Source organism: Pseudomonas sp. AK181, from assembly GCF_051122975.1.
Classification (GTDB): domain Bacteria; phylum Pseudomonadota; class Gammaproteobacteria; order Pseudomonadales; family Pseudomonadaceae; genus Aquipseudomonas; species Aquipseudomonas lactis.
Map to the genome: position 1 here is coordinate 1,076,855 of NZ_CP146348.1, position 461,373 is coordinate 1,538,227.

At 60.2% G+C, this 461,373-nt stretch carries 393 protein-coding genes and 3 pseudogenes (2 of these 396 only partly in view); 233 read left to right on the forward strand and 163 right to left on the reverse strand.

Annotation, left to right across the window (positions count from 1 at the left end; genetic code table 11):
* From V8689_RS05185 to V8689_RS05195, 3 genes are all read right to left on the reverse strand, one after another.
* A protein-coding gene (locus V8689_RS05185) for a chemotaxis protein CheV (RefSeq protein ID WP_044271959.1) crosses the window boundary here: on the reverse strand, positions 1-641 show its 5' portion. It extends 262 nt beyond the left edge of the window; only the first 641 of its 903 coding nucleotides appear in the window; the start codon lies at positions 639-641; its stop codon lies off the left edge, out of view.
* A 176-nt stretch (positions 642-817) separates the two neighbouring features.
* Positions 818-1,792, reverse strand: a complete 975-nt coding sequence (locus tag V8689_RS05190; protein ID WP_056789732.1) for a 2-hydroxyacid dehydrogenase — start codon at positions 1,790-1,792, stop codon at positions 818-820.
* Positions 1,793-1,935: 143 nt separating this feature from the next.
* Entirely contained in the window at positions 1,936-2,904 is a 969-nt protein-coding gene (locus V8689_RS05195) for a LysR family transcriptional regulator (protein WP_032893503.1), read from the reverse strand.
* 181 nt (positions 2,905-3,085) lie between these two features.
* Between V8689_RS05195 and V8689_RS05200 the strand changes: the two genes are divergently transcribed.
* The 4 genes from V8689_RS05200 to V8689_RS05215 are packed head-to-tail and all read left to right on the forward strand — an operon-like array spanning position 3,086 to position 7,846.
* Entirely contained in the window at positions 3,086-4,597 is a 1,512-nt protein-coding gene (locus V8689_RS05200) for an efflux transporter outer membrane subunit (protein WP_056789734.1), read from the forward strand.
* Between the two features lie 10 nt (positions 4,598-4,607).
* On the forward strand, positions 4,608-6,785 hold the full coding sequence (locus V8689_RS05205; protein ID WP_056789735.1) for an FUSC family protein: 2,178 nt from the start codon (positions 4,608-4,610) through the stop codon (positions 6,783-6,785).
* Positions 6,775-6,975, forward strand: a complete 201-nt coding sequence (locus V8689_RS05210; protein ID WP_003188711.1) for a DUF1656 domain-containing protein — start codon at positions 6,775-6,777, stop codon at positions 6,973-6,975. Before V8689_RS05205 ends, V8689_RS05210 begins: the two co-directional genes overlap by 11 nt.
* A 10-nt stretch (positions 6,976-6,985) precedes the next feature.
* Positions 6,986-7,846 carry an efflux RND transporter periplasmic adaptor subunit gene (locus tag V8689_RS05215; protein WP_056789737.1) on the forward strand — a complete coding sequence of 287 codons (861 nt, stop codon included), beginning with the start codon at positions 6,986-6,988 and terminating at the stop codon, positions 7,844-7,846.
* 423 nt (positions 7,847-8,269) lie between these two features.
* Here the strand turns inward: V8689_RS05215 and V8689_RS05220 are convergent, their stop codons facing one another.
* Together V8689_RS05220 and V8689_RS05225 are read right to left on the reverse strand one after the other, a co-directional pair.
* A complete protein-coding gene (locus tag V8689_RS05220) occupies positions 8,270-8,671 on the reverse strand; it encodes a nuclear transport factor 2 family protein (RefSeq protein ID WP_044270495.1) in 402 nt (133 codons plus the stop codon).
* Complete coding sequence (locus tag V8689_RS05225) at positions 8,664-9,851, reverse strand: MFS transporter (protein WP_056789739.1); 1,188 nt, start codon at positions 9,849-9,851, stop codon at positions 8,664-8,666. The genes V8689_RS05220 and V8689_RS05225 overlap by 8 nt, the downstream gene beginning before the upstream one ends.
* Positions 9,852-9,962: 111 nt before the next feature.
* Between V8689_RS05225 and V8689_RS05230 the strand changes: the two genes are divergently transcribed.
* On the forward strand, positions 9,963-10,820 hold the full coding sequence (locus V8689_RS05230; RefSeq protein ID WP_056789743.1) for a LysR family transcriptional regulator: 858 nt from the start codon (positions 9,963-9,965) through the stop codon (positions 10,818-10,820).
* On the opposite strand, the gene V8689_RS05235 is transcribed toward V8689_RS05230, so the two are convergent.
* From V8689_RS05235 to yaaA, 16 genes are all read right to left on the reverse strand, one after another.
* Positions 10,817-11,629 carry an SDR family oxidoreductase gene (locus tag V8689_RS05235; RefSeq protein WP_056789746.1) on the reverse strand — a complete coding sequence of 271 codons (813 nt, stop codon included), beginning with the start codon at positions 11,627-11,629 and terminating at the stop codon, positions 10,817-10,819. The genes V8689_RS05230 and V8689_RS05235 overlap by 4 nt on opposite strands.
* A 14-nt stretch (positions 11,630-11,643) precedes the next feature.
* The gene (locus V8689_RS05240) at positions 11,644-12,108 is read right to left on the reverse strand and encodes a hypothetical protein (RefSeq protein WP_032893495.1); all 465 of its coding nucleotides are present in this window, start codon (positions 12,106-12,108) and stop codon (positions 11,644-11,646) included.
* 178 nt (positions 12,109-12,286) lie between these two features.
* Positions 12,287-12,562: a DUF3077 domain-containing protein gene (locus V8689_RS05245; protein ID WP_056789748.1), complete on the reverse strand. Its 276-nt coding sequence runs from the start codon at positions 12,560-12,562 to the stop codon at positions 12,287-12,289.
* Between the two features lie 491 nt (positions 12,563-13,053).
* On the reverse strand, positions 13,054-14,505 hold the full coding sequence (locus V8689_RS05250) for a mannose-1-phosphate guanylyltransferase/mannose-6-phosphate isomerase (RefSeq protein ID WP_032893494.1): 1,452 nt from the start codon (positions 14,503-14,505) through the stop codon (positions 13,054-13,056).
* A 187-nt stretch (positions 14,506-14,692) separates the two neighbouring features.
* Positions 14,693-15,349 (reverse strand): alginate O-acetyltransferase AlgF, encoded by a 657-nt coding sequence (locus tag V8689_RS05255; RefSeq protein ID WP_032893493.1) that lies wholly within the window; start codon positions 15,347-15,349, stop codon positions 14,693-14,695.
* A gap of 17 nt (positions 15,350-15,366) precedes the next feature.
* Positions 15,367-16,539, reverse strand: a complete 1,173-nt coding sequence (locus tag V8689_RS05260; protein ID WP_056789751.1) for an alginate O-acetyltransferase — start codon at positions 16,537-16,539, stop codon at positions 15,367-15,369.
* Positions 16,540-16,550: 11 nt separating this feature from the next.
* Positions 16,551-18,083 carry an MBOAT family O-acyltransferase gene (locus V8689_RS05265; RefSeq protein WP_032893491.1) on the reverse strand — a complete coding sequence of 511 codons (1,533 nt, stop codon included), beginning with the start codon at positions 18,081-18,083 and terminating at the stop codon, positions 16,551-16,553.
* A gap of 191 nt (positions 18,084-18,274) precedes the next feature.
* Positions 18,275-19,384, reverse strand: a complete 1,110-nt coding sequence (locus V8689_RS05270; protein ID WP_081089447.1) for a mannuronate-specific alginate lyase — start codon at positions 19,382-19,384, stop codon at positions 18,275-18,277.
* Between the two features lie 8 nt (positions 19,385-19,392).
* Complete coding sequence (locus tag V8689_RS05275; protein ID WP_056790538.1) at positions 19,393-20,841, reverse strand: alginate O-acetyltransferase; 1,449 nt, start codon at positions 20,839-20,841, stop codon at positions 19,393-19,395.
* An 11-nt stretch (positions 20,842-20,852) separates the two neighbouring features.
* Positions 20,853-22,421, reverse strand: a complete 1,569-nt coding sequence (gene algG / locus V8689_RS05280; RefSeq protein ID WP_032893489.1) for a mannuronan 5-epimerase AlgG — start codon at positions 22,419-22,421, stop codon at positions 20,853-20,855.
* Positions 22,421-23,911 (reverse strand): alginate export family protein, encoded by a 1,491-nt coding sequence (locus V8689_RS05285; protein ID WP_056789759.1) that lies wholly within the window; start codon positions 23,909-23,911, stop codon positions 22,421-22,423. Before V8689_RS05285 ends, algG begins: the two co-directional genes overlap by 1 nt.
* The gene (gene algK / locus V8689_RS05290) at positions 23,908-25,428 is read right to left on the reverse strand and encodes an alginate biosynthesis TPR repeat lipoprotein AlgK (RefSeq protein WP_419555217.1); all 1,521 of its coding nucleotides are present in this window, start codon (positions 25,426-25,428) and stop codon (positions 23,908-23,910) included. Before algK ends, V8689_RS05285 begins: the two co-directional genes overlap by 4 nt.
* An 8-nt stretch (positions 25,429-25,436) precedes the next feature.
* Positions 25,437-26,603 carry a PilZ domain-containing protein gene (locus V8689_RS05295; protein ID WP_434520688.1) on the reverse strand — a complete coding sequence of 389 codons (1,167 nt, stop codon included), beginning with the start codon at positions 26,601-26,603 and terminating at the stop codon, positions 25,437-25,439.
* A gap of 37 nt (positions 26,604-26,640) precedes the next feature.
* Positions 26,641-28,122 carry a mannuronan synthase gene (gene alg8, locus V8689_RS05300; protein ID WP_003188740.1) on the reverse strand — a complete coding sequence of 494 codons (1,482 nt, stop codon included), beginning with the start codon at positions 28,120-28,122 and terminating at the stop codon, positions 26,641-26,643.
* An 83-nt stretch (positions 28,123-28,205) separates the two neighbouring features.
* A complete protein-coding gene (locus tag V8689_RS05305; protein ID WP_032893483.1) occupies positions 28,206-29,522 on the reverse strand; it encodes a nucleotide sugar dehydrogenase in 1,317 nt (438 codons plus the stop codon).
* 878 nt (positions 29,523-30,400) lie between these two features.
* Positions 30,401-31,180, reverse strand: a complete 780-nt coding sequence (yaaA, locus tag V8689_RS05310; protein WP_056789761.1) for a peroxide stress protein YaaA — start codon at positions 31,178-31,180, stop codon at positions 30,401-30,403.
* 242 nt (positions 31,181-31,422) lie between these two features.
* Here yaaA and V8689_RS05315 point away from each other — a divergent pair, with 242 nt between their 5' ends.
* The 8 genes from V8689_RS05315 to V8689_RS05350 all read left to right on the forward strand — a co-directional run bounded on the left by V8689_RS05315 (position 31,423) and on the right by V8689_RS05350 (position 46,591).
* On the forward strand, positions 31,423-32,547 hold the full coding sequence (locus V8689_RS05315) for a polysaccharide deacetylase family protein (protein ID WP_056789766.1): 1,125 nt from the start codon (positions 31,423-31,425) through the stop codon (positions 32,545-32,547).
* A gap of 340 nt (positions 32,548-32,887) precedes the next feature.
* Positions 32,888-34,282: a PhoH family protein gene (locus tag V8689_RS05320; protein WP_003188745.1), complete on the forward strand. Its 1,395-nt coding sequence runs from the start codon at positions 32,888-32,890 to the stop codon at positions 34,280-34,282.
* 295 nt (positions 34,283-34,577) lie between these two features.
* Entirely contained in the window at positions 34,578-38,306 is a 3,729-nt protein-coding gene (locus V8689_RS05325; protein WP_056789770.1) for an autotransporter domain-containing protein, read from the forward strand.
* Positions 38,307-38,487: 181 nt separating this feature from the next.
* Positions 38,488-38,961 carry a cyclic pyranopterin monophosphate synthase MoaC gene (gene moaC / locus V8689_RS05330; protein WP_032893473.1) on the forward strand — a complete coding sequence of 158 codons (474 nt, stop codon included), beginning with the start codon at positions 38,488-38,490 and terminating at the stop codon, positions 38,959-38,961.
* The gene (gene moaD / locus V8689_RS05335; RefSeq protein ID WP_056789774.1) at positions 38,958-39,200 is read left to right on the forward strand and encodes a molybdopterin converting factor subunit 1; all 243 of its coding nucleotides are present in this window, start codon (positions 38,958-38,960) and stop codon (positions 39,198-39,200) included. The genes moaC and moaD overlap by 4 nt, the downstream gene beginning before the upstream one ends.
* A 2-nt stretch (positions 39,201-39,202) precedes the next feature.
* Positions 39,203-39,655, forward strand: a complete 453-nt coding sequence (gene moaE / locus V8689_RS05340; RefSeq protein WP_056789777.1) for a molybdopterin synthase catalytic subunit MoaE — start codon at positions 39,203-39,205, stop codon at positions 39,653-39,655.
* Positions 39,656-39,787: 132 nt separating this feature from the next.
* Positions 39,788-41,548 (forward strand): hypothetical protein, encoded by a 1,761-nt coding sequence (locus tag V8689_RS05345; protein WP_434520689.1) that lies wholly within the window; start codon positions 39,788-39,790, stop codon positions 41,546-41,548.
* 294 nt (positions 41,549-41,842) lie between these two features.
* Positions 41,843-46,591, forward strand: coding sequence for an RHS repeat domain-containing protein (locus tag V8689_RS05350; RefSeq protein ID WP_056789783.1), 4,749 nt, complete (start codon positions 41,843-41,845; stop codon positions 46,589-46,591).
* A 64-nt stretch (positions 46,592-46,655) separates the two neighbouring features.
* Here V8689_RS05350 and rhlB read toward each other — a convergent pair whose 3' ends face one another.
* Positions 46,656-48,122: an ATP-dependent RNA helicase RhlB gene (gene rhlB, locus V8689_RS05355; protein ID WP_056789786.1), complete on the reverse strand. Its 1,467-nt coding sequence runs from the start codon at positions 48,120-48,122 to the stop codon at positions 46,656-46,658.
* A 95-nt stretch (positions 48,123-48,217) separates the two neighbouring features.
* Entirely contained in the window at positions 48,218-48,874 is a 657-nt protein-coding gene (locus V8689_RS05360) for an alpha/beta hydrolase (protein WP_060766182.1), read from the reverse strand.
* A 346-nt stretch (positions 48,875-49,220) separates the two neighbouring features.
* Between V8689_RS05360 and V8689_RS05365 the strand changes: the two genes are divergently transcribed.
* From V8689_RS05365 to V8689_RS05380, 4 genes are all read left to right on the forward strand, one after another.
* Complete coding sequence (locus V8689_RS05365; RefSeq protein WP_044271982.1) at positions 49,221-50,252, forward strand: amino acid ABC transporter substrate-binding protein; 1,032 nt, start codon at positions 49,221-49,223, stop codon at positions 50,250-50,252.
* A gap of 72 nt (positions 50,253-50,324) precedes the next feature.
* Entirely contained in the window at positions 50,325-51,506 is a 1,182-nt protein-coding gene (locus tag V8689_RS05370; protein ID WP_056789790.1) for an amino acid ABC transporter permease, read from the forward strand.
* Between the two features lie 10 nt (positions 51,507-51,516).
* Positions 51,517-52,614, forward strand: coding sequence for an amino acid ABC transporter permease (locus tag V8689_RS05375; protein ID WP_003188758.1), 1,098 nt, complete (start codon positions 51,517-51,519; stop codon positions 52,612-52,614).
* A gap of 10 nt (positions 52,615-52,624) precedes the next feature.
* On the forward strand, positions 52,625-53,389 hold the full coding sequence (locus V8689_RS05380; RefSeq protein WP_003188759.1) for an amino acid ABC transporter ATP-binding protein: 765 nt from the start codon (positions 52,625-52,627) through the stop codon (positions 53,387-53,389).
* Positions 53,390-53,444: 55 nt separating this feature from the next.
* Here V8689_RS05380 and V8689_RS05385 read toward each other — a convergent pair whose 3' ends face one another.
* On the reverse strand, positions 53,445-53,927 hold the full coding sequence (locus tag V8689_RS05385) for a type II toxin-antitoxin system MqsA family antitoxin (protein ID WP_056789793.1): 483 nt from the start codon (positions 53,925-53,927) through the stop codon (positions 53,445-53,447).
* A pseudogene (locus V8689_RS05390) lies at positions 53,924-54,235 on the reverse strand (type II toxin-antitoxin system MqsR family toxin). The gene V8689_RS05385 and the pseudogene V8689_RS05390 overlap by 4 nt, the downstream one beginning before the upstream one ends.
* 159 nt (positions 54,236-54,394) lie before the next feature.
* On the opposite strand from V8689_RS05390, the gene V8689_RS05395 reads away from it, so the two are divergent.
* Both V8689_RS05395 and V8689_RS05400 read left to right on the forward strand, forming a co-directional pair.
* Positions 54,395-55,054 (forward strand): FadR/GntR family transcriptional regulator, encoded by a 660-nt coding sequence (locus V8689_RS05395; RefSeq protein WP_056789796.1) that lies wholly within the window; start codon positions 54,395-54,397, stop codon positions 55,052-55,054.
* Entirely contained in the window at positions 55,044-56,309 is a 1,266-nt protein-coding gene (locus tag V8689_RS05400; protein WP_056789799.1) for a CynX/NimT family MFS transporter, read from the forward strand. The genes V8689_RS05395 and V8689_RS05400 overlap by 11 nt, the downstream gene beginning before the upstream one ends.
* Here V8689_RS05400 and V8689_RS05405 read toward each other — a convergent pair.
* The 9 genes from V8689_RS05405 to V8689_RS05445 all read right to left on the reverse strand — a co-directional run bounded on the left by V8689_RS05405 (position 56,306) and on the right by V8689_RS05445 (position 64,655).
* Positions 56,306-56,950 (reverse strand): DUF1120 domain-containing protein, encoded by a 645-nt coding sequence (locus tag V8689_RS05405; RefSeq protein ID WP_056789801.1) that lies wholly within the window; start codon positions 56,948-56,950, stop codon positions 56,306-56,308. The two genes, V8689_RS05400 and V8689_RS05405, sit on opposite strands and share 4 nt — an antisense overlap.
* Positions 56,951-56,973: 23 nt before the next feature.
* Positions 56,974-58,113, reverse strand: a complete 1,140-nt coding sequence (locus tag V8689_RS05410) for a DUF1120 domain-containing protein (RefSeq protein ID WP_056789804.1) — start codon at positions 58,111-58,113, stop codon at positions 56,974-56,976.
* A gap of 11 nt (positions 58,114-58,124) precedes the next feature.
* Entirely contained in the window at positions 58,125-60,560 is a 2,436-nt protein-coding gene (locus V8689_RS05415; RefSeq protein ID WP_434520690.1) for a fimbria/pilus outer membrane usher protein, read from the reverse strand.
* A 119-nt stretch (positions 60,561-60,679) separates the two neighbouring features.
* Complete coding sequence (locus V8689_RS05420; protein ID WP_056789808.1) at positions 60,680-61,384, reverse strand: fimbria/pilus chaperone family protein; 705 nt, start codon at positions 61,382-61,384, stop codon at positions 60,680-60,682.
* Positions 61,385-61,418: 34 nt separating this feature from the next.
* Positions 61,419-62,102 carry a DUF1120 domain-containing protein gene (locus V8689_RS05425; protein WP_056789811.1) on the reverse strand — a complete coding sequence of 228 codons (684 nt, stop codon included), beginning with the start codon at positions 62,100-62,102 and terminating at the stop codon, positions 61,419-61,421.
* Between the two features lie 3 nt (positions 62,103-62,105).
* Positions 62,106-62,726, reverse strand: a complete 621-nt coding sequence (locus V8689_RS05430) for a DUF1120 domain-containing protein (protein WP_056789814.1) — start codon at positions 62,724-62,726, stop codon at positions 62,106-62,108.
* A gap of 11 nt (positions 62,727-62,737) precedes the next feature.
* Entirely contained in the window at positions 62,738-63,358 is a 621-nt protein-coding gene (locus tag V8689_RS05435) for a DUF1120 domain-containing protein (protein ID WP_056789819.1), read from the reverse strand.
* A 28-nt stretch (positions 63,359-63,386) separates the two neighbouring features.
* Entirely contained in the window at positions 63,387-64,016 is a 630-nt protein-coding gene (locus V8689_RS05440) for a DUF1120 domain-containing protein (RefSeq protein ID WP_056789822.1), read from the reverse strand.
* Positions 64,017-64,031: 15 nt separating this feature from the next.
* Positions 64,032-64,655: a DUF1120 domain-containing protein gene (locus V8689_RS05445; protein WP_056789825.1), complete on the reverse strand. Its 624-nt coding sequence runs from the start codon at positions 64,653-64,655 to the stop codon at positions 64,032-64,034.
* A 385-nt stretch (positions 64,656-65,040) separates the two neighbouring features.
* Between V8689_RS05445 and V8689_RS05450 the strand changes: the two genes are divergently transcribed.
* From V8689_RS05450 to dacB, 7 genes are all read left to right on the forward strand, one after another.
* The gene (locus V8689_RS05450) at positions 65,041-65,859 is read left to right on the forward strand and encodes a response regulator (protein WP_056789829.1); all 819 of its coding nucleotides are present in this window, start codon (positions 65,041-65,043) and stop codon (positions 65,857-65,859) included.
* A gap of 198 nt (positions 65,860-66,057) precedes the next feature.
* Positions 66,058-66,693 (forward strand): response regulator transcription factor, encoded by a 636-nt coding sequence (locus tag V8689_RS05455; RefSeq protein WP_056789832.1) that lies wholly within the window; start codon positions 66,058-66,060, stop codon positions 66,691-66,693.
* 90 nt (positions 66,694-66,783) lie between these two features.
* On the forward strand, positions 66,784-67,254 hold the full coding sequence (locus V8689_RS05460; protein ID WP_056789834.1) for a nuclear transport factor 2 family protein: 471 nt from the start codon (positions 66,784-66,786) through the stop codon (positions 67,252-67,254).
* 36 nt (positions 67,255-67,290) lie between these two features.
* The gene (locus tag V8689_RS05465) at positions 67,291-67,563 is read left to right on the forward strand and encodes a GIY-YIG nuclease family protein (protein ID WP_056790543.1); all 273 of its coding nucleotides are present in this window, start codon (positions 67,291-67,293) and stop codon (positions 67,561-67,563) included.
* Positions 67,564-67,638: 75 nt separating this feature from the next.
* Positions 67,639-68,580: a glutathione S-transferase family protein gene (locus V8689_RS05470; RefSeq protein ID WP_056789838.1), complete on the forward strand. Its 942-nt coding sequence runs from the start codon at positions 67,639-67,641 to the stop codon at positions 68,578-68,580.
* A 740-nt stretch (positions 68,581-69,320) separates the two neighbouring features.
* A complete protein-coding gene (locus V8689_RS05475) occupies positions 69,321-71,735 on the forward strand; it encodes a TonB-dependent siderophore receptor (RefSeq protein WP_056789841.1) in 2,415 nt (804 codons plus the stop codon).
* Between the two features lie 551 nt (positions 71,736-72,286).
* Positions 72,287-73,744, forward strand: coding sequence for a D-alanyl-D-alanine carboxypeptidase/D-alanyl-D-alanine endopeptidase (gene dacB / locus V8689_RS05480; protein ID WP_056789844.1), 1,458 nt, complete (start codon positions 72,287-72,289; stop codon positions 73,742-73,744).
* Between the two features lies 1 nt (position 73,745).
* Here the strand turns inward: dacB and V8689_RS05485 are convergent, their stop codons facing one another.
* Entirely contained in the window at positions 73,746-74,525 is a 780-nt protein-coding gene (locus tag V8689_RS05485) for an IclR family transcriptional regulator (RefSeq protein ID WP_056789846.1), read from the reverse strand.
* Between the two features lie 120 nt (positions 74,526-74,645).
* Here V8689_RS05485 and hmgA point away from each other — a divergent pair, with 120 nt between their 5' ends.
* The 4 genes from hmgA (at position 74,646) to V8689_RS05505 (ending at position 79,368) form a co-directional block, all read left to right on the forward strand.
* A complete protein-coding gene (hmgA, locus tag V8689_RS05490; RefSeq protein ID WP_056789848.1) occupies positions 74,646-75,929 on the forward strand; it encodes a homogentisate 1,2-dioxygenase in 1,284 nt (427 codons plus the stop codon).
* Positions 75,930-75,932: 3 nt separating this feature from the next.
* Positions 75,933-77,219, forward strand: coding sequence for a fumarylacetoacetase (gene fahA, locus V8689_RS05495; protein ID WP_056789850.1), 1,287 nt, complete (start codon positions 75,933-75,935; stop codon positions 77,217-77,219).
* A gap of 12 nt (positions 77,220-77,231) precedes the next feature.
* The gene (maiA, locus tag V8689_RS05500; RefSeq protein WP_056789851.1) at positions 77,232-77,867 is read left to right on the forward strand and encodes a maleylacetoacetate isomerase; all 636 of its coding nucleotides are present in this window, start codon (positions 77,232-77,234) and stop codon (positions 77,865-77,867) included.
* 148 nt (positions 77,868-78,015) lie between these two features.
* Positions 78,016-79,368, forward strand: a complete 1,353-nt coding sequence (locus tag V8689_RS05505; RefSeq protein WP_056789856.1) for an MFS transporter — start codon at positions 78,016-78,018, stop codon at positions 79,366-79,368.
* A gap of 108 nt (positions 79,369-79,476) precedes the next feature.
* Here the strand turns inward: V8689_RS05505 and V8689_RS05510 are convergent, their stop codons facing one another.
* Positions 79,477-80,280 (reverse strand): SirB1 family protein, encoded by an 804-nt coding sequence (locus V8689_RS05510; protein WP_434520691.1) that lies wholly within the window; start codon positions 80,278-80,280, stop codon positions 79,477-79,479.
* A gap of 187 nt (positions 80,281-80,467) precedes the next feature.
* On the opposite strand from V8689_RS05510, the gene V8689_RS05515 reads away from it, so the two are divergent.
* On the forward strand, positions 80,468-81,487 hold the full coding sequence (locus tag V8689_RS05515; protein ID WP_044272022.1) for a Glu/Leu/Phe/Val dehydrogenase family protein: 1,020 nt from the start codon (positions 80,468-80,470) through the stop codon (positions 81,485-81,487).
* Between the two features lie 55 nt (positions 81,488-81,542).
* Here V8689_RS05515 and V8689_RS05520 read toward each other — a convergent pair whose 3' ends face one another.
* A complete protein-coding gene (locus tag V8689_RS05520; protein ID WP_003188807.1) occupies positions 81,543-81,803 on the reverse strand; it encodes a YebG family protein in 261 nt (86 codons plus the stop codon).
* Positions 81,804-82,230: 427 nt separating this feature from the next.
* Between V8689_RS05520 and V8689_RS05525 the strand changes: the two genes are divergently transcribed.
* Positions 82,231-82,719 (forward strand): phosphate-starvation-inducible protein PsiE, encoded by a 489-nt coding sequence (locus tag V8689_RS05525; RefSeq protein WP_014717052.1) that lies wholly within the window; start codon positions 82,231-82,233, stop codon positions 82,717-82,719.
* Here V8689_RS05525 and V8689_RS05530 read toward each other — a convergent pair.
* The 3 genes from V8689_RS05530 to V8689_RS05540 all read right to left on the reverse strand — a co-directional run bounded on the left by V8689_RS05530 (position 82,716) and on the right by V8689_RS05540 (position 86,038).
* Entirely contained in the window at positions 82,716-83,033 is a 318-nt protein-coding gene (locus tag V8689_RS05530) for a DUF3509 domain-containing protein (protein ID WP_056789861.1), read from the reverse strand. The two genes, V8689_RS05525 and V8689_RS05530, sit on opposite strands and share 4 nt — an antisense overlap.
* A 277-nt stretch (positions 83,034-83,310) precedes the next feature.
* Complete coding sequence (locus V8689_RS05535; RefSeq protein ID WP_056789864.1) at positions 83,311-84,600, reverse strand: serine/threonine transporter; 1,290 nt, start codon at positions 84,598-84,600, stop codon at positions 83,311-83,313.
* A 61-nt stretch (positions 84,601-84,661) separates the two neighbouring features.
* Positions 84,662-86,038 (reverse strand): L-serine ammonia-lyase, encoded by a 1,377-nt coding sequence (locus V8689_RS05540; protein WP_056789866.1) that lies wholly within the window; start codon positions 86,036-86,038, stop codon positions 84,662-84,664.
* A gap of 137 nt (positions 86,039-86,175) precedes the next feature.
* On the opposite strand from V8689_RS05540, the gene V8689_RS05545 reads away from it, so the two are divergent.
* Complete coding sequence (locus V8689_RS05545) at positions 86,176-87,123, forward strand: LysR substrate-binding domain-containing protein (RefSeq protein ID WP_032893426.1); 948 nt, start codon at positions 86,176-86,178, stop codon at positions 87,121-87,123.
* A gap of 212 nt (positions 87,124-87,335) precedes the next feature.
* On the forward strand, positions 87,336-87,746 hold the full coding sequence (locus tag V8689_RS05550) for an HPF/RaiA family ribosome-associated protein (RefSeq protein WP_003188815.1): 411 nt from the start codon (positions 87,336-87,338) through the stop codon (positions 87,744-87,746).
* A gap of 56 nt (positions 87,747-87,802) precedes the next feature.
* Here the strand turns inward: V8689_RS05550 and V8689_RS05555 are convergent, their stop codons facing one another.
* Complete coding sequence (locus tag V8689_RS05555; protein WP_056789869.1) at positions 87,803-89,314, reverse strand: MFS transporter; 1,512 nt, start codon at positions 89,312-89,314, stop codon at positions 87,803-87,805.
* 104 nt (positions 89,315-89,418) lie between these two features.
* Between V8689_RS05555 and V8689_RS05560 the strand changes: the two genes are divergently transcribed.
* The gene (locus tag V8689_RS05560) at positions 89,419-90,291 is read left to right on the forward strand and encodes a LysR family transcriptional regulator (RefSeq protein WP_056789872.1); all 873 of its coding nucleotides are present in this window, start codon (positions 89,419-89,421) and stop codon (positions 90,289-90,291) included.
* A gap of 132 nt (positions 90,292-90,423) precedes the next feature.
* On the opposite strand, the gene fecA is transcribed toward V8689_RS05560, so the two are convergent.
* The 3 genes from fecA to V8689_RS05575 form a co-directional block, all read right to left on the reverse strand.
* Positions 90,424-92,760 (reverse strand): TonB-dependent Fe(3+) dicitrate receptor FecA, encoded by a 2,337-nt coding sequence (gene fecA / locus V8689_RS05565; RefSeq protein WP_056789875.1) that lies wholly within the window; start codon positions 92,758-92,760, stop codon positions 90,424-90,426.
* Between the two features lie 204 nt (positions 92,761-92,964).
* Positions 92,965-93,906: a FecR domain-containing protein gene (locus V8689_RS05570; protein WP_056789878.1), complete on the reverse strand. Its 942-nt coding sequence runs from the start codon at positions 93,904-93,906 to the stop codon at positions 92,965-92,967.
* Positions 93,903-94,391, reverse strand: a complete 489-nt coding sequence (locus V8689_RS05575) for a sigma-70 family RNA polymerase sigma factor (RefSeq protein ID WP_003188822.1) — start codon at positions 94,389-94,391, stop codon at positions 93,903-93,905. The genes V8689_RS05570 and V8689_RS05575 overlap by 4 nt, the downstream gene beginning before the upstream one ends.
* Positions 94,392-94,562: 171 nt before the next feature.
* Here V8689_RS05575 and V8689_RS05580 point away from each other — a divergent pair, with 171 nt between their 5' ends.
* The 5 genes from V8689_RS05580 to V8689_RS05600 are packed head-to-tail and all read left to right on the forward strand — an operon-like array spanning position 94,563 to position 98,322.
* Entirely contained in the window at positions 94,563-94,865 is a 303-nt protein-coding gene (locus V8689_RS05580) for a DUF3649 domain-containing protein (RefSeq protein WP_056789881.1), read from the forward strand.
* Positions 94,862-96,436: a PepSY-associated TM helix domain-containing protein gene (locus V8689_RS05585; protein WP_056789887.1), complete on the forward strand. Its 1,575-nt coding sequence runs from the start codon at positions 94,862-94,864 to the stop codon at positions 96,434-96,436. The genes V8689_RS05580 and V8689_RS05585 overlap by 4 nt, the downstream gene beginning before the upstream one ends.
* Positions 96,436-96,762 carry a DUF3325 domain-containing protein gene (locus V8689_RS05590; RefSeq protein WP_056789889.1) on the forward strand — a complete coding sequence of 109 codons (327 nt, stop codon included), beginning with the start codon at positions 96,436-96,438 and terminating at the stop codon, positions 96,760-96,762. The genes V8689_RS05585 and V8689_RS05590 overlap by 1 nt, the downstream gene beginning before the upstream one ends.
* 7 nt (positions 96,763-96,769) lie before the next feature.
* Positions 96,770-97,348, forward strand: a complete 579-nt coding sequence (locus V8689_RS05595) for an RNA polymerase sigma factor (protein WP_056789892.1) — start codon at positions 96,770-96,772, stop codon at positions 97,346-97,348.
* The gene (locus V8689_RS05600; RefSeq protein ID WP_056789895.1) at positions 97,345-98,322 is read left to right on the forward strand and encodes a FecR family protein; all 978 of its coding nucleotides are present in this window, start codon (positions 97,345-97,347) and stop codon (positions 98,320-98,322) included. The genes V8689_RS05595 and V8689_RS05600 overlap by 4 nt, the downstream gene beginning before the upstream one ends.
* An 805-nt stretch (positions 98,323-99,127) precedes the next feature.
* Here the strand turns inward: V8689_RS05600 and V8689_RS05605 are convergent.
* Together V8689_RS05605 and yejK are read right to left on the reverse strand one after the other, a co-directional pair.
* Positions 99,128-99,478, reverse strand: coding sequence for a glutaredoxin family protein (locus V8689_RS05605; RefSeq protein WP_056789898.1), 351 nt, complete (start codon positions 99,476-99,478; stop codon positions 99,128-99,130).
* Complete coding sequence (gene yejK / locus V8689_RS05610; RefSeq protein ID WP_032893412.1) at positions 99,478-100,482, reverse strand: nucleoid-associated protein YejK; 1,005 nt, start codon at positions 100,480-100,482, stop codon at positions 99,478-99,480. The genes V8689_RS05605 and yejK overlap by 1 nt, the downstream gene beginning before the upstream one ends.
* Positions 100,483-100,879: 397 nt before the next feature.
* Between yejK and V8689_RS05615 the strand changes: the two genes are divergently transcribed.
* Positions 100,880-101,161: an HU family DNA-binding protein gene (locus tag V8689_RS05615; protein ID WP_003188840.1), complete on the forward strand. Its 282-nt coding sequence runs from the start codon at positions 100,880-100,882 to the stop codon at positions 101,159-101,161.
* Between the two features lie 105 nt (positions 101,162-101,266).
* On the opposite strand, the gene rlmF is transcribed toward V8689_RS05615, so the two are convergent.
* From rlmF to V8689_RS05640, 5 genes are all read right to left on the reverse strand, one after another.
* Positions 101,267-102,283 carry a 23S rRNA (adenine(1618)-N(6))-methyltransferase RlmF gene (gene rlmF / locus V8689_RS05620; protein WP_003188841.1) on the reverse strand — a complete coding sequence of 339 codons (1,017 nt, stop codon included), beginning with the start codon at positions 102,281-102,283 and terminating at the stop codon, positions 101,267-101,269.
* 239 nt (positions 102,284-102,522) lie between these two features.
* Positions 102,523-105,369, reverse strand: coding sequence for a valine--tRNA ligase (locus V8689_RS05625; RefSeq protein ID WP_056789901.1), 2,847 nt, complete (start codon positions 105,367-105,369; stop codon positions 102,523-102,525).
* A 210-nt stretch (positions 105,370-105,579) separates the two neighbouring features.
* On the reverse strand, positions 105,580-105,951 hold the full coding sequence (locus V8689_RS05630; protein ID WP_056789904.1) for a hypothetical protein: 372 nt from the start codon (positions 105,949-105,951) through the stop codon (positions 105,580-105,582).
* 7 nt (positions 105,952-105,958) lie between these two features.
* Complete coding sequence (locus V8689_RS05635; RefSeq protein WP_044272057.1) at positions 105,959-106,387, reverse strand: DNA polymerase III subunit chi; 429 nt, start codon at positions 106,385-106,387, stop codon at positions 105,959-105,961.
* Positions 106,388-106,528: 141 nt separating this feature from the next.
* A complete protein-coding gene (locus V8689_RS05640) occupies positions 106,529-108,019 on the reverse strand; it encodes a leucyl aminopeptidase (RefSeq protein WP_034128658.1) in 1,491 nt (496 codons plus the stop codon).
* 284 nt (positions 108,020-108,303) lie between these two features.
* On the opposite strand from V8689_RS05640, the gene lptF reads away from it, so the two are divergent.
* The 10 genes from lptF (at position 108,304) to tadA (ending at position 118,883) form a co-directional block, all read left to right on the forward strand.
* The gene (gene lptF, locus V8689_RS05645; RefSeq protein WP_003188848.1) at positions 108,304-109,422 is read left to right on the forward strand and encodes an LPS export ABC transporter permease LptF; all 1,119 of its coding nucleotides are present in this window, start codon (positions 108,304-108,306) and stop codon (positions 109,420-109,422) included.
* On the forward strand, positions 109,415-110,494 hold the full coding sequence (gene lptG / locus V8689_RS05650) for an LPS export ABC transporter permease LptG (protein WP_003188851.1): 1,080 nt from the start codon (positions 109,415-109,417) through the stop codon (positions 110,492-110,494). The genes lptF and lptG overlap by 8 nt, the downstream gene beginning before the upstream one ends.
* Before the next feature lie 257 nt (positions 110,495-110,751).
* Positions 110,752-112,551 carry a translation elongation factor 4 gene (gene lepA, locus V8689_RS05655; RefSeq protein WP_029297480.1) on the forward strand — a complete coding sequence of 600 codons (1,800 nt, stop codon included), beginning with the start codon at positions 110,752-110,754 and terminating at the stop codon, positions 112,549-112,551.
* 5 nt (positions 112,552-112,556) lie between these two features.
* Positions 112,557-113,411 (forward strand): signal peptidase I, encoded by an 855-nt coding sequence (gene lepB / locus V8689_RS05660; RefSeq protein ID WP_003188855.1) that lies wholly within the window; start codon positions 112,557-112,559, stop codon positions 113,409-113,411.
* 144 nt (positions 113,412-113,555) lie between these two features.
* Positions 113,556-114,245 carry a ribonuclease III gene (gene rnc, locus V8689_RS05665; RefSeq protein WP_003188856.1) on the forward strand — a complete coding sequence of 230 codons (690 nt, stop codon included), beginning with the start codon at positions 113,556-113,558 and terminating at the stop codon, positions 114,243-114,245.
* Positions 114,238-115,140 (forward strand): GTPase Era, encoded by a 903-nt coding sequence (gene era / locus V8689_RS05670; RefSeq protein WP_028618988.1) that lies wholly within the window; start codon positions 114,238-114,240, stop codon positions 115,138-115,140. Before rnc ends, era begins: the two co-directional genes overlap by 8 nt.
* A gap of 154 nt (positions 115,141-115,294) precedes the next feature.
* Entirely contained in the window at positions 115,295-115,981 is a 687-nt protein-coding gene (gene recO / locus V8689_RS05675) for a DNA repair protein RecO (RefSeq protein ID WP_019817662.1), read from the forward strand.
* A 51-nt stretch (positions 115,982-116,032) separates the two neighbouring features.
* The gene (gene pdxJ / locus V8689_RS05680; RefSeq protein ID WP_056789907.1) at positions 116,033-116,776 is read left to right on the forward strand and encodes a pyridoxine 5'-phosphate synthase; all 744 of its coding nucleotides are present in this window, start codon (positions 116,033-116,035) and stop codon (positions 116,774-116,776) included.
* Between the two features lie 224 nt (positions 116,777-117,000).
* A complete protein-coding gene (locus V8689_RS05685; protein WP_056790546.1) occupies positions 117,001-118,383 on the forward strand; it encodes a multicopper oxidase family protein in 1,383 nt (460 codons plus the stop codon).
* Positions 118,383-118,883, forward strand: coding sequence for a tRNA adenosine(34) deaminase TadA (gene tadA, locus V8689_RS05690; protein WP_056789910.1), 501 nt, complete (start codon positions 118,383-118,385; stop codon positions 118,881-118,883). Before V8689_RS05685 ends, tadA begins: the two co-directional genes overlap by 1 nt.
* 135 nt (positions 118,884-119,018) lie before the next feature.
* On the opposite strand, the gene cmoB is transcribed toward tadA, so the two are convergent.
* From cmoB to V8689_RS05725, 7 genes are all read right to left on the reverse strand, one after another.
* Entirely contained in the window at positions 119,019-119,975 is a 957-nt protein-coding gene (gene cmoB / locus V8689_RS05695; protein ID WP_056789913.1) for a tRNA 5-methoxyuridine(34)/uridine 5-oxyacetic acid(34) synthase CmoB, read from the reverse strand.
* Positions 119,972-120,715 carry a carboxy-S-adenosyl-L-methionine synthase CmoA gene (gene cmoA, locus V8689_RS05700; protein WP_056789915.1) on the reverse strand — a complete coding sequence of 248 codons (744 nt, stop codon included), beginning with the start codon at positions 120,713-120,715 and terminating at the stop codon, positions 119,972-119,974. Before cmoA ends, cmoB begins: the two co-directional genes overlap by 4 nt.
* A gap of 36 nt (positions 120,716-120,751) precedes the next feature.
* Positions 120,752-121,408: a lysoplasmalogenase gene (locus V8689_RS05705; RefSeq protein ID WP_056789918.1), complete on the reverse strand. Its 657-nt coding sequence runs from the start codon at positions 121,406-121,408 to the stop codon at positions 120,752-120,754.
* A 1-nt stretch (position 121,409) separates the two neighbouring features.
* The gene (locus V8689_RS05710; RefSeq protein WP_032893399.1) at positions 121,410-121,799 is read right to left on the reverse strand and encodes a protease inhibitor I42 family protein; all 390 of its coding nucleotides are present in this window, start codon (positions 121,797-121,799) and stop codon (positions 121,410-121,412) included.
* A gap of 300 nt (positions 121,800-122,099) precedes the next feature.
* Positions 122,100-122,510: a hypothetical protein gene (locus V8689_RS05715; protein WP_056789921.1), complete on the reverse strand. Its 411-nt coding sequence runs from the start codon at positions 122,508-122,510 to the stop codon at positions 122,100-122,102.
* A 145-nt stretch (positions 122,511-122,655) separates the two neighbouring features.
* Positions 122,656-125,076 carry an endopeptidase La gene (gene lon / locus V8689_RS05720; RefSeq protein WP_047712670.1) on the reverse strand — a complete coding sequence of 807 codons (2,421 nt, stop codon included), beginning with the start codon at positions 125,074-125,076 and terminating at the stop codon, positions 122,656-122,658.
* Between the two features lie 145 nt (positions 125,077-125,221).
* On the reverse strand, positions 125,222-126,211 hold the full coding sequence (locus tag V8689_RS05725) for a GntR family transcriptional regulator (RefSeq protein WP_056789925.1): 990 nt from the start codon (positions 126,209-126,211) through the stop codon (positions 125,222-125,224).
* 347 nt (positions 126,212-126,558) lie between these two features.
* Here V8689_RS05725 and V8689_RS05730 point away from each other — a divergent pair, with 347 nt between their 5' ends.
* From V8689_RS05730 to V8689_RS05770, 9 genes are all read left to right on the forward strand, one after another.
* Positions 126,559-127,890: an amidase gene (locus tag V8689_RS05730; RefSeq protein ID WP_056789928.1), complete on the forward strand. Its 1,332-nt coding sequence runs from the start codon at positions 126,559-126,561 to the stop codon at positions 127,888-127,890.
* A gap of 11 nt (positions 127,891-127,901) precedes the next feature.
* The gene (locus tag V8689_RS05735; protein WP_056789931.1) at positions 127,902-128,780 is read left to right on the forward strand and encodes a polysaccharide deacetylase family protein; all 879 of its coding nucleotides are present in this window, start codon (positions 127,902-127,904) and stop codon (positions 128,778-128,780) included.
* Positions 128,781-128,923: 143 nt separating this feature from the next.
* Positions 128,924-130,264 (forward strand): MFS transporter, encoded by a 1,341-nt coding sequence (locus V8689_RS05740; RefSeq protein WP_056789933.1) that lies wholly within the window; start codon positions 128,924-128,926, stop codon positions 130,262-130,264.
* A 10-nt stretch (positions 130,265-130,274) separates the two neighbouring features.
* The gene (locus V8689_RS05745; protein ID WP_056789935.1) at positions 130,275-131,036 is read left to right on the forward strand and encodes an SDR family NAD(P)-dependent oxidoreductase; all 762 of its coding nucleotides are present in this window, start codon (positions 130,275-130,277) and stop codon (positions 131,034-131,036) included.
* A gap of 69 nt (positions 131,037-131,105) precedes the next feature.
* Positions 131,106-131,855 (forward strand): SDR family NAD(P)-dependent oxidoreductase, encoded by a 750-nt coding sequence (locus V8689_RS05750; protein WP_056789938.1) that lies wholly within the window; start codon positions 131,106-131,108, stop codon positions 131,853-131,855.
* Between the two features lie 13 nt (positions 131,856-131,868).
* Positions 131,869-132,171 (forward strand): hypothetical protein, encoded by a 303-nt coding sequence (locus tag V8689_RS05755; RefSeq protein ID WP_056789941.1) that lies wholly within the window; start codon positions 131,869-131,871, stop codon positions 132,169-132,171.
* A 110-nt stretch (positions 132,172-132,281) separates the two neighbouring features.
* On the forward strand, positions 132,282-133,256 hold the full coding sequence (locus V8689_RS05760; protein ID WP_056789944.1) for a CobW family GTP-binding protein: 975 nt from the start codon (positions 132,282-132,284) through the stop codon (positions 133,254-133,256).
* Positions 133,253-134,428 (forward strand): ABC transporter substrate-binding protein, encoded by a 1,176-nt coding sequence (locus V8689_RS05765; RefSeq protein ID WP_056789948.1) that lies wholly within the window; start codon positions 133,253-133,255, stop codon positions 134,426-134,428. The genes V8689_RS05760 and V8689_RS05765 overlap by 4 nt, the downstream gene beginning before the upstream one ends.
* 206 nt (positions 134,429-134,634) lie before the next feature.
* Entirely contained in the window at positions 134,635-136,971 is a 2,337-nt protein-coding gene (locus tag V8689_RS05770) for a putative bifunctional diguanylate cyclase/phosphodiesterase (RefSeq protein ID WP_056789951.1), read from the forward strand.
* Between the two features lie 110 nt (positions 136,972-137,081).
* On the opposite strand, the gene V8689_RS05775 is transcribed toward V8689_RS05770, so the two are convergent.
* The 4 genes from V8689_RS05775 to V8689_RS05790 form a co-directional block, all read right to left on the reverse strand.
* Entirely contained in the window at positions 137,082-138,506 is a 1,425-nt protein-coding gene (locus V8689_RS05775) for a pyridoxal phosphate-dependent decarboxylase family protein (protein WP_056789955.1), read from the reverse strand.
* 34 nt (positions 138,507-138,540) lie between these two features.
* Positions 138,541-139,386: a 2OG-Fe(II) oxygenase gene (locus tag V8689_RS05780; protein WP_056789960.1), complete on the reverse strand. Its 846-nt coding sequence runs from the start codon at positions 139,384-139,386 to the stop codon at positions 138,541-138,543.
* A 169-nt stretch (positions 139,387-139,555) separates the two neighbouring features.
* Positions 139,556-141,973, reverse strand: coding sequence for a glucose/quinate/shikimate family membrane-bound PQQ-dependent dehydrogenase (locus tag V8689_RS05785; protein ID WP_056789963.1), 2,418 nt, complete (start codon positions 141,971-141,973; stop codon positions 139,556-139,558).
* Between the two features lie 506 nt (positions 141,974-142,479).
* Positions 142,480-144,498, reverse strand: a complete 2,019-nt coding sequence (locus V8689_RS05790) for a TonB-dependent receptor (protein WP_056789965.1) — start codon at positions 144,496-144,498, stop codon at positions 142,480-142,482.
* A 170-nt stretch (positions 144,499-144,668) separates the two neighbouring features.
* On the opposite strand from V8689_RS05790, the gene V8689_RS05795 reads away from it, so the two are divergent.
* Together V8689_RS05795 and V8689_RS05800 are read left to right on the forward strand one after the other, a co-directional pair.
* The gene (locus tag V8689_RS05795; RefSeq protein WP_003188882.1) at positions 144,669-144,902 is read left to right on the forward strand and encodes a VF530 family DNA-binding protein; all 234 of its coding nucleotides are present in this window, start codon (positions 144,669-144,671) and stop codon (positions 144,900-144,902) included.
* Between the two features lie 4 nt (positions 144,903-144,906).
* On the forward strand, positions 144,907-145,533 hold the full coding sequence (locus V8689_RS05800) for a Pr6Pr family membrane protein (protein ID WP_056789969.1): 627 nt from the start codon (positions 144,907-144,909) through the stop codon (positions 145,531-145,533).
* A 500-nt stretch (positions 145,534-146,033) separates the two neighbouring features.
* On the opposite strand, the gene V8689_RS05805 is transcribed toward V8689_RS05800, so the two are convergent.
* Both V8689_RS05805 and V8689_RS05810 read right to left on the reverse strand, forming a co-directional pair.
* Positions 146,034-146,801 (reverse strand): siderophore-interacting protein, encoded by a 768-nt coding sequence (locus tag V8689_RS05805; RefSeq protein WP_056789972.1) that lies wholly within the window; start codon positions 146,799-146,801, stop codon positions 146,034-146,036.
* On the reverse strand, positions 146,798-147,307 hold the full coding sequence (locus V8689_RS05810; protein WP_056789976.1) for a PadR family transcriptional regulator: 510 nt from the start codon (positions 147,305-147,307) through the stop codon (positions 146,798-146,800). Before V8689_RS05810 ends, V8689_RS05805 begins: the two co-directional genes overlap by 4 nt.
* A 493-nt stretch (positions 147,308-147,800) precedes the next feature.
* Between V8689_RS05810 and V8689_RS05815 the strand changes: the two genes are divergently transcribed.
* The 6 genes from V8689_RS05815 (at position 147,801) to V8689_RS05840 (ending at position 154,802) form a co-directional block, all read left to right on the forward strand.
* Positions 147,801-148,298 carry a CS1 type fimbrial major subunit gene (locus V8689_RS05815; RefSeq protein WP_056789979.1) on the forward strand — a complete coding sequence of 166 codons (498 nt, stop codon included), beginning with the start codon at positions 147,801-147,803 and terminating at the stop codon, positions 148,296-148,298.
* A 115-nt stretch (positions 148,299-148,413) separates the two neighbouring features.
* Positions 148,414-150,936, forward strand: a complete 2,523-nt coding sequence (locus V8689_RS05820; RefSeq protein ID WP_056789982.1) for a CS1-pili formation C-terminal domain-containing protein — start codon at positions 148,414-148,416, stop codon at positions 150,934-150,936.
* A gap of 176 nt (positions 150,937-151,112) precedes the next feature.
* Positions 151,113-152,207, forward strand: a complete 1,095-nt coding sequence (locus tag V8689_RS05825) for a hypothetical protein (RefSeq protein ID WP_060766246.1) — start codon at positions 151,113-151,115, stop codon at positions 152,205-152,207.
* A gap of 60 nt (positions 152,208-152,267) precedes the next feature.
* On the forward strand, positions 152,268-153,026 hold the full coding sequence (locus tag V8689_RS05830) for a hypothetical protein (RefSeq protein WP_056789984.1): 759 nt from the start codon (positions 152,268-152,270) through the stop codon (positions 153,024-153,026).
* A 5-nt stretch (positions 153,027-153,031) separates the two neighbouring features.
* Positions 153,032-153,514 carry a CS1 type fimbrial major subunit gene (locus V8689_RS05835; RefSeq protein ID WP_056789987.1) on the forward strand — a complete coding sequence of 161 codons (483 nt, stop codon included), beginning with the start codon at positions 153,032-153,034 and terminating at the stop codon, positions 153,512-153,514.
* A gap of 43 nt (positions 153,515-153,557) precedes the next feature.
* Positions 153,558-154,802: a hypothetical protein gene (locus V8689_RS05840; protein ID WP_056789990.1), complete on the forward strand. Its 1,245-nt coding sequence runs from the start codon at positions 153,558-153,560 to the stop codon at positions 154,800-154,802.
* Between the two features lie 129 nt (positions 154,803-154,931).
* Here the strand turns inward: V8689_RS05840 and V8689_RS05845 are convergent, their stop codons facing one another.
* The gene (locus tag V8689_RS05845; protein WP_056789993.1) at positions 154,932-158,018 is read right to left on the reverse strand and encodes a transglycosylase domain-containing protein; all 3,087 of its coding nucleotides are present in this window, start codon (positions 158,016-158,018) and stop codon (positions 154,932-154,934) included.
* A 711-nt stretch (positions 158,019-158,729) separates the two neighbouring features.
* Here V8689_RS05845 and V8689_RS05850 point away from each other — a divergent pair.
* Positions 158,730-163,328 (forward strand): hypothetical protein, encoded by a 4,599-nt coding sequence (locus V8689_RS05850; RefSeq protein WP_434520692.1) that lies wholly within the window; start codon positions 158,730-158,732, stop codon positions 163,326-163,328.
* A gap of 318 nt (positions 163,329-163,646) precedes the next feature.
* Entirely contained in the window at positions 163,647-165,065 is a 1,419-nt protein-coding gene (locus tag V8689_RS05855) for an amino acid permease (RefSeq protein WP_056790000.1), read from the forward strand.
* Between the two features lie 288 nt (positions 165,066-165,353).
* Here V8689_RS05855 and V8689_RS05860 read toward each other — a convergent pair whose 3' ends face one another.
* Together V8689_RS05860 and V8689_RS05865 are read right to left on the reverse strand one after the other, a co-directional pair.
* On the reverse strand, positions 165,354-171,857 hold the full coding sequence (locus tag V8689_RS05860; protein WP_056790004.1) for an NEL-type E3 ubiquitin ligase domain-containing protein: 6,504 nt from the start codon (positions 171,855-171,857) through the stop codon (positions 165,354-165,356).
* Positions 171,858-171,927: 70 nt separating this feature from the next.
* Complete coding sequence (locus V8689_RS05865) at positions 171,928-173,058, reverse strand: OpgC family protein (RefSeq protein WP_056790007.1); 1,131 nt, start codon at positions 173,056-173,058, stop codon at positions 171,928-171,930.
* A gap of 215 nt (positions 173,059-173,273) precedes the next feature.
* Here V8689_RS05865 and V8689_RS05870 point away from each other — a divergent pair, with 215 nt between their 5' ends.
* Positions 173,274-173,648 carry a GtrA family protein gene (locus V8689_RS05870; RefSeq protein WP_056790009.1) on the forward strand — a complete coding sequence of 125 codons (375 nt, stop codon included), beginning with the start codon at positions 173,274-173,276 and terminating at the stop codon, positions 173,646-173,648.
* 24 nt (positions 173,649-173,672) lie between these two features.
* Here the strand turns inward: V8689_RS05870 and V8689_RS05875 are convergent, their stop codons facing one another.
* The 3 genes from V8689_RS05875 to V8689_RS05885 all read right to left on the reverse strand — a co-directional run bounded on the left by V8689_RS05875 (position 173,673) and on the right by V8689_RS05885 (position 177,953).
* A complete protein-coding gene (locus V8689_RS05875; RefSeq protein WP_434520693.1) occupies positions 173,673-175,925 on the reverse strand; it encodes a glycoside hydrolase family 3 N-terminal domain-containing protein in 2,253 nt (750 codons plus the stop codon).
* 111 nt (positions 175,926-176,036) lie between these two features.
* Positions 176,037-176,321, reverse strand: a complete 285-nt coding sequence (locus V8689_RS05880) for a putative quinol monooxygenase (RefSeq protein WP_056790015.1) — start codon at positions 176,319-176,321, stop codon at positions 176,037-176,039.
* A gap of 12 nt (positions 176,322-176,333) precedes the next feature.
* A complete protein-coding gene (locus V8689_RS05885; RefSeq protein ID WP_032893353.1) occupies positions 176,334-177,953 on the reverse strand; it encodes an FMN-binding glutamate synthase family protein in 1,620 nt (539 codons plus the stop codon).
* Between the two features lie 185 nt (positions 177,954-178,138).
* Here V8689_RS05885 and V8689_RS05890 point away from each other — a divergent pair, with 185 nt between their 5' ends.
* Together V8689_RS05890 and V8689_RS05895 are read left to right on the forward strand one after the other, a co-directional pair.
* Entirely contained in the window at positions 178,139-179,092 is a 954-nt protein-coding gene (locus tag V8689_RS05890) for a hypothetical protein (RefSeq protein ID WP_223816944.1), read from the forward strand.
* A 285-nt stretch (positions 179,093-179,377) separates the two neighbouring features.
* On the forward strand, positions 179,378-179,650 hold the full coding sequence (locus tag V8689_RS05895; RefSeq protein WP_003188912.1) for a type B 50S ribosomal protein L31: 273 nt from the start codon (positions 179,378-179,380) through the stop codon (positions 179,648-179,650).
* Positions 179,651-179,670: 20 nt separating this feature from the next.
* Here the strand turns inward: V8689_RS05895 and V8689_RS05900 are convergent, their stop codons facing one another.
* Genes V8689_RS05900 through V8689_RS05915 form a run of 4 tightly spaced genes read right to left on the reverse strand, consistent with a single transcriptional unit; the run spans position 179,671 to position 185,735 of the window.
* Complete coding sequence (locus V8689_RS05900; RefSeq protein ID WP_056790017.1) at positions 179,671-181,050, reverse strand: ATP-binding protein; 1,380 nt, start codon at positions 181,048-181,050, stop codon at positions 179,671-179,673.
* Positions 181,047-182,864, reverse strand: coding sequence for a DAHL domain-containing protein (locus tag V8689_RS05905; protein ID WP_056790020.1), 1,818 nt, complete (start codon positions 182,862-182,864; stop codon positions 181,047-181,049). Before V8689_RS05905 ends, V8689_RS05900 begins: the two co-directional genes overlap by 4 nt.
* Entirely contained in the window at positions 182,861-183,826 is a 966-nt protein-coding gene (locus V8689_RS05910; protein WP_056790024.1) for a cytochrome-c peroxidase, read from the reverse strand. Before V8689_RS05910 ends, V8689_RS05905 begins: the two co-directional genes overlap by 4 nt.
* Before the next feature lie 34 nt (positions 183,827-183,860).
* Positions 183,861-185,735 (reverse strand): putative bifunctional diguanylate cyclase/phosphodiesterase, encoded by a 1,875-nt coding sequence (locus tag V8689_RS05915; protein WP_056790027.1) that lies wholly within the window; start codon positions 185,733-185,735, stop codon positions 183,861-183,863.
* Between the two features lie 199 nt (positions 185,736-185,934).
* Between V8689_RS05915 and V8689_RS05920 the strand changes: the two genes are divergently transcribed.
* Genes V8689_RS05920 through V8689_RS05930 form a run of 3 tightly spaced genes read left to right on the forward strand, consistent with a single transcriptional unit; the run spans position 185,935 to position 188,155 of the window.
* Complete coding sequence (locus V8689_RS05920) at positions 185,935-187,248, forward strand: HD domain-containing phosphohydrolase (RefSeq protein WP_056790029.1); 1,314 nt, start codon at positions 185,935-185,937, stop codon at positions 187,246-187,248.
* On the forward strand, positions 187,245-187,658 hold the full coding sequence (locus V8689_RS05925) for an NUDIX hydrolase (protein WP_056790031.1): 414 nt from the start codon (positions 187,245-187,247) through the stop codon (positions 187,656-187,658). The genes V8689_RS05920 and V8689_RS05925 overlap by 4 nt, the downstream gene beginning before the upstream one ends.
* On the forward strand, positions 187,655-188,155 hold the full coding sequence (locus V8689_RS05930) for a GNAT family N-acetyltransferase (RefSeq protein ID WP_056790035.1): 501 nt from the start codon (positions 187,655-187,657) through the stop codon (positions 188,153-188,155). Before V8689_RS05925 ends, V8689_RS05930 begins: the two co-directional genes overlap by 4 nt.
* Positions 188,156-188,267: 112 nt before the next feature.
* Here the strand turns inward: V8689_RS05930 and metR are convergent, their stop codons facing one another.
* Positions 188,268-189,185 (reverse strand): transcriptional regulator MetR, encoded by a 918-nt coding sequence (metR, locus tag V8689_RS05935; protein WP_003188924.1) that lies wholly within the window; start codon positions 189,183-189,185, stop codon positions 188,268-188,270.
* A gap of 78 nt (positions 189,186-189,263) precedes the next feature.
* The gene (locus V8689_RS05940) at positions 189,264-194,873 is read right to left on the reverse strand and encodes a dermonecrotic toxin domain-containing protein (RefSeq protein ID WP_056790038.1); all 5,610 of its coding nucleotides are present in this window, start codon (positions 194,871-194,873) and stop codon (positions 189,264-189,266) included.
* A gap of 181 nt (positions 194,874-195,054) precedes the next feature.
* On the opposite strand from V8689_RS05940, the gene V8689_RS05945 reads away from it, so the two are divergent.
* From V8689_RS05945 to V8689_RS05965, 5 genes are all read left to right on the forward strand, one after another.
* Positions 195,055-196,074 carry an alpha/beta fold hydrolase gene (locus V8689_RS05945; RefSeq protein ID WP_034126527.1) on the forward strand — a complete coding sequence of 340 codons (1,020 nt, stop codon included), beginning with the start codon at positions 195,055-195,057 and terminating at the stop codon, positions 196,072-196,074.
* Between the two features lie 54 nt (positions 196,075-196,128).
* The gene (locus V8689_RS05950) at positions 196,129-196,782 is read left to right on the forward strand and encodes a DsbA family oxidoreductase (RefSeq protein ID WP_056790041.1); all 654 of its coding nucleotides are present in this window, start codon (positions 196,129-196,131) and stop codon (positions 196,780-196,782) included.
* A gap of 726 nt (positions 196,783-197,508) precedes the next feature.
* Complete coding sequence (locus V8689_RS05955) at positions 197,509-198,429, forward strand: hypothetical protein (protein ID WP_056790044.1); 921 nt, start codon at positions 197,509-197,511, stop codon at positions 198,427-198,429.
* Entirely contained in the window at positions 198,426-198,806 is a 381-nt protein-coding gene (locus V8689_RS05960) for an EamA family transporter (RefSeq protein ID WP_003188930.1), read from the forward strand. Before V8689_RS05955 ends, V8689_RS05960 begins: the two co-directional genes overlap by 4 nt.
* A complete protein-coding gene (locus V8689_RS05965; RefSeq protein WP_054917752.1) occupies positions 198,803-199,207 on the forward strand; it encodes a transporter in 405 nt (134 codons plus the stop codon). The genes V8689_RS05960 and V8689_RS05965 overlap by 4 nt, the downstream gene beginning before the upstream one ends.
* Positions 199,208-199,340: 133 nt before the next feature.
* Here V8689_RS05965 and V8689_RS05970 read toward each other — a convergent pair whose 3' ends face one another.
* Positions 199,341-200,111 carry a MipA/OmpV family protein gene (locus tag V8689_RS05970; protein ID WP_056790047.1) on the reverse strand — a complete coding sequence of 257 codons (771 nt, stop codon included), beginning with the start codon at positions 200,109-200,111 and terminating at the stop codon, positions 199,341-199,343.
* 241 nt (positions 200,112-200,352) lie between these two features.
* Between V8689_RS05970 and V8689_RS05975 the strand changes: the two genes are divergently transcribed.
* From V8689_RS05975 to V8689_RS06000, 6 genes are all read left to right on the forward strand, one after another.
* Positions 200,353-201,057: an MtnX-like HAD-IB family phosphatase gene (locus tag V8689_RS05975; protein WP_032893338.1), complete on the forward strand. Its 705-nt coding sequence runs from the start codon at positions 200,353-200,355 to the stop codon at positions 201,055-201,057.
* Complete coding sequence (locus V8689_RS05980) at positions 201,050-202,444, forward strand: aspartate aminotransferase family protein (RefSeq protein ID WP_003188936.1); 1,395 nt, start codon at positions 201,050-201,052, stop codon at positions 202,442-202,444. Before V8689_RS05975 ends, V8689_RS05980 begins: the two co-directional genes overlap by 8 nt.
* Entirely contained in the window at positions 202,441-203,289 is an 849-nt protein-coding gene (locus tag V8689_RS05985; RefSeq protein WP_060766183.1) for an alpha/beta hydrolase, read from the forward strand. Before V8689_RS05980 ends, V8689_RS05985 begins: the two co-directional genes overlap by 4 nt.
* 165 nt (positions 203,290-203,454) lie before the next feature.
* The gene (locus V8689_RS05990) at positions 203,455-204,579 is read left to right on the forward strand and encodes a GNAT family N-acetyltransferase (RefSeq protein ID WP_056790049.1); all 1,125 of its coding nucleotides are present in this window, start codon (positions 203,455-203,457) and stop codon (positions 204,577-204,579) included.
* Positions 204,579-206,357 (forward strand): sensor histidine kinase, encoded by a 1,779-nt coding sequence (locus V8689_RS05995; RefSeq protein ID WP_056790053.1) that lies wholly within the window; start codon positions 204,579-204,581, stop codon positions 206,355-206,357. The genes V8689_RS05990 and V8689_RS05995 overlap by 1 nt, the downstream gene beginning before the upstream one ends.
* The gene (locus V8689_RS06000) at positions 206,347-207,744 is read left to right on the forward strand and encodes a sigma-54-dependent transcriptional regulator (RefSeq protein ID WP_056790056.1); all 1,398 of its coding nucleotides are present in this window, start codon (positions 206,347-206,349) and stop codon (positions 207,742-207,744) included. Before V8689_RS05995 ends, V8689_RS06000 begins: the two co-directional genes overlap by 11 nt.
* Before the next feature lie 120 nt (positions 207,745-207,864).
* Here V8689_RS06000 and V8689_RS06005 read toward each other — a convergent pair whose 3' ends face one another.
* The 11 genes from V8689_RS06005 to V8689_RS06055 form a co-directional block, all read right to left on the reverse strand.
* Positions 207,865-208,203, reverse strand: coding sequence for a GlpM family protein (locus V8689_RS06005; RefSeq protein WP_056790059.1), 339 nt, complete (start codon positions 208,201-208,203; stop codon positions 207,865-207,867).
* Positions 208,203-209,483 carry a sigma-54-dependent transcriptional regulator gene (locus V8689_RS06010; protein ID WP_230962057.1) on the reverse strand — a complete coding sequence of 427 codons (1,281 nt, stop codon included), beginning with the start codon at positions 209,481-209,483 and terminating at the stop codon, positions 208,203-208,205. Before V8689_RS06010 ends, V8689_RS06005 begins: the two co-directional genes overlap by 1 nt.
* 53 nt (positions 209,484-209,536) lie before the next feature.
* Positions 209,537-211,438, reverse strand: coding sequence for a sensor histidine kinase (locus V8689_RS06015; RefSeq protein ID WP_056790062.1), 1,902 nt, complete (start codon positions 211,436-211,438; stop codon positions 209,537-209,539).
* 172 nt (positions 211,439-211,610) lie between these two features.
* The gene (locus V8689_RS06020) at positions 211,611-212,345 is read right to left on the reverse strand and encodes an amino acid ABC transporter ATP-binding protein (RefSeq protein WP_003188952.1); all 735 of its coding nucleotides are present in this window, start codon (positions 212,343-212,345) and stop codon (positions 211,611-211,613) included.
* The gene (locus V8689_RS06025) at positions 212,342-213,013 is read right to left on the reverse strand and encodes an amino acid ABC transporter permease (protein ID WP_056790065.1); all 672 of its coding nucleotides are present in this window, start codon (positions 213,011-213,013) and stop codon (positions 212,342-212,344) included. The genes V8689_RS06020 and V8689_RS06025 overlap by 4 nt, the downstream gene beginning before the upstream one ends.
* Positions 213,013-213,759 carry an amino acid ABC transporter permease gene (locus tag V8689_RS06030; protein ID WP_056790068.1) on the reverse strand — a complete coding sequence of 249 codons (747 nt, stop codon included), beginning with the start codon at positions 213,757-213,759 and terminating at the stop codon, positions 213,013-213,015. Before V8689_RS06030 ends, V8689_RS06025 begins: the two co-directional genes overlap by 1 nt.
* Positions 213,760-213,953: 194 nt before the next feature.
* Positions 213,954-214,880 carry a glutamate/aspartate ABC transporter substrate-binding protein gene (locus V8689_RS06035; protein ID WP_003188957.1) on the reverse strand — a complete coding sequence of 309 codons (927 nt, stop codon included), beginning with the start codon at positions 214,878-214,880 and terminating at the stop codon, positions 213,954-213,956.
* Between the two features lie 368 nt (positions 214,881-215,248).
* The gene (gene glpD, locus V8689_RS06040; RefSeq protein ID WP_056790071.1) at positions 215,249-216,787 is read right to left on the reverse strand and encodes a glycerol-3-phosphate dehydrogenase; all 1,539 of its coding nucleotides are present in this window, start codon (positions 216,785-216,787) and stop codon (positions 215,249-215,251) included.
* A 258-nt stretch (positions 216,788-217,045) separates the two neighbouring features.
* Positions 217,046-217,801: a DeoR/GlpR family transcriptional regulator gene (locus V8689_RS06045; RefSeq protein WP_003188962.1), complete on the reverse strand. Its 756-nt coding sequence runs from the start codon at positions 217,799-217,801 to the stop codon at positions 217,046-217,048.
* A 73-nt stretch (positions 217,802-217,874) separates the two neighbouring features.
* The gene (gene glpK, locus V8689_RS06050; protein ID WP_032893327.1) at positions 217,875-219,380 is read right to left on the reverse strand and encodes a glycerol kinase GlpK; all 1,506 of its coding nucleotides are present in this window, start codon (positions 219,378-219,380) and stop codon (positions 217,875-217,877) included.
* Between the two features lie 76 nt (positions 219,381-219,456).
* Positions 219,457-220,314 carry an MIP/aquaporin family protein gene (locus V8689_RS06055; protein WP_012722481.1) on the reverse strand — a complete coding sequence of 286 codons (858 nt, stop codon included), beginning with the start codon at positions 220,312-220,314 and terminating at the stop codon, positions 219,457-219,459.
* Positions 220,315-220,639: 325 nt separating this feature from the next.
* On the opposite strand from V8689_RS06055, the gene ybaK reads away from it, so the two are divergent.
* Positions 220,640-221,110 (forward strand): Cys-tRNA(Pro) deacylase, encoded by a 471-nt coding sequence (gene ybaK / locus V8689_RS06060; protein WP_032893325.1) that lies wholly within the window; start codon positions 220,640-220,642, stop codon positions 221,108-221,110.
* Positions 221,111-221,696: 586 nt separating this feature from the next.
* On the opposite strand, the gene V8689_RS06065 is transcribed toward ybaK, so the two are convergent.
* Together V8689_RS06065 and argF are read right to left on the reverse strand one after the other, a co-directional pair.
* A complete protein-coding gene (locus V8689_RS06065) occupies positions 221,697-222,806 on the reverse strand; it encodes an ABC transporter ATP-binding protein (RefSeq protein ID WP_032893324.1) in 1,110 nt (369 codons plus the stop codon).
* A complete protein-coding gene (argF, locus tag V8689_RS06070) occupies positions 222,803-223,723 on the reverse strand; it encodes an ornithine carbamoyltransferase (RefSeq protein WP_056790074.1) in 921 nt (306 codons plus the stop codon). Before argF ends, V8689_RS06065 begins: the two co-directional genes overlap by 4 nt.
* A gap of 433 nt (positions 223,724-224,156) precedes the next feature.
* On the opposite strand from argF, the gene V8689_RS06075 reads away from it, so the two are divergent.
* Both V8689_RS06075 and grxD read left to right on the forward strand, forming a co-directional pair.
* Positions 224,157-226,265, forward strand: coding sequence for a molybdopterin oxidoreductase family protein (locus tag V8689_RS06075; RefSeq protein ID WP_056790078.1), 2,109 nt, complete (start codon positions 224,157-224,159; stop codon positions 226,263-226,265).
* 77 nt (positions 226,266-226,342) lie between these two features.
* On the forward strand, positions 226,343-226,681 hold the full coding sequence (gene grxD, locus V8689_RS06080) for a Grx4 family monothiol glutaredoxin (protein ID WP_034126465.1): 339 nt from the start codon (positions 226,343-226,345) through the stop codon (positions 226,679-226,681).
* A 176-nt stretch (positions 226,682-226,857) separates the two neighbouring features.
* On the opposite strand, the gene bfr is transcribed toward grxD, so the two are convergent.
* Both bfr and V8689_RS06090 read right to left on the reverse strand, forming a co-directional pair.
* The gene (gene bfr, locus V8689_RS06085) at positions 226,858-227,328 is read right to left on the reverse strand and encodes a bacterioferritin (RefSeq protein ID WP_012722487.1); all 471 of its coding nucleotides are present in this window, start codon (positions 227,326-227,328) and stop codon (positions 226,858-226,860) included.
* 201 nt (positions 227,329-227,529) lie between these two features.
* Entirely contained in the window at positions 227,530-227,748 is a 219-nt protein-coding gene (locus tag V8689_RS06090) for a bacterioferritin-associated ferredoxin (protein ID WP_003188977.1), read from the reverse strand.
* A gap of 244 nt (positions 227,749-227,992) precedes the next feature.
* Here V8689_RS06090 and V8689_RS06095 point away from each other — a divergent pair, with 244 nt between their 5' ends.
* Positions 227,993-228,595, forward strand: a complete 603-nt coding sequence (locus tag V8689_RS06095) for a peroxiredoxin (RefSeq protein ID WP_003172097.1) — start codon at positions 227,993-227,995, stop codon at positions 228,593-228,595.
* 555 nt (positions 228,596-229,150) lie between these two features.
* Here V8689_RS06095 and rnt read toward each other — a convergent pair.
* Both rnt and pyrC read right to left on the reverse strand, forming a co-directional pair.
* Positions 229,151-229,822: a ribonuclease T gene (gene rnt, locus V8689_RS06100; protein WP_003188980.1), complete on the reverse strand. Its 672-nt coding sequence runs from the start codon at positions 229,820-229,822 to the stop codon at positions 229,151-229,153.
* Positions 229,819-230,865 carry a dihydroorotase gene (pyrC, locus tag V8689_RS06105; protein WP_056790080.1) on the reverse strand — a complete coding sequence of 349 codons (1,047 nt, stop codon included), beginning with the start codon at positions 230,863-230,865 and terminating at the stop codon, positions 229,819-229,821. The genes rnt and pyrC overlap by 4 nt, the downstream gene beginning before the upstream one ends.
* A 156-nt stretch (positions 230,866-231,021) precedes the next feature.
* Between pyrC and V8689_RS06110 the strand changes: the two genes are divergently transcribed.
* From V8689_RS06110 to V8689_RS06120, 3 genes are all read left to right on the forward strand, one after another.
* The gene (locus V8689_RS06110) at positions 231,022-231,927 is read left to right on the forward strand and encodes a flagellar protein MotY (protein ID WP_056790082.1); all 906 of its coding nucleotides are present in this window, start codon (positions 231,022-231,024) and stop codon (positions 231,925-231,927) included.
* A 649-nt stretch (positions 231,928-232,576) separates the two neighbouring features.
* Positions 232,577-233,794, forward strand: a complete 1,218-nt coding sequence (locus tag V8689_RS06115) for an argininosuccinate synthase (protein ID WP_003188984.1) — start codon at positions 232,577-232,579, stop codon at positions 233,792-233,794.
* Between the two features lie 625 nt (positions 233,795-234,419).
* Positions 234,420-235,052, forward strand: coding sequence for a response regulator transcription factor (locus tag V8689_RS06120; RefSeq protein ID WP_003188986.1), 633 nt, complete (start codon positions 234,420-234,422; stop codon positions 235,050-235,052).
* Positions 235,053-235,135: 83 nt separating this feature from the next.
* Here V8689_RS06120 and V8689_RS06125 read toward each other — a convergent pair whose 3' ends face one another.
* From V8689_RS06125 to metG, 4 genes are all read right to left on the reverse strand, one after another.
* The gene (locus V8689_RS06125; protein ID WP_056790084.1) at positions 235,136-235,318 is read right to left on the reverse strand and encodes a PA3496 family putative envelope integrity protein; all 183 of its coding nucleotides are present in this window, start codon (positions 235,316-235,318) and stop codon (positions 235,136-235,138) included.
* A 107-nt stretch (positions 235,319-235,425) separates the two neighbouring features.
* Positions 235,426-236,064, reverse strand: coding sequence for an endonuclease III (nth, locus tag V8689_RS06130; RefSeq protein ID WP_003188989.1), 639 nt, complete (start codon positions 236,062-236,064; stop codon positions 235,426-235,428).
* 60 nt (positions 236,065-236,124) lie between these two features.
* Positions 236,125-237,093, reverse strand: a complete 969-nt coding sequence (gene rsxB, locus V8689_RS06135; protein ID WP_056790087.1) for an electron transport complex subunit RsxB — start codon at positions 237,091-237,093, stop codon at positions 236,125-236,127.
* A gap of 87 nt (positions 237,094-237,180) precedes the next feature.
* Entirely contained in the window at positions 237,181-239,232 is a 2,052-nt protein-coding gene (metG, locus tag V8689_RS06140) for a methionine--tRNA ligase (protein ID WP_032893312.1), read from the reverse strand.
* A 172-nt stretch (positions 239,233-239,404) separates the two neighbouring features.
* Between metG and apbC the strand changes: the two genes are divergently transcribed.
* Complete coding sequence (apbC, locus tag V8689_RS06145; RefSeq protein ID WP_056790089.1) at positions 239,405-240,499, forward strand: iron-sulfur cluster carrier protein ApbC; 1,095 nt, start codon at positions 239,405-239,407, stop codon at positions 240,497-240,499.
* 525 nt (positions 240,500-241,024) lie between these two features.
* On the opposite strand, the gene fdxA is transcribed toward apbC, so the two are convergent.
* From fdxA to V8689_RS06170, 5 genes are all read right to left on the reverse strand, one after another.
* On the reverse strand, positions 241,025-241,348 hold the full coding sequence (gene fdxA / locus V8689_RS06150; RefSeq protein WP_003172109.1) for a ferredoxin FdxA: 324 nt from the start codon (positions 241,346-241,348) through the stop codon (positions 241,025-241,027).
* Positions 241,349-241,490: 142 nt separating this feature from the next.
* Positions 241,491-244,082 carry a DNA mismatch repair protein MutS gene (gene mutS, locus V8689_RS06155; protein WP_056790092.1) on the reverse strand — a complete coding sequence of 864 codons (2,592 nt, stop codon included), beginning with the start codon at positions 244,080-244,082 and terminating at the stop codon, positions 241,491-241,493.
* 368 nt (positions 244,083-244,450) lie between these two features.
* Entirely contained in the window at positions 244,451-245,098 is a 648-nt protein-coding gene (locus V8689_RS06160) for a hypothetical protein (protein ID WP_060766184.1), read from the reverse strand.
* 41 nt (positions 245,099-245,139) lie between these two features.
* Positions 245,140-245,511, reverse strand: coding sequence for a hypothetical protein (locus tag V8689_RS06165; protein ID WP_056790094.1), 372 nt, complete (start codon positions 245,509-245,511; stop codon positions 245,140-245,142).
* Positions 245,504-245,992, reverse strand: a complete 489-nt coding sequence (locus V8689_RS06170; protein ID WP_003189004.1) for a Panacea domain-containing protein — start codon at positions 245,990-245,992, stop codon at positions 245,504-245,506. Before V8689_RS06170 ends, V8689_RS06165 begins: the two co-directional genes overlap by 8 nt.
* A 225-nt stretch (positions 245,993-246,217) precedes the next feature.
* On the opposite strand from V8689_RS06170, the gene V8689_RS06175 reads away from it, so the two are divergent.
* The 23 genes from V8689_RS06175 (at position 246,218) to recX (ending at position 262,088) form a co-directional block, all read left to right on the forward strand.
* On the forward strand, positions 246,218-246,961 hold the full coding sequence (locus V8689_RS06175; RefSeq protein WP_177343027.1) for a LexA family transcriptional regulator: 744 nt from the start codon (positions 246,218-246,220) through the stop codon (positions 246,959-246,961).
* A 590-nt stretch (positions 246,962-247,551) separates the two neighbouring features.
* Complete coding sequence (locus V8689_RS06180) at positions 247,552-247,890, forward strand: phage holin family protein (RefSeq protein WP_003189007.1); 339 nt, start codon at positions 247,552-247,554, stop codon at positions 247,888-247,890.
* A 23-nt stretch (positions 247,891-247,913) separates the two neighbouring features.
* Complete coding sequence (locus tag V8689_RS06185) at positions 247,914-248,429, forward strand: hypothetical protein (protein WP_056790098.1); 516 nt, start codon at positions 247,914-247,916, stop codon at positions 248,427-248,429.
* Between the two features lie 3 nt (positions 248,430-248,432).
* The gene (locus V8689_RS06190) at positions 248,433-249,044 is read left to right on the forward strand and encodes a phage baseplate assembly protein V (protein ID WP_056790101.1); all 612 of its coding nucleotides are present in this window, start codon (positions 248,433-248,435) and stop codon (positions 249,042-249,044) included.
* 9 nt (positions 249,045-249,053) lie between these two features.
* Positions 249,054-249,386, forward strand: a complete 333-nt coding sequence (locus V8689_RS06195) for a phage baseplate protein (protein ID WP_044272184.1) — start codon at positions 249,054-249,056, stop codon at positions 249,384-249,386.
* Positions 249,383-250,378, forward strand: a complete 996-nt coding sequence (locus V8689_RS06200) for a baseplate J/gp47 family protein (RefSeq protein WP_056790106.1) — start codon at positions 249,383-249,385, stop codon at positions 250,376-250,378. Before V8689_RS06195 ends, V8689_RS06200 begins: the two co-directional genes overlap by 4 nt.
* Positions 250,375-251,013 (forward strand): phage tail protein I, encoded by a 639-nt coding sequence (locus V8689_RS06205; RefSeq protein WP_056790108.1) that lies wholly within the window; start codon positions 250,375-250,377, stop codon positions 251,011-251,013. The genes V8689_RS06200 and V8689_RS06205 overlap by 4 nt, the downstream gene beginning before the upstream one ends.
* Positions 251,010-251,540 carry a tail fiber protein gene (locus V8689_RS06210; RefSeq protein WP_014717163.1) on the forward strand — a complete coding sequence of 177 codons (531 nt, stop codon included), beginning with the start codon at positions 251,010-251,012 and terminating at the stop codon, positions 251,538-251,540. Before V8689_RS06205 ends, V8689_RS06210 begins: the two co-directional genes overlap by 4 nt.
* A 53-nt stretch (positions 251,541-251,593) precedes the next feature.
* Positions 251,594-252,346: a hypothetical protein gene (locus tag V8689_RS06215; RefSeq protein WP_056790111.1), complete on the forward strand. Its 753-nt coding sequence runs from the start codon at positions 251,594-251,596 to the stop codon at positions 252,344-252,346.
* A gap of 9 nt (positions 252,347-252,355) precedes the next feature.
* On the forward strand, positions 252,356-252,592 hold the full coding sequence (locus V8689_RS06220; RefSeq protein WP_034135801.1) for a tail fiber assembly protein: 237 nt from the start codon (positions 252,356-252,358) through the stop codon (positions 252,590-252,592).
* An 88-nt stretch (positions 252,593-252,680) separates the two neighbouring features.
* On the forward strand, positions 252,681-252,854 hold the full coding sequence (locus V8689_RS06225; RefSeq protein WP_003189022.1) for a hypothetical protein: 174 nt from the start codon (positions 252,681-252,683) through the stop codon (positions 252,852-252,854).
* Positions 252,855-252,856: 2 nt separating this feature from the next.
* Positions 252,857-254,023: a hypothetical protein gene (locus V8689_RS06230; protein WP_056790116.1), complete on the forward strand. Its 1,167-nt coding sequence runs from the start codon at positions 252,857-252,859 to the stop codon at positions 254,021-254,023.
* Positions 254,023-254,529 (forward strand): phage major tail tube protein, encoded by a 507-nt coding sequence (locus V8689_RS06235; protein ID WP_056790119.1) that lies wholly within the window; start codon positions 254,023-254,025, stop codon positions 254,527-254,529. Before V8689_RS06230 ends, V8689_RS06235 begins: the two co-directional genes overlap by 1 nt.
* Positions 254,530-254,710: 181 nt before the next feature.
* Positions 254,711-255,292, forward strand: coding sequence for a phage tail assembly protein (locus V8689_RS06240; RefSeq protein WP_056790122.1), 582 nt, complete (start codon positions 254,711-254,713; stop codon positions 255,290-255,292).
* Complete coding sequence (locus tag V8689_RS06245; protein ID WP_020301160.1) at positions 255,289-255,414, forward strand: hypothetical protein; 126 nt, start codon at positions 255,289-255,291, stop codon at positions 255,412-255,414. The genes V8689_RS06240 and V8689_RS06245 overlap by 4 nt, the downstream gene beginning before the upstream one ends.
* Before the next feature lie 6 nt (positions 255,415-255,420).
* The gene (locus tag V8689_RS06250; protein WP_056790125.1) at positions 255,421-257,640 is read left to right on the forward strand and encodes a phage tail tape measure protein; all 2,220 of its coding nucleotides are present in this window, start codon (positions 255,421-255,423) and stop codon (positions 257,638-257,640) included.
* Positions 257,640-258,023: a phage tail protein gene (locus tag V8689_RS06255; RefSeq protein WP_056790127.1), complete on the forward strand. Its 384-nt coding sequence runs from the start codon at positions 257,640-257,642 to the stop codon at positions 258,021-258,023. The genes V8689_RS06250 and V8689_RS06255 overlap by 1 nt, the downstream gene beginning before the upstream one ends.
* Complete coding sequence (locus V8689_RS06260; RefSeq protein ID WP_044272200.1) at positions 258,016-258,228, forward strand: tail protein X; 213 nt, start codon at positions 258,016-258,018, stop codon at positions 258,226-258,228. Before V8689_RS06255 ends, V8689_RS06260 begins: the two co-directional genes overlap by 8 nt.
* A gap of 9 nt (positions 258,229-258,237) precedes the next feature.
* Entirely contained in the window at positions 258,238-259,239 is a 1,002-nt protein-coding gene (locus V8689_RS06265; protein ID WP_056790129.1) for a contractile injection system protein, VgrG/Pvc8 family, read from the forward strand.
* A 22-nt stretch (positions 259,240-259,261) separates the two neighbouring features.
* Entirely contained in the window at positions 259,262-259,819 is a 558-nt protein-coding gene (locus V8689_RS06270) for a glycoside hydrolase family 19 protein (protein WP_056790132.1), read from the forward strand.
* A 150-nt stretch (positions 259,820-259,969) separates the two neighbouring features.
* Complete coding sequence (locus V8689_RS06275; RefSeq protein WP_020301157.1) at positions 259,970-260,470, forward strand: CinA family protein; 501 nt, start codon at positions 259,970-259,972, stop codon at positions 260,468-260,470.
* 83 nt (positions 260,471-260,553) lie between these two features.
* Positions 260,554-261,612 (forward strand): recombinase RecA, encoded by a 1,059-nt coding sequence (gene recA / locus V8689_RS06280; RefSeq protein ID WP_003189042.1) that lies wholly within the window; start codon positions 260,554-260,556, stop codon positions 261,610-261,612.
* 8 nt (positions 261,613-261,620) lie between these two features.
* Positions 261,621-262,088, forward strand: a complete 468-nt coding sequence (recX, locus tag V8689_RS06285; protein ID WP_003189043.1) for a recombination regulator RecX — start codon at positions 261,621-261,623, stop codon at positions 262,086-262,088.
* A 61-nt stretch (positions 262,089-262,149) separates the two neighbouring features.
* On the opposite strand, the gene V8689_RS06290 is transcribed toward recX, so the two are convergent.
* Both V8689_RS06290 and V8689_RS06295 read right to left on the reverse strand, forming a co-directional pair.
* Entirely contained in the window at positions 262,150-263,262 is a 1,113-nt protein-coding gene (locus V8689_RS06290; RefSeq protein WP_056790135.1) for a TIGR00730 family Rossman fold protein, read from the reverse strand.
* A gap of 300 nt (positions 263,263-263,562) precedes the next feature.
* Entirely contained in the window at positions 263,563-263,997 is a 435-nt protein-coding gene (locus tag V8689_RS06295; protein ID WP_003189047.1) for a PA3611 family quorum-sensing-regulated virulence factor, read from the reverse strand.
* A 178-nt stretch (positions 263,998-264,175) separates the two neighbouring features.
* Here V8689_RS06295 and V8689_RS06300 point away from each other — a divergent pair, with 178 nt between their 5' ends.
* The 3 genes from V8689_RS06300 to V8689_RS06310 all read left to right on the forward strand — a co-directional run bounded on the left by V8689_RS06300 (position 264,176) and on the right by V8689_RS06310 (position 266,235).
* The gene (locus V8689_RS06300) at positions 264,176-264,895 is read left to right on the forward strand and encodes a tRNA-uridine aminocarboxypropyltransferase (RefSeq protein ID WP_056790139.1); all 720 of its coding nucleotides are present in this window, start codon (positions 264,176-264,178) and stop codon (positions 264,893-264,895) included.
* A gap of 251 nt (positions 264,896-265,146) precedes the next feature.
* Entirely contained in the window at positions 265,147-265,797 is a 651-nt protein-coding gene (erdR, locus tag V8689_RS06305) for a response regulator transcription factor ErdR (protein ID WP_003189050.1), read from the forward strand.
* Positions 265,798-265,872: 75 nt separating this feature from the next.
* Positions 265,873-266,235 (forward strand): diacylglycerol kinase, encoded by a 363-nt coding sequence (locus V8689_RS06310; protein ID WP_003189051.1) that lies wholly within the window; start codon positions 265,873-265,875, stop codon positions 266,233-266,235.
* Between the two features lie 3 nt (positions 266,236-266,238).
* Here V8689_RS06310 and V8689_RS06315 read toward each other — a convergent pair whose 3' ends face one another.
* Positions 266,239-267,165 (reverse strand): LysR family transcriptional regulator, encoded by a 927-nt coding sequence (locus V8689_RS06315; protein WP_003189054.1) that lies wholly within the window; start codon positions 267,163-267,165, stop codon positions 266,239-266,241.
* A 125-nt stretch (positions 267,166-267,290) separates the two neighbouring features.
* Here V8689_RS06315 and fpr point away from each other — a divergent pair, with 125 nt between their 5' ends.
* Positions 267,291-268,070: a ferredoxin-NADP reductase gene (gene fpr / locus V8689_RS06320; protein WP_003189055.1), complete on the forward strand. Its 780-nt coding sequence runs from the start codon at positions 267,291-267,293 to the stop codon at positions 268,068-268,070.
* A gap of 138 nt (positions 268,071-268,208) precedes the next feature.
* Here the strand turns inward: fpr and tsaA are convergent, their stop codons facing one another.
* The 5 genes from tsaA to rimO form a co-directional block, all read right to left on the reverse strand.
* Positions 268,209-268,904, reverse strand: coding sequence for a tRNA (N6-threonylcarbamoyladenosine(37)-N6)-methyltransferase TrmO (gene tsaA / locus V8689_RS06325; RefSeq protein ID WP_056790142.1), 696 nt, complete (start codon positions 268,902-268,904; stop codon positions 268,209-268,211).
* 3 nt (positions 268,905-268,907) lie between these two features.
* The gene (locus tag V8689_RS06330; protein ID WP_032893248.1) at positions 268,908-269,369 is read right to left on the reverse strand and encodes a DUF1456 family protein; all 462 of its coding nucleotides are present in this window, start codon (positions 269,367-269,369) and stop codon (positions 268,908-268,910) included.
* A 69-nt stretch (positions 269,370-269,438) separates the two neighbouring features.
* Entirely contained in the window at positions 269,439-270,149 is a 711-nt protein-coding gene (locus tag V8689_RS06335) for an rRNA pseudouridine synthase (protein ID WP_003189059.1), read from the reverse strand.
* A 698-nt stretch (positions 270,150-270,847) separates the two neighbouring features.
* A complete protein-coding gene (locus tag V8689_RS06340; protein WP_056790146.1) occupies positions 270,848-271,318 on the reverse strand; it encodes a GNAT family N-acetyltransferase in 471 nt (156 codons plus the stop codon).
* Positions 271,319-271,418: 100 nt separating this feature from the next.
* Positions 271,419-272,759, reverse strand: a complete 1,341-nt coding sequence (gene rimO / locus V8689_RS06345) for a 30S ribosomal protein S12 methylthiotransferase RimO (RefSeq protein ID WP_003231334.1) — start codon at positions 272,757-272,759, stop codon at positions 271,419-271,421.
* Between the two features lie 289 nt (positions 272,760-273,048).
* On the opposite strand from rimO, the gene V8689_RS06350 reads away from it, so the two are divergent.
* The 3 genes from V8689_RS06350 (at position 273,049) to V8689_RS06360 (ending at position 276,758) form a co-directional block, all read left to right on the forward strand.
* Positions 273,049-274,950: a potassium transporter Kup gene (locus tag V8689_RS06350; protein WP_032893242.1), complete on the forward strand. Its 1,902-nt coding sequence runs from the start codon at positions 273,049-273,051 to the stop codon at positions 274,948-274,950.
* Between the two features lie 212 nt (positions 274,951-275,162).
* A complete protein-coding gene (locus V8689_RS06355) occupies positions 275,163-276,269 on the forward strand; it encodes an NADH:flavin oxidoreductase/NADH oxidase (protein ID WP_047712716.1) in 1,107 nt (368 codons plus the stop codon).
* A 303-nt stretch (positions 276,270-276,572) separates the two neighbouring features.
* Positions 276,573-276,758: a hypothetical protein gene (locus V8689_RS06360; protein ID WP_003189066.1), complete on the forward strand. Its 186-nt coding sequence runs from the start codon at positions 276,573-276,575 to the stop codon at positions 276,756-276,758.
* A 53-nt stretch (positions 276,759-276,811) separates the two neighbouring features.
* Here V8689_RS06360 and V8689_RS06365 read toward each other — a convergent pair whose 3' ends face one another.
* On the reverse strand, positions 276,812-278,437 hold the full coding sequence (locus tag V8689_RS06365; RefSeq protein ID WP_056790149.1) for a glucan biosynthesis protein D: 1,626 nt from the start codon (positions 278,435-278,437) through the stop codon (positions 276,812-276,814).
* A 304-nt stretch (positions 278,438-278,741) separates the two neighbouring features.
* Between V8689_RS06365 and V8689_RS06370 the strand changes: the two genes are divergently transcribed.
* From V8689_RS06370 to V8689_RS06405, 8 genes are all read left to right on the forward strand, one after another.
* Positions 278,742-279,449 (forward strand): tellurite resistance TerB family protein, encoded by a 708-nt coding sequence (locus V8689_RS06370; protein ID WP_056790152.1) that lies wholly within the window; start codon positions 278,742-278,744, stop codon positions 279,447-279,449.
* 841 nt (positions 279,450-280,290) lie between these two features.
* Positions 280,291-281,913 (forward strand): methyl-accepting chemotaxis protein, encoded by a 1,623-nt coding sequence (locus V8689_RS06375; RefSeq protein ID WP_032893237.1) that lies wholly within the window; start codon positions 280,291-280,293, stop codon positions 281,911-281,913.
* The gene (locus V8689_RS06380) at positions 281,913-282,425 is read left to right on the forward strand and encodes a chemotaxis protein CheW (protein ID WP_056790155.1); all 513 of its coding nucleotides are present in this window, start codon (positions 281,913-281,915) and stop codon (positions 282,423-282,425) included. Before V8689_RS06375 ends, V8689_RS06380 begins: the two co-directional genes overlap by 1 nt.
* The gene (locus V8689_RS06385) at positions 282,422-283,684 is read left to right on the forward strand and encodes a CheR family methyltransferase (protein ID WP_060766185.1); all 1,263 of its coding nucleotides are present in this window, start codon (positions 282,422-282,424) and stop codon (positions 283,682-283,684) included. The genes V8689_RS06380 and V8689_RS06385 overlap by 4 nt, the downstream gene beginning before the upstream one ends.
* Complete coding sequence (locus tag V8689_RS06390) at positions 283,681-284,382, forward strand: chemotaxis protein CheW (protein WP_044272240.1); 702 nt, start codon at positions 283,681-283,683, stop codon at positions 284,380-284,382. The genes V8689_RS06385 and V8689_RS06390 overlap by 4 nt, the downstream gene beginning before the upstream one ends.
* A complete protein-coding gene (locus V8689_RS06395; protein WP_056790160.1) occupies positions 284,379-286,658 on the forward strand; it encodes a hybrid sensor histidine kinase/response regulator in 2,280 nt (759 codons plus the stop codon). Before V8689_RS06390 ends, V8689_RS06395 begins: the two co-directional genes overlap by 4 nt.
* Complete coding sequence (locus tag V8689_RS06400; protein WP_056790163.1) at positions 286,655-287,665, forward strand: chemotaxis response regulator protein-glutamate methylesterase; 1,011 nt, start codon at positions 286,655-286,657, stop codon at positions 287,663-287,665. The genes V8689_RS06395 and V8689_RS06400 overlap by 4 nt, the downstream gene beginning before the upstream one ends.
* Before the next feature lie 52 nt (positions 287,666-287,717).
* The gene (locus V8689_RS06405; RefSeq protein ID WP_014717198.1) at positions 287,718-288,719 is read left to right on the forward strand and encodes a response regulator; all 1,002 of its coding nucleotides are present in this window, start codon (positions 287,718-287,720) and stop codon (positions 288,717-288,719) included.
* Between the two features lie 166 nt (positions 288,720-288,885).
* Here the strand turns inward: V8689_RS06405 and V8689_RS06410 are convergent, their stop codons facing one another.
* The 3 genes from V8689_RS06410 to V8689_RS06420 form a co-directional block, all read right to left on the reverse strand.
* Positions 288,886-289,083 carry a bacteriocin immunity protein gene (locus tag V8689_RS06410; RefSeq protein WP_150073178.1) on the reverse strand — a complete coding sequence of 66 codons (198 nt, stop codon included), beginning with the start codon at positions 289,081-289,083 and terminating at the stop codon, positions 288,886-288,888.
* 218 nt (positions 289,084-289,301) lie between these two features.
* Complete coding sequence (locus tag V8689_RS06415; RefSeq protein ID WP_434520694.1) at positions 289,302-289,553, reverse strand: bacteriocin immunity protein; 252 nt, start codon at positions 289,551-289,553, stop codon at positions 289,302-289,304.
* Between the two features lie 2 nt (positions 289,554-289,555).
* Complete coding sequence (locus tag V8689_RS06420) at positions 289,556-291,820, reverse strand: S-type pyocin domain-containing protein (protein ID WP_056790169.1); 2,265 nt, start codon at positions 291,818-291,820, stop codon at positions 289,556-289,558.
* A 531-nt stretch (positions 291,821-292,351) separates the two neighbouring features.
* On the opposite strand from V8689_RS06420, the gene prfB reads away from it, so the two are divergent.
* The 7 genes from prfB to V8689_RS06455 all read left to right on the forward strand — a co-directional run bounded on the left by prfB (position 292,352) and on the right by V8689_RS06455 (position 299,278).
* Positions 292,352-293,447 (forward strand): peptide chain release factor 2 gene (gene prfB / locus V8689_RS06425; protein ID WP_096001736.1). Its coding sequence is split into 2 segments (ribosomal slippage): positions 292,352-292,423 and positions 292,425-293,447, totalling 1,095 coding nucleotides; the frame shifts between segments, so codons are not numbered across the junction.
* Positions 293,448-293,528: 81 nt separating this feature from the next.
* Positions 293,529-295,031 (forward strand): lysine--tRNA ligase, encoded by a 1,503-nt coding sequence (gene lysS, locus V8689_RS06430; protein WP_003189082.1) that lies wholly within the window; start codon positions 293,529-293,531, stop codon positions 295,029-295,031.
* Between the two features lie 143 nt (positions 295,032-295,174).
* Positions 295,175-295,891, forward strand: a complete 717-nt coding sequence (locus tag V8689_RS06435) for a TetR/AcrR family transcriptional regulator (RefSeq protein ID WP_003189083.1) — start codon at positions 295,175-295,177, stop codon at positions 295,889-295,891.
* Positions 295,892-296,078: 187 nt separating this feature from the next.
* On the forward strand, positions 296,079-297,356 hold the full coding sequence (locus V8689_RS06440) for a flavohemoglobin expression-modulating QEGLA motif protein (protein ID WP_014717201.1): 1,278 nt from the start codon (positions 296,079-296,081) through the stop codon (positions 297,354-297,356).
* 153 nt (positions 297,357-297,509) lie between these two features.
* The gene (locus V8689_RS06445) at positions 297,510-298,415 is read left to right on the forward strand and encodes an alpha/beta hydrolase (protein WP_056790174.1); all 906 of its coding nucleotides are present in this window, start codon (positions 297,510-297,512) and stop codon (positions 298,413-298,415) included.
* Positions 298,412-298,738 (forward strand): hypothetical protein, encoded by a 327-nt coding sequence (locus tag V8689_RS06450; protein ID WP_003189087.1) that lies wholly within the window; start codon positions 298,412-298,414, stop codon positions 298,736-298,738. Before V8689_RS06445 ends, V8689_RS06450 begins: the two co-directional genes overlap by 4 nt.
* 120 nt (positions 298,739-298,858) lie before the next feature.
* The gene (locus tag V8689_RS06455) at positions 298,859-299,278 is read left to right on the forward strand and encodes a type III secretion protein (RefSeq protein ID WP_155717293.1); all 420 of its coding nucleotides are present in this window, start codon (positions 298,859-298,861) and stop codon (positions 299,276-299,278) included.
* A 550-nt stretch (positions 299,279-299,828) separates the two neighbouring features.
* On the opposite strand, the gene V8689_RS06460 is transcribed toward V8689_RS06455, so the two are convergent.
* From V8689_RS06460 to V8689_RS06470, 3 genes are all read right to left on the reverse strand, one after another.
* On the reverse strand, positions 299,829-300,614 hold the full coding sequence (locus V8689_RS06460) for an OmpA family protein (protein WP_003189093.1): 786 nt from the start codon (positions 300,612-300,614) through the stop codon (positions 299,829-299,831).
* 56 nt (positions 300,615-300,670) lie between these two features.
* Positions 300,671-301,096, reverse strand: coding sequence for a DUF4398 domain-containing protein (locus V8689_RS06465; protein ID WP_003189094.1), 426 nt, complete (start codon positions 301,094-301,096; stop codon positions 300,671-300,673).
* A 283-nt stretch (positions 301,097-301,379) separates the two neighbouring features.
* Entirely contained in the window at positions 301,380-301,724 is a 345-nt protein-coding gene (locus V8689_RS06470) for a hypothetical protein (protein ID WP_056790180.1), read from the reverse strand.
* A gap of 196 nt (positions 301,725-301,920) precedes the next feature.
* On the opposite strand from V8689_RS06470, the gene ppc reads away from it, so the two are divergent.
* The 6 genes from ppc (at position 301,921) to V8689_RS06500 (ending at position 308,303) form a co-directional block, all read left to right on the forward strand.
* A complete protein-coding gene (ppc, locus tag V8689_RS06475; protein ID WP_056790183.1) occupies positions 301,921-304,566 on the forward strand; it encodes a phosphoenolpyruvate carboxylase in 2,646 nt (881 codons plus the stop codon).
* 280 nt (positions 304,567-304,846) lie between these two features.
* Positions 304,847-305,494, forward strand: a complete 648-nt coding sequence (adk, locus tag V8689_RS06480; RefSeq protein WP_003189104.1) for an adenylate kinase — start codon at positions 304,847-304,849, stop codon at positions 305,492-305,494.
* Between the two features lie 90 nt (positions 305,495-305,584).
* Positions 305,585-306,271 (forward strand): tRNA (adenosine(37)-N6)-threonylcarbamoyltransferase complex dimerization subunit type 1 TsaB, encoded by a 687-nt coding sequence (gene tsaB / locus V8689_RS06485; RefSeq protein WP_056790185.1) that lies wholly within the window; start codon positions 305,585-305,587, stop codon positions 306,269-306,271.
* Positions 306,272-306,431: 160 nt separating this feature from the next.
* Entirely contained in the window at positions 306,432-306,734 is a 303-nt protein-coding gene (locus tag V8689_RS06490) for a hypothetical protein (protein ID WP_032893222.1), read from the forward strand.
* Positions 306,734-307,594: a DUF72 domain-containing protein gene (locus tag V8689_RS06495; RefSeq protein ID WP_056790188.1), complete on the forward strand. Its 861-nt coding sequence runs from the start codon at positions 306,734-306,736 to the stop codon at positions 307,592-307,594. Before V8689_RS06490 ends, V8689_RS06495 begins: the two co-directional genes overlap by 1 nt.
* A 10-nt stretch (positions 307,595-307,604) precedes the next feature.
* A complete protein-coding gene (locus V8689_RS06500) occupies positions 307,605-308,303 on the forward strand; it encodes an extensin-like domain-containing protein (protein ID WP_056790192.1) in 699 nt (232 codons plus the stop codon).
* Positions 308,304-308,306: 3 nt separating this feature from the next.
* Here the strand turns inward: V8689_RS06500 and V8689_RS06505 are convergent, their stop codons facing one another.
* The gene (locus tag V8689_RS06505) at positions 308,307-308,927 is read right to left on the reverse strand and encodes a hypothetical protein (RefSeq protein ID WP_056790194.1); all 621 of its coding nucleotides are present in this window, start codon (positions 308,925-308,927) and stop codon (positions 308,307-308,309) included.
* 96 nt (positions 308,928-309,023) lie between these two features.
* Between V8689_RS06505 and V8689_RS06510 the strand changes: the two genes are divergently transcribed.
* Positions 309,024-309,806 (forward strand): class I SAM-dependent methyltransferase, encoded by a 783-nt coding sequence (locus V8689_RS06510; protein WP_434520695.1) that lies wholly within the window; start codon positions 309,024-309,026, stop codon positions 309,804-309,806.
* A gap of 571 nt (positions 309,807-310,377) precedes the next feature.
* On the opposite strand, the gene V8689_RS06515 is transcribed toward V8689_RS06510, so the two are convergent.
* Positions 310,378-311,040: a TetR/AcrR family transcriptional regulator gene (locus V8689_RS06515; protein WP_056790199.1), complete on the reverse strand. Its 663-nt coding sequence runs from the start codon at positions 311,038-311,040 to the stop codon at positions 310,378-310,380.
* Positions 311,041-311,133: 93 nt separating this feature from the next.
* Here V8689_RS06515 and V8689_RS06520 point away from each other — a divergent pair, with 93 nt between their 5' ends.
* The 3 genes from V8689_RS06520 (at position 311,134) to V8689_RS06530 (ending at position 315,707) form a co-directional block, all read left to right on the forward strand.
* Positions 311,134-312,234 carry an efflux RND transporter periplasmic adaptor subunit gene (locus V8689_RS06520; protein WP_056790201.1) on the forward strand — a complete coding sequence of 367 codons (1,101 nt, stop codon included), beginning with the start codon at positions 311,134-311,136 and terminating at the stop codon, positions 312,232-312,234.
* A gap of 5 nt (positions 312,235-312,239) precedes the next feature.
* Positions 312,240-315,302, forward strand: a complete 3,063-nt coding sequence (locus V8689_RS06525; protein ID WP_056790203.1) for an efflux RND transporter permease subunit — start codon at positions 312,240-312,242, stop codon at positions 315,300-315,302.
* Between the two features lie 141 nt (positions 315,303-315,443).
* Positions 315,444-315,707, forward strand: a complete 264-nt coding sequence (locus tag V8689_RS06530) for a hypothetical protein (protein WP_056790207.1) — start codon at positions 315,444-315,446, stop codon at positions 315,705-315,707.
* Between the two features lie 86 nt (positions 315,708-315,793).
* Here V8689_RS06530 and V8689_RS06535 read toward each other — a convergent pair whose 3' ends face one another.
* The 3 genes from V8689_RS06535 to plsB are packed head-to-tail and all read right to left on the reverse strand — an operon-like array spanning position 315,794 to position 319,483.
* Positions 315,794-316,483, reverse strand: a complete 690-nt coding sequence (locus V8689_RS06535) for a DUF4197 domain-containing protein (protein ID WP_003189124.1) — start codon at positions 316,481-316,483, stop codon at positions 315,794-315,796.
* 27 nt (positions 316,484-316,510) lie between these two features.
* Entirely contained in the window at positions 316,511-316,912 is a 402-nt protein-coding gene (locus V8689_RS06540) for a YbaY family lipoprotein (protein ID WP_014717218.1), read from the reverse strand.
* A 51-nt stretch (positions 316,913-316,963) separates the two neighbouring features.
* Positions 316,964-319,483: a glycerol-3-phosphate 1-O-acyltransferase PlsB gene (plsB, locus tag V8689_RS06545; RefSeq protein ID WP_056790210.1), complete on the reverse strand. Its 2,520-nt coding sequence runs from the start codon at positions 319,481-319,483 to the stop codon at positions 316,964-316,966.
* Positions 319,484-319,664: 181 nt separating this feature from the next.
* Here plsB and V8689_RS06550 point away from each other — a divergent pair, with 181 nt between their 5' ends.
* Positions 319,665-319,874 carry a cold-shock protein gene (locus tag V8689_RS06550; RefSeq protein ID WP_003189131.1) on the forward strand — a complete coding sequence of 70 codons (210 nt, stop codon included), beginning with the start codon at positions 319,665-319,667 and terminating at the stop codon, positions 319,872-319,874.
* A gap of 137 nt (positions 319,875-320,011) precedes the next feature.
* On the opposite strand, the gene V8689_RS06555 is transcribed toward V8689_RS06550, so the two are convergent.
* The 4 genes from V8689_RS06555 to V8689_RS06570 form a co-directional block, all read right to left on the reverse strand.
* A complete protein-coding gene (locus tag V8689_RS06555; RefSeq protein ID WP_044272277.1) occupies positions 320,012-320,389 on the reverse strand; it encodes a hypothetical protein in 378 nt (125 codons plus the stop codon).
* Between the two features lie 54 nt (positions 320,390-320,443).
* Entirely contained in the window at positions 320,444-321,253 is an 810-nt protein-coding gene (locus V8689_RS06560; RefSeq protein WP_056790212.1) for a putative RNA methyltransferase, read from the reverse strand.
* Positions 321,253-322,404 (reverse strand): succinyl-diaminopimelate desuccinylase, encoded by a 1,152-nt coding sequence (gene dapE, locus V8689_RS06565; RefSeq protein ID WP_032893206.1) that lies wholly within the window; start codon positions 322,402-322,404, stop codon positions 321,253-321,255. The genes V8689_RS06560 and dapE overlap by 1 nt, the downstream gene beginning before the upstream one ends.
* 223 nt (positions 322,405-322,627) lie before the next feature.
* On the reverse strand, positions 322,628-325,219 hold the full coding sequence (locus tag V8689_RS06570) for a glycosyltransferase (RefSeq protein WP_056790215.1): 2,592 nt from the start codon (positions 325,217-325,219) through the stop codon (positions 322,628-322,630).
* 217 nt (positions 325,220-325,436) lie between these two features.
* Here V8689_RS06570 and tcdA point away from each other — a divergent pair, with 217 nt between their 5' ends.
* A complete protein-coding gene (tcdA, locus tag V8689_RS06575) occupies positions 325,437-326,246 on the forward strand; it encodes a tRNA cyclic N6-threonylcarbamoyladenosine(37) synthase TcdA (RefSeq protein WP_003189142.1) in 810 nt (269 codons plus the stop codon).
* A 604-nt stretch (positions 326,247-326,850) separates the two neighbouring features.
* Here the strand turns inward: tcdA and V8689_RS06580 are convergent.
* From V8689_RS06580 to V8689_RS06595, 4 genes are all read right to left on the reverse strand, one after another.
* Positions 326,851-327,264, reverse strand: coding sequence for a SufE family protein (locus V8689_RS06580; protein WP_056790218.1), 414 nt, complete (start codon positions 327,262-327,264; stop codon positions 326,851-326,853).
* Positions 327,261-328,466 carry an aminotransferase class V-fold PLP-dependent enzyme gene (locus V8689_RS06585; protein WP_056790221.1) on the reverse strand — a complete coding sequence of 402 codons (1,206 nt, stop codon included), beginning with the start codon at positions 328,464-328,466 and terminating at the stop codon, positions 327,261-327,263. The genes V8689_RS06580 and V8689_RS06585 overlap by 4 nt, the downstream gene beginning before the upstream one ends.
* A 67-nt stretch (positions 328,467-328,533) precedes the next feature.
* On the reverse strand, positions 328,534-329,568 hold the full coding sequence (gene dapD, locus V8689_RS06590; RefSeq protein ID WP_044272510.1) for a 2,3,4,5-tetrahydropyridine-2,6-dicarboxylate N-succinyltransferase: 1,035 nt from the start codon (positions 329,566-329,568) through the stop codon (positions 328,534-328,536).
* 31 nt (positions 329,569-329,599) lie between these two features.
* Entirely contained in the window at positions 329,600-329,908 is a 309-nt protein-coding gene (locus V8689_RS06595) for an arsenate reductase (RefSeq protein WP_229999207.1), read from the reverse strand.
* Between the two features lie 278 nt (positions 329,909-330,186).
* Here V8689_RS06595 and V8689_RS06600 point away from each other — a divergent pair, with 278 nt between their 5' ends.
* Positions 330,187-331,827 carry a Na+/H+ antiporter gene (locus tag V8689_RS06600; protein WP_056790223.1) on the forward strand — a complete coding sequence of 547 codons (1,641 nt, stop codon included), beginning with the start codon at positions 330,187-330,189 and terminating at the stop codon, positions 331,825-331,827.
* Between the two features lie 7 nt (positions 331,828-331,834).
* On the opposite strand, the gene V8689_RS06605 is transcribed toward V8689_RS06600, so the two are convergent.
* Complete coding sequence (locus V8689_RS06605; protein ID WP_056790226.1) at positions 331,835-333,157, reverse strand: lytic murein transglycosylase; 1,323 nt, start codon at positions 333,155-333,157, stop codon at positions 331,835-331,837.
* Positions 333,158-333,380: 223 nt separating this feature from the next.
* Between V8689_RS06605 and V8689_RS06610 the strand changes: the two genes are divergently transcribed.
* Both V8689_RS06610 and V8689_RS06615 read left to right on the forward strand, forming a co-directional pair.
* Positions 333,381-333,743: a hypothetical protein gene (locus V8689_RS06610; protein ID WP_150073390.1), complete on the forward strand. Its 363-nt coding sequence runs from the start codon at positions 333,381-333,383 to the stop codon at positions 333,741-333,743.
* Between the two features lie 72 nt (positions 333,744-333,815).
* The gene (locus V8689_RS06615) at positions 333,816-334,439 is read left to right on the forward strand and encodes a response regulator transcription factor (RefSeq protein ID WP_056790231.1); all 624 of its coding nucleotides are present in this window, start codon (positions 333,816-333,818) and stop codon (positions 334,437-334,439) included.
* Between the two features lie 13 nt (positions 334,440-334,452).
* On the opposite strand, the gene V8689_RS06620 is transcribed toward V8689_RS06615, so the two are convergent.
* The gene (locus V8689_RS06620; RefSeq protein WP_056790234.1) at positions 334,453-335,139 is read right to left on the reverse strand and encodes a response regulator transcription factor; all 687 of its coding nucleotides are present in this window, start codon (positions 335,137-335,139) and stop codon (positions 334,453-334,455) included.
* A 369-nt stretch (positions 335,140-335,508) separates the two neighbouring features.
* Here V8689_RS06620 and V8689_RS06625 point away from each other — a divergent pair, with 369 nt between their 5' ends.
* Entirely contained in the window at positions 335,509-339,126 is a 3,618-nt protein-coding gene (locus tag V8689_RS06625; protein WP_223816959.1) for a transporter substrate-binding domain-containing protein, read from the forward strand.
* A 153-nt stretch (positions 339,127-339,279) separates the two neighbouring features.
* Here V8689_RS06625 and V8689_RS06630 read toward each other — a convergent pair whose 3' ends face one another.
* Complete coding sequence (locus V8689_RS06630; protein ID WP_056790551.1) at positions 339,280-340,533, reverse strand: PrpF domain-containing protein; 1,254 nt, start codon at positions 340,531-340,533, stop codon at positions 339,280-339,282.
* Positions 340,534-340,994: 461 nt separating this feature from the next.
* On the opposite strand from V8689_RS06630, the gene V8689_RS06635 reads away from it, so the two are divergent.
* From V8689_RS06635 to V8689_RS06650, 4 genes are all read left to right on the forward strand, one after another.
* The gene (locus V8689_RS06635; protein ID WP_056790243.1) at positions 340,995-341,513 is read left to right on the forward strand and encodes a fimbrial protein; all 519 of its coding nucleotides are present in this window, start codon (positions 340,995-340,997) and stop codon (positions 341,511-341,513) included.
* A 103-nt stretch (positions 341,514-341,616) separates the two neighbouring features.
* A complete protein-coding gene (locus V8689_RS06640; RefSeq protein WP_056790245.1) occupies positions 341,617-342,297 on the forward strand; it encodes a fimbrial biogenesis chaperone in 681 nt (226 codons plus the stop codon).
* Between the two features lie 109 nt (positions 342,298-342,406).
* The gene (locus tag V8689_RS06645) at positions 342,407-344,983 is read left to right on the forward strand and encodes a fimbria/pilus outer membrane usher protein (protein ID WP_081089461.1); all 2,577 of its coding nucleotides are present in this window, start codon (positions 342,407-342,409) and stop codon (positions 344,981-344,983) included.
* A 132-nt stretch (positions 344,984-345,115) separates the two neighbouring features.
* Entirely contained in the window at positions 345,116-346,138 is a 1,023-nt protein-coding gene (locus V8689_RS06650; protein ID WP_081089462.1) for a fimbrial protein, read from the forward strand.
* 161 nt (positions 346,139-346,299) lie between these two features.
* Here the strand turns inward: V8689_RS06650 and dapC are convergent, their stop codons facing one another.
* The 3 genes from dapC to map form a co-directional block, all read right to left on the reverse strand.
* Positions 346,300-347,499, reverse strand: a complete 1,200-nt coding sequence (gene dapC / locus V8689_RS06655) for a succinyldiaminopimelate transaminase (protein WP_056790256.1) — start codon at positions 347,497-347,499, stop codon at positions 346,300-346,302.
* 143 nt (positions 347,500-347,642) lie between these two features.
* Positions 347,643-350,345, reverse strand: a complete 2,703-nt coding sequence (locus tag V8689_RS06660; RefSeq protein WP_056790259.1) for a [protein-PII] uridylyltransferase — start codon at positions 350,343-350,345, stop codon at positions 347,643-347,645.
* Between the two features lie 64 nt (positions 350,346-350,409).
* Positions 350,410-351,192, reverse strand: coding sequence for a type I methionyl aminopeptidase (gene map, locus V8689_RS06665; RefSeq protein WP_003189156.1), 783 nt, complete (start codon positions 351,190-351,192; stop codon positions 350,410-350,412).
* Positions 351,193-351,579: 387 nt separating this feature from the next.
* Here map and rpsB point away from each other — a divergent pair, with 387 nt between their 5' ends.
* From rpsB to ispD, 23 genes and pseudogenes are all read left to right on the forward strand, one after another.
* A complete protein-coding gene (gene rpsB / locus V8689_RS06670; RefSeq protein ID WP_003189158.1) occupies positions 351,580-352,317 on the forward strand; it encodes a 30S ribosomal protein S2 in 738 nt (245 codons plus the stop codon).
* Between the two features lie 191 nt (positions 352,318-352,508).
* Positions 352,509-353,372 carry a translation elongation factor Ts gene (gene tsf, locus V8689_RS06675; protein ID WP_003189160.1) on the forward strand — a complete coding sequence of 288 codons (864 nt, stop codon included), beginning with the start codon at positions 352,509-352,511 and terminating at the stop codon, positions 353,370-353,372.
* A gap of 211 nt (positions 353,373-353,583) precedes the next feature.
* Positions 353,584-354,327, forward strand: a complete 744-nt coding sequence (gene pyrH, locus V8689_RS06680; RefSeq protein WP_003172271.1) for a UMP kinase — start codon at positions 353,584-353,586, stop codon at positions 354,325-354,327.
* Complete coding sequence (frr, locus tag V8689_RS06685; RefSeq protein WP_003189163.1) at positions 354,324-354,881, forward strand: ribosome recycling factor; 558 nt, start codon at positions 354,324-354,326, stop codon at positions 354,879-354,881. The genes pyrH and frr overlap by 4 nt, the downstream gene beginning before the upstream one ends.
* A gap of 17 nt (positions 354,882-354,898) precedes the next feature.
* Positions 354,899-355,655 (forward strand): annotated as a pseudogene (gene uppS / locus V8689_RS06690) (polyprenyl diphosphate synthase).
* Positions 355,656-356,462 carry a phosphatidate cytidylyltransferase gene (locus V8689_RS06695; protein ID WP_032903249.1) on the forward strand — a complete coding sequence of 269 codons (807 nt, stop codon included), beginning with the start codon at positions 355,656-355,658 and terminating at the stop codon, positions 356,460-356,462.
* Positions 356,459-357,649: a 1-deoxy-D-xylulose-5-phosphate reductoisomerase gene (ispC, locus tag V8689_RS06700; protein ID WP_032893185.1), complete on the forward strand. Its 1,191-nt coding sequence runs from the start codon at positions 356,459-356,461 to the stop codon at positions 357,647-357,649. Before V8689_RS06695 ends, ispC begins: the two co-directional genes overlap by 4 nt.
* 53 nt (positions 357,650-357,702) lie before the next feature.
* Positions 357,703-359,055: a sigma E protease regulator RseP gene (gene rseP / locus V8689_RS06705; RefSeq protein WP_032893184.1), complete on the forward strand. Its 1,353-nt coding sequence runs from the start codon at positions 357,703-357,705 to the stop codon at positions 359,053-359,055.
* Positions 359,056-359,129: 74 nt separating this feature from the next.
* A complete protein-coding gene (bamA, locus tag V8689_RS06710) occupies positions 359,130-361,517 on the forward strand; it encodes an outer membrane protein assembly factor BamA (protein ID WP_044272528.1) in 2,388 nt (795 codons plus the stop codon).
* 45 nt (positions 361,518-361,562) lie between these two features.
* A complete protein-coding gene (locus tag V8689_RS06715) occupies positions 361,563-362,066 on the forward strand; it encodes an OmpH family outer membrane protein (protein ID WP_003189173.1) in 504 nt (167 codons plus the stop codon).
* Between the two features lie 3 nt (positions 362,067-362,069).
* The gene (gene lpxD, locus V8689_RS06720) at positions 362,070-363,125 is read left to right on the forward strand and encodes a UDP-3-O-(3-hydroxymyristoyl)glucosamine N-acyltransferase (RefSeq protein WP_056790262.1); all 1,056 of its coding nucleotides are present in this window, start codon (positions 362,070-362,072) and stop codon (positions 363,123-363,125) included.
* A 111-nt stretch (positions 363,126-363,236) separates the two neighbouring features.
* Positions 363,237-363,677, forward strand: a complete 441-nt coding sequence (gene fabZ / locus V8689_RS06725) for a 3-hydroxyacyl-ACP dehydratase FabZ (protein ID WP_003172281.1) — start codon at positions 363,237-363,239, stop codon at positions 363,675-363,677.
* Entirely contained in the window at positions 363,674-364,450 is a 777-nt protein-coding gene (lpxA, locus tag V8689_RS06730) for an acyl-ACP--UDP-N-acetylglucosamine O-acyltransferase (protein WP_032893181.1), read from the forward strand. The genes fabZ and lpxA overlap by 4 nt, the downstream gene beginning before the upstream one ends.
* Before the next feature lie 2 nt (positions 364,451-364,452).
* Entirely contained in the window at positions 364,453-365,592 is a 1,140-nt protein-coding gene (gene lpxB, locus V8689_RS06735; protein ID WP_056790265.1) for a lipid-A-disaccharide synthase, read from the forward strand.
* A 2-nt stretch (positions 365,593-365,594) separates the two neighbouring features.
* On the forward strand, positions 365,595-366,221 hold the full coding sequence (gene rnhB, locus V8689_RS06740) for a ribonuclease HII (protein ID WP_162259488.1): 627 nt from the start codon (positions 365,595-365,597) through the stop codon (positions 366,219-366,221).
* 76 nt (positions 366,222-366,297) lie between these two features.
* A complete protein-coding gene (gene dnaE / locus V8689_RS06745; protein ID WP_056790270.1) occupies positions 366,298-369,819 on the forward strand; it encodes a DNA polymerase III subunit alpha in 3,522 nt (1,173 codons plus the stop codon).
* Between the two features lie 129 nt (positions 369,820-369,948).
* Positions 369,949-370,896, forward strand: coding sequence for an acetyl-CoA carboxylase carboxyltransferase subunit alpha (locus tag V8689_RS06750; RefSeq protein WP_056790273.1), 948 nt, complete (start codon positions 369,949-369,951; stop codon positions 370,894-370,896).
* 212 nt (positions 370,897-371,108) lie between these two features.
* Positions 371,109-372,428 (forward strand): tRNA lysidine(34) synthetase TilS, encoded by a 1,320-nt coding sequence (gene tilS, locus V8689_RS06755; protein ID WP_056790276.1) that lies wholly within the window; start codon positions 371,109-371,111, stop codon positions 372,426-372,428.
* Between the two features lie 273 nt (positions 372,429-372,701).
* Positions 372,702-374,333 (forward strand): CTP synthase, encoded by a 1,632-nt coding sequence (locus tag V8689_RS06760; protein WP_032893177.1) that lies wholly within the window; start codon positions 372,702-372,704, stop codon positions 374,331-374,333.
* Between the two features lie 5 nt (positions 374,334-374,338).
* Entirely contained in the window at positions 374,339-375,184 is an 846-nt protein-coding gene (gene kdsA / locus V8689_RS06765) for a 3-deoxy-8-phosphooctulonate synthase (RefSeq protein ID WP_003189190.1), read from the forward strand.
* Between the two features lie 157 nt (positions 375,185-375,341).
* On the forward strand, positions 375,342-376,631 hold the full coding sequence (gene eno / locus V8689_RS06770) for a phosphopyruvate hydratase (protein WP_056790279.1): 1,290 nt from the start codon (positions 375,342-375,344) through the stop codon (positions 376,629-376,631).
* A gap of 171 nt (positions 376,632-376,802) precedes the next feature.
* Positions 376,803-377,081 carry a cell division protein FtsB gene (ftsB, locus tag V8689_RS06775; RefSeq protein ID WP_003189195.1) on the forward strand — a complete coding sequence of 93 codons (279 nt, stop codon included), beginning with the start codon at positions 376,803-376,805 and terminating at the stop codon, positions 377,079-377,081.
* Positions 377,078-377,785, forward strand: coding sequence for a 2-C-methyl-D-erythritol 4-phosphate cytidylyltransferase (gene ispD, locus V8689_RS06780; protein WP_056790284.1), 708 nt, complete (start codon positions 377,078-377,080; stop codon positions 377,783-377,785). The genes ftsB and ispD overlap by 4 nt, the downstream gene beginning before the upstream one ends.
* A gap of 129 nt (positions 377,786-377,914) precedes the next feature.
* Here ispD and V8689_RS06785 read toward each other — a convergent pair whose 3' ends face one another.
* Positions 377,915-378,811 carry a LysR substrate-binding domain-containing protein gene (locus V8689_RS06785; RefSeq protein WP_056790287.1) on the reverse strand — a complete coding sequence of 299 codons (897 nt, stop codon included), beginning with the start codon at positions 378,809-378,811 and terminating at the stop codon, positions 377,915-377,917.
* A 109-nt stretch (positions 378,812-378,920) separates the two neighbouring features.
* On the opposite strand from V8689_RS06785, the gene V8689_RS06790 reads away from it, so the two are divergent.
* From V8689_RS06790 to rpoS, 8 genes are all read left to right on the forward strand, one after another.
* Positions 378,921-380,033, forward strand: coding sequence for an S-(hydroxymethyl)glutathione dehydrogenase/class III alcohol dehydrogenase (locus V8689_RS06790; RefSeq protein WP_003189203.1), 1,113 nt, complete (start codon positions 378,921-378,923; stop codon positions 380,031-380,033).
* An 8-nt stretch (positions 380,034-380,041) separates the two neighbouring features.
* The gene (fghA, locus tag V8689_RS06795; RefSeq protein ID WP_056790290.1) at positions 380,042-380,887 is read left to right on the forward strand and encodes an S-formylglutathione hydrolase; all 846 of its coding nucleotides are present in this window, start codon (positions 380,042-380,044) and stop codon (positions 380,885-380,887) included.
* Between the two features lie 54 nt (positions 380,888-380,941).
* On the forward strand, positions 380,942-381,415 hold the full coding sequence (gene ispF, locus V8689_RS06800) for a 2-C-methyl-D-erythritol 2,4-cyclodiphosphate synthase (RefSeq protein WP_032893173.1): 474 nt from the start codon (positions 380,942-380,944) through the stop codon (positions 381,413-381,415).
* The gene (gene truD, locus V8689_RS06805) at positions 381,412-382,470 is read left to right on the forward strand and encodes a tRNA pseudouridine(13) synthase TruD (protein WP_034126844.1); all 1,059 of its coding nucleotides are present in this window, start codon (positions 381,412-381,414) and stop codon (positions 382,468-382,470) included. Before ispF ends, truD begins: the two co-directional genes overlap by 4 nt.
* The gene (gene surE / locus V8689_RS06810) at positions 382,458-383,207 is read left to right on the forward strand and encodes a 5'/3'-nucleotidase SurE (RefSeq protein ID WP_003189210.1); all 750 of its coding nucleotides are present in this window, start codon (positions 382,458-382,460) and stop codon (positions 383,205-383,207) included. The genes truD and surE overlap by 13 nt, the downstream gene beginning before the upstream one ends.
* A gap of 41 nt (positions 383,208-383,248) precedes the next feature.
* Positions 383,249-383,884, forward strand: coding sequence for a protein-L-isoaspartate(D-aspartate) O-methyltransferase (locus V8689_RS06815; protein WP_169850588.1), 636 nt, complete (start codon positions 383,249-383,251; stop codon positions 383,882-383,884).
* Positions 383,885-384,092: 208 nt separating this feature from the next.
* Positions 384,093-384,929, forward strand: coding sequence for a peptidoglycan DD-metalloendopeptidase family protein (locus tag V8689_RS06820; protein ID WP_032893170.1), 837 nt, complete (start codon positions 384,093-384,095; stop codon positions 384,927-384,929).
* A 187-nt stretch (positions 384,930-385,116) separates the two neighbouring features.
* Positions 385,117-386,043, forward strand: a complete 927-nt coding sequence (gene rpoS, locus V8689_RS06825) for an RNA polymerase sigma factor RpoS (RefSeq protein ID WP_375139747.1) — start codon at positions 385,117-385,119, stop codon at positions 386,041-386,043.
* A gap of 308 nt (positions 386,044-386,351) precedes the next feature.
* On the opposite strand, the gene V8689_RS06830 is transcribed toward rpoS, so the two are convergent.
* The gene (locus V8689_RS06830) at positions 386,352-386,561 is read right to left on the reverse strand and encodes a cold-shock protein (protein ID WP_002554837.1); all 210 of its coding nucleotides are present in this window, start codon (positions 386,559-386,561) and stop codon (positions 386,352-386,354) included.
* Positions 386,562-386,949: 388 nt separating this feature from the next.
* On the opposite strand from V8689_RS06830, the gene dcd reads away from it, so the two are divergent.
* Both dcd and V8689_RS06840 read left to right on the forward strand, forming a co-directional pair.
* On the forward strand, positions 386,950-387,516 hold the full coding sequence (dcd, locus tag V8689_RS06835; RefSeq protein WP_003189215.1) for a dCTP deaminase: 567 nt from the start codon (positions 386,950-386,952) through the stop codon (positions 387,514-387,516).
* A gap of 108 nt (positions 387,517-387,624) precedes the next feature.
* Complete coding sequence (locus V8689_RS06840) at positions 387,625-387,822, forward strand: hypothetical protein (RefSeq protein WP_005785769.1); 198 nt, start codon at positions 387,625-387,627, stop codon at positions 387,820-387,822.
* A 23-nt stretch (positions 387,823-387,845) separates the two neighbouring features.
* Here V8689_RS06840 and pdeM read toward each other — a convergent pair whose 3' ends face one another.
* The 14 genes from pdeM to V8689_RS06910 all read right to left on the reverse strand — a co-directional run bounded on the left by pdeM (position 387,846) and on the right by V8689_RS06910 (position 403,295).
* On the reverse strand, positions 387,846-388,496 hold the full coding sequence (gene pdeM, locus V8689_RS06845; RefSeq protein WP_056790297.1) for a ligase-associated DNA damage response endonuclease PdeM: 651 nt from the start codon (positions 388,494-388,496) through the stop codon (positions 387,846-387,848).
* Positions 388,496-390,976 (reverse strand): ligase-associated DNA damage response DEXH box helicase, encoded by a 2,481-nt coding sequence (locus V8689_RS06850; protein ID WP_056790300.1) that lies wholly within the window; start codon positions 390,974-390,976, stop codon positions 388,496-388,498. Before V8689_RS06850 ends, pdeM begins: the two co-directional genes overlap by 1 nt.
* A gap of 157 nt (positions 390,977-391,133) precedes the next feature.
* Complete coding sequence (locus V8689_RS06855) at positions 391,134-391,898, reverse strand: ABC transporter ATP-binding protein (protein WP_034126849.1); 765 nt, start codon at positions 391,896-391,898, stop codon at positions 391,134-391,136.
* Positions 391,899-391,911: 13 nt separating this feature from the next.
* Entirely contained in the window at positions 391,912-393,030 is a 1,119-nt protein-coding gene (locus tag V8689_RS06860; protein ID WP_056790303.1) for a succinylglutamate desuccinylase/aspartoacylase family protein, read from the reverse strand.
* Positions 393,031-393,039: 9 nt separating this feature from the next.
* Positions 393,040-393,750 (reverse strand): ABC transporter permease, encoded by a 711-nt coding sequence (locus V8689_RS06865; protein ID WP_056790306.1) that lies wholly within the window; start codon positions 393,748-393,750, stop codon positions 393,040-393,042.
* Positions 393,747-394,475: an ABC transporter permease gene (locus V8689_RS06870; protein ID WP_003189227.1), complete on the reverse strand. Its 729-nt coding sequence runs from the start codon at positions 394,473-394,475 to the stop codon at positions 393,747-393,749. Before V8689_RS06870 ends, V8689_RS06865 begins: the two co-directional genes overlap by 4 nt.
* Positions 394,476-394,532: 57 nt before the next feature.
* Complete coding sequence (locus V8689_RS06875; RefSeq protein WP_014717255.1) at positions 394,533-395,312, reverse strand: transporter substrate-binding domain-containing protein; 780 nt, start codon at positions 395,310-395,312, stop codon at positions 394,533-394,535.
* A 227-nt stretch (positions 395,313-395,539) separates the two neighbouring features.
* Complete coding sequence (locus V8689_RS06880) at positions 395,540-397,174, reverse strand: ATP-dependent DNA ligase (RefSeq protein WP_056790309.1); 1,635 nt, start codon at positions 397,172-397,174, stop codon at positions 395,540-395,542.
* Positions 397,171-398,175, reverse strand: coding sequence for a ligase-associated DNA damage response exonuclease (locus V8689_RS06885; RefSeq protein WP_056790312.1), 1,005 nt, complete (start codon positions 398,173-398,175; stop codon positions 397,171-397,173). The genes V8689_RS06880 and V8689_RS06885 overlap by 4 nt, the downstream gene beginning before the upstream one ends.
* Positions 398,176-398,933: 758 nt before the next feature.
* Positions 398,934-401,375, reverse strand: a complete 2,442-nt coding sequence (locus tag V8689_RS06890; RefSeq protein WP_056790314.1) for a penicillin acylase family protein — start codon at positions 401,373-401,375, stop codon at positions 398,934-398,936.
* 246 nt (positions 401,376-401,621) lie between these two features.
* Entirely contained in the window at positions 401,622-401,822 is a 201-nt protein-coding gene (locus V8689_RS06895; RefSeq protein ID WP_003189235.1) for an SEC-C metal-binding domain-containing protein, read from the reverse strand.
* On the reverse strand, positions 401,819-402,301 hold the full coding sequence (locus V8689_RS06900; RefSeq protein WP_032893153.1) for an LEA type 2 family protein: 483 nt from the start codon (positions 402,299-402,301) through the stop codon (positions 401,819-401,821). The genes V8689_RS06895 and V8689_RS06900 overlap by 4 nt, the downstream gene beginning before the upstream one ends.
* Positions 402,302-402,322: 21 nt before the next feature.
* Positions 402,323-402,793, reverse strand: coding sequence for a YchJ family protein (locus V8689_RS06905; RefSeq protein ID WP_003189238.1), 471 nt, complete (start codon positions 402,791-402,793; stop codon positions 402,323-402,325).
* Positions 402,794-402,797: 4 nt separating this feature from the next.
* Positions 402,798-403,295 carry a DUF6231 family protein gene (locus V8689_RS06910; protein WP_056790317.1) on the reverse strand — a complete coding sequence of 166 codons (498 nt, stop codon included), beginning with the start codon at positions 403,293-403,295 and terminating at the stop codon, positions 402,798-402,800.
* 179 nt (positions 403,296-403,474) lie between these two features.
* Between V8689_RS06910 and V8689_RS06915 the strand changes: the two genes are divergently transcribed.
* Positions 403,475-404,233 carry a hypothetical protein gene (locus V8689_RS06915; protein ID WP_044272632.1) on the forward strand — a complete coding sequence of 253 codons (759 nt, stop codon included), beginning with the start codon at positions 403,475-403,477 and terminating at the stop codon, positions 404,231-404,233.
* Positions 404,234-404,822: 589 nt separating this feature from the next.
* Here V8689_RS06915 and V8689_RS06920 read toward each other — a convergent pair.
* Positions 404,823-405,287: a CopD family protein gene (locus V8689_RS06920; protein ID WP_003189242.1), complete on the reverse strand. Its 465-nt coding sequence runs from the start codon at positions 405,285-405,287 to the stop codon at positions 404,823-404,825.
* A gap of 99 nt (positions 405,288-405,386) precedes the next feature.
* Here V8689_RS06920 and dinG point away from each other — a divergent pair, with 99 nt between their 5' ends.
* The 6 genes from dinG to V8689_RS06950 all read left to right on the forward strand — a co-directional run bounded on the left by dinG (position 405,387) and on the right by V8689_RS06950 (position 413,847).
* Entirely contained in the window at positions 405,387-407,531 is a 2,145-nt protein-coding gene (gene dinG / locus V8689_RS06925; protein ID WP_032893148.1) for an ATP-dependent DNA helicase DinG, read from the forward strand.
* Positions 407,532-407,619: 88 nt separating this feature from the next.
* Entirely contained in the window at positions 407,620-409,917 is a 2,298-nt protein-coding gene (locus tag V8689_RS06930) for a beta-galactosidase (protein WP_056790320.1), read from the forward strand.
* An 82-nt stretch (positions 409,918-409,999) separates the two neighbouring features.
* On the forward strand, positions 410,000-411,145 hold the full coding sequence (locus V8689_RS06935) for an EstA family serine hydrolase (protein ID WP_003189247.1): 1,146 nt from the start codon (positions 410,000-410,002) through the stop codon (positions 411,143-411,145).
* Between the two features lie 142 nt (positions 411,146-411,287).
* A complete protein-coding gene (locus V8689_RS06940) occupies positions 411,288-412,442 on the forward strand; it encodes an OmpA family protein (protein WP_081089368.1) in 1,155 nt (384 codons plus the stop codon).
* Between the two features lie 27 nt (positions 412,443-412,469).
* Positions 412,470-413,117 carry a pyridoxamine 5'-phosphate oxidase gene (gene pdxH / locus V8689_RS06945; protein WP_056790325.1) on the forward strand — a complete coding sequence of 216 codons (648 nt, stop codon included), beginning with the start codon at positions 412,470-412,472 and terminating at the stop codon, positions 413,115-413,117.
* Positions 413,118-413,382: 265 nt separating this feature from the next.
* A complete protein-coding gene (locus V8689_RS06950; protein ID WP_003189251.1) occupies positions 413,383-413,847 on the forward strand; it encodes a glycine zipper 2TM domain-containing protein in 465 nt (154 codons plus the stop codon).
* Positions 413,848-414,016: 169 nt separating this feature from the next.
* Here V8689_RS06950 and nhaA read toward each other — a convergent pair whose 3' ends face one another.
* A complete protein-coding gene (gene nhaA, locus V8689_RS06955; protein ID WP_032893143.1) occupies positions 414,017-415,201 on the reverse strand; it encodes a Na+/H+ antiporter NhaA in 1,185 nt (394 codons plus the stop codon).
* Positions 415,202-415,417: 216 nt separating this feature from the next.
* Between nhaA and V8689_RS06960 the strand changes: the two genes are divergently transcribed.
* The gene (locus V8689_RS06960) at positions 415,418-416,512 is read left to right on the forward strand and encodes a PLP-dependent cysteine synthase family protein (RefSeq protein WP_056790329.1); all 1,095 of its coding nucleotides are present in this window, start codon (positions 415,418-415,420) and stop codon (positions 416,510-416,512) included.
* 125 nt (positions 416,513-416,637) lie between these two features.
* Here the strand turns inward: V8689_RS06960 and V8689_RS06965 are convergent, their stop codons facing one another.
* Positions 416,638-417,636: an AraC family transcriptional regulator gene (locus tag V8689_RS06965; RefSeq protein WP_056790332.1), complete on the reverse strand. Its 999-nt coding sequence runs from the start codon at positions 417,634-417,636 to the stop codon at positions 416,638-416,640.
* A 338-nt stretch (positions 417,637-417,974) separates the two neighbouring features.
* Between V8689_RS06965 and V8689_RS06970 the strand changes: the two genes are divergently transcribed.
* The 3 genes from V8689_RS06970 (at position 417,975) to V8689_RS06980 (ending at position 421,007) form a co-directional block, all read left to right on the forward strand.
* A complete protein-coding gene (locus V8689_RS06970) occupies positions 417,975-419,306 on the forward strand; it encodes a dicarboxylate/amino acid:cation symporter (RefSeq protein ID WP_003189258.1) in 1,332 nt (443 codons plus the stop codon).
* A 133-nt stretch (positions 419,307-419,439) separates the two neighbouring features.
* Positions 419,440-420,426, forward strand: coding sequence for an XdhC family protein (locus V8689_RS06975; RefSeq protein ID WP_056790335.1), 987 nt, complete (start codon positions 419,440-419,442; stop codon positions 420,424-420,426).
* Positions 420,423-421,007 (forward strand): nucleotidyltransferase family protein, encoded by a 585-nt coding sequence (locus V8689_RS06980; protein ID WP_056790339.1) that lies wholly within the window; start codon positions 420,423-420,425, stop codon positions 421,005-421,007. Before V8689_RS06975 ends, V8689_RS06980 begins: the two co-directional genes overlap by 4 nt.
* A gap of 340 nt (positions 421,008-421,347) precedes the next feature.
* On the opposite strand, the gene rne is transcribed toward V8689_RS06980, so the two are convergent.
* Complete coding sequence (gene rne / locus V8689_RS06985; RefSeq protein WP_434520696.1) at positions 421,348-424,488, reverse strand: ribonuclease E; 3,141 nt, start codon at positions 424,486-424,488, stop codon at positions 421,348-421,350.
* A gap of 757 nt (positions 424,489-425,245) precedes the next feature.
* Between rne and rluC the strand changes: the two are divergent.
* The 4 genes and pseudogenes from rluC to V8689_RS07005 all read left to right on the forward strand — a co-directional run bounded on the left by rluC (position 425,246) and on the right by V8689_RS07005 (position 431,270).
* Positions 425,246-426,207: pseudogene (rluC, locus tag V8689_RS06990) on the forward strand (23S rRNA pseudouridine(955/2504/2580) synthase RluC).
* Positions 426,194-426,856 carry an HAD-IA family hydrolase gene (locus V8689_RS06995; protein ID WP_056790345.1) on the forward strand — a complete coding sequence of 221 codons (663 nt, stop codon included), beginning with the start codon at positions 426,194-426,196 and terminating at the stop codon, positions 426,854-426,856. The pseudogene rluC and the gene V8689_RS06995 overlap by 14 nt, the downstream one beginning before the upstream one ends.
* A 21-nt stretch (positions 426,857-426,877) precedes the next feature.
* Positions 426,878-427,861 (forward strand): S49 family peptidase, encoded by a 984-nt coding sequence (locus V8689_RS07000; protein ID WP_056790349.1) that lies wholly within the window; start codon positions 426,878-426,880, stop codon positions 427,859-427,861.
* Between the two features lie 241 nt (positions 427,862-428,102).
* A complete protein-coding gene (locus V8689_RS07005) occupies positions 428,103-431,270 on the forward strand; it encodes a hypothetical protein (RefSeq protein ID WP_150073256.1) in 3,168 nt (1,055 codons plus the stop codon).
* Between the two features lie 69 nt (positions 431,271-431,339).
* Here the strand turns inward: V8689_RS07005 and V8689_RS07010 are convergent, their stop codons facing one another.
* Positions 431,340-431,918: a Maf family protein gene (locus tag V8689_RS07010; RefSeq protein ID WP_056790355.1), complete on the reverse strand. Its 579-nt coding sequence runs from the start codon at positions 431,916-431,918 to the stop codon at positions 431,340-431,342.
* Between the two features lie 105 nt (positions 431,919-432,023).
* On the opposite strand from V8689_RS07010, the gene V8689_RS07015 reads away from it, so the two are divergent.
* From V8689_RS07015 to V8689_RS07080, 14 genes are all read left to right on the forward strand, one after another.
* Positions 432,024-432,554 carry a YceD family protein gene (locus V8689_RS07015; protein ID WP_032893131.1) on the forward strand — a complete coding sequence of 177 codons (531 nt, stop codon included), beginning with the start codon at positions 432,024-432,026 and terminating at the stop codon, positions 432,552-432,554.
* A gap of 13 nt (positions 432,555-432,567) precedes the next feature.
* On the forward strand, positions 432,568-432,750 hold the full coding sequence (gene rpmF / locus V8689_RS07020) for a 50S ribosomal protein L32 (RefSeq protein ID WP_003179396.1): 183 nt from the start codon (positions 432,568-432,570) through the stop codon (positions 432,748-432,750).
* Between the two features lie 4 nt (positions 432,751-432,754).
* Entirely contained in the window at positions 432,755-433,765 is a 1,011-nt protein-coding gene (gene plsX / locus V8689_RS07025) for a phosphate acyltransferase PlsX (protein WP_081089370.1), read from the forward strand.
* A 126-nt stretch (positions 433,766-433,891) separates the two neighbouring features.
* Positions 433,892-434,830, forward strand: coding sequence for an ACP S-malonyltransferase (fabD, locus tag V8689_RS07030; RefSeq protein WP_056790361.1), 939 nt, complete (start codon positions 433,892-433,894; stop codon positions 434,828-434,830).
* A gap of 24 nt (positions 434,831-434,854) precedes the next feature.
* A complete protein-coding gene (gene fabG / locus V8689_RS07035; RefSeq protein ID WP_003189275.1) occupies positions 434,855-435,598 on the forward strand; it encodes a 3-oxoacyl-ACP reductase FabG in 744 nt (247 codons plus the stop codon).
* A gap of 191 nt (positions 435,599-435,789) precedes the next feature.
* Positions 435,790-436,026 (forward strand): acyl carrier protein, encoded by a 237-nt coding sequence (acpP, locus tag V8689_RS07040; RefSeq protein WP_003175607.1) that lies wholly within the window; start codon positions 435,790-435,792, stop codon positions 436,024-436,026.
* A gap of 111 nt (positions 436,027-436,137) precedes the next feature.
* Positions 436,138-437,382 carry a beta-ketoacyl-ACP synthase II gene (fabF, locus tag V8689_RS07045; protein ID WP_044272670.1) on the forward strand — a complete coding sequence of 415 codons (1,245 nt, stop codon included), beginning with the start codon at positions 436,138-436,140 and terminating at the stop codon, positions 437,380-437,382.
* Complete coding sequence (pabC, locus tag V8689_RS07050; protein WP_056790364.1) at positions 437,382-438,197, forward strand: aminodeoxychorismate lyase; 816 nt, start codon at positions 437,382-437,384, stop codon at positions 438,195-438,197. Before fabF ends, pabC begins: the two co-directional genes overlap by 1 nt.
* 1 nt (position 438,198) lies before the next feature.
* The gene (mltG, locus tag V8689_RS07055; RefSeq protein WP_056790367.1) at positions 438,199-439,335 is read left to right on the forward strand and encodes an endolytic transglycosylase MltG; all 1,137 of its coding nucleotides are present in this window, start codon (positions 438,199-438,201) and stop codon (positions 439,333-439,335) included.
* A gap of 19 nt (positions 439,336-439,354) precedes the next feature.
* Entirely contained in the window at positions 439,355-439,987 is a 633-nt protein-coding gene (tmk, locus tag V8689_RS07060) for a dTMP kinase (RefSeq protein ID WP_056790370.1), read from the forward strand.
* Positions 439,980-440,969, forward strand: coding sequence for a DNA polymerase III subunit delta' (locus V8689_RS07065; protein ID WP_056790373.1), 990 nt, complete (start codon positions 439,980-439,982; stop codon positions 440,967-440,969). Before tmk ends, V8689_RS07065 begins: the two co-directional genes overlap by 8 nt.
* Before the next feature lie 62 nt (positions 440,970-441,031).
* Entirely contained in the window at positions 441,032-441,817 is a 786-nt protein-coding gene (locus tag V8689_RS07070; RefSeq protein ID WP_003189285.1) for a TatD family hydrolase, read from the forward strand.
* A gap of 445 nt (positions 441,818-442,262) precedes the next feature.
* Positions 442,263-442,928 carry a TetR/AcrR family transcriptional regulator gene (locus V8689_RS07075; protein ID WP_003189287.1) on the forward strand — a complete coding sequence of 222 codons (666 nt, stop codon included), beginning with the start codon at positions 442,263-442,265 and terminating at the stop codon, positions 442,926-442,928.
* Between the two features lie 139 nt (positions 442,929-443,067).
* Entirely contained in the window at positions 443,068-444,036 is a 969-nt protein-coding gene (locus V8689_RS07080; RefSeq protein ID WP_056790376.1) for a GTP 3',8-cyclase MoaA, read from the forward strand.
* Between the two features lie 601 nt (positions 444,037-444,637).
* Here the strand turns inward: V8689_RS07080 and V8689_RS07085 are convergent.
* A complete protein-coding gene (locus tag V8689_RS07085) occupies positions 444,638-446,113 on the reverse strand; it encodes an inorganic phosphate transporter (RefSeq protein ID WP_003189291.1) in 1,476 nt (491 codons plus the stop codon).
* A 333-nt stretch (positions 446,114-446,446) separates the two neighbouring features.
* Positions 446,447-446,647, reverse strand: coding sequence for a hypothetical protein (locus tag V8689_RS07090; protein WP_003189295.1), 201 nt, complete (start codon positions 446,645-446,647; stop codon positions 446,447-446,449).
* 551 nt (positions 446,648-447,198) lie between these two features.
* Between V8689_RS07090 and pcaR the strand changes: the two genes are divergently transcribed.
* From pcaR to pcaC, 11 genes are all read left to right on the forward strand, one after another.
* Positions 447,199-448,041 carry a pca regulon transcriptional regulator PcaR gene (gene pcaR, locus V8689_RS07095; RefSeq protein ID WP_003189296.1) on the forward strand — a complete coding sequence of 281 codons (843 nt, stop codon included), beginning with the start codon at positions 447,199-447,201 and terminating at the stop codon, positions 448,039-448,041.
* Positions 448,042-448,186: 145 nt separating this feature from the next.
* The gene (locus V8689_RS07100; protein ID WP_056790379.1) at positions 448,187-449,527 is read left to right on the forward strand and encodes an MFS transporter; all 1,341 of its coding nucleotides are present in this window, start codon (positions 448,187-448,189) and stop codon (positions 449,525-449,527) included.
* 248 nt (positions 449,528-449,775) lie between these two features.
* Positions 449,776-450,633 carry a CoA transferase subunit A gene (locus tag V8689_RS07105; RefSeq protein WP_003189300.1) on the forward strand — a complete coding sequence of 286 codons (858 nt, stop codon included), beginning with the start codon at positions 449,776-449,778 and terminating at the stop codon, positions 450,631-450,633.
* The gene (locus V8689_RS07110; RefSeq protein WP_003189301.1) at positions 450,633-451,412 is read left to right on the forward strand and encodes a CoA-transferase subunit beta; all 780 of its coding nucleotides are present in this window, start codon (positions 450,633-450,635) and stop codon (positions 451,410-451,412) included. The genes V8689_RS07105 and V8689_RS07110 overlap by 1 nt, the downstream gene beginning before the upstream one ends.
* A complete protein-coding gene (gene pcaF / locus V8689_RS07115; protein WP_177343028.1) occupies positions 451,409-452,611 on the forward strand; it encodes a 3-oxoadipyl-CoA thiolase in 1,203 nt (400 codons plus the stop codon). Before V8689_RS07110 ends, pcaF begins: the two co-directional genes overlap by 4 nt.
* A gap of 21 nt (positions 452,612-452,632) precedes the next feature.
* Positions 452,633-453,337, forward strand: coding sequence for a protocatechuate 3,4-dioxygenase subunit beta (gene pcaH, locus V8689_RS07120; protein WP_056790382.1), 705 nt, complete (start codon positions 452,633-452,635; stop codon positions 453,335-453,337).
* A 1-nt stretch (position 453,338) separates the two neighbouring features.
* On the forward strand, positions 453,339-453,905 hold the full coding sequence (pcaG, locus tag V8689_RS07125; protein ID WP_056790384.1) for a protocatechuate 3,4-dioxygenase subunit alpha: 567 nt from the start codon (positions 453,339-453,341) through the stop codon (positions 453,903-453,905).
* A 211-nt stretch (positions 453,906-454,116) separates the two neighbouring features.
* Entirely contained in the window at positions 454,117-455,412 is a 1,296-nt protein-coding gene (locus tag V8689_RS07130; protein WP_032893116.1) for an MFS family transporter, read from the forward strand.
* A 10-nt stretch (positions 455,413-455,422) separates the two neighbouring features.
* Positions 455,423-456,787: a 3-carboxy-cis,cis-muconate cycloisomerase gene (locus tag V8689_RS07135; RefSeq protein WP_056790387.1), complete on the forward strand. Its 1,365-nt coding sequence runs from the start codon at positions 455,423-455,425 to the stop codon at positions 456,785-456,787.
* 10 nt (positions 456,788-456,797) lie between these two features.
* Positions 456,798-457,589: a 3-oxoadipate enol-lactonase gene (gene pcaD / locus V8689_RS07140; protein ID WP_056790391.1), complete on the forward strand. Its 792-nt coding sequence runs from the start codon at positions 456,798-456,800 to the stop codon at positions 457,587-457,589.
* A gap of 10 nt (positions 457,590-457,599) precedes the next feature.
* A complete protein-coding gene (gene pcaC, locus V8689_RS07145) occupies positions 457,600-457,998 on the forward strand; it encodes a 4-carboxymuconolactone decarboxylase (RefSeq protein ID WP_003189316.1) in 399 nt (132 codons plus the stop codon).
* 131 nt (positions 457,999-458,129) lie between these two features.
* Here pcaC and V8689_RS07150 read toward each other — a convergent pair whose 3' ends face one another.
* The 3 genes from V8689_RS07150 to V8689_RS07160 all read right to left on the reverse strand — a co-directional run.
* Positions 458,130-459,020 (reverse strand): polysaccharide deacetylase family protein, encoded by an 891-nt coding sequence (locus V8689_RS07150; protein ID WP_056790393.1) that lies wholly within the window; start codon positions 459,018-459,020, stop codon positions 458,130-458,132.
* Between the two features lie 144 nt (positions 459,021-459,164).
* Positions 459,165-460,523 carry a M91 family zinc metallopeptidase gene (locus V8689_RS07155; protein WP_056790396.1) on the reverse strand — a complete coding sequence of 453 codons (1,359 nt, stop codon included), beginning with the start codon at positions 460,521-460,523 and terminating at the stop codon, positions 459,165-459,167.
* Between the two features lie 424 nt (positions 460,524-460,947).
* A protein-coding gene (locus V8689_RS07160; RefSeq protein ID WP_056790399.1) for an OprD family porin crosses the window boundary here: on the reverse strand, positions 460,948-461,373 show its 3' end. 825 nt of this gene lie beyond the right edge of the window; the window shows 426 of its 1,251 coding nt (coding positions 826-1,251); the start codon falls outside the window, past its right edge — the gene reads right to left on this strand; it ends in the stop codon at positions 460,948-460,950.

A 461,373-nucleotide genomic window follows, 5' to 3' on the forward strand; every position in this document is an offset into this window, starting at 1 on the left:
TGCAGCTCCAGCAACACGTCGATGGCTTCCTTGGCACTGCGGGCGGTGTGGCAGGTCAGGCCGAGGTTGCGCAGCGTGTGTACCGATTGCTGCAAAGCCACTTGGCTGTCGTCCACCACCAGGATGCGGGCATTGCCCAGCACTTCGGCTTCTTCCATGGTCAGGTCGGTCGGCGCCGCTTCAACCGGTGCCGGGGCGATGCCATGGATGACTTTCTCGATATCCAGCACCTGCACCAGGCCACCTTCCACCTGGGTAACCCCGGTGATAAACGCCCGATTGCCGCCGGAGCCGTAGGGCGGCGGGCGGATATCGGTGGTCAGACAATGCACGATCTTGCTCACCGCCTGCACATGCAGGCCCTGCTTGGAACGGCTGACATCGGTGACGATCAGGCAGCCGCCATCCGGGTCTTGCAAGGGCATTTCACCCAGGGCGCGGCTCAGGTCGATCACCGACAAAGACGCGCCGCGCAAGGTGGCGATGCCTTTGACGTGCGGGTGTGACTCCGGCAGCTTGGTCAGCGGCGGGCAAGGGATGATCTCGCTGACTTTCAACAGGTTGATGGCCATCAGCTTGCCGCTGCGCAAGGTAAAGAGCAGAAGCGAGAGTGAGTCTGCGCGGGCTTTGGTGGTGGACATAAAAACCTTCTGTGAATCAGGGATGACGATCTATACACCGTTATCGACCCTGGCCCCGAAAACTGTAGGAGCGAGCTTGCTCGCGAAAAACTTGAAAGCGCCGCGTTGAAACAGATTCTCGGCGTTATCGTTGACGTTTTTCGCGAGCAAGCTCGCTCCTACAGTGGGGCGGGGTATCAGCCCTTCCAGACTTGTGGGTTCACCAGGTCCTGGGGGCGTTGGCCCAGCAGGGCGCTGCGCAGGTTGTCCAGCGCGCGATTGGCCATGGCTTCGCGAGTTTCACCGGTGGCTGAACCGATGTGCGGCAGGGTCACCGCATTGCTCAGCTGGAACAACGGCGATTCAGCCAGCGGTTCCTTTTCATACACATCCAGCCCGGCACCACGAATCCGTTGGGTTTGCAGGGCTTCGACCAGCGCCGGTTCATCCACCACCGGCCCACGGGAGATATTGATCAGTATCGCGCTGGGCTTCATCAACGCCAGCTCTCGGGTGCTGATCAGGTGACGGGTCTTGTCGCTCAACGGCACCACCAGGCAGACGAAATCCGCCTCGGCCAGCAGCTGATCCAGGCTGCGAAACTGCGCGCCCAGTTCTTGCTCCAGCGCGGTCTTGCGGCTGTTGCCGCTGTAAAGGATCGGCATATTGAAGCCCAGTCGCCCACGCCGGGCCACGGCTGCGCCGATATTGCCCATGCCGACAATGCCCAGGGTCTTGCCGTGCACATCGCAACCAAACAACGGCGCGCCCACGCTGGCTTTCCATTGGCCGGCCTTGGTCCAGGCGTCCAATTCGGCCACGCGGCGTGCGCTGCTCATCAGCAACGCAAAGGCCAGGTCGGCAGTGCTTTCGGTGAGCACATCGGGGGTGTTGGTGAGCATGATCCCGCGCTCGTTGAAGTACGGCACGTCGTAGTTGTCGTAGCCCACCGACACGCTGGACACCACCTCCAGCTTGCTCGCGCTTTCAAGTTGCTCGCGGCCCAGCTTGCGGCCCACGCCGATCAAGCCATGGGCATGGGGCAGGGCTTCGTTGAACTGAGCATTGATGTCACCCAGCTTGGGGTTGGGCGCGATCACCTCGAAATCCTGTTGCAGGCGTTCGATCATCGGCGGGGTGATACGGCTGAAGGCCAGGACAGTCTTTTTCATTGCAGAACTCCACTCAACATGTGGGAGCTGGCTTGCCTGCGATGGCGGTGTGTCAGCCACTATTGTGTTGGCTGATTCACCGTCATCGCAGGCAAGCCAGCTCCCACAATGAATTTATAGGGGTTGGGAAGCAGCATTCCAAATCAGGTCGCCATCCGCACGCCACCCACACCACCGCTCAACTCATACGCCACCAACTCTGCCTGGTGCGCCGCCAGAATCTCCGGCAACGAACCGCGCAGGTATTCCACCCAGGTCTTGATCTTTGCATCCAGGTATTGGCGCGAAGGGTAGATGGCGTACAGGTTCAGCTCCTGGGAGCGGTAGGTCGGCATCACCCGTACCAGCGTGCCGTTGCGCAGCCCTTCGATGGCGGCGTACACCGGCAGCAGGCCGACGCCCATGCCGCTGGTGATCGCGGTTTTCATCGCGTCGGCCGAATTCACCAGGAACGGCGAGCTGTTGATCGCCACGCTTTCCTGGCCTTCAGGGCCGTTGAAGGTCCATTTGTCCAGCTGGACCACCGGGCTGACCAGGCGCAGGCATGCATGGTTGAGCAAATCCTGGGGCCGCTGTGCGCAGCCCTTGGCCTTGACGTAGTCCGGCGAAGCGCAGGCGATGCTGTAGGTGATGCCCAGGCGCTGGGACACAAAACCTGAGTCCGGCAGTTCGCTGGCTAGCACGATGGACACGTCGTAGCCCTCGTCGAGCAGGTCCGGCACGCGATTGGCCAGGGTCAGGTCGAAGGTCACGTCGGGATGGGTGCGGCGGTAGCGGGCAATCGCGTCAATGACGAAATGCTGGCCGATGCCGGTCATGGTGTGCACTTTCAACTGCCCGGCGGGGCGTGCGTGGGCGTCGCTGGCTTCGGCCTCGGCTTCCTCGACATAGGCGAGGATCTGCTCGCAGCGCAGTAAGTAGCGTTTGCCGGCTTCGGTCAGCGCGATGCGCCGGGTGGTGCGGTTGAGCAAGCGGGTTTGCAGGTGGGCCTCAAGGTTGGAGACCGCGCGCGAGACGTTGGCCGTGGTGGTGTCCAGTTGCACGGCGGCGGCGGTGAAGCTGCCGGCTTCGGCCACACAACTGAAGGCGCGCATGTTTTGCAAAGTGTCCATGGAGTGTTCTCAAGGGAGATAGCAAATTGTGACAGAAAGTTACGCTTTGAGTGATCCCTACCAACGGATTATCGCCTGAACGGTAACAAAGATTCACAGGAATGCCAGCTTATCGTCCTCCCTGCCGCCGCCTAGAATTGCGCCACCTCTCCCGCAACACCCTCTCAGGAATTCGCTTGCCGTGCCGCGTCGCATCAGCAGAGAGCTGAAGACTCTCAGTGTTTGGGCTTTAACGTCAGTCATCAGCGGTTGCATCGGAACCGGAGGAATCACCCCCCAAGGCCAGGCGATCAACGCCAACACCCTGGCCGCCGACGCCGCGATCCAGAGCGCTGCCCGCGACGCCCATTGGCCCACCGCCCAATGGTGGCAGGCCTACGGCGACCCGCAGCTTAACCGTTGGGTCGAACTCGCCACCCGCAACAGCCCCAGCCTGGCCGTGGCCGCCGCCCGCGTGCGCCAAGCCCGGGCGCTGGCCGGGGTGGCCGAGTCGGCCGAGTCGCTGCAGATCAACAGCGACACCACCCTCAAGCGCCACAACTGGCCCAAGGATCAGTTCTACGGCCCCGGCGAACTGAGCGGCGCCAACACCTGGGACAACAATTCGTCCCTGGGCCTGAGTTACGCCCTCGATCTGTGGGGCCGGGAAAGCAACAGCACCGAACGCGCCGTCGACCTGGCGCACATGAGCGCCGCCGAAGCGCGCCTGGCCCAGCTCGAGCTGCAAAACAATGTGGTGCGCGCTTACATTCAGCTGTCGTTGCACTACGCCAACCGCGACATCGCGGCCGCCACCTTGGCCCAGCAACAGCAGATACTGGACCTGGCCAACAAACGCCTGAGCGCCGGGATCGGCACTCACTTTGACGTCAGCCAGGCCGAAACCCCGCTGCCGGAAACCCATCGCCAACTGGATGCCCTGGACGAGGAAATCGCCCTGAGCCGTAACCAACTGGCGGCGTTGGCCGGCAAAGGCCCAGGGGAGGGCGCGCAATTGCAGCGCCCGACCCTGGCCCTCGCCGCGCCGTTGAAACTGCCCTCCAGCCTGCCCGCGCAATTGCTCGGCCAACGCCCCGACGTGGTCGCCAGCCGCTGGCAGGTAGCGGCCCAGGCGCGGGGCATCGATGTGGCTCATGCAGGCTTCTACCCCAACGTCGACCTGGTCGGCAGCCTCGGCTACATGGCCACCGGCGGCGGTATGCTGGAGTTTCTGGCCGGCAAGAAATTCAACTACAACGTCGGGCCGGCGATCACCTTGCCGATCTTCGACGGCGGCCGCCTGCGTGCGCAATTGGGCGAAGCCAGTGCCGGCTATGACATCGCGGTGGCCCAGTACAACCAGACCCTGGTCAATGCGCTCAAGGGCATCAGCGACCAGTTGATCCGCCGCGAGTCCATGGACAAGCAATCGGCCTTCGCCGCGCAGTCAGTGGCCTCGGCGCAGAAAACCTATGACATCGCCATGATCGCCTATCAACGTGGCCTCACTGACTACCTCAACGTGCTCAACGCGCAAACCTTGTTGTTTCGCCAGCAGCAGATCGAACAACAGGTGCAGGCGGCGCGCCTGAGCGCCCATGCCGAATTGGTGACCGCCCTGGGCGGCGGCCTCGGTGCGGGCGACGATGTGCCTGCGGATGCCAAGACACTCCCCAGCAAGACCCCGGCGGCGCTCGCCGTGTTTGATCACTGAGTAGGATTCGATGACTCCCTTGCCTGCACCGCTGCGCTGGCTGCATTCCCTTGAGTGGCGCCGTGGTTTCTTCGACTGGGCACGCAGCGATGGCGTGACCTGGGTGTATATCTTCAAGGTGCTGGTCGCCGCATTCCTGACGCTGTGGCTGGCCATGCGCCTGGAGCTGCCGCAACCGCGCACGGCGATGATTACCGTATTTATCGTGATGCAGCCACAGAGCGGCCAGGTGTTCGCCAAGAGCTTCTACCGTTTCCTCGGGACCTTGGCAGGCTCGGCGGTGATGGTGCTGTTGATCGCCTTGTTTGCGCAAAACACCGAACTGTTCCTGGGGGCGCTGGCGATCTGGGTGGGCATTTGCACCGCTGGCGCCACGCGCAACCGCAACTTTCGCGCCTATGGGTTCGTGCTCGCCGGCTACACCGCGGCGATGGTCGGCCTGCCGGCTCTGGCCCACCCGGACGGCGCCTTCATGGCGGCGGTGTGGCGGGTGTTGGAAATTTCCCTGGGGATACTGTGCTCGACGCTGGTCAGCGCCGCCATCCTGCCGCAGACCTCCAGTGCCGCCATGCGCAACGCGCTGTACCAGCGCTTCGGTGTGTTCGCGCTGTTCGTGACTGACGGCCTGCGCGGGCGCAGCCAGCGCGAAGGCTTCGAGGCCAGCAACGTGCGCTTTATTGCCGAAGCTGTGGGCCTGGAAGGCTTGCGCAGTGTCACCGTGTTCGAAGACCCGCACATGCGTCGGCGCAATGGGCGGCTCAGTCGCCTCAACAGCGAATTCATGAGCATCACCACACGCTTCAACGCCTTGCACCAATTGCTGGAACGCTTGCGCGCCGATGAGGCCGACCATGTGGTGGCAGCGATCAAACCCGGCCTGCAAGACCTGGCCGAAGTGCTCGACAGCTTCTCTGGCCGCGCCCTCACCAGCCCCGATGCCGCGCGCCTGGTCAACCAACTGAGCGCCTACAAGGACGGCCTGCCCGCCAAGGTGCGCAGCCTGCGGGCGAGCTTCCAGGAGGGCAACCCGACGGACGCCGAGCAGTTGGATTTCCACACTGCCTACGAGCTGCTGTACCGCTTCGTCGACGACCTGCACAACTACGCGCAAACCCACGCGTCCCTGGCTGACCATCGTCATGCACGGGAGGATTGGCACGAAGCCTACACGCCAAAGACCAACTGGCTGGCCTGCGCCGCTGCCGGTGTGCGCGCCTCGTTTATCCTGGTTGTGCTGGGCAGTTACTGGGTGGCCACGGCCTGGCCCAGCGGCGCCACCATGACCCTGATCGCGGCGGCCACGGTGGGCCTGTCTGCTGCCACGCCCAACCCAAAGCGCATGGCGTTCCAGATGGCCTGCGGCACCTTGATCGGCGCCTTGGTCGGCTTCGTCGAAATGTTTTTCGTGTTCCCCTGGATCGACGGTTTCCCGCTGCTGTGCGTGATGCTCGCACCGGTGATCATCTTCGGTGCCTTTCTGTCTTCACGCCCCCGCTACGCCGGCGTGGGCGTGGGCCTGCTGATTTTCTTCAGCACCGGCTCGGTGCCGGACAACCTCACGGTCTACAACCCCTACACCTTTATCAACGACTACATCGCCATGGTCATCGGCATGCTGGTGTGCGCGGCGGCGGGGGCGATCATCCTACCGCCCAACAGCCGCTGGTTGTGGCGCCGCCTGGAGCAAGACCTGCGTGAGCAAGTGGTGTATGCCATCAGCGGCAAGCTCAAGGGCCTGGCGTCGAGCTTTGAAAGCCGCACCCGCGACCTGCTGCACCAGGCGTATGGCCTCGCGGCCGGCCAGCCGCAGGTGCAACGCGATTTGCTGCGCTGGATGTTCGTGGTGCTGGAGGTCGGCCACGCGATCATCGAGCTGCGCAAGGAGCAGGCGATTTTGCCGGTGCACCCGGCGTATGCCGAATCCCAGCCGTGGCGCCAGGCGATCCGTGTGATGGGGCGCTCGCTGGTGCGGCTGTTCCTGCAACCCAGCGCCAGCAACCTGGAGCGCGGCCTGATTGCCGTGGACCATGCGATCAGCCGCGTGCAGGCCACCGACGAACCTTTCGCCCCGCACTTCGACACCTCGGCCCTGCGCCGGGTGAAGAGCTACCTGCACTTTATTCGTACCTCGTTGCTCGACCCGCAATCGCCTTTAGCCGCCCTAAAAGGAGCCCCGAATGCCTCGTGAAATCGCATTCCACGGCATCTATATGCCGACCATGACCCTGATGTTTTTGATCGCAGCGGGGCTGGCCTGGGCGGTTGACCGCTTCCTGGCCGGGTTCGACCTGTACCGGTTTTTCTGGCACCCGGCGCTGCTGCGCCTGAGCCTGTTCGCTTGCCTGTTCGGCGCCCTGGCGCTGAGCGTCTACCGTTGAGAATGCCCCGATGAAAAAGTTTTTCAGCCTGCTCGCCACCTTGCTGGTTCTGGCGTTGGCGATCTGGATTGGCCGCACGTTGTGGGTGCACTACATGCAAACGCCGTGGACCCGCGATGGCCGGGTGCGCGCCGACATTATCAATGTGGCGGCTGACGTCACCGGTGAAGTGGTGGACGTGCCGGTACGCGATAACCAGTTGGTGAAAAAAGGCGACCTGCTGATGCAGATCGACCCCGAGCACTACCGCATTGCCGTCAAGCAAGCGCAATCGCTGGTGGCTTCACGCAAGGCCACCTGGGAAATGCGCAAGGTCAACGCGCACCGCCGCGCCGACCTCGACGCCCTGGTGATCTCCAGGGAAAACCGCGACGACGCCAGCAACATCGCCGACTCGGCCCTGGCCGATTATCAGCACGCCCTGGCGCAACTGGAGGCCGCCGAACTCAACTTGAAACGCACGCAAGTGCTGGCGGCGGTGGACGGTTATGTCACCAACCTCAACGTGCATCGCGGCGACTATGCGCGTATTGGCGAGGCGAAGATGGCTGTGGTGGATATGAATTCGTTCTGGGTCTATGGCTTCTTTGAAGAAACCAAGCTGCCCCATGTGAAGGTGGGTGACACAGCCGATATGCAATTGATGAGCGGCGAGACCTTGAAGGGGCATGTGGAAAGCATCTCGCGTGGCATCTACGACCGTGATAACCCCGAGAGCCGTGAACTGATCGCCGATGTGAACCCGACCTTCAACTGGGTGCGGTTGGCCCAGCGTGTGCCGGTGCGGATTCACATTGATGAAGTGCCGGAAGGCGTGTTGTTGGCGGCCGGTATCACTTGCACCGTCATCGTCAACCCAACACAAAAATAAACTGTGGGAGCTGGCTTGCCTGCGATGGCGGCCTAACAGTCAACACAGTTGGACCGTGTACATACTCATTGCTGCGGTAACGGCCACTTAGGGTTCCGCCCTGACGGCGGCTCACTTTTGAAAAGAGCCCAAAAGTAAGCAAAAGGCTCTTGCCCCACCACTCGGCACCTCGCTTAGGCTCGGTGTGCCCGTAATTCGTCAGTGATTTGGGGGGCCGCCGCCACGCGCCATCCATGGCGCGGGGCGGCTAAACCGGCATCCCTGCCGGTTTACCCCCCAAATCCCTGTCGAATTCCGGCCAGCGTGGTTTAACGGGGCGCCTGAGATCAAGATCACAAGCAGATCAAGATCAAGAGCGGCTCGCTTCGCATCGTGGTTACCGTTTGCCCATCGCAGGCAAGCCAGCTCCCACATTCGACCTTGTCAGGCTTTGATAAAGGTCTCGTGCAAGTGCCGCCAAAGCAGCGCGCCACTGGCCTGTTTCTCAAACACCACCGTGGCGCGACGGTCGGTCTGGGTGCCACTGTCATCCACCTGATGCTCGCGATACGTCACCGTGGCGCCGCGTGCATGGCGGTCGATGCCGGTCATTTCACTCAGGGTGATTTTCAATCCTGGGCGCATCCCGCCCAGGCGGGTGAACAACGCATTGACCCCGGCCCTGTTGACCCGCGTACCGGTGGCGGGCGCGATCATGCTGAACTCCGGTGAGAAGCGCGCGAGCAGATTTTCCAGCGTGCCCTGAGGCGCAACCCCGGCAAACCATTGTTCGATCTCGACGTGGGTCTGGATCACTTCTTCAAAAAAATCGCTGTAGTCAATCATGCGTGGGCTCGCTGCAAGGGTGAAGCAGCATGCGTACTCTGGAAGCATCCAGGCGCAACACTGCGAAAAGCGGCAACAGGGTCAGAGCTGCCGCCATCGTGAAGGTTATGGCGAAGGAATCCAAGGCCGACAGTATTGCACTGAGCACGGCGGCGCCGACGCAGAAGCTTACTTGACGGTTCATGTTCCACAACGCACTGGCGTGGCCCATGCGCTCGGCGGGAATATCCAGAAAGGCCAGGGTTTGCGCAGTGCTGCTGCACAGGCTGCCGCCCAGGCCCATCAAGACGTAGGCCGCAATAATCAGCGCGGGCTCGTTGAGCAACAGGATGCCAGCGCATTGCAGCGCCATGCCCGCCAGCAACAAGGGTTTGGGGCCGCAGCGGTTGAAGAGTTGCTTGCTCAGGTAGATTGCCACTGCCGAGGCCAGCGCCCAGGGCAACATCAGTGCGCCGGTTTGAGTGGCGTCATAGCCCAGGCTGCGCACATAAAGGATGGCGATCAGGCTGGTGCCGATAAATACGCCGGGGATACATAGGTAGACCAGCATCGCCACGCGCAGCATCGGGCTGGCAATCTGTTTGAAGATACTGCTCAGGTCCAGAGGTGGGCGCACGCGGGTGGGCGTGTCGGGTTTTATCCACAGCAAGGCCAGCAGCAGGGTGATCAGGGCCAGGGGCAGGTTGGCGTAGAAAATCCAGCGCCAGGACACACTGTCGACAATCACCCCACCCAACGCTGGCGATAACGCCGGCACCAGCAACGCCACCGACATCACCCGCGCCGTCAGTTGGCTGCGCTCGGCGGCGGGGAAGTGCCGGTAAGCCATGGACTGGCCCACGGGAATCAGCAAGCCGCCGCCGAGCCCTTGCACCGCGCGCCAGCCTATCAACGCCTCGATGGAACCGGCCTGGCCCACCATCACCGAGGCGCCGGCGAACAGCAGCAGGCTGGTGGCGATCAGCGTGCGTTCGCCCATGATCGCTGCCAGCCAGACACTCAGGGGAATGATCAGGGTCAGCCCGAGCATGTAGGCGTTGCTGATCCACGCCAGTTGTGTGACCGAGGCGTGCAGCTCGCGGGCAATATCCGGGTAGGCGACGGTGGCGACAAACATGTTCACCAGGTCCAGGGCAAAACCCAATAAAAAGATCCAGGCGACTTTCGAGCGGTAGGTCATGAACGCGTTCCTGCGAGTGAAGCCGGCAGGGTAGGCCGCACGCAGGGTTTGGGATACGTCGGTTTGCCTGCTAGTTTGTCAAAAATATTTTGACAAAGGAGGGCGTCCACCATGGTCAGCCTGGACCGTTTTGACACCTTCAAGGCCGTGGTCGAGGCCGGTTCGCTCACCGCGGCCGCGGATCTGCTCGGCCAGACCCGCGCCGTGGTCAGCTTCAACCTCAAGCGCCTGGAGGCGGAACTCGGCGTCACCCTGTTGACCCGCAACACCCGCCAACTGGCGCTCACCGACGCCGGCGAACGCTTCTACCTGCGCTGCACGCGCATGCTTGAAGAGGCCCGCCTGGCGGTAGAAGAAGCCCGCAGTGAGCATGCTCAACTCAAGGGCACCCTGCGCATCACCACCACTGTCGAATATGCCCTGGCCGTGGTCGCCCCGGCGGTAGAAGCCTTTCGTTGCCTGCACCCGGACCTGAACATCCACTTATCCACATCTTCCACCCACGCCGACCTGATCTCCGAGCGTTTTGACGTGGCGATACGGCTGGGGCGCTTGCTGGAATCCAATCATCGGGCGGTGCAGTTATCGACGTTCGAGGTGTTTGCCGTCGCGGCGCCGCAGTTGGCCGGGGTGCAGACCTTGTGCGACTTGGAGCAGGTGCCCAGGCTGGGCCATGGCCGCTTGAGCGAATTGAGCGTGACCGACCCGGCGGGTCTTGAACACTCTTATCGAGCCGGCCCGTCAGCCTTGGTGGCCGACAGCGCGGCGGTCCTCCAGGCGTTTGCCGCGCGCGGCCACGGTGTGGCGGTGTTGCCGCAGTGGCTGGTGCAGGGAGATCTGGATGCGGGACGCTTGGTGCGCCTGTTGGCGGACCATCGCTTTGCCCCGCAAGGGGTTTACGCGATGTATCCGGACACGCGGCATTTACCGCTGAAGGTGCGGGCGTTTATTGATTTCATGAAGCCTTAGAGTGTACCGCCCAGGCCAAAGCGCTTCCTCAACACCTTCTCCAACAGCCCCTTGGGCAACAGCGCCGCCATCAACGGCAGCGCCCGGCTGCCGTTGCCCGAGCGCAGCAGGCGCGGTGGCTGCGCTTTTTGCGCGGCCGTGAGTACATTCGCGGCAAATTCACTGGCGGGGGTTGGCTTGTCCTGGGACGCTTGGCTGCGTGCACGAATGCCCTCGCGCAACGGCCACCATGGCGACTGTTCCTGGATCAATAATTCGGCCTGGGCGCCGGCATTTTTTGCAAAGCTGGTATCGATCGCACCAGGCTGCACTTCCATCACGCGCACGCCAAACGGTGCCAGCTCCATGCGCAGGGCGTCGCTCAACGCATGCACAGCGGCTTTGGACGCGCAATAGGCGCCGGCGAACGGCGTCACCAACACGCCGGAAACGCTGCCGATATTCACCACCATGCCCTTGCTGCGACGCAGGGCGGGGAACAGCGCCCGGGTCACGCCGACGATGGAAAACACATTGGTTTCGAACTGGCGCTGCATCGCCTCGGTGCCGCCGTCGAGCAATGGGCCCATGGCGCCGTAGCCGGCGTTGTTGATCAGTACGTCCAGCTCGCTCCATTGCTCCGACAAGCGTTGCAGAGCGGCGCTGTCGTTGACGTCCAGTTGTAGGGCATTAAAGCCTGCGGCGGTAAGCGCGGCGACGTCATCGGGTTGGCGGGCGCTGGCCCATACCTCAAAGCCTGCGGCTTTGAAGGCGTCGGCGAGGGCACGGCCGATGCCGCTGGAGCAACCGGTGATCAGTACGTTGGGCATGGGTCCATCCTTTGTCAGTCGGAGAAACTGCCTTGCAGGTGCTCGGCGCGAAATTCCAGGGTTTGTGGGCGATAGCCAGGGCGCAGCGGCGGGGTGGGCAGGCAATCGTCCCAGGTAGCACCCGCCTGCAGCTCGCCGGGGCCGCGGTAGCGTGGGGCGGCGTAGACATTGTCGGCCAGGTTGACCGTATCGCCCGGTGCATAGGCGGCCACGCGCCAGCGCAGTTCGGTGAGCGGTACGTCGTTGCCGTTGTTGAGGGTCAGTTTGAGCGGTCGGTCGGCGGGGCAGTCTTGCGGGGCGTAGGTGATACGCAGCTCAAGGCGCGCCAGTTGCGACGCTTCGCGGTTGTCCAGCCATACCACCCAAACGGCTACGAAACCCAGGCCGACGGCAGCGGCCAATGATACCGGCAGCGCCTTGGCGGGGTAGCGCAGCAGCAGGACCAGCCAGGTGATGATCAGGAGAACGCCGAAGAACATGGAGACCACCTCGAATAGGGAACCAGCATCCTAACTTAAGCTTAGGTGGGATTGGTTACCTTGAGCATTGTGTTGGCCGGGCGGACGCTATCGCAGGCAAGCCAGCTCCCACAGGTTGAATGTATTCCAGGGATGAACCCGGTCAACTGTGGGAGTGGGCTTGCCCGCGATGACTTACTTACTGAGTAGAAGCATCGGCCTGCAGGCCATCAATGCAAGCCTCCACTAAAGCCAAGCCAGTTTCTGCCAACTGCAGGCTCGCCCAATTCAGGTAGCTCTGGTGTTCGGTGCATAAATCTTGAGCGGCCAGAGTGAGCACGCGCGCAGTACCAAGAACACAGCTGGCATGTTCCAGCGCATGTTCAATAAGGATGCCGGGCTGTACGGAAAACAGGGGGGCCTCATTCCGGTCGCAGACGCCGAAAGGGGTGGGGCGGGTGGTTTGTTTGGACATCGTGGATCTCCTGAGTAAAAAAGGGACCCTATGAGTATTCGAGGCCGTCAAACCTCATCACGAATGAGTCGTGACAGGCGCGAGGATAGGCAGGATGGGCGCACTGGTCAATGATGGCGGTTGTGCTTTCGGACGCCATCGCAGGCAAGCTAGCTCCCACAATTAGATCGCGGGGCGTCAGGTAGATAGGCGTCGGCTGTCAGGCCGTCACGGGAGCAATCTCCCTCGCCACAGGTCCAGCGTCACACCAAAGTTGTGTAGATACCTATGCTGCGATGAGGCCTGTACAGGCACCACAAATAGATCGCTCCCACGCTCCGCGTGGACATGCTTTGCGTGACGCTGCGCGTGACGTGCGCGCGAACCTTGAGCGGGACGCAGAGCGTCCCAGGTGGCATTCCCACGCGGAGCGTGGGAACGATCAGCCCCCACCCAACCCACTGCGGATAGGGGACGCAATGGGCTGGGCGAGGGCTTCTTGTACGACTGTTTTACTGCGCGATAGTTTTCACCGACACGCCACGTTCAACCGGTGTCGAGCGACCGTAGATATCTTCGAAGCGCTCGATATCGTCCTCGCCCAAGTAGCTGCCCGATTGCACCTCGATGATCTCCAGCGGGATCTTGCCCGGGTTGCGCAGGCGGTGCACCGAGGCGATCGGGATGTAGGTGGACTGGTTTTCGCAGAGCAGGAACACGTTCTCGTCACAGGTGACTTCGGCAGTGCCGCTGACCACGATCCAGTGTTCGGCGCGGTGGTGGTGCATCTGCAGCGACAGGCACGCGCCCGGCTTGACCGAGATGTGCTTGACCTGGAAGCGCCCGCCCATGTCCACCGAGTCGTAGGAGCCCCACGGGCGATAGACTTCGCAGTGGTTCTGGGTTTCGCTGCGGCCTTGCTCGTTGAGGGTGTTGACCATCTGCTTGACGCCCTGGACCTTGTCCTTGTGGGCAATCATCATCGCGTCCTTGGTTTCCACCACCACGATGTTATCCAGGCCGATCACCGACACCAGTTTGCCGTTGCCATGCACCATGCAGTTGCGGCTGTCCTGGATCACCACATCGCCTTTGCTCACGTTGCCGTTGGCGTCTTTATCGTTGACCGCCCACAGCGAGGCCCAGCAACCTACGTCGCTCCAACCAGCAGCCAATGGCACGACGCAGGCGCGTTGGGTTTTTTCCATCACGGCGTAGTCGATGGAATTGTCCGGGCAGCAGGCGAAGGTGGCGTCATCGAAGGTCACGGTGTCGGCGGTCTGCTCGCTGCGTTCCAGGGTCAGCACGCAGGTGTCGTAGATGTCCGGATCATGCTTTTTCAGCTCTTCGAGGAAGCGGCTGGCGCGGAACAGGAACATGCCGCTGTTCCAGAAGTAGCCGCCGCTTTTGACGAACTCGACCGCGCGTTTTTCATCGGGTTTTTCCACGAACTGCTGCACGCGGCTCACGCCTTCAGGCAGCAGCGAGTCGTTGGTGGACTTGATGTAGCCGTAGCCGGTTTCCGGGCGGGTGGCCGGCACGCCGAACAGCACCATCTCGCCACGCTCGGCGGCCACGGTGGCCAGGGCCAATGCGCGTTGCAGGGCTTTCTGGTCGTCGATCACGTGGTCGGCGGGCAGCACCAGCATCAAGTCGTCACGGCCTTCGTTGACCAGCATCATCGCGGTCAGGGCTACGGCTGGCGCAGTGTTGCGGCCGAAGGGTTCCATCAGGATGCGCTGGCAGTCGAGCTTGCGTGCGCTCAGTTGCTCGTTGACGATGAAACGGTGGTCTTTGTTGCAGACCACGATGGGGGCGTCCATGCCTTCGAACACCAGGCGCTCCAGGGTTTGCTGGAACAAGGTGTGCTCGCCGGTCAGAGCCAGGAACTGTTTAGGGAACTGTTTGCGGGAAAGCGGCCAAAGACGTGAGCCGCTACCACCGGAAAGGATTACTGGGATCATGGGTGTTTCTCCTTGAATCAGTTTGGGTCAGAGCTACGAAGGTTTGTCGTTTCACTCTTGTTTTTGTCTCGGTCCTGAGTTGAACCCCGGTCAGTGTGGGAGCTGGCTTGCCTGCGATGGCGCCTATAAGACCGCCATCGCAGGCAAGCCAGCTCCCACAAGGGGGCGTGCCAACTCAGGGAAATAGTTAGCGGGTCGACACTGGGCGTTTCACCCACACTGGCGACAGGCTTGAACCTGAGCCGGTGACATACAGCACCGCCGCTTCACCGCGTTCCAACGCAACCGGCTTCACATCGCCGACTTTTTTGTCACCGTCATACAACGCCAGGCTTACCTTCACCGGGTTGATCTCACGCTCGCCACGGCCCTTGGCAGCCACCGACTTGACCACATCGGTCTTGCCGTCGGCGGTTTTCAGGGTCAGGGCCTTGTCGCTGAGGTTTTGCACGCGCACCAGGGATTTCTGCTTGTTCTTGAACGGCGGTTCTTCGATCAACTGCGGCTGGCCGCTGCCACTGTTGACCAGGGTGTAGTAGTGGTCGGCGGCCAGCTTGACCGGCAGGGTCTGGCTGCCGACCTTGGCGCTGTAGTCACCGCCGGGCATGAAGCTGAAGTCGCTGCTGGCCAGTGGCGCAACGTCGCTGAGGTTGGTGCTGCCGACGGTGGCGCTGACTTCCTGGTTGCTGGCGTTGTAGATACGCACAAAGCTGGAGCCTTTTGGCGCAGTCGGGCCGTACAGGGCGGCGTCACCGGCAGCGAAGGCCGACAGGGATACGAAGCTCAGGCCCGCTGCGATAGCCAGGGTTTTAGCGAGACGACGAGGAGTAGTAGTGAAAGTCATTGTGAGTTACCTCTCTTTCAGTTTTGCGCCCGGTCGGGCGTCTCGGATTTAGATGTGTTGATTGCCATGTTCTGTTGGCGCGAACCGGCTTGTTTAAGCTGCGCAACCCAGGCCGGGTCGGCATCACCGATTTCGTTGTTAACGGGCAGATAACGTTCAGGAAACTCCCAGATCAGCACCTGCGGCGGGCTGTTCTTGAAGTCATCACTTTTGAGGTAGCTGAGCATCGGCAGGATCGGGCCGTGGCCGTCTTCGGCGTAGCTGACCACGTCGCTGTGCAAGGCTTGCTTGAGCGCACCGACGAAGTTCCAGTTGGGGTTGGCGCTGTAGCTGGTGCCTACCAGTGCCACCGGGGTTTCGCTGTCGCTGAACAGCGCGTCATCACCTTTCTCTTCGGCCAGGTGGGTGACGCGTTTTTCCAGCGGTTCTTTAGGTGGCATCAGGTTTTCGAACAGCGGGTCCAGGGGCAGGAACAAACGCAAGTCGCCTTTATGCGGCTCGGTTTTCTCGGCCTCGGTGACAAAGCGCTGCGGCTCGCCGCTCAGTGGGGGCTTGTCGGCAATCGCCTTGGCCAATTGCTTGGCGGCGACTTCGGCACCGTCTGGGGTCCAGTGGGTGTCGGTGCGCAGGAACACTTGCTTGCCACTCAGCTTGGCCTGTTGCAGCGGGCCGAGCAGGTCCGGGGCCGGAATGTTGTCCGCCGCCACTCGAGCATGGAAATCCTGGTACAGATTGGCGTGCACGCTGGCCGGTTTCACTTCACCCAGATGCTCCGGATACAGGCGCACCTTGGCCGGCACAATCGCCATCACCAGTTGGATGCCCTGGGCCTTGAGCTTCTGGCGTACGCCTTCGACCAGCGCGTAGTTGCCTTGCAGGTTCTGGTCTTCGTTGACGGCGGGGTTGAATTCCTCGTCGCTGTACAACCAGTGATCGCGGCCCAGCACCACGCCAGGGCGGCCTTCATTGAACAGCTTGTAGTCCAGCGCCGCCCACAGGTTGGTGCCCAGACGCTTGATCGGGAACTCGTCGTCGTAGTGAGTCTCGACGGCTTTGGTCCAGCGACCATTAAGCACCGTGGCGTCGGCGTTGGTACTGAAGCCAAAGAAACTGCGCAGCGACCAGGCGCCAAGTGCCAGCAACAGCACCAGGAACAGGCTGATGTAGAGGACGCGTAATGAACGGGTCATGGTCGGCTCCCTCAGAATTGGAAGTAAAGGAACGGCGAGAAACTCTGCGCCGACAGTTTGAGAATCGACGCCACGAACAGCAGCAGCACCGCGCCGCGCATGGCGTAGCGTGGCCAGTCAGCGGTCCAGTAGGCCGGTTGCACGGCAGCGTCACGGCCCACGCTGAAACCGGGCTCGTGGATGCTGCCAGGGTTGTCGCCGGGTACGGCCTTGATCAGGCTTGGGTCGGCTGGCTTGGTCTTGTCGGCAGGGCGGTTGGTGTAGAAGTCGCGCAGGCCGAAGAACGCCAGCGTTGCGTAGGCCACCACCAGGGTTGCCACTTGCAGGCCGGTGAGGTTGGCGCGGTTGAGTTCCGACAGCGACCATTCGCCAAAGCTGAACATCGCACCGTACATACGCCCGGCAACGTGCAGGTTTTCGGCGCGGAAGATCACCCAACCCATCACCACCAGCAGGAAGGTGAAGGCCCAGCGCAATACATTGAAACTGCGCGGCGCGGTGTTCAGGCCGATGGCTTTTTCAATCGCCAGCCACATGCCGTGCCAGGCGCCCCACACGATGTAGGTGATGTTCGCACCGTGCCACAGGCCACCGAGCAGCATGGTCAGGAACAGGTTGCGGTAAGTGGTCAGCGTGCCTTTGCGGTTGCCGCCCAGGGTGATGTACAGGTAGTCACGCAGCCAGGTGGACAGGCTGATGTGCCAGCGCCGCCAGAACTCGGTGATCGACTGGCTGATGTAGGGCTGCTTGAAGTTTTCCATGAAGCGGAAACCCATCATCAAGCCCAAGCCAATGGCCATGTCGCTGTAGCCGGAGAAGTCGAAGTACAGCTGCGCGGTGTAGGCCAGCGCGCCAAGCCAGGCATCGCCCGTGGTGGGGTTTTGCAGGGCGAAGCAATGGTCGGCCACCACCGCGAGGGTGTCGGCAATAAAGACCTTCTTGATGAAACCCTGCATGAACCGTGTGCAGCCCTCGGAGAATTTATCCAGGGTGTGGGTGCGGTTGTTGAACTGGTCGGCCAGGTCGCGAAAGCGCAGCACGGGACCGGCGATCAGGTGCGGGAAGATCGCCACGAACGCCGCAAAGTCGATGAGGTTGCGGGTTGCCGGCGTGTCACCACGGTATACGTCGATGATGTAGCTGATGGACTCGAAAATGTAGAACGAGATCCCGATCGGCAACAGCACGTGGGTGAGGATGAACGGTTCCAGGCCGGCCGACTTCATCATCACGTTGATGCTGTCGACGCCGAAGTTGGCGTACTTGAAGTAGCCGAGGATGCACAGGTCGACCGCCACGCCGAGCAACAGCCAGCGCTGCGCCGGCTTGGTGCGAACGCCCGCGGCACCGACCTTGAGGCCGATCCAGTAGTTCCACAGCGTGACGGCCGCGAACAGCGCCAGGAAGTCCACTCGCCACCAGGCGTAGAACACGTAGCTGGCAATCAGCAGCAGCAGATTGCGATAGCGTTGCCCGCTCAAATAGTACAAGCCGAGGAAGATCGGCAAGAACAGAAACAGGAACACATTGGACGAGAAAACCATCCCGATCTCTCCATGTTTAACCAACAGTCAAGGGCCAGAGCCCCCCCAAACCCCCCCCACGATTTCGGGGGGAGGCTGTGATCGTTCCCACGCTCTGCGTGGGAATGCCTCTTGTGGCGCTCTGCGCCACTCTTTGGAACGCAGAGCGTCCCGTGCTGCATTCCCACGCAGAGCGTGGGAACGATCAGCGACTAGCTGCCTTTGTTGCCTTTTTCATGCGCCGGGTCGTAGACCTTGGTCAGGTCACCCCCCAGGCGGAAGGTCTTGAACGGTTGCATGCCATGCTTGCGTTCGATCACATCCGGCGCGCAGGTGTAGAGGGTGCAGAAGGGCTCAAGCCAAGCAAATTTCATGTCCTCCTTGAGGTCCTTCATGTCCTGCTCTTTGCCGTTCTTCTGCTCGAAGATGTCCGGGTCTTTCACCCCCGCCAGCACCTTGTCACCCAGGCGCTTGAGCGCGCTGTTGTTTTCCTGGCGCAGGTCCACGCCGTTGTCCAGGGCAAAACTGGCGATCATCGACAGCGGCGGCAGCGCGTAGTTGTGGTACGACAGGGCGCGTTGCTGGCGCTTCAATTCGTTCGGCAGGAAGCCCTGGTCATCGACCTGGTTCACGCCGACCTTGTATTCCTTCACTGCCCAGTCAAACAGGTCGCGACGGTTGGTGGCGATGGACGTTGCCATCACCGACCAGGCGGCCCAGTAGGAGTGGTTGTTGGTTTTTTCCAGGGGCAGGTTGTCCCAGTCGCTCACCACCTGGTCGGCCAGCTTGTTGAACCAGGCTTCGATCTGCTGGGCTTCCTGTGGGTGCTTGGCCAGCGGCTGCGACTCGGAGAACTTCAAGCGTACGTAGGCCGAGGCCATGCTGCCCAATGCCCATTTGCGCATGGACTTGCCGGTGTGGTTGAAGTCCTTGGACATCAACGCATCGGCTTTGGCCCACGACACCAGCCAGTTCAGGGTGCATTCGAGCTGCTGCGGGCGGCCGTCACGCATGAACTGCATCACGCGTTTACTGGTGTCTTTTTCCAGCTTGGTGATGTCGGCGGTGCTGTCGCGAAAGGCTTTTTCCGACTGCACGTTCAGGGTTGAACGGGCCTTGTCGGAGCCTTCGTACTTGCTGCGAAACTGCAACGGCCCGGTGTAGGGCGTTGGCATGCTGTCGCAATCATTCTTGAAGTCGCCGGTCTTGAACGCTTCGATCGGTGCGAAGTAACCCTGGGGCGGACGCAGCGGCGCGGCGGCGTTGGCTGCCCCGGCGAAGATCGCCAGGCCCAGCAACGATGGAATCAGTAACTTCTGCATAAGTAACCTCATTGCCCCGTTGAAGCGGTCTGTTGACCACCGGCGGGGAACACGTTGCGTGTGCAAATTTTCGCTTCAACCTTCTGCGCCGCAGCGCCCGCTTCGGGGCCCTGCACTTCCACGGCCAGCAAGTTCTGCGAGGCCCAGTCTTCATCGGTGCGCAGTTCAAAGGCGAAACGCCCGTCTGTATCGGATGTTTCGGGTTTCTCGATCTTGATGTCCTCGTGGCGCCCGTTCATGTACCAGAGGGTGGCTTGCAAGGTTTTCACCGACGGATCGGCGAAGCGGATATCCACCTGGTGGTTTGCGTTGCGCAGGTCTTTGTTGGCGCTGTTGACCATCAGTTCGTTTTTGCCGGGTTTGAGCGTGGTGCTGGCCGACATCTGCGCGGTCTTGCCTTCGCAGCCGTTGTCCAGCAGCGCCATCATCTGGCGGTAGATGGTTTCCTGGTCGAGGCGGTACAGCGGCGAGAACTCCCAGATCAGGATCTTCGGTGGGCTCTTCTGGAATTCATCGCTGCCCAGGTACTGCAGCATCGAACCTTCCAGGCCACCGCCGGGGAAGGCGACGTTGAGGATGTCGGCGCCGATTTCTTCTTCTAGGAAGCCGGCGAAGTTGTAGTTCTTGCCGCTGTGGCTGGTGCCCACCAGGGTGATCTGCGGGTTGCCCGAATCGCCGAACAGGTCGCCGTCACCGGCTTCGCCCTTGGGCTCGGTGGTGAACTGGTCCATGTACTGGATCGCGTAGCTGGTGCCACACAGTTGCCCGGCCATGTTGTGCAGGGTGCCGGTCTTGCCCATGCGGCCCGAGCGCTTGGTCTCGAACTCACGCTTGGGAATCTCGGCATATTCCGGCATTTGCTTGACCTTGGCCGCGACAATTTTTGCGGTGCGCTGGGCGCCGTACGGGGTCCAGTGCTGGTCGCCACGGAAGTAGAAATCGTGGGCTGGCAATTCATCCGGCAGTTGTTCGTTGGTCAGCGGCGACAGGTCTGGCACCACGTAACCCATCTTGGCGAAGCGGCCGAGCATGGTCTTGTAGTTGCCCAGGGCTTTGTCGAAGTCGAACGCGGCTTTCTCCGCCGGGTTGAGCTTGTTGCGGTTCACCAGGCCACGGGTTGGCTGGTAGACCACCACCAGTTCCACGCCCTTGCTCTTGAACGCATCGTGCAACTGCTGCATGCGCTTATAGCCGGCCGGGGTGGTGTCGAATTCGGTGCGCAGGTCTTCCTGGGTACGGAACAGCCAGTCGCCCTGAGCTTGCACCAAGGTGGTGAAGTTCTGTTGGTAGCGCGTGGTGTAGTTCTTCGCGTCATGGGCGGCCGGGCACAGGCTGCAGCAGGGTTCGGCGGTGAAGGTCGGGGCTTTGACTTCATCGGCGCGTACGCCCTGGCTGGCCGCCAGCAGGCCGAGGGTCAGACCCGAGAGGCTCAGCAGTTTGATCATGTGTGGGTGCATAAGGGTCATCCTCAGTCCTGCAATTCGGTCTGGCGTTCGACGGGGTCGATCAGCACGGCTTTCTGCTGGCGCACCAGCAGGTCGAGAATTTCTTCCTGGCGGTCACCCAGGATGCCGGAGAAGCTGATGCCGCTGGATTTGGTCGGCGCCAGCATCGACACGCGATACAGCTCGATACTCAACGGCGAATCGATGGACAGCGGCCCGCTGCCGTTACCCGCCAGTTCACCGCCGACCACGATCAGCGACACCTTGGCGTCAAACGGGTCGAGGGCGATGTCGCGGTCGGTGTCGGTCAAATCCTTGATGTGGCCGTACACGCCGGTCAGCCCGTTGGCCATCGAGGTGTTTTCGTAGAGCTTGATGTTCACGCTGTTACGCACGCGGATCCCGTGGCGACGGTTGCTGATCACCTTGTTGCCCCACAGCAGGTTGTCACCGCTCTCATAGAGGGTGATGCCGTCGGTGTGGTTGCGGTAGATCTCGTTGTCGGCGATCAGGTTATTCACGCTGTTACGGTCGATCACCAGGCCCGACAGCTTGTTGTCGTAGCTGCGGTTGTTGAAGATGAAGCTGTCGTTCACTTCCCGGGAAATGATGATGCCGTGCTTCTTCTTGGTGCCGTACACGGTGTTGTCCGCGATGATCAGGCCGTGAGAACGGTCATGGGGGTCAATGCCGTAGACGATGTTGTCTTTGTAGGTATTGCCCTTGATCACAAAGCCTGTGGTCTCGTAGCAGTAGAAGCCGTACCACATGTCCGAGAACTCGGAGTCGATGATCCAACCGGTCGGCTCGGGGCGCTTGAGCACCTTGGCCATGTTCGGCGTGTACTGGGAAATACTCACCCCGTACGACTTACTGTTGGCGTAGCCGAAGCTGGCCATCTTGGTCTTGGAGATATAGGTCTCGGTGCCGCCCCAGGCCAGCAGGAACGGGCGGAACTCCTTGGCCGACTTGAACAGCGCCGGGCCGTTGGCTTTTTCGTCCCAACCGGTGACCTTGGTATCGCGCACGAACAGCTGGCCGTCGTTGATCAAAAACGAACCGGCTTGCTGGGACAGGCGCAGCTCCTGGGTGTTTTTGTCGATATCGAGGATACCTTTACGGCCCACCACGATCGGCAACTTGGCCAGGAATACCCCCGGCGACGTTTCGCTGAAGTACTGCTTGGGCACCTTGCCCAGCAGGTCCTTGAGGTTCATGTAGCCGTCGTCGACGAAGATCGCCTGGGGAATGCCGTGCTGGCGCACCACCCATTCGGCCATCTTGTTGTCGCCGCCGATAAAGTCCTTGAGCGCGTCTTCCTGCATCATGCGGCGGATGCTGATTTTGCCCGCCTTGGTCTTGACGATCTTCTTTTCCATCGCCTGCGCGGTGTAGCCCGACAGATCGGGCAGCGCCGGCTTGGCCATTTCCAGCGGCGCGGTGGGCGGGCTGGAGATGGTGTAGGTCTTGGCTTGTTGCAGTTCCTTGGCGATGGTCGGCGCCTTGGCCGCCGTATCGGCAAACGCTGTGGCGCTGGCCATCAGCATTGCCGCGACGAGTAGGCTTTGAGCATTCATGGCGCAGGCTCCCATCAGAATTTCCAGACCACGTCGACGAACGCGCGGTGCATGTAGGAGTCGACCTGGCTGCCATAGGCATCGCCGGGCTTGAACACGCCGGCACGCAAACGCACCAGGGCTGAAGGCTCGTCGATCGACTGGCTCAGCGCCGCAGGCAGCAAGCCTTTCTTGAAGTACTTGGTGACCACCAGGTCCATCTCTTGGCCGAGGTCTTTCTTGCCGTCTTCAAGGGGCAGGGAGGTGCTGGAGAGGATCGCGCCGGTGACGTCATCGGTGTTGTTCTGCACCGCGTCGATACCGTTGCTGCCCACCGGCTTGTTGCCGTCCACGCGCCAGAACTTGTGGTACACCAGGCTGGCGTCGTAGTCCTCGCGCAGCTGCCAGGAACCGAACAGGCTCATGGACTGCATGTTGTTCATCTCGCCGCGAAAGGCTTCACCGAAGCGATGCACACGGGACTGGGTGCCGGTCCAGTTCGAACGGTTGCTTTGCAGGCCGTTCTGCTCGTACTCGGCACTGGCGCGCGAATAGGCCGCGCCGACTTGCCACTGCGGGTCGAGGCGCAGGCGCACGCCGATGTCGGTGGCCCAGCCGCTCAGGTCATCGCTGCGCTTGGCGCTGGTAGGGCGCGTGCCGTCGGCGTTCAAGGCGTTGACCTTGTCGCGGTCGCCGCGCATGCCGGTGATGCTCGCCCAGTAGTTGACGGTGTTGGTGTTGCGCCAGTTGTAGGCATCGCTGTTGGCTTCGATGCCCAGCCAGGTCAGGTCGCCGTTTTCGCGCTTGTCCAACGGGTCGTTGGCGACACCCGGTTCGGCGTAGTCGAGCTTGCCGTCGTCATGGGTGTGGTGGCCGCGCACGCCGATCCACTGGCCCGGCGTCCACTGGTAGGCGGCGTCGGCGTAGAAGTGCTGGCGGTCTTTGTCGACCGGTGACAGTTCCTTGAGGTCGGTGCGGTATTCGCTGAAGCGTTCGGCGGCGCCGACATTGGCCTTGAGCAAGGTGGTGTCGAAGGTCCAGTTCAGCGCTTCGATGTTGGTGTCGCGCCATTGGCCGTCGTCATTGCGCAGGCGCTGGCGGCCGAACTTGAGGATCTCGCCGGGGTAGGGCGTAAAACCGCTGTAGCCGACCCAGAACTCACGCAGGGCCAGGTAGTTTTTCTTGGCCTTGCGGTCGTCGTTGCTCGACTGCTGCTCGGTGGTGTCATCGGTCGACTGTTGCAGGGTGTCGGTCTCGATGATGTCGCTGGACACCACGGCCTGGCCCATGGCGTAGGCGCTCCACGCGCCGCTTTCGCCGTAGATCCAGGGGCGCAGGTCGAGGCCGATGCCGTTGACGTCGCCGCCTTTCTGGGTGCCGAGGTCGCGGTCATCTTCAGACTGCGCGGTGGCTTTGACTTCCAGGCCGAAGTTCTTGGCTTCGGTGAGCGCGGCCAGGGTCGGGCACGACCACAGCAGGGCGAAGGACAGGCCGATGCCGGCCTTGACGAATGGGTTGAGCTTCATAGGGATTCCTCGCCGTCTTCTTCTTGCAGGGCGTGCAGTTGCAGCGTGCTTTGGGCCAGGGTGCCGCGGGCGGCCAGTTCCTGTTGCACCAGGCGTTGGCCTTCGGCGCGTTGCGCAGGGGTCAGCGGCGCTTCGAGCTGGGTGGCCAGGTCATTGGCTTCTGGCGTGTCCTGGGCCTTGGCCAACTGGCTGAAGACATAGGCGTTCAATGGGTCGGGCTTGGTGCCCTTGCCTTGGGAAAACAGCTGGGCAATGGCGAAATCGGCGCTGTTCTGGCCGTTGCGCGCGGCGGTCAGCAGGTGGTCCAGGGCTTTTTGCGGGTAAACCTTGCCCAGGTAGCCACGGCGGTAGATCTGGCCGAGGTAGTAATCGGCGGCCACTTCACGCCCCACGGCTTTCTCGAAATGCGCCTCGGCGGCCTTGGCATCGGCGGGCACCCACTTGCCTTCGTAGTAGAGTTTGCCCAGCAACAGTTCGGCGCGTGGCTGGTCGGCGGCGCGGCCGTTGTCGAGGTACTTCATCATCTGGTCGACATCGCCCAGTTCGGGGAAGTCGTAGAGCAGTTGCGCCAGGCTGACCCAGGACGCCGGGTAGCCAGGGGCGATTTTTTCAAGCAAAGCCTGGGCGGTTTTTTCGTCCGGGGTGCCAAGGGTGGCATCGCCGAGTACGCGGGCGACGCTGTCGACGCGCTGGGCGGTGACGGTGCCACGGCTGTAACCGGCTTCCATCTGCTTGAGCAGTTCGGCCTGTTGTTCCGGCTGCTGTTTTTTCTGATAGACCGTGGCCAGCTCGACGTAGCAGATATCCGTGGTGTTCAGCGCGGCTTTGCAGATGCGCTCCACATCATCCAGATGCTGGTCGTAGGTACCCTGGGTGCGATACAGCAGCACCTGAGCTAGGCCGGCCTCCGGGTAACCGGCTGCCTGCCATTGGCTGATCTGCTGTTGGGCATTAACGTTGGGGAAACTGTGCGGGTATTGCAAGTACAGCATTGCCAGCGGGATCAAGGTATTGCCTTCGCCATTGGCAAAGGCTTTTTTCAGCAGGCTTTCGGCTTCATGGTGTTCGGCCTCGGTGGCGCCGGGCTTGGCCACCAGCAGGCGACCGAGACGCGCCTGGGCACGGGGCGAGGTGTCTGCCGCTGCACGGTAGGTGGCTTCGGCCTGCTTGATTTGCGCCGGGTCGCGGGTGCTGACCTGGATATCGGCCAGGCCCACCTGGGCCTCGCTGTAGCCCAGTTCTGCCAGTTGCTGGTAATTCTGCTGCGCGGTGACGGTGTCGCCGCGTTTCAGCGCCTCATTGGCCAGGCGTTGGTCGGGCAGGCCGGCGCAACCGGCCAGGCTCACGGCCAGTGCCAGCGCGCAGTACGCAGAGGCCAAGTGAAATCTGCTCTGTGTGGGAGCTGGCTTGCCTGCGATGGCATCGCTGCGGTGCAACTGATGCACCGAGTCGCCTGCATCGCGGGCAAGCCCGGCTCCCACATGGGTCAACGGTGTATTTGGAAGAGTCACAGGCATGTCCTCGCTTACAGACCGTGAGCCATGGCTTTGTCGATCAGCCAGTTCAGCGATGGGCCACGGTCGCTGGTGACTTCCACCGGGCGGCCGGCGTAGGTGCTGTCCAGCGGTGCGTCAGGCTTGATCTGCACACGGATGTCAGAAGACAGATCGGCGCTGTTCAGGCTGGTGCTGCTGACGATGGTGCCGGTGCGCACTTGTTCTTCGTCGGCGACCTGGAAGTTCACCTGCGTACCTGGGCGCACATCACCGAACTGGCGATAGCTGAAGCGCGCTTCCACATTGGCCTGGCTGCCGCGTGGCACCAGTTGGAAGATCACATCACCCTTGCTGGCGTACTGGCCGTCGGCGACCAGTTGCTGGGCCACCACGCAATCGCAAGGCGAGGTCAGGGTGCCGGTCATTTGCTTGCCGAACAGCTCTTCGACCTTGGCCGGTTGCAACTGGTCTTCGTCCAGGTGGCCCTTGAGCACATCGAGCATGCTGGTGCTGAAGGTCGCCAGTGGCGCGCCTTTGGCCGCTACCGAATCACCTTTGAGCAGGCTTTGCACGGTGCCGTCACGGGGCATGGTCACGTTCATGCCCGGTACGCTGACGAGGCCGGCCTGGGCGTGGCTGACGAAGTACATGCCGTAGAGCGACTTGACCACAAAACCGAAGGCCGCCAGGCCCACCAAAAAGATCGCCAGGCTGAAGGTCACGGCGCGCAGGCGACCGAACGCGGTCATGCCGTTGCCGCCGTCCTTGACCTTGCGTGCCTTGGTGAAGTTGTCGCGTTGCAGGGTCGCGAGCACGTCGCCCATGGTCACGATGTCGCCGGACAGGTGCGAGGTGATCAGGTGGCGCAGGGTGGAAATATCCTGGGCATCGAGGTTCTGGAACTGGCAACCGGTGCGGCCGGTCTGGCGGTCGTAGGAGCGAATCTGCAGCTCCACGTCCATGGCCAGGCCGAGGTTGTCGATCACGAACTGCAGGCGGCCTTTGTGCACTTGGCCGATGGTGAGCGGCTGGGTGGCGGTGAAGGCCAGGCCGCCGGCGGACAGGTCGATTACCTTTGCCTCGGTCGGCGTGCGGTCGCTGTTGAAGAAGCGCAGCTTGGCCGGGATTTTCACCCGGGCGTGTTGGCGTTGGGCTTCGGATTCGTGGACAACGTTGGCGTTTACTTGGCTGTTCATAGTATTCGATTTCCTAGTTAATTCAGGCTTGGCAGGGTCAGACCATCATCAGCAACACGGCAACGAAGATGCTGCCGGCGGAGAAGGTCATGGTCCGAGACGACCAGGTGTTGAACCAACGTTGAAAGCTGGCCAAATCGCGGGTCAGTTTGGTGTCCTGGCGGGTCCAGGACTGTTGATCAAGGCGGAAGAACACGTAGATCTTCACCAACGCGCCCATGATCTGGTTGTAATAGAGAATCAGCGGGTAGGCCGGGCCGATCTTGTGGCCAGAGCACGACAACAGCAGGGTGAGGATCAGGCGGGTAATGCCGATCCACAGCAGGTAGGCGAGGATGAACGCGCCGCCGTACTTGAAGGTGGCGATCATGGCCACGGTCAGGCCGAGCAGGGAGGTCCACATCGACACGCGCTGGTCGAACAACACCACGCTGGTGAACAGGCCGAGGCGCCGCACGCCCAGGCCGAGTGCGCGGGAGTTCTGACGCAGGTTGTTGCCGTACCAGCGGAACATCAGCTTGCGGCTGGCCTTGATGAAGCTCTTTTCCGGCGGGTGTTCCACGGTGTTGATCGCCGCATCCGGCACGTAGAAGGTGTCGTAGCCCAGGCGCATCAGGCTGAACCAGCTGGACTTGTCATCCCCGGTGAGGAACTTGAAGCGGCCCAGGCGCCAGTGTTGCAGCGAGTCACTTTCCACGTCGGCGATAAAGCCCGGGTCGGTCACTACGCTGGCACGGAACACCGACATGCGACCGGTCATGGTCAGCACGCGCTTGGACAGGGCCATGGAGCACATGTTGATGTGGCGTTGGGCGAAGCGCAGTTTGTGCCATTCGCTCATGATGTAGCCGCCGCGCACTTCGCAGAATTCGTTGGTGGTCAGGCCACCGACATTGCCGAACAGCTGGAACCACGGCACGGTCTTGCGCACCACACCTTCGGCCAGCACGGTGTCGCCATCGATCACGGCGACCACGGCGCGGTCGTCCGGCAAGTGGCGGGAAATGGCGCGGAAACCGAAGGCCAGGCCGTCACGCTTGCCGGTACCGGCGATGCGCACGAAGTCGAGCTTGACGTGAGCCGGCGGGTTGAGCTTTTCCCAGAGGCTTTTCACCAGCAGCTCATCGGACATTTCCACCAGCGAGCACACCACGGTGGTGGGGAAACCGCAGTCGATGGCTTCGCGAATCACCGAGCTGTAGACCTGGGCGGTGGTCAGCGCGTCGATACGAAAACTGGTGACCATCAGGAACACATGGGACGGGTCGGCGGCTTTGCCCAGCTTGCGCACTTTGCGGCGCAGGTGCGGGTACACCACGTACAGGAACAGCATGCCGCGAAAGAAATGCGTCGCGCCCATCGAGTAGCGCCAGATACCCACGGCACCAATCAGGAAAATAAAATTCTTCGATTGCGAATCGAAGGTGCTCGCCGGCAACAGCAGGGCGAGACCCATCAGCAGGCTGAGAAAGAACAGCCAGCCGGCCGATTGCAGAAATACATGTTTTAACTTGGACATAAGCGTCATCCGCAAGGTGAGGAGGCTTCAGGCTGCAAGCGCTGGGGATAAAGCCACTTGCAGCCTGAAACTTGCCGTTGCTGTTACCAGCAAATACCTTCGGTACGGCCGCTCACGCTGGTGGCCTTGGACATGAAGCCCACCAGGTCGACCACTTGTTTGCCTTCCGGAGCGTTATGCGCCAGGGCACGGAACTTCTCGTCACGGTTACCGAGGATGATCACGTCGGAGTTGTTGATCACATCATCGAAATCCGAGTTGAGCAGGGACGACACGTGGGGGATCTTGCCCTCGATGTAGTCCTTGTTCGCGCCGTGTACACGGGCGTATTCGACGTTGCTGTCGTAGATGCTCAGGTCGTAGCCCTTGCCGATCAGCATTTCTGCCAGTTCTACCAGCGGGCTTTCGCGCAGGTCGTCGGTGCCGGCCTTGAAGCTCAGGCCCAGCAGCGCAACTTTGCGTTTTTCGTGGCTGGAGACGATGTCGAACGCGTTCTGTACCTGGGACTCGTTGCTGCGCATCAGCGAGTTGAGCAGCGGCGCTTCCACGTCCAGGGAGCCGGCGCGGTAGGTGAGGGCGCGCACGTCTTTTGGCAGGCACGAGCCACCGAAGGCGAAGCCTGGGCGCATGTAGTACTGGGACAGGTTGAGGGTTTTGTCCTGGCAGACCACTTCCATCACTTCGCGACCGTCGACGCCGACAGCTTTGGCAATGTTGCCGATCTCGTTGGCGAAGGTGACTTTGGTGGCGTGCCACACGTTGCAGGTGTACTTGATCATTTCGGCGACGGCGATGTCCTTGCGGATGATCGGCGCATCGAGTTCTTCGTACAGCGACTGCAGGACATCGCCGGAGGCGGTGTCGAACTCACCGATGACGGTCATCGGCGGCAGGTCGTAGTCGGCGATGGCGGTGGATTCACGCAGGAACTCCGGGTTGACCGCAACGCCGAAATCAACGCCGGCTTTCTTGCCGGAGCAGTCTTCGAGGATCGGGATCACCACGTTGGCCACGGTGCCTGGCAGTACGGTGCTGCGCACCACGATGGTGTGGCGGGTGGTCTTGTCACGCAGCACAAAACCGATCTCACGGCATACCGATTCGATGTAGTTGAGTTCCAGGTCGCCGTTTTTCTTGCTCGGCGTACCCACGCAGATCATCGACAGGTCAGTGTCGCGGATGGCTTCGGCGAAGTTGGTGGTACCGCGCAGTCGACCGGTTGCGATGCCTTGGCTCAACAGTTCGCCCAGACCTGGTTCAACGATGGGGGATTTACCCGCATTGATCAGGTCGATCTTTTCCTTGGAGATGTCTACGCCGACCACTTCATGGCCACGGGCAGACAGGCAACCGGCACACACGGCGCCAACGTAACCCAAACCAAATATGCTGATGCGCATCGCAATTACCTCTATGTTTAAATCATGCCATTAGATGGCCGGAGTTCATGTTTGCAAGCGTCACTGATGCCGCGAAAGTTAGGCGAATAGACGCCGACTTACCGCGTGCAGGCATGTTAAGTAGCGAGTGACTAACTATTGCACTCAAGTTGTGCGCAACGTGGCCTTGTTATTGGGGCTTGCCCTGAAATGCAGCCGGTTTTCCGTGGCGGAAGGGTCCGGCGCCAGTGCCGCTTGGCTTTGATACAGGCAATAAGCCTTTTGATATCAATGCCTTGGGTGTTAACACTGGCTCATTTAGGTCAGCGCTGCCTTGGCCTTTAGGGGGTTGGCAATGAGTCCTTATCGCCGCCCTCAACTCAATCAGTTGATGATATGACCCTCGAGCCAAAGTGCTTTATGACAACTTGGCTACTTCCATTGGTCGGTATGTAAGTCATCTCTTACGTAAACAGAGAATTTCGTTACCGGTGGTATGAGCGGTGCTTCAGGACGAAGTTCCGGGCCGCTCATCCCCTTTCCGGAAATTTTTTGAAATATTAGAAAAGATGGCACTAGTACTATATTGATAGCACTTGCTATTTAGGCCAGTAGTTATGGGGAGTTGGTGCGAGAGGATAGTTTTGTGCCACTACCGTTAAAAAAAAGTGGTGCCACTACGAAAAAAACCGACGAGTGTCGAGTGAAGAAATTGTTAGGGATGTGTCGGAATATTTTTTGACGCCAAATAAATGACGACCCCAGAGCTGAAATGCAGACAAAAATGTGGGAGCTGGCTTGCCTGCGATAGCGGTGTATCAGCAACATGTGAGTCGGCTGACCCACCGCTATCGCAGGCAAGCCAGCTCCCACAGTTGATGTTGGTGGCTGTACCGGCCTTATTCCGGTGCGTGATCGCGCAAAAACACCAGGTTGTCCGGCTTGGACTGCCCCGCATTGAAGCGGTAACCCTGCACATCGAACTGCTTGAGCTTCGCCGGGTCGTTGATGCGTTCTTCAATCACAAACCGGCTCATCATGCCCCGGGCCTTTTTGGCGTAGAAGCTGATGATCTTGTACTGGCCGTTCTTCAGGTCCTTGAACTCGGTATTGATGATCCGCGCCTTCAAGGCCGTGCGCTTGACCGCCGAAAAATACTCATTGGACGCCAGGTTAAGCAGCACATCGTCGCCTTGCTCGGCCAGTGCCTCATTCAACCACTCGCTGATGCGCGTGCCCCAGAAAGCATAGAGGTCCTTGCCACGGGCATTGGCCAGCTTGGTGCCCATCTCCAGGCGGTACGGCATCATCAAGTCCAACGGGCGCAGCAGGCCATAGAGACCCGAGAGCATGCGCAGGTGGTCCTGGGCGTAGCTGAAATCGGCATCGCTGAACGTCTCGGCATTCAGGCCGGTATACACGTCGCCCTTGAACGCCAGCAGCGCCTGCTTGGCGTTGGCCGCAGTGAAGGCCGGCGTCCAACTGCCGAAACGCGCGGCGTTGAGGCCACCGATCTTGTCGGAAACGTGCATCAGCTCACTGATTTGCGCCGGGCTCAGTTCGCGCAGTTGCTCGATCAGTTCCTGAGAGTGGTCCAGGTACTGCGGCTGGGTGAAGCGCGCAGTGACCGGCTTGGACTCGAAGTCGAGGGTTTTGGCGGGGGAAATCACCATCAGCATGAAGTTGGCTCCTGGAATCGTGGGGGGATTCTAGGGGGTTGGAGCGTTCGACTCCACCTATCAAACCGATAGGCCCCGGTTTTGTGTAGGAGCGAGCTTGCTCGCGAAAGTCGTCAACGATAACGCTGGTAGGCTGAATAACCGCGGTGCCCAGAAGTTTTTCGCGAGCAAGCTCGCTCCTACACAATAAAGGCGGGGCAGTCCGCTATGATGGGCGGTAACTCTGGAAAGGAAGACCCCGCGTGCGATTAGCGCTTTTAGTGTCCGCTTGCCTGCTGTGCCTGAATGCCCAGGCCGCGCCGGTGGATGTCGCCAGCCTGGACCGTGGTACCTGGCCGGAAAAACTCGTCAGCCCGGCGCTGTTCGATGTGGCTTCGCGTGCGGAGATCCTGATGTTTGCCCACGGCCTGCTCGCCAGCGAAGCCCTGGACGACGCCGCGCTCAAGCAGCGCTTGGGGTTGAAGATCATCAACCTGGCTGCCATCGACGACCTGCGTCGCCAGCTCTGGCAACGGCTGTTGGAGAACTACACGTTCGCCCAGCAGAGCTGCGAAGAAGACGCCTCGTTCTGCTACCTGGTGGAAAACATGGACGACCTGCGTGAGCAGGCCGGCAAGTTCGAGATCAGTGACAACTCGTTCTATATAGGCTGGGCCGAGCCCAGTCGGCACTTTCACGAGCGCTATCTGGACGAGTTGTTGCGCAAGGCTGCGCTGTTTCCGCAGATCAGCAGTGAAGTCGCGCGCTTTGGCGATCATGAGCGCAACGGTGATGAACTCAATGACCGGATGTTTTTACTGACCTTCGACGGTGGCCCTGCACCGGTCAGCGGCAATACCGACTGGCTCACCGATTACCTGCGCAAGCAAAAGATGAACGCGACGTTCTTTGTTCTTGGCAGCAGCTTGCAAACCCGCGTGGAGCGCAGTTCCGCCGCCGATGTGCAGGCGCTGTACCAAGGGCAGTGCGTGGGTCTTCAGGGCTGGCAGTACCGCTCCCACAGCCATTGGGTCGACTGGCAAAGCTCCATCACCCGCAGTGCCGGGCTGGTACAGAACCTGATGCCGGAAAATTATGTGCCCTTGTTCCGCCCACCGTATGGGCAGCGCCGCGCGGACAGCCAGGGCTTCTTTCAGCAACAGGGCTTGCAAGTGGCGTTATGGGACATCGATTCCCAGGACGAGCCGGGCAAGCTCAAGGCCGATGAGTCGGCGCAACGGGTGCTGACGTTGATGCTGCTGTGGCGCAAAGGCGTGATCGTGTTTCACGACACTCAGGACAAGGCGCGGGTGGCATTACCGATGGTGTTGCAGGCGACGGCGCAGAGTGGCTTGGGTTGGCAGGAGTGTCGCGAGGCATTTCGATGAAGTGCCCGTTTTTGTTGGGGGAGGGGTGTTTTCGGGGCGATTTGCTGCGACATTTCGATGCAGGCGGACTTCCGACTTTAACGGGGTACATGGCACTCGGCTAGTGCTATTCGTCATCCTGAAAAATAAACTTCAAAAAAGCGTCAAAGTGCTTTTTCCTGTCATGGGTTTTGCGGTATTACGAAGTCAGATCGCCGAAACCTGCAGCACAGGTGGCGTCTTCCAAGACTCCTCCTGTGGGCACTGCACTTGACCTTACTCAAGGTGCAATCGGTGGTCGAATCGAGGCGCAGCACCGCCCAGGTATTGCGTCGAATGGCTCCCACAAAGGTGACCGAGTATGGATGATCATGGACGTAACCCTTCTTCCGACCAGCCAATCCTTTATGTGCTTGATACCAACGTACTGATCCACGATCCAAACGCACTGCTGAACTTCGAAGAACACCACGTCGCCATCCCGATGATCGTGCTTGAGGAGCTCGACAAACTCAAAAGCGGCCACCACAGCGTTGCCGCCGAATGCCGCCAGGCCATCCGCCTGATCGACAAGACCCTGGGTGAAGCCTCGCCCGAGGACGTCGAGGTCGGCGTACCGATCCAGCGTGGCAAGGGCGGCCCGAAGGGCTTGCTGTCGATCCTGATGAGCAAGCGCAGCGAGCCCAACAGCCTGCTGCCGGAAAACCTGAACGACAACAAAATCATCAACCAATTGATCGACCTGCATGCGCGCGACAAGGACCTGCGCGTGGTGCTGGTGACCAAAGACATCAATATGCGCCTCAAGGCACGAGCGTGTGGGATCGCTGCCGAGGACTACAGCACCGACCAACTGGTCGACGACGTGTCGATGCTGTCCCGTGGTTATCACATGATGACCGGCTCGTTCTGGGACCGTGTCAGCAAGGTCGAAACCCGTCAGGACCACGGCCGCACCTGGCACCAGGTACAGCTGATCGACAACCTGCCGGCCGTGCATATCAATGAGTTCATTGTCGATGAACAGGGCTTCGTGGGCTGGATCAAAGAGATCCAGGTCGACAAGCTGCTGATTCTCGACCTGCATCAGGAACCCCTGTTGCACCAGGAAGCCTGGGGCCTGAAACCGCGTGATATCTACCAGAGCCTGGCGCTCTATGCGCTGCTCGACCCGGACATCCATCTGGTCAACCTGACCGGCGCCGCAGGTTCAGGCAAAACCATCCTGGCCCTGGCCGCCGCCATCGAACAGACCATGGTCACCAAACGCTATCGCCGCATCATCGCCACCCGCAGCGTGCAGGGCCTGGACCAGGAAATCGGCTTTCTGCCCGGTACCGAGGCGGAAAAAATGGAGCCGTGGCTGGGGGCGATTACCGACAACCTCGAAGCCTTGCACATGGATGACGAAAACACCCATGGCAGCGTCGACTACATCCTCAGCAAAGTGCCGTTGCAGTTCAAATCCCTCAACTACATCCGAGGTCGCAGCTTCCAGCAAAGCCTGATTCTGATCGATGAATGCCAGAACCTTACGCCGCACCAGATGAAAACCATCATCACCCGTGCGGGCGCAGGTTCCAAAGTGGTGTGCCTGGGCAACCTGGCGCAGATCGACACCCCTTACCTGTCCGCGACCAGCTCCGGGCTGACTTACCTGACGGAACGCTTCAAAGACTTCCCGAACGGCGTGCACATTGCGCTGCAAGGGGTACCCCGTTCGATTCTGGCTGAATACGCCGAGTCCCATCTGTAACTACAGCGAACCTGCGACGAAAAGCCCCGGATTTTTCACGAAGTCCGGGGTTTTTGTTCTGTGCGACATTTGCCTGCGTTAACGCGTCCTGGGTGCTTGTGGTCTATGTAATTATTTTGTTACATTTTTTCTCGCGGTAAAACAATAAGAACACTGCAAGACCCCGTCGGAACACCACCTCCTTGATTCGACGAACGTTTAGAAAACCTGTCCAGGGTTTTCACCGTGACCCTGCCTATTACAAAAGCCCGAAACACCGCTCATTGATGACGCATATATCCAAAGGGAAAGGAAAATGGACGTAGCAGGTAATGGCTTCACTGTGTCGCAACGCAATCGCACCCCTCGTTTCAAGACAACACCTCTCACACCCATAGCACTCGGCTTGGCCTTATGGCTGGGCCACGGTTCCATGGCCAGGGCGGACGACAATCCTTACACCCCGCAGGTATTGGAATCGGCGTTCAGGGCAGCCGTCGCCTCATTCGGCCCTGAGACTGCCGTGTACAAAAATCTCAGGTTTGCCTACGCGGATATTGTCGATCTTGCGGCCAAGGACTTCGCGGCCCAGTCCGGGAAGTTCGATTCGGCCCTCAAGCAAAACTATGAGCTGCAACCCGAGAACCTGACCATCGGCGCCATGCTCGGCGACACCCGTCGGCCACTGGACTACGCTTCGCGCCTGGATTACTACCGCAGCCGGCTGTTCAGCAACAGCGGCCGTTACACCACCAATATTCTCGATTTCTCCAAGGCCATTATCGCCAACTTGCCGGCGGCCAAGCCTTACACCTACGTCGAGCCGGGCGTGAGCAGCAACCTGAGCGGGCAGTTGAACGCAGGCCAGTCCTGGGCTGGCGCAACCCGTGACTGGAGCGCCAACGCGCAAACCTGGAAGACCCCGGAAGCCCAGGTCAACTCCGGCCTGGACCGCACCAACGCGTATTACGCCTATGCCTTGGGCATCACTGGCAAGGGGGTGAATGTCGGTGTGCTGGACTCGGGCATCCTCACCGAACACTCCGAGTTCCAAGGCAAAAATGCTCAGGGCCAGGACCGGGTGCAGGCGGTGACCTCCACGGGCGAGTACTACGCCACCCATCCGCGTTACCGCCTTGAAGTGCCCAGTGGTGAGTTCAAGCAGGGTGAGCCTTTCAGTATCCCTGGGGAATACGACCCCGCGTTCAACGACGGGCATGGCACGGAAATGTCCGGGGTGCTGGCCGCCAACCGCAACGGCACCGGTATGCACGGCATTGCTTTTGACGCCAACCTGTTTGTCGCCAACACCGGCGGCAGCGACAACGACCGCTACCAAGGCTCCAACGACCTCGACTACAACGCATTCATGGCCAGCTACAACGCCCTGGCGGCGAAGAACGTGGCGATCGTCAACCAGAGTTGGGGGCAGAGCTCGCGCGATGACGTGGAGAACCACTTCGGCAACGTCGGCGACAGCGCCGCGCAAAACCTGCGGGACATGACCGCCGCCTATCGCCCGTTCTGGGACAAGGCCCATGCCGGGCACAAAACCTGGATGGACGCCATGGCCGATGCGGCCCGGCAAAACACGTTCATCCAGATCATCTCGGCGGGCAACGACAGCCACGGTGCCAACCCGGACACCAATGCGAACCTGCCGTTTTTCAAACCGGATATCGAAGCTAAGTTCCTCTCCGTCACGGGCTACGACGAGACTAGCGCCCAGGTCTACAACCGCTGCGGTACATCCAAGTGGTGGTGCGTGATGGGCGTGTCGGGCATTCCGTCTGCCGGCCCCGAGGGCGAAATCATCCCCAATGCCAACGGCACCTCGGCCGCCGCGCCGAGCGTTTCCGGGGCCCTAGCGTTGGTGATGCAGCGCTTCCCCTACATGACGCCCAGCCAGGCGCGGGACGTGTTGCTGACCACCTCCAGCCTGCAGGCACCGGATGGCCAGGACACGCCGGTTGGCGAGCTGACCGGTGGCCGCACCTACGACAACCTGCAACCGGTGCACGATGCGCCGCCGGGTACGCCGCAAGTGCCCGGTGTGGTCAGTGGCTGGGGCTTGCCCAACCTGCAAAAAGCCATGCAAGGGCCGGGGCAGTTCCTCGGTGCGGTGGCAGTGGCGTTGCCCAGCGGTACCCGCGATATCTGGGCTAACCCGATTTCCGATGAGGCCATTCGCGCCCGTCGCGTAGAGGACGCTGCCGAACAGGCGAGCTGGTCCGCTACTAAAGCGCAGAAAGGCTGGCTCAATGGTCTGCCCGCCAATGCCTCGGCCGATGATCAGTTCGAATACGACATCGGTCATGCCCGGGAGCAGGCCACACTCACTCGCGGCCAGGACGCGCTCACTGGCAGCACCTACGTGGGTAGCCTGGTCAAGTCGGGGGATGGCGAGTTGGTGCTGGAAGGCCTGAACAGCTATTCGGGCAGCACCTGGGTGCGCGGTGGCAAATTGTCGGTGGACGGCGCGTTGACCTATGCCGTGACGGTAGACGGCAGCGCCGTTGGCACGCGCAATGCCGATAACGGCGTGATGACCACATTGGGCGGCACCCTGGCCGGCAACGGCACGGTGGGCGCCTTGACCGTCAACAACGGCGGGCGAGTGGCCCCGGGGCATTCGATTGGCACGCTGCGCACCGGCGATGTCACGTTCAATCCGGGTTCGGTGTATGCCGTCGAGGTCGGCGCCAATGGTCAGAGCGACCAGCTCCAGAGCAATGGCGTGGCGACTCTCAACGGTGGTGTGGTGAATGTGTCACTGGAGAACAGCCCCAACCTGTTGACCGCCACCGAGGCGCGCAGCTTGCTGGGGCAGCAGTTCACTATCCTCAGCGCCAGCCAAGGTATCCAGGGGCAGTTTGCGGCGTTCGCCCCCAACTACCTGTTCATCGGCACTGCGCTCAACTATCAACCGAATCAGTTGACCCTGGCGATAGCCCGCAACCAGACCACCTTCGCCAGTGTCGCGCAAACCCGCAATGAGCGGTCGGTGGCGACGGTAGCCGAGACATTGGGCGCTGGCAGCCCGGTCTACGAAAGCCTGCTGGCGTCGGATTCCGCCGCTCAGGCGCGGGAAGGGTTCAGGCAACTGTCGGGGCAACTGCACTCGGATGTGGCGGCGGCGCAAATGGCCGACAGTCGCTACCTGCGTGAAGCGGTCAACGCTCGTCTGCAACAGGCGCAGGCACTGGACTCCAGCGCGCAGATCGACAGCCGTGACAACGGCGGCTGGGTACAGCTGCTCGGTGGGCGCAACAACGTCAGTGGTGACAACAACGCCAGCGGCTACTCCTCGTCCACCAGCGGCGTACTGCTGGGCCTGGACACCGAGGTGAACGACGGCTGGCGCGTGGGCGCGGCGACCGGTTATACCCAAAGCCACCTCAACGGCCAGTCGGCGTCGGCAGACAGCGACAACTATCACCTGTCGGTCTATGGCGGCAAACGCTTCGAGGCCATTGCCCTGCGCCTGGGCGGTGCCAGCACCTGGCACCGTCTGGACACTTCGCGACGGGTGGCCTATGCCAATCAGTCGGACCATGCCAAGGCCGACTACAACGCGCGTACCGACCAAGTGTTTGCCGAGATCGGTTACACCCAGTGGACAGTGTTTGAACCCTTCGCCAACCTCACGTACCTGAACTATCAAAGCGACTCGTTCAAGGAAAAAGGCGGTGCCGCAGCCTTGCATGCCAGCCAGCAAAGCCAGGACGCGACGCTTTCCACCCTGGGCGTGCGTGGCCACACTCAGTTGCCGCTCACGTCCACCTCGGCGGTGACCCTGCGCGGTGAGCTGGGTTGGGAGCACCAGTTTGGTGATACCGATCGTGAAGCTTCTCTGAAGTTTGCCGGCAGTGACGCGGCCTTCGTCGTCAACAGCGTGCCTGTGGCCAGGGATGGCGCGGTGATCAAGGCCAGTGCGCAAATGGCGCTGACCAAGGACACCCTGGTGTCGTTGAACTACAGTGGCTTGCTGTCCAACCGCGGTAACAACAACGGCATCAATGCCGGGTTTACCTTCCTGTTCTAACCTTGAATGTAGGAGCGAGCTTGCTCGCGAAAAACGTCAACGATAACGCGTGCACCCTGGGTAAACGCGGCGCCTGTGAGTTTTTCGCGAGCAAGCTCGCTCCTACAGAGTGGGATAAACAGCCCTGCGCAAATTTTGACCCACAGGTTTACAATCGCTGCTCCTGATCAGGAGTATCCCTGTGCTGACTCATCTCGATTCCCAAGGTCGCGCCCATATGGTCGACGTCACCGACAAAGCCGTGACGTTCCGTGAGGCGGTGGCCGAAGCGCGGGTGCGCATGTTGCCCGACACCCTGCAAATGATTGTCGACGGCGCCCACCCCAAGGGCGACGTGTTTGCCGTGGCCCGCATTGCCGGGATCCAGGCAGCGAAAAAAACCAGTGACTTGATCCCCCTGTGCCACCCGTTGATGCTCACCGGCGTCAAGGTGGAACTGCGTGCCGACGGCGCGGACGCTGTGCATATCCTCGCGCGCTGCAAGCTCTCCGGCCAGACCGGCGTTGAGATGGAGGCCCTGACCGCCGCCAGTGTCGCGGCGCTGACGATCTACGACATGTGCAAGGCGGTGGATCGCGGCATGACCATTGAGAGTATTCGCCTGCTGGAAAAGTTGGGCGGTAAGAGCGGGCATTTCAAGGCGGATGAACAATGAGTATCAACGTACTGTTTTTTGCGCGCTACGCTGAAGCGGTGGGCTTCGATTCGCTGGAAATGGAAGGTGAATTCGCCACCGTTGATGCCGTGCGCCTCGCGCTGGCTGCTGACCCGGAATTCGCCGTACTCAACGAAACCAGCCTGATGTGCGCGCGCAACGAGGAGTTGTGCAGCCTGAATGAGCCGGTACAAGCCGGTGATGAAGTCGCCTTCTTCCCACCCGTGACCGGAGGCTGAGCATGGCCATTCGTGTGCAAGTCGAAGCCTTTGATCCCGGTGCCGAAGTCAACGCCATGCAGGCGGCCAATGTGGGCGTGGGCGCGGTGGTGAGCTTTGTCGGCTATGTGCGCGACTTCAATGACGGGCGTGACGTGTCGGGGATGTTCCTGGAACACTACCCCGGCATGACCGAAAAGGCCCTGGGCAAGATCGCCGTGGAAGCCGAGCAGCGTTGGCCATTGCTCAAGCTGGAGGTGCTGCATCGTGTTGGCGCGCTGGAGCCCGGTGAGCCGATTGTATTTGTCGGTGCGGCCAGTGCGCATCGGCAGGCGGCGTTTGAGGCGTGTGCGTTTGTGATGGATTACCTGAAGACGCGGGCGCCGTTTTGGAAGAAGGAAAATACACCGGATGGGCCGCGGTGGGTGGAGGGGCGCGACAGTGATCACGCGGCGGCTGACCGCTGGAAGCCCTGAGTCTTTCGATGCTTTAAACGGTTGGCGATAGTTGAAATGAATATAAACAACTGTCAGATCTGACAGTTGTTTCACCTCCCCGTGGCAGGTTCTGATGGTCTCGTCTACAGAGCTTATCGAAGGGGACGGGACATGGTCGCGCAAGCTAGCAACTGTCGTTTGGCGGGGTTTGGTATCCGGCGCGCCGCCAGGGCAGGGGTGGCGGATGGGCTCTATGCCAATGGGCGTCATCAATACGAAGTCATTATTGACGTGGTTAAAGAAGTCATCGACGCCAAGGGTGAGTGGGCTCAGGCGCCGTTGACGGATGAGGAGCGCGCCAGTGTTACGGTTGTTGAGTGGTCAGAAAGTCTCGACCAACCACTGACTCAGGGGTGGCATTGTGATGAGACAAAAAATGAATTCACGCTTGGGCTTTGGCGCGGTAAGTCGCCAGAGGCGGAGCAGAGCATAGAGCTGGCTGAGGCCGACAATTCACTAGTCGAAAGTATCAAACGCTATCTGCGTTGCGATACAGACGCCCCAATTGGGCCGGTAGTATTAATGGCTCGGATAATGGTTGGTGGAGGGTGGCATGCAACTAATGGTTTTAGAAAAACCGCTGGTTTTGAACCGTCTATCACGTTGAGTTCTGTGCGTCCCATCGAATTAAGTGAGACCGATCTAGAGATGCATATGGATCTGTGGGCCTACTATTCCGAAGATCGGAAGACTCATGTGCATGTGTTCTATTGGACACCTCCGGCCGGAATGTGGATCGTTGAAAATCAGGGGTTCGATAATCCGCTGGTTTCTCCAGGTCAAGGCAAGGATTTTCGTAGCGTAATATCGTATACAATCCCTATGACCGGTGAAGGGTCAAGAAAGATAGGTACATTTGTAAATAAAAATTCTCCTGATATACCTTTGGACTTGGATGAAATTCATGTGGGTCTGTCCGGAGGGGCACCAAGCCCATCTGTCCGGTTTGATCAAAGGCCGACTATTATGCGCTTGGTCAGGTTGACATCCTCTTTAAAATCAGAAAATCAAAATACAAAAAGTCTTTGGCAACTGCTGGATAACTATGGGAATGAACATAGATACTCAGTGTGGGCGTCAGACGGTATGGGACTGCCTGGTGTTCCTACAGTTGGAATAAGCGGAGGAATTTTTCGGCCGCTCAAGATAGTTCGTTTCCTGATTATGTTAACCGGTGGCGGGATAGTCACGGACGATTTGTATGCGAACGGCCGTCATCAATGCAAGGTCATCGTTGAGATCGAGGTTGAACAGGTAATGCCTGACGGGAGTTCGGTGCCTGCCAGGTTATCCGATGCGGAGCGTAACAGCGTAACGGTAACGCGCTACTCCTCAAATGTTCATGAGCCGCTCCCCCCGGGTTGGAGCTGTGACCAGCAGAAAAATATCTACGATACCGGACGTTGGACTACGGGCATCGATGAGCTCGTTCCGGATCAATATATAAATGCTATGGCCGGGCGCTCTCAACGGCAAAGAGAGGTCGTCGAGCGATATATGCGTGTGGAGCCCAATGTCGCTATCGAAGAACAAAGGTTCATGGCGTCTGTCACGATTAATGGAGTGACCTATACGACCAATTCCAGAGCCGGGGATGTTTCGTTCGATACGTATGTGACGATTCATCCAGTAAGACCTTATCAGTTGCGTGCGCAGGATCTTACTGAGTACGTTGATGTACATGCCTATAATGATGAATATTATGATATGGACGTTTATTATTGGACGCCGCCAGGAGGTTTGCATTTTATTGTCAATAAAGGTTTTGATACGCCATTGTCGATACGGAGGGAGGGTAATAATTTTCAGACAACTTTTTTTAATCGGCGTGGTGCTGGGTTTTATCGAAAAGGGTGGGGTCGTCGTAAATAAAGATGTTGCTAGTCCTGTGGTTTCGCTTGATGATATCTTTCTGGCTGGGAGTTCAAATCGTGAAAAAATTGTCAGATTCAATCAGCGCCCTACAATAATGCGTGCTGTCCGCGCCCATGTGACGATGTTTTCAGATGGCTCTGCTGATTCAAATAGTAAGTGGCGCCTTTGGGATAACTATGGTTGTGAGCATGTATTTGGCTTGGAGCAACAAGATGACGCAGATCGTATTAAATTAGTGGATGGTTAGGCGCGTGAGTACGCTATGTGACTTTTCGGCTCTCGGAGCTTAATATGGATATTTACTCTCAAGCCTTCAATTTCGCCTCTCACTTTGGCGGTACGGTAGACCCGCGTACCGGCCAATATAGTTGCCGAATTCAATTAGCTAACTTATACCCCCAAGGCCCGCTGGACGTGAGCAGAACGATCGCCCTGTCATTCTCCATGATGAGTAACGAGTCAGGGGTTTACGGCTCCGGTTGGCGAATGAGCAACACTGAATTCGATATCGCTCGTTCGCGCCTCACCCTGCTTACCGGCGAGCAATTCAAAACCCAGAGCCTGCCTGCGGTAGGCGGTACGCTGCTGTTCAAGGACCGTAAACTGGCCGACCTGGTGGTAAAGCGTCCGGATACCAACACGCTGCACGTGATCTACAAAGACGGCACCGTAGAAGTGTTGCAGCGCACCAGCAGCACGTCCCCTTATCGCATCGTCGCCCTGCAGTTCGAAAACGGCGAGCGGATGAAGTGGGAGTACGCGGCAGGCGGTTCTCTTGAGCGCATTCTCGACCATGATCAGCAAGTGTTGCTGTTGCTGACTTACTCCAGTGGTCGCTTGGTCAGGGCCGACACCCGAGTGGATGGGGGGCGTCATGCGCGTGTCCTCTTCAGCCAGACCAACGGAAGGCTCACCGGTTTCAGCGCACCTTATGACAGTCGTGAACTGCCGCCGAGCATGGGCTATGTATTGGAGTATGGACGCGCCTTTCGCAACGGCATGATCGCTATCCATCGAGTGCGTTCGCCGATGAGCGGCGATGAACTGATCAACTACGCCGAAAACGGTCATCAGTATGCCAATGGTCAATACATTCCGCGTGTAACCAGCTGGGACCAGACCCCAGGCGCCTATCAGCCTGGGATGTCCCGAACCTACAGCTACAGCCCTAGGCGCAATTTTACCGGCTTCCCCTTTTCAGGCGGTTTTCGTGAGGGCGAGGACAACCTGTACCTGGTGGGCAGTGACTATGACTACTGGACGGAAGAGACCCGTATCGATAGCGCGGCCAACAATGCGGTGTTGAGCGTCACCCGCACCACCTACAACAAATACCATTTATTGACCCAGGAGCTTGTACGGCGCGAAGGCACCCTGGCCAGCACGCAGATCGAATACAACCTGCGGCCTGGGCTGTTCGCTGACCAACCCCCCAACTTCCAACTACCCAGACGTATCACTAAATCCTATGCGCTGGTTGCTGGCGGCACAGCGCGACAAGAGGTGGTAACGATCGAGACCGACTCCTTTGGCAATGAGCTTAGCCGTAGCGAGGCAACGGGAGTTAGCACCGAATATGACTACTACCCAGTAGGTGGAGAGCAAGGCCGCTGCCCCGCCGACCCTCGTGGGCTGTTTCAGCGTTATTTGAAGCAGGAGCGGGTGATCCCGGCGGATGGCACGCCGGGCGTTCGCGTGACCGACTTTACCTTCACCTCGCTGCCTGCACCTGCGGGTGGCTACTTCGTGCTGGAACTGTCGAGCATTCAGGCAGGCCGTGCGAGCGTGCACAAAACCTATTACGACGCGCCCGCTAACCTGGCCCTGCATGGCCGATTGCGTACCGACACCAGCACCCTTGAGGGGCTGGCCCTGATTACCGAGCTTTCCTACATCCAAAGTGGTGACACCCTCTCGGAAACTCGACGCCTGCGCGGGCGTGAGGGGCATTGGCTCGATTCGTTGAACGTTGTGTCTTTGACCAATCGGCGGCTGCTATCGATGAACGGGGATGGGGAGACAACGCTGGCAACGACATACGATGTCGCAGGGAGATTGACGTCCGAAACGGCCTCACCGGGTAAGCCGGAGGAAGCCGAAAGTCGTTTTGTTTATCACTATGCAACGCCTACAAAACGCGCTCACTTGGTAACCACGGATGCACGAGGCCGCAGCACCGTGACGTACTACGATGGGATGGGACGGCAGGTTGCACAAGCGTTGCTGCTGGAGGGCGGAACAAACGAGCAGCCCCTCGGCACCTGGCGTTATGACGCGCTTGGGCAAACGGTGGAAAAGACGCGTATTGATTATCTGCCGGATGGCGAGCGCGTCTTGACCACGCGCTACGCCTATAACCCATGGGGCAACGCCAGCCGCGTGACCCGGCCCGATGGCAGCGTGGAAATTGATGACTACGACCCACGGCTGCATATACGTGTGACGGGCATCGAGGGTGGCGAGCGTCTGGAAACTCATCTGAATGCTCATCATCAGCCGTTCCGGGTGAACCGGGTAGACGCTCTCGGGCAGCTCACTGAGGTGGAGTCGCGCACCTATGACGGTCTGGGGCGTTGCCTGTCACGTCTGGACGTGGATAAGCATCGCACCGATTACTCTTATGACCTGTTCGACCGCGTGGTGACGACCGTCCAAACGCCTTCGGATGGCAGCCCTTCGCGGCAGCGCACCGTGGCCTACGCGCCAGGAAGCAGCGACCAGCGGGTGAGTACAATCAGCATCGACGGCCGGAACGTGGGAGCGCGCACTTATGACAGCCTGGGGCGCTTGACTGCCCAATCCAGGGGAACGGTACCCGCCACCACCTGGCAGTATGAGACCGGCTGGACAGAACCAGTCGCCGCTGTGTCGGGAGCCGGGCATCGCCAGCAATGGTCCTACGACAAGGAGTTGGGCGCGCCGAGCAGCGTCGCGATGGCGGGGCATCCGGACAAGCTGTATCGGTACGACCCGATCAGTGGCCAGCCGACCTTTTCAGAGAGTGGCACGCTCAAACATGAGGTTTTCCATGATGTGAACGGGTACCCGCAAAAGGAGGTGCAAACGGTCCTTGGCACGCCACTGACCGCCTATTACGCCCATTCGCCGGGCGGGCGCTTGCTGCACCACACGTCCTACGAAGGGCAGCGCAGCGACTTTGAATATGACGCCAACGGCAGGTTTTTCAAGATGGTGGCCGGGGCTGTGGTGGTTGAACAGCGCTATGACGGGTTTGCGCGGCCCGAAGTGCTGACCACCCGCTATGCCAATACCGAGGTGGTCACCCGCGTGGGCTATGACGCCCTGGGGCGCGAGGCTGAGCGGCGCTTTGAGCAGAACGGCGCGCTGCTGCAAGTGATGAGCAGCACTTATCATCCCAATAGCTTGCTGGCCAGCCGTTTTGTACGTGATGCAGCCGCGCAGTTGGTGATTGGCGAGACGTTCACTTATGACGCCTTTTTGCGACTGACCACTTATCGTTGTGAGGGGCGTGAGTACCCCCAGGATTCCCTGGGACGAAACATCGCAGGGCAACAGTTCAGTTTCGACAGCCTGAACAACATCACCCGCGTCGTGACCTCTTTCGCCGATGGCACGCAGGACATCAGCACACGGTTTTTCACCGACGCAGACCCCACCCGCCTGACCCGTGTAACCCACTCCAACCCGGCGCAGGATGATGCCTTGACCTATGATGCGGCGGGTAATTTGACCGGTGGGCCGGCCGGGCGCATCTATACCTACAATGGCTTTGACCAGTTGACCAGCGTGCAGGAGGGCTCGCTGCAATGCAGTTACCAGTACGATGCTCAATTTCGCCAAGTCGTGGCGGCCCGGGGTAACGAAACACCGGTAGTCATGGCTTACGCGGGGGATCGCCTGGATACGTTGTTGGAGGGCAGCAGGAAACTGCGTTACTTCAATGCGGCTGGCCACGTGCAGGCGCGCACTGGCGGGGTAGAGGGGCCGCAACTGCATCTGAATGACGGGGCGGGCAGCGTGCGCGGCGTCGTGGCGCCGGGGCAGGCTACGGTGCAGCGCCATTACGCTCCGTATGGCGAGGGCAATGTGGTTGCGCGGGACGGTAATGTGCGCTCGATGGCGGACCTGCAATTGCCGGCATTTACCGGCGAACGGCTGGATGCAGCGGTCGGTCTGTACCATTTGGAAAAGCGTACCTACGATCCGCGCTTGATGGTGTTCCTCTCGGCTGATCCGCTGGCGCCTTTTGACGAGGGTGGGATCAACAGCTACTCCTACTGTGCCGGTAACCCCATCAATCTCATCGACCCCACTGGCCTTTTTCCAAAGTGGCTGTCTTGGGTGCTCACGGGAGTGGCGCTCGCCCTGTCATTGGTGGCGTTCAATTTTGCCGCAACCGGGCTGGCGTTGGCGCTCGCCTCAAAAACAATCACAGGGTTGGCGATGGCGGGCAAGGTGCTGGCAGTGGTCGCTACTTCAGGTAGCAGCATAGGCGGCACGCTGGGTATTACAGGGCTGAGTATCGAAGCGGTTGACAAGCAGATGGGCTGGGATCGTTCGAGGCACATCAAGAATCTGGGGTGGGCATCTTTCGCGTTTTCCACGGTGGGGGTGGCTGCCAGCTTAGGCCTTTCTGCCACAACAGGGGTTAATGCCTTTAGAGTCGCGGCTCTCAAGGCCTCTGAAAAGACCACTGGTTTCTTCTCCAGCCCTGCTGGGGTCGGGCTCGTTGCGGCAGGTAAGAATGCGACAGGGCTGTCCTACGCGTTCACAGCCAAGCAAGGGATCACTACTGTCAGTCAAGTATTCGGCGGTGCCCGCTCGGTGCTCAGATGGACCAACTTCGGCCGTGGCCTGGATGCTCGACTCAAAAGCACACAAGCGCAGCCAGTGGCCGAGGACGAGCAGCCCCAGTCGCAGCAGCAACCACAGCCACGACCCATGAGCCTGGGACTGGTGGACATGTCAGAGAGTAGTTTTCAGTTTTACGGGGAGTTTCGACGGGAGGTAACGCGTATTCGTCAGTCTGTTCTGATTGACTCGGATCGTGATGACTGATCAGCAATATTGGCCGAGGTGGTAAAAATGCCAGTCAGGTTCGCTGACTGGCATTGAATCGCGCTTAAGGCCGCTTGCGCTCCACCGCCCGCAACAAATGCGTTGGCGGCGTCTCACAACTGATCTTGCGCCCCAGCAATGCCTCGATGGACGGCAACTGGTACGAGTCATCTTCGCCCGCAAAGCTGATCGACACACCTGCCGCCCCAGCACGCCCGGTACGGCCGATGCGGTGTACGTAGTCGTCCGGTACTTCCGGCAGGGTGAAGTTGATCACGTGGCTGATGCCGTCGATGTGAATACCACGACCGGCCACGTCGGTAGCCACCAGCACGCGGATCTTGCCTTCACGGAAGCCTTCCAGGGTCTTGATGCGCTTGTGCTGCGGCACGTCGCCCGACAGTTGCGCGGCGTTGACGCCGTCGCGCACCAGGCGTTCTTCGATGCGGCGCACTTCGTCCTTGCGGTTGGCGAACACCATCACGCGCTCCCAGCCGTTATCGTTGACCAGGTTGTAGAGCAGCTTGTACTTGTCGGCACCGGCGACGGCGTAGATATGCTGCTCGACGTTTTCGCTGGCGACGTTGAGTGCTTCGATCTCGACGATGGACGGATCTGTAGTCCACTGCTTGGCGAGGTTCATCACGTCTTCGGTGAAGGTCGCGGAGAACAGCAGGGTCTGGCGCTCGGTTTTCGGCGGGGTCTGGCGAATGATCTGGCGTACTTGTGGGATAAAGCCCATGTCGAGCATGCGGTCGGCTTCGTCCAGCACCATCACTTCGACCATGTCCAGGTGCACGTCGCCGCGCTGGTTGAAGTCGAGCAGGCGGCCCGGGGTGGCGACGAGGATGTCGCAATGGCGGGCTTCAAGGTGCTTGAGCTGCTTGTCGAAATCCATGCCGCCCACGAACGTCATGACGTTGAGGCCGGTGTACTTGGTCAGGTCAGCGGCGTCCTTGGCGATCTGCACCACCAGTTCACGGGTCGGCGCGATGATCAGCGCACGCGGTTCACCCATGTAGCGTTCTTTGGGCGGCGGCGTTTGCAGCAGTTGGGTGATGATCGAGATCAGGAACGCGGCGGTCTTGCCGGTGCCGGTCTGGGCGCGGCCGATGGCGTCTTTGCCCGCGAGGGTGAAGCCCAGCACTTGCGCCTGGATCGGCGTGCAGTACGGGAAACCCAGGTCCTGGATGGCGTGCATCAGTTCCGGGGCCAGTTTGAAATCGTGGAAGCGGGTCTTGCCTTCCTGGGGTTCGACGACGAAGTCTTCGAGCTTCCATGGGGCCACGGGCGGCTTGGGCGCACGTTCGCGACGGGGCTTGGCCACAGGCGTCGGGGCGGGCTCGGCAGGCTTTACCTGTTCAGGCGGCGTCACCGTGGTTGTGTTCGGTGAGGCGGCGGGCGCGTTCCGGCCGGGCTGTTGACCGTCATTGCGGTTGCCGGGCTTGGGGGCAGGTGCACTGGGAACAGGCGCGAGCGGCTCAGCCTCGCTTTTGCCGAACATCTTCTTGAGTGCTTTGAGCACGGTCATCTCATTAATTGATTAAGGAATGTACGCCGGCCAGTGTAATGCAAGAATCGGGCGCGGCGTAGTGCGTCTGTCATACGGCTACATAAACACGGGGTTCAGCGCAGGCGTTCAGTCAGCCAGGCGCCTATGTCGTGTATCTCTTGGGGTAACACTTCGTGGCCCATTGGGTATTCCTGCCATGTCACGGTGACACCATGGCCCTTCAAATGCTCGTAGGCGCTGCGGCCCATGGCGTTCTGCACCACTTCGTCGTACTGGCCATGCAGGCACAGCGTGGGGATGCGTTGCTGGCTGGCGGATAATTGCAGGTCATTATCGAAGGTGGGCGCATAGGTGGAGAGGGCGATCACACCGCCCAAGGGCCCCTCCCATTTCTTGAACGCGGTGTGGAAAACCACGGCGCCGCCTTGAGAAAAACCGGCGAGGAAAATTCGCGAAGTGTCTATTCCGGTTCTCTGTTGTGTCTCGATCAGGTCTGTGACCATTTTTGCCGACGTTTCCAGTTCTTCCAGGCTGATCGAACGGGCCGGGCTCATGGCCTTGATGTCGTACCAGCTCGGCATCTCGTAGCCGCCATTAATCGTCACCGGGCGCGTGGGGGCCTGGGGCAAAACAAAGCGGGTGCTCAGCAAGGTTTCCTGCAGGGCTTCGGCCACCGGCATGAAGTCGTAGCGATCGGCGCCCAGGCCATGCAGCCAGATAACGCAGGCATCTGCGGGCTTGGCAGGCTGAAGAATCAAGGGTTCGGTCATGTTTGCTCCATAGATGTGCGGGTGCTCCGATTAGGTGCGTCGGAACGGTGCGCGACAGGTTGATCTGTTAAGAGAATGTCGCAAGGCTGAATCTTTTGCCATTGAAGCGCAGTTGCAGCCGCTCGGCCAAGACTCTGGTACGCGCCTTGCTATGTGTAGCTCGATGTCAGAACTCTCCTAGGACGGTAACACTATCAGTGAGTGCCGCTCGTGGGAAAGCACCTGGAATTACCGCAAAAACCTCATGCTGCTTGGCCCCAAAAAAAACCAACACGGGTCGATATCGCCTCATAAGGGTGCGCTGAGGTTGGAGCTCCGACACAACAAGAGCAATTGGAGGTTTGTAATGAAGGTATTGAAATCCACCCTGGCTATCGTCACTGCGGCGGCTGTACTGGGTGTCAGTGGTTTTGCCCAGGCGGGCGCCACCCTGGACGCCGTGCAGAAGAAAGGCTTTGTGCAGTGCGGTGTGAGTGACGGCCTGCCGGGTTTCTCGGTGCCGGATGCCAGCGGCAAGATCCTCGGGATCGACGCTGACTATTGCCGCGCAGTGGCGGCTGCCGTGTTTGGCGATGCCACCAAGGTCAAGTTCAGCCAGTTGAACGCCAAGGAGCGTTTCACCGCGCTTCAGTCGGGCGAAGTCGACATCCTGTCGCGCAACACCACCATGACCAGTTCCCGCGACGCGGGCATGGGCCTGAAATTCCCGGGCTTCATTACCTACTACGACGGCATCGGCTTTCTGGTGAACAACAAGCTGGGCGTCAAGAGCGCCAAGGAACTGGACGGTGCAACCATCTGCATCCAGGCCGGTACCACCACCGAGCTGAACGTTTCCGACTACTTCCGCGCCAACAACCTCAAATACACCCCGATCACCTTCGACACCTCCGATGAAAGCGCCAAGTCGCTGGAGTCCGGGCGTTGCGACGTACTGACGTCCGACAAGTCCCAGCTGTTCGCCCAGCGCAGCAAGCTGGCCTCGCCGAAAGACTACGTGGTGCTGCCGGAAACCATTTCCAAGGAGCCCCTGGGCCCGGTCGTGCGTAATGGCGACGACGAGTGGCTGGCCATCGTGCGCTGGGTGGGCTACGCCATGCTCAACGCGGAAGAGGCCGGTGTGACCTCCAAAAACGTCGAAGCTGAAGCCAAGTCCACCAAGAACCCGGACGTTGCGCGTCTGCTCGGTGCCGACGGCGAATACGGCAAAGACCTGAAAGTGAAGAAGGACTGGGTAGTACAGATCGTCAAGCAAGTGGGTAACTACGGCGAGATGTTCGAACGCAACCTGGGCAAGAGCACGCCGCTGGAAATCGACCGTGGCCTGAACGCCCTGTGGAACAACGGCGGCATTCAATACGCACCCCCTGTGCGCTGATCGCTGATGGTTCTGTCACCCGGTAGGCCAACTGCCGGGTGATGTTCTGTTCCATTATTTTCGGGGCACTTCATGCAAAATCAAATCGGCGCACCCAAGCAGAAGCTCAGCTTCAGCGACCCCAAAGTGCGTGCGTGGCTGTTCCAGATCATCACGATCGTGGCGGTGGTCTCGCTGGGCTGGTACCTGTTCCATAACACCCAGACCAACCTGCAACACCGGGGCATCACCTCGGGTTTCGACTTTCTTGAGCGCAGTGCCGGCTTCGGCATCGCGCAGCACTTGATCGACTACACCGAATCGGACAGCTATGCCCGGGTGTTTGTGATCGGGCTGCTCAATACCTTGCTGGTGACCGTGATCGGTGTAGTCCTGGCAACACTGCTCGGCTTCATCATCGGCGTGGCGCGCTTGTCGCCCAACTGGATGATCAACAAGCTGGCGACGGTGTACGTGGAGGTATTCCGCAACATTCCGCCGCTGCTGCAAATCCTGTTCTGGTACTTCGCGGTGTTCCTGACCATGCCTGGGCCGCGCAACAGCCATAACTTCGGTGACACCTTCTTTGTCAGCAGCCGTGGCCTGAACATGCCGGCTGCGCTGGCGTCCGATGGGTTCTGGCCGTTTGTCGCCAGCCTGGTGGTCGCCATCGTTGCCATCGTGCTGATGACCCGCTGGGCCAACAAGCGCTTTGAAGCGACGGGGGTTCCTTTCCATAAATTCTGGGCAGGCCTGGCGCTGCTGGTGGTAATCCCGACGCTGTGCGTGTTGCTCTTCGGCACGCCGCTGCATTGGGAAATGCCCAAGCTTGCTGGCTTCAACTTCGTCGGCGGCTGGGTGCTGATCCCGGAACTGCTGGCGTTGACCTTGGCGCTGACGGTGTACACGGCAGCGTTTATTGCCGAGATCGTGCGCTCGGGCATCAAGTCCGTCAGCCATGGCCAGACCGAAGCGGCACGCTCACTGGGCCTGCGCCCGGGGCCGACGCTGCGCAAGGTCATCATCCCGCAAGCGTTGCGCGTGATCATTCCACCGCTGACCAGCCAATACCTGAACCTGGCGAAAAACTCGTCGTTGGCCGCCGGTATCGGTTATCCGGAAATGGTTTCGCTGTTTGCCGGCACGGTGCTCAACCAGACCGGCCAGGCCATTGAAGTCATTGCCATCACCATGAGCGTGTACCTGGCGATCAGCATCAGCATTTCCCTGCTGATGAACTGGTACAACAAGCGCATTGCGCTGATCGAGCGGTGAGGACACACCCATGACTACGCATACGTTCAAACCTGACATGCCACCGCCGAGCAAAGTCTTCGGGCCGGTGGCCTGGATGCGCGCCAACTTGTTCTCGAGCTGGCTCAATACACTGCTGACCTTGCTGGCGATCTACCTGGTGTACCTGGTGGTGCCGCCGATCCTGCACTGGGCCATCCTCGATGCCAACTGGGTGGGCACCACCCGCGCCGACTGCACCAAGGAGGGCGCTTGCTGGGTGTTTATCCAACAGCGCTTCGGCCAGTTCATGTATGGCTATTACCCCGTCGACCTGCGCTGGCGCGTGGACATGACGGTATGGCTGGCCATCGTGGGCGTGGCGCCGTTGTTCATCTCGCGTTTCCCACGCAAGGCGATCTACGGCCTGGGCTTTCTGGTGTTGTACCCGATCATCGCCTACTGCTTGCTGCACGGCGGCGTGTTCGGCCTGAGCAACGTGGCGACCAGCCAATGGGGCGGCCTGATGCTCACCCTGGTGATCGCCACTGTCGGCATTGCCGGCGCCTTGCCGCTGGGCATTGTGCTGGCGCTGGGACGGCGTTCGAATATGCCGGCCATTCGGGTGGTCTGCGTGACCTTCATCGAGTTCTGGCGCGGCGTGCCGTTGATCACCGTGCTGTTCATGTCGTCGGTGATGCTGCCGCTGTTCCTGCCCGAGGGCATGAACTTCGACAAGCTGCTGCGGGCGCTGATCGGTGTGATCCTGTTCCAGTCGGCCTATGTGGCCGAAGTGGTGCGCGGTGGTCTGCAGGCGATTCCCAAGGGGCAATACGAAGCCGCTGCGGCGATGGGCCTGGGCTACTGGCGCAGCATGGGCCTGGTGATTTTGCCGCAGGCCTTGAAGTTGGTGATCCCTGGGATCGTCAACACCTTCATTGCCCTGTTCAAGGACACCAGCCTTGTGATCATTATCGGCCTGTTCGACTTGCTCAACAGCGTCAAGCAAGCCGCCGCCGACCCCAAATGGCTGGGCATGGCCACTGAAGGCTACGTGTTCGCCGCTTTGGTGTTCTGGATTTTCTGTTTTGGTATGTCGCGCTATTCCATGCATCTGGAACGCAAGCTCGACACTGGCCACAAGCGTTAGGAGTTTTTTGATGAGCGAAGCAATCAAACAGCCTGTGAGCCCTGAAGGCATTATCCAGATGCAGGGCGTCAACAAGTGGTACGGCCAGTTCCATGTGTTGAAAGACATCAACCTCAACGTCAAGCAGGGCGAGCGCATCGTGCTGTGCGGCCCGTCGGGCTCGGGCAAGTCCACCACCATCCGCTGCCTCAACCGCCTGGAAGAACACCAGCAAGGCCGCATCGTGGTCGATGGGGTGGAACTGACCAACGACCTCAAGCAGATCGAAGCGATCCGCCGTGAAGTCGGCATGGTGTTCCAGCACTTCAACCTGTTCCCGCATTTGACCATCCTGCAAAACTGCACGCTGGCGCCGATGTGGGTGCGCAAGATGCCCAAGCGCAAGGCCGAGGAAATCGCCATGCATTACCTGGAGCGTGTGCGCATTCCGGAGCAGGCCCACAAGTTTCCGGGGCAGCTTTCAGGTGGACAGCAACAGCGCGTGGCGATCGCCCGCGCGCTGTGCATGAAGCCAAAAATCATGCTGTTCGATGAGCCGACATCGGCGCTGGACCCGGAAATGGTGAAAGAGGTACTGGACACCATGATCGGCCTGGCCGAAGACGGCATGACCATGTTGTGCGTGACCCACGAAATGGGCTTCGCCCGCACCGTGGCCAACCGCGTGATCTTCATGGACAAGGGCGAGATCGTCGAGCAGGCGGCGCCGAATGACTTCTTTGATAACCCGCAGAATGAGCGGACCCGGTTGTTCTTGAGCCAGATATTGCATTGATCGACGTTTGAAAAAATAAACCCGGCCTGGTGCCGGGTTTGTTTTTTGCCCTCAGTCAGGGCGTTGTCACGATCTCGTGTTCTTTGTGGGTTGTATGCGTGGTGTTACGCATATCTGCACCCTCACTCAAGGTTTTTGCATCAACGAGCAGATGCGGGTGACGATCAAGCAAGCGCATAAGCACGACGAGGGATTTTGGCGCCAGCAGCTCACCGCGTTCGTAACGTGAAAGTGCGTTATGTCCGCCGCCGGACAGCAGTTGCACAGTGTCCTTTTGGGAAAGATGCAATTTGCGACGAATGCGCTTTATCTCATTACCGATCATCCGTCTGAAGCTGTAGACCATCTCATCACAATGATCTGAATAGCGGTCCGCGTCTTCAGGGTCAAAGATCACCTCACCACACCCTTGGCACTCCCAGCCTGAAAGGTTGTCGATTCGGCGGTGCAATCCTTTGACTTCCGATGTTTCGCTGCGACCCGAAAAATGCCGCATTCCGTCATGCTGGCCGCAGCTGAAGCACTGTTCTGTTTTCATAGGTTACTCTCCTTGAAGGAGATCACCGGAGGTTTACCGTCCGTGCGGTACGTCACCTTGATGTAGATCTCCAGGCCATGTGAGTGAATGTGATAAACGTCTTGCCAGACGCGGTGGTCGCCATAACTTGTCATGGATTTAAACAGCATCTTGCTCGTTAGCTTGTAAACAACCTCCTGCATTTGCGTAATGCTCAGATCGAGCTATTCCCCGCAGTTGCGTGCTGTTTTGGTAAAAGCCTGCTTTCCAAGCCGTCTGACATCCGCCTTGATCAAGGCCAAATCGTAATGAGGTATGTACTTTTCCATAAGACACCTGGGTCCAATAATTACCCTCTGAGGGTAATTTTACCAATCGAAAATACTGCTCCTTTTCCTGCCTAAGAACCCTAGTGCGTTGCCTTTGTAGGCAACTCCGAATAGCCTGTAGGAAAATTCATCCTATGATTGGACGAAAGCGCAAATCCCATGACAGACATCGCCCCGCTGATCAAACGCTCTCTGGTTGACCAGGCCCTGGAGCAACTGCGCCTGCGCATCTCCCAGGGTGTGTGGGCCATCGGCGAGCGCCTGCCCACCGAGCCCGAGTTGTCCGCCGAGCTGGGGATCAGCCGGAACACCGTGCGTGAAGCCATGCGTGTATTGGCCTTCTCGGGCTTGATCGAAATTCGCCAGGGCGATGGCAGTTACCTGCGCTCGATGACCGACCCGCTGGGCACGATGCGGGCGCTGTCCCATTGCACGTTGGAGCAGGCGCAGGAGACGCGCCAGATTCTGGAAGTGGAGGCCATCGGCCTGGCGGCATTGCGTCGTACCGAAGCGGACCTTGCGGCATTGCGCAAGGCGCTCGCTCTGAGCGCCGAGCGTTATCACGGTGATCTGGAGGCCTATATCAGCGCCGACCTGGTGTTCCACCAGCACGTGGTGGATGCGGCGCACAACCCGGCTTTGAGCGAGCTGTACCACTACTTCTCCGCTATTGTCGGCGCGCAGCTGCGCCAGACTCTGAACCGCTCACCGCGACGCCAGGCGGTGTTCGACCTGCATGGAGCGCTGCTCGATGCGGTGGAACAACAAGACCCGGACCGCGCCAAATCCCTCTGCCGGCAGTTGATCAATGAACCCTGAAGCCCCACGCAAGACCGAACTCGAAGAACTGTTGATCGACGCCGAAGCTGACGACGACAGCGTGCAGCAGGCGCCACCGAGCGTGGTTCGGCCATGGCTGTTGTTGCTGGGCCTGGTGTTGGTGGCCTTGAACCTTCGCCCAGCCTTGTCGAGCCTGTCGCCGTTACTGGCAGAGGTTTCGGGCAGTTTGGGCTTGTCCGCCGCCAAGGCCGGTTTGCTGACCACCTTGCCGGTGCTGTGCCTGGGCCTGTTTGCACCCACCGCGCCGATACTGGCACGACGTTTCGGCGCCGAGCGCGTGGTGCTCGGTATCCTGCTGACCCTGGCCGCCGGGATCATCCTGCGCAGTTCGTTCGGTGAGGTGGGGCTGTTCCTCGGTAGCCTGGTTGCCGGGGCGAGCATTGGCATCATCGGCGTGTTGCTGCCGGGTATCGTCAAGCGCGATTTTGCCAGGCAAGCCGGCGCCATGACCGGTGTCTACACCATGGCGTTGTGCTTGGGCGCCGCCATGGCGGCCGGTGCCTCCGTGCCACTGAGCCACGCCTTTGGCGACAGTTGGAAGATCGGCCTGGGCTTCTGGATCCTGCCGGCCCTGCTGGCGGCCCTGGTCTGGTTACCCCAGGTTGGGCAGAAGCACGGCGCCCATCGTGTGGCCTATCGTGTGAAGGGTTTGCTGCGCGATCCCCTGGCCTGGCAGGTCACCCTGTACATGGGCCTGCAATCGTCCCTGGCCTACATCGTGTTCGGCTGGTTGCCGTCGATCCTGATCGGCCGTGGCCTGAGCGCGACCGAAGCCGGGTTGGCGCTGTCGGGCTCGATCATCGTGCAACTGCTCAGCTCCCTGGCCGCACCGTGGCTGGCGACGCGCGGCAAGGACCAGCGCCTGGCGATTGTGGTGGTGATGCTGCTGACCCTCGGCGGGCTGTTCGGTTGCCTGTATGCACCGCTGGAGGGCCTATGGGGTTGGGCGATTTTGCTCGGCCTGGGGCAGGGCGGCACCTTCAGCCTGGCACTGACCTTGATCGTGTTGCGCTCGCGCGATTCCCATGTGGCGGCCAACCTGTCGAGCATGGCCCAGGGCATCGGTTACACCCTGGCGTCGATGGGCCCGTTCGCGGTCGGCCTGGTGCATGACTGGACCGGCGGCTGGACGGCTATTGGCTGGATCTTCGCCGTGATCGGCCTGGGTGCCATCGTGGCCGGCCTGGGCGCCGGGCGTGCGCGCTATGTGCAGGTCACCAGCGAGAAGGTCTAGAGATACACCACTTCCAGCGTGGCCGAGCCATCGAGCGCAGTTTCCACGCTCAGGTCCAGGTTCTGGCGGGCATTGATCACGGTCTGCACCGTGACATTGCCCCCCAGGGTACCGATGGCCGTGGGCCCACTGACGCTGCCCTCCACGTCGGTAAAGCCCAGGTAGCTTCGCGAGCCAATATCGATGGGGTTGAGATTGGAGGTGCGCCATGCCAGGCCACCGGTGGTGGACTCGGTGCCATAGACCTGCGCGGTGTTGTTGGCCTGGGTTTGCCGCGGGTCGAAGGTCATGGAGTAAACCCCCAGGCGGTTGCCGCTGCTATCAAACCCCAGCCCGTAGTAAATCTCGCTGTTGACCATGGCCGAGCCGTCGCGGTTGTCGCGCATGCGAAGGGCGTAGCGGACGGGGCCATTGCAGGCGATGCCGACATGCAGCGTCTTCAAGGGCAGGCGCGTGGCGGTCTCCAGGTTCAGGTCTTGCTGGGCAATCTTGCCGTAGTCGATCAGGCCACCGCTGGAAAGCTGCGGCAAGCAGGCGGCGGGGACGATCAGGCCGTGGACGCTCAGGTCTACCGTCGAGGCGGCCAGCACCGAGGGCGCGCAGGCCAGCGACAACAGGCTAAAAAGGATGCGGGTTTTCATGGGAGGGACTCCTTTCAGGGGGCTCAGGGGTAGACGATTTCGAGCGTGCCGGAACCGTTGATGTGCACCACGTCACGCAAGTCCAGGGTTTGCATCGGCGCCAGGTAAGTCTTGATGCGCATCGTGCCGGTCAGGGTCTGCAGGGCGACCGGCCCTGTGGTGACGCCGGTTTTGTCGGTAAAGCCCATGATGCTGTTGGCCGCCATGGGGATCTGCCGCGCGGTGGAACTGCTCCATGCCACGCCATTGCTGGTGGAGTCGGTGCGGTACAAGGTGGGAAAGGCATCGGCGCTGAATTCGGCCGGGTCGATGGTGAGGTAAAAGCGCCCGATCTTGTTGCGGCTGGCGTCCAGGTCCAGTCCGTAGGCCGTTTCATCGGTGCCGCCCGTGGCCGAACCGTCGCGGTTGTCCTTCATGCGCAGGGCGAAGCGGATGGGCGCGTCGCAGGTCACGTTCAGGCGCAAGGTGCGGGTGGGCAGCGGTGTTTCAGTGCTGGCGTTGAGGTCTTTGGCGTACAGGGTGCCGTAGTCCACCACGCCTTGGTCGGACAAGCTCGGCAGGCAGGCGATAGGCGCGAAGTGCGCACGCAGTGTCAGTTCCCGATAGCGCCCGTGGCGCGGGCCGTACAACATGCCCGCGACTTCCCAGGTGGTCGCATCGCGTACTTGGGTGGCGGCAGGGTCGGCCCAGGCGCGCAGGGTCAATTGCAGCGCCAGGGTTTTTCCGCTGAGCACCACGCCCCGTTCCACCGGTGCAATGCCGTGGTCGGGTCGCCATTGCATGACGCTGCCGCTGGATACGGGCGCCTGCCCCACGGCGGGCAGCACACCCAGCTCCACCGCGCGGCCGTCGAGCAGCGCATTCCCGACTTCAATGGCGTAGCTGCCGTGCTCGGTAAACTGCCAGCGCTGTGGGTTGGCAGCTTGCGCCTGGTAGAACAGGCTGAGGTCTTCGGCCTGGGGGCAACTGACGGTCACACTCAGCCGCCGCTCGCCGAGCAGGCGTTGCGGTGCGCTGTCGTTCTGGGCCAGGCGGCTCATCAGGCCCAAATCCAGCAAGGGTTCACTGACGTTCAGTTGGCATTCTTCAAAGGCCTGGGCTGTGCCGGCGGCGCCGATCAACAGCCCCAGGCACAGTTGACGCAAACAGCTTGCAAGGGGCATGGCGGGAATCCTCAAGGTGCATGACAGCGTGCGGGGGCGGTTTCGAAGTACACCGAGGGGTCGGCTTTTTCCGGCAGCGAATAACGCAATTGGCAACGACTGCCCTGGGGCGTAGTTATCCACAGCGTCGATTGGCCCAGCACATTGGGTAGAAACACCTGGCTGCCTTCCTGCACCAGGGTGATGAACTCGCCCTCGGCACTGCTGACCGAGGCGCCCGCCGGCAGCGGCGCGCCCTGGTCGGTGCTGACGGTGAGCAGCAGGCGGCGGGTCAGGCCGACACCGAACTCGACGCGGTCCACGGCGCCACGGCCGGCCGAAATCATGGCCAGGCCATTGTTGATATCGGCATTGCGCGGCAATGAACGCGTTTGCACTTCCACCGGGCTGCGCCCGTAGGCGGCGACCTGCGGCACCACGGCCTGGCCTTGCCAGTCGGTCCACACCGGGCCGCTGGGCGTGCTGAGCTTGATGCCGCTCATGTCGCCGACCGACACCAGCGCGAAGGTGTCGCGCACCGGGTAGGGGGAAAAGGTCACGCCGTCGCCATGCAGCACCACACCGCCGCGCGCACCGCCTTGATAGCTGGAACGCTCGGCGTCGGAGCGGCTGTAACTGACATCCAGCTGGCTGTAGCGTGGCAGCGCGGAGATGCCCAGGGTGGTTTCCACTTGATGGTCGCTGCTGTCGTGTTCGGCGCTGACGCGGTAGCTGAGTTGGTCGTCGATTTGTTCAGTGAGGCCCAGGCCGGTGCGGTTCTCACCGCCGGAATTGCGTACCCAACTGCGCAGCCGGCGACTCTCGCCCAGCGGTACGCTGATATTCAGGTACACCGCGTTGTCCTGCTGCTGGCGGCCGCCCATTTGCCACTCGGCACTGGCCGACAACGACACCGCACCGATGCTCGTGCCCCAGGAGGCCAGCGCCCGGCTGCTGCTGTCGCCGGCAAAGTTGGCCGAGCGCGAAACCCCGGCGCTGAACGCACCCAGACGTGGATGGGACCAGCCCAGGTTGAGGCTTTGCTGGTCGCGGTAGCGCGAATCCCGGTTGTTGTCGTCGCGCGCGTAAGTGCTTTCTTCAAGTTCGCGATAGCCGATGCTGCGCCAGGAATTGGCGGCGCTGATCGACCACTGCTCACCCAGGCGCTGGGACCACGACAGATCGGTCTGCACGCCGGAGACTTTTTCTTGCGCCTGGCTGTTGGACACTTGCGTGGACAGTTGGATCTGGCTGTCCAGCCACGGCAACCAGCCCAGGCTGGCGCCCACCGAACGGTATTGACTGGCCGCCAGCACGCCCGTGCTTAAGGTCAATTGCGGGTGCAGGGCGCCGGTCCAGCCGCCACTGACTACCCACGGATCCTCGCCTTTGGCATCGCCCACATTACGCACTCGGCCCGCTGCCACGGAGTAACCCGGGGCTGGCAACCCGAGCCCGAGCATGGCCGCTGGCACGGTGAAGCGCCGTTCACTGCCGACGCTCTCCTTGACCGTGACTTCAACGTCCGAGCGCGTGTTCAAGCGACGCACATCGGTGAGGGTAAAGGGCCCGGCGGGCACCACGGTGGAATGAATCAACGCGCCGTTCTGGCGAACCTCTACCTGGGCCGGGCTGTTGGCGATGCCCTGGATCAGCGCGCCCTGGCCCTGTTCTTGAAGGGCGTGCTCGGTGAGCACTTGCACGCCGGTAATCTGCGCGCCGGACAGCACCGGGTTGTACAGGTTGATTTGCCCGGCTTGCAGCACCGCCTGGTGGCTGGCGAAGGTACGTTGGGCATACGCTTCCAAATGGGTGCTGCGTGACAGGCCATCCTGCCAGGTCTGCACCTGGCGGCTGCGCACGATCCAGTCGCCGGCATTGAACCCCACCTCGGTATTGGCCGAGCCAAACCGGCTGGCGTCATCGCCGAAGCGGTTGTAGAAGCCGCTGAGGTCGTAGTTGAGCAGGCCGGCAAACCCGCCGGTTTCGTAGCCGGAGATATCCTGCTGCACGGGGCGCAGGGCATCGGTGGGCACCACCAGCGACACCGTCAGTGTCGCCGGGTCTGGTTCCACCAGGGTTTGCGGGTAGCGCGCAAGAAAATCATCGCAGCCCTGGACTTCACCGGGCGGCAGCAGATTGGCGGCGTCCAGCAAAGCGTGGTCAAAGCACAGATTGCCTTGCTGATCGAAGTTCACCGCCAGCCGGCCACGGCGCTGGCCGTTGACGCGCAGGTTGACGGTGTGTTGCCCGGCCGCGTAACGCGGTGCGGAGAGCAACAGGCTGGCCAGCTGTGGGTCGATACCACGTTGTTGCAAGGTCTGGGCATCGAAGCCGGACGGGCTGGAATCTTCAGCGCACACCTTGGCCGGTATGAGCGCACACAGCAGCAACACCAGCGCCAAGGCAGGGCTGGCAGAGGGATCGGGCACGGCTTCGCCGTCACGGTAACTCAATACTGTTTTCACGCAAGGTACTCGAGTAGTGAACGCACAGGCCTTGTGGGCCGGGCGTTCTGGTGACGATCAATAAGCCGTCACTTCATTACTCAGGCGGCGCAGGGTGGTACGCCGCCTGGGGTGTTCCGTCAGAAGCTGATCGGTGCGTCGTAAGCCTTGACCGCAAACCCGTACACCGTGGCCGGCTGCAGCCTGACTGTCTTGGCCTGGCTGCTGCTGGCTGGCACGCTCAAGGCTTCGCCGGGCAGCACATAGGTGCGTGGCAGCAGGGCCTTGCCGTCACCGGGCAGCAGTAACAACTCCTGCGCCAGGCGCACCACGTACGGCGTGTCGTTGCGCACCTGTAACTGGCCGTCGCGCAGTGTCCAGGTCAGGTCGGTCCAGGGCGTACGGTTGGGCGCCAGGCCCTTGGGGTGCACGATCACCGGCAGGTTCTGGCGCACGGTCACGCCCACGCGGGCATGCCCGGCGGCTGTGGCGGCGCGGCCCTGGGGCATGCCTTCGAACACCGCGCGTTTAAGCCGCTGGGTCAGTAACGGTTGCTGGTTTTGCAGAATGAAACGCACCAGCTGGGATTTGGAGGCTTCCACCCGTGAAAGAGGCGGTGTCACCACCAATAGCGGTTCGGTGTCTTCCGGGATGTCCTGCAAGGTCACGTGCAACAGGGCGAGTTGGCTGTCGGTGTTGGTCACCGACACGGACGCTTCGCCTTCGGCCTCGTGCACGATCACCACGGAGGTGTCCGGGACCATGCCGTCGGCTTTAACCTGGCCGCCGAGCATCAAGAGCAAGGCAATCAGGCCGATAGCGGTGTTTGAGAATGTCGTCGTCATGACGGGTTTCCATTTAGCCAATAAAGAGGGGCGGTCAGAGGTAGCGCAGGTCCAGGACGATGGCGCCGTCGAGCGGGACTTCCTGGTCCAGGGTCAGGTACTGGGAAAAGTTGATGGCGGTGCTCACCTGAACCTGGACGGTCAGTTGGCCGATGAAGTCCGGTTGGCGCTCCCCGACTGGCGCAAAGGCCATATAGGCCCGTGGGTAGGCATTGGGCTCCTGTGACCAGGTTTCACCGTTGTCGCTGGACGCCATTACCTGCATGGCCTGCGCATCGCCCACCGCGTTGCGATAGGCCAACGCCACAGAACCCAGGCGTTCTTCGGGGACATGGATGTTCCTGCCCAGCCCGTAGAAATAATCGGGGGCCGACGAGGAGTCGGCGCGATTATCCAGGCCCACCAACGCAAACAGCATGGGCCTGGCGCACTGCACACGTAGGTCGAGCGTCTGGATGGGCAGCACGGTGAACTCGTCGGCGTTGAGGCTGTGGGCAGGAATCTTGCCGTGATCGACGGTGCCGTCATTGGTCAGCTCGATATGGCAGGCGTCCGGGGTTACCCGGCCCGTCACCGTGAGGTCGACGGCCGAAGCCCCGTGGGCATCGGTCATCGCGGCCAGGCCAAGCACGATGGCCAGGTTTCGCCCCCATGCCATCAGCACGGGCAACGCCAGACGCCGCCCATGCCTGCCACTATTCAAGGACTGGGCGGCCATGGGTCAGAGGTACTTCACTTCGAGGGTGGCGGAGCCGTCGATGGTGACTTCGTTGCTCAAGTCCAGGCCATCGGCACGGTTGATGATGGTGAGTACTTCCAGATCGACGCTCAAATCCTTGATCGGCAGCGGCTGGGTGTCGTCATCCATCGAAGCTGCCGCCATGTACATGCTCGGCTCCCAGAATTTATCGGGGTACCAGGAGTTGCCCTGATCCATCGATGCGATGGGTTGGACTTCAAGGCCACCGTCTGCAAGCGCTTTGCGCCAAGTGAGGGAAAAGTGACCCAGCTTCTGGGTCTCGTTTATGAAGCCCAGACCGAAGTCCGTTGAAAGACCTGAGCCCGCCCGGTTATCGATGGGGTGCAGGGCAAACTGGATAGGCGCATCGCAGTTGACGGTCATCGACAGGGTATGTACGCCAATCGCCGTTGCCCTGTCCGGGTTCAGATCCTTGGCGGAGATCTTGCCATGGTCGATCACGCCCCCACCGGACAGGCTCGGCGTACAGGCGCTGGGTACGATCAGGCCCTTGACGGTCAGGTCCACACTCGACGCGGCGAAGGTAGTGGCCGAGTGGAGCAGCAGGGCGCTGGCGGCCAGGGTGGTCAATCGGGTTTTCATCGGGAGGCTCCTCAGAGGTAATTGACTTGCACAGTGGCGTGGCCGTCGATGGGCACTTCGTCGGTCAGCGTCAGGTTGCTGGCGGGGGCGATGTGGGTAATCAGGCGTATCTCGGCGTCCAGCTCCTGGACCGCAATCGGCGCCAGGCCGTCGCTGTCGGCGACTGCGGTCAACAAGGTATGGCTGAGCATCACCGAGGGAATCCAGGTCACGCCGCCATCCCGGGAGGTGATGGTGCGTACCGGGATGCCATCGGCCACCGGGCTATACAGGCCAAGCCCGGCATCGCCGACTTTTTCATCACTGGGCGTCATGCCCAGGCCGTGCCAGCTGAAGTGGCTGGCGGCAGTGCCCGCACGGTTGTCGATGGTGTTCAGGGTAAAAATGGTCGGCCCTTCGCAACGCACACTCAGCAGCATGGTTTCCCTGGGCAGGTCGGTGTAGGTGTCGGCATTGAGGTCTTTGACCGACACCTTGCCGAAGTCAACGGTGCCGCCGCCGGAGACCACGGGGGCGCAGGCGCTGGGGGTGATGACCCCTTTGACGGTCAGGTCCTGGCTACTGACGGCCCATACCGGGCCGGCGCCGATCAGCAACAATGTCGCGGTGAGGGTAGTGAGGGGGCTAACCATGGGTCACGTCCTGTGGGTGAGTGGGCGGTTACAGGTATTTCACTTCAAGGGTGGCGGAGCCGTTGATCGGGACTTCTGTGCTCAGGTCCATGCCGGCCGTGGGGGCGATAAGGGTTTGCACCATCAGGTCTGCCGTGACCTGCTGGACCGGGGAGGGTGCCCAACTGCCGGAGGAGCGATCGCCAAACGAGGCGAGGTAGGTGATGGGCCAGGCGTCGCCCGCAAAGCTCTCCCGCCAGGTGAGGCCGTTATCGGACGACTCGATCACGTTGATTGCCGCGCCGTCCGCCACCGGATTGCCGAGCGCCAGGCTGTAGCCCCCCAATTTTTTACCGCTGACCAGGCCCAGGCCGTAGGTGTTCATGGGGTCATGGGCGTCACCCTTGTTGTCGGTGCCCTTGAGGGCCAGCAGGGTTGGTGCATCGCAGTCGATCGACAGTTGCAGGGTGTGGTTGCCGAGCAACGTCCAGCTGTCCTGTTTCAAATCCTTGGCCGCGACTTTGCCGTGGTCAATAATGCCGCCGCTGGAAAGGCCGGGTGCACAGGCGCTGGGCGTGATCAGGCCCTTGACGGTCAGGTCGACGCTGCTGGCGGCGAACACGGCGTTGGACAGGGCGAGCAGCAGGGCACCGCCCAGCAGGGGCATGCAGGTTTTCATGTGGGAGGCGTCCATTTACAGGTACTTGACTTCAAAGGTCGCGGAACCGTCGATCGTCACTTCGTCGGTCAATGTGAGGTCTTTTGCGGGATTAATCGTCGTTTCGAGCGTGACATCCATGACCGCGTCCTTGATAGGGTGAGGCGCCCAACCGCTGTCACCCCGACTGCCCAGCGCCACCAGTACGTGGGGGCCAATGACTTCGTCAGACAGCAGCGTCACCCAGAACCCGTCAGCGTCGTACATGGCCAACATGGTGGAGGGGGTTTCGGCCACCGGGTTGGTGACCGCCAGCAGATACCGCCCCAGCTTCTGGTTTTCATTGGTCATGCCCAGGCCAAAGTAAGACCTGTTAACCGCAGAGCCGGCTCGATTGTCGATGGGTTGGATGGCAAACAGCGTTGCCGCATCGCAGTTCACGCTCAGTGGCAGGGTCTTGCGCTCAAGCGCGGTGCTGGTGTCGATATTCAGGTCTTTTGCCGCGATTTTTCCGAAGTCGACATCACCTGGCAGGCTCGGCGTACAAGCGCTGGGCGTGATCAACCCTTTGACGCTCAGGTCGACACTGCTGGCGGCAAACACCGAGGATGTCATGGCGAGCAGCAGGGCACTGCTCAACAGGGATACAGGGGTTTTCATTTTCAATTGTTCCATTGCAGTCTGGCAGATAGAGACGCGTACAGGTCAGCGCTCGGCCCTGTGTGGGCGAGGGGGTGGCGTGGTGGCGTTCTCACTGTTTTTTTGCGTTGCCGGGAAGTGGCAAGCCGTCCCTCTTTTGGGGTGGGCACAATTTAGCGAGGGGGCTGTGAGGGGGAAATACAACTAATACGACATTGGCGGGTTGTGGTGTAAGCGAAGTGCGGGACGGTAGCTTTTAGCGGCGTTTTTCGTAGTTGTTGTATCGGCGTAAAGCCATTCAAAAGGTTATAGGTTGAAGGTCGATAACAATCAAAAGGGTGTGCCTGGCAGTGCTGTATCAGTGCCCCCGGATGGCTGCCGAACTAATAACCACAAAGAGGTACTGATGGGTTCGCCAGGAGGTTCAACCGCAGGAGCGAGCCGGACAGTCAAACCGCCTTTTTCTCCCCCGCCTCATTGGCAGTACTTGAATGTTCTGGTCGTGGAGGATCATTCAGCCTATCGCCTGTCGCTGGGTTGGCTCCTGCAAAAACTGGGGCTCGGACACGCGTTGGCCACCGATGGCTTCATGGGGTTGGACGCCTTTACCAGTAGGCCCTTCGACCTGGTGATCAGTGATTGCCGCATGCCCTTCATGGACGGTTACAGCATGACTCGTGCGATTCGCCAGCATGAGCGCGAGCAGGGGTTGAAGCGGGTGCCCATCATTGCTCTGACCGCCAACTTGCAAAACGACAGCCCCCAACGTTGCCGCAAGGCCGGCATGGATGCCTGGCTGCTCAAACCCCTGACCCTTGAACAACTGCACGCCGTACTGGTGCGCTGGTTGCCCGGCGGGGAGGGCCGTTATGTCGAGCCATACGCTGCTGCTGGGGTGGCGAACTGGCCCACCCGTGCCACGCTTGTGACCACGTTTGGCAGCGACCTGGTCGTCGACCAGTTGCTGGAAACCCTGTTGATGGAGGCCTGGGAAGACCAGCGGGTGTTGCGTCATGCCCGTGTGACGTTGAACGCGCCATTGACCGCCGAGCGTCTGCATCGGCTGGTGGGCAGCCTGGTATTTCTGGGCGGCACGGGGTTGGAATCCAGTGCCGTGAGCTTGATCGAGCAGGTTCAGGCCGAGGGTGTCGCTACGCACAAGGCGCAACTGGAAGTATTTGAAGCACGGCTGTGCGCTTATCTGGAGTATCTGTCTGAGTTGTGAAGAATGCTGTTGCAGAGCGTTTTGCCTGGTCGTTGGTCCAAGTTTGGCTGTAGGTATTTTCCTATTGTGTTGTAGTCCAAAAATCAGCCACTACTGAACATTGGGTTCGGCCGCAAGCGCCTCTTTGTTAGCAGTTGTTGATGATCGCAGGCAGAGGTATTTTGCGCGGATTCAAGTTGCCATCATTCGTGGGTGCCTATGCTTCGAGTAATTATTGCTGACGATCACCCTATTGTCCGGGTCGGGCAAAAAGTCGTGATCGAGGCGAATGGCAGATGCAAAGTGGTCGGCGAAGCCGACGGTCCCGATCAGTTACTCGGCGTGCTCAGTCGCACGCCGTGCGACGTGCTGGTCACGGACTTCGCCATGCCAGGCGGCCAGCAGGCCGATGGCTACTGCCTGTTGGGCCTGTTGCAGCGCCAGTATCCGCAGTTGCCGGTGATACTGGTCACCATGTTCGCCAACGTCGCCACGTTACGCGCAGCCTTTGCCCACGGTGCCAGGGCAGTGGTCGCCAAAAGTGCTTCGGCCAAGGAGCTGCCCTTGGCGATCAAGGCGGTATGTGCTGGTCAGACCTTCGCCAGCGAATGCCTGCGGGTACAACTGGTGGAAGCCGGCACTGGCGATCAATCCCAGGAGCCGCAGTTGTCCGGCAAGGAACGCGAGGTGGTGCGCATGCTGGCCAGCGGCATGACCGTCAGCCAGATTGCAGCCCAGGTCAACCGCAGCATCTCCACCATCAGCAAGCAGAAAAGCACGGCGATGCAGCGCTTGAGTATTTCCACTGACGTTGATTTGTTCGCCTATGCCCGCAGTACCGGGATAGCGCCGTAGCGCGCTTATTTGCGTGGCGAATGACAGTAGCCATGACGGCCTGGGCGGCTTATCGTGCGCCTACTCTTTTGACGTCCGCGGAGCCTGCCCATGAGTGATGCCCATAACGCCCTGATCAACCACTTCTATAGCGCCTTCCAGCGCCTGGATGCCGAGGCCATGGTCGCCTGCTACAGCGATGACGTGGTGTTCAGCGACCCGGCCTTTGGTGAACTGCGAGGCCGTGACGCAGGGGACATGTGGCGCATGCTTACCACCCGTGCCAAGGACTTTTCGTTGACCTTCGACCAGGTGCGCAGCGACGAGCGCACCGGCAGTGCGCATTGGGTGGCCACCTACCTGTTCAGTGCGACCGGCAATACGGTGGTCAACGATATCCAGGCGCGTTTTGTGTTGCGCGACGGCAAGATCTGCGAGCACCACGACCACTTCGACCTGTGGCGCTGGTCGCGCCAGGCGTTGGGCACCAAGGGCCTGCTGTTGGGCTGGACGCCGCTGGTACGCAACGCCGTGCGTGCCCAGGCGAACAAAGGCCTGAAGGCATTCCAGGCCAGTCGTTGATAAACTGCGCGCCCCTTTGCCTTGCCGAACCTGTCCGTGACTACGCCTGAACCCAAGCCCTGGTATGTCTACCTGGTGCGCGCCGCCAATGGCGCGCTGTATTGCGGCATCAGCAACGACCCGGTGCGCCGGTTTGCCTCGCACCAAAGCGGCAAGGGCGCGCGGTTTTTTCTGTCCAGCCCGGCAGTGGCGCTGGTGTACACCGAGCAGTGCGCGAGCAAGGGTGAGGCGCTGCGTCAGGAACGCCTGATCAAAAAGTTGAAGAAGAGCGCCAAGGAGTGTCTGGCCGCAAATGGCTCATCACTCTGACTGATAGGTTCCCATCACGCAGCCAGGACCGTTTGCGCGGTAATCTGCTCGCTCATTCGCCAAGCGGAAACCCGTATGTCTGAGCTCATCCTGCACCATTACCCGACCTCACCCTTTGCGGAAAAAGCGCGGCTGTTGCTGGGCTTCAAAGGCCTGTCCTGGCATTCCGTACACATCTCGCCGGTGATGCCCAAGCCCGACCTGACGGCCTTGACCGGCGGCTACCGCAAAACTCCGGTGCTGCAGGTGGGGGCGGATATCTATTGCGACACCGCCCTGATCGCTCGCCGCCTGGAGCAGGAAAAGTCCTCGCCGGCCCTGTTTCCGCTGGGCCAGGAAATGATCACCCAAACCTTCGCCACCTGGGCCGACAGCGTGGTATTCGCCCATGCCGTCAGCCTGGTGTTCCAGCCCGAATCGGTGGCGGTGCGCTTTGGCAAGTTACCGCCCGAGGCCATCAAGGCCTTTATCGCTGACCGCGCCGCGCTGTTCAGTGGCGGCACGGCGAGCAAGCTGCCGGCTGAACTGGCCAAGCATCAATGGCCGACGATCATGGCGCGGTTGGAGCAACAGTTGCAGCGGGAGTCCGGCGACTTCCTGTTCGGCGCGCCGTCGATTGCCGACTTTGCCCTGGCCCACTCGCTGTGGTTTCTCAAGGCCACGCCGGTCACCGCGCCGCTGGTGGATGCCTACCCGGCCGTGCTGGCCTGGCTGGGGCGCGTGCTGGGTTTTGGTCATGGAACCGCCAGCCAGATGACCGCAGAGCAGGCCTTGGACATCGCCCGCAACGCTACGCCGGCACCCTTGCCGGATGAGGTGTTCGAGGATTTGAACGGCTTTAAGGTGGGTCAGGAGGTGACCATTGCGGCTATTGACTATGGTGTTGATCCGGTGGCTGGCGAGTTGCTGTTCGCTGGGCGTGAAGAGCTGATCCTGCGTCGCACGGATGAGCGTGGTGGTACGGTGCATGTGCATTTTCCGCGCTGGGGGTTTCGCATCCAGGGCATCGCTGCCTGAAGGGTGAACGAATCACCCCTGTAGGCACTACGTGGCCAGTGTGGGAGCTGGCTTGCCTGCGATGGCGGCCTGAAAGCCGACACTGATCTACCTGACACACCACCATCCAAATGTGGGAGCTGGCTTGCCTGCGATGGCGGCCTGACAGTCGACATTGATCTACCTGACACACCAGCATCCAAATGTGGGAGCTGGCTTGCCTGCGAAGACGGCCTGACAGTCAACACAGTTGGACCGGGTACATATCCGTTATTTAGGTAACGGCCACTTAGGGTTCCGCTTTTACAGCGGGTCACTTTTGGAAAAGAGCCCCAAAAGTAACCAAAAGGGCTCTTGCCCCACCACTCGGCACCTCGCTTAGGCTCGGTGTGCCCGTAATCCGCCAGTGATTTGGGGGGCCGCCGCCACGCGCCATCCATGGCGCGGGGCGGCTAAACCGGCATCCCTGCCGGTTTACCCCCCAAATCCCTGTCGAATTCCGGCCAGCGTGGTTTGACGGGGCGCCTAAGATCAAAAGCAGATCAAGATCAAGAGCGGCTCGCTTCGCATCGTGGTTACCGTCTGCTGCTGTAGCCTAGAAAGTTGTGTAGACACCTATGCTGCGATAGAGGTGGCACCCAGATGCAGTAAATAAAAAATAATTGCCAGCAGAGGTGAGGTAAATCGTCGGCCCATCCGTGTAGTGCATGAAACTGCGATCAATTCGCATTAACAGCGTTTTCTACACGGGTGCTCACAGCATGAAATCGACGGCGGGCGGTTGGGTCAAACAGTGGCTGGGAGCCTCGGTATTCACGGTGTCTGGGCTGGCCTTGCTGCCTCTGGCCATGGCGCAGGCGCAGGAGCAGCACAGCGCCCAGTTCAATTTTGCCCTGGCGGCCAAGCCGTTGCCCCAGGCGTTGAGCGATTTCAGCCGGGTTACCGGGATCAGTGTGATCTACACCGACGAAGCGCCCTACGGCCTCAACGCCCCGGCGGTCAGCGGGCAGATGAGTGCGACCCAGGCCCTGCAACGTCTGCTGGGCCGTTCCGGCTTTACCTTTCGCCAGATCGACGCCCGTACTCTGGCACTGGAACCCGTGCTCACCGATGGCGCGGTCAACCTGGGCGCTACCACCATCAGCGGCATCGACTTGACCCAAGCCAGCACCAGCTACCAGCCACCGCCCACCAGTTCGGTGATGCGCTCCCGTGGCTTGCTGCTGGAAACCCCGCAAACCGTGAATGTGGTGCCCGCCCAAGTATTGCGCGATCAACAGCCGCGTAACCTGGATGACGCCCTGGGCAATATCAGTGGCATCACCCAGTCCAACACCCTCGGCAGCACCCAGGACGCGGTGATGCTGCGTGGCTTTGGCGATAACCGTAATGGCTCGATCATGAAGGACGGCATGCCCGTGGTGCAGGGCCGGGCGTTGAACGCCACCGCTGATCGCGTCGAAGTGCTCAAGGGGCCGTCGTCGCTGCTGTACGGCATCCAGGACCCGGGTGGCGTGGTCAATATCGTCAGCAAAAAGCCCGAACTGGTGCAGTCCACGGCCCTGACCGCGCGCGGTTCAACCTTCGGCAGCGGTAAGAACGGCAGCGGCGGCAACCTCGATACCACCGGGCCCCTCGGTGACAGCGGCTTGGCCTATCGTCTGATCGTGGATCATGAAGACGAAGACTACTGGCGCAACTACGGTACCCATCGCGAGACGCTGGTGGCGCCTTCCCTGGCCTGGTACGGCGATACCACCCAGGTGGTTGTCGCCTATGAACACCGCGAGTTTCTCTCGCCCTTTGACCGTGGCACTGCCATCGACCCCAAGACCCGCCACCCGCTGAACATCCCCGCGACCCGCCGCCTGGATGAGCCGTTCAACAATATGGAAGGGCGCTCCGACCTGTATCGCCTGACCGTCGACCACGATCTGAACGACGACTGGAAGGCCCACTTCGGCTACAGCTGGAACCGCGAAACCTACGACGCCAGCCAGGTGCGCGTGGTCAAGGTCAACCCCAACGGCACCTTGACCCGCAGCATGGATGGTACCCAGGGCGCGCTGACTACCGACCGTTTCGCAACCGCAAGCCTGGAAGGCAAAGTCGCGGTGGCCGGTATGCAACACGACCTGGTGTTCGGCCTGGACGACGAGTACCGCAAGATCTACCGTGCCGACCTGATCCGCCAGGCACCGCGCGGTGTCTTCAATTACAACAATCCGGTGTACGGCAACGAAGTGGCAGGCTCCAACGTCAGCGCGCCAGACAGCAACCAGACGGACCTGCTGCGCAGCGACTCGCTGTTCTTCCAGGATGCGATTCATCTCAACGACCAGTGGATACTGGTCGGTGGGGCGCGCTATCAGATGTACGATCAATACGCCGGCAAAGGCGTGCCGTTCACCGCCAACACCGATGGCAACGGCCAGAAATGGGTGCCACGGGCCGGCCTGGTGTACCGCTACACCGATGAACTGTCGTTCTACGGCAGCTACACCGAATCGTTCAAACCCAACTCCACCATTGCGCCACTGGCCAACAAAACCGTGCTGGATGGCAGCCTCGATCCTGAAGAGTCCAAGGCCTGGGAGCTGGGCACCAAGTTCGACCTGCCGGGGCGTATCACCGCCAGTGCGGCGTTGTTCAACATCGACAAACGCAACGTGCTGGTCCAGGTGGGCGAGGGGCTAACCTCGGTCTACAGCGTGGCGGGCAAGGTGCGCTCCCGTGGCCTGGAGCTGGATGCCAGCGGGCAATTGACCGACAAGTGGAGCCTGATCGGCAGCTATGCCTACACCGATGCCGAGGTCACCGACGACCCGACGCTCAAAGGCAAGCGCCTGCAGAATGTGGCGAAAAACACCGGCTCGCTGTCGGCGGTGTATGACTTCGGCACTATTTTGGGTGGCGATCAACTGCGGGTCGGCGCTGGTGCGCGCTATGTGGGCGAGCGGGCCGGAGATGCGGCCAACAGTTTTGAACTGCCGAGCTATACCGTGGCGGACGTATTTGCCAGCTACGACACGCAACTTGATGGGCAGAAAGTCAAGTTCCAGCTCAACGTGAAGAACCTGTTTGACCGCACCTATTACACCTCTTCGGTGAATACCCAGTTCGTGTCTATTGGCGATGCGCGGCAGGTGTCGGTTTCAAGCACGTTGACCTTCTGATTCCTTGTTGCTGGCATTCTTATGTGGGAGCTGGCTTGCCTGCGATGGTCCTAGGGATCTAACAACTCTGAAGCTATCGACTGTAACCACGATGCGAAGCGAGTAGCTCTTGATCTGCTCTTGATCTTGATCTCAAGCGCCCCGTTAAACCACGCTGGCCGGAATTCGACAGGGATTTGGGGGGTAAACCGGCAGGGATGCCGGTTTAGCCGCCCCGCGCCATGGATGGCGCGTGGCGGCGGCCCCCCAAATCACTGGCGGATTACGGGCACACCGAGCCTAGGCGAGGTGCCGAGTGGTGGGGCAAGAGCGTTTTGCTTACTTTTGCCTGGGCCGGCATTCCGGCTTTTCAAAAGTGAGCCGCTGTCAGAGCGGAACCCTAGGTGGCCGTTACCGCAGGAATGGATATGTACACGGTCCAACTGTGTTGACTGTTAGGCCGTCTTCGCAGGCAAGCCACACAGGAAAGCGGATAGCATTCAGTGCCCTCGCCACATTGATAGCGAGCTGTTAGCGTTGCCGCCATTGCAGGCTTATGGAAAACGCTACTGATGCACTTTGGAAAATGGTTTCACACCAGCACCCTGCTGGTCGGCTTGAGTTTTTTGCTGGTCGGCTGCGCCAGCGTCTCCCAAACCTCCACCCCGGCAACCCTGGATAAGCTGTTGAGCGACCCGGCGCTGCAAGGCGCCACTGTCTCGCTGATGGTGCGTGACGCCCGCACAGGCACCACGCTGTATCAGCACAACCCACGCACTCGGCTGGTGCCCGCGTCCAATCTCAAGCTGTTGACCACGGCGGCGGCCATGGATGTGTTGGGGCCGCACTACCGCTTCGCCACCCAACTGCTGAGCAATGGCATACGCCAGGGCGACCGGCTGACTGGCAACCTGTACCTGCGTGGCTTGGGCGACCCGAGTATTCAGTTTGCCGACTACCAGGCGCTGGCCGCGCAGTTGGCCAGCCAGGGCGTGCGCCAGGTGCAGGGTGACCTGGTGTTCGACGACACTTGGTTCGATGCCGAGCGGCTGGGCGTGGACTGGTCCCATGATGATGAAACCACCTACTACGGCGCGCAGATTTCAGCGTTGACCGTGGCACCCAATACCGACTTTGATGCCGGCAGCGTGCTGGTCACCGCCAAGGCGCCGTTGCGCGCCGGCTCGCCGGTCGGCGTGGACATCTACCCGCCCACCGATTACCTGCAACTGAATAACCGCGCCGTCAGCGGGCCGGGTAACAGCTATGGGATCAACCGCCGCCACGGCACCAACCTGCTGCAGCTCAGCGGCGCGGTGGCGCCTGGCCGGCAGAGCCAGCAATTGATCAGCGTGTGGGAGCCGACGCAACTGGTGGCCAACCTGTTTGAGCAAGCGCTAGCACGGCAGGGCATCAAGGTGCTGGGGCGTCGGGTGATGGGCGGGGCGAGTCCTGCTGGGGTAGCGGTGCTGGCTGAACACCAATCGGCGCCGTTGCAGGAGCTGATCGTGCCGCTGCTCAAGCTCTCGAACAACGCCATGTCCGAAGCCTTGCTCAAGGCCATGGGCCGCCAGACGGCCAACAATGGCACGGCGGCGGCGGGCGCCGTGGCGGTGGCCGGCTTTCTCAAGCGCGAGGGGTTGGACACCAGCACTTTGAGCCAAGTGGACGGCTCCGGCCTGTCGCGGCGTAACCTGGTGTCGTCGCAAACCCTCACCGATCTGCTGCTGGCGGCGAGCAAACAGCCGTGGTTCGACGCCTGGTACAACGCGCTGCCGGTTGCCGGCAATGCCGACCGCATGACCGGCGGCAGCCTGGGTTACCGCCTGCGCGGCACGGCTGCGGAAAATAACCTGCATGCCAAGACCGGCTCCATGGCCGGCGTGTCGTCATTGAGCGGTTACATCACCGATGCTCACGGGCGCAAGCTGGTGTTCGCGATGTTAACCAACAACTATGTGGTCGCTGGCGCGCAGGTAAAAGCCGTGGAAAACCGCGTCGCCGTTGCCCTGTCTCGTAGCGAAGACTGATTCAGGGCTGATAGCCCATGCGCCAACTCACGGCCCGGGTCGCCGCCAGCAAGCGCTGCGCCGCCGGGCCATCTTCATCAGCATGGAACAGCGAGGTTGGGCCGACCACGGTCATCACCGCCGCGACTTGCCCGACCGCATTGAACACCGGCGCTGATAATGCATCCACGCCCGGCATCAGCAACCCATGCACAAAGTGCAGGCCGCGGCTGCGGATTTGCTCGCACACGCTGGCATAGGCCTGATCGTCCGCCAAGGTGTGGGCGGTGCCGGCTTGAACCTCGCGCTCCCGCAGCTCCACGGTTTCCCGCGACGGCAGGTAGGCGCTGAACACCAGCCCGGTGGACGAGCTGAGCAGCGGTAATACCGAGCCCAATTGCGTCACCACTGTGACGGCACGCACCGCCGGCTCGATGTGCACCACCGTCGCGCCCTGGTTGCCCCATACCGCCAGAAAGCAGGTTTCATTCAATTCATCGCGCAGCTCGGCCAGGGGCAGGGCGCCGACCTTCAACACATCCAGGCTGCCCAGCGCCGCCAACCCCACGCGTAACGCTTCGCGGCCCAGGCCGTAATGGTTGGTGGCGCTGTTCTGTTCGGCAAAACCCGAGGCGATCAGGGCCTGCAAATAGCGGTGCACCTTGCTCGCCGGCATCTGCACATGTTCGGCCAGGCGTGACAACGACGTGGCCGGGGACAGTTCGGCCAGGGCCTTGAGGATATCGGTGCCGACTTCCGCCGAGCGGACTTTCTGTTTACCGGTGTCGCGGGACTTTTCCATGGAAGGGCGAGAATCCGAGAGATGAATGGGCGTCTTTATAGCTTGACGGTCGAGAGTGATCAAATTACGTTATGCGTAACTGGATTACGATAAATACAACTGACCCTCAGAGGACGATCCATGAACCTCGAATACCTGTCGGGTTTCGGCAATGAATTCGCCAGCGAAGCCTTGCCCGGCGCGCTGCCGGTCGGCCAGAACTCGCCGCAGAAAGCTCCTTACGGCCTCTACACCGAACTGTTTTCCGGCACCGCCTTCACCATGGCGCGCAGCGAAGCCCGTCGCACCTGGCTGTACCGCATCCAGCCGTCGGCCAACCACCCGGCATTCGCCAAGCTTGCGCGGCAATTGGCCGGTGGCCCGTTGGGCGCGGTGACGCCGAACCGCTTGCGCTGGAACCCGTTGGACATCCCGAGTGAACCGACGGACTTTATCGACGGCCTGGTGGGCATGGTCGCCAATGCGGGGGCGGAAAAACCTGCGGGCATCAGCATCTATAACTACCGCGCCAACCGCTCCATGGAGCGCGTGTTCTTCAATGCCGACGGCGAACTGCTGGTCGTCCCCGAGCAGGGCCGCCTGCGCATCGCCACCGAGTTGGGTGTGCTGGACGTCGAGCCGCTGGAGATCTTGGTGCTGCCCCGTGGCCTCAAGTTCCGTGTCGAACTGCTGGACGCGCAAGCCCGCGGCTACGTCGCTGAAAACCACGGCGCCCCGCTGCGCCTGCCCGACCTGGGCCCTATTGGCAGCAACGGCCTGGCCAACCCGCGCGACTTTCTTACGCCGGTTGCCCACTACGAAGACCTCAAGCAACCGACCACGCTGGTACAGAAGTTCCTCGGTGAACTGTGGGGCTGCGAGCTGGACCACTCACCGCTTAACGTGGTCGCCTGGCACGGTAATAACGTGCCGTACAAATATGACCTGCGCCGTTTCAACACCATTGGCACGGTGAGTTTCGATCACCCGGACCCGTCGATCTTCACGGTCTTGACCTCACCTACCAGCGTGCACGGCCTGGCCAACCTCGACTTCGTGATCTTCCCGCCACGCTGGATGGTGGCCGAGAACACCTTCCGTCCGCCATGGTTTCACCGCAACCTGATGAACGAATACATGGGCCTGATCCAGGGCGCCTATGACGCCAAGGCCGAAGGCTTCCTGCCGGGCGGCGCATCGCTGCACAGTTGCATGAGCGCCCACGGCCCGGATGGCGAGACCTGCACCAAAGCCATCAACGCCGACCTGGCGCCGCACAAGATCGATAACACCATGGCGTTCATGTTCGAGACCAGCCAAGTACTGCGCCCGACCCAGTTCGCCCTGGAGTGCCCGCAACTGCAACCTGCTTACGACGCGTGCTGGGCCGCGCTGCCCGCCACCTTCAACCCGAACCGGAGATAACCCATGACTCAACCAACGCAGACCCGCAGCTGGGTATCCTCGGCCAACGGCCACGCGGATTTCCCCCTGCAGAACTTGCCCTTAGGCGTATTCAGCATCAACGGCTCGGCACCGCGCAGTGGCGTGGCGATTGGCGATGCGATTCTCGACTTGCACGCCGCGCTGGACGCGTTTGAAGGCGAAGCCCGGCGCGCCGTCGAAGCCACTGCGGGTGGGCAGTTGAACGCGTTTTTTGAGCTGGGCCGTGGCCCCCGCGTCGCCCTGCGCGAGCGCTTGCTGGAACTGCTGGCCGAAGGCAGCGAGCTGCAAAACCGCGAAGCGCACGTGCTGCACCGTGCCGCCGATTGCCAGATGCACCTGCCGGCCAAGATCAATGACTACACCGACTTCTACGTCGGCATCGAGCACGCGCAAAACGTCGGCAAATTGTTCCGCCCCGATAACCCCTTGTTGCCCAACTACAAGTACGTGCCCATTGGTTACCACGGCCGTGCCTCGACCATTCGTCCCTCGGGTACGGAGGTGCGACGCCCTAAAGGCCAGACCCTCCCGGCCGGCCAGACCGAGCCGACCTTTGGCCCCTGCGCGCGCCTGGACTATGAATTGGAACTGGGCATCTGGATCGGCCAGGGCAATGCCATGGGCGATGCGATTGCCATTGGCGATGCCGCCGAGCATATCGCCGGTTTCTGCCTGCTCAACGACTGGTCGGCGCGGGATATCCAGGCCTGGGAATACCAGCCGCTGGGGCCGTTTTTGTCGAAAAGCTTTATCACCAGCATCTCGCCGTGGGTGGTGACTGCCGAAGCTTTGGAACCTTTCCGCAAGGCCCAGCCGCCGCGCCCCGAGGGTGATCCGCAACCGCTGCCTTACCTGCTGGATAAGCGTGATCAGAACGCGGGCGCTTTCGATATCGAATTGGAGGTGCTGCTCACCACGGCCTCGATGCGCGAGCAAAACCTGCCCGCCCATCGCCTGACCTTGAGCAACACCGAACATATGTACTGGACCGTGGCACAAATGGTGGCGCACCACAGTGTCAACGGCTGCCAGTTGCAGGCCGGTGACCTGTTTGGCTCGGGCACGTTGTCTGGCCCGCAGCCTGGGCAGTTCGGCAGCCTGCTGGAGATTACCGAAGGCGGTAAAAAGCCGATTGAATTGGCTTCCGGTGAGGTGCGTAAATTCCTGGAAGATGGCGACGAAATCATCCTGCGTGCCCGTTGCAGCCGCGAGGGCTTTGCCTCTATCGGCTTCGGCGAATGCCGCGGCACCGTGGTCGCGGCGCGCTGAGAGGGCAGGGTCATGGAACTCTATACCTACTACCGTTCTACCGCGTCGTATCGAGTACGTATTGCCCTGGCCCTCAAAGGCCTGGATTTCACCGCGCTGCCGGTCAACCTGCTGGTGCCGGCTGGCGGCGCCAACCGCCAGCCTGACTACCTGGCGATCAACCCCCAAGGGCGCGTGCCGGCGTTGCGTAGCGATGAAGGCGCGTTGTTGATCCAGTCACAGGCGATCATCGAGTACCTGGAAGAGTGTTATCCACAGGTGCCACTGCTCGCCAAGGATTTGGTCGCCAGGGCCCATGAGCGGGCCGTGGCGTCGATCATCGCCTGTGATATCCACCCGTTGCATAACTCCAGCACCCAGAACTTGCTGCGCAAGTGGGGGCACGACGAGGCGCAATTGCTGGAGTGGATCGGGCATTGGATCAGCCAGGGCCTGAACGCGGTGGAGCACTTGATTGGCGACACCGGGTTTTGCTTTGGCGAGCAGCCAGGCTTGGCCGATGCGTTTCTGATCCCGCAGTTGTACGCGGCCGAGCGTTTCAAGGTGCCCTTGGCGGCATACCCACGCATTGGGCGAGTGGCGGCGTTGGCGGCCCAACATCCGGCCTTCATGCAGGCCCACCCCGCCAATCAACCTGACACCCCCTGAACCCCCTGTAATGATCGTTCCCACGCTCTGCGTGGGAACGCCTCATGTGACGCTCCGCGTCACGGCTCTAAAAACGGACGCGGAGCGTCCAGGGCTGTATTCCCACGCAGAGCGTGGGAACCATCATAAAAAAAACAGGTACCTTGCGATGCACAATCAGATTGCCAGCTTTCGCGCGGCACTCGACGCCCGTCCGGTGTCGCGCTATCAATGGTTGATTCTCCTGCTGCTGGCACTGCTACTGGTCACCGATGGCTATGACGCCCAGGTGCTGGGCTACGTAGTGCCGGCGCTGGCCCAGGATTGGGGCCTGGAAAAATCCGCGTTCGGGCCCGTGTTCAGTGCCAACCTGCTGGGCCTCACCCTGGGTTCGCTGCTGGTGACGCCGCTGGCGGATCGGTTTGGTGTGCGACGCATTCTGCTGGCGTGTGTGCTGATCTACGCCAGCCTCACGGTGTTGATGGTGTTTGCCAACTCCCTGACCACGTTGATGGCGGCGCGGTTTATCTGCGGCATCGGCATGGGCGGTGCGATGCCCAGTGCCATGGCGTTGATGTCCGAATATTCGCCCCCACGCCTGCGTACCTTGATGGTGACCCTGGCTGCGTGCGGCTTTTCGTTCGGCGGCGCGGCGGGTGGCTTCGTGGCGGCCGGGTTTATCGACAGCTTTGGGTGGCAGGCGGTGTTCCTGGCGGGTGGTGTGACGCCGTTGCTGCTGTTCCCGTTTCTGGTGTGGCTGTTGCCCGAATCCTTGCCGCGCCTGTTGCGCGATGCGCCGCCCTATCTGCGTTTGCGCAGAGTCACGGCGCGGATGCTGCCCGACTGGCAACCACCGCCCGCGACCGAAGCGGAAAACTTGCAGGAGCAAGGCAGCAAACTGACGGTAGTGGAGCTGTTTCGTAACGGCTACGCGCGCCCGACGCTGCTGATCTGGGCGACTTTCTTTGTCAGCCTGATCCTGCTGTATTTCATGATCAGTTGGTTGCCGTCGCTATTGCTCGAAAGCGGCCTGGCGTTGAACGAAGCCAACCTGGTCACCTCCATGTTCCTGTTCGCCGGCACCTTGGGCGCCATTCTCATGGCCTGGTTTGCCGACCGCCTGAAAAGCAAAGTGCGGTTGCTGTCCGGCGTGCTGGCGGCGGCAGCGTTGTGCACCATCCTGCTGGGCTTGAACCACGACAACCCACGCTACCTGGTGGCGTGCGTGTTTGCTGCTGGGTTCTGCATCATCGGCGGGCAACTGACCCTCAATGCCTTTGCGAGCAACTTCTACCCGGCGCACGTGCGCGCCACCGGTACGGGCTGGGCGTTGGGTGTGGGGCGGTTCGGGTCGATTCTGGGGCCGCTGTTTGGCAGCCTGCTGCTGGCGATGCATATACCGGTCGAGCAGATTTTCTTCTTCTGCGCGATTCCGGCGGTGATTGCGGCGTTGTTGATTATTCAAGTGCGGGCGCCGGGAGCTAACACGCTGCACAGCGACGTTCTCAAACCCTCACTGTAGGAGCGAGCTTGCTCGCGAAGCACGTCAACGATAACGCGGGCATCCTGGTTTAACGCGGTGCCCTTGCGTTCTTCGCGAGCAAGCTCGCTCCTACAGTTGGGGCTTGGGTCAGTGCATTACTGAATTGGGCGGCAGGTGCCCCAGCCGCTCGGTCAGGCGCAGACGCTGGATCGGGTCGTCACTGAGCAGCAGGGCGTGCTCCAGGTCGAAGCGTTCGGCGCTGGGGCAATCTAGGCGTTGATACAGGCTGGCGCGCGCCAGGTAGTCGGAGGCGCTGGCGTTGCCCAGTTCCAGTACGCGCTCGGCGTCCACCAGGGCGGCCAGCGGTTCGTCGTTGGCAAGGTAGAGTTGGCGCAGGTTGCGCGACAGCCGTTGCAGGATCGCCCGTGGCTCGGCGGTCAGCAGGTGGTCGGCCTGTAATTTCAGCTTCTCCCCGTATTGGCGCGCCAGCAACTCGCGACAGTCGTTAGGGTACAGGCGCCGGCCGCCGCAAGGGTCCAGCAGGTGATCGGCACCGGGTACCCGTAGCAGGAAATGCCCGGGGAAGTTCACGCCGACCATGGGGATATCCAGGCGTCGTGCCATCTCCAGGGCGATCGGGCCCATGGCCAAGGGTTGCCCGCGTTTGCGTTGCAGCACTTTGTCCAACAGCGCGGCGGCGGGGCGCAACGGCGTATGGTCATCCTGGGCAAACCCCAGATCATTCATGCGCCGCAGCAGCGGCTGGCCGAGCTCATCCGCCGGTAGCAGGGGCATGCCCAGGCTGACCTGCTGTTGCAGCGCGCCAAGCTCGTGCAGGATCAGCGCCGGCTGCACGCTGGCGTCATGCTCGGCAGCAATCCACAACGCGGCTTCAAACAGCGCGGGTGGGGAACGGTCCAGGCAGGCGAAAAAAGCTGTGCGGGGGTTCATCGAGTTCTCCGGCGTATGCCCCCGTTTTAGCCTTGCTGCGAATTTTCGTCCAGCATCTTGAGAGATATCCCACGCGCTTATGTCGTAGATCCCACGAAAATGCGCGGCTTATTCCAGCGCAATCCAGCAGTTTTCTGCCGCAAGCCTATACTTGGCCCACTACCAGAAGTGATTCGGGAGCTCATTGATGTTTGCGCTCATGCACAGCACCCGCCTTGAATCGCTGCACCTGAGCGTTGATCCGGTGACCGGCTTGAAGGCGATCATCGCCATCCACAACAGTCGCCTGGGCCCAGCGTTGGGTGGCTGTCGTTACCTGGCTTACCCTAACGACGAAACGGCCGTAGCCGATGCTGCGCGCCTGGCGCAAGGCATGAGCTACAAAGCCGCACTGGCCGGGCTACCGGTGGGCGGCGGCACGGCGGTGATCATCCGCCCCGTGCACGTGGAAAGCCGTGCGGCGCTGTTCGAGGCGTTTGGCCGTTGTGTGGAAAAACTCGACGGCCGCTTCATCACCTCGATCGACAGCGGCACCTCGGTCGCCGACATGGACTGCATCGCCCAGAACACCCGCTTTGTCACCAGCACCACGGCCGCCGGCGACCCCGCGCCCCATGCTGCCATGGGGGTATTCGCCGGTATCCGCACCACCGCCATGGCGCGCCTGGGCAGCGACAACCTCGAGGGCTTGCGCGTCGCGGTCCAGGGCCTTGGCAATGTCGGTTACGCCCTGGCCGAGCAACTGCATGCCGCCGGTGCCGAGCTGCTGGTCAGCGACATCGACCACGGCAAGGTTCAACTGGCCATGCAGCAACTGGGCGCCCACCCGATTGCCAACGACGCCTTGCTCAGCACCCCGTGCGACATTCTTGCGCCCTGCGGCGTCGGCGCCGTGTTCAACCGCAACAGCGTCGGCCAGCTACGTTGCGCCGCCGTGGCGGGCTCGGCCAGCGCACAACTGACCAACCTGGACATCGCCGACCAATTGGAAGGCCGCGGCATCCTCTACGCACCGGACTATGTGATCAACTCTGGCGGGCTGATCTACGTCGCCCTCAAACACGCTGGCACCGACCTGCCAGGCATCACCGCGCACCTGTCAAACATCGGCAGCCGCCTGACTGAAATCTTCGCCCACGCCCAAGCCGAAAAACGCTCCCCCGCACGGGTGGCCGATGAGCTGGCCGAACGCCTGCTGTACAAATAGGCCAGGCATTAAAAAGGCCCTGAATCCATGACTCAGGGCCTATTCAATTCGGGCTTTACTCCGCCGCCGGGTTCAGCAACTCGGACAATGCGTCCGGTTGGCTCTTGAACGCCTTGGCAAACACATCGCGGTTCTTCGCCATGTAGATCCCGGCTTCTTCCACCTGCTGCTCGCTCAACGACGGCACGGCTTTTTGCAACACCTCTGCCAGCAACTCAGCGAGTTCAAGCATCTTGTCATGACGGTCAGCTTCGGCTTTATCCATGAACAAACGCTCCAGATCTCGGCTGCTGCGGTATACCACTTCGACGGCCATTCACCACCTCACATGCCTTCACGATAGTTGTCTTTTGCGACTACTGTATTTATATACAGCTAAAAGGATAAGCCAAACGTGGGGGTTTGGATAGTAGGTTTTTAATGTAGTTGGGAAATGGCGGGCTGAACCGGAAATTTCGCACAGCACGCTGAGGTCGATGGTTCCCACGCTCGATCGTTCCCACGCTCCGCGTGGGAATGCATCCCGTGACGCTCCGCGTCACCCACGAGCAGGTCTGAGGGACGCGGAGCGTCCCAGGCGGCGTTCCCACGCGGAGCGTGGGAACGATCAGGGGGGTAATTTAAGTGCCTCGTGTCACACGGCCACCATCTTATGCTCCAGCCCTGGCCTTTTTTCTGCATGCAGAACAACCGTCACGTCCACCCCGCATTATCCGGTCGAGCCGACCTAAGGAAGCATCATCGTGAAAATCAACTGGGCCGAAAGGCTGCGTCAGCAAGTACATGGGCTGGCCGAGTCGCTGGGTAATCTGTTTGTCGAGTCGTTCCATTATTTGGCGCTGTTCGCCATTGGTGCGGTGACCGCCTGGGCGGCGGTGATGGAATTCCTGGGGATGCTGGAGAACGGGCACATCAAGATCGATGACATCTTGCTGCTGTTCATCTACCTGGAATTGGGTGCCATGGTCGGGATTTACTTCAAGACCAACCACATGCCGGTGCGCTTTTTGATCTACGTGGCGATCACCGCGCTCACGCGTTTGCTGATCTCCAATGTATCGCACCACAACCCGCCGGACCTGGGCATCATCTACCTGTGCGGCGGCATTTTGCTATTGGCGTTTGCGATCCTGGTGGTGCGCTACGCCTCATCGGCCTTCCCTTCGGTAAAGGTCGAAAGCCCGCGTCGCAAGGGCGAGGCGAGCCTGGAGACCGAGAAGGGCGAGCTTTAAAGCCCGACGCTGAAGGGTAGAGTACGGGCGGGCGGGCGCTGCAGGAGTTTGTGGCTGTCGCCGTCCGTCATCAGCTCCAGGATTTGCACGGCGCTGTGGCCCTGTTCGATGGCAATGCCGAACTGGATGCTTTGCACCAGACGCTTGAGGCGTTGCGGGTCGTTGCGTTGTTCGGCGCTGATCATGCGCTTGGCCACTACGCCGGTCTCGTTCGAGAGGGTGAGCATGATGCTGCCATCCAGCCGTTGGATACTCAGGTTGACGCGGTATTGTGGGCTGAAGGTGTCGGTGATGACCTGAAAAGGATTGTCCATGGTGCGTTACCGCCTGATAAGAACATGCAGTCATTGACGACCGGTGTCGGGATTAGTTCGCATTGCCTGACCACTGGCCAAATTCCGTTTTCCTCAAAAGCTCTACAGCAAGGGCCGTGCCGTACAGCGATTTACCCCGCACAGAAATCCAAATGTGGGAGCGGGCTTGCTCGCGAAAGCGGTGCTTCAGCCAAGTATTTGTTGGCTGATACACCGCATTCGCGAGCAAGCCCGCTCCCACATTTTTTTGTGCTGTTTTTGAGATCAGTGAGCTAATTCAGGGCATCACGGAAAAAACGATCGCAGACAGCGCAATCAGCCCGATGATCACCACAAATACATTCGATGCCTGGCCTGAATACTGGCGCAAAGATGGCACTCGGCGGATGGCGTACATCGGCATCAGGAACAGCAGGCACGCGATGATCGGCCCGCCCATGGTTTCGATCATACCCAGGATGCTCGGGTTGAAGGTGGCCACGGCCCAGCAGGTCAGCACCATGAACAACGCGGTGCAACGCTCCAGCCATTTCACCGACATCGAACGGTTGCGCCCACGCAGGGATTTGACGATCAGGCCCTGGAAGCCTTCGCTGGCGCCGATGTAGTGGCCCAGGAAGGATTTGGTGATCGCCACCAGCGCGATCAACGGTGCGGCGTAGGCGATCACCGGCGTCTGGAAGTGGTTGGCCAGGTACGACAGGATCGAGATGTTCTGCGCCTTGGCCGCGGCCAGGTCAGCCGGTGACAGCGCCAGCACGCAACTGAAGCAGAAGAACATCACGGTCAGCACCATCATGCCGTGGGCGGTGGCGAGGATGCCGCTGCTTTTGCGCTCGGCCTGTGCGCCGTAGACGCGCTTTTGGTCCACGGCAAAGGCGGAGATGATCGGCGAATGGTTGAACGAGAACACCATTACCGGGATCGCCAGCCACAACGTCTTGAAGAACAGCGGCAACGGCATGCCCTCGCTGGCCGAGGCGAAGAACGCGCCGTTCCAGTTGGGGATCAGGCTGAACGCCAGCAGCAGCAAGGCGGCAACGAAGGGGTACACCAGCACGCTCATGGCCTTGACGATCACGCCCTGGCCGCAACGCACAATAGCCATCAGGCCGAGGATCAGCACCAGCGACAGAATCGCCCGGGGCGGCGGCGCCATGTGCAATTGGTGCTCCATGAAACTGCCCAGGGTGTTGGTCAATGCCACGCTGTACACCAGCAGGATCGGGAAGATCGCAAAGAAGTACAGCAGGGTGATCAGCTTGCCGGCGCCGACACCAAAGTGTTCCTCGACCACTTCGGTGATGTCGCCGGATTTGCCCGACAGCACAAAACGCGTCAGCCCACGGTGGGCGAAGAAGGTCATTGGGAAGGCCAGCAGTGCCAGCACGATCAGCGGCCAGAAACCGCCGACGCCGGCGTTGATCGGCAGGAACAGGGTGCCCGCGCCGATGGCGGTGCCATAGAGGCCGAGCATCCAAGTGGTGTCGTGTTTGGTCCAGCCGGTGGTTACGGTGTTTTCTCTGACATCGGGATTTTCGGCAGCAGGTGTACGTACATCAGTCATCGGTATTGCCTCGTTATTATTTTTGCGCGGGCTCACGTTGGGGCGGGTAGCAGTGCTCCGATCAGCACTCCACCCAGCTGACCGCCAGGCCGCCCCGTGAAGTTTCTTTGTATTTGTCATGCATATCGGCGCCGGTATCGCGCATGGTGCGGATCACCCGGTCGAGGGAGATGAAGTGTTTGCCATCACCGCGCAGGGCCATTTGCGTGGCGTTGATCGCCTTGACTGCCGCGATGGCGTTGCGCTCGATGCACGGCACCTGCACCAGGCCACCGACCGGGTCGCAGGTCAGGCCGAGGTTGTGTTCCAGGCCGATTTCGGCGGCGTTTTCCAGTTGCTCCGGGGTGGCGCCGAGGATATCGGCCAGGCCGGCAGCGGCCATGGCGCAGGCCGAGCCCACTTCGCCCTGGCAGCCGACTTCGGCCCCGGAGATGGAGGCGTTTTTCTTGCATAGGATGCCGACGGCGGCGGCGGCCAGGAAGAAATTGACCACATCGTCGTCAGACGCGTCGGCGTTGAACTTCATGTAGTAGTGCAGCACGGCGGGAATGATCCCGGCCGCGCCATTGGTCGGCGCGGTGACCATGCGCCCGCCGGCAGCGTTTTCTTCGTTGACGGCGAGGGCGAACAGGTTGACCCACTCCATGGCCGACAAGGTCGAGGTGATCACGTTGGGCTTGCCGATTTCCAGCAGGCTGCGGTGCAGTTTCGCGGCGCGACGCGGCACATCAAGGCCGCCGGGCAGGATGCCTTCATCGCGCAGGCCCTGTTCCACGCATTCGCGCATCACCGACCAGATATGCAGCAGGCCGCTGCGGATTTCTTCGTCGCTGCGCCACGCCCGTTCATTGGCCATCATCAGCTCGGATACCCGCAGGCCGTGCTTGTTGCACAAGGCCAGCAGTTCCACCGCGCTGGAAAAATCATAGGGCAATTGCACATCGCTGGTGGGCGCAACGCCTGATGCGGCTTCGGCGGCTTCGATGATGAAACCACCGCCCACCGAGTAATAGGTTTGTTCGCTCAGCAGGCCGCTGTCGCCATAGGCGTGCAGGGACATGGCATTGGGGTGGTAGGGCAGGCTTTCGTCCAACAGCAACAGATCGGTGTGCCAGTTGAAGGCAATTTCCTGTTGGCCGGCCAGCAACAGCCGGCCGGACTCGCGCAATTGCTGGATACGCCCGTTGATCGAGGTGGGGTCGACGCGGTCTGGCCATTCGCCCATCAAGCCCATGACACAGGCACGGTCGGTGGCATGGCCGACGCCGGTAGCGGACAGCGAGCCATACAGGCGCACTTCGACGCGACGGGTTTGGCTGAGCACATGCTGGTCGGCCAGGGCTTGGGCGAACGTCGCGGCAGCGCGCATTGGGCCGACGGTGTGGGAGCTGGAGGGGCCGATGCCCACCTTGAATAGATCGAAAACACTGATAGCCATGCTAAAGCCTTACAAGCAATGGAGTAGAAATCGCTGCCATGTTTTGTAGAGCAGGCGGAATTGGCGCGATACTGAGCCTCTGGCTCGGCACTGACCAACGAATTATCCTAAGACACCCTTTAGCAGGACTAAACGCTATGACCCGCCCCCTCCACGGCCAGACCTATGTCTGGTTGCACGTGTTTTCCTGCGCTGCACGGCATCTGTCGTTCACCCGCTGCGCCGAAGAACTGCACATCACGCCGGGAGCGGTGAGCCAGCAAATTCGCCAGTTGGAGGAGCGCCTGGGTTTTCGGCTGTTTCATCGGCGCGCGCGAGGGGTGGAACTCAGCGCCGAGGGGCAACGCCTGGCGGCCGTGGTGGGGGAGGCCTACGGCAGCATTGATGCAGAGTTGCAGCGCCTGGACGCCGGCATGATCAGCGGCACCTTACGCCTGCGCTCGATCCCCTCGTTTCTGGGCAAGTGGCTGACCCCGCGTCTGCCGCGCTTTCAGCAGCGTTTTCCGGACATTCAACTGCGCATGGTCGCCGAAGACAGCAGCATCGCCCTGCATGAAGGCGACTTCGACCTGGCCATCGACCTCAACGACGGCAGCTACCCGGGGTTGTTATCCACAGCCCTGTTGGATGAACAGATATTCCCGGTGTGCGCCCCCAGCCTGTTGCGTGGCCGCCCGCCCTTGCATGGCCCGGCGGACCTGGCGCATTTCCCGCTGCTGCACGACATCACCGCCTGGCGTGGGAGTTATGAATATGCCGAGTGGGAGTTTTACCTCAATGCTATCGGCTACCACGGCGCCGACGTGCGGCGCGGGCACACCTTCAACCGCAACCACCTGACCATCGAAGCCGCCATCGCCGGCATGGGCGTGGCGATTGCCCGGCGCACCTTGCTCAACGATGAACTGGAGCGCGGCACCTTGATCGTGCCGTTCGGCCTGGCGGTGCCCAACCATAAACGCTACGTGCTGCTGTATGCGCCGGGGGCGTTGAACCATCCGGGCGTGCGCGCAGTGCATGACTGGCTGGTGGAGGAAGCAGGGATTTTTCGCGGATTGCACCCGTTGGGAGAGGGGCAATTGTGAGTTTCGCAGAGGTAAGAAGATGTAACTAACTCCCCACCCTAACAGCGTTTTTGCTCGTCGTCAGGGTTAATTTGTAATGTAGGATTTATCTTTGCAAAGGACTTGAATTGTTTCAGCAGGTGCTCAATTGTGTAATCAAGAGGTCATGGTTTCACCACCCCGGTGTTGCAGTTTGTGACCTCTGGCGAGCTAGCTGAAATAAGGGAAGAACTATGCAAATCCAAGTCAATAGCGATAACCATATTGAAAGCAGCATCCGACTGGAGGAGTGGGTACGTACTACCATTGAGAGCACGCTCGAACGCTACGAAGAAGACCTGACCCGTGTGGAGGTCTACCTGCGGGACGAGAACGGCGATAAGCCCGGCCCCCACGATTTGAGTTGCCGTCTGGAAGCACGGCCAAAGGGCCATCAACCAGTTTCCGTGTGCCATAAAGCCGATACGCTGGAGCAAGCGATCGATGGCGCCGCAGTCAAGCTCGACCACGCACTGGAACATCTGTTTGGCAAACTGCAAGGCAAGCCGCGCGCTGCCGGTAAAAACCAGCCAATCAACAAAGTGAATGAAGACGCGCTGGAAGAGGAATTCCTGGAAAACGAGAACGCTGCCATTAACGGCTGATTGTTTTTTCATTCCCCCACTGAAAACGGGCCTGCACGTGCAGGCCCGTTTTTCGTTCAGCGCCCGCGCCGGAAGAAATGCCGGCTCAACAGCGCCAACCCGCTAGCGCCCAAGCCCGCAAACAGCATGGCCCAGCCGGCGCCGCTGCGCAGTGCTGTTTGCGCATCCACAACGGTCAGCCCCGGCGCATCCAACTTGCCGGCGGCAATATGCTGGTTGAGGCTTGCCCACTCCAGCGTCGTGCTGGCAGGCAGTACATGGGCCAGGTGATGGCTGATCCCCAACAACAGCACCAGACCCATCAGCGCGATATTGAGCGCGAGGGTGATCAGCCGTGCGCTGAAGTCGATGCCCGAGGCCATGCCTGCGCGGTCAGCCGAGACTGAGCCAGTGGTGGTGTTAGTGGTGGGGGAATTGGTCAACGCAAGGCCTGTGCCTGCGATCACGCAACTGAGCAGCACCAGCGCCGTGCTGGGTTGTTGGGCGTAATTAACGGCGGCCATCCCCATGAACCCTGCGCCCATTGTCCCCAGGCCCAGGGGAATAATGCGTTCGGCGCCAAAACGCAGGGCCAGGCGTTCGGCCAGCGGCGGCACCAGCAAAGTGGGCAAGGTGTACGCGAGCAAGGCGGCGCCAGTGGTCAAGGTGTCGTAACCCAGCCCCGCCTGGAAATACAACGGCAAGTAGATCATGAACGGCCAGAAGCTGAAGTTCATGCCGATCGAGCCCATCAACGCGCCGTTGAAACGCTGAATGCGCAACACCGAGAAGTCGAACATCGGGTGGGCACTGCGCCGCTCAATCCAGATAAACAGCAGCAGCCCGAAGACCGACAGGCCGGCCCAGCCGAGCATCGCTGGGGTGCCAAAACCGATTTCGCTGCCCTGGGTGATGAAATAGACCAGCGCAAACACCGTGAGTGTCATGGTCAGCATGCCGGCGATGTCGAGGCGATGGCTGGCCGGGTCGCGGGATTCCTGCACGCTGACGTGCAACAACGCCAGGGTGAACAGGGTCAGCGGTACGTGCACCAGGAACACCCAGCGCCAGTCCGCCACGGCCAGGATCAAGGCCCCCACCATCGGGCCGAAACCCAGGCCCACGCCAGCGATCACGCCCCATATCGCAAAGGCCCGCGCACGCGCCGCGGGTTCGCGGAACTGGTGGGACAAGATCGCGAACTGGCAAATCATCATTGCCCCGGCGCCGATACCTTGAACAAACCGCGCCACGATCAGCGTGGCGGCGCTGTCGGCCAGCCCACAGGCCAATGAAGCTAGCCCGAACAGCCATAGGCACACCACCAATACACGCCGACGACCAAAGCGATCCGCCAAGGTGCCCGCCGCCATCAGTACGCTGGTACAGGCCAGGGTGTAGGCATTCATGATCCATTGGGCGTCTTGAAAACCCGTGCCCAGTTCCTGTTCCAGCGTCGGCAGGATCACCGGCACGCTGGAGATTTCCAGGCCGAACATCAGGGCCACCAGGCAGACGGCGGTGAGGGCCAGGCCGTTCCTGGCGGTGCGCGGGGGAGTGAGGGCCGAGAGTGCGGCGGCGCGGGGCATACGACATTCCTTTCGAGAGCGAGAGGGGCTATTCTCTCGGGAATAAGGTTCTTTATTGGCGATAAGTTTTCCATTGATAAGGGAATAAAGAGCGACAATTAAGCATGGCTACCCCTCGTTTTGATGGTGTTGAACTCTTTCTACAGGTTGTCGAAAGCGGCAACCTCACCGAAGCCGCCGAACGCCTGAACCTCACCCGCTCGGCGGTGGGCAAGGGCCTGGCGCGCCTGGAGGCGCGCTTGGGCACTTGCCTGTTACAGCGTTCCACCCGGCGCCAGCGGTTGACCGAGGACGGGCAGGCGTACTACGAGCATTGCCTGCGCGCATTGGCAGAGTTGGAGGCGGCCGAGTCGGTGTTGGAAAGCGGCCGCCAGCAACCCCGCGGGCGTTTGCGAGTGAGCGTGCCCTTGGCCTTTGGTCATCACTATGCCGCGCCAGCGTTGTGGGCCCTGATAGACAGCTATCCGGAACTGGAAATCGACCTTTGTTTTTCCGATCGCATGATCGACTTGGTGCAGGAGGGCTTCGATATTGCCGTGCGCATCGGGCCGTTGCCGGACACCGACCGCCTGAGTGCAAGGCGCCTGGGTCAGCAGGTCATGGGGCTGGCGGCGTCACCGGCGTATTTGCAGCGCAAGGGCGCCATTGAAAGTATCGAAGACCTGGCCGTTCATCGTGGCATTGCTTACCGCAGCAACACCGCGCAGCGTTCGCGCCTGGCTTCGCCCTTGATCGTGGACGACCTCCAGGCCGTAGCCGATGCCGCCATCGCGGGCGTGGGCCTGGCCTGGTTGCCGAGTTGGTTGATTGCCCACTATGCGCTACGTGGGCAGTTGCAGGCTGTGCTGCCCAGCTACCGTGAGCAACCTGCGCCGATCCATGTGATCTGGCCGACGGCGGCGCATATGCCGGCCAAGACGCGGTGTGCCATTGACGCGTTGGTGGCCGCCACCCCGAGTTGCCTGGCGGGCAGTTAGATCCTGAACACACTGAAAACCATCTGTAGGAGCGAGCTTGCTCGCGAAAAACGTCAACGATAACGCGTGCTTGCTGAATGAACGCGGCGCCTCTGAGTTTTTCGCGAGCGAGCTCGCTCCTACAAAATGCGGTCAGAACGCGATAGAGGTTTGCACATACACCGTGCGCGGCTCACCCACGTACTTGCCCTTGTTGTTGTCATCAAACGAGCGGGTGTAGTACTGCTTGTTGAAGATGTTCTTCACTCCAACCGCCACGTTCAAATCCGACAGCTGCGGGCCGAAGTCATAGGCTGCGCGGCTGCTGAACAGCATGTAGCCGGGAATGCGGCCATTGGCGCCGTCAGCGCTTTCGGCCTGGGTGTTGGCATTGTCGGCGAATTGGCTGCTCTGGTAGCTGCTGTCCACATTCAGCTTCCATGGGCCTTCGGTGTAACCCACGCCGAGGGTGCCTTTGTGCTTGGAAGAGAAGGGCACGCGGTTGCCTTTGTTCGGGCCGTCTTCGCGGATGGTCGCGTCCACATAGGCGTAGGTCGCGTACACATCAAACCCTGCCAGCGCCGGGCTCAGGCCATCGAGGGCGTAGTTGATGCTCGACTCGATGCCCTGGTGACGCGTTTCACCGCGGGCGATCACGGTGTCGTTGGTCTGGTTGCTGTCGTACTGGTTGTCGAAGTTGATCAGGAACGCACCGATTTCCGCGCGCAGGTTGCCGTTGTCATAGCGCGTGCCGAGTTCCCAGGTGCGGGCTTTTTCTGGTTTTACTTCGCCGCTGTTCACACGGTTGGGCATCTGGCTGTATTGCACGCTGCCGAACGAGCCTTCGGTGTTGGCGTACAGGTTCCAGTCGTCGGTGAGGTGGTAGAGCACGTTCAGCGCCGGCAGTGCGGTGTTGTAGTCGCCCTTGTATTTGACGTTGCTCAGGTTGTTGGTCTGTTGGGATTCGATCATCTCGTAGCGAATGCCTGGGGTGATGGTCCACTTGCCGATGTCGATGCGGTCATCGATGAAGAACGCATTGGCTTCGGTGCCGCCCCGCGTGTCGCGGTCGTTGCGGCTGTTGGTGGTGGGGATTTGCTGGTTGGCGGCAATCGGTGTGCGGTAGCGCAGTTCGTGGCCAGCCTCATTGATGTAGCGGTAACCCACGCCGACTTCATGGCTGGTAGGGCCGAGGTCAAAGCCTTGGGCGAAGCGGGTTTCCAGGCCGCGTACCCAATATTCCCGTGGCGACAGTGACAGGAAACTGCCCTGGTCCAGATAACCGCTGCGCAGGGTCTTGGTGAAGAAGCTGTTGACCGTGAACTCACGGCGGTCCTGCTCGTAGCGATAGCCGACGTTGAACAGGGTGCGGCGGCCCCAGAACTTGTCGTAGGGGCGGGTGGACTGGTACGGATCAGCCTTGTAGTCCTTGACGTTCAAACCGCCTGGCATGTCGGCCTGGCCTTCGTAGTACTGCGCCATGGCGTTGAAGCTGTTGGCGTCGTCCAGTTGGTATTTGCCCTTGAGGATCAGGTCGTCGATGCGCGTGTTGCTGTTTTCACGCCAGTCGCCGCCGCGGGTGCCGGAGTACAGCAGCGCGCCGCCCAAGCCGTTGTCGGCGGTGCCGCCGGCCAGCAGGTTGCCGGTGGTCTTGAAGCCGTCGTGGCTGGAGGAGGGGCTGGTCTCGGTCTGCAAGCCACCTTTGACCGTCGGCGCATCTGGGATAGCCCGGGTGACGAAGTTGACGATGCCACCCACGTTTTGCGGGCCGTAGCGCACCGCACCGCCGCCGCGCACCACATCCACCGCGTCCATGTTGCCCATGCTGATCGGCGCGAAGGAGAGTTGCGGCTGGCCGTACGGCGCGAAGGGCACTGGGATGCCATCCATCAGCACTGTGGAGCGCGACGCCAGGCGTGGGTTGAGCCCGCGAATGCCGAAGTTCAGCGCCATGTCGTGGCTACCGGTGCCGTTGTTGTCCGGGGCGTTGACGCCGGGGATGCGGTTGAGCACATCGCGGGCCTGGGTGGCGCCCTGGCGTTCGAATGCTTCGCGGCGGATCACATCTCGGGCGCCGGGGTGCTCGAACACGTTGGTTTGCGCCGCATCACCGAGCCAGTCGCCGACCACGTTGGAGGTCTGCAACTCCAGCGTAGCGGGGGCGCCGGCCGGTTGCAGGCTGTAGGCGTTATCACCCTCGGCGCGGGCTTGCAGGCCGGTGCCTTCCAGCAGTTTTTGCAGGCCCTCGGCGGCGCTGTAGTTGCCCGACAAACCAGGGCTTTGCATACCGGCTGTCACTGCCGAACCGAAGGACACCAGCACGCCGGCTTCACGCCCGAATTGATTCAGGGCCGCTTCCAGGGTGGTCGGCGCGATGTGGTACGCCTTGGCGTCGGCTGCCATCACCGCCGGCAGTGCGGTCAGGCTGAGGCTGGCACCGAGCAGGAGTTGGCGCAGTGTACGGGCGAGAAGCGTCGGTTGCTGGGGCATAAGGGCGGTCCTGAGAAGGAAGGATCAAGGGGGCTTTCCTTCTCTGTCACGCCAGGTGCGGAAAACGGCTCACATTTAAAAAATACTCACTGTAGGAGCGAGCTTGCTCGCGAAAATCGTCAACGATAACGCCGGTTGCCTGGTTTAACGCGGTGTGCTGGCGTTTTTCGCGAGCAAGCTCGCTCCTACAAAAAGCGCTATGCATCACGCACGTGCCTGCACGGTCACCCAATAACGCGTAAAACGCCGCACTTTCACCGGCAGGCTGATCTCCAGCAGGTCGAGGATGCGTTCGCTGTCATCCAGCGGGTAGCTGCCGGACAGCAGCAGGTTGGCCACTTGCGGGTCGCAATGGAGCTGGCCACGACGATAGCGCCCCAGTTCACCCAAGAAGTCCTCCAGGCGCATATGTGCGGCCACCAACATGCCGTCGGCCCAGGCGCCGCTGTTGGCGTCGGTGGCGCGCGGGGTGTCCCAGCCTTTGCGGGTGAAATTGACTTGGTGCGCGGCGTCGACGCTCAGCGCCAAGCCGTTGTAGCGGTTGGGCATTACCTCAACCTGGCCGGCCAGCACCGCCAGTTGGGTGTGGTCGTTGAACTGGCGCACATTCAAGCGCGCCGCCTGGCTGCTGAGCAGGCCCTGGCCGGTCAGCACGTGCAACGGCGCCAGGCCTGCGCGGGCGGTGAGCAGGATTTCACCTTCAAGCAGGCGCACCAGGCGCTGTTGGCCGTCGAAATGCACATCCACTGCGCTGCCGGTGTTGAGCTGCAACTGGCTGCCGTCTGCCAATTGCACCGTGCGGCGCTGGCCCACCGGGCTGCGATAGTCAGCCGTGAGCGGCGGCAGGATATGTTGCTGGCGCAGGCTCCAGGCGGCGGCTGAACCGGCGCCCAGAATCAACAACAACTTCAGCGCCTGACGCCGGCTGCTGGAGGTGGGCGCATTCAACGCCGCGTGGGCCAGGGGCGAGGGCACGCCGCGCAGGCGTTGGTTGACGCGCTGGATCTGCTCCCACGCGCGTTGGTGTTCGCTGTGGGCATTCAACCATTGCTGCCAGGCCGCCTGCTGGCGTGGGTTGAGCGCGCCTTGCTGCATTTCCAGCAGCCAGTGCACGGCTTGTTCGGCGACTTGGCTGGAGACGTTCATAGGGCGAAGTAGCAGCGCATGGCCGCTTTGGTCAGGTGGCGTTTGACGGTGGCGATGGAGATGCCCAGTTGCGCGCCGATTTGCGCGTAGGTCAGGCCGTCGAGTTGGGCCAGCAGGAAGGCGCGTTTGACTTGCTTGGGCAAGCCGTCGAGCAGTTGGTCGAGTTCCAGCAAGGTCTGCAGGATGATTGCACGGTCTTCTTCCGACGGCGCCACGTGTTCGGGCATCTGCGCCAAGGCCTCGAGGTAGGCGCGCTCCAGGTCCTGGCGGCGGTAGAAGTTGAACAGCACACGCTTGGCCACGGTGGTGAGGAAGGCGCGCGGCTCGATCAGCGTTGGCGCCTCCCGGGCACTGAGCACGCGGATAAAGGTGTCTTGCGCCAGGTCGGCCGCGTTGTCCGGGCAGCCGAGCTTGCGTCGCAACCAGCCGGTAAGCCAGTGGTGATGGTCGTTGTACAACACTTCGACGGGATTGGACGGCTGCAACGCGATCACTCCGCAAGCATTCGATATGCTTTAGAGAACAAGAATTGTTCGCATTGTAGGGCTCGTGACCAGGTTCGGCAATCGGCCAAGGCAGGTGATTCATCCGTTCTCTTTTGCTTATGAGAATATTTATCATTAATATTGCGCGCTGATGAACCAGGCGCCTGCCGCATGAAAAGCAAAACCTCATTGCCCGCTTCCTACCGCCTCGCCGTCACCTCGCGCGTGCTGGCGGCGGTGATTGGCGGTTACCTGATGGCCTCCCTGGCCGCTATTTGCCTGGCGCTGTGGCTGCCCACTACCCGTGCCGATGCGGTGGTCACCGGCATGATGAGTTCCTTTGTGTTCTACCTGCTGGCGGTGCTCTGGTGTTTTGCCTGCCGCACGGCCTGGCGCGCCTGGGCAGGGGTGATGGTGCCGAGTGCGCTGTTTGCCACCTTGGCCGGCATTGGTTTCTGGATGGCTCGCACATGAAAGAGGGCTTTCGCCAGGCCATGGCCTGGCTGCACACCTGGGCAGGCTTGATCTTCGGCTGGCTGCTGTTCGCGATTTTCCTCACCGGCACCCTGGCCTATTTCAAAGATGAAATAACCCACTGGATGCAGCCCGAAGTGCAGGCCCATCCCCTGGACGATGGGCGCAGCCTCGCCGTGGCGCAAAGCTACCTGCAACAGCAGGCACCCACCGCCGCGCGCTGGTTTATTACCTTGCCGACCCGCCGCGACCCCGGCCTATCGGTGATGTGGCAGGACAAGCTCGAGCCCGGCAAGCGCGGTACTTTCATCCAGAAAGTCCTCGACCCCATTACCGGCCAACCGGTGCAGGCCCGCGACAGCAAGGGCGGCGAGTTCTTCTATCGTTTCCACTTCCAGCTGCAAATGCCTTACCCGTGGGGCCGCTGGCTGTCGACCATCGCCGCCATGGTGATGTTCGTCGCGCTGATCACCGGCATCATCACCCACAAGAAAATCTTCAAAGACTTCTTCACCTTCCGCCCGCGCAAAGGCCAGCGCTCCTGGCTGGACGGGCACAACGCCGTGGGTGTGCTGGTGCTGCCGTTTCACCTGATGATCACCTACAGCAGCCTGGTGATATTCATGAGCATGGTCATGCCCGCGCCCATCGTGGCGTCCTATGGCGACGACAGCCGGGCGTTCTTCAGCGAGTTGTTCCCCGCTACCGACAATCCGCCGGCCCTCGGCCAGCCGGGCAAACTGCTGCCGTTGATGCCGATGTACCAGCAGGCGCGGGAACAGTGGGCGGGCGGGCATGTTGGGCGCCTGGCGGTCAACAACCCCGGCGACGTCAACGCCTCGGTCAACGTGTCGCGCGCCGGCGCCGACAGCGTGGTGCATGCCTCCGGCAGTACGCTGTCGTTCAACGGCACCACCGGCGAGCTGTTGCGAGGCAGTGCAGAGCCGTCGTTGGCGACGGCCATCGGTGGCAGTTTCTACGGTTTGCACATGGGCCATTTCGCCGGCCCGGTGCTGCGCTGGCTGTACTTTATCTGCGGCCTGGCGGGCACGGCGATGATCGGCACGGGCCTGGTGATCTGGCTGGGCAAACGCCAGCTCAAACACGCCAAGGCCTCGGTCATGCCCTTTGAACTGCGCCTGGTGGAGGTGTTGAATATCGCCAGCATGTCCGGATTGATGATCGCCATCGCGGCGTTTTTCTGGGCCAACCGCCTGTTGCCGGTGAGCTTCGCCGAGCGTTCCGACTGGGAGGTGCAGGCGTTCTTTATCGCCTGGGGCCTGAGCTTGTTGCACGCTTTGCTGCGTCGCGGCCTCCAGGGCTGGGTCGAGCAATTGAGCTTCGGCGCGCTGTTGTTTGCCGCCATTCCACTGCTTAACGCCATCACCACCTCGCACCACTTGGGCGTCTCCGTGCCAAGTGGCGATTGGGCCATGGCCGGCTTCGACCTCACCTGCCTGGCCAGCGGCATGTTCCTGGCGTGGGCGGCGTGGAAGATGCACCACCGCACCGCGCCGCAACCCAAGGCTGAACGTGCCCGCGGGTTGGCACTCAAGCAGCAGGCCCACTGATGCTCCTCGCGCTAATGATGTGCTACGCCGGGTTTACCGCGCTGTGTTTGTCCACCGACCGTCACCACGGCGAGTTGCTGCACAGCAAACCCACGCCCACTCGGCGCCTGGCGCTGCGGGTGGGCGGCTGGTTGCTGCTGGCCGTGTCGATCTGGCCGGCCGTGCTTGGTGCCGGTTGGGGCCAGGGCCTGGTGGAGTGGTGCGCGGTGTTGATGCTCAGCGCCTTGCTGCTGGTGTTGCTGCTGCCGTATCGGCCAAGGCTGGCCTTGATCCTCGCGGGCCTCGGCCTGTTGGCCAGCCCTGTTGCGGCGTTCGCCCTGTCTTGAGCCGACCATGAGGATCAACCCACCGCCACAACCCCAGGACAATCCGCACGCGGAGGCGGCCAGTGGGCGTGCGCACTTTTTGCAGGTGTTTTTATCCCAGCGCTCGCAAATGGAGGCGTTGGTCAGCCGCCGTGTCGGGTGCCGCGCCACGGCAGCCGACCTGGTGCAGGATTTGTTCCTGCGCTTCTGGCGTCGCCCGCTGGTGCAGGTCGAAGAGCTGAGCACCTACCTGCTGCGCTGCGCTGGCAACATCGCCATCGACCACCTGCGCAGCGAAGGCGCACGGGCGCGCAGCAGTGAAGGCTGGCTACCCGAGCAGTCAGACAATCAAGGCTGCGAACCCCAGGCGGCACTGGAGGCGGGCAATGATCTGCGTCATGTGGAAGCCGCCTTGCGCAGCTTGCCCGAACGCACCCGCCAGATTTTCCTGCTTAACCGCATCCACGGCCGCAAGTACGCCGAAATCGCCAAGGCCATGGGCCTGTCCCAAAGTGCCGTGGAAAAACATATGATGCGCGCCCTCGAAGCCTGCAAGGCCAGCCTTCGCGAACCATCGCCGCCAAGCACGCCAGGGAAAGCCCCGTGAACGTCACGCCCACGCCCGCCCAGGAACAGTCCGCGCTCGATTGGCTGAGCCTGCTGCATGACCAGCCCAGCAGCGGCGACCAGGCCACGTTCAGCCGCTGGTTGCGCGCAGATCCCGCACACGTCGAGGCGTACTCCCAAGCCCAAGTGCTCTGGGAATTGAGCGAAGTGCCGGCGCGCCAACTGGCCGATGAGGACGCGCTCGCCTTGCAGGGCTACCTCAATACGATCAACGCCTCCAAACGCTCCCGGGTAGCGCGTTGGTCCGGTGCCTTGGCCGTCGCCGCCTGCCTGCTGCTGATGGTGTCGATGGGCGCCGGTTGGCAGCCGTCGCGCTGGGTCGATGTATGGGGCGCCGACTATGTGACGGCGCCGGGGCAGGTGCAGACCTTCACCCTGGCCGATCAATCCAAGGTCACCCTCGACGCCGACAGCGCCATTGCGGTGGATTTCAGCCAGGGCGAACGGCACATCCGACTGCGCCGTGGTGCAGGTTTTTTCAGCGTGACTCACACCGGGCAATCCTTCGTGGTGGAGGCGAGCGGCGGTGAAACGCGGGTACTGGGAACGCAGTTTGAAGTGCGCCTGCAACCTGACGGCGCCGAGGTCACTGTGCTGTCCGGCCGAGTGGGCGTGACGCCCTCCAAACACGGCCAGCAACAGGTGCTGACCGCTGGCCAGCAAGTGGCCTACGCCGATGGTATTGCCGCTCCCTTGCATGGCGTCGACAGCGCCTCACGCCTGGCCTGGCGCGAGGGTTGGCTCAACTACTACAAGGCACCGCTGGCCGAGGTGGTCGAGGACCTGCGGCGTTATTACCCCGGTCGAATTCTTTTGCTTAACGACGACATGGCCGCCAAACGCGTCAGCGGCAGCTTTCCGAGCCAGGACCCTGCAGCGGTCTTGAACGCCTTGCAAGCGGTGCTGGGTTTTGAACAGCACACCTTGTTGGGCCGCATGATTGTGTTGCGCTAGGCCTGCGTTGCGGTTTTGCTGCTGAACCCGTTAGGCAAGGAATACCTCAGCTCGACACGCACCGCGATGGTGTCTCTGGAAGCCAACTTCTAAGGCCACCACAAAACCCAATGTGCAGAGCTGACTTGTGTGGGAGCTGGCTTGCCTGCGATAGCGGTGTGTCAGTCACAGGTATTGAACCTGTTGCACCGCCATCGCAGTATAGGTATCTACACAACTTTTTAGGTTGTAGCCGTCAACGGTAACCACGATGCGAAGCGAGCCGCTCTTGATCTTGATCTGCTTTTGATCTCAAGCGCCCCGTCAAACCACGCTGGCCGGAATTCGACAGGGATTTGGGGGGTAAACCGGCAGGGATGCCGGTTTAGCCGCCCCGCGCCATGGATGGCGCGTGGCGGCGGCCCCCCAAATCACTGACGGATTACGGGCACACCGAGCCTAAGCGAGGTGCCGAGTGGTGGGGCAAGAGCCTTTTGCTTACTTTTGGGCTCCTTTCAAAAGTGAGCCGCCGTAAGGCGGAACCCTAAGTGGCCGTTACCGCAGCAATGAATATGTACACGGTCCAACTGTGTTGACTGTCAGGCCGTCTTCGCAGGCAAGCCAGCTCCGACATTTGGAGGGTGGTGTGTCAGGTAGATAAGCGTCGGCAGTCAGGCCGTCACGGGAGCAAGCTCCCTCGCCACAGGGTCAGCGTCGCACCAAAATTGTGTAGATACCTATGCTGCGATAGCGGTGTGTCAGTCACAGGTATTGAACCTGTTACACCGCCATCACAGGCAAGCCAGCTCCCACATTTGATTGCGGATTACTTCAATGCGGCCATGATCGCTTCAGGGTTGTAGTCGCGAATCAAGGTGCCGTTCACATCCACAAACGGAATCCCACCACCGCCCAGCGCCTCATACGCCTTACGCGCCGGGGCGTCCTTCTCGATATCGACGGCCTGGTACGGGATGCCCTTTTGGTCCAGAAACCGCCGAATCTGCTTGCAGTACCCACACCACTCGGTGGCATAGAGCACCACCCGCGCAGAGGCGCGTACGTGCTCAGGCGCCACTTGGGACGGGTTGAACAGCCGCTCCACCTTGCCCCAGTTCTGGATCGCAACCACCACCAGCAACACCAGCAGGACTTTCTTGAGCACCCCGCCCAGCATCAGTTGCGGCGCTTGAGCTGGTCGGTCAGTTGGGTCGGCAGGCCCTTGATGATCAAGGTGCCGGCAGCTTCGTCGTACTCGATCTTGTCGCCCAGCAGGTGCGCTTCAAAGCTGATGGACAAGCCCTCAGCACGCCCGGTGAAGCGGCGGAACTGGTTGAGGGTGCGTTTGTCGGCCGGAATTTCCGGCGACAGGCCGTAATCCTTGTTGCGGATGTGGTCGTAGAAGGCTTTTGGCCGGTCTTCATCGATCAGCCCGGAGAGCTCTTCCAGGCCCATGGGTTCGCCGAGCTTGGCCTGGCTGCTGGCGTAGTCCACCAGGGTCTTGGTTTTCTCGCGGGCGGACTCATCGGGCAGGTCTTCGCTTTCGACGAAGTCACTGAACGCCTTGAGCAGGGTGCGGGTTTCGCCCGGGCCGTCGACGCCTTCCTGGCAGCCGATAAAGTCGCGGAAGTACTCCGAGACTTTCTTGCCGTTCTTGCCTTTGATGAAGGAGATGTATTGTTTGGACTGCTTGTTGTTCTGCCACTCGGAGACGTTGATACGCGCCGCCAGGTGCAACTGGCCCAGGTCCAGGTGACGCGAGGGCGTCACGTCCAGCTCGTCGGTCACCGCCACGCCTTCGCTGTGGTGCAGCAGGGCGATGGCCAGGTAGTCGGTCATGCCTTGCTGGTAATGGGCAAACAGCACGTGGCCGCCGGTGGAGAGGTTGGATTCTTCCATCAGCTTTTGCAGGTGCTCAACCGCCGTGCGGCTGAAGGTGGTGAAGTCCTGGCCACCGTCAAAGTAGTCCTTCAACCAGCCACTGAACGGGTGCGCGCCGGACTCGGCATGGAAGAAACCCCAGGCCTTGCCTTGTTTGGCGTTGTAGCTCTCGTTGAGGTCGGCAAGCATGTTCTCGATGGCGGCGGACTCGGCCAGTTCCGTGTCGCGGGCGTGAAGAACTGCGGGTGTGCCGTCGGGTTTTTTGTCGATCAGGTGGACGATGCAATGACGGATCGGCATAGGCTTCTCGGCTGGTTGAAGGGGGAGCGGTTGGCCTCCCCGAAAAGTCGCCCAGTGTACCGCACCCATTGGTCAAGACGTGCCCCGAACGGCATTTTGCACGCCCTCCGACTGGCCATATGCCTTTTTTTCACGGTTTAGAGCGATAAAGCTGACCAAATGGGTATGTTGAGGCGGATATTTCCCCGTCTCTGTGCTAGTTTTGCCCCGTCTTACGCCAAGTCTCGGCGTTAAGCGTGCATTCAGCATTTGTCAGGTCGAACCAATCCCCGTTTCAAGCATCTATAACCCCGATCTCCGTGGTTATGGCCGGGGATGCCAGGCCATGACGGTCGGGCTCGACGGCTGACACTGCACTCTGCAATCCATATGAATTTGATAGGGAAGGAACACCACAATGGCTATTACTAAAGACCAACTGATCGCTGACCTGGCTGAAGCAGTAGACGCACCGAAAACTACCGTGCGTGCTCTGCTGGACCAACTGAGCCAAGTTGTTGCTGATCAGCTGGAAAATGGCGGCGAAATCACTCTGCCAGGCGTTGGCAAACTGAAAGTGACCGAGCGTCCTGCCCGTACTGGCCGTAACCCTTCGACTGGCGCTGCCATCGAAATCGCTGCCAAGAAAGTTATCAAGCTGGTTGTGGCTAAAGGCCTGACCGACGCTGTTAACAAGTAAGACGCAGCAAAAAAAAACCGTGCTTCGGAGTGATCCGGGCACGGTTTTTTATTGCCTGCGTTTTTTAACTGTAGGAGCGAGCAAGCTCGCTCCTACAGGTGGGCGTCAGCGAACCCAGCGCTGGCGCCAGATCTGCTGCTCGTTCTTGGTCTGGAACGTCCAGGCCACAAAGCGGCTCTGCTTCTGCCCCTGGGACATCTCCACCACCTGGCTTTCCAGCACGCCGGCTTTTTTCAGCGCCGTCTCGATCGCTGGCAAGTTGGAGGCTTTGGACACCAGGGTGCTGAACCACAGCACTTTGTGAGCAAAATGCGCGCTTTCGGCGATCAATTGAGTCACAAACCGCGCCTCGCCGCCCTCACACCACAGTTCGGCCGATTGACCACCGAAGTTGAGCACCGGCAACTTGCGTTTCGGGTCGGCCTTGCCCAAGGCGCGCCATTTACGCTCGCTGCCTTTGGTGGCTTCGTCCATGGACGCATGGAAGGGCGGGTTGCACATCGTAAGGTCAAAGCGCTCACCCGGCTCCAGCAGGCCCAACAGGATCTGCTTGGGGTTAGGTTGCTGGCGCAGTTGGATAACCTTGCTCAGGTCGTTGGACTGCACGATGGCCTTGGCGGCGCTCACGGCTATCGGGTCGACCTCCGAGCCGAGGAAGTTCCAGCGGTACTCCATATAGCCAATCAGCGGGTAGACGCAGTTGGCGCCCATACCGACGTCCAGCACCTTGACGATCGAACCGCGCGGGATCTTGCCCTCGTTGACGCTGGCCAGCAGGTCGGCGAGGAAATGCACGTAGTCAGCACGCCCCGGCACCGGTGGGCACAGGTAGTCCGCCGGGATATCCCAATGCTGGATGCCATAGAACGACTTGAGCAACGCCCGGTTGAACACCCGCACCGCATCCGGGCTGGCGAAGTCGATGCTCTCTTTGCCGTAGGGATTGATGATCACGAATTTGGCCAGTTCAGGCGTGGTCTTGATCAGCGCCGGGAAGTCGTAACGGCCCGTGTGGCGGTTGCGCGGGTGCAGGGTGGCCTCTTTGCGCGGCGCGACGGGTTTGGCCGTGGCGGCGGTTTTAGGCTTCTTGCGCGGTGGTTTGGGCGTAGTGGGGGCGGTCATGATGATTCTGGTGTTGGCTCAAAGTGGTGGGCATTGTCACACATTCTTGAACACAACTCGGTCAAATGTGGGAGCTGGCTTGCCTGCGATGCAGGCGACTGGGTGTATCAGGCAGACCGAGGTGATGCTATCGCAGGCAAGCCAGCTCCCACAGGGATAGGGTTCAGAGTCGGAAATGGTGTCGTTTTGCTGGACAAAAAAAAGAGGCCCGAAGGCCTCTTTCTCTACACGGCTTCGCCTTACAGGCTGGAAATTCGCGCATGTTGCTCCGCCAGCTTGCCCAAGGCCTGTTCAGCCTCGGCCAACTTGGCGCGTTCTTTCTCGATCACTTCAGCCGGCGCCTTGTCGACGAACGCCGCGTTGGACAGCTTGCCGCCCACTCGCTGCACTTCGCCTTGCAGGCGCGCAATTTCCTTATCGAGACGGGCCAGTTCGGCGCCCTTGTCGATCAGCCCGGCCATTGGCACCAGCACTTCCATGTCGCCCACCAACGCAGTGGCGGACAGCGGTGCTTCGGCACCGGCAGCCAATACGGTGATCGACTCCAGCTTGGCCAGCTTCTTGAGCAGCGCATCGTTCTCGCTGAGGCGACGCTGGTCTTCGGCACTGGCGTTCTTGACGAACACGGCCAACGGCTTGCCCGGCCCGATGTTCATCTCGGCGCGGATGTTGCGTGTGCCGAGCATCAGGGTTTTGAGCCATTCGATATCGCTTTCGGCGGCCTCATCGATGCGCGCTTCGTTGGGCACCGGCCAAGGTTGCAGCATGATGGTCTTGCCTTCGATACCGGCCAGCGGCGCCAGGCGCTGCCAGATTTCTTCGGTGATGAACGGCATGAACGGGTGCGCCAGGCGCAACGCCACTTCCAGCACGCGCACCAGGGTGCGACGGGTGCCGCGCTGGCGTTCGACCGGCGCGTTTTCGTCCCACAGCACCGGCTTGGACAGTTCCAGGTACCAGTCGCAATACTGGTTCCAGATGAACTCGTACAGGGCCTGTGCGGCCAGGTCGAAACGGAACTGGTCGAGCTGGCGGGTCACTTCGGCTTCGGTGCGCTGCAGCTGCGAGATGATCCAGCGATCCGCCAGGCTCAGTTCAACGGCCTCGCCGTTCTGGCCGCAGTCTTCGCCTTTGTCCAGCACGTAGCGCGCGGCGTTCCAGATCTTGTTGCAGAAGTTGCGATAGCCTTCGACGCGGCCCATGTCGAACTTGATGTCGCGACCGGTGGAGGCCAGCGAGCAGAAGGTGAAGCGCAGGGCGTCGGTGCCGTAACTGGCGATGCCGTCCGCGAACTCGTCGCGGGTCTGCTTCTCGATCTTTTTCGCCAGCTTCGGCTGCATCAGGCCCGAGGTGCGTTTCTGCACCAGGGTTTCCAGGTCGATGCCGTCGATGATGTCCAGCGGGTCTAGAACGTTGCCCTTGGACTTGGACATCTTCTGGCCCTGGCCGTCGCGTACCAGGCCGTGTACATACACGGTCTTGAACGGTACCTGCGGGGTGCCGTCTTCGTTCTTCACCAGGTGCATGGTGAGCATGATCATCCGGGCAACCCAGAAGAAAATGATGTCGAAGCCGGTGACCAGCACGTCGGTGGAGTGGAATTTCTTCAGGAACTCGGTCTGCTGCGGCCAGCCCAGGGTCGAGAAGGTCCACAGGCCTGAACTGAACCAAGTGTCCAGTACGTCATTGTCCTGTTGCAGCGCGATGTCCGCGCCGAGGTTGTGCTTGGCGCGTACTTCGGCTTCGTCGCGGCCTACATAGACCTTGCCCGATTCGTCGTACCAGGCCGGAATACGGTGGCCCCACCACAGCTGACGGCTGATGCACCAGTCCTGGATGTCGCGCATCCACGAGAAGTACATGTTTTCGTACTGTTTAGGCACGAACTGGATGCGGCCATCTTCCACGGCGGCAATCGCAGGCTCGGCCAGCGGCTTGGTGGACACGTACCACTGGTCGGTCAGCCACGGCTCGATCACGGTGCCGGAGCGGTCGCCCTTCGGCACTTTCAGGCCGTGGTCGTCGACGCTGACCAGCAAACCGGCCGCGTCGAAGGCGGCAACGATCTGCTTGCGCGCTTCAAAACGGTCGAGGCCGGCATATTCAGCCGGGATCTTGCCGTCGATGCTGTCGTTGAGCGAGCCGTCCAGGTTGAACACCTGGCAGGCCGGCAATACAGCGGCATTTTTGTCGAAGATGTTCAGCAGCGGCAGGTTGTGGCGCTTGCCGACTTCATAGTCGTTGAAATCGTGGGCCGGGGTGATTTTCACGCAGCCGGTGCCGAATTCAGGGTCGCAATAGTCGTCCGCGATGATCGGGATACGGCGGCCAACCAATGGCAGCTCGACGAACTTGCCGATCAGCGCCTGGTAGCGCTCGTCGTTCGGGTTAACGGCGACGGCGGCGTCGCCGAGCATGGTTTCCGGACGGGTGGTGGCGACGATCAGGTAATCGTTGCCTTCAGCGGTCTTGGCGCCGTCGGCCAGCGGGTACTTGAGGTTCCACAGGAAGCCTTTCTCGTCGTGGTTTTCCACTTCGAGGTCGGAAATCGCCGTGTGCAACTTGGTGTCCCAGTTGACCAGGCGCTTGCCGCGGTAGATCAGGCCGTCTTCGTGCAGGCGCACGAAGGCTTCTTTTACGGCTTCGGACAGGCCGTCGTCCATGGTGAAGCGCTCGCGGCTCCAGTCTACGGACGAACCCAGGCGACGGATCTGACGGCTGATATTGCCGCCGGACTGGTCTTTCCATTCCCAGACTTTCTCCAGGAATTTCTCGCGACCCAGGTCGTGACGGTTCTGGCCGGTGGCTTCCAGTTGGCGTTCCACCAGCATCTGGGTGGCGATACCGGCGTGGTCGGTGCCCGGTTGCCACAGGGTGTCGCGACCCTGCATGCGGCGGAAGCGGATCAACGCATCCATGATCGCATTGTTGAAGCCATGGCCCATGTGCAGGCTGCCAGTGACGTTCGGTGGCGGAATCATGATGGTGTACGAGTCGCCCGCACCTTGTGGGGCGAAATAGTTCTCGGACTCCCAGGTGTTGTACCAGGAAGTTTCGATAGCGTGGGGCTGGTAGGTCTTATCCATGCGCGGCGGGACCCTAGTTGGCATTTATTCAGGAAAGCCGGCAAGTATAACGGGGGATAGGGGCGAGGGCGAGGTGAAGACGGTTTAAGACCGATGCAGAATTAATGTGGGAGCTGGCTTGCCTGCGATGGCGGTGTTTCAGTCAGCATCTTCGCCGGCTGATGCGCCGCCATCGCAGGCAAGCCAGCTCCCACAGGGATGGGGGCATCTTCAGTTCTGGTATTGGCTGAGCAACCGCTCCATCCGCGCATCCATCCGACGCTTGATCTCAGCCTCGATATGCGGCGCAAAGTCATCGATCACATCCTGCATGATCAATTGCGCAGCGGCGCGCAGTTCGTTGTCCAGGTGCAACAGTAGGGCGTCGGGCGCTTTTTCAGCGGCGGGCGGCGGCTCTGCAACAGGCGCCGGCGCGGCAGGCTTGCCGCCGACCATGTCGAACAACAGCGGAATCTGTACCTCGCCCTCGACCGTGTCGGTCAGCAGCGGCGGTTGCAGGTTGTCATCACCCAGCAACTGACGGATCGACTCCAGGTCATCCAGCAGGTGGTCGTCTTTTTTCAGCGGGTTTGGCGTGTCCATCATGTACTCAAAGTCGTTGTAGCCGGTGATCTTGCAGAGGATAGCCCTGTTCGCGGTAGAAACGGAAACTCTCCCGCGCGGCCTGACGAATAGCCGGGTCTTCGACCACCACTTCCGCCACACGGGCGAACGCTTTGGCAAAGGCCGGTACTTTCAGGTCGAGGTTGACCAGCAAATCATGGTGATCGCCGCAATTATCCCCCAAACCCAGCACAACCAGGCTTTCGGGTTCGGATTCGGCGGGGCCGTGGGGCACGAAGCTCTCGCCCTTGAAGCGCCACAGGCGGGCATCCAGCTCGTCACGTTGGGCGGCATCGCTGCAATGCAGGTAGATGCGATGGCCCATGCGCCAGGCTTTTTCGGTGAGTTTGCAGGCAAAGTCCAGGCGCGCGAGAGGATCGGCGCTGGGCAATATATAGAAGTCGACTTGGGGCATTGGAAATCCTGAGGGGCGCCAGTCCTGTAGGAGTGAGCTTGCTCGCGAAAAACCTGAGGGCAGCGCGTTCATCCAGGATGAACGCGTTATCAAAGGCGATCTTCGCGAGCAAGCTCGCTCCTACAGAAGGGCCGGGGCCGCTTAAGCTTTGGCGCGATCCAGCAGGTATTGGGTCAGCAGGGGTACCGGACGGCCAGTGGCGCCTTTGTCCTTGCCGCCGCTGGTCCAGGCCGTGCCGGCGATGTCCAGGTGCGCCCAGTTGAAGTTCTTGGCAAAGCGCGACAGGAAGCAGGCCGCGGTGATGGTGCCGGCTTTCGGCCCACCGATGTTGGCGATGTCAGCGAACGGGCTGTCGAGCTGTTCCTGGTACTCATCGAACAGCGGCAGTTGCCAGGCGCGGTCGTCGGCAGCCTTGCCAGCGCTGAGCAATTGCTCGATCAGTTCGTCGTTGTTGCCCAGCAGGCCCGAGGTGTGGGAGCCCAGGGCCACGATGCAGGCACCGGTCAGGGTGGCGATGTCGATCACGGCCTGGGGTTTGAAGCGCTCGGCGTAGGTCAGGGCGTCGCACAGCACCAGGCGGCCTTCGGCGTCGGTGTTGAGGATCTCCACAGTCTGGCCGCTCATGGTGGTGACGATATCGCCCGGGCGAGCCGCGCCGCCGCTCGGCATGTTCTCGGCGCAGGCCAGGATGCACACCAGGTTGATCGGCAGCTTGAGTTCCAGCACGGCACGCAGGGTGCCGAACACGCTGGCGGCGCCGCCCATGTCGTACTTCATCTCGTCCATGCCGGCGCCCGGCTTGAGGCTGATGCCGCCGGTGTCGAAGGTGATGCCTTTACCTACCAAGGCGTAAGGCTTCTCGGACTTCTTGCCGCCGTTGTATTGCATCACGATCAGGCGTGGCGGCTGGTCGCTGCCCTGGCCCACGGCATAGAACGAGCCCATGCCCAGGTCCTTGATCTTCTTCTCGTCCAGCACTTCAACCTTCAAGCCCTTGAACTCTTTGCCCAATGCCTTGGCCTGTTCGCCCAGGAATGTCGGGTGGCAGATGTTCGGCGGCAGGTTGCCCAGGTCGCGAGTGAACGACATGCCGTTGGCGATGGCCTGGGCGTGGGTGACGGCGCGCTGGACTTCAGCCTGGGCGGCCTTGATGGTCAGCAGGGTGATTTTCTTCAGGGCGCGGGGTTCGGCTTTCTGGCTCTTGAACTGGTCGAAAATATAGCCGCCGTCTACCAGCGACTCGGCCAGCAGGCGGGTCTTGCCGTAGCTGTCGCGGCCCTTGACCACGATTTCATCGAGTGCCAGCACCGCATCGCTGCCGCCCAGGCCCTTGAGGGTGGTGAGGATGCCGCTGACGATTTTGCGAAACGGACGGTCGCCCAGTTCGGCATCCTTGCCCACGCCCACCAGCAAAACGCGCTCGGCCTTAAGGTTGGGCAGGCTCTGCAGCAGCAGGCTCTGGCCGACCTTGCCGGCCAGGTCGCCGCGCTTGAGCACGGCGCTGATAGCGCCGCCGCTCAGTTCATCCAGTTGCTTGGCGGCGACGCCGAGTGTGCGGCCTTCGCCGACAGCGACCACGAGGGTGGCGGTTTTCAACGTTTCGGGGCTAACGCTTTTTACAACCAATTCCATTTTCGGGTCCCTTATCAAGGTCTGTGAGCCGGGAGCTTGTACTCCGGCTTTAAAGCTCGGCAGCGTTGTAAACCGCCAGCGACAAAGGCCGCAGTTTGAACCTCGCCAGCGGAGCCTGACAACCCTTGGCGCACGCTTTGTGCGTGCGCATGAGTAAGCTCCGTGACAGGCGCGGTCAATCACAGGATAATGCGCCATCTTTTTAGCCGGCCCGTGGTAAACGGGTCGACTCGGTATGCTTGCTTGTTTGGCCGCCTTAGCCTGACAACCCTGGAGTGTCTGGTTTGATTGTCTTCCGTTATCTGTCCCGCGAAGTCCTGTTGACCCTGAGTGCCGTGAGTGCGGTGTTGCTGGTCATCATCATGAGTGGTCGTTTCGTCAAGTTCCTGGCCCAAGCCGCCGCTGGCGCCCTGGATCCGGGCTCACTGTTCCTGATCATGGGCTACCGGATGCCCGGCATGCTCCAGTTGATCCTGCCGCTGGGCCTGTTTCTCGGCATATTGCTGGCCTATGGCCGGCTGTACCTGGAAAGCGAGATGACCGTGCTGTCGGCCACCGGCATGAGCCAGCAGCGCCTGCTGGCCATGACCATGGTGCCTGCCGCCGGTGTTGCCCTGGTGGTGGCCTGGTTGAGCATGAGCCTGGCGCCCCAGGGGGCCATGCAATTTCAACTGCTGCTGAACAAACAGGATGCGATGACGGAGTTCGACACCCTCGAACCCGGTCGCTTCCAGGCGCTCAGCGACGGTTCGCGGGTGACCTACACCGAAACCATGACCGACGACCGTTCCAACCTCGGCGGCGTGTTCATTTCCCAGAAGAACCTCGGCCAGAACCAGAAAGACCGTGGCATTACCATCCTGGTGGCCGACAGCGGGCGCCAGGAAATCCGCCCCGATGGCAACCGCTACCTGATCCTGGAAAACGGCTATCGCTACGACGGCAGCCCTGGCCTGGCGGATTATCGCGCCATCAAGTACGACACCTATGGCGTCATGCTGCCCAAGGCCGAGATCAGTGACGAGGTGACCGATCGCGACGCGCTGCCCACCTCATCGCTGTTCGGCAGCCCGGAATTGCGCTCCATCGCCGAGCTGCAATGGCGCCTGTCCCTGCCGCTGCTGGTGTTTATCGTGACCCTGATGGCTGTGCCGCTGTCGCGCGTCAACCCGCGCCAGGGGCGTTTCCTCAAGTTGCTGCCGGCGATCCTGCTGTACATGGCCTACCTGACCATCCTGATTTCTGCCCGTGGTTCCCTGGAGAAGGGCAAGTTGCCGCCGGCCCTGGGCCTGTGGTGGGTGCACGGGGTTTTCCTGATGATCGGCCTGGGGCTGCTCTATTGGGAACCTATCCGTTTGAAAATGAAGAGCCGTCGTGGCCTGAAGGAGTTGGCCCGTGGCTAAGCTTGATCGCTACATCGGCATTAGCGTACTGATCGCTATCCTGGCGGTACTGGGCATCATCCTCGGCCTGGCCTTGCTGTTCGCCTTCATTGATGAAGTGGGCAACGTCACCGACACTTACACAGTCACGGACGTGCTGAGCTACGTGGCACTGACCGCGCCGCGTCGTCTTTACGACATGATGCCAATGGCCGCGCTGATTGGCTGCCTGATCGGCCTGGGTACCCTGGCCAGCAACAGCGAACTGACCATCATGCGCGCCGCCGGGGTTTCCATTGGCCGTATCGTCTGGGCGGTCATGAAGCCGATGCTGCTGCTGATGGCGTGCAGCGTGCTGATCGGTGAATACGTCGCCCCGCCGGCTGAAGCCACCGCCCAGGCCAATCGCGCCCTGGCCCAGGGTTCGGGCGATGCGCAAAGCGCCAAGCACGGCCTGTGGCACCGCCAGGGCGACGAGTTCATCCACATCAACGCCGTGCAGCCGGGTGGCCTGTTGATCGGGGTAACCCGCTACACCTTCGACAAAGAGCGGCACATGTTGTCGTCCAGCTTCGCCAAGCGCGCGCAGTACAGTGGCGAACAATGGCAACTGAGCGACGTCACCACCACGCACTTTCGTAACGTGGGCCAGGGCACCCAGTCCAGCACCGAAGTGGTGAATGTGCCGACCGAGCAGTGGGATATCGCCCTCAAGCCGGAATTGCTCAATACCGTGGTGATGGTGCCGGAAGCCCTGCCGATCTCCGGGTTGTGGAGCTATATCCACTATCTCAAGGAGCAGGGTCTGAACAATGGCCGTTACTGGCTGGCGTTCTGGGTGAAAGTCTTGCAACCAGTGGTTACCGCCGCCTTGGTGTTGATGGCGATCTCCTTCATTTTCGGGCCATTGCGTTCCGTGACCCTGGGCCAGCGGGTATTTACCGGTGTGCTGGTGGGCTTCACCTTCCGCATCGCCCAGGACTTGCTCGGGCCTTCAAGCCTGGTATTTGGCTTCTCGCCGCTGTTTGCGGTGCTGGTGCCCACGGCCATTTGTGCCGTGGCCGGGTTCTGGCTGCTGCGCCGGGCCGGTTGAGCCCGCGCTCGCATAATGCCCCTCCCTGTAGGAGCGAGCTTGCTCGCGAAAATCTACGAAACGCCGCGTTTATCCAGGATAAGCGCGTTATCGTTGTTGATCTTCGCGAGCAAGCTCGCTCCTACAGTAATAAGCCCCGTGGAAACGGGGCTTTTTTGTATTGGTCAGCAAAGATGACGTCTGGCCTGAGCATCAGGTACAATTCCCGGCTATTTTTCAGCGGGCAATCTGCCTGCAGCCTTTTTGAGTGTTGATCCGTGAGTGATTTGAGTCATATCCGCAATTTCTCCATCATCGCCCACATTGACCATGGCAAGTCGACGCTGGCCGATCGATTTATCCAGATGTGCGGTGGCCTTGCCGAGCGTGAAATGGAAGCCCAGGTACTGGATTCCATGGACCTCGAACGCGAGCGCGGGATCACCATCAAGGCCCACAGCGTTACTCTGTATTACACCGCCAAAGACGGTATCAAGTACCAGCTGAACTTCATTGACACCCCGGGCCACGTTGACTTCACCTACGAAGTCAGCCGTTCGTTGGCGGCCTGCGAAGGCGCGTTGTTGGTAGTGGACGCTGGCCAGGGCGTTGAAGCCCAGTCCGTGGCCAACTGCTACACCGCCATTGAGCAAGGCCTGGAAGTGATGCCGGTGCTGAACAAGATCGACTTGCCACAAGCCGATCCGGACCGGGTGAAGGAAGAAATCGAAAAAATCATCGGCATTGACGCCACCGACGCCGTCGAGTGCAGCGCCAAGACCGGCCTGGGCGTCGACGAAGTGCTCGAGCGCCTGGTCAAGACCATTCCGGCCCCCACCGGCAACATCGAAGATCCGCTGCAAGCGTTGATCATCGACTCCTGGTTCGACAACTACCTGGGCGTTGTCTCCCTGGTACGTGTGCGCCATGGCCGGGTGAAGAAGGGCGACAAGATTTTGGTCAAGTCCACCGGCAAGATCCACCTGGTGGACAGCGTCGGTGTATTCAACCCGAAACACACCGCCACCGTTGACCTGAAAGCCGGTGAAGTAGGCTTCATCATCGCCGGTATCAAGGACATCCATGGTGCGCCGGTCGGTGACACCCTGACCTTGAGCTCCACCCCTGACGTCGATGTGCTGCCGGGTTTCAAGCGCATCCAGCCTCAGGTCTATGCCGGTCTGTTCCCGGTCAGTTCCGATGACTTCGAAGACTTCCGCGAAGCCCTGCAAAAACTGACCCTCAACGACTCGTCGTTGCAGTACACCCCGGAAAGCTCCGACGCCCTGGGCTTCGGCTTCCGTTGCGGGTTCCTGGGCATGCTGCACATGGAAATCATCCAGGAGCGCCTTGAGCGCGAGTACGACCTGGACCTGATCACCACTGCACCGACCGTTATTTTTGAGCTGGCGCTGAAAACCGGTGAAACGATTTACGTCGACAACCCGTCCAAGCTCCCAGATCTGTCTTCCATTGAAGACATGCGCGAGCCCATCGTGCGCGCCAATATCCTTGTGCCGCAGGAACACCTGGGCAATGTGATTACCTTGTGTATCGAAAAGCGTGGCGTGCAGCACGACATGCTGTTCCTCGGTACCCAGGTGCAAGTGACCTACGATTTGCCGATGAACGAAGTGGTCCTGGACTTCTTCGACCGTCTCAAGTCCACCAGTCGCGGCTATGCTTCGCTGGACTACCATTTCGATCGTTACCAATCGGCTAATCTGGTGAAACTGGATGTGCTGATCAACGGCGACAAGGTAGATGCCTTGGCACTGATCGTGCACAAGGACAACGCGCACTACAAAGGTCGCCAACTGACCGAGAAGATGAAGGAACTGATTCCGCGCCAGATGTTCGACGTCGCGATCCAGGCCGCCATTGGCGGGCAGATCATTGCGCGGACTTCCGTCAAGGCTCTCAGAAAGAACGTACTGGCCAAATGCTACGGCGGTGACGTAAGCCGTAAGCGCAAGCTGCTTGAGAAGCAAAAGGCCGGTAAAAAACGCATGAAGCAAGTAGGCAACGTGGAAATTCCACAAGAAGCCTTCCTTGCGGTGCTCAGGTTGGATAGTTAGGTCCTATGTCACTAAATTTCCCGCTGTTGCTGGTCATTGCCGTTGCCGTCTGTGGTCTCCTGGCGTTGCTCGATCTGGTGTTCTTCGCCCCGCGTCGTCGGGCGGCCATCGCTTCCTATCAGGGCAGCGTCAGCCAGCCCGATGCGGTGGTGGTCGAGAAACTGAACAAAGAGCCCTTGCTGGTTGAGTACGGCAAGTCGTTCTTCCCGGTGTTGTTCATCGTGCTGGTGCTGCGCTCGTTTCTGGTAGAGCCGTTCCAGATCCCTTCGGGGTCGATGAAACCAACCCTGGACGTGGGCGACTTCATCCTGGTGAACAAGTTTTCCTACGGCATTCGCCTGCCGGTGATCGACAAGAAAGTCATCCCCGTGGGTGACCCGCAGCGCGGCGATGTGATGGTGTTCCGCTACCCAAGCGACCCGAACGTCAACTACATCAAGCGTGTGGTCGGCCTGCCGGGCGACGTGGTGCGCTACACCAGCGACAAGCGCCTGTTCATCAACGGTGAGTCGGTGGCCGAGAAGCTGTTGGGCGCCGAGCCGAACACCCTGGGCAGCGCCGAGCTGTACCAGGAGAAACTCGGTGCGGTAGAGCACCAGATCCGCAAGGAAATGAGCCGCTACCGTGCGATGCCGGATGGCCAGTGGAAAGTGCCTGCCGGGCACTATTTCATGATGGGCGACAACCGCGACAACTCCAACGACAGCCGCTATTGGGATGACCCCAACATTCCCAAGGACCTGCTGGGCATGGTGCCCGACGAGAACATTGTCGGCAAAGCCTTCGCAGTCTGGATGAGTTGGCCGGAACCCAAGCTCAGCCACCTGCCGAACTTCTCGCGGGTCGGGCTGATCAAGTAATACAAGCGGCGCTGTGAACACAGCGCCGAATGCTTTTCTGGGGCTTGGACATTTTCCGATGCCCGGTACCCGTCAGGATTTTAATTTGAACACTGCGTCAATCGTCGATGGCCGCCGGTGCCATCAACTAGATATGGATAAACCGTGACCGTTTCTCTAAGTCGTCTCGAGCGCCAGCTCGGCTACACCTTCAAGGACCAGGAATTGATGGTCCTTGCCCTCACACACCGCAGCTTTGCAGGGCGCAATAACGAGCGCCTGGAATTCCTCGGTGACGCGATCCTCAATTTCGCCGCTGGCGAGGCGCTGTTCGAGCGCTTCCCCCAAGCGCGAGAAGGCCAGCTTTCGCGCCTGCGCGCACGCCTTGTAAAAGGCGAGACCCTGGCCGTGCTGGCCCGAGGCTTTGGCCTGGGCGAGTACCTGCGGCTGGGTTCTGGTGAGTTGAAGAGCGGCGGTTTCCGTCGCGAGTCAATCCTGGCTGATGCCCTGGAAGCCTTGATCGGTGCGATCTACCTCGATGCAGGCATGGAGACGGCCAAGGAGCGCGTTGTCGCCTGGCTGGCCTCGGAAATCGAAAGCCTGACGCTGGTAGATACCAACAAGGATCCCAAGACCCGCCTGCAAGAGTACCTGCAGTCCCGCGGTTGCGAACTGCCACGCTACGAAGTGGTGGATATTCAGGGAGAGCCCCATTGCCGGGTGTTCTTCGTGGAATGTGAAATCACCTTATTGAACGAAAAAAGCCGAGGTCAGGGTGTGAGCCGTCGTATTGCCGAACAGGTAGCGGCCGCTGCAGCACTGATTGCCCTGGGCGTGGAGAATGGCCATGACTGATTCAACCGCAACACGCTGTGGCTATGTTGCCATCGTCGGCCGCCCGAACGTGGGCAAGTCCACGCTGCTCAACCACATCCTCGGCCAGAAGCTCGCGATCACCTCGCGCAAGCCCCAGACCACTCGCCACAACATGCTGGGCATCAAGACCGAAGGCAACGTGCAAGCGGTGTATGTCGATACCCCAGGCATGCACAAAGGCGGCGAGAAAGCCCTGAACCGCTACATGAACAAGACCGCCTCGGCGGCGTTGAAAGACGTCGACGTGGTGATCTTTGTGGTCGACCGCACCAAGTGGACCGATGAAGACCAGATGGTCCTTGAGCGTGTGCAATACGTGACCGGCCCCTTGATCGTCGCGCTGAACAAGACCGACCGTATCGAAGACAAAGCCGAGCTGATGCCGCACCTGAGCTGGCTGCAGGAACAACTGCCGAACGCCCAGATCATCCCGATCTCGGCCCAGCACGGCCACAACCTCGAAGCCCTGGAGCGCGTGATCGCCGAGCACCTGCCGGAGAACGAGCACTTCTTCCCGGAAGACCAGATCACCGACCGCAGCAGCCGCTTCCTTGCCGCCGAACTGGTGCGCGAGAAAATCATGCGCCAGATGGGCGCCGAACTGCCTTACCAGATCACCGTCGAGATCGAAGAGTTCAAGCAGCAGGGCAAAACCTTGCATATCCATGCGCTGATCCTCGTTGAACGTGACGGCCAGAAGAAAATCATCATTGGCGACAAGGGCGAGCGCATCAAGCGCATCGGCACCGAAGCGCGCAAGGACATGGAGTTGCTGTTCGACTCCAAGATCATGCTCAACCTGTGGGTGAAGGTGAAGGGTGGCTGGTCCGATGATGAGCGTGCGTTGCGCTCCCTGGGCTATGGCGACCTGTAACAGGTCTCGAGCACACTGCAAAACCCTGTGGGAGCGGGCTTGCCCGCGATGAGGATGTAATATTCAGCAGAGATGTTGACTGTGACGCCGCCATCGCGAGCAAGCCCGCTCCCACATTGGATCGGCGCTGTTTCACGTTCTGCGAGAGAGCTTCATGTCCGCCTCCCCCCCCAGCCAACTCGCCTACGTCCTGCACAGCCGCGCCTACCGCGAAACCAGCGCGCTGGTGGACTTCCTCACGCCTCAAGGCCGCCTGCGCGCAGTCTTGCGCAGCGCGCGGGGCAAGGCGGGCACGTTGGCGCGGCCGTTCGTGGCGCTGGACGTGGAGTTTCGCGGCAAGGGCGAGCTGAAAAACGTCGGGCGCCTGGAAAGCGTTGGCACCTCGGCCTGGCTTAACGGCGATGCGCTGTTCAGCGGCCTTTACCTCAATGAACTGCTGATCCGCCTGTTGCCCGCCGAAGACCCGCACCCGGCGGTTTTCGATCACTACGCTGCCACCTTGCTGGCCCTCGCTGAAGGCCGGCCGTTGGAACCGTTGTTGCGCGCCTTTGAATGGCGCCTGCTCGACGACCTGGGCTACGGCTTCGAACTGGCCAACGACTTGCACGGCGAGCCTATCGCCGCCGATGGCATGTATCGCCTGCAAGTCGATGCGGGGCTTGAGCGTGTGTACCTGCTGCAGCCCGGCCTGTTCCAGGGCACCGAGCTGCTGGCCATGAGCGAAGCCGACTGGCACGCGCCCGGTGCGCTGTCTGCTGCCAAGCGCCTGATGCGCCAGGCCCTGGCCGTGCATCTGGGCGGGCGGCCACTGGTGAGTCGCGAGTTGTTTCGAAAGCCCTGACATCCCCGTGTATGCTGTGCACCGATTCTTTCCCTTTTCAGGAGCGCTTCCGTGACCACCAGCAATCGCATTCTTCTTGGCGTCAACATCGACCACGTCGCCACCCTGCGCCAGGCCCGGGGCACCCGTTACCCTGACCCGGTCAAGGCCGCGCTGGACGCCGAAGAAGCGGGCGCCGACGGCATCACCGTGCACCTGCGCGAAGACCGCCGCCACATCCAGGAGCGCGACGTGCTGCTGCTCAAGGACGTGCTGCAAACCCGCATGAACTTCGAAATGGGCGTCACCGAAGAAATGATGGTGTTCGCCGAGCGCATCCGCCCGGCGCATATCTGCCTGGTACCGGAAACCCGCCAGGAACTGACCACCGAAGGCGGCCTCGACGTCGCCGGCCAGGAAGCGCGGATCAAGGCTGCGGTGGAGCGCCTGTCGCGGATCGGCAGTGAAGTCTCGCTGTTTATCGACGCCGACGAACGCCAGATCGAAGCCTCCCGCCGTGTCGGCGCGCCGGCCATCGAACTGCACACTGGCCGTTATGCCGATGCGACCACGCCGACCGAAGTGGCCGACGAACTGCAACGCATCGTCGACGGCGTGAACTGCGGGCTCAACGAAGGCTTGATCGTCAATGCCGGCCATGGCCTGCACTATCACAACGTCGAAGCCGTGGCGGCGATCAAAGGTATCAACGAGCTGAACATCGGCCATGCGCTGGTGGCCCACGCGCTGTTCGTTGGTTTCAAAGGCGCGGTGGCCGAGATGAAAGCCCTGATTTTGGCTGCTGCCAAGCACTGATAAACAATGAAGATCAATGTGGGAGCTGGCTTGCCTGCAATAGCGGAGTGTCAGTTGGCGCATTCGTAGCAGGCCCACCGCAATCGCAGGCAAGCCAGCTCCCACAGGATGAGTCGTCGTGTTTTTGGCATGCGGCAATGCGAAGTCTTACTGTTTAGCCCCTGCAGGTGTATCGTATCTGCCCTTTGCGGGCCCTTGGCCTGCGGCAGATACGCGAGGTTGTTGTGTCCCGATCCTTTTCCCGTCGACAAATCCTGGGTGGTCTTGCTGGCCTGGCCGTAGTAGGCGTCGGTGCTGGCGGTGGCTACCGCTACTGGCTGGGGAAAGTCGCTGAGTCCGAGGCCGGGCACGATTACGAGTTGATTGCCGCACCCCTGGATGTAGAGCTGGTACCAGGGCACAAGACCCAGGCCTGGGCGTTCGGCCCATCGGCGCCGGGCACCGAGTTGCGGGTGCGCCAGGGCGAGTGGCTGCGGGTGCGCTTTATCAACCATCTGCCGGTCGCCACCACCATCCACTGGCACGGTATCCGCCTGCCGTTGGAAATGGACGGCGTACCCTACGTCTCGCAATTACCGGTGCTGCCTGGCGAATACTTCGACTACAAATTCCGCGTGCCCGATGCCGGCAGTTACTGGTACCACCCCCATGTCAGCAGCAGCGAAGAGCTCGGCCGTGGCCTGGTCGGCCCGTTGATCGTGGAAGAGCGCGAACCCACCGGTTTCAAGTACGAACGCACCTTGAGCCTGAAGAACTGGCATATCGACGAAGAGGGCGCGTTTGTCGAGTTCAGCATCCCCCGTGAAGCGGCGCGTGGCGGCACGGCCGGGCGCCTCTCGACCATCAACGGCGTGCCCCAGGCGGTGATCGACCTGCCGGCTGGGCAAATCACCCGCGTGCGCCTGCTCAATCTGGATAACACCCTGACCTATCGCCTCAATATTCCCGGGGTCGAAGCGCAGATCTATGCTCTGGACGGCAACCCCATCGAGCCGCGCCCGCTGGGCAAGGAATATTGGTTGGGCCCGGGCATGCGCATCTGCCTGGCGATCAAGGCACCGCCGGCGGGCGAAGAACTGTCGCTGCGCAACGGCCCGGTGCGTCTTGGTACCTTCCGTTCGGTGGCCAATACCGACGCGCCTACCGCATGGCCACCGGCATTGCCGGCCAATCCGGTCGCCGAGCCAGACCTGGCCAATGCGGAGAAACTCAACTTCAATTTCGAATGGGTCGGCTCGGTGTCGGTCAACGTCGAGAACGGCAAGCCGCCGAGCCTGTGGCAGATCAACGGCCAGGCCTGGGACATCACCGACAAGACCTGCGCCGACCGCCCGATTGCCAAGCTGGAAAAGGGCAAGAGCTACATTTTCGAATTGAAGAACATGACCCAGTACCAGCACCCGATCCACCTGCACGGCATGAGCTTCAAGGTGCTCGCGTCCAACCGCCACAAGGTGATCCCGTATTTCACCGACACCTACCTGCTGGGCAAGAACGAACGCGCCCGCGTGGCCTTGGTGGCGGATAACCCCGGGGTGTGGATGTTCCATTGCCATGTGATCGACCACATGGAAACCGGCCTGATGGCCGCCATCGAGGTGGCGTGATGCGCCAGATTCGCCCCGCCGCGATTATCGACCGCAGCCGCGACCAGGACTTTATGCGCGAAGCCCTGGCGCTCGCCGCCCAGGGCGCCGCATTGGGCGAGGTGCCGGTGGGCGCGGTGCTGGTGCAGGACGGTGAAATCATCGGCCGCGGCTTCAACTGCCCCATCAGCGGCAACGACCCCAGTGCCCATGCCGAAATGGTCGCGATCCGCGCCGCTGCGCAAGCGATCAGCAACTATCGGCTGGTGGGTAGCACGCTGTACGTGACGCTGGAACCGTGCAGCATGTGTGCGGGGTTGATCGTGCATTCGCGGGTGGCGCGGGTGGTGTATGGCGCTTTGGAGCCGAAGGCGGGCATCGTGCAAAGCCAGGGGCAGTTTTTTACCCAGGGCTTTTTGAATCATCGGGTGTTGTTTGAAGGCGGGGTGTTGGCCGAGGAGTGTGGGGCTGTCCTCAGCGAGTTCTTCAAGGCTCGCCGAGCCAAGCCACCGTCTAACTGACACTGAGAAACACTGTGGGAGCTGGCTTGCCTGCGATAGCTATCTGTCAGCCAGCCCAATATTGACTGACCCACCGCTATCGCAGGCAAGCCAGCTCCCACAGTTGATCTCCATTTTTTCAGGAAAAGGGTGGTGTCATTTGCGCGCGATGATCACCGCTCGCATCGGTGCCGGCAGCCCTTCAATGGTCTTGCTGTGATCCTCAGGGTCCAGGAAGTCACTGAGCGACTGATACTTCATCCACTCTGTTCCACGCTGTTCCTCAACCGTGGTCACGCTCACATCCACGCACCGCACATCACTGAAACCGGCGCGGCGCAGCCACAGCATTAACGCCGGTACCGACGGCAGGAACCACACGTTGCGCATCTGTGCGTAACGGTCTTCCGGCACCAGCACTTGCTGTTGATCGCCTTCCACCACCAATGTTTCCAGCACCAGCTCGCCGCCCTTGACCAGGGTGTCCTTCAACGCCAGCAAATGTTCGATGGGCGAGCGGCGGTGGTAGAACACGCCCATGGAAAATACCGTGTCAAAGCCTTCCAGGTTCGCCGGCAGGTCTTCGAACGGGAACGGCAGGTGCCAGGCCTTGGGCTCGGACAGGTAACGCTGCACCGCCTGGAACTGGCAGAAGAACAGCCAGTTGGGGTCCACGCCAATCACGCTGTCGGCCCCGGCGCCGAGCATGCGCCACATGTAGTAGCCGTTGCCGCAGCCCACATCGAGGATGCGCTTGCCTTGGAGGTTCAGGTGCGGCGCCACCCTCGACCACTTCCAGTCCGAACGCCACTCGGTGTCCACATGCACGCCGAACAGATGGAACGGGCCTTTACGCCACGGGCTCAGGCCCATCAAGGCGGTGTGCATTTGCTCACGGGTGGCGGCGTCGCAATCGCTGTCCAGCACCAGGCCGTTCAACAGGTCGACTTCGCTGGGCTGGATCTTCGGCAGTGCATCCAACGCACTCTGCCAGCGCTCCAGGTCGCCATGACCCTTTTCCATCTTGCTATCGAGCTGCGCTTGCAGGCCCTGGGCCCACACGGCCAGGGGAGTGCCGACCAGATGGCGGGCGAGGGGAGACAAATCAATCATGGCAAGGCAATCAACGAGGCAAAGTTAAGACACTGGAACCACGGCACGACTTTCGAGAACCCGACCGCCAGCAGGCGTTCGCGGTGTTCTTCGAGGCTGTCGGGCTTCATGACGTTTTCGATGGCGCTGCGTTTCTGGGCGATTTCCAGTTCGCTGTAGCCGTTGGCGCGCTTGAAGGCGATATGCAGGTCGGTCAGCAGTGCGTGCTCTTCAACATCGTTAAAGCGCAGCTTTTCCGACAGGATCAACGCCCCGCCCGGCAGCAGCGCCTGGCGAATGCGCCCCAGCAACGCCAGGCGCTCCTGGGGGGCGATAAATTGCAGGGTGAAGTTCAGCGCCACCACCGAGGCAGGCTTGAATTGCAGGGCGAGGATATCGCCCTCGATCAGCTCCACGGGCAGCAACTCCTGGAACATCGAGTCCTGGCCATTGAGGTATTCGCGGCAGCGCTCGACCATCGCGGCGGAGTTGTCCACGGCGATCACCCGGCAACCTTCGGTGCGTACATGGCGACGCAGGGCTTGGGTCACGGCGCCCAGGGACGAGCCCAGGTCATACAGCACGCTGTCGGGCTGGGCAAATTGCGCGGCCAGCACCCCGAGGTTTTCGACGATGGTGGGGTAACCCGGCACCGAGCGCTTGATCATGTCCGGGAACACCCGCACCACATCCTCGTTAAAGGCGAAGTCCGGCACCTGGGGCAGGGGCTGGGCGAATAGGCGATCGGGTTCTTTGCTCACGGCTGTTCCGGCGACGATGGGGGAAAGGCCGGCATTTTAGCCAAGTTGCTCCTCGGATGCGCGGGTTGTCTGATGGAAAGCCGAGGCGGTGATGCCCCACTGCCCGAGCCAGTAGGTGGCGATCAGTAAATACGGCGCCGCCTCGAATGCCAGCACAAACCGGTTGATGCCGATCAGCGCGTCGGAAACCACAAACGACACCGCACCCGCCGCCGCCAGCCACGCCGAACGTTTGGGCACCTGGCTGCCCAGTCGCGCCAACGCCCGCCAAAGCATGGCGCTGATCACCAGTGCGTAAATCACCACCGGTATCAGCAATTCACCGAGGCCGTGGGAGATCAGGATGCTCAGCAAGTTTGCGCCAATGCCGAGGGCCAGCACCAGCGGCAGCAAGGCTAAGCGCCGACAGTCACTGAAATAGGCTTTGAGATAGGCCAGATGCGCGAACAGAAACGCGCCCAGGCCAAAGATAAACAAGTCGCCCGGCCAGGCGAGCAACACGTCGCCCACCAGGGAGAAAATCAACCCCAGGCTGATCCAGCGTCGATAGTCGGTGGGCGGCGCGTCATGCAGCCAACCCAGCAGCGCCAGCACCGGCAGCGGCTTGACCAGCAGGCACAGCAGCGTCGCATGGGTCGCCAGGCCGTAGACAAAGGTGCCGGCGCCCATCAAGGCAAGGATCAGCCAGGGCATATCAGTTCACCGTAATGGCGCAGTCAAAGGTTTCGACAGGTTCGGCCTCCGGCTCCCAAGGTTGCTGGGATGTCAGGCGCAAACGCCCTTGCCCTGGGGCAAACGCCTGGAAGCGCCAGGTGGACTGGCCGCCACCGCCGATCACGCCGGATTCGGTGCTGCTGTAGACCTCGGGGCTCAAGGCGCGCAACACGCCGCCAGCGGAGTCCTGGATGGCCCAGCGGTAACCGGTGGTGGGGTTGCTGGGCAGGGTGAGGATCAGGTTTTGCCCGTTTTTAAGCTGGAGCGGGCAGGCGCTCTGGTTGTCCACGCTGACGTTTTGCTTGGGGGCACTGGCGCATCCGGCAAGCAGGGCAAGGCTCAAGGGGAGAAACAGGCGGGCAGCGGTCATGAAGGCTCCGTTAATACACGACGAAGGGGGAGCATAACCGAAGATGAGACAAGGTGTGACAAGAGGGCGTGCGGTGTGGCGGCTGGCGCCATCGCGGGCAAGCCCGCTCCCACATTTGACCGCGTTGTCATTAACAGCACCGATCCCTGTGGGAGCCGGGCTTGCCCGCGATAGGGCCAGTCCAGGTGCTAGAGATCTATCAGAATTGCACCGTCATGCCTTCCTTCAAATACTCCGGCAACGCCCCAAAGCTCCCACGGTTGGGGCTCTGCCAGAGCAGTTGGTGATTTTTCGTATAAGTTATCGCGCAGAGAATTCGAACTTGCCTGTTGCCCGCAACTTGTTCAGCGCCCCCAGCACCACGTCAAAGGAGAGGGTGTAATCACCACTTTTATTAGTGATGATTTCGTAGGTGCCTTCAGTGATTTCTGCTGAGAGAACGGGGAGGGGGTTAAGCTCGGCGTAGTGTAAACGACTCAACCCTTTGTCTTTAGGATACGAGTGCTTTCCCGTCGGGGTTTGACTATTGATCACCACATGGAAGGAGCTGTATTTGGGATCGTTTGGCGAGCCGTACTCTTGAAGAGCGTTAAATTGAACGGTGTGAGCGTGGTGTGCCATCGACGCGTTGGCGACTTTCATCTGCACATTACCGACAGTGGCTGTGAAATTACCGATTACAACCTGATCAACACGTGAATTGTTAGTCATCATTTTCCCCTTTTGCCGGACAGTGATCTTTCAGACCTTGTCCAGTATTGGGAAATGTCGGGTATTAACAACTGTCAGAGTTAACAGTTGTTAATACCCGATTTATTGGTGTCAGCTTATTTAGAAGGTTTTATTCAGGGAGAGATTAGAACAACACCTTCGCCACATCCGCAAACCGCTTGGCAAAGTGCACCGTCATCCCTTCCTTCAGGTAATCCGGCAGTTCCTCAAAGCTGCCACGGTTGGGCTCCGGCAGGATCAATTCGTGAATCTTCTGGCGCCGCGCCGCGATCACCTTCTCGCGCACCCCGCCAATCGGCAGTACATGCCCGGTCAAGGTCAGTTCGCCAGTCATCGCCACGCCTTTTTTCGGCGGTTGGTTGCGGGCCAGGGACAGCAACGCACTGGCCATGGTCACGCCGGCACTCGGGCCGTCTTTGGGGGTGGCGCCTTCCGGCACGTGCAAGTGCACGAAGGCTTCATCGAAGAACTTCGCATCGCCGCCAAACGACTTCAGGTTGGAACTGATGTAGCTGTAGGCGATTTCGGCGGACTCTTTCATCACTTCACCCAACTGCCCGGTGAGCTTGAAGCCGCGGTTGAGCGTGTGGATGCGCGTCGCTTCGATCGGCAAGGTGGCGCCGCCCATGCTGGTCCACGCCAGGCCGGTAATCACGCCGGTGCCAGACAGTACTTGCTCGTTACGGAACACGGGCGTGCCCAGGGAGCTTTCCAAGTCCTTGTTGCCAATCTTGATCACCGAGTCCGGCTCATCCAGCAGTTTTACCACCGCCTTGCGCACCAGCTTGCCCAGTTGCTTCTCCAACTGCCGCACGCCGGCCTCTCGCGCATAACCGTCGATCAACGCGCGCAAGGCGCCGTCGCTGATGGTCAGGCTATTTTTCGCCACGCCGGCTTTTTCCAATTGCTTGGGCCACAGGTGACGCTTGGCGATGGCGACTTTTTCTTCGGTGATATAGCCCGACAGGCGAATCACTTCCATGCGGTCCAGCAACGGCCCCGGGATCGAGTCCAGGGTGTTGGCGGTGCACACGAACAGCACTTTGGACAGGTCCAGGCGCAGGTCCAGGTAATGGTCGAGGAATTCGACGTTCTGCTCCGGGTCCAGGGTTTCCAGCAGCGCCGACGCCGGGTCGCCCTGGAAGCTCTGGCCCATCTTGTCGATCTCGTCGAGCATGATCACCGGGTTCATCACTTCCACGTCTTTCAACGCCTGCACCAGCTTGCCGGGCAGGGCGCCGATGTAGGTGCGGCGGTGGCCCTTGATCTCGGCCTCGTCGCGCATGCCGCCGACACTGAAGCGATAGAACGGCCGCCCCAGGGATTCGGCGATGGACTTGCCCACACTGGTCTTGCCCACGCCCGGCGGGCCTACCAGCAATACGATAGAACCGGCGACTTCGCCCTTGTAGGCGCCCACGGCGAGGAATTCGAGGATGCGGCTCTTGATGTCATCCAGGCCCGCATGGTGCTTGTCGAGCACTTTGCGCGCGTGCTTGAGGTCGAGTTTGTCGGCCCCGTACACGCCCCACGGCACCGAGGTGGCCCAGTCCAGATAGTTGCGCGTGACGGCATACTCCGGCGAACCGGTTTCCAGGATCGACAGTTTGTTCAGCTCTTCATCGATGCGCTTCTGTGCCTGGGCCGGCAACACCTTGCCTTGCAGGCGCTGTTCGAACTGTTCGACGTCGGCGCTGCGGTCGTCCTTGGTCAGGCCCAGCTCCTGCTGGATGACCTTGAGTTGTTCCTTGAGGAAGAACTCACGCTGGTGCTCGCCGATCTTGCGGTTCACTTCGGCGGAGAGTTCTTTTTGCAGGCGCGCGACTTCTACCTCTTTGCGCAGCATCGGCAGCACTTTTTCCATGCGCTTGAGCATGGGCACGCAGTCCAGCACTTCCTGCAGCTCATTACCGGTGGCCGAGGTGAGGGCGGCGGCGAAATCGGTGAGCGGCGACGGGTCGTTGGGGCTGAAGCGGTTGAGGTAGTTCTTCAACTCTTCGCTGTACAGCGGGTTGAGGGGCAATAGTTCCTTGATCGCATTGATCAGCGCCATGCCGTAGGCCTTGACCTCGTCGGTCGGCTCGCTGGGCTGGTGCGGGTATTCGACTTCCACCAGGTACGGTGGGCGGTGGTGCTTGAGCCAGGTCTTGATGCGCACGCGGGTCAGGCCCTGGGCCACGAACTGCAGCTTGCCGTTCTCGCGGCTGGCGTGGTGCACCTTCACCAGGGTGCCGTATAGCGGCAGGGCGGAGGTGTCGAAGTGCCGTGGGTCTTCGGGCGGCGTGTCCATGAAAAACAGCGCAAGGGAATGGTGGTCGGATTTGCTCACCAACTCCAGGGTCTCGGCCCAGGGCTCTTCATTGACGATCACCGGCAACACTTGGGCCGGGAAAAACGGCCGATTGTGGATCGGGATGATGTAGACCTTGTCCGGCAGGTTTTGCCCAGGCAGGGCCAGGCCAGTATTGGACGAGGGGGTTTCAGCGTTTTCGGGGTCGGCGTAATCGTTGAGGTCGTAATCTGGAAATTCTTGCTGGTCGCTCATGGGGCACCTGCATCAGTAAGTATGCAGGTTAGATGGGGCGGGGTTGCGGTGGTTTCAATGGGGCGGCGTCGTTAGCAACAATTTGCATGAAATAACGGGAGAGGTGCGGCCAAGGTGGGGGAGGGAGCAAGCCCCACTCACCTTCTCAGCTGATTTTGTGCAGGTAGGCAGGCAGCGGTTGTTCGGGGAGTACCGAGAGCACTTTCAGGCGCTGCAACATGCGCTGGCTGGCCCGCTGCAAATGCTCGCGCAGGTTCAGCGCCGCAGCATCAAATGCCCCATGCAGCAACAGCTCAAGTATCAGCCGATGTTCGGCTAACATGGCAGGATCGGCGCCGATCCCCAGCAAACGGTAGAAAATTCGACTGATGATCATCGGGCTCTGGCCCTGGCGGATCAGTGCGGCGATCTTGCGGTTTTGCAGGCCGGCCAGGCAGCGCTGGTGCAAGTCTTCTTCAATTTGTTCGATGGCTTCCAGGCTGCAATGGGGGCTGGCCTGGGCGTCGAGCACGCGCTGCAACATTGTCTGGAGCAGGTCGCGGTCAAGGTCAGGCGCGCTCTGGCGCAGGGCTTCGGGCTCCAGGCAGGCACGCAGCTCGTAGTCTTCGGTGACTTCGCGGGCGGTCAACGGCCCGGCCAGCCATTGGGAGTAGGGCTCCTTTTCCACCAGGCCGCGATCGCGCAGGCGCATCAGCGCTTCGCGCACCACGGCGCGGCTGACGCCGTAATGGTCAGCGGCGGCTTGCTCATCCAAGCGGTAATGGCCGAACGCGATGCAAGTGGACAGCGCCGCGCCGATCTCCTCGACAATCCGCTCGCCTAATGGCCGGGTGTCTACCAGCTCGTCGTCGTGGTTGAGGCCCAGATGCCCATGGCTTAACGGCAGGCGCAGAGGCTCCATGTTCAGGCCGTCAGGATTGATCAGGTAACCGCGGCCATTGAAGCGGCAAATCAGCCCTTCGGCATGCAACAGGTCCAGCGCCTTGCGCACCGGCACACGGCTGGTGCCGAACAGTTCAGCCAGCGGCGCTTCAAGCAAGACCAACCCGTGACGGGCGGTGCCGTTGACGATCGCGTCGCGCAAAATCTGGTGAATCATCGCGTAACGGGAGGCCGAGGCGGACACTGTTTTCATCTGTTTCTCTAGGTAAAGAGCTCTGGGGCTTGTAGGGCACTGGCCGGGGATTCTCTCATAGATGGGCTGTCACTCTGCGCCACGTCGGCGGCACATTTTTGGGGCCGTGGAAGACGTGATGTTACTTTTTTGCACCAAAATGTATTTTCTAATAAAAGATACATTATCCCATTCGGGACGCAGGTCCATCTCTTCGCCAATTTTTTCACCTCATCAAAAGGCATCTAGCCCGTACCTCAGCAGATAAAACCTGAAGCGTGGGGAACACGCGCTGATGAGACTGGCACGAAAGCTGCCTTTACAAAATGTACATTTTATTAATTTGTACATTTTAGAGGGTCATCTTGATGTCCGATGCCACTTCCATGGCCGAAGCCTTCGCCAGTGGTCGCAGTGATCCGGTGCAGGTGCTTGAACAAGCCCTTCTTCATGCAAGCATGGCCCCCAGCGTGTTCATCTCTCTGACGGCTGAGCGTGCTCGGCGTGAGGCTCAAGCATCCGCCGCACGCTGGCGCGCCGGGCAGCCTGTGAGCCAGTTCGACGGCGTGCCTCTGGCTTGGAAAGATTTGTTCGACATGGCCGGCAGTGTCACCACTGCCGGTGCTGCCTACCGTCGCCATGCGCCGGCTGCCGTGCAAGACGCGCCCTGTGTTGAACGGTTGTGTCGCGCCGGTATGGTCAGCCTGGGCAAGACCAACCTCAGCGAACTGGCCTACTCCGGTCTGGGCCTGAACCCGCATTTCGGAACACCCCATAACCCGAGCAGCAGCGATCAGCCACGCATTCCCGGCGGTTCGTCCTCGGGGTCGGCGGTCGCCGTGGCGGCGGGCATTGTGCCGATTGCCATGGGCACCGACACCGCTGGCTCGATCCGCATCCCTGCGGCACTCAATGGCGTGGTGGGGTATCGCAGCAGTTGCCAGCGCTACAGCCGTGAGGGCGTTTTTCCTCTGGCGCACAGCCTCGACAGCCTCGGGCCGCTGACGCGCAGTGTGCGTGATGCCTTGGCCCTCGACGACGTGCTCCATGGCCGAAGTCAGCGCCATGTCGCCACTAGCCTCAAGGGCCTGCGCCTGGTCTTGGAGCAAGGCGCGCTGGAAGGTATCGAGCCGGCCGTGCGCGATAACCTGCTGCGCGCCGCCGACCAGCTGAGGGCGTCCGGTGCGTTGATCGAGGTGCGCCCATCCGTCCCGTTCCAGGCCACGCTGGCGCTGATCAAAGAGCACGGCTGGCTCGGTTCATTCGAAGCGTTTGCCCTGCATGAAGCCTTACTGAAAAGCACCGACGCCGAGCAACTCGATCCCCGTGTACGCCGCCGTCTCGAAGCCGCAAGCGCGCTGCCGGCCCGTCAACGCCTGTACGTGATCGAAGCGCGTCGGCGGCTGCAACAGCAATTGCCCGATGACCTCGACGGTGCCCTGTTGATAACACCGACCGTCGCCCACGTCGCCCCGCCTTTGGCAGCGCTGGAGGCTGACGACGAGCTGTTCGTCACCACCAACCTCGCCACCCTGCGCCTGACCATGCCTGGCAGTTTGCTCGACATGCCAGGCGTCAGCTTGCCCAGCGGCCGCGACGCCCTGGGCTTGCCCACCGGGTTGCTGCTCAGCGCCCCGACCGGCGAAGACGCACGCTTGTTAGGCGCGGCGTTGGCCGTTGAATCCGTACTGACTCGTTAAGGAGACACACCATGGCTAAAGATATTCTCTGTGCATTTGGCGTTGACGTGGACGCCGTCGCCGGTTGGCTCGGTTCCTATGGCGGCGAAGATTCGCCCGACGACATCTCCCGTGGCCTGTTCGCCGGTGAAGTCGGCGCGCCGCGCCTGCTCAAATTGTTCGAACGCTACGGCTTGCGCACCACCTGGTTTATCCCGGGCCACTCGATGGAAACCTTTCCCGAGCAGATGAAGGCTGTGGCCGACGCCGGCCACGAAATCGGTGTGCATGGCTACAGTCACGAAAACCCCATCGCCATGACCGCCGAGCAAGAAGAGATCGTGCTCGACAAATCCATCGACCTGATCACCCAGGTCACCGGCAAACGCCCCACCGGCTACGTTGCGCCATGGTGGGAATTCAGCAAGGTCACCAACGAGCTGCTGCTGAAAAAAGGCATCAAGTACGACCACAGCTTGATGCACAACGACTTCCACCCCTACTACGTGCGCAAGGGGGATAGCTGGACCAAGATCGACTACAGCCAGCACCCCGACACCTGGATGAAGCCTTTGGTGCGCGGCGAAGAAACCGACCTGGTGGAGATCCCGGCGAACTGGTACCTGGACGACCTGCCGCCAATGATGTTCATCAAGAAAGCCCCCAACAGCCACGGCTTCGTCAACCCGCGCCATCTGGAAGAAATGTGGCGTGACCAGTTCGACTGGGTCTACCGCGAACACGAACATGCCGTGTTCACCATGACCATCCACCCCGACGTGTCTGGCCGCCCGCAAGTGCTGTTGATGCTGGAGCGCTTGATCGAACACATCCAGAGCCATGCCGGCGTGCGCTTCGTCACCTTCGACGAAATCGCCGACGATTTTATCCGCCGCCAACCGCGTACCTGACGTCCACCCGGTAGGCGCGAGCTTGCTCGCGAAGGTCGTCAACGATAACGCAGGCCACCTGGTTTTACGCAGTGCCTGTGCGTTCTTCGCGAGCAAGCACGCTCCTACAGAAGGGCAACCCCCTATCCCTTGAGGCGCGATTCATGTCTATCTACAACAAGCTTGACCTGACTGGCTGGAAACCCCGGCAACTGACATCCAAGGAAGTGCGCTTTGCCACCTGGATCGCGTTTTTTGCCTGGGTGTTTGCGGTGTACGATTTCATTCTGTTCGGCACCTTGCTGCCGGAAATTGGCCGGCACTTCGGCTGGGGTGAAGTCGAGCAAGCTGAGATTGCGACCTGGGTGGCAGTGGGCACGGCGGTGGTGGCCTTTGCCATTGGCCCCGTGGTCGATAAGTTGGGGCGGCGCACCGGCATTATCTTCACCGTGGCCGGCTCCGCGTTGTGCTCGGCACTCACCGCCATTGGCGGCGCGTGGGGCAAGTCGCCGCTGATTCTGATCCGTTCGTTGGGCGGCCTGGGTTATGCCGAGGAGACCGTCAACGCCACCTACTTGAGCGAACTGTATGGCGCCTCCGAGGATCCGCGGCTGACCAAGCGGCGCGGGTTTATCTACAGCCTGGTGCAGGGCGGCTGGCCGGTCGGTGCATTGATCGCCGCAGGTTTGACCGCGCTGTTGCTGCCGATTGTCGGCTGGCAGGGCTGCTTTATCTTCGCCGCCGTCCCGGCCATTGCGATCGCGATCATGGCGCGCAAGCTCAAGGAGAGCCCGCAGTTCCAGATCCACCAGCGCATCAGTCAACTGCGCAAAAGCGGTGCGGTAAAAGACGCACAGAACGTCGCTGAAACTTACGGCGTGGACTACGACGAGCACAGCAAGGCCGGCCTCAAAGCCGCGTTCCGTGGCCCGGCGCGCCGTGCCACCCTAGTGATCGGTGCCGCGCTGCTGCTCAACTGGGCGGCGATCCAGGTGTTCAGTGTGTTGGGAACTTCAGTCATTGTCAGCGTGCACCACATCTCGTTCGAGAACTCGCTGATCATCCTGGTGCTGTCGAACCTGGTGGGTTACTGCGGCTACCTCAGCCACGGCTGGATGGGCGACAAGATCGGCCGGCGCAACGTGATCGGCCTTGGCTGGATGCTCGGCGGCCTGGCGTTCGCCGGCATGCTGTTTGGGCCCAGCAATATGCCGATGGTGGTCGGGCTGTATAGCCTGGGCCTGTTCTTTTTGATCGGACCGTACTCGGCGGCCCTGTTTTTTATCAGCGAAAGTTTCCCCACCAGCATCCGCGCCACTGGCGGCGCGATCATCCATGCCATGGGCCCGATTGGTGCAGTGGTCGCAGGCTTTGGTGCCACCCAAGTATTGGCCGGCGGCAGTGACTGGCAGACCGCCGCGCTGTGGTTTGGTGCGTTGCCGTGTTTCCTGTCCGGAGCCCTGATGTTCGCCGCGCGCCATGTACGCCCGGAAACTGTCCAGTAAGGAGTGTTCGATGAAACGCAAAGTTGCCTTGATTACCGGTGCCGCCAGCGGCATCGGCCAAGCCCTCGCCGTGGCGTACGCGCGCAGTGGTGTGGCGGTGGTGGGCGGGTATTACCCGGCTGATCCCCATGACCCGCAGGCCACCGTGTCGCAGGTGCAAGAGGCGGGCGGCGAGTGCGTGATGCTGCCCTTGGACGTGGGCAATAGCGCCTCGGTTGACGCCCTTGCCGAGCAGGCCGTGCAGCATTTCGGACGCCTGGATTACGCGGTGGCCAACGCCGGGTTGTTGCGCCGCGCGCCGTTGCTGGAGATGACCGACGCGCTGTGGGACGAGATGCTCAATGTCGACTTGACCGGGGTAATGCGCACCTTCCGCGCCGCGACTCGGCACATGAACGAAGGCGGTGCGCTGGTGGCGATATCGTCGATTGCCGGTGGGGTGTATGGCTGGCAGGAACACAGCCATTACGCGGCGGCCAAGGCCGGCGTGCCGGGGCTGTGTCGTTCATTGGCGGTGGAGTTGGCGCCCTTGGGGATTCGCTGCAATGCGGTGATTCCCGGCTTGATCGAGACGCCGCAGTCGTTGGATGCGCAGAACTCGTTGGGGCCTGAGGGCCTGGCGAAAGCGGCGCGTGCGATCCCGCTGGGGCGAGTCGGGCGGGCGGATGAGGTGGCGTCGCTGGTGCAGTTCTTGACCAGTGATGCGTCGAGCTACCTGACGGGCCAAAGCATTGTGATCGACGGTGGCCTGACCGTGCGCTGGCCGGACTGACGTGCTCAACCTAAATGTGGGAGGGGGCAAGCCCCTCGCACAGGGAACCGTGTTTTTTCAGGAGTTTTTATGAGTCAACTCACTCACCGCCGCGCCGTCATCACCGGCGCCGGCAGCGGCATCGGTGCCGCCATCGCCCGCGCCTACGCCACTGAAGGCGCACGCCTGCTGCTGGCCGACCGTAATGCCGCGAGCCTGGCTGAAACCGCGATCACCTGCCGCAACCTGGGTGCCGAGGTGGTCGAATGCCTGGCCGACGTCGGCAGCGTCGAAGGCGCCCAGGCCAGTGTCGACCGCTGCGTCGAACACTTTGGCGGCATCGACATCCTGGTCAACAACGCCGGCATGCTCACCCAGGCGCGTTGTGTCGATCTGAGCATTGAGATGTGGAACGACATGCTGCGCGTCGATCTCACCAGCGTCTTTATCGCCAGCCAGCGCGCCTTGCCGCATATGCTTGCGCAGCGCTGGGGGCGGATCATTAACGTTGCCTCGCAACTGGGTATCAAGGGCGGCGCCGAGCTGACCCATTATGCTGCAGCCAAGGCCGGGGTGATCGGCTTTACCAAATCCCTGGCGTTGGAAGTGGCCAAGGACAATGTGCTGGTCAACGCCATCGCCCCAGGGCCCATCGAAACGCCGTTGGTGGGCGGCATCAGCGACACCTGGAAACGCGCCAAGGCCACCGAGCTGCCGCTGGGCCGCTTCGGCCTGGCGGATGAAGTCGCGCCGGTGGCGGTACTGCTGGCCAGCGAGCCCGGCGGCAACCTGTTCGTGGGCCAGACCCTGGGGCCGAATTCCGGCGACGTCATGCCATGAGCGGGGTGTAGCCATGTGTGGACTTTGCGGGCTGTTGGGTGAAGACCTGCACTGGAGCGACCCTTTGGGCGACGCCTTGCCGCGACGGCGTGAGCGCTTGCGCCGGATTGCGGCGATCAACCAGGTGCTGGCGGTGTTCCGGCTCAAGGTCGAAGACTTTCAAGGTGCCTCTTACCTGCTAATCGGTGCCACCGGTAAACAGGCACTGGCGAGCGGTTTGGACCCACTCTGGCAAGCAGCTGAAAGCATGCTGGGGCGGCCCTTGGATCCCCTCGATCCCACCCTGCTCGACCATTTGGAACACAACCCATTGTAGGCGCGAGCGTACTCGCGAAAAAAGTTAACGATAACGCGCTGCCTGGATGAACGCGGCGCTCTCTGGTTTTTCGCGAGCAAGCTCGCTCCTACAGTGAGTGGAGGTAGAAAATGAGCATCGCCCTGAATGTAATCACCGGCTTCCTCGGCAGTGGCAAAACCACCTTGCTTACCCGCCTGCTGCAAGGCGAGAGCCTCGGTGACACCGCTTTGCTGATCAATGAATTCGGCGACGTCGGTATCGATCATCTGCTGGTGGAAGAGGTCGCGCCAGACACCGTGCTGTTGCCCAGCGGTTGCGTGTGCTGCTCGATTCGCGGTGAGTTGAAAGATGCGCTGCTTGGCCTGCTACAGCGTCGCGAGCGTGGGGAGATTCCGGCGTTCAAACGGGTGATCCTGGAAACCACCGGCCTGGCCGACCCGGCGCCGATCCTGGCAACTTTGAACAACGACATGCAGTTGCGAGGGCGCTTTCATATCGGCCTGGTCATCACGCTGGTCGATGCCAGCCATGCCGCTCTGCAAGAGCGCCTGCACCCGGAGTGGTTGGCGCAAGTGGCGGCAGCGGATCGCTTGCTGCTGAGCAAGACCGACCTGGTCGACGACTGCGAGCCCCTGCGCACGCACCTGCGGGCCCTCAACGCCGGTACGCCGATCCTCGATACCCAGGCTGTCCGAAGCGGTGAGCAACTGCTGCTGGGGGAAGGCTTGCGCAGCGCCGAGCCGGCCCTGGAAGTCAGCCGCTGGCAACTGCATCAAACCACCACGGCCTGCCACGGCGCCGCGCAGGTGTGCTGTTTGACCTTCGATCAGCCGCTGGACTGGGTCGGTTTCGGGGTGTGGCTGTCGATGCTGCTAAGATGCCACGGCGAACGAATCCTTCGTGTCAAAGGGCTGCTCAACGTGAACGCCAGTAACGCTCCCATCGTCATTCATGGCGTGCAGCACTGCCTGCATACCCCGACCCATTTGCCCGCGTGGCCGGGCAGCGACCGGCAATCGCGGTTGGTGTTTATTTTGCGCGGCCTTGACCCGGCATTGTTGCGCCGCTCCTTTGAGGTGTTCTCCCGGCGGTTCGCGGCATGATCACCTTACGCGTCCTCGGCACTTCCGTGACCCTGCTCGAAACGTTGCGTAGACGCGCCGAGCAGGAGTTGGGCATTCGCCTGGTGTACCAAGTGCATGACGTCGAGCAGGCCCAGCGCATTGCAGTGATGCAGCCCGATAGCTACGACCTGTATGACCAATGGTTCCACAACGTGGACTTTGTGTGGCCGGCGCGGGCGATTCAGCCCATCGACACGCGGCGTATCGCCCTGTGGCACGAGATCAATGACCTGCCCAAGCGCGGCCGCCTCTCGGCCAATGACCGCCTGGGCAGCGGCAGTGTGCCCAGTGAGCGGCTGTTCGTGCAGCACGACGGCAGCCTGGGCAGCACCGTCACTGAGCGCATCAGTATGTTGCCGTTGACCCACAACGCAGATAGCTTCGCCTACCGCCCTGAACGTTTGCCCGACGGTTTCTGTCATGGCAATGAAAGCTGGGGCTGGTTGCTCGACCCGGCCTGGGGCGCCCGCACCGCGCTGCAAAGCGACGCGGCCATCGGCGCCCTGGATGCAGCGTTGGCAGTGCAGGGTGCCGGCCTTGCCACGTTCAAGGATATCGGCAACATGAGCATCGAAGAGATCGACGTGCTGGCCGATATCCTGGTGCGCAAGCAGAAACAAGGGCACTTCGCCGCGTTCTGGTCGGATGATGAAGAGGCCGCGCAATTGATGCTCAGCCCGAGCATCGATATCCAGAGCCTTTGGTCGCCGACCTTGATGCGTCTGCACCGCGCGGGGGTGAAATACCGCTTGGCCGTGCCTCGCGAGGGCTATCGTGCCTGGTTCGGCGGCCTGTCCCTGTCACGGCATGCCAAGGGGCCGGTGCTGGACGCGGCCTACGCGTATTTGAATTGGTGGCTGTCCGGCTGGCCTGGCGCCGTGATGGCCCGCCAGGGTTACTACATCGGTAACCCGGCGCGCACGCGAGACCACTTGAGCAGTGCCGAATGGGATTACTGGTACGCGGGCAAACCCGCGCGCGAAGAGTTGCTGGGCAGCGATGGCTTGCCGTTGATTGATATTGGAGAGGTGCGTGATGGAGGCTCTTATGAGCAACGCATGGGGCATATTGCGGTGTGGAACTCGGTGATGGATGAGCACAATTATCTGGTGAGGCGTTGGGGGGATTTCATGCGGGCACGAGGTAACTAGGCGGCCTAGTGAAAATAGAGTCAATAATGTGACGCTAAACCCCCTATTTTAATGGGTTTACTTATCCCCAGTCCCAGCTAACCTGCTTTAATAAAATTCCCCATAAAAAAGGATGTTTTTTTGACGCCGGTTAGCAGTCGGCAGGGACGCGTATGACACCAGGAAAGCACGGCCAAGAGCGACGAGCGCGGCCCGAGGGCGCGGCCATGCACTGGCGCCACACGTTTCAGACCCGCATCGCCGGGGTGCTGGCGCTGTTGTTGTTGGTGGTCGTAGCCGCCACTTATTTTGCGGTGAAGGCCGCCACTACTCGCGCGGTGGAGAACCAGGCCGACGTACAGCTGAACACCGGGCGGCAGGTGTTCGAGCGCCTGCTGGACCTGCGCGGGCGCCGCTTGCAGTCCGGGTTGGACTGGCTCACCGCCGATGGGCCGTTCAAGCAGGCGGTGGCCGGGGGCCGCACGGTGCCGATCCTGGAGGCGCTGGGTACCCATGGTACCGGGGTCAGTTCCAGCGAAGTTTTTGTCCTGGGCCTGGATGACCGGGTCATGGTCAGTACCCTGCTGGTGCAGACGCGCGGCCAGCTGTTCCCGTATGCCGATGCCTTGCGCAAGGCGCGGCGCAGCGGCCAGCAAATGTTGATCGTCGCCATGGCCGGGCGCCCCTATTTGCTGGTGCAAAAGGATGTGCTCGGGCCTGTGCCCATCGCCCGCGTGGTCATGGGTTTTCCCATGGACACGCAATTTGCCCACGAGCTGCGCTCCATGAGTAACCTGGAGGTGTCGTTCCTCAGCGTGCAGGACGGCCATCTCGGTCAGCTGTTCACCACCCACCCTGGCAATTGGCGCCCAAGCATCATCAGGCTCTTGCATGGCACGCAGGTCGATCCCGAGGCGAAGATCCAGCTGTTCCATGGCCAGCGTGTGCTCAGCCAGGTGCTGCCCTTGGCCAACAGCGGCGAAGGCGATGAAGTGCGCGTGTTGCTGCAAAGCCCGCTGGACCATGCACTGGAATCCTTCGCGCCGCTGGACCGGCAGTTCATGGGGATTGCCCTGGCGGTGCTGCTGGTGTCCCTGGCGGTGGCGTTATTCCTGGCGCGGCGCGTGTCACGCCCGCTCAATGCGCTGGTGCAAGCCGCTGAACGGATCGGGGCCGGTGACTACCGCACCCCGGTGCGGGTGCGTAGCCACGACGAGTTCGGCCTGCTGGCGCGTGCATTCAATGCCATGCAAAGCGGCATTGCCCTGCGTGAGCGGCAACTGGCCCACAATGCCTTGCATGACCCGCTCACCGGCCTGCCCAACCGCGCCCTGGCCATGGAGCGCCTGGGCAGTGCGATCAGCGCACGGCGGCCGGTGGTATTGCTGTACGTAGGCATTGAAAACTACCGGGTCATCAACGAAGGGTTTGGCCCCGAAGGTGTCGAGCACATGTTGTGCGAGGCCAGCCGCTGCTTGTCCATGAGCCTGTTGGCCAGCGACACCGCGGCGCGCATCGCCGGCAGTGAGTTTCTGTTATTGCTGGAAAACACCGAGATCGACTGCGCCGTGGCCCGCGCCGACCAGTTGCATGGGGCGTTGACCGAACCCCTGCGCATCGGCAATGACGAAGTGCGCCATGAGGTGAGCATCGGCATCGCCGCGTACCCTGCTGATGGGCAGCAGGTGGAAGAATTGATCAATCGCGCGGCCATCGCCCGGCACGACGCGGCCAACCTGCCGGGGCACTTGCAGATCTACCAACCGGACCGCGACCTCGCCCACCAACGCCAGATCACCCTGATTCGCGACTTGCGCCGCGCTGTGATCGAAGGCGAGTTGTTCCTGTGCTATCAGCCCAAGCTCGACCTGCGGCACGGGCACGTGAGCCAGGCCGAAGCCTTGCTGCGCTGGCAACACCCGACGCTGGGGCAAGTGTCCCCCGCAGAGTTCATTCCCCTGGCCGAACGCACCGGCAGCATGGGCGCGCTAACGCTGTGGGTGATCGAGGAAGCCATCCGCCAGATTGCCGAATGGGCGCAGCGTGGGCTGGTTATCCAACTGTCGGTGAATATCTCCGTGAACGACTTGGCGGATGACGACTTGGCCATTCGCGTTACTGCGCTATTGGCTCAGTACCACGTGAGCGCCGAGCATTTGATTTTTGAAATCACCGAGAGCGCCATCATGCACAACCCGCAGCAGGCCCTCAGCGTGCTGGAGCAACTGCGCAACTGCGGGATTAGCCTGTCGGTGGATGATTTCGGCACCGGTTACTCCTCCCTCGCACAGCTGCAGCGCCTGCCGGTGCAAGAACTGAAGATCGACCAGTCCTTTATACGCAACCTCGACAGCACCAGCGGCGACGGCGTGATCGTGCGTTCCACCATCGAGATGAGCCATAGCCTGGGGCTCAAGGTGGTGGCCGAGGGCGTGGAGTTCGAACACAGCCTCACCTTGCTCAAACGCTGGAACTGCGACACCGCCCAGGGTTACCTGATCAGCCGGCCGCTCAATGCCATGGCGTTCGAGCGGTGGATGCGGCGTGAACGGGTGCCTACCTAGAGAGTTTAACTGTGGCGAGGGAGCTTGCTCCCGCTGGGCTGCGCAGCGGCCCCAAAATCCTGGGAGCGCTTCGCACTCCAGCGGGAGCAAGCTCCCTCGCCACTGGGGGGCTACTTGGAAGGTGTTTCAGCGACCAGTGTTTGCAGTCGCGCCCACAACCTTTGGACATGCTGGCGTTCGGTGCCCAGTGCGCCGATGGACACCCGCACCATCCAGCGCTCATCGAGGAGGGCGGGGGTGACGTAGGCATCGCCTGACTGGTTGAGTTTTTCTGCCCAGGCTCGGGTGTGAGTATCCAGGGCCTGGCCTGCCAACCCCGGCGGTTCATGGCGAATGCACAGGGTTTGCAGGGCGGGCGTGGCCACCAGTGTCCAGTGCTCAGTGGCTTCGATCTGCTCTGCCAGCCAGCGCGCATTGGCCAGGTCTCGCCGCAGCCGCGCTTGCAGGCCGCTGACGCCTTGCTCGCGTATCAGAAACCACAACTTCAAGGCGCGAAAGCGGCTGCCCAGGGAGATCCGCCAGTCACGGTAGTTTCGCACTTGGCCGTCTGCGCTGGACTGCAGGTAGCTCGGGTTAGTGGTCATGATGCGAATCAAATGCTCGGGGTCACGCACAAAGTACACCGAGCAATCGAAGGCCGCGCCCAGCCATTTGTGCGGGTTGAGCACCAGCGAGTCAGCCTTTTCGATGCCATCCCACAGGGCTCGGCATTCCGGCAGGATCATTGCCGCGCCAGCCATGGCCGAGTCCACATGCAGCCACAGGCCGTGGCGTTGGGTGAGGTCGCCAATCGCATCCAGAGGGTCGATCGCCATGGCGGCTGTGGTGCCGGTGGTGGCAATCACCACGCAGGGCGTGTTGCCGGCGGCCAGGTCCTGTTCGATGGCCTGCACCAATGCCTGGGGCGACATTGCATTGTGTGCATCGGTGGCGATGGTGCGGATGTGGTTCTGGCCGAACCCGGCCAGGATCGCCGCCTTGTTGACCGAGCTGTGGGCATGGGCAGAGGTGTAGACGATCAGGGGCGCGCCGCTGTTTTGCAGGCCGTCGTGCATCAGCGCGTAATCGGAGCTGCGTTCCCGGGCGCTGATAAGCGCCACCAGGGTGGAGGTGGACGCAGAGTCCTGGATCACACCGCTCCATGTGTTGCCCAGGCCGAGCATGTCGCGCAGCCAATCGGTGGTGACTTCCTCGATTTCGGTGAGGGCCGGGCTGGATTGCCAGGACAACCCAATCACGCCCAGGCCGGTGCTCAGGCAATCGCCGAGCACTGAGGACAGTTCCACATTGGAAGGGAAGAACCCGAAGAAACTGGGATGCTGCCAATGCAGCAAGCCGGGCATGATCAGTTTTTCGACGTCGCCCATGATCTGTTCGAAGGGGTCGGCGGTGTCAGGCGGGCTGGCCGGCAGGGCGGCTTTGATCTCGCCAGGTTGGGTAGTGGGCTGCACGCCGCGTTGTTCGATGTTTTGTCGGTAGTCTGCAATCAGGTCGATCATGGCATAGCCATGTTGGCGGAATTCTTCGGGGGTCATAGATAAACGTCCATGTGCACGAGCAACAAAAGTATTAGCACCAGAAGTAAAACGGTTCACCGGCTGTATAGCCGATAAACGACTGCATGCTCACGCGTTTTCCCGAATCGAACCCGCAGATGGCGTGGGGGCGGCGGGTATTGATGAGCACCAGTTCGTTCTGGCGTGGGCGGATGCGCAGCGGTTTCTGTAAACACTGTTCGGGCAGTTGGGCACCCTCGAAGCGCTGCACCTGGTCATAGCTAAAGGCTTGGGTATCCCAGATGATCAACTCGCCTCCCGAAGGCGGCGTTTCAAGATAGATATTGGCGCTGAATTGCTGCTGCAACTCAGCGATTGAACGGGGCAGACAATCCACATGGGGCACCGTTTCCGAGAGGTGCGCCGTCTCCGGGAACATGACGCGGATGATCCCGCAAAACATCGGCTGGCCCTGGAACGCAGCGGCGGTTGCACCTTGCGGCCAGAGCGCCTGGAACTGTTCCATCAGCTGTTGAAGGGGCGGCGTTTGCGGCGCACAGAGGCTGTCGATAAGGCCGCGCATACGGGCCGCGTCAGCATAATATTTCTCTTGGGCATCACTGCCGGCGGCCTTGCCGTACGTGGAGTTGAACGGGGTGCCCCAGCGATGCACACCATAGAAGTGCTGAACCACGCGCCCCTCTTCGTAGGTTTCATGGCCGTAGTGTTCCAGGCTGGCGGTGTCGTCGATGGCCTGAATCAACCGTGCGCTGGTGGTTGCGTTGGCAAATTCAGGTACCCGAATGGCGAGCACTTCACCACTGATGAGTTTTTTCAAACTGGCAGTGTTGAGGTGTTCAAGTTCCAGGATTTTTGTGGACGTGGAAAGAGTCGGTTTTGTCGCGACATGGTCCGTCATGCAGTGAAGCTCCCTTTAAAGTTTTATCCGTACGCCTTTTGTATTACGCAGGGCGTGCGCACTAAATTAGCTTTAAAGGGCAGAGGGGCAACCGCCGGGGTATTTTCGGCAGGCAAAAAAAAGCGGCTGCCCATCTGGGCAGCCGCCTTTGTTTTACCGCCAGTGCTACTTAATCCGGCAGTTTGAACGCCATTACATAATCACCCTGCTTGGTGCCCAGGGAACCGTGACCGCCCGCCATGACCAGCACGTATTGCTTGCCGTCCTTGCCGGTGTAGGTCATCGGGGTGGTTTGCGCGCCTGCAGGCAGGCGGCCTTCCCACAGTTGCTTGCCGTTTTTCACGTCATAGGCACGCAGGTACTGGTCCAGGGTGCCGCTGAGGAACGCGACGCCACCGGCGGTGGTGAACGTACCGCCCAGGCTAGGCACGCCCATGGTCAGCGGGACTGGAACCGGCGAGCTGTCACGCACGGTGCCGTTCTTGTGCATCCAGATGGTCTGGTGGGTGGTCAGGTCGACCGCCGCCACGTAGCCCCAGGCCGGTGCCTGGCACGGCAGGCCCATCGGCGACAGCAGTGCTTCAAGGATCACACCATACGGCGCGCCTTTGTTCGGCTGCACGCCTTCGGTTTCGCTGACGCGTGGGCCTTGCTTGGCGATGTCGGCGGCCGGGATCAGCTTAGATTTGAACGCCATGTAGCTTGGGTTCACGAAAGCGATCTGGCGCACCGGATCAACCGAGATGCCGCCCCAGTCGAACACGCCGAAGTTGCCGGGGTACACGATCGAACCTTGCAGGGACGGCGGCGTGAACGGGCCGTCGTAGCGCATGGATTTGAAGTCGATCCGGCACAGCATCTGGTCGAACGGTGTCACGCCCCACATGTCGCGTTCTTTCAACGGCGGCGGCATGAAGTTCAAGTCGGACTTGGGTTGGGTAGGGGAGGTGCGGTCGCCCGCCACTGCGCCCTGTGGCACTGGGATCTCATTGACCGGCACCACGGGTTGGCCAGTGGCGCGGTCCAGCACGTAGATGCTGCCTTGCTTGGTCGACGCCATGACGGCCTGCTTCACGCCCGCAGCGGTCTTGATGTCGATCAGCGAAGGCTGGCCGCCCACGTCCATATCCCACAGGTCGTGGTGGGTGAACTGGAAGGTCCACTTCACGTGGCCGGTGTCGATGTCCAGGGCGGTCAGGCCAGCGGCATACTTCTCGGACTCATCGGTACGGTCGCCGCCGTACTGGTCGGGCATCTGGTTGCCCATCGGCAGGTAGAGCATGCCGAGTTTTTCATCCACGGCGAACATGGACCACATGTTCGGCGAGTTGCGGGTGTAGGTCTTGCCCTCGGCCAACGGGGTGGTGTCGTCCGGGTTGCCGCTGTCCCAGTTCCACACCAGCTTGCCGGTGTGCACGTCGAACGCGCGGATCACGCCGCTTGGCTCGTCGATGGAAACGTTGTCGGTCACGTGACCACCGATCACGACCAGGTTCTTGGTCACGGCCGGTGGCGAGGTGGAGTAGTAACCGCCTGGGGCGAAGCTGCCGATGTTGGCACGCAGGTCGACCTGGCCTTTGTCACCGAAGTCTTCGCACATCTTGCCGGTGTCGGCGTTCAGGGCGATCAGACGGGTGTCGGCGGTCGGCACGAAGATGCGTTTCGGGCAGGCGTTTGGTGCGGCGGCCGGGCTGGCAGTGCCAGTCGGGCTTTGCTCGGAAGCGTAGGCAGCGTCATCGTGGTACGACACGCCACGGCAGGTCATGTGCGCCCAACCCTTGAAGCTTTCAGCACCCTGGGTGGTGATCTTCGGGTCGAAACGCCAGATTTCCTTGCCGGTGTCCGGGTCCAGGGCAATCACTTGGCTGTGCGGTGTACACACGTAGAGCATGCCGTTGACTTTCAGCGGGGTGTTTTCCGCGGTGGTTTCACCGGGGTCGCCTGGGCCAGGGATGTCGCCAGTGCGATAGGTCCACGCCGGCACCAGCTTGTGGGCGTTTTCCGGGGTGATCTGTGCCAGTGGCGAGTAACGGTCACCGAAGGCCGAACGGCCATAGGAGTTCCAGTCGCCATCGGCTTGAGTTGGCGCAGCACTGGCCATGCCCGGTACCGCGTCGCGGTCCAGTTGGCCGGTCTTGACCATTTCACCTGGGTTGGTGAATTGGCTGGCCAGGGCGGTAGCGCCCGCCAGCACCACGGCCACGCTCAGGGCGCCAGTGCCCAGCGGTGCGGCCTGGCCACGCAGCAACGGACGGCGAAACCACGGCAGCAGCATGACGATGCCCAGGGCGAACAGCAGGGCCAGGCGCGGCACCAACTGCCACCAGTCCAGGCCGACTTCCCACAGTGCCCACACGGTGCTGGCGAACAACACCAGTGCGTACAAGCCCAGCGCAGCGCGGCGGGTGGCCAGCAGCAACACGCCGGTCAGGGTGATGCCGATACCGGCGAGCAGGTAGTACAGCGACCCGCCGAGCATGCTCAGCTTGACGCCGCCAGCCAGCAAGGCCAGCCCCATGATCAGCAGCAAGACGCCTAGCAGCCTGGGCAGCAGGCGGCTTGGGCTTGAAGCACCATCAGTGCTCATAGTGTGTTTCTCCGTGATGTTGGAATAATTATGTAACCCCGTGCTTCACTGTAGATGACGATTCGGCACGGGCTTGGTTCATCGTTATTTTCGGGTTTTTCTGTGGATAACCGGGTTATCCACAGGCGGGCAACAGATTCCTCAGCGCAGGTCGGTTTAAGACAGCGCTGTCTTTGCATGAAGGGAAATTCGGCAAATGGGATCGACCCGGAGGTGAAGCGTTTCAGATTGTTGCGAAGGATAATGCGGCGGGGCGTTTTGAGAAAGGGTGAATCGCAAGATGCATCATTTCAGTTTTGGTAACAGTGACAGATAGTCGCTGCACAATCATGTCGCAGGCATGCCCCCCAATACCGATCGATCAAGCGAACGCAATGCTCAAAGCAATGAAGATCAAATGTGGGAGCTGGCTTGCCTGCGAAGACGTCGGCCCAGCAAACAGTGATGTTGACTGACCCAACGCTTTCGCGGGCAAGCCCGCTCCCACAGGGGATTTGCAGTGATGATTAGAAGGTAGTGCGGATGCCGAACTGCACACTGCGCCCCGGCGCCGGCGCGATATCGCGCAGGATCGAGCTGGCATAGCGCACGGTCTGGTTGGTCAGGTTTTCACCGTTGACGAAGGCCAGCCACTGGCTGCCGCCCACATTGAAGCGATACCCCGCGCTGGCGCCGAGGGTGGTGTAGCCGTCGGTGCCGCTTTCGTTATCCGGCACACGCCCCTGGCCTGCGGCATGTTCCACATCGATACGCGCCTGCCAGCGGTCCAGTTCCCACAGCAGGCCGCTGCTCATGCGCAGGGGGGCAATGCGTGGCAAGGCTTCGCCGGTGTCCAGGTTGGTGGCGCGGGTGTAGTCGCCCGACAGTTCCAGCGCAAACTTGCCGTAGGCGCCTTCGCCGAGCTTCCAGTGATCCTGGGCTTCGAAGCCGGCGAAACGGGCGCGCACGCCAGAATATTCGTACTCGGGAATACCGCCCGCGTCCTCTTCGCCTTCCTCGTTCAGGGTACGACCCGTGCCCAACAAGCCGATGTAATTGGAGAAGTGGCTGTAGAACACGCCGAAGCTGCCCTTGTGGGTGCCGTTGTCAAAGCGCAGGGCCAGGTCGCTGGACACGGCCTTTTCTTTCTTCAGGTTGGCATCGCCCAACTCGTAGGTGCCGGTGGCGACGTGGGCGCCGTTGGCATACAGCTCGTAGAAGGTCGGCGCGCGTTCGGTGTAGCCGAGGGTGGCGGCCAGGGACCAGATCGGCGTGAGGGTGTACACCGCGCCCGATGACAGGCTGCCGGCGGTGAAGTTGCTGCTTTTATCGGCATTGGCAAAACGCTCGTTGCCTTTGGCGTTCGGGTCGACGCTGGTGTGTTCCAGGCGTGCGCCGAGGCTGAGTTTGAGGCGCTCGGTGGCTTGCATTTCTTCAAGGATAAACAGCGCGCCGGCGTTGGTGTCGGTCTGCGGTACGAAGGCTTCTTCGCCCAAGGCCGAGAACTCGTTGCGGGTCACTTGGGCGCCGACCACGCCGTCGAACGGGCCAATCGGCTGATGACGCGCTTCCACCCGCGCTTCATAGCCTTTGTTCTTGAAGGTGGTACCGGTTTCGCCGCCTTCGATTTCGCGGTGTTCGTAGTCGGTGTAGCCGGCGTCGAGTTTCACCGAGGTAAACGGGCCTTGCAGGTTGCGGATCTCTGACGCAAAGGCGTAGTGGTCCTGTTTCATGCGGATGCGCACATCCTGCTCGGCGGGTGAGCCGTAGTTACTGTCGTAATTGCTGTAGGACAGCCCGGCATAACCATCGTCCCAGGTGTAGGCGCCGCCCACCGCACCGCCGTCCTGGCGACCATTGCTGTTACCCAGGCGCCCGTTTTTGCCAGGGCCGTTTTCGCTCTCCGGTGCATGCCGGCTGCGGGCATAGCCTGGGATTTTCAGGTCGTTGAACTCGCGCGCATTGGCGTCCAGGTGCAAGGCGAAGGTGCCGTTACCGGCTTCCAGCTTGCCCGCGCTGCTGCGGGTGGTGTCGGCGCCGCCGTAGCGCAACTCGCCCGCGCCGTGGATGCCTTCGATGGCCTCGGTGGGGATGCGATTGTCGAAGGTATTGACCACGCCACCGATGGCGCTGCCGCCGTACAGCAGGGCGGCCGGGCCGCGCACGATTTCAATGCGGTCAACGTTGATCGGGTCCAGCGGCACCGCGTGGTCGTAGGACAGCGACGAGGCGTCCAGCGCCCCTACACCGTTGCGCAGGATGCGAATACGGTCGCCGTCCTGGCCACGAATGATCGGGCGGCTGGCCCCCGGGCCAAAGTACGAAGACGACACACCCGGCTGCTTGTTCAGGGTTTCACCGAGGCTGCCTTTTTGTTGCAGGGTCAGGTCATCGCCTTCCAGCACCGTGGTGGGCGAGGCCAGCTGTTCGCTGCCCAGCGGGTTGCCGGTGACCACTTGGGGTGGCAGTTCCAGGGCATGGGCCTGGGAGCCGATCAACAGGGCGGCGGCGAGGGGCGACAAGCGCCAGAGAGAAGGCAGCGACATCGGATATTCCTAGGCAAAAAGATTGTTAAGTAAAGTTACAATATAACATCTCTTTTTTGCGAAAAAGCGGAACTTTTCCTCGCGGGCTATATTCAATCCCATGCTTCCACCTGCAGGCCTCGTCGGCTAAGGTGCGCGGCTGTGTTTCCTCTTTTTGCAAAAGGCCCGGCATGACCGCGACAAGCAACGACCCGCTCCACGGTGTGACCCTGCAACACGTGCTCACCACCCTGGTGGAACATTACGAGTGGAGCGGCTTGGCCGAGCGCATTGATATCCGCTGCTTCAAGAGCGACCCGAGCATCAAGTCGAGCCTGACGTTCCTGCGCAAAACCCCTTGGGCGCGGGAAAAAGTCGAAGGCTTGTACGTCAAACTGATGCGTACCAAGCGCCCCCTGGATTGAGTGCATGAAGCGGTTTGTCGCGGCGGCAGCCTTGGCCGGTTGGGTGGGGTTGGCGATCCAGCAATACCTGATTCTCTATTCGCGCTGGACCAGCGGCGCGAGCTTGCTGGGCGGCTTGATCAGTTTCTTCAGCTTCTTCACTGTGCTGACCAATACCCTGGTAGTCGTGGTGCTCAGCTACGCGCTGGTCAACCGCGACTCTGCCGCCAAGCGGTTTTTCCTCGCGCCCCGTATCAGTAGTGCGATAGCGGCGAGCATCGTGGTGGTGAGCCTGGCCTACAACCTGCTGCTTCGGCATCTGTGGAGCCCGCAAGGCTTTCAATTTATCGCCGATGAGTTGCTGCACGACGTCATGCCGTTGCTGTTTGTGGTGTATTGGTGGCGGTGTGTGCCCAAGGGCACCTTGCGCTTCAACCACATTGCCGGCTGGGTGATTTATCCATTGGTGTACTTCGGTTATGTGCTGCTGCGCGGGCATATGCTCGGGCAGTATCAGTACCCGTTCATGGATGTGGACAGCCTTGGTTATCCACAAGTGTTTGTGAATGCCGCAGGGATTTTGGCAGGGTTCATCGTCATCGCGCTGGCGATCATTGGCCTGGACAAGCACCTCAAATCCCCCTCGATTTAAAGTGAGCACCATTAATGTGGGAGCTGGCTTGCCTGCGATGACGGCCTGGTAGGCAACACAGTTGGATTGTGGACATATCCATTGCTGCGGTAACGGCCACTTAGGGTTCCGCCCTGACGGCGGCTCACTTTTGAAAAGCGCAAAAGTAAGCAAAACGCTCTTGCCCCACCACTCGGCACCTCGCTTAGGCTCGGTGTGCCCGTAATCCGCCAGTGATTTGGGGGGCCGCCGCCACGCGCCATCCATGGCGCGGGGCGGCTAAACCGGCATCCCTGCCGGTTTACCCCCCAAATCCCTGTCGAATTCCGGCCAGCGTGGTTTAACGGGGCGCCTAAGATCAAAAGCAGATCAAGATCAAGAGCGGCTCGCTTCGCATCGTGGTTACCGTCTGCTGCTAAAGCCCACAAAGTTATGTAGATACCTATGCTGCGATGGCATCACCTCGGTGTGACTGATAAACCGAGGTGTTTGCATCGCAGGCAAGCCAGCTCCCACCTTATTTATTCTTCCTCGCTGCCCTCGGCACGCCAGTAGCCCACGGCCTTGAGGTATTGCTCGTTGACCTTGTGCGTGTCCAGCAGCACCCGCCGTACCTGGCGCGACAGCTTGGTTTCGGTGGCGACGAAGCTGTACAGCGTGCCGCTGGGCAGGGTCAGGTTGCGCACCACGTCGAGCAGGTCATCCTGGCCGCGCAGCACCCAGATCACTTCCACCTCGGCTGCGCTGCTGAGCACCTGTTGTTCCGCCGCATCGGCGATTTCAATCACCACCAATACCTTGCGCCCCGCGGGCAGCTCTTCCAGGCGCCGAGCGATGGCCGGGATCGCCGTTTCATCGCCAATCAGCAGGTAGCTGTCGAAGATATCCGGCACAATCATCGAGCCACGTGGCCCGCCTATGTACAGATGCTGACCGACCTGAACCTGCTCGGCCCAGGTGGAGGCAGGGCCATCGCCGTGCAGCACAAAGTCGATGTCCAACTCGCCAATGCTCAGGTCGTAACGCCGTGGCGTGTAGTCGCGCATCGCCGGTTGCGGGCCGTCGCCCTTGATGCTGAAGCTCGGGCTTTCCAGCGCCGCTTGCTCTTCGGCGTTCTGAGGGAACAACAGCTTGATGTGGTCGTCGCTGCCCAGGCTGACAAACCCCGCGAGCTCAGGGCCGCCCAGGGTGACGCGGCGCATGCGTGGGGTGATATCGACCACCCGCAGTACTTGCAGGCGGCGGCGTTTGATTTCGTGGGTCACGCGATGAATGGTTTGAGTGTTCATTGGTTTGTCCCGTCGGCAATGGCTTGGGCGGTGCAATTGAGCAGCGCCGCGACACGAGTGATTTCTTCCGGGCTCCAATGCCCGTTATGCGAATGCAAGGCGTGGCGCAGGTTGTGCACCGCCTCATGGATCTCTGGTGGGCGGTCGTGGCCACGCAGCGAGCGCTTGCTGACATCCAGGCGCATGCGCACACCGTCCAGGGCAACGGCTTGCTCGCTCAAGAAGAGACGACCGGGGTCGGTGATTGTGTAGCGCTTTTTTCCGCCATCGGCGTCGCCGCTGATCAGCTCGCTCTCTTCAAGAAAGGTCAGGGTGGGGTAGATCACGCCGGGGCTGGGGCTGTAGGCGCCTTCGAACAGGCCCTCGATGCGGCGGATCAGGTCGTAGCCATGGCAAGGTTGCTCGGCGATCAATGACAACAGCAGCAGCTTCAGGTCGCCAGGGGCGAACACCCGTGGGCCGCGACCGCCGCGTTTTTCAAACTCGCCGCGATGTTCGTGTTTCATGGGCAGGTCCTCTGTGCAGGTTTAGATATAACGTAAGATATATCTTAATGCTAAGGATAGTACCTGGCGACCAACGGTCGTTGGCGGCTGCACAAGCTTGGTCCGCGAAGCAACTAACAACTATTGGACCTGATTGGATTTTAGAGCTATAACTTTAATTAGAGTTGTGGCTCGAATTTATATCTGAACTTGTTGTTTGCCAGGCGCTGCTTAGTCTTGTGGTACGCTTCTTACAGCAACTTCTTTAGCGCATTTTTAGCGTGTAGCTTATTTCCTACGGATACTTTTAAAGTTTTGGCGAAATGCCATCTTTTTCGCTCAAGCCCTGTTTACAAGGGCTACGTGCGTTTTCGAATGTGCCTGCATACCTGCTTTTAGTTTCGGTTGATCATTGTCTGGCAGTGCGTAGTTCAACTAACCACGCCTGCTAATTCGTTGTTAGGGAGTTCCTTGGCAATGAACCACTCACTGTTGTCAACTACAGGTATTGACCATGTTCAAGAAGTTTGCTGTCGCTGTTCCCCTGGCTGTACTAGCACTGTCTTCCTCGGTAACGGCTATCGCTGCCGGTGAAGCCAGCCACACCGTCAACCTCAAGGCAAACATCCCCACCACCGTGTTCCACGCCCAGCCACGTGACCCGAACTGGGGCCGTGACGAAACCATGACCTACAACCTGGTCAGCGGTGAGTTGGCGCCCCTGAGCGCCATCTACGACATCAAGAACACCAACGGTTCGGTTCACGCCTACATCGAAGGCGGCCCGGCTGTGCTGTTCAACGGTGATGCCGCGCAGAACATCGCGCTGACCACCACCCTCAATGGCGTGACCCTGACCGGCTCTCCGCAGGAAGTGGTCAACGAAGCCGACTCCACCCCAGGTATTGGCGCTGAAATGCGCATCGTCGCGGCCAAGCCTTCGGCGACTCAACGCGGCTCCTACACCGCGGTGATGCCGGTGGTATTCGACGCGGTGTTGCCAACGCCTTGATGCCAATGAATGCCCTTTGAACACGGGCATTTGCTTGCAGGTCGGCTGACTTTCCCTCCTCGGTCCGCCGGCCTGATTTTCTCTCCAGTCCTTTGGCATACAGAGTGTTCCGTTCATGTTTCCGATGACGCCTATCGCGGCTGCGCTTGCGCTGTTGATGTGTACGAGTGCCCTGGCCGCACCTGCTGCCTCGGGCGCTTTGACGACGGGCAGCCTGCTGAGCCAGGCCCAAGGCCTGCCGGCTGGTTTTACCGATCACTTTTTCGACGTGCCGCTGGCCGTGCGCATAGACCTTGACCAGCAGTTACTGGGCGAGGCGCTGATTGTGTTGACCCGGGATGATCGCGTCACCTTGCTCGAATTCACCGACACCGCTGACAGCAAAGTGCCCGCCGCTACCCGCGACACCTGGCAAGCGCTGTTGGAAAAAGGCGTGGCGCTGGGCACCTGTACCCAGTCCTGCCCGGAAAAAATGCTCTCTGCGTTCTACAACCTGGAAAACTCGCAGTTGGCGATCATCACCCAGGATGTCGAGCTCAACGACGATGCACCCCGCTTCTACGCGCAACCGGAAGGCGGCAGCCTCGGGCTGATCGTCAACAACCAGCTCAACCTCAACGGTGGCCAGGACAACAAACTGGGCGGCCGCTACGGGTTGCAAGCCAGTTCCAGCGTCGGCAACTGGAGCCAGGTGTTCAACCTGCAACTGGCACGACAGAGTGGCGATAACGAACAGATGCGCCACGCGATCCATGAGCTGTACACCCAACGAGAAATGGAAGGGCAATTTTTCCGCCTGGGCCATTTCACCCCAAATTCCGACGGCCTGACCCGTCAACTGCGCAGCTTCGGCGCCAGCCCCGATACGGCACTGGGCCTGATGTATGGCAGTTCCGACAGCCTCGCCATTAACAATGCCAAGCCCAGCGTGTACCCGATCTACGTCACCGCCAACCGTCAGGCGGCGGTGGAGATCTACCGCAACGGCCTGTTGATCAACACTCAAGCCGTAGCAGCCGGCCTGCAAACCCTGGACACCCGGCCATTGCCCGGCGGCATCTATGAAGTGGAAGTGCGCCTGGTAGAAGACGGCCTGACCACCAGCACCACCCAGGAGCTGGTGTACAAGCCCAGCAACTGGCGCAACGCCGAAGACCCATGGCGCTACAACCTGTTCGCCGGGCGCGAGACCAAGCTGTTCAGTAACTGGGACGAACAAGCCTCTGGCGCGATGACCGCCGGTGCCTCCATCAACTACCTGCTGCACCCACGGGTGATCCTCGGCCTGTCGGCCCGCCAAGTGCGAGAACAACTGCAATACGGCGGTTCGGTGGACTGGACGGTGGCCAACAACACCAGCCTCTACACCAACCTGTATCAAACCCAGGACCACGGCACCGGCATGGACCTGCAAGCGCTCTACACCTTGGGCGCCACCAACCTGGTGTTCAGCCACAACCGCAGTTGGCTCGACACCCGCGACACCTACGAAACCCTGCCGGACGGCACCCGCCTGCGCCGCAATACCTTCGTGGGTGAGGCCAGCAACACGGCGCTGTCGGTCAACCACCGGCTGGATGCGAAAAACACCCTGAACATGCGCCTGTCCCACAGCGAAGGCAATGTCGAGGGCGCAGGTATCGACCTGGGCTGGAGCCGCCACGACAACCTGTTCGGCAGCGATGCCAACTGGCGTTTCTCGGTGTTCGACCGGCCCGGCAGCGCGGGCACCAACGACCGGCGCAACCGGGGCGTGGATGTGAGTGTCAGCGTCAATCTGGGCCGTGATGGCCGGCAGATCTCCGGCAGCATCGGCACCCGCACCGCTCGCGATGGCGGGCGTGACAACAACGCTTCGGTGACTCTGCGCCAAGACCTCACCGACCACTTCCTGCAAAGCGTCTCGGCCACGGCGATCACCGACACCTACGGCGTCGGCCTGTCAGGCATGGCCAGTTTCAGTACGGACGCGGTCAGCGGTGACGGTTTTGTGCAGCGCAGCTCCTTCAACGGCGACCTCAGCGGCGGCTTGAACCTCAACAGCACCCTGGTTGCCGGGGCCGGCAAGGTATTGCTCAGCAGCCAGTACCAGGGCAACGGCGCCGGCATGATCATCGACGTAGAAACCGACCTCGACGAGATCGCCCTGCGCGCCGACGACATGGGCGGCGGCAGCACCCTGCTGAGGCCTGGGCGCAACTACGTGCCGGTCTCGGCCTACAAGAGCAGCAGTGTGGCGTTCGACTTTGAAGGCAACCACCCACCGGCGGCCAATATCCAGCCGGCACGTTCCAGCTACCACCTGAACAAGGGCGGTGTGGACTATCGCAAGGTCAGCGTGATGAAAACCGTCACCGTGCTGGGCCGATTGCTGGATGAACGCGGCGCACCCTTGCGCGGCCATCACGTGATCAACCATGCCAGCCGCGGGGTCAGCGAAGTGGACGGGTTCTTCTCCATGGAAATGAGCTCCAGCTCGCCCACCCTGCAAGTGCGCTACCAGAACCAGTTGCTGTGCCAGTTCCGTCTGGACCCGAGCAACGCGCCGAGTGAAAGCGACGTGCTGATGATCGGTGATCTGCGCTGTACGCCGGATACCTTGGCCGAAGTCGCCCATGCGTCAGAGGCGGCCGGATGAACTTTTCACCCAGAACAACCTGTGTTCGCAGCAACGAGTTGATCAGCATGAACAAGCCTTGCAACACACCGTGGCGCGCTGCCGTATTGGCCGCTTCGTTGTGTCTGTTCACCCCTTTGGGCCTTGCGGCCACGCAAGACATCACGGCCGAATTCCGACCGGATCCCAGCAATCCGATGATGAACAAGTTCACCAACACCACGCCGCAAAGCGGGGTCTGCCCAGGCCATATGCCTGCAAGGTGCGAGGCGCTGGGCATTTTCAGTATCCGAACCTGGGATATCAACTTTGTAGCGAGCGGTCCGATAGAAGCCAATCATGCAAATCCGCGTCAAGGTTTGACGTTCAAAGTCCCCTCCGATTGGCGAAGTTTTGAAGTGGTCTCATCCCAGGGCGACCGAAAAACTGTCGAGATGCGTATTTCGGGACTTGGCAGCCGATTCAATACGACTAACCCGCCGAGTGTTTATGCCTGGAGTCCATTACCCGCCAACTGGACACATCCGCCACCACCGTGCCAATACACGGGTATGTGGGCGGCAGGCGACACGCTAAGGCTGTGGTTCTGGCTAGTGCCGGAAGGCGCGGGCGCGTGCAATTTAGCGACGCCGTTCAATGTGCCTGCTTCCAGTTTCAGCATGCTTGAGTACACGTATGAGCTGAGGACGCCTAATCCCTTGGAAATGGAAGCGGGGCAATACAGAGGGTCTATTAGTTATGGCGTTGGGCCCCATAAGGATTTTGACTTTGGTGATCTCTACCTTCCAAACGATGACGTGCTGACCTTCAATTTCGATCTTCGAGTGGAGCACATTCTCAAGGTTGATCTGCCACCAGGTGGCAACCGCGTCGAACTCCTGCCCGAGGGGGGCTGGCAGGCGTGGCTCAATCGTGGTCGCCAACCGTCCCGCCTGTTTCGCGATCAGACCTTGGTCATCTATGCCAGCGGGCGCTTCAACATGCAGCTCGAATGCAGCCTGGTCATCGGCAATACCTGCGGCCTGCGTAATAGCGCCGGGGACGAGGTGCCACTGCAGGTCGGCGTAACTCTGCCTTACGGCTTGCAAGATCAATACGGCCAGGCGGTGAACAAGCGGCCCTTGCGCCTGGACGGTACCGGCACCGAGTTGTTCCAGCCGGCCCACTATGTCAACAAGCGCCCGGCCAGCCTGCACTTTGCCGTAGAGCGCGACGACGTCAAGGAGATGCTCAAACACCCGGGCAGCACCTACAACGGCGTGGTCACCGTGATCTGGGATTCGGAAGTCTAGGCGGGCATTTACCGCATATCAGCCCCTGGGCTGGGTTCAATCATTGAGGCGTAATCAAACATGAAACATGCAGTGTTATCGGTCGGGCTGTTGCTGCTGTCATTGACCGCTCAGGCGGGGCCGGCAATCAATGTCGGCGTGGTGTATGACTATCTGGAAGGTGATCGCAGTTCCTACCTCAAACGTGTCTACAACGGCGGCACCAGCACCGCGTTTATCAAGGTCAATGTGCTGGAGATCGTCTACAACGCTGATGGCACGTCCAGGGAAGTGCCCGTTGCCTCGATGACCGACGCCAAGGGTGCCGCCACCAACCGCGACGGCCTGATGGCCAGCCCGGCGCGGCTGATCGTGCCGGCCGGCGGGCGCCAGGGCACGCGGTTGCTGTACATGGGCCAGCGTGACAAGGAACGTTACTTCCGCGTGCGCTTCATCCCGGTGGTGCCGGAAAAAGAAGACGACTTTGCCGTGACCGACGAAGAGCGGGCCGATTACAAAGACGCGCTGGCGGCGGGGGTCAACGTCATGGCCGGTTACGGCACGGTGTTCTTCGTACGCCCACAGAACACCCGTTTCGAGACGCAGATCAGCCAGACCGCCAACCAGTACACCTTGCGCAACGCCGGCAACAGTGTGGTGGTGCTCGATGAGTTCCGGGACTGTTCGGTGGCGAAAAAAACCGACTGTGAAGCCACCACCAAGCACCACATCCTGCCCGGCCGCCAGCTGGTGTTCGAGAAAAAGCCCGGGCGCCAGTTCAGCTTCCAACTGATCGAAGGCCGTGACAAAAAACCGATGACGGTCAACAGCAACGGGTGATGACAATGTTCAAGCAACTGACGGCACTGGCGGTACTGATGACCCCTGTGTTCCTGGGCGAGCCGGCGCAGGCGTTCCAGGAGCGGCACAGCTTCGATGTGTCGGTGACCATCCCGATCGAAGAGGCCTATGTGCTGCCCTCCGAACCCGACTGGATGGGCCATGACCAGGTTTTGGCGTGGGACTTGGCGACGGCGCGTCTGGGCCGCCTGCGCAAAAACTTCGACGTCAAGAACATCAATGGCGGCGTGACCGCGCGCCTGGGCGACATGCCGTATTTGCTGAGCGGGCGCAACCGTATCGACTTGCAGGTGCTGTTCAATCGGGTGCCGTTGACGTTGGACTCCACCCAGGTACTCAACGCCGACGAGGCGCGCACGGGCCGGCGCGCCGAACTGGAGATCTCAGCCATCGAGCCGCAGGACGGTTACAAGGGCGGGGAATATTACGGCACGGTGCACTTGATGTTCGATTTTCCCGCGCCGTGAGCCTGGTGTGTGAAACCCACAGCGCCGCAGATTTGGAGTGTTTATGCAGTTGATCACCGCAACCAAAAAATGGCTGGGGCCTTGGGCGCTGGCGCTAGGCGTCGGGTGGGTGAGCCTGCCCGTGCAGGCGCTGGAACAAAATATCTCGGCGGTGTTTCGCCCAGACCCGACCAACCCCATGGTCAATAAATTCCAGAACACCACGCCCCACAGTGGCATCTGCGCCTGGCACGTGCCGGCGCTTTGCGAGTCACTCAACACCTTCAGTATTCGTACCGACGAATTGATGTTCAACTCGATCGCGCAAATCGAGGCGGGCCATGAAGACCCGCGCAAGGGCGCGTATTACAAGGTACCGTCCTCCTGGCGCGATGTGCAGGTGACCCATGTCGCCACGGGGCAGGTTGAAACGGTACAGATGCGCATCGCCGGTATCGGCGGCAGATGGGGCCTGGGCGGGGGCGCCAGGGTGACTGTGTGGAGCGCCCCAGGAAGGCACTGGGCGGATCCTTGGCGTTACGGCGTGGATTCTTGTCGAGGCGTCAACTACTACACGTCGTCCGGCACTTACTTGCTGTACTTCTGGATCGTCCCGGAAAACGGCGGAGCCTGCAGTGTGGTCCCCAGCGCGCCTATTCCGCAAATGTGGTATCAGCCGGTGGAGTATGGCTATGAACTCAGAACCCCTAATCCGTTGGGTATGGCCAGTGGTGAGTACCGCGGCTCGTTGTCCTACAGCATCGGGCCTGGTAGGGATTTTGATTTTGGCGATGTGATGATGCCCAACGACAACACGTTGACATTCAATTTCGATCTTCGCGTGGATCACATCCTCAAGGTTGAACTGCCTCCAGGGGGCAACCGCGTCGAGCTGTTGCCTGAAGGTGGCTGGCAAGCCTGGCTCAATCGTGGCCGCCAACCGTCGCGCCTGTTCCGTGACCAGACCTTCACCATCTATTCCAGTGGGCACTTCAAGATGCAGCTTGAGTGTGGCCTAGTCATCGGTAACACCTGCGGGCTGCGTAATGGGGGCGGGGACGAGGTGCCACTGCAGGTCAGCGTGACTCTGCCCTTCGGTTTACAAGACCAATATGGCCAGGCTGTGAACAAATTGCCCTTGCGCCTGGATGGCAGCGGCACCGAGCTGTTCCAGTCCACCCACTACGTAAGCAACCGCCCCGGGAGCCTGCACTTTGCCGTGGAGAGAGATGACGTGAAGGAAATGCTCAAACAACCCGGCAGCACCTACACGGGTGTGGTGACGGTGATCTGGGATTCTGAGGTCTAGGTTTCAAATAGTGCGGTGGCTGATCCATCGTCTTCGCGAGCAAGCCCACATTGGCCCTCCTGTGGGAGCGGGCTTGCCCGCGAAAGCGGTTGGGCGGCCAACGACTTCAGTGGCTGGCACGCCACCCAATCAGGAACCACCACACATCACCTCACTCGACCCTTGCAGATAAGGCATCAACAACGGCGCCATGCCCTTGAGCACTTGCACCGGCAACGCCGAGGTGAACTTGAAACCTTGCGCCGAACTGCCAGGCACAAAAGCGGTGAGCGTGCCGAAGTGATGGTCACCAATAAAAAACACAAACGTGGCAGTGCGGTTGATCGACTTGGAACTGATCAAGCGCCCACCCGCGCCCATTGCCTGGATGCGATTATCGCCCGTGCCGGTCTTGCCGCCCATGGCCATTGGCGTACCGTCGGCCTGGGTGAAACTGCCCGACACGCGCTTGGCCGTGCCAGCGTCCACCACCCGTGACAACGCCCCGCGCAAGGCACTGGCGACTTCGGACGGCATCACCCGTTTGCCGGGGTCGGGCGTGTTGACCACGCGGGTCTCGTAAGGGGTGCCGGCGGCAAAGTGCAGGCTGTCGATGCGCAGCACTTTGCCGCGCACCCCGTCGTTGAGGATGATCCCCATCAGTTCGGCAAGCGCGGCGGGGCGGTCTCCCGAGCTGCCAATGGCGGTGGCCAGTGACGGCACCAGATGATCGAAAGGGTAGCCCACCGCTTGCCAGCGTTGATGAATGTCCAGGAATGCTTCGACTTCCAGCATGGTGCGGATCCGGCTGTCACGCGCGCCTTGATGACGGCTCTTGAACAGCCAGCTGTACACCTCCTGGCGCTCGAACTGGCTGGCCTTGACCACCTCGGTGAAGGTGGCCTGCGGGTGGTTGAGCAGGTAACCGAGCAACCACAGGTCCAGGGGGTGGACCTTGGCGATATAGCCCTGGTCGGGCAGGTCGTAGGTACCGGGGCCATAGTCCTTGTACAGGCGTTGCAGGCGCTCGTCGCTGAGGGCAGCGGTGGTTTTGACGCCGGTCAGGTGGGAGCGCACGAAGCGGTTGAAGGTGTCCGGGTTTGCTTCGGGAAACAGGTAGCGATGCACGGCTGCCAAGCGGATCGCGGTGGGGTGCAGGCTGTCGAGGAAGGTTTCCAGGCGCGCCTGGGTGTCTTTTTTCTGGTACTTCTTCCAGAACTTGAGCAGGAAGGTGGTGCCTTCGCGGTCGGCGAATCGAGCCAGGTATTCCTGGCGGCGTGGGTCGCCGTCATCCTTGAGCAATTGCGCACTGTTATTGGCGCCCGCGTAGGTGACGTACCGCGTCAGGTCGCGCATGAGGCGAATGAACGGCAGGTTGATGGACTCGCGCAGCGCGTCTCGCAATGTGGGGCTGCGGCCGTTGTCTTCGTTGCGAAAGTTGTGAAAGTAATGCATCCCGCCACCTGTGAAAAACCCTTCGTTGGGGCTGGCTGAATAGGTGCGGTCCAGGGCCGCCTCTAGCATGGCTGCCAGGGATTTATCCGGGGCCTGCAGCAAGTAATCGATGGCCCAGCGACTGAGCCGGTCCTGCTCGGCGATGTCGGCTTTTTTCAACGCCGCCGGGGTTTGGGGGGCGTAGCGATCATGCAGTTCGCTGATGATTTGCAGGTAGGTGGTGAGCACCCGCAACTTGGCGGTGGAGCCCAGTTCCAGCTTGCTGCCTTCGTTGATATCGAAGGGCTGGTCGGTGTTGTCGGTTTGCACCCGCACCCGTGAGCCGTCGGCGGTGCGTTCGAACAGCGTAAAGCTGTAGCGCACTTGCGGCGTGCTGGCAGGCGTCAGCAGGCGTTCGCCGAGCAGGCCGATGTTGCCTGCGAATACCGGGTCGGCCAGTTGCTTGAGGTAGGCGGTGACCTGGGTTTGCAGCTCGGCCTGCAAGGTGCTGGTGGCCGCGAGGTCAAGGCGGTCGAGGTCGTACAGTGGCCGGTTGAGCAGGGCCGCCAGGCGGCTGCGGGCCACGCTCACGCCCTTGTTGCTGTCGATCGGTTGCAGTGTGGGCTGTTGCAGCCAGTCGCGATAAGTGACGCGCGCGGCCAGGGCGGCCTTGAGCAGCGGCGGATCGATCACCGCGTTCTGCGCCAGCAACCGCAGATGGCTGTCGGTAAGTTGCTTGAGTTCGTCGCGACCGTTGGCCAGGTAATGGGAAGGGCGGCGCTGGGCGATCATCAACGACAACACTTCACGCAGTGCCAAGCCCCGCGCCGCCAGGCTGGCCGGTGTGGTGGCGGTGTCCTGAAGAGCGCCGTTGACCTGGGCGAAATCGGCGCCGTACCACACCCGCAACCCTTCGGCCATGCCATGCACTTCGCCATGGCCCGGCACGGCCGACAGAGGCACGCTGTTGAGGTAATCACGCACTATGTTGCGCCGCGCCGCAAGCGTATCGGGGCCATGCTGGTAAGCGCGCACGCTGGCGGAGAGCATCTGGCGGATTTTTTCGCTGCCCGACAGGGTCAGGCCGTCGGGCGAGTGGCGGTACTTTTCCAGCTGGGTGGCCAGCGTGCTACCGCCCGCCGCCTGCCCCGGCAGGTGCAACTGGCGCGCCACCTGCGACCACGCTGCTTTGGCGAAGCGTGGCCAGTCCACGGCCGGGTTGGCTTGCGCGGGCTCGGGATCGAGCAGCGTACGGTTTTCGATAAACAGCAGGCTGTGGATCATCAGCGGCGGAATGTCATCGAAGCGGGCGTACAGCTGGGTCGGGTAATTGAATTGATACAGCGGTGCTGAGCGGCAATCGGTGAGGGTCAAGCCGGCCTGGATTTTCTCGGCGTAGGGGATAAACAGCCCATGACGGCTGTAGTCCATCAACGCCTCGGAAAAGCGCGCCTGGGATTCGATCATGTAATTGCGCCTGAGCAAGCGCGGCAGGAACTCGCCCAAGGCGCTGTAGCCCAACCGCTGATCGAAGGGGCCTGCGCCTGGGTACACCATTGCATCGCTGGCGCCGGCGGCCACCTGGTAGGTCAGCTTCGCCGCCCATTCGCTGAATACGCGGGCCTGCCAGCGTGAGGTCTGCACCTCCCGATGCACGGCGAAAGCCATGGCGATCAAGGCCATCAACACAATCAGCCAGCCCACGCGACGCCAGGGTCTGGTTTTTTTCGGCAAAGGCGCTGGTGACGGGCTGTCGGGGTCGAGGTCAGCCTGGGTGGCATCGGTGTGCTGCAGAGCGCCCATAGTCGATTGATCCATTCCTACAGATTGATCGGACTTGTCTGAAGCGTAGACGCAGTTTGCCTGCGTCACGAGGTTTATCGGGCAGAGGATTTTTCTGTGTGCGGGCTTGCACGCGAAGGCGGTCTGGCAGCCGACACCCATCTACCTGCCGCCCCCGCGATCAAACTGTGGGAGCTGGCTTGCCTGCGATAGCGGCCTGACAGCCAATACAGGTGGACAGTGTACATATCCATTCCTGCGGTAACGGCTACTTAGGGTTCCGCCCTGACGGCGGCTCACTTTTGAAAAGCGCAAAAGTAAGCAAAACGCTCTTGCCCCACCACTCGGCACCTCGCTTAGGCTCGGTGTGCCCGTAATCCGCCAGTGATTTGGGGGGCCGCCGCCACGCGCCATCCATGGCGCGGGGCGGCTAAACCGGCATCCCTGCCGGTTTACCCCCCAGATCCCTGTCGAATTCCGGCCAGCGTGGTTTAACGGGGCGCTTAAGATCAAGATCAAAAGCAGATCAAGAGCGACTCGCTTCGCATCGTGGTTACCGTTGAGCGCTGCACAGTTATGTAGATACCTATGCAAGCAAGCCAGCTCCCGCAGTGGTCGTGTACTGCCCACAAAATTAGCGCCTGGCACATCTCCCGTAGAGCTAACTGTTTACAGCCACCGGTCCTGCGCCAGCCAGTAGCGTCTGCGATTTAATCGCATATCGAGCCCCTCATGACCCGCTCCGAGACCTACCTGGACTCACCCCGCCAAACCACCCTCGAGCAAATCGAAACCCTGTTTCGCGAGCCGCCCTCATTGCTAGTGGTTGCGCAAGACAGCGCCCAGGCTTATTTGGACCAGCACCTGGGTACCGACATATGGCGAGCCGGCCTGATCTACATCGGCACTCCCAACGACAGCGACGGCACGCTGGCTTACCAATCCCTGGCCGAGCGTGTGGTGCAGCGGCTGGCCAGCGCGAAAACCATGTTGCTGGCGCCGGAGTTTCATAAGGTCGTGCAGCGGCGTCGCGAGGTCTTCGAGCCGGGCGGGCCGGCTCTTGCGCAGCTTGAGCCGCTGATCAACCGCTGCGGCGCGCTCTTGCTCGGCGCCTATGCGCAACGCCTGCAAGCTTGGTGGCGTGAAGCATTGCCGGTGGACATGACGCGCTGGGGTTACCTCTCGGACGACTTGCTGGCCTTGCTTTACGACTCACCCAAACCGCCTGGCTTGAGCCAAGCGCAATTTGCCACGCTGTTCCCCAGGCATCTGCTGCACCCCGTGCGGCCAGACCGGCAATGGAATGCTCAGGGTGGCGCCCTGCGCGTACAGGCGTTGTACCAGCCAGGCCCGGACGGGCCGCAGATGCTGCCGGTGCTGGTGCTCAGCCATGGGCAACAAACCCTGGTGTTCAGCCCTGCCAGTGGTATCCACCCGCTAGCCCGCCTGGACGACGTCGCCGCGCTATTACCGGCCTATGGTGCGGTAGGCCAATGGTTTGCCCAGGACGTTGAGGGCGATCCCTTCGATGCCCTGGCGGCCAGTTACCTGGCGCAGCAATTGCGCGACATCGACAGCATCGACCGCCACCAACCCCTGTTGTCGGGGCAGCACCAGAGGCTTTTGGACCACATCACCGACCCACGTCGCTGGTTCGTTGCCAGCCTGACTCCCTTGCAACAGACCCTGCGCAGCGCCCTGCCAAACTGGCTTGCCCAGGCCGACGATGCCGACAGCATCGCCTATGCGCGCCTGCTCCAGAACCTGGTGCTGGCCCGCCAGCGCAGCAACGGTCAGCACTTTCTGGACGGCATTGACTCGATCCGGCAGTTTGCCGACAACGCCTTGCAAACCTGTCTGCGCACTGAGCCCGCTGCCCAGAAGCTGCGCGCGCAAGATATCCAACTGACATTCAATCGCGTGGTTGCCGCCGCCGTCCCGGTGGAGGGAGGCTTTATCGCCGGCGAAGTGGACCCGGTCACCCTGACCTTGACCGAACTGGCCCTGGAAAACCTGGCCGGCTTTCCCCACACCGCCAGCGACATCACCCTCAAGGGCGCCAAAGCTCCCAAGTGGCTGACCTACAGCCTGCTCCAACGCTGTGTGACCAAGGCCGACGTGGGCCAGGCCTACCCGGACCTGCTGAAGAAAAAACTGCTGGATGACCCGCAAGAGTCGGCGCGCCGTTTGCAGTTGTTCCAGGCCCAGTTGCGGGTGCAACTGCCGATGCTGGCGCTGGCGTTGAAGATCAAGGCCGAACAAGGCCTGACCGAAGCCGGCTTTCAATGTGTGCACGCCGCGTTGCAAGCCTCGGCTGCTGAACGCAAGGTGCAAGGCCAGGCCATGGCCGTGTGGCCGCTGGCGTTCAAGGCCGCGCCTGGTGCGGTGACGGACGAGGTGACCAACCAGTTCATCATCGGGCCTCGGGATAAGAGCGTTGGCGTACACCTGTTGTACCGGCCTTTGCTGACGCCGACGCTGCAGGAGTTCGTGTCCATCCAGGCACTGCTCGACGCGATCAAGGCCCCGGGTACCTTGCAGGAGCAGGTACTGGCGTGGCTGGCCCCGGCGCGGCAAGCGGTGTATGCCCACGGTGGTTTCAACGGGCCGCATATCCGCCACTTTTTGCCTGGCGATGAGTTCACCGCTTATGAAAAACCGGCGCCGGTGCAACTCAGCAAGCAACTGAGTACCGAGGACCCCGCCCGCCTGATTTTCCACGGCACCGCCAAGGCGCTGGTGGCGTTGGCCGACCGGCAATCGGTGTCGAATGCCGAGCAACGCTGGGCGCAGTTGAAACAGGCCGGCTGGTTGCTGTTGGGTGCCGTGCTGCCGTTTGCCGGCAAGCCGTTGATGCTGGGCGGGTGGTTGCTGCAGCTGGTGGACAGCCTGCAAAGCGATATCCAGCGCCTGGCCAGCGACGATCCGCAGGCCAAGAGCGCGGCGGTGATGGATGTGTTGACCAACCTCATGGTGATCCTCGCTCATCAGGCGGCGCCCCACGACCCCCTGCGGCCTTTGCAACTGGAGGCGCCGGTGTTTGCCTCGCTGGCGCGGCCAGAATCGAGCCCGCCAGTGCCGACGCAGGTGCCGGTGCCCGTGCGCTTCACTGCGCCGGCCGGCTGGGCCAATGCCCGCGGCAATCTGAATGCCGCGCAGATCGCACGGGCACGCGGCCTCAGCCTCCGGGCTTTCTCCGGTTCATGGGCCGGGGCCGAGCAAAGCGGCCCGCAGCGTGGCTTGCTGCGCGATACCTCGCACACCCCGGCGCAGTGGCAGGCGCTGATACGCGGGCACCTGTACCGCGTCACGGTCAAAGCCGGTGCGGTGCGGGTAGTCAGCGCCGATGGCAGCACCCTGGGGCCCTGGTTGAAACCTTTGGGCGAGGGGCAATGGGATTTCGATGGGCAGTTGCGTCTGGCGGGCGGCAATGCCGACGCCGCCGTCGACGCCAAGTTGAAGGCCGGCGAGGCGGCGCTGTCGAGCCTTGCGCAGCAATACCGCGAGGCAGGTCGCAGGCGGGCAAGGGCCAACGCGACGATGGAAGTGGCACGCCATCTGGCGCGGGAGACAACCAGCAAGATCAGCGAGGAACAACGGGCCACGTTGCGCGAGCGTTACCGCAAGGAACTGCAAAACAAGGTGCAATGTTCTCAAGAGGAACTGCAATTGCTGATGCGCATGCGTGAAATCAAGCCACGCCCCCATTATGAGCAGGAGCTGTGTGAAGTCCTTGAATCGCTGATTTTGAGCCTGCGTTTGCTGGATGTGCACATGCGTGAACAGATGGCGCAGATCAATGATCGCATCAAGCCGCTGCTGGAGGTGCTGGAGAACGAGAGCGAAGACGAAGCCGGCTCCGACCTCAACCGCCAGGCCCACGCCGACCTTGACCTGCGCATGCGTGAACAGGTCGACGCCGAAGAGTCTGCCATCCATTGGCGCACCCTGGAGCGCGCCTACCTGGACCAACTGCAAGCGGTGCCACGCCTGGGGCGTAACAAGGCGCGTGCGCTGGCGGCGGATGTACCGGCGCGCCCATCGATCCTCGACCTGCAAGCCTTGCAACTGGTCACCTTATGGGGCATCACCATCAATCTCGAGGGTCCGCCCTTGGAGGAAGAGTTTTTCGACAGCTTTAACCAAGTGATCAATCGTGCCCGCTGGGCCAGTCGCTCCCTGGCCGAGCTGGAAAACATGCCCGCCACCCATGAAGAGCGGGTCGAACTGCTCAAGAGCTTCAGCCATGTCTATGCCACGACCGATGACCATATTCATTTCTGGCGCGCCATGGCCCCGGACACCTTCGACTTGGCCAATCTGGAAAAACTTCAAGGCTTGCTGGCCAGCCTGCATCAGCATGTGGAGCAAGCGCTGGCCGATTTGCTCGCGCCGCCACCAGGCACCAGGCTGGCTAAGCCAGCCCAGGCGACGGGTGCGCGGCAGAAAAAGATCATTCGCACCCGCAACCGTGATGTGTACGTCGCCCGTATCAAGGCGCCGACCCAGGTCGGCGACACCGGCACGGCGGAACTGGTGGATAACAAAGGCACTGTGATTGCCACCTTCACCGAGGCGCAGGACGGTGTATGGGAACCGCTGGAGCCGCCGGCCAGGCCGCGTGTGGCCAACCCGCAATTGGGTGCGTTGATGAACAAGGGGCAACGCTTGCTGGCAGATGTCGACAAGGCTATCGACAACGTGCAGGCCATGACTGGCAAGTGTGAGCCGCAGTCGCTGCAGGCCTTGCTCGTGGCGCAGGCCAACAGCCGGCGGATGCTCGCCGCCGATATCGACAGCAAACTGCGCCAGCTGGACGTGTCGAGGTTGGCGGCGACGCAACAGGCCAACGCCCGCGTCCGAGCCAGCGACCTTCGGGCCGCGGCGGTGCGCCTGGATGCAGCGGGTGTACAGGCGCGGGTGCATGCCAGCAAGCTCAAGTTGAGCAGCGCGGAAGATGTGGATTTTCTGCACTCACTCAACGAAGTGCGCATTGTGAGACAGGGCGCACGCGTGCCGATCAAAGGCAAGCCCCGGGATTTCTTGCAGGTGTACGCCGTCGTGGACAGCCACACCGGCCAGCCACTGTGCTACGCGCATTTTCACTACGACAGCCGCGTAGGGCCGGACGACCATTACAAAGACGATGCCGCCCACCTCAAGAGCCCCGAGCAGGAATGGTTGGGGCGCCAGGCCCAGGCCGAGGTGGAAGCGCAGGCGTTCGCGCGCATCCGCACCGGCCAGACCGGGCGCGTGCGACAAACCCTGGAAATCGAGCGTGCAAGCATTTCCCGACGCCTGGCCCGGCGCCTGTTTTTCAGCGTGGACTGAGGCGCGCTGGATGAGCCTGGGTTTTGAAAGTTATGTAATACTCTGCGCCGTTTTGCCCTGGCAGGGCCGGTCTAGACAGCGGGGAGCCGATCCGTCGAAGCCGATTTTTCCGGGGCTTATCGCCAAATTTTGCCGTTTATTGAGTGAAAAGCCCTATCGGTAGCTTTTTATACTGCACGCCCCGCTGTCCTGGCCGAGCATTTGCGCCAGGCGGGTTTGCCCACGAGGCAGGCCCGGTCCGGCCGGTGTATGAGCCCACCCGCTGATACGCCTGAGACTCGGTGGCTAAATCCAATAACAAAATGAGGTTGTATCCCTATGCCTGTTGGCAAACCACTGCCCCCTGGCGAGACCGCTCAAGGCGGCCCGCTCAAACGTGAACTGGGCGAGCGCCACATTCGCTTGATGGCCCTGGGCGCCTGTATCGGTGTCGGCCTGTTTCTCGGCTCGGCCAAGGCGATCGAAATGGCCGGCCCGGCCATCATGCTCTCGTACATCATTGGCGGCCTGGCGATCCTGGTGATCATGCGCGCCCTCGGTGAAATGGCGGTGCACAACCCCGTAGCCGGTTCGTTCAGTCGTTATGCACAGGACTACCTGGGCCCCCTGGCAGGCTTTCTCACCGGTTGGAACTACTGGTTCCTGTGGCTGGTAACCTGCGTCGCGGAAATCACTGCCGTGGCGGTGTACATGGGCGTGTGGTTCCCCGACACGCCACGCTGGATCTGGGCCCTGGCGGCGCTGATCAGCATGGGCACCATCAACCTCATCGCAGTCAAGGCGTTCGGTGAGTTCGAGTTCTGGTTCGCGTTGATCAAGATCGTCACCATCATTGCGATGGTGATCGGCGGCGTGGGCATCATTGCCTTCGGCTTCGGCAATGACGGCGTGGCACTGGGCATTTCCAACCTGTGGACCCACGGCGGCTTCATGCCCAACGGTGTGCAGGGCGTGTTGATGTCGTTGCAGATGGTGATGTTCGCCTACCTGGGCGTGGAGATGATCGGCCTCACCGCCGGTGAAGCGCGTAACCCGCAGAAGACCATTCCCAGCGCCATCGGCTCGGTGTTCTGGCGCATCCTGCTGTTCTATGTGGGGGCGTTGTTCGTTATCCTGTCGATCTACCCGTGGAATGAAATCGGCACCCAGGGCAGCCCGTTCGTGATGACCTTCGAGCGCCTGGGCATCAAGACCGCTGCGGGCATTATCAACTTCGTGGTGATCACCGCCGCGTTGTCCTCCTGCAATGGCGGCATCTTCAGCACCGGGCGCATGCTCTACAGCCTGGCGCAGAACGGCCAGGCGCCGGCGACGTTCGGCACCACCTCCAGTAACGGCGTGCCACGCAAGGCGTTGCTGTTGTCGATCTTTGCTTTGTTGCTGGGCGTACTGCTCAACTACCTGGTGCCGGACCAGGTGTTCGTGTGGGTGACCTCCATCGCCACCTTCGGCGCGATCTGGACCTGGCTGATGATCCTGCTGGCCCAGCTCAAATTCCGCAAAGGCCTGAGCCCGGCCGAGCAAGCGGGTCTCCAGTACCGCATGTGGTTGTACCCGGTCAGCTCCTACCTGGCGCTGGCATTCCTGGTGCTGGTGGTGGGCCTGATGGCGTACTTCCCCGAGACCCGTGTGGCACTGTATGTAGGGCCTGCGTTTCTGGTGGTGTTGACCGTGTTGTATTACGTATTCAAATTGCAGCCCGCCGTTACCAACAGCAGCGCGACCCGCTCCGTCTAAACGTAGGAGCGAGCTTGCCTGTGATAGCGGCAGTTCAGTCACAGATTCAGTGGCTGACACACCGCCTTCGCGGGCAAGCCCGCTCCCACAGGGGATCTGTGCCAGGCGTTGATCCTGTGGGCAATGCATGGCCACTGTGGGATCTGTGCCAGGCGCTGATTTTGTGGGCAATACATAACCAGTGTGGGAGCTGGCTTGCCTGCGATAGCGGTGGTTCAGTTGAAGACGCAGTGACTGACAGACCGCCTTCGCGAGCAAGCCCCACCGGTAGCACCGGGTGTCAGGCCCTCAAGAGGTTGTTTTTTTCGCCTGCACAGCCAGGGTCAATTGGCGTATCAGCAGCGCCAACTCGTCTTTTTCTTCATCGATGATGGCCTGGCGACGCTCCAGATAAAGGTCTGAGCGCCGGTCCGATTCTTCACGGTTCAGCCTCTCGATCTTGTGCCGTGTGGTGGCGCTGATCGTCGCAAAGGGCTCGGGTAAATGGCGGGCCATGAACTCGATCCAGAACGGTTCGGTCATCAGCGCGTTGATTGCCGCATCGCTGGCCTTGAACCTTTGCAGGCGTTGACGGGCGCTGCGCACGTCCTGGGGTTTGACCCAGCGTTCTGCCGAATACAACATTTCTTCACGCCCGATCGGCAGGTTGAACTCTTCAGCCAGGGCGGTGCGCAGGTGCAGTTTGACTTCGACATCGTCCGGCTCTTTTCTGGCGGCCAGCAGCGCGCGAATGTGTTCATCAGCGAATTGATCCAGCTCGCGCAGTAAAAACACGCGCAGGGACAAATCCATCAAATCCCGGCTGGCCTGTAGGGTGGCAGGCTGCACCTTGGCGATATGGCGCCGGTGGGTGATTTCCATGTCGATGAAGATCAGCAACGCACCGTCGCCGCAGGTGCCGGCCAGGTAAGTGTTGAGAAAGATCTCGTTGCGTAACTCGGTGGAGTTGCCCATCGCTTCCAGCAGCCGCCACACTCGTGCCGTCAAGGCAGGGCGAGCGCTTGCGTGGGTGTAGGCATACGCCTGGGTCAAATCCCGCAGCACGCGGAACGTATCGTCCGGGCTGGGTTCTTCGATGGATAACAGTTGGTCCCACAGGGTGCGGCGTTGCGCGTGTTGTTCAGCAGGTACACCGCTCAGCCAATTGGCAAAGTCCGCCTCGCGGGGCGGTTGGTGGGCGATGCCCGGCAACGGGCCACCCAGGGCGGTTGCTGTGCGGTTTGTATGCGCGCTGATCCGAGCCAGGGTGTCGGCGTCCAGCGGGTTGTCATGTAACTGCAGATCAAGGTGCACCCGAGCCATGCGTCCGGGTTGGAACAGTGTGTGCGGCAAGGTGGTCAGGCGGTTTTCCTGAAGTAGCAGGCGGCTCAGGACGGGCCTGTCGTCGGCCCCCAAGGGCCACTGGTCGATCTGGGTATTGCGCAGGTTCAGTACCCGCAAGTTGTCCATCGCGCTGACATCCGGTGCCAGGCCCAGGGGGTTGTCGTTCAGGTTCAATTCACGTAGCGAGGTCATTTGTGCCAGGCGTTGGCGGGCCTCTTCGTCCAGGGTGATGTGGTTGCCGCCCAGGTTGAGCGTTTCCAGATGCCGCATCTGGGTAATTTCGTTTAGTAATTGGTTGAGCAGGCAGTCGATGTTCAGTTGACGCAGGTTGGCAAAGCGGCTGAGGAAGGCATTGCCGGTCGCCGGAAATGCGTTCCCAGAGATGCTCAAGGATTCGATGTGTTCAAAACCCCTGGTGCCGAGGATGAAATCGGCATCGGGCAGATTGTTATCATCCAGTTGAAGGTGCACAAAATGATGCTGGCCCGTGAAGTCAGCGCTGATCATTCTAGGGGTTTCATGGCGCCAGGCTCGACGCAAGTGCTGGGCCATATGGCGTCGCCTCCCAAGGTTCAGCCCCATGGGGTCGGTAGCTGGGTCGTCGATGGGTTGCGGGGTTTCGGCCCAGCGGGTCAGGCCATGATCCAGGGTGGCGTATTCCGCTTCGCGGCGCTCCAGCTCCAGTAGGGTGGCGGGCGCCGACAGGTCCAACGAGTCGATCAATAGCTCGGCCTGTTCCACGCTGAAGCTGGGGTAGAGTTTTTGCACCTTGCGCACCAGGTCCGCAGTCCTCGGGCCACGGAACGGCCAGAGGTTTTGCAACGAAAGTGGGTAGGCCACGAATGAGCTGTCCACCTTCATCGGCGGCTGCAACCATAGCGGGAGAGCGGGCAGGTCGAGCAACTGTTTGACCGCCACGCGTTGGTTCAGCGCCAGGTCTGCAACACGTGATTGCAGGGTAGCCAGGTCGAACCGGTCGGCCATGCCCAACGCGGTGCATTCGCTGGGCGACAGCAGCAGGGCAATGGCGCTCAGCAGATCACAGCTGCTGTGGGCCGGATCGTTGAGTGAGCGGCCATGCCTATCCAGTGCGCGGTAACGACCTCCGACCCGGATGAGCGTGCGGCGGTCGCTGCCATTGAGGTGTCCGCCGCTTTCCAGCAGGCGCCCAATGTCGGTGTCCTCGTGGATGTCCAAGCGCAACTCGCCAGGCCAGCCGCTGAGTGACTTGAGCATATGCAGGGTAATGGTGTCGCTGTCGGGGTTCATCAGCGTGGTCAGGTACAAGCCTTCATAAGCGCGGTTCAAGCGCAGGTCGTGGGCGGTCAGGCGCGCCTGTTCGGCCAGGCGCAGGCCGACCTGGTTTTTGTCCAGCAGTTGGCGTTGCTCCTTGACCGTGGCCTGGCCAAGAATAGCGCGCACGGCACTGACCGGCAGTTGTGGATGATGCTGTTTCAGGCGGGTTTCCAGCAGCGTGCCGGGTTGCTCGCTTTGCGCGTAGAACTGCTCGAACAGTTGGGTTCTTTCGCGGTGGGCGTATTCGGCGATGCGTTTGGCCAGCTTGAACTGGCGCTCTTCGATGGTTGCAGGCAGCTCGCCCAACAATGCTTGAACCAAGGTGTCGTTGAGCGCCGCGTCGTAAAGCGGCGTGGTGCCACGCGCATTGCCTTGGGATACACGAATGATTTGCACGGGGGCCTTGACCTTGGCGGGGTACTGGACCAGCACCTGATTGCGTTTATCCACCACTTGCAACGCATGGCTGTCGGGCCAGCCGGGCAGTAAACTCAACAGCATCAACTGCAGGGTAGGCCGGGCATTATGGCGGGCCGATGCGGTGGTCATCGCCTGGATAAAATGCAAGATCTGCCGCTCGATGCCTACGCGCTTGGTGGTGTCCTCCAGCAGCGGTGGCGGGGGCAGGCCGGCACTGTGTACCTCGCGCAGGGCACGGGCCGGTGTGTCGGTAATGGCGAGGATGCGCGCCGAGGTGGGCTGGTCGACATGGGCGTTTTCCGGCCCCAGGCGGTACAGCAAGCGGTGGTCATCCCAGCTCATCGGGTCTTCACTCGCCAAGCGCCAGGCGCCGTGCCGGTTGTGTTCGAGCAATGGCGTATCAACCCCCACTTTCTGTGGGTGCTTGAGTCGCCATTTGAGCAACTGCTCGTCAAACGTAATCGGATACAGTGAGCCGTACAGGCTGATCAGCTGTTGATCCTGCCACGTGTAAATGCCTTCGGCATTGGCCGGGTGTTCGGCGGGCAACACCAGAGCTTGTTCGTATTGGCCCAGGGAGCCATTGAGCAGGCTGACATAACCCTCGGGGCTGCGTTGCGCGCTCATCAAATCCCCCAGGGTTTTGCGCAGGCCCTTGGCGTCGGTGTCGGCGCTCATGCCCAGGCGGGTGCGTTCGTGGGGTTGCAGCACCGAACCGATCGCCAGGTAGAAACTGTCGATGGCCGGTGCTACCGGAATGGGGCCGGCATTGCGCATGTCGTATGCCTCGTAGCGGCCTTCGCCGTAGTGCAGCAGTTCCACGGTGGTGTCGTCCGGCCCGGTGGACACATAACGATTGGACGGCGCGCCGTTGGCCATCTCGGTGACCACGAAGTGGCGGTTGAACAACGTGCGCAGCAGGCTGGAGGCGAACTCCCGGGCCCATTGATCGTTGTCGGGGTTGAACGGGCGTGGGTGGTACAGGCCGTCGATGGCGGCGTCGATGCGCAAGGCGGTGCGGTGTTGTTCCAGCAGTTGCCGGGTCGCGGTGGGCAGGCTGGCGTCGTGCAGGAAACGTGTTTGTTGCGATGCGCTGAGCGGTTGTTGCTCGAGCAGTTGCGCAAGGTTGGCCGGGGTGAGTGGTGGGTACAGCTCATGGAGTTTGCGCAGCAGTGGCGTGACGGCCACCAAAGGCTGCGCCACCTTGATGGGCACCAAGTCGCGGGCCCCATGGGCCTGCGGCACTTCATGCCTGGCGTAGCCGGCGTAACGGGTGAGGGCCTGGAACAGGTCCAGACGCCGCGTCTGGGCCAAGGCGCTGATTTGCACGCGCAGGCGCGCAACACGCTGGGCCTGCGTCAAATGCGGGCTGCCGGCTTTGCCCAGTACAGAGCCTGGCGGTTGCTGGCGCAGGATCAGTGCGAACAGTTGTTCATCGGCATCAGAGCGCTCATCGAGCCCGGTGTAAGTGCCATCGTCACGACGCTTGAGGCGGATGAGCGTGGTCGCTGGCACGTGCTGTTCAAGGGCGCCGTAGGTTTCGCTCAATGTGCCGTCGGCGGTGTGCACGTTGATCAAGGCGCCCGCCGGCCATTCCGGCAATTGGGTCAGCAGGCACAACACCGCGCCGTCGGCGTGGGGCGGCATGTGTCCGCGGCGATGGAACTGCGTGATGAGCTGCTCGATCACCCGGTCGGCTTGCAACCGGCGCACCCCTTCGGCGAGGTTGACCGGCGTGGCCTGGCCCTGCCAGATGGCATCCAGGGTGCTGCGCGTGGTGGCTGTGCTGCGCAGCAAAGTCTCCATGGCTTGAGCGGGCACGGCGGTCGAGCCGTTGGGCAACATGCGTTCGGCCAACTGCACGTTGCTCAGGGTGTGCGCGTTTTTAAGGTCCAGCGTCCAGGCGCTCACGTGCGGGTCGTACACAATGGGTGGCGCGAAGCTGCCGCGATGATCGTTCTTGAGTACGAAGCGCATCAGGCTGGTGTCATAGCCGACCTCTACCACATGTTTTTGCTCAGCATGCTGCAGCCATGCGTAGTGTTTCTCGCGCAGCGAATAGAGGCCCTGGGCGTTGGCGACCTGGCCGTCGAGCAGGTGCTGATCGAGGATTGCATAGGGGCTGATATCCGGTTTCCACAAGGTGTGAGTGCCATCGCTACGCGTCACTTTGCGCGGGTCGCCCAGTTGCTCGAGCAGCCTGTGCATGCGCCGGCGATGCACGCTGCCGGCGGTGGAGATCAGCAGGCCGCTGACCGCCAGGTCGGCCACATCCCCCATGGCCGCGGCAAAATTGGCGGCCTCGCCCTTGAGGGCTTCGTTCACGCCCTGGATGACGCTGTGGCCCAGGCTGCCGAACACTGCGACCTGCATGATCCGGTTCAGGCCGGTCACCCCTCCTGGCACGGGGGTGAGCAGCAGCTCCAGCACCTCGGCGGCAATGGCGGCGGCGCCGTCGACGACAGCCTGCACGTCACGGTCGGCGCGACGGTTGGCCAGCGTCGCCAGGTTGGCCTGGAATTGCTGAACCAGCGACCCGGTCAAGGTCTCGACCAGGGACACGGGGCGTGAGGGCCTGGGCAAAGCGCTAAAGCGCAGGTCGGCCACGCTGCTTTCGGGGAACAGGTAGTGAAGGCTGTCGTACAGGAAACTGGCGGCGGCGGACAAGCCTGGCGGGCGCTGTTCCTCGTGGAGCAGGCGCTTGAACTCGTTGAGTTCAACCAGCGGCAGTTGGCGGGCGAACCATCCCAGGTCGTGCTTGCGATGGCTGTCTTTGAGTTGCGCCACAAACTGCGCGTTGGCACTGCTCGCATCCGGGTGATAACGCAGGGCGCCGCCGGGGCGGAAGGGGAAATAGGAAATCACCCCGAGGCTGGCCACCGGGATCAGCAACAGGGGCAGCGGTACGGCGGTGGCGGGCGGTGCCAGGGTCACATCGGGAAATACGCCTGAGGGTTTGCTCATCGCCAATCGGTCGATGGCAGGAAACGGTTCATCGCTGTCGATAGCCTGGGTCAGCGTCTGGTAAAGGGCCAGGGTCAGGCCGCTGGCACTGCGGTTTCGATACGCTTCAAGGGCTTCGAAACGCAGGCAAGCGCGTGCGCTGGCGCGCAGCAAGGTGTACAAGCTGCCACCGCTGCCCAGTTGCGCGGTGAGCACGCTTTGCAGTTCACCCCCAAGGTCCAGTTCACGAGCGATCTGGATGAAGGTTTCGACGGTCAGGCCTGGGTCATTGTTGCCAGAGAGATAGGTGGCATCGACGAAGGTCTGGCCGGATGCCTGGGGCGTCTGGGTGGTGTGGCTGAAGTTCAGGCAGGCCGCCTCCCACAGAGACATCGTCGAAAGATAGGGGCGGTATTTCCATTCGTCATAGGCGCGGCGAAAGCGCCCCTGGCGTTGGGCGTTGACGTCACTGCTGCGGGGCTCCCATGGCAGCGGCGGAGTAACCGGCTCCAGGTAGCGGGTGTGCAGCAAGACTGTTTCCGGGTCTTGGCCGCCGAGCTTTTCGCGCAGGCGCGCCAGGCCCTGGGTTTTGAAGGTGCTGATCAACGCGGCGTTTGCCTCCTCCACCGCCGTCAAGGCGGCGTGCGCCTCGCGTTGCAGTTTTACGTAGGTGCGCTGTTGGTCGGGTGTGAGGCTGGCCAGGCTTTGAGTGACGGTCTGGCGGATCATCTCCAGGGCTTGTTGCCGGTTCCAGGACTCGCTGTCTTGCAGGTTACCGGATAAGCCGTTGAGGCGTAATTGAGTGGGCATGGCGCCATTTCCTTTGACTGTAGGGTGCAAAGGCAAATGGAACCATCCCGGTGTCCGGCGGCGTCGCTAACTATGTAGTCGCGACGACGGCGCGGTTGGCGTAGCGTTGGTCCAGGCGCTTGTTCAGGTCCAGCCAGGCGGCCAATACGCCCATCAACACAGCACCGGCCAAGGCGGTGGATAACTTGATCGCCACGCTGTCGCCCGCCATGGCATTGAGCATGTCGGCCAGTGGCGCCAGCACCACGCCCAGGCAAAACACTTCCAGGGAGTAACGCCCCATCCGCGCCAGTTGCAGGGCCAGCCACTGCTTTGTCCAGCCAACGTCGGGGAGCAATTTGGCGGTCACGTAGGCCAGGGCCAGGAAGTGCAGCAGGCGCACCGGCGACAGGTCGGTCTTGCTGATGGGGTACAACCATTCGCCAATCACCCGTGGCATCCAGGCGTCATGCACCTCGGGCCAGCGCCACGACAGGGTGATCACGCAGGTCACCAATACGTAGAGCGCAGCGGCCACAAACAAGGGTTGGCGCAGCAATGGGCGCGCGTCGGCCGGGCTGGGTGAGCGCAATGCGGCTGCGCCGCCGAGGATGAACAGGCATTGCCAGGTGATGGGGTTGAAGTACCACACACCGCCATTGCTCGCTGGCAAATTCCAGCCCTGCCAGGGCGCCAGCAGGTACACCGCCACCGAGATCGCCACCATCACGTTGGGCACATACACCAGCAGTGGCAGGGTGAGCGGCAGGCTCAGGATCAGCACGATGTACAAGGGCAACGGGTCGGTGAGGTTGGGCTTGAAGCGCAGCAGCAATTCATCCTGCAAGGCCTGCTGGGTATTGGTGAGGAAATATTCCAGGCCCATCTCCTGCACCAGGTCGCGGGTCTCGATATGGCTATTGGCGAAAATCACGATGCCCATCAACAGCGCCAACAGGAAAATATGCGCCACGTAGAGCGTCCACACCCGACGCAGGATTTTCAGGCAGGCGAAGAGATAACCATCGCGCTGCAGAATCTTGCCGTAGGCCAACACGGCTGCGTAGCCCGCCAGAAACACGAAGATTTCCGCGGCGTCACTGAACCCGAAGTTCTGCACGGTGACATTGGCCAGGGGGTTGTGGGGCACGTGATCCCAGAAAATGAAGATCAACGCCAAGCCTCGAAAAAAGTCGATGCGCGGGTCGCGTCCGTTCAGCATGGCAGCGGGCTCTTGAACAAGTAGTTGAATGACGATAGGTGCGCGCGGGCGTCGCCGCACGTCGGGCGGGCGCAGGTTGGCGGTATTTGTAAGCAATTGCAAAGGCTGGGTATTGCTGAATGTCTCAATTGCGCTTGGGGCGTACCTGTCAAGGTTGACAGTAGACGGCGTTGGGCGGTCGTGGCTTGCTTGGCGTAGCCGCACAGGACTGAAACATGACTCGACTCTGGAAAGGATTCTCCAGCTACACGCTGATCGGTATCGCCAATACGGTGATCCATTGGCAGCTGTTTTTCATGTTCCGGGCAGGGTTTGAGTTGAATCAGGCGCTGAGTAATTTGCTGGCGTTCTGTGTGGCAGCCTCCTTCTCGTTTTACATCAATGCCCTCTTCACGTTTGATAGCCCCGTTTCCTGGGGCCGCTACTTGATGTTCATGGCCTGCATGGGCGGGTTGAGCCTGGCCGTGGGATGGCTGGGCGACCATCTGCGTATGCCAGGGATTGTCACCGTGCTGGTGTTTTCGCTGGTCGGCCTGGTGTGCGGTTTTTTGCTGTCGCGCTGTGTGGTGTTTCGCGAGCGTGGACAATGAAAATCTCGCTGGTGGTGCTGCTGTTCAGCGAGGAACAAACGGTGCGCGTTTTACTGCGCGCGCAATAGGCAACCCGCGCGTATCGCTCACCTCGAAATGCGCCTGGTTGGTAGTCGTCGAATCCGGCCCAACGAAGACGGTAAAACTGCCGGCCTCGACCTTCGGCGAAAAATGCTCGTCGAGCAAGGCAAAGTCCTGTTGGCCCAGGGTAAAGCTGACGCTGCGGCTTTCGCCCGGCGCTAAATGAATTTTGCGAAAACCCCGTAACCGGCGCACTGGTCGAGTGACGCTGGCAATATCATCGCGCAGGTACAACTGGACGATTTCATCACCGGCGCGTTTGCCGGTATTGGTGACGGTGACTTCAACCTCCAGCGTCTGGGTGGAGGTCAGTCGAGGGCTACTCAGGCGAGGAGAGGAGTAGACGAACGAGGTGTAGCTCAGGCCGAAGCCAAACGGATACAGGGGTGTCCAGGGCACATCAATGTAGGCGGATGCGTAGCTGCCATCACCGCTGGGTGGGCGGCCGGTATTTTTATGCGCGTAGTAAATCGGTATCTGGCCCACATGACGTGGGAACGTCATTGGCAGCTTGCCGCTGGGGTTAACGTCACCAAAGAGCACATCGGCCACGGCATTCCCGGTCTCGCTGCCCAGGAACCAGGTTTCGAGCAAGGCAGGCGCTTGTTGGACTGACTCATCGAGCACCAGCGGGCGGCCGTTCATCAGGATGATGACCAGCGGCTTTCCTGTGTTCAGCAATGTGCTTAGCAGCGCATTCTGCCCACCCGGCAGGCCGAGTTCGGCGCGACTATGGGCTTCGCCACTCTGTTCTGCGGTTTCTCCGAGCACGGCGATGATCACGTCGCTTTCACGCGCCGTGTGTTCGACCTGCTTGATGTCCTGGACATGCGGGCTGCTGGGCGAGGCGCCGGGCAGGTAAACAATCTCGCTGCCAGGTGCGACTGCATTGCGCAGACCTTGCAGCACAGTGACGGAATCTTCGGCGCGTCCGGCCCCGGCCCATGGGCCGATCGTGGCGCTGGCGTCCGAAGCGAGGCTGCCGGTCACCAACACCTTGCCCTGCTGTTTGGAAAGCGGCAGCAATGGGCCGCTGTTTTTCAGTAAGACGATGGATTTGTGCGCCGCTTCCCGAGCCAGGGCGCGGTGTTGGGGCGTGAATTGGCTGGCCCGCTCGCGGGCTTCGTCGCTGTACCGATAGGGGTCATCGAACAGCCCCAGGCGTTGCTTAGTCTTGAGCACGCGACGCACGGCGTCGTCCACGCTTTTGCGCGACACCTGACCGTTGCGCACCAACGTCGGCAGGTGTGGGCGATAGGATTGACTGGCCATCTCGATATCCACCCCAGCAGTGAACGCCAGCCGTGCGGTGTCGGCCGCCGTGGCGGCAATGCCTTGTGGGCCCAGTTCCCAGACAGCATTGAAATCACTGACCAGCAAGCCGGTAAACCCCCATTGTTTGCGCAACAGACCGGTCAGCAGGGCGGTATGGCTGTGCATGGGAATGCCGGCCAACTCGTTGAAGGACGGCATGATTGCATCGACGCCGGCCGCGACAGCGGCCTGGAAGGGAGGTAAGTACACTTCTCTCAAGGTACGTTCCGACAGGTCGGCAACGTTATAGTCTCGACCGCCTTCGGCAGCGCCGTAGGCCACGAAATGTTTTGCCGTCGCGAGCATCGACGAGACGTCAGGGGCACCTGCGCCCTGAAAGCCATGCACGAGGGCAGTAGCCAGTGCAGAACCCAGAAACGGATCTTCACCTGCGCCTTCCACCACGCGCCCCCAGCGCGGGTCACGGGTAACATCGACCATGGGCGCAAAGGTCCAATGCACGCCACTGGCGGTGGCTTCTACGGCTGCCGCGCGTGCGGTTCGTTGTGCCAGGTCCGGGTCCCACGCGGAGGCTTGCGCCAATGGCACTGGAAACACCGTCCGAAAACCGTGCAGTACGTCATAGGCGAATAACAAGGGGATATGCAGGCGAGAGCCGTTGACCACCTGTTCTTGCAACTGGCGGGTCTGTTGCGCGGTACTCGCCCCCAGTACCGAGCCCACCAGGGTGACGGGCATCTGTGTTTGCGTGCCTTGATCAATGACGGGGCCGGTGGGCGTAACCTGGATGCTAAGTTGGCTGAGCTGGCCAATTTTTTCTTCAAGGGTCATTTGCGCCAGCAAGCGTTCAACCGGATCGTCTTGGGCTAGCGCCAGTAGCGGGAGGCAGGCGAGCAGCAATGAAGCAACATATATAGGCATGGTTCACCCGTCCATGGGTAAGGTTGATGCCCTCAAGTGTTTTGCATCAGAGCCAAATCATCTACTGTCAGAATTGACAGTGCGCGCCCTTTTCAGACAGGCGGGGTATTCTCAGACAGCGTCCATCAGCAAGACCCTGCACGGTTTGGCCTGATACGCATTGATCTGCGGTACCAAACGGGTGAAGTGCTCGGTCTGGCAATGCGCATCCAGGGCTGCCTGATCGGGCCACTGTTCGATGAAGACGAAGTGACCAGGGTCTTTTTGATCGACAAACAGCTCGTAGGCGATGCACAGCGGCTCCTGGCGGGTTTTTTCCACCAGTTCGGCGTACCACGGGCGCACGATTTCCAGATGTTCGGGCTTGATAAAGTCTTCAGCGATGACTTTCAACATGCTAGGTGTCCTTTAGGCCGCAGCGATTTCATGGGGCTCAAAACTATCCGCCCGCGCCATCTGCCACATCCGCGAATAAAACTCGCCGTTCACTTCCCCAGTGAGCAACTCGCCGGGCTTTAAGAACACATGCAGCTGTGAAAACAGCTTGATCTCCGTCGCCGACATGCGCCGTACCAAGTGCTTGGCCGACAGTTGCGACGGATGCTCCAGCCCTGCGGCGGCGAGCATTTCTGCCAGGGCGTGCAGGGTGTTGCGGTGGAAGTTGAATACGCGCTGGGCCTTGTCCGGCACCACCAGGGCGCGTTGACGCAGCGGGTCTTGAGTCGCCACGCCGGTCGGGCATTTGTTGGTGTGGCATGACTGAGACTGAATGCAGCCGATGGCGAACATAAAACCACGTGCCGAGTTGGCCCAGTCGGCGCCGATGGCCAGGACGCTGGCGATGTCGAAGGCGCTGACGATCTTGCCGCTGGCGCCGAGCTTGATCTTGTCGCGCAGGTTCAGGCCCACCAGGGTGTTGTGCACGAACAGCAGGCCCTCACGCAGTGGCACGCCGATATGGTCGGTGAACTCCACCGGCGCGGCGCCGGTGCCGCCTTCCTTGCCGTCGACCACGATAAAGTCCGGAAGGATGCCGGTTTCGAGCATGGCCTTGGCAATGCCCATGAATTCCCACGGGTGGCCTAGGCAGAACTTGAAGCCCACCGGTTTGCCGCCCGACAGTTCACGCAACTGGGCGATGAACTGCATCAGCTCGATGGGTGTGGAAAACGCGCTGTGGCGCGACGGCGAGATGCAGTCTTCACCCATCATGATGCCGCGGGTGTCGGCGATTTCCTGGGTGACCTTGTGCTTGGGCAGAATTCCGCCATGGCCGGGCTTGGCGCCTTGGCTCATCTTGATTTCGATCATGCGCACTTGCGGGTCCTGGGCCTGCACGGCGAAGCGTTCGGGGTCGAAACGGCCGTCGCTGGTGCGGCAGCCAAAGTAACCGCTGCCCAGTTCCCAGGTGAGGTCGCCGCCGTTTTCTCGGTGGTAGGGGCTGATGCTGCCTTCGCCGGTGTCGTGGGCAAAGTTGCCGAGCTTGGCGCCGTGGTTGAGTGCGCGGATCGCGTTGGCGCTCAACGAGCCGAAGCTCATCGCCGAGATATTGAACACCGACGCCGAGTACGGCTGCGTGCACTGCGGGCCGCCGACCATCACGCGAAAGCTGCTGGGGTCGCTCAGTGGCGCAGGGCGCATGGAGTGGCCGATAAATTCGAAGCCGGACTGGTACACGTCAATCAGGGTGCCGAAGGGTTTGTCTGCTGTTTCGTTTTTAGCCCGCGAATACACCAGCGAGCGCTGGGCGCGGGAGAAGGGCAGGGCGTCGCTGTCGGACTCCAGCAGGTACTGGCGGATTTCCGGGCGAATGGTTTCCACCAGGTAGCGGATATTGCCCAGGATCGGGTAGTTACGGCGCACCGCGTGAGGCGTTTGCAGCAGGTCGAAAATGCCGATCAGGCTGAGTACACCGGTGACTATCGTGATCGGCCACAGCCATTCGTGTTCGATAAAGGGGAGGCTGGCGAGGGTGAAAATGACACACACAGCGAAGAAGGCGTAGCGGCTTAACAAGGACAGGCTCATACGGTTTCCTTGGGTTCGGACTCTTCAGGTCGATTGCCCATTCTGCACCTGTCGTTAAAGCACGGACAAGGATTGATCGCCCAGTCGTTTTTTTGTACTTCGGCGTCTTTGTACAGACAAAAATATCTATCAGCTTGATAGAGGAACGTATTACGCCCTCGTCACCATTCATTAGGCGTCCGGTTATGACCGGGCAATGGGAAAGTAAGGACACTTTTATCAAGACGGAATTTATAACGACAAGAGTGAGTGACTTGCATATGACCATAACGGTAACGGCATCGAATAATTTATATACCGCCTCGGCTTCTATACCTTCCAACCTCCACTGGAGTAAAAGCCAGTTAACCGGCTCGCAACGCGAGCAAGTCGCTCAAGAGCATAAACGCATGCAAGGTATTGAGAAGCCTGAGCAGGATGTGAGCCGAAAACCGGAACTCGCCACAGGCCGTCCACCGGGTGATACCCGCACCGCTGAGCAAATTATCGAAGACAACCCGATCCTCAAAAACCTCGGCCATCAGAAAGACATCAATCGTTCATTGGCTTATCAACAGCTTGGTGATTGGACGAGCAATAACAAAGACCCGCAAGCACGAGCGGATGCCGCCTTCAACGCTGCGCGGGTGCTCAACTATATCGATACGTCCTTATCGGCTGACGGCAAACACCGAGGCAAGGCCCATGGCAATGGCGATCTTGAAGGCATTACCCGTAGCGGCGATGCCCGGCACGGTACGCCGGCTGGTATGTGGAAAGACTTTACGGAGCAGGGTTATTCCGCCTTGCGCGACCATCACCGCCTGGATAGCACCAGCGATACCCATGTGAAGGCCGACGGCACCAACAAAGACAACCTGCAGTGGCTTGCCGGTGAGGCTGGCAAGAGAACCTGGTTTATCCCGGGGCTTAGCAATATTCTTCTGGGGATCGGCGATTCAGACTCGGGCGTGGAGGGGGCCATCAAGGGGGCCAAGGCGGGTTTCGACAAAACCCGGGCCGATGGGTTTGATCAGGCGCTCGGCAGCGCTGCGAAGGGGAATATTTGGGGCGTCTTAAAAGGGTATGCCAGTGCTGTGAACAAAAATGAGGCCACGCCTGAGCTGGTCAAGACCGTGTTGAATAAGGCGGGCAGCTAAGATCGGAGGGGAGACAGGTTTGGTTCTTGGAAAGGGATTTCCAGCAAGCCCCATAAGCCCATAAATATCTATAGATGATCTCGGCCCGGCAGGTAGGTATGCGTAGTCTGTCAGGCCGCCTTCGCGAGCAAGCCCGCTCCCACAATTTGATCGCGGGGGCGTCACCGGATACCTATGGGCATAGATCGGCGCAATCTATGCTTATTGCAATAGGTTCTCGTTTGGCTGCTTGATCTTGTGTTACTGTATAACAAATCAACCACGCCCAAACGCCCCGGAGGCCTCATGAAAGCTGGTATCCACCCCGACTACCGCACCGTGCTGTTCCACGATACTGCCGCCGACGTGTTCTTCCTCATCGGTTCCACCGCCGACAGTGATCGCACCCATAAACACAGCGACGGCAACACCTATCCCTACATCCCGCTGGACGTCTCCAGCGCCTCGCACCCGGTCTACACCGGCCAGCAGCGCAAGACCCAGGCCGAAGGCCGGATTGCCGGGTTCAACAAGCGCTTTGCCTCGTTTGGGTCGAGCCCGAAAAAAGCGGATGAATGAGCATGATTCGGCGGCGTGTCCTACGCCGCCGTCTGCCGAATCGGCAGTACCACCCGAAACTTCGTACCCTTGCCCAGCTCACTGCTGACGCTGATATCGCCACGGTGTTTCTTGACGATCCCGTAGGACAACGACAACCCCAACCCCGTACCTTCGCCCACTGGCTTGGTGGTAAAGAATGGGTCGAATATCTTCTGCACGGTTTCAGGCGCAATCCCACAGCCGTTGTCCGCCACTTCCAGCCATACGTGTTCGCCTTCCACCCCGTTGCTGATGGTAATGGTGCCGCGCTCAGGGCCCATGGCTTGTGCCGCGTTGATCACCAAGTTCATCACCACCTGATTGAGTTGGGAGGCCAGGCATTCGATTTCCGGCAGCGGCGCGTAGTGCTTGACCACATCGGCCTTGTACTTGAGTTCGCTGGCAACGATGTTCAGCGTCGAGTCGATGCCTTGCTGCAGGTTGGCAAATTGCCAGGTCTGGTCGTTATCCACCCGTGAGAAGTTCTTCAGATCCTTGACGATCTGCACCACACGCCCGATGCCATCCTTGGACTCGCGGATCAGGATCGGAATGTCCTCCTTGAGAAAATCCAGCTCCAGCTCGCTGCGCAAGGCCGTGAGTGGGTCGCGATATTCTGGCTCAGCAATATGCGCTTCGCTGCGCTGGTAAGCATCGAGCATCTGTTGCAACTGTTTGAAGTAGCCGTCGAGGGTGCTGAGGTTGGAGGAAATAAAGCCCACCGGGTTGTTGATCTCATGGGCGACGCCGGCCGCGAGTTGCCCCAGTGAGGCGAGTTTTTCCGACTGCACCAGTTGGCTTTCCAGGTGCTTGCGCTCTTCGATTTCCAGTTGCAGCGCTTGGGTGCGTTCTTCCACCAACCGCTCCAGTTGCGAGGTTTGCAGGGAGGCGCGGCGGGCCATGTCCCATTTGTTGGCCAGGGTGTTGGCCATTTGCTGGACTTCGATGTTGTCGAACGGTTTTTTCAGGATCAGCAGGCGGTCGTGGGCATGCAGGCGAAACAACAGGTCATCCCAGGAATAGTCCGAGTAGGCGGTGCACACCACCACTTGCAGGTCGGGGGCGACTTTCCACAGTTCTTCAATGGTTTTGGCGCCGTCCCAGCCCTGGGGCATGCGCATGTCGACGAAGGCCAAGGCATAGGGGCGCTGTTGCGCCATGGCGCTGGTCAGCAAGCCCAGGCCTTCCTCGCCGCCGTAAGCGCCGTGCAGCTCGAATGCTTGGGCTTGAGGTTTGGCCGCGTCGCCGAACAGTGCCGACTCCATCTCATCCAGCGCCTGGGTGGAGGCTTCGTCGGGCATCAGGATCTTGCGAAAGTCCTCATGAATGGACGGTGTGTCATCGATCAGCAGGATGCGCCGGTTGGGAGGTTGGTTCATGAGCTGCTTCCGGCAAGGGTCAGGGGGATGGTCAAGGTGAAGACGGCGCCGAGGCCCGGCCCGTCGCTGTGGGCGCTGAGTTGGCCGTTCATTTCCACGGCGGCCAGCGCGCAGCTGTGCAGGCCGAAGCCGTGGCCTTCCTTGCGTGTGGTAAAACCGTGGGTGAAGATGCGTGCCATGTTCTCAGGTGGTATGCCTTCGCCATCGTCCTTCACACTGATCTTCAGGGTCTCGTCGCCGACCGATTCCACCGCCAGGGTGATTTGCCGTGGCCGTTCAGACAGTTTGTCCATGGCGTATTTGGCGTTGCTGATCAGGTTGACCATGATCAGCAGCAATCGGTGCTTGTCCCCCAGGATCTCCGGCACCGGCGCGTACGCCTTCACGACAGTGACATGGTGACGGCTCAGCGCACCGGCGTTCATGCGCAGGGCGTCGTCCATCAAGGCGCTGATGTTGACCGGCTCCAGCAAGGTAGACGCGCCCGCATAGGATTGCTGGGTCGAGACGATGTCCTTGATGTGGTCCACGCTTTTGCTCAACTGCGCCAGCTCATCGCTCATGCCTTGCTGTTCGACGGCAATCGCTTCGACCAACTGGTTGAGATAGCCCGGCAGCAATTTGCCCTTTTCATCTTCAGTGAGGAAAGTGCCCAGGTCGCCCGGGTGGGCGTTAATCAGCTGCATGGCCTTGCCGAGGCCGAGCGCCTTGCTGGCGCGCAGTTTGCGGCTCACCAGGTCGGCAGAGATATTCACACTGTTGAGCACGTTACCGACGTTGTGCAACACATTGGTGGCGATCTCCGCCATGCCGGCCTGGCGGGCGCTGTCCATCAGCTCGCTCTGGGCATCCTTGAGCTGTTGCGTGCGCCGCTCCACCCGTTGCTCCAGGGTTTCGTTGGCGGCCTGCAACGCGCGGTTGACGCGGTTGATCTCGGCAAAACTGCGCAGCAGGCGCACCGCCAAGTAAAGCAATAACACCACCAGCAACGTCGAGAAGATCAGCAGGTAGCGATGGTATTGGTGGTCGATGAGGTCAGCGGCTTGCTGGTCTTGATCAAGGTGGGTGGTCAGGTCATCCAGGTGTTCGGCCACCGGCACGGCGGCAATTCGCTCGAGCAGGCTGTTGACCAGTGGCTGTTCGCGCAGGATCAGCGAAATATGATTGCTGAGAATCTCTACCGGTGCCTGGAACTCATTGGGCAGGCTCTGTTGGTTGATGGCCAGTTTGCCCAGGCCCACCAGGATATCGGCGGCACGTTCGTCGCTGGTGACCTGGGCGAACTCCAGGCTGCTGAGCAGCAGGTCGTAAGTGTCGGTGGCCACGCTTTGCAGTTGCAGCCGGCTTTCATCGGTCATGCTGTTGAATTGGGCCTGGATGTCATCTTCGGCCGTCGGCAAAAATGCCAATGAGTTACGCAGCACTGCGTTGTGGGATTTGAACTGGTCGACCAGCCGGGCTTTTTCCTCGATGGCCTTTAGATACGCCGCATGGCTGGCTTGCCAACCGGGCAGGTCGGCAGCGCTGTGGTAGGTGTTGCGGCTCTGCAGTTCAGCCCCGATTCGGGTCATTTCGGTCAGCGGTGTGACCAGAGGGTCGTAGTTGTGGGTAATCGCGATGCGGGCCTTCAGCACTTCGCTGTCCCACTGGGCGTTGAGCTGCTGGAGCTGGCGGATCAAGTCGCGCGACTGGGTATACGTGGCCGTCTGGTCGCGTGAAGACTTGAGGTACAAAAACACCAGGGTGGAGGCCAGAAACAGGGTGATAAGGCCTAGCAGGATTTGGCTGGTGTGTCGGCGTGACAAGGGTCTCATAGTGGCTTGCCCGCCCATTCGCCAGTCAGGGTCTTGAGAAACTGGATAATCAGGTCCTTGTCTTCCTGGGACGGGTTGCGCCCCAACTGGTACTTGAACATCACGTCAACCGCCTCTTCAAGTGTCTTGGCCGAGGCGTCGTGAAAGTACGGCGCAGTGACGGCCACATTGCGCAGGCTGGGCACCTTGAATACATGGCGGTCCTCTTCATCCTGGGTCAGCAGGTAGCGCCCCAGGTCCGATTCCAGTGGGTTGCCGCGGGCCTTGAAGTAGTCGCCCATCACGCCGAACTTCTGGAACATATTGCCGCCAATGTTCACGCCCTGGTGGCAGGCGATGCAGCCGTAGTCCTTGAAGCGTTGATAACCGTATTTTTCCTGGGTGGTCAGGATATCGGTGTCGCCGAGCAAGTATTGGTCAAACCGCGAGTTGGGTGTCAGCAGCGTGCGCTCGTAGGTGGCCAGGGCGTTTTGCACATTGGAGGCGGTGACGCCATCGGGGTAGGCCTGTTTGAACGCGTTCTGGTAAGCGGGCAGGGCGGAGAGGTTGCGCACCACGGTATTCCAGTCGCTGCCCATTTCCACCGGGCTGATCACCACCTGCTCGACCTGGGCCTCCAGCGTGTCCACCCGACCGTTCCAGAACTGTTTGAAGTTCAGGCTGGCGTTGAACACGGAAGGGGTATTGATCTGCACCGGCTTGCCGTCAAAACCAATGGAGAACGGCTTGTTGTCGGCGCCGCCGCTGGCCAGTTGGTGACAGCTGGCGCAGGACAAGGTGTTGTTGACCGACAAGCGCGGCTCATTGAACAGTTGGCGACCCAACTCAACCTTGGCCGGGTCCTGTACGGGAACCGCCGGCAAGGGCTTGAGCGCTTCGTTCAGCGGCGCGGCTGCGAGCGGTGCGGTGCCCAGGCATAACGCGAACATCAGGCCAGAACGGTGGTTTACGACATTGCTCAAGCGAGCACTCCTTGCAGGCCTAGGGCTATTTATTTTATTGATCGGGCATCAGTGTCGCGCTATCCGTTTGCAGCAACTGCACAAAATCTTTCGAAGGCAGCGCCTTGCTGAATAGAAAGCCCTGGCCCTCTTCACACCGCTGGGCTTTGAGGAAATTCAGTTGGTCGATGGTTTCCACGCCTTCGGCAATGATGTTCAGCTCCAGGCTCTTGCCCATGCCGATGATAGCGCTGATCAGCTGTTCGTCCTGGCTATTGATGCGCAGGCCGCGCACAAAGGATTGGTCGATCTTCAGTACATCGATGGGAAAGCGCCGCAGGTAGCTGAGGCTGGAGTAACCGGTGCCGAAATCGTCCAGGGCCAGGCGGATGCCCATGGCCTTGATCTTTTGCAGGGTCTCCACGGTTTCATCGACGTTCTGCATCAGCACGCTTTCGGTGATTTCCAGTTCCAGTTGGGTGGGCGGCAGGCCGGTGTCCGTGAGGATGGCGGCCAGGTTGTCGACGAAGTCCCGTTGGCGAAAGTCGATCGCCGAAATGTTCACCGACATGCGCAAGGGCGCCAGGCCCATCTCGCGCCAGGCTTGGGCTTGTGCGCAGGCTTGGCGCAGTACCCATTGGGTCAGGCGTACGATCAGGCCGCTGTCTTCGGCCACAGGAATAAAATCCGCTGGGCTGACCCAGCCCGACTGCGGTCGAAACCAGCGTGTCAGCGCTTCCGCGCCGACGATGCGCCCGGACTCCAGCGCCAGCTTGGGCTGGTAATGCAGCACAAACTCATCGCGGTCCAGCGCCTGGCGGATCGCGCTTTCCAGGTTTTGCTGGTGCTGGGCGCGCAGGTTCATGTCTTCGGTGTAAAAGCTGAAATCCCCCGGGCCGCGTTCTTTGCTGGTGCGCATCGCAGTTTCAGCGTGCTTGAGCAAGCCCACGGCGTTGTCGCTGTCATTGGGGTAAATACTGATGCCCAGGCTGGCGCTCACACTCAGGTCATGCCCGGCGACATGGCGAGTCGCGCAGACAGCATTGAGCACCTTTTGCGCAATGTGCTGGGTTTGCTGGGGATGCTGGATATCGTTGAGCAGCACCACGAACTCGTCGGAGCCATAACGAAACACCGAGTCCGAGGCCCGTATCGCCGCCACCAGGCTCAGGCTCACCTGCGCGAGCACCTCGTCGCCTGCCGGATAGCCCAGGGCGTTGTTGATGCGCTTGAAGCGGTCAAGCCCCAGAAACATCACCGCCAGTTGCGTGTCGTGCCGTCGGCTCAAGGCGATCGCCTGGGTCAGGCGGTCGCCCAGCAAGGTGCTGTTGGGCAACTCCGTCAGGGCGTCGTATTGCAATAAATGCGAGACCTTGAGCAGCTCCTGCACGCGTTCCTCGATGGTGCGCTCCAGGCTGATCACCTTGAGGGCCGCATCCTGGGCCAGTTGCCATTTCCAGGTCAGGGCGCTGGCCATCTGGCGGATTTCCAGGTGGTCGAAGGGCTTTTTCAGGATCAGTAGTTGGTCGTTGTATTTCAGACGCGCTTCGATGGCCTCGAAGGAGTAATCGGAATAGGCCGTACAGAGGGCGATTTGCAGGTTGGGGTCCACTTCCCACAACTGTTCGATGGTGTGCAGGCCGTCCCAGCCAGGGGGCATGCGCATGTCGATAAACACCATGGCGTAGGGCGAGTGGGCGTCCAGGGCTTTCTTGACCAGTGCCAAGGCTTCCTGGCCCTGGTAGGCGGAATCCAGGTCAAACGCCTGGCGCACCGGCGCCGTGGTACCGAACAGGGCGGACTCCAGAGTATCGAGGGAGGGCTCGCCGTGCTCGTCGGCACAGAGGATCTTGCGAAAATCCTGGTGGATCGAAGCGGTGTCGTCGACGATCAGGATGCGCCGGTTGGCCCGGCCCGATTCCGTCTTCATGGCGCACTCGGCACATGCAAAAGGCTTGATGGCATGACAATTCCTTCCCTGGTTCTACAACTGAACGGGGCGCGAGTATGCAATGCAGCATAGTTGAGTTCCCTTGATATCGACGGCCAGTTGGCGTCAAATCAATCGCGCTTTGTATTGCGCGGATTCAATTTAGCTTAACTTCGTTTAATTTGAAGGCAGAGTCGCCATGGATGAACAACTCGCTACGAAGTCCGCTGTTTTGCTGGTCGACGATGAAGAGTCGATCCTTAACAGCCTGCGCCGCCTGTTGCGCAGCCAGCCCTATGACGTGGTATTGGCCACCAGCGGCGCCCAGGCGCTGGAGATCATGGCGACCCGGCCCATCGATCTGGTGATGAGCGATGCGCGCATGCCCGGCATGGACGGCGCCACGCTGCTGGCCGAGGTCCACCGCCTGTATCCCGCCACCAGCCGCATCCTGCTCACCGGCTACGCCGACCTCACCACCATCATCAAGGCGATCAACGACGGGCAGATCCACCGCTACATCAGCAAACCCTGGAACGACGAGGAGTTGCAGCTGGTGTTGCAGCAAACCCTCGAGCATCAACGCCTTGAACGCCTGGCCCGAGACCAGACCGAGCAGCTCAAATTGCTCAACGCCACCCTGGAAAAACGCGTGGCGGCGCGTACCGCCGAATTGCAACAAACCGCCGACATGCTCGACCTGGCCTACGACGAGCTCAAGCGCAGCTACGTGACCGGCACCGAAGTGTTTTCGCTGCTGGCCAACCTGCGCTTGCCCAAGGACAAACAGACCAACCGCGCGCTGATCGAGTTGATCCGCGTGTACTGCGCCGCCCAGTCCATGGACGAAGCCAGCACCCGCGACCTGACCATGGCCGCCGCGCTGTACAACATCGGCAAGTTGAGCTGGACCGACAGCATGATGGTTGCACCCTCGGACAAGCTGCACAGCACCGACCGCGGCTTGTACCGTGAATATCCAGGGCAGAGCGAGTCGCTGCTGATGACCCTTGAACCGATGAAGGACGCGGCGCGGATCATTCGTCATCACCAGGAGCGCTGGGACGGCACGGGATTTCCCGACCACCTCAAGGGCGATACCATCCCGCCCGGTTCACGGCTGCTGAAGCTGGCGGTGGACTTTATCGAATTGCAAAAAGGCCTGATCCTGGAGCGCCACCTCAACAGCGACGAAGCGCTGTTGTATATCCGCAAGTACGCCGGGCGCCTGTATGACCCAGCGTTGGTGGAAGATTTTGTGCAAGCCTGCGCAACCTTCCTCAGCGACGTGACCCTGGGCGACCCTACAGTCAAAGTCCTCACCACCCGTGAGCTTGAGGCCGGTATGGTGCTGGCCCGCAACCTCAATGCCGATAACGGCATGCTGCTGCTCAATGCCGGCAAGGTGCTGAACTTGCCCCTGGTGGACAAATTGATCGCGTTCGAAGCGATGGAAGGCGCCAAGTACAGCGTATTTATCAAACAACCCGAAGAGACCTCGATTCTTTCATGAATGATTCAACCATCCGCATCGCCGCCGCCATCCTCATTGATCAAGCCGGCCAGACCCTGCTGGTGCGCAAGCGCGGCACCCAGGCGTTCATGCAACCTGGCGGCAAGATCGACGCGGGCGAACAACCCGTGCAAGCGTTGGCCCGTGAGCTGTATGAAGAGCTGAACTTGCACATCAAGGTCGAGGACGCCAGATACCTCGGCCAGTTCTCGGCGCCTGCCGCCAACGAACCGGGCTTTACCGTGCAGGCTGAGCTGTTCCAGGTGCAGATCGACGTTGCGGTCACACCAGCGGCGGAAATCGAAGAAATCCGCTGGATCGACCCCATGGGCGATGGCGGCCTGCCATTGGCGCCGCTGACCCGCGATACGATCCTGCCGCTTTACCGCGCTTCGCTGATCGACGCATGATCATTCGCCCGCTGGAGGCTCACGACGCGCCTGCTTACCGGGCGTTGATGCTGCAGGCCTATGGCGCTTATCCCCAGGCGTTCACCTCCAGCGTGGCCGAGCGTGCCTTGATGCCCCTGAGCTGGTGGGAAAAACGCCTCGACAGCCCGCTGGACCGGCTGTTTGGCGCCTTCGACGGCGATCAGTTGGCGGGTATTGTCGGCCTTGCATTCGAGCCACGGGAAAAGGCCCGGCACAAGGTCACCTTGTTCGGCATGTACGTGACCGAGGCTTATCAACAGCAGGGGCTTGGGCGGCAACTGGTGCACGCCGCACTGGAAGAAGCCCGCCGCCACCCACGCCTCAAACTGATCCAACTGACCGTCACCGCCGGCAATGACGCCGCCTTTGCGCTCTACCAGCGCTGCGGCTTCATTCAATACGGCCTCGAGCCACTGGCCGTGCGGGTAGGCCTGGAGTACTTCGACAAGATCCACATGTGGCGCGAGCTACGTTGATCGTTCCCACGCTCTGCGTGGGCACGCATCCTGTGACGCAGAGCGTCACCACTTGGACGCAGAGCGTCCTTGGCGGCATTCCCACGCAGAGCGTGGGAACGAGCGGGCCCGCTCAACGCACCGCGCTGACGCCATCCAACGTGGAGAACGAGGTGTCCTTGGCCGTCAGCAAGAAGTCGCGCATGTAGGGCGCATCCAGCATGTCGGCCCGAATGCCCGCATACAAGGTGGCGAACAAACCCTTCTCGCCCAACCGCTTGGCCTTCACATACCCGCGTGAGCTGTATTCATGCAGCGCCCAGTGGGGCATGCCGCATACCCCACGGCCGCTGGCCACCAGTTGCATCATCATCACCGTCAGCTCCGAGGTCCGCACCTGGGCCGGTTCAACGTCGGCCGGTTCAAGGAAGCGGGTGAAGATGTCCAGGCGGTCACGTTCCACCGGGTAAGTGATCAGGGTTTCGGTCAGCAGGTCTTCGGGCACGATGTAGGACTTGTTCGCCAGCGCGTGTTGGTTGGCCACCGCCAGCATGGCTTCGTAGGTGAACAGCGGCACGTAGGTGATGCCTGGCAGTTCAAGCGGGTCGGAAGTCACCACCAGGTCCAGGTCACCACGGGCCAGGGCCGGCAGCGGCGCGAAGGCAAAGCCCGAGGCCAGGTCCAACTCGACTTCCGGCCAGGCATCGCGGAACTGGTCGATGGTCGGCATCAGCCACTGGAAACAGCTGTGGCATTCGATCGCCATGTGCAAGCGCCCGGCGGTGCCGCCGGCCAGGCGCGCAATATCGCGCTCGGCACCGCGCAGCAATGGCAGAGTGGCGTCGGCCAATTGCAGCAGTCGCAGGCCGGCGCTGGTGAAGCGCACCGGTTTTGTCTTGCGCACGAACAGCGGCATGCCCAGGCGCTCTTCCAGCTCTTTGAACTGGTGGGAGAGGGCCGACTGGGTCAAGTGCAGGCGCTCGGCGGCCTCTACCAGGCTATCGGCTTCGCGCAGGGCGTGCAGGGTCTTGAGATGGCGAATTTCCAGCACGGCGGCCTCCATGAATGAGTTTTGTGCTTTATGATAAATCATTGAAAAACATTCATGTTGGCCGTTGCGCTATTTAAGCTAGCCCAGGGCCTCGAAGTGTTTTTTTGCAAAGACCTTATCGATATTGCCGCGCCAGATTTTCAAGTCGGCGAATGTTACACCTCGTCCATCCATTTTCATTTGCCAGTGCAGGCCCTGATACTGCTGCTCAGGAATTTTCAGATGCGCCTTGGCAAAAGTGTCGAACGCTGAGTCGGCCTTTATGTAGTGAAAGTGGGCGAACCAGATCGGTTCGTTTTTCGGCTTGGTTGTGTCGTGAATAGCATATTCCTGCAAGTAGTCGGTTTCTCCGTCGGGGCGTTTTTGTTTCAGCTTGCGGCGGATACCGACTTTGCGGATCTCCACGCGGTTCATTTCCTTCAGGTAGTCCAGATAGCCCTCAGTCGGTGTCTTGCTGGCCAACGTGCGCTCAATACGCAGGGCTTGTCCGGCAGGTCTGAGGGGCGTTGCCCGGGCGCGCAGTTGTTCGATCAGCGGGTGATTGGGAGATAGGCCTTGCAGCTGGTTGGCTCGAGATTCCAATGCCTGGGCTTCACTCTGTAGCATGTGCTCAAGGCTGATTGGCTCCATTGTTTTGTAAGAGCGGACCGTTTTTTCGACGGCATCCACTGCGGCTAAGCGGGCTTGGGCCTCGGTCACCAGGGTGGGAAGGTTACCAGGCAGCGTCGGAGGCTGGGCTCTGGGCAGGCTCTGTTCGGTGCGCAGGCGGTACCGTTGGTTGTTGGGGTTTTGCTCCCACACTTCGACAGGTTTTCCCTCGCTGTCCGTGACGATGAATTGCCTCGGTGATTGCTGCTGTGCAGGTTTTTCAGTGCCCACGAGAATCTGGCCATCCTCGGTTTCAAAGATGGCTTTGGTGTGCTGTGGCTGGGGTTGTGCGTGGGCCTTTTTTATACCCGTGCGGGCCCGTTCTATAAGTTGGGGCATGGCGTCCAGCATTTGTGAAACATAGGTCGCGTCGAAGTGGCTCGGTGACATGGCGTTCCAGGTCGTCAGATCGAGGTGGAACTGCTCATACACCTCGAGGGTATTGTTTAATACCTGGTTGCGCTGGGCTCTACTGATGTTGGCTTCGGGAAGATCCCGATGAGAGGTGATGGTGCGATACAGTTTCTTGATGGCAGGGTTCAGCAACCGTTCTTGATAGATCCAGCTAATGTTCAAGGGCTGGCGCTCACCCTGTAGCAGATCCAACAAAAGTTCGGCCTGCGTTGTCTGCACGCGGTGCAAGGTAAAGTTTTTCTGAAGCGGCGATGCGGCTTCGTTAAAGACCTGCTTGTGGGGCGAAAGGGTTATGCGTTTGCCCCAGGTTTCCATATTGTTGAGCGCGATTTCCAGCTGTTTTAACTCACTGAGCATGTCGACCCGACACGCTTTGAGCGCTTTCTGAGCGCTCAGGTATTCAGCCCCGAGAGGGGGCTTTGCCTTCATGAGTTCTGTCAAGGCAATAAAGTCCTCTCGCAAGCCAGCCAACCTTCGTTGAACGTTCATTCCCAACTGTGCGTATCGAGTGCCCACGACCATTGCGGTCCAGTCTTTGGTTTTGGCGAGAATTTGGTTCAAGGTACCGCCTTGAAGCTGTGCGGTTGTTTCAAATGACGCGAATAACTGCTTGCCGCTTTCGACGTCTTCGATCAGGAGTCGATCCAAGTCCTTGGTCGCTCGGTGCTTGGATGTCGTGCCTGTCGTGGTTGAGGTCCGAAATTGGTTGTCCAGGTCCGACGCTTTAAGGTTGTTGCGTTGTGCTTGTTCAGTGAGTGTTTTAGCGTGCAGGCCAATATTGTTGATTATTGTCTGGCGTTCCGTCTGTACGGTGGCTATCGCTGACGGGGTCTGCTGCTCTACGGCGGCTGGCCTGCTCGAACCTGCGCGCGGTGTTCCCCGTCCTCGCCGACTGCCGCCACCATATCCGGTGAGATGGCCGCCATGCAGCGCCGAATAAATGTTCCACTGCTGCGTTTCATCAAAGGCGATGACCGGTGAGTAGAGTTTTCCCTTGGCGACCAGACGCATTTCATGGGCCGTCGGTTCATACCTCACTTTGAAGTGACGTCCACCGTCTGCAATGAAATGCTCACCGGAGATATGCCGCAGGGTGTGGCGATAAGGCCCGCTCTGCACCGCTTGCAGGCTGCCGACCTCAACGGGTTGATCGAATTCGTAGCCGGCAAAACGATGAGCGGTGGTTGTCATCTGCCGTGATTTCAGGTTTCGCCAGAAGGCAGGGCGCCAGGTGTGTTTGAGCTGATGCTGGCGGGTGAGCGTGCGTGCGGTGGAGGGGCGGGTCGCAGGCAGCGCGCCAAATGTCGCGGCGTCCATGCCCGCATACACCAGGCTGTCGAACACTGAGGCCAGTTGCTCAATGCCGTGGTGCACGTCTCCTTTTCTGAAGGCATCGACGCTCGCATACAAGCTAGTGACGGCATCGGCCAGGGAAACTGCGGTGCCGATCAGCGGAATAAAACCCAGCGCGATTTTGATGCCGTTGAGCAAAACGCCTGTTTTGAGCGCGTATTTTTCATCCGCCAAGTCTTCGTTGGAGCGGGCGTCATTTCGATTACTCTCAATCAGGCGGCCCATGTGGGCATCCAACTGATGCGCTGCCAGGGAGGTGGTAGCAGGCCAGGGGAAGCCGACACCGATGATGGCGTTATAGTTTTTGGTTGTGGCTTGGTCGATACGGTTGATGTGAGACTGGACTTCTCCTGTCAACGCACGGCTTGCCACGTATTTGACCAGAGTGTCGGTCTGGCATAGATCAAACAGTTTTTTACGCGCGAGCTCCAGGCTGTCGAAGCGCCGCAAGCATTGATCGTCCGGCGCATCGGGCAAGTAAAGTAAGGTCATCCCGGAGGTTTTTTCCTGAATGAAGCTGATGCCTGAGAGGGTCACTGCGCCATAGCGGTTATTGTCGCTGTCGTCTACCAGTGTTGCCGGCAGCAGAGCAATACGTTTGGTGCCGATTGCCCAGGCTTCAGGCGTATTGGCGTCGATTGCAGCCTCCCACACCTGCAGTTCGTCGGCGTTGATATGCTTTTGCATGAACGCCATCTGGCCTTGAATCTGGAGCATCAAGCGCAGCGGTTCGGTCAGGCATTCGCGGCGGTGGCTCAGTTGGAACGTCGTCCCCTGGGTGGTGCCCCTGAATGCCTGGTAGATCCGCGTTTCATAGGCTTTTGCCAAGTTAAGGTCGCGGACCATCTTGATCAGGTAGGCAGCGTTGATGCCTGCCTTGAGCCGGTTGAGCTCAGCGGTGTCGTCAGCCGTCACGTCCAGGGTCAGGTAGTGCAGCCGCTTACCCATGCTGTTGTCGATGTTCCTCAAAGCCAGTTCATCAACAGATATCTTGCTGCGTTTCCGGCTGGGTGCGGTGGTTACCTTGACTGCGGTTCCACCCACTCCGCTGCCGCCGGTTACGGGATCTTGGATATCTCTTGTCGAATCAGGTAGATCCAGTTGTACGGTAAAACCTTTAGTGATGGAGAAGTCTGTGCGCAAGCGTGAATCTATCTTGAGTCTGACGAACGTATCGCGTGAGGGCAGGGATTGAGTGATCAGCGTGTGGGCACGCTCGAGCGCGGGGATGTAAGCCTTGAGCCGAGTGTTGAGTCTTTCCCGCTGCTCCTCTGTTTGCGTGACCAGCCAGGTCGGCAGCTTGTCCGCCAGGTGGCTGCTGTTGTTCTGTTCAACTATCTCCAAAAAAGCCGCTTCACGGGCGCCGTGTTCGGGCACCAGGAGCTTTTCGAGGGTTTCTTCGCGTAACTTCTCAAGGCTTGCAGCCAGTTTTTCGGCATCGTCCAGTGTGGCATAGGTCGAGCGCAACTGCGCCGCGCGCTCCTCGAAATCGACTTGCTGAACGCTGAGGCTGTGTTCGAAGGGGTTGCCGGTCAGTTCCTTGAGCACCAAAGCCAGTTGCTTGTCCTGCGGGGAAATGTTGAACAGAGCTTCTTGCAAGGCTTGCAGGGACGCAAAGCGTTGCAGGGCTCCGCCTGTGCCCGGCCAGTAAACCAAGTAACTGGCGGCGGATGAGGCAGGCGATTTCAAGGCAGGTGCGGCAGTGAACACCAGCGGCCCTTTGAGCTCGCTCTCAGTGATCTTTTTCGTGGCGTTGGTATGTTCGGTGACCGAGAGGTGCATCGAATAAGCCGCTACTTCGATAAGGCGGTCTTCGGTCACGGGCGAATCAAGAATGACCTCCAGCAGTTTCAGTTCATCGGAGCTGATCTGGTTAAGCACCTGCTGAATCTGCGCTTCGATTCTCAACCCCGCCACCCGTGCATTGTAAAGGGCGGTGAATTGAGGGTTCAGGGTCGCTAAGTCCCAGGTGCGCCTTTGCAGCATGAGGCGTGCCGCGACGGCCGACGCTTGCTGTTGTGCTCGCAACTCGTCGAGTTTCTGTTTGAACTGCAGCAGGCGCGTGGTCCGGTTGGCTGCCGGGGAGCCTTCGCCTAGCAGTGCATCCAGAGCATTGTGTTGTTGCCGTACTCGCGCTTGGCGTTGGCTCAATGGCAGGCTGGAGTAGAGCAGGCCGAATTGCGCGAGTGTGTCTTCCTCAGGTGCGGGTGGCCTCGGCGGTTCAGGCGCCAGGACAAATAACGATTGGCTCTGGCGCTGTTTATCAAACGCTTCGATTGGATATCGCGCCATGTTGGCATTTTCGATTTCGATACCCGGGACGGGGTTGATTGCCTCGCGATATTGGGCATCGGCCAATAGATTGAGCCAGTCGTTGATACCGGTTTCCAGGAGGTTGGTCTTGAGGCGGTAGTCAATGGTGGCCAGGGGATCGGAGCTTGAGGTCGAAAACAAAACCTGCTGCTGATCGATCAACCAGCTTTCCAGGTCGGTACGTTTGGCGAACGTGCGCCACGTCGGGTATTGGGTGGGTAAGTACAACAATTGGCTGACCGGCTGGTCGGTATCGAGGGTTAACACCCATGATCCAGGCAAGAGAAGCGCATCAGCAGCGGGGCGCTTGAGCACGATTTGTTCGGTGAAAACCCTGTCGGCCCCAGGCTCTGCCAGGAGGGGATCGGTAATGGCGAACATGGGGTTGAGCGCTGTAGCGCTTACCGAACCTTGGGCCAGCAGTGCCTCGCCTGAGGCCTCGAAGTGGATTTTGTAAAGTTCGGTGGCCCTTGTACGGCATGACACCGGTTGATTGGGCGCCCGGTTGTTCAAAAAGTGCCGGGTCCAGGCGTCCTTGATTGCCTGCTCCAGATCCAGCCCTTTGAGTTCATCCAGCAACATGGGCACCGTATACCCAGAAAGCCGATGGTTGTCCGGTAGATAGAGGAGTTCGCCTCGAGGCACTTGGGTCGTATCCAGGGAGGGATGCTGTTGCATGAAAAGGCAAGCGTCGTTTATGGAGAGGATGCTTGAGCCGCGCGTTTCGGTGGCAGGGAACTTGAGTCCGGTACGCTCGCCGTCCAGTTCTAACTGCTCCTGGAGCATTTGGTTGACCACCGTGCGCACCGATGGTGTGCCTGCCATCAGCTCGCGCATATCCTTGCAGCAGTCTTGCCAGCGCTGTGTGGCGTCCAGCAGCAGATTTTCGTCGATGCTCGCGGGCAAAAGCAGGGGAGATAATCCGTAATCGTACAGATTGAGGTCTGAACTGTTGGTCATGGTGCTGGCTCATTGTTTTAAAAAGAAGATTAGAGAGCAGTCGCCATGACCCATGGCGGGATATAAATAGTGGACGACCGTTGAGCGGCGTTCATTAAACTGTCACGCAACTGTGGCAGCGCGCTTGAACAAACTTCATCAGACTCGCGCTCTACTGGGGTTCTGCGTTTTGGTGTTTTTCATGCGTGCGTTGTTTTTAGTGGCCGCTCTCCTGTTCGGCCTGCCGTCTTTTGCGGCTTCTCGATGTGATGTCAATGTCCCGACCCAAACGGTCGACCTGGCTCAGGTGAGCATCGCCTATCAAAGTATCGGCCGTGCGTCCGACCCTGCGTTGCTGCTGGTGATGGGCCTGGGGGGCCAGTTGATTCACTGGCCGGATGAAGTGGTGGTTGCCCTGTGCGAGCAAGGCTTTCGGGTGATCCGCTACGACAACCGTGATGTCGGCCTGTCCACCTGGCGGCAGGCGCCGGCGAGCGCCAACCTGACCTTTGAAGTGCTGCGCTACAAGCTCGGCCTGCCGGTGGCGGCCCCTTATACCTTGACCGATATGGCCGACGACGCCCTGGGGTTGATGGATGCGTTGCAGGTGCAGCAGTTTCACGTACTTGGCGCGAGTATGGGCGGCATGATCGCTCAACACCTGGCGGCCATGGCGCCGCAGCGCGTGGAAAGCCTGACCCTGATCATGACCAGCTCCGGCGCCGAGGGCCTGCCCGCGCCGAACGCGGCGCTGGTGCAATTGCTGTCGCGGCGCAGCGCGCCCAACCGTGAGGTGGCGCTGGAGCAACAGGCGGATTTGCTCGCGGCGTTGGGCAGCCCGGATATCAAGGATGATCGCCAGGCGTTGCTGCACCAGGCGGCGCTGTCCTATGACCGCGCCTTCAACCCCGAAGGCGTGAAGCGCCAGATCATGGCGATCCTGGCCGAGCCAAGCCGTGTGCCCTTGCTCAACCAACTGCGCGTGCCTGCGCTGGTGGTGCATGGCACCGCCGACCCTTTGCTGCCGGTGATGCACGGCGTGCACCTGGCCGCGCATATCCAGGGCAGCCAGTTGAAGTTGATTCCCGGCCTGGCCCATCGTTTTCAGGAAGCGTTCAAGGCGCCCTTGCTGGCGGCGGTATTGCCCTACCTGCAAGCCCATCGCCAGGATGCCGCGCACTGGGCGCAGATCGATTTGAGCGAGCCTTCGAAGGTGCTGTGAAGGTGGTGTATCGTGCAACCTTTATGCGCATGATTGCCCGCGAGGTTGCCCACCATGAGTACTCCCCTGAAAATCGATTTCGTCAGCGACGTGTCCTGCCCCTGGTGCATCATCGGCCTGCGCGGCTTGACCGAAGCCCTCGACCAGCTTGGCAGCGACGTGCAGGCCGAGATTCATTTTCAACCGTTCGAACTGAACCCGAACATGCCGGCCGAAGGTCAGAACATCGTCGAGCACATTACCGAAAAGTACGGCTCCACGGCTGAAGAGTCCCAGGCTAATCGTGCGCGTATCCGTGACATGGGCGCCGCGTTGGGCTTTGCGTTCCGTACCGATGGTCAGAGCCGTATCTACAACACCTTTGACGCGCACCGCCTGTTGCACTGGGCCGGGTTGGAAGGTTTGCAGTACAACCTTAAGGAAGCGCTGTTCAAGGCGTATTTCAGTGATGGCCAGGACCCTTCCGACCACGCGACCCTGGCGATCATCGCCGAAAGTGTTGGCCTGGACCTTGCGCGCGCCGCCGAGATTCTTGCCAGCGATGAATACGCCGCCGAGGTCCGTGAGCAGGAACAGCTGTGGGTTTCTCGTGGGGTGAGTTCGGTGCCGACAATTGTCTTCAATGACCAATATGCGGTGAGCGGTGGGCAGCCGGCTGAAGCCTTCGTCGGTGCGATTCGCCAGATCATCAACGAATCGAAATCCTGAGGCCGAGCACGGAGCAAAATGTGTGTGGCTGTCAGTTGCAAATGAGGTGGCTGACATACCGCCATCGCAGCATAGGTATCTACACAACTTTGGTGTGACGCTGGACCTGTGGCGAGGGAGCTTGCTCCCGTGACGGACTGACAGCCGACACTTCTCTACCTGACACCCCACAATCCAACTGTGGGAGCTGGCTTGCCTGCGAAGACGGCCTAACAGTCAGCACAGTTGGACCGGGTACATATCCGTTATTTCGGTAACGGCCACTTAGGGTTCCGCCCTGACGGCGGGTCACTTTGGAAAAGCCCCAAAGTAACCAAAGGGCTCTTGCCCCACCACTCGGCACCTCGCTTAGGCTCGGTGTGCCCGAACACAGGCTTGAATCCGTGGGCCGCCGCCACGCGCCATCCATGGCGCGGGGCGGCTAACCCGGCGTCCTGCCGGGTTACCCACGAATTCAAGCCTGCGTTCGGCCAGCGTGGTTTAACGGGGCGCCTGAGATCAAGATCACAAGCAGATCAAGAGCAAGATCAAGAGCGGCTCGCTTCGCATCGTGGTTAGCGTCTGGTGTTACAACCCACAGAGTTGTGTAGAGGCCATCGCAGGCAAGCCAGCTCTCACATTTGATCTGTGTGGGCATTAAGAGAAACGCTGGCCCATCCCTTGCATTACCCCCCTAAAGCCCAACCGGCCTGCGGTTGGGCGCTGCCATTAGGGGTGTAACTTACCTTGAATATTCTTGACCTTGACCACAGCCTCACCGGCCAGGCACCGATTGCCCGGCGGTTGGCCAGCGGTCGGGCCACGCGCCTGGACCTGCTGGACCTGGGCCCGAAATTGCGTTTGTGGTCCACCGAAAAAACCTGGAAGCGTTTCGTCGAGCGCCTGGCCCTACGGCCACGGCCCCGTGACGCGCGCCCGGAAATCCTGTTTGTTGGCTCCGGCGATTATCATCACCTCACGCCGGCCTTTTTGGCCGACCTCAAAGAGCCTGTCAGCCTGATCCACTTTGATAACCACCCCGACTGGGTGCGCTTTGCGCCCAAGCGGCACTGCGGTTCGTGGGTCAACCGGGCGCTGAAGATGCCGGCGATCCAACGCATCGTCACCCTCGGCCCGTGCAGCGATGACCTGCATAACCCGCAACTGCGCGGCGGTAACCTTGGCGCCCTCAAGCGCGGGCGATTGCAGCTGTTTCCCTGGCAGCATCCGCCGTCCAAGGTTTGGGGCCGGGTGGGTGACGGCGCCGGCCACCAGCAACAGGAAAACCACCTGCACTGGCGCAACCTGGCGGACCTGGATTGGGCAGCCTTCCTCGATCAGATGATTGCCAGCCTGCCCACCGAAGCGATCTGGATCACCATCGACAAAGATGTGCTGGCCAGTGAAGACGCCGCCACCAACTGGGACCAGGGCGGCATGCGCCTGACCCATTTGCTCCAGGCCCTGCGGGCGTTGGCGGCGCATAAACGCATCATCGGCATCGATGTCTGCGGGGAATTCGCCACGCCGGCATTCAGCAACGCGTTCAAGCGCTGGGAAGCCAAGTCCGACCAGCCGCCTCCGGAGCGCTGGAGCCCGCAAGACTTGCAGCGTAACGCCGCAACCAATGAAGCCTTGATCGACCTGTTTGAGGAGCTGTTCCCGTGACCCTGACCGTGGTGTTGTTACTGGCGTTTTCCATCGTCCTCGATGTGATTGGCCAGCTGTGTTTCAAACTGGGCGTGGACCGTTTGCCGCAACTCGATGGCGGTTTTCGCCTGCGTGCCTTTTGGGGCCAGGTGTTCAATGCGCCGCTGCTGTGGGCCGGCGTCGGCGCCTATGTCATTGAGTTTTTCGTCTGGCTCGAAGCGCTGTCCCGCGCGCCCTTGAGCCTGCTGTTTCCGCTGGCGGCGTTGGCCTATTGCCTGGTGGTGCTGGCGGGCAGGGTGGTGCTCAAGGAAACCGTCAGCCGACGTCGCTGGCTGGGCACGTTGGTGATCACCTTGGGTGTGATGTTGGTAGCAATCGCGGGGAACCAGGCATGACAACGCAAACAATCAATACCGGCTGGCTGCATGGGCGTGTTGGCACCCTGGTGCTGTGGGCGCTGCTGATCGCCACCGAAAGCGCCGGGCAGTTGTTCACCAAGGTGGCCGGCGATCAATTGGGGCCGATGGATTTCAGTTGGCAATGGCTGGCCGACGTGGCACGCAACCCCGGCATTCTGGCGGCGATTGCCAGTTATCTGGGTGCGTTTTTTGTGTGGATGCTGATCCTGCGACGTAGCAGTTTGTCCCTGGCGTTTCCGCTGAGTTCGCTGGTGTTTGTGGCCGTATTGCTGGGTTCTTGGCTGGGGCTGGGCGAGCACATCAGCGCGTTGCATTGGGTAGGCGTGGTGGTGATTATCGGTGGTATCGCGCTTCTGGCTGAAGGCGAAGAACACTGAAAATAGTGCTATGAAACACAGGCCCAATGTGGAAGCGGGCTTGCTCGCGAATGCGGTGGATCAGTTAAGTATTAGCTGACTGACACACTGCTTTCGCGAGCAAGCCCGCTCCCACATTTTGCTCCCGTGTAATTCAGTCGAAGGTGTAGCTGATCGCCGTCTGCACCTGGCCCTGATTCACCTGGCCAGCCTCCTTGACGATGCTGCTCTTGGCCGCCGACCCCACCAGGTGTACCCAGCTGGCGCTGGTCAGCAGTGACCAATGGGGCGCCAGGGGGAAGGAAAAACTTTGACTCAGCGTCACGTTCTGAAAGCCGCCACTCGCGTTATACGGCCGCAGGCCTGAAGCGACGGCTTCGTTATTATCCACGCCGAAGAAGGTATTGGTCTGGCGCGCGTCGGCAAAATGCGCAACCAGGCCACTGCTGCCGATAATCCCGCCACCCAAGGGGTAACCCAGTTCGCCGCCGATTTTACCCAGCGCGCCGCTCTGGGAATGCCCGCCGCCCACGGCCTGGCCCAATTGCGCGTAGACCCGCCAGAAATTGGCCGGGGCGTATTGGACGAAACCGCCCACCTCGGCCATGTCCGACACGTTGCGCAGGCCTTGCAACTCGCCGTTGGAGGTACGCCCCGCGAGGTAGTTGATATAGGGGCCAGCGGTAAGGCCGTGGGTATCCAGGGCGCTCCAGGTCAGGCCGTCATCGGTGCTCAGGCTGACGTTGCCCCAATCCAGGTCCAGGTAGGGCACAGGTCGGGTTTCGTAGCGGCTGCCAGTGGGGTCGTGGGGCTGGTAGCTGAGGCCCGCGCCCACATCGCCCGTAATGCCCTCTGCCCACGCGGCCCCGCAAAGGCCCCACCCTCCAAGTAAACCGGTGAATACAGCAGCAGCGAGCTTGGACATGGGGACGTTTCCTGAAGGTGGGCAGGCGCGCATGAACGCGCAAACCGACGCGCCTGCGCAAGCACTCATGTTGTTTGTAGCAAGCTACAAAAATTGTAGCTCCTGCGACATATATCGCCGCGTAATTCGCGCCAACCCCCAGCCCTGCGGGGTTTTGGCCAGTTGGCATAGTCCCTGCTCTATCCCTTGGCAAGCGCAGACAGCGCGCTCCTCCAAGGCCCTTTACCTAAAGGAAAGGCAGATGATCAACTGGCATATCGTGTGTGACTTCGACGGGACCATTACCCCCACCGATGTCATCGACAACGTCCTCCAACGCTTCGCCGGCCCCGAGTGGGAAACCATTGAGCAGGAATGGCTGGATGGGCATATCGGTTCACGCGAATGCCTGAGCCGCCAACTGGCGCTGATCAAGGCCACCCCGGCTGAACTGCTGGCGTACTTCGACAGCGTCGAGATCGACCCGGACTTCCCGGACTTCGTCGATCACGTCATGGGCCTGGGTGCCTCCATCGAAGTGGTCAGCGACGGCATCGAGCAGGGCATTGCCCGCATCCTTTCGCGCAACTACGTGACCCTGCTGCCGATCCTCGCCAATCGCCTGCGCCAGGTCGACCAGGACAGCTGGCGCATCGACTTCCCGTATGCCAGCGATGCCTGCCGCGCCGCGTCCGGTAATTGCAAGTGCAAATCCACGCCGCGCAACAAGCGCGTGCTGGTGATCGGCGACGGCAAGTCCGACATGTGCGTGGCTTCCACCGCCGACTTCGTGTTCGCCAAAGGCAGCCTCGCCGACTACTGCGTCGCCCATCAGATTCCTCATGCGCGCTTCGACACCTTTGCGCAAGTGCCGGCGTTGCTGGCCAAGTTGCCACAAGGCCTTGCCGCCAACGCCACCACCTTCAACACCTCTTCTGACAAACAGGAACTCTTCCATCATGTCTGATATCCGTATTGCTACCGCCGAAGACCAGGTGCTTCTGGATAAAGAAGCCAAGTACTGCTCCTACGGCGACACTGTTCACTACATCGAGCCACCGCGTATTTTCAGCCGCTGCGAAGGCTCCTATGTGTGGGACACCGAAGACCAGGCCTACCTCGACCTGCAAATGTGGTACTCGGCCGTCAACTTCGGCTATGCCAACCCACGCCTGAACAACGCGCTGAAAAAGCAGATCGACACGCTGCCGCAAATCGCCAGCCAGTACCTGCACAAAGGCAAGATCGAGCTGTCGGAAATGATCGCGGTGGATGCCAAGAACAAGTTCGGCCTCGACGGTCGCGTGCACTTCAACGTCGGCGGTTCCCAGTCCATCGAAGACTCCCTGAAGGTGGTGCGCAACGCCAGCAACGGCAAAAGCCTGATGTTCGCCTTCGAAGGCGGCTACCACGGCCGCACCCTCGGCGCCTCGTCGATCACCTCCAGCTTCCGCTATCGTCGTCGCTACGGCCACTTTGGCGAACGCGCCAACTTCATCCCATTCCCGTACCACTTCCGTGGCCCGAAGGGCATGACCAAGGAAGAGTACGGCAGCCATTGCGTGCAGCAGTTCGCCCGCTTGTTCGAGACCGAATACAACGGTGTCTGGGACCCTAAAACCAACCAGTGCGAATACGCAGCTTTTTATGTCGAGCCGATCCAGGGCACTGGTGGCTACGTGATCCCGCCGATGAATTTCTACCGCGAACTCAAGCACGTCCTGGACCAGCACGGCATCCTGATGGTGTCCGACGAAATCCAGATGGGCTTCTATCGCACCGGCAAACTCTGGTCGATCGAGCACTTCGACGTACAGCCAGACGTGATCGTGTTCGGCAAGGCGTTGACCAATGGTCTCAACCCATTGGGCGGTATCTGGGCCCGTGAAGAGTTGATCAACCCGAAGGTGTTCCCGCCAGGTTCTACCCACTCCACCTTCGCCTCCAACCCATTGGGCACGGCGGTGGGCCTGGAAATGTTCAAGATGACCAGCGAAGTCGACTACGGCGCCATGGTCATGGCCAAGGGCAAATACTTCCTGGAAGGCCTGCAAGACTTGCAAAAACGCTTCCCGATCATCGGCGATGTGGACGGCCTGGGCCTGGCGCTGCGCTGCGAGATCTGCGGCCCGGATGGCTTCACGCCGGACAAGGCGACCCTGGACTACATGGTCGAGGAAGGCATGAAAGGCGACATGCTGGTAGACGGCCAGAAACTCGGGCTGATCCTCGACGTGGGCGGTTACTACAAGAACGTGATCACCCTGGCGCCGTCCCTGGAAATCAGCTACCCGGAAATCGACTTGGGCCTGAAGTTGCTGGAGCAACTGCTGGTGCGAGCGACCACGCGGTGAATGCTCAAGGGATCGACCTCGGTGAAGGCACTGCCGGTTTCGTTCTTGGTGATGGTCCGGTCGGGATCCTGTTGATCCACGGCCTGACCGGCACACCGACCGAATTGCGCCAGGTCGCCAAGGGCCTGGCCAAGGCAGGCAACTGCACGGTGTATGTGCCCACGCTGGCCGGGCACTGCGGCGACAACAGCGACTTGCAGGCCACCGGCTGGCAGGACTGGTACGAAGGCGTGCGCAACACCTTCGTACAGGTCAAGCAACGCCATGCCCAGGTGTTTGTCGGTGGCTTGTCCATGGGGGCGGTGATGTCGATGTATGTGGCGTCCGAACACCCAGGCCAAGTCGCCGGGTTGCTGATGTATTCCACCACCTTGAAGTACGACGGTTGGAGCATCAACAAACTGGCGTTTCTCACGCCCTTGCTGATGAAGATTCCGTTCGGCGTGCACATTTGCAGCTTCGAAGAGAAGCCGCCCTACGGCATCAAGAACGAGCGCCTGCGGGCCATCGTCGAGCGGCAGATGAAGGAAGGCGAAAGCAGCGAGGCGGGGTTGCTGACCATGGAAGGCATCACCGTGCGCGAGCTGCACCGCATGAACGCCGTGGTCAAGAAACGCATGCCGCAGATCAAGGTGCCAGCGCTGGTGCTGCATTCCATCGAGGACGACATCACCAGCCGCTGGAACGCCGACTACGTGGAGCGCCACCTCGGTGGGCCGGTGACCAAGATCCTGTTGGACAACTGCTACCACATGATCACCGTGGATTTGCAGTACCGGCGGGTGATTGAGTTGAGCGCCAGGTTTGTCGAGCAGCACGCAGTGCAACTCAATCGTGTGGCGTGATTCGTTTACTTGTAGGAGCGAGCTTGCTGTGGCGAGCAAGCTTGCTTGCGCTGGGGTGCGAAGCGCCCCCAAAAGCCTGCGACTGCTGCGCAGTCGAGCGGGAGCAAGCTCCCTCGCCACAGCAAGCTCGCTCCTACAGTAGAGCGGTGTTGATAAGGAAAAACTGTGATAACCACCCAAGCCTACCCGACCATCCGCGCTATCCAGCGCGATGCCTGGAACGACTGTTTTCCCGGTGCCCTGGAGGATTGGGACTATTACCTGGCCGTGGAAAACGCTGCAATCGATGACTTTCAGTGGCGTTACCTGGCGGTCTTTGAAAACCAAACGCTGGTGGCCGTGGCTGCCGCGTTTATCACCCATTATCGCCTCGACACCACGGTGTCGGGGGCCGGCAAGCGCTTGACCGCGCGCCTGGAGCGGCTGTGGCCGGGGGCTCTGCAACTGGCGTTGTACGCCATCGGTTCGCCGGTGGCTGAACGCTGTGATGCCGGGGTCGCCAGCCATGTGCCCGAATCCCGGCGCGCGTTGCTGTTGCAGCAGTTACTGGCGGCTGCGCGCAGCGATGCCGATGCGCTCGGTATCGGCTTGCTGGCGGTCAAGGATGCGCCCACCAACGACCCCCATTGGGCCCAGAGCTGCCTTGCCGCAGGTTTTCAAAGCATGCCCAGCTTGCCCACGGGGGTGTTGCCGCTGCCTTATGGCTCGGTGGATGCCTACCTGGGTTCGCTGGGCAAATCCACGCGCAAGGACCTGCGCCGCAAACTGCGCGCACCGGGGCCGCGGGTCGAGTGGCGGCGTAATATCGACGACGTGCTGCCCGAGGTCATGCGCCTGTATGAAGCCACGCTCGCGCGTGCAGACTTGCAGTTCGAACGCCTGCCCGCCGGTTACTTCACGGGTGTGCTCGAACACCTGCACGAGCGGGCGGTCTGTGTTCTGTACTGGGTGGACGAGCGCCTGGTGGCGTTCAACCTGATCCTGCTGGATGAGCATCGGCTGGTGGACAAGTTCTTTGGCCATGACCTGGCGTTCAGCCGCGAGTACAACCTGTACTTCCGCAGCTGGTTGACCAATGTCGACTACTGTATTGAACACCGTATCCCGCTGTACGAGTGCGGCCAGGCCGGGTATGCCAGTAAACTGCGCCTGGGGTGCGAGTTTAAGGGCAACAGCCTGTTCTTCCGCCACCGCAACCGGCTGGTCAACGGCCTGCTCAAGCTTGTAAAACTGTTTATTCGACCGGATCGTTCCGACCCTGCCATGGCTGCTGCGATAAGCGAAACCTGATGATTACCAAGACCCGCCAGAAAGCCCGCCCCTTTGCCATCTCGCGTTGGAGCGTCCAGCGCAAGCTGGTGCTGGCGTTCTGGCTGGTCAGCGTGATTCCCACCATGATCGCGGCTGAACTGGCCGCCACCACGCTGTCGCAGATTTTCGACAGTAACGTGCGGATCTGGCTGCAAGAGTCGACCAAGATCGTCAAGGACGAAATCGGCGACATCCTCCACGACAACGCGCGCATGGCCAAGCTGTTCCTGCGCTATACCAGCCCGCCGTCGTCCAAAAATGCCGAGCGGCATGACCGGCTCACCGCCGACATTGCCGATGCCACCGATATCGACGTGGTCGCGCTGATTCGCACCAGCGACCGCAAAGTGATGTTCAGCACGGCCGCCGATGACATCGTCAGGCAGATCAACCTCACCAGCAACGCGGTGCTGCAGACCGTGCAAGTCGCCGGGGTGAGCACGGGCCTGGTGGTGTCCACCTTCGAAACCAGCCGTGACGGCGTGGATTACCTGTTGCTGGTCGCCACCTACCTGGACAGCAGTTTCCTCACCAGCGTGGCCGATGTGCATTCCCTCGACCTGCGTTTGTACCTGGCCAACCCTGCCGGTTTCTCCGAGATATTTTCCACCCAGCGCTTCGCCAATCACCCCTCGCGCATCCCCAAGAATGTCGAGGCCTACCTGCGCAGTACCAAGCAGCCCAGCGAGCAGTTCACTAACCAGTACAGCGGGTTGTATTGGCCTATTTTCAATGACGCTGGCGAATTGCAAGGCGTGATCTTCAGCGGCCTGCTACGCCATACCAGCCTGGTGGGGCTGGTGAACCAGAGCAATCTGTTTGTGCTGATCTTTTTGGTCAGCTCGGCGCTGTCACTGGCGGCCGGGTTGTTGGTGTCGCGGCGCCTGACCAAGCCCCTGCGCGATTTGTCCCAGGGCGTGGATGCGGTGATTTCGGGCAGTTACGCGCACCGTGTGGTGGTCAGTGGCGGTGACGAACTGGCGCAATTGAGCAGCACCTTCAACCACATGACCGAACGCCTGGGCGAGTTGCATCACCTGGAAGCCCAACTGCGTCGGCGTGACCGCTTGCATGCCCTGGGTGAAGTCGCCATGGGCCTGGCCCACGAAATTCGCAACCCGCTGGGCATCATCAAGACCGCCACCCAACTGTTGCATCGGCGCGCTGACCTGGCGGAAACCGACAAGCGTCACCTGGAATATGTCATCAGCGAGGTCAGCCGCATCAACGACCTGATTACCGAGTTCCTCGATTTCGCCAAGCCCAACCCGCCGATACGTGTGCAGCAACCGGCACGTGCGCTGGTGGAAGAAATCCTCGGTTTCTGCGGCCCGGAGCTGAGTAGCCATCGCATTGATGCGCAGATCGACGACCAGGCGCCTGGCGCGACGATCTACGCCGATGCCAAGCAGCTCAAGCAGGCCTGTCTCAATCTGATCCTCAACGCCATCGACGCGATGCCCGACGGCGGGCGCCTGACCCTGGGCATTCGCAGCGTGGGCGACAACACCGTGATCAGCATCGCCGATACCGGCGAGGGCATCCCGGCGGACATGGTCGAGCGCATCTTCACGCCATTCGTCACCACCAAGGCCTCGGGCACAGGCCTGGGCCTGGCCAAAGTCTATTCGATCATGGAAAGTCATGACGGCAGCATCGAATGCGCCAGCGAGAAAGATGCCGGCGCGACCTTCAGCCTGTACATTCCAGCTGACGGTGAAGACGACGGTGAAGATGAGGACGGGCATGACGCATAACGTATTGGTGGTCGACGACGAGCCCAAGCTCTGTGATCTGCTGACCCAGGCCTTGAGCCAGAACGGCATCCAGGTGTTCAGCGCGGGCAATGGCCTGCATGCGCTCAAGGTGCTGGGGGATGAAGACATCGACCTGGTCATCAGCGACTGGCGCATGCCAGGCATGGACGGGCCGGCGTTGCTGGCCGAGATCAAGGTGCGTTATCCGACTTTGCCGGTAATCGTGATGACGGCCTACAGCACGGTAAAAAATGCCGTGCAGTCGATGCGTAACGGTGCCTATGACTACATTGCCAAGCCGTTCGACATCGACGAGCTGGACATCACCGTGGCCAAGGCCCTGCAATTTCGCGACATCATGCGCGACAACGCGCGCATGCGCGCCGAGCTGGACGAACATGCACAGTTCGACAGCCTGGTGGGCGACAGCCCGGCGTTTCGCCAGGTGCTCCAGGCGGTGGACTCAGTGCGCGACAGCAACGCCACCATCCTGCTGACCGGCGAAAGCGGCACCGGCAAGGAAATGGTCGCCCGCGCCATCCACAAGCATGGCAGCCGTGCCGACCAACCCTTCGTGGCGGTCAATTGCGCGGCTATTCCTGAAGGCTTGCTGGAAAGCGAAATGTTCGGCCATCGCAAAGGCGCGTTCACCGGCGCTGTGGCTGACCGGGTAGGGCGCTTCATGCAGGCCGACAAGGGCACGCTGTTTCTGGATGAGGTGGGTGATATGCCCTTGGCGTTGCAGGCCAAGATTCTGCGCGCCTTGCAGGAACGGGTTATCGAGCCGGTAGGCGACCCCCGCGAGCGCAAGGTGGATGTGCGGGTAATTGCCGCCACCAACAAGAACCTGCTGGATGCGGTGGCGGCCAAGGAGTTTCGCGAAGACCTGTATTACCGCCTCAATGTCTTCCCGATTCCGTTGCCGTCCTTGCGCGAACGCGTGGAAGACATCGCGCCCCTGGCGCGCCACTTCGCCCACACCCTGAGCGCGACCACCGGCAAACGCATCACCGGTTTCAGCCCTGAGGCGTTGCAGGCCATGGCGGCGTATCACTGGCCGGGCAACATCCGCGAGCTGCAAAACTGCGTGGAGCGCGCAACCATTGTGGCGGCTTCATCGGTGATCGAGGACATTGATTTGCCGGGGTATCTGTTTGCTTCCAAACCGAGCGAGGGCGATGTGACCGCGATCCTCAGCGACGGGCCGGGCGTGCCGCGGGATCTGGATGCGGCGCTGGCCGAGGTGGAGAAAGCCTACATTCTTGCGGCGCTGCAGGAGAGCAATGGGGTGCAGGCCGCGGCGGCGCAGCGGATCGGGATTTCGGAGCGCAGCTTTTGGTATCGCCTGAAGAAATTGGGCATTCAGGTAGACAAGATCGTGCGCTGATGATCGCTCCCACGCTCCGCGTGGGACTGTCTCTGGTGACGCTCTGCGTCACGCGTGTGGACGCGGAGCGTCCTTGGCTGCATTCCCACGCAGAGCGTGGGAACGATCTGCCGTGTTGCGTCAGGTGTGGAGGCGTACCCACACGCTGACCAACACCGTCGCGGCCACCAACCAGGCCACGGCGGCGACTGCCAGCGATGCCTCGAGCCGCAGCCGATCGACCATCACATACAACGTCGCCAAATACACAAAATACGGAATGATCGACCACATCCCGAACAGGATCGTGGTCTTCAAGTCCTCAACCGTTCGGCCTTTGCCGACGATGTAATGGGCGATCAGCGCAAAAGTGGGAAACAGCGGCACCAAGCCTGCGATGTAATAGTTTTTGGTCTTGGCCAGCGCCGCCAGGATCAGCACCACGGCGGCGCCAAGTGCAGCCTTCAAAAACAGATCCATCAGTGACTCAACCCGTATTTCTTGACCTTGTCGAACAGGGTGGTCTTGGCCATCCCCAGTTCCTGGCTGGCCTGTGTCAGGTTGCCGCCGCTGCGTTGCAGGGCATCGTTGAGCAGGTTGCGTTCAAAGGCTTCCACCGCTTCGGTAAAGGCAACCCCTTGGCTGCCACTGCCGGCGCCGCTTTTTTTGAAGGCGGGCAGGCCGAGGGCGAAGCGTTCGGCGACGTTGCGCAGCTCACGCACGTTGCCTGGCCAGTCGTGGCTCATCAGGCTGGACAGGGTCTGGTTGTCCAACTCCGGCACGGCGCGGTCGAAGCGTAGCGACGATTGCTGCAGGAAGTGTTCGAACAGTTGCAGGATGTCTTCACGCCGCTCGCGCAGGGGCGGCAGTTCCAGGGTGACCACGTTGAGGCGGTAGTACAGGTCGCTGCGGAACTGGCTGGCGCGGCTTAACTCGTCGAGGTCGGACTTGGTGGCAGCGATTACTCGGCAATCCACCGCCACGCTCTGGTTCGAACCCAAGCGTTCCAACGTGCGTTCTTGTAGCACTCGCAGCAATTTGATCTGCAGGTTGATCGGCATGCTCTCTACTTCATCGAGGAACAGCGTGCCTTGATGGGCGTGCTCGATCTTGCCGATGCGACGTTTGCCGGCGCCGGTGAAGGCGTTGGCCTCGTGGCCGAAAATCTCGCTTTCAAACAGGTTTTCCGGCAGGCCACCGCAGTTGAGCGCGACGAACTGGTGGGTGTGGCGCCGGCTGAAATCATGCAGGCAGCGCGCGACCAGTTCCTTGCCGGTGCCGGTCTCGCCTTCGATCAGCACGTTGGCCGAGGTGTCGGCGACATTGGCAATCAGTTCGCGCAGGTTTTGCATCGCTGGCGAGCGGCCGATGATGCGACCTTCCAGCGAGTCGCGCTCGGCCAGTTGCCGACGTAGCGACCAGACCTCCCGCGCCAGCCCGCGTTGTTCCAGGGCACGGCGTGCCACGTCCACCAGGCGTTCGGGCGAGAAGGGTTTTTCCATGAAGTCGTAGGCGCCGTTACGCATGGCGCCCACCGCCATGGAGATATCGCCATGCCCGGTGATCAACACCACCGGCAGGCTTTTATCCAAGGCCTTGAGGCGGGTCAGCAGTTCCAGGCCATCGATGCCCGGCAAGCGGATGTCGCTGATGACGATGCCGGCGAAGTTTTCGCCGATGCGCTTGAGCGCTTCTTCGGCGCTGCCCACGCCGACGCTGGTAATGTCTTCCAGCGCCAGTGCTTGCTGGCAACCGAGCAGTACATGGGGGTCGTCTTCGACGATCAGGACGGTAAGGTCTTGGGCTTGTGTATTCATGTCGACTCAGCTCGTTGAGCGCCCACCAATGGCAGGTTCAGGACAAAGGCGGTACCACCATTGGCCGGATGTTCCACGGCCAGGCTGCCGCCGGTGGCGGCCGCGAGGCTCGCGGAAAGGGTCAGGCCCAGGCCCAGGCCTTGTTCGCCGGGCTTGGTGGTAAAAAAGGGTTCGAACAAATGCTTGCGCGCCTCGGGGTCGATGCCGTGGCCATTATCACGCACCAACAGGCGGTATTTGCCGTCGCCGCTCTGGCCTTCCAGCCATAGCTGCGGCGCCGCTTGGGCCTGCATCGCATCGAGGGCGTTGCCGATCAGGTTGACCAGGATTTGCTCCAGGCGGGTCTGGTCGATCTGCAATTGGGCGTTGGCAAAGTCACGGTGCACGGTCAACGGCAGGCTGTCCAGGCGCGCGCCGAGCACCTGGAACGCGGCGTCCACGGCTTTGCCGAGGCTGGCTTCGCCCTGGTCGTCACCGCGCCGGGCAAACGAGCGCAGGCTGGCGGTGATGCGGCCCATGCGGTCGATCAGTTCGTTGATGGTCTTGAGGTTGGTACTGGCGGTGTCCAGGGCGCCGCGCTCAAGGAAGCGTACGGTGTTGCCCGACAACGTGCGCAACGCCGCCAGCGGCTGGTTCAGTTCGTGGGCGATGCTGGTGGACATTTGGCCAATGGCTGCGAGCTTGCCGGCCTGCACCAGTTCGTCCTGGGCGTGGCGCAGGGTTTCTTCGGCCTGGCGTCGTTCGCGAATCTGGCCCTTGAGCCGTTCGTTGCTGGCGCGCAGGTCGGCGGTGCGTTCGGCAATCCGACGCTCAAGCTGGCTGTTGGCTTCCTGCAAGGCTTCCCGTGCGGCGAGGCGGGTGGCGATGACCTTGCGCCGTTCGTTCCAGGCGATCAGCAGGAAGGCGACCAGGCCAAAGGCGACGGCCACCAGGATGCCCTGGTTGATCGCGGCGCGGCGCAGGTCGTTGAGCGGGGTGAGCAGGGTGAAGTTCCACGGCGTGTCGTTGAGCGGGCGGGTCTGCGCCAGATAGCTGACGGCGTGCTGGTCGTTGACCACTTCGGTGTTGGCCGGGAAGGTCAGTTTCTCGGTGCCTTCGTTCAGGCGCTCACGGGCCAGGGGGTGTAGTTCATTGAGCGTCGCCCAGTAATATTGCAGGCTGTGGGCCAGGCGGTCCTTGGTGTCATCGCTCAACGGGCGTACGGCCTTGAGGCGACGCGCCGGGTCGCTGGAAAGAATGATGATGCCGTTCTCGTCGCTCACGAAGGCTTCGAGGCGCGCACGTTGCCAGCGCTCTTCAAGGGCTTCGAGGCGCACTTTGACCACGGCAACGCCGATGATCTTGCCGTGTTCTTCCAGGCCATGGGCCAGGTAATAGCCGGGCTCGCCGTTGGTGCTGCCGATGCCGTAGAAACGGCCGGGCTGGCCGCGTACGGCATTCTGGAAATAGGCGCGAAAGGACAGGTCTTCACCTTGGTAACTGTCGGCATCGCGCCAGTTACTGGTGGCCAGCACGCGGCCGGTGGTGTCCATCACATAGATGGCGCGGCTGCGACTGCGGCGGTTCAGGCCTTCGAGGTAGTCGTTGACCGTCTTGCGGGTTTCCTGGTTCGGGTCGGCGAGCAGTTGGGAAACACTGGACTCCAGCTCCAGCAGGCTGGGCAGGTAGGTGTACTTGCTCAGTTCGCTTTCGACGGTGCGGGCGTGCAGCTCCAACTGGCGTTCGCCATTGTCGCTGAGGGTGCGGATGCCGTAGTAGTCACTGACCCAGAAGCCGATATAACCCAGGCCGACCATCAGGGCGATGATCAACGGCGGCAGGAACAGTTGGCGTATCAGACGAGGCTTCACGGCAAGTGATGGCGGCGCGGCGCGATATTGATTGGGGTCGCATTTCATCACAGATGCCTTGGGTCAGCTACTTCTCGCCAGTGTAAGCGCGGGCTTGTGTGGGAGCCGGGCTTGCCCGCGATGCAGGCGCCACGGTGTAACAGTTGCACCGAGGCGATGCCATCGCAGGCAAGCCAGCTCCCACACAAGCCCGGCTCCTACAGGACGAACGGTGTTGCTTTTAGTGCTGCAGAATTTTCTCAAGGAAGTGCTGCGCACGCTCGGAGCGGGCGCTGATGTCGCCGAAGAATTCTTCTTTCGGGCAGTCTTCGATGATCTTGCCAGCGTCCATGAAGATCACACGGTCGGCCACTTTGCGCGCAAAGCCCATTTCGTGGGTCACGCACATCATGGTCATGCCTTCGTGGGCCAGTTGCACCATCACGTCGAGCACTTCGTTGACCATTTCCGGGTCCAGCGCCGAGGTCGGTTCGTCGAACAGCATGACGATCGGGTCCATGGCCAGGGCGCGGGCAATCGCCACACGTTGTTGCTGGCCGCCGGAGAGTTGGCCAGGGTGCTTGTGGGCGTGTGCCGACAAACCCACGCGGTCGAGCAGTTGCAGGCCCTTCTTGGTGGCCTCTTCCTTGCTGCGGCCCAGCACCTTGATCTGCGCGATGGTCAGGTTTTCGGTGATGGTCAGGTGCGGGAACAGCTCGAAGTGCTGGAACACCATGCCCACGCGCGAACGCAGTTTTGGCAGGTTGGTCTTCGGGTCGGCGATGGAGGTGCCGTCGACCACGATGTCGCCCTTCTGGAACGGTTCCAGTGCGTTGACGCACTTGATCAGGGTGGATTTGCCCGAGCCGGATGGCCCGCACACCACGATCACTTCGCCTTTTTTAACCTCGGTGCTGCAATCGGTCAGCACCTGGAAGTCGCCATACCACTTGTTGATGTTCTTGATAGAGATCATACGGCAAACCTTTTTTGCAGACGCTTGACCAGCAGCGAGGCGGAAAAGCTGATGATGAAGTAGACGACACCGGCGAAGATCAGGAACTCGTTGGAGCGGCCGATGATGTCGCCGTTGGAGCGGGCGGAGTTGAGGAAGTCCACCAGGCCCACGGTGTAGACCAGGGAGGTATCCTGGAACAGGATGATCGACTGTTGCAGCAGCAACGGCGTCATCTTGCGAAACGCCTGAGGCAGGATGATCAGGCGCATGGTCTGGCCGTAGGTCATGCCCATGGCTTGTGCCGCGGCCATCTGGCCCTTGGGAATCGACTGCACACCGGCTCGTACGATTTCGCAGAAGTACGCGGCCTCGAACATCATGAACGCCACGACGCAGGAGGTGAACGCGCCAATAGGGGTGTCTTCGCCGGTGATCCAGCGCAACACGAACGGCACCGCCAGGTAGAACCAAGTGATCACCAGCAGCAACGGGATCGAGCGGAAGTAGTTCACGTAGGCGCCGGCCACGCGGGACAGCAGTTTGTTGGACGACAAGCGCATCAGGGCCAGGAGGGTCCCGATGATGATGCCGCCGACCACGCCCATGACCATCAGCTTCAAGGTCATGACCATGCCGTTCCACAGACCTGGAATGGCGGGGATGATGCCGCTGAAATCGAAGTCCATTATTTGCCCCCCACGGAGATCAGGCCGGGCACTGCGACTTTCTTCTCGACCACGCGCATCAGCAGCATCAGGCTCATGTTCAGGGTGAAGTAGATCAGCGTGGCCAGGGTGAAGGCTTCAAACAGGTTGGCCGAGAACTCGGCGGTCTGTTTGGTTTGCGCCAGCAGTTCCATCAAGCCGATCAAGGACGCCACGGAGGAGTTCTTGAACACGTTGAGAAATTCCGAGGTAAGCGGTGGAATGATGATGCGGTAAGCCTGGGGCAGCAGCACGTTCCAGTAGATCTGCGGCAGCTTGAAGCCCATGGCGCGCGCGGCGGCTTCCTGGCCGCGTGGCAGCGCCTGGATACCGGTACGCACCTGCTCGCACACACGGGCAGCGGTGAACAGGCCCAGGCACACCACGACGCTCAGGTAGGCCGAGGTGGTCGGGTTCAGGTCTTGTTTGTACCAGTCCTGCAGGTTCTGCGGCAGCATGTCCGGTACCAGGAAGTACCAGATAAACAGCTGAACCAGCAGCGGCACGTTACGAAACAGTTCCACGTAGCAGGTCGCGATGCCCGATACGAGGCGGTTTGGCACAGTGCGCATGACCCCCAGAATGGAGCCCAGCAGCAAGGCGATAATCCATGCCACGATAGCGATGGCGATGGTCCAGCCCAGCCCGGAGAGGTACCAGTCGAGATAAGTCTCGCTGCCCACGCCGGTGGACTTGAAGAACACGCCCCAGTCCCAGTTGTAATTCATTAGGGTCTCCCCTCGAGATCGATCGATGTACAAGCACCCGCTTGGGGAAGATCCGTTCCCGCCTGACGTTGAACGCCAGGCACACACGATCGGCTCGAAAACCGCCAGGTCGAGTGTTCCAAGTTAAAACCAGCAGGTAATTACAGACGCCTGAGGGAGGGTTGGCTCCCTCAGGACATAAGCTTAGTCAGGTATCAGATTTTTACTTCTGGCGCTGGTTTATCGCTTGGGTTAGCGATCAGCTCCTTGACCTTGTCGCTCATCGGGAAGTTCAGGTTCAGGCCTTTTGGTGGGATCGGGCTTTCGAACCATTTGGCGTAGATCTTGTTGATCTCGCCGGACTTGTACAGGGCGACGATGGCGTCATCCACGGCTTTCTTGAAGTCCGGATCGCCTTTGCGAACCATGCAAGCGTAGGCTTCGAAGGACTGTGGAGTACCGGTAATGACCCAGTCATCAGGCTTCTTGGCCTTGGCTTCTTCACCGGCCAGCAGGGCGTCGTCCATCATGAACGCAACGGCGCGGCCGCTTTCGAGCATCTGGAAGGATTCGCCGTGGTCTTTGGCGGAGATGACGTTCATGCCCATCTGCTTGTCGGCGTTCATCGCCTTGATGATGCGCTCGGACGTGGTGCCGGCGGTGGTCACCACGTTTTTGCCTTTCAGGTCGGCAAAGTCAGCGTAAGACGGCTTGCCTTCCTTGTCTTTCTTGACCAGCAAACGGGTGCCGATTTCGAAGATGTTGACGGTGAAATCAACTTGCTGGGCGCGTTCGGTGTTGTTGGTGGTGGAGCCGCACTCCAGATCCGCGGTGCCGTTCTGGATCAACGGGATACGGGTTTGCGAGGTCACCAGGTTGTACTTGGCTTTGAGGTCGGGTTTGTTCAGGTCTTTTTTCAGCTGCTCGACGACGGCCAACTGGATGTCGTGGGAGTAGCCCACGGGTTTGCCCGAACCATCCGCGATGTAGGAAAACGGAATGGAGCTGTCGCGGTGAGCGAGAGTGATGGTGCCGGAGTCGTTGATTTTCTTCAGTGTGCCGGTGAGTTCGGCGGCAAAAACTGGAGTGCTGATCAGAGCAGCAGCGATAGCTGCGCCCAGGATATGGGGAACGATGCGCATCAATACTTCCTCGACATTTGTTTTTTTTATGAAGCCAGCTGAACGGCTCTCTTGTACAGCGACTGCCCGTGACGGCTCCTAAGGCGCCTCAGGCAATCGTTGAAGAGTGTAGAGCATGAGTCGTGCCATACCGAAAACAAAAGGATAACTGCATGATTTATATGGAAATTAACTTTTTGTTTCGGCGATATTTTTGGTTGCCGGTCCGGCAAACCGAATAGCGCACAGGAGCGCGTTCGGAAAACCGAATAGCCTGTAGGAGCGAGCTTGCTCGCGAAAAACGCAAAAACGCCGCGTTTATGCTGAATAAACGCGGCGTTCTCAAGTTTTTCGCGAGCAAGCTCGCTCCTACAGTGTAGGGCGCGCGGTCAGGCGGCTTCGATCTTGCTGCGGTTCTGCTCGACCTTGGACAGGTAGCGTTGCAGGTTTTCCTGCTCCTGCTCGGTGGTGAACAGGCCAAGCTTGGTACGGCGCCACAGCACGTCCTGCGGTTGTGTCACCCACTCTTCGGCGCACAGGTAGTCGACTTCGCGGGTATAGAGGCCGCCACCCAGGTGGTCACCCAGGTCGGCGAGCGATTGCACGCCCTCCAGCAGGCGCCAGGTGCGGCTGCCGTAAGTGGTGGACCAGCGGCGGGCGATCTCGCTCGGTACCCAGTCGAACTTGGCGCGGATGGCGTCGGCCAGGGCTTCAGGGGTGCTCATGTTTTCGCCGCCGGGCAGGCTGGCCGTGGCGGTCCAGCTTGGGCGCATCTGGGTGAAGTACGGCGCCAATTGGGCCATGGCCGACTCGGCCAGTTTGCGATAGGTGGTCAGCTTGCCGCCGAATACCGACAGGATCGGCGCTTCGCCGGTGCCGCCGGACAAGGCCAGGGTGTAATCACGCGTGATGGCCGATGGGTTATCCGACTCGTCGTTGCACAGCGGGCGCACGCCGGAGTAGGTGTGGACAATATCGTCACGGCTCAGTTGTTTCTTGAAGTGCGCGTTGACCACCTTGAGCATGTAGTCGGTCTCACCTTCGGTGATCGCTACTGCAGCCGGGTCGCCGGTGTATTCGCGGTCGGTGGTGCCGATGATGGTCAAGTGGTTCAGGTATGGAATGGTGAAGACGATGCGCTGGTCTTCGTTCTGCAGGATGTGCGCATGGGCGCCTTCGTACAGGCGCGGCACGATCAGGTGGCTGCCCTGAATCAGGCGGATGCCGTAGGGCGAATCCAGCTTCAGGTCGTCCTTGATGAATTTGGCTACCCAAGGGCCGGCAGCATTCACCAGGGCGCGGGCGCGGATCGAGAACAGGCTGCCGTCGGCACGCTCCATGTTCATTTCCCACAGGCCGTTGGCGCGATGGGCGCTGACGCAACGGGTCTGCGTGTGGATGTGTGCGCCTTTCTCGCGGGCCGCCATGGCGTTGAGCACGACCAGGCGGGCGTCATCGACCCAGCAGTCGGAGTATTCGAAGCCTCGGGTGATTTCACTTTTCAGCGGGCTGTCGGCGCCAAACTTGAGGCTTTTGGAGCCTGCCAGTTTCTCGCGCTTGCCCAAGTGGTCATACAGGAACAAACCGGCGCGAATCATCCACGCCGGGCGCAGGTGCGGGCGGTGCGGCAGTACGAAGCGCATTTGCTTGACGATGTGCGGGGCTTTGCCCAGCAGCACTTCCCGTTCTGCCAGGGCTTCACGCACCAGGCGGAATTCGTAGTGTTCCAGGTAACGCAGGCCACCATGGATCAGCTTGCTGCTGGCCGAAGAGGTGTGGCTGGCCAAGTCATCCTTTTCGCAAAGGAATACCGACAAACCGCGACCGGCTGCGTCTGCTGCAATCCCGACGCCATTGATCCCGCCACCAATTACGGCAACGTCATAGACTTCGGCAAGCGGTGGAGCAGGCAAGGTGGAAGGGTTCATCGGCTGGCCTCGCGATCTTTTTGTCTTGGAATTCGAACATGAATGTTCATTTGCGAAAATGGTAGCTGATAATTGCGGGCACAGCCACCCGACTTCGATTGAAAAAACTCATCGAAGGGTGGGGAAAGGAAGAATAATGAACAAAGATGAATGTGTGGGTGTGGGTGAAGCCGTCATCGCGGGCGAGCCCGGCTCCCACATTTGATCGCATTTCAATCTGTAGGAGCCGGGCTTGCCCGCGATGGCGTCTGAACAGGGCTAGACGACTTCCAGCCGCACCTTATGCTCATTCAACACCTGCACCAACGCCGGCACCGGCTGTTGGTCAGTCACCAGGCAGTCCACCAGGCTGATCGGCCCCAGGCGAATCATGGCATTGCGCCCGAATTTGCTGGAATCTGCCGCCAGGATCACTTGTCGCGCATTGGCGATGATGGCCTGGGAAACCCGCACTTCCTGGTAATCGAAGTCCAGCAGGCTGCCATCCTCGTCGATACCACTGATGCCCACCAGGGCAAAGTCGACCTTGAACTGGTTAATGAAGTCGACACTGGCCTGGCCCACCACACCACCGTCACGGCGCACATTGCCGCCGGTGAGCAACACATCGAAGTCGTCCTTGGCACTGAGCATGGTGGCGACGTTGAGGTTGTTGGTGATGATTTTCAGGTGGCTGTGATTGAGCAGCGCACGGGCGATGGATTCGGTGGTGGTGCCGATGTTGATGAACAGCGAGGCGTGATCGGGAATCTGTGCGGCAATGGCTTCGCCGATGCGTTGCTTCTCGTCGCGCATCTGGTCGGCACGCATGGCGTACGCGGTGTTCTCGACACTGGAGTCATAGGCTGCGCCACCGTGGTAGCGGCGCAACAGGTTGGCGTCCGCCAGCTGGTTGATATCGCGGCGGATAGTTTGCGGGGTGACAACGAATAGCTGCGCCATTTCCTCGATACTGACGTAGCCGCGTTCGCGGACCAGTTCGAGGATTTGTTGTTGGCGGGGAGGCAGATTCATGGGGCGTCCTTTGGGCTGCCATACAAAAGTGGCCCATGATGACGCAGGAATCCGCTCCCTGCCAGTTACAACCTTATTCAGCGCCCTCGTGCGGTTCCCAGTCACGGGTGCGGCTCACGGCTTTTTGCCAGCCGGCATAGAGTTTCTCTTTGGCCGCTTCATCCAGCTGTGGTTCGAACTCGCGCTCGATTACTGCCTTGCCGCGCAGCTCGTCCAGGCTGCCCCAGAAGCCACACGCCAGGCCAGCCAGGTAGGCCGCGCCGAGTGCAGTGGTTTCACGCATTTGCGGGCGTTCTACCTGGGTGCCAAGGATGTCGGCCTGGAACTGCATCAGGAAGTTGTTGGCAACCGCACCGCCGTCCACGCGCAGGGCCTTGAGGCGTTCGCCCGAGTCCTGTTGCATGGCGTCGAGGACGTCGCGGGTCTGGTAGGCAATCGACTCCAGGGCTGCGCGAATAATGTGGTCTACGCGTACGCCACGTGTCAGGCCGAACAGTGCGCCACGGGCATACGGGTCCCAGTAGGGCGCTCCGAGGCCGGTGAAGGCGGGTACCAGGTACACGCCGTTGCTGTCCTTGACCTTGCCGGCAAAGTATTCGGTGTCGTGGGCATCGTTGATGATCTTCAGCTCGTCACGCAGCCATTGCACGGTGGAGCCGCCGTTGAAGACTGCGCCTTCCAGGGCGTAGGCCACCTCGCCGCGTGGGCCGCAGGCGATGGTGGTGAGCATACCGTGCTTGGATTTGACCGCCTTGTCGCCGGTGTTCATCAGCAGGAAGCAGCCGGTGCCGTAGGTGTTCTTGGCCTGGCCCGCTTCCACGCACATCTGGCCGAACAGGGCCGCTTGCTGGTCACCGGCAATACCGCCGATGGCGATGCCGCTTTTGGTGCGGCCGTAGATTTCCGACGACGACTTCACTTCCGGCAGCATTTCCCGCGGAATGTCGAGAATCTCCAGCATCTTCGCATCCCACTCCAGGGTGTGAATGTTGAAGAGCATGGTGCGCGAGGCGTTGGTGTAGTCGGTGACGTGGGTCTTGCCGCCGGTAAATTTCCAGATCAGCCAGCTGTCGACGGTGCCAAACAGCAGTTCGCCATTGCGCGCGCGTTCGCGGCTGCCTTCGACGTTGTCGAGGATCCACTTGAGCTTGGTGCCAGAGAAGTACGGGTCGGTCACAAGACCCGTGGTGTCGCTGATGTATTGCTCATGGCCGTCGCGCTTGAGCTGCTGGCAGATCTCGGTGCTGCGGCGGCACTGCCAGACAATGGCGTTGTAGATTGGGCGGCCGGTGATCTTGTCCCAGACCACCGTGGTTTCACGCTGGTTGGTGATGCCGATGGCGGCCACCTGGTCATGGTGCAGGCCGGCCTGGGCCAGCGCTTCGACCATCACCGCGCTCTGGGTGGCGAAGATTTCCATCGGGTCATGTTCGACCCAGCCAGCCTGCGGGTAATGCTGGACGAATTCACGTTGGGCGGTGCACACCACGTTGGCGTCACGATCGAAGATGATCGCCCGGGAACTGGTAGTGCCCTGATCAAGGGCAATGATGTAGTTCTTATTCTGAAGGTCGGTCATGTCAATTGCCTTGGACGAAATAAGGAGGTCAGAAATCAGCCTGGGCCGCGAAGGGCAGGGGACCAGGCTGGCGCTTTCAGGAGATACGAGTCTTGCCGTTGACAGCCGTGTCAGGTGTTTCTTCAGCGATAGCCGGTGCGGCGCTCGGCAGGTGGCGGGCAATCAGCCCGCGATAGGCCGCAGCACCGAGGCATGCGCCGACAATCGGGGCGAAAATCGGCACCAGGAAGTAAGGAATATCGCGACCGCCAGTAAAGGCCATTTCACCCCAACCGGCAAAAAACGTCATCAGCTTGGGCCCGAAATCCCGAGCCGGGTTCATCGCAAAGCCGGTCAGCGGGCCCATGGCGCTACCAATCACCGCGATCAGCAAACCGATCAGCAGGGGCGCCAGCGGGCCGCGTGGCAGGCCGTTGTTGTCATCGGTCAGGGCCATGATCACGCCCATCAGGATGGCGGTGATGACCATTTCCACCAGAAATGCCTGGGCCGTGCTCAGCAGCGCGTGGGGGTAGGTTGAGAACACCGAGGCCAATTCCAGGCTGGCTTGGGAGCCGCGGACCATGTGGTGGGTTTGTTCGTAATCGAAAAACAGGTTGCTGTAGAGCGTGTACACCAAGGCGGCGGAGCAGAAGGCGCCGGCGATCTGGGCAAGAATATAGAAGGGCAGTTTGCGCTTTTCAAAATCGGCAAAGATGCACAGGGCGATACTGACCGCCGGGTTGAGGTGAGCCCCGGAAATACCGGCACTCAGGTAGATCGCCATGCTCACGCCGACCCCCCAGATGATACTGATTTCCCACAAGCCAAAGCTCGCACCCGCGACCTTGAGCGCGGCGACGCATCCTGTACCGAAGAAGATCAGCAGCGCGGTGCCCAGGAATTCGGCCATGCATTGGCTCGAAAGTGAAGGCTGTTGAAGAGCAGTTGTCATGGAAAACCTCAATTGTTGTTCTTGTCTTGCGCACGGCCTCAACGGGCAGTTGCGCGATATTCACCGCGAGAAGGATCCCCATCCTGGATCGCGGCTTACTGCGGAGTACCAGAGGATTATTCCTACGGTATTCGGAAACGAAAAAATATAGACAAGAATGACCGCTGTCAAAGGTCGAAAGTGAACCATTGGTCATTTCCGAACTATTGGTGTGGTGAATGATCATGCTCAGGGCGCGTCGCTTTAGCGGTAATAGGGCTGTGCTAGAGCGTTTCAGGCGGTCTTGGCCTAGAATTGGCCATCAGTTTGCCCGCCAGGAGCCGCCATGACCCCCGCATTGGACCTGTTGAAAAAAGTTCGCGCCGAACATCGTATCCATAGTTATGAACATGATCCCAAGGCAGCATCCTATGGGCTGGAGGCCGCGGAAAAATTGAGCCTCGACCCGGCCCAGGTGTTCAAGACGCTGCTGGCGAGCAGTGAGAAGGGTGAATTGTTGGTGGCGGTGGTGCCGGTCGTCGGAAGTCTGGACTTGAAAGCCCTGGCTCATGCTGCGGGTGTGAAGAAAGTCGAAATGGCTGACCCGGCAGCGGCGCAGCGTTCCACGGGTTATCTGTTGGGCGGCATCAGTCCGTTGGGGCAGAAGAAGCGGCTGCGCACGTTTATTGATGAAACGGCGCAACCCTTTGCAACGATTTTTGTCAGCGCGGGCAGGAGGGGTTTGGAAGTTGAATTGCCGGCGGCGGTGTTGGCGGAACATACCCAGGCCAAATTCGCACCGATTGGCCGGGCCTGATAATCATTTTTTGAAGGCCGTGGCTCTCAAATGTGTGGCTTGACAGAGATAGCCATAGGTATCTTCATAACTTTGGAGTGACGCTGAACCTGTGGCGAGGGAGCTTGCTCCCGTGACGGCCTGCCAACCGACGCTGATCGACCTGACACACTGCTATCCAATTGTGGGAGCTGGCTTGCCTGCGAAGACGGCCTAACAGTCAGCACAGTTGGACCGGGTACATATCCGTTATTTCGGTAACGGCCACTTAGGGGGGCCGCCCTGACGGCGGGTCACTTTGGAAAAGCCCCAAAGTAACCAAAGGGCTCTTGCCCCACCACTCGGCACCTCGCTTAGGCTCGGTGTGCCCGAACACAGGCTTGAATCCGTGGGCCGCCGCCACGCGCCATCCATGGCGCGGGGCGGCTAACCCGGCGTCCTGCCGGGTTACCCACGAATTCAAGCCTGCGTTCGGCCAGCGTGGTTTAACGGGGCGCCTGAGATCAAGATCACAAGCAGATCAAGAGCGGCTCGCTTCGCATCGTGGTTACCGTCGGCTGCTATCGCATTCAAGCCAGCTCAGCTCTCACAGTTTGATCCGGTTCTATCAGTGAGCGACGCTGTGGCGGCGCACGCCTGACTCAACGGCGGGAATCTGCGCCGCTGTGCTGCCGGATGCCTGGAACAACACCAGATGTTCAGCCGCCACACGAATCCCCACCTCTGCGCCCACTTGGTGATCGGCATGGCTGGGGAAAATTGATTCCAATTGCGCGCCGGTCGGCAGCTGTAACCGGTACAGCGTTGAGGCACCGAGGAACGTCTTGCCGACGATCCGGGCTTTCAGCGCGCTGTCCGGCGCATACACGATGTCATCGGGGCGCAGCAGTACATCCACCGCAGCACCGGTTGGCAAGGTATAGGCACGGTTCCCACGCAGGTCGCCCAATTCAGTACTGACCGATTCCGGCGAGTTCAGCCGGCCACGGATGAAATACCCCTGGCCGATGAAACTGGCGACGTAAGGCGTTTGCGGTTCGTGATAGAGGTTGTAGGGCGTGTCCCACTGCTCTAGTCGGCCTTCCTTGAAGACCCCCACGTGATCGCTGACGGCGAAGGCCTCTTCCTGGTCATGGGTCACCAGGATCGCGCTGGTGCCGCGCGCCTTGAGGATGTCGCGCACTTCATGGCTGAGCTTGCGGCGCAGTTCGCCATCGAGGTTGGAAAAGGGTTCATCCAGCAACAGCAGTTGCGGCTCCGGCGCCAGGGCGCGGGCGAGGGCGACACGTTGTTGCTGGCCACCGGAAAGCTCATGGGCAAAGCGCTTGCCCAGGTTCTTCAGGTTGACCAGTTCGAGCAACTCGGCGACCACGCGCTCTTTTTGCGGGTGTTTGCGAATGCCAAAGGCGATGTTGTCAGCCACGCTCAGGTGCGGAAACAACGCGTAGTCTTGGAACACCATGCCGATACGACGTTTCTCCGGCGCAAGGGTGAACCCGGCACGGGAGATCACGTCGCCCGCCAGGCTGATTTCGCCTTCATGCACCGGCTCAAAGCCAGCAATCGCGCGCAGGGTGGTGGTCTTGCCGCAACCCGAAGAGCCGAGCAGGCAACCGATATCGCCGGCGTTGAGGTGCAGGTTTAGGTTCTGCACCACGCGCTGGTCTTGATAGCCGCATGCCAGATTGCGCAGGTTCAGCAGTAATGGCTGGCTCATGCGTGGTGGTACGACGGTGGTACGAGGAATTCGAGCAAGGCTTTTTGCGCATGCAGGCGGTTCTCGGCCTGATCCCATGCGACTGAGCGCGGATCGTCGAGCAGGTCCTGGCTGATTTCTTCGCCCCGGTGGGCGGGCAGGCAGTGCATGAACAGCACGTCCGGCGCGGCCAGGTCGAGCAATGCGCGGGTCACCTGGAACGGCGCAAACTGGGCCAGGCGCTTGGCGGTTTCGTCTTCCTGGCCCATGGAGGTCCAGACGTCGGTGCTCACCAGGTGCGCGCCGACCACTGCGTCTTTTGGATCGCGCAGCAGTTGCACACGGCCATCGGCCTTGGCCATGAACTCGGCGCTGGGCTCGTAGCCTTCAGGGCAGGCGATACGCAGGTGGAAGTCGAACTGGACTGCCGCTTCTATATAGCTGTTGCACATATTGTTGCCGTCGCCGATCCAGGCCACGGTCTTGCCTTGGATCGAGCCACGGTGTTCGAGGAAGGTTTGCATGTCAGCCAGCAACTGGCAGGGATGCAGGTCATCGGACAGGCCGTTGATCACGGGCACACGGGAGTTGGCGGCAAATTCGGTCAGGGTGCTGTGGGCGAAGGTACGGATCATCACGGCATCGAGCATGCGCGACATCACGATGGCGCAATCGCTGATCGGCTCGCCACGGCCCAATTGGGTGTCGCGCGGTGACAGGAAGATCGCCTGGCCACCCAGCTGGATCATGCCGGCTTCGAACGACAGGCGTGTGCGGGTCGAGGACTTTTCGAAAATCATCCCCAGTACACGGTTTTTCAAAGGCTCAAACAGTACGCCGCGGTTACGCAGGTCTTTAAGCTCAATGCCTCGACGGATCACGCTGACCAGCTCTTCGGGCGTGCAATCCATCAGGGAGAGAAAGTGCCTTGCGCTCATCATTAACTACCTTTTGCAACAGACCGCAGATACTCAAAGCCTTGTTTATTGCGACAACGGGCGAGACCTGCGGCGAAAGCCGCACGGGGCGACGAAATAGGGGGAGACGCGATATTGACATTAAATGTCGCGTTTTACCAATAGGGCTACGGCTTTAGGGGTGTTCAAGCAGGGCGCTGGCGCGCGTTTGAAGATGATTTCCTGACAGCAGCGAGCCATTTGTACACTGGCGTCCAGGCCTTTTGCAATGCGCGGGGGCGGGCGTGGGCCAGGTCGCGTCGGTTTCAGCGCCTGTGGGCAAGGTTTCTGAAACATTTGCTCACGCTTGGCCATGCCCTGGCCTATGCCTGTCGATTCACAACGCGAAGATTGCTGGCGCCTCAAGTTGTCGCGGCCCATAGTTGAGCCAAAGCCCCTATAAAAGAGACTGGCCATGACCAAGACTCTCCACCACCGTGCCTGCCACCTGTGCGAAGCCATCTGCGGCCTCACCCTGGAAACCACCCAAGCCGAAGACGGTAGCTTGGCGATCACCTCGATCAAGGGCGACCCCCTGGACAGTTTCAGTCGCGGCCATATCTGCCCCAAGGCAGTGGCCCTGCAGGACATCCAGAACGACCCGGACCGTCTGCGCCAACCCATGCTGCGGGTGGGCAGCCAATGGCAGCCGATTGCCTGGGATGAAGCCTTTGCCCTGGTGGCCGAGCGGCTGGCCGGCATTCAGGCGCGGCACGGCCAGAACGCGGTGGCGGTGTATCAGGGCAACCCCAGCGTGCATAACTATGGGTTGATGACCCACAGCAACTACTTTCTAGGGCTGCTGAAGACGCGCAATCGTTTTTCCGCGACCTCGGTAGACCAGTTACCTCATCACCTCACCAGTCACCTGATGTACGGCCACGGCCTGTTGCTGCCCATCCCCGACATCGACCAGACCGATTTCATGTTGATCCTCGGCGGCAACCCGCTGGCCTCCAATGGCAGCATCATGACCGTGCCCGACGTGGAAAAACGCCTCAAGGCCATCCAGGCGCGGGGCGGTAAAGTGGTGGTGGTCGACCCTCGGCGCAGCGAGACGGCAGCCATCGCGGACCAGCACGTGTTCGTACGCCCCGGCGGCGATGCGGCGTTGTTGTTTGGGGTGCTCAACACTTTGTTCACCGAAGGGCTGACACGCGATAGCCATTTGCCGGTGGAAGGCCTGGACGAAGTGCGCAAGGCCATTGCCGGCTTCGATGCCCAGACCATGAGCCGCCAGTGTGCGGTGCCTGCCGAGCAGATTCGCCAGTTGGCCAGGGATTTCGCCGGCGCTGACAAGGCTGTCTGTTATGGCCGCATGGGCGTCTCGACCCAGGCGTTCGGTACGCTGTGCCATTGGCTGGTGCAACTGATCAACCTGGTGACCGGCAACCTGGACCGCGTCGGCGGCGCGCTCTGCACCAGCCCAGCGGTGGACCTGGTGGCGTCCACCAGCGGCGGCCATTTCAACCGCTGGCAGAGCCGCGTGTCCGGGCGCCCGGAGTACGGCGGAGAACTGCCGGTGTCGGCGCTGGCCGAAGAAATGCTGACCGAGGGTGAAGGGCAGATCCGCGCCCTGGTGACGGTGGCCGGCAACCCGGTGCTGTCCACGCCTAACGGTCGCCAATTGGAGCAAGCCCTGGACGGGTTGGAATTCATGGTCAGCATCGACCTGTATATCAACGAGACCACGCGTTATGCCGACCTGATCCTGCCTTCCACCTCGGCGCTGGAAAACGATCACTACGACACCACCTTCAATCTGTTTGCGGTGCGCAATGTCACGCGCTTCAATCGCGCCATCCTGCCCAAGCCTGAGGGCGCGTTGCATGACTGGGAGATCTTTGTCGGCCTGGCTAAGGCATTTGCGGCGCACACTGGTGCGGTGCTCAAGCCCACCCTGCCACCGGCGCAGATGATCGACTTCGGGCTGCGCGCGGGTGCCTACGGTGATGCATCCAGCCATAAACTGTCGGTGGCGATGCTGGCGGATCATCCCCATGGCCTGGACCTAGGGCCGCTCAAGCCCAACCTCGCGGCACGTTTGAAAACCGTGGATGGCAAGGTGCAAGCAGCACCGGCCGTGATCCTCGCAGACCTGGCGCGTTTCGCCGCGCAGCCGGTGCCGGTGGCCGACGAACTGTTGCTGATTGGCCGACGGCATGTGCGCAGCAATAATTCCTGGATGCATAACTATCACCGGCTGGTAAAGGGCAAGCCGCGCCATCAACTGTTGATGCACCCCGACGATCTGAGCCGTCGGCAGTTGAGCGATGGCCAGCGGGTGCGAGTGAGTTCGCGCGTCGGCATGATCGAAGTGGAAGTCGTGGCTAGCGCGGACATGATGCCGGGGGTGGTCAGCCTGCCTCACGGCTGGGGCCACGGTCGCCCGGGCGTGCAGATGAGCATTGCGAGCGGCCAGCCGGGGGCGAGTGCCAATGACTTGACCGACGAGCGGCAATTGGACGAGTTGTCGGGTAATGCGGCGCTCAACGGCGTACCGGTGAAGGTGGCGGCGGCCTGAGCATCCTGCTGGATTTTTGCGTTACAATGCGCCACCGTGCCGACCCGTGAGTCGCAAAGTTCCTGCAGAGGTGTTCCATGGATATCATCGAAACGATCAAAGAGCAGATTGCCAACAACACCATTCTGCTTTACATGAAGGGCGCACCTAACGCGCCTCAATGCGGTTTCTCCGCAAAGGCGTCCCAGGCTGTGATGGCATGTGGCGAGAAGTTCGCTTACGTGGATATCCTGCAAAACCCTGAAATCCGCGCCAACCTGCCAAAGTACGCCAACTGGCCGACTTTCCCGCAGTTGTGGGTAGCCGGTGAGCTGGTTGGCGGTAGCGACATCATCACTGAAATGGCAGCTGATGGTTCGCTGCAAGCGCTGATCAAGGACGCAGCGGAAAAAGCAGCGGCCAAGACTGACGCCTAATTGGCGAGCAATAAAAAGCCCCGCTTCTCACAAGAGAGCGGGGTTTTTTTGAGCTTTTCTGTAGGAGCGAGCTTGCTCGCGAAGAACGTCAACGATAACGCAGCGCGCCTGGTTTAACGCCTTGCCTGGGAGTCCTTCGCGAGCAAGCTCGCTCCTACAGTTGATAGCAAACGCAGTTATTCGCCCATCTGCGATTGCAGGTAATTCTCCAGGCTGACCTTGTCGATCAGGCCCAGTTGAGTTTCCAGCCAGTCGATATGCTCTTCCTGATCTTCCAGGATATCTTCCAGCAGTTCACGGCTGCCGAAATCGCCCTTGGTTTCGCAGTGAGCAATCGCGGCCTTGAGGTCGCTGTGGCTCTTGCGCTCAAAGCCCAGGTCGCTGCTGATCATTTCCTGGGTGTGCTCGCCGATGTTCAGCTTGCCCAGGTCCTGCACGTTCGGCAGGCCTTCCAGGAACAGGATGCGCTTGATCAGCGCGTCGGCGTCCTTCATGGCTTTGATCGATTCTTTGTATTCACGCTTGCCGAGCTTTTCCAGGCCCCAATCGTCGTACATGCGTGCATGCAGAAAGTACTGATTGATCGCGACCAGTTCATTGGCAAGGATTTTGTTGAGTTGCTGGATGACTGAGATGTCGCCTTTCATGACTGGGGTCCTGCCCTGTAATAGCTGTGTATAGGGCAGAGTCTGAGCGGTGAAAATCCTAGTGTCAAACCTAAGTTATTGAATAATAAATGAAAATTAATCGGAATAAGAATGTTTGTGTTCCGCGTCTAAGCGCTAACTAATTGAATTAATGGCATAAAAAAACCGGACACTAGGTCCGGTTCTTCAAAACAGGCCTATTCAGGCGTGTTTAAATTCTGCTGGGTAGGGGAGCGCGGCCTGGGCTGTCTGCAGCTGCGTCAGGGTTTCCCGTACCACTTGCTTGGCCAGGCAAGCACATTTGCCACACTGGCTGGCTACGCCGGTGGTTTCACGTACTTCCTTATAGCTGCAGCAACCTTCGTAGATTGCTTCGCGGATTTGTCCGTCGGTGACGCCAGTGCAGAGGCAGACATACATAAGTGAGAACCGTCGCGGGTTTGAGGCTTAAGTGCGATGGATCTTAATGTTAACGAGAATGATTGTCAAAATAGTTTCATCGACAATCCAGCACGCATCGCCCCTGCGCTGACGAACGGTTTTTTCGGTGTATGATGGTCGGTCTTTACGAAGCGTGATTGCGTCATGTTTCTGTCGATTTTCACCGGCAGACTCGACCTGTCCTTTTACTTCAATCGTCACCCCCTACATCAGGAGATATCCAATGAGCGTACTCGTCGGTAAACAAGCCCCGGATTTCGACGTACCAGCCGTCCTCGGCAATGGCGAAATCGTTGACAGCTTCAAACTGTCTGAAGCCATCAAAGGCAAATACGGCCTGGTGTTCTTCTACCCGCTGGACTTCACCTTCGTCTGCCCTTCGGAGCTGATCGCCCTGGATCACCGCATGGACGATTTCAAGGCGCGTAACGTTGAAGTGGTCGCGGTTTCCATCGACTCCCACTTCACCCACAACGCCTGGCGCAACACCGCCATCAATGATGGCGGCATCGGCAAAGTCAAATACACCATGGCTGCCGACATGAAGCACGACATCGCCAAGGCCTACGACGTTGAGTCCGAAGGCGGCGTGGCGTTCCGTGGCGCGTTCCTGATCGACGACAAGGGCGTTGTGCGCTCGCAGATCATCAACGACCTGCCGCTGGGCCGTAACATGGAAGAACTGATCCGCCTGGTCGACGCGCTGCAATTCCACGAAGAGCACGGCGAAGTCTGCCCTGCCAACTGGAAAAAAGGCGACAAAGGCATGAACGCTTCGCCAGAAGGCGTTGCGGCTTACCTGACCGAGAACGCTGGCAAGCTGTAAGCTAGCGTCACGGTATAAAAAAACCGGCCTGAAAAGGCCGGTTTTTTTGTGGGTGGGGACTTGCTCCCGTGACGGCCTGACAACCTACGCTGGTCTACTTGACACCCCACAATCCAACTGTGGGAGCGGGCTTGCTAGCGAAGGCGGCCTGGCAGTCAACACAGTTGGATGGTGTGCATATCCATTGCTGCGGTAACGGCCGCTTAGGGTTCCGCCCTGACGGCGGCTCACTTTTGAAAAGCCGGAATGCCGGCCCAGGCAAAAGTAAGCAAAACACTCTTGCCCCACCACTCGGCACCTCGCTTAGGCTCGGTGTGCCCGAACACAGTCTTGAATCCGTGGGCCGCCGCCACGCGCCATCCATGGCACGGGGCGGCTAACCCGGCGTCCTGCCGGGTTACCCACGAATTCAAGCCTGCGTTCGGCCAGCGTGGTTTAACGGGGGCGCCTAAGATCAAGATCAAAAGCAGATCAAGAGCGACTCGCCTCGCATCGTGGTTACTGTGGGCTGCGACAACCTACAAAAATGCGTAGATACCTATGCTCATCGGGGGCTCAGTCGTTGAAGTCTTCCCAGCCGCCCATCTGTTTCCACCGATTGACGATGCCGCAGAACAGCTCGGCGGTCTTCTCGGTGTCGTAGCGGGCCGAGTGGGCTTCACGCCCGTCAAAGTCGATACCGGCTGCCTGGCAGGCTTTGGCCAGAACGGTCTGACCGTAGGCCAGGCCGGCGAGGGTAGCGGTGTCGAAGCTGGAGAACGGGTGAAACGGGTTGCGCTTCATGTCCAGTCGCGCCACGGCGGCGTTCAGGAAGCCCAGGTCGAAACTGCTGTTGTGGCCGACCAGGATCGCGCGTTTGCAGCCATTGGCCTTCAACGCCTTGCGCACGCCACGGAAGATATCAGTCAGCGCCGCTTCTTCACTCACCGCCATGCGCAGGGGGTGGTCGAGCTTGATCCCGGTGAACTCCAGGGCAGCGGCTTCGATATTGGCGCCTTCGAAGGGTTCTACGCGAAAGAAATGCGTGTGCTCCGGGTACACAAAGCCTTGTTCGTCCATGCCGATGGTGGTTGCGGCAATTTCCAGCAAGGCATCGGTGGCGCAGTTGAAACCACCGGTTTCTACGTCGATGACGACCGGCAGATAGCCGCGAAAGCGCTCGGCCATCGGATGGCGCGAGCCGCCACCGCCGTGCTCTTGTTCGTCGTCGTAATGGTCTTCACTCACTTGCTTTCCTCCAGCAGGCGCCAGCGCAGTGTTTCACCGGCGCGCAGCGGGATAACGGTCAGCTCGCCAAACGGCAGGCTGGCAGGGGCGGTCCAGTCTTCACGAACCAGGGTAATGCGGTCGGTATTCGCCGGCAGGCCGTAGAAACGCGGGCCGTTGAGGCTGGCAAAACCTTCGAGTTTGTCCAGCGCGTTACGCTGTTCAAACGCTTCGGCGTACAACTCGATGGCGGCAAACGCGGTGTAGCAGCCGGCGCAGCCGCATGCGGCTTCCTTGGCGTGCTGGGCGTGGGGCGCCGAGTCGGTGCCGAGGAAGAACTTCGGGCTGCCGCTGGTGGCGGCATCCAGCAGGGCTACCTGATGGGTGTTGCGCTTGAGGATCGGCAGGCAGTAGAAGTGCGGCCGAATCCCGCCCACCAGCATGTGGTTGCGGTTGTAGAGCAGGTGATGGGCGGTGATGGTCGCGCCAACGTTGGCCGACGCCTCACTGACAAACTGCACGGCATCGGCGGTGGTGATGTGTTCAAACACCACTTTGAGCGTGGGGAACAGCTCGACCACACGACGCATGTGCTCATCAATGAAGATTTTTTCGCGATCGAACACGTCCACATCGCCACGGGTGACTTCCCCGTGGATCAGCAACGGCATGCCGACTTCCGCCATGGCTTCGATCGCCGGCAGGATCTTGTCGATACTGGTTACGCCGGAATCGGAGTTGGTGGTCGCGCCTGCCGGGTACAGCTTGGCAGCGTGCACATAACCGCTGGCCTTGGCTTCACGGATTTCGTCAGGCTGGGTGCGGTCGGTGAGGTAGAGCACCATCAACGGTTCGAAGCGGCTGCCGGCCGGTCGTGCAGCGAGGATGCGCTGGCGGTAGGCGTCGGCCTCTGCGGCATTGCGCACCGGAGGTACCAGGTTAGGCATGATGATGGCACGGCCAAACGTGCGGGCCACGTCGGCCACGGTTTGGGGTAACGCAGCACCATCGCGAAGATGAATATGCCAGTCGTCGGGACGCAGCAGGGTCAGGCGGTCGGACATTGGGGATTCCAGGCGGGTCAATCTGGTGGGAATGCTACCGGAAAAGACTCTTGCAGGCACTCGCTATCAAGTTTTGCCGGATGCTACCGATATCTCCGGGTATGCCTTAACGATGTATGACGCTGTGAAGTGTTGTAGAAACCCATGGAGCCTCCCGTGCGCCAGTATTATCTAGCCCTGCTCAGTGTGTTCGCCAGCCTGCCTGCGGCGGCCCTCACGTTCCAGACACGTCTGGAGAATATTGAGTGGAAGGTAGAGGGCGATCAGTTCGAGTGCCGCTTGACCCAGCCGATCACCGATTTCGGTTCCGGCGAGTTCGTACGCCGGGCCGGCGAACAGGCGACGTTTCGTCTGAAAACCTATGGCAGCAGCCTCGGCGCCGGCTCGGCAACCCTGTTGGCCGCTGCCGCGCCGTGGCAACCGGGCCGAGGTGATATCAACCTGGGGGCCGTGCGTGTCGGCAGCGGCGACGTGCTGTTCAATAGCTCCCAGGCCCAGGCCGGACGCTTGTTCACGGGCTTGCTCGAAGGGCGCAGCCCGACCGTGCGGCATTACGGGCGTGAAGGCGGTTACTCGGAAATTCGCCTACTGCCGGTGAAGTTCAGCAAGGCCTATAACGATTATCAGCTGTGCACCACCAAGCTGCTGCCCATGAATTACGATCAGGTCAAACAGACCGAAGTCGGCTTCCCCGGTGGTGGCATTGAGCTGGACGCGGCGGCCAAGAAGAAGTTGTCCGTGATTCTGGCCTTCATGAAGGCCGACCCGACGGTCAATCATGTCGAGTTGAACGGCCATTCCGACAACAGTGGCAACCGCCTGACCAACCGCGACGTGTCGCGCCGCCGCGCGCTGGCGGTGATGGACTACTTCAAGGCCAACGGCATTCAGGAATCGCAGATCACGATGCGCTTCCATGGCGAAAGCTACCCCTTGGCGCCCAACACCAATGCTGCCAACCGTGCGCGTAACCGCCGTGTGAATATTCAGCTTGAGCGGGTGGCTGCCCCTGAGAAGCCGGCGCCCCAGGCCACTGCGCCGAGCAACCCGGCGACCTCATAAGAGCATGGGTAACTACGCAACTTCGGTATGACGCCGAACCTGTGGCGAGGGAGCTTGCTTCCGCGACGACCTGTCAGCCGGTGCCTATCTCCCTGAGGCACCGCGATCCAAATGTGGGAGCTGGCTTGCCTGCGATGGCGGCCTGGCAGTCAACACAGCTGGACCGGGTACATATCCGTTATTTAGGTAATGGCCACTTAGGGTTCCGCCCTGACGGCGGCTCACTTTGCAAGAGCGGCAAAGTAAGCAAAACGCTCTTGCCCCACCACTCGGCACCTCGCCTAGGCTCGGTGTGCCCGAACACAGTCTTGAATCCGTGGGCCGCCGCCACGCGCCATCCATGGCGCGGGGCGGCTAACCCGGCGTCCTGCCGGGTTACCCACGAATTCAAGCCTGCGTTCGGCCAGCGTGGTTTAACGGGGCGCTTGAGATCAAGATCAAAAGCAGATCAACAGCGACTCGCTTCGCATCGTGGTTACCGTTGGACGCTACAAGGTTGTGTGGAAACCTATGCTCATAAGAGGCGACCATCGGTCGCCCACTCGACATAATCTGTCGCTTAATCTTCATTTGCTGTCGCGCCCCTGTAATTTCACGGTTTTGATCGGTAGAATCGTCGCCTTTCCGTACAACCCCGTGGAGTGATGGCATGGCCGACGTAAACAAGGTCGTTCTCGCGTATTCCGGCGGCCTGGACACTTCGGTGATCCTCAAGTGGCTGCAGGATACTTATAACTGTGAAGTGGTGACCTTCACCGCTGACCTGGGTCAGGGTGAAGAGGTCGAACCTGCACGTGCCAAGGCGCAAGCCATGGGCGTGAAAGAGATCTACATTGACGACCTGCGCGAAGAGTTCGTCCGCGATTTCGTCTTCCCGATGTTTCGCGCCAACACTGTCTATGAAGGTGAGTACCTGCTGGGTACCTCCATCGCCCGTCCGCTGATCGCCAAGCGCCTGATCGAGATCGCCAACGAAACCGGTGCCGACGCCATTTCCCATGGTGCCACCGGCAAGGGCAACGACCAGGTCCGTTTCGAACTGGGTGCCTACGCACTCAAGCCAGGCGTGAAAGTCATTGCGCCGTGGCGTGAATGGGACCTGTTGTCCCGTGAAAAACTGATGGATTACGCTGAAAAGCACGCCATCCCGATCGAGCGTCATGGCAAGAAGAAGTCGCCGTACTCGATGGACGCCAACCTGCTGCACATCTCCTATGAAGGCGGCGTGCTGGAAGACACCTGGACCGAGCACGAAGAAGACATGTGGAAATGGACCGTCTCCCCGGAGAACGCTCCAGACAAGGCGCAGTACCTGGAACTGACTTACCGCAACGGCGATATCGTCGCGCTGGACGGCGTTGAAATGACCCCGGCCACCGTACTGGCGACCCTGAACCGTATCGGCGGCCAGCATGGTATCGGCCGTCTCGACATCGTCGAGAACCGTTACGTGGGCATGAAGTCCCGTGGCTGCTACGAAACCCCAGGCGGCACCATCATGCTGCGCGCCCACCGCGCCATCGAATCCATCACCCTGGACCGCGAAGTCGCTCACCTCAAAGACGAGCTGATGCCCAAGTACGCCAGCCTGATCTACACCGGTTACTGGTGGAGCCCGGAGCGTCTGATGCTGCAACAGATGATCGACGCCTCCCAGGCTCACGTGAACGGTGTCGTACGCCTGAAGCTGTACAAGGGCAACGTGATCGTCACCGGCCGCAAGTCTGATGAGTCGCTGTTTGACTCCAACATCGCCACCTTCGAAGAAGACGGCGGGGCCTACAATCAGGCGGACGCGGCAGGCTTCATCAAGTTGAACGCACTGCGCATGCGCATTGCTGCCAACAAGGGCCGCTCGTTGTTCTGAGTCGTGCGCCTGTTGTGAAAAATGGCCCCTTGCGCAAGGGGCCATTTTTTTTGCCTGGGTTTTTATGGGCGCTTTAAAGGCAGAGCTGTTTATTAATGTTTAGCCAGTGTTTAAGGATTTTTTCGTAACTTGCGCAAGTATTTTCCAGTTTTGTCATTTGTTTTTAAGTCTGAATGATTTTTTACATCTGCGGAGGAACTATGTCTGACAGAAAATTCACTCATGTAGTTGCAATGGATATGTGAATTGTTGAATTTTCTGTAGGAATTGTGGAAGTGCTGAAATATGTTAAATGGAACTAATGGGAACGGTTGTTCCGGGTTGATTTGTGCGCGTCACGGCGACAAGCAAGGGGCATTTCCTGAAAGTGTTGTGCGGCACGTTTACTTTCAGGGGCTGATGGACACGATATTTCACTCAAAATATGTACGCGTCGAGAAAGGTCTGAAAGCAACCATAAAGCTCTATGCATCTAAGTTGGCGATTTTTTGTAGGTTAATTCCTATCTTCTTGTGGGTTGGGTCTCTGCCTGCTCTCGTTCGGGGGGGAATGCTATGCCAACTAGTAATCGACTAGGCTATTGTGTTTGCTCTAAATAATTCGAACAGCGAAATTGGACTTTCTCATGAATAAAGTGCTGATCGTGGATGATCATCCCGTCATTCGTCTTGCTGTGCGCATGCTAATGGAGCGTCATGGTTATGAGGTCGTTGCCGAGACTGATAACGGTGTCGATGCGTTGCAACTTGCACGGGAACATATGCCGGATATTGTGATACTGGATATCGGAATCCCCAAGCTTGACGGCCTGGAAGTTATTTGTCGGCTGGCATCAACCAAGCAAGCCGTCTCGTTCAAGGTGCTGGTGCTGACGTCCCAGGCTCCCGGCCATTTTTCCATGCGCTGCATGCAGGCGGGGGCCGCCGGTTATGTGTGCAAGCAGCAAGACCTGACGGAGTTGCTCAGTGCCATCAAGGCGGTGCTTTCCGGCTATAGCTATTTCCCGAACCAGGCGCTCAACTCGGTGCGCTCAACGATGGGCAATGCCAGTGAAGCCGACATGGTCGAACGCCTATCGGGGCGGGAGATGATGGTGCTGCAGCAACTGGCCCGCGGCAAAACCAACAAGGAGATTGCCGATGGCATGTTCCTCAGCAACAAAACCGTCAGTACCTACAAGACGCGCTTGCTGCTCAAGCTCAATGCCCGGTCCCTTGTGGACCTGATCGAACTGGCCCAGCGCAACGGCCTGGTTTAGGAGGATATTGCACCCCTTGAATACCCGTGTAACCGGCAGAAAAAAGCCTCCGTCAGGGAGGCTTCCGGCCGTCAACGGCTCGATCAGAAATCGAAGTCGTAATCGGCCAGCTGTTTTTGCAAGCGTCGCTCTTCCAGAAGATTGTCGATAGTGCGGCGTTTGCTCAAATTGGTCTTGGCCACCTCTGCCACAGGTGCCTCTACCACATCGTCATCCGACTCAACGAGGTCGTCGTCCACTTCCAGTTGTTCGTTGCCAGCGCTCATAGGGTCAACTCCAGGCTAAGACTGCCATTGGGGCTCCTTATAGCGATAATCCGCGGACGGGTAAAAAAGATTTTTTCAATCGCCTGATCACAAAAATCAATGATCGCTCAATCGTCGGAGGTCTTGTCCTTGTATTCGCACAAATCTTCGATACGGCAGCTGCCACAGCGCGGCTTGCGGGCCTGGCAAACGTAGCGTCCGTGCAGGATCAGCCAATGGTGGGAGTCGAGCAAATAGGGCTTGGGCACGAACTTCATCAATTGCTTTTCCACCTCAACCACATTCTTGCCCCGTGCAATGCCGGTTCGGTTGCTGACGCGAAAAATGTGCGTGTCCACCGCCATGGTCAACTGCCGAAATGCCGTATTGAGCACCACGTTCGCCGTTTTGCGGCCTACGCCTGGCAAGGCTTCCAGGGCTTCGCGGGTTTGTGGCACCTCCCCCCCATGCAGCTCCAACAGCAGGCGGCATGTTTCGATCACATTCTTGGCCTTGCTGTTATACAGGCCGATGGTCTTGATGTATTCGGACAGGCCTTCCACACCCAGGGCGTAAATCGCGGCGGGTGTATTGGCCACGGGGTACAACTTCGCCGTGGCCTTGTTGACGCCAACGTCCGTGGATTGAGCCGAGAGGATCACCGCAATCAGTAACTCGAACGGTGAGGAGTAGGCCAATTCGGTTTTCGGTTCCGGATTGTCTTCGTGAAACCTGCGGAAAATTTCCAGACGTTTTGCGGCATTCATAAGGGCAGGCGTTTCCTTGCAGGCGGTCGGCGTGATGTTAGCAATACACAGTGCAGTGGGTCAGCCGTTGGTCTCGGCATCTTGCAGCGTTTGCTCGGCGGCGTTCAGGGCGGTTTTCAAGGTTGCGATTTCATGCGCGTCAGCTTGCTGATCCTGAGCCTTTTTCAACGCAGCCCGGCGCATGGCCAACTGGATCTTTGCGCGCTTGAACTCGGCGCTTTTAGCGGCCGTCTTTGGTGGCTGTGGTGAGCTGTTGGCCTCCAGTGTGGCAAGCGCCTGCTCGGATGCCTCGAATTGTCGCTGCAGCATAATCAATTGCGACTGTTGCTCAAAGGTCGGCGGATGCCCAAACGCTTTCAAGGATTTGTGCAACTGAGCGCGACTCATGGCGACGTTGGTTTTGGCCTGCTTGATCGCGGCGTCCAGAGCGGCCTGAGGGTTATCGACCGTTGCCACCGCCATCGGCGCTGTGCGCTTGGCTCGTGCCACGCGCTCGGCGAGCTTGCAAGCCTCTTCACGTTGCAGGCGGGCGTTACGTTGCTCGAAGCGCCGCCGCGCCCGGTTGCGTTTGAGGTCGCGTGCACGCCGTTCATCATCGTTGCTGGCCAAGTCACCGACGATAGGCAAAACCTCAGCGAGCGGACGCATCTCGATGCAGTCAACAGGGCAGGGCGCAACACACAGGTCGCAACCGGTGCACTCATCGACAATCACGGTGTGCATCAGCTTGGCGGCGCCCACAATGGCGTCCACCGGGCAAGCCTGGATACATTTGGTACAACCGATGCATTCGGCCTCGCGGATATAGGCGACTTGCGCAGGCGCATCGCCACGGCTGGTGTCCAGGTCCAGTACCGGCAGGCGCAGCAGTTGTGCAAGCCCGGCGATAGTTTCCTGCCCACCGGGCGGGCACTTGTTGATGGCTTCGCCTTTAGCGATGCCTTCTGCGTAGGGCTTGCAACCCGGGTGCCCGCACTTGCCGCATTGAGTCTGCGGCAGCAGCGCGTCGATACGTTGAATGAGGTTCATGCTGTGATCATAGCGTTGACGCCCGGCCCAGAGAGAAGGGCAAGCTGAGAGGCCCCGCCGTAGCGACAGCGGGGCATTTTGCAGGGGTTACTTGATGCGTTGACCCGGCTTGGCGCCGCTGTCCGGGCTCAGCAGGTAGATTTCTTCGCCGCCAGGGCCGGCCGCCATCACCATGCCTTCGGAAATGCCGAACTTCATTTTCCGTGGCTTGAGGTTGGCGATCATCATGGTCAGGCGGCCATCGAGCTTGGACGGGTCCGGGTAAGCGCTCTTGATGCCAGAAAACACGTTGCGCTGTTCGTCGCCGATATCCAACGTCAGGCGCAGCAGCTTGTCGGCGCCTTCCACGGCTTCGGCTTTGATGATCAGTGCCACGCGCAAATCCACGGCAGCAAAGGCGTCAAAATCGATTTCCGGGGAAATCGGGTCCTTGGCCAGCTCGCCATTGCCTGCCGGGGCAGATTGGCCGGTATCGGTCTGGCTGGCGACCAGGTCTTCTTTCGAAGCGTCGGTCATGGCCTGGACTTTCACCGGGTCAATACGGGTCATCAAGGGTTTGAACGCGTTCAACTGATGATTACCGAGCAAGGTGGTGTGATCGTTCCAGCTCAACGGCGCCACATTGAGGAACGCCTCGGCATCGGCGGCCAGCAACGGCAGCACCGGCTTGAGGAAGATCACCAACTGACGGAACAGGTTGACCCCGGTGGCGCAGATCGCCTGGACTTCAGCCTCCTTGCCTTCCTGCTTGTTCAGCGACCACGGCGCCTTGTCGGCGATCCAGGCGTTGGCACGGTCGGCCAGGCCCATGATCTCGCGCATGGCGCGGGCAAAGTCGCGGGCTTCATAAGCGTCGGCGATGCTCGGCGCGGCGGCCAGGAAGGCGTCGGTCAGTTCCGGTGCGGCGTTCTCGGCTACCAGTACACCGGCGTTGCCCTTGTGGATAAAACCGGCGCAACGGCTGGCGATGTTGACGACTTTGCCGACCAGGTCCGAGTTGACCTTCTGTACGAAGTCTTCCAGGTTCAGGTCCAGGTCGTCGACGCCACGGCCCAGCTTGGACGCGTAGTAATAGCGCAGGTATTCCGGCGACAGGTGGTCCAGGTAGGTGCGCGCCTTGATAAAGGTGCCACGGGACTTGGACATTTTCTGGCCGTTGACCGTCAGGTAGCCGTGTACGGCGATGCCGGTCGGCTTGCGGTAGCCCGAGCCTTCAAGCATCGCTGGCCAGAACAGCGCGTGGAAGTTGACGATATCCTTGCCGATGAAGTGGTACAGCTCGGCGGTGGAGTCCTTGCCCCAGAACGCGTCGAAGTCCAACTCCGGGGTGCGGTCGCACAGGTTCTTAAAGCTGGCCATGTAGCCGATCGGCGCGTCCAGCCATACGTAGAAGTACTTGCCCGGCTCGCCCGGAATTTCAAAGCCGAAGTACGGCGCGTCGCGGGAGATGTCCCACTGCTGCAGGCCACTGTCGAGCCATTCGGAGAGTTTGTTGGCCACGGCGTCCTGCAAGGTGCCGCTGCGCGTCCAGGTTTGCAGCATTTGCTGGAAATCCGGGAGCTTGAAGAAGAAGTGCTGCGAGTCCTTGAGTACCGGCGTGGCGCCGGAGATCGCCGACTTGGGATCCTTCAAGTCGGTGGGTGCGTAGGTCGCGCCGCATTTCTCGCAGTTGTCGCCGTACTGGTCTTCGGTGCCGCATTTCGGGCAGGTGCCCTTGATGAAACGGTCGGCCAGGAACATTTTCTTTTCCGGGTCGAAATACTGGGTCACCGAACGTTGGTCGATGTGCCCGGCTTCTTTCAGCCGCAGGTAGATCTGGCTCGACAGCTCGCGGTTTTCGTCGGAGTGGGTCGAGTGGAAGTTGTCGAAGTCCACCAGGAACTCGGCAAAGTCGGCGCTGTGTTCAGCCTGCACATTGGCGATCAGTTGTTCCGGGGTGATGCCTTCCTTTTCGGCGCGCAGCATGATGGCCGAACCGTGGGCGTCGTCCGCGCAGACATAAATGCATTGATTGCCGCGATGCTTCTGGAAGCGCACCCACATATCGGTCTGGATGTACTCAAGCATATGGCCAAGATGGATGGAACCATTGGCATAGGGCAGGGCGCTGGTGACGAGGATCTTGCGTGGCTCGGACATGGGGCTCGGCTACTTGATGAAACGGAGGTCGGCCACTATAAAGCGCCGGGAAATTTATTTCACCCCGTGACGCTGTTTCAGAATCTTCCACGCCTTCGAAAGCATGCCGTTCAGCGGCTGGAACGGTTAGGATAGCCGCCTGTTTCAGTCAGTCTTTTTTCGGGAGTAGCCCATGAGCGCCGTCAATCGCGCAGCGGTGGAAGCCGTTCTTCGCCAGTACACCGACCCTTATTTGAACCAGGACCCGGTCAGTGCCGGCTGTGTGCGTGCCATCGAGGTCCAGGGCGACCAGGTGTCGGTGCAGTTGCAACTGGGTTATGCCGCGGGCCTGTTCAAAAGCGGTTGGGCACAGATGCTGCAAATGGCCATCGAGGGCCTGGACGGTGTGGGTTCGGCCAAGGTCGACATCCAATGCGTGATCGCGCCGCACAAGGCCCAGGCGCAGATCCCGGGCCTGGCCAACGTCAAGAATGTGGTGGCGGTGGCCTCCGGCAAGGGCGGCGTGGGTAAATCCACCACCGCGGCCAACCTGGCCCTGGCCCTGGCGCGAGAAGGTGCGCGCGTGGGCATTCTCGATGCCGACATCTACGGGCCGAGCCAGGGCGTGATGTTCGGCATCGCCGAAGGCACACGGCCGAAGGTCCAGGATCAGAAATGGTTTGTGCCCATCGAGTCGCTGGGTGTGGAAGTGATGTCCATGGCCTTCCTTACCGATGACAACACGCCGATGGTCTGGCGCGGGCCTATGGCCTCCGGTGCGTTGCTGCAACTGGTCACACAAACGGCGTGGGGCGACCTCGACTACCTGGTGATCGACATGCCGCCAGGCACCGGCGACATCCAACTGACCCTGGCGCAGAAAGTGCCGGTGGCCGGTGCGGTGATTGTCACCACGCCTCAGGACCTGGCACTGCTGGACGCCAGGAAAGGCGTGGAGATGTTCCGCAAGGTCAACATCCCGGTGCTGGGCGTGGTGGAAAACATGGCGGTGCATATCTGTTCCAACTGCGGGCATGCCGAGCATCTGTTCGGTGAGGGCGGGGGCGAGAAGCTCGCTACTCAGTATGGCGTTGAACTGCTGGCATCGTTGCCATTGGCGATGGAGATTCGCGAGCAGGCCGATGGTGGCAAACCTACCGTCGCGGCAGAGGCTGATGGGCAGATTGCGATGATCTATCAGGAATTGGCCCGTCATGTCGGTGCGCGGATTGTTTTGCAGGAAGCGATGGCGCCGGCGATGCCGACCATTACCGTGAGCGACGATTGATTAGGCTTTAACGGATACGCGAAAAGCCTGACGACCAGTGGTGCTCTCGGGTTTTTCGCGAGCAAGCTCGCTCCTACAGGTGGGGCGCCAATAGGGCTTGTTGCTACTTTGCGTAATGCGCGTGTAAGCATTCGCTTACTTTTTCGTAAGTGTTTGGTTTTTTTGGCGGTTGCGTACGTCTTGAAATGACGAAGCTATTATCTATCTTATTGAAATATAAATATTATTTTATCGATTGAGAGCGGTAGAGTTTGTCAGACCGCTGAGGGCATCGCGTTGAACTTCCCTCGGAACGCTCTAACATCAGCCCTGTGTCCACGGATTGGCACAGCCATCAAGGAACGATGGTTTGAAGGAACGTCGCAGGATGCGATTCATCAGGATGATGAAAAGGAATACAGGGACTAGGGAAAAAATGTGGGCGGGTCATACCGCCCCTTTTTTTTGCCTGTAGAAAAGTGAACGCAGGCACCCGAACGCAAAAAAGGCCCCTTAAGGGGCCTTTTTTTGTTGGGCAGCGGCGCTTTAGCGCTCTAGTTGCTCAATTTTGTTGGGCTTGCCATCCCATTCAGCGGCATCCGGCATCGGATCTTTGCGCTCGGTGATGTTTGGCCACACTTCGGCCAGCTCGACGTTCAACTGAATGAATTGCTCCATGCCCGCAGGCACTTCGTCCTCGGAGAAAATCGCGACGGCCGGGCATTCTGGTTCACACAGGGCGCAGTCGATGCACTCATCCGGGTGGATAACCAGGAAATTCGGGCCTTCGTAGAAGCAGTCCACCGGACAGACTTCTACGCAGTCGGTGTACTTGCACTTGATGCAGTTGTCGGTGACGACGAAGGTCATTTCTAATTTTCTCCTCAGGCGGCGGCAGCGAAACCCCTTATGGTGGGGTTCGCGAGGTTTGAGAGCGATAGTCTGCGGACCAGGCTAAAAGCCCGCAGCATCCCAAACCGCGCGAGATTCTATCAGCTTGCAAGCGTCTGCGTTATATCCGAGTCTTCAGTGCATATAACATTTCGAGCGCTTTACGCGGCGTCAAGTCATCCAGGTCAAGCTTTGCCAACTCATCCAACACCGGATGGGGCAGGCTGGCGAACATATCGCTCTGATGCGGCGCGGCAGGTTTCTTGTTGGCCTTGGCAGGGCTGGCGACGACCGTTTCGTGGGGCAGCGCCGTGGTTTCCAGGCGGCTTAAGTGTTCGCGGGCACGGGTGATCACCTCGCTCGGCACACCGGCCAATTGTGCTACGGCTAAGCCATAGCTCTGGCTTGCCGGCCCTGGCAGCACATGGTGCAGGAACACAATGCGCTCGTTGTGCTCAGTGGCATTGAGATGCACGTTGGCCACCAGCGGCTCGTTTTCCGGCAGCACCGTCAGCTCGAAGTAGTGCGTGGCAAACAACGTGTACGCACGCAAATGCGCCAAGCGTTCAGCCGCCGCCCAGGCCAGGGACAGGCCGTCGAAGGTGCTGGTGCCGCGGCCCACTTCGTCCATCAGCACCAGGCTGCGTTCGGTGGCGTTGTGCAGGATGTTGGCGGTCTCGCTCATTTCCACCATAAAGGTGGAACGGCCACCGGCCAGGTCATCGCTGGAGCCGATCCGCGTGAAAATGCGGTCCACCAGCGACAGTTCGCAACTGGCTGCCGGTACGAAGCTGCCGATATGCGCCAACAGCACGATCAACGCGGTCTGGCGCATGTAGGTGGATTTACCACCCATGTTCGGACCGGTGATCACCAGCATGCGGGTATCGTCGTCCAGCGACAGGTCATTGGCGACGAACGGCGTGGTCAGCACTTGCTCCACTACCGGGTGACGACCTTGCACGATGCGCATGCACGGCTCGCTTACAAACCGTGGGCAATTGAGGTCCAGGTTCAGCGCACGTTCGGCGAGGTTGCTCAACACATCCAGCTCCGCCAGGGCGGCGGCGGTGTCTTGCAACGGCGCCAGACGGCTGATCAAGTCTTCGAGCAAAGCTTCGTAGAGCATCTTTTCCCGAGCCAGGGCGCGGCTTTTGGCTGACAGCGCCTTGTCTTCGAACGCTTTGAGCTCGGGGGTGATAAAACGCTCGGCGCCTTTGAGGGTCTGGCGACGTTGATAGTCGATAGGCGCCGACTCGGCCTGTTTGCTCGGCAACTCAATAAAGTAGCCATGCACACGGTTGTAGCCGACTTTCAGGTTAGCCAGGCCCGTACGCGCTTTTTCGCGGGCTTCCAGGTCGATCAGGAACTGGCCGGCGTTTTCGCTCAGCGATTGCAGCTCATCCAACTCGCTGTCATAGCCGGTTTTCAACACGCCGCCGTCACGAATGATCGCCGGTGGGTTGTCGATGATGGCCTTTTCCAGCAGCGCTGCGAGGTCCGGGTAAGTGCCAGCGGTGACGGCAAGCTGTTGCAGGTGCGGCGTGTCCAGTTCGGTCATCGCCACTTGCAACTGCGGCAAGGCGCTCAAGGCATCACGCAGGCGCGCCAAGTCACGGGGCCGCGCATTGCGCAGGCCGATCCGCGCGAGGATGCGCTCGATATCGCCAATCTCTTTGAGTTGCGGCTGCAGTTTTTCAAATCGATAGCCGTCGAGCAGGCAGGTAATGGAAGACTGGCGCGCTTGCAGCACCGTCAAATCCCGTAGCGGACGGTTCAACCAACGGGTCAGCAAACGGCTGCCCATGGCGGTCTGGCAACGGTCCACCACCGATTGCAGCGTGTTATCACGCCCGCCGGCCAGGTTGGTATCCAGCTCCAGGTTGCGACGGCTGGCGCCATCGAGCACCACGGTATCGTCCAGACGCTCATGGCGCAGGCTGCGCAAGTGCGGCAGGGCGGTGCGCTGGGTTTCCTTGGCGTAGCTGAGCAGGCAACCGGCGGCACCGATGGCCAGGGTCAGCGTCTCGCAACCAAAGCCTTTAAGGTCCTGCACCGAGAATTGCTGGCAAAGACTCTTCAGCGCCGAATCACGCTCAAAATCCCACGGCGCACGCCGCTTGGTCCCACGACGTTTCTCCGCCGGCAAGTCCTTGGGCCAATCATCCGGAATCAACAACTCCACCGGATTGATGCGCTCCAGCTCCGCCAGCAGGTTCTCCCAGCCCTTGATCTCCAGCACGCTGAAATTGCCACTGGTGATATCCAGCACCGACAGGCCGAACAAACGCTCATCGCCCAACACCGCCGCAATCAGGTTATCGCGACGCTCATCCAACAACGCCTCATCACTAACCGTGCCCGGCGTAATAATGCGCACCACCTGGCGTTCCACCGGCCCTTTACTCGTGGCCGGGTCGCCGATCTGCTCACAGATCACCACCGACTCGCCCAGCTTCACCAGCTTGACCAGGTAGCCTTCCAGCGAGTGGTAAGGAATCCCACACATCGGAATCGACTGCCCCGCCGACTGCCCGCGCGCGGTCAGGGTGATGTCCAGCAGCTTGGCGGCCTTCTTCGCGTCTTCGTAGAAGATCTCGTAGAAGTCGCCCATGCGATAGAACATCAACTGATCAGGGTGCTGGTTTTTCAGACGCCAGTACTGCTGCATCATTGGGGTGTGGGAGGACAGATCGGAGGTGTTTTTACTCATTGGGTAATAGGCAAATTCGTTGAAAGTGATGGGGCAAAGGGGGCGCGTGGTCCAGTGTCGATCAGTTTAGAAATGCGTACGTCAAAACAAAGCAGGTCGAAAGTGGGAGCTGTCGAGCTTCAGCGAGGCTGCGATGGGATCACCGCGCTGTACCGGCGGGCCGAAGCACCCGCATCGCTGAAGTTCGAAAGCTCCACACCTTGCCTGATCGTGGTCGCTTAACTGATCGGCATTGGGCGCTTGGCCCAGCATTTTTTGCGATGGGCGCAAGGTTAACATGTGAAGTCGACCCTTCGCAGGTCGCAAACGACCCGGTAGAAATAGAAGAGGGGGCGGCGCATTTATTAAAATACGCCGCCCCCTTCTTTTTATCGGCTTTTACAACCTGTCACGCTGGGATAAGGCCGGCAGACCAGAATCATTTTATTCTTCGGTTCAAAGCCGTGATCAATCATGCAGCGTTGCGCTTTGGCTGTATGTCCAATGCTGGCGATTTTCAGATTCGACCCAAGTGGTTTCGGGTATCCGCAGGCATACATGACTGGCGGCGCTTCCTTATCGTTAGCTAGCTGCACCGAGAAGTGCGGTGATGCGCCTACTTTACGCCAGGTGACCTGCATGCCTTCAGACCGGCCAGAGTCGGGTTTTATCGGGTAGAAGCCGTCATCATCTTTAAACGGTAAAGCCTCAAGCTCGGACACGTTTAGTGGTCGACCTTTTTTTGCTTCGACGCAGGCCGGAGTGTCTTTCATGACTTCACAGAATTCAAAACCGTCTTTACGTTTAAAGCCCAGACGTTGCATGCATTGAAACTGGAGTACCTGTTCATTTATAGGTAATTGAGTCAGTGAGCCGCCTACAGGGTCACCACATTCCGCCATCGCAGCCTTAACACCATCGACGCTCGTGGAGGTACGCCGCCACTGTGTAAATTCAGCTGGTGGCGGACAGCCAGTGAGTAAAAGTACCGATGCGATCAATGCCGGGAGGGTTATGATCTGGCTTTTGCGCAGCATATTAATCCTTCAAAATTGGAATGACTGCGCGGTCCAACAGGCTATTTAGACCTACGCCCACTAGCCGGAAACAACCCTCTGATCACTCCGAGAAACGCCGCAAACAGATTGATCGAAGTTGCCGTAGTGATAGCAATCAACACATTGTCCGAGAACGGCGCTTTACTCGAGTAATACGTCGACCACCCATTCCACACCAGCAGAACCGCCCAGAAAATCACGCCACATGCCGCAAACCAAAACGCACGCCCCGCATACTTCTTGCGCAGTTGCCTTTCGGCCTTCTGGTCTTTGAGGTTCTGGTTTCTTTCATCGTCGGTGCCTATGGCTTGCTCGCCACCGGCTTGAGTGTCCTGGTCAGGCCCTGCCGCGGGGGGCAGGGTGAGTTCCAGGTTGTCGAGTTCTTCACTCACGGATGCGGCTCTTTGGGTGAATGAGTGTTGCCATGTCTTCCCAGTCGATGGCAGAACCGTCGGCACCCTTGAGGGCCCAGGCTGTGCCGTCCTCGTGGGACAGGTTGGACAGTTGGGTGCCCGACCATTTACCGTATTTGTTGATGATCCGGTCAATCAAACGATGGGTATAGGTGTCGCTCTCAGGCACTCTCGGTGTCACGAAGACAATGTCTTCGGCGTCGGGCTTCAGGTTGCTGAGCAACGACGTCACTGGACGATTACCGTAGGATTTCAACTCATGATAAAGCGACGGGATAACCGGGCCATATTGCCAGCGGGCAAAGTGATCATCCATGAGGGGCTGATCCCGTTCGCGTAAATGCCAGGACTGCGTATAAAACAGCAGTTTTTGCAGCTTCATAGGCGTCAGGCCCGAAAGCTTGCCTTCCTTCGCGCGTTCAATGAAGGCGTTAGCGACAGCTAGCGCTGAATAAGCCATGAGCACCTCCGTCGTTGCTGGCTACGTTGTCAAAGAGTTTTATACATATGCCTTGAGTTGTCGACATGCAAGGCGTCGACTGGCAGCAATACCAGGTTGTCGGAATAATAGGGTGTGGATGACTGGTTGTATATACAGTATTTTGATTCGAATTAAATGAAAATCGAATGTTTAATGCATGAATATGCAAATTAGCATTTGCCAACCCCAAAAACTCCCGTCACTATCCACGCTATGCAAAAACGCAACGTTTCTATCGTCTTAAGAGAGCTGCTGGACCGCGACCGGATCTCCCCCACGGAGCTTCACCGACGCACTGGCGTGCCTCAATCCACACTGTCCCGGATCCTCAGCGGCAAGATCGTTGATCCGTCGGATAAACACATCTCCCGTATCGCCGAGTATTTCCGCGTGAGCACTGATTACCTGCGCGGGCGCGCGGCAGTCGGCGCTTTGCGCGATGACGGGCGCGACCCGATGCATTCGGAACTCAAGGACATAAGCCTGTGGGACGACGACACCCCCGTTAATGATGACGAGGTGTCGATCCCCTTTCTGCGCGAGGTTGAATTGGCTGCTGGATCAGGAAGATTCGTCATCGAGGAAAGCGAGAAGGCCAGCCTGCGGTTCGGCAAGCGCAGCCTGCGGCATAACGGTGTGCAGTTCGACCAGGCCAAGTGCGTGACGGTGCGCGGCAACAGTATGTTGCCGGTGTTGCGCGACGGTGCCACGGTGGGGGTGAATGCTGGCAAGAGCGGCATTGGCGATATTGTGGATGGCGACTTGTATGCCATCAATCACAACGGCCAGTTGCGGGTTAAACAGCTCTACCGCCTGCCTTCCGGGATTCGCCTGCGCAGCTTCAATCGTGATGAGCACCCCGATGAGGACTACAGCTTCCAGGAGATCCAGGATGAGCAGATCAGCATCCTCGGTCATGTTTTCTGGTGGGGCATGTACGCCCGCTAACCTCCACGCGTAAGAAGAAACCCGCCCATGTGCGGGTTTTTTTTCGCCCTTAGAAAACCGGCCAAGCCCAAGCCCGTAAGGCTTCCAATGCACTCATGCATTTCCACAGCAAAAATAAATGCATCTGTGCATTGACTGTATATGCATACATGCATATTCTTCATCTCAAGCCAGCCAACAAGGCTTGGTGGAGGCGGCAAGGATGCTGCCAAGGAAGACAAGGAAGGCACGCAACATCGGCAAGGACGCCATCGAAGCGATGGCAGGGATGCCAGGCAACACCGGCAAGGATGCCGACGCTCTTTAGTTTCAACGCTTCAACAACAGGCAGCGATGAACCGGCCTTAACGGTTCAGAGGGTTGGCAACTGACCCGGGTGTGCAGCGTAAAGCACCAGAAGCAGTTATCCGGCAGACAGGGATCGTGGTCGGAAAAACATCGAGGAAAGGACCGTACCGCGCCAGTAGCGCCGAAAGTCCGAGGACATCATTACTGAAAAGCCCGGGCGACCGGGCTTTTTGGAATGCCTACCTACCCAAGCATTTGTAAATGAAATACGGACTATTTATTGCTCAGCCAGGAGGCGTGACATGACAAATGAACAGCAAGCGTTAGCGGAAATGCCTATCTGGCTGGTGATCGTATTGGCGGTGATCGGCGGGGTCTCAGGTGAAATGTGGCGCGCCGATAAAGAAGGCGCACGTGGCTGGTCGCTGATCCGCCGATTGGCCCTGCGTTCCGGGGCGTGCATGGTCTGCGGGGTGTCGGCCCTGATGCTGTGCTACGCCGCTGGTATGTCGATCTGGACCGCCGGCGCGATTGGTTGCCTGACCGCCATGGCCGGTGCCGACGTGGCCATCGGCCTTTATGAGCGATGGGCGGCCAAGCGCATCGGGATCAACCAAGGCTCCGGCCAGGACCCGCACTAATCGTTGCAAGGACGCGACTTAACATGACGTTTATCGAAAAGCCATCCCAACTGCCCCAAGCCATCGGCGCGGTGCTGCATGCGGCCTTCCCGGACATCAAGGTCGGCAGTCACCAAGACTTTCAAGGCGATGCTGAACAAACCGGCGTAATGGTCACGGTCGAAGGCAATGGCCCGGGCATTCGCTCTCGCGAGGGGCGCAAGGCACACGTCCTGGCCATTTCACTCCGGGCCATGGTTGCTCCCGGCGCATTGCCGTTCGATGCGTGCGACCTGGCCAGCCAGCTCATGGACCTTGTGCTGGATAACCGTTGGAACCTGCCCCAGGCACAGTGCGATTTGCCGGCGAATATCGTCGCGGCTCCCGCTGTGCGCACGTCCGTGGAAACGGACTACGACACCTGGACGGTTTCCTTCACTCAAACCCTCTATCTGGGGCCGGCGTTACTCGACGATCCCACAGGCCAACCGCTATTTGCCTGCACCTGGGACGTCTCCAACATCGACGACCCGGCCCAATACAAGCCACTGGCGGAGTAGCCCATGTTCGACGCGCTGTTACGCATGCAATTGGGGCCGATCGTTGAACGCCTGGCCGAGATGGAGTCCCAGCTCGAGGACCTCTACCGCCGCGCCGAGAGCTTCTGCCGGATCGGTATTTGCCAGCAGGTCGATGCGGCCAGCAACACCTGCAAGGTCAGCCACGGTGACCTGCTCACCCCGGCGATCCGTTTTTTCAACCCCAGTGCCGGTGCACAAACCGAAACCCGCATTCCCACGGTGGGTGAGCAATGCCTGCTGCTCAACTACGGCGGGGGGGAGGGCGGTGTGCAATCCGTGGCCCTGTTCGGCCTCAACAGCGATCGCTTTCCGCCGGTCTCCAACGTGCCAACGCTGACCCGGCGGCGCCATCAAGACGGCACCCAAAGCGACTACGACGACGCCAGCCACACCTTCAACTGGGTCAACGGCCCGACCACCTTCAGCGGTTCCCGCGAACAGGTTGACGTCAAGGTCGGCGCCGCCAGCCTGACCCTCAACGCCCAAGGCATCACCCTGCAAGTCGGCGGCACCAGCCTGCTGTTGGATGCCGGCGGCGCGCACTTCAGCGGTCCGGTGGTGGACCATCAAGGACGCGTCATCAGCCCCCGATAAGGACACCCCATGCTTGGAATCGATAGGAACACCGGGGCGGCCGTCGACGACTGGCTGCAATTTGTGCAGCGCGCTACCCGAGCGCTGACCACCCCCATCGGAACGCGGCAAAAACGCCCATTGTACGGCTCGCTGATCCCGCAATTGCTCGGCCAAAACCTCGGCGATGACCTGTTGATCCTCGCCCAGAGCCACGCCGCGCAAGCCTTCTACAACACCCACAACGGCATCGGCGACTTCGACCCGCAGGTCATCGTCGCCACCCGCCAAGGCGCCGGCCTGCTGTTGCGGTTTGCCGGCACCTGGAAAAACCGCCAACAATCCTTCGAGGTCGTGACATGAGCATGCTGATCCCCGGCCAGAACCAACTGGCGGAACCGGCCATCATTAAGGTCGATGAGTTCGAACCGTTGCTGGCCGAATTCAAAGCGTTTGTCACCGACTACGTCGCCACCCGCGCGCCGCAAAGCGCGGCCAAACTCCAGGTCAGCCTCGACAACGAAAGCGAACTGCTGACCCTGGCTCTGGAAGCCTTTTGCGTGCGTCTGCAAACCCATGAGCGCAAATACAACGCCCGCATCAAGCAGATGCTGGCGTGGTGGGCCACCGGCAGCAACCTCGATGCGCGCCTGGCCGATATGGGCCTGGAACGCCAAGTGCTCGACCCAGGCGACCCGGCCGCGTTCCCGCCCGTGCCGCCCACCTTGGAAAGCGACGACGACGCCCGCCTGCGTTACTACCTGGCGCCCCACGCCCCAGCGGCGGGCTCGCGCATGCAGTACCGCCGTGAAGTGTTCACCTTGGGCGAGCGCCCAGCAGTGAAAGTGCAAAGCGCGACGCCCGGTGTGGTCACGGTGACCTACACCTTCGACCCCGACGGTTACGCAGCCCAGGTCAAGGACGGCAACGCTCGCCGCACCGCACCGGGTGAAGTCATGGTCACTGTGCTTTCCAGGGAAGGTGACGGCACGCCATCTGCCGATTTGCTTGACGGTGTACGTCGACATTTCGCACGGCCGGATGTAAGGCCGGAAACCGATCTTGTCAGCGTTCAAGGCGCACAGATTCAACCTTATAAAATTCGCGTGGTGGCCAAGATCAACGCCGGCCCGGACTCGGGGCTGACCCAAGTGGCGGCGCAGAAACTGCTGCAAGACTACGCAGAGTCCTGCCACCGCCTGGAAGGGCGGGTGGACCCCAGCTGGATCGACTACGCCATCCACAGTGCTGGCGCTGCGCAACTGCACATCCTCGAACCGCTGGCGCCGATTGTCAGTACCGCGTTCCAGGCCCCGTATTGCACGGGCGTCGAGGTGGAGGTGCGCACGCTATGAGTGAACCCAACGCAAGTTTGTTGCCCGCCAACAGCTCACCGCTGGAAAAGGCCCTGGACCTGGGTTTCGGCAGATTGCTTGAGCGCGTCACCCCGCCGTTTCCGGCGCTGATGAACCCGCTGTACACCCCCAGCGAATTCCTACCTTACCTGGCCGCCGACCGTGGCGTCAGCGAATGGGATGCCGAGGCCAGCGAAGCGGAAAAACGCCTGACCGTGGCTTTGTCCTGGCAGATTCAGCGCCAGGCAGGTACGCCCAAGGCGCTGAGCCACGCGGTGGAATCATTGGGCTTCACGCCCAATATCAGCGCCTGGTACCAGCAACGTCCGCTGGGCGTGCCTTACACCTTCGACGTGCAGGCGATCATCGGGCGCAGTTGGTCCAGCGGCGACCACAACCGGCTGATCCGTCGCATCAACGCGGCGAAAAGTGAGCGCGATCAGGCGACGATCACCATCGTGCATGAGACCGAAGGCCAACTCGCGCTCACGCAAGTGCTCGACGCGCCTTTAAGCGACGGCGAGTTCTACCTGAACGGCGCGTTGCCGGAATTGGCGCTGGTGGCTCGGCTCAACAGTGCCGGGGTTGCCCAGCACTACACCATTAACGATTACGACCTCAGGGCGCAGCCATGACAGATGAAATCACGCGCCTGGTGCGCTTCACCTCCAAAGGTTTGGATGAAGTGCTGCAGGCAAAGAACCAGGGCCTCAAAGGCGAAATCACCCACATCGGCGCCGGCACCGGCCGCTACAACCCCGACGGCACGGAAGTGGCCTTGCGTGACGAGCGTCAACGGGTGGCCATCGTCGATTACGAAGACCTGGGCGAGCGCCAACTCAGGATGGCCGCGCTGTTTGATGGCGACGGCGAGTATGAGATTGGCGAGTTCGGATTTTACCTCGCCAGCGGGACGTTGTTGGCGGTGTATTCCGTGGCGGGGAAGTTGCTGACGTATAAAGCGGCGGCGGCGAGGGTGCTGCAGAAGTTTACGCTGGATGTTTCGCCGTTGCCGGCGGATAGCGTGACGATTGTGGTGGGGAATGACAATTTGAATGTGCTATTGACTGATGAAATTGCGGCCTTATCGGCCGCGAGCATAGACAATATGGCACGCGGTGTAGGGGTTCTATTTCGGGTGATGGAAGTCGAAAAGAAATAGGGCGTTTTTAATTGATTTTATATGACGCTCACCAGGCGTTTAGGAGCATTCATTTGAGTACTGAACAGCAACTTTCTGCCGTCGTTAGTGCGGCAAACAACTTGACTAATGTTATTACCGGAAAAGTTGGAGAAATTGACAAGGCGATAGCCGATGCGCGCTTGGCGTATGACGCACAATTGGCCGAGTTGAAAAATAGACTCCCAAGGTTAGCGGTCACCAAGAACTTCAATCTTTCCCCCAACGCCGACGGAACACTGATTGAAAATTGGGGGATTCATGCTGAAGTGACGCCCGCTAAGCTGCGAACTATCACCCCTGTTTCTCAAGCGGCCGGACGCCCGCAAGCTGATGTGGATTTCATGCTCCAGGTGCAGGCGGACGTGCGTGAACAATATCCAAGCTTTGAAATCAGGGCGAGCGACTATTGGCGCACGTTTGTATATCTGTGGCAAATGAAGTGGTCGGTGTCAGACGTTAGTCCTTGGCTTGCGTTCCCATACACGGTCGATATGGCGCTCGCGAATGGCTCTGGTGCAGTCCCGCAGAACTCCTACCTGACGGTAGGCGCCTTCGTGCGTCTTTTGGAAGGTAACGTATCGGGAGCATGGAGTAATGGTGTTGAGAAAGGCAAATGGCGCTGGTGTTCCAGTGTTATTTCTCCTACTGAACTGTTTGGGAGTTATTACCATCTGCACCCGATGCGCACCTCATCCACTGGCGTTGTTGAGGTGATGCTGGCAGGGGCTTGCACAGGCGTTGTAACCAACCCAGGTGATTGGGGAACGATGTTGGCTCTAGGCTGAGGAGAAAATATGAAACCGCTATTTGTACCTGCTGAACTGCATCCGATTATCAAGTGGGAAATGATCCGTAAGGCAAGGGATCAAGACTTGTCGGCGAGTGATTATGCTGCAATGCCAGACTATCCGATGCTCGAAAGCCATAAGCTTATCTTCGCTGAGTATCGTCAAAAACTGCGTGATATTCCAGATCAGGGAGAAGATCCAGACGCAGTGCTCTGGCCATCCAAACCCGATTTTCTGAAATAACTGATTACCGCGAAAGCGGTTTTTTTTCGCCTCCCCAAAGCCCCTCCCCGCAGGGGCTTTTGCATTTTCCACTCGGAGATCTCCACCCATGCCCACCCGCCAAACCTACACCGTCCTCATCCCATTCCCCATCGGCAACGGCCATTGGTCCACCGCCGGCGAGGAGCTGGAACTGCTCGACGTCGAAGCATCCGCCCTGCGCACCGCTGGTCGTCTGGAACTGACCAGCGTCCTCAACTCCACCCCCAAGAAGGCTGAATAACCATGGCAGAAGTCCTGAACTTCGAGCACAACGGCATCACTGTGAATGCCACTGAATCCCCCGAGGCAATGGGTGGCCTTGGTGATAACGTCATTGGCCTGGTCGGCACTGCGCCGAATGCCCATGCGTCGATCCCGAAAAACGCGCCGTTTCGCATCAACAGCTTCACCACCCAGGCGCTGCTGGACCCTACCGGCACCGAGTCGGGCACCTTGTTCCAGGCGGTGTACCAGATCCTCAAAGTGGTGAAGGTGCCGGTCTATGTGGTCATCGTCGAAGAGGGCGCTACTCCGGCCGACACGATCAACAATGTGATCGGCGGCAACGACCCGGTCACCGGTCGCAAGCTGGGCCTGGCTGCCCTGAGCAGCGTCCCTGAAGACCTGACCATCATCGGCGCTCCAGGCTTCACGGGCACCAAAGCCGTAGCCGGTGAGTTCGCCTCGTTCGGCAAACGCATCAAGGCCCGTGTGGTGCTCGATGGCAAGGACGCCTCCGTCGCCGACCAGGTGACCTACAGCGGCGAACTGGGCGGGGCCGACCTGGGCTTCGACCGTTGCCTGCTGGTACACAACATGCCGTCGGTGTACTCCAAGGCCGCGAAGAAGAATGTGTTCCTGTCGCCATCCTCGCTGGCCATCGCCGCACTGGCCAAGGTCAAGCAGTGGGAAAGCCCGGGTAATCAGGTGACCTTCGCCGAGGACGTTTCCCGCGTGGTCGAGTACAACATCCTCGACACCTCCACCGAAGGCGACCTGCTCAACCGCTATGGCGTGAGCTACTACGCCCGCACCATCCTCGGCGGCTTCTCGCTGCTGGGTAACCGCTCCATCACCGGCAAGTTCATCAGCTACGTCGGCCTGGAAGATGCCATCAGCCGCAAGCTGGTCAGGGCCGGCCAGAAAGCCATGGCCAAGAACCTCACCAAGTCCTTCATGGACCAAGAGGTCAAGCGCATCAACGACTGGCTGCAAACCCTGGTGGCCGACGAAACCATTCCCGGCGGCAGCGTGTACCTGCACCCGGAACTGAACAGCGTCGAGAAGTACAAGAACGGCACCTGGTTCATCGTCATCGACTACGGCCGCTACGCGCCGAACGAACACATGGTTTATCAACTCAACGCCCGCGATGAAATCATCGAGCAGTTCCTGGAGGACGTTCTCTAATGTTTACCAACCGAGTCAGACAGGCCATTGCGGCCACCCTTCAAGGCCTGCCGTTGTCGGCAACCGTCGATTCCTTTACGCCGCCGAAGATCGAGTTTGAGATGGACCCGATGACCGGTGGGCGCTTCATCGCCGAGGAGGTCGCCAAAAGCGCCAAGGTGCTGAATGCAACCCTGGTACTGCAAGGTGTTGGCGCCCAAGTCCTGCTGGCGCTTGGCGTCACCCAGGGTGACGACATCCTCCTGAACGTGCGTGAAGCCGGTCAGGATCAGGACGGCAAGACCTACTTCACCTACCACACCATGGGCGGCAAGCTGAAGTCCCTGGCCGAGACGGCGCTGACCATGAACGCCAAGCCGGTTACCACTCTGGAACTGTCCTGCCGCACCTACAACCGTCTGGAAAACGGCGTTTCGGTGATCGACATCGACGTACGCACTCAGAAGTTTGTGCTCAACGGCGTCGACATTCTTGGCGATGCCCGCCGCGCCGTACTGATGCCTTAAGGGCCGGCGCAGTCTGAAGCAAGCACGGTCAAGGTGGGAGCTGGCTTGCCTGCGATACAGGCGACTCGGTCTCCCTAGAGCATCGAGTGGATGCCATCGCAGGCAAGCCAGCTCCCACAGGGGCCGTGCTCAGGTTTAGATTTTTCGCACTTTTCAACACCGCTCAACAAGGAATTGCCCCATGGCCTGGATGCCTCCGTTGCACATCCTGCTGTCCCCGATCACCGCCGACACCGGTTTAATGATCGAGCAGGTTCAACTCAAGCCGTTGTTCTACGCCGCGCAAAAAGACGCGCTGGCCCGGGCCGGTGATGATGAGGACGACCAGTTTTTCGAACTGGCGAAACTCGCCACCGGCCTGTCGGAAAAAGAGCTCGACCAACTTAAGCGCCCGGACTACGTGAGCATTGCGCAGTACGTACACGAAATGTCGACCCGGCCTGCATCGTTTTTTCTCGCGCAAACCGATAGCCCGCGCGAGTCGTTGACGTGCGAACAGGTTGCCTTGCTGCTGCCGCTGCAAGCGAGCGGTCGCACTCTCACCAGCGTCACCCTGGAAATGCCCGCCTTGCGCGCTACCAAGGTGATGAAAAAACTGGCCACTAACAAAGACCGTGCCGAGTTCATCACCGCCCACTGCACCGGCCTGATGATTCCCGATCTTGCCGGCCTGACCGTGCCCGACTGGACCGAACTGCAGGAGCGCATTGACGATTTTTTAAACAAACCGGCGGACTTCTTTCGGAACGCGACATCGAAGTGATCCTCGATGTAGTGCCGCTGGTTTACTCGGTAAGCGAAGCGGAAATCCTCGACTGGGAAGCCGGCAAAGCAATGCGCCGCTACGACATCGCAATCAGTCGTCTTGGCGTTAAACAGGAGTAGAGCGCAATGGCAGACAGTAACCATGGAGCGGGGTCAGCCATTGCCAAGGAAGGCGTGATGACTCAGGGCTCACTTGCAATGGCAGGGGCACAAGCCAGCCTCAAGCCTATGGCGCAAACCCTGGCGAGCCCGCTGGAGGCGCCGGGGAGTACGGCGAATTTGGCATTGGCATTGGCCGATGCCAGCTTGCAGATCAAGCATCTGGCGGACGGGCAGGTACGGTTGGTCGATACGCTGGAGCTGTTCAACGTCTCGTTGCTCAAGGTGATGGACGCCCGGCAAACCGAAGCTGCCGGGAACGCAGAGGGTACGAAGACCACCGCGGCTATCGACAAACGTACACCCTCGCAGGCGCTGGACGCCGCGATGACCGACCTTGATCAACTGTTGAAATTTACCCGCAATGAGCGCAAGGCATTGCGCGAAGCCAACCTTGCCATGGCATCCGAGCCGGTGGTGGCCGCCAGTGGTGCCAGCGCCGTCGACCTCGCTAAGGTCGAGTATGCCGCCGCCCGCACAGGTATTGGCAGCGATCGTAAGGACGCTTCAGGCAATATTGACCCCGTTGGGCGCCAGTCAGACCTGCAGCAGTTCACCCGCGATGCCGCAATCATGGCGACCGCTTTCAAGATCGACGTCAAAAATGCCGGCGAAATCATGGGCGGTTGGCGCGAGTCCATGCACCTTGATCGCGCACAGGCCTTGGACCTGGCCGACGCAACAAACGTGCTGGGCACCCAGGTTTCGCTCAAGGCTGAATCGGCGGATATCGGCGCTATCGTGCAACAGCAGGGCGCTGCCGCGAAGGCTGCGGGCATGAGCCCCGAACAGGCTGCAGCGCTTTCGGCGGCGTTGTTGAGCGCAGGTAACAGCAAGGCTGTTGCCGGTGCCGGGCTGGAAAAAATCAGCGCCGTCCTGGCTAAAGGCGACAACGCCTCTGCAGGGCAACGCACTGCCTGGGCAGAGCTCAAGCTTGATCCAAAAGTACTCGCAGCCGGCATGAAACAGGACGCCCCACAAGCCGTGCTTACGGTGCTGGAGGCGCTCAAGTCGCAACCTGCCGAAAAGCAGGCGATGCTGGCGACGCAGTTGTTTGACGGCAACCAGACGATTCTGAGCCTGGTGCCGGTGATCGACAGCGTGAAACAGGCCTTTTCGCTGGTGGCCGAGAAATCCACTTACGCTACTTCCACGTTGGGCGATCAGGGTTCGGTCCTGCGCTCGGCCGCGGTTCGTGCAGACTCTACTTACGCACGTCGGCAAGCCTACGAGGCCAGTACCACACGCTTGAGCACCGCCTCTGATACAGCGTTGGCCCCCGTTGTGGATACCTCGCTGACCGCAATGAACGGCCTGGTCAGTGGCGTGGCTTGGCTCGCGGAAGGCCTGCCCAAGGCTGCCGCAGCCGTCACCCTGGCGGGGGCGGTGCTGATCCCGGTGGTTTCCGGTGTTTTCGGAGCCGTGAAGGACAAGATTTTCGAAAAGGTCGCAGGAAAAGTGCTCGGGGAGGGGCCGGCAGCAGGGAATAAAACCACATTGCCGGACAGCCAGCGCAAAGCCCCGAGTAATGACGGGCACAACGGCAATCGCCCGTCTGCTTCCGGCCCTGGCATCTCTGGCAAAGCGGCGAAGGTGAGCACGCTGGCCAAAGGGGCCCCCCTGGGTTTGGTGGTGGCCCAGGCCGGTGTCGAGATGACGCGAGGCGCGATGACCGGAAACCTGGGTCAAGCGGTTGGCACCAGCGTGGGCTCGATCGGCGGCGGTGTTGCCGGCGGTGTCGTTGGTGATGTGGCCGGGATGGCGATTGGTCGAGCGGTCGGCACGCTGGCGGGAGCTGTTATCGGTTCGGTCGTTCCGGGGGCTGGCACAGTGTTGGGCGGGGTGATGGGCGGCGTCGCCGGGGGCGCAATCGGTAAGGTAGTCGGTGGTGCCGTGGGCACTTTCGTGGGCAGTGACGTCGGTGCGTGGCTGGCTGAAAAAGTGATGGGGACGGGTGATCGCCTGCCATCCCCCACAGAGGTCAGCAAAAACCTCAACGCCCCTCAAGCCGACAACCGCCAAATCAACTTCGCCCCGCAAATCACCATCACCGCGCCTGAGCAAGCCAGCCATCAACAACTGGCGGCGCTCGTGGTGCAACAGATCGAAGCGCAATTTACTCCGCTGTCGATGGACAACCTGCTGGCGACCCGACGCGGCGCAGCACTCACCGATGGAGCTGCGTGATGCGACAACAGATGGTCTTGGGCACTTTTATTTTCGGGCTGTCCCGTGGGTTCGCCTACGACACCCTTGATCGAGGTAGCAGCGGGGGGTGGGTCAGCCTCGACATCATTGCCGGCAAACCTAAATCCAGCCAGGTCGGCCAGGGGCTAGAAACGCTGGCATTGGGCGGCAAGGCTGCGCGTGCCAAGGGCATGGCGCGCCTGGATGAGTTGCGCGCCCTGCAGGCCCTGCGCACGCCGTTGCCTTTGGTAGACGGGTTAGGGCGTAACTGGGGGCTATGGACCATTCAGTCGATCAGTGAAAAACAAGCCAGCGTGATCGACGACGGTACGGCCATGGTGATCAATTGGACGTTGTTACTGGAGGAGTTCGTCAATGCGTAGGGTTCGAAGTATTGCCGGCGACTCGGTGAACCTGTTGCTCTACCGCCAACTGGGGCGCAGTGATGATGCCGCAGAAGAGGCGTTGTGGCGCTTGAACCCGGAGTTGGCCGAACAGGGCGCGGTACTGCCTGCGGGCGTCAGTGTGCTGGTGCCCGAATTGGATGCGCAACCGGTCGCAAGCCGGCCGGTTTCCGCCTGGGATTAAGGAGCCATCATGGCACTCGGATTTACACCTGTAGTGGAGCTATACGGAGCCAATGCCGCGTTATTCAACGAGCGGCTCTTGGAGTGGGAGCATACCGACGCAGCGGGGTTTGTATCTGATCAACTGAAGCTGACCCTCGATATCGAGGGGCTTGAAGGGCTGCCCGATCTGGGCGGCAAAATTGGCCTGCGTATTGGCTACCTGGAATCGGGCCTGGTGGATAAGGGCGTGTTCAAGATCACCCAGCGTACGCCCTCGATGTTTCCATTGCGGCTGGTACTGGTGGCCACGGCGGCGCCCTTCGACGAGCACGAATTCAAGCAGCGCCGCACTGCCAGCCATGGGCCGATAACCCTGGGGGCGCTGTTTCGCCAACTGACCACCCGATACGGTTTTTCCCCGCGCGTGGCGCCTGAACTCGACGGTGAGCCCATCGCGCATATCGATCAGACCAATGAAAGCGACATGGCTTTTCTCACGCGCCTGGCCAAGCGCTTCGATGCCGTGGCCAAGCCTGTCGATGAGCTGTATGTACTGGGGCGCAAAGGCCAGATCAAGACGCTGTCGGGCAAGGCATTGCCGGATGTGCGGTTGTCGATCACCCATGACAATCGTCCGGGTGAGCGCGCGTTCATCAGCGCCAGCTTCACCGACGCCAGCCGTGCCAAATACAACGGCGCGCAAACCTCATGGTGGGATGCCGCAGGCGGCAAACAGCGTGTCATCCAGGTGGGCGTCGCTCCCTTCAAAGTGGTGACACAGCGATACCAGAGCGAGGACGAAGCGCGCTCGGCGGCGCAGGGAGAGATGCGGCGGGTGGGGCGCGAAGGGTTGCAGATCGATGTGGTCTGCCCTGGCAACCCCGCGTTGGCTGCTGAAGGCCTGTTGCTGCTGGATGAGTCGTGGCCGGGGTTCATGCAAGGGCGCTGGTCGATTAAAACGGTGAAATCCAGGGGCGAACGCAAAGGTGGCTATCGGAGTACGGTCCAGGCCAGCGGTTTGTCGGTGTAGAGGCTTCCTTAGAGTAAAACCCATGGTAATCACACATGCTCAGCTTCTGGGTGTCATGCCTGGAGCCCGCCTTCGCGCGGGCTTTTTTTTAACCTTTCTAAATGCGGCCTTCGCTGCACACCAGATCAATACGGCCCGTCGCGTTGCCGCCTTCCTCGCCCAAGTTGGCCACGAGTCTGCCCAGTTGCAGTACGTGCGCGAACTGGGCAGTGATCAATACCTGAGCAAGTACGACACTGGCAGCTTGGCCGCGCGGCTGGGCAACACCCCTGAGGCGGACGGTGATGGGCAAATGTATCGGGGCAGGGGGCTGATCCAGATCACCGGGCGCCGCAATTACATGGCGTGCAGCCAAGCGCTGTTCGGTGACGAGCGCTTGCTTGGACAACCGCAGTTGCTGGAGCAGCCACAGTGGGCCTGCGAATCCGCCGCCTGGTTCTGGCAAAGCAACGGTCTCAACGAGCTAGCCGACAACGACCAGTTCACCACCATCACCCGCCGCATCAACGGCGGCCTCAACGGCCTGGACGACCGTTTGCAGTTGTGGGCGCGGGCGAAGGCGGTGCTATGCGTTTCCTAGGTGCGTTTGGCCTGATCGCGTGTGCTGCTCATGGCGCATGTGTGGCAGGTGCAGGCCGTCGCGCATTAGTCTCTTGATGCACTCTGTGTCTTGCATGGTCGATGGGCTCCTGTAGGGTAGGCAAACCCCCGCCCATTCCTGGAGACGACCGTGAAGGAAATCACTCAACTGGCTGCCGAACTGGGGCGCCGTTTGCAGGTGCTCAGCGCCCACGTCACCACTGCCGAGTCCTGTACCGGCGGCGGTATTGCCGAAGCCATCACGCGGATCCCGGGCAGTTCGGCCTGGTTCGAGGCGGGCTATGTCACTTATTCCAACCGGCAGAAGACCCGACAACTGAATGTGCCGGAAAAGCTGTTCGCCAAAGTCGGGGCCGTCAGCCAGGAAGTGGTGGAAGCGATGGCCCGGGGCGCGCAGGAAAAAAGCCTGGCCCGATTTGCCGTGGCGGTCAGCGGTGTCGCGGGCCCCGATGGCGGCTCGCCGGACAAGCCGGTGGGCACCGTTTGGCTGGCCTTTGCCGTGGGCGACGAGGTGACGGCCGAGCTTGCGCACTTCCCCGGCAACCGCGACGAGGTCCGCCGACAAACGGTAAAAGCCGCGTTGGAGGGCTTGTTGCGACGAGCTGCAGCAGAAATAGACAATCAGGGGTAGGCGATCTCGGATCTTTGTGGAACAATACTGTCTACTTATACAGGTGTTGGCCGTCAGGCCTTATTGATTACGTGAGGACTTTAATGGACGACAACAAGAAGAAAGCCTTGGCTGCGGCCCTGGGTCAGATCGAACGTCAATTCGGCAAGGGTGCCGTAATGCGTATGGGCGATCACGACCGTCAGGCGATCCCGGCTATTTCCACTGGCTCTCTGGGTTTGGACATCGCACTCGGCATTGGCGGCCTGCCAAAAGGCCGTATCGTTGAAATCTACGGTCCTGAATCTTCCGGTAAAACCACCCTGACCCTGTCGGTGATTGCCCAGGCGCAGAAAATGGGCGCCACCTGTGCGTTCGTCGACGCCGAGCACGCCCTGGATCCTGAGTACGCCGGCAAGCTGGGCGTCAACGTTGATGACCTGCTGGTTTCCCAGCCGGACACCGGCGAGCAAGCCCTGGAAATCACCGACATGCTGGTGCGCTCCAACGCTATCGACGTGATCGTGGTCGACTCCGTGGCGGCCCTGGTGCCCAAGGCTGAAATCGAAGGCGAAATGGGCGACATGCACGTGGGCCTGCAAGCCCGCCTGATGTCCCAGGCACTGCGTAAAATCACCGGTAACATCAAGAACGCCAACTGCCTGGTGATCTTCATCAACCAGATCCGTATGAAGATCGGCGTAATGTTCGGCAGCCCGGAAACCACCACCGGTGGTAACGCGCTGAAGTTCTACGCTTCGGTCCGTCTGGATATCCGCCGTACCGGCGCGGTGAAGGAAGGTGACGAGGTTGTGGGTAGCGAAACCCGCGTCAAGGTTGTGAAGAACAAAGTGGCGCCGCCATTCCGTCAGGCTGAGTTCCAGATTCTCTACGGTAAGGGTATTTACCTGAACGGCGAGATGATCGACCTGGGCGTGCTGCACGGTTTCGTCGAGAAATCCGGTGCCTGGTATGCCTACAACGGCAGCAAGATCGGTCAGGGTAAGGCCAACTCGGCCAAGTTCCTGGCGGATAACCCGGATATCGCTGCCACGCTTGAGAAGCAGATCCGCGACAAGCTGCTGACCGCCGCGCCAGATGTAAAAGCGGCTGCCAACCGTGAGCCGGTTGAAGAAGTGGAAGAAGCCGACACTGACATCTGAAGCAAACGATGACTGTTGTACTGGATACACTCGTCGCCGTTCGGCGCACTGCGATGGACCTGCTCGCTCGCCGCGAGCATGGTCGAGTCGAGCTGACACGTAAGCTGCGTCAGCGCGGTGCAGAGCCCGAGATGATCGAAACAGCCCTCGACCGGTTGACGGAAGAAGGGCTGTTGTCGGAAGCCCGTTACCTTGAAAGTTTTGTGTCCTACCGAGCGCGCTCCGGTTACGGCCCTGCTCGGATTCGTGAAGAGCTGAGCCAGCGTGGCCTGCAACGTGCCGATATCGACCTCGCGCTACGTGAGTGCGGTATCAGTTGGCAGTCGCAATTGGAGGAAACCTGGCGTCGCAAGTTTGCGGGGCATCTTCCAATTGATGCCAGGGAACGTGCGAAGCAAGGTCGCTTCTTGAGTTATCGCGGGTTTTCGATGGACATGATCAGCCGCTTGTTGAGCGGTCGGGATATGGACGACTGAACGCCAAAAAATAAAAGGCCCACTATGAAAATAGTGGGCCTTTTTTTTCGCCTGTAAAAAATCACGCTGTCTCTGGCGTCATCCGTTGCTGGGCCTTGCCCTGAGCGTGCGCCCAGTTTTCCGGCAAATTGATGTAATCCACCAACTCCCGCAGCCGCCCCTGATCGCGACCGTTGAAATTGAACACCAGGCGCGTCAAATGGCTGAACCTCGGTTCGTCATGGTCTTCGCCCGTATAGGCGAGTTGCTGGAACTCGCCGCTGAGCCGCAGGCTGGCAAACGCTTGTTGCATATGGGCCAGGGCGCGCTCACTCAGGGGATGATTCATGCGCACCACAAACTCACGCTTAAGCCAGCGGGTGGAGTGGAAGTTGGCGTAGAACTGGTTGATTTCGTCCACGGCCTCTTCGGCGCTGTAGACCAGGCGGACCAGTTTGAGGTCGGTGGGCAGGATATAGCGATTGGCTTCCAACTGGTTGCGGATGAAGTCCAGGGCGCCTTGCCAGAATCCACCGCCCGGCGCATCCAGTAGCACTACCGGCACCAGCGGGCTTTTGCCGGTCTGGATCAGGGTCAGCACTTCTAATGCCTCGTCGAGGGTGCCGAAACCGCCAGGGCACAACACCAGCGCGTCGGCTTCCTTGACGAAGAACAGCTTGCGGGTAAAGAAGAAGTGGAATGACAGCAGGTTTTCGGTGCCATCAATGGTCGGGTTGGCGTGCTGTTCAAAGGGCAGGGTGATATTGAACCCCAGGCTGTGCTCCAGGCCCGCGCCTTCGTGGGCTGCGGCCATGATGCCGCCACCGCCACCGGTGATGACCATCAGGTCGGAACGTGCGAGCGCGGCACCTACTTCTCGGGCCAGCGCATACAGGGGGCTTTCCACTGGTGTACGCGCCGAGCCGAATACCGTGACTTTGCGCCGGCCCTTGAACTGTTCGAGAACGCGAAAGGCATGGTCCAATTCGCGAATGGCGCGCAGGGTGATCTTGGCGTTCCAGCGGTCACGGTCGTCCTGGGCCATGCGCAAGACAGTGAGGATCATGTCTCGATAAAGAGGGATATTCGGGCTGTTGGGGGCGATCAACTGAATTTGTGCGTCGACCTGCTGGGTGAGGTCGGTCCCGATTTCTTCAAAATGACGAAGCAGCAAATCATTTGATTCATAAGGCATTCAATTTCTCCTTCTTTACAGGGCCTGGGTAGTCGACGAGAACGTCGCCTGGGCCACGACACTGCTTGTGTCGCGGCATGCCGCAGGAGGGCAGGCCTTTTTTGCCCTGAAAATATGACAGAACAGCATTAAAAGCTGTGGTGGGCGGGCATCTGGGATGAACTGATCATGGGCCGAAAAACCCTTGGCTGGCAACCGCTTATTGGTGGCTCATTACGCAGTTTAGTCGTTGGTGGCAAACGCAGAGCAAGGGGGGCGCGCCGCTGGGAAGCAGCGCGGGAGGGTCAAGCCAAGCAGAGGTTACTTTTTCTTCTTCGCTGGCGCCGGGCAATCGGACTCTGCGAACTTGACCGAAGCCACTGGGCGATTGGTCTTGTTCTCGGTGATTTCATAACGCATCACTGCGCCCTTGGCCATCAGCTCGCGATAGCCTGGATTGGTGCACACACTGCGCCCCAGTTGGAAATACACAGCCTTGGGGTTGGCGCGCATCTGTTCGGCACGGTCAGGCAGCACGCTGAGGTGATCAATCAGCTGCATGCCTTCAACGGTGTAGGCGACTTCCAGGGTTTTTTCATCGATTTCCCGGGGCAGGTCTTTGTTGCTTTCAGCCGCGACGCTTTGCAGCTTCTTGTTCATTTGAGCCTCCAGCAGCGAGGCCGCATGGGCGCCCATAGGCAAGACCAGCGCAAGGGCGACGGATGGGGCAACAAGGCGCAGCATGGAACGCAGCATGAAACTCTCCTGATTCGGTTACTGGTGCATAGACCAGCCACTGGGCTGTGCGTTCAGTGGCGCGCAATTATAGGTGAGCCCTTGCCACTACAGCCAGGCGTATCGCTGGTAAACTGCGGGACTTCTGTTTTTCACGAGTTTGTTCCGTGTCGATTTCCTTTTCTTCGCCGCGTGCCCGATGAGCCACGCCGTCTCCCGTTTGCGTGCCCAGCGTCTGGCGCGTGCCGTCAGGCCGTTTCTCAATCGGGGTTCGCGTGCTGAGCGCTGTCCCGGCTGTCGGGTCATTCCTGAATACTGCCTATGTGCCTGGCGGCCGCAGGTAGAAGCCAAGTCCGCCATGTGCCTGTTGATGCATGACGTTGAACCGATGAAGCCCAGCAACACGGGTTGGCTGATCGCCGATGTCATTTACGACACCACCGCGTTCGCCTGGTCGCGCACCGAAGTCGACCCTGAGTTGCTCAGGTTGCTGGCCGACCCGCAGTGGCAACCGTATATCGTATTTCCCGGTGAATTCGTGGCGCCGCAACGGGTGGTCAGTGAAGTGTGCGTGGAGGAGGGCAGGCGCCCGCTGTTCATTCTGCTGGACGGTACCTGGAGCGAAGCGCGCAAGATGTTTCGCAAAAGCCCCTACCTGGAACATTTACCCGTGCTGAGCCTGGCGCCCGAGCAGCTGTCGCGTTACAAGCTACGGCGCTCCAAGCGTGATGACCATTTCTGCACCGCCGAGGTGGCGGCGCTGTGCCTGGAGCTGGCCGATGACCTCGCCGCCAGCGAAGTGTTGGATGCCTACCTTGATGTGTTCAGCACCCATTACCTGGCTGCCAAGTTCCAACTGCCACTGGATGCGGCGGACACCGTGCATACTCGCCTTGCACCCTACATCCCCGCGGGATAACCAGACGACGTTTGCATGATGGCACTGTAAGCCCGCAACCCGCTAAAATCCCCACGGGCGTAGTGCTTGACCCTCCAGGCTACGCTGGGCATGCTGTGCGCCGATTGGGTGCAACCGTGAATTATCGACGTCGTTTCATGTGTTTTTGACGTTGAACGGGCCCTGTGGCGATCGCTGCCTGGCCGTCGCCTCGTGTATTGGTGAACCCTGAACCCATCAGGGCTCCCATAAAAAACAGGATCATTTAACCAATGGCCACATACGAAATCCTGATTGCCGATGACCACCCGCTGTTTCGCAGCGCACTGCATCAGGCCGTAACCCTGGGCCTTGGCCCCGATGTACGTCTGGTCGAGGTAGCCAGCATTGCCGAACTGGAAGCCCGCCTCACTGAAAAATCCGACTGGGACCTGGTATTGCTCGACCTGAACATGCCGGGTGCCTACGGTTTCTCCGGGTTGGTGCTGTTGCGTGGGCAATATCCGCAAATACCGGTGGTGATGGTGTCGGCCCAGGAAGAAGCCGATGTGGTGGTGCGCTCCAAAGAGTTTGGCGCCAGCGGTTTCATTCCCAAGTCCAGCGCGATGGAAGATATCCAGAAAGCCGTGCGTACGGTGTTGGACGGCGATGTGTCCTGGCCACCCCAGGCGTTTGAAGAAATCAATGTGTCCGACGAAGCCAAGGCCGCCCGCGATGGCCTGGCCAGCTTGACGCCCCAGCAGTTCCGGGTATTGACCATGGTTTGCGAAGGGTTGTTGAACAAGCAGATTGCCTACGAGTTGAGTGTGTCCGAAGCGACCATCAAGGCCCACGTTACGGCGATTTTCCGCAAGTTAGGCGTGCGTACGCGCACCCAGGCGGCGTTGCTGTTGCAGCAACTTGAGTCTATCTCGCAACATTAAGTTACAGCCGCTTCACGCTTTTTTGACTTTGCGTGATCTAGCTTCCCCACTTCTTTGGTTCAGTTGCCTACATCTATGTCGCCTTTCAAGGGTCAAACCGGTATCAAACGTATCTTCAACGCAGGGGGCTATTCCCTGGATGGCCTGCGTGCAGCTTTCACTGGCGAGGCGGCATTCCGCCAGTTGGTGTTGCTGAACGTCATCCTGATCCCCCTGAGTTTTTTCCTGCAGGTCAGTCGGGTTGAACGGGCGCTGCTGATTGCAGTGTGCCTGTTGGCGCTGATCGTCGAATTGCTCAACTCAGCAGTAGAAGCGGCCATTGACCGTATTTCCCTGGACCGTCACCCGCTGTCCAAGAACGCCAAGGACATGGGCAGCGCCGCGCAATTCGTGGCACTGACCATGATCACCCTGGTATGGGCCGTCATCCTGATCTGACGATTACGCGATACTCGGCAGCACGATCTCGTCGCTGCGCTGCACCCCGGCGGTGAAGGCGCGGCACAGTTCGAGAAACTCGCGCATCGCCGAGGTCTGGTACTTCTGCTTGTGCCAGATGAAGTAGAACTGCCGGGCCAGGTCCAGGTCCGGGGTTTCCACCGGCACGAGGCTGCCACGGCGGAAGGCATCGCGCAGCGCCAGCCGCGAAATGCAGCCAATCCCCAAGCCCGACTCTACTGCCCGTTTGATCGCCTCGGTGTGCTCCAGCTCCAGGCGGATATTCAGTGCGCTGCGGTGATGACGCATGGCCTGGTCGAAGGTCAGGCGCGTGCCCGAGCCCTGTTCCCGCAGGATCCACGCTTCATGGGTCAATTCGTCCATGGTGGCCACGCCACGCTTGGCCAAATGATGCTGAGGGGCGCAGAACACCACCAGCTCATCTTCTACCCAGGTTTGCACCTCGATATCCGGGTGGCTGCAGTCGCCTTCGATTAGACCCAGGTCAATTTCGTAGTGGGCCACCTGGTGCACGATATGCGCAGTGTTCTGCACATGCAGCTTTACCTGGCTCTCGGGGTGTTGCTGCATAAAGCTACCAATCAGCAGCGTCGCCAGGTAATTGCCGATGGTCAGCGTCGCGCCGACCGCCAGCGAGCCGAAGCCAGACTTGCCGTTGAGCAGGTCTTCGATCTCCTTGGCCTGGTCCAGCAATGCCACAGCCTGGGGCAACAGCTGGTGACCAAGGGCGTTGAGGCTCAGGCGTTTACCGGCGCGGTCGAATAATTGGCAGCTGGATTGACGCTCCAGCTCAGTAATTGAGGTGCTGGCGGCGGATTGAGATAAGGCCAGAAGGCCAGCAGCGCGCGAGACGCTTTCCTGCTGGGCGACGGCGACGAAGACTTGCAGTTGACGGAGAGTAAATCGCATATCGATATAACCGATAACCCTTATCTTAATAATCCAGTTAACAGATATTGTCGCCGCCATTAGAATGCTGTGCAATTGCGCATCCTTACCTTTGGCGCAGACCCATTTCCAGGAGTTCCCCGTACATGAGCAACATGAACCACGAGCGTGTCCTCAGTGTTCATCACTGGAACGACACTCTGTTCAGCTTCAAGTGCACCCGCGATCCGGGCCTGCGCTTCGAGAACGGTCAGTTCGTGATGATCGGCCTGCAACAGCCCAACGGCCGCCCGCTCATGCGCGCTTACTCCATTGCCAGCCCGAACTGGGAAGAGCATCTGGAGTTTTTCAGCATCAAGGTGCCCGATGGCCCGCTGACTTCCCAGTTGCAGCATCTGAAGGAAGGCGACGAGATCATCATCAGCAAAAAACCGACAGGCACTCTGGTGCTTGACGATTTGAAGCCGGGCAAGCATCTGTACCTGCTCAGCACCGGTACTGGCCTGGCTCCATTCATGAGCGTGATCCAGGACCCGGAGACCTACGAGCGTTTCGAAAAAGTCATCCTGTGCCACGGCGTGCGCTACGTCAACGAAGTCGCCTACCGTGAGTTCATCACCGAGCACCTGCCGCAGAACGAGTTCTTCGGCGAGGCCCTGCGTGACAAGTTGATCTACTACCCGACCGTGACCCGCGAACCGTTCGAGAACGAGGGCCGCCTGACCGACCTGATGCGCAGCGGCAAGCTGTTCAGCGACATCGGCCTGCCACCGATCAACCCCGAAGACGACCGCGCCATGCTGTGCGGCAGCCCAAGCATGTTGGACGAGACCAGCGAAGTGTTGAACAGCTTTGGCCTCAAGGTTTCGCCGCGGATGCGTGAGCCGGGTGACTACCTGATCGAGCGTGCGTTCGTCGAGAAGTAATACAGAGTCAGTAACACCAGCGATTCAAAAAAAATGTGGGAGCTGGCTTGCCTGCGATGCAGACACCTCATTGGTTCAGTTGAACCGAGGTGATGCTATCGCAGGCAAGCCAGCTCCCACATTTGGTTTTCGCCCTATTTAATTAGCCGGAACCACTTCCAGCACACAAATCATCCCCGGCTCCGGGTAGTGCCAGCGCACATCCACGTCCCAGAAGCGCACACCGTATTCACGCTCAGGGCCGGGCGTTTGGTAGGCCGGTCGCGGATCTTGCGCCAGGCACTGATCAATCAACTCTACCAACGGTTCACCAAGGCGCTGGGCATGGCCTTGCGCCTGCTGCAGCGCAGCCTTGAGCCATTGCACGCCGATCAGCGCGGGCGCATCGCTGGCGATGTCGTTGGTAGCCGCATCAACGCTATCGGCATACGGCACATACGGCTTGATATCCAGCACCGGCGTGCCATCGAGCAAATCTATGCCGGAAATCCACAGCCGCCCCGGCTCCACCTTGTCCAGTTTCACCACCGACTGGCCGATGCCATTGGGACGATGGGTCGCACGGGTAGCAAACACACCCATGGACGTATTGCCCCCCAGGCGTGGCGGGCGCACTTTCAGGCGTGGCTTGTCTTCCAGGGCTTGGTGGAACAGGAACAGCAGCCACACATGGCTGACCTGCTCCAGCCCCTGCACCGCCTCACCCTGGTCGAACGGCGCCACCAACTCCAGCACGCCGCGGGCAGCCGGTGCCAGTTGCGGTTGGCGCGGGATGGCGAACTTCTCCTTGAAGCAGGAACGCACGAAGCCGACCGGTGAGACTTGATAGCTCATGGCTTAAGCACGAACCCGCAGGGTCAAGCCCTTGAGGAAGTTGCGCAGCAACTGGTCGCCACAGGTGCGGTAGTTGGTGTGGCCGAACTTGCGGAACAACGCGCTCAGCTCTGGCTTGGACACCGGGAACTCCGCCGCCTTGAGGATTGCATGCATGTCGTCTTCCTTCAGTTCGAAGGCCACACGCAGCTTTTTCAGGATGATGTTGTTGGTCACCGGGGTTTCGATTGGTTGCGGCGGGCGGCTTTCGTCCTTGCCGCGCTTGAAGATCACCAGGCCGTCAAGGAAGTGAGCCATGACTTCATCTGGGCAGAACACGAAGCCTTCTTCCTCGTCTTTCTTGAGGTAGGTCAGCAGATCGTCCTTGGTCACGTCCATGCCGCCGAGCTTGATGATCTCGACCATCTTGTTGTCGCTGATGTCGAGCATGTAGCGCACGCTGCGCAGTACGTCGTTGTGAATCATGGTGGGCAATCCTGGTATTCAACGGATGACACCGCCGGAATCAGGCGGTGTCGGGAAAAGGGGAACGGCTTAAAACTTCTCTTTGCCGGACAGGTAACGCCATTGACCCACCGGCACCTTGCCGATGGACACACCGCCGATGCGGATGCGGCGGATGGCGATAACTTTCAGGCCAACGGCTTCGCAGAACAGCGCGATCACGCCCGGTTGCGGGTTTTTCATCGCAAAGCGCAGGCGGTTCTCATTCTGCCAGCTGGCTTTGACGGCCGGCAGCTCTTTGCCTTTGTAGGTCAGGCCGTGGTTCAGGCGGTTAAGGCCGTGGGCAACCATGTCGCCTTCGACTTCCACCACGTATTCCTGCTCGATCTTGGCGGCATCGGCGGTCAACTTGCGCAGAATCTTCCAGTCCTGGGTGAACACCAGCAGGCCACTGGCCTTGGCTTGCAAGTCGGCGCTGGCGCTCAGGCGCAGGAAGTGCCCCTTGAGCGGACGCTTGCCGAAGCGGTGTTCTTCAGAGAGGGTATCGGCGCTGATCGAGGCCATGGCGGTTTCAGCGTCCACGCCTGCGGGGGCGTGCAGCAGGATGGTCACCGGCTCTGGCGCGGTGGCTTTGGCTTCTGGGTCCAGCTCGACTTTTTCGTCAGTGACCTTGAACTGCGGCTCGTCGATCACTTCGCCGTCCACCGAGACCCAGCCGCCTTCGATAAACAGCTCAGCCTCCCGACGGGAGCAACCGACCAGTTCGATAAGGCGTTTGGAGAGGCGTATGGGGTCAGTCATGACAAGGGCCGTAACAAAAGGGGGCCACTATTGTACCTGCCTGGCGCCGGTTAATCCCGGCTCCATTTCAGCGCATGTGCCTTAACAATTATTAACTGACGCGACACGGGTCAAATGTGGGAGCTGGCTTGCCTGCGAAGGCGGCGGGTCAGTCTACCCATCGGGCGCTGGTATACCGCCATCACAGCAAACGGTAACCACGATGCGAAGCGAGTCGCCCTTGATCTTGCTCTTGATCTGCTTTTGATCTTAGGCGCCCCGTTAAACCACGCTGGCCGGAATTCGACAGGGATTTGGGGGGTAAACCGGCAGGGATGCCGGTTTAGCCGCCCCGCGCCATGGATGGCGCGTGGCGGCGGCCCCCCAAATCACTGGCGGATTACGGGCACACCGAGCCTAGGCGAGGTGCCGAGTGGTGGGGCAAGAGCGTTTTGCTTACTTTTGCGCTTTTCAAAAGTGAGCCGCTGTCAGAGCGGAACCCTAAGTGGCCGTTACCGCAGGAATGGATATCTACACGGTCCAACTGTGTTGACTGTAAGGCCGTCTTCGCAGGCAAGCCAGCTCCCACATTTGGATCCTGGGGCCGGCCGTCAGGCCGTCACGGGAGCAAGCTCCCTCGCCACAGGTCTAGCGTCACACCAAAGTTGTGTAGATACCATCACAGGCAAGCTAGCTCCCACAGTTTGTACGGGATGATTTCAGGCATTACGCGCCTGTTGCTGCTGGCGCAGACGCAGGTGCAACAACGGATAAGGCTGCCCAAGCCCATCATGCTCTGTGCGCCCGATCACCTCGAAGCCTTGCTTGAGGTAAAACCCCAAGGCCTGGGGGTTCTGTTCGTTGACGTCCAGTTCATCGGCATTCATGTGTTCGATCGCGTAACCCAGCAGTTGCCGGCCCAGTCCCTGCCCACGGTAGTGCGGGTCGATAAACAGCATTTCCACCTTGCCCGCCGACACGCCGGCGAACCCGTTGATGTGTTGGCGCGAGTCCTTGGTGCAGATCAGCATCACCGCATCGAGGTAGCGGGTCAGCACCAGGTTTTTCAACATGTCGATATAGCTGTCCGGGAGGAAGTCGTGGGTGGCGCGTACCGAGTCCTCCCAGATCTGCACCAGGCGCGCGTAGTCGTTGGTTTTAGGTGTGTGAATCACCGAATGCTGACGCATACCCGCTGTCCCTTGCTGTATTCGGGGTTGATGGGCAATACGATAGACCTAAAAAAGCCCCGCATCTTCTCAGAGGCGGGGCTTTTTTATCATCGGGCGATCAGTCGCGCTTTTCGGCCCACAAGTCGTACTCGTCGGCGTCGGTCACGGTGCACCACACTTTGTCACCTGGCTTCAGGCCGCTGGCATCGTCGATGAATACGTTGCCGTCGATCTCAGGGGCGTCGAAGAAGCAGCGGCCCACAGCGCCTTGCTCGTCGACTTCATCGATCAACACTTCGATTTCCTTGCCGATGCGCAGTTGCAGGCGTGCCGAGCTGATGGCCTGCTGGTGCGCCATGAAGCGCTCCCAGCGGTCTTGCTTGACGTCGTCCGGCACCACGGCCAGGTCCAGCAGGTTGGCCGGCGCACCTTCCACCGGCGAGTACTGGAAGCAACCGACGCGGTCCAGCTGCGCTTCGGTCAGCCAGTCCAGCAGGTACTGGAAGTCTTCTTCGGTCTCGCCGGGGAAACCGACGATGAAGGTGGAACGGATGATCAGCTCCGGGCAGATCTCGCGCCAGTTCTTGATGCGTGCCAGGGTCTTGTCTTCGAACGCCGGGCGTTTCATCGCCTTGAGCACTTTCGGGCTGGCGTGCTGGAACGGGATGTCCAGGTACGGCAGGATCTTGCCGGCGGCCATCAACGGGATCAGCTCGTCCACGTGCGGGTACGGGTAAACATAGTGCAGGCGCACCCACACGCCCAGGCTGCTGAGGGCTTCGCATAGCTCGGTCATGCGGGTTTTCACCGGCGCACCGTTCCAGAAACCGGTGCGGTATTTCACATCCACGCCGTAGGCGCTGGTGTCCTGGGAGATCACCAGCAGCTCCTTGACGCCAGACTTGACCAGGCGCTGGGCCTCGTCGAGCACGTCACCCACCGGGCGGCTCACCAGTTTGCCGCGCATCGACGGGATGATGCAGAAGCTGCAGCTGTGGTTGCAGCCTTCGGAAATCTTCAGGTACGCGTAGTGGCGTGGGGTCAGCTTGATGCCTTGAGGCGGCACCAGGTCGATCAGCGGGTTGTGATCCTGGCGTGGCGGCACCACCTCGTGCACGGCGTTGACCACCTGCTCGTACTGCTGCGGGCCGGTCACGGCCAGCACACTCGGGTGCACGTTGCGGATATTGCCTTCTTCCACGCCCATGCAGCCGGTCACGATGACCTTGCCGTTTTCCTTGATGGCTTCGCCGATCACTTCCAGGGATTCAGCTTTGGCCGAGTCGATGAAGCCGCAGGTGTTGACCACCACCACATCGGCGTCCTGGTACGTGGACACGACGTCGTAGCCTTCCATACGCAATTGCGTGAGGATGCGCTCGGAGTCGACCAGCGCCTTCGGGCAACCCAGGGAAACAAAGCCAACCTTGGGGTTGGCTTTTGCGATGGTGGTGGACATGTCTAACCTCGGTATTGAATGACGCTGCCGGTCGTGCACGACAAGGCAACGGACGGGCGCTTGGCGCGCCTCTGATCAAAAAGTGCGCAATTCTATCGGTGGGCAACGCACTTGACCAGCTTTATGCAGGGAAATACGACGAGTGCTGCGCTATGCTTCGCGCCGTTGCGCACGGGTAAAGCCCTTGGGTCAATAAAACGTCTGTTACGAGAAGTAAAACAGCGCATGCTAGGGTCAGCTTAGAAGCGCTGTTTATAAAAGACCTCAGGTCAAAGGGCAGGAGTGGTTGATGGGTCAGGCAAGTAGTCAGGCAGCCGGTGCCGAGCATTCAAAAGCCAAGCCGATTGGCATGCTGGTGGCGGCGGTCGGGGTGGTTTATGGCGATATCGGGACCAGCCCGCTCTACACCCTTAAAGAGGTGTTCAACGGTGGTTATGGCGTGCAGGTCAACCATGACGGTGTTCTGGGGATCCTCGCGCTGATTTTCTGGTCGCTGATCTGGGTGGTGTCGATCAAGTACGTGCTGTTCGTGCTGCGCGCCGACAACCAGGGCGAGGGCGGGATTATGGCGCTCACCGCGTTGGCGCGACGAGCTGCCGGCACGCGGGCCAAATTACGCGGTTTTCTGGTGGTATGTGGCCTGTGCGGCGCGGCGCTGTTCTACGGCGACAGCATGATCACCCCGGCGATTTCGGTGTTGTCGGCCATCGAAGGCTTGGAACTGGCGTTCGACGGCCTGGAAAAATGGGTGGTGCCTATTGCCCTGGTGGTGCTGGTGGCGCTGTTCCTGATCCAGAAACACGGCACCGATCGCATCGGCAAGCTGTTCGGCCCGGTGATGGTCACCTGGTTTTTGGTGTTGGGCGGCCTGGGTGTGTACGGCATCCTGCAGCAACCCGAAGTGCTCAATGCGCTCAACCCGGCGTGGGGCGTGCGCTTCTTTATGGTTCACCCGGGTATTGGCGTGGCGATCCTCGGCGCGGTGGTGCTGGCATTGACCGGCGCTGAAGCGTTGTACGCCGACATGGGCCACTTCGGCCGCAAACCCATTGCCCGCGCCTGGTTCCTGCTGGTGCTGCCGGCGCTGGTACTCAACTATTTCGGCCAGGGCGCGATGCTGCTGGGCGATCCGGAGGCGGCGCGCAACCCGTTCTACCTGTTGGCGCCAAGCTGGGCGCTGGTCCCATTGGTGGGCTTGTCCACCATGGCCACGGTGATTGCTTCCCAGGCGGTGATTTCCGGCGCGTTCTCGTTGACCCGCCAGGCGATCCAGTTGGGTTACATCCCGCGCATGCATATCCAGCACACCTCCAGTGCCGAACAGGGCCAGATCTACATCGGTGCGGTGAACTGGTCGCTGATGGTCGGCGTGATCCTGCTGGTGCTGGGCTTTGAGTCCTCCGGTGCCCTGGCCTCGGCCTACGGTGTCGCCGTGACGGGCACCATGCTGATGACTACTATCCTGGTGTCGGCGGTCATGCTGCTGCTGTGGAAATGGCCACCGGTGCTGGCCGTGCCGCTGTTGCTCTGCTGCCTGTTGGTAGACGGCCTGTTCTTCGCGGCCAACGCGCCGAAGATCCTCCAGGGCGGCGCCTTCCCGGTATTGGCGGGGATCGTGCTGTTTGTGCTGATGACCACCTGGAAGCGCGGCAAGCAATTGCTGGTCGGCCGTCTCGACGAGGGTGGCCTGCCATTGCCGATCTTTATCAGCAGTATCCGCGTACAGCCGCCCCATCGCGTGCAGGGCACGGCGGTGTTCCTCACCGCGCGGCCCGACGCCGTGCCCCATGCGCTGTTGCACAACCTGCTGCATAACCAGGTGCTGCATGAGCAGGTGGTGCTGTTGACCGTGGTCTACGAAGACATTCCACGGGTGCCAGCGGCGCGGCGCTTCGAGGTGGATGCCTACGGCGAAGGCTTCTTCCGGGTGATCCTGCACTTCGGGTTCACCGATGAACCGGACGTACCCGAAGCGTTGAAACTGTGCCACTTGGATGATCTGGACTTCAGCCCGATGCGCACCACCTACTTCCTCAGCCGTGAAACGGTGATCGCCTCGCGCATCAAAGGCATGGCCCGTTGGCGCGAAGTGTTGTTTGCCTTCATGTTGAAAAACGCCAACGGCAACCTGCGGTTCTTCAAACTGCCGGTCAACCGTGTGATCGAGCTGGGCACCCAGGTCGAGATGTAAGGCGCTGCCTACCGGGAGCCGGCAATCGGCTCCCGCTTTCCTTTCTGAACCCTGTGCAAACGATGGTTGTCGACTAGGCTGGTAGGAGCGAGCTTGCTCGCGAAAAACGTCAACGATCACGCGTTAATCCTGGATAAACGCGACCCCTGTGAGGCCTTCGCGAGCGAGCTCGCTCCTACAAAAATGCCTATGAAGCCCAGAAGAGGTGCGCCATGAGTCAGCTGCTCGAACCTTACACCCTGCGCCAATTGACCCTGCTCAACCGCATCGCGGTTTCACCCATGTGCCAATACTCCAGCGACGATGGCCTGGCCAATGACTGGCACCTGGTGCACCTCGGCAGCCGAGCCGTGGGCGGCGCCGGGCTGATTTTTACCGAGGCCACGGCGGTGACCGCCGACGGCCGCATCACCGCCCAGGACCTGGGCCTGTGGAACGACGCCCAGATCGAACCGTTGCGCCGCATCACCCGGTTTATCGCGGCCCAGGGCGCAGTGGCTGGAATTCAGTTGGCCCATGCCGGGCGCAAGGCCAGCACTCATCGGCCATGGATCGGCAAACACGGCAGCGTCAAACCGGAGGAGGGCGGCTGGGTGCCGGTGGGGCCCTCGCCGATTGCCTTCGACCCCAATCACACCCAGCCCAAGCCACTGGACGAAGCACAGATACAGCAAGTGATCGCCGACTTTGTCGCCGCCGCCAAGCGCGCCTTGACCGCAGGCTTTGAAGTGGTGGAAATCCATGCCGCTCACGGGTACCTGCTGCACCAGTTCCTCTCGCCGATCAGCAACCAGCGTCAGGACCACTACGGCGGCTCTTTCGAAAATCGCATTCGCCTGGTGCTGGAAGTGACCAAGGCCGTGCGCGCCGTGTGGCCTGAGGAGTTGCCGCTGTTTGTGCGCGTGTCGGCCACCGATTGGGTAGAAGACGGCTGGAACCCGGATGAGACCGTGGAATTGGCGCGCCGCCTGAAAGACCTGGGGGTGGATCTGATCGACGTGTCGTCCGGTGGCACGGCCGCCAATGCAGAGATTCCTACCGGCCCCGGCTACCAGACGCGCTTCGCCGAGCGCGTGCGCAAGGAGTCGGGCATGGCCACTGGCACCGTCGGCATGATTACCGAACCCGCCCAAGCCGAGCACATCCTGCGTACCTGCCAGGCCGACATTATCTTCCTGGCCCGCGAACTGCTGCGTGACCCCTACTGGCCACTGCACGCCGACGATGACCTGGGTGGGCGCAAGGCAACCTGGCCGGCGCAATACCAGCGGGCGACCCATCGGGACCAGCCGATTCATGAGTCAGACCTGCGGGATTGATCCTGCTCACCTCTGTGCCAAACCCACCCTGACACGGTGGGTTTTTTCTTGCGCGCGTTGTAGGCCTTGCGCAGCCGATATCGGCCACTGCGTGAGCAATCGCTGTAGGTTTTTATTACCGACGTTATTTTTTAAGTTAATACTCTAAAAAAATCCCACGAATGATGAGATAGTTTCTACGCTAAGGGTAAGCCCGACTTCTGGCCCAGGGAGACAGGCGGTTGGTCCGCGAAGCCGTTGCGCTTCTCGGGAGTTGGGAAATGGGCACCAGGAGTATTTGACTGATATCAGGAGTAGCGGTCCATGGCCAAGTCCTATGGCGTAGCGGGTGCGGTGGCGTCTTTTCTGAGCCGCCGGATGTCCTTGCGGGGTCGAAGGTTGAGTTCAGATGAAATGGAGTTGCTGGCGCAATATCGGGCGCTGACCGAGAGTGATCAGGTGGCGATGCGCTATCTGATTGGCGCGATGAAAAGCGTGTCGCGGTTCTGAGCCAAATCCGATCATTCCCACGTTATTGCGTGGGAATGATCGTGCGGGTGGCGTCAGGTGTACTTGCGTTGCTCTGGCGCAGGCGGGAAGTACTGATACAGCCAGGTTTCACTCAGGGTGCGGTCCTGGGTGCGAATAAACAGGCGTAGCTCGACCGGCTCCACACTGTCGCTGGTGGGGTACCAGTCGAACAGGATGCGGTAACCCTTGATGTTGTCCAGCACCAGCACGCTGAAGTCCTTCACCTCACCGTGGGAACAGGTCACCACAGGCTCGATGCCGGTGCCCGCCGGCAGGCGATCCAGGCCGCCGCCCTTGAAGTCCACGGCAAAACGCCGCGCCCATACCTTCGGATAATGCTCCCCGGGTGCCCAGCCTTCGGTAAAGCCGCCCATACCCGAACGGGTCGCGTCGACTTGTGCCAGCGGCGTGCTCACTGGCGGCAGTGCGCTCCAGTACAGCTTGTAGCCATAGTTGAGCGAATCACCGGCGGCCACGGGCTTTTTCGGAGTCCAGAAGGCCACGATATTGTCCAGGGTTTCGCCGGTGGTGGGGATTTCCAGCAGGTCGATCGAGCCTTCACCCCAGGCAGTGGTTGGTTCAACCCACAGGCTTGGGCGTTTGCTGTACCAGTCGACGGTGTCTTGGTAGCTGGCGAACTCATGGTCGGTCTGCACCAGGCCGAAGCCTTTGGGGTCGGTGTCGGCGAACGCGTTGAATTGCAGCTTGGCCGGGTTGTTCAGCGGCCGGCAGACCCATTCGCCGTTGCCGCGCCACATAGCCAGGCGGTCTGAGTCGTGGATTTGCGGGTGAATGGTGTCGCACATGCGGCGCTCATGGGTGCCGCAGCTGAACATACTGGTCATGGGCGCGATGCCCAGTTGTTCGATGGCGGTACGCGCATTGATGTGCGCGTCGATCGCCATTACCACTTGGTTGGCCTGGCAGTCGATGTCGAAGCGATAGGCGCCAGTGGCGCTTGGCGAGTCGAGCAGGGCGTAGACCACAAAACGCGTGGCGTTCTTGTCCGGGGTTTCGAACCAGAACTGCGTGAAATCAGGGAATTCCTCACGTTTTTTCGCGTAGGTATCAATCGCCAGGCCACGCGCCGAGAGGCCGTACTGGCCGGTGGAATCCACTGCGCGAAAGTAGCTGGCGCCCAGAAACGAGAGCACGTCATGGCGGTCCAGCTCCGGCGCCTTGAACAGCTTGAAGCCGGAGAAACCCAGGTCGCCGGTCAGTTGCTGGGTGTCCACCGTGGTTTTTTCATAGTTGAACAGCGAAGGGCGAAAGTGCACTTCGCGGGCTTCACGGGTCTTGGGGTCGACGCTGTGCATGCGCACCGGCGTCTTGAAACCCATGCCGACGTGGAAGAACTGCACGTCCAGTTGGCCGTTCAACTCCTTCCACAGTGAATGGTTACGGTCATAGCCGATGGCGTTGAAGTTCTGCGGGGTCATGGTGGCCAGGGTCGGCGGCAGCACCTGCTTAGTGTCCTGGTAGCCACGGGTGGCCAACTGCTTGGCCTGGGCCTTGAGCGATTCGAAATCGAACGCCACGGCCTTGCCATCGGCAGCCCGGTTTCCTGCCCAGGCCTGCGCGGCCAGCAGGCCACTGGCCGACAAACCGGTGTAAGCCGCAATGGCCATGGATGCTTTGAGCAAATTCCTGCGGTGCATAGAGACAACCTGTCGTGAGCAAATCCCGCGCCGTTCCTGGCACGTAACGGATCAGAAATAACGGTTCGGACATGCCTTCGGCCAAACGCAACGGACAATAAACAGACGCCGGATAGCTTAAGCGGTTCGATGAGCGAGGCAAATTGATTGATGGCGGGATGATGGCGTTGCATGTGCAACAAGACATTTCCAGCATCGCAACTGAGCGTTACATCTGGAAGCACTCTAGATCACGGCTTTTTGGCACTTAGTTTTACGCTGGAGGCCTATTGGTCCTACGAACTCAAGTGTCTGGAGGCTACGAATGAATACCCGTGGATTGCTCGATCAACTGCTCAAGTCTGGCCAGGACATGTTGCAAAACAAGGCCGGCGGCCAACGCAAGTCCAATGACAAGGGCGCCCTCGGCGGCTTGCTCAACGGTGGCGGGCTCGGCAGCATGCTCGGCGGTGCCGGCGGCGGCGCCCTGGCAGCGGGAGCCATGGGCTTGCTGCTGGGCAACAAAAAAGCCCGCAAATTCGGCGGCAAGGCGCTCACCTACGGCGGCCTGGCCGCGCTCGGTGTGATTGCCTACAAGGCTTACGGCAACTGGCAAGCCCAGCAAGCCAGCGCGCCCCAAGGCGAGCCGCAAACCATCGACCGCCTGCCAGCGGCCCAGGTCGAACAACACAGCCAAGGCATTCTCAAGGCATTGGTGGCCGCAGCCAAGGCTGACGGCCATGTGGATGAGCGCGAGCGCGCGTTGATCGAAGGCGAATTTACCAAACTGGACAACGATCAGGAGTTGCAACACTGGCTACACGCCGAACTCAACAAACCCCTGGACCCCACCGACGTCGCCCGCGCCGCCAGCACCCCGGAAATGGCCGCCGAAATGTACATCGCTAGCGTGATGCTGGTAGACGAAGAAAACTTCATGGAAAAAGCCTACCTGGACGAACTGGCCCGCCAACTGAAACTTGAACCAGGCTTGAAGCTGGAGTTGGAAAAACAAGTACGGCTAAACGCATAAATAGGGCCACACGCCAGTCAAACCTGTGGGGCTTGCTCGCGAATGCGGTGGGCCAGTCACTCTATTTCTGACTGACGCACGCCATCACGGCATAGTTATCAACACCGTAACCACGATGCGAAGCGAGCCGCTCTTGATCTGCTTTTGATCTTGATCTCAAGCGCCCCGTCAAACCACGCTGGCCGGAATTCGACAGGGATTTGGGGGGTAAACCGGCAGGGATGCCGGTTTAGCCGCCCCGCGCCATGGATGGCGCGTGGCGGCGGCCCCCCAAATCACTGGCGGATTACGGGCACACCGAGCCTAAGCGAGGTGCCGAGTGGTGGGGCAAGAGCGTTTTGCTTACTTTTGCGCTTTTCAAAAGTGAGCCGCCGTCAGGGCGGAACCCTAGGTGGCCGTTACCGCAGGAATGGATATGTACACAATCCAACTGTGTTGACTGCCAGGCCGCCTTCGCAGGCAAGCCAGCTCCCACAGTTGGGCCGCGGGGCGTCAGGTAGATAGCCGTAGGCTGGGAGGCCGCCTTCGCAGGCAAGCCAGCTCCCACAGTTGGGCCGCGGGGTGTCAGGTAGATAGCCGTAGGCTGGGAGGCCGCTTTCGCAGGCAAGCCAGCTCCCACATTCAGATCGTGGGGGGGCAGGTGAATAGGCGTCGGCTGCCAGGCCGTCACGGGAGCAAGCTCCCTCGCCACAGGCCCCGCGTCGCACACAAAATTGTGTAGATAGATATGGCCAACGCGATCACATCTGCATTCTGTGCACTGCACATCAAAAGCCTTGATAAAAGCGCGCAGCCGCTCAGCTATACTCCCCTCCATTTGAACGGCCCTCGAGGAATTACTGTGAAGAACTGGACCCTGCGCCAAAGGATTTTGGCGAGCTTTGCGGTAATTATCGCGATCATGCTCCTGATGGTCGTAGTCTCGTATTCACGCCTGCTGAAAATCGAAGTCAGCGAAAACTCAGTCCGCGACGATGCAGTGCCGGGGGTGTTTTTCAGCTCGATGATCCGCAGCGCCTGGGTCGACAGCTACCTGCAAACCCAGGAGTTGATCGGGATCCACAAGAACCAGGGCATTTCCGAAGTCGACAAGCAAGACTACAAGTCGTTTGAATCGCGGCTCGAACAGCACATGGCCAGCTATGCGGGGACGATCAATATCGATCAGGACCGTACCGAGTTCGATACCTTCGAAAAGCTCCACCAGAACTACAACCGGATTCTCGCCCAAGTCCTGGAAGCCCATCAGAGCAACAACTCAGCCGAAGCATTGAAGTTGTTCGACGAACAACTGACCCCCGCCTGGACCGCAGGCCGCATGAAGCTCAACGACATTATCAACGAGAACAAACAGGTCGCCGACAACGCCACCGCGGCCATCGATGATGCGGTAGCGGCTGCGAAGATCAGCATGGGCGTCTCGCTGCTGCTGGCAATTCTTGCCGCCGCGCTGTGTGGCCTGTTGCTGATGCGCGCGATCATGGCGCCGATGCAGCGCATCGTTCAAATCCTCGAAGTCATGCGCACCGGCGACCTGAGTAAGCGCCTGAATCTGGAGCGCAAGGACGAATTCAACGCAGTTGAAACCGGCTTCAACGACATGATGACCGAGCTGACTGCCCTGGTGTCTCAGGCGCAGCGTTCATCGGTACAGGTCACTACCTCGGTCACCGAGATTGCCGCCACTTCCAAGCAGCAGCAGGCGACCGCTACCGAAACGGCAGCCACCACCACCGAAATCGGCGCCACTTCCCGCGAAATCGCCGCCACGTCCAAAGACTTGGTCCGCACCATGACCGAAGTGTCCACCGCCGCCGACCAGGCCTCGGTGGCAGCAGGTTCCGGCCAGCAGGGCCTGGCCCGCATGGAAGAAACCATGCACTCGGTGATGGGCGCCGCCGACCTGGTCAACGCCAAGCTGGCGATCCTCAATGAGAAGGCCGGCAACATCAACCAGGTGGTAGTCACCATCGTCAAGGTGGCCGACCAGACCAACCTGTTGTCCCTCAATGCTGCGATCGAGGCTGAGAAAGCCGGTGAATACGGGCGCGGCTTTGCCGTGGTTGCCACCGAAGTGCGTCGCCTGGCTGATCAGACCGCCGTGGCGACCTACGACATCGAACAAATGGTGCGCGAGATCCAGTCGGCGGTGTCGGCGGGGGTGATGGGCATGGACAAGTTTTCCGAGGAGGTGCGTCGCGGCATGTCCGAGGTGCAACAAGTGGGCGAGCAACTGTCGCAGATCATCCATCAGGTACAAGCTTTGGCGCCGCGGGTGTTGATGGTCAACGAAGGCATGCAGGCCCAGGCCACCGGTGCCGAGCAGATCAACCACGCGCTGGTGCAATTGGGCGATGCCAGCAGCCAGACCGTCGAATCCCTGCGCCAGGCCAGCTTTGCCATTGATGAACTGAGCCAGGTTGCGGTCGGTCTGCGCAGCGGCGTCTCGCGTTTCAAAGTCTGATGAGCGAGCTCGCGGCTAAACGCGGTGCCGTCCTGGCAGCGAAAAAGGCGTTGTTCCTGGTGTTTCGCATCGGCAACGAACGTTTTGCCCTCAAGGCCACCGAAGTGGCCGAGGTGCTGCCGCGCCTGGCGCTTAAACCCATCGCCCAAGCGCCCTTATGGGTGGCGGGTATCTTCGCCCATCGTGGGGTGCTGGTGCCGGTCATCGACTTGAGCGCGCTGACGTTCGGCACTTCGGCCCAGGCTCGCACCAGTACGCGCCTGGTGCTGGTCAATTACCAACCGCAGCCCTGGAGTGAGGCGCGTTGGCTGGGGCTGATCCTGGAACAGGCCACCGATACTCTGCGTTGCGACCCCGCCGAGTTCCAGCCCTATGGCCTGGACAACCAGCAGGCGCCGTACCTGGGGCCGGTGCGCGAGGATGCCCAAGGCTTGATGCAGTGGATTGGCGTCGCGGATCTGTTGACCGCGCCAGTGCGCGCCTTGTTGTTCTGCGCCGAGTTGAGCCTATGAGCAACGACCCGCGGTTTTTCGCGTTCTTGAAAGAACGCATCGGCCTGGACGTCGCTTCGGTGGGCGAGGCGATCATCGAACGCGCGGTGCGCCAGCGCTGCCAGTCGTCCCAGTCGCCGTCGGCGGAGGCTTACTGGCAGCACCTGCAAACCTCCCATGACGAGCAGCAGGCGCTGATCGAAGCGGTGATCGTCCCCGAGACCTGGTTTTTCCGCTATCCCGAATCCTTTGCCACCCTGGCGCGCCTGGCCCAGGTGCGCCTGGCCGAGATCAATCAGCTGCGCGCCCTGCGCATTCTCAGCCTGCCGTGTTCGACCGGCGAAGAGCCCTATTCGATTGCCATGGCCTTGCTCGATGCGGGGTTGGCGCCCCACCAGTTCAAAGTACAGGGCATGGATGTCAGCCCGCTGTCGGTTGAGCGCGCGCGCCGGGGTGTGTACGGCAAGAACTCGTTTCGCGGCGCCGACCTTGAGTTTCGTGATCGCCACTTCACTGAAGACGCAGGCAGTTACCGCATCGCCGACCGAGTGCGCGAACAAGTGCGCCTGCAAGTCGGCAACTTGCTGGACCCGGCACTGCTGGCGAACGAGCCAACCTACGATTTTGTGTTCTGCCGCAACCTGCTGATCTACTTCGACCAGCCGACCCAGAAACAAGTCTTTGATGTGCTCAAGGCGTTGACTCACGTGGACGGCGTGCTGTTTATCGGCCCAGCCGAGGGCAGCCTGCTGGGGCGCCACGGTATGCGCTCCATTGGCGTGCCGCAGTCCTTCGCTTTCAGTCGGCATGTAGAACCGACCCCGCCGCCAGCACCTCTGGTCAAACCGACGCCCGCGCCGCTACCGCAGCGCAGGGCGGCGCCGATACCGCTCAAGCCGCGGCCGTTCAGCACCGTCAGCCCCAACGTGCCACCGGTCAAAGGGGTGCCTACCGATGCCGGAGATTTGCTCAGTCAGATTGCTACCCTGGCCAACGAGGGCAAAAGTGCCGAAGCCCGTGCGGCCTGCGAGCGCTATTTGAGCAGTCACCCACCGGCCGCCCAGGTGTTTTATTGGCTGGGGCTGCTCAGCGATGTGGCTGGCAGTGCCCTGGAGGCCCAAGGGTATTACCGAAAAGCCCTGTATCTGGAACCGCAGCATCCCCAGGCCCTGATGCACCTGGCCGCGTTGCTCGAGTCCCAGGGTGACAGTGCCGGCGCGCGTCGTCTTCAGGCCCGCGCCGCCCGTAGCGAGCGAGCTGACAGTGAGTCCAAACGATGAGTAGCCCTGACGTGCTCGACACCGCAGGCCTGGACCTGACGCTGACCGACACCCAAGCCATTGATGACTGCTGGAACCGCATCGGTATCCATGGCGACAAGTCCTGCCCATTGTTGGCCGAGCACATCCACTGTCGCAATTGCTCGGTGTATTCGGCCGCTGCCACGCGCCTGCTTGACCGCTACGCGCTGCAACAGGACGACCATCACGCGCAGGCAACTGCCGAAGCGGATAACGAGGTGGTCACCCGTTCACTGTTGATGTTCCGCCTCGGCGAAGAATGGCTCGGCATCGCCACCCGTTGCCTGGTGGAAGTAGCGCCGTTGCAGCCGATCCACTCGCTGCCGCACCAGCGCTCCCGGGCGCTGCTGGGCGTGGCCAACGTACGCGGGGCGCTGGTGGCATGCCTGTCACTGGTGGAACTGTTGGGCCTGGACAGCACCAGTACCGGCGCCAGCGGCGGGCGGATCATGCCGCGCATGCTGATCATCGCTGCCCAGGACGGTCCGGTCGTGGTACCGGTAGATGAAGTAGACGGCATCCACGCCATCGATGAGCGCACCTTGCAGGCCGCGTCGGTGTCCGGCACCCAGGCCAGCGCCCGCTACACCCAAGGCGTGCTGCAGTGGAAAGGCCGCAGCCTGCGCTGGTTGGACGAAGCGCAATTGTTGTCCGCCGTGACCCGGAGCCTCGCATGACCCCCGACCAGATGCGCGATGCCTCGCTGTTGGAACTGTTCAGCCTGGAAGCCGATGCGCAGACCCAGGTGTTGAGCGCGGGCCTGCTGGCGCTGGAGCGCAACCCGACCCAGGCCGACCAGCTCGAAGCCTGCATGCGCGCCGCGCATTCACTCAAAGGGGCGGCGCGGATTGTCGGCGTGGATGCCGGGGTCAGCGTGGCCCACGTCATGGAAGATTGCCTGGTCAGCGCCCAGGAAGGCCGCCTGTACCTGCAACCTGAACATATCGACGCGTTGCTGCAAGGCACCGACCTGCTGATGCGTATCGCCACCCCGGGCAATGATGTGGGGCCGGCGGATATCGAGGCATACGTTGCGCTGATGGAGCGCTTGCTCGACCCCGCGCAGCCGATTGCCACGCCGGTGCCAAAACCCGAGCCCATCAGCGCGCCGCGGGTTGACGCGTTGCTGCTGGAGCCTGAGCTGGAGCCCGCGCCAGCGGTCAGTAGCGAAGCCCCGCGCCAGAACAAACGCATGACCGAAGGCGGCGAGCGGGTGCTGCGGGTCACAGCCGAGCGCTTGAACAGCCTGTTGGACTTGTCCAGCAAATCCCTGGTGGAAACCCAGCGGCTCAAGCCGTACCTGGCCAGCCTGCAGCGGCTCAAGCGCATTCAGAGCAACAGCTTGCGTGCCCTCGACGCCCTGGATGGCCAGCTCAAATCACTGGATCTGAACCTGGAAGCCCAGGAAGCCCTGGCCGATACCCGTCGCCTGCTGAGTGAAGCCCAGGCTCTGCTGGCGGAAAAAAACGCCGAGCTGGATGAGTTCGGCTGGCAGGCCGGCCAGCGCGCCCAGGTGCTCTACGACACCGCATTGGCCTGCCGCATGCGACCGTTTGCCGATGTGCTGGCCGGGCAGGTGCGCATGGTGCGTGACCTCGGTCGCAGCCTGGGCAAGCAAGTGCGCCTGGAAATCGAGGGCGAAAAGACCCAGGTCGACCGTGACGTGCTGGAAAAACTCGAAGCGCCGCTCACCCACTTATTGCGCAATGCGGTCGACCATGGCATCGAAACCCCTGAGCAGCGCGTGCTGGCGGGCAAACCGGCGGAAGGTTTGATTCGCCTGCGCGCGTCCCATCAGGCCGGGCTGCTGGTGCTGGAGCTGAGCGATGACGGCAACGGTGTCGACCTCGAGCGCTTGCGCGGCACCATCGTCGACCGGAATTTGTCGCCGGTGGAAACGGCCCTGCGCCTGAGCGAAGAAGAACTGCTCACGTTCCTGTTCCTGCCGGGGTTCAGCCTGCGCGACAAGGTCACCGAAGTGTCCGGGCGCGGTGTGGGCCTGGACGCGGTGCAACATATGGTTCGCCAACTGCGCGGCGCGGTGGTGCTGGAACAGACAGCAGGGCAGGGCAGCCGCTTCCACCTGGAGGTGCCGTTGACCTTGTCGGTGGTGCGCAGCCTGGTGGTGGAAGTCGGCGAAGAAGCCTATGCCTTCCCCCTGGCACATATCGAACGCATGTGCGACCTGGCCCCCGACGACATCGTGCAGTTGGAAGGCCGCCAGCACTTCTGGCATGAGGGCCGGCACGTCGGCCTGGTTGCCGCCAGCCAGTTGCTGCAGCGCCCGCCGGGGCAGACCCCGTCAGATACCTTGAAAGTGGTGGTGATCCGCGAGCGCGATGCCGTGTACGGGATTGCGGTGGAGCGCTTTATCGGCGAGCGCACCCTGGTGGTGTTGCCGCTGGATGATCGCCTGGGCAAGGTCCAGGACATTTCCGCCGGGGCCTTGCTCGATGACGGCTCGGTGGTGTTGATCGTCGACGTCGAAGACATGCTGCGTTCGGTGGATAAATTGCTCAACACCGGCCGCCTGGAGCGCATCGCCCGGCGCAGCCAGCAGGCCACCGAAGCGCCGCGCAAGCGCGTGCTGGTGGTGGACGACTCACTGACGGTGCGCGAGCTGCAACGCAAATTGTTACTCAACCGTGGTTATGAAGTCGCCGTGGCGGTCGATGGCATGGATGGCTGGAACGCATTGCGCTCCGAGGACTTCGACCTGCTTATCACGGATATTGATATGCCTCGCATGGACGGTATTGAATTGGTCACACTTTTGCGCCGTGACAGTCGCCTGCAATCGTTGCCGGTGATGGTGGTTTCCTACAAGGATCGTGAAGAAGACCGCCGCCGTGGCCTCGACGCCGGGGCCGACTATTATCTAGCCAAAGCCAGTTTCCATGACGACGCCTTGCTCGACGCCGTGGTTGAACTGATTGGAGGCGCCCGGGCATGAGGATTGCGATCGTCAATGACATGCCCCTGGCCGTAGAGGCCTTGCGCCGCGCCTTGAATTTCGAGCCCGCCCACGAGGTGGTGTGGGTGGCCAGCAATGGCCTGGAAGCGGTACAGCGTTGCGCCGAGCTGACCCCGGACCTGATCCTGATGGACTTGATCATGCCGGTGATGGATGGCGTGGAAGCTACCCGGCAGATCATGGCTGACACGCCATGCGCGATCGTGATCGTCACCGTCGACCGCCAGGCCAACGTCAGCCGTGTGTTCGAAGCCATGGGCCACGGCGCCCTGGATGTGGTGGACACCCCGGCGCTGGGCGTGGGCAACCCCAAGGATGCGGCGGCGCCGCTGTTGCGCAAGATCCTTAATATTGGCTGGCTGATCGGTCAGCGTGGTACCCGAGTGCGTGCCGAAACCCCGCCCCAGCGGGTCACCGGCAAGCGTCAACGGCTGGTAGCCATTGGATCTTCCGCCGGTGGGCCGGCGGCCCTGGAAGCGCTGCTCAAGGGTTTGCCCCGGGATTTTCCCGCTGCCATCGTGCTGGTGCAGCACGTGGACCAGGTGTTTGCCGCCGGCATGGCCGAGTGGTTGAGCAGCGCTTCCGGCCTGCCGGTGCGCCTGGCCTGTGAAGGCGAGCCGCCTCAACCCGGCGTGGTGTTGCTGGCCGGCACTAACCACCATATTCGCTTGTTGAAAAATGGCACGCTAGCCTATACCGCAGAGCCGGTGAACGAGATTTACCGGCCGTCGATCGACGTGTTTTTCGAAAGCGTCGCCAGCTACTGGAACGGTGACGCCGTCGGCGTCTTGCTCACCGGCATGGGGCGCGACGGCGCCCAGGGCCTCAAGCTGATGCGCGAACAAGGATATTTGACCATCGCCCAGGACCAACAGAGCTCGGCGGTGTATGGCATGCCCAAAGCGGCGGCGGCGATTGACGCTGCTGTTGAAATTCGCCCACTGGATAGAATTGCGCCCCGATTGCTGGAGGTCTTTGCAAAATGAACAAAAATCTCCCGCCGTGCTGGCTTGCAGGTAGTAATTCAGGTGACTGCACATGAATGATTTACAGCTCGACGACTTCAAGACCGACGAAAACGCCGCCATGGTGTTGTTGGTCGACGACCAGGCCATGATCGGTGAAGCCGTGCGGCGTGGCCTGGCCCATGAAGAGAACATCGACTTCCACTTTTGTGCCGATCCGCACCAGGCGATTGCCCAGGCGATCCGCATCAAGCCCACGGTGATCCTGCAAGACCTGGTGATGCCGGGCCTGGACGGCCTGACCCTGGTGCGTGAATACCGCAATCACCCGGCCACCGCGAATATCCCCATCATCGTGCTGTCCACCAAGGAAGACCCGCTGATCAAGAGCGCGGCCTTTGCGGCTGGGGCCAACGATTACCTGGTCAAGCTGCCGGACAACATCGAGTTGGTGGCGCGCATCCGCTATCACTCGCGCTCCTACATGACCCTGTTGCAGCGCGACGCAGCCTACCGCGCGTTGCGCGTCAGCCAGCAACAGTTGCTGGACACCAACCTGGTGCTGCAACGCCTGATGAACTCTGACGGCCTGACCGGGCTGTCCAACCGCCGCCACTTCGACGAATACCTGGAGCTGGAATGGCGCCGCGCCATGCGCGACCAGACCCAACTGTCGCTGCTGATGATCGACGTGGACTTCTTCAAGACCTTCAACGACAGCTTCGGCCATGTCGAGGGCGACGAAGCCCTGCGCAAAGTCGCCAACACCATCCGTGAAGCCAGCAGCCGTCCTTCGGATTTGCCGGCGCGCTACGGCGGCGAAGAGTTCGCGCTGGTCCTGCCCAACACCTCGCCGGGCGGCGCACGCCTGGTCGCGGAAAAACTGCGCATGGCGGTGGCGGCGTTGAAAATCCCGCACATCGCCCCGGCTGAAGGTGCCAGCCTGACCATCAGTATCGGGCTGTCGACGTTGACGCCTGTCCAGGGTACGGACTGCCGGCAGCTGATCATGGCGGCGGACAAGGGGTTGTACACGGCCAAGAACAATGGGCGTAATCAGGTTGGTATCGAATGATCTGAGGGCTGTCCACCAATTCAAGTGTGGGAAGGTTGCCCCTCCCACATTCAAACTTCAGAGTTTTTCCGGTTTTAGCAAAAACGCCGCTTTCAATATCAGTTTAATGGCTGTATTTGTTATGGTTCAACTTTAAATCCAGGCTTGTTATTAGTAGTTCTATAGCTTAAATTGTACTTTCTGCATCCGATGCGGCGTAATAGATAAGGTCTGTTCCTTTCGGGTGTTCAGTAATTAACTCGAAGTGTTGTAAAAGCTTATCTAGTCGCTCGTCGGTTGGAGCGGTGTTTTCCTTGAGTATTTCTTTCATGAGTAGTAAAAAGTCATCTCTTGTATGCTCGGAAAAGCTTTGTTTGAGTTTCATTGTTCAGCTCTTTTCTTATGAAATTCCATGTAACGTTTAAGGGTTAGTATGCGTAAATTTTCAGCATTTTGATTCTGGCCGCCCATTGGCAGCCGTCTTCGAAATCATTCGAACCGGCAGGTCGATTGTGCTGTTGACTGCCGAGGTTATCGTCGACTCGTTGAATGAAATAAGAAGTCTGCATCGTTGTAGAACCGATGGCAGGGGATAGGGCGGCGTTATTTTATTCTGAAACCAGGCTTGCCATTATTCGCGCGCCACTCTTTAACTTCTTTTACTACAAATTCAGGTCCACCTTTTTCAGGGTCCGGATAAAATATTAGATCTGAGCCAGAAGGGTGTTCCGTTAACGCTTCAAATTTTAAAATTGCATCGGTGTGCTCTTTTTCTGTGGCGTAGTCGTCGTTATAGATTTTTACAACCAAGTTTAAAAATTCACGCTCCGTCATCTCGCTAATTAATGTGCCCATTTTTAGGAACCTCTGTGAATGTCGATATGCTTTTTTGGCGTTAGAATCACGATATTGTCGATGCCGTATACTTCACCGTCAGTAGACACATATTTTTTATGATGAAGCTCAAACCGTATCCGTTTACCCACTGCTTCACTTTTTTTAACAATCGGCGAACGTCCATTTTTCATGGTGGCTAACTCACTAGGTGCAAAATGCTGAGCCAACTCTGAATCTGTAGACACTGCTTTCCAGAAAGCCTCACGAAATGCCTTGAAATTTTTAAACTGCTGGCCTCTCAACTGATCAGCGATTTGCGATGGAATGGGTGCGCCGTCGTCTGTGGTCGCTGCTCCAAGCCAGTTGCCAAACACAGGTTGGCCCATCCCGGTAGCAACTCCCGGATCCTCCCGCCTATCCCTGAACATCACATAGATAGGAGGCAACCCGGAATCTATAGGGAATACGGTTATAAAGTCATCAAAACGTGACTCACGGACTCCTGGAAACGAATCAACTCTGCCAGCAACCGGCGTCACCGTAGCTCCAACGTAAACGGGCGGTTCAGGCTGGTCAACGGGCAGAGTTGTTGAGCTATCCCCGGGGGCAACGATAGGTGTCCAGACCAGCGTCCTGGGTGGGACGTCACTTGTCGTGACGGTGTACACCTTCCGCGCTGGATCGTAGGTCGCGGCAACCACCTTGACCTTGGAAGGCACGCTTGTACCGTCGGCAATGACCACAAACACTTCGGAGCGTCCATCCTCCGCCGTCTTTGAACTCATTCGCACTGGCAGGTCGATTGTGCCATTGAGTGCGGTGGTGAGCGTTGACTCGTTGACGTCTGGCAAAAACGTTGAAACCGGGGTACCGAGTGCGTAACGCTCCGCCAGTTCTCCGTTTGCAAGCTTGGGTGAATAGACCAGAGCTGAAACACCGACAAGTAAGCCGCCTGCCGTGCTTGCGACCAACTCCGTCAATGCGGCCACTGCTGACCGAATGGCAGCTTGCAGCGTGATGGTAATCCCTTCTGCTGTAGCGATAGTCCCGACTGAGGTCATGACTATCGCTTGAGTCGCAGCAGCAGTGCCCGACAGTCGATAGGTATTGGCTACTCGTACCGCTTCAATACGCGCCTGGGCCGTTGCTATCTGCTGCGCACGTTCCGCGAGGTCGCTGATTGCATTGGAGGCGTTGGCAAGAAACCGCGCGGACTCTGACTTCAGCACAAAGTCATGATGGCTGAGCCATCTCACCCCAAGAGCGGTATTCTGCTGCAGATAAATAAGCTGTTTGAGTCCCTCAAGCTCGGGTTTGCTCAGTGGCGGTGTAACCCGTGGGTTGGCTGCGGGATAGTAAATCATCAACCCGTTCCGGTTTATGGCTAACGGTGGGTCAATAGGTTTGATCGCAGCCATCGTTTCTACGATCATTTTTTCCAGCGTGTTTTTGTAAAGCATGAGGGTCTGGTCGGGTGTCAATCCAACGACCGAACCGGCAAGAGAGGCGAGTTCCACCTGCAGGTATTCCGGCAGCAACTGCACCTGAATTTCCAACTCATCTGCAATGACCTTCAGATACTCATTGTGTAAATTTGCCCAGCCAGGATCATGTTCGGCTAAATTGGCCTCCAGCGTTTGCCGGGCCTTTGCCAACCCTGAAAGTTTTTTAGTCAGAATGTCTATGGAGAGCGAGAGAGCCTTGAGTTCTTGTGCGGCCCTCCAGACGCTGTCGTAAAGTGTGTAGGCATCGCCCAGATTGTTTATCGGGTCAGAAGAGGCAAGCGTTTCACGTAGCTTTGTATACGTTAAGTTTTCCATCAGGTAAAAAGGGCTTTGATCATAGAGCCCATAGATGAGTGGCGCAGTACTGGCGTATTTGGATTTTTTCGCGTCGATGATTTCAAATGCGATTTTTTGATCGAGAATGGCTAAGGCTGTCTCTGTGAGTGCCTGTGAAGCTTTCGCGGCTTGCTGTTTCTCTGCGAGTTCGCGTTCAGTGTCAGTAGTGAGCGTTGCGAACCGTGCGCTGTGCTCCGCGTCAATCAAGGATTGATTGTACTTTTGCTCTCCAATGAAATCGGCGGTGGTGCTAGGGAAGTCAAACTGCTTGAAGCGGCTGCGGTCTCCTTCACCTCGACGTGGCCCTTCTTGAAGGCCCCAGCCATCTCCACTTCCTACGTAGCCTCCGCCTTCACCACCCCAATAAGTGTTTCGTCTCCCGGCGGTAATTATCGTCGGCTTGAGTTCTAAAGGTTGTCCTGGCTGCCACCCTTGTTGTGCCATAGAGCCTCTCCATTTTTGTGAGAGTGATCGTTAGAAATTTCTGCGTCCTGAAGAAAAAGCTCAGGCGCTTTGATCAAACTTATTTGAGAGGGAAGAAAGAAAAAACTGATGGCGTTTTGATTTGATTTTATGCGTGTAGGAGTCTTTGTAAGACGGTTCTGAAACTGATGTGTTTATATTCTTGTATGTTTATCACTTGAGTCTTGGGATGATTTGGCTAGAAACCTAATTGTTTGTTTTTATTGGAGTGGGTTGGTTTGTAGTCTTTTAGGCAGGCTCTGATTTGAATTTTCAAATTATTTGTATAAACAGATGAGCGGTCTGGTTTTAGCGAGTAGTAGGTGGGGTTTTCTAACGCGCGGCATCGTCAACCTATAGGAAATGCTGTGATGGTCGCGTGTCTGTCACCGAAGCAAGCGTGACGAGAGGGAAGCGCTGTCTTGGCAGAATCGACCAAGCGGGCTGCCGTTTCCAGCCGTTTGCCGTTATACTCGCCGGCTTTCAAAAGTTCGCCAACGAGTGCTGCCCGCCATGGAAATCAACCCGATCCTTAACACCATCAAGGACCTGTCCGAGCGCTCCGAAACTATTCGGGGGTATCTTTGACTACGATCAAAAGCATGAGCGTCTGACCGAGGTCAATCGCGAGCTTGAAGATCCGAGTGTCTGGAACAAACCTGAATACGCCCAGGAACTGGGGCGCGAGCGCGCTGCGCTGGCACAGATCGTCGATACCCTCGACGAACTGAACACCGGCCTGGGTGATTGCCGCGACCTGCTGGACATGGCCGTCGAAGAAAACGACGAAGGCGCAGTGGGCGATGTCGTCGCCGAGCTGGCCCGTCTCGAGGAAAACCTCGCCAAGCTTGAATTTCGCCGCATGTTCAGCCATGAAATGGACCCGAACAACGCCTACCTGGATATCCAGGCCGGTTCCGGTGGCACCGAGGCCCAGGACTGGGCCAACATCCTGCTGCGCATGTACCTGCGCTGGGCTGACAAGCGCGGTTTCGACGCGACCATCATGGAACTGTCCGCCGGTGAAGTGGCCGGTATCAAGGGCGCGACCGTGCACATCAAGGGCGAATACGCCTTTGGCTGGCTGCGCACCGAGATCGGCGTGCACCGCCTGGTGCGCAAGAGCCCGTTCGACTCCGGCAACCGTCGCCACACCTCATTCTCTGCGGTGTTCGTCTCGCCAGAGATCGACGACAAGGTGGAAATCGAGATCAACCCGGCCGACCTGCGCATCGACACCTACCGTTCCTCCGGTGCCGGTGGTCAGCACGTAAACACCACTGACTCGGCCGTACGTATTACCCACGTACCGACCAACACCGTGGTCAGCTGCCAGAACGAACGTTCCCAGCACGCCAACAAGGACACCGCCATGAAAATGCTGCGGGCCAAGTTGTATGAGCAGGAAATGCAGAAGCGCAACGCCGCTTCCCAGGCGCTGGAAGACACCAAGTCGGATATCGGCTGGGGTCACCAGATCCGTTCGTACGTGCTCGATGCCTCGCGGATCAAGGATCTGCGCACTAACATCGAACGCAGCGACTGCGACAAGGTACTCGACGGCGATATCGACGAATACCTGGAAGCCAGCCTGAAATCCGGCCTCTAAATTATTCTGTAGGAGCGGGCTTGCCCGCGATCCCCAGCCGAAGGCTGGGGAAAACGTACCTGTGATGGAATTTCAAAAGACATGAGCGACCAACAACTCGACCCGCAAGCCCTGCAACAGGAAGAAAACTCCCTGATCGCCCTGCGCAAGGAAAAGCTTGCTGCCGAGCGCGCCAAGGGTAACGCCTTCCCCAACGACTTCCGTCGCGACAACTACTGCGATGCCTTGCAGAAGCAATACGCGGACAAGACCAAGGAAGAACTGGCAGAGGCTGCGATCCCGGTCAAGGTGGCAGGTCGCATCATGCTCAACCGTGGCTCGTTCATGGTGATCCAGGACATGACCGGTCGCATCCAGGTCTACGTCAACCGCAAGACCCTGTCCGAAGAAACCCTGGCCTCGGTGAAAACCTGGGACATGGGCGACATCATCGCAGCCGAAGGCACCCTGGCCCGTTCCGGCAAGGGCGACCTGTACGTCGAGATGACCAACGTGCGCCTGCTGACCAAGTCCCTGCGCCCGCTGCCAGACAAGCACCACGGCCTGACCGACACCGAACAGCGCTATCGCCAGCGTTACGTTGACCTGATCGTCAACGAAGACGTGCGCCAGACCTTCCGCGTGCGCTCGCAAGTCATTGCCCACATCCGCAGCTTCCTGATGCAACGTGACTTCCTGGAAGTGGAAACCCCGATGCTGCAGACCATCCCCGGTGGTGCCGCAGCCAAGCCGTTCGAAACCCACCACAACGCGCTGGACATGGAAATGTTCCTGCGTATCGCGCCGGAGCTGTACCTCAAGCGCCTGGTGGTTGGCGGCTTCGAGAAAGTGTTCGAGATCAACCGCAACTTCCGCAACGAAGGCGTCTCGACCCGTCACAACCCAGAATTCACCATGTTGGAGTTCTACCAGGCCTACGCCGACTACGAAGACAACATGGACCTGACCGAAGAGCTGTTCCGCGAGCTGGCACAGCTGGTCCTGGGCAGCACTGACGTGCCGTACGGCGACAAGGTGTTCCACTTCGGCGAGCCGTTCGTGCGCCTGTCGGTGTTCGACTCGATCCTCAAGTACAACCCCGAGCTGACCGCTGACGACCTCAACGACATCGACAAGGCCCGTGCCATTGCCAAGAAAGCCGGCGCCAAGGTGCTGGGCTTCGAAGGCCTGGGCAAGCTGCAGGTGATGATTTTCGAAGAGCTGGTGGAGCACAAGCTGGAACAGCCGCACTTCATTACCCAGTACCCGTTCGAAGTGTCGCCGCTGGCCCGTCGCAACGACGACAACCCGAACGTCACCGACCGTTTCGAGCTGTTCATCGGTGGCCGCGAAATCGCCAACGCCTATTCCGAGCTTAACGACGCGGAAGACCAGGCCGAGCGTTTCATGGCCCAGGTGGCCGACAAGGACGCCGGTGACGACGAAGCCATGCACTACGATGCCGACTTCGTACGGGCCTTGGAATACGGCATGCCGCCCACTGCCGGTGAAGGCATCGGCATCGACCGTCTGGTGATGTTGTTGACCAACTCGCCGTCGATCCGCGATGTGATCCTGTTCCCGCATATGCGGCCACAAGCGTAACCGTAGCGAAATCCGAAGCCGCCTTTTATAAGGCGGCTTTTTTATGTGGCCTGTTCAAGTGGTGCTCGTCAGTGATCGTTCCCACGCTCTGCGTGGGAATGCACCCTGTGACGCTCCGCGTCACCTCTAAAGGAAGAAGTGTGGTGAACCGCGTAATAGCTCAAGAAGGTGCCGCCGGCATTGCTGCTGCCGTGGCTGAAAGCGTTCAGTACCAGGGCCGCAAGGCCAGTCGGCGGGGCAGCGAGCAACGCCGGCAAGACATTCTCGATGCGGCCATGCGTATCGTCGTGCGCGATGGCGTGCGGGCCGTGCGTCACCGGGCAGTGGCGGCAGAGGCGGGGGTGCCGCTGTCGGCCACCACCTATTACTTCAAAGACATCGACGACCTGCTCACCGATACCTTCGCCCAGTACGTGGAACGCAGCGCCGCGTTCATGGGCAAGCTGTGGGTGCGTAACGAAGGCCTGTTACGCGAGATGGTCGCCTATGGCGACGGCAGCCCGGAGTCGCGCTCGCAACTGGCCGATGACATCGCGCGCCTGACCGCCGACTATGTGCTGCGCCAACTCACCAACCGGCGCGAATACCTGATGGCCGAACAGGCCTTTCGCCAGGAAGCCCTGCTCAACCCACGCCTGGCCGAACTGGTACGTTCCCATCAACAGATCCTGTTGCAGGGCACCGGGCAGTTTTTCCAGGTATTGGGCTCCCGCGAGCCGCAGCAGGATGCCAAGGTGTTGACGGCTATCATCAGTCGGATGGAATATCAGGGCCTGTTGGGCGGCGCAGAGCCTCTGACCGGGGAAGAGATGCTTGAAATCCTCAAGCGCTACATGCACCTGGTATTGGCCTCGGTCTAGCCCTGTGCGCAATCTGCTTTGGGTGGGAGCTGGCTTGCCTGCGATAGCATCACCTTGGTTTTTCTGAAGCACCGAGGTGTCTGTATCGCAGGCAAGCCAGCTCCCACCTCTGATGGGCCTGCTGCTCAGATGTGAAGCCGTGCGCTACCTGCGCGTGGGCCAATAACGTTTAAAGAGGAAGCACCGGGTGGACGATTACCAGCAGACGATACGCACCTTGTCCGATCGCATTGTGCTGGCGCAAACACCGATCCGTGTCCTCGATGCGGTGAAATGGGACGAGAACATTCGCCAGGGATTCCTCAAGGCCAAAGGCAAGGCGATGCCTGCCGTAGACCGTGATTACTACCTGAACCGGCCGCTGTCGTTCGATTCCAGTGCGGTCAAGCTGGAGTTCCAGAACATCGAGCGCGACATCACCCGTCGCCTTGGGCAATTCAGTCCGGTGGGGCAGATCATGCGGCGCATGTGCCGCGAATACCGGATGGTGGTGCGCATGCTTGAAGCGCGCGGCACCGAGGACTTCGGCCTGATTTCCCAGGAGCTGTACGGCGCCGCCTCCGATGCGTTCCACGCCGGCGACCCGACCCTGGCCGACCTTGGCCTGATGCTCTCCGACTACCTGAACAACATCGACGGTCGGGGTGACCTCAAGGACGAAGCCAAGACCCTCACCGCCAAAGATGCGGTCAGCCTGCTGCAAACCCGCCTGAACAAGGTGTTTGGCGAGGCGGAAGAAACCATCCGCGTGTTCGAGTCCGACGGCATCGTCGCCGATGCGGCGGCGGGCGCCGACTACATCAAGATCCGCGCCGACGCGATGTTCAACGACCGCGACGTGCGCGCCCTGGAAGTGCATGAAGGCCTGGTGCATGTGGGCACCACCCTTAACGGCCAGAACCAGCCGATCTGCACGTTCCTGTCCAAGGGCCCGCCGTCGTCCACCGTTACCCAGGAAGGCCTGGCGATCCTGATGGAAATCATCACGTTTGCCTCCTATCCCAGCCGCTTGCGCAAACTCACCAACCGGACACGCGCCATCCATATGGTGGAGGAGGGCGCCGACTTCCTGCAGGTGTTCGAGTTCTTCCGCGAGCAAGGCTTTGAAATGGCCGAAAGCTATGGGAATGCCAGCCGGGTATTCCGTGGTTCGGTGCCCACCGGTCTGCCATTTACCAAGGATTTGTCCTACCTCAAGGGCTTTATCATGGTTTACAACTACATTCAGCTCGCCGTACGCAAAGGCAAGCTGGAACAGGTGCCGCTGCTGTTCTGCGGCAAGACCACCCTTGAAGACATGCGCACCCTGCGCCAATTGGTCGACGAAGGCCTGGTGGTGCCCCCCAAGTATTTGCCCGAGCAGTTTCGCGACATGAACGCGCTGGCGGCCTGGATGTGCTTCTCCAACTTCCTCAACCACTTGAGCCTGGACCGGATCGAGGCGGATTACTCCAATATCCTTTAACTGACGAAACCGAATCAAAATGTGGGAGCTGGCTTGCCTGCGATAGCGGTGAGTCAGCCAGCACTCATTCAACTGATAGACCGCTATCGCAGGCAAGCCAGCTCCCACATTTGATCTCCATGGGTCTTCAGAACTTTCGCGAGGCTTCAACGGATGAGAATCCTCGGCATTTTATGCCTGCTACTCACATTGAACGGTTGCAGCGCCTTGCTGTTCTACCCCGAGCCCGGCCTGCCATTCACCCCGGAAAAAGCCCACCTGCAATACCGCGACGTCACGCTCACCACCGCAGACGGGGTGAAACTGCACGCCTGGTGGCTGCCGGCCAAACCTGGTGTAGCGCTCAAGGGCACCGTCCTGCATTTGCACGGCAACGGCGGTAACCTCGCCTGGCACCTGGGGGGCAGTTGGTGGTTGCCGGAACAGGGCTATCAAGTGCTATTGCTGGACTATCGCGGCTATGGGCTGTCGGAAGGCAAGCCATCGTTGCCGGCGGTCTACCAGGATATCGACGCCGCATTCGGCTGGATCGACAAGGCGCCTGAAACCCAGGGTAAACCGCTGATTATTCTCGGGCAAAGCCTGGGCGGTGCACTGGCGGTGCATTACCTGGCAGCCCACCCGGAGCGTCAAGCCCAACTCAAAGCGTTGGTACTGGACGGCGTGCCAGCCAGTTATCGTGACGTAGGACAATTCGCCTTGAGCACTTCCTGGTTAACCTGGCCGTTGCAGGTGCCGCTGTCGTGGCTGGTGCCCGACGCCGACAGTGCGATCAATGCCATGCCCCGCGTGACCGGCGTGCCCAAGCTGCTGTTCCACAGCCTGGATGATCCCATCGTGCCGGTGGCCAATGGCATCCGCCTGTATCAGGCCGCTCCGCCGCCCAGGGTGTTGCAACTGACCCGTGGCGGCCATGTGCAGACCTTTGCCGACAAAACCTGGCAGACCGTGATGCTGCGTTACCTGGACGACCCACAGCACTTCAACGGCTTGCGCCGCCTGGGCGAAATTCCGAATTACCCTATTCCTAAAGTTGATTCATCAGAGAGCCCGCAATGAGCGAAGAACGCAACATGATCCCGCTGATTCTCACCGGCATCGGCACCATCATCGGTACCGTTGGCTGCCTGTGGTACTACGGCTACCTGCACTTCGCCAAGCCGGAAGATGCGTTGCTGCTCAGCGACTTCACCATGCTCAAGACCGTGCCGGGTGAGGATTACAAGGTCTCCCTGACCCCGGCGGCGCAAGTGGCGCAGTGCGTTGACGGCGTGTTGGTGATGTTTGATACCGAACAGAAAGGCTTGAGCGGCGTGCTGGTGAACAATAAGAAGCAGGCCGTGCGTTGCATGGGCCAGGAAACCCCGCAGTTACAACAGTGAGCCTGGGTTTTTGCGTGGTATGAAACATACCGTTGAGTTTCCCGGTTAGTCGCTCAGGGATCGCCCGAACCTTTATAGGCTGGAACCATCTTCACCCGTGCGCCACAGATGATGGACTGATTGGTCTGGCTGATCAGTCCACTTTATTTATCACTCTGGAGTACGAGTTTTATGGATGGTATTGGCGCAGCATCTTCAGTTGGCGTGAGCAATTCAGGAGGCGCCCAGAGCCCTTCGCAGAGTCTTGATCAGCAAATTCAGCAGCTCAAACAGCTAATTGAAGCTAAACGCGGCGAAGGTTCGCAAGATTCTGGTTCGGGTGGCTCCGGTGGTTCCCAGGGGGCTGGAGGCGCTCAAGGTTCCGGTGGCTCCCAAGGCGCTGGCGGGGATGAGAGTCTCGAAGAGTTGCTTAAAAAACTGCAGAAGCTGCTGGCAGAAAAACAAACGGCCCAAGGTGCACAAGGCGGTGAGGGTGACGCATCGGGCCAAGGCCAAATTCAGACTGGCGGCGCAGAGAGTCAAGGCTCGATCAACTACTGATCGGCATCCCTCCCAGAGCCCGCCTTTTAGCGGCGGTTTTTCATATCAGTGGCCTTACAGACATCATCGACGTGCCAGGACCTCGTAACGAAATTGTTTGGAACCCAATTGCGTCTGATGCCACAAAGGGCAATGTAATTACGCGAAGTGGGGGCGGGAAGGCAGTGATAAGAATTGATGCGATATGCAATATGCTGGCCATGGCCAGGGCGCATCAGGCGTTGGAGCGGGCGGATGCGCAAGAACAGGCGCGTAATCAGTTGGCAGGTTGCTCAACTGATACCTCCCGTCATAACAACAAGATAACGCCGCCAGATGAAGATACTGATCGCAAGATCAAGTTTCCCTAGTCAAAAAAACCACCGTTTCTGGTGGTTTTTTTTCGTTTCAATGTTATCCATCAACAATGGGCGACAGCGCTCGTGAATACCATGGGGGCATGTACAACTCAGCAGCGTCGGATACTTCCATTACTAAAGCTTGAATGCGCTTTCATGAGCGGCAACGAAAAAGCCCCGCCTAAAGGCGGGGCTTTTTACCAGGCTATTGATCAGTTAGCGACGGAAGACCGTGGCTTGACCGGCTGGTTGTCGTTGGAGATGGTCACTTCAACGCGACGGTTCATGGCGCGGCCGGAAACGCTGCCGTTATCGGCAACCGGGTATTCCTTGCCATAACCCTGGGTCACGATGCGCGAGATATCCACGCCTTGCTGAGCCAGTGCACGTTGAACGGAAGCAGCACGACGCTCAGACAGGCTCTGGTTGTACGAATCGGAACCGGTGCTGTCGGTGTAGCCTTCGACGATCACTTTACGGTCCGGGTTGTCGCGCAGGAACTGAGCCAGCTTGGTGATGTTCACCAGGCCGCTGGATTTCAGGTCGGACTTGTTGGTGGCGAACAGCACGTCACCGAACGTCACCAGGGTGCCGCGATCGGTTTGCTTGGCGTTCAAGCTGTTTTGCAGTTGCTTGATTTGCGCATCACGGGCGTCCAGCAGGGCGCGGGCACGTTCGTCACCGGCGTTTTTCAGCTTGGCTTCGGATTCGCGCAGGACGATGGTGTCCTTGGCCACTTCAACGCGCTGATTGGTCAGGTAGGCCAGTTGGTCGACTTTCTTCTCGTCTTCCTTGTCGCGGTAGGCTTTGTCAGCCTTGTCCAGCCAGTCGCTGGCGTCTTTGGTTTCCAGCGCGGCCAGCTTGGTGGCTTGCGGGTTGGTTTGCAGGGACGAGAAATTGGTCCGCGCATTTTCCAGGTTCGCGTTCGGCGGGGTGGAGCAGGCCGCCAAGGCAACGCTCATCGCCAGCAGGGCAGGGATCATCAATTGTTTACGCATAGTCGTGTCGTCCTTTCAATTCGATATCAGGTGCGATGCAGTCAAGAGGCTGCGGCTTACTTCTGCATGATTGCAGCTGGGCGCATGCCTTCTTTACGCAGTTCGTCAACAGCCTTCTGGGAGTCCTTCACAGCCTGTTGAGCCTTGGCAGCCTGGGCTTTACGCTCAGCGACGCGGGCATCCCACTCGGCTTGTTCAGCCAGTTGGCGAGCCTTGTCGTAGTTCTTGTCGTGCATGGCAATCTCAGCTTCTTTGAGCTTGTCCTGGGCCGACTTCATTTCCACCGCCGCGTACTCGGTGCCGCCGGCGCTGACTGCGCTGTTGACGGCCGATTGGGTCACGGCGTACTGCTCGGTTGGAGGGTTGCCGGCGCAGCCAGCCAGAACGAAGCTGGTGCCGATTGCCAGCGCGGCCAATTTGAGCCCGCGCAGATGGTTAAACGAGGATTTGGCAGTGCTGGTGTTCATCGTCTTCAACTCCATTGGATAACTCCTGAAAAACATCAAAATCCATCGGGGCGTATCGATTTCGGGCCCGTCGATAAAGCACATGGCGTCCGTTCAAACGACCGTTCCACACGTGATGGCTACTGGCTGTGACCGGAGGCTTTTTTCAAAAGTTCAGCGGATATGGCGATTTGCCTAAAAAAATATCTGACTGACTGGTCAGTGTTTAAAAAATGGAACTTTCGCGGCGCGCGGCGGTACCTCCGGGCCCTTAAAAGGCCCGGAATACGTGGGTTTAATTGACGTCAATAAATGTTTATCAGTGCTTTTGTTTGTCAGTAACGGCCGACAAATCGTGCAAGTGGCGACGGGATAACGTGAGAAAACGTGGTGTGGGGCCGACGTCTTCATACAGGGGGTCACCCTCTTCATCGGTGGCAATCACCTGCTGGCCCTGGATGTAAGGAAAGCTGGCTTCCAGCTCTTCCAGGGCGGCGCCGATCAGCTCGCCGAGCAGTTCTTCAACGTGGCGCTTGGGGTACATCTCGGCAATGGCCGCCAGCCGGGCAGCGGCTTCTACATCCAGATGAATGGCGTACTCAGTCTTGGTCAGGCGACCCTTGGCGGTTTCTTCCCAATGCTGGGCCAGTTCTCGAATTTTCATGGCTACCTCAATAAAGCCTGCCAGGGCAGGCGGTGATGAGTGACCAGCCGCCTGCGGAATAACGCGGCGACTTACCGTTGAGACTAGCTGTAAGCGCCAAGGTTTAAAGTCGTTTGCGTTCGGCCTTGTCAGAAACCGACGTCGGCGGCACTCTGAACCCCCTGCGCGTCCCGGATTTCTGGCTGGAGATTGGCTGATGAGTGATATCGATGCACGCTTGCGTGAGGATGTTCACCTGCTGGGTGAGCTGTTGGGCAACACCATTCGAGAGCAGTACGGCGAGGCTTTCCTCGATAAGATCGAGCAGATCCGCAAAGGCGCCAAGGCCGACCGTCGCGGAGCCGTTTCAGAGAAAACCGCTGGCGATGAGTTGAGCACCAGCCTCAATCAATTGCAGGAGGACGAGTTGCTGCCGGTGGCCCGAGCCTTCAACCAGTTCCTCAACCTGGCCAACATTGCCGAGCAATATCAGTTGATTCATCGGCGCGATGAATCGCAATCTGCGCCGTTCGAATCCCGGGTCTTGCCAGAATTGCTGGCTCGCCTGCAAAACGAAGGGCACAGCAATGAGTCCCTGGCCCGGCAGTTGACGCGGCTGGACATCGAACTGGTGCTCACCGCCCACCCCACCGAAGTGGCCCGCCGCACGCTGATCCAAAAGTACGACGCCATTGCTGCGCAACTGGCTTTGCAGGATCACCGTGACCTCACCACCGCCGAGCGCGAGCAGATCCGCGAGCGCTTGCAACGCTTGATCGCCGAAGCCTGGCACACCGAAGAAATCCGGCGCGTGCGCCCCACGCCGGTGGATGAAGCCAAATGGGGCTTTGCGGTGATCGAGCATTCGCTGTGGCACGCCATCCCCAATTACCTGCGCAAGGCCGACCAGGCCCTGCACGCCGCCACCGGCCTGCGCCTGCCCTTGGAGGCTGCGCCGATTCGCTTTGCTTCGTGGATGGGCGGCGACCGTGACGGCAACCCGAACGTCACCGCGCCGGTCACTCGCGAAGTGCTGTTGCTGGCGCGCTGGATGGCGGCGGATTTGTATCTGCGCGACATTGATCAGCTGGCTTCCGAGCTGTCGATGCAGCAGGCCAGCCCGGCGTTGCACGCCAAAGTCGGTGACAGCGTCGAACCCTATCGTGCCTTGCTCAAGCAACTGCGTGAACGTCTGCGCGCCACGCGCCAGTGGGCCCACACCTCGTTGACCAGCACCACTCCGGCACCGGCCGACGTGTTGCAGAACAACCGCGACCTGCTCGACCCGCTGCAGCTGTGCTACCAGTCCCTGCACGAATGCGGCATGGGCGTGATCGCCGATGGCCCGTTGCTCGACTGCCTGCGCCGTGCCGTGACGTTCGGCCTGTTCCTGGTGCGCCTGGACGTGCGCCAGGACTCCAGCCGCCACTCGGCGGCCATGACCGAAATCACCGATTACCTGGGCCTGGGGCGTTATGAGGACTGGGATGAGGAGGCGCGTATCAGCTTCCTGACCCAGGAGCTGACCAATCGGCGGCCATTGCTGCCGGGTTACTTCAAACCCTCGGCGGACACTGCCGAGGTATTGAATACCTGCAAGGAAATCGCCGCCGCACCGGCCGCATCACTAGGTTCGTATGTCATTTCCATGGCCGGTGCCGCGTCGGATGTGCTGGCGGTGCAACTGCTGTTGAAGGAGTCGGGCGTACAGCGGCCAATGCGCGTAGTGCCCTTGTTCGAAACCCTGGCCGACCTGGATAACGCAGGGCCAGTGATGGAGCGCCTGCTGCAACTGCCAGGTTACCGCGCGCGCTTGCAGGGCCCGCAGGAAGTGATGATTGGCTACTCGGATTCGGCCAAGGATGCCGGCACCACGGCCGCCGCCTGGGCGCAGTACCGCGCCCAGGAACGCCTGGTGGATATCTGCCGCGAGCAACAGGTGGAGCTGTTGTTGTTTCACGGTCGCGGCGGCACCGTTGGTCGTGGCGGCGGCCCGGCGCACGCGGCCATCCTGTCGCAGCCGCCGGGCTCGGTGGCGGGGCGTTTCCGTACCACTGAACAGGGCGAGATGATTCGCTTCAAATTCGGTCTGCCGGATATCGCCGAGCAGAACCTCAATCTCTACCTGGCTGCGGTACTGGAAGCGACTTTGTTGCCGCCGCCGCCGCCCGAGCCTGCCTGGCGGCATCTGATGGATGAGTTGGCGGCAGACGGTGTCAGCGCTTACCGGGCCGTTGTGCGGGAAAATCCGCAGTTCGTCGAATACTTCCGCCAGTCCACGCCGGAGCAGGAGTTGGGCCGTTTGCCTTTGGGCAGCCGCCCGGCCAAGCGTCGTGCGGGCGGGATTGAAAGCTTGCGCGCCATCCCGTGGATCTTTGGCTGGACCCAGACGCGCCTGATGCTGCCCGCCTGGCTCGGCTGGGAAGCGGCACTGAGCAAGGCGCTGGAGCGTGGCGAAGGTCAATTGCTGGGGCAAATGCGCGAGCAGTGGCCGTTCTTTCGTACGCGCATCGACATGCTGGAGATGGTGCTGGCCAAGGCCGATGCCGATATCGCCCGTCTTTATGATGAGCGCCTGGTGCAGCCGGACCTGCTGGCATTGGGTGCGCACTTACGCGACCTATTGTCGCAGGCGTGCGACGTGGTGCTTGGCCTGACCGGCCAGTCGCAGCTGCTGGCCCATAGCCCCGACACCCTGGAGTTCATCCGTCTGCGCAACACCTACCTGGACCCCTTGCACCTGTTGCAGGCCGAGTTGCTGGCACGTTCGCGCCAGCAGGAGGCTGCCCAAGACAGCCCTCTGGAACAGGCGCTGCTGGTGTCCGTGGCCGGTATCGCGGCTGGTTTGCGCAACACCGGTTGAGGTTTTTTGCGTGTACTCAATGGCTTGCGGATAAACCGCGACGACCGCCCGGAAACGGGCGGTCGTCGTTTGAGGGGGTGGGTTGCGCCCAGGCGCACCCTGGCGCTGACGCATGTGCGGCGCGGGTTTCTCCTACTTTTGGCGGCTTGTATGGTGAGGGCCCGCTGTGTATCTTGATCAGCCTTTGGCCGTTTGATCGGCCTAGAACCACATTTTTACGAGATTGGCCCCACGCGGCGAATCCGAGCGTCATCTCTATAAAAAATTGAGGAGCACATCGATGCGCGTCATTCTGCTGGGAGCTCCCGGGGCCGGTAAAGGTACTCAGGCAAAGTTCATCACTGAAAAATTCGGCATTCCACAAATCTCCACCGGCGACATGCTGCGTGCGGCCGTCAAGGCTGGCACCGAGCTGGGCCTGATCGCCAAGAGCGTGATGGACAGCGGCGGCCTGGTCTCCGATGACCTGATCATCAACCTGGTCAAGGAACGCATCAGCCAGGAAGACTGCAAGAACGGTTTCCTGTTCGACGGCTTCCCACGCACCATTCCCCAGGCTGAAGCCCTGGTGAAGGCGGGCGTGGAGTTGGACGCTGTGGTCGAGATCGCAGTTGAAGACGAAGAGATCGTTCAGCGTATCGCTGGCCGTCGCGTTCACGAAGGCTCGGGCCGCGTGTACCACATCGTCTACAACCCGCCGAAAGTCGAAGGCAAGGACGATGTCACCGGCGAAGACCTGGTGCAGCGTAAAGACGACACCGAAGAAACCGTGCGTCATCGCCTGTCGGTCTACCATTCCCAGACCAAGCCCCTGGTGGACTTCTACCAGAAGCTGTCCGCAGCCCAGGGCAAGCCGAAATACAGCCACATCCCTGGCGTGGGCTCGGTAGAGGCTATCACCGCCAAGGTGCTGCAAGCACTGAGCTGATCCTGTGATCGGCGGCACAGACAACGGCCCGCTTGCGGGTCGTTGTTGTTTATACTGGCGCACTTTTTTCCGACTTGGACACCCACACCGATGAGCACCCTGCTGGCCCTGGACACCGCGACTGAAGCTTGCTCCGTTGCCTTGCTGCATGATGGCAAGGTCACGAGCCACTACGAGGTGATCCCGCGCCTGCACGCGCAGAAATTGTTGCCGATGATCAAGCAACTGCTTGAAGACGCCGGTACCACCCTGGCTGCCGTGGATGCCATCGCGTTTGGCCGTGGCCCCGGTGCATTCACTGGCGTGCGCATCGCCATTGGCGTGGTGCAGGGCCTGGCCTTTGCCCTGGAGCGCCCGGTGTTGCCGGTTTCCAACCTGGCGGTGCTGGCCCAGCGTGCGTTGCGTGAGCACGGTGCGTCGCAAGTGGCAGCGGCGATTGATGCGCGCATGGATGAGGTTTACTGGGGTTGCTACCGTGAGACCGCCGGCGAAATGCGCCTGGTCGGTGCCGAAGCGGTGCTGGCCCCCGAAACGGCGCAGTTGCCCGCTGACGCCAGCGGCGATTGGTTCGGTGCCGGCACGGGCTGGGGTTATGGCGAACGCATCAAGGTGACGTGTGCCGAGCAGGACGCGACGATGTTGCCCCACGCCGAAGACCTGCTGTCGTTGGCGCGTTTCGCGTTTGAGCGTGGCGAGGCAGTTGCAGCGGACCAGGCAGCACCGGTGTACCTGCGCGATAAAGTCGCGCAAACCAAGGCCGAGCGCGGGATTATTTGACGCCAGAAATGTGGGCATTCGGCGGCAAATTTCGCCAATCGTCAGAATTTGCCTGGGTTTTTAAACCTTTTACAAATTATGTGTTCTAGTTATCACCAGAGCATTTGCGCGCCATGGAAAGTGCCGCTAAATTGCCATCATTGATACCGAGTCTGCATGTATGCGTATAGACGGTTTTTCCTCACAGTCCTACCCCCTCAAGCGTAAGCCGCGCAAGGCGAGCGTGACGGTAGACGAATCCGTCGAAGATTCACCGGACTTCATCGAAGTACACACCGATACGCCTTCCAAAGCGCAAGGCGCCGCGAGCGCACGCATCAGCGGCGTTCCTGCCCGTCAGCAAGACATGGTCTTTCCCCGTTCCATGAGCAAAAGCGTTGCCACCGCCTTGGCCAGCTACCTGACCACTGCCGGCTTTGTCGAATGGGATATGGAAGTGCTGGGTCTCGATATCCATATCTGATGCGTTTGCCTTATTACATCGGCTGCCCGTCCTGGAGTGAAAACGCCTGGCGCGAGTACCTGTATCCGGTTGATGCACGTTCCAACGATTACCTCGGGCTCTATTCTCAGGTCTTCAACGCCGTTGAAGGCAATACCACTTTTTACGCTCGCCCCTCGGCCGCCACTGTGCAGCGCTGGGCCGAAATCATGCCTGATGATTTTCGCTTCACCGCCAAATTCCCTGGCGATATCAGCCATGCTGGCGATTTGCGTGAACAGTTGCCGGCGGCAGAAAGCTTTGTCGGCTTGATGGGCCCTTTAGGTGAGCGCGTTTCACCGCTGTGGTTGCAGCTCTCAAAAAGCTTTACGCCGCAGCGCCTGGCGGAGCTGGCTGGATTTCTCGATGGCATCGATCGGCCGCTGGCTGTGGAAGTGCGTCATGAACAGTTCTTCGCCAAGGGTGATGCTGAGCGCATGCTCAACCGCCTGTTGCGCGACCGCGGTGTCGAGCGCATCTGCCTCGATCCACGAGCGCTGTTCAGTTGTACCTCTACCTCCGAAGCGGTGCTGCATGCCCAGTCCAAAAAGCCCCGGGTGCCACCGCGCCCAGCGGCATTGACGCAGTTTCCCCAGGTGCGCTTCATCGGGCATCCGGACCTTGAGGCCAATGACCCGTTCCTGATTCCCTGGGTGGAAAAGATCGCCAGTTGGATCGAAGAAGGCCGCACGCCCTATATGTTCCTGCACACGTCGGACAACCGTCTCGCGGCACAGTTGGCGCTGCGCTTCCACGCCAAACTGATGGTGCGTCTGCCAGGGTTACCGCCGCTGCCCACCTTGCATCGAGAACCCGTGGCGGAGCAGCTCGGGCTACTTTGAGGATTGAGCCGTGGGTGTGGTCAAGGCGTTGAGTGTGTTGCTGTTGCTGGTGGGCGCCTTTGCGCTGGCGGTCTGGCGCGGTTGGGTGCCGATGCCGGCTGAGTGGAACCCTTGGGCGCCTTTGGATGTGCGAGCGAGCCCCAACCTGTTGACGCGCTACAAGCTCAGTCGTTTACAGGACGATCCGGCGTTGTGTGACCAGGTACTGAACATCTCCGGCCTGCGCGTGAGTCGCCAGGCTGATACATCGGCCGATGCGGCGTGCCCTTTGCGCAATGTCCTGCGTGTGCAGGGCGCTGACGTGGCGTTGAGCAGCAGCTTTCTCGCCAGTTGCCCGCTGGCGGTGGCGTTCGCGTTGTTTGAGCGCCACAGCCTGCAACCGGCGGCCCAGGCCGTATTTGGCCAAGCGGTGAGCCGCGTCGAGCATTTGGGCAGTTTTGCCTGCCGTAATATCTACAATCGCGCCGACGCAAGGCTCAGCCAGCACGCCTCGGCCAATGCTCTGGATATCGCCGGTTTTCGCCTGGCGGATGGGCGCAGCATCAGCGTGCTCAAGGATTGGCCAGGGCAGGGCGACAGCGCGCGTTTCCTGCGTTTGGTACGCGATGGCGCCTGTGATGATTTCAACGTGGTGTTGAGTCCGGACTACAACGCCGCCCATCGCAACCATTTCCATCTGGACATGGGGCGTTGGTGGGTGTGTCGCTAAGGCTCAGGCGGCCAGGCGCAGGTTGTGGGTCACCAGCGGGCGCGCCCAGTAATAGTCGAAATCCAGGGCCTTTTGCTGCGCCAGCAATTCTTCTTCAAGGTACGGCGTGGCGGCCGGTGGCAGCAGGTCCAGCTCGAATTCGGCAATCGGCAGGTGTAGCGGGCGTGGTTGTGGCGCCGGGCCCGGCGCGGGTAGCGGTTGGCCGGCGTTCAGCACAATGGGGCGCACCCACTCGCTTTCAAACGCTTGCTGGCGTTGCTGGGCGATGACTTCTTCTTCCGGGAACGGCGTCGCGGCCGGTGGCAGCAGCTCGGTTTCGAACTCGGCAATTGGCAGGAAGAGCGGTTCCGGCGGGGCGATCTCGGTGTCTTTCACATCGCACTCACGCTGGGTGAGGATCTGCGCCAGCAGGTCGGCGCCTTCGCGGGGTTCAACCGACGGGTCTGCCGGGGCAGGCGTCTTGGCGGCGAGCGCGTCCGACGTTTCACCGAGCTGCTCGGCCAACGCACGGGCGAAGAAGTCCTGCCACACATGACTCACCCCGGCCAGCGCTTGGGTATTGCGCAGGCCGTAATGGTTGTGGGTCGGCAGTACACCGATGGAAAGGGGAAGAATGTCTGACATTTTTCTCGGTCGACGCTCAGCTCTGGCAAAATACCTGACTGTGATTTTTATCGGCCGTTGTTTGCCGATCCTTAATATTTTTGAGCGTGGCGATTGATGAACGAACAACCAGCGGCCAGCCGCATCCAGGTCCAAGCCTTGGCTGACAGCTTCCAGGCCCGCGCTGAACAGTGGGCTTCGCTGCTGGGGTTGCCTCTGCAGGTGGCCGATGCGGATTTTTCCCTGCAAGTGGGGGAGCACGGCTTGCAGTTGCAACAGCTTGGGCCTGATGCGCCAGGGCCGGTGCGGGTCGACTTTGTCGAAGGCGGCGCGGCGCATCGGCGGTTGTATGGTGGCGGCAGCGGGCAGATGATCGCCAAGGCGGTGGGCATCGCCCAGGGCGTGCGCCCGCGGGTGCTGGATGCCACGGCTGGCTTGGGCAAGGACGCGTTCGTGCTGGCCAGCCTCGGGTGTGAGATGAGCCTGATCGAGCGCCAGCCGTTGATCGGCGCCTTGCTCGAAGTTGGCTTGGCCCGCGCTGCCGAGGATTTTGAGGTGGCGCCGATTGTGGCGCGCATGAAGTTGCTCAAGGGTAACTCCATCGACGTGATGCTCAATTGGCAGGGGGAGCCGCCTCAGGTGATCTACCTGGACCCGATGTTTCCGCACCGTGAGAAAACTGCGCTGGTGAAGAAGGAAATGCGCCTGTTTCGGCCGTTGGTAGGGGATGATCCGGATGCACCGGCGTTGCTCGCGGCGGCTCTGGCGCTGGCGAGCCATCGTGTGGTGGTCAAGCGGCCGCGCAAGGCACCCTGTATTGAGGGGCCGAAGCCGAGCCATGCGTTGGATGGCAAGTCCAGCCGCTACGATATTTATCCCAAAAAGGCGCTTAAGGCATAAGCGGTAGCATTTATCTTGCTGATGCGGCGAGATCCAAATAGGGGAGGGGGCTTGCCCCCGATGCCTGCCTGAGAGCCGACACCTATCTCCCTGACACCCCGCCATCCAAATGTGGGAGCTGGCTTGCCTGCGATGACGGCCTGCCAGCCGGCACCTATCTCCCTGACACCCCGCAACCCAATTGTGGGAGCTGGCTTGCCTGCGATGACGGCCTGCCAGCCGGCACCTATCTCCCTGACACCCCGCAACCCAATTGTGGGAGCGGGCTTGCTCGCGAAGGCGGCCTATCAGGCGACGCAGTTATACCGGGTACATATCCATTCCTGCGGTAACGGCCGCTTAGGGTTCCGCCCTGACGGCGGCTCACTTTTGAAAAGCGCAAAAGTAAGCAAAACGCTCTTGCCCCACCACTCGGCACCTCGCTTAGGCTCGGTGTGCCCGAACGCAGACTTGAATCCGTGGGCCACGAATTCAAGCCTGCGTTCGGCCAGCGTGGTTTAACGGGGCGCCTGAGATCAAGATCACAAGCAGATCAAGAGCAAGATCAAGAGCGGCTCGCTTCGCATCGTGGTTACCGTAGGTCGCTACCGCCAACGCTGTTGTGTCGATAGGCCCGCATAAACAACTTCACCACGTCCTGCACATGCTCTTCGGCCTCTTGCGCACTCAGTTGCCCGCCACACCCGTACAACAAACGAAAGTTCGCCGTGCCTTTGAGCAGGCAAAAGAAGTGTTCGGCGGCCTTCAACGGTGTGTCGATGCTCAAGGCACCGCTCTGGTCAATCTTGCCGAGCAGGCGCTCCATGCCTTGCAGCATGCGCATGGGGCCGGCGTTGAAGAAGATCTGGGAGAGTTTCACGTCCTGATTGCCGGTGGTCATCATCAGGCGATGCAGGTTTACCGACTCTTCGCTGTTGATCAGCCGATGAAAGCCGCGGGCGATGTTAAGCAGCACCGTCTCGACGGGAATGCCTTCGGGGAGTTCGAAGTACATCACCGGCAATTGCTCTTCGCATTTGGCCACCACCGCAGCGGTGAACAGCGTCTCCTTGTCGGTGAAGTGGCTGTAGACCGTGAGTTTCGATACGCCGGCCGCCAGGGCAACGGCGTCCATGCTGGTGTTTGCATAGCCCTTGTCCAGGAACAGCGATTTTGCCGATTCGAGGATTGCCTGGCGTTTTGCCATGTCCTTGGGGCGCCCGGGGCTTGCGGTGTTCAGAGGATTGTCGGACATTTTCACCTTTAATACTGGACTGGTGAGTTTGGTATTAATAACATGCCGGCCAGTATAATTATTCCAAGCTCTATTTGCGAAAGGTCCTTCAGCATGCGCAGCGCTTTCCTGCCCCTTGCTTTGCCTGTCAGCCTGGTCTTCCTGTTGGCCGCTTGCGGCCATGAAGAAGCGGCCCAGACCACCGTGCGCCCGGCCATGGTGGTGCAACCGCAGCCTTCGGCCCAGGCGACAGACAGCTACCCCGGTGAGGTGCGTGCCCGTTATGAGCCGGACCTGGCCTTTCGCATCGGCGGCAAAGTCAGCAAGCGCCTGGTGGAGGAGGGCGAGCGGGTCAAGGCCGACCAGCCGCTGGCCGAACTCGACCCACAGGACGTGCGCCTGCAACTGGAAGCGACCCGCGCCCAAGTGGCTGCCGCGCAGGCTAATCTGAGCCTGGTGCGTGCGGAGCGGGATCGCTACAAGACCTTGATGGACCGTCAGATGGTCAGTCGGTCGCAGTACGACAATTCCGAAAACCTCTACCGAGCCGGTGAAGCACGCCTGAAGCAGATCAAGGCCGAGTTCGATGTGTCGAGCAACCAGGCCGGCTACGCCGTGCTGCGTGCGCCTCAGGATGGGGTGGTCGCCAAGCGTGCCGTAGAGGTGGGGCAAGTGGTTTCCGCTGGCCAGACCGTGTTCACCCTGGCCACCGATGGCGAGCGTGAAGTGTTGATCAGCCTGCCTGAACAGGGCTTTGGCCGCTTCAAGATCGGCCAGCCGGTGTCGGTGGAGTTGTGGAGCCAGCCAGAGCAACGTTTCGCCGGGCGCATTCGTGAACTGTCTCCTGCCGCCGACCCCAAGTCTCGCACCTTCGCCGCGCGCGTGGCCTTCACCGGCGGCAAAGTCCCCGCCGAACTGGGCCAAAGCGCACGGGTTTTCATCCAGGCCGACGGCGTCATTCCCCTATCGGTACCGCTGTCTGCCCTGAGTGCCGAGAACGGTGCGTCCTACGTTTGGCGTGTAAAACCGGACAACACCCTTGAACGCACCCCTGTACGCATTGGTGCGTTTGGCGAAAACACCGTGCCGGTACTCGAAGGCTTGGTCGCCACCGATTGGGTGGTGGCCGCAGGCGTGCATGTGCTCCATGAGGGCCAGTCAGTGCGCCCGGTGGATCGCTCCAACCGTGTAGTGAATCTGGCGGCCAAGGAGTAGTCCCGATGGGTTTCAATCTTTCCGAATGGGCGTTGCGTAATCGCCAGATCGTACTGTTCCTGATGATCCTGCTGGCCGTGGTTGGCACCTTGTCCTACACCAAGCTGGGGCAAAGCGAAGACCCGCCCTTTACCTTCAAGGCCATGGTGATCAAGACCAACTGGCCCGGGGCCACGGCCCAGGAGGTTTCGCGCCAGGTCACCGAGCGCATCGAGAAAAAACTCATGGAGACCGGTGAGTACGAGCGCATCGTGTCGTTCTCACGGCCCGGTGAATCCCAGGTCACCTTTATTGCCCGGGATTCGATGCGTTCGGCGCAGATTCCCGAGCTGTGGTACCAGGTGCGCAAGAAAATCAGCGACATTCGCCACACCTTGCCGCCGGATATTCAGGGGCCGTTTTTCAACGACGAGTTCGGCACCACCTTCGGCAATATCTACGCCCTGACCGGCGACGGCTTTGACTATGCCGTGCTCAAGGACTACGCCGACCGTATCCAGATCCAGCTGCAACGGGTGCCGGATGTGGGCAAGGTCGAGCTGCTTGGCTTGCAGGATGAGAAGATCTGGATCGAGCTGTCCAACCTCAAGCTCGCCACCCTCGGCTTGCCACTGGCCGCGGTACAGCAGGCGTTGCAGGAACAGAATGCGGTGTCCACCGCCGGTTTCTTTGAGACCCCCACCGAGCGCGTGCAACTGCGCGTTTCAGGCAACTTCAAGACGGTGGAGGAGATCCGCAACTTTCCGATCCGCGTGGGTGATCGCACCTTGCGCATCGGTGATGTAGCTGACATCCATCGAGGCTTCAACGACCCACCAGCACCGCGTATGCGCTACATGGGCGCAGATGCCATCGGCCTGGCCGTGGCCATGCGCGACGGTGGCGACATCCTCGTATTGGGCAAGGCCCTTGAAGCGCAATTCGCACGCCTGCAAAAGAACCTTCCAGCAGGAATGGAGCTGCGCAAAGTGTCGGATCAACCGGCAGCGGTAAAGACCAGCGTCGGCGAATTCGTCCAGGTGCTGGCTGAAGCGTTGGCGATTGTTTTGCTGGTGAGCTTTTTCTCTCTCGGCGTGCGTACCGGCATGGTCGTCGCCCTGGCGATCCCGCTGGTACTGGCGATGACCTTTGCCACCATGTATTACCTGGGCATCGGCCTGCACAAGATTTCCCTTGGCGCCTTGGTCCTGGCTTTGGGCTTGCTGGTGGATGACGCGATCATCGCCGTGGAAATGATGGCGATCAAAATGGAGCAGGGCTACGACCGCCTCAAAGCCGCGAGTTTCGCCTGGACCAGCACCGCATTCCCCATGCTCACCGGCACCCTGATCACGGCCGCAGGCTTCTTGCCGATTGCCACCGCGCAATCGAGCACCGGCGAATACACCCGCTCGATCTTCCAGGTCGTGACTATTGCACTGCTGGCCTCCTGGGTAGCGGCCGTGGTGTTTGTGCCGTACCTGGGGGAAAAACTCCTGCCCGACCTGGCGAAGATTCACGCCGCCAAGCACGGCACCGACGGTCCAGACCCTTACGGCACACCCTTCTACCAGCGTGTAAGACGTTTGGTGGAGTGGTGCGTGCGGCGGCGTAAAACGGTGATCATGTTGACTTTGCTGCTGTTTATCGGCTCGGTTGCGCTGTTCCGCTTCGTGCCGCAACAGTTCTTCCCGGCTTCCGGTCGCCTGGAGTTGATGGTCGACCTGAAACTGGCCGAAGGCGCTTCCCTGAGCAACACCGCCGAGCAGGTCAAGCGCCTGGAAGCGTTGCTCAAGGAACATGCCGGCATCAACAACTATGTCGCCTACGCGGGCACCGGTTCGCCGCGGTTTTACCTGCCCCTGGACCAGCAATTGCCCGCTGCCAGCTTCGCCCAGTTTGTGGTGCTGGCTGACACTATCGAGGAGCGTGAAAGCTTGCGCACCTGGCTGATCGAAACTCTCAACGAGCAATTCCCCGACTTGCGTTCGCGCGTGACGCGCCTGGAGAACGGCCCGCCCGTAGGTTACCCGGTGCAGTTTCGCGTGACGGGCGAGCACATCGAAGAAGTCCGTGCCCTGGCGCGCAAAGTGGCGGCCAAGGTTCGCGAAAATACCCATGTGGTCAACGTGCATTTGGACTGGGAAGAGCCGAGCAAAATCGTGTACCTGAATATCGACCAGGACCGTGCACGCGCCCTGGGTGTGAGCACCGCCAACCTGTCGAAATTCCTGCAGAGTTCCTTGACCGGTTCCAGCGTCAGCCAGTACCGGGAGGACAACGAATTGATCGAGATCCTCCTGCGCGGCACCGTGCATGAGCGTAGCGAACTGTCGCGCCTGCCGAGCCTTGCCGTGCCCACCGACAATGGTAAAAGCGTGGCGCTGTCGCAAATTGCCACCCTCGAATATGGATTCGAAGAGGGCATCATCTGGCATCGCAATCGCTTGCCCACGGTGACTGTGCGGGCCGATATCTATGGCAAGGAACAGCCGGCGACCCTCGTGCAGCAGATCCTGCCGACGCTCGCTGATGTGCGTGCCGAACTGCCGGACGGCTACCTCTTGGAAGTGGGCGGTACGGTGGAAGATTCTGCCCGTGGGCAAAACTCGGTGAAGGCCGGTGTGCCGCTGTTTATCGTGGTAGTGCTGACCTTGCTGATGCTGCAACTTCGCAGCTTCTCGCGCACGGCGATGGTCTTTCTCACCGCGCCTTTGGGGCTGATCGGCGTGACCTTGTTCCTGCTGGTGTTCCGCCAACCCTTCGGTTTCGTCGCCATGCTCGGCACCATCGCGCTGTCGGGGATGATCATGCGTAACTCGGTGATTCTGGTGGACCAGATCGAACAAGACATCAAGGCTGGCCTGGCACCTTGGCAGGCAATCATCGAAGCCACGGTCCGACGCTTTCGCCCGATTGTGCTGACCGCGTTGGCAGCGGTGTTGGCGATGATTCCGTTGTCACGCAGTGTGTTCTTCGGGCCCATGGCCGTGGCGATCATGGGCGGGTTGATCGTAGCGACGGCGTTGACGCTGTTGTTCTTGCCGGCGTTGTACGCAGCGTGGTTCAGAATCAGGAAGGAGGAGTAGATCAGTGAGCGTTTTTGGCAGGCCCGGTGGGAACCATTTTTCAAGGCTTGCCACAGAGGGTTACCTGTTCGCAGGTACGTTATCCGGTGGTTTTTATCACCGGGATAACGTTTCCAGAACGTTCATAGAGGCGAAATAGATATGCTCCTACAAGCATTGGGTAACTTTTACTCGGGGATCGGCATGATGCTGGGCGGCGGTCAGATGGGCGGCGCTTGCGCCAAACATTCCCATAATGACTCCGTCGGTCGGCGTGAGCTTTCCGACGCGCTCAAATCGTTCAAATACGATTTTCCCCAGCCGAGCAGTAATATCACGATTAACAACAGTGTTGCCAACGCGAACAACAACGCGAACAACAACGTGAGCAACAACGCGAACACCAATACTCAAATCGGCCGTTGAATGCGCTGATTGCCGCTTTTGAGCCATTGCAAACACTCTGCATCCGCAGAGTGTTTGCCGCGTCAGGTTCAGTTGCTGGCGTGGGCTTACAGCGCCCCAAACACTTTCTTGGCCAGGCTGGTGGCCGCCGCCGCCGGGTTCTTGCGAATGGTTTCTTCCTGCTGCGCAATCATCTTGAACAGGCCATCCAGCGCTTGCTCGGTCACGTAGTTCTCAACGTTGGCGCTCTTGGCATCCACCGCGCCAAAGGCCGCGGCCTTGCCGGCCAGGGCATTGTACTGCTGGGCCACGCCGACTTTGTCGGTGGCAGCCTTGACGATAGGCAGGAACTTGGCGCGAATCTCTTCACGGCTGCTTTTGTTCAGGTACTGGGTGGCGGAATCCTGGCCACCGCTGAGAATGCCCTTGGCGTCGGTCACGCTCATGTTCTTCACGGCGTTGACCAGGATCGGCTGGGCCTGGGTCACAGCGGTTTCTGCCGCCTTGTTCATGCTGGTTTCCAGTTGCGTAACCTGGTCACCCATGCCGAACATCTTCAGCTTGTCGGCGACCTTACCGAGCTTGCCTGGCAGGCCGATCTTCACGTCCGGGTTGTTGCTGAAACCACCGGGCGTCCCGAGTTGTTTCACAGCAATCTGTGCACCTTGGGTCAAGGCATCCTTGAGGCCGCCGCTGGCGTCGCCCTGGGACAGGCTGCCCAGATCCAGGGCCATGGCGTTGGCGCCGAATAACAAGCCAGCACACAGGGCAGTGAGGCGAAGAGATTTGCGGAGCATGGGCGCTTCCTTATGAAGTGGGAGTGATCAGTGTGCCGCCGCATCCACCCGCAGGCGCAGCGGTTGTGGGTCCTGGCCATTGAGCTGCACGGTGTGCCGCTCGGTGGTGATAAACAGTAGCTTGCCGTCCAGCTCGATGCGAGCGCTGACCGAGTATGTGTGGCCTGGCTTAACCTGGGCCGGGTCATAGCTCAGGTGAAACGGCAGCGGCACCTGGCCTTTGACCGGGCCTTTCTGTTCGGCGAGGGTCACGGCCGGGGCGTCCATCAGGGACACGTCCTGCAGGCTGACACTCAAGGTGGCGGCTGGCGGCAGGGCGATGCGTTGCAGGTAGAACACTTCGCCGTCGAGGCTGGCCTTCGGGGTTGGGGTCATCGAGTGGCAGGCTCCGAGCAGGGCGGTCAGGCCCAGGAGGATGAGTTTTTTCAAGGTGCGGCTCCTTTTCAACGGCGCCGGAATCCGCCCGGCGCCTCAATCAGTCTAGCGCTGTGCTTCAGGATTGACGGCAACCGGTTCGGCCGCAGCCTCGGCTGCACCGTCCACACGGTGCAAGGCGACCTGGCGGATCGACAGGCGAATATCCGCCGGCAACACACGTTTGGCCGCGCCCTCGGCCAGTTCGCCGAGCAGGTCGTGATAACCCAGCTTGCCGGCTTCATCGCGGCGCAGCACATCTTGCTCCAGCAACGTCTGAATAAAATGTCGGAAAAGACTCTTGTCGAAGAACTCCGGAGCGTTGAGGCCGTGCAGGATCGACAGGCGCTGGGCCATGATCGTGCACAGGTCTTCCAGTTCCTCGGCGCTGATGCTGTTCTGGCCGCTGTTGAGCAGCAACGAGATCGCCATGTAGAAGCGTTGCAGGGTCTGGGCGATGCTCTTGGACAGCAGCGTCAGTAGCACAAAGTGCCGCGAACTCGGCGCCGGGCGCAGGTACACGGCGTTTTCGAAGCGCAGCAGGCCTTGTTCAACGAACGCGTCCAGCCATTGGTCGACCACGTTGTCCAGTTCCTCCAGCGACCAACGGATAAACAGTTCCGATTGCAGGTACGGGTAGAGCGCGTGGGTGTAGCGCAGGATCTGTTCGCGGGTCATGCGCGAGCTGCTCTGGAAGAAGCTCGCCAGCAAGGCCGGCAGGGCGAAGATGTGCAGCACGTTGTTGCGGTAATAGGTCATCAGGACAGCATTCTGCTCATCCAGGTAAACGATTTTACCCAGGGCGTCGCTCTGCTCCGACAACAGGTTCATGTCTTTGACATGCTTGATCAGCGCCAGACCATCGCCTTCCGGCAGGGTGGTGTGGGGCGAGTAGGGCACGCGGCGCAGCAGCGCCAGATACAGGTCCAGCTGGCGGGCCATGGCCTGTTCGTCCAGGGCCAGGCGGGTGGTGGACAGCAGCGCCAGCGCCACCAGGTTCACCGGGTTCACCGCAGCGGCTTCGTTCAAGTGGCGCGCCACCTGTTCGCCGAGGCGATTGGTGGTTTCGTTGAGCCAAGCCGGTTTGTAGTTCGGCCCCAGTTCCTGGGCGCGCCAGTCCGGTTGTTCGGCGTCGAGGAATTCTGCCAGTTTGATCGGCTCGCCGAAGTTGACCGCCACTTGGCCGAAGCGCTGCTTGAGCGCGCCGACCACTTTGAAGATGTCGAAGATCGACTCTTTCTTCTTGCTCGCGCCACGCAGTTCGCCCAGGTAAGTGCGGCCTTCGAGCACGCGCTCATAGCCGATATACACCGGCACGAACACGATGGGCATGCGCGAGGAGCGCAGGAAGCTGCGCAGGGTGATTGCCAGCATGCCGGTTTTCGGCTGCAGCATGCGCCCGGTGCGCGAGCGGCCGCCTTCGACGAAGTACTCCACCGGGAAGCCCTTGGTGAACAGGGTATGCAGGTATTCGTTGAACACCGAGGTGTACAACGGATTGCCCTTGAAGGTACGGCGCATGAAAAACGCACCGCCACGGCGCAGCAGGCTGCCGATCACCGGCATGTTGAGGTTGATGCCGGCGGCGATGTGCGGCGGGGTCAGGCCGTTCTTGAACAGCAGGTAGGACAGCAGCAGGTAGTCGATGTGGCTGCGGTGGCAAGGCACGTAGATCACCTCGTAGCCCTGGGCCACCTTTTGCACGCCCTCGATGTTATTGACCTTGATACCGTCGTAAATCTTATTCCAGAACCAGCTCAATACCACTTCCAGGAAGCGGATCGCGGTGTAGGTGTAGTCCGAAGCAATCTCGTTGCCATAGCGCAGGGCCAGCGCCTTGGCTTTTTCCGGGGCGATCTTTTCGCGTTCGGCTTCATCCGCAATGGCCTGGCGCACCAGCGGCATATTCACCAGGCCCTTGACCAGATTACGCCGGTGGGACAGGTCGGGGCCGATCACCGCCGTCTTCAGGTTACGAAAGTGCACACGCAGGATGCGCTGGGCCATGCGCACGGTACGTTCGTGACCTTTATTGTGCTCGATCAATTCACGCAGGTTGATGGGCGCGGAGAATAGCACGCGGGTCTTGCGCCCCAGGATCAGGATGCTCAACAACCGGCGTAGACGCCCGGTGACTGCCCAGCTGTCGGCGAATAACAGCTTCCACGGGCTGGACTCGCTTTCGGGGGATTGGCCCCAGAACACGCTGACCGGAATGATTTGTGCATTCTCTTCGGCGTGTTCGGTAAGGGTGTTGACCAGGCGCGTCAAGGTGGGCGGCGCGCCACGCTTGTCCTGGCGCCCGAGCCAATCCGGGTCGGGCGTGAGGTAGAAGAACGCCGAAGGCTCCATCAACGGCCCTACCGACACCGGCAGCACCGGGCGCGGCAGGCCGGCCTTGGTGCACTCGGCATCGACCACCGCCAACTCGGTGAGGGAAGGTGATTGCAGGACGTAGAAAACCGGCCGGCTGCGGTCCAGGTTAAGGGTGAGGGACGACTGGTTGATCGTCTCCGAGCGGACCCAGAGGTACAACAGTCGGCGCAAGGTGCCAAACACCAGACGGCGGAACGGGGAGCGGGTCATAGGCGAACTGCTTCAAGTGGAAAAAACCGAGCAGGCGCTCGGGCGGGTAGTGTGCCGTATTCGCCGAAAATCGGCAAAAAAGCAGCGATGTAAAGTTGAGTTGATGGTTTTTGAGCCTGTCTTATACTCGGCAGTTCAATGCGAGCGACTCAACAATAAAAAAACCAGTGGGAGTGAACAGATGACAACGCGTGAAACCGGCAATGTGAAGTGGTTCAACGATGCAAAGGGCTACGGCTTTATCCAGCGTGAAGATGGCAAGGATGTGTTTGTGCACTACCGCGCCATTCGCGGTGAAGGCCACCGCTCGTTGGCCGAGGGCCAGCAGGTGGAGTACGCCGTGGTGACCGGCGAGAAGGGTTTGCAGGCGGAGGATGTGGTGGGCCTGTAACCCCTTTGTTTTGCTAACCCAATCAACTGTGGGAGCTGGCTTGCCTGCGATGGCATCACTGTGGTCTGACTGATAGACCAAGGTGTCTGCATCGCAGGCAAGCCAGCTCCCACATTGATTGGGTTAGCGATCCGCTGTCAGGCGGTTTTCCAAGTGATCTCTTCTTCACCATCTGCGCTGATGCGAATCCAGCGATCAGCGCTTTCTTCACCCTCTTCTTCAACCCAGGTACCCGGCGCGCAACGCACTTCGACGTTCAGCGCAGCAAACGCGGCGCGGGCGCAGGCGATGTCGTCGTCCCACGGGGTCTGGTCGCTTTCCAGGTACAGGCTGTTCCATTTACCCACCGCCTTGGGCAGCCAGGTAACCGGCACGTTGCCGGCCTTGCACTTGTAGGTCTGGCCTTTCTGGACCCAGTCAGTGCACGGGCCCAGGGCGGCGCCCAGCCAGGCGGCGATGGCCTTGTGATCGACGTCGGCGTCCTTCAGGTAAATCTCAATATCAGGTTGGCGCATGGATGTTCCTCGTTGCGGGATTCGAAAATCCATTCGCGGATGGGTGAAAGTCGGTCATTGAAGCACGAAATAATCGTAGCGCATCGACACCGTGACCTGCAGCGGCTCCGCCGCCTCGATCACCTCGTGGCGGCGTTCGGCACTGGCCCGCCAGCCGTGGGGCGTCATCGCCAGCAGGTTGGCGCGGTCCTGGGCTTCGGCCAGGCTCAGGGTGAACTCCAGGGTTTCACTGTGCGCCAGGTGCATGCCATCCGGCACCAGGGCCAGGTGTTTGTCGTCGGTGTATTCGCGCACTTCGTCGTACAAGCGCTCGCGCAGTTCCATCAAGTGGCCGCTGGTTGGGCCGACTTTCATCAAGCCGCCGCCGGGGCTGAGCAGGCGCTTGGCCTCTTGCCAGTCCAGCGGGCTGAACACGCTGGCGAGGAACTGACAGCTGGCGTCGGCCAATGGCACGCGGGCCATGCTGGCGATCAACCAGGTCAGCGCCGGGTTGCGTTTGCACGCGCGCTTGACCGCCTCTTTGGAGATATCCAGCGCGTAGCCATCGGCATCGGGCAGGGCCTGGGCGATTTGCGCGGTGTAGTAACCCTCGCCACAGCCAATGTCTACCCAGCGCTGTGGTGCGCGCTCGGCGGCCAGTTCGGCCAGGCGCTTGGCCACTGGCGCATAGTGCCCGGCGTTGAGGAAGTCGCGGCGCGCCTCGACCATGGCCAGGTTGTCGCCCGGGTCGCGGCTGTTCTTGTGTTGCACCGGCAACAGGTTCAGGTAACCCTGGCGTGCGCGGTCGAAGCGGTGCCCGGCCGGGCACGCCACGCCATTGTCCACGGTATTGAGCGGTGCGCTGCAAATGGGGCAGGCAAGCATCAGGCGAGCAACTTGATCAGGGTCTGGTAGTAGATTTCGGTCAGCACATCGAGGTCGCTGGCCAGGATACGTTCGTTGACCTGGTGGATCGTCGCGTTGACCGGGCCCAGTTCGACCACCTGGGTGCCCAACGTCGCAATGAAGCGGCCATCGGAGGTACCGCCGCTGGTGGACGCCTTGGTCTCACGCCCGGTGATCGCCAGGATGCTGGCCGATACCGCATCCAGCAGAGCGCCCGGCTCGGTGAGGAAGGGCAGGCCCGACAGTGCCCACTCCACATGCCAGTCCAGGCCATGCTTGTCGAGAATGGCCGCGACCCGTTGTTGCAGGCCCTCGACGGTGGACTCGGTGGAAAAACGGAAGTTGAACACCGCCGTCAGGTCACCCGGGATCACGTTGGTGGCGCCGGTACCGGAGTTGAGGTTGGAAATCTGAAAGCTGGTCGGCGGGAAGAAGGTGTTGCCGTCATCCCAATGTTCAGCGGCGAGTTCGGCCAGGGCCGGTGCGGCCAGGTGGATCGGGTTCTTCGCCAGGTGCGGGTAAGCCACGTGGCCCTGTACACCGCGCACGGTCAAGGTGGCGCCGAGGGAGCCACGGCGGCCGTTCTTGACCACGTCGCCCACCAGGCTGGTGCTCGACGGTTCGCCGACGATGCACCAGTCCAGGCGTTCCTTGCGTGCGGCCAGGCGTTCGATCACGGCCTTGGTGCCATGGTGCGCCGGGCCTTCTTCGTCGCTGGTGATCAGGAAGGCGACCGAACCCTTGTGGTCCGGGTAGTCGCTGACGAAACGTTCCGCTGCCACCAGCATCGCCGCCAGGCTGCCTTTCATGTCCGCCGCGCCACGGCCACAGAGCATGCCGTTGTCATCGATCAACGCATCGAACGGGTCGTTCTGCCAGGCCTGTACCGGGCCGGTCGGCACCACGTCGGTATGACCGGCAAAGCACAGCACCGGGCCTTCGTGCTTGCCGTGGGTGGCCCAGAAGTTATCCACGTCTTCAATGCGCATCGGTTCAAGCGCAAAACCGGCGTCGCCCAGGCGCTGCATCATCAGCTTCTGGCAATCGGCATCGATCGGCGTGACCGACGGGCGACGGATCAGGTCGATGGCAAGTTGAAGGGTCGGCGAAAGGTCGGCATGGGCCGTCATGGGGGAACTCCGGAAATCGAGGCGGCGACGTTCTAACTGTAGGAGCGAGCTCGCTCGCGAAAAACTCAAGGGCACCGCGTGCATTCAGGATGCCCGCGTTATCGTTAACGATTTTCGCGAGCAAGCTCGCTCCTACAGTGATGGGTGTAAGGCACGCAAAAGGGCCGTTATCTTATAGCAAAACGGCGGCCAAGGGCCGCCGTTTAGTGCATTGCGTCACTTTTTACGCCGCCGGTGCCGCCTCAGGCGCCGCCGAAGGTTTGGGCAGCGACGACAAGAACGCCATGATCAGCGCCGCCACATACGGCAGCGACTGCACCAGCAACATCACCACCCAGAAGCGCATGTCATTGCTCGGCAGGCCTTGCACCAGGTAGATCCCCAGCGCCGCGCCCCACAGCAGCAGCATGATGAACATTTCTTCGCGGGCTTCGGAAATCGCCACCCAGAAGCCGTGGTTATCCGCGTTCTTCGGTGTACGAAAGAACGGAATACTGCTGGTGAAGAAGCCGTACAACACCGCCTTGGCGATGGTGTGGGACAGCGCCAACCCGGCCAGCGCCGCGCAGAACGCGTCTTTCAAGTTTACGCCTACCGCACGACGGTAGAGGAAGATGATCTTGCCGACTTTGAACACAAACAACGCCAACGGCGGGATCGCGAAAATCAGCAACGGCGGGTCGACCCGGGTCGGCACGATGATCATTGCCGCCGACCACAACAGCGCACCGACGGTAAAGAAGATGTTCATGCCATCGGCCACCCACGGCAACCAGCCGGCGAGGAAGTGATAGCGCTGGCCACGGGTCAACTCGGTGTCTTTGCCACGTATCAGGCTGGCGGTGTGACGCTTGATGATCTGGATCGCGCCATAGGCCCAACGGAAACGCTGTTTCTTGAAGTCGATAAAGGTATCCGGCATCAAACCCTTGCCGTAGCTGTCGTGGTAGTACGCCGCCGACAAGCCTTTTTCGAACACGCGCAGGCCCAGTTCGGCATCTTCACAGATGCACCAGTCGGCCCAGCCCAACTCTTCGAGCACCGAGCGGCGGGTCATGGTCATGGTGCCGTGCTGGATGATCGCGTCACGGTCGTTACGGGTGACCATGCCGATATGGAAGAAGCCTTTGTATTCGGCGTAGCAGAGCTTCTTGAAGGTGCTTTCGTTCTGGTCGCGGTAATCCTGGGGCGACTGCACCACGGCGATTTTCGGATCAGCGAAATGCGGCACCATGTGCTTGAGCCAGTTCGGTGATACGCAGTAGTCCGAGTCGATCACCGCAATCACTTCGGCATCCTTGGCGGTGTGCGGGATCAGGTAGTTCAGCGCACCGCCCTTGAAACCGGCCAGGGGCGCGACGTGGAAGAACTTGAAGCGCGGGCCCAGGGTTTCGCAGTAGTCGCGCACCGGCTCCCACACCGCCGGGTCCTTGGTGTTGTTGTCGATGATCAGGACTTCGTAGTCCGGATAGTCGAGGGCGGCCAGGGCGTCGAGGGTCTGTTTGACCATTTCCGGTGGCTCGTTGTAGCACGGCACATGGATCGACACTTTTGGACGGTAGTCCGAGTCGCCTTCCACGGGCAGGAATTCACGCCGGCGCTTGTGGGTCCACACTGCTTCTGCCAGTTCGTGGGCTTCGGTCAGCAACACGATAAACACACCCAGGGCGCCGAGCGCGAGCAACACGCCAACGGTCACGCTGAACCAGGTGCTGTATTGCTGGCTGTAGTCGTAGCCGATCCAGACCAGCACCGACCCGCACAGAAACGCGATAAAGGTCAGGAAGGTACGGCCCCGCTGGCGCAGGGCCGAGCCATCGATCATTAACAGGGTCAGGGACAGCAGCGCAAGCACCACCGAACCGATGGCCAGTACCCGCCATTGCGGAATCGCCACCACCGGGCCGTCAAAATTGAATTTCTGCTGGCGCGCGGCGTTGAATACACCCCAATACGCACCCGCCGACCCTTCGTCGCTGACCTTCCACGGCTGGTCAAACGCCTCGATCACAAAGTAGTTGTAACCCTGGCGGTTGAGCTTGTTCACCAGCGTACGCAGGTAAATGGCCTGGTCTGCCGGCGACGATTCATTGCCACCGCGCATACGGCCGTTGCTCGGCCAGCCCACTTCCGACAGCAGCAGGGGCTTTTTCGGGAAGGCTTTCTTCAGGTCCTTGGCGCGGTCAAGGACGTACTGGCCGGCCTTGTCCATCGGGATGTATTCCCAGAACGGCAGAATGTGCGCGGCGATCAGGTCGACGTGCTTGGCCAGTTGCGGGTTCTTTTCCCAGATGTGCCATTGCTCGGAGGTGGTCACCGGCACTTTCACGGCAGCGCGCACACGGTCGAGCAGCACGATCAGGGCTTCGGGGGTGATTTCCTCACGGAACAACGCTTCGTTACCCACCACTACGCGTACGACACTGCGCGAGGTGTTGGCAATCTCGATAGCGCGCTGGATCTCCCGCTCGTTACGTTCCAGGTCCGGGCTGATCCAGATCCCCAGGGTCACGCGCAGGCCGAACTCTTCGGCCAGCTTGGGAATATCCCCCAGGGGGCCGTCCACCGAGTAGGTACGGATGTTGTCCGTCAGCTTGCTCATGATCGCAAGGTCCTGACGCATCTGTTCGTCGGTAGGGTACTGGCCTTTCTGCGGGTACTGGCCCTGCTGGAACGGCGAGTAGGAAAAACCGGAGATCTGATCGGGCCAGTTGGGAGCGGTGACCGGGCGGTTGATCAGCGCCCAGAAACCGGTGAACAGCGCGGCAATTGCCAGCACCACCACCAGGTTGAGTCCAAATTTACGCGATGCCATGGTTATGTCGGGTTCCAAAGGGTGCGGAACGAAAGAGGTGTCGGCCTACGCCGAACGGCGCGCATCCTACACCGGCCCTTCCCTGAGCGTACAGCAGACAGAGAAAAGCCGGACGTTAGTCTGCGAAAGTCCGCCTAAGTTCTTTACTTGTAGCTGCAAGCGTCGAACTTGTCGCGGCGTAGCCCTATAATGCGCGCCGGTTTTTGGGGTAATGATGATGAGTACAGAAGATCCGCGGTTTGCAGGCGTCGCCCGCTTGTACGGCCTTGAGGGCCTGGAACGCTTGAAAGCCGCCCATGTGGCGATTGTCGGCGTCGGCGGCGTAGGTTCCTGGGCGGCGGAAGCGATTGCCCGTTGTGGGGTGGGCGAGATTTCGCTGTTTGACCTGGACGATGTCTGCGTCAGCAACAGCAACCGCCAGTTGCATGCCCTGGACAGCACCGTGGGCAAGCCCAAGGTCGAAGTGATGGCCGAGCGCCTGCGCGGTATCAACCCCGATTGCACCGTGCATGCGGTGGCAGACTTCGTCACCCGCGACACCATGGCCGAGTACATCACCCCAACTATCGACTGCGTGATTGACTGCATCGACGCGGTCAACGCCAAGGCGGCGCTGATTGCCTGGTGCAAGCGCCGCAAGATCCAGATCATCACCACCGGCGGCGCCGGCGGGCAGATCGACCCCACGCTGATCCAGGTGTGCGACCTGAACCGCACCTTCAATGACCCACTGGCCTCGAAAGTGCGCTCTACCTTGCGCCGCGATTATGGCTTTTCGCGCACCGTGACCCGTCATTACAGCGTGCCGTGCGTGTTTTCCACCGAGCAACTGCGCTATCCAAAGCCCGATGGCAGCATCTGTTTGCAGAAGAGTTTTGTCGGCGATGGCGTGAAGCTGGACTGCGCGGGAGGGTTTGGCGCAGTGATGATGGTCACGGCCACGTTCGGCATGGTGGCCGCGACCAAGGCGGTGGATAAGATTGTGGCGGGAGTGCGCCGTCCCTCAGAGCGCATCAAGCCCACCTAGATCTCACCATCCGACACAGATCCAAACTGTGGGAGCTGGCTTGCCTGCGATGACGGCGGATCAATTGGCCCATTTGCTCTTGCTTGATACAGCTATGTAGCGCTCAACGGTAACCACGATGCGAAGCGAGTCGCTCTTGATCTGCTTTTGATCTTAGGCGCCCCATTAAACCACGCTGGCCGGAATTCGACAGGGATTTGGGGGGTAAACCGGCAGGGATGCCGGTTTAGCCGCCCCGCGCCATGGATGGCGCGTGGCGGCGGCCCCCCAAATCACTGGCGGATTACGGGCACACCGAGCCTAAGCGAGGTGCCGAGTGGTGGGGCAAGAGCGTTTTGCTTACTTTTGCGCTTTTCAAAAGTGAGCCGCCGTCAGGGCGGAACCCTAAGTGGCCGTTACCGCAGGAATGGATATGTACACGGTCCAACTGTTTTGACTGTCAGGCCGTCTTCGCAGGCAAGCCAGCTCCCACATTTAGACAGCGGCGCGTCAGGTAGATAGGTGTCGGCTGTCAGGCCGTCACGGGAGCAAGCTCCCTCGCCACAGGTTCAGCGTCGCACCAAAATTGTGTAGATACCTATGACCATCTCAGGCAAGCCCCACATTATTTCCATGTACGCGTCAGGTCTCGCATGCGTTGCAGTACGGCATTCAAACCATTACTGCGCGACGGCGATAACTGGCGCGACAAGCCCAGCTGATTGAACCAGTCAGGCAGGTCAACCGCTTGCAATTCATCAGCCGACAACCCATTGACCCGCGCCAGCAGCAACGCCACCAACCCACGAATCATCCGTGCCTCGCTGCTCGCAGCAAACTGCCAATGGCCGTTCTGCAAACGCCCCACCAGCCACACCAGGCTCTCGCAACCCTGCACCAGATTAGCGTCGACCTTTTCCTCATCAGCCAGGGCGGGCAAGCGTTCACCCCATTGCATCAGCATCCGTGCGCGCTGCTCCCAGCTGCCCACGGCCTGGAAGGCTTCCAGTGCGGCGTGTGCCTCCAGCGGCAAGCTCATCGCAGCATGTCCAGCGCCTGGTCCAGCGCTTCAAAAAAGCGCTCCAGGTCGTCGGAATCGTTGTAGAGCGCCAGGGAAACGCGGATTGCGCCTGACAGATTCATCGCCTTCAACAGTGGCATCGCGCAGTGGTGACCGGCACGTACGGCAATGCCTTGCTCGGTCAGCAGGTGGGCGAGGTCGGCGTTGTGCACGCCCTCCACCACAAAACTCACCAGCGCCACTTGCGGCGAGCCCAGCACGCGCACGCCATTGCGTGCCTTAAGCCCACGCAGCAAGTAGTCATGCAGGGCGGCTTCGTGGGCGATTACCGCCGAAGCATCCAGCGAGCTCAGGTAATCCAGGCTCGCGCCCAGGCCGATCACGCTGGCAATCGGTGGAGTGCCGGCTTCGAAACCCAGTGGTGCAGGACGGAAGCTGGCGCTGTGGTAGTCGGCCTGTTGCACCATCTCGCCGCCGAACTGCCAGTGGCGCAGGTGGTGCAGGGCCTCATTACGGCCATACAGCACACCGACGCCGTCCGGACCGTAGAGTTTGTGGCTGGAAAACACGTAGAAGTCGCAGCCCAGGGCCTGCACGTCGTGGCGGCCATGGACGATGCCTTGGGCGCCGTCCACCACCGTGAGGGCGCCGTGTGCCTGGGCCAGCTTCAGCAAGGTTTGCAGCGGCTGCCAGGCACCGAGCACGTTGGACAACTGGCTCACCGCCAGCAGGCGCGTGCGTGGGCCAATCAAGCTGGCGGCGGCGTCCAGGTCGATCACGCCGTCAGCGTCCAGAGGCAAGACCACCAGCGTGAGTGCGCGGCGTTTGGCCAATTGCTGCCAGGGCAACAGGTTGGCGTGGTGTTCCAGGGCGCTGATGGCAATCTCATCGCCCGCATTGAATAAGTGCTCCAGGCCATAGGCTAGGAGGTTCAGCGCAGAGGTTGCGCCGTGGGTAAACACGACCTGCCCGCTGTCACCTGCGTTCAACCACTGCGCGACCTTGCTGCGGCTGTCTTCAAACGCCTGGGTCGCATGGGCCCCGGGCAAATGCTGGGCACGGTGCACATTGGCTGCGCCATTGGCGTAGTAATGACTGATGGCATCCAGTAGGGCTTGGGGTTTTTGCGTGGTGGCGGCGCTGTCCAGATAGGTCTGGTCTTGCCGTTGCAGGGTGGCGATGGCCGGGAAGTCGGCGCGCCAGGGGGAGGGCACAAGCATGGTGATCAAGACTCGTATAAGCGAGCCGCTCCGAAGGTGCGGCCCGCTAGTGGCATCGAGTGGCTGCTTAGTTGTGAGCGTGCAGCGCTTCGTTCAGTTCGATGGCCGATTTGTGGGTTTTGCACTCCACGGCACCGGTCTCGGAGTTACGGCGGAACAGCAGGTCTGGCTGGCCAGCCAACTCGCGCGCCTTGACCACCTTGACCACTTGGTTCTGCTCGTCCAGCAGGGCCACCTTGGTGCCGGCGGTAATGTAAAGGCCCGACTCCACGGTGTTGCGGTCGCCCAATGGGATACCGGTACCGGCGTTGGCGCCGATCAGGCAGTCTTCACCCACCTTGATCACGATATTGCCGCCGCCCGACAGGGTGCCCATGGTGGAGCAACCGCCGCCCAGGTCCGAGCCCTTGCCGACGAATACGCCCGCCGATACACGGCCTTCGATCATGCCCGGGCCTTCGGTGCCGGCGTTGAAGTTGACGAAACCTTCGTGCATCACTGTGGTGCCTTCGCCTACGTAGGCGCCCAGGCGGATACGGGCCGCGTCAGCGATACGCACGCCGGCCGGTACGACGTAGTCGGTCATTTTCGGGAACTTGTCCACCGAGAACACTTCCAGCAGGTCGCCACGCAGGCGCGCTTCCAGTTGGCGCTCGGCCAGTTCATTGATGTCGATGGCGCCCTGGCTGGTCCAGGCCACGTTCGGCAACTGCGGGAACACACCGGCCAGGCTCAGGCCGTGGGGCTTGACCAGGCGATGGGACAGCAGGTGCAGCTTGAGGTAGGCCTCAGGCGTGGAGGTCAGTGCGGCGTCTTCGGCCAGCAGGGTCGCGACCAGCGGCGTGTGGCTTTCAGCCAGGCGGCTGAGCAGGGCGGCCTGGGCAGCATCGACGCCTTTGAGCGCGTCGGCCAGTTGCAGGGCCTGGCTCACGGTGAAGGTGATCGCCTGGTTGCCTTCGGTATAACCGAGGATCGGTGCGATGGCGGCAACGATTTCAGCTGACGGGTTGAGCAAGGGTTGTGCGTAAAACACTTCCAGCCAAGCACCTTGGCGGTTCTGAGTGCCGACGCCGAAGCCCAGGCTGAACAGGGAATTGGACATGCTGTTACCTCTACAAAAATGGAAGGCTGGCCTACTTGAGGGCCGCCGAATAACTATCTGGCTTGAAGCCAATCAGGGTTCTGTCACCGAGATCGAGCACCGGGCGCTTGATCATCGAGGGTTGTGCGAGCATCAATTCAATGGCTTTCGACTGATCGAGATCGGCTTTGCGTTCGTCTTCGAGTTTGCGAAAGGTGGTGCCCGCACGGTTCAAAACCACCTGCCAACCGTGCTCGTTGCACCATTGGGTCAAGTGTTCGCGGTCGATACCGGCCGTTTTGTAGTCATGGAACTCATAACTCACCCCGTGCTCATCGAGCCAGGTGCGCGCCTTTTTCATGGTGTCGCAGGCTTTGATGCCGAAAAGGTGCAAGGTTTTGCTTGAAGCACTCAAGGAATTGCCCCCCTTTGGACCTATGAAAATGAAAGATCGCGGATTATGCCACGACCAGCGGGTTTCGGCGCCGCTCGTCAACAGCGTGCGACTTTTGTGCAAAAGCCAGTGCGCAGCATAGGCGAGTAACATAGCCAGGTAACATAGCCGGGTAATATGGCACTTCAACGGCCAGTTGTTGCCTGATGTGTCGTTGCAAGTCGATTGTCCGGGAAACCCGCGTTATGCAAACCGCCTATACCGTTCTTATCCTGCTGATGCTGGTCAGCTTTTCGCGCCTGGTCGGGCGCGTCATCCCACTACCGTTGCCCCTGGTGCAGATCGCCGCCGGCGCCTTGCTGGCGTGGCCCACGTTGGGGCTGCATGTGGCGCTGGACCCGGAGCTGTTCTTGTTTCTGTTCCTGCCGCCGCTGTTGTTTTCCGATGGTTGGCGCATGCCCAAGCGCGAGTTGTGGCGCCTGCGTGGCCCGATCCTGACATTGGCGGTGGGGCTGGTGCTGTTCACCGTGGTGGGCGCCGGCTATTTCATTCATTGGTTATTGCCAACCATCCCGTTACCGGTGGCCTTCGCCCTGGCCGCGGTTTTGTCACCGACGGACGCCGTGGCGGTGTCGGCCATTTCCCAGAACCGTTTGCCCAAGCCGCTGATGCACATGCTCCAGGGCGAAGCCTTGATGAATGACGCGTCGGGCCTGGTGACGTTCAAATTTGCCCTGGCCGCAGCGTTGACCGGGGTCTTTTCCCTGGCAGATGCCAGCCTGACATTTGTACTGGTGGCAGTGGGCGGGTTGGCGATCGGGGTGGCGTTGAGCTGGCTGGTCGGCCGCCTGCGCGCCTGGATGATCGCGCGCGGTTGGGATGACCCGGCGACCCATGTGGTGTTCATGTTGCTGCTGCCCTTTGCTGCATACGTACTGGCTGAACGCCTGGGCGCGTCCGGCATTCTCTCGGCAGTGGCGGCGGGCATGATGCAAAGCTGGCTCGACCTGCTGCCGCGCCAGACCAGCACGCGCCTGCTCAACCGCAGCGTGTGGTCGTTGCTGGAGTTTGCCTTCAACGGCCTGATCTTCCTGCTGCTCGGCCTGCAACTGCCAGACATCATCAAGGCCGTGGTCAGCCATGAAACCACGCTGTGGCCCACCTTGATGTATCGCTGCCTGGACGTGGTGGCGATCTTCCTGGTGCTGGTGGTATTGCGCTTTATCTGGGTGCAAAGCATCTGGCGGCTCTCGGGGTTGCTGCGCCGGCTGCGTGGCAAAAGCGCGTTGACCCTGGTGCCGACGGCCCGTTCCTGCTGGTTGTTGACCGTCGGCGGTGTGCGCGGTGCGGTGACGTTGGCGGGCGTCATGTCGGTGCCCTTGTTGCTGGCGCCGGGCCAGGATTTCCCTGAGCGTGACCTCCTGATTTTTATCGCCGCCGGGGTGATCCTGCTGTCGCTGGTCGCGGCCTGCATCGCGCTGCCGTTACTGCTGCGTGGCGTTGAAAAAGGCCCGGATGAAAAACGCCACAACGAAGTGCGCGAGGCCTGGAAAAAGACCGCCGTGGCGGCGATCCATGCGTTGGAGGCCCAGGAGCCCGCCGAAGCCGAAACCCCGGATGCCGCTCAAGCGGCACTGGCCACTGAGCTGAAGGCGCGGCTGATGGCGGAGTATCGTCACCAGTTGGACGTATTCAATGACTCGGCTGAAGCCCAGGCGCTGGCGCTGCAGATGGACCAGTTGGAGCGCAAGTTGCGGCTCAAGGCGCTGCGTGCGCAGCGGTTGGAGTTGTATAGCTTGAGCCGTCATCACCAGATTGGTGATGACGTGTTGAGGGAAGTGTTGGCGGAGTTGGATTTGAGCGAGGCGAGCTTGAGAGTGGTCTGAATGGCTTTCAACGGTTGCGCAAGGTTTCCAACAACTGCAGCGTCGGGTAGCCGTCTGCTGGCCACCCGAATGACTGCTGCGCTGCACGGATCGCCTTGCGGGTGTTGGTGCCGATAATGCCGTCGGCGTTAGCCTCGGTGAAGTTGTGTTGGTTCATTAGTTTTTGCAACTCCACTCGCTCGGAGCGCTTGAGCGGCACCTCATCCTTGGGCCAGTCGTGGATGATCAACCCTGCACCAGCAAAGCGCTCCGACAGCAAGTTCGCAGCCAATGCATAGGACGACGAATTGTTGTACCGGACTGCTGCCTGAAAGTTATCAAGCACCAGAAAGCCTGGGCCGCGATGACCGGTGGGCAGCAGCAGTGCGGCTGACAGAGGTTCGGTACCTGGCGCCACGTTCGCGCCTTTGGGCAGCTTGACCCCAAGCTGTATCCATTCACCAACGCTTTTGCGCACCGTACCGTCGGCCAGCAAATAGTCGAAGGTGTCCGGCAGTTCCACTTCAAAACCCCAAGGCTGGCCTTTCTGCCAGCCCGAGATCTGCAAGTAGTGTGCAATGGATGCCAGTGCATCGGCCGGACTGTTCCAGATATCGCGGCGACCATCGCCATCAAAGTCCACCGCCAGGGTGTTGTAGGTGGTTGGGATGAATTGCGTCTGGCCCATGGCACCTGCCCAAGAGCCGAGCATCTTTTCGGGGGGGATATCGCCCTGTTGCAATATTTGCAGCGCGGCCAACAGTTGCTCGTTGGCAAAACGCTCGCGCCGACCTTCATAGGCCAGGGTTGCCAATGAGCGGATCACCGATTTATTGCCCTGGAAACTGCCGAAGTTGCTCTCCAGGCCCCAGAACGCCACGACTGCCCGGCGGTCGACGCCATAACGCTGTTCGATGGCAGTCAGGGTGTCGGCATATTGGATCAGCAGCATCTGCCCACGGCGAACGCGCAGTTCAGACAGTGCGCCATCGAGGTATTCCCACACCGGGCGGGATAACTCCGGCTGGCTGCGGTCGGCGCGAATCACATTCATGTCCGGGCTGATATCGGCAAAAAACCGGTCGAACAGGTCCGGCTCGATGCCAGCCGCAAGGGCCTGCTTGCGAAAGCCTGCACGCCATTGCTCGAAGGTTCGCACCGGTTGGGCATCAATGTGCTCAGCGATGGGCCCGGCAGGCGCAACCTTCGCAGGGGTGGTGTTGGCAGGGAGTGTCTTGAGCGACTGGGCGTCGCTAGCGGTTGGCTCTACCACGCAGGCAACCAGCAGAACGAAGCAGGGGGCGACATACAGTTGACGCAGGTACTTTCGATGGGAAATACAAAAGGGCATGCGTAGGTCCAGAGAACACGAGTCGGGCGACGACCGTAGCATGTAGCGCGCAAGTAAAATTTAAGACCTGTCTCAAAAAATAATTATCGTTTGTCCTTAGTTTATTTTGAGACCGGTCTTATAGGCATGAATAGGGTTAGCCGCTACCGTTGTTTATCTCTTCATTCAACGAGTAATTAAGATGGTTTTGCCTCTTGTGTCGGCTAGGAAGATGAGGACGTTAGTGGTTGATCAAGACATTGAGCAACGGCGTTTTGTCGAGAGATCACTGACCGCATTGGGCTACTACCGTACGACGACCGCGAGCTGTTTTGACGAGTTGATTGCGCTGACGCATTATTCTCCCAGTCTTGCTGAACGTTTCGACTTACTGATAGTCAGCGCTAGTATTTTTACCAAACGCAATATGTACTGGTTTGATTTCTGCTTGGGTAATGCCCGTTTGAAACACGTATTGGTTTCCGATTCGGATAAGCGTTCGAATGAGATCGAGCGTTTTACCGATCGCTCAGATCAGCACGTGTGGCGGGTCCAAGATGTGAATACCCACGTACTGCGCACCCTTATTCCGTGCATCGACTTTTGAAGGCGCGGGCGCAGCCTCAATCGGCCTTTCAACCGAACTGGTTGAAGAGCTGCTCAAGGAAGGAGAAGCAGAATGAATAACCGTGTAATTATTGTCGATGATCATCCTCCTATCCGGATGGCTCTGCGATTGCTGCTCTCTAGTGAGGGTTACAACGTGGTGGCGGAAGTGGGCGACGGGGCCGAGATTGTGGCGCTGGTTGAGACGCATGAGCCTTCGATCGTTATTTTGGATCTCGGCCTGCCTGATAGGGGCGGCCTGTCGATATTGGAGCAATTAGCGGCCCTACAATTTCCCGTCAAAATCGTGGTCTTCACTGGGCAGACTTCAAGCGAAATGACCGAACGCTGCCGGCAAATGGGCGCCCATGGTTTTATCAGTAAAGCGGCGTCATTGATGGAAGTGGCCAATGCGCTTAGAACAGTACGTGCTAATGATGAAAGTTTTTTTTGCTGGCCCGGTGTACCAGCCGTCGACGAAATGGCACCTCAATCAGCGCAAATAGCGCGGCTGTCCTCGCGCGAATACAACGTAATGAAGCATCTGTTGCAGGGTATGAAGGGTAAAGATATTGCTGATTATATGGGGCTGGATCAGCGCACAATCAGTACTTACAAACGGCGTATGTTCACCAAGCTTAATGTCAAAGGGATGCCGGATTTATATGGCATGGCTAAACGTTACGGCATATTTTGATCCCTCGCGGTATTTAGCTTTCATTCAACTTGTGCTGAATCTTGAATAATTCAATGTCTGTCCGTATGCCTAACTTTCGGAAGGCGGATTGTTTTTGCCCGCTGATGGTTTTACGGCTGCGTGAAAACTTGGTCGCCACTTGAGTGACCGATAGGCCTTCCAGGCAGCAACGTAACACCTCGCGCTCCTTGGGAGAGAGTTCCGGAAAATCCATGAGGGTGGTATCGCCGCTTTCAAAATGCTCCTCACTGGTGTGTTGCGAAGGCTGCTTTTCCAGCTCTGTCGACATGATGGGTGCAAGGTAGATACGATCCATGGCTGCCATCCGTACGGCTTTCAACAGATGCTCGGTCTGCTGTGTTTTTCCTACAAAACCATTGACCCCGGCACGAATGCACAGGTTGACCGTGGCTGGCCCTTCGACTGAGGAGTAAATGACGATTTTGAGCTCGGGGTGGCGGGCGCGTACCGACTGGATCAGGCGCAGGCCGTCAACCTCGCCATCAGCCAGTTGATAATCGAGAATGAGCAAGTCCGGCATTTCCTGCTGTAAGCCTTCAAGCAGGTCGCGGCTGGTAGTATAGACCCCGGTTACTTTGAAGTCGGCTTCCATCGAAAGGCGGATTTTCAGCGCCTCGCGAATCAGTGCGTGATCATCGAGCATTGCAATCTTCAACGGTGAAATGATCGACCATCTCATGGCGGGCCTCCAGGGCTAAATGACTAGGAATCGACTTACATTGTTTTGGGTGGCGGGATTTCGCTCAGGTTAGTTTGTCCTTCAGGAAGTCCACGATTTTCAGCGTCCTAGCTTAAACGTTCGCCCAACGGCGTGCCCTTGAGCATCCGGGTTTATGAGCTACTTTGAGACAATTCTCATTTTTACGCGGTAGTGCTGTGGTCTGAAATAGAAGGGGAGGATACCGATGTGCAGGTGTTCTCTCGGACCGTATCCGCAAAGCGTGTTATTTACCACGGCATCACTCGGTCAAGCGTACGTAGCTTGACCTGCTCAAGGCCGAAACCGGTCCAGTGGTCCCCCATCAGGATGTAGAGAGCTTTGAAAAAGATGTCTGTTGTCAGTAGGTGCCTGTTGGCCTGCCTGCTGTGTTTTCTAGCGTTGGCGCAATGGGCTGTCGCTGCCGACGAGGCGCGCCTGGTGATACGTACGCCGGAGATTGCGCCTTCCATTACATTCCCCCCCGAGACCCAGGCGTGGCTCAAGAGCAGGACGTCGTTGCGCGTAGCTTTTTGGGCGCGGGCTCAACCGCCCATGCATATGGAGTTCGAGCCCAACGTCTTCGAGGGGGTGACGGCCGATACCCTGGGCCTGCTGCAGCAGATGTTGGGGCTGCCTGTGCAGATGCTTCACTATCAAAACCGCGAAGAAGCTTTGCGGGACATGGCCAACGGCAAGCTGGACATGCTGGCCTCCAGCTCTGTCGATGAAGACCCCACCCCGCTGTTCGAGCCTTCCAAGCCTTACCTGCTTAACCACAAGGTGTTTGTCCGGCGGATCAACCAGGCCCACCTGTCCAGCGTCGACCTCAGCGGCGAGCGCGTCGCCTATATTGCCCACAATGAGGCACAAGCCCGGGAGCTGAAAGCTAAATACCCGCGCAGCACGCTGATCCCCTACACCGATTATCTGACGGCGATTGCGGCGGTGGTCTACGACCAGGCAGATGTCTTTTACACGGACTCGGTAGTCGCGGAATTCCTGATTGCGCGTTTTTACCGCAATGACGTTTACGTCGCAGGTGAGGCCAAGAGCCCCCAGGTCGCGGATATCAATTTCGCCGTCAGCACGCGTCGCCCACAGTTGTTGACGGCCATCAACCAGGCGCTGACGGAAATTCCAGTCGCGAGCATGTCGCGCATCACCACCCGCTGGGGCTTGAACAACAGCTTCGTGGTATCACGCCCGTCACTGAATCTGACCCAGGAACAAACCGATTGGATCGCCGCGCACAAGCATCTGAAGGTAGCGGTCAGCCACTCCGATGCGCCAGTGACCTTCTTTGACGAGCGTAACCAGTTCAAGGGCTTGGGCGCCGATATGTTGAGCAAGGTCGAGCAGTTGACGGGGTTGAGGTTCGACATCGTGCGCGCCGACAACGCCAACGAAATGGTCGAGGAATTGGACGACAAGCGGGTCGACCTCATCGCGGCGTTGAGCATCGGTGAATATTCCCTCAATCCCAAACGGGTCACCCGGGCCTATATGATCACGCCCTTTGTGGTGGTTACCCGGCGCAGCGAAGCGGAAATACGCAGCCTGGACGAGCTCAATGGCATGACGTTGGCCCTGGCCCGGGACAACCCGGTGTCTACGTGGCTTGCCCAGCATTATCCAAAAATCGACCAAGTTATCGTGCGCAATGCGACCGAGGGCATCGAGATGCTCGCCGACAAAAAGGTCGACGGTACGGTAGGGCCGCGGTTCAGCGCCGACTATTTTGTGACACAACACTTTAATGCGGACCTGCACGTGTCAGCGGTTATCGGCCCAAAACCCGCAAGGATCGCCATGGTCGTGGCGCCGGGTAACGAAATGCTCAAAGGCATCCTCGATGCCGCACTGTTGGCCATCCCGCCCGAAGAGATGAAGGACATGAGCGATCGCTGGCGCAACAACGTCGCGCCGGCGGTGGCCAGCCCATGGAACACCTACAAGGAGGGTGTCATCCAGATAATGATCGGTGCCGTGCTGCTGGTGCTGGTTTTCCTGGCCTGGAACTACTACCTGCGCATTCAGATCCACAAACGCCAGAAAGCAGAGCGGGATCTCGAGGACCAACTGCAATTCAGCCGCACCCTCATCGATGGTGCGCCGGTGGCGCTGTATGTGCGCGACGGTGAAGGGCGCCTTGCCCAATGCAACCAGGCTTATCTGGACTTTTTCAACATGTCCCGCGAGCAAGTACTCGGCAAAACCCTGATCGAAGCCCAGTTGTTCAATGAGCAATTCAACGTCAAGCACCATCGGATGTACCTGGATATCCTGGAACACGGTCAGCCGTCATTCAGGGATGTCGATGTTGAAGTGCAGGGCCAGCAGTACCGCATCTATCACTGGGCGCTGCCGTTCCATAACAGCAACGGCCAATACGTGGGACTGATCGGTGGCTGGCTCGACATTACCGAGCGTGAGCATTTGATCGAGCAGTTGAGCCTGGCCAAGGAAACGGCCATGAACGCCAATCGCTCCAAGTCAGTGTTCCTGGCCAGCATGAGCCACGAAATTCGCACCCCGGTCAGCGCCCTGGTGGGGCTGATTGAATTGCTGCACCTCAAGGGGCCCGGCGCCGATGACATCGAAGAGAGCCTGGAAGTGGCGCACCAGTCGGCCAAGACCTTGCTCTCATTGATCGGCGATGTGCTCGACCTGTCGAAAATCGAAGCCGGCGAGATGACCCCGGCGCCACGCCCCACCCATGTGGGCGAGATGGTCCAGTCCATCTACCGCTTGTTCGAACCCAATGCGCACAAGAAAAATCTGGATTACCGCCTGGTGACTGAAGTCCAGCATAGCGGCATCCTGATCGATGCCTTGATGCTCAACCAGATTGTCGCGAACCTGCTGAGCAATGCGATCAAGTTCACCGACCAGGGCAGCGTGCAATTGCTGCTGCGCGAAGTGCCCGGTGAGTTGCAACCTGGCTGGGCGCGTTATGCCATCCAGGTCAGCGACACCGGCAAAGGCCTGAGCGAGAGCCAACGCGAGGACATTTTCGAGCCGTTCGTGCAAGCCGATCCGCAGGCGAACCGGGCCGTGGGGACGGGGTTGGGCCTGAGCATCTGTGCCAGCCTGGCGAAGCTATTGGGCGCGCAGCTCAATGTCGACAGCCAGTTGGGCCTGGGCTCAAGTTTTACCCTGATTTTCGAAGCTGAAACCGTCGAGGTCGAAGAGAGCTTGTCGCTGCCTGCGCTGGAATCCTCCAACGGCCACAAGCTCAAGATTCTGGTGGTCGAGGACCATGCCCCCAACCGCTTGCTGTTGTGCCGTCAGATGGAGTACCTGGGGCATGAAGTCTGGCCCTGCGATGACGGCGAAGCGGCGCTGGTCCAATGGAAAAACGCGCAACCCCCGTTCGACCTCACCATCACCGACTGCAACATGCCCCGGGTTGACGGCTATCAACTGACTCGTTGGATACGCGAGGATGAGCAGCAACGCGCGGTACGCATGCACCCCATTTTCGGCCTGACGGCCAATGCGCAGTCGGAAATCATCGGCCGCTGCCTGGAAGCCGGCATGACCCGGTGCCTGTTTAAACCGGTGGGCATGGAAACCCTGGCGCTGCTGGTGGGCGAAGTGGAGCAAACCAGCAAGCGCCGGGCCCAGGCTGCGGTCGCAGCAGACAGTGAGCTGGATAAAATCAAGTTGCTCAGCCCCGAGTCCTATGGGCCGCTAGTCAATGAAATTCTGCTGACGCATCGCGTGGACGGCTATGAGTTGCAACGGTTGGTGCGCGAGGGGACGCGTGAAGATCTGGCCAGGGTCGCGCATAAAATCCGAGGAGGCGCGCACCTGGCGGGTGACCGTGCGCTGAACGATGCGTGCCTTATGCTGGAGCGATTGGTGGCCGATGAGAGTGAGCCGTCGCTTTATCATCAGCAAGTGGAGGTGGTGGTGGCGTGCCTTGAGGCCCTTGAGGTGCGATTGCTGCAGACGTTGCAGTGAATACGAGCGCGCGTCATCTCCGCCTTAGCGGATGCTGAATAACAGCTCCCAAGCATCCATAGATGGGAGCCGATTGGCGACTGCTTTTGCGAGCCATCGGCATGGGTACCTTAGATAACCGGCCGCCGCGATCAGGTGTTATCCGTCGAGTGCTCAAGCGCCCACCGACTCCGCAGCAGCGACTGCCATGGCAGCGGCTAGCTGCGCAGATGCCCTGGGGATGGGAACATAGCCACGCATCAGAATTTGTGCGCTCCTTCTGTATGCAGCTGCCCGAATATCAAGCGTGTTGTCATTGACCTTTGCACTGACGGTGGTATCCAGCTTGCCAGCAGGGTTCTCGATACTTACGTCGATGTCTGAATAGGAAGCTGTTGGGTTGCTTATACCAACAGCCACCTCATGCGCGGTCGACCCTGGAAGCAAGCAGGCGGCAGCAAGACAGCAGCCACCAGAAACAGCCATCGAAGCGTGGGCTGTCTGAGGTGTGAAATACCGCACCGCTATATGGCCACCATGACGCGGGGCTCCCACGATGCACACTTTGGGAATGGTTTCGCTACGTTCCATCTGCGCAATGCTCATGAGTTCACCCTCTCGGCCACGAAGCTGCATCTTGATGCCAGCCTCAATCCAGACTTGCCGTAGCGTGGTCATGAACACGGTGTCGGCCTCAAGTTCTGAAATCGTTTCATGGCCCGTTTTGCCAAAGCTGGCGGCATCGGCTATCACCATAGGCACCGCGACATCCACGCACGAGACCTTATGCCCTGCGATAGTGTCAACGACTTGGCCTGTTGGCAGCAATGTGCCCGTCTTGTTGCCCACCGGAGATTGAAGAAACAAATCAACGCGGGGAAACGCGCCTGCCACCCCTGGTATCTCGGCGTTCACGAATCGGCCCAAGGCATCGCGTGACATCCGTGCAACAGTAAGGACACCTGTGTTGGTGTTCTTTATTTCGACCTCAATGTTTCCAGTGGCAGGCGCCTCGATCAGTCCAGTGTCGATAGCCCATAGCAGCAGAGAAGAAGACATATTGCCGCAGTTCACGCTCCAGTCTATATCGCTATGGTCACTGGCCAACTGAGCGAGGGTGCTGACGATCTGTTGGCCAGTCGGAGCGTCCTCAATGCGCGCCAAAAACACCTTGTTACTAGTGGCCGGTCCCCTTCCGAGCCCGGTTATCTGACGATTCCCAGGCTGATCTCCTGCAAGAGGGACTCCCATGAGGTGGCGTAACAGCTCTTCTCGCAACAATTTTTCGTTTGGTAGCAAAGGCTCCCATATCACTACGCCTGTTGACGTGCCGCCCCTCATGTAATGCACGGGTAATTCCATCACACCTGAGTGGATACGGGTGTGAAACCCATCTTGATTGACAGGTAGCGTTGGGGATTTAAGCATCGAGAACTCCATGACTATTACTGCGTGTAATGAACCGGTTGCCATCCAAGGGCCCATGGTCAGATCGACTTGTGCCGCCATCCTTTCAGGCGGTAATCCAGTCTTGAAGCACGAGATCAGATAGGGCGAGGGTCCAGCTCAGCAGCCTATCCTCAAATCGATATTCGAGGCGGCAAATAGGTAAGTGTTGTCAGTTTTTATTTGTTTTTGAGACAAATCTTGTTTTCTACACAATGCTGCGAGCCTACTCTAGAACTACATTAGCTCATCGCATACTTGTCTTGATAAACGTGTTTGTTCGTTACGGTGATCCTGGAACGGACCGTCAAGTAGTAACTGAGAGCTAATGTCAGGCAATATCGTTTACTCCTCTGTATTAAGAGCCGGGAATGTATAGGCCAAAGGGTGCCTGTCTCCTGAGCTAAGCAAGCCATCTATAAAGCCTATAAAGGGATATCGCAATGAAAAAAAGTTTAATTGCTGGGGTGTTTGTTGCAAGCTCGGCATTTGTAGGCGCAGCCAATGCTTTTGACGGTACCATAAACTTTACCGGTACGATAACTGGAGCCTCCTGCAACGTCACGGCGGACGGTGGTACTGCAACACCCGTTGATTTAGGTACCGTTAGTTCAAAAGCCCTTTCGACAATTGGGGAGACGGCTTCGCGCGCTCCACTCCAAATAGTGCTCAGCGCATGTCCTGCCGCGTTGACTAGCGCGGTTGTGAAATTCGACGGCAAGTCCGACGCTGCCGATAGTACTTTGCTGGCTTTGACAACTGGCGGTGCAACGGGTGTCGCGGTCGGGTTGTATGAAGAGGATGGTAATACGAAAATTCCACTGGGTAGTGATTCGATCAGCAAACCGCTTGTGGCTGACGCTGAGACTGAGTTCAACTTCGTTGCCAAATACGTTGCTACGGGGCCAGTGGTTGAAGGGGCCGCGAACGCTGTCGCTCAATTCACGGTTGTTTACAACTAAGTCAAAGATAGGGCATTAAGCCAGCTTAATGCCCTGCCTGGCTGCTTGATTCATTTGTCCACTGCTCATGTGGGTAATTAAAGTTATCAAGGATACCTCATCAATGCATTGGCTTAAGTCTGTGTGCGTCGCTAGCTGCTTGCTGGTTGTTACGCAAGTTTCCTGGGCCGGCGTCGTGGTAGGCGGAACACGTGTCGTATATGACGGTTCAAAAAAAGAAGCGTCTATTTCTGTCAATAACACGGAAGCTACCAAACCTTACCTCATTCAATCTTGGGTAGAGGAAGTATCATCCACGGGGGCCCACAAGGCACCCTTCATCATTACGCCGCCGCTGTTTCGTCTGGAGGGTGGGCAGGAAAATGTGCTGCGTATCATCCGCGCAGGTGGCCAGTTTCCTGAAAACAAGGAGTCGGTGTTCTGGATCAATATCAAGTCGATTCCCTCTTCGGATAAAAATGCAACTAATCAGTTGCAAATTGCCGTAAAAACTCGGATCAAACTGTTTTATCGTCCAGCGGGCTTATCAGGCAATGCCGCTGATGCCTATAAAACCTTGGAATTTACTCGCAGTGGCAACCAGTTACTGGTTAAAAATCCGACCCCTTACCATGTTTCTTTTTATAAGGTAAGCGTGGGAGGACAGGACGTTAAAGACCCCGGCATGATTGCCCCGCAAAGTTCACTAAACCTCACGTTACCAGCGGGCGCCATCGGTGCAGCAAGTTGGCAAGCTATTAATGACTTCGGTGGCATCTCTCTACCCGCCACGTCACCTCTTTGACCAAGTCGTTCGCGCTGCCTGCCATTTAATTTGAATATCGATCTGCTGAGTGAACGACCCAGTAATCAGTGAGGCGCTGTGCGTCCTTGAGCGTTGGGGGGAGATGACTATGAAAAAATATTACCGGAACAGGGCAATGACTCTGAATAAAAGTGATCATTTCCGTTTTTTCACGCCCACCCGCTTGGCAATGACGATAGTGTCCGCTTTGATAATGGGAGTGGGCTTGCACCCGGCCTCGACAATGGCGCAGGACTACTTCGACCCGCAAGCCCTGGAAATCAATACACTCGATCAAGATGTCATCGATCTTGAGCGCTTTTCTAGCCACGGCGGGCAGTTACCTGGTATTTATCACGTTGATATCTATCTTAACGACACGCGTATCACGCAGCGAGATGTGAACTTTGTCGAGGTTGACGGTACCTTGCAGCCCGAGGTGACACCACAGCAACTTCAAGAAATGGGTGTGAAGCTGGATGCCTTTCCGGCCTTGCAAAAGTTGCCAGCCTCGCAGTCGATCAGCCGCCTCAAAGACTATATTCCAGATGCCAGTAGCCGCTTCACCTTTGCCCAACAGCGGGTGGACATCAGCATTCCTCAGGCAGCACTCACCAGCGAGGCCCGGGGTTACGTAGACCCACGTTCATGGGACCAAGGGCTGACTGCCGGGCTGTTGAATTACAGTTTCACAGGCGCCAATACTGCACGCGACAACCACTCGGGTACCGACGACAGCTATTACTTGAACTTGCGAAGCGGTGTGAATTTCGGCGAGTGGCGGCTACGCAATTATTCTGCCTATAACGAGAGTAATGGCGACAGTAACTGGGAGAACGTCAATACCTATGCGCAGAGGGATATTCAGTCGCTAAAAGGCCAAATGACGCTGGGCGACAGCTCCACTCCCGGCGATGTTTTTAACAGTGTGCAATATCGCGGGGCGCAGCTGGCATCGGATGACAACATGTTTCCCGATAGCCTTAAAGGCTTTGCGCCGGTCGTGCGAGGGATTGCACAAAGTAATGCTCAAATCACTGTGCGACAAAACGGCTATATCATTTACCAGACGTATGTACCTCCGGGGGCGTTCACCATTACCGATCTGTACCCCACCTCGTCCAGCGGTGATATGGAAGTCATCATCCGTGAAGCCGATGGTACCGAACGTCGCTCTGTCCAGCCTTTCTCCGCAGTACCGGTCATGTTGCGTGAGGGGCGGCTGAAGTACTCAGCGACATTAGGCGAATACCGTTCGACTGCCGACCAAAGTAGCAAGCCGGTGTTTGCTCAGGGTACGTTGATTTATGGTTTGCCCTACGCAATCACACTGTACGGCGGTCTGTTGGGTTCCGAAGACTATGCAGCCACAAGCTTGGGAGTCGGCCATGGGTTTGGGGATTGGGGTTCGATTTCTGTCGATGTCACCCAGGCCAAGACTCAACTGCGCAACGGCTCGCGCGATAGCGGCCAATCCTACCGCTTTCAATATTCCAAGGATATTGCGACCACGGGCACCAGTTTTACGCTGGCGGGATATCGTTACTCCACCAGCGGTTACTATGACTTCCAGGAAGCCAATGAAATTGATCCTGACAATTTCAATAACTGGCGAGGAGCCTATAACAAGCGCAGTAAGGCACAGGTCAATATTTCCCAGTCACTGGGTGACTACGGTAATTTTTACGTCAATGGTTATCAGCAGGACTTCTGGCGTCAGAAGGGTTATGAACGCACTGTGAGTGCGGGTTATAACACCAGTTATAACGGTGTGACCTATGGACTGGATTACTCCTTCACTCAGGCACCTGTGTATGAAGGGCGTGACAGCAAGGACCAACAATTGTCGTTTTATGTTCAGGTGCCATTGGACGAGGTGATGCCCAATAGTTGGGCACGCTACAACCTCAGTACCAGTAAACAGAGTAACACCGTACAGGATGTCAGCCTGAGCGGCACCGCGTTGCCGGATAATAACTTGAGCTACAACGTGCAGCAGGGTTATGCAACCCGGGGCGTCGGTGCGAGCGGCAGCGCCGACGCCAACTATAAGGGCACCTACGGTGAAGCCAAGGCAGGCTTCAACTACGACCGTACTTCACAACAGGTGAATTATGGGATGGAGGGCGGGGTTGTGGTTCATCCGTATGGCGTTACATTCTCCCAGCAGCAAGGAGAGACAATGGCCCTTGTTCGCGCCCCGGGTGCCTCGGATGTCAAAGTTCAGAACAATACAGGGGTGAGCACCGACTGGCGTGGTTATGCAGTAGTGCCGTATATCAGCACTTATCGCAAGAATCGGATCGCCCTCGACAGCGAAACGCTGCCTGATGATATTGACCTGCAAACGAATGCCAAAACAGTCATCCCGACCAAAGGGGCGATTGTATTGGCTGATTTCCAGACTCGGGTGGGTAGCCGAGTGCTGCTCACCCTCACTTACCTTGGCAAGCCAGTACCCTTCGGTGCCAGTGCGACGGTGGTGGAGAACACCACAACTTCGCCCAACACCGGCATCATTGGCCTTGAGGGTGAGTTGTATCTGAGCGGAGTGCCGGAGCAGGGCGAGTTGCAAGTGCAGTGGGGCGAGGGTGCCATCCAGCAATGTAAGGTCAATTTCAACTTGCCAGTTGTGCCACCGGACGCTGTCTCAACTATACGAATTTTGAAAGGTGCCTGCACATAATTTAATTATTTATGCGAACAATAGCGCTAAATGCAGGAAGTCACGCTGTATAAGAATTATCTTTGTATGCAGTAAAAATTAGCGAGCCTGCATTCCATTTTTTCATTAGGTATCTGCGTTAGGGTGGAGAAAATGAGCCTGAGTTTTAGTTGTACATTTTTAATGAGTAAGCCAGTGCAGCCAATTGGTTTGCGAGTGCTTTTAATGCTGGCTGTTTTGGTTGGTGCTTTTAACGCAGACAAATCTTGGGCAACGTGTTCGGCGTATTCGAAAACTCTGGACTTTCCAACCCCGCTGGTTGTTCAGCGTGACGCTCCAGTGGGGGCTGTCATTGCGGCCGTAACAGTAAAGACAACGATAACATGCAATGGGAATGGTAATACTCCTGGTGCCGCATGGTACGTTTATCCCGCGTCCACAAATCTCGATCATGGTGCTTCATCAATAACGAACGTACGGCGTACCAATATTCCGGGTATAGGTATTCGCTGGAGCAATCTTAACGAATTTACCGGGACTACTTCGATCTGGTCGAGAAAGAGCCTGAATGATGGTACTGGAGCACGTGGTATTAAACCTACAGGTGGCACCCTTTTCACAGATACTTTTGAATTGATTAAGCTCAGTGCTGTAACCTCGACGGTCTCCCCAAGTTGGGTGTTGGACTATTCGTACAAGAACTTGAACAATGTTGGAAAAGGGAAACTTTACAGCAATACAGCGACAAGTCGGAATATGCAGGTCGTCGCCTGCTCCGTCAGGCAGACCGCTATTCCTATTAATATGGGAGCCGTCAAGATAACTGAGTTTTCGGGGGTGGGCAGTACGGTTAGGGAAAAGCCCATTGAAATTCCACTCGACTGCGATGCTAATACTAAAGTAAACGTGACGTTGGAGGGCGTTCGGCATAATTCCGGAGCGGCCGGGGTCTTGGCGCTGAGCCCATCTGCTTCTCAAGTAGTCGCGACCGGAGTGGGGTTGCAACTACTTTATAACAACAAGGCGGTCACTTTCGGTACACCTATTGCGGCAGGCGTTGCGAGTAACGATGGCGCATACACCGTTCCTTTGGTTGCCCGTTATTATCAAACGGCCAACACCATCACCGAAGGCCAAGCCAACAGTACCGCAACGTTCACGATGAGCTATCAATAGTTGTGCTCGATAGTGGCTGGGGTTGCAGTGTCAGGTAGGCGGTCGAGTTGGAGCGCTCAGAGAGTAGCTGATTTGGTATGGCAGCGGGATTTGCTCCCGCTTAATGTGGGGCAGGATACGTCAGTCATGGCCGCCCCCACCGTTTGGGAGCGACCTGACCCTCATCCGCGGCGCTGAATAAAGTCGCGAATCCGCTCAGCCGCTTCCACGCATTCCGCCAACGGCGCCACCAACGCCAGGCGCACACGTCCCGCACCAGGGTTGAAACCGTCCACTTCCCGCGACAGATAAGAGCCCGGCACCACCGTCACATGTTCTTCAACGAACAAATCCCGGCAGAAGGCAGCGTCATCGCCTTGCACGTTCGGCCACAGGTAAAAGCCGCCATCGGGGCTTTGCACGTCCAGCACCGGCTTTAGGATCGCCAGCACGGCGTCGAATTTCTCGCGGTACAGGTCGCGGTTGGCCAGTACGTGGGCCTCGTCCTGCCAGGCGGCGATGCTGGCCAACTGGGTTTGTACGGGCATCGCGCAGCCGTGGTAGGTGCGGTACAGCAGGAAGGCCTTGAGGATCTCGGCGTCGCCGGCCACGAAGCCTGAGCGCAGGCCTGGCAGGTTGGAGCGCTTGGACAGGCTGTGGAACACCACGCAACGCTTGAAGTCCTCGCGGTCCAGCTCGACGCAGGCGCTGAGCAGGCCTGGTGGCGGGGTCTGCTCATCGAAGTACAGCTCGCTGTAGCACTCGTCGGCAGCGATGACGAAGTCATATTCGTCGGCCAGGGCGATGAGTTTTTTCAGGGTGTCGACCGGTATCAGCGCGCCGGTCGGGTTGCCAGGGGAGCACAGGAACAGGATCTGGCAACGTTTCCAGATGTCCGGGGAGACGGCATCGAAGTCTGGATTGAAGCCGTTGCTGTCCAGGCATGGCAGGTAGTGCGGCTTGGCCCCGGCCAGGAACGCGGCGCCTTCGTAGATCTGGTAGAACGGGTTGGGGCTTACTACCAGCGCGTCGTCGCCACGGTTGACCACGGTTTGGGTGAAGGCAAACAGCGCCTCGCGCGTACCGTTGACCGGCAGGATGTTGCGCGCCGGGTCCAGCCAGCCCTTGGGCACGTTGAAGCGGCGTTCGCACCAGGCGCCGATGGCTTCACGCAGTGCCGGGATACCCAAGGTGGTGGGGTACACCGCCATTTGATCGAGGTTATTGCTCAAGGCCTCGGCAACGAAGGCCGGTGACTTATGCTTGGGCTCGCCGATGGACAGGGCAATCGGGCGCTTGTCCGGGTTCGGCGTCACGCTGCCGAGCAGGGCGCGCAGTTTCTCGAAGGGGTAGGGCTGCAACTGGTTAAGGGCGTTGTTCATATAAGCCTCTATCACGGTGAGCACGGACTCTGTGGGAGCTGGCTTGCCTGCGATGGCATCACTGCGGTTAACCTGACGGACCGAGGTGTCTGCATCGCAGGCAAGCCAGCTCCCACATGGCGCGTGTTCACAAAGTTAAGAATTCAAATGGTCAGTCGGGTCAGCTCGACGCCGGGCTCCTGGCTCACGCTCAATTGCTCCACGATCGCCGCCTGCAAACGCAGGCACAGCTCTGGGTCGGACAGTGGCTGGTTGTCGGCGTCGGTGATAAAGAACACGTCTTCCACGCGCTCGCCCAGGGTCGCAATCTTGGCGTTCTGCAGCGACAGATCGAACTCCAGGAAAATCCCGCCGATACGCGCCAGCAGGCCCGGGCGATCCGGCGCGCTGAGTTCCAGCACCGTCACTGGTCGCTGGGCGTCGTTGGAAATAGTCACCTGGGGTGCAAAGGCAAAGTGCTTGAGCTGGCGCGGCACCCGGCGCTGGATGATGGTGGGGTAGTCGTCGGGGTTGCGCAGGGCTTCGGTGAGGCCCTCGCGGATCTTTTTCACCCGCGCCGGGTTGTCGCCAATCGAGTCGCCGTCGGTGTCGAGCACGATGTAGGTGTCGAGGGTGAACTGGCTGCTGGAGGTGATGACCCGGGCGTCATGGATGTTCAGGTTGAGCTGGTCCATGGCCGCTACGGTCACGGCGAAGAAGTCGTGCTGGTCGGGCGCGTAGATGAAGATCTGCGTGCCGCCTTCGAATTCGCGCTGGGTGGTTTCCTTGATCAACACCAGTGGGCCGCCATCGGCGGGCTGCTGCAGGATCGCGTCACTGTGCCAGGCCACGTCGCCGGCGGTGTGGCGCAGGAAATAATCGTCACCCAGTTGCGACCAGAGTTGCTCGACGTCGTCCGGGTCGTTACCGCCACGCACCAGGATATCAAGGGCTGCGCTTTGGGTGCGGCGGATCTGCTCTTCGCGGTCCACCGGGTTTTCCAGGCCACGGCGCAGGGCGCGCTTGGTCTCGGTGTACAGCTGGCGCAACAGGCTGGCGCGCCAGGAATTCCACAGCGTCGGGTTAGTGGCGTTGATGTCGGAGACGGTCAGCACATACAGGTAATCCAGGCGGGTTTCATCGCCAACGATGCCGGCAAAGTCGTGAATCACCTGCGGGTCGGACAAGTCCTTGCGCTGGGCCGTGGTCGACATCACCAGGTGGTTCTGCACCAGCCAGACAATCAGGCGGGTGTCCCACAACGGCAGCTGGTGGCGCTGGCAGAAGGCTTCGGCATCCACCGCGCCGATCTCCGAGTGGTCGCCATGCCGGCCCTTGCCGATGTCGTGGTACAGGCCGGCCAGGTAAATCAGCTCGGGCTTGGGCAGCTTGGCCATCAGCTTACTGGCCAGCGGGAATTTCTCTGACGCCTGGGTGTACTGCAACTTACGCAGATGTTTGATCAGGTTCAGGGTGTGGGCATCGACGGTGTAGATGTGGAACAGGTCGTGTTGCATCTGCCCGACGATAAAGCCGAACTCCGGCAGGTAACGCCCGAGAATGCCGTAACGGTTCATGCGCCGCAGGTTGCGGTGGATGCCGATGCGGCACTTGAACAGCTCGATAAACAGGCTGGTATTGCGGATATCGTTGCGAAAGTCGTCATCGATCAGGTGGCGGTTTTCCCGCAGCAAGCGGATGGTATCGGCGCGTACGCCTTTGATTTCCGGTTGCTGCGCCATCAGCACGAAGATTTCCAGCATGGCGAACGGCGTGCGGCGGAACACGTTGTCGTTGCGTGCTTCGATATAGCCGTCGTGCAGTTGGAAACGCGCATTGATCGGCTGCGGCGGCGCTTCGTCTTCAGGGGCCAGGATCACTTCTTCGAAGTGCTGGATGATCAAGTCGCTAAGCTGGGCAATGCTCATGACCACCCGGTAGTACTGCTGCATGAAGCTTTCGATGCTGGTCTTCGCATCTTCGCCCTCAAAGCCCAGCAGGGTGGCGATAGAGCGCTGGTGATCGAACAGCAGGCGGTCTTCGGAGCGCCCGGCCAGCATGTGCAGGGCGTAGCGCACCTTCCACAAAAACTCCTGGGACGAGGCCAGCAGGGTGTTTTCACTCTCCACCAGGAAACCTTCGCCGGCCAGGGCGCGCAGGTTCAGCGTGCCGTATTGGCGGCGCGCCACCCACAAAATCGTCTGGATATCCCGCAGCCCGCCGGGTGAGCCTTTGACGTTGGGTTCCAGGTTGTATTCGGTGTCGTTGTACTTGTGGTGCCGGGCTTTTTGCTCGGCGCGCTTGGCCAGGAAGAACTCCTTGCTCGGCCACATGTGTGCGGTGCTGGTGACTTCGAGCATGCGCTGGCGCAGGCGCTCGGGGCCACAGATGGTGCGGCTTTCCATCAGGTTGGTGACCACCGTGAGGTCGGCACGGGCCTCTTCGGCGCATTCGTCCACCGAGCGTACGCTCTGGCCGACTTCCAGGCCGATGTCCCACAGCAGCGTCAGGAAGCGCTCGATGGAATCGCGAAAGGTCTCATGATCGGCCTGGTCCAGCAGGATCAGCAGGTCGATGTCGGAGTAGGGGTGCAGTTCGCCGCGACCGTAGCCGCCGACCGCCACCAGGGCGATATCGGCGTCGAAACTCCAGTTGAACTGCTCCCAGGCCTTTTGCAGGATGTTATCGACGAACCAGGCGCGGTCTTCGATCAGGCGGCGAATATCCCGGCCACTGCGAAAGCGCGCATCGAGCACCTCGCGGGCTTGGCGGATGGCCTTCTTGAAGGCCGCGATGGGGCTTGCCTTCAATGCCAGCTCGGCCTGGAACTGGCCACGGTCGAAGAGTTCGGGATCCACCTGGGGCATCGATCGGCTTTCCTATCTATCTATCAGTCAGTCACAACACGCTGTGGGAAAACCTGGGCAACCTTCAGGCCGAAACGCGTGGGATGGTGTCGTCGGCGCGCAGGGTGAAGATCTCGTAGCCAGTGTCGGTGACCAGCAGGGTGTGTTCCCACTGGGCCGAGAGCTTGCGGTCTTTGGTGATGGCGGTCCAGCCGTCGCCCAGCACCTTGGTGTCGGCCTTGCCCTGGTTGATCATCGGTTCGATGGTGAAGGTCATGCCGGCCTTGAGTTCCATGCCGGTGCCGGCGCGGCCGTAGTGCAGGATCTGCGGCTCTTCGTGGAACACTTTGCCGATACCGTGGCCGCAGAATTCGCGCACCACCGAGAAACCGTTCTTTTCCGCGTGCTTCTGGATCACTTCACCGATGTCGCCCAGGCGGCAGCCAGGCTTGACGATCTCGATGGCCTTGTACATGCATTCCTGGGTGACCTGGGACAGGCGCTCGGCCCACACTGGCACATTGCCGACGTGGAACATGCGGCTGGTGTCGCCGTGGTAGCCATCCTTGATCACCGTGACGTCGATGTTCAGGGTGTCGCCATCTTTCAGTGGCTTGTCACCTGGAATGCCGTGGCAGACCACGTGGTTGATCGAGGTGCAGATCGACTTGGGGAAGCCTTTGTAATTCAGCGGGGCAGGGATGGCTTTTTGCACGTCGACTATATAGTCGTGGCAGATACGGTCCAGCGCTTCGGTGGTGACGCCGGGCTTGACGTGTTCGGCGATCATTTCCAGCACGTCGGCAGCCAGTTTGCCGGCAACGCGCATGCCTGCGATGTCTTCGGCGGTTTTCAAGGTAACGGTCATACAGGCTCTCTCTAGCGCGACGCGCTGAAATCAATACGGTTCACGGGGGCGCGACAAAGGGTTACAGCATTCGCGCAAGTCCCAAAAAACGCGATTCTAACAGACGATGCTGGCAAATCATGCGCATCTGGTGATCGCTTCTCTCTATGAGGTAGAGGCATGTTGGCTGTATTCAAGGGCTTACGCAAAGACGACGACCGGCAAGTGTGATTGCGGGTTTCGTTTTTGCCGATGCTGTGGTATAAAATGCGCCGCTTTCCGGGGATACCCCGCAAAGCTTAAATCCACACACGTGTCGACACGATGACCTGGGTGCCGGAGGCCTTGATGCCGCTGGTTGGTCATTGGGGTACGTGGAGGCCAAACCCGACTTATTAAGGAACTATCATGTCCCAAGTCAACATGCGCGATATGCTGAAGGCCGGTGTGCACTTCGGTCACCAGACCCGTTACTGGAACCCGAAAATGGGTAAGTACATTTTCGGCGCGCGTAACAAGATTCACATTATCAACCTTGAAAAAACCCTGCCAATGTTCAACGAAGCGCTGACTTTCGTAGAGCGTCTGGCCCAGGGCAAAAACAAGATCCTGTTCGTCGGTACCAAGCGTTCCGCTGGCAAGATCGTTGCTGAAGAAGCAGCACGTTGCGGTTCGCCGTACGTCGACCACCGCTGGTTGGGCGGCATGCTGACCAACTTCAAAACCATCCGTGCTTCCATCAAGCGTCTGCGTGACCTTGAAGTGCAAGCCGAAGACGGTACTTTCGCCAAGCTGACCAAGAAAGAAGCGCTGATGCGCTCCCGTGACCTGGAAAAGCTCGATCGTTCCCTGGGTGGTATCAAGGACATGGGCGGTCTGCCTGACGCACTGTTCGTTATCGACGTTGATCACGAGCGCATCGCGATCACCGAAGCCAACAAGCTGGGCATCCCGGTTATCGGCGTAGTCGATACCAACAGCAGCCCGGAAGGCGTTGACTACATCATCCCAGGCAACGATGACGCAATCCGCGCTATCCAGCTGTACATGGGTTCGATGGCTGACGCTGTAATCCGTGGTCGCAACCACGTTGCTGGTGGTACCGAGCAGTTCGTTGAAGAAGCTCCGGTAGCTGCCGCTGAGTAATTGACGCCCTGGCGTTGACTCAGTAAGCAAAAAGGGGGCTTGGCCCCCTTTTTGCCACCTCGAAAACCATTTGTCGGCAGCGCAGCTACATCATTTGTAACGTGCAGCGGCCTACAACGGAGATTCGGGAAGAATTGATCGCCCGTTTGATCGGGTGGAATGGTTGAAAACCTATCCAAGAGGATTTTGAAATGGCAGAGATTACTGCAGCGTTGGTTAAAGAACTGCGTGAGCGTACCGGCGAAGGCATGATGGATTGCAAAAAGGCCTTGACCAAGGCCGGCGGCGACATCGAAAAAGCCATTGATGACATGCGTGCTTCCGGCGCCATCAAGGCTGCCAAGAAAGCAGGCAACGTAGCTGCTGAAGGCGCTATCGCTCTGAAAGAAGACGGCAAATCCGCCGTTCTGCTGGAAGTGAACTCCCAGACCGACTTCCTGGCTCTGCAGGACGACTTCAAGGCATTCGTTGCTGCCAGCGTTGAAAAAGCGTTCGCCGAGAAAATGACTGACGCCGCTCCGCTGATCGAAGCTCAAGAAGCTGATCGCCTGGTACTGGTCGGCAAGGTTGGCGAAAACGTCAACATCCGTCGCCTGGTTCGCGTTGAAGGTGATGTGGTTGGTGGCTACCTGCACGGCAACAAGATCGGTGTTGCAGTTGTTCTCAAAGGCGGCGACGTTGAGCTGGCTAAAGACATCGCAATGCACGTTGCTGCAAGCAACCCTGAGTTCCTGCTGCCTTCGGAAGTGTCTGCCGACGCAATCGAACGTGAAAAAGCTGTGTTCCTGAGCCTCAACGCCGACAAGATCGCTGGCAAGCCAGAGAACATCGTTGAGAACATGATCAAGGGCCGCATCAGCAAGTTCCTGGCTGAAGCAAGCCTGGTTGAGCAGGCGTTCGTCAAGAACCCTGAAATCAAGGTTGGCGAACTGGCCAAGAAAGCCGGTGCTGAAATCGTTTCCTTCACTTACTTCAAAGTAGGCGAAGGCATCGAGAAGCCGGTCGACAACTTCGCTGAAGAAGTTGCTGCCCAGCTGGCTGCCGCCAAGCAGTAAGACAGTTCCAAACTGTCGCCGAAAGAGGCTGCCCGCTCACGCGCGCAGCCTCTTTTCAAATGGGAAGGCCAATTTTATTTGGTTTCCTCTCGGAACTGGCTTACAAAGCCGTGTTCCGATGGCGCTGTGACAGCGTCCAGCTAGAGTGAACGCAAGCCGTAAAACGGCTCGCCAAGAATTTTTAAAAAATACGCCGCAGGAGAGATTCGCAATGGCTCAGCAGGGCAGTGGTTATCAGGCTCGCTATAAACGCATTCTACTCAAGCTCAGCGGCGAGGCCCTGATGGGCTCGGAAGAGTTCGGGATCGACCCCAAGGTGCTTGACCGCATGGCGCTGGAAGTCGGCCAATTGGTCGGTATCGGCGTGCAGGTCGGCCTGGTGATTGGTGGTGGCAACCTGTTCCGCGGTGCGGCACTGAGTGCTGCCGGTATGGACCGGGTTACCGGCGACCACATGGGCATGCTGGCCACTGTGATGAACGCCCTGGCCATGCGCGACGCCCTGGAGCGCGCCAACATCTCGGCCATCGTGATGTCGGCTATTTCCATGGTTGGCGTGACCGATCACTATGATCGCCGCAAAGCCATGCGCCACCTGAACGCCAAGGAAGTGGTGATCTTTGCCGCCGGTACCGGTAACCCGTTCTTCACCACCGACTCGGCCGCATGCCTGCGTGCTATCGAAATCGATGCCGACGTGGTGTTGAAGGCGACCAAGGTGGATGGCGTATACACTGCAGACCCATTCAAAGACCCGCATGCCGAGAAGTTCGATCATCTGACCTACGATGAAGTACTGGATCGCAAGCTGGGTGTCATGGACCTGACCGCTATCTGCCTGTGCCGCGACCACAAGATGCCGCTGCGCGTATTTAACATGAACAAGCCCGGCGCCCTGCTGAATATCGTACACGGCGGCGCAGAAGGGACTCTGATCGAGGAAGGCCAACAATGATCAACGAAATCAAGAAAGACGCCCAGGCGCGTATGCAGAAATCCCTGGAATCCTTGAGCCACGCCTTTGGCCAGATCCGTACTGGCAAGGCCCACCCAAGCATCCTGGGCAGCGTGATGGTGCCTTACTACGGTTCTGACACCCCGCTGAGCGGTGTGGCCAACGTGACCGTGAAGGACTCGCGTACCCTGCAAGTTGTTGCCTTCGAGCGCAACATGCTCGCTGCCGTCGACAAAGCTATCCAGAGCGCTGGCCTGAACCTCAACCCGACCAACCTGGGCGAGTTGCTGCTGATCTCCATGCCTGCCCTGACCGAAGAAACCCGCAAGGGCTTCACCAAGCAGGCGCGCAGTGCCGCTGAAGATGCGCGCGTTGCCGTGCGTAACATCCGCCGCGATGCGTTGGGCGACCTGAAGAAGCTGGTCAAGGACAAGGAAATCAGCGAAGACGAAGAGCGCCGTGCCGTCGCTGATATCGACAAGCTGACCAAGGACGCCGAAGCCCAGATCACCAAGGCGACCGAAGAAAAAGAAAAGGACCTGATGGCCGTATAAGGGGTCAGGACGCCTTCATGGAAAAGACCAAGCAGACTGTGCCCTCCGTGGTGCCGCGCCATGTCGCGATCATCATGGATGGGAATAATCGCTGGGCGAAAAAAACGCTTTATGCCGGGTGTTGCCGGGCATAAAGCGGGTGTTGACGCGGTAAGGGCGGTGATTGAGGTGTGCGCCGAGGCCAAGGTCGAAGTGTTGACCTTGTTCGCGTTCTCCAGTGAGAACTGGCAGCGGCCCGCCGATGAGGTCAGTGCCTTGATGGACCTGTTCTTCAAGGCTCTGCGTCGTGAGGCCAAGCGCCTCAACGACAACAACATCAGTCTGCGCATCATCGGTGATCGCTCGCGGTTCCATCCGGAACTGCAAGCGGCCATGCGCGAAGCCGAGGCCATCACTGCCGGCAGTAACCGTTTTGTGTTGCAGATCGCAGCCAACTACGGTGGCCAGTGGGATATCGCCCAGGCTGCGCAGCGGCTGGCTCGCGAAGTGCAGGCCGGCCATTTGCGCCCGGACGACATCACGCCCGAACTGTTGCAAACCTGCCTGGTGACCGGCGACCTGCCGTTGCCGGACTTGTGTATTCGTACCGGTGGCGAGCATCGCATCAGCAACTTCCTGCTGTGGCAGCTGGCCTACACCGAGCTGTACTTCTCCGACCTGTTCTGGCCGGACTTCAAACACGATGCCATGCGTAATGCGCTGGCCGATTTCGCTTCCCGTCAGCGTCGCTTCGGTAAAACGAGCGAGCAGATCGAAGCTGGAGCCCGGGTTTAAATGCTTAAACAACGAATCATCACGGCGCTGATCCTGCTGCCGATTGCCTTGTGCGGTTTTTTCCTGCTCGACGGTTCCGGCTTTGCGCTGTTCATCGGCCTGGTCGTGACCCTCGGGGCCTGGGAGTGGGCGCGCCTGGCAGGCTTCGTCAACCAGTTACCGCGTGTGGCCTACGCCGCCGTGGTCGCGCTGTTGTTGTTCTTCATGTACATCCTGCCGGACATCGCGCCCTGGGTGCTGGGCGCTGCCGTGTTGTGGTGGGCGTTGGCGACTTTCCTGGTGCTCACCTATCCGCGCACCAGTGGCCAATGGTCCAGCGTGGCCTGCAAGTTGGTGATTGGCCTGGCGATCCTGTTGCCGGCCTGGCAAGGGTTGGTGGAGATCAAGCGTTACCCTCTTGGCAACGAGTTGATCCTGGCGGTGATGGTGTTGGTATGGGGCGCTGACATTGGTGCCTACTTCTCGGGCCGAGCCTTTGGCAAGCGCAAGCTGGCCCCGGCCGTCAGCCCAGGCAAGAGCTGGGAGGGCGTATACGGCGGCCTGGCCTTGACGCTGCTGATCACGCTGGTGGTCGGTGTGGTGCGCGACTGGTCGGTAAAGGAAGTGCTCCTGGCCTTGCTGGGTACGGCTATCGTCGTGTTCATCTCGGTGGTGGGCGACCTGACCGAGAGCATGTTCAAGCGCCAGGCTGGCATCAAGGACAGCAGTAACCTGCTGCCAGGTCATGGCGGTGTGCTTGACCGTATCGACAGCCTTACCGCTGCGCTACCGATCTTTGCCGTGCTGTTGTGGATGATCGCTTCGTGAGCCGCCTGCAGCAGGTTACGGTGCTGGGCGCGACCGGCTCGGTCGGGCTCAGTACCTTGGACGTCATTGCGCGTCACCCTGATCGCTATCAGGTTTTCGCTCTGACCGGCTTCACGCGTTTGCGCGAGCTGCTGGCATTGTGTGTGCGTCACTCGCCGCGCTTTGCCGTGGTGCCAGAGGCGGCTGCGGCTCGCAGTCTGCAGGATGATCTGCGGGCTGCCGGGTTGGCCACTCAGGTGTTGGTAGGCGAGGCAGGGTTATGCCAGGTCTCGGCCGATGCGGACGTAGATACCGTAGTGGCGGCGATTGTCGGTGCAGCAGGTTTGCGCCCGACCTTGGCGGCGGTCGATGCAGGCAAGAAAATCCTGCTGGCCAATAAAGAAGCCTTGGTCATGTCCGGCGCACTCTTTATGCAAGCGGTGCGTAAGAGCGGGGCGGTGCTGCTGCCTTTGGACAGCGAGCACAACGCCATCTTCCAGTGCATGCCCGGTGATTTTGCCCGCGGCTTGAGTCAGGTCGGCGTACGCCGGATTCTACTGACGGCCTCCGGCGGCCCATTCCGCCAGACTCCGTCGGCCGAGCTGGAACATGTATCTCCCGATCAGGCGTGCGCACACCCGAACTGGTCCATGGGGCGCAAAATCTCGGTGGATTCGGCGAGCATGATGAACAAGGGCCTGGAGTTGATCGAGGCCTGCTGGTTGTTCGATGCGCGGCCTGACCAGGTTGAGGTGGTGATTCACCCACAAAGTGTGATCCATTCCCTGGTCGATTACGTGGATGGTTCGGTGTTGGCGCAGCTGGGTAACCCGGACATGCGCACACCGATCGCCAACGCCCTGGCGTGGCCGGAGCGCATTGATTCAGGTGTAGCACCGTTGGACTTGTTTGCAATTGCGCGCCTGGACTTCGAAGCCCCGGACGAGCAGCGTTTCCCGTGTTTGCGCCTGGCGCGGCAAGCGGCCGAGGCGGGCAACAGTGCCCCGGCGATGCTCAACGCGGCCAATGAAGTGGCCGTGGCGGCGTTTCTTGAACGGCGCATCCGCTTTCCGCAGATCGCGAGTATCATCGAGGACGTTCTGGCGCTTGAACCAGTGGTGGCGGTAAATGACCTGGAGGCGGTGTTCGAGGCTGACACCAAGGCCCGAGCCCTGGCCGGGCAATGGTTGGATCGCAACGCGGGTTAGGCTGCGGGCAGGTTTGAGTCTTCAGGCATTGGATTGAAATGCGGAGAAATTAGATGAGTGCGCTCTACATGATTGTCGGCACCCTGGTTGCTCTGGGTGTGTTGGTGACCTTCCACGAATTTGGCCACTTCTGGGTGGCGCGTCGTTGCGGCGTCAAGGTATTGCGCTTTTCCGTCGGTTTCGGCATGCCGTTGTTGCGCTGGCATGATCGCCGCGGCACTGAGTTTGTCATTGCTGCTATCCCGTTGGGCGGCTACGTCAAGATGCTTGATGAGCGCGAAGGCGAAGTGCCTGCCGACCAGTTGGACCAATCCTTCAATCGCAAGACCGTTCGTCAGCGTATTGCGATTGTTGCGGCGGGGCCGATTGCCAACTTCCTGTTGGCGATGGTGTTCTTCTGGGTCTTGGCCATGCTGGGCAGCCAGCAGGTGCGCCCGGTCATTGGTGCGGTCGAAGCGGACAGCATCGCGGCCAAGGCTGGCCTGACGGCTGGGCAGGAAATTGTATCCATTGATGGCGAACCCACCACGGGCTGGGGCGCGGTCAACTTGCAGTTGGTGCGTCGACTGGGTGAGAGCGGCACCGTCAATGTGGTGGTGCGCGACCAGGATTCCAGCGCCGAAACCCCGCGGGCATTGGCTCTGGACCATTGGCTCAAGGGCGCTGATGAGCCCGATCCGATCAAATCCCTGGGGATCCGCCCTTGGCGTCCGGCCTTGCCGCCGGTGCTGGCCGAGCTCGATCCGAAAGGCCCGGCCCAGGCTGCTGGCCTGAAAACCGGTGATCGCTTGCTGGCCCTCGATGGCCAGGCGCTGGGTGACTGGCAGCAGGTGGTCGACCTGGTGCGTGTGCGCCCTGATACCAAAATTGTGCTGAAAGTTGAGCGCGACGGTGCTCAAATCGACGTCCCCGTGACCTTGTCGGTGCGAAGCGAAGCCAAGGCAGCCGGGGGTTACCTGGGTGCCGGAGTTAAAGGTGTCGAGTGGCCGCCATCGATGGTGCGAGAGGTCAGCTACGGGCCTTTGGCCGCGATTGGCGAGGGTGCAAAACGCACCTGGACCATGAGCGTGCTGACCCTCGAATCCCTCAAGAAAATGTTGTTCGGTGAGCTCTCGGTAAAAAACTTGAGTGGACCGATAACCATTGCTAAAGTGGCGGGCGCTTCTGCCCAGTCGGGTGTCGCGGATTTCCTGAATTTCCTGGCTTATCTGAGTATTAGCCTTGGGGTTCTGAATTTGCTGCCCATTCCAGTATTGGATGGGGGGCATCTGCTGTTTTATCTGGTCGAGTGGGTGCGTGGTCGCCCCTTGTCGGATCGGGTGCAGGGTTGGGGGATACAGATCGGTATCAGTTTGGTGGTCGGGGTGATGTTGTTAGCCCTGGTCAACGATCTGGGACGTCTGTAACGCTTCGCTGAATTGCGAATCTGCCGCATTTTGCGGCAGTTTGTTTATTGCCAGTTGGAATAAGAAAGGACTTCATGAAACGTCTGCTGCTAACTGCGGTTCTCACCGTATTGATGATCGCCGAAGTTCACGCCGAGTCCTTCACCATCTCCGATATTCGCGTCAACGGCCTCCAGCGGGTTTCCGCGGGTAGCGTCTTTGGTGCCTTGCCGTTGAACGTCGGGGAACAGGCGGATGATCGTCGCCTGGTGGAATCCACTCGTGCGCTGTTCAAAACCGGGTTCTTTCAAGATATCCAACTGGGTCGCGAAGGCAACGTCCTGGTCATCACGGTCGTCGAGCGACCTTCCGTCGCGAGTATCGCGATCGAAGGTAACAAGGCCATCTCCACTGAAGACCTGATGAAGGGCCTGAAGCAATCGGGCCTGGCCGAGGGCGAGATCTTCCAGCGCGCGACCCTTGAGGGTGTGCGTAACGAGCTGCAACGCCAGTACGTTGCCCAGGGCCGCTACTCCGCGACCGTGGAGACCGAAGTGATCCCCCAGCCTCGTAACCGTGTGGGCCTGAAGGTCAACATCAACGAAGGCACCGTGGCCGCCATCCAGCACATCAACGTCGTGGGCAACACCAAGTTCCCTGATGAAGACCTGGTGGACCTGTTCGAACTCAAGACCACCAACTGGTTGTCGTTCTTCAAGAACGATGACAAGTACGCCCGTGAAAAACTCTCCGGTGACCTGGAACGCCTGCGCTCCTACTACCTGGACCGTGGCTACATCAACATGGACATCGCTTCGACCCAGGTGTCCATCACCCCGGACAAGAAGCACGTCTACATCACCGTCAACGTCAACGAAGGCGAGAAGTACAAGGTTCGTGACGTCAAGCTCAGCGGCGACCTGAAAGTGCCTGAAGACCAGGTCAAGTCCCTGCTGCTGGTACAGAAGGACCAGGTGTTCTCGCGCAAGCTGATGACCACCACCTCTGAACTGATCACCCGTCGCCTGGGTAACGAAGGCTATACCTTCGCCAACGTCAACGGCGTGCCGACCCCGAATGATGAAGACCACACCGTGGACATCACTTTCGTCGTCGATCCAGGCAAGCGTGCCTACGTCAACCGCATCAACTTCCGTGGCAACACCAAGTCTGCGGACGAAGTGCTGCGTCGTGAAATGCGTCAGATGGAAGGTGGTTGGGCTTCGACCTACCTGATCGACCAGTCCAAGACCCGTCTTGAGCGCCTGGGCTTCTTCAAGGAAGTCAACGTCGAAACCCCGGCCGTACCGGGTGTGGATGACCAGGTTGACGTGAACTACGCCGTTGAAGAACAAGCCTCGGGTTCGATCACCGCCAGCGTCGGTTTCGCTCAGAGCGCCGGTTTGATCTTGGGTGGTTCCATCACGCAGAACAACTTCCTGGGTACCGGTAACCGTGTGTCCATCGGCCTGACCCGCAGCGAATACCAGAGCCGATACAACTTCGGCTACACCGACCCCTACTGGACTGCAGACGGTGTGAGCCTGGGCTACAACGCCTTCTACCGCACCACCGACTACAAAGACCTCGATGTTGACGTTGCAAGCTATGCGATCGACAGCCTGGGTGCCGGTGTCAACGTGGGTTACCCGATCAGCGAAACGTCGCGCCTGACCTTCGGCCTCACCGCCCAGCAGGATGAGATCAAGACCGGTGTGTACACCGTGGACGAAATCTTCGACTTCACCCGTCGTGAAGGCGACAAGTTCCTGAACTTCAAGGCGTCTGCCGGCTGGTCCGAGTCGACACTGAACAAAGGCGTACTGGCAACCCGTGGCCACTCCCAGAGCCTGACTGCGGAAGTCACCACGCCGGGCAGCGACCTGTCGTTCTTCAAGCTCGACTACCGCGGCCAGTTGTTCCAGCCGTTGAGCGATAACTACACCATGCGCCTGCACACAGAGCTGGGCTATGGCGACGGTTATGGTTCGACCAATGGCTTGCCGTTCTATGAAAACTACTATGCTGGTGGCTTCAACTCGGTACGTGGCTTCAAGGACAGTACCCTGGGCCCGCGTGGTACCCCAAGCCGTGGTGTTGGCGTGACGGGTAACCGAGGCACCACTGCTGATTCGGACAACGACCCGCTGCCATTCGGTGGTAACGTGCTGATCCAGGGTGGTGCGGAAATTCTATTCCCGCTGCCATTCGTGAAAGACCAGCGGTCGCTGCGTACGTCGGTCTTCTGGGACGTGGGTAACGTGTTCGACTCCAAGTGCGATCAGATCACCAACCCGAGTGGCGTGAAGTCCAACACCCAGTGCAACGACGTGAGCCTCAGCAACCTGGCGAGCTCCGTGGGCGTGGGTGTGACCTGGGTGACTGCGCTGGGCCCGTTGAGCTTTGCTCTGGCCATGCCGATCAAGAAACCGGATAACGCTGAAACCCAGATTTTCCAATTCTCCCTCGGCCAGACGTTCTAAGCGTCTGACCTAAGATAACGACAACGGATTCTGTAGGAGTACATCGTGCGTAAGTTGACTCAATTGGTCTTGCTGGCCACTGTGCTGGTCACCACCCCGGCCTTCGCCGAAATGAAAATCGCCGTTCTGAACTATCAGATGGCCCTGCTGGAATCCGATGCGGCCAAGCGATATGCCGTGGATGCCGAGAAGAAGTTCGGTCCGCAACTGACCAAGCTCAAGACCCTGGAAAGCAGCGCCAAGGGTATCCAGGACCGCCTGGTAGCCGGTGGCGACAAGATGCAGCAAGGCGAGCGCGAGCGTCTGGAGCTTGAATTCAAGCAAAAGGCCCGTGACTACCAGTTCCAATCCAAGGAGCTGAACGAAGCCAAGGCTGTGGCCGACCGCGAAATGCTCAAGCAGCTCAAGCCGAAATTGGACAGCGCTGTGGAAGAAGTCATCAAGAAGGGTGCCTTTGACCTGGTGTTCGAGCGTGGCGCCGTGATCGACGTCAAGCCTCAATACGACATCACCCGCCAGGTGATCGAGCGCATGAATCAGCTGAAGTAAACCATGACAGCGACTATCAAGCTCGGCGAGTTGGCCGAGTTCCTGGGGGCCACCCTGCGTGGCTCCAAGGAGAAAGAAATCACTGGGCTAGCCACCTTGCAGGAGGCTGGCCCAGCTCAGTTGAGCTTCCTCGCAAATCCTCAATACCGTAAATACCTGGTCGACTGCCAGGCCGCAGCCGTGTTGCTGAAGGCCGCTGACGCCGAAGGGTTTATGGGAGATGCGCTGGTGGTGGACGACCCGTACCTGTCGTACGCCAAGGCGTCGCACCTGTTCGATCCCAAGCCGAAAGCGGCCGGCGGTATTCACCCGTCTGCCGTGATCGCCGATGATGCCCAGGTTGACCCGGCGGCCAGCATCGGCGCGTTTGCCGTGATCGAGAGTGGGGCGCGTATTGGTGCAGGCGTCACCGTGGGTGCCCACTGTTTCATCGGCGCGCGCTGCGAAATTGGTGCCGATGGCTGGCTGGCTCCTCGCGTAACCCTGTACCACGATGTGCGTATTGGTCAGCGTGTGGTCATCCAGTCGGGCGCCGTGATCGGCGGTGAGGGCTTCGGCTTTGCCAATGCCAAGGGCATCTGGCACAAGATCGCCCAGGTCGGTGGCGTATTGATCGGCGACGATGTGGAGATCGGCGTGAACACTGCTGTGGATCGCGGGGCCCTGGCCGATACCGTGATCGGTAACGGTGTAAAGCTCGATAACCAGATCCAGATCGCCCACAACGTGCAGATTGGCGATCACACCGCCATGGCCGCCTGCGTGGGTATTTCCGGCAGCACCAAGATCGGCAAGCATTGCATGCTCGCCGGTGGCGTAGGGCTGGTGGGGCATATCGATATTTGCGACAACGTCTTCATCACCGGCATGACCATGGTGACCCACTCGATCACAGAGCCAGGGGCCTATTCGTCCGGTACCGCGATGCAACCTGCGGCCGAATGGCGCAAGAGTGCCGCGCGTTTGAGGAAGATCGACGACATGGCACGACGTATCAAACAGCTTGAAAAGCGTGTCGGGGACGTGACCCCTGGCGACAATGCTTCATCAGAAGGCTGATACCATTTCCATATCAAGTGTGCACAGCCGCTAGACGGCCTCCTTGATTTGCTAGCGGGGCGTGCGCCTGGTGCGCCCGCCCCCAATCTTTATTACAGGCTTCCCCCCGAAATGATGGACATCAACGAGATTCGCGAATACCTGCCTCACCGTTACCCGTTCCTGCTGGTGGACCGCGTAGTGGACCTCAACGTCGAGGAAAAGCGCATTCGTGCCTACAAGAATGTCAGCATCAACGAACCATTCTTCAACGGTCACTTTCCTGCGCATCCAATCATGCCAGGTGTGTTGATCATCGAAGCCATGGCCCAGGCTGCCGGTATCCTTGGTTTCAAAATGCTCGACCTCAAGCCTGCCGACGGCACGCTTTACTATTTCGTGGGTTCGGACAAGCTGCGTTTTCGCAACCCGGTCACCCCGGGTGACCAGTTGATCCTGGAAGCCAAGTTCATCAGTTGCAAGCGCCAGATCTGGAAGTTCGAATGCCAGGCCTCGGTAGATGGCAAGCCGGTGTGCTCTGCCGAGATCATCTGTGCGGAACGCAAACTATGAGTTTGATTGACCCTCGCGCAATCATCGATCCGTCGGCCGTACTGGCCGCCGACGTTGAGGTCGGCCCTTGGTCGATCGTCGGCGCAGGTGTGGAAATCGGCGAGGGGACTGTCATCGGGCCACACGTGATCCTTAAAGGTCCGACCCGTATTGGCAAACACAATCGTATCTACCAGTTCTCCTCGGTAGGCGAAGACACCCCGGACATGAAGTACAAGGGTGAAGAAACACGCCTGGTCATCGGTGACCACAACATCATTCGTGAAGGCGTCACCATTCACCGCGGCACCGTGCAGGATCGCGCCGAAACCACCCTGGGTGATCACAACCTGGTGATGGCCTATGCGCACATCGGCCATGACAGTGTGATCGGCAACCATTGCATCCTGGTCAACAACACTGCGTTGGCAGGCCATGTGCACGTTGATGACTGGGCGATCCTCTCCGGTTTTACCCTGGTGCATCAGTATTGCCATATCGGCGCCCACAGCTTTTCCGGTATGGGCACCGCCATTGGCAAGGATGTCCCGGCATTCGTGACGGTATTCGGCAACCCTGCCGAAGCCCGTAGCATGAATTTTGAAGGCATGCGTCGTCGCGGTTTCAGCGAAGAAGCCATCCACGCCCTGCGCCGTGCCTACAAGACGGTTTACCGCCAAGGGTTGACCGTGGAGCAGGCCCTGGCCGAGCTGGCCGAGCCTGCCACGCAGTTCCCGGAAGTCGCGGTGTTCCGTGACTCTATCCAGACCTCGACTCGCGGCATCACCCGCTGATCATGGCCACTTTGCGTATTGCGCTCGTGGCCGGTGAAGCTTCCGGCGATATCCTGGGTGCCGGCTTGATGCGGGCGCTCAAGGCCCAGCATCCGGCGGTAGAGTTTATCGGGGTCGGCGGCCCGTTGATGCAGGCCGAAGGCCTGACCTCCTACTTCCCCATGGAGCGCCTGTCGGTCATGGGGCTGGTGGAGGTTTTGGGCCGCCTGCGTGAGTTGCTGGCTCGCCGCAAGCTGCTGATCAAGACGCTGATCGAAGAAAAGCCTGACGTCTTTATCGGCATCGACGCCCCGGATTTCACGCTCAATATCGAACTCAAGTTGCGTCAGGCCGGAATCAAGACCGTGCACTACGTCAGCCCATCCGTATGGGCGTGGCGCCAGAAGCGCGTGTTGAAAATCCGCGAAGGCTGCGACCTGATGTTGACGTTGCTGCCATTCGAAGCCCGGTTCTATGAAGAGAAGGGCGTGCCGGTGCGGTTTGTCGGCCACACCCTGGCTGACGCCATTCCCTTGCAAGCTGATCGTGCGGCAGCGCGTGCCGAGCTGGGCTTGCCCGATGGCCCCTTGGTAGCGTTGATGCCAGGGAGCCGTGGCGGCGAGGTGGGGCGCTTGGGTGCGTTATTTTTTGATGCCGCCGAACGTCTTCAGGCGCAAAAGCCGGGAATCCGCTTTGTGCTGCCTTGCGCCAGCCCACAACGCCGTGCGCAGATCGAAACGCTGCTTGAAGGTCGCAACCTGCCGTTGACCCTGCTCGATGGCCAGTCCCACCTGGCCCTGGCAGCCTGCGATGCGGTGCTGATCGCCTCGGGCACTGCCACGCTGGAGGCCCTGCTGTACAAGCGGCCGATGGTCGTGGCCTATCGCCTGGCGCCACTGACCTTCTGGATTCTCAAGCGCATGGTCAAGAGCCCTTACATTTCCTTGCCCAACCTGCTGGCCCAGCGCCTGCTGGTGCCGGAGTTGTTGCAGGACGATGCAACGCCCGAAGCGCTTGCAGAAACCCTACTACCCTTGATCGATGGCGGCGAAGAGCAGACCCGTGGTTTCGACGACATTCACCGCACGTTGCGCCGTGATGCCTCGAACCAGGCGGCCGACGCCGTGCTGACCTTGATCGGCCATAAACAGGACGCCTTATGACCATGCAAATGGGCCTGGATTTCAGCCTCGTCGCCCAAGCCCACGAACTGGTGGCGGGTGTTGACGAAGTCGGGCGCGGCCCGCTGTGTGGCGCGGTGGTCACGGCGGCGGTGATTCTCGATCCGAACCGTCCGATCCTGGGGCTCAACGATTCGAAGAAGCTCACCGAAGCCCGTCGCGAAAAGCTCTATGACGAAATCTGTGAAAAAGCCCTGAGCTGGCATATCGCCCGGGCTGAAGTCGAAGAGATCGACGAGCTGAATATCCTGCACGCCACCATGCTGGCGATGCAGCGCGCTGTGGAAGGGCTGCACATTACCCCGAAAATGGCGATGATCGACGGCAACCGCTGCCCCAGGCTGACGATGCCGTCCGAAGCGGTGGTCAAGGGCGATAGCAAGGTTCCCGCCATTGCCGCCGCCTCGATCCTGGCCAAGGTCAGCCGCGACCGTGAAATGGCCGCGTTCGAATTGATCTACCCCGGCTACGGGATTGGCGGCCATAAAGGCTACCCGACGCCCGTTCATCTGGAAGCCCTGGCTCGGCTCGGCCCCACCCCGATCCATCGCCGCTCGTTTGCCCCGGTACGCCAGGCTTATGAGGCCCGTGAAAGCCTGATCGAGGTTTAGCAGCAAGGCTGATGTTTTTACCCAGGCCCGGTACAATCCGGGCCTTGTTGTTTTCATGTATCAAGACAGGATCACTATGCCGGCTTCATTCGTTCATCTACGCCTGCACACTGAGTACTCCCTGGTCGACGGCCTGGTACGGATAAAACCGCTGGTCAAAACCCTGGTGGGCATGAATATGCCCGCGGTCGCGGTTACCGACCAGAACAACATGTGTTCCCTGGTCAAGTTCTACAAGAACGCCATGGGCGCCGGCATCAAGCCGATCTGCGGCGCCGACCTGTGGCTGTCCAACAAAGATCCGGATAACCCCCTGAGCCGCATCAGCCTGCTGGCGATGAACGGCGTCGGTTATCGCAACCTTACCGAACTGATTTCCCGTGGCTTTATCGACGGCCAGCGCAACGGCTCGATCATCATCGAGCGTGAGTGGGTGGCCGAAGCCAGCGAGGGCCTGATCATGCTCTCGGCGGCCAAAGAGGGTGAAATCGGTATCGCGCTGCTGGGCGGCAACCCCCAGGAAGCCGAGGTGCTGGCGCGCGAGTGGATGCAGGTATTCCCGGGCCGTTTCTACCTGGAAGTGCAGCGCACCAACCGCCCCAACGATGAAGAGCATTTGCACGCTGCTGTAGCCCTGGCCGACAAGCTGGGTGCGCCCCTGGTGGCGACCAACGATGTGCGCTTTATCAAGAAAGAAGATTTCGAAGCCCACGAAACCCGTGTGTGCATCGGCGAAGGCCGGGCCCTGGATGACCCGCGCCGTTCGAAGAACTACAGCGAAGAGCAGTACCTCAAAAGCGCCGATGAAATGGCGGAGCTGTTCAGCGATTTGCCTGAGGCCCTTGAGAACTCCGTCGAGATCGCCAAGCGCTGCAACATTGAAGTAAAGCTGGGCAAGCACTTTCTGCCCAACTTCCCGATTCCCGATGGCATGACCATCGACGAATATTTTCGCAAAGTGTCGTTCGATGGCCTGGAAGAACGCCTCAGCGTCCTGCTCCCCAAGGACACCACCGAAGACTACGAAGCCAAGCGCCAGGTGTATGTCGATCGGTTGAATTTCGAGCTGGATATCATTATCCAGATGGGGTTCCCCGGCTACTTCCTGATCGTAATGGACTTTATCCAGTGGGCCAAAAGCAACGGCGTACCGGTAGGTCCGGGCCGGGGGTCAGGTGCTGGCTCGCTGGTGGCCTATGTACAGAAGATCACCGACCTTGACCCGCTGGAATATGACCTGCTGTTCGAACGGTTCCTGAACCCGGAACGGGTTTCCATGCCCGACTTCGACGTCGACTTCTGCATGGATGGCCGTGACCGCGTGATTGAGTACGTGGCCGAGAAATATGGCCGCAACGCGGTAAGCCAGATCATCACCTTCGGTTCGATGGCCGCCAAAGCGGTAATCCGCGACGTGGCGCGGGTGCAGGGCAAGTCCTACGGTTTGGCGGACCGCCTGTCGAAGATGATCCCGTTCGAAGTCGGCATGACCCTGGAAAAAGCCTACGAGCAGGAAGAGATCCTGCGCGACTTCATCAAGGTCGATGAAGAAGCCGCCGAAATCTGGGACATGGCGCGCAAGCTCGAAGGCGTGGTGCGTAACGTCGGTAAGCACGCCGGCGGTGTGGTTATCGCGCCGACCAAGCTCACCGACTTTTCGCCGATCTATTGCGATGAAGAAGGCGACGGCCTAGTCACCCAGTTCGACAAGGACGACGTGGAGGCGGCCGGCCTGGTGAAGTTCGACTTCCTCGGCCTGCGGACCCTGACGATCATCGACTGGGCGCTCAAGACCATCAACCGCGACCGTGCCAAGGTCGGCGAAGAACCGCTGGATATCGCGTTTATCCCGCTGGACGACAAACCGACCTACAGCCTGCTGCAAAAAGCCGAAACCACCGCGGTATTCCAGCTTGAATCCCGGGGCATGAAGGAGCTGATCAAAAAGCTCAAGCCCGACTGCCTGGAAGACTTGATCGCACTGGTGGCCCTGTTCCGTCCGGGCCCGCTGCAATCGGGCATGGTGGATGACTTCATCAACCGTAAACACGGCCGCGCCGAACTGGCTTACCCGCACTCCGACTACCAGTATGAGGGCCTCAAGCCCGTACTGGCGCCGACCTACGGCATCATCCTGTACCAGGAACAGGTGATGCAGATCGCCCAGGTGATGGCCGGCTACACCCTCGGCGGTGCGGACATGCTGCGTCGCGCCATGGGTAAGAAAAAGCCCGAGGAAATGGCCAAGCAGCGCGGCGGTTTCATTGAAGGCTGCGCGACTAATAACATCGATGCCGACCTGGCCGGTAACATCTTCGACCTGGTAGAAAAATTCGCCGGTTATGGCTTCAACAAATCCCACTCCGCCGCCTACGGCCTGGTGTCGTACCAGACCGCCTGGCTGAAAGCCCATTACCCGGCGCCATTCATGGCGGCGGTACTCTCGGCGGATATGCACAACACCGACAAGGTCGTGACCTTGATCGAAGAAGTGCGCACCATGAAGCTGCGCCTCGACGCGCCGGACGTGAACGCTTCGGAGTTCAAGTTCACGGTGAACGACGAAGGCCGCATCATCTATGGCCTCGGCGCGATCAAGGGCGTGGGCGAAGGCCCGGTGGAGGCCATTACCGAGGCGCGTCAGGACGGGCCGTTCAAAGACCTGTTCGATTTCTGCGCGCGGGTGGACCTCAAGCGCATCAACAAGCGTACCCTCGATGGCCTGATCCGCAGCGGCGCACTCGACCGTCTTGGCCCGTACTTCCATGATGAGCCGAAGGCTTACCAGGCCAATATCGACCGTAACCGGGCGGTGCTGCTGACTGCCATGGAAGAGGCGATCAAGGCTGCCGAACAGACTGCCCGTACCCATGACAGCGGCCACGCCGACCTGTTTGGCGGGCTGTTCGTCGAAGAGGATGCGGATGTCTATGCCAACCACCGCAAGGCCAAGGAACTGACGCTCAAGGAGCGCCTCAAAGGTGAGAAAGACACCTTGGGCCTCTACCTCACCGGCCACCCGATTGACGAGTACGAAGGCGAAATCCGTCGTTTCGCCCGTCAGCGCATCATCGACCTGAAACCGGCGCGGGATACCCAGACCGTCGCCGGCATGATCATCGCCCTGCGGGTGATGAAAAATAAGAAGGGCGACAAGATGGGCTTCATCACCCTCGATGACCGCTCGGGCCGCATCGAAGCGTCATTGTTTGCCGACGCGTTCCATTCCGCCCAGTCGTTGCTGCAAACCGACGCCATGGTGGTGGTGGAAGGGGAGGTCAGCAATGATGACTTCTCCGGTGGCCTGCGCCTGCGCATCAAGCGGGTGATGAGCATGGAAGATGCCCGCACCAACCTAGCCGAGAGCCTGCGCCTGAAGGTCAAGACCGAAGCGCTTAAAGGCGATCAGCTACGCTGGTTGGGGGACTTGCTCAAACGCCACCGTGGCGCATGCCCGGTGACCATGGAGTACACGGGCAGCGATGCCAAGGCCATGTTGCAGTTTGGTGAGACGTGGCGAATTGATCCCGCTGATGGCTTGATTCAAGCTTTGCGTGACCAGTTCGGGCGAGACAACGTCTTCCTCCAATACCGTTGACGGTCAGATGAGTCTGATCTCGACTAAACATTTAATCTCGACCTAAACGCGCCTCTCCCTTAAGGTAGGGCGCGAATAGACAACCGGCTGGCCAGGCACCCCTTGGCCGTCGACCCAAGACGGACGCTTATGAACCCGAATTTTCTTGATTTCGAACAGCCGATCGCTGACCTGCAAGCCAAGATCGAAGAGCTGCGCCTGGTCGGCAATGACAATTCGCTGAATATCGGCGATGAGATCGCTCGCCTGCAAGACAAGAGCAGCACGCTCACCGAAGATATCTTCGGCAAGCTGACCAGCTGGCAGATCGCGCGCCTGGCTCGCCACCCGCGCCGTCCTTACACCCTGGACTACATCGAACACATCTTCACCGAGTTTGACGAGTTGCACGGCGACCGTCACTTCTCCGACGACGCGGCCATCGTGGGCGGCATCGCTCGCCTGGACGACCAGCCGGTGATGGTGATCGGTCACCAGAAAGGCCGTGAAGTGCGCGAGAAAGTACGCCGCAACTTCGGCATGCCGCGCCCGGAAGGCTACCGCAAGGCGTGCCGCCTGATGGAAATGGCCGAGCGTTTCAAGATGCCGATCCTGACCTTCATCGACACGCCGGGTGCCTACCCAGGTATCGACGCCGAAGAGCGCAACCAGAGCGAAGCGATTGCCTGGAACCTGCGCGTCATGGCGCGCCTGAAAACCCCGATCATCGCCACCGTGATCGGTGAAGGTGGTTCCGGCGGTGCGTTGGCCATTGGTGTCTGCGACCAGTTGAACATGTTGCAATATTCGACCTACGCGGTGATCTCGCCGGAAGGTTGCGCCTCGATCCTGTGGAAAACCGCCGAAAAGGCTCCGGACGCTGCCGAAGCCATGGGCATCACCGCCGATCGCCTCAAAGGCCTGGGCATCGTCGACAAGGTCATCGCCGAGCCGCTGGGCGGCGCCCACCGTGACCCGGCTGCCGCTGCTGCGACCATCCGTGCCGAGTTGGGTTCGCAACTGGCGATGCTCAATAAGCTGGATAACGAAGCGCTGCTGGCTCGTCGTTATGAGCGCCTGATGAGCTACGGCCTCTAAGCCGACGCGGTACCCGATGTGGGAGTCGGCTTCTGTAGGAGCGAGCTTGCTCGCGAAAAACTTCAACGATAACGCGTGCTTGTGCAATGAACGCGGCGCCTATGAGTTTTTCGCGAGCAAGCTCGCTCCTACAGGTATTAGGGCAAGCCCGGCTCCACATTTGCTTTGTGTATGCTGACGAACGTATTCCAGCTTTGCGGCGGTGACGTGTGATGAAACCAACCCTGCCGACCACACTCCTGCACACCCTGGCCAATTGGCGCAACGCGCCGGCCTGGCACATTGCATTCTCCGGCGGTCTCGACTCCACCGTCCTGCTGCACCTCCTGGCCTTGCTGGCCAAAATTGAAAATCTGCCTCCTCTCAGCGCCGTCCATGTCCACCATGGTCTGCAAGCTGCTGCCGATGCGTGGCCTGCTCATTGCCAAGCGGTCTGCGACAGCCTGGGCGTTCCCTTGCGAATCATGCGTGTGCAGGTGAGGCCCGGCGCGAGTCTTGAGCGTGCGGCACGTGATGCGCGTTACCAGGCGTTTATGCAGGTAACGGGGGCAGGGGAGGTGCTTCTCACCGGCCAGCATCGCGATGATCAGGCCGAAACCCTGCTGTTCCGTTTGTTACGCGGTGCAGGGGTGCGAGGGTTGGCGGCAATGCCTGGAGATCGCCCTTTGGCGGCTGGGCATTTGGTACGGCCATTGCTGAGCGCTTCCCGTGGTGACTTGGAAGCCTACGCCCATCAGCATCAGTTGCAGTTGATCGAAGATCCCTCCAACGCTGATCCACGGTTTTCCCGCAATTACCTGCGTCACCGCGTATTCCCAACCCTGACGCAACGCTGGCCCCAGGCGATCACCCACCTGGCCCGCACGGCTGAACACATGGCTGAGGCTCAAGGGCTGCTCGACGAATTGGCGCTGATGGACCTGCAGCGCGCCGATCAGCCTTCTGCGTTTCCCTGGTTGCCGCTGCCGTCTCTGGCGCTTGAGCCATTGCGTGAACTATCCGATGCCCGCCAGCGTAACGCCCTGCGGCATTGGCTGATGCCACTGACCCGTTTACCCGACAGCGACCACTGGGCCGGTTGGCATGCCCTGCGCGATGCCAAGGAGGACGCACAGCCTCTATGGTGCTTGGCCGACGGCCAAATGCAGCGTAGCGGTGAACGCATCTGGTGGTTACCTTCAACTTGGTCGGAGTTTTCCGACGCATCGGTGAGCTGGCCCGATGCGCAAAATCCACTAGAGTTAACGGGCAATGGCCAACTGAAGTTTATCGGCAAGGCGCCCGAAGGCCCGCTGCAGGTTCGTTATCGCCAAGGTGGCGAAATCATCGACGTACCGGGCCGAGGCCGGCGTGATCTCAAGCGTCTGCTCAATGAAAGCGGCATGCCGGGCTTCGTCCGTGGCAGATTGCCGCTGGTCTATCGGGGCGAGCAATTGCTGGCTGTGCCAAGCGTTGCGGGGGCATGGGCCCGGTCGGTGGGTGAGGTGCAATTGGATTGGTTGCCACAGACCTGCGATCAAGGTTTGAGCTGATAGCGCCTTTCCGGTAGACTACGCTCCCTTCTTGATACAACTTCTGTGGATTCGCCTGAATCGCAGTCGTTGCCGATTACCAAGCAGTCTTTGCTGGGCGATTCCAAAAAATGTGTAGCGATCAACGTACCGGTGTTTCATTGCTGGTCTGTCACAACGCGGCGGTTTTTTTGAAAGGTGCACTGTGATTAATGCAGGTGATCGGGGGCTTCGGCCTTCCTTCGCTTTCCCCGGCGGCTCGGACCGCTTTAACGCAGACTTCTAGGGTTTTTCATGACGCGCTACATATTCGTCACGGGCGGTGTTGTTTCTTCATTGGGGAAAGGCATTGCCTCCGCTTCATTGGCGGCCATCCTGGAGGCGCGGGGACTTAAGGTCACCATGCTCAAGCTGGACCCGTACATCAACGTTGACCCGGGCACCATGAGCCCGTTCCAGCACGGTGAAGTGTTCGTCACCCACGACGGCGCCGAGACCGACCTGGACCTGGGCCACTACGAGCGGTTCATCCGCACGACCATGACCCAGAACAACAACTTCACCACCGGCCGTGTTTACGAGCACGTGCTGCGCAAAGAGCGCCGTGGTGACTACCTGGGTGCAACCATCCAGGTGATCCCGCACATCACCGACGAAATCAAGCGCCGCATCATCAAGGGTGCAGGCGATGCCGACGTGGCGATGGTCGAGATCGGTGGCACCGTGGGTGACATCGAGTCCCAACCGTTCCTCGAAGCCATCCGCCAGTTGCGTTTCGAAGTCGGCGCCAAGCGCGCGATGCTGATGCACCTGACACTGGTGCCGTATATCGCCACTGCCGGCGAAACCAAAACCAAGCCTACCCAGCACTCGGTCAAGGAACTGCGTTCCATCGGCCTGCAGCCGGATGTGCTGGTATGCCGCTCAGATCACCCGATCGACATTTCCTCGCGCCGCAAGATCGCGCAGTTCACCAACGTTGAAGAGCGTGCGGTAATTGCCCTGGAAGACGCCGACACCATCTACAAGATCCCGGGCATCCTGCATTCGCAGGGGCTGGATGATTTTGTGGTCGAGCGTTTCGGCCTGCAGTGCGGCGGTGCCGACCTGTCCGAGTGGGAAGCGGTTGTCGACGCCAAGCTCAACCCTGAGCATGAAGTCACCATCGCCATGGTCGGTAAGTACATGGAGCTGCTGGACGCGTACAAGTCGCTGATCGAAGCCATGAGCCACGCCGGTATCAGCAACCGTACCAAGGTCAACCTGCGCTACATCGACTCCGAAGACATCGAGAACCAGGGCACCGCGCTGCTCGAAGGTGTTGACGCGATCCTCGTTCCCGGCGGTTTCGGCCTGCGTGGCGTGGAAGGCAAGATCACTGCCGTGCAGTACGCCCGTGAAAACAAGGTGCCGTACCTGGGTATCTGCCTGGGCATGCAAGTGGCCGTTATCGAGTTTGCCCGTAACGTGCTGGGCTGGAAGGACGCCAACTCCACCGAGTTCGATCACAGCAGCGGCCACCCGGTCGTGGGCCTGATCACCGAGTGGGAAGACGCCACCGGCGCCGTTGAAACCCGTACCGAAAGCTCCGACCTGGGTGGCACTATGCGCCTTGGCGCACAAAACTGCTTGCTGGAGCCGGGTTCCCTGGTTCATGACTGCTACGGCAAGGACGTGATCGTCGAGCGCCACCGTCACCGTTATGAAGTGAACAACAACCTGCTGCCGCAGATCAAGGAAGCCGGCCTGAAGATTTCCGGTCGCTCCGATGATGGCAAGCTGGTTGAAGTGGTCGAAGCACCGGATCATCCGTGGTTCGTGGCCTGCCAGTTCCACCCGGAGTTCACCTCGACGCCGCGCGACGGTCATCCGTTGTTCAGTGGTTTCGTCAAAGCAGCACTGACGCAACACCAGAAGAAGGCGTAAACCAGATGGCCCAGAAGATCATTCGCGTAGGCGACATCGAGATTGCCAACGACAAGCCCATGGTGCTGTTCGGCGGCATGAACGTGCTGGAAAGCCGCGACATGGCGATGCAGGTGTGTGAGGAGTACGTGCGTGTCACCCAGAAACTGGGTATCCCTTACGTCTTCAAGGCCAGCTTCGACAAGGCCAACCGTTCGTCCGTGACCTCCTATCGCGGCCCGGGCCTTGAAGAAGGCATGCGGATCTTCCAGGACATCAAGCAAGCCTTCGGCGTGCCGATCATCACCGACGTCCACGAGCCTGAGCAGGCTGCCGTGGTCGCCGAGGTGTGCGACATCATCCAGTTGCCGGCCTTTCTGTCGCGCCAGACCGACCTCGTGGTCGCCATGGCCAAGACCGGCGCTGTGATCAATATCAAGAAAGCCCAGTTTCTCGCGCCCCAGGAGATGAAACACATCCTGAGCAAGTGCGTGGAAGCGGGTAACGACCAGTTGATCCTCTGCGAGCGGGGTTCGAGCTTCGGCTACAACAACCTCGTGGTGGACATGCTCGGTTTCGGCATCATGAAACAGTTCGAATACCCCGTGTTCTTCGACGTGACCCACGCGCTGCAAATGCCCGGTGGTCGTTCGGACTCCGCTGGCGGGCGCCGTGCCCAGGTGACAGACCTGGCCAAGGCGGGCATGAGCCAGTCGCTGGCGGGCCTGTTCCTTGAAGCTCACCCAGACCCGGACAACGCCAAATGTGATGGCCCATGCGCCCTGCGCCTGGACAAGCTGGAGCCATTTCTGGCCCAGCTCAAGCAGTTGGACGAGCTGGTCAAGAGTTTTCCGACGGTAGAGACCGCGTAACTGGCATTTCTCCGGTAGAATTTCCCACGCTTTACGCTCAGGCCCCCGGGCCTGAGCCTTGTCGTCTGCAAGCCTGCCCCGTTGTTCCACCCTTGCGGTCGGTCAAAAGATTTCCTTCAGCTGCGTCGTTTTCGTCAACTTTGGAGTGTTTACAACAATGGCAAAAATCGTCGACATCAAAGGTCGTGAAGTTCTCGACTCCCGTGGCAACCCCACCGTCGAAGCCGACGTGCTTCTCGATAACGGCATCATCGGCAGCGCCTGCGCGCCGTCCGGTGCTTCCACCGGTTCGCGCGAAGCGCTGGAACTGCGTGATGGCGACAAGAGCCGTTACCTGGGCAAGGGTGTACTCAAGGCTGTAGCCAACATCAACGGTCCGATTCGTGACCTGTTGCTGGGCAAGGACCCGCTGGACCAGAAAGCCCTGGACCACGCGATGATCAAGCTCGACGGAACTGAAAACAAAGGCAGCCTCGGCGCCAACGCCATCCTCGCGGTGTCCCTGGCAGCTGCCAAGGCGGCTGCGCAGGACCAGGACCTGCCGTTGTACGCACACATTGCCAACCTGAACGGCACCCCTGGCGTCTACTCGATGCCGGTGCCGATGATGAACATCATCAACGGTGGCGAGCACGCGGATAACAACGTCGACATCCAGGAATTCATGGTGCAGCCGGTTGGCGCCAAGTCCTTCTCCGAAGGCCTGCGCATGGGCACCGAGATTTTCCATCACCTCAAGGCTGTACTGAAGGCCCGTGGCCTGAGCACTGCCGTGGGTGACGAAGGTGGTTTCGCGCCGAACCTGGCCTCCAACGAAGATGCACTCAAAGTCATCTCCGAAGCGGTGGCCAACGCTGGCTACAAGCTGGGCACCGACGTGACCTTGGCCCTGGACTGCGCCGCCAGCGAATTCTATGAAGACGGCAAGTACAACCTGTCCGGCGAAGGCCAGGTGTTCAACTCCGAAGGTTTTGCTGAATACCTCAAGGGCCTGACCCAGCGCTACCCGATCATCTCGATCGAAGACGGCCTGGACGAGTCCGACTGGGATGGCTGGAAAATCCTCACCGACAAGATCGGCGAGAACATCCAGCTGGTGGGTGACGACTTGTTCGTGACCAACACCAAGATCCTGAAAGAAGGCATCGACAAGAAGATCGCCAACTCGATCCTGATCAAGTTCAACCAGATCGGCACCCTGACCGAAACCCTGGAAGCCATCCAGATGGCCAAGGCTGCGGGCTACACTGCCGTGATCTCCCATCGCTCCGGCGAAACCGAAGATTCCACCATTGCCGACCTGGCCGTGGGTACTTCGGCGGGCCAGATCAAGACCGGTTCCCTGTGCCGTTCCGATCGCGTGTCCAAGTACAACCAATTGCTGCGCATCGAAGAGCAATTGGCAGGTAAAGCCAAGTACAACGGTCGCGGCGAGTTTCGCGGCTAAGCAGTAAATGGTAAAAAGTCGGCGGATTACGTCAGAAATCTCACGAAAGTGTGAATTTCGGCGCTAATCTGCTGACTGACAAGCGCAAGCCTGGTTTTACCAGGCTTTGTGCTATCAGTTGCTGCAAAAGGTTTGCATGACTGTCTTTTTTCACTGGATACCCGGATTTCGATGCGCAGTCCCAATTGGTTGTTCCTCGTCTTGCTCTTGTTGCTGGCTGGCCTGCAGTACCGCCTATGGGTCGGTAATGGCAGCTTTGCGCAGGTAGAAGAGTTGACCCAGCAAATTGCCGACCAGCGTGCCGAAAACGAACGCTTGCTGGAGCGCAACCGCGTCCTCGACGCTGAAGTGCTTGAGCTGAAAAAAGGCACGGAGACCGTTGAAGAGCGGGCTCGCCATGAACTGGGCATGGTCAAGGAGGGCGAAACCCTCTACCAGTTGGCCCAATGAGCCACGATTTACCGGCCTTCTGGGCCGTGATTCCTGCCGCGGGCGTCGGTGCCCGTATGGCTGCGGACCGCCCCAAGCAGTACCTGCAATTGGGCGGGCGCACTATTCTCGAACACAGCCTCGGCTGTTTTCTCGACCATCCATGCCTCAAGGGCCTGGTGGTTAGTCTTGCAGTTGATGATCCTTATTGGCCCAGCTTGGCGTGCGCCAATGACCCGCGTATCCAGCGTGCCGACGGCGGCTCGGAACGTTCCGGCTCGGTTCTCAATGCGCTGCTGCAACTCAATGCCCTGGGCGCCAGTGATGACGACTGGGTATTGGTGCACGACGCTGCGCGACCTAACCTGAGCCGTGATGACCTCGACAAGCTCCTGGCCGAACTGGCCGATGACCCGGTAGGCGGCCTGCTGGCGGTGCCGGCGCGCGACACCCTCAAACGTGTCGACAAGCATGGCCGTGTGGTTGACACCATCGATCGCAGCTTGATCTGGCAGGCTTACACGCCGCAGATGTTCCGCCTCGGCGCCTTGCATCGCGCCTTGGCGGACAGCCTGGTGGCCGATGCGGTGATCACCGATGAGGCCTCGGCCATGGAGTGGTCCGGGCAGGCGCCGCGTCTGGTTGAAGGGCGTTCGGACAATATCAAGGTGACTCGGCCGGAAGATCTGGAGTGGTTGAAATTGCGCTGGGCTAACCGGCGCTAACCTGTCAGACCGCGTCGGCTGCATCGCAGGCAAGCCAGCTCCCACATTTGATCGCTGCCCCATCAAACAACTCGGTCAACTGTGGGAGCCGGGCTTGCCCGCGATGAGGCCGGTGCATGCCACCTCAATTCAATGCTTGTACTCCGGCCTCTCAGCCAACCCCACCTTCAAGAACTCCACCAACTTCCGTACCTTCGGCGACAAATGCCGCTGCTGCGGATACAACGCCCACACCGCAGTATTCGGCGGTTGATGAGCCTCTAGCAACGACACCAACGCCCCGCTGTGCAGATGCTCCAGCACGTAGTAGTCCGGTAACTGGCACAAGCCCATGCCTTGCAATGCCGCATCCAGCACCGCTTGCCCACTGTTGCAGCGCCAATTGCCTTGCACGCGCTGGGAAAATTCCCGCCCGTCCTGAGCCATTTGCCAGATATCCGAGCTGCCAATCAGGCAGTTGTGCCGGCTCAACTCCGACAAGCTGTGTGGCCGACCGTACCGTTCGAGGTAGGAGGGCGACGCACACAGGTACATGCGCCGAGGTGCCAGGCGGCTGGCAACCATGCGCGAGTCTTGCAGGCGTCCCAGGCGGATGGCCAGGTCGAGGCCTTCGTGGACCAGGTCCAGGGAGCGGTTGGTCAACTCGATGTCCACGCGCAGTTGCGGATAGTGCGCCATGAACCGCGTCACCAGCGGCACGATAAAACGCTCGCCATAGGCCACTGCGCAGGTCATGCGCAACATGCCCTTGGGTTCGCTGGTCAGGTCGCCCACCGCTCGCAGGGCTTCCTCGCGACCGTCCTGCAGGCGTTGGCAGTGTTGCAGGAAGGTCTGGCCGGCTTCGGTCAGCGTCACCTTGCGCGTACTGCGGTACAGCAATCGGGTTTGCAAGCGTTCTTCCAGGCGCGCCACCTGCCGGCTGACGTGGGAGGACGATACGCCCAGGCGCTCGGCCGCCGCCGTGAACTGGCTGCATTCGGCCACCGCGACAAACTCGTCAATGCCTTCCCAGCGGTTCTCCAGCATGCTGATTGTCCCTATACGGCAATAATGTTTTGCTTTCGCCTGGATTATTCATCAATAGGCGATGTTTTACACTCACCGTCTCAGTTTTTAACCCGATGGAGAACCCCGGATGATCAAGTCCCGTGCCGCCGTAGCCTTCGAAGCCAAGAAGCCCCTTGAGATTGTTGAAGTGGATGTCGCCATGCCCAAGGCTGGCGAAGTGTTGCTGCGGGTGGTCGCGTCCGGCGTGTGCCATACCGACGCCTACACCTTGTCGGGCGCAGACCCGGAAGGCATCTTCCCGTCGATCCTGGGCCATGAAGGCGGCGCAGTGGTGGAAGCCATCGGCGAGGGCGTGACCTCGGTGGCTGTGGGCGATCACGTGATCCCGCTGTACACCCCGGAATGCGGCAAGTGCAAGTTCTGCCTGAGTGGCAAGACCAACCTGTGCCAGGCCATTCGCGCGACTCAGGGCAAGGGCTTGATGCCGGATGGCACCACACGTTTCTCCTACAAGGGCCAGCCGATTTTCCACTACATGGGCACCTCGACGTTCTCCGAGTACACCGTGCTGCCGGAAATCTCCGTGGCCAAGATTCCTAAAGAAGCACCGCTGGAAAAAGTCTGCCTGCTCGGTTGCGGTGTCACCACCGGCATTGGTGCGGTGATCAACACCGCCAAGGTCAAGCCGGGCGACACCGTGGCCGTCTTCGGCCTGGGCGGCATTGGTCTGTCGGCGATTATCGGCGCGGTCAAGGCCAAGGCCGGTCGCATCATCGCCATTGATATCAACCCGGCCAAGTTCGAAATCGCCAAGCAACTGGGCGCCACCGATTGCATTAATCCGAAAGACTACGACCGCCCAATCCAGGACGTGATTGTCGACCTGACTGACGGCGGCGTGGACTTTTCCTTCGAGTGCATTGGCAATGTGCAACTGATGCGTGCCGCGCTCGAGTGCTGCCACAAAGGCTGGGGTGAATCGGTGATCATCGGTGTGGCCGGCGCTGGCCAGGAAATTGCCACTCGTCCATTCCAACTGGTCACCGGGCGCGTCTGGCGTGGTTCGGCGTTTGGTGGCGTGCGCGGTCGTACCGAATTGCCAAGCTACGTGGAAATGGCCCAGACCGGTGAAATCCCGCTGGATACCTTCATCACCCACACCATGGGTCTGGAAGATATCAACAAAGCGTTTGACCTGATGCATGAAGGCAAGAGCATTCGTACCGTCATTCACTTCTGAGGTCGGCCATGAGTCTGGAAAACCTGTCATGCCAGAAGAGCTTCGGCGGCTGGCATAAACGTTACAAGCATCATTCCGATGTGCTGGGTTGCGACATGACTTTTGCCGTCTACCTGCCGCCGCAAGCGGAGCAGGGCGGCAAGCTGCCGGTGCTGTATTGGCTGTCCGGGTTGACCTGTACTGACGAGAACTTCATGCAGAAGGCCGGCGCCCAGCGCATGGCTGCCGAACTGGGCTTGATCATCGTCGCGCCAGATACCAGCCCCCGTGGCCCTGGCGTGCCGGGCGACCCGGACAATGCCTGGGACTTCGGCCTCGGCGCGGGCTTCTACCTCAATGCCACCCAGGAACCCTGGGCCAAGCACTATCGGATGCATGACTACGTGGTGCAGGAGTTGCCGGCACTGGTGGAAGCGCATTTCCCTGCGTCGGATAAACGCGGCATCAGCGGCCACTCCATGGGCGGTCACGGTGCGCTGGTCTGCGCATTGCGCAACCCTGGACGGTACCTGTCGGTGTCGGCGTTTTCGCCGATCAACAACCCGATGGACTGCCCATGGGGCCAGAAAGCCTTTTCCCGTTATTTGGGGGAAGAGCGTTCGAAATGGCGCGAATGGGATGCCTGCGTACTGATCAGCGAAGCCTCGGAAAAGTTGCCGCTGTTGGTGGACCAGGGCGATCGCGACGATTTCCTTGAGGTTCAACTCAAGCCCGAAGCCTTGCTGCAAGCGGCCAAGGCAGCCAACCATCCGCTGGAACTGCGCCTGCAGCCTGGCTACGACCACAGCTACTTCTTTATCGCCAGCTTCATCGAAGACCATTTGCGGCATCATGGTCGTGCTTTGCTCGGTTAATCTGAGGCAAAAGTAGGTAGAATCACGCCCTGAATTAAATCGGGGCGTTTTTTTATGCGTATTGGCCACGGCTACGATGTGCACCGTTTCGCTGAAGGCGATTTCATCACCCTGGGCGGCGTGCGCATTGCACACCACCATGGGTTGCTGGCTCATTCCGACGGCGACGTGGTCTTGCACGCCTTGAGCGATGCTTTGCTCGGCGCGGCGGCATTGGGCGACATCGGCAAGCACTTTCCGGACACCGATCCCACCTTCAAGGGCGCGGACAGCCGTGTGTTGCTGCGCCATGTGGTCGGCCTGATCCACGCCAAGGGCTGGAAGGTCGGCAACGTCGACAACACCATCGTCGCCCAGGCGCCAAAAATGGCCCCCCATATCGAAGCGATGCGCGCTGCGATCGCCGCAGACCTGCAAATTGAATTGGATCAAGTCAACGTGAAAGCCACCACCACCGAAAAGCTCGGGTTTACCGGTCGTGAAGAGGGCATCGCAGTGCACTCCGTCGCCTTGTTGCTGCGCGCATGAACGACCTGCAACTGCTGGGCCCGCGGGCCTATGGCGAGGCCCTGGGCAGCGCGGTACTGAAGGCCACGGCCGAAGACTTCCAGGTTGATGAGGTGCTGGACATTCCGCTGACCGGCGACGGCGAGCACCTGTGGCTGTGGGTGGAAAAACGCGGCTTGAACACCGAGGAAGCCGCACGGCGTATCGCCAAGGCGGCTGGCGTGCCGTTGCGCACCGTCAGCTATGCCGGGCTCAAGGACCGTCAGGCCCTGACCCGCCAGTGGTTCAGCGTGCAATTGCCCGGCAAGGCCGACCCGGACATGAGCGGCGCAGAAAACGATACGCTCAAGATACTGAAAACTGCCCGCCACAAGCGCAAGCTGCAGCGTGGTGCCCATTCGGCCAATGGCTTCACCCTGCGCCTGACCCAACTGGCCGGCGACACCGCTGCCATCGATGCACGTTTGCAGTTGATTGCGCGGCACGGCATCCCCAATTACTTCGGCACCCAGCGTTTCGGCCACAACGGCGGCAACGTGGTGGATGCTCGCGAGTGGGCCGCCCGCAAGGCCCTGCCCGAGCAGCGCAACGTGCGCTCGCGCTTGCTGTCCACCGCTCGCAGTTACCTGTTCAACCAAGTGTTGGCGGCCCGCGTCGCCGACGGTTCATGGCAGCGAGCCCAAGTCGGCGATCTGCTGGCGTTCACCGACAGTCGCAGTTTTTTTCCGGCCGGGGAAGCTGAATGCAGTGACCCGCGCCTGGCGATCCTGGACCTGCACCCCACCGGCCCGCAGTGGGGCGAAGGCGATTCGCCGGCGAAAGGTCTTACATACGAGCTGGAACAATCTGTCGCCGCTGGCGAAGCTGACCTACGTGATTGGCTGGTGAAGGCGGGAATGAGCCAGGAACGTCGCATTCTGCGACTGCCCATTGGCGGGTTGACGTGGCATTATCCCGGGCCTGACATTCTGCAATTGGAATTCGTCCTGCCGGCCGGATGCTTCGCCACTGTCTTGGTGCGCGAGCTTGTTGATCTGGTGCCGGTGGGGCAGACGGACAGCCCATGCGTATTCTGATATCAAACGATGACGGTGCCACCGCACCCGGTCTTGCCGCGCTCCATGCTGCGCTGCAGGATTACGCCGAGTGCGTGGTGGTTGCCCCCGACCAGGACAAGAGCGGCGCCAGCAGTTCGCTGACGCTCGACCGTCCGCTGCACCCGCGGGTCCTGGCCAATGGCTTTATCAGCGTTAACGGAACCCCCACCGACTGCGTGCACCTGGCAATCAACAGTTTGCTGGAGCACCAGCCAGACCTGGTGGTCTCGGGGATCAACCTGGGCGCCAACCTGGGTGACGACGTGCTGTATTCCGGCACCGTGGCGGCGGCCCTCGAAGGGCGCTTCCTGGGCCGAACCGGCTTTGCCTTTTCTTTTGCTTCGCGGCAATTGGATAACCTGGCGACGGCGGCCTACTACGCGCGCAAGTTGGTGGAGGCACATGCTTCCCTGGACCTGCCGCCGCGTACGGTGCTCAACGTCAATATCCCCAACTTGCCCCTTGACCACATTCGCGGTATCCAGCTCACACGCCTGGGCCATCGCGCCCGTGCGGCGGCGCCCTTGAAGGTGGTCGACCCACGCGGCAAGGAAGGCTATTGGATCGCCGCCGCTGGCGACGCCGAAGATGGCGGCGAGGGCACGGACTTTCATGCGGTGATGCAAGGCTATGTCTCCGTTACCCCGTTGCTGTTTGATCGCACCTTCAGTGATGCCTTCAGTGGCCTTGATGGCTGGCTGGAGGGACTGCGTTGATGGCTCGTGAACAAGACGACTTGTTGCGCCGTGGCATCGGGATGACCTCCCAGCGTACCCGGGAGCGGTTGATCCAGCGCCTGTATGAAGAAGGCTTGTCCAACGCGCAGGTGCTGGAAGTGATCCGGCGCACGCCGCGGCACCTGTTTGTCGATGAAGCCCTGGCGCATCGTGCCTATGAAGACACGGCGTTGCCCATCGGCCACAACCAGACCATCTCCCAGCCTTACATGGTCGCGCGCATGAGCGAGCTGTTACTGGCGGCGGGGCCTTTGGACAAGGTGCTGGAGATTGGCACCGGCTCCGGCTACCAGACGGCCGTGCTGTCGCAATTGGTAGAGCGGGTGTTTTCGGTCGAGCGCATCAAGGTGCTGCAGGACCGGGCCAAAGAGCGTCTGGTGGAGCTGAACCTGCGCAACGTGGTATTCCGCTGGGGCGATGGCTGGGAGGGCTGGCCGGCGCTGGCGCCCTACAACGGTATCATCGTCACCGCCGTGGCCACGGATGTGCCGCAAGCCTTGCTGGATCAGTTGGCACCTGGCGGGCGGCTGGTCATCCCGGTGGGCTCCGGCGAAGTGCAACAGTTGATGCTTATTATCCGTGAGGACGAAGGCTTTTCCCGGCACGTACTCGGTGCCGTGCGTTTCGTACCCTTGCTCAATGGCCCGCTGGCCTGATCATTTATTCGCGTGCAGTGAATTCTGTAAGCGGGGATGTGTCTTACGGCGGGGTCTATTGAATCAACATGCTTGGCAGCACGATTAAACATGATGAATTTTTCCTTTCAGTCATGTGCCAGTAAAAAGCCAATGCCCAGTTATACTTGCGTCATATTTTAAGCCTGATCCAGGCGTTAACGTTCAGCCACCACAAAGGGAGCGGCGGGTGAGTCTCACAGGTCCTGCGCAGCGAATGAGTAAAACAAGCTTTCAGCGACTGGTGCTTGGCCTTGTCTTGAGTTCCTTATTGGCAGCCTGCTCGAGCACGCCATCCGGCGGTGCGCGAGTCGTTGACCGTACCAACGCAACCCCACAAAGACCCACGGTGACCACTGGCCAATACGTGGTGCGCAAAGGCGACACCCTGTTCTCGATTGCCTTTCGTTATGGCTGGGACTACAAGGCGCTGGCCGCCCGTAACAACATTCCTGTGCCGTATACGATCCATCCAGGGCAGACCATTCGTTTCGATGGTCGCTCAGGTTCTGCACCTACGGCAGTTGTGACAAAGTCGGGATCTTCGCCATCGTCCTCGAGCAAGACCACCATCATTACCCGGCCTGCAGGCAGCGCCGCGCCTACGGTTGCGAGCAAGCCGGCACCCGCGCCGTTGCCACCCGCCGGGCCTGCACCGACCGGTTGGGGATGGCCTTCAAACGGAGTGTTGATTGGAAAATTCTCTTCAAACGGTAGTTTGAATAAAGGCATTGATATCGCCGGGGATTTGGGACAGCCTGTTTTAGCTGCGTCTGATGGGACAGTGGTGTACGCCGGGAGTGGTTTGCGGGGCTACGGCGAGCTGGTCATCATCAAACACAGCGATACCTACGTCAGTGCCTACGGTCATAACCGCAGGTTGTTGGTTCGGGAGGGGCAGCAGGTCAAGGTCGGACAGACGATTGCCGAAATGGGGTCAACGGGCACAGACCGGGTGAAACTGCACTTTGAGATTCGCCGCCAAGGGAAGCCTGTAGATCCGCTGCAATTCCTGCCCCGTCGTTGATGTGTTGCACAGCCTGTTCCCTCACGTAGAAGGAACAGGCTCCAGCGTTGCCAAGGATAGAGGCGTCGCTTGAGCTTGAGGTCGAACTCACCAAAGGACTATAACAATGGCTCTCAGTAAAGAAGTGCCGGAGTTTGACATCGACGATGAGGTTCTCCTTATGGAGGACAGCATCGAATCGGATCCGATGTCAGATAATGAAGGGGTCTCACCACCTTCAGTTCGCACCAAATCCAAAAATGCTGCCGCTTTGAAGCAGCACAAGTACATTGACTACACGCGGGCGCTCGACGCGACCCAGCTGTACCTCAATGAAATCGGCTTTTCCCCTCTGTTGACCCCCGAAGAAGAAGTCCATTTTGCGCGTCTGTCGCAAAAGGGCGATCCGGCTGGGCGTAAGCGCATGATTGAAAGCAACCTGCGCCTGGTGGTGAAAATCGCCCGGCGCTATGTCAATCGTGGGCTGTCCCTGCTGGACCTGATCGAGGAGGGCAACCTGGGCTTGATCCGGGCTGTGGAGAAGTTCGACCCTGAGCGGGGCTTCCGTTTCTCCACCTACGCCACCTGGTGGATTCGTCAGACCATCGAACGGGCGATCATGAATCAGACCCGCACGATCCGTTTGCCGATCCATGTTGTCAAGGAGCTCAACGTCTACCTGAGGGCAGCGCGTGAGCTGACGCAAAAACTCGATCATGAACCCTCGCCTGAAGAAATCGCCAACCTGCTGGAAAAGCCGGTAGGGGAGGTCAAGCGCATGCTGGGCCTTAACGAGCGTGTGTCTTCGGTGGATGTCTCGCTGGGGCCGGACTCGGATAAAACCCTGCTGGACACCCTGACCGATGATCGTCCAACAGACCCTTGCGAGCTGTTGCAGGACGATGATCTTTCCCAAAGTATTGACCAGTGGCTGTCAGAGCTCACGGACAAGCAGCGTGAAGTGGTGATTCGCCGCTTCGGCCTGCGCGGCCATGAGAGCAGCACCCTGGAGGATGTAGGCCTGGAGATTGGCCTGACCCGTGAGCGGGTGCGGCAGATCCAGGTAGAGGGCCTCAAGCGCTTGCGCGAGATCCTGGAGAAGAATGGCTTGTCGAGTGAGTCGTTGTTCCAGTAAACGACGCAGGACAAAATGTGGGAGCGGGCTTGTGTGGGAGCTGGCTTGCCTGCGATAGCATCAACTCGGTATAGCTAGTGCGCCGAGCCGATAGCATCGCAGGCAAGCCAGCTCCCACATACAGCTGAGCTCCCACATTTTTTTGTGTCCGACATTACATCGGTGTGCTGATCGATCCCACGCTCTGCGTAGGCATGCAGTCGTGACGCAGAGCGTCACAAGAGGCATTTCCACGCGGAGCGTGGGAACGAGCGCATAAAAAAACCCCGCTTTTAAGGGCGGGGTTTTTTCGACTGAGTCAGTACAAGTTAGATAACTTGAACTTCTTCAGCTTGCATGCCTTTCTGACCGCGGGTAGCGATGAAAGAAACCTGTTGGCCTTCTTTCAGGCTTTTGAAGCCGTCGGATTGGATAGCTTTGAAGTGAACGAACAGGTCGTCACCGGATTGTGGAGTGATGAAGCCGAAGCCTTTTTCATCGTTGAACCACTTAACGGTACCAGTTTGGCGATTAGACATGGTGTATCTCCTTGGACAAAGTTAACTGCGACTCAGGAAAAGCCCTGGCCGAGACTGAGTGCAAAGAGCAGGAAAAATTCTTGGAGATGGTTGGATCGAAATTCAACATATCGTGTAGAGATTCTCAGTGACACAAGCAGCACAGTGGCGCCACCTTAACCCTTTTTCCGGAACGTGCCAATGGTATTTCCGAAGGTTTCTCTATTTTCGTGACTGGCGGTGGTATTTACAGTCATTGATGCCGGCCATCCGGGCCCCGGCCACGCTGGCTGCGGCTTATAGCGGGCGGTGCATTCATCAAGAAAACCCGTGCGGCCTTTGAACCCCAACGCCGGCCCCGGTAAGATGGCCCACAGATTTTTTTCGCCTCGCTATTCAGGACACCGCCATGAGCATCAAATCGGACAAGTGGATTCGCCGCATGGCGCAGGAACACGGCATGATCGAGCCGTTCGTCGAACGCCAGATTCGTGGTGAAGGCGACGAGCGCGTGATTTCGTACGGCGTTTCCAGCTATGGCTACGACGTGCGTTGCGCTGATGAATTCAAGGTGTTCACCAACATCAATTCGGCGATCGTCGATCCGAAAAACTTCGACGAAAAGAGCTTCGTCGACGTCAAGAGCGACGTGTGCATCATCCCGCCCAACTCTTTCGCCCTGGCGCGCACCGTTGAGTTCTTCCGCATTCCTCGCGACGTGTTGACCATCTGCCTGGGTAAAAGCACCTATGCCCGCTGCGGCATTATCGTCAACGTCACGCCGCTTGAGCCTGAGTGGGAAGGCCACGTGACCCTGGAATTCTCCAACACGACCACTTTGCCGGCGAAAATCTACGCCAACGAAGGCGTGGCACAGATGCTGTTCTTGCAGTCCGACGAGGCCTGTGAAGTGTCCTACAAAGACCGTGCGGGCAAGTATCAGGGCCAGCGTGGCGTCACTCTCCCACGCGCTTGATCTAAAGCTCCTACGGGCAAAGGGAATTTGTCTGCAGAAAGTGACTCTATCTAGGTGTACTGCTTCGGCGCGTGTGAAACGCGCCGGGCCATACTTGAGGAGTACCTTATGAAGATCGACCCGCGAATCAGCGCAGAACTCGCCCGGCTTGAACCCAACCAGATTGGTGTTCTGGCCTGGTCCCTGATGGCCAACCCCGCGCACGCGGGCGGCATCCCCGGTCAACCCGAACCTGATTACCCGCAGCCTACCGAGCCGGGTGAGCCGACCTTACCGGACGAGCCACCACCCGCGCCTGTTGCCTGATACCTGAGCGGGCCTTCATCGATTCATTGAATCGGCCAGACCTGGTGATCGCCAATCACAAAGATTCGGTGATCCTGGGCCTGCTCCACGGCATAACCCCCTGTAAACGCGCCAAATGCTGGCAACAGGCTCAACCGGGCGCCGATCTGGAAGCACGGCAGGCGGAGCCGTTGGCGCCCTTTGCCGCGCAGGTGGTAGACCGGATGCACATGCCCCGCCAGTACATGGTGGCTGGCGTGTGCGTCTGGCTCGTGTTGCAAGGCGAAAGGGCCCATCAGCAGAGGCTCCGCGACCACGTCGATGCTCAAATCCAGCGGTGGGTCGCCGGCGCGTTTGTCGTGATTGCCGCGAATCAAGGTCAGGGCCAGTGGGCGATTGCGCTCACGCCAGGCCCGGATTGCGTTCAGGGTGCCGCTGGCGTGAGAGCCAGGGCCGTGCAGGAAATCGCCGAGAAAGATCAACTGCGCGCAGGGCAGGGCCGTTAACAGCCTGTCCAGGCGTTCCAGGTTGGCCGTAGTCGTGCCCTGTGGCACCGGTTGCCCCAGGCTGCGATAGGCCGACGCCTTGCCAAAATGCGCATCGGCAATCAACAGGCATCGACGTGCGGGCCAGTACACTGCCTTGTCCGGCAATAGCCATAGCTCTTCGCCTTCCAGCATTAGTGGGTGATGCATCAGCCTTGCCCTTTGTCGGCGACTCTTTCCAGGTCCTTGACCATCCGCGCGATGCGCTCCGAGAGTTTTTCCGAACTCATGCTTTCGCGCATCCGTTCTACCAGCAGCGGAAAGGCCAGGGGTGTGGGCCGCTGAATCGTGTGCAAGTCCAGCTTCAGCGTCGACAGATGATTCAGCGTGTGTTCCAGCCGGCGAATATCCAATTCATCACGCAGAACTTCTTCGCCGGCCTGGGCCAGCAGCAGGTTCTGCGGGTCATATTGCTTGAACACCTCAAAGAACAAGCCGCTGGAAGCCTGCACTTGTCGCGTGCTTTTCGGCGCGCCGGGATACCCGGCAAAGACCAGCCCGGCGATTCGCGCAATCTCGCGAAAGCGGCGCAGGGCCAGTTCGCCGGCATTGAGGCTGGCGATCACGTCAGCCAGCAGATCTTGGGGGCTCAGCAACGTAGCGTTCAGCAACTGGGGCCACTGCACCTCGGTGGCGCTCAACAGCTCCAGGCCATAATCATTCACCGCAATCGAGAAGGTCAGCGGCTGCTGTTGGCTGACCCGCCAGGCCAGCAAACTGGCCAAGCCCAGGTGTACCTGGCGGCCAGCGAAGGGATACAGAAACAGGTGCCAACCTTCCCGCGACCGCAGGGTTTCAGCCAGCAAATGCTCACGGGTCGGCAGGCCGGACCAGCGCAATTGGGTGTGCAGCAGCGGTTGCACCGCCTGCATCTCCGGGCCGTCGAAGTGCCCATGGGCGGCGGCATCAAAACGCTCGACCACCGCCTGGGCCAGTTCGTTGGAAAGCGGCATGCGCCCGCCATTCCAGCGTGGCACGGCGGCTTTTTTCGCGGTGCTGCGGCGTACATAGGCGGTCATGTTTTCCACGCGCACCAGTTCCAGCAAGCGCCCGGCGAACAGAAACCCATCCCCCGGCTTGAGCCTTGCAATAAACCCTTCCTCGACACTGCCCAGGTTCTTGCCGCCACCGCCCTTGCTCCAGAACTTGAGCTGGATACTGGCATCACTGACGATGGTGCCGACGCTCATGCGATGGCGGCGTGCCAGGCGGGCATCCGGTACACGCCAGATGCCGTGTTCATCGGGCTCCACCCGGCGGTAATCCGGATAAGCGGTGAGTGACAGGCCACCATGGCGCACAAACCCCAGGGCCCAGGCCCAATCCGCTTCGGTGAGGTCGCGATAGGCCCAGGCGCCGCGCACTTCGTCCAACAGTGCCGCCGGTGTAAACCCGCCGCCAAGGGCCATGCTGACCAAGTGTTGTACCAGTACGTCCAGCGGCTTGTAAGGTGATTCCCGCGCTTCGATGCGCCGTTGGGCGATTGCATCCTGGGCGGCCGCCGCCTCCACCAACTCCAGGCTGTGGGTTGGCACCAGGGTTACCCGTGAGGGCCGCCCTGGCGCGTGGCCGGAGCGCCCGGCGCGTTGCATCAGCCGCGCTACGCCCTTGGCGGAGCCGATTTGCAGCACCCGTTCCACCGGTAGGAAGTCCACGCCCAAGTCGAGGCTGGAGGTGCACACCACCGCCTTGAGCTGCCCGTCTTTCAACGCCCGCTCCACCCAGTCGCGGGTTTCGCGCGATAACGAACCATGATGCAGGGCAATCAACCCGGCCCAGTCCGGACGCGCGTCCAGAATCGCCTGGTACCAGATCTCCGATTGCGCACGGGTATTGGTAAATACCAGGCAACTGCTGCTGGCCTCCACTTCGGCGACCACCTGCGGCAACATCTTCAAACCGATATGCCCGGCCCAAGGGAAACGCTCGGTGACCGCTGGCAACAGGGTGTCGACCTTCAGCGCTTTCGCCGTTTGCCCCTGCACATTGACCCCGCCACCCTGTGGGACCAGAACCTCCAACGCGTGAGCCTGATTACCCAGCGTCGCGGAAATACCCCACACCATCAAATGCGGGTGCCAGCGCCGCAAGCGTGCCAGCGCCAGTTGTAACTGCACGCCGCGCTTATTGCCGATCAGTTCATGCCATTCATCCACGATGACCATGCGCAGGTGCGCCAGGCTGGTCTCACTGTCGGCACGGGCCAGCATCAACGTCAGGCTTTCCGGGGTGGTGACCAGAGCGGTGGGCTGGCGACGGGTCTGGCGTGCGCGTTCACTGCTGCTGGTATCACCGGTGCGCAGGCCCACGCTCCACGGAATCTGCAACGCCTCCAGTGGGGCTTGCAGGGCGCGTGCGGAGTCGGCGGCCAAGGCGCGCATCGGCGTGATCCACAGCACGGTCAGCGGCTCGGCAGGCGGTTTGCGTTTGCCTGTGGCGGGCGGGCGGGTGATGGCGAAACGGTTGAGGGCGGCAAACCACAGGGCATAGGTTTTACCCGCCCCGGTGCTGGCATGCAGTAACCCCGACTGGCCGGCCTTGACCGCCGCCCATACCTCTTTCTGAAAGGCGAATGGCTTCCAGCCTTGGGTGGCAAACCATTGCTTGGCGAAGTCGTGGGTTTTTGCCATGCGGCAGCGGACGCTCTGGAGGGGTTAGTTCAAAGACCCCTCAGGCAGCGCTGACGTTCAACTGTAGGAGCGGGCTTGCCCGCGAAAAAGGCCCAGGCACCGCGTTTCTTCAGGTTGCCAGCGTTATCGTTGGCGATTTTCGCGAGCAAGCTCGCTCCTACTTCAAGTTGCCGCTCAAAAATTGTTGCAGGCGTTCACTCTTTGGATTGCCCAGCACATCCTCTGGCAGACCTTGCTCCTCCACCAGGCCCTGGTGCAGGAACAGCACTTGGCTTGAGACCTTGCGCGCAAAACTCATCTCGTGGGTCACCATGATCATGGTGCGGCCTTCCTCGGCCAGGCCTTGGATCACCTTCAACACTTCGCCCACCAGCTCCGGGTCCAGGGCTGATGTGGGTTCATCGAACAGCATCACCTCCGGCTCCATCGCCAGGGCGCGGGCGATGGCGACGCGCTGTTGCTGGCCACCGGACAGGAACGCCGGGTATTGATCAGCCACGCGCGCCGGCAGCCCGACTTTGTCCAGATAGCGGCGGGCGCGGTCCTCAGCGTCCTTTTTGCTGCAACCCAGCACGCGGCGCGGGGCCATGGTGATGTTTTCCAGCACGCTCATGTGGCTCCACAGGTTGAAGTGCTGGAACACCATCGCCAGCCGCGTGCGCAGGCGTTGCAGCTCGGCGTCGTCGGCCACGCGCATGCCATGGCGGTCGCTGACCATGCGGATCGCCTGGCCGTCCAGGGTCATGGCGCCGTCGTTGGGGGTTTCCAAAAAGTTGATACAGCGCAGGAAGGTACTCTTGCCTGAGCCACTGGCGCCGATCAGGCTGATCACATCACCGGTCTTGGCCTTGAGCGACACACCTTTGAGCACTTGATTGTCGCCATAGCTTTTGTGCAGGCCTTCAACGGTCAGTTTGTACATGGGGCGTGCATCCTCAAGGCGAAAGTAGATAACCGCTGCGGTAGGCCTGTGTGCCGGCGACATGGCAGATCACCATGCCGGCCGTGGCCATGCGACGCAGCGAGCGGGCGTAAAGCAGCCCGGCGTGCTGGCAGTGCACAGGCGTTACGCGGTCGGTAATGGGGTCGATGATTTCGGCGATTAATTGCCCGGCTTCCAGGTATTCGCCTGGCAGGGCGCTGAATACTAGTAAGCCGCCCACCGGCGTGCTCACCGGCTCCACCGCCGCCAGCGGCGTAGCCGGGTAGGCCAGGGCAGGCAAGGGGGCTGCATCGCCGTGAATGGCGCCGAAATGGATCAAATAATCAATGATGGCCTGGCAGTCCAGCGCGGCGAGGCCGTGGTTGACATCGCCCTGGCCGCGCAATTCGACGGTCACCGACAAACTGCCCATGGGGATCGGGTAGCGTTCGCCGAAGCGTTGCTGCAATTGCCACCACACCAGGGTGGAACATTCATCAAAAGACTGCCCGCCGGAATCGGTGGCCAACAGGTTGGCCTCCGAACCCAGGTAGCGCGCCAACGGTTCTACCTGCGGCCAGGCTTCGGGTGTGGTGTACAGGTGGGCCACGGCTTCGAAGTCGCAATGCAGGTCCAGCACCACGTCGGCATCACAGGCCAGGCGTTGCAGCACCAGGCGTTGGGAGTGCAACTGGGTCTGGGCGGTGTGCCCGGCCAGGGCGCGGGACAGTGCACTGCGGATCAATTGGGCATTACGCTGCGGATCATCGCCCAGCAGTTCTTCCACTTGGTTGCCGACGTCTTCGCTGAGGTCGACGAACAGGCGATTGAAGTTCTGCCCGCTTTCCAGTTCGTAGCGGCCCAAGGGGATGTCCATCAACACCTGTTCCAGGCCCACCGGGTTGGCGACCGGCACCAGCACGATTTCGCTGCGCAAGCGCCCGACCGCTTCAAGCTCTGCCAGGCGCGCCTTGAGGTGCCAGGCCACCAGCATGCCCGGCAATTCATCGGCATGCAGGGAGGACTGGATGTACACCTTGCCTTCGGGCTGCTGCGGGCCGAAGTGAAAACTGTGGATCTGCCGCGCCGTGCCAGGCACCGGCGTGATCAGGTCATGTAGCTGGTGGCGCATGCAAACTCCTTAGTGGCTCGGCCCGAGGAAGGCCAGCCAGCGACGTTCCGCCAGGCGAAACAGGCCGACCAGGGCGAAGGTCACCGTCAGATAGATCAGTGCGGCAATGCCGAATGACTGGAAGGTCATGAAGGTGGCGGAGTTGGCATCCCGCGCCACCTTGAGGATGTCCGGGATCGTTGCGGTAAAGGCCACCGTGGTCGAGTGCAGCATCAGGATCACTTCGTTGCTGTAGTAGGGCAACGAGCGTCGCAACGCTGAAGGCATGATCACATAGGCGTACAGCTTCCAGCCGCTGAGGCCGTAAGCCTTGGCCGCCTCGACTTCGCCGTGGGCCATGCTGCGGATCGCCCCGGCGAAAATCTCCGTGGTGTAGGCGGAGGTGTTGAGGGCGAAGGCGAGCAGGGTGCAGTTCATCGCATCGCGAAAGAACGCATCCAGCACCGGTTGCGCCCGTACCGCGGCAAGGCTGTAGATGCCGGTGTAGCAGATCAGCAATTGGATATAGAGCGGCGTACCGCGAAACAGGTAGGTGTAGAACTGCACGGGCCAACGCACCAGGCGCCTGCGCGAAACGCGGGCGATGGACAGTGGGATCGACACCAGAAAGCCGATCACCAGTGAGGCACTGAGCAACCACAAGGTCATGGCCAGGCCGGTGATGTGCTGGCCGTCGCTGTAAAGAAAGGGGCGCCAGTATTCCTGCAATAGCTCGATCATCGCACGGCCTCCCGTGCGCCTGCGGAGTAGCGACGTTCAAGTCGGCGCAAGACAAAGTTGGAGGCGCTGGTGATCAACAGGTAGATCAGCGCCGCCAGCACCAGAAAATAAAACAGTTGATAGGTGCTCTTGCCGGCGTCCTGGGCGGCTTTTACCAAGTCTGCCAGGCCGATGATCGACACCAGTGCGGTGGCCTTGAGCATCACCATCCAGTTATTGCCGATGCCCGGCAGCGCAAAGCGCATCATCTGCGGGAAGGTCACGTAGCGAAACCGCTGCCCGCGCTTGAGCCCGTAGGCAGTGGCGGCTTCGAGTTGGCCACGGGGCACGGCGAGGATCGCGCCGCGAAAGGTTTCGGTGAAATACGCCCCGTAGATAAAACCCAGGGTGATCACCCCGGCGCTGAACGGGTCGATCTCGATGTATTCCCATTCCATAAAGTCGGTAAAGCCGCTGAGCCAGGTTTGCAGGCTGTAGAAAATCAACAGCATCAGCACAAGGTCCGGCACCCCGCGAATCAGGGTGGTGTAGAGCTGGGCGGGGATACGCACAATGGCCAGGCTGGACAGTTTGGCGCTGGCGCCGAGCAGGCCCAGCAAGACGCTGACGGCCAGGGACAGCACGGACAACTTGATGGTCATCCAGGTGCCTTGCAGCAACAGCGGGCCGAAACCCTTCAGGCTGAATGCGCTCAGCCCGAGGGTTTGCAACAGATCTTCGAACATAAATCAGGACCTATGGCGATAAAAAAGCGCCCCACCTGAAGCAGGGCGCCCCAGGCATTATTTGCCGCTGTACAGGTTCAGATCGCCAAAGTGTTTCTTCTGGATAGTGGCGTAGGTGCCATCATCGTGTAACGCTTTGATACCTTTATCCAAAAGCGCCTTGAGTTCAGTGTTACCTTTTTTGATACCGATGGCGGTTTTCGACGGCAGCAGCGGGTCGTCGATCGCGGCGCTCACTTCATAGCCGGCACCGGCTGGCGACTTGAGAAAGCCCAGTTCGGCTTGCAGCATGTCCTGCACGGAAGCGTCGAGGCGCCCGGAGGTGAGGTCGGCGTACACCTGGTCCTGGTTGGCGTAAGCCTTGGTGGTCACCCCGGCTTTATCCAGCACGGCCTTGGCGTAGGCTTCCTGGATGGTGCCTTGCTCGTAGCCGACGGATTTGCCTTTGAGGGATTCTGGCGTCGAATAGCCAGCGCCTTTCTTGAACACCAGCGAAGTCGGGCCGGAGAACAGCTCGGAGGAGAAGTCGATGGCCTTCTCGCGCACTGGGGTCACGGTCATCGACGAAATAACGCCATCGAATTTATTGGCTTTCAGACCCGGGATCATGCCGTCGAAGTCACTTTCGACCCACTTGCACTTGACCTTCAGCTCCGCGCAGATCGCATTGCCCAAGTCGATATCGAAGCCCACCAGGCTGCCGTCGGCGGCCTTGGATTCGAACGGTGCGTAGGAAGGGTCGACACCAAAACGCAATTCCTTGTATTCCTTGGCCGTAGCAACACCAGCAGCCATGCACAGAGCCAGTGCAGAAAGGGTCAGCAATGCTTTTTTCATTAGGTAATCCCTGGAAACCAAGATAAGCGCTTGTGGCGCGATTAGGACTGTTACTGAACGGTGTCAGACCCATCACAAGTAGCAATTTCTGCACCATAGTTCCGGATGGGCTTTTTAAAAGGTGGGATAAGGCAGTTTCAAGTGTAGGCGGTGCCCGAAAGTGGGCATGGAATTTCCAGTGCACCATTCTGGATCGGTTGCTGATCAAAAGGTGGGAGCTGGCTATATCAGGTCAGCAGGTCTTGTAGCGTGGCCAGATTGTCCGCTTCCTCCACCGCCTTGTCCTGGCGCCAGCGCAGCATCCGCGGAAACCGCACCGCAATTCCGCTCTTGTGCCGTTTGGACAGGGCAATCCCTTCGAAACCCAGCTCAAACACCATGCTCGGTGTCACGCTGCTGACTGGGCCGAATTTCTCCACGGTGGTTTTACGCACAATGGCGTCGACCTTGCGCATTTCCTCGTCGGTCAGCCCGGAATACGCCTTGGCGAACGGCACCAGTGTGCGCTCGCTGCCCGGTGGGCCGTCCCATACGGCGAAGGTGTAGTCACTGTAGAGGCTGGCGCGCCGGCCATGGCCGCGCTGGGCGTAGATCAACACGGCGTCGACGCTGAAGGGGTCGACCTTCCACTTCCACCACAGGCCCATGTCCTTGGTGCGGCCCACGCCGTAGAGGCCCTTGCGATCCTTGAGCATCATGCCTTCCACCCCCAGGCTGCGAGAGGCTTCGCGCTGTTCGGCCAAGGCTGCCCAGGTTTGACCCTCCAGCAACGGCGAGGGCAATAACACCGGTTGGTTGCACGCCGCGATCACCTGTTCCAATTGGGTGCGACGTTCGGCCTGGGTGTGGTTGCGCCAGTCGTCGCCCTGATACTCCAGCAGGTCGTAGGCGAGCACCGCCACTGGCGCATCCTCTAGCACTTTTTTACTCAAGGTCTTGCGGCCAATGCGCTGTTGCAGCAGCGCAAAGGGTTGCACCGAATCTTTCCACACCACGATTTCGCCATCGATCACCGTACCGTCGGGCAGGCCACCGACCAGGCTGTGAAGTTCAGGGAAACGCTCAGTCAGCAACTCTTCACCGCGAGACCAGACCCATAGGCGCCCCTCGCGCTTGACCAGTTGTGCGCGAATGCCATCAAACTTCCATTCCACCTGCCAGTCGGTAGGCGGGCCGAGCAGGGTGTCGAATTGCTCCACCGGTTGCGCCAGCCCGTGAGCCAGAAAAAACGGATAGGGCTGTCCGCCACGTTGCGCGTGTTCGTCGGATGACTCGGCGGCGATCAGCTTGAGGTAGCCTTCGGCTGTCGGACGGTTCGACAAGTCGGTGTAGCCCACCAGCCGCTGCGCCACGCGCTTGCTGTCGAGGTCGGCCATGGCAGCGAGGGCGCGGGTCACCAGCAGTTTAGACACCCCGACGCGGAAGCTGCCGGTGATCAATTTGATGCACACCATCAGGCTTGGTTGGTCCAGTTGCGCCCACAGCGCTGGCAGCCGGTCTGCCAGGTCCATGGGCGGCAAACCGCGCAGGGGCAGGAGTTTTTCTTCCAGCCATACAGCCAGGCCGTCTTCGGAGGTGTAGGTGGATTCTGGCAGGAGCAGAGAGATGGTCTCGGCCAGGTCACCCACCGACTGGTAGCTCTCTTCGAACAGCCAGGGTTCGATACCGGCCGCTTCGGTGGCCATGTCCCGTAGCAGGCGCGTCGGCACCAATTGCCGTGGCCGCCCGCCGCTAAGAAAGTACACGGCCCAGGCCGCATCGGCCGGTGGCGCCTGCAGGAAGTAGGCTTGCAGGGCCGCGAGCTTGGCATTGCTTGAAGTGGTGGCGTCGAGGTTGGCGTACAGCTCGGCGAAGGCTTTCATGCCGTGGCCTCTTCTTCGTCATCGCCGTATTCGGTGCTGAAACCTTGGGCATCCAAGCCCTTTTCCCGCAGGTGACGTACCAATACTCCGACCGAGCCATGGGTGACCATCACCCGGTGTGCGCCGGTTTGTTCGATGGCCCACAACAGGCCAGGCCAGTCGGCGTGGTCCGAGAGCACGAAGCCACGGTCCACACCGCGCCGCCGCCGTGTACCGCGCAGGCGCATCCAGCCGCTGGCGAAGGCGTCGCTGTAGTCGCCAAAACGACGCATCCAGGTACTGCCTCCCGCAGAGGGCGGGGCGATGATCAGGGCTTGGCGCAGCAGTGGGTCGGTCTTTTTGAAGTCGCCGGCATACAGGGTCTCGGGGATGTAGATACCCGCTTCGCGGTACACCCGGTTCAACGGCTCGACCGCGCCGTGGCTGAGGATCGGGCCGATGCTGGCGTCCAGCCCATGGAGGATGCGTTGGGCTTTTCCGAAGGAGTAACAGAACAGCACGCTGGCTTTGCCACTGGCGATATTGGCCTGCCACCAGTCATTGATCCCGGCAAAAATCTGCGCCTGGGGCTGCCAGCGGTAAATCGGCAGGCCGAAGGTGGATTCGGTGATAAAGGTGTGGCAACGCACCGGTTCGAAGGGGGCGCAGGTGCCATCGGGCTCGACCTTGTAGTCGCCGGACGCCACCCAGACTTCGCCCTGGTATTCCAGGCGTACCTGTGCCGAACCCAGTACATGCCCGGCCGGATGAAAACTCAGGGTCACGCCGTGATGCACCAACCGTTCGCCGTAGGCCAGGGTTTGCAGGTTGATGTCCTGGCCCAGGCGCCAGCGCAGGATGCCTTCGCCGGGGGCGGCGGCCAGGTAGTGTTGATTGCCGGTGCGGGCGTGGTCGCCGTGGGCGTGGGTGATGACTGCGCGTTCCACTGGGCGCCAGGGGTCGATGTAAAAATCACCGGCAGGGCAGTAGAGGCCTTCGGGGCGGGCGATGACGAGGTCCATGGGGTTGCCGGGGCGGTGGGCTTGTTAGTTATGAGGCGGGGCTGGGTCTAGAAGTTCTATTTGAATGCGGGCAGTGCAAAGGTGGGCTTGCCTTCGATGGCGGCCTGACAGCCGACACCTATCTACCTGACGCCCCGGCGATCCAACTGTGGGAGCTGGCTTGCCTGCGATGACGGCCTCCCAGCCGACACAGTTGGATTGTGTACATATCCATTGCTGCGGTAACGGCTACTTAGGGTTCCGCCTGACGGCGGGTCACTTTGGAAAAGAGCCGGAATGCCGGCCCAGCCCAAAGTAACCAAAGGGCTCTTGCCCCACCACTCGGCACCTCGCTTTGGCTCGGTGTGCCCGTAATCCGCCAGTGATTTGGGGGGCCGCCGCCACGCGCCATCCATGGCGCGGGGCGGCTAAACCGGCATCCCTGCCGGTTTACCCCCCAAATCACTGTCGAATTCCGGCCAGCGTGGTTTAACGGGGCGCCTGAGATCAAAAGCAGATCAAGATCAACAGCAGCTCGCTTCGCATCGTGGTTACCGTCGGCTGTTATCGCAGGCAAGCCACACCAGTCAGTTAAGCGGTCATCGCCTACTGTAGGAGCGAGCTTGCTCGCGAAAAACGTCAACGATAGCGCGTGCTTGCTGAATGAACGCGGCGCCTGTGAGTTTTTCGCGAGCAAGCTCGCTCCTACAAAAAGCCCTTAACTGACTGGCATTGAGGCAGCTTCCACAGCGTTATCCGGTTTCGTCAGGGAAGCCCGGTTACTTACCGGGCGTCAGGGTCAACCTTGTCTTGCCGTACACCTTCTCAAAATTCTGCGGCTGCATCGGAAAGCTCAGGTATTGCGCCTTCAGCGACGGGTCGATGCCGTTGGCATAGTTCGGGCTGGCCGGGTTGCCGGATTGGCCGATGCCGCCCTGGCCCATCATTGGTTCCGCCTGGCCAAAGTCGATGATCATGCGCAGCGCCGATACTTGGGTCGTGTTGAAGTCCTGGCCCCAGGTGTACGGTGCCGGGTTCAGGGTGTTGTGATCGCCACCGCTGGCGAAGGGGCCGCGGATGACCTGGCCGCTGGTATTTTTCCACGTGGTGCTGTGCAGCTTGCCCCACTGCCAGGCCTTGTGGTCGGCGCCCAATTGGCTGTCGCCAGTAGTGATGGCTGCGGCCAGGGTGCGGGCCAGGATCGCGGGTTTGTCTTCTTTTTGCGCGGTACGCGTGTCATCCCAGAATGGGCTGTCTTCACGACCCAGCAGGTGGTCGGCGATGGCTGAGTAGGACAGGCTGGCGTTGCTGACGAAGGCTTTCCAACTGGCGCTGTTTTCCGGGCCGAGTTTGTCGAGGAAGATTTGCCGGGCGCTTTCTTGCAGGAACAGTTCATAGATCGCCGCGTCAGCCGAGGTGGTCGCCAGTCGACCATCGAAGGCCATCAGGCGGTCGAGTGCTTCGCGGGCCTTGGCGCGTTCCGCTGCCGGCAATGCATCGATGGCCTGCTTGAGGGGCTGGGCCATGCCAGGTGCCTGGAACATGTTCTTGAGCTTGGCGGCGAAGAGGGTGGTCTGGTCGTATTGCATGGCGATCAGGCTGCGGCTGTCATGCTTGCCGGCGTTGGCCAGTTGCGCCAGGCGTTCGCTGCGCTCCGGTGCATCCCAGGCGTTGGACAGTTGCATGCCGTAGCCACGCGGCGCGGTGCGCTGGTTGGCGGTGCCGATCCAGCCCTGGGCCGGGTCTTGGTCGTACGGGTGCAGCATCGCGTCGGCGTAGCCGTCCCAGTCAAAGCGCGTGTCCCAGCCAGGCGATGGCAACAGGCCTTCGCCTTCGCGGCGGTTGGGGAAGCGGCCGGTGACTTGCCAGCCGATGTTGCTGGCGTCGGCGAAGATCATGTTCAGGGCAATGGCCCGAATCTCGCGGGTGGCATCCGAGGCCTTGGCGGCGGTTTGTGCGCGGGACAGGTCGAAGAACGCATCCAGGCTCTTGTCGTCCTTGAAGTCGGCGGTTTGCAAGGCCAGGCCAAGACCGCTGGTGAGCGCCTGGCTGCTGTTGAGCAGGGCGCCGTGGCGGGTTTCGTACACCACTTCCCGAATCGAGCGCTGGCCCTTGATGAAGAAGGTTTCGTTGCGCACGCTGGCCGGCAGCCATTTGCCGTTGTTCTCGTAGTACAGCGCGCTGCCCTGGCGTTTGACCTTCTCCAGGAACAGGTCCTGGGTGTCGCCCTTGACCGCGCTCATGCTCCACGCCACTTTGCCGTTGAAACCGGAGAGCAGGGTCGGCAGGCCGGCAATCGAAGCACCGACGGCCTGGTATTTGGGCGCACGAATCTGCACGTAGTTCCACGGCGACGGTGCTTGTGGCTGTGCGGCGATGTCGTTGGCCAGCAGGCTCTTGCCGCTGCGGCTGCGTTGTGGGCCGATGGCCCAGTTGCTTGAGGTGGTAACGCCCAGGGCGTTGAGGCTGCGCAATTGCTGGCCTACCGTTTCCAGCCCGGCGAGGCCGGTTATCTGGCTCAGGTTGACGCCTTTGAGCTTGTCGGCTTCGGCCAGCGGGACGGGTTCGTCCGGTGCACTTGGGGTGAGCCAGGCGAGTTTGTCGACGCCGACCTTTTGCGCCAGCACCAGGGACGAAAGCTCCTCCTGCAGGTTGCTCGACTGGCTGAAATTGAGCAGGCAGAACAGCAGCGCCGAATCTTCCGGTTTCCAGTACTCGGGCTTGTAGCCGCTTTGGGCCAGGTCCGCCGGGAGCTTGTCGCGGTAGCGGAACAGGTAGGCGTTGACGCCTCGGGCATACACTTCAAAGAAGCGTTTTAGGCGTGGCGATGAGGCGTTGTACAACTCGCCAGCGCTTTTCTTGAGGTTGACCGCCCGCATGAAGCGGTCGACGTCCAGCACTTGCGGCCCCGACATTTCCGCCAGACGGCCCTGGGCCAGCAGGCGCAGGGTGACCATCTGAGTGATGCGGTCGCTGGCGTGCACGTAACCGAGGCTGAACAGTGCGTCGTGGAAGGTGTTGCTTTCGATCAGCGGCATGCCTTGGGCATTGCGGCGCACCGACACATTCTGTGCCAGGCCCTTGATCGGCTGCACGCCAGCAACGGGCGGTAGGGTGTCCTGGGTGTTCTGGAGCTGGCAACCGGCCAGGCCCAAAGCACTGACCACTGCCGCGGCAACGCCGAACCGGGGAAGAAAATGTAAGAGGGCTGGCGAGGCCATGGCAAAGCTCCTGCGGGGGGTAGCGTCAGTAAAGGCGCTACGTTAGTGAGCGCGGCGAAACGACGCAAGCGGGAGTTTTGGCAATTGCGTGAGAACTTGAAACAGCCGCCCATTGAGGTGGGGGCTGGTTTAAGGCTTTGTAGGAGCGAGCTTGCTCGCGAGAAACCCATAGGCGCTGTGTTTATTCAGGAAACACGCGTAATCGTTGACGTTTTTCGCGAGCAAGCTCGCTCCTACACGTGCGGTTTAAGCACCGTGGCACTTCTTGAATTTCTTCTCGCTGCCGCACGGGCAGGGATCGTTGCGACCGACGTCCTTCAACGCATTGCGCACCGGCTCTTGGTGAGCGTGGCCGCAGTTCGGGCCGTGGACATGGCCGTGGTCGTGATCATGGTGGTCATGATCGTGGTTGCAGTCAGGACCATGGACATGGGGTTGCTGTGTCATCGATGTTGCTCCGGAATAAAATCGCCGGGGATTATCTCGCCATTGTGTGCCACCTGCACGTCATTACCGATGAATAATCCGGTTTTCAGTTCGCCCTCTAAACGATAAGGCACGGGCCGGTCGGGATTTTTCAGCATCTGCACCACCTCACGCACCTGTGGCCAGAGGTTGGTGCGCACCGAGACCTTGAAGAATTTATGCCCGCGTGGCGGTACGGTCAGCCACTCGTTGGACTCGCCTTCGGTCAACACCAGGTTGCCCAGGCTGACCTTGTAGACCAGGCCGCGCACGGTCAGGTCGGCGTCGTCGCGGTTGTCCACGCGAAAGTACAGCTTGAATTTCTGCTCCAGCAGCTTGGCCCGTACCACTTCGACCTTGACCAGGGAAACGTGGGGCGGCGGCGTGTCGTCTTCGAACCAGGACGCGCAGCCGGTCAGGCCCAGGGTCAACGCCAGCATCAAGCTATACATCCGAAGCATGGCGTTATCTCCGTCGAGTCATTAGAAGTAGCTGGAACAGCACTTCTTGAATTTCTGCCCACTGCCACACAAACAGGCATCGTTACGTCCGGCCTTCACTTCTACCGTAGGGTCGATGAAGTACCAGCGCCCCTCATTCTGTACGAAAGAAGACTGCTCGCGGTGACTATGTTCACCGGTAGCGTCATGCCAGCGCGCGGTAAAGGTGACAAAGGCGTGCTCAGGCTGGCCGCCGAACACCTCGGAGCTTTCCACCTCAAGGCCCAGCCAGGTGCTCTGGGCACTCCAGGCGGCAATGGCGTCGCGGTCCAGGCCGGCCTGTTGCGCAGGCAATGTAGTGGCGACCAGGTAGTCGACCAGGCCCAGCACATAGGCGCTGTAGCGCGAGCGCATCAACGCACTGGCGCAGGGGGCCGGGTGACCAGCGTGATAATGGCCGCAGCAGGCATCCAGCAGATTGCCACTGCCGCACGGGCAAATGGATGTACTCATCGGGTTACCACCAATACTTTCCGAAGTTTTCCGGGTTGGCCCAGAAGCGGGCGTTGAGCCAGTCCGGCACCTGTTTATAGTCAAGCAGATCATAGGTAAACAGCGTCAGTACCTGATCATCGCGTTGGAAACGTTCGCCGGCTTGCAGGGCCAGGGAGAAAAAGTCGGTGTCCTTCCAGTCGCAGGCGCCCAGGTCGGCCAGCACGGCGATGCGGCTGGCGTTGAGGTTACGAATGCCACCGAGCAGGGTCAGGCCTTGGGGTTTGGACAAGTGCTCCAGGCAGTCGACCACCAGCGCGAGGTCAAAGCGCTGCACCGCGAGGTTTTCCGGCAATGGCCCTGGCGGGGCATAGAACACCTCGGTATCCGGGTGCGCAGCTTTGAAGGCATCCAGCGCCGGAAATTGGCTGGCGCCCACTAATAACAGGCGTTTTGGCCTGTGAAGGTCCAGCAGGGCCGCCAAGGCTTGTTGGGGCGTACGGGCAGAAATTCCAGCGGTCATTGCAGATCCTCGCATCAAGACCGTAGAGACTAGCGCGGCTGGGCGCGTGGGCCTAGAGCGTGGCGGTCGATAGCCGCCTCGGGAGAACTGAAGTTTTTTGATCCTTCACTGGCAAATCGCCTGTAGAAGTCGTTACTGTGCGCTCAAAGAAAAATTTGAAAACACTCAGGAGCCCCATGATGCGTAAGGTTTTTCTGTTGGCCCTGTTGGTCAGCCCCGTTGCCCTGGCCCAGAGCGTCAGTGTTGAAACCAATTCGTTGATGCGCTTGCCCAGCAGCACCAGCGTGTTGCAACTTGAGCGCCTGGACGTGGCGGATTACGGCACCTTGCTGATTCCGGCCACCATCAGCCAGGTCACGGTGGATGAGCTGCACTTGGGGCGCGACGCACGCATCACCATTGTTCCTGGCAATACCGCCTTGCAGATGCAGGTGCGCGAGGCGCAGTTGGAGCACGGTAGCCAGATCACGTCCCGAGGCGCTCCCGGCACCCACGAAAAGCCCGCCAAGGCTGGGCGTGACCTGACTTTGCGCATTAACTCGCTGACTGCCGAAGCGCTTTCGGTGGATGCCCGTGGTGGCGCTGGAGCCCAAGGGTATGCGGGTCTGGACGGTGCCAACGGCGTGGACCCGGGTTGCACCTGGGGTTCAGCCGGGCGCGGCTTTAATGGCGATAACGGCGGCGATGGCCGGCCAGGGGCGGCGGGCGCGCAGGTGCGCCTGGAGTTGCCGCAGGCGTTCCCGGCGGAACAGATCAAGGTCTGGGTCGATGGTGGGGCGGGAGGCCTGGCGGGTGTTGCAGGTAAACCCGGCAAGGGCGGGCAGTCCAAGGGCTGCCTGGTGTACCGCGCGGACGGCGGCGAAAAGGGCCGTCCAGGGTTGGAAGGGCAACCGGGGCCGGCTGGGCCTGCGGGGTCTGTGACTATCCAGCGGCTCTGATTCGCCTGGCCTTACGCCATCGCGGGCAAGCCGTAGGTATCTACACATTTTCGGCGCGATGCTGGACCTGTGGCGAGGGAGCTTGCTCCCGCGACGGCCTGACAGCCTACACCTATCTAACTGACACCCCCGCGATCCAACTGTGGGAGCTGGCTTGCCTGCGATGACGGCCTCACAGTCAACACAGTTGGACCGGGTACATATCCGTTATTTAGGTAACGGCCACTTAGGGTTCCGCCCTGACGGCGGGTCACTTTGGAAAAGCCCCAAAGTAACCAAAGGGCTCTTGCCCCACCACTCGGCACCTCGCTTGGGCTCGGTGTGCCCGAACGCAGGCTTGAATCCGTGGGCCGCCGCCACGCGCCATCCATGGCGCGGGGCGGCTAACCCGGCGTCCTGCCGGGTTACCCACGAATTCAAGCCTGCGTTCGGCCAGCGTGGTTTAACGGGGCGCCTAAGATCAAAAGCCAGATCAAGATCACAAGCACGGAGCAGATCAAGATCAAGAGCGGCTCGCTTCGCATCGTGGTTACCGTTGAGCGCTACAAAGTTGTGTAGATACCGCCACGATAGCGTCAGAAAGAACAGCTCAGAACATCGGCCGAGCCGAAGCCACTGCCACCACCACTAACCCGACAATCAAGTTAATCCCCACCAACTTGCGAATTTGCCCCAGCGCAGCCGCGCCCGCCGGCCAATCTTCAGCCGCCACCGCTGCCTTCAGCTCCGGGAATTTCAACGCCTGGATGCGGATAAACAGCGCCGTCATCACCAGGTACAAGCCCATCATCACCTGCACATAGCGCGGCGCGGTTTCAAAACCACTGAAGCGCAGGTGCAGCAACCCCATGCCGCTGATCGGCAAAAGCACCACCGCCACCCATACCCATACAAAAAAACGTTGAAACACATTTGCCCATAACTTGAGCCGGGCAGGGCCCTCAAGTGCCGCCATGGCGGCGGGGCGCAGGATCATCCAGGCGAAAAACATGCCGCCGACCCAGATCAATGCGGCCAGTACATGCAGGGTATAAGCGAGGCTAAACGCGGTCATTGTGGTACTCCGTTCTGCGCGGGATTAATTAGCGGGGTATGATAGCGGCCGATCCGAACCACTGAAAATTTATCCAGCGTTTTTTGCGCCCGACTATCCATGATCAGCACTGAACTCAAAACCACGATCCAGGGCGCCTATTCGCGTTTTCTCGAAGCCAAAAGCTTGAAACCGCGCTACGGCCAACGCCTGATGATCGCCGAAGTGGCAAAAGTCCTCGGGGATATCGACACCGACGACGAGGGCCGCCGCGAGGGTGAGCCTGCGGTAGTGGCCGTCGAAGCCGGTACCGGTACCGGCAAGACCGTGGCCTACAGCCTGGCCGCGATCCCCACGGCCAAGGCCGCTGGCAAGCGCCTGGTGATCGCCACCGCCACCGTCGCGCTGCAAGAGCAGATTGTCTACAAAGACCTGCCCGACCTGATGCGCAACAGTGGCTTGAACTTTACCTTCGCCTTGGCCAAGGGCCGTGGCCGTTACATGTGCCTGTCCAAGCTCGACGTATTGCTGCAGGAAGGCCACGCCCAAACCGCCACCGCCTCCTTGTTCGAAGAAGAAGGCTTCAAGATCGAGGTGGATGAGGTCAGTCAGAAGCTGTTTACCAGCATGATCGAGAAGCTGGCCGGTAACAAATGGGACGGCGACCGCGACAGCTGGCCCACCGCCCTGGAAGACTCCGACTGGGCGCGCCTGACCACCGACCACAGCCAATGCACCAACCGCCATTGCCCCAACTTCGGCCAGTGCGCCTTCTACAAAGCGCGCGAAGGCATGGGCAAGGTGGACGTCATCGTCACCAACCACGACATGGTGCTGGCTGACCTAGCCCTGGGCGGCGGCGCGGTACTGCCCGACCCACGCGACACGCTCTATGTGTTCGACGAAGGCCACCACCTGCCAGACAAGGCCATTGGCCATTTCGCCCATTACACCCGCTTGCGCTCCACGGCCGACTGGCTGGAAACCACTGCCAAGAACCTCACCAAGTTACTCGCCCAGCATCCGTTGCCCGGCGACCTGGGCAAGTTGATCGAGCAAGTGCCGGAGCTGGCGCGCGAGATCAAGACTCAGCAGCAGTTCATGTTCAGCGCCTGCGAGCAGGTTGCGGACTTCAAGCCCGGTGAAGACGTCGAGGGCCGTGAGCGCCCGCGCCATCGTTTTGTCGGTGGGATGATCCCCGAGCACATGCGCGAAATGGGCATCGAGCTGAAGAAAGGCTTTTCACGCCTCACCGACCTGTTCACGCGCCTGACAGATTTGCTCAAGGAAGGCATGGATGGCGAGGTCAATATCGGCATCGCCAGCAACCAGGCCGAAGAGTGGTACCCCTTGTTCGGCAGCCTGTTGTCTCGTTCCCAAGGCAATTGGGAGCTGTGGACCGCCTTTACCGTCGAAGACCCGGAAGACAACCCGCCCATGGCCCGCTGGCTGACGCTGTCGGAAAGCGGTGCGCTGTTCGATATCGAGGTTAACGCCAGTCCGATCCTCGCCGCCGAAATGCTGCGCCGCAACCTGTGGAACGTCGCCTACGGCTGCCTGGTGACCTCGGCCACGCTGACAGCCCTGGGCACCTTTGACCGCTTCCGCATGCGTGCCGGCCTGCCGAAAAAAGCCGTCACCGCCGTGGTGCCCAGCCCGTTTCATCACGCCGACGCCGGCGTGCTGCGGGTGCCAGACCTCAAGGCCGACCCACGGGACGCGGCCGCGCACACGGCGGCGATCATTCGCGATCTGCCGTCTCTGGTGGAAGGCTCCCGCGGCACCCTGGTGCTGTTCTCGTCGCGCAAGCAGATGCAGGACGTGTTCGACGGCCTCGACCGCGACTGGCGCAAGCAGGTGTTTATCCAGGGCAACCTGTCCAAGCAGGAAACCCTGAACAAGCACAAGGCGCGGGTCGACGGTGGGGATTCCAGCGTGTTGTTCGGCCTGGCCAGCTTTGCCGAAGGCGTGGACTTGCCCGGCGCTTACTGCGAACACGTGGTGATCGCCAAGATCCCGTTCTCGGTGCCGGATGACCCGGTCGAAGCCGCACTGGCCGAATGGATCGAAGCCCGGGGCGGCAACCCGTTCATGGAAATTTCGGTGCCAGATGCTTCACTGAAGCTGGTGCAGGCTTGCGGGCGTCTGCTGCGTACCGAAGAAGACCGCGGCACCATCACTTTGCTCGATCGGCGCCTGGTCACCCAGCGCTATGGCAAGGCGATCCTCAATGCCTTGCCGCCGTTCAGGCGCGAAATTTCTTAAGCCACTGTGGGCGAAATCGCCCACTGCGTGGTCTATCTCATCACTATCGTCAGGCCAGTCATCGGCCGTTTGGGAGAACCTTGTTCGTATGATTCGCACGCTGCCCGCTCTTTTTGCCCTGCTGTTCGCTGCGCCGCTGATGGCTGCGCCCGAGGGGCAACAAACGCTGTTCAACTTCGTCCGGCCTGCCGATGTGGTCAAGGTGGCGACCCAGGACGCCAGCCTGCCGCAATACAACGCCGAACAAACGCCCGAAGGCGAGGTGCTGCGCCGTATCACCTTCAACCCGGCTGCCGAGCCGAGCCTGGTGCTCAGCCCGCAGACGGGTACCTGGGACTGGTCGCAATCGAGCGCCATGAGCCTGCGTATCCAGAGCGCGATGAACTGGGCGCTGACCCTTTACGTCAAGGTGCAGAGCGCTGACGGCAAGACGCTCGTCAGCCGCATCGACCTGCCGGCCGGCCCGGCCCAGACGTTGCTCGTCCCGCTGCAAGCCAACTCCCCCCTGAGCCAGGGCATGAAGGCCGGCCCGCCGATGCCAATGACGGTGGATGGCCAGCGGGTGTTGCTGGCCGCCAGCGCCGGGGAAATCGACCGCAGCCAGGTCGTCTCGGTGACCCTGTCGATGCTCAAGCCCAATGCCGCCCAAAGTATCCTGCTGGAACGCTTTGGCGTGCAGGACAGCGAGCCGGTATTGAAGGCTGCCTACACTGAACTGGTGGACGCCTATGGCCAGTCCACCCGTGCACGCTGGCCGGAAAAGGTCAGCAGCGACGAGCAGCTCAAGGCATCGGCCGCCAAGGAACAACAGCAACTCAAGACCTGGCTGGCCGAGCGGGACAAGTCTTCGCTGGATCAATACGGCGGTTGGAAAAAGGGCCCGGCCTTCGACGCCAGCGGTTTTTTTCGCACTCAGAAGCGCGACGGCCGCTGGTACCTAGTGACGCCGGACGGGCATCCGTTCTACTCCCTGGGGGTGAACACCGTGGCACCGGACAACAGCCAGACCTACGTGGCGGGGCGCGAGTGGATGTTCGCGGCGCTGCCCAAGGCCGGCGAACCCTTTGATAAGTACTACGGCAGCGACGACAGCCGCACCGGCAACGGCGCGGGTGAAGGTCGCGGTTTTGGCTCGGGGCGTTGGTACGATTTCTATGGCGCCAACCTGCAACGTACTTACGGCGGTGACGCATTGGACCAGCCACGCTGGGTGACCCATACCCTCGATCGCCTGCAAGCCTGGGGCTTTAACACCGTCGGCAACTGGAGCGATCCGGACCTGGCCACTGCCGACCGCGTGCCGTACACCTTGCCGTTGTCGATTGTTGGTGACTATGCCAGCATCAGCACCGGCACCGACTGGTGGGGCGGCATGCCTGACCCGTTCGACCCGCGCTTTGCCATGGCCACCGAACGCGCCGTGGCTATCGCAGCCCGTGACCACCGCGACGACCCGTGGTTGATCGGCTTCTTTGCCGACAACGAATTGGCCTGGGCCGGCCCCGGCGACGATGCCAAATCCCGTTACGCCCTGGCCTACGGCACCCTGCGCATGACCACCGACGTGCCGGCCAAGCGCGCCTTCCTCAAGCAACTGCGCGACAAATACCGCAATGAAGAGGGCCTTTCCAAAGCCTGGGGCATTCACCTGGCCGGTTGGGAACTGATGGAAGACCCAGGCTTTGAGCCGCCGATGCCCAGCCCTGAACACCCGGAGATCGAAGCCGACTTCAAATATTTCCAGAAGACCTTCGCCGATGCTTACTTCAAGACCATCTCCGACTCGCTGAAGTGGCACGCGCCCAACCAGCTGTTGCTGGGCGGTCGCTTTGCGGTGAGCACGCCGGAAGCGGTCGCATCGTGCGCGCAGTATTGCGATGTGCTGAGCTTCAATATGTATACCTTGAAACCTCAGGATGGTTATGACTTCGCCGCGCTGCGTGCGCTGGACAAACCGGTACTGATCACCGAATTCAACTTTGGCTCTGCCGACCGTGGCCCGTTCTGGGGCGGCGTGACGCAACTGGCCCGCGAAGAAGACCGTGGCGCCGCGTATACGACCTTCCTCAAGCAGGCGGTGGCCGAGCCGTCGATTGTCGGGGTGCACTGGTTCCAGTACCTGGACCAGCCGGTCACCGGGCGTCTGCTGGATGGTGAAAACGGCCATTTCGGCCTGGTCGGCATCACCGATGTACCGTTCCAGGGCTTTGTCGAGACGGTGCGCAAGAGCAACCTGGCCGCGCTCGACCAACTGGGCCGTGAGGCGCAAAAAGCCAAGGCCACCCAAGCGACGCGTGAAAGTGACGCCGCCAAACCTGGGCGTGACGGCAAAGGCGCGGGGCAGGGCGCTGGGCACCCTGGCGGGCATGCTGGGAATGGGCATTGATTCATCGTTGACGGGTTCACAAAACCCACAATGGCTGAAAGAATGGCGACCACTTTTCATGGTGTTTTGCGAGGGGACTTAGGTGCAGATTCAGGGTCATTACGAGCTGCAGTTCGAAGCGGTGCGCGAAGCCTTCGCCGCCCTGTTCGATGATCCTCAGGAGCGTGGTGCCGGGCTGTGCATCCAGATCGGCGGGCAAACCGTCGTCGACCTGTGGGCCGGTACTGCCGACAAGGACGGTGCCGAGGCCTGGCACAGCGATACCATCGTCAACCTGTTCTCCTGCACCAAGACCTTCACGGCAGTGACGGCCCTGCAACTGGTGGCTGAAGGCAAGCTCAAGCTCGATGCGCCGGTGGCCGATTACTGGCCGGAGTTTGCCGCTGCTGGCAAGGAAACGATCACGCTGCGCCAGTTGCTCTGCCACCAGGCCGGGCTGCCCGCCATCCGCGAAATGCTGCCCACCGAAGCCCTGTATGACTGGCAATTGATGGTCGATACTCTGGCGGCCGAAGCCCCGTGGTGGACTCCGGGCCAGGGCCATGGCTATGAGGCGATCACCTACGGCTGGCTGGTTGGCGAACTGTTGCGCCGCGCCGATGGGCGCGGGCCGGGGGAATCGATCGTGGCGCGGGTGGCACGCCCATTGGGGCTGGACTTCCATGTGGGCTTGGCGGATGAAGAGTTTTATCGCGTCGCCCATATCGCGCGCAGCAAAGGCACTATGGGTGATGAAGCCGCGCAACGGTTACTTCAAGTAATGATGCGCGAGCCTGCGGCGATGACTACCCGTGCATTTGCCAACCCACCGTCTATTCTGACCAGCACTAATAAGCCCGAATGGCGACGCATGCAGCAGCCTGCGGCGAATGGCCACGGTAATGCGCGCAGCCTGGCCGGGTTTTATAGTGGTTTGTTGGACGGTAGTTTGCTGGAAAGCGACATGCTCGAACAATTGACCCGCGAGCACAGTATCGGGCTGGATAAAACCTTATTGACCCAAACCCGCTTCGGGCTGGGCTGCATGTTGGATCAACCGCAGTTGCCCAATGCCACATTCGGCCTTGGGCCACGTGCATTCGGGCATCCCGGGGCAGGGGGCTCAGTCGGCTTTGCCGACCCTGAACATGATGTAGCCTTCGGTTTTGTGACTAATACCCTGGGGCCTTACGTACTTATGGACCCGCGTGCCCAGAAGTTGGTCGGAATATTGGCCGGTTGTCTATAAACCCCTTGCTGTTTCACAATTTTTTGTTACAAAGGCAAGTATAAAAAAGATGCTGAACGACATGTTGTAACTTTAATGTTCTTTTAGCGTCTGTTTAACGGGTCCCGCGACCCCCTGTTTTTTCTCATTTTGTGGATATCTCATGTTATCGAACAAGTCTTTGGCACTGGCGCTGTGCCTCACTATTACGGGTTGTGCACAAACTCCACAAAATGATGCCGAAGGTGGGCATTGGTGGTCATTTGGATCTGACAAAGCTGCAACCAAGGATCCAGTGGCCCAGACCGACGCCAAGCCGGATGCCAAGCCCGACGCCAAGCCGGCCGCCGGTGCCAAGCCTGTTGAACCTGTCGCCGCTGCTGCCGCGCCTGCCCCGGCCGCCAAGGCTGACACCGGTTATAGCTGGTGGCCGTTTTCCACCAAGAGCGCCGAAGAAAAAGCCGCTGACGCCAAGGCTGACCTGAAAGCCGACCTCAAGGCCGCAACCCCGGCCTCGGACGTAGCGCCTGTCGTCGCCAAGACCGACAGCGAGCCGCGCTGGTGGTGGCCGTTCGAAAGCAAGCCAAAGCCATTGGCCAAGGTCGATGTGACCAATGTACAAATGCCTGACCCGAAGATCACCCAAGCCTGGCTGGACGAATACGAACCACGCCTGCGTGCCGCCATCAAGGACAGCAACCTGCAACTGGAGCGCCGTGACAACACCCTGGTGGTGATTGCCCCGGTAGACGGCTCCTACAACCCCAAGCGCCCAGCCATGTTGCTGCCGGTGACCCTGGGCCCGTTCACGCGGGTGGCCAAGGCCGTTGAAGCTGACCCCAAGACTGCCGTACTGGTGCTGGGCCACGTTGATGCCACTGGCAGCGCCCCCGCCAGCCAGGCGTTGAGCAAGGAACGTGCGCAGTCCATTGCCTCGATTTTCAGCCTGAGTGGTCTGAAACAGGATCGCTTGATGCTGCGTGGCATGGGCGACCTTATGCCGCGTGCCGCCAACGACAGCAATCAGGGGCGTGCGCTGAACCGTCGCATGGAAATCATGTTCACTCAGCGTACAACGATGTTGGCACTGCTGAGCAAGTACAACTCGGGCAAGACCCCGCCCGTAGCTGAAATGGTCGCAGTGCAGAATGTGCCTGCGCCAGCACCGGCAGCTAAAGCGCCGGCCAAAAAGGCCACGGCCAAGAAAGCGGCGGCCAAGCCAGCGGCTAAAAAGGCTGCGGCCAAGCCGGCTGCCAAGAAGCCAGCGACTGCCAAAGCCAAGGCGGCACCTGCTTCGAACGACCAGGCGAAAAACTGAGCTGTTGAACCACAAGGATAAAGCCGCATGACCCAGGCACTGGCCGATATGCGCCGTGACTACACACGGGACGGTTTGAGCGAGGCCCAGGCCCCGGACGAGCCGTTTGCGTTGTTCCACCAATGGTTTGGCGATGCGGTTAAAACCGAACAGCCGCCAGTGGAGGCCAATGCCATGACGCTGGCGACAGTCGACCAGGACGGTCGCCCGCACTGCCGCATCCTGCTGCTCAAGGGCCTGGATGCGCAGGGCTTTACCTTCTTCACCAACTATCAGAGCGCCAAGGGTGAACAACTCGCGGCGCGGCCGTTTGCGGCCATGACCTTCTTCTGGCCATCTCTGGAGCGCCAGGTACGCATTGAAGGGCGCGTGGTCAAGGTCACGCCTGAAGAGTCGGATGCTTATTACCAGGTGCGCCCGTTGGGCAGCCGCCTGGGCGCCTGGGCCTCGCCGCAGAGCAAAGTCATTCGTGATCGCGAAGAGCTGCAGGCGCTGCTCAAGGCCACTGAAGAGCGTTTCAGCGATACCCAGCCCGATTGCCCCGAGCATTGGGGAGGGTACCGTTTACTGCCCGAACGTATTGAGTTCTGGCAAGGCCGTGCCAGCCGCCTGCATGATCGCCTCAACTATCGTTTGCAAGACGGCCAATGGTCTCGCGAGCGTCTGGCGCCCTGAGCGTCACCTTTCGTCATCCCACCTGAATCAACACCGTTGCGTCGAAGTCTCTGTTCAAGACACTTCGGGCGCTTTCGGCTGCGCGGCTACACTGATCGAGCCGGTTATGGCATCGTTCTGTACCCTGGCTTGGTTACCGTTCGTCGAGTTCTCTGGTGCTGGCAGTCTGTACTCAGGCTGAATGAAAGCAAGTTTCTGCCTGGCGCGCCGTGACACGCGCCAAGCCACAGCGTTTAATGAATACCTGTCCTTTGGAGTTGATGCTATGCGTAAGTCCGTTTTACTAGTTGCCTGCTTTACCACCCTGTCGTTGCTGTTGGGTGGCTGCGCCTCGAGTCTGACCGGCGACTCGTACTCCCGTGATGAGGCGCGTCGTGTACAGACCGTTCGCATGGGCACCATCGAGTCCCTGCGTCCAGTGAAAATCGAAGGCACCAAGACCCCAATCGGCGGCGCTGCGGGTGCAGTCATTGGCGGCGTTGGCGGCAGCGCCATCGGTGGCGGCCGTGGCAGTATCGTTACCGCGGTGATCGGCGCCGTTGCGGGCGGCCTGCTGGGCTCGGCCACCGAAGAAGGCCTGACCCGTACCCAGGGCGTGGAAATCACCGTGCGCGAAGACGACGGCAGCATGCGCGCCTACGTCCAAGCCGTGCAGGAAAATGAAATCTTCCGCATTGGCGACCGCGTACGCATCATGACCGTCGACGGTACCAGCCGCGTGACTCGCTAAGCCTTAAGCTACAGGCGAAGAAAAACCCCCAACCGGGTAACCGGTTGGGGGTTTTGTTTGTAGGAGCGAGCTTGCTCGCGAAAAACGTTAACGATTACGCGAATTCAATGAATGAATGCGGCGCCTGTAAGTTTTTAGCAAGCTCGCTCCTACAACTGACTAACTTCAATCATGCAACGACGGCTTTCTTGCGACTCGCCATCGCGGTCACCGCATACCCGATAAAGGCCGCCAGGATCGACCCGGTCAAAATGCCCATGCGATCCTCACCGGCAAACTCGCTGGCGCCTGGCACAAACGCCAGGGAGCCGACAAACAGGCTCATGGTGAAGCCGATCCCGCACAGGATCGCCACGCCCAGTACCTGGCCCCAGTTGGCGCCGCTGGGCAGTGAGGCGATGCCGGTCTTGATCGCCAGCCAGGTGAGGCCGAACACACCGACGGTCTTGCCGATCAACAGGCCGGCGGCGATGCCCATGGGCACGGAGTGGGTGAAGCTTTCCAGGCTGACGCCCGTCAGAGAGACCCCGGCGTTGGCAAACGCGAACAGCGGCAGGATGGCGTAGGCCACCCACGGGTGCAGGGCGTGTTCCAGGCTCAGCAGCGGCGAGGTTTCGGCATTCTTGGTGCGCAGTGGAATGCAGAACGCCAGGGTCACGCCAGCCAGCGTCGCATGCACACCGCTCTTGAGCACGCACACCCACAGGATCAGGCCGATGATCATATACGGCCCCAGCTTGATCACGCCCAGGCGGTTCATCGCAATCAGCGCAATCAAGCACGCCCCCGCGCCCGCCAGGGATGCGGTGGACAAGTCAGCGGAATAGAACAGGGCGATGACGATGATGGCCCCAAGGTCATCAATAATCGCCAGAGTCATCAGGAACAGCTTCAGCGACACCGGTACGCGCTTGCCCAGCAGGGCCAGAACGCCCAGCGCAAAGGCAATGTCGGTGGCCATAGGGATCGCCCAGCCAGCCAGGGCGGCGGGGTTGTCCTTGTTCAGCGCCCAGTAGATCAGCGCCGGCACCACCATGCCGCCGATGGCCGCTGCGCCAGGCAGCACCACTTGGGAAGGCTTGGACAGGTGGCCATCCAAAAGCTCGCGCTTGACCTCCAGGCCGATCAGCAGGAAGAACAGGGCCATCAGGCCATCGTTGATCCATAGCAGCGCCGGCTTGGCGATTTTCAGCGCGCCAACCTGTGCAACCACTGGCGTGTCGAGAAAGGCGTTGTACAGGTGCGACAACGGTGAGTTGTTGATAATCAGCGCCAAGGCAGCAGCGGCGATCAACAACAGGCCACTGGCGGCTTCCAGCTGGAAGAAACGGGTGAAAGTGCTACGCAGAGGCAAGGGATGCTCTCCAATCCAGGTTCAATAGGTGGGTACCCTAACCCGTACCGTTAGTTGTTAAAACAAAAGTTATATTCTTATTTGTTATAAGAGATGGCCCGGGACATCGGTGAGCCAAAGACTAGCAATTGTGTGTCCAATTGCGTCGTCACTGTATCTGTGTGGAGTGTAGGAAACATCTTAAGATCACCGCCGAAAACCTTTAGAGAAGCCACCATGAGCGACCACCGTACCTGGGCCCGTGAAGCCATTCGCATCATTGAAGCGGACTTCCAGCGCAGCGCCGATACCCACCTGATCCCGCTGCCATTACCGGGTTTGCCAGGCATCGAGTTGTACTTCAAGGATGAGTCCAGCCACCCCACTGGCAGCTTGAAACACCGGCTGGCGCGCTCGCTGTTTCTGTATGCGCTGTGCAATGGCTGGCTCAAGCCGGGCGCTCCCGTTATCGAAGCGTCCAGTGGCTCCACGGCGATCTCGGAAGCCTACTTCGCGCGCTTGCTCGGCTTGCCGTTTATTGCCGTCATGCCCGCTACAACGTCTCAAGAGAAGATCGCCCAAATTGCCTTCTACGGGGGCAAAAGCCATCTGGTCCAGGACCCGACGCAGATCTATGCCGAATCCGAACGCCTGGCCCAGGAAAGCGGTGGTCACTTCATGGACCAGTTCACCTACGCCGAACGTGCCACCGACTGGCGGGCGAACAACAATATTGCCGAGTCGATCTTCCAGCAGATGCGCTTTGAACAGCACCCGGAGCCGAGTTGGCTGATTTCCAGCCCTGGCACCGGCGGCACCACCGCGACCCTGGGTCGCTATGTGCGTTATCGCCAGCATTGCACCCGGGTGCTGTGTGCCGATGCCGAACGCTCGGTTTTCTTCGACTTCTACCAGAGTGGTGACGCCAGCCTGCGCCTGGACTGTGGCTCGCGGATTGAAGGGATTGGTCGCCCACGGGTGGAGGCATCATTCCTGCCGGCGGTGATTGATGCCATGGTCAAGGTGCCAGATGCATTGTCCCTGGCGGCCATGCATTACCTGGCGCAGCGTTTGGGGCGACGGGTTGGTGGTTCCAGCGGGACCAACCTGATCGGTGCGCTGATGGCGGCGCAACAGATGAAAGCGGCGGGGGCGTCGGGGTCGATTGTCGCGATCTTGTGCGATGGCGGAGAGCGTTATGCCACGACCTATTATGATCAAGCGTGGTTGGCGGGGCAGGGCTATGAGCTGGAGGGTTTGATCGCGGCTGTAGCAGCAAGTGTCGAACGTGGTGAAGCGCTACCCGATAGCATCCTGCGCGCCAATATCTGACACCCTGCGAAACAGTGTGGGAGCCAGCTCCCACCTTTGAATGTATTCACACATTAAATTCTGTAAACCCGTTTAACTGTGGGAGCTGGCTTGCCCGCGAACAGACCCTCCCAGTCGATACACCTCTAACTCTCCTGCGCTCTGTAGGCCCCCGGCGTCAACCCCGTCCACTTCTTGAACGCCCGATGAAACGCCGACGGTTCGGAAAACCCCAATTGTTCGGCGATCTCCTGCAAAGACAAATCCGCCCGCCCCAAGTGGTAAATGGCGATATCCCGGCGTAACTCATCTTTCAATGCCTGAAAACTCGTGCCTTCTTCGCGCAGATGCCGGCGCAGGGTCTGTGGGCTGATGTGCAGGTGCTGGGCGACGGCTTCCAGGTCTGGCCAGGGTGTGCGGTCGCGGCTCAGCAGGCGACGCAGCTGGCTGCTCAGGCTGTCGCCTTCATCCGGCCTGGATAACAAGTCGGCAGGGGAGCGCTGCAAGAAGTGTTTGAGGGTGCGTTCATCCTGCAACAGCGGCAGGCTCAGGTAGCGGCTGGGAAACACCAGGCTGCTGGTCGGCGTACCGAACACCTGGGGGCACGGGAACAGCAGGTCGTATTCACCGGCATGGGCCGGCATCGGGTAACTGAAGGTGGCCTGTTGCAGCCGGATACGCTGGCCGATCAACCAACTGCCCAGCCGATGCCAGATAACCAGCAGGCATTCACTGAGGAAGTGGTCCGGGTCCCATAGCTGCGAGTCGTCCAGGCTCAGGCGCGCCATGTCGCCTTCTTTGGTCAGCTGCCAGCGCGGGCCTTGGGGGAACAGGCTATAAAACAATAAGCCGCGCTCCAGCGCCTTCTCCAGCGTGCGGCAATGAATCAGCGCGTGGCACATCATGGCAAAAGTGCCACGTTTGCTCGGCCCTTCGGCAAACCCCAGGTATTCGTCATCCAGCCCCAGCCAGAGCATTTGCAACAAGCGGGTAAATTGCTCTGGAGCGATGCGGGCGCGGGGCTCGGTCAGCAGTTCCGGGGTAATGCCCACCTGCTGCAACACCCCCGAGTAGTCAAAACCGGCCCGGCGCGCACCGCCGAGGGCCGCTCGGGCGTAATGGCTGGCGATGGTACGTTCACGCATGCGAGGGCCTCATCCATGGAGTGGCGGATGGTAGCCATCACCCGGCGGGGCGACAAGGCGGATATCCGCCAAATTGTAGGACGAGACAGGATGACTGGGCGGAAATCCGCCACCTTGTTACACACTCCAGAGTCGCCCGTGAACCCCAAGCCCTGATGTCTAAAGGCCTTCAGCGCGTTTAAGCAAAGTGGCACGCTGTTTGCGATAGGGATTACAGCGCAGGCTTGTTCCTACAGGCTTGGCAAACAACAAATCCCTCCAGTGCAGGAGGGTTCGCAATTCAAGTGCCGTGGGCAATGGCGGATATTTGCCACACGGGACGATTGAGGAACTTTGCAATGACGACTCGTCAGCCAATCTACAAATCCCTGTATTTCCAGGTGATCGTCGCAATCGTTATCGGTATCTTGCTCGGCCACTTCTACCCGCAGACCGGCGTGGCCCTCAAGCCACTGGGTGACGGCTTTATCAAGCTGATCAAAATGGTCATCGCCCCGATCATCTTCTGTACCGTGGTCAGCGGCATCGCTGGCATGCAAAGCATGAAGTCGGTCGGCAAGACCGGCGGCTACGCGCTGCTGTACTTCGAAATCGTTTCCACCATCGCCCTGCTGATTGGCCTGGTCGTGGTCAACGTGGTGCAGCCGGGCGCCGGCATGCACATCGACGTCGCGACCCTGGATGCTTCCAAAGTGGCGGCCTACGTCACCGCCGGTAAAGACCAGAGCATCGTCGGCTTTATCCTCAACGTCATCCCCAACACCATCGTCGGCGCGTTCGCCAATGGCGACATCCTGCAAGTGCTGATGTTCTCGGTGATCTTCGGTTTCGCCCTGCACCGCCTGGGTGCCTACGGCAAGCCGGTGCTGGACTTCATCGATCGCTTCGCCCACGTGATGTTCAACATCATCAACATGATCATGAAGCTCGCGCCAATCGGTGCCCTGGGTGCCATGGCGTTCACTATCGGCGCCTACGGTGTAGGTTCCCTGGTGCAGTTGGGCCAGTTGATGATCTGCTTCTACATCACCTGCATCCTGTTCGTGGTGCTGGTGCTGGGCGCCATCTGCCGCGCTCACGGTTTCAGCGTGTTGAAGCTGATCCGCTACATCCGTGAAGAATTGCTGATCGTACTGGGCACCTCGTCTTCCGAATCCGCACTGCCACGCATGCTGATCAAAATGGAGCGTCTTGGCGCGAAGAAGTCCGTGGTCGGCCTGGTGATTCCAACCGGTTACTCCTTCAACCTCGACGGTACGTCGATCTACCTGACCATGGCGGCCGTGTTCATCGCCCAGGCGACCGACACCCACATGGACATCACTCACCAGATCACCCTGCTGCTGGTGCTGCTGCTGTCGTCCAAAGGTGCTGCTGGCGTGACTGGTTCGGGTTTCATCGTACTGGCCGCCACCCTGTCGGCCGTTGGCCACCTGCCGGTTGCCGGCCTGGCGCTGATCTTGGGTATCGACCGCTTCATGTCCGAAGCCCGTGCCCTGACCAACCTGGTGGGTAACGCAGTTGCCACCATCGTTGTGGCCAAGTGGGTCAAGGAACTGGACACCGACAAACTGCAAAGTGAGCTGGCGTCTGGCGGTACCGGTATCTCCGAAACCCGCGAACTCGATGACCTGGGCGTGGCTGAAGGCCCGGCGCCTGTCGTCAAGTAAGTGGCTGCTGGCGTGAACTGACGCCAACGCTATCGGCAAACGCCCCGACTGGTTCGGGGCGTTTGCGTTTCTGGCGGGATGCAACGGATATTTTTGGTTTACAGTGAGCGCGACAGTACTTACCGGAGGCCTGATGGACAGTGTGGATCTGAACGTCCTGCGCAGCGTGCTGCAATGGCGCCGCGCCGGGCAGCGCGTGATGTTGTACAGCGTGGTGCAAACCTGGGGCAGTGCGCCGCGCCCGCCGGGGGCGATGCTGGCCCTGCGCGGTGATGGCGTGGTGATTGGCTCTGTGTCGGGCGGTTGCATCGAGGATGACTTGATTGCGCGCCTGCAAGATGGCCGCTTGCCTGCTGACGGCCCGCCTGTGCAGTTGGTGACTTACGGCGTCACTCGCGATGAGGCCGCACGTTTTGGCCTGCCCTGCGGTGGCACCCTGCGGCTCACCGAGGAGCGCGTGGAAGAGTGGGGTTGGGTCCAAGCGCTGCTGGCGCGTTGTGAAGATCATCAGATTGTCGCTCGCGAGCTGAATCTGGCCACGGGCGAGGTGACCTTGAGCGCCGCCAGCAAGACCGACGTGGTGAGCTTCGACGGCGAACGCTTGCGCGCCATCTACGGCCCGCGCTGGCGCCTGCTGCTGATCGGCGCCGGGCAGCTGTCGCGCTACGTAGCGGAAATGGCGCGCCTGCTGGATTTCGAAGTGCTGATCTGCGACCCCCGCGAAGAGTTCGTCTACGGCTGGGAAGACCAGCATGGCCGCTTTGTGCCGGGCATGCCCGACGAGGCGGTGTTGAATATTCATACCGATGAACGCACGGCCATTGTCTGCCTCACCCACGATCCACGTCTGGATGACATGGCGTTGCTGACGGCGCTGAACTCCACGGCGTTCTATATCGGCGCCCTGGGTTCGCGGGTCAATACCCAGAAACGTCGGGAGAACCTGGCCGCGCTGGGCCTGTCGGCGGACGCCATCGCGCGTTTGCACGGGCCGATCGGCCTGCACATCGGCAGCCATACGCCGGCGGAAATTGCGCTGTCGCTGATGGCGGAAATTGTTGCGATCAAGAACGGGGTGGCACCGATGCAGAAAAAGCCGTTGGCAGTGGTGGCCGAGTGACGGTGACCGCAATTGTGCTGGCGGCGGGGCAGGGCAGTCGTTTTCGGACTGAAGCAGGAGCTGATCAAGATAAGTTGCTTGCCGCTTGTGTGGGGCTGGATGGCATTAGCCGGCCGGTCATCGAGCAGGTGCTGCGCAACTTGCCTGAGCGTGTTGTAACGCGCTGGCTGGTGACGTCGCCGGAGCGCGGGGAGGTTATCCGCCTGGCAGAGGCTTATGGCTGTCAGGTTGTACTGCTGGATTCTAGCGGTATGGGCGACAGCATTGCGGCGGCGGTCAAGGCCAGCGGTGCAGCGGATGGGTGGCTGGTGGTGTTGGGGGATATGCCGTTTATTCAGTCATCGAGTATCGAACGGGTGATCGCCAGCGTGGAGGGCGTCACTGTGCCGGTATCTGCCGGGCAGTACGGGCACCCGGTGGCTTTCCATCACAGGTTTGGGTCGGCGCTGATGGCGCTGAGTGGGGATCGTGGGGCCAGGCCGTTGTTTGCACAAACTCAGGTGCGAGAGGTGCAGGTAGATGATCCTGGTGTGCTTTGGGATGTGGATGTGCCGCAACGGTTGAGTTTTACTGCAGGTTAAGTGTGGCAGTTGGCTTGCCTTAATGCCGTTCAGTTAAGCGTATATCGCCCTCTGTAGGAGCGAGCTTGCTCGCGAAAAACGTCAACGATAACGCGTGTGTCCTGATTGAACGCGGCGCCTGTGAGTTTTTCGCGAGCAAGCTCGCTCCTACAAAAAACCTTAATTGAACGACATTATGGCTTTCCGGCGATCGCGATGTATCCGTCACAGCCACGCTGGCTGAAACGACGCTATCGCAGGCAAGCCAGCTCCCACAGTGATTGCATTTCAAGTCGAGATAGCCAGCCATAAAAAAGCCCCGCCTGATCACTCAGGCGGGGCTTTTTAGTGGCGGTTGGAATCAGACGAGGGGTTTAGGCTCGTGCTCTGCTTCCGGGGCCTTGTGCTCTACCGCCTGGGCTGCGGCTGCAGCAGCTTCGGCTTCCTTGCGGCGACGACGCACTTCACGTGGGTCGTTCGGCGCACGGCCGTTTTCGGTGAGTGCGCTTGCAGGTGCAGCTTCAACCACAGGGGCTGCCACTTCGGCAGCCACCGGGGCTTCAACTTCAACCACGGGCGCAGGCTCCACAACCGGCGTCGGCTCAACCACTGGGGCTGGCTCGGCGACGATTTCGGCAACCGGTGCCGGCGCTTCTTCTACCACTGGGGCAGGTGCTGGCGCTTCAACCGGGGCAGTCGGTTCGGCGGTCCACTGGAAGGCGGTCTGTTCTTCGCGAACTTCGCGCACGGCCGGGGCTGCTTCTTCGACCACTGGAGCTTCTACAGCCGCTTCGATTACTGGCTGAGCCTCAACCACTGGAGCCGGTTCAACGGCAACCGCTTCAGTTTCTGGCTGTGCATCGCGAACCGGGGCAACTTCCACTTCCGCAACCACTGGGGCTTCGACAGGGGTGGTGGCTTCAACAACTGGCGCTTCAACAACCGGCGCTTCGACCGCTGGGGTTTCGGCGGCTGGCGCTTCTACGGCAACAGTGTCTTCGACGGCAGCGGTAGCGCGTTCGGCTTGCTCGTGAGCCTGGGCTTCAGCGGGTGCGCTGATGACCGAGCTGGCGACGGCAGCAGTAACGGCCAAGCCGGCAGCCAAGTCGGCGCCTGTTGGTTCGTTGTTGGCAGCTTCTGCGTTTTCGCCGGCTTCTTCCGAACCTTCGATCACGTTGCCGTTGGCATCACGCTGACGCTCACGACGGTTGCTGCGACGACGCTGGCCACGGGAGCGGCGGCGTGGACGATCGCCGTCGGCGTTGTCCTGGCCGTCTTCCTGCAGTTGCTCTTCACCGGTCAGTACTTCTTCTTCGCTGGCGGCAGCGGCTTGCTCGGCGCGTGGTTGACGCTCTTCACGTGGCGGGCGCGGTTGGCGCTCTTCACGGGGTGCGCGCTCTTCACGCGGCTGGCGGGCCGGGCGTTCTTCGCTGGTAACGGCTGCGGCAGCGGCAACGGCAGGTGCCGCGTCCAGAGGCTCGCGCAGTTCACGCACACGTTCTTCACGCTCGCCACGTGGCTTGCGGTCTTCACGTGGAGCGCGTGGGGTACGTGGGGCGCGCTCTTCACGCGGTGCACGTTCTTCACGGGCTACGGTCGGGGTGTCTTCACGGGCTTCGCGAGGCGCACGCTCTTCACGTGGTGCGCGTTCTTCGCGAGGCTTGCGCTCTTCGTCACGGCGGCCATTGCGGTTACGGCTCTGCTGGCGACCGTTGCGACGTTCTTCATTGCGCGCCGGGCGCTCGGTGGCAGGTTTTTCAACCACAACCGGGGCAGCAGGCTCTTCCTTGGTGGCGAACAGGCTGACCAGCGACTTCACCAGGCCCTTGAACAGGCTTGGCTCAGGCAGGGCGGCCGGCGCGGCAACCGGGGCGGCAGCTTCGGTCGGTACCGGGGCGTTGGCGCGGGCCGGCGCAGTCTTCACGGCCGCTTCCTGGCGAACCAGGGTGCGGGTCGCAGCGGCTGGCTGGACTTCTTCGACTTCGGCGGCAGCCGCGGCGATTTCATAGCTGGACTGGCCGCTGTGGGCTTCCGGGCTGTCATCACGCAAGCGCTGGACTTCGAAGTGCGGCGTCTCGAGGTGATCGTTCGGCAGGATGACGATACGGGCACGGGTGCGCAGTTCGATCTTGGTGATCGAGTTGCGTTTTTCGTTGAGCAGGAAGGCCGCAACCGGAATCGGCACTTGTGCGCGAACTTCGGCGGTACGGTCTTTCAGGGCTTCTTCTTCGATCAGGCGCAGGATCGCCAGGGACAGCGATTCAACGTCACGAATGATGCCGGTGCCGTTGCAACGCGGGCAGACGATGCCGCTGCTCTCGCCCAGGGATGGACGCAGGCGCTGACGGGACATCTCCAGCAGACCGAAGCGCGAGATGCGGCCGACTTGCACGCGAGCGCGGTCAGCTTCCAGGCATTCGCGGACTTTCTCTTCCACGGCGCGCTGGTTCTTGGCAGGGGTCATGTCGATGAAGTCGATGACGATCAGGCCGCCGATGTCACGCAGGCGCAGCTGGCGGGCGATTTCTTCAGCCGCTTCCAGGTTGGTCTGCAGGGCGGTTTCTTCGATGTCGCTGCCTTTGGTCGCACGCGCCGAGTTGATGTCGATGGACACCAGGGCTTCGGTCGGGTCGATCACGATGGAGCCGCCGGAAGGCAGTTCGACCACACGCTGGAAGGCGGTCTCGATCTGGCTTTCGATCTGGAAACGGTTGAACAGCGGCACGCTGTCTTCGTACAGCTTGATCTTGCTGGCGTACTGCGGCATCACCTGGCGGATGAAGGTCAGGGCTTCGTCCTGGGCTTCAACGCTGTCGATCAGCACTTCGCCGATGTCCTGGCGCAGGTAGTCGCGGATGGCGCGGATGATCACGTTGCTTTCCTGGTAGATCAGGAATGGCGCGGAACGATCCAGGGACGCTTCTTTGATAGCGGTCCACAGTTGCAGCAGGTAGTCGAGGTCCCACTGCATTTCTTCGCTGCTGCGGCCAAGGCCGGCAGTGCGCACGATCAGGCCCATGTCGGCCGGTGCGATCAGGCCGTTCAGCGCTTCACGCAGTTCGTTGCGCTCTTCGCCTTCGATGCGACGGGAAATACCGCCGGCACGTGGGTTGTTCGGCATCAGTACGAGGTAACGACCGGCGAGGCTGATGAAGGTGGTCAGGGCCGCGCCCTTGTTGCCACGTTCTTCTTTTTCGACCTGGACGATGACTTCCTGGCCTTCGCTCAGGACGTCCTTGATGTTCACGCGGCCTTCGGGGGCTTTCTTGAAGTATTCGCGGGAGATTTCTTTAAGGGGCAGGAAGCCGTGGCGCTCGGAGCCGAAATCGACAAAGGCAGCCTCGAGGCTTGGTTCGATGCGAGTGATACGGCCTTTATAGATGTTGGCCTTTTTCTGCTCGCGTGCACCGGATTCGATGTCCAGGTCGTAGAGGCGTTGGCCATCTACCAGTGCAACACGCAACTCTTCGGGTTGAGTTGCGTTAATCAGCATTCTTTTCATGTTGTACCGTCGGTTTCCGGGCTGCCGGAAACGGCGTTCGGCACACACGACTTCTCACGGTCGGTGTCAGGTGCGTCAAGAGTGGTTGGCCACTCCAGTGTCCAGCAAAATCGGCCAATTGGGCCGGTATCGCGACGGACGCGTCCTGCTCGTTAGCGGTGGTGACAAAGGCACCACTTCAACAAAAGCTAAGGTCAGGAGGAGGAATCAACCGGCGACTGTGGACGAGATGAAGCGTCTAAAACAAGCCTAGTGCTACACAGTCCGACGGTTGTGCATCTCCACCCTACACGTATCCCTGATAATTCGGGTGCTGCCGCGCGCAGAATCCGCAGCGGGTTGGCATTTACCGTGTTCTCCAATGGGGAGTCCACGCTCATGGCTAAACAAGACTAGGTGTGGGCGGTTGCGCTCTCACTCAGCTCTTAACAGGCGTTGTTTCCGAAGCATTCGCCATGGTCTGGCTCAAAACTGACTGCACTTTGTGAACTGGCCGTAAATATCGGCGCAAAAGGCGAGTATTCACTCTGCTTTCTGCACTCGCTTCAGGCCTCATGTCACCTGCGCTTGTTACAGTCTTGAGCCTTCCAAGGTGGCAAAAGCCCCGTAGGACGGCCTCGCGTCCTGATGAATTGCGATGGTCAGGGCCGGCAGTTTGCCGCATGTCCTCTGTCCAAGCCGCTTTTGGCGGCGTTCGCGACTATAGCAGTAATGATTAAGTGCTTCAATTCCATAAAAAATTGTTATCATCGCCGCCATGACGACTACCGCCCCCCCGACCCCCAGCGTCCAGCTGCTTGAGGTCTCGCCGGAATATGCCGGCCAACGCATCGACAATTTTCTCCTGGCCAGGCTCAAAGGCGTGCCCAAGACCTTGATCTACCGCATCTTGCGCAAAGGCGAAGTGCGTGTGAACAAGGGGCGCATCAAGCCTGAGTACAAGCTGCAGGCGGGCGATATCGTCCGTGTGCGCCGCCCGTGCGCGTGCCTGAGCGCGACGAGCCGGTGCCGCTGGCCCAAGGCCTGTTGCAGCGCCTGGAAGCGTCGATTGTGTTCGAAGACAACAAGCTGATCGTGATCAACAAGCCCTGTGGCATTGCGGTTCACGGCGGCAGTGGCTTGAACTTCGGCGTGATCGAAGCCTTTCGTCAGTTGCGCCCCGATTGCAAGGAGCTGGAGTTGGTCCATCGCCTGGACCGCGACACGTCTGGCCTGCTGATGATCGCCAAGAAGCGCAGCATGTTGCGCCATCTGCACACCGCCCTGCGTGGCGATGGCGTGGACAAACGCTACATGGCGCTGGTGCGCGGCAACTGGGCCAGCTCGATCAAGAGCGTGCGTGCGCCGTTGCAAAAGAGCAACCTGCGCTCCGGCGAGCGCATGGTCGAAGTGGATGAGGAGGGCAAAGAAGCCCTGACCCTGTTCAAGGTGCTGCGTCGCTTCGGGGACTTTGCCACCATGGTCGAGGCCAAGCCGGTGACCGGGCGCACCCACCAGATTCGGGTGCACACCCTGCATGCAGGTCACTGCATCGCCGGTGACACCAAGTACGGCGACGAGGATTTCTCCAAGGAAATTCGCGACCTGGGTGGTAAGCGGCTGTTCCTGCACGCCTACATGCTCACCGTGCCGCTGCCCGATGGCGGCGAGCTGAAACTGCAGGCGCCGGTCGATGAAATGTGGGCCAAGACCGTGGAGCGTTTGAGTGTCGCACCTTGACTACAAGCTGCTGATCTTCGATTGGGACGGGACGCTGGCCAATTCCATTGGCCGCATCGTCGAGTCCATGCACATGGCCTCCACCCGCTCGGGCTTTGACTTGTGCACGGACCTGGCAGTCAAGGGCATTATCGGCCTGGGCTTGCCTGAAGCCATTCGCACCCTGTACCCCGACATCAGCGAGGCCGAGCTGGTTGCGTTTCGCGAGCACTATGCCGACCACTACATCGCGCTGGAGGCGACGCCTTCGCCGCTGTTTGAAGGTGTGGTGCAATCGCTGGAAGCGTTTCGTGCCCAGGGGTATCACCTGGCGGTCGCCACCGGCAAGGCTCGTCGCGGCCTGGACCGTGTGCTCAAGGCCCACGGCTGGGAAGATTACTTTGATATCACCCGCGCTGCGGATGAAACCGCCAGCAAGCCCCATCCTTTGATGCTGGAGCAGATCCTTGCGCACTGTGGCGTAACGCCACGCGAGGCATTGATGGTGGGCGATGCGTCTTTCGACCTGATGATGGCGCGCAATGCGGGCATGGACAGCGTCGCGGTCAGCTACGGCGCCCAGTCGGCCGAGGCATTGCAGCAATACGAACCGAGACTGACGATTGATCATTTTTCCGAACTGCAGGCCTGGCTCAGCCGGGCCCGATAAGTCTTTGCTGGGGTTGATGGCATGAGTGACGAGTGGAAAGCGCCTGAAAAGGCCGAGAGCAGTGATGATAAAAGCTGGAAGCTGCTGGAAAAGACCCTCCTGGCCAGCGTCCAGGAGCAACGCCGTTCGCGGCGCTGGGGGATTTTCTTCAAGCTGCTGACCTTTGTGTACCTGCTTGGGATGCTGGCGCTGTTCAGTCCGCTGATGGACATGGAAAAGAGCGCCACCCGCGGCAGTCATTACACCGCCTTGATCGAGGTGCGCGGCGTGATTGCCGACAAGGAGCCCGCCAGTGCCGACAATATTGTCACCAGCCTGCGCGCGGCCTTTGAGGACCCCAAGGTCAAAGGCGTGGTCCTGCGTATCAACAGCCCAGGCGGCAGCCCGGTGCAGTCGGGCTATGTGTATGACGAGATTCGTCGTCTGCGCGCCTTGCATCCGGATACCAAGCTCTATGCCGTGATCTCCGACCTGGGTGCCTCGGGCGCCTATTACATTGCCAGCGCTGCGGACCAGATCTATGCCGACAAGGCCAGCCTGGTGGGTTCTATTGGTGTGACCGCGGCCGGTTACGGTTTTGTCGGTGCCATGGAGAAGCTGGGGATAGAGCGTCGCACCTACACCTCGGGTGAGCATAAGTCGTTCCTCGACCCATTCCAGCCGCAAAAAGCCGATGAAACCCAGTTCTGGCAGGGCGTCCTCGACACTACCCATCGTCAGTTCATTGCCAGCGTCAAGCAGGGCCGTGGTGATCGGTTGAAGGATAAGGATCATCCGGAGCTGTTCTCCGGCCTGGTCTGGTCGGGTGAGCAGGCGTTGCCGTTGGGCCTGATCGATGGCCTGGGCAGTGCCAGTTCGGTGGCGCGGGATGTGGTGGGTGAGAAGGAGTTGGTGGACTTTACGGTTGAGGAATCGCCGTTTGATCGCTTCTCCAAAAAGCTCGGAGCTAGTGTCGCGGAGAAGCTAGCGATTTACATGGGTTTTCAAGGGCCGTCCCTGCGCTGAACTCTTTCGACAGTCAACAGCGCATGAGGGGGGCGGCAGCAGCGTTTTTGTCGGAATTCGTCTATTGGCTCGATCTTCGTCAAGATTGGAGCAATATCGTCTGGAGTAGGGTAGATCGTTAACAGTTGTTACTAATCGAGGCGGCCAGTGCGGGAACGAATGGGTGTCTTTAGGTAAATAAGGATACAGCGGGCGGGGAGGTTTCCCCGCCAATGTTTCCTTATTTAATGCAGGCCTAGTAATGATTTCTCAAGGCTCTAGTACCATTCCTCGCCAGCCGCTCAGCGCTCCATCGCCACAAACTCTAGTCGAAGCCCCCAAGGCTGATGAGAGCCCCTCTATTGCTGATATAAATCGGCAAATTTCGATGGATCCCGTGCGTCATGAGCAGCGGCTGGCGCAACTTTTTGGCAATGCGTTGGGCCAGGTTACCGGCGTTCCCGTCAGGGATTCGGAAATCATGATTGCACCTATTCCTCCCTTTTCGAAGTTTGGACAGTGGTGGGGCCTGTTGCAGGCGGTATTAGCCTCGCCGGATTTCCAGAAGTGGATGCATGATGAGGGGGTTGTTCCTGAGTCGATAAAAATCACTCCTGAAACAGGCGAAATCTCTTATAAGACCAAGGGGTGGGGGCAGAACAGGGTTCGCACGTTGGACGACGCCGCGTGGTCGAGCGTCAGCACTCCTATTTTGAAGGTCCTGGCCTTACTGACGTGGAAAGCTAATACCCCCTATGGACCGGTGATATTTGACAGCCCGAAAAGCGCATCATTGAAGGCTGTTGCTGATTTTTACGGGGAGTCCTCAGCGATCTTTCACGGGCCAGATCCGGCAAGGCAGCGGGCGGCGGAGCTTGAGCGTGAGCCTGTCTTTGCGAGGCCTTCGAATGGTTTTTCCGAGCAGGAGCTCGAGCAGGAGCTGGGTCGCCAGCGCACGCTGCTAGGCAACAGTAATACTCGGTTCGCCGCAGCTGAAGAGTTGAAAAAGCTGGTCTCGCGACTTGACGCCGATGAGCCAGAGCTCGAAATTCTGGATTATCTCAACGACTACCATTTCACGGTTGATCCTCACGGCTCTTACGCCGCCAGGCAGGATGCGGGCGCATCCAAGACGCCTTCGCTCAAGCAATATTTACACGACAACGGTTGGAATATTCCCGCTACGAGGGAGGAGCTGTCCAACCTTATTCAGCGTTTGTTAACCCCTTCGGCGCAGTCCCCTATCCATGGCAATAATGGTGGTGCTTTGGCATGGCCGATTGCCTTGGATACAGACGTGGAGCAGCAACTCAGAAGTGATGTTCGTAACGGTAAGGTGGGCGGTATTGACTTGGGAGATTCCAAGAGCGTTCTTGGCTACCTGATGCAAGGCAATTATTTCAGCCCGGACGAGTTGAAACATCCACAAAAGATAATTGATCGTTTGATCCTGTCGCCTAAAGGCCGAGCATTAGGCGAAGCTATTCAGGCCGAGATGGATGCGAAACTTATCAAGGGCAGTGCTGCTGATTGGTTATTGGCCGTCATGCACATGAGCCGTAGCGGGGCCTTGGATAAGGCTGCATCGTCGGAAGATAGCCTTGAGGGGTTTGCGCTGAAGGGCAGCGACAATCGGTTCAAACCCGCCTCAACGGTCGTTGAAAATCTGGCGAATTATTTGGTATCTGAACAAAAAGCGTCATCGCTTGAGCAGGCAAGGGTGCAAGCGTACTTCTTGCTCTCGACTCATGCCCCCGAGTTTATAGTCAAGGGTATTCCCGATAAAGTGACGCCGGGCACTCATAGCTGGGTCAGCTTTACCACGGCCGTGGCTCGTATCGAAGCAGAGGCTCCGGGTGCAACAGCCCAAATGACTTATGAACAAGTCATGATGCGTGCTGACCTCGCGCCGATTTCTGGTTACGAAAGTCAAGTGGAATATGTCGCTCAACAGGACGCCCTTCAAGATTGGGCCGCTGCGCAACACATGTCGCCTCCGGTTGACGAGGAAAGCTGGGCCGCGGTGCGAAACGCCTTTAATGCTCAGATTCTTGAATTGAAAGCGGCTTCCGAAGGGTTCAGTGCGCCTGTGCCGGATGGGAAAGAGGCATTGCTGGCAAAGCTGAAGGAGTTTTTGCCGGATGTGGATGAGCAAGTGTTGATGAAGAAAAACCTCGTTATATTTCCATATGATCCTAAAAGCCCCGGGCCTTATTCGATCTTGGATATATACGCCGCCGGGAGGTTGCATGACCCCTATGGGCAAAGCCCTCGGGGGAAGGCGGCTACTAGATGGCGGTCGGTAGAGGGCGAACATCAGGTATACAAGCTCTTGGATAGAATCAAGGATATTCCAAGTCCTTCCGATGTGCTGGGGGAGTTGTATGTGCCCTACATCAAGCGACTTGAAAGTAGTTTTTCGTCGCTCATAAAAAATATGACGGCGAAACTACCGCTGAAGGATCAGCAGAATATTGAGTTCGGCGAAATTACCATTGTCCGGGAGCTCGATGGCCAGGTTCATGGCGTGCGCCAGGAAAAGACCACCCGTGCCAAGCCTAGCGTTATCCTGGTCAAGACCAAGAACGCTGAGGGCGAGGTCAATACGTACGAGTTTGATTATAAAAATGGCAATGTGTCCAAGCGCTCGGATCTGGGGGATTTCAAGGTCGGCCGGCAGCCTCAGCAGTACAATAGTTACTTCAAAGAGCTTCAACATATAGAGACTACGCGTAAGCAGTACCCGCCTGGGTTTACTGATGCAAAGCCGGTATCGGCGGACCTTCCAGGCAGTTTTAAGAGTGAGCGCGTTTCATTTATTGCTGATGCTGTGCTCAGGGATGTGGACGCTTATTCCCTGCTGGATGACGCTCGGGGTGAAACCACTTTTGATACCGAGGATCCTTTCTACCGCAAGTTCGAAGCGTTCTTGATCAATCTCATCCCTTTTGGGTCGGCGATTAAAAATTTTATCAACGGTAACTCGGCCCAGGGTGTGATTGACCTTTCAATGGATGTTCTGGGTTTTGCGTTGGCCTTTGTGGGGGGCGGTTCTTTGGCAAAAGGGCTCGCGGCCGTCAAGGGGGCAGGCAAGGTTGCCCAGGTAGCTAAAATTGTAGGTCGTGCAGCGCTGGGCGCACTCAACCCGCTCGGAGGTATCGGCGACCTGGTGGTTGGAGGGATCAAGTCGTTAAAGAATGGTCTTAAAATATTGAGCAGTGGCCTCGGTAATGGTGAGCGGCTCTGGTTGGCTGTCAAAGGCGCTGCCACGTTAAGTGATATCAATCAGAAGGTGTCTCTGTACGCATCATTCAATAAGCTGGTCGGGGAGTGGTATGGCGTTGATCCCAGGACCGGGCAGTCTTTTGGCAAGCCGCTGAAAGACTTCAAGCCCGACCCGGTCTCTGCAGCCTTGCCGCAGAATATATAAGCGCAAGGCTTGCTCTAAAACGGACGCAGCGCTTAAGCCCGCTGTGCCTGGGCAGTGGGTGTTGCCTGTTTAGGGGATTTGGGCTCCTTCGGCCAGTAACATATCCACCAGCCGAATCAGCGGAAGTCCCACTAAACTTGTGGCATCCATCCCTTCTGTAGCCCGAAAGAGGGAGACTCCCAGACCCTCGGCTTTGAAGCTGCCCGCGCAGTCGTAAGGCTGCTCGGTGAGCAGGTATCGCTCGATTCGGGTTGCGTCTAGTGTGCGCATGTGTACTGTGAACGGCACGCAGTCGACCTGGCAGTGCCCAGTCTCGCTGTTGAGCAGTGCCAGGCCCGTGAGGAAGCTCACACGCTTGCCGCTGGCAGCCAGCAGTTGCTCGCGAGCGTTTTCGAAAGTGTGGGGCTTGCCGATGATCCGGCCTTCCAGTGCAGCGACCTGATCCGAGCCAATGATTAAATGGCCAGGATGGCTGGCGGCGAGGGCGCGGGCCTTTTGCTCGGCCAGGCGCTTGACCAGTTCGATGGCGGACTCATCTGGGCGGTGGCTTTCGTCGATATCCGGCGAGCTGCAGGTGAACGGCAGGTGCAGGCGGCTCAGTAATTCCCGGCGATAAACCGAGCTGGACGCGAGTAATAAAGGCAGCATATACGTCTCCTCAAGGCAGTCCCCGATTCTAGCGACGTGACCGGCTGACGCACAGGGCTGAATTTCCTTTGACATGGCCGGGTGCATCCCTATAATGCTGCGCCTATGTTGAATGACCCGATTCCACCTCACGTTGACCCGCGCAAATTGGCTGATCGTGGCACCACCCTTCAAGGTGAAGTGCTGCTGGCCGATTTGGAGAGACTCTGCGACCCGCTTTCCGACACTGTCGGTACGGTGCAGGCACAATTCGTTTTTGAACGAGATGAACGTAAATCTGTGGTGATCCACAGCGTTATCGACACCGAAGTCAAAATGGTTTGCCAGCGTTGTCTTGAGCTGGTCACCCTGCCGATCCACAGCGAATGCAGTTATGCTGTGGTGAAAGAGGGTGCGAATACCCAGTCGTTGCCGAAAGGTTATGACGTGCTGGAACTGGGCGAAGATCCATTGGATCTGCATGCACTGATCGAGGAGGAGCTTTTGCTCGCCTTGCCCATTGTGCCTGCTCATCATCCGGAAGAATGCCAGCAGCCGGAGGGTCTCGATGACGAGGCCGAGCCGAGCGAGGACGAGGTAACGCGGTCCAACCCGTTCAGTGTATTGGCGCAGTTAAAGCGTGACCCAAACGTTTAGGAGTTAATCAATTATGGCTGTTCAGCAGAACAAAAAATCCCGCTCCGCCCGTGACATGCGCCGTTCGCACGACGCTCTCGAGGCTAGCACCCTGTCTGTGGAAAAGACCACTGGTGAAGTTCACCTGCGTCACCACGTATCGCCAGAAGGCGTATACCGTGGCCGTAAAGTGATCGACAAGGGCGCTGACGAGTAATCACTTGTCTGCTCAAGTCATCGCGATTGACGCAATGGGCGGGGACTTCGGTCCCCGCAGCATTGTTCAGGCCTCCATTGCCAGCCTGTCTGCCACACCCTCGCTGCACCTGACCCTCGTCGGTCAACCCTCCCTACTTGAAGAACTGATTGCCAGCCATCCGGCGGTGGATCGCGCGCGCCTGACGATTACGCCAGCCAGCGAAACCATTGGCATGGATGAAAAACCGGCGGTTGCCCTGCGTGGCAAACCCGATTCTTCAATGCGGGTGGCCCTTGAGCTGTTGCGTGATGGCAAGGTGCAAGCCTGTGTCAGTGCCGGTAATACCGGCGCGTTGATGGCCTTGTCGCGGCATGTGCTCAAAACCTTGCCGGGTATTGATCGGCCAGCCATGGTGGCGGCGATCCCGACGCAGAAGGGCTATTGCCAACTGCTGGACCTGGGCGCCAATGTCGATTGCAGCGCCGAGCACCTGTTGCAGTTCGCCGTAATGGGTTCGGTGGCCGCCGAGGCGCTCGGCGTGGCCCGACCCAGGGTGGCCCTGCTGAATATTGGCACCGAGGACATCAAGGGCAACCAGCAGGTCAAGCTTGCCGCCACCTTGTTGCAAGGCGCGCGGGGTTTGAATTACATCGGCTTTGTCGAGGGCGATGGTTTGTACCGCGGCGAAGCTGACGTGGTGGTGTGCGACGGCTTTGTCGGTAATATCCTGCTCAAGTCCAGCGAAGGCCTGGCGACCATGATTGCCACGCGTATCGAAGCTTTGTTCAAGCGCAACCTGGCGTCACGTATGGTGGGTGCCTTGGCGCTGCCCTTGATGCGACGCTTGCAGGCCGACCTGGCGCCAGCACGGCACAACGGTGCAAGCTTTCTTGGCTTGCAGGGTATTGTGGTGAAAAGCCACGGTTCGGCCGGTGTGCTGGGCTTTCAAAGTGCAATTGCGCGGGCCTTGATCGAGATTCAAGAGAACCTGCCGCAACGCTTGCACGGACGTCTTGAGGATCTGTTGCCTTAGGCGAATTGGCCCGGGAGTGCTTAAATGTGACCGGCCAGTTCAATTGACCATCCAATCTGTCAGTTTCGTTCGCTCCCACCGTAGGCGCGAGCATTTTTGACGACCAGATCATTAGGGGCTTGTTACATGTCTACATCCCTCGCATTCGTCTTTCCAGGGCAGGGTTCGCAGTCCCTCGGCATGTTGGCCGAGCTGGGCGCGCAATACCCGCTGATCCTGGACACCTTCAAGGAAGCTTCCGACGCCCTGGGTTATGACCTGTGGGCACTGGCCCAGCAAGGGCCGGAAGCGCTGCTCAACCAAACCGATAAAACCCAGCCGGCCATCCTCACCGCCTCGATCGCCCTGTGGCGCTTGTGGCTGGCAGAAGGCGGCGCACGCCCTGCCTTCGTCGCGGGTCACAGCCTGGGCGAGTACAGTGCCCTGGTGGCTGCGGGCAGCCTGACCTTGGCTGAAGCGGTCAAGCTGGTCGAGCGTCGCGGCCAACTGATGCAAGAAGCCGTTCCGGCCGGGCAGGGCGGCATGGCCGCTATCCTGGGCCTGGACGACGCGGTGGTGATCGAAGCCTGCGCCGAAGCGGCGCAAGGCGAAGTGGTCAGCGCGGTGAACTTCAACTCCCCAGGCCAGGTGGTGATCGCCGGTGCCAAGGCGGCTGTCGAGCGCGCCATCGAGGGTTGCAAGGCCCGTGGCGCCAAACGAGCGCTGCCATTGCCGGTGAGCGTACCGTCCCACTGCGAACTGATGCGCCCGGCAGCCGAGCGTTTTGCCGAGTCTATCGCGGCCATCAACTGGCAGGCGCCGCAGATCCCGCTGGTGCAGAACGTCAGTGCGGCCGTGGCCGCCGACCTCGACACCCTCAAGCGCGACCTGCTGGAGCAACTGTACAAGCCGGTGCGCTGGGTTGAATCGGTCCAGACCCTGGCCGCCAACGGTGCCACCGAACTGGTCGAGTGCGGCCCGGGCAAAGTCCTGGCCGGCTTGAACAAGCGCTGCGCCGACGGTGTGTCGACCGCCAACCTCAATACCCCTGAAGCCTTCGCTGCCGCTCGCGCGGCACTGGCCTGAATCCCTTACTTAGGAGAAGCCTGCATGAGTCTGCAAGGTAAAGTTGCACTGGTTACCGGCGCAAGCCGTGGCATTGGCCAGGCCATCGCCCTGGAGCTGGGCCGTCAGGGCGCCGTTGTGATCGGCACCGCCACCTCCGCCTCGGGCGCCGAGCGTATCGCCGCGACCTTGAAGGAAAACGGCGTGCAAGGCACCGGTCTTGAGCTGAATGTGACCAGTGATGAGTCCGTGGCTGCCGTACTGGCCCAGATCACTGCGCAGTTCGGTGCGCCGGCTATTCTGGTGAATAACGCCGGGATCACCCGTGACAACCTGATGATGCGCATGAAAGACGACGAGTGGTACGACGTGGTCGATACCAACCTGAACAGTCTGTTTCGCCTGTCCAAGGGCGTTTTGCGCGGCATGACCAAGGCGCGTTGGGGCCGAATTATCAATATTGGCTCCGTAGTGGGTGCCATGGGCAACGCAGGCCAAGTAAACTATGCCTCTGCCAAGGCCGGCCTGGAAGGTTTCAGCCGTGCACTGGCGCGTGAAGTCGGCTCGCGGTCGATTACGGTCAACTCGGTGGCCCCTGGGTTCATCGACACCGATATGACCCGCGAACTGCCGGAAGCACAGCGCGAAGCCTTGCTGACGCAGATTCCGCTGGGCCGTCTGGGCCAGGCGCAAGAGATCGCGAATGTGGTCACTTTCCTGGCATCTGACGGTGCGGCATACGTGACTGGGGCTACAATCCCGGTTAACGGCGGGATGTACATGAGTTAAATTGTGACGGATCGCTTCAAAAAAATGTCATACGAGCTGTCTAAAATCCGTTATAAAGCTGCAACTTAATTTATAGGCAGGTGGTCGACCGGGTACAGGGTGAAGCTTTCAGTTGAAAAGCTGAAATGGCTTTCTATACACTTACCCACTGGCCAGCTGCCTGAATTTGTCCATTAGGAGTTAAACAAGGTATGAGCACCATCGAAGAGCGCGTCAAGAAAATCGTCGCCGAGCAACTGGGCGTTAAGGAAGAAGAAGTGGTCAACACTGCTTCCTTCGTAGAAGACCTGGGTGCCGATTCCCTTGACACCGTTGAGCTGGTGATGGCTCTGGAAGAGGAATTCGAGACCGAAATCCCGGACGAAGAAGCTGAAAAAATCACTACTGTTCAAGCTGCCATCGACTACGTTACTAGCCACCAGGCGTAATAGTTTGTAGTCGTCGCTTGCTGTCAGGGAAAAACCGCACTGCTGTAACGGCGTGCGGTTTTTTCTTTAGCGGCGATGAAAAAGTGTCGTCATTAGAAAAAGGAGAGTGCTGTGTCGCGTAGACGCGTCGTAGTCACCGGTATGGGTATGTTGTCGCCACTGGGTACGGATGTGCCGAGCAGTTGGCAGGGCATTCTGGCTGGCCGCAGTGGTATTGGTCTGATCGAACATACGGACCTTTCTGCCTATTCCACCCGTTTTGGCGGCTCGGTAAAGGGCTTCAATGTCGAGGAATATCTCTCGATCAAAGAGTCCCGCAAGCTCGACCTGTTCATTCAGTACGGCCTGGCTGCCGGTTTTCAGGCAGTGCGTAACGCCGGCCTGGAAGTCACCGACGCCAACCGTGACCGCATCGGCGTGGCCATGGGTTCAGGTATTGGCGGTCTGACCAATATCGAAGAAACCAGCCGCACGCTGCATGAGACTGGCCCACGTCGAATTTCACCGTTCTTCGTACCGGGCTCGATCATCAATATGATTTCCGGCTTCCTGTCCATCCATCTGGGGGCACAGGGGCCTAACTACGCGATATCAACGGCGTGCACCACAGGCACCCATTGCATCGGTATGGCGGCGCGCAACATTGCCTACGACGAAGCCGATGTGATGATCGCCGGCGGCGCCGAAATGGCCGCGTGCGGCCTGGGCATGGGCGGCTTCGGCGCGTCCCGTGCGCTGTCGACCCGCAATGACGAGCCGACCCGTGCCAGCCGTCCGTGGGACAAAGGCCGTGACGGCTTCGTGCTGTCCGACGGTGCCGGTGCGCTGGTGCTCGAAGAGTTGGAGCACGCCAAGGCGCGTGGTGCCACCATCTACGCCGAACTGATCGGGTTCGGCATGAGCGGTGACGCGTACCACATGACTTCACCGCCGTCCGACGGAGCGGGTGCTGCGCGTTGCATCACCAATGCCCTGCGCGATGCGAAGGTCAACCCTGACCAGGTGCAGTACATCAACGCCCATGGCACTTCGACCCCGACTGGCGACCTGGCGGAAGCCGAGGCCATCAAGTCGGTGTTCGGTGAGCATGCCTACAAGCTGGCGGTCAGCTCCACCAAGTCCATGACCGGCCACCTGTTGGGTGCGGCGGGCGCGGTCGAGGCGATCTTCAGTGTGATGGCAATCAGGGATCAGGTCGCTCCGCCGACCATCAACCTTGATGAGCCGGACGAAGGCTGCGACCTGAACTTCGTGCCCCACGAAGCGCAACCCATGCCGATTGACGTGGCGATTTCCAACTCGTTCGGTTTCGGTGGCACCAACGGTTCCCTGGTGTTCCGCCGGTTCGCCGAGTGATGCACAGCTGGGTCGACGGTCAGCCAGCGGACAACGTGCCCCTGAAAGATCGCGGCCTGGCCTATGGCGATGGGGTGTTCGAGACCATCGCCGTCAAGGCCGGGCAGCCGTTGCTGCTCGACCGTCACCTGCAACGCCTGGAAGAGGGTTGCAGGCGTTTGGCATTTGCGGTGGATCACGGGTTGATTCGCCACGAAGTGCTGACCTTCGCCGCCGCCCTTGGCAACGGTATTCTTAAATTGATCCTTACCCGTGGCGACAGCTTGCGCGGTTATGGCATCAACCCTGGCGCGCCGGTGCGCCGCATCTTGCAGGGCAGTGCGCCCGCTGTTTACCCACCCACTCATGAAGTCGAAGGCGTGCGCCTGTTTGCGTGTGCCACGCGTTTGGCGCAGCAGCCGCTGCTGGCCGGTATCAAGCACCTCAATCGTTTGGAGCAGGTGATCGCGCGTGCCGAATGGCAAGATACCGAACATGCCGAAGGCCTCATGCTGGACATGTCTGGTCGGGTGATCGAAGGCATATTCAGCAACCTTTTCCTGGTGCGCAACGGCTTGTTACTAACCGCTGATCTGAGCCGTTGTGGCGTCGCCGGCGTAATGCGCGCCGAAGTGCTGGCCCAGGCACAAGCGCTGGGCGTCCCGGTGGCCGTGGCCGACATCAGTGTTGAGCAATTGCAACAGGCCGATGAAGTCTTCGTCTGCAACAGCGTATATGGCATTTGGCCGGTGCGTGGCTGCGCTGCGATGAGCTGGCCGGTTGGGCCACTCACCCGTAAACTGCAGGGCATTGTTCGCGCGCTATTGGATATTTGAGTTGATACGAAAACTGGTGTTACTGCTGCAGATCAGCCTGGTCTCGGCGGCGTTGCTCGTGGGCTTTTCGGCCTGGAAACTCGACTCTGCCCTCAAGCAGCCCCTGAAGCTGCCTCAGGAACGGTTGCTCGACGTACCCGCTGGCGCTACGCCGACGGGCACCTTCAATCGTCTGGAAGCCGACGGCGTGCTCGACGATGCCTTTTGGCTGCGCCTGTACTGGCGCTTCAACCTCGAAGGCCAGCCGCTGCACAGCGGTGAGTACCGCATGAGTCCGGGCCTTACCGCTGAGGGTTTGATCGGCCTGTGGCAGCGCGGCGAAGTGGTGCAGTACAGCCTGACCTTGGTGGAGGGCTGGAATTTCCGTCAGGTGCGCACCGCCCTGGCCAAGCATGAAAAGATCGTGCAGACCCTGGCGGGCCTGACGGACAGCGAAGTGATGGATAAGCTCGGCCACCCAGGTGTGTTTCCTGAAGGGCGGTTTTTCCCCGACACCTACCGTTTTGTCCGCGGCATGACCGATGTCGAATTCCTGAAAAAAGCCTACAACCGCCTGGACGATGTACTTGCCCAGGAGTGGAACAAGCGGGCTGCCGACGCGCCCTACACCGACCCTTACCAAGCGCTGATCATGGCGTCGCTAGTGGAAAAGGAGACCGGCGTGCCCCAGGAGCGCGGGCAGATTGCCGGTGTGTTCGTGCGTCGCTTGAAGATCGGTATGCTGCTGCAGACCGACCCCACCGTGATCTACGGCCTGGGTGAGCGCTACAACGGTAAATTGACCCGTGCCCACCTCAAGGAAGCCAACCCCTACAACACCTACATGGTCGCCGGCCTGCCGCCTACGCCCATCGCGATGGTCGGCCGCGAGGCGATCCATGCGGCGCTGAACCCGGTGCCGGGCAGCAGCCTGTATTTCGTCGCCCGTGGCGATGGCAGCCATATATTCTCGGATAATCTGGATGCGCATAATGCCGCCGTGCGTGAGTTTCAGCTCAAGCGCCGTGCCGATTACCGTTCCAGCCCGGCGCCGGTGGTGAAACCGCTGGGAGATTCGGCACCTTCCAGCGATACACCCACCCCCGACGCACCGATCGAGCCCGCGCCGGACACTACCGCGCCGCAAAGCCCGCAATGACTCTGACTAAGGACTGCCTGTGACTGGCTTGTTTATTACCCTGGAAGGCCCGGAAGGCGCCGGCAAAAGCACTAACCGTGACTACCTGGCCGAGCGCCTGCGTGCGCAGGGCATCGAGGTGGTGCTGACCCGTGAGCCGGGCGGTACGCCGTTGGCCGAGCGCATCCGTGAAGTGCTGTTGGCCCCGGGTGACGAGCCGATGAATGCGGACACCGAGTTGCTCCTGGTGTTTGCCGCCCGGGCCCAGCACTTGGCCGAAGTGATTCGCCCGGCCCTGGCGCGGGGTGCCGTGGTGATCTGCGACCGGTTTACCGATTCCACCTACGCTTACCAGGGCGGGGGCCGGGGCTTGTCCCTGGAGCGTATCGCCACCCTGGAAACTTTCGTGCAAGGCGATCTGCGCCCCGACCTGACCCTGTTGTTCGACCTGCCGGTGGAAGTGGGCATGGCCCGCGCCAGTGCGCGGGGTCGCCTGGACCGTTTCGAGCTGGAAGGCCAGGCCTTTTTTGATGCGGTGCGCAGTGCTTTCCTGCAGCGCGCCAAGGCAGAGCCTGCACGTTATTACCTGTTGGACGCCGCCCAGCCGCTGAGCCAGGTGCAGCAGGCTATCGACGCGCTGTTGCCCGCCCTGTTGGAGCGTAGCCGTGGCTGAGTCCTACCCGTGGCAGGACGGCCTCTGGCAGCAACTGGCGGGGCGCGCGCAGCACGCCCACGCCTATCTGCTGCATGGGCCGGTGGGCATCGGTAAGCGCCACCTCGCCGAACGCCTGATGGGCAGCCTGTTGTGCCAACGCCCGGTCAATCTGGAGGCGTGTGGCGAGTGCAAGTCCTGCCTGTTGCTCAAGGCTGGTAGTCACCCGGACAACTATGTGCTGGAACCCGAGGAAGCGGACAAGGCCATCAAGGTCGACCAGGTGCGCGACCTGGTCAGCTTCGTGGTGCAGACCGCGCAGATGGGTGGGCGCAAAGTGGTGCTGATCGAGCCGGTCGAGGCGATGAACATCAACGCGGCCAACGCTTTGCTCAAAAGTCTTGAAGAGCCGTCCGGCGATACCGTGCTGTTGCTGGTGAGCCACCAGTCCAGCCGCTTGTTGCCGACCATTCGCAGCCGTTGCGTGCAGCAGGCGTGCCCGTTGCCCAGCGAGGCCATGAGCCTGCAATGGCTGGCACAGGCCTTGCCGGAATGCAGCGCAGAAGAACGCGGCGAGTTGCTGACCCTGGCGGCCGGTTCGCCCTTGGCGGCGGTGAAGCTGCAGGCCCAGGGCGTGCGCGAACAGCGTGCGCTGGTCGTGGATGGCGTGAAGAAACTGCTCAAGCAGGAATTGTCCGCCACGCAACTGGCCGAAAGCGCCTGGAAGGATATTCCGCTGTTGTTGCTGTTCGACTGGTTCTGCGACTGGTCCAGCCTGATCCTGCGCTATCAGCTTACCCAGGATGAGGGCGGCCTGGGCCTGGCGGATATGCGCAAGGTCGTGCAATACCTGGCGCAAAAAAGTGCTCAGGACAAAGTGCTGAACATCCAGGACTGGATCCTCGCCCAGCGCCAGAAAGTCCTCGGCAAGGCCAACCTCAACCGCGTGCTGTTGCTCGAGGCATTGCTGGTGCAATGGGTCGGCCTGCTCGGGCGCCGTTAAATTCCGTGGCCGACGGGTGTATCGTTGGCCCTACCTCTTTTGTGACTTAAGCCCTGATTCCTATGCTCGTAGATTCCCATTGCCACCTTGATCGCCTCGACCTTGCCCAGCACGGCGGCTCCCTCGACGCCGCTCTTGAAGCGGCCCGCCAGCGTGGTGTAGGGCACTTCCTGTGCATTGGCGTCAGCGCCGACAATGCCGCCGACGTCAAAGCCCTGGCTGATCGCTACGCCGACGTCGATTGCTCGGTGGGCATCCACCCGCTGGACCTCAAGCCTGGCGAAGCCCCGGCGCTCGACTGGTTACTGGGTGAACTCAACCACCCGCGGGTCGTGGCCATTGGCGAAACCGGCCTGGACTACCACTACGAGCCCGAAGCTGCCGAGTTGCAGCAGGCCTCGTTCCGCCTGCACCTGCAAGCAGCCCAGCAGACGCGCAAGCCGGTGATTGTCCACACCCGAGGCGCCCGTGCCGATACCCTGGCCTTGCTGCGTGAAGCCGCGTTGCCGCAGGCTGGCGTGCTGCATTGCTTTACCGAAGACTGGGACATGGCCAAGGCTGCCCTGGACCTGGGGTTCTATATTTCCCTGTCGGGCATCGTCACCTTCCGCAATGCCGACGCGCTGCGCGATGTGGCCCGCCAGGTGCCTGCCGACCGCCTGTTGGTGGAGACCGACTCGCCGTACCTGGCCCCCATCCCCCATCGCGGCAAGCCGAACCTGCCCGAATATGTGCGTGACGTGGCTGATTACCTGGCGATGCTGCGCGGTGAGCCTTACGAGCGTTTTGCCGAGCAGACCACTGAAAACTTCAAGCGCTTGTTCCCGCTGGCCCACGTAGCCGGTTAGAGCGGCTGAATCGCAGGCAAAAAAAACCCGGGTTCTGGGGGGTGAATCCGGGCTAAGACCATTAGGAGTAAAACAAGGGCACGCAGTCCGTCGGTACCCAGGTCGACGCGTCACTTGGGGGAGATGTCGCGCCGACAGTTGAAGTATTGACCACTATCCCATTCAGTCCAGTCGCGATTGATCGTTTTTTAAACAGATTTGGAATACGCTGCCTTCGCTTGAGTTCTCATTGCGCTGATGGGCAGGTTCAGGTGTTGCGTATTATTTCTGACTGATAACCACGAAATCGTTGGCGCATTGAAAGTTATGTGCCTGACGGGTTCACATAGACATTGCCCAACGACCGTTCAGTCGGGATAATCCCTCGCATCGGGTAAATCGTATCGCCACGTATCCATGGCCCTGCGCAACCCTCCCTATTTCCGACCTTTGCAGACTCTTCCTCATGCACAAAGAACCCCGTAAGGTCCGTGAGTTTCGCCGCCGTGAGCAGGAAATTCTCGACACCGCGCTCAAGCTGTTCCTCGAACAAGGTGAAGACAGCGTCACCGTCGAGATGATTGCGGATGCCGTGGGTATCGGCAAAGGCACGATCTACAAACACTTCAAGTCCAAGGCCGAAATCTACCTGCGCCTGATGCTCGACTACGAGCGCGATTTGAACGAGTTGCTGCACTCGGCCGATGTCGACAAAGACAAGGAAGCCCTGTCCCGCGCTTACTTCGAGTTCCGCATGCGTGACCCGCAGCGCTATCGCCTGTTCGACCGCCTGGAAGAAAAGGTGGTCAAAGGTCACCAAGTGCCGGAGATGGTCGAGGAACTGCACAAGATCCGCGCCTCGAACTTCGAACGCCTGACCCTGCTGATCAAGGGCCGTATCAGCGAAGGCAAGCTTGAAGACGTGCCTCCGTATTTCCACTACTGCGCCGCCTGGGCCCTGGTGCATGGCGCCGTGGCGCTGTACCACTCGCCGTTCTGGAGCAATGTGCTGGAAGACCAGGAAGGTTTCTTCCAATTCCTGATGGACATCGGCGTGCGTATGGGTAACAAGCGCAAGCACAGCCCGGAACTGCCGGGCGCCGAGAAGAGCGGCGAAACCCCTGCCACGTAAGTTATTCGCCACAGTGATGGCGTAATGATTTGCTGCCAGGCGCAGTAACCCAGGAATATACTCAGGCAAGGACCTTGCTAAAAGCTGAGTTATGAGTCAGCTTTTAGCGCGCCCGAATTATCCTCTGCCGGAGTGATCCATGATCGTTGATCGTCAAGGCAGGCGTTTTCGCAATTTGCGGATCAGCCTGACTTCAGCCTGCAACTATGCGTGTACCTATTGCGTGCCCGACGGCAAGCGGCTGGTGGCTGCCCAGGATGAACTGTCGGCCGAAGCCATGGCCCGAGGCGTGGCGTACCTGATCGAAGCGGCGGGTATCGAACGCTTGCGCATTACTGGCGGTGAGCCGCTGGTCAGCCCCAAGCTGGAAGCCTTCATGGGCGCGGTAGGGCAGATGGGCCTGAGCGACATCAGCCTGACCACCAACGGCCAACTGCTGGCGCGCAAACTGCCGTTGCTGGTGGCTGCCGGCATTCGGCGCATCAATGTCTCCCTCGATACCCTGGATGCCGACGCCTTCCGCAGCATCGCCCGTGGCGGCGACCTGGTCACCGTGCTCGATGGCATGGACCAGGCCAGTGCTGCCGGGATCAAGATCAAGGTCAACATGGTGCCGTTGCGCGGCCAGAACCTGGACCAGGTGATGCCGCTGCTCGATTACTGCCTGGAGCGTGGCTACGAGCTGCGCTTTATCGAACTGATGCGCATGGGCCACCTGGCCAAAGACTCCAACGCATTCCTGCAACAGTTCGTCAGCTTGCAACAGCTGCTCAGCTTGATCGGCGAGCAACATGAATACCTGCAAGCCAACGCGCCCGTCGATGCGACAGCGGTACGTTATGAAGTGCCGGGCAAGGGCTTCTTCGGCGTGATCGCCAACGAGAGCGTACCCTTCTGCCGCACCTGTTCGCGGTTGCGGTTGTCCTCCACCGGCTGGCTGCATGGGTGCCTGTCGTCCAGCAATCGCCATTATGTCGGTGACTTGCTCGATCAACCGCGTCACCAGGCGTTGCCGGCGTTGCAGGGCTTGTTGATGAAAGCCTTGGCTGACAAGCAGGAAGTGGCGTTTTCCGGCGGTGCCACGATCATGAAGATCATCGGCGGCTGATCCCGTTTTAATTCGGTTGCACATCAGTGGTGTGAGCGGGCTTGCCTGCGATGCTTATAGATCCTGCACAACTTTCTAAGTTGTAGCCACCGACGGTAACCACGATGCGAAGCGAGCCGCTCTTGATCTTGCTTTTGATCTCAGGCGCCCCGTTAAACCACGCTGGCGGATTACGGGCACACCGAGCCTAAGCGAGGTGCCGAGTGGTGGGGTAAGAGCCTTTTGCTTACTTTTGGCTGGGCCGGCATTCCGGCTCTTTTCAAAAGTGAGCCGCCGTCAGGGCGGAACCCTAAGTGGCCGTTACCGCAGCAATGGATATGTACTCGGTATAACAGTGTCGACTGTGAGGCCGTCATCGCAGGCAAGCCAGCTCCCACAGTTGGATCGCGGGGGTGTCAGTTAGATAGGTGTAGGCTGTCAGGGCGTCTTCGCAGGCAAGCCAGCCCCCACAGTTTGATTGCGGGGTGTCAGGTAGATAGGCGTAGGCTGTCCGGTCGCCACGGGGGCTAGATGCCTTGCCACAGGTGGGCTACGGTGCGCTTGGAACATAAAAAAAGGTGCGACCCTCGCGGATCGCACCTTTTTTATTGCCGGCTGGCTATCAGTTGCCCAATGCCTTGGACGCCAACCAGAACAACCCGGCCGAGAGGCCTACGGTCGCTGGCAAGGTCAATACCCAAGCCATCAGGATGGTCTTGACCGTACCACCTTGCAGGCCGCTCTTGTTGGCAACCATCGTGCCCGCCACGCCAGAAGACAGGACGTGAGTGGTGGACACTGGCAGGGCGAAGATATTGGCAAAGCCGATCATGGTGGCCGTGGTGATCTGCGCCGACATGCCCTGGGCATAGGTCATGCCTTGCTTGCCGATCTTCTCACCGATGGTCAGCACCACGCGCTTCCAGCCCACCATGGTGCCCAGGCCCAGGGCCAGTGCGACCGCGAGGATCACCCAGAACGGGGCGTACTCGGTGGTGGCGGTCAGGTCTTTGCGCAGCTTGTCGAGGTCGGACTTCTCACGGGAGTCCAGGCCTGGCAGCTTGCCGACTTTCTTCGCGGTGTCATCCAGGCAGAGCAGGTAACGACGCACTTCGATGCGGTGGTCGGCCGTCAGCGAGTGGTAATCCGAGACGCCCTTGAGGGTGCCCAGCAGCGCGTTGATCGTCGGTTCGGTCTGCTGCGGGTTGCAGCGGAACTTGCCCGGCAGGTCATCCTTCACGCTTTTGCCCAGGGCCAGGAACTCACCGAGGGTCTCGTGGTTGCGCTGGTAGAACTGGTTCAGGTGCAGGGTGGCGTCGCGGGTACGTTCGATCTGGTAGGTGGTGCTGCCCAGGTCCAATACGAACTGCGCCGGCACGATACCGATGAGCACCAGCATGATCAGGCCGATGCCTTTCTGGCCATCGTTGGAGCCGTGCACGAAGCTCACAGCCATGGCCGAAATCACCAGCACCAGGCGGTTCCAGAACGGCGGGTGCTTTTTGTCGTCAAGCTTGCGGCGCTGGTCCGGGGTCTTGTGCATCTTTGACAGCGGGCGCCACCACTTCAGGCCGATCAGCACCAGGGCGGCGACCAGGAAGCCCGCCATCGGCGAGAACACCAGCGACGCGCCGATATCCACGGCCTTCTGCCAGTTCACACCGTCAGCCAGGGGGATGTCGTTGATCAACGCGTTGGCCAGGCCGACACCGAGGATCGAGCCGATCAGGGTGTGGGAGCTGGAGGCGGGGATACCGAAGTACCAGGTGCCCAGGTTCCAGGTGATCGCCGCCGCCAACAACGAGAAGACCATTGCCAAGCCGTGGCCGGTGTTCACATTGATCAGCAACTCCACCGGCAGCAAGTGCACGATGGCGTAGGCGACACCGACACCACCGAGCAATACGCCGAGGAAATTGAACACCCCGGAGAAGAACACGGCCAAGTGTGGCGGCATGGCTTTGGTATAGATGACTGTGGCCACCGCGTTAGCGGTGTCATGAAAGCCATTGATGAACTCGAAGGCGAGGACAAAGGCCAGGGCGAGCAACAGGCTCACGAGAACCCAAGCATCCAGTCCGCTGAATAAATCGATCATGAAGGTTTTCTGACCCGGTCGTAAGGGGGCGCGATTATGCCAGAAAACATCAGTAATCGATGCATTAGCTGCTCATCGGTAACAATCTTCCTGGAAAAAAAAGCGGCAAGACGCACGCATCCCAGGGTTTTCGGGGCTTTGGCAAGTCTTTGATTTATAAAGCGCAGGCCGCAGAAGGCGGGCTTTTGTCATGAAAATGCCATGCCTGAAACATTTGTATGAAATTTCGTAGGTGGATGTAGGTTACTGACCAGCGGACGCTAAAGCAGGTGCCCTCTGCCAGTACTGCACCGGCAGAGACAGCACGACCCCTTGAAGCTCGAACCGAAGCGCTTATGGCTCCTCGGTCTTGAGTTCCTGCTCGATCTTTTGGATTTCCTGGGCAAATGCCTGGTCCAGCAGGCTGGCACGTTTACGCCATGGCTTGCGTTCCGGCTCGGGTTGCGCGGCGTAGGTGGTGACTTCCCCGCCGTAGACATCCTTGTAACGTTGCTCCTGGCGCTCAAGTTCCGCGCGCAGTTCATCTTTCGTCACAGTATTACCTAATTGAGTTGAGTTTATTGATTGCGCAGCGTCATGCCTGAAAGTCGTGCTCGGGCGATGCCAAATAAAACAGTCGAACCGTTCAAGTTGGTACACGGTCCTTAGGGCCGTTCTTTTAAGCGAGTACTTGTGACCGGCGTGGCCAGCAGCCTGCAATGCCTGGTGAGCTCCACTCCCGATGGTGGTACCGGGCTGACCTCTGCACAGGTTGCATTATAGCGGCGCATTTGAATAACACTATCATCATGAAGTTAAAAAGCGTCAACGACGTGTTTGGAGTTTGTTACATACCGCCGCATTATTTGTGAACACCGTCATCTTCATGTCTGTATTCATTCTGTTGGCAGGGTAAGCGTGCGCACTTTGCAGGTGCATCAGGCAAATCTGAAACGTTAGCGGGTGGGGCTGCGCCAAATTGCGATAATCGCATGATCGTCCGATAATCGCCCAATGTTGCCGCCGCTGGCTTGTGCGGTGCGACCGGCACGGCTTGTAATAGCCGCCAACCCTCCCGTGGTGATAACAAGAGAAGGCCCTTTGAAATGAACGATCAATTGCGCAACTCCTTTGCATCAGTGGCGCCGCCGATCGTGGCTTCACCGGCCAAGCGTATCCAGGCGTTCACCGGTGATCCGGATTTCATGACGTCCCTGGCCCGTGGCCTGGCCGTGGTGCAGGCGTTCCAGGAGCGCAAGCGTCACCTGACCATCGCCCAGATCAGCCACCGCACCGAAATTCCCCGCGCCGCGGTGCGCCGTTGCCTGCATACCTTGATCAAGCTCGGCTACGCCACCACGGACGGGCGCACCTATTCGTTGTTGCCCAAGGTGCTGACCCTCGGTCATGCCTATCTGTCGTCCACACCGCTGGCTGTCTCGGCCCAGCCTTATCTGGACCGCATGAGCGAGCAACTGCATGAAGCCTGCAATATGGCGACCCTGGAAGGCGATGACATTCTCTATATCGCCCGCTCCGCCACCACCCAGCGCCTGATCTCGGTTGACCTGTCGGTAGGCGGGCGCTTGCCTGCATATTGCACGTCCATGGGCCGCATTCTGTTGGCTGCCCTCGACGATGCCTCGCTGCAGGATTACCTCGACCATGCCGACCTGCAAACCAAGACCAGCCGCACCCTGACCACGCCGCAAGCGTTATTCGAATGCCTGCAACAGGTGCGTCAGCAGGGCTGGTGCATCGTCGACCAGGAACTGGAGCAGGGCCTGCGTTCCATCGCGGTGCCGGTGTATGACGCGTCTGGCCAGGTGTTGGCCGCGCTCAATGTCAGCACCCACGCCGGCCGGGTCAGCCGCAGCGAGTTGGAGCAGCGCTTTTTGCCGAGCATGCTCAGCGCCAGCCGTGAGCTGAGTGCGCAACTGTTTGCCTAAGCTGTTCGGTGACCGCACAGATCCCGGCTCGCTCGATTGACGGTGTTTCCCTTGGCTTATTAATGTGCGGCAGCGCTCTGAGGAGCTGCCCAATAAGAACGACGGCCCGAGGCCGTCAGCCCGCCATCGGTGTGGAATAAAAATAATGAATCAGCCTTCTGTCGGTACCACCTTGGACGTACAGTCCTTTATCAACACCCAGCCACTTTCGCGCTATCAGTGGCGCGTCGTGATCCTGTGTTTCCTGATTGTCTTTCTCGACGGCCTCGACACGGCCGCCATGGGCTTTATCGCGCCCGCGCTGTCCCAGGACTGGGGCATCGACCGCGCCAGCCTCGGCCCGGTGATGAGCGCCGCGTTGATCGGCATGGTGTTTGGTGCACTCGGTTCCGGCCCGCTGGCCGACCGCTTTGGCCGCAAAGTCGTGCTGGTCGGCGCGGTGTTGGTGTTTGGTGCGTTCAGCCTGGCGTCGGCCTACAGCACCAATGTTGACCAGTTGCTGGTACTGCGCTTTCTCACCGGCCTGGGCCTGGGCGCCGGCATGCCGAACGCCACCACCTTGCTGTCTGAGTACACCCCCGAGCGGCATAAATCCTTGTTGGTGACCAGCATGTTCTGTGGCTTCAACCTCGGCATGGCCGGTGGTGGGTTTATTTCGGCCAAGCTGATCCCCGCGTTCGGCTGGCACAGCCTGTTACTGATCGGGGGCATCCTGCCATTGATCCTGGCGGTGGTGCTGTTGGTTTGGTTGCCGGAGTCGGCGCGTTACCTGGTGGTGCGCAATCGCGCTACCGACAAGGTGCGCAAGACCCTGGCCCCTATCGAGCCAAGCATCGTCGCCCAGGCCACTCACTTCAGCGTGCCGGAGCAAAAAACCGTCAAGGCTCGCAATGTGTTCGCGGTGATCTTCTCGGGCACCTACAGCGCTGGCACCTTGCTGTTGTGGCTCACGTATTTCATGGGCCTGGTGATCGTTTACCTGCTGACCAGTTGGCTCCCCACCTTGATGCGCGACAGTGGCGCGAGCATGGAGCAGGCCGCGTTTATCGGCGCGTTGTTCCAGTTTGGTGGGGTGCTGAGCGCGGTGGGCGTGGGCTGGGCGATGGACCGGTTCAACCCGCACAAAGTGATCGGCACTTTCTATCTGCTGGCCGGGGTGTTTGCCTACGCAGTGGGGCAGAGCCTGGGCAACATCACGCTGTTGGCTACCCTGGTGCTGGTTGCCGGGATGTGCGTCAACGGTGCGCAATCGGCGATGCCGTCCCTGGCGGCACGTTTCTACCCTACTCAGGGCCGTGCCACCGGGGTGTCGTGGATGCTCGGCATCGGCCGCTTCGGCGCGATCCTGGGGGCGTGGATGGGCGCTACCTTGCTGGGCCTGGGCTGGAACTTCGAGCAGGTGCTCACGGCGTTGGTGATTCCGGCGGCATTGGCCACGGCAGCGGTGGTGATCAAGGGCATGGTCAGCCATGCCGATGCGACCTGAAACCGATCACTACCCCTGTGGGAGCTGGCTTGCCTGCGATAGCGGTGTTGAATCCACAGGCGCCATCGCAGGCAAGCAAGCTCCCACATTGCCCCTGTTCTTGCAGATGATTAGTTGAGTAACAATCGGTTCGATAATCGAACACTCAGTCGATTATCGGATTGTTTGGCCCATTACCCCGGCTTAACCTTCAAGCACTTCGGCGCCACCTCAGCGCCTTTTTCGATCAACACCGGGAGCCCAACCCCATGGCTGAAATCCTCACCCTGCGTGATGCGGTCAAGCGCTTCGTGAACGACGGCGATACCGTCGCCCTCGAAGGCTTCACCCACCTGATCCCTACGGCCGCAGGCCATGAAATCATTCGTCAGGGCAAGAAAGACCTGACACTGGTGCGCATGACGCCTGACCTGATCTACGACCAGTTGATCGGTGCCGGCTGTGCACGCAAGTTGATTTTCTCCTGGGGCGGCAACCCGGGCGTGGGTTCCCTGCATCGCCTGCGTGACGCGGTAGAGAAACAATGGCCGCAAGCGCTGGAGATCGAAGAGCACAGCCACGCCGACCTGGCCAATGCCTACGTCGCCGGTGCCTCGGGCCTGCCGTTCGCCGTGTTGCGTGCTTACGCAGGGTCCGACTTGCCCAAGGTCAACCCGCTGATCAAGACCGTCACTTGCCCGTTCACCGGCGAAGTGCTGGCGGCAGTGCCGTCGGTGCGTCCGGACATCACTGTGATTCACGCGCAGAAAGCCGACCGCAAAGGCAACGTGCTGCTCTGGGGCATTCTGGGGGTGCAAAAGGAGGCGGCCCTGGCGGCCAAGCGCTGCATCGTCACCGTCGAGGAAATCGTCGACGACCTGAATGCGCCGATGAACAGCTGCGTGCTGCCGACCTGGGCGCTGACGGCGGTGTGCCACGTACCCGGTGGTGCCCATCCGTCCTACGCGCACGGCTACAACGAACGGGATAACCGCTTCTACCAGGCGTGGGACCCGATTGCCCGCGACCGTGGCACCTTTACCGCCTGGATCGACGAATACATCCACGGCACTGCCGACTTCAGTGAATTCCAGGCCAAGCTGGCCACCGCGCAGGAGGCTAAGTAATGGCTTACTCCACCAATGAAATGATGACCGTCGCCGCGGCACGCCGCCTCAAGAACGGCTCGGTGTGCTTCGTCGGCATCGGCCTGCCGTCGAAGGCCGCCAACCTTGCGCGCCTGACGTCTTCGCCGGATGTGGTGCTGATCTACGAGTCGGGCCCGATTGGGGCCAAGCCCAGCGTATTGCCGCTGTCCATCGGTGATGGCGAGTTGGCGGAGACCGCCGACACTGTGGTGCCCACCGGTGAGATCTTTCGCTACTGGCTGCAGGGCGGGCGTATTGATGTCGGTTTTCTCGGCGCGGCCCAGGTCGACCGTTTCGGCAATATCAACACCACCGTGGTCGGTGATTATCACCAGCCCAAAGTGCGTTTGCCGGGTGCCGGTGGCGCGCCGGAAATCGCCGGTTCCGCCAAGAGCGTGCTGATCATCCTGAAACAGTCTTCCCGTTCGTTTGTCGACAAACTCGATTTCATCACCTCTGTGGGGCACGGCGAAGGTGGTGACTCACGCAAGCGCCTGGGTCTGCCCGGCGCCGGCCCCGTGGGCATCATTACCGACCTGTGCATCATGGAACCGGAGGAGGGCAGCCATGAGTTCGTGGTCACCGCGCTGCATCCGGGCGTGACCCGCGAGCAAGTGGTCGCCGCCACCGGTTGGGCAATTCGCTTTGCCGACCAGGTGAGCACCACCGCTGAACCCACCGAGACCGAACTGACCGCCCTGCGTGACCTCGAAGCGCGCACCGCGGCTGCCCACGGCCAAGCACCGGGAGAAGCCTGATGCGCGAGGTTTATATCTGTGATGCTATTCGCACGCCTATCGGCCGTTTCGGCGGTGGCCTGTCCACCGTGCGTGCCGACGACCTGGCGGCGCTGCCGATCAAGGCGTTGATTGAACGCAACCCGTCGGTGGACTGGAGCGCCGTAGACGAAGTCTTCCTCGGCTGCGCCAACCAGGCCGGTGAAGATAACCGTAACGTGGCACGCATGGCGTTGCTGCTGGCGGGGCTGCCGGAAAGTATTCCGGGTGTGACCCTCAACCGCCTGTGCGCCTCGGGCATGGATGCCATCGGCACCGCCTTTCGTGCGATTGCCAGCGGTGAAATGGAGCTGGCGATTGCCGGTGGCGTCGAGTCGATGTCCCGTGCTCCGTTTGTGATGGGCAAGGCCGACACGGCGTTCTCGCGCAACATGAAGTTGGAAGACACCACCATTGGCTGGCGCTTTATCAACCCGCTGATGAAGGCCCAGTACGGCGTGGATGCCATGCCGCAGACCGCCGATAACGTGGCCGACGATTACCAGGTTTCCCGCGCCGATCAGGACGCTTTCGCCCTGCGCAGCCAGCAACGCACCGCCGCCGCCCAGGCTGCCGGTTTCTTTGCCGAGGAAATCGTACCGGTGCGGGTCGCCCATAAAAAAGGCGAAACCCTGGTGGAACACGATGAGCATCCACGGGACACCACGTTGGAAGCCTTGGCCAAGCTCAAGCCGGTCAACGGTGCGGACAAGACGGTTACCGCCGGCAACGCTTCGGGGGTCAATGATGGCGCCGCCGCGTTGATTCTCGCCAGCGCCGAGGCCGTCAAGCAACATGGCCTCACCGCCCGCGCCCGTGTGCTGGGCATGGCCAGTGCCGGTGTCGCCCCGCGAGTGATGGGCATCGGCCCGGTGCCGGCGGTGCGCAAGCTGGTGGAGCGCCTGGGGTTGGCGGTCACCGATTTTGACGTGATCGAACTCAACGAAGCCTTCGCCAGCCAAGGCCTGGCGGTGCTGCGCGAGCTGGGCATTGCCGACGATGCGCCGCAGGTCAACCCGAACGGCGGCGCCATTGCCCTCGGCCATCCACTGGGGATGAGTGGTGCGCGGTTGGTGCTGACGGCCCTGCACCAATTGGAAAAAACCGGCGGCCGCAAAGGCCTGGCGACCATGTGCGTGGGCGTTGGCCAAGGCCTGGCCCTGGCGATTGAACGCGTCTGATAACTAAAAGAGGATTGCTCCATGAGTGACAAGCCCGGTTACCGGCGCCCGCAAGCGGGCACCCAACCTGATTACCTGCACCCGGCCTACCAGTCGACGAACCTGCGTTCGCCGTCCCAGCCTTTGGTGTTCCTGCCCCATTCCTTGTCGGAAATCACCGGCCCGACCATCGGCGCCGAACGTATCAATGAGAAGGACAACGACCTGACGGCCCAGCATGACGGCGAGCCGCAAGGCGAACGCATCATCATTCATGGCCGTGTGCTGGACGAAAACGGCCTGCCAGTGCCGGGCATTCTTGTGGAGATCTGGCAGGCCAATGCCGCCGGCCGCTACAACCACAAGCGCGACCTGCACGATGCGCCGCTGGACCCGAATTTCACCGGCACCGGGCGCACCGTCACCGACGCCGACGGCTGGTACCAGTTCCAGACCATCAAGCCCGGCGCCTACCCGTGGGGCAACCACCACAATGCGTGGCGCCCGGCGCATATCCACTTTTCGCTGTTCGGCCCCAGCGTGCTGACGCGCTTGGTGACGCAAATGTATTTCCCGGGTGATCCGTTGCTGGAGTACGACCCAATCTACAACTGCGTGCCGGACACCAGCGCCAAGCAGCGCTTGATCGCTCGCTTCGACCTGGAAAAAACCATTCCTTCCTATGCCCTCGGTTACCGTTGGGACATCGTCCTGCGCGGCCGCGACGCCACGCCGATGGAGAAATGAGATGACACTCAACGCGACCACGTCCCACACCGTCGGGCCGTATTACCACATCGGCCTGACCTGGCTGAACCGTGAAGACCTGACCGTCACCGCCACCCTCGGCGAACGCGTGGCGATCAGCGGGCAAGTGGTGGACGGCAACGGTGATGTCGTCAATGACGCCATGCTGGAAGTCTGGCAGGCCAATGCCGCCGGCAAATATGCCCACCCCGAAGATGAGCAGGACAAAGCGCTCGACCCGAACTTCGAAGGCTTCGGCCGCGTGCCGGTGGATGCCGAAGGGCGTTTTCGCTTTACCACCATCAAACCGGGCAGTGTGCCGGGGCTCAAGGGCACCACCCAGGCGCCGCATTTGGTGGTGCTGGTGTTTGCCCGTGGGTTGGTGAAGCACTTGCTGACGCGGATTTATTTTGACGGTGAGGGGTTGAACGGCGATGACCCGTTGCTGGCGTGTGTACCGGCGGAACGTCGTAGCACCCTGATTGCCAAGGCGGATGCGGCAGGGGTTTATCAGTGGAATGTGATTTTGCAGGGGACAGCTAAGGAAACGGTGTTCTTCGACTACTGAGTTGACGATCGTTCCCACGCTCTGCGTGGTAATGCATCCCGTAACGCTCCGCGTCACGCGCGCACGGCAGGACGCGGAGCGTCCCATGCGGCATTCCCACGCAGAGCGTGGGAACGATCATCCAGGCTCCACCTATCCAAAAGTCTGCTTGCGGAACAGGGTTGTTGCAAAGTATGTCTAGGCTATAACCGTTCCCACTGAGTAAAAAAACATGACAACAAAAACCAGCCACTACACCGGAGAAGAACGCAGCAAACGGATCTTTGCGATTGTCGGGGCCTCCTCCGGCAACCTGGTCGAATGGTTCGACTTCTACGTCTATGCCTTCTGCGCGATTTATTTTGCCCCGGCGTTTTTCCCCTCGGATGACCCCACGGTGCAGTTGCTCAACACCGCCGGTGTGTTTGCCGCCGGGTTCCTGATGCGCCCGATCGGTGGCTGGTTGTTTGGCCGGGTGGCCGACAAGCATGGGCGCAAGAACTCGATGATGATCTCGGTGCTGATGATGTGCGGCGGCTCCCTGGTCATCGCCTTCCTGCCCACCTATAACGACATCGGTGCCTGGGCCCCGGCGTTGCTGTTGGTGGCGCGGCTGTTCCAGGGCTTGTCGGTGGGCGGCGAATACGGCACCACGGCCACCTACATGAGTGAAGTCGCGCTCAAGGGCCAGCGTGGCTTCTTCGCCTCTTTCCAGTACGTGACCCTGATCGGCGGCCAATTGCTGGCGGTGCTGGTGGTGGTGATCCTGCAACAGATCCTCACCGAAGAAGAACTGCGTGCCTGGGGCTGGCGCATTCCGTTTGTGATCGGCGCCATTGCCGCCGTGATCTCCCTGCTGCTGCGTCGCACCCTCAAAGAAACCACCAGCAAGGAAATGCGCGAAGACAAGGACGCCGGCAGTATCGTCGCGCTGTTTCGCGACCACGGCAAAGCCTTCATCACGGTGCTGGGCTACACCGCCGGCGGCTCGCTGATTTTCTACACCTTCACCACCTACATGCAGAAGTACCTGGTGAACACAGTGGGCATGCACGCCAAGACGTCGAGCTACATCATGACCGGCGCGCTGTTTCTGTACATGTGCATGCAGCCGTTGTTCGGCATGTTGGCCGACAAGATCGGCCGACGTAATTCGATGCTGTGGTTTGCTGGCCTTGGCACGCTGTTTACCGTGCCGATCCTGCTGACCTTGAAAACCGTGACCAGCCCGTTCTTGGCATTTGTGCTGATCACCCTGGCCTTGGCGATTGTCAGCTTCTACACCTCCATCAGCGGCCTGGTCAAAGCGGAGATGTTCCCGCCGCAGGTGCGTGCATTGGGCGTGGGCCTGGCGTATGCGGTGGCTAACGCGGTGTTTGGTGGTTCGGCAGAAGTGGTTGCGCTGAGCCTCAAATCCATCGGTATGGAAAACACCTTTTATTGGTACGTCACCGCGATGATGGCGGTGGCCTTCCTGTTCAGCTTGCGCCTGCCGAAACAGGCGGCGTACCTGCATCACGATCTGTAAGGGATGAGTTATGACGTTGCGCACGAGCAATCAACTGTTCGACGCTTATTTCACCGCTGACAGCATGGCCGAGGTGTTCTGTGACCAGGGACGCTTGCAGGGCATGCTGGATTTCGAAGCCGCACTGGCCCGGGCGCAGGCGCGGGTCGGGTTGATTCCCCAGGCCGCCGTCGCACCGATTGCCCAGGCGTGCCTGGCGTCGCTGTATGACGTGGATGCCCTTGGCAGCGCGATTGCCACGGCGGGCAACTCTGCGATTCCATTGGTGAAGGCGTTGGGCAAGTTGATCGCCAGTGAAGACGCCGACGCCGAGCGTTATGTGCACCTGGGCGCCACCAGCCAGGACGTGATGGACACCGGCCTGGTGCTGCAACTGCGCCGTGGGGTGGAACTGATCGAGGCCGACCTGGCTCGCCTGGGGGAGGTGTTGGCCGCCCAGGCTCAGCGTTACGCCAGCGTGCCTTTAGCCGGGCGCACCTGGTTGCAGCACGCGACGCCGGTCACCCTGGGGATGAAAATCGCCGGTTGGCTGGGCGCGGTGACGCGCAGTCGCCAGCGCCTGGCCGAATTGAAGCCGCGCCTGTTGGTGCTGCAATTTGGCGGCGCATCAGGCACGTTGGCGGCGCTCGGCGAACACGCCATGCCCGTGGCCGAAGCCTTGGCCGCCGAGTTGCAACTGGGCTTGCCGGAACAACCCTGGCACACCCAGCGTGACCGCCTGGTGGAATTTGCCAGCCTGCTTGGCCTGATCGCCGGCAGCCTCGGCAAGTTGGGCCGGGATATCAGCCTGTTGATGCAGACCGAAGCGGCGGAGGTGTTCGAGCCTTCGGCGCCGGGCAAGGGTGGCTCGTCCACCATGCCGCACAAGCGCAATCCGGTGGGCGCCGCAGTGTTAATCAGCGCGGCCACCCGTGTACCGGGCCTGGTGGCAACGATGTTCAGCGCCATGCCCCAGGAGCACGAACGTAGCCTGGGCTTGTGGCACGCCGAATGGGAAACCTTGCCGCAGATTTGCCGCCTGGTGTCCGGTGCCTTGCACCAGGCAATTCTGGTCAGTGAAGGGCTGGAGGTGAATGCCGAACGCATGGGGCAGAACCTCGACCTGACCCAGGGCCTGGTGCTGGCCGAAGCGGTGAGTATCGTGCTCGCCCAACGCTTGGGCCGCGACACCGCGCACCATCTGCTGGAACAGTGCTGCAAACGTGCGGTCGCCGAGCAGCGCCATTTGCGCGCGGTGCTGGCGGATGAGCCGCACGTCACCGCCGAGTTGTCTGCGGCTGAACTGGACCGCCTGCTCGACCCGGCCCACTACCTGGGCCAGGCGTCCACCTGGGTTACGCGTGCAGTGACCGAACATTTTGCTTTGACTGCCTGAGGAGACCGCTGTGGCTTTTGTACAACTCGCCGAGGGCGAACTGCATTACCAACTCGAGGGGCCTGCCGACGCACCAGTATTGGTGCTGTCCAATTCCCTGGGTACCGACCTGCATATGTGGGATATCCAGATTCCGGCCTTCACCGAGCATTTTCGTGTGCTGCGCTTCGACACCCGTGGCCACGGCCAATCCCTGGTGACCGAGGGGCCCTACAGCATCGAACAGTTGGGCCAAGACGTGATCGCACTGCTGGATGCGCTGGACATCCAGAAGGCGCATTTTTGCGGGCTGTCCATGGGCGGCTTGATCGGCCAATGGCTGGGCATTCATGCCGGCGAGCGCCTGCAACGTCTGGTGGTGTGTAACACCGCGGCCAAGATCGGTACGCCCGAGGTGTGGAACCCGCGTATCGAAATGGTCCTGCGTGATGGCGCAGATGCGATGGTAGCGCTGCGCGATGCGTCGATTGCGCGCTGGTTCACCGCAGATTACGCCGCCGCCCACCCGCACCAGGCCAAGCAGATCACTGACATGCTCGCGGCCACGTCGCCCGAGGGCTATGCCGCCAACTGCGGCGCCGTGCGCGATGCGGATTTCCGTGAGCAATTGTCCTCGATCAAGGTGCCGACCCTGGTGATTGCCGGCACCGAAGACGCGGTGACGCCGCCAGCCGGCGGCCACTTTATCCAGAGCCACGTGCAGGGTGCCGAATATGCCGAGTTCTATGCGGCGCACCTGTCCAATGTGCAAGCCGGTGCCGCGTTCAGCGACCGGGTAATTCAATTCCTGCTGGCCCGCTGAGGAGCTGTTTGTGGACGAGAAACAACGTTACGCCGAGGGCCTGCAGGTGCGCCGCGAAGTACTGGGCGATGCCCATGTCGATCGCAGCCTCAATGCCCTGACCGAGTTCAACAGCGAGTTCCAGGAAATGATTACCCGCCACGCCTGGGGTGACATCTGGACCCGCCCTGGCTTGCCTCGGCATACCCGCAGCCTGATCACCATCGCGATGCTGATCGGCATGAACCGCAGTGAAGAACTGAAACTGCACCTGCGTGCTGCCGCCAGCAACGGCGTGACCCGTGCCGAGATCAAGGAAGTGCTGATGCAGAGTGCGATCTACTGCGGGATCCCGGCAGCGAATGCGACGTTTCACCTGGCGGAGTCAGTGTGGGATGAGTTGGGCGTGGAGTCTCGCCAGCAAGACTGAATATGAAATGCAATCAAATGTGGGAGCTGGCTTGCCTGCGATTGCGGTGGGCCAGTCAATATTGGGCTGACTGACAGATTGCTATCGCAGGCAAGCCAGCTCCCACAGGGGATCGTCACAAGTTCAGGGTATCAGTGGGAATCAGCATCCCACAGCCAGTTCCACACCCCCGGCAGATGCACCGGCTCGTTCACGTCCTTGACCGTACGGGCCAGCGCCGCGCGTTCCAGCGCGGCGTGGTCGGTATAGAACGGCTCTGCCGCTGTCTTCAAACCGTTGACCTGCGCGCTGTCCATCAGGATCTGCAAGTACTCCTGCATATGCCGCGCGGTGTAGCGGTTGATGTCATGGAAGGTCACCACCACCGGGATCACGCCCTCCACCGTCGGCAGCTCACCCAAGGCAATACGCTCGCGCACCACCGACAATTGTCGATACAGGTTGGCCCGCCGACGCGGGCTGGCGTTGAAACCCCAGATCTTGCCGTCATTGGCACTCAAATCCGTCAGCAGTACCTGCATGCCGTGGCGTTGATAGGCGGCGAAGGTGCGCTTGTCGTAGTTCCAGAAGGGCGGGCGTACCAGCACAGGGGGCGTGCCCGTGATGGCGGCAATGTGCGCAGCACCTTCGGTAAGGGTGTGTTCCAGCGTGGCGTCGTTCAGCCAGCGGTGATTGGTGTGAAACGCCGTGGCAGTGTGAAAGGCCAGGACATGACCGGCAGCGTGTTCACGCTCCATGGTCTTGCGCCCCCGGGAACTGCCGCCTGCGCGAGCGGCTTCGGTCTGCAGGAAGAACACCGCCTTGATCCCCGGCAGCACCGGGTTATTGGCCAGGTCGGCCACTACCGAGCGGCTCGGGTTGTTGTAGCCGGAGGCGCTTGGGCCGTCATCGAAGGTCAGCAGAAAGCGGATTGGCGCCTGGGTTTGCAGGCGTTGTTCGGTCTGTGGCGTCAGGGCGAGGGGCGGGCCGATGCAGCCGCTGAGGCTCAACGCCAGGGCCATCGCGATGGCGAAGGATTTCATGGTGTGCACGGGCTCGAATAGTGGCCGCTGCTGGGCGAATCAGCAGCGGCAGGCGCGCACGATACAGGACATTTGCATCTGAAAAAATCCATGCACAGACTGCTTGAATCTTTCTTTAGCCCCGTGCGACTTCATTTGCAGGTATCAGAGGTAACTTGTTCGCAGTGGTCTGCCCATTTCCGTTCTCAATGCGTTCTCGGTTAGCGGAGACGGGTTGGTGGAGGTCGGTGGGGTTGAGGGATCGTTATCGAAGTCAAAAGGCGGCGCATCAGTTGGCAGTCCTACGGCCTGCAATTCAGCATTTGCCTGGCCATCGGTGGTGCCGTCCAGCGTTGTACCGTTGGCGCCGTTCCAGGCATGCGACAGCTCATGGTAGAACTGGACAATAGGAGACACCGTCCCCGCGGGGGTCATCGTTACGGCTGGGTTGTATGTAACTTTGCCTTGGTCTGCGCGGGCACCGGGCACTCCATCTATCATACCGCCCTTTCTCGGGTCATCCTGGCTGATAGCGCTTTGCTCTTCTGGGCTGAGTTTTTGCAATTCGCTGGAGCCGAACTTGTAGGCGTTGCCTTCATCCTCTTCGATAGTGATTGGAGCACCATTTCGCTCGGCCGCTTTATCCAGCTCTTCCAGCATCTTCTGGCCTGAGGGTGAGGCACGCAGGAGTTCCAGATCGTCTTCGACCCGCTGTTTGAACGAATCGGTCCCCACGACACTAAAGGCTTTGCGACCCGCATCGCTTGGCGTCACCACTGTGGTATCGGACTGCCCTGCGCCTACCAGGCGATCCTCGCTTTGTGCGTAGATGCGTGCTTTGGTCCTATTGGCCCATACGGTATCGAACCCTTTTCCGGTATAGATCGTGGTGTTGTCATGAGCGACCAGTTGGTCGTCGCCCAGGCCGCCATTGATTACCGTGTGGCCATTACCCGCGTACAGCTCGTCGTCGCCATCACCACCGTCCAGGTAGCTGGTTTTTGTGGTCGCCCCGGCACCTGCGTACAGCTTATCCTTGCCGTTGTTTCCGTACATCACAGCGTCACCGGTACCGCCTATGAGGGTGTCGTCACCCTCGCCACCTTCTACATAGCTGGTGCCACTGCCAAGGCTGACATGATCGTCTCCCCGGCCTGCGAAAATATCGGTATCGCCTCCTCCGGCTTTAATAGTGTCATCACCGTCCCCTGACTCGATCTTCACGGTGGCGGTGACATTGGGGTCCAGGGTTATGTTGTCGTTGCCCCCCCCGGTTTTGATGTTCAGTTCGAAGAACGGAGGCCGGGCCCCTTTGTCTGAAGGGGGATTGCCGTTGAAGGTGTAAGTCCTATCGTTGACCTTCACGCTAAGTTGGCCGTCCGGGCGTTGACTGATATGGATCTTGTCCCCAGCGTCTCCTGTTTCGAGCGTCAGGATATTACCCACGAGCCGCAGTTTATTGGGATCCTTATGGGACTTGAAGGTTTCCTGGCTGGCACTCAGGTTGCCGTCATCCACCAGCATTTGTGTCGTGGAGCGCACCCAGGTGCCACTGGTGGGGACTGCCGGGCGGTCGGTGCTCCCCTGGGGGGCGGAGGGGACGGGCGTCGTGGGTGGGGCGATTGGAGGGGTTACTGAGTTCATTGGATAGCCATCTGCCTATTCGAGGTGGGTAGTTTTTCCAAGCTTTCGTTTGTACGAAGGTCAGGCATCCATGAGTGGTGACTGTGAAGGTAATCGTTCCTTCATTTATTGGTGCTGGATGTACCCAGGTTATGAGAGTAATCAGGCATCCCGTGTTGGAAACACTGCTTGATGACCGGTGCACAGCGGTTAAACGCTGCGCACGCTCGGGTAGGCGGGGGGAGCGGCATGCCCCGTGCGTTGATAGGCAGATGCAAGGGCTTGCCGCAGGTCCGGGTTTTGACGTGCCTGATGCACGGCGTCTCTATAACAGGCTGATTGGATAGCTGACGATCAACCGGTTCTCATCGAACTCGTTGTTGCTGTAATCCCTGCGCATGCTGGAATTGCGCCAGCGCACGTTGAGGTTTTTCAGGGTGCCGCTCTGCACTGTGTAGCCCACTTCGGTCTCACGGCCCCACTCCTTGCCGTCGGTGATAGTGCCGGTGTGCACGTTGCTGCCGCTGATATAGCGGTTCATCAGGGTCAGGCCCGGTACGCCGAGGGCGGCGAAGTTGTAGTCGTGGCGAACCTGCCAGGATTTCTCCTGTGCGTTGTCGTAGCTGGAGTTGTAGCTGTCGTTGGCCAGGGTGCCGCCGCTGGTGCCGTTGACGCGCATCCAGGCGCTGTCGCCGGTGAGTTTTTGCAGGCCGACGTAGAAGGTGTTGCCACCGTACCTGGCCGAAAACAG

Coding starts and splice junctions, on each gene's coding strand:
- V8689_RS05875 (WP_434520693.1), bottom strand. CDS start 175,925: ATGCCTATATATGTTGCTTCATTGCTGCTCGCCTGCCTCCCGCTACTG.
- V8689_RS06005 (WP_056790059.1), bottom strand. CDS start 208,203: ATGGATCTGTTTTTGAAGGCTGCACTTGGCGCCGCCGTGGTGCTGATC.
- era (WP_028618988.1), top strand. CDS start 114,238: ATGACTGATTCAACCGCAACACGCTGTGGCTATGTTGCCATCGTCGGC.
- V8689_RS06420 (WP_056790169.1), bottom strand. CDS start 291,820: ATGGCACAACAAGGGTGGCAGCCAGGACAACCTTTAGAACTCAAGCCG.
- V8689_RS05550 (WP_003188815.1), top strand. CDS start 87,336: ATGCAAATCCAAGTCAATAGCGATAACCATATTGAAAGCAGCATCCGA.
- pyrH (WP_003172271.1), top strand. CDS start 353,584: ATGGCTCAGCAGGGCAGTGGTTATCAGGCTCGCTATAAACGCATTCTA.
- V8689_RS06930 (WP_056790320.1), top strand. CDS start 407,620: ATGATTCGCACGCTGCCCGCTCTTTTTGCCCTGCTGTTCGCTGCGCCG.
- V8689_RS06380 (WP_056790155.1), top strand. CDS start 281,913: ATGAGCGAGCTCGCGGCTAAACGCGGTGCCGTCCTGGCAGCGAAAAAG.
- V8689_RS06300 (WP_056790139.1), top strand. CDS start 264,176: ATGAGCCACGCCGTCTCCCGTTTGCGTGCCCAGCGTCTGGCGCGTGCC.
- cmoB (WP_056789913.1), bottom strand. CDS start 119,975: ATGATTGATTTGTCTCCCCTCGCCCGCCATCTGGTCGGCACTCCCCTG.
- V8689_RS05640 (WP_034128658.1), bottom strand. CDS start 108,019: ATGGAATTGGTTGTAAAAAGCGTTAGCCCCGAAACGTTGAAAACCGCC.
- V8689_RS06385 (WP_060766185.1), top strand. CDS start 282,422: ATGAGCAACGACCCGCGGTTTTTCGCGTTCTTGAAAGAACGCATCGGC.
- pabC (WP_056790364.1), top strand. CDS start 437,382: ATGCACAGCTGGGTCGACGGTCAGCCAGCGGACAACGTGCCCCTGAAA.
- V8689_RS06940 (WP_081089368.1), top strand. CDS start 411,288: ATGTTATCGAACAAGTCTTTGGCACTGGCGCTGTGCCTCACTATTACG.
- V8689_RS06600 (WP_056790223.1), top strand. CDS start 330,187: ATGCAAACCGCCTATACCGTTCTTATCCTGCTGATGCTGGTCAGCTTT.
- V8689_RS05880 (WP_056790015.1), bottom strand. CDS start 176,321: ATGTTGAAAGTCATCGCTGAAGACTTTATCAAGCCCGAACATCTGGAA.
- V8689_RS05835 (WP_056789987.1), top strand. CDS start 153,032: ATGTTCAAGCAACTGACGGCACTGGCGGTACTGATGACCCCTGTGTTC.
- V8689_RS05470 (WP_056789838.1), top strand. CDS start 67,639: ATGTCTGAGCTCATCCTGCACCATTACCCGACCTCACCCTTTGCGGAA.
- V8689_RS05830 (WP_056789984.1), top strand. CDS start 152,268: ATGAAACATGCAGTGTTATCGGTCGGGCTGTTGCTGCTGTCATTGACC.
- alg8 (WP_003188740.1), bottom strand. CDS start 28,122: ATGTCCAAGTTAAAACATGTATTTCTGCAATCGGCCGGCTGGCTGTTC.
- V8689_RS05430 (WP_056789814.1), bottom strand. CDS start 62,726: ATGAAAACCCGATTGACCACCCTGGCCGCCAGCGCCCTGCTGCTCCAC.
- ispF (WP_032893173.1), top strand. CDS start 380,942: ATGCGTATTGGCCACGGCTACGATGTGCACCGTTTCGCTGAAGGCGAT.
- V8689_RS05605 (WP_056789898.1), bottom strand. CDS start 99,478: ATGCTGGGCGGGGTGCTCAAGAAAGTCCTGCTGGTGTTGCTGGTGGTG.
- V8689_RS06640 (WP_056790245.1), top strand. CDS start 341,617: ATGCATTGGCTTAAGTCTGTGTGCGTCGCTAGCTGCTTGCTGGTTGTT.
- V8689_RS05920 (WP_056790029.1), top strand. CDS start 185,935: ATGGATGAACAACTCGCTACGAAGTCCGCTGTTTTGCTGGTCGACGAT.
- dacB (WP_056789844.1), top strand. CDS start 72,287: ATGCACTTTGGAAAATGGTTTCACACCAGCACCCTGCTGGTCGGCTTG.
- V8689_RS05375 (WP_003188758.1), top strand. CDS start 51,517: ATGACTACGCATACGTTCAAACCTGACATGCCACCGCCGAGCAAAGTC.
- fabZ (WP_003172281.1), top strand. CDS start 363,237: ATGATGGACATCAACGAGATTCGCGAATACCTGCCTCACCGTTACCCG.
- V8689_RS05775 (WP_056789955.1), bottom strand. CDS start 138,506: ATGACCCCCGAAGAATTCCGCCAACATGGCTATGCCATGATCGACCTG.
- V8689_RS05350 (WP_056789783.1), top strand. CDS start 41,843: ATGGATATTTACTCTCAAGCCTTCAATTTCGCCTCTCACTTTGGCGGT.
- V8689_RS05760 (WP_056789944.1), top strand. CDS start 132,282: ATGAGCATCGCCCTGAATGTAATCACCGGCTTCCTCGGCAGTGGCAAA.
- V8689_RS07080 (WP_056790376.1), top strand. CDS start 443,068: ATGATCGTTGATCGTCAAGGCAGGCGTTTTCGCAATTTGCGGATCAGC.
- V8689_RS06515 (WP_056790199.1), bottom strand. CDS start 311,040: ATGTCCGACAATCCTCTGAACACCGCAAGCCCCGGGCGCCCCAAGGAC.
- V8689_RS05805 (WP_056789972.1), bottom strand. CDS start 146,801: ATGAACACTCAAACCATTCATCGCGTGACCCACGAAATCAAACGCCGC.
- rhlB (WP_056789786.1), bottom strand. CDS start 48,122: ATGACCGTGCTCAAAGCACTCAAGAAGATGTTCGGCAAAAGCGAGGCT.
- V8689_RS05705 (WP_056789918.1), bottom strand. CDS start 121,408: ATGCCCTGGCTGATCCTTGCCTTGATGGGCGCCGGCACCTTTGTCTAC.
- yaaA (WP_056789761.1), bottom strand. CDS start 31,180: ATGCTGATGGTGATTTCCCCCGCCAAAACCCTCGACTTCGAGTCCAAG.
- algK (WP_419555217.1), bottom strand. CDS start 25,428: ATGCCTGTGACTCTTCCAAATACACCGTTGACCCATGTGGGAGCCGGG.
- V8689_RS05850 (WP_434520692.1), top strand. CDS start 158,730: ATGACCCGCTCCGAGACCTACCTGGACTCACCCCGCCAAACCACCCTC.
- V8689_RS05535 (WP_056789864.1), bottom strand. CDS start 84,600: ATGACTGATGTACGTACACCTGCTGCCGAAAATCCCGATGTCAGAGAA.
- V8689_RS05860 (WP_056790004.1), bottom strand. CDS start 171,857: ATGCCCACTCAATTACGCCTCAACGGCTTATCCGGTAACCTGCAAGAC.
- V8689_RS05815 (WP_056789979.1), top strand. CDS start 147,801: ATGTTCAAGAAGTTTGCTGTCGCTGTTCCCCTGGCTGTACTAGCACTG.
- V8689_RS06660 (WP_056790259.1), bottom strand. CDS start 350,345: ATGCCCCAGGTGGATCCCGAACTCTTCGACCGTGGCCAGTTCCAGGCC.
- tsf (WP_003189160.1), top strand. CDS start 352,509: ATGGCAGAGATTACTGCAGCGTTGGTTAAAGAACTGCGTGAGCGTACC.
- rlmF (WP_003188841.1), bottom strand. CDS start 102,283: ATGACCGCCCCCACTACGCCCAAACCACCGCGCAAGAAGCCTAAAACC.
- V8689_RS06405 (WP_014717198.1), top strand. CDS start 287,718: ATGAATGATTTACAGCTCGACGACTTCAAGACCGACGAAAACGCCGCC.
- V8689_RS05225 (WP_056789739.1), bottom strand. CDS start 9,851: ATGACCTACCGCTCGAAAGTCGCCTGGATCTTTTTATTGGGTTTTGCC.
- tcdA (WP_003189142.1), top strand. CDS start 325,437: ATGAGTACAGAAGATCCGCGGTTTGCAGGCGTCGCCCGCTTGTACGGC.
- ftsB (WP_003189195.1), top strand. CDS start 376,803: ATGCGCAGTCCCAATTGGTTGTTCCTCGTCTTGCTCTTGTTGCTGGCT.
- V8689_RS06315 (WP_003189054.1), bottom strand. CDS start 267,165: ATGCGATTTACTCTCCGTCAACTGCAAGTCTTCGTCGCCGTCGCCCAG.
- V8689_RS06295 (WP_003189047.1), bottom strand. CDS start 263,997: ATGCTGCGTTCCATGCTGCGCCTTGTTGCCCCATCCGTCGCCCTTGCG.
- V8689_RS06460 (WP_003189093.1), bottom strand. CDS start 300,614: ATGCGTAAACAATTGATGATCCCTGCCCTGCTGGCGATGAGCGTTGCC.
- tsaA (WP_056790142.1), bottom strand. CDS start 268,904: ATGAGCTATCAAGTCTCACCGGTCGGCTTCGTGCGTTCCTGCTTCAAG.
- V8689_RS06605 (WP_056790226.1), bottom strand. CDS start 333,157: ATGCCCTTTTGTATTTCCCATCGAAAGTACCTGCGTCAACTGTATGTC.
- V8689_RS06410 (WP_150073178.1), bottom strand. CDS start 289,083: ATGAAACTCAAACAAAGCTTTTCCGAGCATACAAGAGATGACTTTTTA.
- V8689_RS07000 (WP_056790349.1), top strand. CDS start 426,878: ATGAGTGACGAGTGGAAAGCGCCTGAAAAGGCCGAGAGCAGTGATGAT.
- V8689_RS06970 (WP_003189258.1), top strand. CDS start 417,975: ATGACGACTCGTCAGCCAATCTACAAATCCCTGTATTTCCAGGTGATC.
- V8689_RS07015 (WP_032893131.1), top strand. CDS start 432,024: ATGTTGAATGACCCGATTCCACCTCACGTTGACCCGCGCAAATTGGCT.
- V8689_RS05795 (WP_003188882.1), top strand. CDS start 144,669: ATGACCGCGACAAGCAACGACCCGCTCCACGGTGTGACCCTGCAACAC.
- V8689_RS06830 (WP_002554837.1), bottom strand. CDS start 386,561: ATGTCTAATCGCCAAACTGGTACCGTTAAGTGGTTCAACGATGAAAAA.
- V8689_RS05275 (WP_056790538.1), bottom strand. CDS start 20,841: ATGCACCCACACATGATCAAACTGCTGAGCCTCTCGGGTCTGACCCTC.
- V8689_RS06065 (WP_032893324.1), bottom strand. CDS start 222,806: ATGAGCCAGCCATTACTGCTGAACCTGCGCAATCTGGCATGCGGCTAT.
- V8689_RS06910 (WP_056790317.1), bottom strand. CDS start 403,295: ATGACCGCTGGAATTTCTGCCCGTACGCCCCAACAAGCCTTGGCGGCC.
- V8689_RS06875 (WP_014717255.1), bottom strand. CDS start 395,312: ATGAAAAAAGCATTGCTGACCCTTTCTGCACTGGCTCTGTGCATGGCT.
- V8689_RS06095 (WP_003172097.1), top strand. CDS start 227,993: ATGAGCGTACTCGTCGGTAAACAAGCCCCGGATTTCGACGTACCAGCC.
- rimO (WP_003231334.1), bottom strand. CDS start 272,759: ATGTCCACCACCATCGCAAAAGCCAACCCCAAGGTTGGCTTTGTTTCC.
- V8689_RS05220 (WP_044270495.1), bottom strand. CDS start 8,671: ATGATTGACTACAGCGATTTTTTTGAAGAAGTGATCCAGACCCACGTC.
- V8689_RS05970 (WP_056790047.1), bottom strand. CDS start 200,111: ATGTCCAAGCTCGCTGCTGCTGTATTCACCGGTTTACTTGGAGGGTGG.
- V8689_RS06470 (WP_056790180.1), bottom strand. CDS start 301,724: ATGAAAATTCGAGAACTGGCCCAGCATTGGGAAGAAACCGCCAAGGGT.
- V8689_RS06860 (WP_056790303.1), bottom strand. CDS start 393,030: ATGCGCCACCAGCTACATGACCTGATCACGCCGGTGCCTGGCACGGCG.
- erdR (WP_003189050.1), top strand. CDS start 265,147: ATGGCCACATACGAAATCCTGATTGCCGATGACCACCCGCTGTTTCGC.
- V8689_RS05745 (WP_056789935.1), top strand. CDS start 130,275: ATGAAACGCAAAGTTGCCTTGATTACCGGTGCCGCCAGCGGCATCGGC.
- truD (WP_034126844.1), top strand. CDS start 381,412: ATGAACGACCTGCAACTGCTGGGCCCGCGGGCCTATGGCGAGGCCCTG.
- V8689_RS05265 (WP_032893491.1), bottom strand. CDS start 18,083: ATGGTTTTCTCGTCCAATGTGTTCCTGTTTCTGTTCTTGCCGATCTTC.
- V8689_RS05940 (WP_056790038.1), bottom strand. CDS start 194,873: ATGACCAACAGTTCAGACCTCAATCTGTACGATTACGGATTATCTCCC.
- V8689_RS06045 (WP_003188962.1), bottom strand. CDS start 217,801: ATGAATCTGCCTCCCCGCCAACAACAAATCCTCGAACTGGTCCGCGAA.
- V8689_RS06270 (WP_056790132.1), top strand. CDS start 259,262: ATGGTAATCACACATGCTCAGCTTCTGGGTGTCATGCCTGGAGCCCGC.
- V8689_RS06340 (WP_056790146.1), bottom strand. CDS start 271,318: ATGCGTCAGCATTCGGTGATTCACACACCTAAAACCAACGACTACGCG.
- V8689_RS05370 (WP_056789790.1), top strand. CDS start 50,325: ATGCAAAATCAAATCGGCGCACCCAAGCAGAAGCTCAGCTTCAGCGAC.
- V8689_RS06635 (WP_056790243.1), top strand. CDS start 340,995: ATGAAAAAAAGTTTAATTGCTGGGGTGTTTGTTGCAAGCTCGGCATTT.
- lepB (WP_003188855.1), top strand. CDS start 112,557: ATGTCACTAAATTTCCCGCTGTTGCTGGTCATTGCCGTTGCCGTCTGT.
- nth (WP_003188989.1), bottom strand. CDS start 236,064: ATGAATGCCGCAAAACGTCTGGAAATTTTCCGCAGGTTTCACGAAGAC.
- V8689_RS06855 (WP_034126849.1), bottom strand. CDS start 391,898: ATGTACAAACTGACCGTTGAAGGCCTGCACAAAAGCTATGGCGACAAT.
- V8689_RS05925 (WP_056790031.1), top strand. CDS start 187,245: ATGAATGATTCAACCATCCGCATCGCCGCCGCCATCCTCATTGATCAA.
- yejK (WP_032893412.1), bottom strand. CDS start 100,482: ATGCCGATCCGTCATTGCATCGTCCACCTGATCGACAAAAAACCCGAC.
- V8689_RS06650 (WP_081089462.1), top strand. CDS start 345,116: ATGAGCCTGAGTTTTAGTTGTACATTTTTAATGAGTAAGCCAGTGCAG.
- map (WP_003189156.1), bottom strand. CDS start 351,192: ATGACCGTTACCTTGAAAACCGCCGAAGACATCGCAGGCATGCGCGTT.
- rsxB (WP_056790087.1), bottom strand. CDS start 237,093: ATGAACCTCATTCAACGTATCGACGCGCTGCTGCCGCAGACTCAATGC.
- V8689_RS05445 (WP_056789825.1), bottom strand. CDS start 64,655: ATGAAAACCCCTGTATCCCTGTTGAGCAGTGCCCTGCTGCTCGCCATG.
- V8689_RS05800 (WP_056789969.1), top strand. CDS start 144,907: ATGAAGCGGTTTGTCGCGGCGGCAGCCTTGGCCGGTTGGGTGGGGTTG.
- maiA (WP_056789851.1), top strand. CDS start 77,232: ATGGAACTCTATACCTACTACCGTTCTACCGCGTCGTATCGAGTACGT.
- V8689_RS05825 (WP_060766246.1), top strand. CDS start 151,113: ATGATGAACAAGTTCACCAACACCACGCCGCAAAGCGGGGTCTGCCCA.
- V8689_RS06550 (WP_003189131.1), top strand. CDS start 319,665: ATGACAACGCGTGAAACCGGCAATGTGAAGTGGTTCAACGATGCAAAG.
- V8689_RS06365 (WP_056790149.1), bottom strand. CDS start 278,437: ATGCACCGCAGGAATTTGCTCAAAGCATCCATGGCCATTGCGGCTTAC.
- V8689_RS05790 (WP_056789965.1), bottom strand. CDS start 144,498: ATGTCGCTGCCTTCTCTCTGGCGCTTGTCGCCCCTCGCCGCCGCCCTG.
- V8689_RS06355 (WP_047712716.1), top strand. CDS start 275,163: ATGAGTCAGCTGCTCGAACCTTACACCCTGCGCCAATTGACCCTGCTC.
- V8689_RS06330 (WP_032893248.1), bottom strand. CDS start 269,369: ATGATTCACAACGACGTACTGCGCAGCGTGCGCTACATGCTCGACATC.
- V8689_RS06210 (WP_014717163.1), top strand. CDS start 251,010: ATGACAGATGAAATCACGCGCCTGGTGCGCTTCACCTCCAAAGGTTTG.
- V8689_RS05395 (WP_056789796.1), top strand. CDS start 54,395: ATGACAGACATCGCCCCGCTGATCAAACGCTCTCTGGTTGACCAGGCC.
- V8689_RS06615 (WP_056790231.1), top strand. CDS start 333,816: ATGAATAACCGTGTAATTATTGTCGATGATCATCCTCCTATCCGGATG.
- V8689_RS05530 (WP_056789861.1), bottom strand. CDS start 83,033: ATGGACAATCCTTTTCAGGTCATCACCGACACCTTCAGCCCACAATAC.
- tilS (WP_056790276.1), top strand. CDS start 371,109: ATGAAACCAACCCTGCCGACCACACTCCTGCACACCCTGGCCAATTGG.
- V8689_RS05420 (WP_056789808.1), bottom strand. CDS start 61,384: ATGACGACGACATTCTCAAACACCGCTATCGGCCTGATTGCCTTGCTC.
- V8689_RS07070 (WP_003189285.1), top strand. CDS start 441,032: ATGCTCGTAGATTCCCATTGCCACCTTGATCGCCTCGACCTTGCCCAG.
- rnhB (WP_162259488.1), top strand. CDS start 365,595: ATGCAAATGGGCCTGGATTTCAGCCTCGTCGCCCAAGCCCACGAACTG.
- V8689_RS05250 (WP_032893494.1), bottom strand. CDS start 14,505: ATGATCCCAGTAATCCTTTCCGGTGGTAGCGGCTCACGTCTTTGGCCG.
- V8689_RS07075 (WP_003189287.1), top strand. CDS start 442,263: ATGCACAAAGAACCCCGTAAGGTCCGTGAGTTTCGCCGCCGTGAGCAG.
- V8689_RS06490 (WP_032893222.1), top strand. CDS start 306,432: ATGCGTATAGACGGTTTTTCCTCACAGTCCTACCCCCTCAAGCGTAAG.
- V8689_RS07085 (WP_003189291.1), bottom strand. CDS start 446,113: ATGATCGATTTATTCAGCGGACTGGATGCTTGGGTTCTCGTGAGCCTG.
- V8689_RS06850 (WP_056790300.1), bottom strand. CDS start 390,976: ATGGCAAAAACCCACGACTTCGCCAAGCAATGGTTTGCCACCCAAGGC.
- eno (WP_056790279.1), top strand. CDS start 375,342: ATGGCAAAAATCGTCGACATCAAAGGTCGTGAAGTTCTCGACTCCCGT.
- rseP (WP_032893184.1), top strand. CDS start 357,703: ATGAGTGCGCTCTACATGATTGTCGGCACCCTGGTTGCTCTGGGTGTG.
- V8689_RS06225 (WP_003189022.1), top strand. CDS start 252,681: ATGCCCACCCGCCAAACCTACACCGTCCTCATCCCATTCCCCATCGGC.
- lpxD (WP_056790262.1), top strand. CDS start 362,070: ATGACAGCGACTATCAAGCTCGGCGAGTTGGCCGAGTTCCTGGGGGCC.
- V8689_RS05475 (WP_056789841.1), top strand. CDS start 69,321: ATGAAATCGACGGCGGGCGGTTGGGTCAAACAGTGGCTGGGAGCCTCG.
- V8689_RS05780 (WP_056789960.1), bottom strand. CDS start 139,386: ATGACGGACCATGTCGCGACAAAACCGACTCTTTCCACGTCCACAAAA.
- V8689_RS06890 (WP_056790314.1), bottom strand. CDS start 401,375: ATGGCCTCGCCAGCCCTCTTACATTTTCTTCCCCGGTTCGGCGTTGCC.
- V8689_RS05590 (WP_056789889.1), top strand. CDS start 96,436: ATGCTCCTCGCGCTAATGATGTGCTACGCCGGGTTTACCGCGCTGTGT.
- glpD (WP_056790071.1), bottom strand. CDS start 216,787: ATGAACCCTTCCACCTTGCCTGCTCCACCGCTTGCCGAAGTCTATGAC.
- kdsA (WP_003189190.1), top strand. CDS start 374,339: ATGGCCCAGAAGATCATTCGCGTAGGCGACATCGAGATTGCCAACGAC.
- V8689_RS05405 (WP_056789801.1), bottom strand. CDS start 56,950: ATGAAAACCCGCATCCTTTTTAGCCTGTTGTCGCTGGCCTGCGCGCCC.
- V8689_RS06570 (WP_056790215.1), bottom strand. CDS start 325,219: ATGGCATCGCGTAAATTTGGACTCAACCTGGTGGTGGTGCTGGCAATT.
- plsB (WP_056790210.1), bottom strand. CDS start 319,483: ATGACCCGCTCCCCGTTCCGCCGTCTGGTGTTTGGCACCTTGCGCCGA.
- V8689_RS06920 (WP_003189242.1), bottom strand. CDS start 405,287: ATGACCGCGTTTAGCCTCGCTTATACCCTGCATGTACTGGCCGCATTG.
- V8689_RS05965 (WP_054917752.1), top strand. CDS start 198,803: ATGACAACGCAAACAATCAATACCGGCTGGCTGCATGGGCGTGTTGGC.
- apbC (WP_056790089.1), top strand. CDS start 239,405: ATGAGCGCCGTCAATCGCGCAGCGGTGGAAGCCGTTCTTCGCCAGTAC.
- V8689_RS05570 (WP_056789878.1), bottom strand. CDS start 93,906: ATGAACGTCTCCAGCCAAGTCGCCGAACAAGCCGTGCACTGGCTGCTG.
- fpr (WP_003189055.1), top strand. CDS start 267,291: ATGAGCAACATGAACCACGAGCGTGTCCTCAGTGTTCATCACTGGAAC.
- V8689_RS05285 (WP_056789759.1), bottom strand. CDS start 23,911: ATGAAGCTCAACCCATTCGTCAAGGCCGGCATCGGCCTGTCCTTCGCC.
- V8689_RS07150 (WP_056790393.1), bottom strand. CDS start 459,020: ATGAAATCCTTCGCCATCGCGATGGCCCTGGCGTTGAGCCTCAGCGGC.
- V8689_RS06360 (WP_003189066.1), top strand. CDS start 276,573: ATGGCCAAGTCCTATGGCGTAGCGGGTGCGGTGGCGTCTTTTCTGAGC.
- V8689_RS05455 (WP_056789832.1), top strand. CDS start 66,058: ATGCTTCGAGTAATTATTGCTGACGATCACCCTATTGTCCGGGTCGGG.
- recX (WP_003189043.1), top strand. CDS start 261,621: ATGACTGTTGTACTGGATACACTCGTCGCCGTTCGGCGCACTGCGATG.
- V8689_RS06630 (WP_056790551.1), bottom strand. CDS start 340,533: ATGCTTAAATCCCCAACGCTACCTGTCAATCAAGATGGGTTTCACACC.
- V8689_RS06950 (WP_003189251.1), top strand. CDS start 413,383: ATGCGTAAGTCCGTTTTACTAGTTGCCTGCTTTACCACCCTGTCGTTG.
- V8689_RS05710 (WP_032893399.1), bottom strand. CDS start 121,799: ATGACCGCTGCCCGCCTGTTTCTCCCCTTGAGCCTTGCCCTGCTTGCC.
- recO (WP_019817662.1), top strand. CDS start 115,295: ATGTCCGCCTCCCCCCCCAGCCAACTCGCCTACGTCCTGCACAGCCGC.
- recA (WP_003189042.1), top strand. CDS start 260,554: ATGGACGACAACAAGAAGAAAGCCTTGGCTGCGGCCCTGGGTCAGATC.
- V8689_RS06560 (WP_056790212.1), bottom strand. CDS start 321,253: ATGCTTGCCTGCCCCATTTGCAGCGCACCGCTCAATACCGTGGACAAT.
- fabD (WP_056790361.1), top strand. CDS start 433,892: ATGTCTACATCCCTCGCATTCGTCTTTCCAGGGCAGGGTTCGCAGTCC.
- V8689_RS05845 (WP_056789993.1), bottom strand. CDS start 158,018: ATGGGCGCTCTGCAGCACACCGATGCCACCCAGGCTGACCTCGACCCC.
- V8689_RS06595 (WP_229999207.1), bottom strand. CDS start 329,908: ATGAAAAAGGCGCGCACCTGGCTCGATGAGCACGGGGTGAGTTATGAG.
- V8689_RS05885 (WP_032893353.1), bottom strand. CDS start 177,953: ATGAGCCTGTCCTTGTTAAGCCGCTACGCCTTCTTCGCTGTGTGTGTC.
- V8689_RS05325 (WP_056789770.1), top strand. CDS start 34,578: ATGGACGTAGCAGGTAATGGCTTCACTGTGTCGCAACGCAATCGCACC.
- fecA (WP_056789875.1), bottom strand. CDS start 92,760: ATGCCCCAGCAACCGACGCTTCTCGCCCGTACACTGCGCCAACTCCTG.
- V8689_RS05810 (WP_056789976.1), bottom strand. CDS start 147,307: ATGAAACACGAACATCGCGGCGAGTTTGAAAAACGCGGCGGTCGCGGC.
- V8689_RS05440 (WP_056789822.1), bottom strand. CDS start 64,016: ATGAAAACCTGCATGCCCCTGCTGGGCGGTGCCCTGCTGCTCGCCCTG.
- pcaH (WP_056790382.1), top strand. CDS start 452,633: ATGAGTGACAAGCCCGGTTACCGGCGCCCGCAAGCGGGCACCCAACCT.
- lpxB (WP_056790265.1), top strand. CDS start 364,453: ATGGCCACTTTGCGTATTGCGCTCGTGGCCGGTGAAGCTTCCGGCGAT.
- tsaB (WP_056790185.1), top strand. CDS start 305,585: ATGAGCACCCTGCTGGCCCTGGACACCGCGACTGAAGCTTGCTCCGTT.
- V8689_RS05915 (WP_056790027.1), bottom strand. CDS start 185,735: ATGAAGACGGAATCGGGCCGGGCCAACCGGCGCATCCTGATCGTCGAC.
- V8689_RS05895 (WP_003188912.1), top strand. CDS start 179,378: ATGAAAGCTGGTATCCACCCCGACTACCGCACCGTGCTGTTCCACGAT.
- V8689_RS05510 (WP_434520691.1), bottom strand. CDS start 80,280: ATGAACCCCCGCACAGCTTTTTTCGCCTGCCTGGACCGTTCCCCACCC.
- fahA (WP_056789850.1), top strand. CDS start 75,933: ATGACTCAACCAACGCAGACCCGCAGCTGGGTATCCTCGGCCAACGGC.
- V8689_RS06000 (WP_056790056.1), top strand. CDS start 206,347: ATGACGCATAACGTATTGGTGGTCGACGACGAGCCCAAGCTCTGTGAT.
- V8689_RS05725 (WP_056789925.1), bottom strand. CDS start 126,211: ATGAAAACAGTGTCCGCCTCGGCCTCCCGTTACGCGATGATTCACCAG.
- dapE (WP_032893206.1), bottom strand. CDS start 322,404: ATGACGGCCCATGCCGACCTTTCGCCGACCCTTCAACTTGCCATCGAC.
- V8689_RS06415 (WP_434520694.1), bottom strand. CDS start 289,553: ATGGGCACATTAATTAGCGAGATGACGGAGCGTGAATTTTTAAACTTG.
- V8689_RS07105 (WP_003189300.1), top strand. CDS start 449,776: ATGGCTGAAATCCTCACCCTGCGTGATGCGGTCAAGCGCTTCGTGAAC.
- pyrC (WP_056790080.1), bottom strand. CDS start 230,865: ATGTCCGACCGCCTGACCCTGCTGCGTCCCGACGACTGGCATATTCAT.
- V8689_RS05345 (WP_434520689.1), top strand. CDS start 39,788: ATGGTCGCGCAAGCTAGCAACTGTCGTTTGGCGGGGTTTGGTATCCGG.
- V8689_RS06865 (WP_056790306.1), bottom strand. CDS start 393,750: ATGATCGAGCTATTGCAGGAATACTGGCGCCCCTTTCTTTACAGCGAC.
- V8689_RS06520 (WP_056790201.1), top strand. CDS start 311,134: ATGCGCAGCGCTTTCCTGCCCCTTGCTTTGCCTGTCAGCCTGGTCTTC.
- V8689_RS06255 (WP_056790127.1), top strand. CDS start 257,640: ATGCGACAACAGATGGTCTTGGGCACTTTTATTTTCGGGCTGTCCCGT.
- V8689_RS06555 (WP_044272277.1), bottom strand. CDS start 320,389: ATGCGCCAACCTGATATTGAGATTTACCTGAAGGACGCCGACGTCGAT.
- V8689_RS05975 (WP_032893338.1), top strand. CDS start 200,353: ATGATCAACTGGCATATCGTGTGTGACTTCGACGGGACCATTACCCCC.
- fabG (WP_003189275.1), top strand. CDS start 434,855: ATGAGTCTGCAAGGTAAAGTTGCACTGGTTACCGGCGCAAGCCGTGGC.
- V8689_RS06625 (WP_223816959.1), top strand. CDS start 335,509: ATGTCTGTTGTCAGTAGGTGCCTGTTGGCCTGCCTGCTGTGTTTTCTA.
- V8689_RS06790 (WP_003189203.1), top strand. CDS start 378,921: ATGATCAAGTCCCGTGCCGCCGTAGCCTTCGAAGCCAAGAAGCCCCTT.
- V8689_RS05520 (WP_003188807.1), bottom strand. CDS start 81,803: ATGGCCGTCGAAGTGGTATACCGCAGCAGCCGAGATCTGGAGCGTTTG.
- V8689_RS06975 (WP_056790335.1), top strand. CDS start 419,440: ATGGACAGTGTGGATCTGAACGTCCTGCGCAGCGTGCTGCAATGGCGC.
- V8689_RS06200 (WP_056790106.1), top strand. CDS start 249,383: ATGAGCATGCTGATCCCCGGCCAGAACCAACTGGCGGAACCGGCCATC.
- lon (WP_047712670.1), bottom strand. CDS start 125,076: ATGAGCGACCAGCAAGAATTTCCAGATTACGACCTCAACGATTACGCC.
- V8689_RS06505 (WP_056790194.1), bottom strand. CDS start 308,927: ATGTCAGACATTCTTCCCCTTTCCATCGGTGTACTGCCGACCCACAAC.
- V8689_RS05930 (WP_056790035.1), top strand. CDS start 187,655: ATGATCATTCGCCCGCTGGAGGCTCACGACGCGCCTGCTTACCGGGCG.
- V8689_RS06230 (WP_056790116.1), top strand. CDS start 252,857: ATGGCAGAAGTCCTGAACTTCGAGCACAACGGCATCACTGTGAATGCC.
- V8689_RS06390 (WP_044272240.1), top strand. CDS start 283,681: ATGAGTAGCCCTGACGTGCTCGACACCGCAGGCCTGGACCTGACGCTG.
- V8689_RS06960 (WP_056790329.1), top strand. CDS start 415,418: ATGAGCGACCACCGTACCTGGGCCCGTGAAGCCATTCGCATCATTGAA.
- V8689_RS05540 (WP_056789866.1), bottom strand. CDS start 86,038: ATGGCTATCAGTGTTTTCGATCTATTCAAGGTGGGCATCGGCCCCTCC.
- dcd (WP_003189215.1), top strand. CDS start 386,950: ATGAGCATCAAATCGGACAAGTGGATTCGCCGCATGGCGCAGGAACAC.
- V8689_RS05735 (WP_056789931.1), top strand. CDS start 127,902: ATGGCTAAAGATATTCTCTGTGCATTTGGCGTTGACGTGGACGCCGTC.
- V8689_RS05360 (WP_060766182.1), bottom strand. CDS start 48,874: ATGACCGAACCCTTGATTCTTCAGCCTGCCAAGCCCGCAGATGCCTGC.
- V8689_RS06760 (WP_032893177.1), top strand. CDS start 372,702: ATGACGCGCTACATATTCGTCACGGGCGGTGTTGTTTCTTCATTGGGG.
- acpP (WP_003175607.1), top strand. CDS start 435,790: ATGAGCACCATCGAAGAGCGCGTCAAGAAAATCGTCGCCGAGCAACTG.
- V8689_RS05580 (WP_056789881.1), top strand. CDS start 94,563: ATGAAAAGCAAAACCTCATTGCCCGCTTCCTACCGCCTCGCCGTCACC.
- fghA (WP_056790290.1), top strand. CDS start 380,042: ATGAGTCTGGAAAACCTGTCATGCCAGAAGAGCTTCGGCGGCTGGCAT.
- V8689_RS06290 (WP_056790135.1), bottom strand. CDS start 263,262: ATGCCTTATGAATCAAATGATTTGCTGCTTCGTCATTTTGAAGAAATC.
- V8689_RS06035 (WP_003188957.1), bottom strand. CDS start 214,880: ATGCGCATCGTTCCCCATATCCTGGGCGCAGCTATCGCTGCTGCTCTG.
- V8689_RS05855 (WP_056790000.1), top strand. CDS start 163,647: ATGCCTGTTGGCAAACCACTGCCCCCTGGCGAGACCGCTCAAGGCGGC.
- V8689_RS06815 (WP_169850588.1), top strand. CDS start 383,249: ATGACCTCCCAGCGTACCCGGGAGCGGTTGATCCAGCGCCTGTATGAA.
- V8689_RS05730 (WP_056789928.1), top strand. CDS start 126,559: ATGTCCGATGCCACTTCCATGGCCGAAGCCTTCGCCAGTGGTCGCAGT.
- pdxH (WP_056790325.1), top strand. CDS start 412,470: ATGACCCAGGCACTGGCCGATATGCGCCGTGACTACACACGGGACGGT.
- V8689_RS05240 (WP_032893495.1), bottom strand. CDS start 12,108: ATGTTCTTCGGCGTTCTCCTGATCATCACCTGGCTGGTCCTGCTGCTG.
- V8689_RS05230 (WP_056789743.1), top strand. CDS start 9,963: ATGGTCAGCCTGGACCGTTTTGACACCTTCAAGGCCGTGGTCGAGGCC.
- V8689_RS06115 (WP_003188984.1), top strand. CDS start 232,577: ATGGCCGACGTAAACAAGGTCGTTCTCGCGTATTCCGGCGGCCTGGAC.
- V8689_RS06525 (WP_056790203.1), top strand. CDS start 312,240: ATGGGTTTCAATCTTTCCGAATGGGCGTTGCGTAATCGCCAGATCGTA.
- V8689_RS07110 (WP_003189301.1), top strand. CDS start 450,633: ATGGCTTACTCCACCAATGAAATGATGACCGTCGCCGCGGCACGCCGC.
- dnaE (WP_056790270.1), top strand. CDS start 366,298: ATGCCGGCTTCATTCGTTCATCTACGCCTGCACACTGAGTACTCCCTG.
- rne (WP_434520696.1), bottom strand. CDS start 424,488: ATGAAAAGAATGCTGATTAACGCAACTCAACCCGAAGAGTTGCGTGTT.
- V8689_RS06220 (WP_034135801.1), top strand. CDS start 252,356: ATGAAACCGCTATTTGTACCTGCTGAACTGCATCCGATTATCAAGTGG.
- V8689_RS06195 (WP_044272184.1), top strand. CDS start 249,054: ATGCTTGGAATCGATAGGAACACCGGGGCGGCCGTCGACGACTGGCTG.
- V8689_RS05820 (WP_056789982.1), top strand. CDS start 148,414: ATGTTTCCGATGACGCCTATCGCGGCTGCGCTTGCGCTGTTGATGTGT.
- V8689_RS06495 (WP_056790188.1), top strand. CDS start 306,734: ATGCGTTTGCCTTATTACATCGGCTGCCCGTCCTGGAGTGAAAACGCC.
- V8689_RS06905 (WP_003189238.1), bottom strand. CDS start 402,793: ATGAGTACATCCATTTGCCCGTGCGGCAGTGGCAATCTGCTGGATGCC.
- V8689_RS06120 (WP_003188986.1), top strand. CDS start 234,420: ATGAATAAAGTGCTGATCGTGGATGATCATCCCGTCATTCGTCTTGCT.
- V8689_RS05295 (WP_434520688.1), bottom strand. CDS start 26,603: ATGAACAGCCAAGTAAACGCCAACGTTGTCCACGAATCCGAAGCCCAA.
- V8689_RS05320 (WP_003188745.1), top strand. CDS start 32,888: ATGGATGATCATGGACGTAACCCTTCTTCCGACCAGCCAATCCTTTAT.
- V8689_RS06055 (WP_012722481.1), bottom strand. CDS start 220,314: ATGACAACTGCTCTTCAACAGCCTTCACTTTCGAGCCAATGCATGGCC.
- V8689_RS05635 (WP_044272057.1), bottom strand. CDS start 106,387: ATGCCCCAAGTCGACTTCTATATATTGCCCAGCGCCGATCCTCTCGCG.
- V8689_RS06400 (WP_056790163.1), top strand. CDS start 286,655: ATGAGGATTGCGATCGTCAATGACATGCCCCTGGCCGTAGAGGCCTTG.
- V8689_RS05890 (WP_223816944.1), top strand. CDS start 178,139: ATGACCGGGCAATGGGAAAGTAAGGACACTTTTATCAAGACGGAATTT.
- V8689_RS06785 (WP_056790287.1), bottom strand. CDS start 378,811: ATGCTGGAGAACCGCTGGGAAGGCATTGACGAGTTTGTCGCGGTGGCC.
- argF (WP_056790074.1), bottom strand. CDS start 223,723: ATGAGCGCAAGGCACTTTCTCTCCCTGATGGATTGCACGCCCGAAGAG.
- V8689_RS06880 (WP_056790309.1), bottom strand. CDS start 397,174: ATGAAAGCCTTCGCCGAGCTGTACGCCAACCTCGACGCCACCACTTCA.
- V8689_RS07010 (WP_056790355.1), bottom strand. CDS start 431,918: ATGCTGCCTTTATTACTCGCGTCCAGCTCGGTTTATCGCCGGGAATTA.
- frr (WP_003189163.1), top strand. CDS start 354,324: ATGATCAACGAAATCAAGAAAGACGCCCAGGCGCGTATGCAGAAATCC.
- V8689_RS06535 (WP_003189124.1), bottom strand. CDS start 316,483: ATGCTCCGCAAATCTCTTCGCCTCACTGCCCTGTGTGCTGGCTTGTTA.
- V8689_RS06900 (WP_032893153.1), bottom strand. CDS start 402,301: ATGCTTCGGATGTATAGCTTGATGCTGGCGTTGACCCTGGGCCTGACC.
- V8689_RS05260 (WP_056789751.1), bottom strand. CDS start 16,539: ATGACCCGTTCATTACGCGTCCTCTACATCAGCCTGTTCCTGGTGCTG.
- metG (WP_032893312.1), bottom strand. CDS start 239,232: ATGTCCGAGCCACGCAAGATCCTCGTCACCAGCGCCCTGCCCTATGCC.
- V8689_RS05385 (WP_056789793.1), bottom strand. CDS start 53,927: ATGAAAACAGAACAGTGCTTCAGCTGCGGCCAGCATGACGGAATGCGG.
- V8689_RS05505 (WP_056789856.1), top strand. CDS start 78,016: ATGCACAATCAGATTGCCAGCTTTCGCGCGGCACTCGACGCCCGTCCG.
- V8689_RS05485 (WP_056789846.1), bottom strand. CDS start 74,525: ATGGAAAAGTCCCGCGACACCGGTAAACAGAAAGTCCGCTCGGCGGAA.
- V8689_RS05715 (WP_056789921.1), bottom strand. CDS start 122,510: ATGACTAACAATTCACGTGTTGATCAGGTTGTAATCGGTAATTTCACA.
- V8689_RS05400 (WP_056789799.1), top strand. CDS start 55,044: ATGAACCCTGAAGCCCCACGCAAGACCGAACTCGAAGAACTGTTGATC.
- V8689_RS05270 (WP_081089447.1), bottom strand. CDS start 19,384: ATGCAGAAGTTACTGATTCCATCGTTGCTGGGCCTGGCGATCTTCGCC.
- V8689_RS06885 (WP_056790312.1), bottom strand. CDS start 398,175: ATGGACCTCGTCATCGCCCGCCCCGAAGGCCTCTACTGCCCTGCCGGT.
- ppc (WP_056790183.1), top strand. CDS start 301,921: ATGAGTGATATCGATGCACGCTTGCGTGAGGATGTTCACCTGCTGGGT.
- V8689_RS06895 (WP_003189235.1), bottom strand. CDS start 401,822: ATGACACAGCAACCCCATGTCCATGGTCCTGACTGCAACCACGATCAT.
- V8689_RS06510 (WP_434520695.1), top strand. CDS start 309,024: ATGAACGAACAACCAGCGGCCAGCCGCATCCAGGTCCAAGCCTTGGCT.
- V8689_RS06265 (WP_056790129.1), top strand. CDS start 258,238: ATGGCACTCGGATTTACACCTGTAGTGGAGCTATACGGAGCCAATGCC.
- V8689_RS06015 (WP_056790062.1), bottom strand. CDS start 211,438: ATGAAATGCGACCCCAATCAATATCGCGCCGCGCCGCCATCACTTGCC.
- V8689_RS06125 (WP_056790084.1), bottom strand. CDS start 235,318: ATGAGCGCTGGCAACGAACAACTGGAAGTGGACGACGACCTCGTTGAG.
- V8689_RS05585 (WP_056789887.1), top strand. CDS start 94,862: ATGAAAGAGGGCTTTCGCCAGGCCATGGCCTGGCTGCACACCTGGGCA.
- rpoS (WP_375139747.1), top strand. CDS start 385,117: ATGTCAGATAATGAAGGGGTCTCACCACCTTCAGTTCGCACCAAATCC.
- V8689_RS05625 (WP_056789901.1), bottom strand. CDS start 105,369: ATGGATAAGACCTACCAGCCCCACGCTATCGAAACTTCCTGGTACAAC.
- hmgA (WP_056789848.1), top strand. CDS start 74,646: ATGAACCTCGAATACCTGTCGGGTTTCGGCAATGAATTCGCCAGCGAA.
- algG (WP_032893489.1), bottom strand. CDS start 22,421: ATGGGAGCCTGCGCCATGAATGCTCAAAGCCTACTCGTCGCGGCAATG.
- V8689_RS05870 (WP_056790009.1), top strand. CDS start 173,274: ATGACTCGACTCTGGAAAGGATTCTCCAGCTACACGCTGATCGGTATC.
- V8689_RS05980 (WP_003188936.1), top strand. CDS start 201,050: ATGTCTGATATCCGTATTGCTACCGCCGAAGACCAGGTGCTTCTGGAT.
- V8689_RS06840 (WP_005785769.1), top strand. CDS start 387,625: ATGAAGATCGACCCGCGAATCAGCGCAGAACTCGCCCGGCTTGAACCC.
- V8689_RS05750 (WP_056789938.1), top strand. CDS start 131,106: ATGAGTCAACTCACTCACCGCCGCGCCGTCATCACCGGCGCCGGCAGC.
- V8689_RS05365 (WP_044271982.1), top strand. CDS start 49,221: ATGAAGGTATTGAAATCCACCCTGGCTATCGTCACTGCGGCGGCTGTA.
- grxD (WP_034126465.1), top strand. CDS start 226,343: ATGGATATCATCGAAACGATCAAAGAGCAGATTGCCAACAACACCATT.
- V8689_RS06180 (WP_003189007.1), top strand. CDS start 247,552: ATGACAAATGAACAGCAAGCGTTAGCGGAAATGCCTATCTGGCTGGTG.
- V8689_RS07135 (WP_056790387.1), top strand. CDS start 455,423: ATGACGTTGCGCACGAGCAATCAACTGTTCGACGCTTATTTCACCGCT.
- dapC (WP_056790256.1), bottom strand. CDS start 347,499: ATGAACAACGCCCTTAACCAGTTGCAGCCCTACCCCTTCGAGAAACTG.
- ispD (WP_056790284.1), top strand. CDS start 377,078: ATGAGCCACGATTTACCGGCCTTCTGGGCCGTGATTCCTGCCGCGGGC.
- V8689_RS06240 (WP_056790122.1), top strand. CDS start 254,711: ATGGCCTGGATGCCTCCGTTGCACATCCTGCTGTCCCCGATCACCGCC.
- rpmF (WP_003179396.1), top strand. CDS start 432,568: ATGGCTGTTCAGCAGAACAAAAAATCCCGCTCCGCCCGTGACATGCGC.
- V8689_RS05425 (WP_056789811.1), bottom strand. CDS start 62,102: ATGGCCGCCCAGTCCTTGAATAGTGGCAGGCATGGGCGGCGTCTGGCG.
- V8689_RS05255 (WP_032893493.1), bottom strand. CDS start 15,349: ATGACTTTCACTACTACTCCTCGTCGTCTCGCTAAAACCCTGGCTATC.
- V8689_RS05770 (WP_056789951.1), top strand. CDS start 134,635: ATGCACTGGCGCCACACGTTTCAGACCCGCATCGCCGGGGTGCTGGCG.
- pcaG (WP_056790384.1), top strand. CDS start 453,339: ATGACACTCAACGCGACCACGTCCCACACCGTCGGGCCGTATTACCAC.
- V8689_RS06750 (WP_056790273.1), top strand. CDS start 369,949: ATGAACCCGAATTTTCTTGATTTCGAACAGCCGATCGCTGACCTGCAA.
- tadA (WP_056789910.1), top strand. CDS start 118,383: ATGCGCCAGATTCGCCCCGCCGCGATTATCGACCGCAGCCGCGACCAG.
- V8689_RS07130 (WP_032893116.1), top strand. CDS start 454,117: ATGACAACAAAAACCAGCCACTACACCGGAGAAGAACGCAGCAAACGG.
- V8689_RS06190 (WP_056790101.1), top strand. CDS start 248,433: ATGTTCGACGCGCTGTTACGCATGCAATTGGGGCCGATCGTTGAACGC.
- V8689_RS06250 (WP_056790125.1), top strand. CDS start 255,421: ATGGCAGACAGTAACCATGGAGCGGGGTCAGCCATTGCCAAGGAAGGC.
- rpsB (WP_003189158.1), top strand. CDS start 351,580: ATGTCCCAAGTCAACATGCGCGATATGCTGAAGGCCGGTGTGCACTTC.
- V8689_RS05560 (WP_056789872.1), top strand. CDS start 89,419: ATGGCTACCCCTCGTTTTGATGGTGTTGAACTCTTTCTACAGGTTGTC.
- V8689_RS05450 (WP_056789829.1), top strand. CDS start 65,041: ATGGGTTCGCCAGGAGGTTCAACCGCAGGAGCGAGCCGGACAGTCAAA.
- V8689_RS05545 (WP_032893426.1), top strand. CDS start 86,176: ATGACCCGCCCCCTCCACGGCCAGACCTATGTCTGGTTGCACGTGTTT.
- V8689_RS06260 (WP_044272200.1), top strand. CDS start 258,016: ATGCGTAGGGTTCGAAGTATTGCCGGCGACTCGGTGAACCTGTTGCTC.
- V8689_RS06370 (WP_056790152.1), top strand. CDS start 278,742: ATGAATACCCGTGGATTGCTCGATCAACTGCTCAAGTCTGGCCAGGAC.
- V8689_RS06335 (WP_003189059.1), bottom strand. CDS start 270,149: ATGACTGACCCCATACGCCTCTCCAAACGCCTTATCGAACTGGTCGGT.
- V8689_RS05995 (WP_056790053.1), top strand. CDS start 204,579: ATGATTACCAAGACCCGCCAGAAAGCCCGCCCCTTTGCCATCTCGCGT.
- V8689_RS06020 (WP_003188952.1), bottom strand. CDS start 212,345: ATGATCTCTATCAAGAACATCAACAAGTGGTATGGCGACTTCCAGGTG.
- V8689_RS06205 (WP_056790108.1), top strand. CDS start 250,375: ATGAGTGAACCCAACGCAAGTTTGTTGCCCGCCAACAGCTCACCGCTG.
- V8689_RS06965 (WP_056790332.1), bottom strand. CDS start 417,636: ATGCGTGAACGTACCATCGCCAGCCATTACGCCCGAGCGGCCCTCGGC.
- V8689_RS05630 (WP_056789904.1), bottom strand. CDS start 105,951: ATGGACACGCCAAACCCGCTGAAAAAAGACGACCACCTGCTGGATGAC.
- lysS (WP_003189082.1), top strand. CDS start 293,529: ATGAGCGACCAACAACTCGACCCGCAAGCCCTGCAACAGGAAGAAAAC.
- V8689_RS05245 (WP_056789748.1), bottom strand. CDS start 12,562: ATGTCCAAACAAACCACCCGCCCCACCCCTTTCGGCGTCTGCGACCGG.
- pcaR (WP_003189296.1), top strand. CDS start 447,199: ATGAACGATCAATTGCGCAACTCCTTTGCATCAGTGGCGCCGCCGATC.
- V8689_RS05755 (WP_056789941.1), top strand. CDS start 131,869: ATGTGTGGACTTTGCGGGCTGTTGGGTGAAGACCTGCACTGGAGCGAC.
- V8689_RS05235 (WP_056789746.1), bottom strand. CDS start 11,629: ATGCCCAACGTACTGATCACCGGTTGCTCCAGCGGCATCGGCCGTGCC.
- bamA (WP_044272528.1), top strand. CDS start 359,130: ATGAAACGTCTGCTGCTAACTGCGGTTCTCACCGTATTGATGATCGCC.
- V8689_RS05190 (WP_056789732.1), bottom strand. CDS start 1,792: ATGAAAAAGACTGTCCTGGCCTTCAGCCGTATCACCCCGCCGATGATC.
- adk (WP_003189104.1), top strand. CDS start 304,847: ATGCGCGTCATTCTGCTGGGAGCTCCCGGGGCCGGTAAAGGTACTCAG.
- dapD (WP_044272510.1), bottom strand. CDS start 329,568: ATGTCCAATTCCCTGTTCAGCCTGGGCTTCGGCGTCGGCACTCAGAAC.
- V8689_RS05215 (WP_056789737.1), top strand. CDS start 6,986: ATGAAAAAGTTTTTCAGCCTGCTCGCCACCTTGCTGGTTCTGGCGTTG.
- V8689_RS07005 (WP_150073256.1), top strand. CDS start 428,103: ATGATTTCTCAAGGCTCTAGTACCATTCCTCGCCAGCCGCTCAGCGCT.
- V8689_RS06695 (WP_032903249.1), top strand. CDS start 355,656: ATGCTTAAACAACGAATCATCACGGCGCTGATCCTGCTGCCGATTGCC.
- V8689_RS06530 (WP_056790207.1), top strand. CDS start 315,444: ATGCTCCTACAAGCATTGGGTAACTTTTACTCGGGGATCGGCATGATG.
- V8689_RS05555 (WP_056789869.1), bottom strand. CDS start 89,314: ATGCCCCGCGCCGCCGCACTCTCGGCCCTCACTCCCCCGCGCACCGCC.
- V8689_RS07100 (WP_056790379.1), top strand. CDS start 448,187: ATGAATCAGCCTTCTGTCGGTACCACCTTGGACGTACAGTCCTTTATC.
- glpK (WP_032893327.1), bottom strand. CDS start 219,380: ATGACCGACCTTCAGAATAAGAACTACATCATTGCCCTTGATCAGGGC.
- V8689_RS06645 (WP_081089461.1), top strand. CDS start 342,407: ATGAAAAAATATTACCGGAACAGGGCAATGACTCTGAATAAAAGTGAT.
- V8689_RS05305 (WP_032893483.1), bottom strand. CDS start 29,522: ATGCGCATCAGCATATTTGGTTTGGGTTACGTTGGCGCCGTGTGTGCC.
- V8689_RS05615 (WP_003188840.1), top strand. CDS start 100,880: ATGGCTATTACTAAAGACCAACTGATCGCTGACCTGGCTGAAGCAGTA.
- V8689_RS06170 (WP_003189004.1), bottom strand. CDS start 245,992: ATGGCTTATTCAGCGCTAGCTGTCGCTAACGCCTTCATTGAACGCGCG.
- V8689_RS06350 (WP_032893242.1), top strand. CDS start 273,049: ATGGGTCAGGCAAGTAGTCAGGCAGCCGGTGCCGAGCATTCAAAAGCC.
- V8689_RS06620 (WP_056790234.1), bottom strand. CDS start 335,139: ATGAGATGGTCGATCATTTCACCGTTGAAGATTGCAATGCTCGATGAT.
- V8689_RS06580 (WP_056790218.1), bottom strand. CDS start 327,264: ATGAGCTTGCCGCTGGAGGCACACGCCGCACTGGAAGCCTTCCAGGCC.
- V8689_RS06030 (WP_056790068.1), bottom strand. CDS start 213,759: ATGAATTACAACTGGGACTGGGGCGTGTTCTTCAAGTCCACCGGCGTG.
- V8689_RS07155 (WP_056790396.1), bottom strand. CDS start 460,523: ATGCTGGTGGATGACGGCAACCTGAGTGCCAGCCAGGAAACCTTCAAG.
- V8689_RS06185 (WP_056790098.1), top strand. CDS start 247,914: ATGACGTTTATCGAAAAGCCATCCCAACTGCCCCAAGCCATCGGCGCG.
- V8689_RS05765 (WP_056789948.1), top strand. CDS start 133,253: ATGATCACCTTACGCGTCCTCGGCACTTCCGTGACCCTGCTCGAAACG.
- moaD (WP_056789774.1), top strand. CDS start 38,958: ATGAGTATCAACGTACTGTTTTTTGCGCGCTACGCTGAAGCGGTGGGC.
- V8689_RS05740 (WP_056789933.1), top strand. CDS start 128,924: ATGTCTATCTACAACAAGCTTGACCTGACTGGCTGGAAACCCCGGCAA.
- V8689_RS06090 (WP_003188977.1), bottom strand. CDS start 227,748: ATGTATGTCTGCCTCTGCACTGGCGTCACCGACGGACAAATCCGCGAA.
- V8689_RS06075 (WP_056790078.1), top strand. CDS start 224,157: ATGACCAAGACTCTCCACCACCGTGCCTGCCACCTGTGCGAAGCCATC.
- V8689_RS05205 (WP_056789735.1), top strand. CDS start 4,608: ATGACTCCCTTGCCTGCACCGCTGCGCTGGCTGCATTCCCTTGAGTGG.
- lpxA (WP_032893181.1), top strand. CDS start 363,674: ATGAGTTTGATTGACCCTCGCGCAATCATCGATCCGTCGGCCGTACTG.
- V8689_RS06465 (WP_003189094.1), bottom strand. CDS start 301,096: ATGGAGTTGAAGACGATGAACACCAGCACTGCCAAATCCTCGTTTAAC.
- surE (WP_003189210.1), top strand. CDS start 382,458: ATGCGTATTCTGATATCAAACGATGACGGTGCCACCGCACCCGGTCTT.
- V8689_RS05595 (WP_056789892.1), top strand. CDS start 96,770: ATGAGGATCAACCCACCGCCACAACCCCAGGACAATCCGCACGCGGAG.
- V8689_RS06025 (WP_056790065.1), bottom strand. CDS start 213,013: ATGGACTTCGATTTCAGCGGCATCATCCCCGCCATTCCAGGTCTGTGG.
- V8689_RS05380 (WP_003188759.1), top strand. CDS start 52,625: ATGAGCGAAGCAATCAAACAGCCTGTGAGCCCTGAAGGCATTATCCAG.
- moaE (WP_056789777.1), top strand. CDS start 39,203: ATGGCCATTCGTGTGCAAGTCGAAGCCTTTGATCCCGGTGCCGAAGTC.
- V8689_RS06395 (WP_056790160.1), top strand. CDS start 284,379: ATGACCCCCGACCAGATGCGCGATGCCTCGCTGTTGGAACTGTTCAGC.
- V8689_RS05515 (WP_044272022.1), top strand. CDS start 80,468: ATGTTTGCGCTCATGCACAGCACCCGCCTTGAATCGCTGCACCTGAGC.
- V8689_RS05945 (WP_034126527.1), top strand. CDS start 195,055: ATGCGTGCGTTGTTTTTAGTGGCCGCTCTCCTGTTCGGCCTGCCGTCT.
- V8689_RS05840 (WP_056789990.1), top strand. CDS start 153,558: ATGCAGTTGATCACCGCAACCAAAAAATGGCTGGGGCCTTGGGCGCTG.
- V8689_RS05785 (WP_056789963.1), bottom strand. CDS start 141,973: ATGAGCACTGATGGTGCTTCAAGCCCAAGCCGCCTGCTGCCCAGGCTG.
- V8689_RS05195 (WP_032893503.1), bottom strand. CDS start 2,904: ATGGACACTTTGCAAAACATGCGCGCCTTCAGTTGTGTGGCCGAAGCC.
- fdxA (WP_003172109.1), bottom strand. CDS start 241,348: ATGACCTTCGTCGTCACCGACAACTGCATCAAGTGCAAGTACACCGAC.
- V8689_RS06310 (WP_003189051.1), top strand. CDS start 265,873: ATGTCGCCTTTCAAGGGTCAAACCGGTATCAAACGTATCTTCAACGCA.
- V8689_RS05435 (WP_056789819.1), bottom strand. CDS start 63,358: ATGGTTAGCCCCCTCACTACCCTCACCGCGACATTGTTGCTGATCGGC.
- V8689_RS05900 (WP_056790017.1), bottom strand. CDS start 181,050: ATGAACCAACCTCCCAACCGGCGCATCCTGCTGATCGATGACACACCG.
- dinG (WP_032893148.1), top strand. CDS start 405,387: ATGATCAGCACTGAACTCAAAACCACGATCCAGGGCGCCTATTCGCGT.
- V8689_RS05460 (WP_056789834.1), top strand. CDS start 66,784: ATGAGTGATGCCCATAACGCCCTGATCAACCACTTCTATAGCGCCTTC.
- V8689_RS05865 (WP_056790007.1), bottom strand. CDS start 173,058: ATGCTGAACGGACGCGACCCGCGCATCGACTTTTTTCGAGGCTTGGCG.
- V8689_RS06450 (WP_003189087.1), top strand. CDS start 298,412: ATGAGCGAAGAACGCAACATGATCCCGCTGATTCTCACCGGCATCGGC.
- V8689_RS05905 (WP_056790020.1), bottom strand. CDS start 182,864: ATGAGACCCTTGTCACGCCGACACACCAGCCAAATCCTGCTAGGCCTT.
- V8689_RS05950 (WP_056790041.1), top strand. CDS start 196,129: ATGAGTACTCCCCTGAAAATCGATTTCGTCAGCGACGTGTCCTGCCCC.
- bfr (WP_012722487.1), bottom strand. CDS start 227,328: ATGAAAGGCGACATCTCAGTCATCCAGCAACTCAACAAAATCCTTGCC.
- V8689_RS06870 (WP_003189227.1), bottom strand. CDS start 394,475: ATGTTCGAAGATCTGTTGCAAACCCTCGGGCTGAGCGCATTCAGCCTG.
- V8689_RS06445 (WP_056790174.1), top strand. CDS start 297,510: ATGAGAATCCTCGGCATTTTATGCCTGCTACTCACATTGAACGGTTGC.
- V8689_RS06235 (WP_056790119.1), top strand. CDS start 254,023: ATGTTTACCAACCGAGTCAGACAGGCCATTGCGGCCACCCTTCAAGGC.
- V8689_RS06915 (WP_044272632.1), top strand. CDS start 403,475: ATGCGTAAGGTTTTTCTGTTGGCCCTGTTGGTCAGCCCCGTTGCCCTG.
- V8689_RS06160 (WP_060766184.1), bottom strand. CDS start 245,098: ATGCTGCGCAAAAGCCAGATCATAACCCTCCCGGCATTGATCGCATCG.
- V8689_RS05210 (WP_003188711.1), top strand. CDS start 6,775: ATGCCTCGTGAAATCGCATTCCACGGCATCTATATGCCGACCATGACC.
- mutS (WP_056790092.1), bottom strand. CDS start 244,082: ATGAGTAAAAACACCTCCGATCTGTCCTCCCACACCCCAATGATGCAG.
- V8689_RS06585 (WP_056790221.1), bottom strand. CDS start 328,466: ATGCTTGTGCCCTCCCCCTGGCGCGCCGACTTCCCGGCCATCGCCACC.
- pdeM (WP_056790297.1), bottom strand. CDS start 388,496: ATGCATCACCCACTAATGCTGGAAGGCGAAGAGCTATGGCTATTGCCG.
- V8689_RS05410 (WP_056789804.1), bottom strand. CDS start 58,113: ATGCCCCTTGCAAGCTGTTTGCGTCAACTGTGCCTGGGGCTGTTGATC.
- ybaK (WP_032893325.1), top strand. CDS start 220,640: ATGACCCCCGCATTGGACCTGTTGAAAAAAGTTCGCGCCGAACATCGT.